This is a genomic window from Psychrobacter sp. 1Y6 (genome assembly GCF_052258385.2).
In the GTDB taxonomy this organism is placed as follows: Bacteria; Pseudomonadota; Gammaproteobacteria; order Pseudomonadales; family Moraxellaceae; genus Psychrobacter.
The window spans coordinates 2,479,873-2,941,245 of record NZ_JBQQEW020000001.1 but is presented as its reverse complement, the minus strand read 5'-3'; the positions used below and the strand labels follow the sequence as shown (position 1 = coordinate 2,941,245).

381 protein-coding genes, 14 tRNA genes, 3 rRNA genes and 1 other RNA gene (2 of these 399 cut by a window edge) are annotated in these 461,373 nt (G+C 43.0%); 255 read left to right on the top strand and 144 right to left on the bottom strand.

Annotation, left to right across the window (positions count from 1 at the left end):
• From rsfS to ACTXGF_RS25965, 4 genes are all read right to left on the bottom strand, one after another.
• Nucleotides 1-62, bottom strand: partial view of a ribosome silencing factor gene (rsfS, locus tag ACTXGF_RS25980; RefSeq protein ID WP_057758112.1) — the beginning only. Its footprint begins 352 nt before the window's first position; 62 of the gene's 414 nt are visible here — the first part of the coding sequence; its start codon is at nt 60-62; its stop codon lies beyond the left edge, outside the window.
• A gap of 131 nt (nt 63-193) precedes the next feature.
• Nucleotides 194-1,156 (bottom strand): nicotinate-nicotinamide nucleotide adenylyltransferase, encoded by a 963-nt coding sequence (locus tag ACTXGF_RS25975; RefSeq protein WP_443533336.1) that lies wholly within the window; start codon nt 1,154-1,156, stop codon nt 194-196.
• Nucleotides 1,157-1,376: 220 nt separating this feature from the next.
• Nucleotides 1,377-3,524, bottom strand: a complete 2,148-nt coding sequence (gene pta, locus ACTXGF_RS25970) for a phosphate acetyltransferase (protein ID WP_443533338.1) — start codon at nt 3,522-3,524, stop codon at nt 1,377-1,379.
• Between the two features lie 153 nt (nt 3,525-3,677).
• A complete protein-coding gene (locus ACTXGF_RS25965; protein WP_443533340.1) occupies nt 3,678-4,910 on the bottom strand; it encodes an acetate/propionate family kinase in 1,233 nt (410 codons plus the stop codon).
• A gap of 805 nt (nt 4,911-5,715) precedes the next feature.
• On the opposite strand from ACTXGF_RS25965, the gene lptM reads away from it, so the two are divergent.
• The 4 genes from lptM to ACTXGF_RS25945 all read left to right on the top strand — a co-directional run bounded on the left by lptM (nt 5,716) and on the right by ACTXGF_RS25945 (nt 9,830).
• Complete coding sequence (lptM, locus tag ACTXGF_RS25960) at nt 5,716-6,030, top strand: LPS translocon maturation chaperone LptM (protein WP_443533342.1); 315 nt, start codon at nt 5,716-5,718, stop codon at nt 6,028-6,030.
• Nucleotides 6,031-6,238: 208 nt separating this feature from the next.
• Nucleotides 6,239-7,615: a diaminopimelate decarboxylase gene (gene lysA, locus ACTXGF_RS25955; protein ID WP_443533344.1), complete on the top strand. Its 1,377-nt coding sequence runs from the start codon at nt 6,239-6,241 to the stop codon at nt 7,613-7,615.
• Between the two features lie 258 nt (nt 7,616-7,873).
• Nucleotides 7,874-8,761 carry a diaminopimelate epimerase gene (dapF, locus tag ACTXGF_RS25950; RefSeq protein ID WP_057758121.1) on the top strand — a complete coding sequence of 296 codons (888 nt, stop codon included), beginning with the start codon at nt 7,874-7,876 and terminating at the stop codon, nt 8,759-8,761.
• 46 nt (nt 8,762-8,807) lie between these two features.
• On the top strand, nt 8,808-9,830 hold the full coding sequence (locus ACTXGF_RS25945) for a tyrosine recombinase XerC (protein WP_443533346.1): 1,023 nt from the start codon (nt 8,808-8,810) through the stop codon (nt 9,828-9,830).
• A gap of 33 nt (nt 9,831-9,863) precedes the next feature.
• On the opposite strand, the gene ACTXGF_RS25940 is transcribed toward ACTXGF_RS25945, so the two are convergent.
• Nucleotides 9,864-10,733 (bottom strand): nitrilase-related carbon-nitrogen hydrolase, encoded by an 870-nt coding sequence (locus ACTXGF_RS25940; protein ID WP_443533348.1) that lies wholly within the window; start codon nt 10,731-10,733, stop codon nt 9,864-9,866.
• A gap of 287 nt (nt 10,734-11,020) precedes the next feature.
• Between ACTXGF_RS25940 and rpoN the strand changes: the two genes are divergently transcribed.
• Complete coding sequence (gene rpoN / locus ACTXGF_RS25935; RefSeq protein WP_443533350.1) at nt 11,021-12,679, top strand: RNA polymerase factor sigma-54; 1,659 nt, start codon at nt 11,021-11,023, stop codon at nt 12,677-12,679.
• A gap of 359 nt (nt 12,680-13,038) precedes the next feature.
• Nucleotides 13,039-13,419: a ribosome hibernation-promoting factor, HPF/YfiA family gene (gene hpf, locus ACTXGF_RS25930; protein ID WP_443533352.1), complete on the top strand. Its 381-nt coding sequence runs from the start codon at nt 13,039-13,041 to the stop codon at nt 13,417-13,419.
• 208 nt (nt 13,420-13,627) lie between these two features.
• Here the strand turns inward: hpf and thiS are convergent, their stop codons facing one another.
• The 4 genes from thiS to ACTXGF_RS25910 form a co-directional block, all read right to left on the bottom strand.
• Nucleotides 13,628-13,828 carry a sulfur carrier protein ThiS gene (thiS, locus tag ACTXGF_RS25925; RefSeq protein ID WP_057758131.1) on the bottom strand — a complete coding sequence of 67 codons (201 nt, stop codon included), beginning with the start codon at nt 13,826-13,828 and terminating at the stop codon, nt 13,628-13,630.
• Nucleotides 13,829-13,960: 132 nt separating this feature from the next.
• The gene (locus ACTXGF_RS25920; protein WP_443533354.1) at nt 13,961-14,335 is read right to left on the bottom strand and encodes a DUF423 domain-containing protein; all 375 of its coding nucleotides are present in this window, start codon (nt 14,333-14,335) and stop codon (nt 13,961-13,963) included.
• Nucleotides 14,336-14,359: 24 nt separating this feature from the next.
• Complete coding sequence (gene rpoH / locus ACTXGF_RS25915; RefSeq protein WP_197099889.1) at nt 14,360-15,223, bottom strand: RNA polymerase sigma factor RpoH; 864 nt, start codon at nt 15,221-15,223, stop codon at nt 14,360-14,362.
• A 240-nt stretch (nt 15,224-15,463) separates the two neighbouring features.
• Nucleotides 15,464-15,919 carry a sulfurtransferase TusA family protein gene (locus tag ACTXGF_RS25910; RefSeq protein WP_443533356.1) on the bottom strand — a complete coding sequence of 152 codons (456 nt, stop codon included), beginning with the start codon at nt 15,917-15,919 and terminating at the stop codon, nt 15,464-15,466.
• 547 nt (nt 15,920-16,466) lie between these two features.
• Here ACTXGF_RS25910 and ACTXGF_RS25905 point away from each other — a divergent pair.
• On the top strand, nt 16,467-18,038 hold the full coding sequence (locus ACTXGF_RS25905; RefSeq protein WP_443533358.1) for a M48 family metalloprotease: 1,572 nt from the start codon (nt 16,467-16,469) through the stop codon (nt 18,036-18,038).
• A 42-nt stretch (nt 18,039-18,080) separates the two neighbouring features.
• Here the strand turns inward: ACTXGF_RS25905 and ACTXGF_RS25900 are convergent, their stop codons facing one another.
• Nucleotides 18,081-18,530 carry a GatB/YqeY domain-containing protein gene (locus ACTXGF_RS25900; protein WP_102094673.1) on the bottom strand — a complete coding sequence of 150 codons (450 nt, stop codon included), beginning with the start codon at nt 18,528-18,530 and terminating at the stop codon, nt 18,081-18,083.
• 203 nt (nt 18,531-18,733) lie between these two features.
• Nucleotides 18,734-18,949, bottom strand: a complete 216-nt coding sequence (rpsU, locus tag ACTXGF_RS25895; protein ID WP_010195908.1) for a 30S ribosomal protein S21 — start codon at nt 18,947-18,949, stop codon at nt 18,734-18,736.
• 638 nt (nt 18,950-19,587) lie between these two features.
• Between rpsU and ACTXGF_RS25890 the strand changes: the two genes are divergently transcribed.
• The 5 genes from ACTXGF_RS25890 (at nt 19,588) to ACTXGF_RS25870 (ending at nt 23,357) form a co-directional block, all read left to right on the top strand.
• Nucleotides 19,588-19,959 carry a hypothetical protein gene (locus ACTXGF_RS25890; RefSeq protein ID WP_443533360.1) on the top strand — a complete coding sequence of 124 codons (372 nt, stop codon included), beginning with the start codon at nt 19,588-19,590 and terminating at the stop codon, nt 19,957-19,959.
• A gap of 125 nt (nt 19,960-20,084) precedes the next feature.
• Nucleotides 20,085-20,615 carry a c-type cytochrome gene (locus ACTXGF_RS25885; protein WP_443533362.1) on the top strand — a complete coding sequence of 177 codons (531 nt, stop codon included), beginning with the start codon at nt 20,085-20,087 and terminating at the stop codon, nt 20,613-20,615.
• Between the two features lie 237 nt (nt 20,616-20,852).
• Nucleotides 20,853-21,911, top strand: a complete 1,059-nt coding sequence (gene tsaD, locus ACTXGF_RS25880) for a tRNA (adenosine(37)-N6)-threonylcarbamoyltransferase complex transferase subunit TsaD (protein WP_443533364.1) — start codon at nt 20,853-20,855, stop codon at nt 21,909-21,911.
• A 44-nt stretch (nt 21,912-21,955) separates the two neighbouring features.
• A complete protein-coding gene (gene crcB / locus ACTXGF_RS25875) occupies nt 21,956-22,327 on the top strand; it encodes a fluoride efflux transporter CrcB (protein WP_102078044.1) in 372 nt (123 codons plus the stop codon).
• Nucleotides 22,328-23,018: 691 nt separating this feature from the next.
• A complete protein-coding gene (locus ACTXGF_RS25870; protein WP_443533366.1) occupies nt 23,019-23,357 on the top strand; it encodes a hypothetical protein in 339 nt (112 codons plus the stop codon).
• 288 nt (nt 23,358-23,645) lie between these two features.
• On the opposite strand, the gene ACTXGF_RS25865 is transcribed toward ACTXGF_RS25870, so the two are convergent.
• The 4 genes from ACTXGF_RS25865 to potA form a co-directional block, all read right to left on the bottom strand.
• On the bottom strand, nt 23,646-24,536 hold the full coding sequence (locus tag ACTXGF_RS25865) for a LysR family transcriptional regulator (RefSeq protein ID WP_443533368.1): 891 nt from the start codon (nt 24,534-24,536) through the stop codon (nt 23,646-23,648).
• Nucleotides 24,537-24,651: 115 nt separating this feature from the next.
• Nucleotides 24,652-25,458 carry a spermidine/putrescine ABC transporter permease PotC gene (gene potC, locus ACTXGF_RS25860; protein WP_404693102.1) on the bottom strand — a complete coding sequence of 269 codons (807 nt, stop codon included), beginning with the start codon at nt 25,456-25,458 and terminating at the stop codon, nt 24,652-24,654.
• Entirely contained in the window at nt 25,458-26,336 is an 879-nt protein-coding gene (gene potB, locus ACTXGF_RS25855; protein WP_443533371.1) for a spermidine/putrescine ABC transporter permease PotB, read from the bottom strand. Before potB ends, potC begins: the two co-directional genes overlap by 1 nt.
• Nucleotides 26,336-27,577 carry a spermidine/putrescine ABC transporter ATP-binding protein PotA gene (gene potA / locus ACTXGF_RS25850; protein WP_443533372.1) on the bottom strand — a complete coding sequence of 414 codons (1,242 nt, stop codon included), beginning with the start codon at nt 27,575-27,577 and terminating at the stop codon, nt 26,336-26,338. Before potA ends, potB begins: the two co-directional genes overlap by 1 nt.
• Before the next feature lie 390 nt (nt 27,578-27,967).
• On the opposite strand from potA, the gene ACTXGF_RS25845 reads away from it, so the two are divergent.
• From ACTXGF_RS25845 to ACTXGF_RS25835, 3 genes are all read left to right on the top strand, one after another.
• The gene (locus tag ACTXGF_RS25845; RefSeq protein WP_057758161.1) at nt 27,968-28,606 is read left to right on the top strand and encodes a carbonic anhydrase; all 639 of its coding nucleotides are present in this window, start codon (nt 27,968-27,970) and stop codon (nt 28,604-28,606) included.
• 186 nt (nt 28,607-28,792) lie between these two features.
• Nucleotides 28,793-29,356 (top strand): lactoylglutathione lyase, encoded by a 564-nt coding sequence (gloA, locus tag ACTXGF_RS25840; protein WP_443533374.1) that lies wholly within the window; start codon nt 28,793-28,795, stop codon nt 29,354-29,356.
• A gap of 72 nt (nt 29,357-29,428) precedes the next feature.
• A complete protein-coding gene (locus ACTXGF_RS25835; protein WP_443533376.1) occupies nt 29,429-30,406 on the top strand; it encodes a mechanosensitive ion channel family protein in 978 nt (325 codons plus the stop codon).
• 131 nt (nt 30,407-30,537) lie between these two features.
• Here the strand turns inward: ACTXGF_RS25835 and ACTXGF_RS25830 are convergent, their stop codons facing one another.
• The 3 genes from ACTXGF_RS25830 to ribA all read right to left on the bottom strand — a co-directional run bounded on the left by ACTXGF_RS25830 (nt 30,538) and on the right by ribA (nt 33,120).
• Nucleotides 30,538-31,014, bottom strand: a complete 477-nt coding sequence (locus tag ACTXGF_RS25830; RefSeq protein WP_134292367.1) for a c-type cytochrome — start codon at nt 31,012-31,014, stop codon at nt 30,538-30,540.
• A 359-nt stretch (nt 31,015-31,373) separates the two neighbouring features.
• Nucleotides 31,374-32,384: an oxygen-dependent coproporphyrinogen oxidase gene (gene hemF, locus ACTXGF_RS25825; protein ID WP_443533379.1), complete on the bottom strand. Its 1,011-nt coding sequence runs from the start codon at nt 32,382-32,384 to the stop codon at nt 31,374-31,376.
• 7 nt (nt 32,385-32,391) lie between these two features.
• Nucleotides 32,392-33,120, bottom strand: a complete 729-nt coding sequence (gene ribA, locus ACTXGF_RS25820) for a GTP cyclohydrolase II (protein ID WP_443533381.1) — start codon at nt 33,118-33,120, stop codon at nt 32,392-32,394.
• Nucleotides 33,121-33,753: 633 nt separating this feature from the next.
• On the opposite strand from ribA, the gene dxs reads away from it, so the two are divergent.
• Complete coding sequence (gene dxs, locus ACTXGF_RS25815; protein WP_443533383.1) at nt 33,754-35,826, top strand: 1-deoxy-D-xylulose-5-phosphate synthase; 2,073 nt, start codon at nt 33,754-33,756, stop codon at nt 35,824-35,826.
• Nucleotides 35,827-36,182: 356 nt separating this feature from the next.
• Nucleotides 36,183-37,010: an inositol monophosphatase family protein gene (locus ACTXGF_RS25810; protein WP_057758174.1), complete on the top strand. Its 828-nt coding sequence runs from the start codon at nt 36,183-36,185 to the stop codon at nt 37,008-37,010.
• 93 nt (nt 37,011-37,103) lie between these two features.
• Here ACTXGF_RS25810 and ACTXGF_RS25805 read toward each other — a convergent pair whose 3' ends face one another.
• Together ACTXGF_RS25805 and ACTXGF_RS25800 are read right to left on the bottom strand one after the other, a co-directional pair.
• Nucleotides 37,104-38,543 (bottom strand): WS/DGAT/MGAT family O-acyltransferase, encoded by a 1,440-nt coding sequence (locus ACTXGF_RS25805; RefSeq protein ID WP_443533385.1) that lies wholly within the window; start codon nt 38,541-38,543, stop codon nt 37,104-37,106.
• A 174-nt stretch (nt 38,544-38,717) separates the two neighbouring features.
• A complete protein-coding gene (locus ACTXGF_RS25800) occupies nt 38,718-39,539 on the bottom strand; it encodes a thiazole synthase (protein ID WP_443533386.1) in 822 nt (273 codons plus the stop codon).
• Nucleotides 39,540-39,865: 326 nt separating this feature from the next.
• On the opposite strand from ACTXGF_RS25800, the gene gspE reads away from it, so the two are divergent.
• Nucleotides 39,866-41,419 carry a type II secretion system ATPase GspE gene (gspE, locus tag ACTXGF_RS25795; RefSeq protein ID WP_443533388.1) on the top strand — a complete coding sequence of 518 codons (1,554 nt, stop codon included), beginning with the start codon at nt 39,866-39,868 and terminating at the stop codon, nt 41,417-41,419.
• A gap of 105 nt (nt 41,420-41,524) precedes the next feature.
• On the opposite strand, the gene ACTXGF_RS25790 is transcribed toward gspE, so the two are convergent.
• Together ACTXGF_RS25790 and ACTXGF_RS25785 are read right to left on the bottom strand one after the other, a co-directional pair.
• Nucleotides 41,525-42,004: a RidA family protein gene (locus tag ACTXGF_RS25790; protein WP_443533389.1), complete on the bottom strand. Its 480-nt coding sequence runs from the start codon at nt 42,002-42,004 to the stop codon at nt 41,525-41,527.
• 39 nt (nt 42,005-42,043) lie between these two features.
• Entirely contained in the window at nt 42,044-42,769 is a 726-nt protein-coding gene (locus tag ACTXGF_RS25785) for a DUF4442 domain-containing protein (RefSeq protein ID WP_443533390.1), read from the bottom strand.
• Nucleotides 42,770-43,195: 426 nt separating this feature from the next.
• Here ACTXGF_RS25785 and ACTXGF_RS25780 point away from each other — a divergent pair, with 426 nt between their 5' ends.
• The 24 genes from ACTXGF_RS25780 (at nt 43,196) to ACTXGF_RS25665 (ending at nt 70,512) form a co-directional block, all read left to right on the top strand.
• A complete protein-coding gene (locus ACTXGF_RS25780) occupies nt 43,196-44,707 on the top strand; it encodes an McrB family protein (RefSeq protein ID WP_443533391.1) in 1,512 nt (503 codons plus the stop codon).
• A gap of 15 nt (nt 44,708-44,722) precedes the next feature.
• Complete coding sequence (locus tag ACTXGF_RS25775; protein WP_443533393.1) at nt 44,723-46,246, top strand: McrC family protein; 1,524 nt, start codon at nt 44,723-44,725, stop codon at nt 46,244-46,246.
• 254 nt (nt 46,247-46,500) lie between these two features.
• Nucleotides 46,501-46,577 (top strand) — tRNA-Pro (locus tag ACTXGF_RS25770).
• A 105-nt stretch (nt 46,578-46,682) separates the two neighbouring features.
• Nucleotides 46,683-46,759: transfer RNA gene (locus ACTXGF_RS25765), tRNA-Arg, on the top strand.
• Between the two features lie 41 nt (nt 46,760-46,800).
• A tRNA-His gene (locus tag ACTXGF_RS25760) sits at nt 46,801-46,876 on the top strand.
• Nucleotides 46,877-47,321: 445 nt separating this feature from the next.
• The gene (locus ACTXGF_RS25755; protein ID WP_443533395.1) at nt 47,322-48,263 is read left to right on the top strand and encodes an AraC family transcriptional regulator; all 942 of its coding nucleotides are present in this window, start codon (nt 47,322-47,324) and stop codon (nt 48,261-48,263) included.
• A 320-nt stretch (nt 48,264-48,583) separates the two neighbouring features.
• A complete protein-coding gene (locus ACTXGF_RS25750) occupies nt 48,584-49,645 on the top strand; it encodes a hypothetical protein (protein WP_443533396.1) in 1,062 nt (353 codons plus the stop codon).
• An 83-nt stretch (nt 49,646-49,728) separates the two neighbouring features.
• On the top strand, nt 49,729-50,931 hold the full coding sequence (gspF, locus tag ACTXGF_RS25745) for a type II secretion system inner membrane protein GspF (RefSeq protein ID WP_057758190.1): 1,203 nt from the start codon (nt 49,729-49,731) through the stop codon (nt 50,929-50,931).
• A gap of 521 nt (nt 50,932-51,452) precedes the next feature.
• A complete protein-coding gene (gspG, locus tag ACTXGF_RS25740; protein ID WP_102094728.1) occupies nt 51,453-51,890 on the top strand; it encodes a type II secretion system major pseudopilin GspG in 438 nt (145 codons plus the stop codon).
• 245 nt (nt 51,891-52,135) lie between these two features.
• The gene (locus tag ACTXGF_RS25735) at nt 52,136-52,684 is read left to right on the top strand and encodes a protein-disulfide reductase DsbD domain-containing protein (RefSeq protein WP_443533398.1); all 549 of its coding nucleotides are present in this window, start codon (nt 52,136-52,138) and stop codon (nt 52,682-52,684) included.
• Nucleotides 52,685-52,731: 47 nt separating this feature from the next.
• Nucleotides 52,732-54,870 carry a protein-disulfide reductase DsbD gene (locus tag ACTXGF_RS25730; protein ID WP_443533399.1) on the top strand — a complete coding sequence of 713 codons (2,139 nt, stop codon included), beginning with the start codon at nt 52,732-52,734 and terminating at the stop codon, nt 54,868-54,870.
• A 384-nt stretch (nt 54,871-55,254) separates the two neighbouring features.
• Nucleotides 55,255-56,703: a phospholipase A gene (locus ACTXGF_RS25725; RefSeq protein ID WP_443533401.1), complete on the top strand. Its 1,449-nt coding sequence runs from the start codon at nt 55,255-55,257 to the stop codon at nt 56,701-56,703.
• Nucleotides 56,704-56,778: 75 nt separating this feature from the next.
• Complete coding sequence (locus ACTXGF_RS25720) at nt 56,779-57,615, top strand: ComF family protein (protein ID WP_443533402.1); 837 nt, start codon at nt 56,779-56,781, stop codon at nt 57,613-57,615.
• A 325-nt stretch (nt 57,616-57,940) separates the two neighbouring features.
• The gene (locus ACTXGF_RS25715; RefSeq protein ID WP_443533404.1) at nt 57,941-58,429 is read left to right on the top strand and encodes a pilus assembly FimT family protein; all 489 of its coding nucleotides are present in this window, start codon (nt 57,941-57,943) and stop codon (nt 58,427-58,429) included.
• Nucleotides 58,429-58,962 carry a type IV pilus modification protein PilV gene (gene pilV, locus ACTXGF_RS25710; RefSeq protein WP_443533405.1) on the top strand — a complete coding sequence of 178 codons (534 nt, stop codon included), beginning with the start codon at nt 58,429-58,431 and terminating at the stop codon, nt 58,960-58,962. The genes ACTXGF_RS25715 and pilV overlap by 1 nt, the downstream gene beginning before the upstream one ends.
• 2 nt (nt 58,963-58,964) lie before the next feature.
• Entirely contained in the window at nt 58,965-59,999 is a 1,035-nt protein-coding gene (locus tag ACTXGF_RS25705; RefSeq protein ID WP_443533407.1) for a PilW family protein, read from the top strand.
• A gap of 129 nt (nt 60,000-60,128) precedes the next feature.
• Nucleotides 60,129-60,944 carry a PilX N-terminal domain-containing pilus assembly protein gene (locus ACTXGF_RS25700; protein WP_443533409.1) on the top strand — a complete coding sequence of 272 codons (816 nt, stop codon included), beginning with the start codon at nt 60,129-60,131 and terminating at the stop codon, nt 60,942-60,944.
• A 171-nt stretch (nt 60,945-61,115) separates the two neighbouring features.
• The gene (locus tag ACTXGF_RS25695; RefSeq protein WP_443533410.1) at nt 61,116-65,675 is read left to right on the top strand and encodes a pilus assembly protein; all 4,560 of its coding nucleotides are present in this window, start codon (nt 61,116-61,118) and stop codon (nt 65,673-65,675) included.
• Nucleotides 65,675-66,238, top strand: coding sequence for a type IV pilin protein (locus ACTXGF_RS25690; RefSeq protein WP_443533412.1), 564 nt, complete (start codon nt 65,675-65,677; stop codon nt 66,236-66,238). Before ACTXGF_RS25695 ends, ACTXGF_RS25690 begins: the two co-directional genes overlap by 1 nt.
• Nucleotides 66,238-66,738 carry a type IV pilin protein gene (locus tag ACTXGF_RS25685; RefSeq protein WP_443533414.1) on the top strand — a complete coding sequence of 167 codons (501 nt, stop codon included), beginning with the start codon at nt 66,238-66,240 and terminating at the stop codon, nt 66,736-66,738. The genes ACTXGF_RS25690 and ACTXGF_RS25685 overlap by 1 nt, the downstream gene beginning before the upstream one ends.
• 320 nt (nt 66,739-67,058) lie before the next feature.
• Nucleotides 67,059-67,556, top strand: coding sequence for a pilin (locus ACTXGF_RS25680; protein WP_443533416.1), 498 nt, complete (start codon nt 67,059-67,061; stop codon nt 67,554-67,556).
• Between the two features lie 185 nt (nt 67,557-67,741).
• Entirely contained in the window at nt 67,742-68,485 is a 744-nt protein-coding gene (gene tfpZ / locus ACTXGF_RS25675) for a TfpX/TfpZ family type IV pilin accessory protein (RefSeq protein WP_443533418.1), read from the top strand.
• A 21-nt stretch (nt 68,486-68,506) separates the two neighbouring features.
• A complete protein-coding gene (locus ACTXGF_RS25670; protein ID WP_443533420.1) occupies nt 68,507-69,919 on the top strand; it encodes a sulfatase-like hydrolase/transferase in 1,413 nt (470 codons plus the stop codon).
• An 86-nt stretch (nt 69,920-70,005) separates the two neighbouring features.
• Nucleotides 70,006-70,512, top strand: a complete 507-nt coding sequence (locus ACTXGF_RS25665; protein WP_160021088.1) for a pilin — start codon at nt 70,006-70,008, stop codon at nt 70,510-70,512.
• Nucleotides 70,513-70,645: 133 nt separating this feature from the next.
• On the opposite strand, the gene fdxA is transcribed toward ACTXGF_RS25665, so the two are convergent.
• Both fdxA and mutS read right to left on the bottom strand, forming a co-directional pair.
• On the bottom strand, nt 70,646-70,969 hold the full coding sequence (gene fdxA, locus ACTXGF_RS25660) for a ferredoxin FdxA (protein WP_443533422.1): 324 nt from the start codon (nt 70,967-70,969) through the stop codon (nt 70,646-70,648).
• Between the two features lie 206 nt (nt 70,970-71,175).
• Complete coding sequence (mutS, locus tag ACTXGF_RS25655; protein WP_443533424.1) at nt 71,176-74,274, bottom strand: DNA mismatch repair protein MutS; 3,099 nt, start codon at nt 74,272-74,274, stop codon at nt 71,176-71,178.
• A 462-nt stretch (nt 74,275-74,736) separates the two neighbouring features.
• On the opposite strand from mutS, the gene secA reads away from it, so the two are divergent.
• Both secA and ACTXGF_RS25645 read left to right on the top strand, forming a co-directional pair.
• Nucleotides 74,737-77,538, top strand: a complete 2,802-nt coding sequence (gene secA, locus ACTXGF_RS25650) for a preprotein translocase subunit SecA (protein WP_102078073.1) — start codon at nt 74,737-74,739, stop codon at nt 77,536-77,538.
• 241 nt (nt 77,539-77,779) lie between these two features.
• On the top strand, nt 77,780-78,313 hold the full coding sequence (locus ACTXGF_RS25645; RefSeq protein WP_238069596.1) for a hypothetical protein: 534 nt from the start codon (nt 77,780-77,782) through the stop codon (nt 78,311-78,313).
• Between the two features lie 124 nt (nt 78,314-78,437).
• Here ACTXGF_RS25645 and ACTXGF_RS25640 read toward each other — a convergent pair whose 3' ends face one another.
• From ACTXGF_RS25640 to ACTXGF_RS25620, 5 genes are all read right to left on the bottom strand, one after another.
• Nucleotides 78,438-79,004 (bottom strand): YsnF/AvaK domain-containing protein, encoded by a 567-nt coding sequence (locus tag ACTXGF_RS25640; protein ID WP_443533427.1) that lies wholly within the window; start codon nt 79,002-79,004, stop codon nt 78,438-78,440.
• Nucleotides 79,005-79,251: 247 nt separating this feature from the next.
• Entirely contained in the window at nt 79,252-80,100 is an 849-nt protein-coding gene (locus tag ACTXGF_RS25635) for a DUF2382 domain-containing protein (RefSeq protein WP_443533429.1), read from the bottom strand.
• 398 nt (nt 80,101-80,498) lie between these two features.
• Nucleotides 80,499-81,680: a thiolase family protein gene (locus tag ACTXGF_RS25630; protein WP_443533431.1), complete on the bottom strand. Its 1,182-nt coding sequence runs from the start codon at nt 81,678-81,680 to the stop codon at nt 80,499-80,501.
• A 109-nt stretch (nt 81,681-81,789) separates the two neighbouring features.
• Nucleotides 81,790-83,130, bottom strand: coding sequence for a homoserine dehydrogenase (locus tag ACTXGF_RS25625; protein WP_101205523.1), 1,341 nt, complete (start codon nt 83,128-83,130; stop codon nt 81,790-81,792).
• A gap of 431 nt (nt 83,131-83,561) precedes the next feature.
• Nucleotides 83,562-84,413: a DsbC family protein gene (locus ACTXGF_RS25620; RefSeq protein ID WP_443533433.1), complete on the bottom strand. Its 852-nt coding sequence runs from the start codon at nt 84,411-84,413 to the stop codon at nt 83,562-83,564.
• Between the two features lie 405 nt (nt 84,414-84,818).
• Here ACTXGF_RS25620 and ACTXGF_RS25615 point away from each other — a divergent pair, with 405 nt between their 5' ends.
• On the top strand, nt 84,819-85,760 hold the full coding sequence (locus ACTXGF_RS25615; RefSeq protein ID WP_443533435.1) for a DUF808 domain-containing protein: 942 nt from the start codon (nt 84,819-84,821) through the stop codon (nt 85,758-85,760).
• A gap of 116 nt (nt 85,761-85,876) precedes the next feature.
• Here ACTXGF_RS25615 and ACTXGF_RS25610 read toward each other — a convergent pair whose 3' ends face one another.
• Nucleotides 85,877-90,043: an Rne/Rng family ribonuclease gene (locus tag ACTXGF_RS25610; protein WP_443533436.1), complete on the bottom strand. Its 4,167-nt coding sequence runs from the start codon at nt 90,041-90,043 to the stop codon at nt 85,877-85,879.
• Between the two features lie 1,189 nt (nt 90,044-91,232).
• Between ACTXGF_RS25610 and ACTXGF_RS25605 the strand changes: the two genes are divergently transcribed.
• Together ACTXGF_RS25605 and ACTXGF_RS25600 are read left to right on the top strand one after the other, a co-directional pair.
• Entirely contained in the window at nt 91,233-92,243 is a 1,011-nt protein-coding gene (locus ACTXGF_RS25605; RefSeq protein WP_165598358.1) for an RluA family pseudouridine synthase, read from the top strand.
• A gap of 133 nt (nt 92,244-92,376) precedes the next feature.
• Entirely contained in the window at nt 92,377-93,084 is a 708-nt protein-coding gene (locus ACTXGF_RS25600; RefSeq protein ID WP_397476539.1) for an HAD family hydrolase, read from the top strand.
• A gap of 123 nt (nt 93,085-93,207) precedes the next feature.
• On the opposite strand, the gene yihA is transcribed toward ACTXGF_RS25600, so the two are convergent.
• Nucleotides 93,208-93,978, bottom strand: a complete 771-nt coding sequence (yihA, locus tag ACTXGF_RS25595) for a ribosome biogenesis GTP-binding protein YihA/YsxC (protein ID WP_114701249.1) — start codon at nt 93,976-93,978, stop codon at nt 93,208-93,210.
• A gap of 414 nt (nt 93,979-94,392) precedes the next feature.
• On the opposite strand from yihA, the gene ACTXGF_RS25590 reads away from it, so the two are divergent.
• From ACTXGF_RS25590 to ACTXGF_RS25575, 4 genes are all read left to right on the top strand, one after another.
• Nucleotides 94,393-94,728, top strand: a complete 336-nt coding sequence (locus ACTXGF_RS25590; protein WP_443533438.1) for a c-type cytochrome — start codon at nt 94,393-94,395, stop codon at nt 94,726-94,728.
• A 318-nt stretch (nt 94,729-95,046) separates the two neighbouring features.
• Entirely contained in the window at nt 95,047-95,715 is a 669-nt protein-coding gene (locus ACTXGF_RS25585; protein WP_101205531.1) for a c-type cytochrome, read from the top strand.
• Nucleotides 95,716-96,069: 354 nt separating this feature from the next.
• The gene (locus ACTXGF_RS25580; protein ID WP_443533440.1) at nt 96,070-97,203 is read left to right on the top strand and encodes a hypothetical protein; all 1,134 of its coding nucleotides are present in this window, start codon (nt 96,070-96,072) and stop codon (nt 97,201-97,203) included.
• Nucleotides 97,191-97,562, top strand: a complete 372-nt coding sequence (locus tag ACTXGF_RS25575) for an RnfH family protein (RefSeq protein WP_443533442.1) — start codon at nt 97,191-97,193, stop codon at nt 97,560-97,562. The genes ACTXGF_RS25580 and ACTXGF_RS25575 overlap by 13 nt, the downstream gene beginning before the upstream one ends.
• A gap of 33 nt (nt 97,563-97,595) precedes the next feature.
• Here the strand turns inward: ACTXGF_RS25575 and ACTXGF_RS25570 are convergent, their stop codons facing one another.
• Complete coding sequence (locus ACTXGF_RS25570) at nt 97,596-98,015, bottom strand: outer membrane protein assembly factor BamE (protein ID WP_057758247.1); 420 nt, start codon at nt 98,013-98,015, stop codon at nt 97,596-97,598.
• 316 nt (nt 98,016-98,331) lie between these two features.
• Here ACTXGF_RS25570 and fur point away from each other — a divergent pair, with 316 nt between their 5' ends.
• Entirely contained in the window at nt 98,332-98,766 is a 435-nt protein-coding gene (gene fur, locus ACTXGF_RS25565) for a ferric iron uptake transcriptional regulator (RefSeq protein ID WP_057758249.1), read from the top strand.
• A gap of 131 nt (nt 98,767-98,897) precedes the next feature.
• Here the strand turns inward: fur and ACTXGF_RS25560 are convergent, their stop codons facing one another.
• Nucleotides 98,898-100,019, bottom strand: coding sequence for a PilT/PilU family type 4a pilus ATPase (locus ACTXGF_RS25560; RefSeq protein WP_238069259.1), 1,122 nt, complete (start codon nt 100,017-100,019; stop codon nt 98,898-98,900).
• Nucleotides 100,020-100,151: 132 nt separating this feature from the next.
• Complete coding sequence (locus ACTXGF_RS25555) at nt 100,152-101,207, bottom strand: type IV pilus twitching motility protein PilT (protein WP_057758253.1); 1,056 nt, start codon at nt 101,205-101,207, stop codon at nt 100,152-100,154.
• Nucleotides 101,208-101,552: 345 nt separating this feature from the next.
• On the opposite strand from ACTXGF_RS25555, the gene ACTXGF_RS25550 reads away from it, so the two are divergent.
• Entirely contained in the window at nt 101,553-102,269 is a 717-nt protein-coding gene (locus tag ACTXGF_RS25550) for a YggS family pyridoxal phosphate-dependent enzyme (protein ID WP_443533445.1), read from the top strand.
• Between the two features lie 46 nt (nt 102,270-102,315).
• Here the strand turns inward: ACTXGF_RS25550 and paeA are convergent, their stop codons facing one another.
• Nucleotides 102,316-103,590, bottom strand: a complete 1,275-nt coding sequence (paeA, locus tag ACTXGF_RS25545) for a polyamine export protein PaeA (RefSeq protein ID WP_443533446.1) — start codon at nt 103,588-103,590, stop codon at nt 102,316-102,318.
• A 214-nt stretch (nt 103,591-103,804) separates the two neighbouring features.
• Nucleotides 103,805-105,496, bottom strand: a complete 1,692-nt coding sequence (locus ACTXGF_RS25540; protein WP_443533448.1) for an NAD+ synthase — start codon at nt 105,494-105,496, stop codon at nt 103,805-103,807.
• 859 nt (nt 105,497-106,355) lie between these two features.
• On the opposite strand from ACTXGF_RS25540, the gene ACTXGF_RS25535 reads away from it, so the two are divergent.
• From ACTXGF_RS25535 to epmA, 3 genes are all read left to right on the top strand, one after another.
• Nucleotides 106,356-107,483 carry an AI-2E family transporter gene (locus tag ACTXGF_RS25535; protein WP_443533450.1) on the top strand — a complete coding sequence of 376 codons (1,128 nt, stop codon included), beginning with the start codon at nt 106,356-106,358 and terminating at the stop codon, nt 107,481-107,483.
• Nucleotides 107,484-107,763: 280 nt separating this feature from the next.
• Nucleotides 107,764-108,873 carry a 4-phosphoerythronate dehydrogenase gene (locus ACTXGF_RS25530; RefSeq protein ID WP_443533612.1) on the top strand — a complete coding sequence of 370 codons (1,110 nt, stop codon included), beginning with the start codon at nt 107,764-107,766 and terminating at the stop codon, nt 108,871-108,873.
• A 50-nt stretch (nt 108,874-108,923) separates the two neighbouring features.
• Nucleotides 108,924-109,952 (top strand): EF-P lysine aminoacylase EpmA, encoded by a 1,029-nt coding sequence (gene epmA, locus ACTXGF_RS25525; protein ID WP_443533452.1) that lies wholly within the window; start codon nt 108,924-108,926, stop codon nt 109,950-109,952.
• 158 nt (nt 109,953-110,110) lie between these two features.
• Here the strand turns inward: epmA and ACTXGF_RS25520 are convergent, their stop codons facing one another.
• The 6 genes from ACTXGF_RS25520 to ACTXGF_RS25495 all read right to left on the bottom strand — a co-directional run bounded on the left by ACTXGF_RS25520 (nt 110,111) and on the right by ACTXGF_RS25495 (nt 115,338).
• Complete coding sequence (locus ACTXGF_RS25520; protein ID WP_443533454.1) at nt 110,111-110,752, bottom strand: NAD(P)H-binding protein; 642 nt, start codon at nt 110,750-110,752, stop codon at nt 110,111-110,113.
• Between the two features lie 235 nt (nt 110,753-110,987).
• Entirely contained in the window at nt 110,988-111,437 is a 450-nt protein-coding gene (locus tag ACTXGF_RS25515; protein WP_443533456.1) for a YaiI/YqxD family protein, read from the bottom strand.
• Nucleotides 111,437-112,813 carry a 5-(carboxyamino)imidazole ribonucleotide synthase gene (locus tag ACTXGF_RS25510; protein ID WP_443533458.1) on the bottom strand — a complete coding sequence of 459 codons (1,377 nt, stop codon included), beginning with the start codon at nt 112,811-112,813 and terminating at the stop codon, nt 111,437-111,439. The genes ACTXGF_RS25515 and ACTXGF_RS25510 overlap by 1 nt, the downstream gene beginning before the upstream one ends.
• Before the next feature lie 197 nt (nt 112,814-113,010).
• Nucleotides 113,011-113,562 (bottom strand): 5-(carboxyamino)imidazole ribonucleotide mutase, encoded by a 552-nt coding sequence (gene purE / locus ACTXGF_RS25505; protein WP_443533459.1) that lies wholly within the window; start codon nt 113,560-113,562, stop codon nt 113,011-113,013.
• A 107-nt stretch (nt 113,563-113,669) separates the two neighbouring features.
• Nucleotides 113,670-114,626, bottom strand: coding sequence for a metallophosphoesterase (locus tag ACTXGF_RS25500; protein ID WP_443533461.1), 957 nt, complete (start codon nt 114,624-114,626; stop codon nt 113,670-113,672).
• A 103-nt stretch (nt 114,627-114,729) separates the two neighbouring features.
• On the bottom strand, nt 114,730-115,338 hold the full coding sequence (locus ACTXGF_RS25495) for a rhomboid family intramembrane serine protease (protein ID WP_443533463.1): 609 nt from the start codon (nt 115,336-115,338) through the stop codon (nt 114,730-114,732).
• 414 nt (nt 115,339-115,752) lie between these two features.
• Between ACTXGF_RS25495 and ACTXGF_RS25490 the strand changes: the two genes are divergently transcribed.
• Together ACTXGF_RS25490 and ACTXGF_RS25485 are read left to right on the top strand one after the other, a co-directional pair.
• Nucleotides 115,753-117,399 (top strand): hypothetical protein, encoded by a 1,647-nt coding sequence (locus ACTXGF_RS25490; protein WP_443533465.1) that lies wholly within the window; start codon nt 115,753-115,755, stop codon nt 117,397-117,399.
• A gap of 302 nt (nt 117,400-117,701) precedes the next feature.
• Complete coding sequence (locus tag ACTXGF_RS25485) at nt 117,702-119,300, top strand: OmpA family protein (RefSeq protein ID WP_443533466.1); 1,599 nt, start codon at nt 117,702-117,704, stop codon at nt 119,298-119,300.
• A gap of 112 nt (nt 119,301-119,412) precedes the next feature.
• On the opposite strand, the gene nagZ is transcribed toward ACTXGF_RS25485, so the two are convergent.
• Entirely contained in the window at nt 119,413-120,489 is a 1,077-nt protein-coding gene (gene nagZ / locus ACTXGF_RS25480; RefSeq protein ID WP_443533467.1) for a beta-N-acetylhexosaminidase, read from the bottom strand.
• A 428-nt stretch (nt 120,490-120,917) separates the two neighbouring features.
• Between nagZ and ACTXGF_RS25475 the strand changes: the two genes are divergently transcribed.
• A complete protein-coding gene (locus tag ACTXGF_RS25475; protein ID WP_102078101.1) occupies nt 120,918-123,128 on the top strand; it encodes a carboxy terminal-processing peptidase in 2,211 nt (736 codons plus the stop codon).
• 546 nt (nt 123,129-123,674) lie between these two features.
• Here ACTXGF_RS25475 and ACTXGF_RS25470 read toward each other — a convergent pair.
• Nucleotides 123,675-124,160, bottom strand: a complete 486-nt coding sequence (locus tag ACTXGF_RS25470) for an FKBP-type peptidyl-prolyl cis-trans isomerase (RefSeq protein WP_057758283.1) — start codon at nt 124,158-124,160, stop codon at nt 123,675-123,677.
• A 324-nt stretch (nt 124,161-124,484) separates the two neighbouring features.
• On the opposite strand from ACTXGF_RS25470, the gene ACTXGF_RS25465 reads away from it, so the two are divergent.
• Nucleotides 124,485-126,515: a M61 family metallopeptidase gene (locus ACTXGF_RS25465; protein WP_443533468.1), complete on the top strand. Its 2,031-nt coding sequence runs from the start codon at nt 124,485-124,487 to the stop codon at nt 126,513-126,515.
• 170 nt (nt 126,516-126,685) lie between these two features.
• Here ACTXGF_RS25465 and copM read toward each other — a convergent pair whose 3' ends face one another.
• Together copM and ACTXGF_RS25455 are read right to left on the bottom strand one after the other, a co-directional pair.
• Entirely contained in the window at nt 126,686-127,540 is an 855-nt protein-coding gene (gene copM / locus ACTXGF_RS25460; protein ID WP_443533470.1) for a CopM family metallochaperone, read from the bottom strand.
• A gap of 213 nt (nt 127,541-127,753) precedes the next feature.
• Complete coding sequence (locus ACTXGF_RS25455; RefSeq protein WP_443533472.1) at nt 127,754-128,368, bottom strand: pseudouridine synthase; 615 nt, start codon at nt 128,366-128,368, stop codon at nt 127,754-127,756.
• Nucleotides 128,369-128,806: 438 nt separating this feature from the next.
• On the opposite strand from ACTXGF_RS25455, the gene icd reads away from it, so the two are divergent.
• Nucleotides 128,807-130,066: an NADP-dependent isocitrate dehydrogenase gene (gene icd, locus ACTXGF_RS25450; RefSeq protein ID WP_443533474.1), complete on the top strand. Its 1,260-nt coding sequence runs from the start codon at nt 128,807-128,809 to the stop codon at nt 130,064-130,066.
• 234 nt (nt 130,067-130,300) lie between these two features.
• On the opposite strand, the gene ACTXGF_RS25445 is transcribed toward icd, so the two are convergent.
• Entirely contained in the window at nt 130,301-132,520 is a 2,220-nt protein-coding gene (locus tag ACTXGF_RS25445) for an NADP-dependent isocitrate dehydrogenase (protein WP_160021118.1), read from the bottom strand.
• Nucleotides 132,521-133,127: 607 nt separating this feature from the next.
• On the opposite strand from ACTXGF_RS25445, the gene ACTXGF_RS25440 reads away from it, so the two are divergent.
• The 4 genes from ACTXGF_RS25440 to ACTXGF_RS25425 all read left to right on the top strand — a co-directional run bounded on the left by ACTXGF_RS25440 (nt 133,128) and on the right by ACTXGF_RS25425 (nt 138,864).
• A complete protein-coding gene (locus ACTXGF_RS25440) occupies nt 133,128-134,510 on the top strand; it encodes a GNAT family N-acetyltransferase (protein ID WP_443533476.1) in 1,383 nt (460 codons plus the stop codon).
• Nucleotides 134,511-134,609: 99 nt separating this feature from the next.
• A complete protein-coding gene (locus ACTXGF_RS25435; RefSeq protein ID WP_160021120.1) occupies nt 134,610-135,110 on the top strand; it encodes a chorismate--pyruvate lyase family protein in 501 nt (166 codons plus the stop codon).
• 551 nt (nt 135,111-135,661) lie between these two features.
• Nucleotides 135,662-136,918 (top strand): serine hydroxymethyltransferase, encoded by a 1,257-nt coding sequence (gene glyA, locus ACTXGF_RS25430; protein WP_443533477.1) that lies wholly within the window; start codon nt 135,662-135,664, stop codon nt 136,916-136,918.
• A gap of 410 nt (nt 136,919-137,328) precedes the next feature.
• Nucleotides 137,329-138,864: an alanine/glycine:cation symporter family protein gene (locus tag ACTXGF_RS25425; protein ID WP_443533479.1), complete on the top strand. Its 1,536-nt coding sequence runs from the start codon at nt 137,329-137,331 to the stop codon at nt 138,862-138,864.
• A gap of 135 nt (nt 138,865-138,999) precedes the next feature.
• Here the strand turns inward: ACTXGF_RS25425 and gltS are convergent, their stop codons facing one another.
• From gltS to ACTXGF_RS25405, 4 genes are all read right to left on the bottom strand, one after another.
• Nucleotides 139,000-140,274, bottom strand: coding sequence for a sodium/glutamate symporter (gene gltS, locus ACTXGF_RS25420; RefSeq protein ID WP_057758303.1), 1,275 nt, complete (start codon nt 140,272-140,274; stop codon nt 139,000-139,002).
• Between the two features lie 136 nt (nt 140,275-140,410).
• Nucleotides 140,411-140,800, bottom strand: a complete 390-nt coding sequence (locus ACTXGF_RS25415) for a barstar family protein (protein ID WP_201568409.1) — start codon at nt 140,798-140,800, stop codon at nt 140,411-140,413.
• A 16-nt stretch (nt 140,801-140,816) separates the two neighbouring features.
• Nucleotides 140,817-141,569: a ribonuclease domain-containing protein gene (locus ACTXGF_RS25410; protein ID WP_443533482.1), complete on the bottom strand. Its 753-nt coding sequence runs from the start codon at nt 141,567-141,569 to the stop codon at nt 140,817-140,819.
• A 121-nt stretch (nt 141,570-141,690) separates the two neighbouring features.
• A complete protein-coding gene (locus tag ACTXGF_RS25405; protein ID WP_443533484.1) occupies nt 141,691-142,992 on the bottom strand; it encodes a glutamate-5-semialdehyde dehydrogenase in 1,302 nt (433 codons plus the stop codon).
• Between the two features lie 431 nt (nt 142,993-143,423).
• On the opposite strand from ACTXGF_RS25405, the gene ACTXGF_RS25400 reads away from it, so the two are divergent.
• From ACTXGF_RS25400 to ACTXGF_RS25355, 10 genes are all read left to right on the top strand, one after another.
• The gene (locus tag ACTXGF_RS25400; RefSeq protein ID WP_443533486.1) at nt 143,424-143,729 is read left to right on the top strand and encodes a hypothetical protein; all 306 of its coding nucleotides are present in this window, start codon (nt 143,424-143,426) and stop codon (nt 143,727-143,729) included.
• Nucleotides 143,730-144,077: 348 nt separating this feature from the next.
• Nucleotides 144,078-144,875 (top strand): ABC transporter ATP-binding protein, encoded by a 798-nt coding sequence (locus tag ACTXGF_RS25395; RefSeq protein ID WP_057758311.1) that lies wholly within the window; start codon nt 144,078-144,080, stop codon nt 144,873-144,875.
• A gap of 337 nt (nt 144,876-145,212) precedes the next feature.
• Nucleotides 145,213-146,013, top strand: coding sequence for a transporter substrate-binding domain-containing protein (locus tag ACTXGF_RS25390; protein ID WP_179799075.1), 801 nt, complete (start codon nt 145,213-145,215; stop codon nt 146,011-146,013).
• A gap of 152 nt (nt 146,014-146,165) precedes the next feature.
• Nucleotides 146,166-147,062, top strand: a complete 897-nt coding sequence (locus ACTXGF_RS25385) for a transporter substrate-binding domain-containing protein (RefSeq protein ID WP_101205565.1) — start codon at nt 146,166-146,168, stop codon at nt 147,060-147,062.
• 72 nt (nt 147,063-147,134) lie between these two features.
• The gene (locus ACTXGF_RS25380) at nt 147,135-148,088 is read left to right on the top strand and encodes an ABC transporter substrate-binding protein (protein ID WP_443533489.1); all 954 of its coding nucleotides are present in this window, start codon (nt 147,135-147,137) and stop codon (nt 148,086-148,088) included.
• 436 nt (nt 148,089-148,524) lie between these two features.
• Nucleotides 148,525-149,259 carry an ABC transporter permease gene (locus ACTXGF_RS25375; protein ID WP_057758316.1) on the top strand — a complete coding sequence of 245 codons (735 nt, stop codon included), beginning with the start codon at nt 148,525-148,527 and terminating at the stop codon, nt 149,257-149,259.
• 12 nt (nt 149,260-149,271) lie between these two features.
• Nucleotides 149,272-149,997 carry an ABC transporter permease gene (locus ACTXGF_RS25370; protein WP_443533491.1) on the top strand — a complete coding sequence of 242 codons (726 nt, stop codon included), beginning with the start codon at nt 149,272-149,274 and terminating at the stop codon, nt 149,995-149,997.
• A 150-nt stretch (nt 149,998-150,147) separates the two neighbouring features.
• On the top strand, nt 150,148-150,864 hold the full coding sequence (locus ACTXGF_RS25365; RefSeq protein ID WP_443533493.1) for a fumarylacetoacetate hydrolase family protein: 717 nt from the start codon (nt 150,148-150,150) through the stop codon (nt 150,862-150,864).
• A 293-nt stretch (nt 150,865-151,157) separates the two neighbouring features.
• On the top strand, nt 151,158-153,374 hold the full coding sequence (locus tag ACTXGF_RS25360; protein WP_443533495.1) for a PhoX family protein: 2,217 nt from the start codon (nt 151,158-151,160) through the stop codon (nt 153,372-153,374).
• Between the two features lie 236 nt (nt 153,375-153,610).
• Nucleotides 153,611-155,104 carry an alpha/beta fold hydrolase gene (locus ACTXGF_RS25355; RefSeq protein WP_443533497.1) on the top strand — a complete coding sequence of 498 codons (1,494 nt, stop codon included), beginning with the start codon at nt 153,611-153,613 and terminating at the stop codon, nt 155,102-155,104.
• Between the two features lie 86 nt (nt 155,105-155,190).
• Here ACTXGF_RS25355 and hslO read toward each other — a convergent pair whose 3' ends face one another.
• Entirely contained in the window at nt 155,191-156,171 is a 981-nt protein-coding gene (gene hslO / locus ACTXGF_RS25350; RefSeq protein WP_443533499.1) for an Hsp33 family molecular chaperone HslO, read from the bottom strand.
• 376 nt (nt 156,172-156,547) lie between these two features.
• On the opposite strand from hslO, the gene ACTXGF_RS25345 reads away from it, so the two are divergent.
• The 11 genes from ACTXGF_RS25345 (at nt 156,548) to ACTXGF_RS25295 (ending at nt 170,807) form a co-directional block, all read left to right on the top strand.
• Complete coding sequence (locus ACTXGF_RS25345) at nt 156,548-157,522, top strand: glutamate/aspartate ABC transporter substrate-binding protein (protein ID WP_180958124.1); 975 nt, start codon at nt 156,548-156,550, stop codon at nt 157,520-157,522.
• A 97-nt stretch (nt 157,523-157,619) separates the two neighbouring features.
• Entirely contained in the window at nt 157,620-158,366 is a 747-nt protein-coding gene (locus ACTXGF_RS25340) for an amino acid ABC transporter permease (protein WP_057758328.1), read from the top strand.
• The gene (locus ACTXGF_RS25335) at nt 158,363-159,031 is read left to right on the top strand and encodes an ABC transporter permease subunit (RefSeq protein WP_101205580.1); all 669 of its coding nucleotides are present in this window, start codon (nt 158,363-158,365) and stop codon (nt 159,029-159,031) included. The genes ACTXGF_RS25340 and ACTXGF_RS25335 overlap by 4 nt, the downstream gene beginning before the upstream one ends.
• Before the next feature lie 186 nt (nt 159,032-159,217).
• Entirely contained in the window at nt 159,218-159,949 is a 732-nt protein-coding gene (locus ACTXGF_RS25330; protein WP_057762314.1) for an amino acid ABC transporter ATP-binding protein, read from the top strand.
• Between the two features lie 242 nt (nt 159,950-160,191).
• Nucleotides 160,192-161,448, top strand: coding sequence for an FAD-dependent oxidoreductase (locus tag ACTXGF_RS25325; protein WP_443533500.1), 1,257 nt, complete (start codon nt 160,192-160,194; stop codon nt 161,446-161,448).
• A 370-nt stretch (nt 161,449-161,818) separates the two neighbouring features.
• On the top strand, nt 161,819-163,594 hold the full coding sequence (locus ACTXGF_RS25320) for an AMP-binding protein (protein ID WP_443533502.1): 1,776 nt from the start codon (nt 161,819-161,821) through the stop codon (nt 163,592-163,594).
• A 240-nt stretch (nt 163,595-163,834) separates the two neighbouring features.
• Nucleotides 163,835-165,445, top strand: coding sequence for a carboxyl transferase domain-containing protein (locus ACTXGF_RS25315; protein WP_443533503.1), 1,611 nt, complete (start codon nt 163,835-163,837; stop codon nt 165,443-165,445).
• Nucleotides 165,446-165,610: 165 nt separating this feature from the next.
• Nucleotides 165,611-166,420: an enoyl-CoA hydratase/isomerase family protein gene (locus tag ACTXGF_RS25310; protein ID WP_443533505.1), complete on the top strand. Its 810-nt coding sequence runs from the start codon at nt 165,611-165,613 to the stop codon at nt 166,418-166,420.
• Between the two features lie 77 nt (nt 166,421-166,497).
• Entirely contained in the window at nt 166,498-168,597 is a 2,100-nt protein-coding gene (locus tag ACTXGF_RS25305) for an acetyl/propionyl/methylcrotonyl-CoA carboxylase subunit alpha (RefSeq protein ID WP_443533507.1), read from the top strand.
• A 59-nt stretch (nt 168,598-168,656) separates the two neighbouring features.
• On the top strand, nt 168,657-169,577 hold the full coding sequence (locus ACTXGF_RS25300) for a hydroxymethylglutaryl-CoA lyase (protein WP_443533509.1): 921 nt from the start codon (nt 168,657-168,659) through the stop codon (nt 169,575-169,577).
• Between the two features lie 42 nt (nt 169,578-169,619).
• Nucleotides 169,620-170,807, top strand: a complete 1,188-nt coding sequence (locus ACTXGF_RS25295) for an isovaleryl-CoA dehydrogenase (protein WP_443533510.1) — start codon at nt 169,620-169,622, stop codon at nt 170,805-170,807.
• A gap of 122 nt (nt 170,808-170,929) precedes the next feature.
• Here the strand turns inward: ACTXGF_RS25295 and ACTXGF_RS25290 are convergent, their stop codons facing one another.
• Nucleotides 170,930-171,658 (bottom strand): pantothenate kinase, encoded by a 729-nt coding sequence (locus tag ACTXGF_RS25290; protein ID WP_443533512.1) that lies wholly within the window; start codon nt 171,656-171,658, stop codon nt 170,930-170,932.
• Between the two features lie 59 nt (nt 171,659-171,717).
• Complete coding sequence (locus ACTXGF_RS25285; protein ID WP_298808499.1) at nt 171,718-172,659, bottom strand: biotin--[acetyl-CoA-carboxylase] ligase; 942 nt, start codon at nt 172,657-172,659, stop codon at nt 171,718-171,720.
• A 175-nt stretch (nt 172,660-172,834) separates the two neighbouring features.
• On the opposite strand from ACTXGF_RS25285, the gene ACTXGF_RS25280 reads away from it, so the two are divergent.
• From ACTXGF_RS25280 to ACTXGF_RS25255, 6 genes are all read left to right on the top strand, one after another.
• Nucleotides 172,835-173,638 carry a sulfite exporter TauE/SafE family protein gene (locus ACTXGF_RS25280; RefSeq protein WP_443533614.1) on the top strand — a complete coding sequence of 268 codons (804 nt, stop codon included), beginning with the start codon at nt 172,835-172,837 and terminating at the stop codon, nt 173,636-173,638.
• A 51-nt stretch (nt 173,639-173,689) separates the two neighbouring features.
• Nucleotides 173,690-174,631 carry a hypothetical protein gene (locus ACTXGF_RS25275; protein WP_443533514.1) on the top strand — a complete coding sequence of 314 codons (942 nt, stop codon included), beginning with the start codon at nt 173,690-173,692 and terminating at the stop codon, nt 174,629-174,631.
• A gap of 66 nt (nt 174,632-174,697) precedes the next feature.
• Nucleotides 174,698-178,654 carry an AAA family ATPase gene (locus tag ACTXGF_RS25270; RefSeq protein WP_443533515.1) on the top strand — a complete coding sequence of 1,319 codons (3,957 nt, stop codon included), beginning with the start codon at nt 174,698-174,700 and terminating at the stop codon, nt 178,652-178,654.
• A 215-nt stretch (nt 178,655-178,869) separates the two neighbouring features.
• Entirely contained in the window at nt 178,870-179,886 is a 1,017-nt protein-coding gene (locus ACTXGF_RS25265) for a cell division protein ZipA (RefSeq protein WP_443533517.1), read from the top strand.
• A gap of 240 nt (nt 179,887-180,126) precedes the next feature.
• Nucleotides 180,127-182,250, top strand: a complete 2,124-nt coding sequence (gene ligA, locus ACTXGF_RS25260) for an NAD-dependent DNA ligase LigA (protein ID WP_522885869.1) — start codon at nt 180,127-180,129, stop codon at nt 182,248-182,250.
• A gap of 65 nt (nt 182,251-182,315) precedes the next feature.
• On the top strand, nt 182,316-183,158 hold the full coding sequence (locus ACTXGF_RS25255) for an intein-containing protein (RefSeq protein ID WP_522885868.1): 843 nt from the start codon (nt 182,316-182,318) through the stop codon (nt 183,156-183,158).
• A 130-nt stretch (nt 183,159-183,288) separates the two neighbouring features.
• Here ACTXGF_RS25255 and ACTXGF_RS25250 read toward each other — a convergent pair whose 3' ends face one another.
• From ACTXGF_RS25250 to ACTXGF_RS25235, 4 genes are all read right to left on the bottom strand, one after another.
• Nucleotides 183,289-183,978, bottom strand: coding sequence for a hypothetical protein (locus ACTXGF_RS25250; protein WP_443533520.1), 690 nt, complete (start codon nt 183,976-183,978; stop codon nt 183,289-183,291).
• Between the two features lie 95 nt (nt 183,979-184,073).
• Nucleotides 184,074-184,637, bottom strand: coding sequence for a hypothetical protein (locus ACTXGF_RS25245; RefSeq protein WP_394124449.1), 564 nt, complete (start codon nt 184,635-184,637; stop codon nt 184,074-184,076).
• 418 nt (nt 184,638-185,055) lie between these two features.
• The gene (locus ACTXGF_RS25240) at nt 185,056-185,466 is read right to left on the bottom strand and encodes a hypothetical protein (protein ID WP_101204281.1); all 411 of its coding nucleotides are present in this window, start codon (nt 185,464-185,466) and stop codon (nt 185,056-185,058) included.
• Nucleotides 185,467-185,795: 329 nt separating this feature from the next.
• Nucleotides 185,796-188,240, bottom strand: a complete 2,445-nt coding sequence (locus ACTXGF_RS25235) for a YgiQ family radical SAM protein (protein ID WP_443533521.1) — start codon at nt 188,238-188,240, stop codon at nt 185,796-185,798.
• Nucleotides 188,241-188,870: 630 nt separating this feature from the next.
• Between ACTXGF_RS25235 and ACTXGF_RS25230 the strand changes: the two genes are divergently transcribed.
• Nucleotides 188,871-190,154, top strand: coding sequence for an ammonium transporter (locus ACTXGF_RS25230; protein WP_160021158.1), 1,284 nt, complete (start codon nt 188,871-188,873; stop codon nt 190,152-190,154).
• Nucleotides 190,155-190,164: 10 nt separating this feature from the next.
• Entirely contained in the window at nt 190,165-190,797 is a 633-nt protein-coding gene (locus ACTXGF_RS25225) for a hypothetical protein (protein WP_443533523.1), read from the top strand.
• Nucleotides 190,798-191,000: 203 nt separating this feature from the next.
• On the opposite strand, the gene ACTXGF_RS25220 is transcribed toward ACTXGF_RS25225, so the two are convergent.
• Nucleotides 191,001-191,759, bottom strand: a complete 759-nt coding sequence (locus ACTXGF_RS25220) for a YidX family protein (RefSeq protein ID WP_397476500.1) — start codon at nt 191,757-191,759, stop codon at nt 191,001-191,003.
• Nucleotides 191,760-191,919: 160 nt separating this feature from the next.
• Nucleotides 191,920-192,387 (bottom strand): Lrp/AsnC family transcriptional regulator, encoded by a 468-nt coding sequence (locus ACTXGF_RS25215; RefSeq protein WP_443533525.1) that lies wholly within the window; start codon nt 192,385-192,387, stop codon nt 191,920-191,922.
• Nucleotides 192,388-192,629: 242 nt separating this feature from the next.
• On the opposite strand from ACTXGF_RS25215, the gene rarD reads away from it, so the two are divergent.
• Nucleotides 192,630-193,652: an EamA family transporter RarD gene (gene rarD / locus ACTXGF_RS25210; protein WP_443533527.1), complete on the top strand. Its 1,023-nt coding sequence runs from the start codon at nt 192,630-192,632 to the stop codon at nt 193,650-193,652.
• A gap of 172 nt (nt 193,653-193,824) precedes the next feature.
• Here rarD and smpB read toward each other — a convergent pair whose 3' ends face one another.
• The gene (gene smpB / locus ACTXGF_RS25205) at nt 193,825-194,301 is read right to left on the bottom strand and encodes an SsrA-binding protein SmpB (protein WP_057758370.1); all 477 of its coding nucleotides are present in this window, start codon (nt 194,299-194,301) and stop codon (nt 193,825-193,827) included.
• Between the two features lie 251 nt (nt 194,302-194,552).
• On the opposite strand from smpB, the gene coaD reads away from it, so the two are divergent.
• The 19 genes from coaD (at nt 194,553) to ACTXGF_RS25110 (ending at nt 214,375) form a co-directional block, all read left to right on the top strand.
• Nucleotides 194,553-195,071 carry a pantetheine-phosphate adenylyltransferase gene (gene coaD / locus ACTXGF_RS25200; RefSeq protein WP_102078894.1) on the top strand — a complete coding sequence of 173 codons (519 nt, stop codon included), beginning with the start codon at nt 194,553-194,555 and terminating at the stop codon, nt 195,069-195,071.
• 95 nt (nt 195,072-195,166) lie between these two features.
• The gene (locus tag ACTXGF_RS25195) at nt 195,167-195,415 is read left to right on the top strand and encodes a YfhL family 4Fe-4S dicluster ferredoxin (protein ID WP_021814308.1); all 249 of its coding nucleotides are present in this window, start codon (nt 195,167-195,169) and stop codon (nt 195,413-195,415) included.
• Nucleotides 195,416-195,476: 61 nt separating this feature from the next.
• A complete protein-coding gene (bioA, locus tag ACTXGF_RS25190) occupies nt 195,477-196,811 on the top strand; it encodes an adenosylmethionine--8-amino-7-oxononanoate transaminase (RefSeq protein ID WP_443533530.1) in 1,335 nt (444 codons plus the stop codon).
• Nucleotides 196,808-197,524 carry a dethiobiotin synthase gene (bioD, locus tag ACTXGF_RS25185; RefSeq protein ID WP_443533532.1) on the top strand — a complete coding sequence of 239 codons (717 nt, stop codon included), beginning with the start codon at nt 196,808-196,810 and terminating at the stop codon, nt 197,522-197,524. Before bioA ends, bioD begins: the two co-directional genes overlap by 4 nt.
• Nucleotides 197,525-197,598: 74 nt before the next feature.
• Nucleotides 197,599-197,965, top strand: an RNA gene (gene rnpB / locus ACTXGF_RS25180) — RNase P RNA component class A.
• 121 nt (nt 197,966-198,086) lie between these two features.
• Nucleotides 198,087-198,163 (top strand) — tRNA-Met (locus ACTXGF_RS25175).
• 225 nt (nt 198,164-198,388) lie between these two features.
• A complete protein-coding gene (locus tag ACTXGF_RS25170) occupies nt 198,389-199,201 on the top strand; it encodes an ABC transporter permease (protein WP_443533534.1) in 813 nt (270 codons plus the stop codon).
• A 46-nt stretch (nt 199,202-199,247) separates the two neighbouring features.
• The gene (locus ACTXGF_RS25165; protein ID WP_443533536.1) at nt 199,248-199,919 is read left to right on the top strand and encodes an ABC transporter ATP-binding protein; all 672 of its coding nucleotides are present in this window, start codon (nt 199,248-199,250) and stop codon (nt 199,917-199,919) included.
• Nucleotides 199,888-201,003: a KpsE/RkpR family capsule polysaccharide export protein gene (locus tag ACTXGF_RS25160; RefSeq protein ID WP_102094583.1), complete on the top strand. Its 1,116-nt coding sequence runs from the start codon at nt 199,888-199,890 to the stop codon at nt 201,001-201,003. The genes ACTXGF_RS25165 and ACTXGF_RS25160 overlap by 32 nt, the downstream gene beginning before the upstream one ends.
• A 55-nt stretch (nt 201,004-201,058) precedes the next feature.
• Entirely contained in the window at nt 201,059-202,831 is a 1,773-nt protein-coding gene (locus ACTXGF_RS25155) for a polysaccharide biosynthesis/export family protein (RefSeq protein ID WP_414559152.1), read from the top strand.
• Between the two features lie 75 nt (nt 202,832-202,906).
• Nucleotides 202,907-205,393, top strand: coding sequence for a capsule polysaccharide biogenesis protein (locus tag ACTXGF_RS25150; RefSeq protein WP_443533538.1), 2,487 nt, complete (start codon nt 202,907-202,909; stop codon nt 205,391-205,393).
• A gap of 145 nt (nt 205,394-205,538) precedes the next feature.
• Complete coding sequence (locus ACTXGF_RS25145) at nt 205,539-206,780, top strand: capsule polysaccharide biogenesis protein (RefSeq protein WP_443533540.1); 1,242 nt, start codon at nt 205,539-205,541, stop codon at nt 206,778-206,780.
• 363 nt (nt 206,781-207,143) lie between these two features.
• Nucleotides 207,144-208,943 carry a translation elongation factor 4 gene (lepA, locus tag ACTXGF_RS25140; protein ID WP_101204270.1) on the top strand — a complete coding sequence of 600 codons (1,800 nt, stop codon included), beginning with the start codon at nt 207,144-207,146 and terminating at the stop codon, nt 208,941-208,943.
• Between the two features lie 102 nt (nt 208,944-209,045).
• Nucleotides 209,046-209,948 carry a signal peptidase I gene (lepB, locus tag ACTXGF_RS25135; RefSeq protein ID WP_443533542.1) on the top strand — a complete coding sequence of 301 codons (903 nt, stop codon included), beginning with the start codon at nt 209,046-209,048 and terminating at the stop codon, nt 209,946-209,948.
• Nucleotides 209,949-210,079: 131 nt separating this feature from the next.
• Nucleotides 210,080-210,472 carry a DUF4845 domain-containing protein gene (locus tag ACTXGF_RS25130; protein ID WP_443533543.1) on the top strand — a complete coding sequence of 131 codons (393 nt, stop codon included), beginning with the start codon at nt 210,080-210,082 and terminating at the stop codon, nt 210,470-210,472.
• 102 nt (nt 210,473-210,574) lie between these two features.
• Nucleotides 210,575-211,372: a ribonuclease III gene (rnc, locus tag ACTXGF_RS25125; protein WP_057758394.1), complete on the top strand. Its 798-nt coding sequence runs from the start codon at nt 210,575-210,577 to the stop codon at nt 211,370-211,372.
• Between the two features lie 345 nt (nt 211,373-211,717).
• Nucleotides 211,718-212,683: a GTPase Era gene (era, locus tag ACTXGF_RS25120; RefSeq protein ID WP_057762330.1), complete on the top strand. Its 966-nt coding sequence runs from the start codon at nt 211,718-211,720 to the stop codon at nt 212,681-212,683.
• Between the two features lie 63 nt (nt 212,684-212,746).
• The gene (gene recO, locus ACTXGF_RS25115) at nt 212,747-213,538 is read left to right on the top strand and encodes a DNA repair protein RecO (RefSeq protein ID WP_443533545.1); all 792 of its coding nucleotides are present in this window, start codon (nt 212,747-212,749) and stop codon (nt 213,536-213,538) included.
• Nucleotides 213,539-213,601: 63 nt separating this feature from the next.
• A complete protein-coding gene (locus ACTXGF_RS25110) occupies nt 213,602-214,375 on the top strand; it encodes a pyridoxine 5'-phosphate synthase (protein ID WP_443533547.1) in 774 nt (257 codons plus the stop codon).
• A gap of 20 nt (nt 214,376-214,395) precedes the next feature.
• Here the strand turns inward: ACTXGF_RS25110 and ACTXGF_RS25105 are convergent, their stop codons facing one another.
• Entirely contained in the window at nt 214,396-215,124 is a 729-nt protein-coding gene (locus ACTXGF_RS25105) for a GspH/FimT family pseudopilin (protein WP_443533549.1), read from the bottom strand.
• A gap of 593 nt (nt 215,125-215,717) precedes the next feature.
• Between ACTXGF_RS25105 and ACTXGF_RS25100 the strand changes: the two genes are divergently transcribed.
• From ACTXGF_RS25100 to mscL, 3 genes are all read left to right on the top strand, one after another.
• The gene (locus ACTXGF_RS25100; RefSeq protein ID WP_296209691.1) at nt 215,718-217,013 is read left to right on the top strand and encodes an OmpA family protein; all 1,296 of its coding nucleotides are present in this window, start codon (nt 215,718-215,720) and stop codon (nt 217,011-217,013) included.
• A 349-nt stretch (nt 217,014-217,362) separates the two neighbouring features.
• Nucleotides 217,363-219,213 (top strand): translational GTPase TypA, encoded by a 1,851-nt coding sequence (gene typA / locus ACTXGF_RS25095; protein ID WP_057758402.1) that lies wholly within the window; start codon nt 217,363-217,365, stop codon nt 219,211-219,213.
• A 280-nt stretch (nt 219,214-219,493) separates the two neighbouring features.
• Nucleotides 219,494-219,949, top strand: a complete 456-nt coding sequence (gene mscL / locus ACTXGF_RS25090) for a large conductance mechanosensitive channel protein MscL (protein WP_296209695.1) — start codon at nt 219,494-219,496, stop codon at nt 219,947-219,949.
• 111 nt (nt 219,950-220,060) lie between these two features.
• On the opposite strand, the gene ACTXGF_RS25085 is transcribed toward mscL, so the two are convergent.
• The 6 genes from ACTXGF_RS25085 to cysM all read right to left on the bottom strand — a co-directional run bounded on the left by ACTXGF_RS25085 (nt 220,061) and on the right by cysM (nt 228,321).
• Nucleotides 220,061-220,501, bottom strand: a complete 441-nt coding sequence (locus ACTXGF_RS25085) for a hypothetical protein (RefSeq protein ID WP_443533552.1) — start codon at nt 220,499-220,501, stop codon at nt 220,061-220,063.
• A 290-nt stretch (nt 220,502-220,791) separates the two neighbouring features.
• Entirely contained in the window at nt 220,792-221,733 is a 942-nt protein-coding gene (gene mutM, locus ACTXGF_RS25080) for a bifunctional DNA-formamidopyrimidine glycosylase/DNA-(apurinic or apyrimidinic site) lyase (RefSeq protein WP_443533554.1), read from the bottom strand.
• A gap of 55 nt (nt 221,734-221,788) precedes the next feature.
• Entirely contained in the window at nt 221,789-224,326 is a 2,538-nt protein-coding gene (locus ACTXGF_RS25075) for a RelA/SpoT family protein (RefSeq protein WP_443533555.1), read from the bottom strand.
• Nucleotides 224,327-224,749: 423 nt separating this feature from the next.
• Nucleotides 224,750-226,321, bottom strand: coding sequence for a 23S rRNA (uracil(1939)-C(5))-methyltransferase RlmD (gene rlmD / locus ACTXGF_RS25070; RefSeq protein WP_443533557.1), 1,572 nt, complete (start codon nt 226,319-226,321; stop codon nt 224,750-224,752).
• 62 nt (nt 226,322-226,383) lie between these two features.
• Nucleotides 226,384-227,208, bottom strand: coding sequence for a 3'-5' exonuclease (locus tag ACTXGF_RS25065; protein ID WP_057758412.1), 825 nt, complete (start codon nt 227,206-227,208; stop codon nt 226,384-226,386).
• 141 nt (nt 227,209-227,349) lie between these two features.
• On the bottom strand, nt 227,350-228,321 hold the full coding sequence (gene cysM / locus ACTXGF_RS25060; RefSeq protein ID WP_414706926.1) for a cysteine synthase CysM: 972 nt from the start codon (nt 228,319-228,321) through the stop codon (nt 227,350-227,352).
• A gap of 591 nt (nt 228,322-228,912) precedes the next feature.
• Between cysM and ACTXGF_RS25055 the strand changes: the two genes are divergently transcribed.
• The 10 genes from ACTXGF_RS25055 (at nt 228,913) to tsf (ending at nt 242,488) form a co-directional block, all read left to right on the top strand.
• Nucleotides 228,913-232,515, top strand: coding sequence for a hybrid sensor histidine kinase/response regulator (locus ACTXGF_RS25055; protein ID WP_443533559.1), 3,603 nt, complete (start codon nt 228,913-228,915; stop codon nt 232,513-232,515).
• A 223-nt stretch (nt 232,516-232,738) separates the two neighbouring features.
• Entirely contained in the window at nt 232,739-233,551 is an 813-nt protein-coding gene (locus ACTXGF_RS25050; RefSeq protein WP_134292623.1) for a crotonase/enoyl-CoA hydratase family protein, read from the top strand.
• 354 nt (nt 233,552-233,905) lie between these two features.
• Nucleotides 233,906-235,165, top strand: coding sequence for a multidrug effflux MFS transporter (locus tag ACTXGF_RS25045; RefSeq protein ID WP_443533562.1), 1,260 nt, complete (start codon nt 233,906-233,908; stop codon nt 235,163-235,165).
• Between the two features lie 357 nt (nt 235,166-235,522).
• A complete protein-coding gene (locus ACTXGF_RS25040; protein ID WP_443533564.1) occupies nt 235,523-236,392 on the top strand; it encodes a transporter substrate-binding domain-containing protein in 870 nt (289 codons plus the stop codon).
• Between the two features lie 12 nt (nt 236,393-236,404).
• Nucleotides 236,405-238,585, top strand: a complete 2,181-nt coding sequence (locus ACTXGF_RS25035; RefSeq protein ID WP_443533566.1) for an ATP-binding protein — start codon at nt 236,405-236,407, stop codon at nt 238,583-238,585.
• A gap of 61 nt (nt 238,586-238,646) precedes the next feature.
• A complete protein-coding gene (locus ACTXGF_RS25030; protein WP_057758425.1) occupies nt 238,647-239,009 on the top strand; it encodes a response regulator in 363 nt (120 codons plus the stop codon).
• Nucleotides 239,010-239,039: 30 nt separating this feature from the next.
• The gene (locus ACTXGF_RS25025) at nt 239,040-239,489 is read left to right on the top strand and encodes a chemotaxis protein CheX (RefSeq protein WP_057758427.1); all 450 of its coding nucleotides are present in this window, start codon (nt 239,040-239,042) and stop codon (nt 239,487-239,489) included.
• A gap of 35 nt (nt 239,490-239,524) precedes the next feature.
• On the top strand, nt 239,525-239,974 hold the full coding sequence (locus ACTXGF_RS25020) for a chemotaxis protein CheX (protein WP_057758429.1): 450 nt from the start codon (nt 239,525-239,527) through the stop codon (nt 239,972-239,974).
• Between the two features lie 465 nt (nt 239,975-240,439).
• The gene (rpsB, locus tag ACTXGF_RS25015) at nt 240,440-241,231 is read left to right on the top strand and encodes a 30S ribosomal protein S2 (protein ID WP_443533569.1); all 792 of its coding nucleotides are present in this window, start codon (nt 240,440-240,442) and stop codon (nt 241,229-241,231) included.
• A 375-nt stretch (nt 241,232-241,606) separates the two neighbouring features.
• The gene (tsf, locus tag ACTXGF_RS25010; RefSeq protein WP_114701165.1) at nt 241,607-242,488 is read left to right on the top strand and encodes a translation elongation factor Ts; all 882 of its coding nucleotides are present in this window, start codon (nt 241,607-241,609) and stop codon (nt 242,486-242,488) included.
• Nucleotides 242,489-242,644: 156 nt separating this feature from the next.
• Here the strand turns inward: tsf and ACTXGF_RS25005 are convergent, their stop codons facing one another.
• The 4 genes from ACTXGF_RS25005 to hflX all read right to left on the bottom strand — a co-directional run bounded on the left by ACTXGF_RS25005 (nt 242,645) and on the right by hflX (nt 246,882).
• Nucleotides 242,645-243,451 (bottom strand): lytic transglycosylase domain-containing protein, encoded by an 807-nt coding sequence (locus ACTXGF_RS25005; RefSeq protein WP_443533571.1) that lies wholly within the window; start codon nt 243,449-243,451, stop codon nt 242,645-242,647.
• A 486-nt stretch (nt 243,452-243,937) separates the two neighbouring features.
• Nucleotides 243,938-244,627 carry an LrgB family protein gene (locus tag ACTXGF_RS25000; protein ID WP_443533573.1) on the bottom strand — a complete coding sequence of 230 codons (690 nt, stop codon included), beginning with the start codon at nt 244,625-244,627 and terminating at the stop codon, nt 243,938-243,940.
• Nucleotides 244,628-244,643: 16 nt separating this feature from the next.
• The gene (locus ACTXGF_RS24995) at nt 244,644-245,078 is read right to left on the bottom strand and encodes a CidA/LrgA family protein (RefSeq protein WP_443533575.1); all 435 of its coding nucleotides are present in this window, start codon (nt 245,076-245,078) and stop codon (nt 244,644-244,646) included.
• A gap of 376 nt (nt 245,079-245,454) precedes the next feature.
• On the bottom strand, nt 245,455-246,882 hold the full coding sequence (gene hflX / locus ACTXGF_RS24990) for a ribosome rescue GTPase HflX (RefSeq protein WP_057758442.1): 1,428 nt from the start codon (nt 246,880-246,882) through the stop codon (nt 245,455-245,457).
• Nucleotides 246,883-247,188: 306 nt separating this feature from the next.
• Between hflX and ACTXGF_RS24985 the strand changes: the two genes are divergently transcribed.
• On the top strand, nt 247,189-247,989 hold the full coding sequence (locus tag ACTXGF_RS24985) for a lysophospholipid acyltransferase family protein (protein WP_443533577.1): 801 nt from the start codon (nt 247,189-247,191) through the stop codon (nt 247,987-247,989).
• A gap of 173 nt (nt 247,990-248,162) precedes the next feature.
• Here the strand turns inward: ACTXGF_RS24985 and ACTXGF_RS24980 are convergent, their stop codons facing one another.
• On the bottom strand, nt 248,163-249,203 hold the full coding sequence (locus ACTXGF_RS24980) for an aldo/keto reductase (protein WP_443533579.1): 1,041 nt from the start codon (nt 249,201-249,203) through the stop codon (nt 248,163-248,165).
• 100 nt (nt 249,204-249,303) lie between these two features.
• Nucleotides 249,304-249,801 carry an FKBP-type peptidyl-prolyl cis-trans isomerase gene (locus tag ACTXGF_RS24975; protein WP_443533581.1) on the bottom strand — a complete coding sequence of 166 codons (498 nt, stop codon included), beginning with the start codon at nt 249,799-249,801 and terminating at the stop codon, nt 249,304-249,306.
• A 183-nt stretch (nt 249,802-249,984) separates the two neighbouring features.
• Between ACTXGF_RS24975 and ACTXGF_RS24970 the strand changes: the two genes are divergently transcribed.
• Nucleotides 249,985-250,653, top strand: coding sequence for a DUF1294 domain-containing protein (locus ACTXGF_RS24970; protein ID WP_443533583.1), 669 nt, complete (start codon nt 249,985-249,987; stop codon nt 250,651-250,653).
• Nucleotides 250,654-250,791: 138 nt separating this feature from the next.
• Here ACTXGF_RS24970 and lspA read toward each other — a convergent pair whose 3' ends face one another.
• The 4 genes from lspA to ACTXGF_RS24950 form a co-directional block, all read right to left on the bottom strand.
• Nucleotides 250,792-251,436, bottom strand: a complete 645-nt coding sequence (lspA, locus tag ACTXGF_RS24965; protein WP_443533585.1) for a signal peptidase II — start codon at nt 251,434-251,436, stop codon at nt 250,792-250,794.
• On the bottom strand, nt 251,429-254,290 hold the full coding sequence (gene ileS, locus ACTXGF_RS24960) for an isoleucine--tRNA ligase (protein WP_443533587.1): 2,862 nt from the start codon (nt 254,288-254,290) through the stop codon (nt 251,429-251,431). Before ileS ends, lspA begins: the two co-directional genes overlap by 8 nt.
• Nucleotides 254,291-254,740: 450 nt before the next feature.
• Nucleotides 254,741-255,289, bottom strand: coding sequence for a protein disulfide oxidoreductase (locus tag ACTXGF_RS24955; RefSeq protein WP_443533589.1), 549 nt, complete (start codon nt 255,287-255,289; stop codon nt 254,741-254,743).
• A 176-nt stretch (nt 255,290-255,465) separates the two neighbouring features.
• Nucleotides 255,466-257,103, bottom strand: a complete 1,638-nt coding sequence (locus ACTXGF_RS24950; RefSeq protein WP_102094613.1) for a carbon-nitrogen hydrolase family protein — start codon at nt 257,101-257,103, stop codon at nt 255,466-255,468.
• 537 nt (nt 257,104-257,640) lie between these two features.
• On the opposite strand from ACTXGF_RS24950, the gene ACTXGF_RS24945 reads away from it, so the two are divergent.
• Nucleotides 257,641-258,270, top strand: a complete 630-nt coding sequence (locus tag ACTXGF_RS24945; RefSeq protein WP_443533591.1) for a BLUF domain-containing protein — start codon at nt 257,641-257,643, stop codon at nt 258,268-258,270.
• Nucleotides 258,271-258,358: 88 nt separating this feature from the next.
• On the opposite strand, the gene ACTXGF_RS24940 is transcribed toward ACTXGF_RS24945, so the two are convergent.
• Nucleotides 258,359-259,798, bottom strand: coding sequence for a D-2-hydroxyglutarate dehydrogenase (locus ACTXGF_RS24940; RefSeq protein WP_522885867.1), 1,440 nt, complete (start codon nt 259,796-259,798; stop codon nt 258,359-258,361).
• A 336-nt stretch (nt 259,799-260,134) separates the two neighbouring features.
• Here ACTXGF_RS24940 and serA point away from each other — a divergent pair, with 336 nt between their 5' ends.
• Complete coding sequence (serA, locus tag ACTXGF_RS24935; RefSeq protein ID WP_057758460.1) at nt 260,135-261,361, top strand: phosphoglycerate dehydrogenase; 1,227 nt, start codon at nt 260,135-260,137, stop codon at nt 261,359-261,361.
• A gap of 149 nt (nt 261,362-261,510) precedes the next feature.
• Here the strand turns inward: serA and trhO are convergent, their stop codons facing one another.
• From trhO to metX, 4 genes are all read right to left on the bottom strand, one after another.
• Nucleotides 261,511-262,584, bottom strand: coding sequence for an oxygen-dependent tRNA uridine(34) hydroxylase TrhO (gene trhO / locus ACTXGF_RS24930; RefSeq protein WP_443535633.1), 1,074 nt, complete (start codon nt 262,582-262,584; stop codon nt 261,511-261,513).
• Between the two features lie 230 nt (nt 262,585-262,814).
• Nucleotides 262,815-263,396 (bottom strand): tetratricopeptide repeat protein, encoded by a 582-nt coding sequence (locus tag ACTXGF_RS24925; protein ID WP_057758462.1) that lies wholly within the window; start codon nt 263,394-263,396, stop codon nt 262,815-262,817.
• A 413-nt stretch (nt 263,397-263,809) separates the two neighbouring features.
• The gene (metW, locus tag ACTXGF_RS24920) at nt 263,810-264,418 is read right to left on the bottom strand and encodes a methionine biosynthesis protein MetW (RefSeq protein ID WP_057758464.1); all 609 of its coding nucleotides are present in this window, start codon (nt 264,416-264,418) and stop codon (nt 263,810-263,812) included.
• Nucleotides 264,415-265,764, bottom strand: coding sequence for a homoserine O-acetyltransferase MetX (metX, locus tag ACTXGF_RS24915; RefSeq protein WP_443535637.1), 1,350 nt, complete (start codon nt 265,762-265,764; stop codon nt 264,415-264,417). Before metX ends, metW begins: the two co-directional genes overlap by 4 nt.
• 489 nt (nt 265,765-266,253) lie before the next feature.
• Between metX and hemH the strand changes: the two genes are divergently transcribed.
• Nucleotides 266,254-267,273, top strand: coding sequence for a ferrochelatase (gene hemH, locus ACTXGF_RS24910; protein ID WP_443535631.1), 1,020 nt, complete (start codon nt 266,254-266,256; stop codon nt 267,271-267,273).
• Between the two features lie 115 nt (nt 267,274-267,388).
• Here the strand turns inward: hemH and ACTXGF_RS24905 are convergent, their stop codons facing one another.
• The 4 genes from ACTXGF_RS24905 to ACTXGF_RS24890 form a co-directional block, all read right to left on the bottom strand.
• Nucleotides 267,389-267,763 carry a hypothetical protein gene (locus ACTXGF_RS24905; protein WP_443535629.1) on the bottom strand — a complete coding sequence of 125 codons (375 nt, stop codon included), beginning with the start codon at nt 267,761-267,763 and terminating at the stop codon, nt 267,389-267,391.
• Between the two features lie 289 nt (nt 267,764-268,052).
• On the bottom strand, nt 268,053-268,511 hold the full coding sequence (locus ACTXGF_RS24900) for a hypothetical protein (RefSeq protein ID WP_443535628.1): 459 nt from the start codon (nt 268,509-268,511) through the stop codon (nt 268,053-268,055).
• Between the two features lie 364 nt (nt 268,512-268,875).
• Nucleotides 268,876-271,854: a DNA polymerase I gene (gene polA, locus ACTXGF_RS24895; protein ID WP_443535627.1), complete on the bottom strand. Its 2,979-nt coding sequence runs from the start codon at nt 271,852-271,854 to the stop codon at nt 268,876-268,878.
• Nucleotides 271,855-272,120: 266 nt separating this feature from the next.
• A complete protein-coding gene (locus ACTXGF_RS24890; protein WP_057758473.1) occupies nt 272,121-272,534 on the bottom strand; it encodes an Ohr family peroxiredoxin in 414 nt (137 codons plus the stop codon).
• Nucleotides 272,535-272,802: 268 nt separating this feature from the next.
• Between ACTXGF_RS24890 and ACTXGF_RS24885 the strand changes: the two genes are divergently transcribed.
• From ACTXGF_RS24885 to rimI, 12 genes are all read left to right on the top strand, one after another.
• On the top strand, nt 272,803-273,705 hold the full coding sequence (locus tag ACTXGF_RS24885) for a hypothetical protein (RefSeq protein ID WP_443535624.1): 903 nt from the start codon (nt 272,803-272,805) through the stop codon (nt 273,703-273,705).
• Between the two features lie 204 nt (nt 273,706-273,909).
• Nucleotides 273,910-275,505 carry a peptide chain release factor 3 gene (locus ACTXGF_RS24880; RefSeq protein WP_102094627.1) on the top strand — a complete coding sequence of 532 codons (1,596 nt, stop codon included), beginning with the start codon at nt 273,910-273,912 and terminating at the stop codon, nt 275,503-275,505.
• 202 nt (nt 275,506-275,707) lie between these two features.
• Nucleotides 275,708-276,559 (top strand): RsiV family protein, encoded by an 852-nt coding sequence (locus tag ACTXGF_RS24875; protein WP_443535622.1) that lies wholly within the window; start codon nt 275,708-275,710, stop codon nt 276,557-276,559.
• Nucleotides 276,560-276,716: 157 nt separating this feature from the next.
• Complete coding sequence (locus ACTXGF_RS24870; protein WP_443535620.1) at nt 276,717-278,000, top strand: FHA domain-containing protein; 1,284 nt, start codon at nt 276,717-276,719, stop codon at nt 277,998-278,000.
• A gap of 174 nt (nt 278,001-278,174) precedes the next feature.
• Nucleotides 278,175-279,671, top strand: coding sequence for an anthranilate synthase component I (gene trpE, locus ACTXGF_RS24865; RefSeq protein WP_443535618.1), 1,497 nt, complete (start codon nt 278,175-278,177; stop codon nt 279,669-279,671).
• 192 nt (nt 279,672-279,863) lie between these two features.
• Nucleotides 279,864-279,939: transfer RNA gene (locus tag ACTXGF_RS24860), tRNA-Thr, on the top strand.
• 67 nt (nt 279,940-280,006) lie between these two features.
• Nucleotides 280,007-280,090 (top strand) — tRNA-Tyr (locus ACTXGF_RS24855).
• An 84-nt stretch (nt 280,091-280,174) separates the two neighbouring features.
• Nucleotides 280,175-280,248: transfer RNA gene (locus ACTXGF_RS24850), tRNA-Gly, on the top strand.
• Nucleotides 280,249-280,351: 103 nt separating this feature from the next.
• Nucleotides 280,352-280,426 (top strand) — tRNA-Thr (locus tag ACTXGF_RS24845).
• Between the two features lie 209 nt (nt 280,427-280,635).
• The gene (locus tag ACTXGF_RS24840) at nt 280,636-280,953 is read left to right on the top strand and encodes a DUF6122 family protein (protein ID WP_443535616.1); all 318 of its coding nucleotides are present in this window, start codon (nt 280,636-280,638) and stop codon (nt 280,951-280,953) included.
• Between the two features lie 278 nt (nt 280,954-281,231).
• A complete protein-coding gene (tuf, locus tag ACTXGF_RS24835; protein WP_057758488.1) occupies nt 281,232-282,422 on the top strand; it encodes an elongation factor Tu in 1,191 nt (396 codons plus the stop codon).
• A gap of 154 nt (nt 282,423-282,576) precedes the next feature.
• Complete coding sequence (gene rimI / locus ACTXGF_RS24830; RefSeq protein ID WP_443535367.1) at nt 282,577-283,071, top strand: ribosomal protein S18-alanine N-acetyltransferase; 495 nt, start codon at nt 282,577-282,579, stop codon at nt 283,069-283,071.
• 266 nt (nt 283,072-283,337) lie between these two features.
• Here rimI and ACTXGF_RS24825 read toward each other — a convergent pair whose 3' ends face one another.
• The 3 genes from ACTXGF_RS24825 to trxB are packed head-to-tail and all read right to left on the bottom strand — an operon-like array spanning nt 283,338 to nt 285,633.
• Nucleotides 283,338-283,772, bottom strand: a complete 435-nt coding sequence (locus ACTXGF_RS24825; RefSeq protein WP_057758493.1) for a MerR family transcriptional regulator — start codon at nt 283,770-283,772, stop codon at nt 283,338-283,340.
• A 31-nt stretch (nt 283,773-283,803) separates the two neighbouring features.
• On the bottom strand, nt 283,804-284,610 hold the full coding sequence (gene aat / locus ACTXGF_RS24820) for a leucyl/phenylalanyl-tRNA--protein transferase (RefSeq protein WP_443535370.1): 807 nt from the start codon (nt 284,608-284,610) through the stop codon (nt 283,804-283,806).
• Nucleotides 284,611-285,633 (bottom strand): thioredoxin-disulfide reductase, encoded by a 1,023-nt coding sequence (trxB, locus tag ACTXGF_RS24815; RefSeq protein WP_057758497.1) that lies wholly within the window; start codon nt 285,631-285,633, stop codon nt 284,611-284,613.
• A 547-nt stretch (nt 285,634-286,180) separates the two neighbouring features.
• On the opposite strand from trxB, the gene ACTXGF_RS24810 reads away from it, so the two are divergent.
• Nucleotides 286,181-289,552 (top strand): DNA translocase FtsK 4TM domain-containing protein, encoded by a 3,372-nt coding sequence (locus ACTXGF_RS24810; protein WP_443535372.1) that lies wholly within the window; start codon nt 286,181-286,183, stop codon nt 289,550-289,552.
• 324 nt (nt 289,553-289,876) lie between these two features.
• Nucleotides 289,877-291,370, top strand: a complete 1,494-nt coding sequence (locus tag ACTXGF_RS24805; protein WP_443535373.1) for an amidase — start codon at nt 289,877-289,879, stop codon at nt 291,368-291,370.
• 31 nt (nt 291,371-291,401) lie between these two features.
• Here the strand turns inward: ACTXGF_RS24805 and ACTXGF_RS24800 are convergent, their stop codons facing one another.
• The 8 genes from ACTXGF_RS24800 to dapC form a co-directional block, all read right to left on the bottom strand.
• Entirely contained in the window at nt 291,402-292,292 is an 891-nt protein-coding gene (locus tag ACTXGF_RS24800) for a DODA-type extradiol aromatic ring-opening family dioxygenase (RefSeq protein ID WP_443535375.1), read from the bottom strand.
• A gap of 121 nt (nt 292,293-292,413) precedes the next feature.
• Nucleotides 292,414-292,902 carry a 23S rRNA (pseudouridine(1915)-N(3))-methyltransferase RlmH gene (rlmH, locus tag ACTXGF_RS24795; RefSeq protein ID WP_443535377.1) on the bottom strand — a complete coding sequence of 163 codons (489 nt, stop codon included), beginning with the start codon at nt 292,900-292,902 and terminating at the stop codon, nt 292,414-292,416.
• 85 nt (nt 292,903-292,987) lie between these two features.
• Complete coding sequence (locus tag ACTXGF_RS24790; RefSeq protein WP_201607407.1) at nt 292,988-293,524, bottom strand: DUF421 domain-containing protein; 537 nt, start codon at nt 293,522-293,524, stop codon at nt 292,988-292,990.
• 185 nt (nt 293,525-293,709) lie between these two features.
• On the bottom strand, nt 293,710-294,195 hold the full coding sequence (locus ACTXGF_RS24785; RefSeq protein ID WP_443535379.1) for an ABZJ_00895 family protein: 486 nt from the start codon (nt 294,193-294,195) through the stop codon (nt 293,710-293,712).
• Between the two features lie 69 nt (nt 294,196-294,264).
• Entirely contained in the window at nt 294,265-296,343 is a 2,079-nt protein-coding gene (locus tag ACTXGF_RS24780; protein WP_443535381.1) for a D-alanyl-D-alanine carboxypeptidase/D-alanyl-D-alanine-endopeptidase, read from the bottom strand.
• A 313-nt stretch (nt 296,344-296,656) separates the two neighbouring features.
• Complete coding sequence (locus ACTXGF_RS24775; RefSeq protein WP_443535383.1) at nt 296,657-297,262, bottom strand: 3'-5' exonuclease; 606 nt, start codon at nt 297,260-297,262, stop codon at nt 296,657-296,659.
• Between the two features lie 82 nt (nt 297,263-297,344).
• Nucleotides 297,345-299,330, bottom strand: a complete 1,986-nt coding sequence (locus ACTXGF_RS24770) for a DUF294 nucleotidyltransferase-like domain-containing protein (RefSeq protein WP_443535385.1) — start codon at nt 299,328-299,330, stop codon at nt 297,345-297,347.
• 153 nt (nt 299,331-299,483) lie between these two features.
• Nucleotides 299,484-300,713: a succinyldiaminopimelate transaminase gene (gene dapC / locus ACTXGF_RS24765; protein ID WP_443535387.1), complete on the bottom strand. Its 1,230-nt coding sequence runs from the start codon at nt 300,711-300,713 to the stop codon at nt 299,484-299,486.
• Between the two features lie 261 nt (nt 300,714-300,974).
• On the opposite strand from dapC, the gene ACTXGF_RS24760 reads away from it, so the two are divergent.
• A complete protein-coding gene (locus ACTXGF_RS24760; RefSeq protein ID WP_427612422.1) occupies nt 300,975-301,646 on the top strand; it encodes a hypothetical protein in 672 nt (223 codons plus the stop codon).
• Nucleotides 301,647-301,727: 81 nt separating this feature from the next.
• Here the strand turns inward: ACTXGF_RS24760 and glnD are convergent, their stop codons facing one another.
• Nucleotides 301,728-304,484 (bottom strand): [protein-PII] uridylyltransferase, encoded by a 2,757-nt coding sequence (glnD, locus tag ACTXGF_RS24755; protein WP_443535389.1) that lies wholly within the window; start codon nt 304,482-304,484, stop codon nt 301,728-301,730.
• Between the two features lie 519 nt (nt 304,485-305,003).
• Nucleotides 305,004-305,795 carry a type I methionyl aminopeptidase gene (gene map / locus ACTXGF_RS24750; protein WP_371548431.1) on the bottom strand — a complete coding sequence of 264 codons (792 nt, stop codon included), beginning with the start codon at nt 305,793-305,795 and terminating at the stop codon, nt 305,004-305,006.
• Between the two features lie 298 nt (nt 305,796-306,093).
• Between map and ACTXGF_RS24745 the strand changes: the two genes are divergently transcribed.
• The 6 genes from ACTXGF_RS24745 to ACTXGF_RS24720 all read left to right on the top strand — a co-directional run bounded on the left by ACTXGF_RS24745 (nt 306,094) and on the right by ACTXGF_RS24720 (nt 310,890).
• Entirely contained in the window at nt 306,094-307,170 is a 1,077-nt protein-coding gene (locus ACTXGF_RS24745; protein WP_443535390.1) for an esterase/lipase family protein, read from the top strand.
• Nucleotides 307,171-307,216: 46 nt separating this feature from the next.
• A complete protein-coding gene (locus tag ACTXGF_RS24740) occupies nt 307,217-308,326 on the top strand; it encodes a lipase secretion chaperone (RefSeq protein ID WP_443535392.1) in 1,110 nt (369 codons plus the stop codon).
• A 370-nt stretch (nt 308,327-308,696) separates the two neighbouring features.
• Nucleotides 308,697-309,182, top strand: a complete 486-nt coding sequence (locus ACTXGF_RS24735) for an META domain-containing protein (protein ID WP_443535394.1) — start codon at nt 308,697-308,699, stop codon at nt 309,180-309,182.
• 305 nt (nt 309,183-309,487) lie between these two features.
• Nucleotides 309,488-310,459 carry a beta-propeller domain-containing protein gene (locus ACTXGF_RS24730; protein WP_443535395.1) on the top strand — a complete coding sequence of 324 codons (972 nt, stop codon included), beginning with the start codon at nt 309,488-309,490 and terminating at the stop codon, nt 310,457-310,459.
• A gap of 68 nt (nt 310,460-310,527) precedes the next feature.
• Entirely contained in the window at nt 310,528-310,698 is a 171-nt protein-coding gene (locus ACTXGF_RS24725; RefSeq protein ID WP_010196547.1) for a DUF2256 domain-containing protein, read from the top strand.
• 45 nt (nt 310,699-310,743) lie between these two features.
• Nucleotides 310,744-310,890, top strand: a complete 147-nt coding sequence (locus ACTXGF_RS24720) for a DUF2256 domain-containing protein (protein WP_443535397.1) — start codon at nt 310,744-310,746, stop codon at nt 310,888-310,890.
• Between the two features lie 35 nt (nt 310,891-310,925).
• Here ACTXGF_RS24720 and ACTXGF_RS24715 read toward each other — a convergent pair whose 3' ends face one another.
• The 3 genes from ACTXGF_RS24715 to metH all read right to left on the bottom strand — a co-directional run bounded on the left by ACTXGF_RS24715 (nt 310,926) and on the right by metH (nt 318,134).
• Complete coding sequence (locus tag ACTXGF_RS24715) at nt 310,926-312,806, bottom strand: nuclease-related domain-containing DEAD/DEAH box helicase (RefSeq protein WP_443535399.1); 1,881 nt, start codon at nt 312,804-312,806, stop codon at nt 310,926-310,928.
• 395 nt (nt 312,807-313,201) lie between these two features.
• Nucleotides 313,202-314,101, bottom strand: a complete 900-nt coding sequence (locus tag ACTXGF_RS24710) for a bile acid:sodium symporter family protein (RefSeq protein WP_443535458.1) — start codon at nt 314,099-314,101, stop codon at nt 313,202-313,204.
• Between the two features lie 229 nt (nt 314,102-314,330).
• The gene (gene metH / locus ACTXGF_RS24705; protein ID WP_443535401.1) at nt 314,331-318,134 is read right to left on the bottom strand and encodes a methionine synthase; all 3,804 of its coding nucleotides are present in this window, start codon (nt 318,132-318,134) and stop codon (nt 314,331-314,333) included.
• Between the two features lie 570 nt (nt 318,135-318,704).
• Between metH and ACTXGF_RS24700 the strand changes: the two genes are divergently transcribed.
• On the top strand, nt 318,705-319,259 hold the full coding sequence (locus ACTXGF_RS24700; protein WP_057758533.1) for a fasciclin domain-containing protein: 555 nt from the start codon (nt 318,705-318,707) through the stop codon (nt 319,257-319,259).
• 422 nt (nt 319,260-319,681) lie between these two features.
• Nucleotides 319,682-320,287, top strand: coding sequence for a fasciclin domain-containing protein (locus tag ACTXGF_RS24695; protein WP_057758535.1), 606 nt, complete (start codon nt 319,682-319,684; stop codon nt 320,285-320,287).
• A gap of 410 nt (nt 320,288-320,697) precedes the next feature.
• Here the strand turns inward: ACTXGF_RS24695 and ACTXGF_RS24690 are convergent, their stop codons facing one another.
• Nucleotides 320,698-322,245, bottom strand: coding sequence for an alanine/glycine:cation symporter family protein (locus ACTXGF_RS24690; RefSeq protein WP_201569401.1), 1,548 nt, complete (start codon nt 322,243-322,245; stop codon nt 320,698-320,700).
• Nucleotides 322,246-323,201: 956 nt separating this feature from the next.
• Between ACTXGF_RS24690 and ACTXGF_RS24685 the strand changes: the two genes are divergently transcribed.
• The 4 genes from ACTXGF_RS24685 (at nt 323,202) to ACTXGF_RS24670 (ending at nt 326,940) form a co-directional block, all read left to right on the top strand.
• On the top strand, nt 323,202-323,834 hold the full coding sequence (locus tag ACTXGF_RS24685; RefSeq protein ID WP_101204949.1) for a LemA family protein: 633 nt from the start codon (nt 323,202-323,204) through the stop codon (nt 323,832-323,834).
• A 123-nt stretch (nt 323,835-323,957) separates the two neighbouring features.
• Nucleotides 323,958-325,142 carry a TPM domain-containing protein gene (locus ACTXGF_RS24680; RefSeq protein WP_443535404.1) on the top strand — a complete coding sequence of 395 codons (1,185 nt, stop codon included), beginning with the start codon at nt 323,958-323,960 and terminating at the stop codon, nt 325,140-325,142.
• A gap of 70 nt (nt 325,143-325,212) precedes the next feature.
• A complete protein-coding gene (locus ACTXGF_RS24675) occupies nt 325,213-325,737 on the top strand; it encodes a TPM domain-containing protein (protein WP_114701711.1) in 525 nt (174 codons plus the stop codon).
• A gap of 204 nt (nt 325,738-325,941) precedes the next feature.
• Nucleotides 325,942-326,940 (top strand): adenosine deaminase, encoded by a 999-nt coding sequence (locus tag ACTXGF_RS24670; protein ID WP_443535406.1) that lies wholly within the window; start codon nt 325,942-325,944, stop codon nt 326,938-326,940.
• 106 nt (nt 326,941-327,046) lie between these two features.
• On the opposite strand, the gene ACTXGF_RS24665 is transcribed toward ACTXGF_RS24670, so the two are convergent.
• Entirely contained in the window at nt 327,047-327,847 is an 801-nt protein-coding gene (locus tag ACTXGF_RS24665; RefSeq protein ID WP_443535407.1) for an SIR2 family NAD-dependent protein deacylase, read from the bottom strand.
• A 35-nt stretch (nt 327,848-327,882) separates the two neighbouring features.
• Between ACTXGF_RS24665 and ACTXGF_RS24660 the strand changes: the two genes are divergently transcribed.
• A complete protein-coding gene (locus ACTXGF_RS24660; RefSeq protein ID WP_443535408.1) occupies nt 327,883-328,245 on the top strand; it encodes a hypothetical protein in 363 nt (120 codons plus the stop codon).
• A 136-nt stretch (nt 328,246-328,381) separates the two neighbouring features.
• Here ACTXGF_RS24660 and ACTXGF_RS24655 read toward each other — a convergent pair.
• A tRNA-Arg gene (locus ACTXGF_RS24655) sits at nt 328,382-328,458 on the bottom strand.
• A 352-nt stretch (nt 328,459-328,810) separates the two neighbouring features.
• On the opposite strand from ACTXGF_RS24655, the gene ACTXGF_RS24650 reads away from it, so the two are divergent.
• The 4 genes from ACTXGF_RS24650 (at nt 328,811) to queF (ending at nt 332,503) form a co-directional block, all read left to right on the top strand.
• Nucleotides 328,811-329,467, top strand: a complete 657-nt coding sequence (locus tag ACTXGF_RS24650; protein ID WP_057758606.1) for a c-type cytochrome — start codon at nt 328,811-328,813, stop codon at nt 329,465-329,467.
• A gap of 317 nt (nt 329,468-329,784) precedes the next feature.
• Complete coding sequence (locus ACTXGF_RS24645; protein WP_057758608.1) at nt 329,785-330,747, top strand: ABC transporter ATP-binding protein; 963 nt, start codon at nt 329,785-329,787, stop codon at nt 330,745-330,747.
• Nucleotides 330,748-330,776: 29 nt separating this feature from the next.
• Nucleotides 330,777-331,550: an ABC transporter permease gene (locus ACTXGF_RS24640; RefSeq protein WP_319051792.1), complete on the top strand. Its 774-nt coding sequence runs from the start codon at nt 330,777-330,779 to the stop codon at nt 331,548-331,550.
• A gap of 68 nt (nt 331,551-331,618) precedes the next feature.
• Nucleotides 331,619-332,503 (top strand): NADPH-dependent 7-cyano-7-deazaguanine reductase QueF, encoded by an 885-nt coding sequence (gene queF, locus ACTXGF_RS24635; protein WP_443535410.1) that lies wholly within the window; start codon nt 331,619-331,621, stop codon nt 332,501-332,503.
• Between the two features lie 123 nt (nt 332,504-332,626).
• On the opposite strand, the gene ACTXGF_RS24630 is transcribed toward queF, so the two are convergent.
• A complete protein-coding gene (locus ACTXGF_RS24630) occupies nt 332,627-334,345 on the bottom strand; it encodes a proline--tRNA ligase (RefSeq protein WP_397476409.1) in 1,719 nt (572 codons plus the stop codon).
• Between the two features lie 593 nt (nt 334,346-334,938).
• Between ACTXGF_RS24630 and ACTXGF_RS24625 the strand changes: the two genes are divergently transcribed.
• Nucleotides 334,939-335,679 carry a DUF4230 domain-containing protein gene (locus ACTXGF_RS24625; protein WP_443535412.1) on the top strand — a complete coding sequence of 247 codons (741 nt, stop codon included), beginning with the start codon at nt 334,939-334,941 and terminating at the stop codon, nt 335,677-335,679.
• A gap of 21 nt (nt 335,680-335,700) precedes the next feature.
• Here ACTXGF_RS24625 and ACTXGF_RS24620 read toward each other — a convergent pair whose 3' ends face one another.
• Complete coding sequence (locus ACTXGF_RS24620; RefSeq protein WP_443535413.1) at nt 335,701-337,323, bottom strand: cryptochrome/photolyase family protein; 1,623 nt, start codon at nt 337,321-337,323, stop codon at nt 335,701-335,703.
• Nucleotides 337,324-337,494: 171 nt separating this feature from the next.
• Here ACTXGF_RS24620 and ACTXGF_RS24615 point away from each other — a divergent pair, with 171 nt between their 5' ends.
• From ACTXGF_RS24615 to ACTXGF_RS24580, 8 genes are all read left to right on the top strand, one after another.
• Nucleotides 337,495-338,196 (top strand): phosphoribosylanthranilate isomerase, encoded by a 702-nt coding sequence (locus ACTXGF_RS24615; RefSeq protein ID WP_443535460.1) that lies wholly within the window; start codon nt 337,495-337,497, stop codon nt 338,194-338,196.
• A gap of 160 nt (nt 338,197-338,356) precedes the next feature.
• Nucleotides 338,357-339,631 (top strand): tryptophan synthase subunit beta, encoded by a 1,275-nt coding sequence (gene trpB, locus ACTXGF_RS24610; protein ID WP_443535415.1) that lies wholly within the window; start codon nt 338,357-338,359, stop codon nt 339,629-339,631.
• 159 nt (nt 339,632-339,790) lie between these two features.
• Entirely contained in the window at nt 339,791-340,543 is a 753-nt protein-coding gene (locus tag ACTXGF_RS24605) for a hypothetical protein (protein WP_443535417.1), read from the top strand.
• A 53-nt stretch (nt 340,544-340,596) separates the two neighbouring features.
• On the top strand, nt 340,597-341,421 hold the full coding sequence (trpA, locus tag ACTXGF_RS24600; RefSeq protein ID WP_290178717.1) for a tryptophan synthase subunit alpha: 825 nt from the start codon (nt 340,597-340,599) through the stop codon (nt 341,419-341,421).
• Between the two features lie 398 nt (nt 341,422-341,819).
• Complete coding sequence (gene accD, locus ACTXGF_RS24595) at nt 341,820-342,767, top strand: acetyl-CoA carboxylase, carboxyltransferase subunit beta (protein WP_180952657.1); 948 nt, start codon at nt 341,820-341,822, stop codon at nt 342,765-342,767.
• 199 nt (nt 342,768-342,966) lie between these two features.
• Entirely contained in the window at nt 342,967-344,340 is a 1,374-nt protein-coding gene (gene folC, locus ACTXGF_RS24590; RefSeq protein ID WP_443535419.1) for a bifunctional tetrahydrofolate synthase/dihydrofolate synthase, read from the top strand.
• A gap of 258 nt (nt 344,341-344,598) precedes the next feature.
• Nucleotides 344,599-345,804 (top strand): SPOR and LysM peptidoglycan-binding domain-containing protein, encoded by a 1,206-nt coding sequence (locus tag ACTXGF_RS24585; RefSeq protein WP_443535421.1) that lies wholly within the window; start codon nt 344,599-344,601, stop codon nt 345,802-345,804.
• Nucleotides 345,805-346,055: 251 nt separating this feature from the next.
• Nucleotides 346,056-346,598 (top strand): DUF2726 domain-containing protein, encoded by a 543-nt coding sequence (locus ACTXGF_RS24580; protein WP_057758628.1) that lies wholly within the window; start codon nt 346,056-346,058, stop codon nt 346,596-346,598.
• Nucleotides 346,599-346,679: 81 nt separating this feature from the next.
• Here the strand turns inward: ACTXGF_RS24580 and ACTXGF_RS24575 are convergent, their stop codons facing one another.
• The 7 genes from ACTXGF_RS24575 to ACTXGF_RS24545 form a co-directional block, all read right to left on the bottom strand.
• Entirely contained in the window at nt 346,680-347,657 is a 978-nt protein-coding gene (locus tag ACTXGF_RS24575) for a DUF1853 family protein (protein ID WP_443535423.1), read from the bottom strand.
• Between the two features lie 392 nt (nt 347,658-348,049).
• Complete coding sequence (locus ACTXGF_RS24570; protein ID WP_443535425.1) at nt 348,050-348,970, bottom strand: hypothetical protein; 921 nt, start codon at nt 348,968-348,970, stop codon at nt 348,050-348,052.
• 213 nt (nt 348,971-349,183) lie between these two features.
• A tRNA-Pro gene (locus ACTXGF_RS24565) sits at nt 349,184-349,260 on the bottom strand.
• A gap of 114 nt (nt 349,261-349,374) precedes the next feature.
• On the bottom strand, nt 349,375-350,901 hold the full coding sequence (gene gatB, locus ACTXGF_RS24560) for an Asp-tRNA(Asn)/Glu-tRNA(Gln) amidotransferase subunit GatB (protein ID WP_102092404.1): 1,527 nt from the start codon (nt 350,899-350,901) through the stop codon (nt 349,375-349,377).
• Nucleotides 350,901-352,397, bottom strand: coding sequence for an Asp-tRNA(Asn)/Glu-tRNA(Gln) amidotransferase subunit GatA (gene gatA, locus ACTXGF_RS24555; RefSeq protein ID WP_443535426.1), 1,497 nt, complete (start codon nt 352,395-352,397; stop codon nt 350,901-350,903). The genes gatB and gatA overlap by 1 nt, the downstream gene beginning before the upstream one ends.
• Before the next feature lie 81 nt (nt 352,398-352,478).
• Nucleotides 352,479-352,793, bottom strand: a complete 315-nt coding sequence (gatC, locus tag ACTXGF_RS24550) for an Asp-tRNA(Asn)/Glu-tRNA(Gln) amidotransferase subunit GatC (protein WP_057758683.1) — start codon at nt 352,791-352,793, stop codon at nt 352,479-352,481.
• Nucleotides 352,794-353,321: 528 nt separating this feature from the next.
• Nucleotides 353,322-353,450, bottom strand: coding sequence for a hypothetical protein (locus tag ACTXGF_RS24545; protein ID WP_259358613.1), 129 nt, complete (start codon nt 353,448-353,450; stop codon nt 353,322-353,324).
• A gap of 25 nt (nt 353,451-353,475) precedes the next feature.
• On the opposite strand from ACTXGF_RS24545, the gene ACTXGF_RS24540 reads away from it, so the two are divergent.
• The 33 genes from ACTXGF_RS24540 (at nt 353,476) to rplQ (ending at nt 373,342) form a co-directional block, all read left to right on the top strand.
• A complete protein-coding gene (locus ACTXGF_RS24540; protein WP_057758685.1) occupies nt 353,476-354,513 on the top strand; it encodes a rod shape-determining protein in 1,038 nt (345 codons plus the stop codon).
• A 313-nt stretch (nt 354,514-354,826) separates the two neighbouring features.
• On the top strand, nt 354,827-355,687 hold the full coding sequence (gene mreC, locus ACTXGF_RS24535; RefSeq protein ID WP_201569443.1) for a rod shape-determining protein MreC: 861 nt from the start codon (nt 354,827-354,829) through the stop codon (nt 355,685-355,687).
• A 141-nt stretch (nt 355,688-355,828) separates the two neighbouring features.
• Nucleotides 355,829-356,314, top strand: coding sequence for a rod shape-determining protein MreD (gene mreD / locus ACTXGF_RS24530; protein WP_443535428.1), 486 nt, complete (start codon nt 355,829-355,831; stop codon nt 356,312-356,314).
• A 105-nt stretch (nt 356,315-356,419) separates the two neighbouring features.
• Nucleotides 356,420-357,103, top strand: a complete 684-nt coding sequence (locus ACTXGF_RS24525; protein WP_443535430.1) for a Maf family protein — start codon at nt 356,420-356,422, stop codon at nt 357,101-357,103.
• A 120-nt stretch (nt 357,104-357,223) separates the two neighbouring features.
• The gene (locus ACTXGF_RS24520; protein ID WP_443535431.1) at nt 357,224-358,825 is read left to right on the top strand and encodes an Rne/Rng family ribonuclease; all 1,602 of its coding nucleotides are present in this window, start codon (nt 357,224-357,226) and stop codon (nt 358,823-358,825) included.
• A gap of 410 nt (nt 358,826-359,235) precedes the next feature.
• A complete protein-coding gene (gene rpsJ / locus ACTXGF_RS24515; protein ID WP_010196670.1) occupies nt 359,236-359,547 on the top strand; it encodes a 30S ribosomal protein S10 in 312 nt (103 codons plus the stop codon).
• A gap of 49 nt (nt 359,548-359,596) precedes the next feature.
• A complete protein-coding gene (rplC, locus tag ACTXGF_RS24510) occupies nt 359,597-360,235 on the top strand; it encodes a 50S ribosomal protein L3 (protein ID WP_057758696.1) in 639 nt (212 codons plus the stop codon).
• 14 nt (nt 360,236-360,249) lie between these two features.
• Nucleotides 360,250-360,852 carry a 50S ribosomal protein L4 gene (gene rplD, locus ACTXGF_RS24505; protein WP_057758698.1) on the top strand — a complete coding sequence of 201 codons (603 nt, stop codon included), beginning with the start codon at nt 360,250-360,252 and terminating at the stop codon, nt 360,850-360,852.
• Nucleotides 360,849-361,199: a 50S ribosomal protein L23 gene (gene rplW, locus ACTXGF_RS24500; RefSeq protein WP_057758700.1), complete on the top strand. Its 351-nt coding sequence runs from the start codon at nt 360,849-360,851 to the stop codon at nt 361,197-361,199. The genes rplD and rplW overlap by 4 nt, the downstream gene beginning before the upstream one ends.
• A gap of 11 nt (nt 361,200-361,210) precedes the next feature.
• A complete protein-coding gene (rplB, locus tag ACTXGF_RS24495) occupies nt 361,211-362,038 on the top strand; it encodes a 50S ribosomal protein L2 (RefSeq protein WP_057758702.1) in 828 nt (275 codons plus the stop codon).
• A 12-nt stretch (nt 362,039-362,050) separates the two neighbouring features.
• The gene (rpsS, locus tag ACTXGF_RS24490; protein WP_010196682.1) at nt 362,051-362,326 is read left to right on the top strand and encodes a 30S ribosomal protein S19; all 276 of its coding nucleotides are present in this window, start codon (nt 362,051-362,053) and stop codon (nt 362,324-362,326) included.
• A 10-nt stretch (nt 362,327-362,336) separates the two neighbouring features.
• Complete coding sequence (rplV, locus tag ACTXGF_RS24485; RefSeq protein WP_021813373.1) at nt 362,337-362,666, top strand: 50S ribosomal protein L22; 330 nt, start codon at nt 362,337-362,339, stop codon at nt 362,664-362,666.
• A gap of 3 nt (nt 362,667-362,669) precedes the next feature.
• Nucleotides 362,670-363,392: a 30S ribosomal protein S3 gene (gene rpsC, locus ACTXGF_RS24480; protein ID WP_057758704.1), complete on the top strand. Its 723-nt coding sequence runs from the start codon at nt 362,670-362,672 to the stop codon at nt 363,390-363,392.
• Nucleotides 363,393-363,395: 3 nt separating this feature from the next.
• Nucleotides 363,396-363,809 (top strand): 50S ribosomal protein L16, encoded by a 414-nt coding sequence (gene rplP, locus ACTXGF_RS24475; RefSeq protein ID WP_025644399.1) that lies wholly within the window; start codon nt 363,396-363,398, stop codon nt 363,807-363,809.
• Nucleotides 363,809-364,006, top strand: a complete 198-nt coding sequence (gene rpmC, locus ACTXGF_RS24470) for a 50S ribosomal protein L29 (RefSeq protein ID WP_025644397.1) — start codon at nt 363,809-363,811, stop codon at nt 364,004-364,006. The genes rplP and rpmC overlap by 1 nt, the downstream gene beginning before the upstream one ends.
• Nucleotides 364,003-364,278: a 30S ribosomal protein S17 gene (rpsQ, locus tag ACTXGF_RS24465; RefSeq protein WP_021813375.1), complete on the top strand. Its 276-nt coding sequence runs from the start codon at nt 364,003-364,005 to the stop codon at nt 364,276-364,278. The genes rpmC and rpsQ overlap by 4 nt, the downstream gene beginning before the upstream one ends.
• Nucleotides 364,279-364,461: 183 nt before the next feature.
• Nucleotides 364,462-364,830 (top strand): 50S ribosomal protein L14, encoded by a 369-nt coding sequence (gene rplN / locus ACTXGF_RS24460; protein WP_010196702.1) that lies wholly within the window; start codon nt 364,462-364,464, stop codon nt 364,828-364,830.
• Between the two features lie 8 nt (nt 364,831-364,838).
• Nucleotides 364,839-365,156, top strand: coding sequence for a 50S ribosomal protein L24 (rplX, locus tag ACTXGF_RS24455; RefSeq protein ID WP_101204866.1), 318 nt, complete (start codon nt 364,839-364,841; stop codon nt 365,154-365,156).
• Between the two features lie 21 nt (nt 365,157-365,177).
• Complete coding sequence (gene rplE / locus ACTXGF_RS24450) at nt 365,178-365,714, top strand: 50S ribosomal protein L5 (protein ID WP_101204865.1); 537 nt, start codon at nt 365,178-365,180, stop codon at nt 365,712-365,714.
• A gap of 12 nt (nt 365,715-365,726) precedes the next feature.
• Complete coding sequence (gene rpsN / locus ACTXGF_RS24445) at nt 365,727-366,032, top strand: 30S ribosomal protein S14 (protein ID WP_010196705.1); 306 nt, start codon at nt 365,727-365,729, stop codon at nt 366,030-366,032.
• Nucleotides 366,033-366,043: 11 nt separating this feature from the next.
• Nucleotides 366,044-366,442, top strand: coding sequence for a 30S ribosomal protein S8 (rpsH, locus tag ACTXGF_RS24440; RefSeq protein WP_057758708.1), 399 nt, complete (start codon nt 366,044-366,046; stop codon nt 366,440-366,442).
• 176 nt (nt 366,443-366,618) lie between these two features.
• Complete coding sequence (rplF, locus tag ACTXGF_RS24435; protein WP_057758710.1) at nt 366,619-367,152, top strand: 50S ribosomal protein L6; 534 nt, start codon at nt 366,619-366,621, stop codon at nt 367,150-367,152.
• An 11-nt stretch (nt 367,153-367,163) separates the two neighbouring features.
• Nucleotides 367,164-367,514 (top strand): 50S ribosomal protein L18, encoded by a 351-nt coding sequence (gene rplR / locus ACTXGF_RS24430; protein ID WP_057758713.1) that lies wholly within the window; start codon nt 367,164-367,166, stop codon nt 367,512-367,514.
• Between the two features lie 2 nt (nt 367,515-367,516).
• Nucleotides 367,517-368,032 (top strand): 30S ribosomal protein S5, encoded by a 516-nt coding sequence (rpsE, locus tag ACTXGF_RS24425; protein ID WP_057758716.1) that lies wholly within the window; start codon nt 367,517-367,519, stop codon nt 368,030-368,032.
• 20 nt (nt 368,033-368,052) lie between these two features.
• Entirely contained in the window at nt 368,053-368,232 is a 180-nt protein-coding gene (gene rpmD / locus ACTXGF_RS24420; RefSeq protein WP_057758718.1) for a 50S ribosomal protein L30, read from the top strand.
• The gene (gene rplO / locus ACTXGF_RS24415) at nt 368,232-368,672 is read left to right on the top strand and encodes a 50S ribosomal protein L15 (RefSeq protein WP_057758719.1); all 441 of its coding nucleotides are present in this window, start codon (nt 368,232-368,234) and stop codon (nt 368,670-368,672) included. The genes rpmD and rplO overlap by 1 nt, the downstream gene beginning before the upstream one ends.
• Nucleotides 368,673-368,691: 19 nt before the next feature.
• The gene (gene secY, locus ACTXGF_RS24410) at nt 368,692-370,023 is read left to right on the top strand and encodes a preprotein translocase subunit SecY (protein WP_166739245.1); all 1,332 of its coding nucleotides are present in this window, start codon (nt 368,692-368,694) and stop codon (nt 370,021-370,023) included.
• A 31-nt stretch (nt 370,024-370,054) separates the two neighbouring features.
• Nucleotides 370,055-370,171: a 50S ribosomal protein L36 gene (gene rpmJ, locus ACTXGF_RS24405; RefSeq protein ID WP_010196721.1), complete on the top strand. Its 117-nt coding sequence runs from the start codon at nt 370,055-370,057 to the stop codon at nt 370,169-370,171.
• Between the two features lie 247 nt (nt 370,172-370,418).
• Nucleotides 370,419-370,775 (top strand): 30S ribosomal protein S13, encoded by a 357-nt coding sequence (gene rpsM, locus ACTXGF_RS24400; protein ID WP_021813384.1) that lies wholly within the window; start codon nt 370,419-370,421, stop codon nt 370,773-370,775.
• A 20-nt stretch (nt 370,776-370,795) separates the two neighbouring features.
• Complete coding sequence (rpsK, locus tag ACTXGF_RS24395) at nt 370,796-371,185, top strand: 30S ribosomal protein S11 (RefSeq protein WP_010196728.1); 390 nt, start codon at nt 370,796-370,798, stop codon at nt 371,183-371,185.
• A 48-nt stretch (nt 371,186-371,233) separates the two neighbouring features.
• Complete coding sequence (gene rpsD, locus ACTXGF_RS24390) at nt 371,234-371,875, top strand: 30S ribosomal protein S4 (protein ID WP_057758723.1); 642 nt, start codon at nt 371,234-371,236, stop codon at nt 371,873-371,875.
• Nucleotides 371,876-371,955: 80 nt separating this feature from the next.
• Entirely contained in the window at nt 371,956-372,963 is a 1,008-nt protein-coding gene (locus tag ACTXGF_RS24385; RefSeq protein ID WP_021813386.1) for a DNA-directed RNA polymerase subunit alpha, read from the top strand.
• 19 nt (nt 372,964-372,982) lie between these two features.
• The gene (rplQ, locus tag ACTXGF_RS24380; protein WP_021813387.1) at nt 372,983-373,342 is read left to right on the top strand and encodes a 50S ribosomal protein L17; all 360 of its coding nucleotides are present in this window, start codon (nt 372,983-372,985) and stop codon (nt 373,340-373,342) included.
• A 109-nt stretch (nt 373,343-373,451) separates the two neighbouring features.
• On the opposite strand, the gene ACTXGF_RS24375 is transcribed toward rplQ, so the two are convergent.
• On the bottom strand, nt 373,452-374,072 hold the full coding sequence (locus ACTXGF_RS24375; protein ID WP_102077934.1) for an L-threonylcarbamoyladenylate synthase: 621 nt from the start codon (nt 374,070-374,072) through the stop codon (nt 373,452-373,454).
• Nucleotides 374,073-374,304: 232 nt separating this feature from the next.
• Entirely contained in the window at nt 374,305-375,048 is a 744-nt protein-coding gene (locus ACTXGF_RS24370; protein ID WP_443535435.1) for an elongation factor P hydroxylase, read from the bottom strand.
• A gap of 182 nt (nt 375,049-375,230) precedes the next feature.
• Here ACTXGF_RS24370 and ACTXGF_RS24365 point away from each other — a divergent pair, with 182 nt between their 5' ends.
• The 6 genes from ACTXGF_RS24365 to lysM all read left to right on the top strand — a co-directional run bounded on the left by ACTXGF_RS24365 (nt 375,231) and on the right by lysM (nt 379,743).
• Complete coding sequence (locus ACTXGF_RS24365) at nt 375,231-375,824, top strand: YceD family protein (protein ID WP_443535437.1); 594 nt, start codon at nt 375,231-375,233, stop codon at nt 375,822-375,824.
• Between the two features lie 318 nt (nt 375,825-376,142).
• Nucleotides 376,143-376,325, top strand: coding sequence for a 50S ribosomal protein L32 (gene rpmF / locus ACTXGF_RS24360; RefSeq protein WP_057758809.1), 183 nt, complete (start codon nt 376,143-376,145; stop codon nt 376,323-376,325).
• A gap of 425 nt (nt 376,326-376,750) precedes the next feature.
• Complete coding sequence (gene fabD, locus ACTXGF_RS24355; RefSeq protein ID WP_191114795.1) at nt 376,751-377,719, top strand: ACP S-malonyltransferase; 969 nt, start codon at nt 376,751-376,753, stop codon at nt 377,717-377,719.
• A complete protein-coding gene (gene fabG, locus ACTXGF_RS24350) occupies nt 377,716-378,444 on the top strand; it encodes a 3-oxoacyl-ACP reductase FabG (protein WP_057758813.1) in 729 nt (242 codons plus the stop codon). The genes fabD and fabG overlap by 4 nt, the downstream gene beginning before the upstream one ends.
• A gap of 270 nt (nt 378,445-378,714) precedes the next feature.
• Nucleotides 378,715-378,951, top strand: coding sequence for an acyl carrier protein (acpP, locus tag ACTXGF_RS24345; RefSeq protein WP_057758815.1), 237 nt, complete (start codon nt 378,715-378,717; stop codon nt 378,949-378,951).
• Between the two features lie 282 nt (nt 378,952-379,233).
• Nucleotides 379,234-379,743, top strand: coding sequence for a peptidoglycan-binding protein LysM (lysM, locus tag ACTXGF_RS24340; RefSeq protein ID WP_443535438.1), 510 nt, complete (start codon nt 379,234-379,236; stop codon nt 379,741-379,743).
• A gap of 145 nt (nt 379,744-379,888) precedes the next feature.
• Here the strand turns inward: lysM and queG are convergent, their stop codons facing one another.
• Nucleotides 379,889-381,046, bottom strand: a complete 1,158-nt coding sequence (gene queG, locus ACTXGF_RS24335; protein WP_443535439.1) for a tRNA epoxyqueuosine(34) reductase QueG — start codon at nt 381,044-381,046, stop codon at nt 379,889-379,891.
• A gap of 245 nt (nt 381,047-381,291) precedes the next feature.
• Here queG and ACTXGF_RS24330 point away from each other — a divergent pair, with 245 nt between their 5' ends.
• A complete protein-coding gene (locus ACTXGF_RS24330; protein ID WP_443535441.1) occupies nt 381,292-383,115 on the top strand; it encodes an NAD(P)H-hydrate dehydratase in 1,824 nt (607 codons plus the stop codon).
• Between the two features lie 22 nt (nt 383,116-383,137).
• Here ACTXGF_RS24330 and ACTXGF_RS24325 read toward each other — a convergent pair whose 3' ends face one another.
• Complete coding sequence (locus ACTXGF_RS24325; protein ID WP_443535443.1) at nt 383,138-383,635, bottom strand: DUF4124 domain-containing protein; 498 nt, start codon at nt 383,633-383,635, stop codon at nt 383,138-383,140.
• A gap of 990 nt (nt 383,636-384,625) precedes the next feature.
• Between ACTXGF_RS24325 and ACTXGF_RS24320 the strand changes: the two genes are divergently transcribed.
• The 8 genes from ACTXGF_RS24320 (at nt 384,626) to ACTXGF_RS24285 (ending at nt 392,396) form a co-directional block, all read left to right on the top strand.
• On the top strand, nt 384,626-386,338 hold the full coding sequence (locus ACTXGF_RS24320) for an acetolactate synthase 3 large subunit (RefSeq protein ID WP_197411831.1): 1,713 nt from the start codon (nt 384,626-384,628) through the stop codon (nt 386,336-386,338).
• Complete coding sequence (ilvN, locus tag ACTXGF_RS24315; RefSeq protein WP_057758828.1) at nt 386,338-386,835, top strand: acetolactate synthase small subunit; 498 nt, start codon at nt 386,338-386,340, stop codon at nt 386,833-386,835. Before ACTXGF_RS24320 ends, ilvN begins: the two co-directional genes overlap by 1 nt.
• A gap of 134 nt (nt 386,836-386,969) precedes the next feature.
• Complete coding sequence (gene ilvC, locus ACTXGF_RS24310; RefSeq protein WP_101204856.1) at nt 386,970-387,986, top strand: ketol-acid reductoisomerase; 1,017 nt, start codon at nt 386,970-386,972, stop codon at nt 387,984-387,986.
• A gap of 280 nt (nt 387,987-388,266) precedes the next feature.
• Nucleotides 388,267-388,698, top strand: a complete 432-nt coding sequence (locus tag ACTXGF_RS24305; RefSeq protein WP_443535445.1) for a hypothetical protein — start codon at nt 388,267-388,269, stop codon at nt 388,696-388,698.
• Nucleotides 388,699-389,061: 363 nt separating this feature from the next.
• The gene (locus ACTXGF_RS24300; RefSeq protein ID WP_057758834.1) at nt 389,062-389,274 is read left to right on the top strand and encodes a cold-shock protein; all 213 of its coding nucleotides are present in this window, start codon (nt 389,062-389,064) and stop codon (nt 389,272-389,274) included.
• A 267-nt stretch (nt 389,275-389,541) separates the two neighbouring features.
• The gene (locus ACTXGF_RS24295; RefSeq protein WP_443535447.1) at nt 389,542-390,111 is read left to right on the top strand and encodes a DUF421 domain-containing protein; all 570 of its coding nucleotides are present in this window, start codon (nt 389,542-389,544) and stop codon (nt 390,109-390,111) included.
• A gap of 450 nt (nt 390,112-390,561) precedes the next feature.
• Nucleotides 390,562-391,311 (top strand): electron transfer flavoprotein subunit beta/FixA family protein, encoded by a 750-nt coding sequence (locus ACTXGF_RS24290; protein WP_057758837.1) that lies wholly within the window; start codon nt 390,562-390,564, stop codon nt 391,309-391,311.
• A gap of 152 nt (nt 391,312-391,463) precedes the next feature.
• Nucleotides 391,464-392,396, top strand: a complete 933-nt coding sequence (locus ACTXGF_RS24285; RefSeq protein WP_114701677.1) for an electron transfer flavoprotein subunit alpha/FixB family protein — start codon at nt 391,464-391,466, stop codon at nt 392,394-392,396.
• Nucleotides 392,397-392,606: 210 nt separating this feature from the next.
• Here ACTXGF_RS24285 and ACTXGF_RS24280 read toward each other — a convergent pair whose 3' ends face one another.
• A complete protein-coding gene (locus ACTXGF_RS24280; protein WP_443535449.1) occupies nt 392,607-393,401 on the bottom strand; it encodes a TrmH family RNA methyltransferase in 795 nt (264 codons plus the stop codon).
• A 109-nt stretch (nt 393,402-393,510) separates the two neighbouring features.
• A complete protein-coding gene (locus tag ACTXGF_RS24275; RefSeq protein ID WP_443535450.1) occupies nt 393,511-394,491 on the bottom strand; it encodes a class 1 fructose-bisphosphatase in 981 nt (326 codons plus the stop codon).
• A 389-nt stretch (nt 394,492-394,880) separates the two neighbouring features.
• On the opposite strand from ACTXGF_RS24275, the gene ACTXGF_RS24270 reads away from it, so the two are divergent.
• From ACTXGF_RS24270 to ACTXGF_RS24260, 3 genes are read left to right on the top strand one after another with little or no spacing between them, the layout of a single operon-like run.
• A complete protein-coding gene (locus tag ACTXGF_RS24270) occupies nt 394,881-395,954 on the top strand; it encodes an aspartate carbamoyltransferase catalytic subunit (protein WP_397476390.1) in 1,074 nt (357 codons plus the stop codon).
• Between the two features lie 59 nt (nt 395,955-396,013).
• Nucleotides 396,014-397,225, top strand: a complete 1,212-nt coding sequence (locus ACTXGF_RS24265; protein ID WP_443535452.1) for a dihydroorotase — start codon at nt 396,014-396,016, stop codon at nt 397,223-397,225.
• A 55-nt stretch (nt 397,226-397,280) separates the two neighbouring features.
• Nucleotides 397,281-397,766: a DUF2127 domain-containing protein gene (locus ACTXGF_RS24260; protein ID WP_379544943.1), complete on the top strand. Its 486-nt coding sequence runs from the start codon at nt 397,281-397,283 to the stop codon at nt 397,764-397,766.
• Between the two features lie 78 nt (nt 397,767-397,844).
• Here the strand turns inward: ACTXGF_RS24260 and ACTXGF_RS24255 are convergent, their stop codons facing one another.
• The 3 genes from ACTXGF_RS24255 to ACTXGF_RS24245 form a co-directional block, all read right to left on the bottom strand.
• The gene (locus ACTXGF_RS24255) at nt 397,845-399,119 is read right to left on the bottom strand and encodes a cation:proton antiporter (RefSeq protein WP_443535454.1); all 1,275 of its coding nucleotides are present in this window, start codon (nt 399,117-399,119) and stop codon (nt 397,845-397,847) included.
• Between the two features lie 154 nt (nt 399,120-399,273).
• Nucleotides 399,274-400,890 carry a DUF2254 domain-containing protein gene (locus ACTXGF_RS24250; RefSeq protein WP_443535456.1) on the bottom strand — a complete coding sequence of 539 codons (1,617 nt, stop codon included), beginning with the start codon at nt 400,888-400,890 and terminating at the stop codon, nt 399,274-399,276.
• The gene (locus ACTXGF_RS24245) at nt 400,883-402,466 is read right to left on the bottom strand and encodes a YihY/virulence factor BrkB family protein (protein ID WP_443569811.1); all 1,584 of its coding nucleotides are present in this window, start codon (nt 402,464-402,466) and stop codon (nt 400,883-400,885) included. The genes ACTXGF_RS24250 and ACTXGF_RS24245 overlap by 8 nt, the downstream gene beginning before the upstream one ends.
• A gap of 256 nt (nt 402,467-402,722) precedes the next feature.
• Here ACTXGF_RS24245 and wrbA point away from each other — a divergent pair, with 256 nt between their 5' ends.
• A complete protein-coding gene (gene wrbA, locus ACTXGF_RS24240; RefSeq protein WP_394125165.1) occupies nt 402,723-403,340 on the top strand; it encodes an NAD(P)H:quinone oxidoreductase in 618 nt (205 codons plus the stop codon).
• A 140-nt stretch (nt 403,341-403,480) separates the two neighbouring features.
• Nucleotides 403,481-403,930, top strand: coding sequence for a hypothetical protein (locus tag ACTXGF_RS24235; RefSeq protein WP_443535593.1), 450 nt, complete (start codon nt 403,481-403,483; stop codon nt 403,928-403,930).
• 110 nt (nt 403,931-404,040) lie between these two features.
• Here the strand turns inward: ACTXGF_RS24235 and ACTXGF_RS24230 are convergent, their stop codons facing one another.
• The gene (locus tag ACTXGF_RS24230; RefSeq protein ID WP_443535595.1) at nt 404,041-404,820 is read right to left on the bottom strand and encodes a DUF3108 domain-containing protein; all 780 of its coding nucleotides are present in this window, start codon (nt 404,818-404,820) and stop codon (nt 404,041-404,043) included.
• A 478-nt stretch (nt 404,821-405,298) separates the two neighbouring features.
• Here ACTXGF_RS24230 and groES point away from each other — a divergent pair, with 478 nt between their 5' ends.
• The 3 genes from groES to ACTXGF_RS24215 all read left to right on the top strand — a co-directional run bounded on the left by groES (nt 405,299) and on the right by ACTXGF_RS24215 (nt 408,295).
• Nucleotides 405,299-405,589, top strand: coding sequence for a co-chaperone GroES (gene groES, locus ACTXGF_RS24225; RefSeq protein ID WP_057758860.1), 291 nt, complete (start codon nt 405,299-405,301; stop codon nt 405,587-405,589).
• A 123-nt stretch (nt 405,590-405,712) separates the two neighbouring features.
• Nucleotides 405,713-407,362, top strand: coding sequence for a chaperonin GroEL (groL, locus tag ACTXGF_RS24220; protein ID WP_101204842.1), 1,650 nt, complete (start codon nt 405,713-405,715; stop codon nt 407,360-407,362).
• 246 nt (nt 407,363-407,608) lie between these two features.
• Entirely contained in the window at nt 407,609-408,295 is a 687-nt protein-coding gene (locus tag ACTXGF_RS24215; protein WP_414559117.1) for an SLATT domain-containing protein, read from the top strand.
• A 262-nt stretch (nt 408,296-408,557) separates the two neighbouring features.
• On the opposite strand, the gene ACTXGF_RS24210 is transcribed toward ACTXGF_RS24215, so the two are convergent.
• Nucleotides 408,558-409,013: an Lrp/AsnC family transcriptional regulator gene (locus ACTXGF_RS24210; RefSeq protein ID WP_057758867.1), complete on the bottom strand. Its 456-nt coding sequence runs from the start codon at nt 409,011-409,013 to the stop codon at nt 408,558-408,560.
• A gap of 147 nt (nt 409,014-409,160) precedes the next feature.
• Between ACTXGF_RS24210 and ACTXGF_RS24205 the strand changes: the two genes are divergently transcribed.
• From ACTXGF_RS24205 to ACTXGF_RS24190, 4 genes are all read left to right on the top strand, one after another.
• On the top strand, nt 409,161-410,078 hold the full coding sequence (locus tag ACTXGF_RS24205) for a DMT family transporter (protein ID WP_443535597.1): 918 nt from the start codon (nt 409,161-409,163) through the stop codon (nt 410,076-410,078).
• Nucleotides 410,079-410,096: 18 nt separating this feature from the next.
• A complete protein-coding gene (locus tag ACTXGF_RS24200; protein ID WP_443535599.1) occupies nt 410,097-411,275 on the top strand; it encodes an aromatic amino acid transaminase in 1,179 nt (392 codons plus the stop codon).
• Between the two features lie 25 nt (nt 411,276-411,300).
• A complete protein-coding gene (locus tag ACTXGF_RS24195) occupies nt 411,301-411,969 on the top strand; it encodes a glutathione S-transferase family protein (RefSeq protein ID WP_443535601.1) in 669 nt (222 codons plus the stop codon).
• 492 nt (nt 411,970-412,461) lie between these two features.
• Nucleotides 412,462-414,075, top strand: coding sequence for a glucosamine inositolphosphorylceramide transferase family protein (locus ACTXGF_RS24190; RefSeq protein ID WP_443535602.1), 1,614 nt, complete (start codon nt 412,462-412,464; stop codon nt 414,073-414,075).
• Nucleotides 414,076-414,168: 93 nt separating this feature from the next.
• On the opposite strand, the gene yaaA is transcribed toward ACTXGF_RS24190, so the two are convergent.
• A complete protein-coding gene (yaaA, locus tag ACTXGF_RS24185; protein ID WP_443535604.1) occupies nt 414,169-414,981 on the bottom strand; it encodes a peroxide stress protein YaaA in 813 nt (270 codons plus the stop codon).
• Between the two features lie 497 nt (nt 414,982-415,478).
• On the opposite strand from yaaA, the gene ACTXGF_RS24180 reads away from it, so the two are divergent.
• The 6 genes from ACTXGF_RS24180 to ACTXGF_RS24155 all read left to right on the top strand — a co-directional run bounded on the left by ACTXGF_RS24180 (nt 415,479) and on the right by ACTXGF_RS24155 (nt 420,251).
• Nucleotides 415,479-416,630 carry a Re/Si-specific NAD(P)(+) transhydrogenase subunit alpha gene (locus ACTXGF_RS24180; protein WP_165596760.1) on the top strand — a complete coding sequence of 384 codons (1,152 nt, stop codon included), beginning with the start codon at nt 415,479-415,481 and terminating at the stop codon, nt 416,628-416,630.
• Nucleotides 416,631-416,745: 115 nt separating this feature from the next.
• A complete protein-coding gene (locus ACTXGF_RS24175) occupies nt 416,746-417,084 on the top strand; it encodes a proton-translocating transhydrogenase family protein (RefSeq protein WP_197707696.1) in 339 nt (112 codons plus the stop codon).
• Nucleotides 417,081-418,481 (top strand): NAD(P)(+) transhydrogenase (Re/Si-specific) subunit beta, encoded by a 1,401-nt coding sequence (locus ACTXGF_RS24170; protein WP_443535606.1) that lies wholly within the window; start codon nt 417,081-417,083, stop codon nt 418,479-418,481. The genes ACTXGF_RS24175 and ACTXGF_RS24170 overlap by 4 nt, the downstream gene beginning before the upstream one ends.
• Nucleotides 418,482-418,759: 278 nt before the next feature.
• Entirely contained in the window at nt 418,760-419,296 is a 537-nt protein-coding gene (locus tag ACTXGF_RS24165) for an acyl-CoA thioesterase (RefSeq protein WP_443535607.1), read from the top strand.
• 176 nt (nt 419,297-419,472) lie between these two features.
• Complete coding sequence (gene iscX / locus ACTXGF_RS24160; protein WP_443535609.1) at nt 419,473-419,682, top strand: Fe-S cluster assembly protein IscX; 210 nt, start codon at nt 419,473-419,475, stop codon at nt 419,680-419,682.
• A gap of 65 nt (nt 419,683-419,747) precedes the next feature.
• Complete coding sequence (locus ACTXGF_RS24155) at nt 419,748-420,251, top strand: GyrI-like domain-containing protein (protein ID WP_443535611.1); 504 nt, start codon at nt 419,748-419,750, stop codon at nt 420,249-420,251.
• Between the two features lie 141 nt (nt 420,252-420,392).
• Here the strand turns inward: ACTXGF_RS24155 and dapE are convergent, their stop codons facing one another.
• Both dapE and ACTXGF_RS24145 read right to left on the bottom strand, forming a co-directional pair.
• A complete protein-coding gene (dapE, locus tag ACTXGF_RS24150) occupies nt 420,393-421,610 on the bottom strand; it encodes a succinyl-diaminopimelate desuccinylase (RefSeq protein ID WP_443535612.1) in 1,218 nt (405 codons plus the stop codon).
• Between the two features lie 62 nt (nt 421,611-421,672).
• Nucleotides 421,673-422,428, bottom strand: coding sequence for a 2OG-Fe(II) oxygenase (locus ACTXGF_RS24145; RefSeq protein ID WP_443535613.1), 756 nt, complete (start codon nt 422,426-422,428; stop codon nt 421,673-421,675).
• 141 nt (nt 422,429-422,569) lie between these two features.
• On the opposite strand from ACTXGF_RS24145, the gene ACTXGF_RS24140 reads away from it, so the two are divergent.
• The 7 genes from ACTXGF_RS24140 to rrf all read left to right on the top strand — a co-directional run bounded on the left by ACTXGF_RS24140 (nt 422,570) and on the right by rrf (nt 430,451).
• Nucleotides 422,570-423,457, top strand: a complete 888-nt coding sequence (locus ACTXGF_RS24140) for a 23S rRNA (adenine(2030)-N(6))-methyltransferase RlmJ (protein ID WP_057758888.1) — start codon at nt 422,570-422,572, stop codon at nt 423,455-423,457.
• 26 nt (nt 423,458-423,483) lie between these two features.
• Entirely contained in the window at nt 423,484-424,398 is a 915-nt protein-coding gene (gene pssA, locus ACTXGF_RS24135; RefSeq protein ID WP_290177082.1) for a CDP-diacylglycerol--serine O-phosphatidyltransferase, read from the top strand.
• 775 nt (nt 424,399-425,173) lie between these two features.
• A 16S ribosomal RNA gene (locus tag ACTXGF_RS24130) occupies nt 425,174-426,712 on the top strand.
• 75 nt (nt 426,713-426,787) lie between these two features.
• Nucleotides 426,788-426,864, top strand: a tRNA-Ile gene (locus ACTXGF_RS24125).
• Nucleotides 426,865-426,873: 9 nt separating this feature from the next.
• Nucleotides 426,874-426,949: transfer RNA gene (locus ACTXGF_RS24120), tRNA-Ala, on the top strand.
• Between the two features lie 347 nt (nt 426,950-427,296).
• Nucleotides 427,297-430,152: ribosomal RNA gene (locus ACTXGF_RS24115) — 23S ribosomal RNA — on the top strand.
• A gap of 185 nt (nt 430,153-430,337) precedes the next feature.
• A 5S ribosomal RNA gene (gene rrf, locus ACTXGF_RS24110) occupies nt 430,338-430,451 on the top strand.
• Together the 16S, 23S and 5S rRNA genes with 2 tRNA genes alongside form the textbook arrangement of a ribosomal RNA operon.
• Nucleotides 430,452-431,141: 690 nt before the next feature.
• Here the strand turns inward: rrf and ACTXGF_RS24105 are convergent.
• Both ACTXGF_RS24105 and ACTXGF_RS24100 read right to left on the bottom strand, forming a co-directional pair.
• Nucleotides 431,142-432,116: a purine-nucleoside phosphorylase gene (locus ACTXGF_RS24105; RefSeq protein WP_443532303.1), complete on the bottom strand. Its 975-nt coding sequence runs from the start codon at nt 432,114-432,116 to the stop codon at nt 431,142-431,144.
• A gap of 704 nt (nt 432,117-432,820) precedes the next feature.
• Complete coding sequence (locus ACTXGF_RS24100; protein ID WP_443532304.1) at nt 432,821-434,539, bottom strand: hypothetical protein; 1,719 nt, start codon at nt 434,537-434,539, stop codon at nt 432,821-432,823.
• A gap of 121 nt (nt 434,540-434,660) precedes the next feature.
• On the opposite strand from ACTXGF_RS24100, the gene ACTXGF_RS24095 reads away from it, so the two are divergent.
• The 3 genes from ACTXGF_RS24095 to ACTXGF_RS24085 all read left to right on the top strand — a co-directional run bounded on the left by ACTXGF_RS24095 (nt 434,661) and on the right by ACTXGF_RS24085 (nt 436,330).
• The gene (locus ACTXGF_RS24095) at nt 434,661-435,074 is read left to right on the top strand and encodes an OsmC family protein (RefSeq protein WP_057758892.1); all 414 of its coding nucleotides are present in this window, start codon (nt 434,661-434,663) and stop codon (nt 435,072-435,074) included.
• Between the two features lies 1 nt (nt 435,075).
• A complete protein-coding gene (locus tag ACTXGF_RS24090; RefSeq protein WP_443532931.1) occupies nt 435,076-435,540 on the top strand; it encodes a flavodoxin family protein in 465 nt (154 codons plus the stop codon).
• Between the two features lie 100 nt (nt 435,541-435,640).
• Entirely contained in the window at nt 435,641-436,330 is a 690-nt protein-coding gene (locus ACTXGF_RS24085; RefSeq protein WP_443532307.1) for a DUF938 domain-containing protein, read from the top strand.
• A gap of 130 nt (nt 436,331-436,460) precedes the next feature.
• Here ACTXGF_RS24085 and ACTXGF_RS24080 read toward each other — a convergent pair whose 3' ends face one another.
• Nucleotides 436,461-437,252 carry a dienelactone hydrolase family protein gene (locus ACTXGF_RS24080; protein ID WP_443532308.1) on the bottom strand — a complete coding sequence of 264 codons (792 nt, stop codon included), beginning with the start codon at nt 437,250-437,252 and terminating at the stop codon, nt 436,461-436,463.
• 560 nt (nt 437,253-437,812) lie between these two features.
• Here ACTXGF_RS24080 and ACTXGF_RS24075 point away from each other — a divergent pair.
• A complete protein-coding gene (locus ACTXGF_RS24075) occupies nt 437,813-439,900 on the top strand; it encodes a catalase (protein ID WP_443532310.1) in 2,088 nt (695 codons plus the stop codon).
• 324 nt (nt 439,901-440,224) lie between these two features.
• On the top strand, nt 440,225-441,013 hold the full coding sequence (locus tag ACTXGF_RS24070) for an MBL fold metallo-hydrolase (protein ID WP_443532312.1): 789 nt from the start codon (nt 440,225-440,227) through the stop codon (nt 441,011-441,013).
• A gap of 87 nt (nt 441,014-441,100) precedes the next feature.
• On the opposite strand, the gene ACTXGF_RS24065 is transcribed toward ACTXGF_RS24070, so the two are convergent.
• The 7 genes from ACTXGF_RS24065 to leuS form a co-directional block, all read right to left on the bottom strand.
• Nucleotides 441,101-441,176, bottom strand: a tRNA-Lys gene (locus ACTXGF_RS24065).
• A gap of 182 nt (nt 441,177-441,358) precedes the next feature.
• Nucleotides 441,359-441,434 (bottom strand) — tRNA-Lys (locus ACTXGF_RS24060).
• 193 nt (nt 441,435-441,627) lie between these two features.
• A complete protein-coding gene (locus ACTXGF_RS24055; RefSeq protein WP_198327634.1) occupies nt 441,628-443,577 on the bottom strand; it encodes a MacB family efflux pump subunit in 1,950 nt (649 codons plus the stop codon).
• A 299-nt stretch (nt 443,578-443,876) separates the two neighbouring features.
• Nucleotides 443,877-445,202 carry an efflux RND transporter periplasmic adaptor subunit gene (locus ACTXGF_RS24050; protein WP_443532314.1) on the bottom strand — a complete coding sequence of 442 codons (1,326 nt, stop codon included), beginning with the start codon at nt 445,200-445,202 and terminating at the stop codon, nt 443,877-443,879.
• Nucleotides 445,203-445,483: 281 nt separating this feature from the next.
• On the bottom strand, nt 445,484-446,584 hold the full coding sequence (gene holA / locus ACTXGF_RS24045; protein ID WP_443532316.1) for a DNA polymerase III subunit delta: 1,101 nt from the start codon (nt 446,582-446,584) through the stop codon (nt 445,484-445,486).
• A 162-nt stretch (nt 446,585-446,746) separates the two neighbouring features.
• Nucleotides 446,747-447,460 carry an LPS-assembly lipoprotein LptE gene (locus ACTXGF_RS24040; protein WP_443532318.1) on the bottom strand — a complete coding sequence of 238 codons (714 nt, stop codon included), beginning with the start codon at nt 447,458-447,460 and terminating at the stop codon, nt 446,747-446,749.
• Nucleotides 447,461-447,526: 66 nt separating this feature from the next.
• Nucleotides 447,527-450,214, bottom strand: a complete 2,688-nt coding sequence (gene leuS, locus ACTXGF_RS24035) for a leucine--tRNA ligase (RefSeq protein ID WP_443532320.1) — start codon at nt 450,212-450,214, stop codon at nt 447,527-447,529.
• 226 nt (nt 450,215-450,440) lie between these two features.
• Between leuS and ACTXGF_RS24030 the strand changes: the two genes are divergently transcribed.
• Nucleotides 450,441-450,812: a Spx/MgsR family RNA polymerase-binding regulatory protein gene (locus tag ACTXGF_RS24030; protein ID WP_443532322.1), complete on the top strand. Its 372-nt coding sequence runs from the start codon at nt 450,441-450,443 to the stop codon at nt 450,810-450,812.
• A gap of 114 nt (nt 450,813-450,926) precedes the next feature.
• Here the strand turns inward: ACTXGF_RS24030 and argB are convergent, their stop codons facing one another.
• The 5 genes from argB to ACTXGF_RS24005 all read right to left on the bottom strand — a co-directional run bounded on the left by argB (nt 450,927) and on the right by ACTXGF_RS24005 (nt 458,116).
• The gene (gene argB / locus ACTXGF_RS24025; protein WP_057758912.1) at nt 450,927-451,838 is read right to left on the bottom strand and encodes an acetylglutamate kinase; all 912 of its coding nucleotides are present in this window, start codon (nt 451,836-451,838) and stop codon (nt 450,927-450,929) included.
• A gap of 77 nt (nt 451,839-451,915) precedes the next feature.
• The gene (locus tag ACTXGF_RS24020; RefSeq protein WP_443532324.1) at nt 451,916-453,718 is read right to left on the bottom strand and encodes a phosphohexomutase domain-containing protein; all 1,803 of its coding nucleotides are present in this window, start codon (nt 453,716-453,718) and stop codon (nt 451,916-451,918) included.
• A gap of 138 nt (nt 453,719-453,856) precedes the next feature.
• On the bottom strand, nt 453,857-454,321 hold the full coding sequence (gene dut / locus ACTXGF_RS24015; protein WP_443532326.1) for a dUTP diphosphatase: 465 nt from the start codon (nt 454,319-454,321) through the stop codon (nt 453,857-453,859).
• Nucleotides 454,322-454,528: 207 nt separating this feature from the next.
• Nucleotides 454,529-455,932, bottom strand: a complete 1,404-nt coding sequence (mgtE, locus tag ACTXGF_RS24010) for a magnesium transporter (protein ID WP_101206268.1) — start codon at nt 455,930-455,932, stop codon at nt 454,529-454,531.
• A gap of 150 nt (nt 455,933-456,082) precedes the next feature.
• A complete protein-coding gene (locus ACTXGF_RS24005; protein ID WP_114700718.1) occupies nt 456,083-458,116 on the bottom strand; it encodes a UvrD-helicase domain-containing protein in 2,034 nt (677 codons plus the stop codon).
• A gap of 827 nt (nt 458,117-458,943) precedes the next feature.
• Here ACTXGF_RS24005 and ACTXGF_RS24000 point away from each other — a divergent pair.
• The 3 genes from ACTXGF_RS24000 to nuoC all read left to right on the top strand — a co-directional run.
• Complete coding sequence (locus ACTXGF_RS24000; RefSeq protein ID WP_102091044.1) at nt 458,944-459,567, top strand: NADH-quinone oxidoreductase subunit A; 624 nt, start codon at nt 458,944-458,946, stop codon at nt 459,565-459,567.
• A 175-nt stretch (nt 459,568-459,742) separates the two neighbouring features.
• Nucleotides 459,743-460,411, top strand: a complete 669-nt coding sequence (locus ACTXGF_RS23995; protein ID WP_101206265.1) for a NuoB/complex I 20 kDa subunit family protein — start codon at nt 459,743-459,745, stop codon at nt 460,409-460,411.
• A 152-nt stretch (nt 460,412-460,563) separates the two neighbouring features.
• Nucleotides 460,564-461,373, top strand: the 5' end (the start) of a protein-coding gene (nuoC, locus tag ACTXGF_RS23990; RefSeq protein WP_057758925.1) for an NADH-quinone oxidoreductase subunit C/D. 966 nt of this gene lie beyond the right edge of the window; only the first 810 of its 1,776 coding nucleotides appear in the window; it begins with the start codon at nt 460,564-460,566; its stop codon lies off the right edge, out of view.

Below are 461,373 nucleotides of genomic sequence, written 5' to 3'. Positions count from 1 at the left end.
AGAGCGCTTTGTACTAGGGTCAAGCATTCTGTTAGGCGTTCTGCAGTCATGGTGTTGGTCATAAATTTTAATCTCTTGAATCGTAAATATGTAAAATAAAGGGGTAAAACGTCAATTTGTCTTATCCGACTGATCATATGTTGTCAGTCACGCATAAAGACAGGATAGGCAAAATGACATAGATAAGGCGATTTTAACGGAATTGAGCAGCAGAATATAGCTGATGGGCGATAATATATTGATAAACAGCAGGATTTAGCCATTTAGCTAATGGATTAGATTCAGTATTGCTAATGATATCATTTATTGATGCTATAGATGCGATTTGCCTCTCAGCGACTGGCATTTTATTTGTTTGATCGTCTAGTTTCTGTAGTTGTTCGCGTATTTGCGTACTCGATACAGCAGTAATAGGTCGCGAATCTATATAAATGCGTCCTTGAATGGCGTTTTTCAAGTCAGTGCTAGTCGGATCAGTGCTATTTGGATTAGTACTATTTGAGTTTGAGCTATCTGACGAGCGCTGAATGGTTTGAGTTAACAGCTCGATAGGTGAGTCCGTTATATGGGGCTGCAATGACAACGGTAATTGCGATTTTAAGAAATTAACATCTTCCGTAGTCGCTGTATTATTTTCAGAAAATATGTTGCTGTCAGAAAGTTTATTGCTAATGCCATCGCTAACATCGTTACTGCTCTGACGATTAAACACCCATAGATTGACATGGTCAGTGAGATGCAATCCATCTTTCCATTTGTCCAAACTATGTGCGCTGTCCATACCCATGATAAATATTAAATTATCATTAGGATATTGCTGTTTTAATGTGCGTACGCTGTCGATCGTATAGACAGGCGGCGCTTGCCATAGCTCCAGCTCATTGATCTGTATCGGCGTATTCTCCGTCGCTAGCTTTAGCATCGCTAAACGATGGTTAGGGTCTGTACTTTGGGTCTTAAATGGCGAGCGCGCATTGGGTAATAAGGACACGTGCAATGTGAGCTGTAGCTGCTTGGAAATTGGTAGTAGGTGCTGATAGACAGACATCGCGACTTCTAAATGACCATTATGTACGGGATCGAACGAGCCGCCAAGATAGGCACGAATGGCAGGTGCAGGTGTTTTTTCTTGAGGGCTGTTGCTCGTATTTGGCATAAATAAATGTGTAAAAGTAGATAGGGCGCATGTGGTCGTTGATGCACATTGCTCTTTTACTGGCTGGCCTCTTTAGATTAAATAACTTGATGATAGCGCTATTGTAGAGGGCAGGCGAGCATCTGTCACCACTGTCTGACCCCACAGTACCAATAAAAAACCGACCATCATAATGATAGTCGGCGTTGTATAGAACTTTAATTAGCGAGCCTTACAGCGACTAAATCAAATCGCTATACGCTTGGATAGCGGTTAACGCGATAGTATAGACGATATCGTCGACCAAGGCACCGCGTGATAAATCATTAACGGGTTTATTCAAGCCCTGCAGCATAGGGCCGACACTGACGACATTGGCACTACGTTGTACCGCTTTATATGTGGTGTTACCAGTATTGAGGTCAGGGAAGATAAAGACATTGGCTTGTCCAGCGACAGGTGAGTCTGGCGCTTTTTGCTTACCGACGCTCATGACCGATGCCGCATCATACTGTAGTGGGCCGTCGACTTTGAGGTCTGGTGCGCGCTCGCGAACGATTTGGGTTGCACGGGCGACTTTTTCGACATCTGCGCCTGCGCCTGATGAGCCAGTAGAATAGCTGATCATCGCCACTTTTGGGTCGATACCAAAGGCAGCAGCAGACTGTGCTGATTGAATAGCAATCTCTGCCAGCTCTTCAGCGTTAGGATCTGGGTTGATCGCACAGTCACCATAGACGACCACTTGCTCAGGTAGCAGCATAAAGAATACTGACGACACGAGTGAGTACTGCGGCGCGGTCTTGATCAGCTGAAATGCTGGGCGTACCGTATTGGCAGTGGTATGAATCGCACCTGAGACCAGACCATCGACTTCGTCTAGTTGGAGCATGATAGTACCTAGATAGACTGTGTCTTTTAGGTATTCAGCAGCGACTTCTGCAGTGGTTTTTCCTTTACGACGCTCGACGACAGCGGCGATATATTTGCTCATATCGAGGTTGTCAGGATCGATGATTTCTAACCCTTCAGGCAACGTCAAATCACGGTTTTTGGCCACTTGCTCAACGTCACTACGTTTAGCAAGTAATACGCAGTTGGCGATACCACGACTCTGACAGATACAGGCCGCTTCGACGGTACGTGGTTCCGCGCCTTCTGGTAGTACAATACGTTTTTTCGCGTGTTGTGACTTTTTGACCAATTGATGGCGAAACGCTGATGGTGACAGACGCGGTTCATGATTGCGGCTGAAGTATTCTTTAATCCAGCTTAGATCCAAATGCGCCGCCACATAACGAGCGACTTCATCAGCACGTTCTGTATCATCACTTGGAATCTCAGAACTCATATGCATCAGGCTCTGTACCGTCTCGTAGCTGTCGCTTTCGACACTCATGACGGGTATGCCAGTTTTGAGCGCTGATTGCCAAAGCTCAGCAACTGTCTCACTTGGGGTGATACCACCTGTCAACACCAGACCTGCCAATGGAACTCCATTGATACAGGCCAATCCAGCAGCCAATAGCAAGTCATCACGATCGCCGGGCACCACCATTAACGTACCACGCTTAAAGACTTCATTGACGCGCGCCACTGAACGAGCGGTTAGGCTGATTCGATTGATACGACGTGTCTTTGCTTCACCAACATTTAGCCAAGTCGCATCAAGCTCCGTTGCGATATCCCACGTGCGGGGCACAGATAGGGAGTCACTAAAAGGCACCACCCCAATAAGGCGGAATACTTCGGTATTGAACGAAGGTGATAGACGCTGAACCTCTTGTAGGAAGTTCGGATCTAAGCTGACAACGGCCTCACCCGGCGCGACAGGTTGATTGTCAAACGTGTTCGGCACGTCTTGTACCCGCATCAATATCACGCCTAGTGTCCGTGAATCGATGACACCGCCAAACTCACGGGCATGGACATCCAGTTTATCCGCTAAATAAGCAGGTTTACTGATATCAGCGGTACTGACAAATATAATTTTGGCGTCTAGCGCGTGAGCAAGTGCACGGTTGATTTGTGAAGCATAAGAGGTCTCAGTGGTTGGTACCAGACCTTCACAGATAATCACGTCATGACCATCATCGATCGTATGAAAATTGGCAATCACTTCTTCCATCAAGTCATCAAGATTGTCATCGCCTAGCATACGCTCGACGTGTTGACGGCTGATAGAATCAGGCGGATTTAGGCCAAATGCGTGCATGGTCAATGCGCTTGAGCTGTCTAAGCTGTGCTGTTTGTCTAGCGTATCATCTTGCAAAAACGGCTTCATAAAGCCCGCTTTGATACCGTTATAATCAAAGGCACGGATTAGCCCTAGTGCGGCTGATGTCACACCGATACCGCGACTAATGGGAACAAGTAAAATGGTTTGCATAATGTGTCCTACAATTTATTTTATTTTAGACGTCGAGTCATTTTGAGCAGCATAAGAAATGCAGTATAAAAACACCAAGCGCTTTATCTTACTTGTTCTCAGCTTTTTATAAGCGTCCAAAACGATAAGCGCTAGGCATTATAGTCAATCGTCTTATACTAATTTCAATGCTTGACGAGTCTCTTGAGCGATACGGTATTCTTCATCTGTTGGTATAACCCACAGCTCGACACTGCTACCTTCTGCTTGGAAGCTGCCTTCTTGACCACCGTACAATCCAGCGTTCTTTTCAGCGTCCATTTTGATACCGAAATGACGCATGACGGCTAAAATACTTGCGCGCGTCGTGACAGAGTTTTCGCCGATACCACCTGTGAACACAATACCAGTGAATTCAGGCAGTGCACAGCTTAAGCTGGCGAGGTATTTACCGGCGCGGTAGCAGAACATCTCGATGGCGAGCTGCGCATCTTTATGGCCTTCGCTCGCAGCTTGTTCAATAGTACGCAAATCATTTGATAGGCCAGAAATACCAAGCAGACCGCTCTCACTATTCAGCATCTTATCCGTTTCTTCTAGACTAATACCGAGCTGACGCTTTAGATGCATATGTAAGCTTGGGTCGACATCGCCGCTACGTGTGCCCATCATCAGTCCCTCAAGTGGGGTCAGACCCATGCTAGTATCGAGACTTTTGCCATCATATACGGCAGTTGCTGAGCAACCATTGCCTAGATGCGCGGTTATCCAGCCATGAGGACCTTTTGCTTCAGTGATTTGGCTAGCACGTTCTGAGACATAAGCATGAGACGTACCATGGAAGCCGTAACGACGGATTTTGTGCTCTTCGTATAAATATTTTGGCAACGCATAGCGGAAGGCAACAGGTGGCATGGTCTGGTGAAAGGCGGTGTCAAATACTACAACTTGTGGAATGTCAGGATAAATAGCTTGAACCGCTTCAATACCCAAAGCATTTGCAGGGTTATGTAGTGGAGCCAAGATTTTTAGGCGTTTTACTTCCTCTAACGCATGCTGATCAACACGAACGGCTTGAGAGTACTCACGGCCGCCATGTACCACACGGTGCCCGACTGCGATGAAGTGATATTGCTCTAGTAGCTCTAGAATTTTTTGCAGTGCCAGTTTGTGACTACCACCAGGGATAGAAATTTCTAACTTATCGCCATTTAGCGTGGTATGTTTGATACGGGCTGTATCGAGACCTAAGTTTTCGGCAAGACCGGTGATACGAGTAGAGTTGTCATCGCTGATCAACGCGTATTTGATAGAAGACGAACCGCAGTTGAGGACTAAAGTGGGGCTAGTTAGGGTTGATGTTTCGCTATTCTTATCATCAAAAGTGGTACTTAGGTTGGCGCTCATACTCTATCCTTAGATTGGTTTTTATAAAGGGCAAATCAATTATATCGTTCGTTCGATACAAAAAAGACGTCTATTGCCACGTCCTGTTTTATTATCATCAAATGCTACATCGCTGATATCTCAAGTGCTGTAGTAAGGGTCACTGAGACATGATGTCATTATTATATGGAGTTGATGAAGTTGATAACCGTCGAGTAAATAAAAATCAGCCATATCTATGCTGATCATACCAAGCAAGCATATTGGCGATTTTGTTTATACTTGGGCTACTATTTCTGACAGTGCTATGCATCCATGCTTATGAGGTAATGCGTATGCATCTCAGGCTAGCATCCTATTGCCGCCGCAAACTGGGAATATAATGTAACACATTTTTGTTTCTACACCACGACAGGGGCAAGGTTTAAAATGTGTGATTGATAAATTGCTAAATATGAAATAAATCGATTATATTCAGTGAGTTATAGAACTATAAATGGATAACTTGTATAGGCGGCATAACAGCGCTATTGCTCACGAAATTGTAAGAAATATTGTCGAGATACCCATATGTCATACATTCATATCTAAGCTCGCAGACGATATTACTATAAAAATTCGACTAATGTTTTAGAAAATATCCAACATCACGCAAATTTATTCACCAATCATATTCAGTATCCGTACAGCTTTATGTAATAATGCTATGATTAAAATAGTCATAATGGCAGTGCTTTAACTGCTGGTTTGGCTGTCCATTTGTTTTTTATTTATCACGATTTACTATTGCCATTATGCCGTCGTAAGCTCACAGGTTATCTATTATATGTCTACTATACACAGCCCCTCAGCAGCCAAGCATGCTAGCTCGTTCGCTCGTACCAGTCGTCAGGCTGTCGCCACTTTATTTATTGGCAGTGCGGTTATGCTAGGATTGTCAGGCTGCGGACAAAAAGGCGATCTATATTTGGCACACTCTAGTAGTCAAACGATAGAGGGCAGTGCGTCTGTACTGGATAGTACTAGCCATCCACAAGATGCAGCCTTTGCGGGTATCGACGATGATAACTATCAAAAAAACCGCTACCTAGAAGAGCAAATGGTGCTACCTGAGCCTAGTACTGACCCCAACGACTATTAATTGCTAAGCTATTAATTACTAGGCTAATAATTGCTAGGCTAATAATCGCTAAGCTGAGCCCGTAGATAGCGGTTAGGTGCTTTTTAATTAAAAGTTTAATTGACTTTTTAATTAACTGTCGATTCTTTACTGCCTGATTGACTAAATAGCTTTACTACCTAAATTTAATTTTCACCCTTGATAATCTGATTATATTAGAGATGTTTATATGAGTCATTCTGAACTACCTGCTGACTTAATCGATTCTGCTACTGGCGAATCCGTTACTATCCAAACTGAGCAAGGGTTGTATGTTGACCCGAAAGCGTTGAGTGCTCACTTGCCAGCGTTAAGCTATCGCGACGATGCATTGTATATGGAGCAGGTCAGTATCGATGAGTTGGCAAAACAATATGGTACACCTTGCTACGTGTATTCAAAGCAAGCAATATTGGACGTTTATCAAGCTTATACTGATAGCTTTGCCAGTCTGAATCATCAAGTATGCTATGCCGTAAAAGCAAACTCTAACCTTGCCGTGCTTGGTGTCTTGGCACAGGCGGGCGCTGGGTTTGATATTGTTTCCCGCGGTGAGCTTATGCGTGTGTTAGCCGCAGGTGGCGCAGCATCACGTGTGGTATTCTCAGGTGTAGGCAAAACGTATAGTGATATCGAATATGCGCTGACTCAAGGTATTGGCTGCTTCAATGTTGAGTCTATCAGCGAGCTGACTTTAATCAATGACGTGGCAAAGTCACTTGATAAGCCTGCGCCAATCTCGTTACGCGTCAACCCTAACGTCGATGCCAAAACCCATCCATATATCTCAACAGGTCTTAAAGACAACAAGTTCGGTATCACTCACGAAAACGCACTAGCGGTCTATCAGCAAGCGGCGGATTTATCACATATCGACATCGTTGGTATTGATTGTCATATCGGCTCGCAGTTGACTGAAGTAGAGCCGTTTGTTGCAGCATTAGATAAAGTTATTGAGCTGATACATAGCCTGCGTGACACAGGTATTGAGTTACATCATATCGATTTGGGCGGTGGTTTAGGTGTGCGCTATATTGATGAGACGCCTGTATCTATCGATGAGTTTGCCCAAGCATTATTACCAAAACTTAGCGAGCTTGGTTTGACTGTGTTCTTTGAGCCAGGTCGTAGTATCGTTGCCAATGCTGGCGTGCTATTGACTCAAGTTGACGTACTCAAGCCGACTGAGCATAAAAACTTTGCTATCGTTGATGCCGCGATGAATGACTTGATTCGTCCTGCTTTATATCAAGCTGAGATGGCGGTGATTCCGAGTGTGTTACCTAGTGCTGGTATCGATACGGATGGTACGCAGCCGTGGGATATCGTTGGCGCGATTTGTGAGACGGGTGATTTCTTGGCAAAAGACCGCCTACTGTCATTGGCCACAGGTGATGTACTGGCCATTACGGGCGCAGGTGCGTATGGTTTTACCATGAGCAGTAACTATAACTCACGCCCGCGTGCTAGCGAAGTGATGGTGTCTGGTGATAGTCATCAGCTTATTCGCAAGCGCGAAACGATTGAAGCGTTATATGCAGATGAATCGTTGTGGCAGGGTAAGTAGCACTATAAGAAGCGTTGATTGACATTGATATGGTCATCGATGGCTGTATTGATTAGATAGCTTTGTAATTATACTTTGTTGATTAAAGAGAACCCACTGTGGCGATAACAGTGGGTTTTTTTGTGCCCAATGCTAAGTAAGTAGGTCAGTTGTGAGATATACATATAACTTAGTATTTGATAGTGGTGATAATTATGATTGTATCTGACAGCGTGCTAATATAAGGCATACATAAAAATAGGATAGGACATCAAAGATATGCTAATAGAGTTTACTAAAATGCATGGGTTGGGTAATGATTTCATGGTCATTGATTTAGTGACCCAGCGCTTAGATTTGACCAAGGATTTGGTGCAGTTATTGGGCGATCGTCACCTAGGTATTGGTTTTGATCAGCTGCTCGTGGTTGAGCCACCTATGCGCCCTGATGTCGATTTCAGTTATCGTATCTTTAATACTGATGGCACCGAAGTCGAACAGTGCGGCAATGGCGCGCGTTGTTTTGCACGTTTTGTGCAGGCACGTAAACTGTCATTTAAGCAGCGTCTACGCGTTGAGACGGCCAGCGGCATTATTTCCCTGACTACTGATCGTTACGGTTGGGTAGATGTCGATATGGGCAAGCCTAAATTTGAGCCAGATGAGATTCCGTTTAGCCCAAGAGCGACGACTAAAATTCAAAACACCTATCACCTTGATGTAAATGGTACGCCTGTACAGCTGTACGTTGCCAATATGGGTAACCCGCACGCTGTGATAAAAGTCGATGACGTACTTGATGCTGAGGTTGAGACTTTAGGCAAGGCAATCGAGTCGCATCCTGCCTTTCCAGACCGCGTCAATGTGGGCTTTATGCAAGTGATGAATCAGCGCCACATTCGTCTACGTGTGTACGAGCGCGGCGTGGGTGAGACCCAAGCTTGTGGTACGGGCGCGTGTGCAGCAGTAGCCGTTGGTATACGTGAGGGTTGGCTCGATGAGGGTGAGGAAGTCCGCGCGCAGCTATATGGTGGCAGCATGATTATCAAATGGCAGCCAGGCTATTCAGTTACGATGACGGGCCCGACCGCTTTCGTCTATGAAGGCGTATTTAGTCCAGATGGCCTGATGGCACAAGCGGGTCTTAAACCCAATGCTGAAGGCTGATAACTGTTGTTAGGCCAATCGTATAAATGCCAAGGATGGTTCTAATATGGTTATGTCTACAAAAAAAGACACTCAGGCAGCGAGCTCAGTACCTTGGCTATCTACTGAGCTGGCCGCCAATATAGAGTCAGACGCTGCCTTACGAGAGCTACTCGCACCTGTACATCGTTGGCTCAATACATTGTCTGTGCGCAACCATTCGCCGCATACTCTGACCGCCTATTTCGCTGGTTTAAATCAACTGGCGTTATTTTTGCGTGGTAAGCGTCTAACGTGGACGCGCTGTGATAAACGGCAACTTGCCCAGCATATCAGTCAACGTCTTGATGAAGATAAGTTGGCACTTGCCAGTGTCCAGCAAGAGCTGTCTGCGATTCGACATTTTTATGGTTGGATGATTGAAGAAGAGCTAGCACGTATCAACCCAACCACTGGCTATCAGCTGAAGCGTAGTCCTAGACCGCTGCCTTCTATCGCTGATGTCGATTTACTGACTCAGCTACTCGATCAAGAGATTCCTGATACACCAGAGCAAGCGCGCTTATGGTTGCGTGACAAGGCTATGTTCGAATTGCTCTATAGTAGTGGCTTGCGTGTTGGCGAGTTGGTTGCACTCGATATGGCAGATGTAGACTTGTCTGACTTACGGGTACGAGTCACAGGTAAAGGAAATAAAACACGGCTAGTACCATTAGGGATAAAGGCCGCAGAAGCGATTAGTCGCTACCTACCACATCGTAACCTGTGGGTAGAGCAGATGGATAACGCACTATTCATCAGTGAAAAGCTTGGGACCAGATTATCAACACGGGCAGTGCAGCAGCGCTTAAAAGTTGCTGCTACTCGCGCAGGTATTGCCCAAAACATGTATCCCCATCTATTGCGTCATTGTTTTGCATCACATATGCTGTCAGGCAGTGGCGACTTGCGCGCCGTACAAGAGATGCTCGGGCATAGTGATATTAGCACCACGCAAATTTATACCCACGTTGATTTTGCAAAATTAACGCAAGTTTATGATCGCGCCCATCCACGAGCAACTCATGCTCAAAATGAAGAATTGCCTTAGCAATTAGGCATGAAACCCACTGAATTTCACAATTTACGCCAAACGATGGCAATCAAAGATAGGCAGCTTCTGACGGCCTTGCTCTTGTGCTTGCTTGTCTAATGACGCCATGACGATGGCATATTGTTTATCCAGTTCGCTATCGTCATAGCTTGCGATAACACTACTATCAAACGCTGTAATGGCTGCATGTCCCCATGTCTGGCGCGTACTACCATCTTTGTAAAGATGATCGCCACCTTGCGCTGCGCCGATGACCATACATTGACTGTCTAGAGCACGCGCTCGTAACAGCAGCGACCAGTGCGCTTGCCCAGTCAAGTACGTAAAGGCAGAAGGTGCACTCAACAGTTCAGCACCTGCTTGTCGCAGACGCTGCGCCAATGCTGGGAAGCGCAAATCAAAACATACCATCATGCCGAGTTGATAGACTGTATTGCCTACTGCTAGTGGCGCAATTACGGTCTGCGTACCCGGCTCAAAGGTCGCCGCTTCGTTATAGCTGCCATGCTTATCGGCCACAGTTGCGGTAAACAGATGAATCTTGTCGTAGCGTGCGACGCGGGTGCCATCTGGTGCAAACAGCTGGCTCACTTGGCGCAATCTACCATCAGGAACGACAGTACCATCAGGGCGATAATGGCAGGGTAACGAGCCTGCTAATACATGGATACCAGCGGTGCGGGCGTAGTCTGCTATCGTCGCTGATAAGTCGTCAAAACGCTCAGCAGTAGCAGATTGCTGTCCCATACTACAGCAGTTCTCAGGCAATACAACAAGCTCAGCACCTTGAGCTTGTGCGTCTGTGATAGCGGCTTTGATATCTGCTAGATTATCCTCAACATTCTGCTGACTGTTCATTTGAATAGCAGCGACGTTAAGTTGATGGTTACTTGAATTCATGACAATATTCCTATTGGGTGTGAGCTGTATTGGTCATTTACCGTAATTTATTTATTATAATATTTTCGCGGTAATGAGCAGACTGCTCGTATTTATGGATTGCTCATCCTTGCCAAGATGGTAGTCTGCTATCGATAGCAAACCAAACGTATCCGGACAAAACATAAATTATCATAGCAAAATTGTGGCAAAAAATGCTATCGTCATGTCCTGATAAGATTTATGTCGTTACCTTTACTGACAGAATAAACACAATATCACTAAGATCGGAGTGCAATAAGCCGCCCATGAGTATGTCGTTCGGATTGGCGACCACGCTGAGCAACTCACAAAAGCTAACCCCGCAAATGCAGCAAGCCATAAAATTGCTGCAGCTCTCTAGTCTTGAGCTCGCACAAGAGGTTCAGGCAAAACTAGATAGTAATCCATTACTTGAACGTATCGAAAACGATGACGAATACGACAGTGGTGACGATGAAATAGAGGAGTGGAGCGAGCCGTTGACGCTTGATAGCTGGAATCAAAGTAGCAGTGACTCATTCGACTCAGTACCTACTAGCGGTACAGAGTACAGTGGCGATAGTAGTGATAGCTTCAGTGATAGTTTGGATAAATTACAACAGCCTAATATCGATGATAGTGCAATAGATGTAGATAGCTATAGCAGTTCTGATGCCGATAGCTTTGATATAGGTAGCTTTGACACGGGTAACTATGCCTCTACCGCAACAGGCTCTGGCAATAGTAGGGGTGATGAAGATTTTGATAGTTACCAAGGCGGTACATCGTCCACCATTCAAGATCATGTGCGCTGGCAGCTGAACTTTAAGCGTTTATCAGAGGCCGATACGCTGATTGCAGAATATTTAATAGACTCCATGGACGATATGGGCTTTATTCGAATTGATATAGATGAGCTGCTGCAGAGCTTTGATACGATGGCAAGTTTCTATCAATGGGATGAGCGCGTTGAAAAAGAAGAGGTCTTAACTGTATTACGTATCATCCAGTCCTGTGATCCAGTTGGCGTGGGGGCGCGTCATTTAAGCGAGTGCTTATCGATTCAGCTATCTAAACTAGATGCCCGCACCGAATACCTACAAGAAGCCCAAGCGCTATTATCAGCGAGCGAGCATTTAGTCAGTAATAATATTAAAGCACTGACAGAACGCACAGGGCTTGCACCAGAATACATCACACCTGCGCTTACGCTACTACGTACCTTAAACGCTTCGCCAGGGCTGCTGTTCCAGTCTAGCCAGCCTGACTATGCCCAGTCGCCTGAGAGCTACGATATTCCAGATGTGCTGGTCACACCTGTTAGGAATAATAAGGCGACAAGTAACTCTGAAGCAGAAGAAGATGGCTGGTATGTACGCCTCAATCCAGACACCTTACCAAAACTACGCGTAAACCAAGAATATGCCAACTTGGTCAAGCGTGGCGATGACAGTCCTGACAATCAATATCTGCGCGAAAACCTTACCGATGCTCGATTGTTTATTCGTAGTATCGAAGAGCGCAATCAAAACCTACTCAAAGTAGCAACCAGCATTGTACGCTATCAACAAGAGTTCCTGCAGCGTGGTGCAACCGCCATGCAACCTCTGATATTAAAGGCAATTGCTGAAGAAGTTGACTTGCATGAGTCGACAGTCTCACGCCTTACCACCAGTAAAACTATCTTGACGCCGCAAGGGTTGTTTTCTTTGAAACACTTCTTCTCCTCTCACGTAAGTAGTGCTGATGGAGATATCTCATCGACCGCTATCAGTGCCATGATTAAAAAGCTCATCGCTGACGAAGATCCCAAAAAACCCTTATCAGACAGTCGTATCAAAGATGAGCTGTTAGCAGATGGTATCGATATAGCCAGAAGAACCGTCGCCAAATATCGTGAAGCAATGAATATTGGCTCGTCTACTCAGCGCAAACAGAAATACTAATTATCTAAGCTCATCTTTCTATAAGCTTAATGGCTACCTGTCTGTATAGTGCAATACAGATATAAAAAATAAAATTTTTTGATTATATAGAAACCAAGTAGAAATAATAGGTATTGTTACACTTAATTACAATTTAACGGCTTGCTACTGGGCGATTTTCATGACAAATTAGAGTCATACCAACAACGAAACCCAAGTGCCGATTTATAGTATTTATTTACAACTAATAAAGGAGACGATAAAAGGATACGTCGACACATTACTAGAGGCTTTGGTGTAGTTAGTGGTAAGGCAGGATGATAAGAGCAAGAATGCTACCTCATCTGTTGATTGGAAGTTACAAATAAAAGGACAACAATATGAATGTTTCTATCAGTGGTCATCATATCAGCGTTACCGAAGCTATGGACACAGCAGTACGCGAGAAGCTTGAAAAAGTAGAGCGTCACTTTGATCAGATACAAAGTATTCAAGTGATTTTATCGTTAGACAATAGCGGTGCTAGCGATGGCGGTAAAAAGAGCCATAAAGCTGAAGCAATTATGCGTGTCTCGGGTCAAGAAATGTTTGTCCAAGCGTATGAAGATGATATGTATAAAGCCATTAACGAGATGGCAGACAAGCTAGATAGACAAGTACGTAAGTACAAAACCCGTCAAGAGCGCAAAAAGACTCAGGGTGCAGGACGCGATAGTCGCTATCAGGATATAACCCCTGCAGAAGCAGTACCAGCAGCATAGTTCGAGTTTAAAAATTTGAACACTATCGTTACAAGTTAGTGAAAGTAGACTAAGAGAATAAAAAATTTATAAGTAGCTACTGCACTAGTTTGTAATTGACGTAAAAAAAGACCTCTAACGTGTAATACGTTGAGGTCTTTTTTATCATTAGTAAACTTAGAACGAAAATGAACTAGCTGTCAGCTCAAGCTTATCTGTCTAAACATTATCAACCACCGCCGACGGCTTGTACTACTTCGATATTCATTCCTTCTACGATACGTAGTTGAGCAAGCTCGCTCTTTGGCATCAGCTCGCCGTCTACTTCTACAGCATAACGACCTTGGCTAAGACCAAGCTCATTGATAACCAGTTGTACAGTCTGATGAGTGGTTTGCAAGCTTTTACCATTGACACTAATGGTGCTCATATTAAATACTCCCTACTAAATTAAAATTCCTGTTTATCTGCTATTCACTGCGTGTCTTTTGCTTTATTACTGATAGTTCGTTGCAGCTGATGCAAAGAGCTGAAAATAACAATAACTATTCTATTAAAAAGCTCAGTTAACTGAATCTTTTAATCGAAAGGCGGAAACGGCCAACCATAGCCAACCTGCAATCATAAGAACGCCGCCAATAGGCGTAATCGCACCAAACCAGCGCGGCGCACCAAGCGTCATGGCATACAGACTACCAGCAAAAATGATAATGCCAATTTGTAGTAACCAAGCGGTCGTCTGAGTAATATATTTCAAACGAATTAGCATACCGACAAGCAATAATCCCAGCGCATGTACAAATAAATATAGCGTTGCCGTATGCCACCATTCAAGCTGTTGGATGCTGACACGACCTTCTAGACCATGCGCACCAAATGCGCCCAAAGCAACAGCAATAGCCATATTAATTGCTGCAATACCAATCCAATTTAACATTGAACAATTCATATCATCTTAGGGCTATTGGATATCATCTGGCAGAATCACACTATCAATGGTCATCGCATCACGGATTTTGTCCATAGCATTTTTCTCAATCTGACGGACGCGTTCGGCTGAGATAGAGTAAACGGCTGCTAACTCATGCAAGGTGGATTTTTGCTCAGATAACCAACGCTGCTCGACGATATCACGCGAACGATCATCTAAGGTACCCATCGCAGCGATGAGTGCTGATGAGTTGTTTTCTTCCCAATCCGCTTCTTCTAACTGTTCAGCTGGATCGATACCATCTTCCAAAAATAGCTGAGGGGCATAGCGACCATCATCATCGTCGCTTGACTGCGCTTCAAACGAAGCATCATAAGAGGTTAGACGTGATTCCATCTCTAACACTTGCTTGCGTGTGACATTCAAGTCATTAGCAATAGCATCCGCTTCTTCTAGTGTCAGCTGATTGTTAGTCTTCTTAAGGCTACGCAAGTTAAAGAACAGCTTACGATGAGCTTTGGTGGTCGCAACTTTCACAATACGCCAGTTGCGAATCACAAACTCATGAATTTCAGCTTTGATCCAATGCACAGCAAAGGATACCAAACGTACGCCTTTATTCGGGTCAAAACGTTTGACCGCTTTCATCAATCCTAAGTTACCTTCTTGGATTAAATCTGCTTGCGGCAATCCGTAACCCGAGTAGCTACGTGCGATATGAATTACAAAACGTAGATGCGACATCACCAGTAGTCGAGCGGCTTCAACATCACCTTCATCATAATAGCGATGCGCCAACTCTTGCTCTTGTACCGGCGTTAGGATTGGGATTTGATGGACAGTATTGATATACGCACCCAAGTTGACCCCTGGCGCTGACAGGTGAGTTGGCATAGCTGGTACTAAGTCGCGCGTACTGGTATTGCCCAATGCACTCGCGTCATAGGGTGGTCGCTGAGCAGCGGCCTTTAATGCAGCATCGCGTGCATCATTTTTTATAGGAGCTGAGCCATCTTTTTTATTTGTATTTACAGCATCAGTAGAAGTATTAGCCATATTCTTGACCTTGGTTAAATAGTTAAGCAAATAGTCAGATAAAAATCTTTATGATTTAATTGTAAAGGATAGCAGCGCTTAGTTGCTATCAGTTTTGGTAATGATGAAGTGATATATTGTAGCGAAACGCTGTAATGATGTGCCATCAACTGACGAATGGTCAGTAACTTCATTGACCACTAACTTCAAATAATCTGCCGATTGTGATTGCTTACTTTGTCGACAAAACGCTGTGATATCAGCTTGCGAGTTAGGGTCGGTTGCAACCACATACAGTGATTCGCCAACTGTTACGTCACGTAATGCGACCTTAGTTTTTAATAATGGCATCGGACATGCAAGACCGCGTCCATCAACGAAGCTTTTTATATTTAGTTCAGATTGCTCTATAGCTACATTATCTGAGCTATGACTTTCAGTCGGTAGCAGCTCTAGTAAACTCGCAATGTCGTTCTGCTGTGCATCAGTCAAATTCGCTGATAACTGCATAAAGTGCGACACACGTTTGATGACTAATTCACTAGCAGCGGGCATAACTTAAACCTTGTAGATATCTATATTTTAATTTGTTTTATTAGCAATAGGCTTTGATGTTGAGTACGAACATAATCTATCAATCATAAATTACGAGGTCTTTATAACAGCCATCACAGTCATCTAAACCTACTATCATTGTTGCTCATTATACCAAATAGACAATGTATAGTTGCAGTTGAATATAATCAACGCTGTATTCGGTTCACTAGAATCATATAACCAAGAGTTGCACGATTAGCAGTTGCTCGATTAATAGTTATACGATTGAGACTTACTGCATAAATAATATCCCAATGAATAATTACACAGCCATGTTGCGCAATCGTGACGGGTGGCTAAGTTATTGGTAGTTAAGTTCATTGTAGAATTGACCTTGGATAAACAAGCTCGTATAGTCGAAAAGACGTCGTTAATTATCTTATAGGATATGCACTTGTACCAGGCTGATAGAACGAAGCGACCTGACAGCAACAGCTCTTTAGTAGCCAAAAGCTCCGTAGGTTTGCCACTTATGTTATTTAGGCGAAAAGGTAAAGGTCATTTTATGAGTGTAGCTGTGTTAAATAGTATCAAGGTAGGACTGTCAATAATGCTACTAGCCACGGCTAATGGTGCACATAGTCAAGAGAGTCAAACGCTGCCATTTTCTCATAACTCATGGCAAGTCACAGATCCGCAAACGCTAGAGCTACCAAATCTGCGCGGGCAAGGCTTGAGCTTTTCTGAGCAATATCAGAATAAAATGCTTGGCGAGTGGTCATTACAGAATATCAATGGCCGCGTCAGAATGGAACATGACCCTTGGGTACAAGAAACGATAAAAGACATGACGTGGCGTCTCAATGCCCAAGCCCGTCAGCAAGCACCACTTGGCGTCGTTATTATTGATAACCCCAGTATCAATGCTTTTGCAGCACCTGGCGGCATAATAGGTATCAATACTGGGACGATACTGTCAGCTAGTAGCATGGATGAGCTGGCGAGCGTCGTCGCGCATGAAGTCGCACATATCAGTCAACGACACTACGAAAGCGGCGCTGACGAACGTAAAAAAGCCTTGCTGATGCAGCTAGGCGGTATGCTAGCTGCGATTGCTGCCTCAGCTGTCGATGGTGATGCCGCTGCGGCTGTGATGATGGGCAGTCAGACAGCCTCTATGAATAGCAGCATGGCCTTTAGCCGTAGTAACGAACGTGAGGCTGACCGAGTAGGAATGCAGATTATGACCCAAGCGGGTTATGATCCTCGGGCGATGCCACGGTTCTTTGCTACGATGAATCAACAGAGTCAGTTGAACCAAGTTGAGAATCAATTCTTACCAAGCTTTGTACGCTCACACCCTCTGAGTAACGAGAGGTTGAGCGAGTCACAGAGTCGCGCCCAGAAGTATCCAGCGCTCTCATTGAGCCAGCAGCAGCGCCATCAAGCACTGTTTGATTTACTGTATTGGCGTGTGCAAGTGACTGGTAAACATGCCTCTGAAGTCACGCTGACAACGGCCGCCAAAAACAGTCTCGGAGCCAAACTTGCGCTAATGCATTGGTATGGAGAGCAGCAACGCTTTACAGATGCTAATAAGGTATTAGCTGAGATAAATGCGTTATCAAGCACGCAGCGTCAAAATTTAGAGCCTCTATTGTCGATTACCCACAGTCAGTTATTGAGTGAACAAGGCAAATGGCAACAAACCGTAGATGTCTTAGAAAGCCAGCAGCGCCTATATCCTGAGCGCCGTGACTTACGCCTTTATCTAGCCGAAGCGCTGACTAACAGTAATCAACCGATAAAAGCTCAAGCGCTGTTGAAGCCACTAACAGAACAGCAGCCAAGCGATCGTTATGCATGGCAAAGCTTGCAACTTGCCAATGAAAAACTTGCTAAGACCACCACCTCACCACAGTTAGCCAATATCGCGACGATTAATGCATTGCGCTATCGTAGTTATGATCAGCTATGGAATGGACGCTATGAGAGTGCGCTGACCTCTTTGACACAAGCCAAACAGTTGACGGAAAACCTGCAAACCACGGATCAAGCCAATAGTGCGCGTCCGTTATTGGCCAATATTAATGCAGAACTCAAAGCAATAAAAACCGCCCAAGACTTTAAGCCTTAGACGGTTATTTGTACAGATTAGCCTGCCAATCAATAGCAAGTGCTAGCCTTGTAGCGCTTCTTTGACCATTTTAGAAATCAAAGCAGGATCAGCACGGCCAGCTGTTTTATTCTTTAAAACACCCATGACGCTGCCCATATCGCGCATAGACGTAGCACCTTGCTCAGCGATTTCAGCATTTACCAATGCCATGATCTCGTCTTGATTCATTTGCTGCGGCATAAACTCGTTGATGATGTCAATCTCAAACTGCTCTTTGGTGGCCAAGTCATCACGGCCATTTTCTGTAAAGATAGTTAATGATTCTTGACGCTGCTTTAGCTGCTTTTGCAAAACTTCTAATACTTGCGCATCATCAAGTTCTGTTTGACGATCAATCTCAATTTGTTTCACTACTGACTGTACATTGCGCAGTACTTTGACGCGCTCAAGCTCACGAGCTTTCATTGAAACTTTGATATTGTCTGATAACGTCTGTTTAAGTTGGCTCACTGCTATTATCCTTATCGATCTGTTAAATGCTATTCGTTAGAGGTTGTTTGTTAAATTTTTAGAACCAAACCTGCTGATAGTGGTTTTAATAAAAAATTATGTCAGCAGTAATAACAAAAATTGTAGCATAAAAAACGCCACTGATATCGATTGATAACAGTGGCGTTAGTGTAGCGCTTGTACTTAACTAATCAGATTACTGATTAGTACATACGAGTGGTACGAATAGTTTCGCGTTGTAACTTCTTCTTATAACGCTTTACGGCAGCAGCTTTTTTACGCTTACGTACTTGCGTTGGTTTTTCATAAAACTCACGCTTACGTACGTCTGATAATACACCAGCTTTTTCACAAGCACGTTTGAAACGACGGATAGCGATATCAACTGGTTCGTTTTCTTTAACCTTAACTGCAGGCATGAAGACTCCTCGATTAGGATGAGATATAAGGGCATTAGTTTGGCTGTGTATTAGTATTTAGCCGTAATATCTCAAGATTACAGGCATCAGCTCAAACTAGGACAATTCTCACGCATTAGCGTAAGGGCAGGTATTTTAATAAAAAATACCAACAAAGTCAATGATTTTAAGCATTTATTGCTGATAAGGCATTCAATTAGATAGCTATTTGAATTTGGCTCTCAAACTATGAGTTCGACATATATACAACGCTTTATCAATAAAAAATCCCTACCGTCTATAACGGTTTGATTGGAGTTTATGCTATGATAATTCCCATATTATAGGGTCTATTGAACATTCAAATATTAGGGCTGCTGATGGCTAAAGTTACACCAAACTAGGCGAAAACCGACGATAATGTCGAGACCTTAGCTAGGTTTTCAACAACGGTTGGGGTAATTTTAGCATCAGCCTTTCAGGGCAGTACTCTTTTTTGCCAATATATGGCGAAATAATTTAACCTAGAATGTCTAGGCTTCAACAATTTCACTGCATATTGTCTAAAAAATAGTGACTGCCAGCACCACATTTGAAAGTTCAATAGACCCTAGTAAGCCTATGAACCGTTTTGTGTGTATTTTATTGAGGATGTTGGAATGAAAAAGACAGTATTTAACACGGCATTAAGCACCGCACTTATCGTAACTTTAGGTGTGAGCGTGAGCGCTTGTAGTGGCGGCGAAGAGCATGAAGAAGTAATGGCAATCGATCGCGTTGACGAAGCTGCTGAACTTGCCATCAAAAATGCGCCACCAGCTGAAGAAATGGAATTCCCAGAGACAGCACCGATGCCAGCGGCTGATGCTGCGGGTACAGAAGCTGACGGTACAGCTACTGCCGAAGCAGGAACGGCTGACGCTGATACTGCAGAAGCAGCCGCTACCGATAGTACGGATACAGCCGCTGCTTCTACTGACAGCGCCGATATGGCGGCTACTGACGATACAGCTGCAGCCACTGCCGAGTAACTTCGTGCTGACTTGACTATTAGCTCAATGGACTATTAAACAGTCATTAGTCGTAGATGTAAGTACTTTAAGCTTATATAACGCATCACTAATTGATTGCAGACTGACTAAGTAAGGGTAAAACCATGATTGATATACAACCGTATATGAACAAGCTGAAATTGTCTGTGATCAGCATGAGTGTGGTATTTGCTGTGAGTGCTTGTAGCGGTGATAACACAGCTACGGAAGAGTCTGCAATAGCCGATGAACCAGCTACCGCTATAGAAGAGAAAGCTGTATCAGAAACCGAAGGCACGACGCTTGTGTCTGTGGCTGAGCCAGATACAGAACCAAAAGCAGCAACAGAGTCTGCTGACATAGTAGATGACGCAGTGGCAACACCTGAAACTGATTCTGAGCCTGAAGTGTTGGCCGCAGATGCAGGGGCTAAACTGTATGAATCAAACTGTCAGGTGTGTCATGCTGCAGGTTTGCTCGATGCGCCAAAGTATGGTGATACAGCGGCTTGGACAGCTCGTCTGACCAAAGATAAAGAGACGCTATATATGCACTCGGCTAAAGGCTTTAATAAAATGCCAGCGCAAGCGGTAAATGGTGTGACCGAAGCACAAGTTAAAGCAGCGGTTGATTATATGCTAGCGTCGGTAAGCTGATACGGTATATATAGAGTATGTCAGCTATTGAAATTTGCTAAACTGGCCGTCATTGTGACTGACAATGACGGTTTTTTTATGCACGTTTTTTGTCATGCCAGTCTGAGAATATACAGCTGTATCAAGCGAATTTGAGATAGTGTGTGACTGGCTGTATTCGTTATCCAATTTCCCAGAATGATGTAAGATAAAAGTGCGACAAAAATAGCACGAAAACGAAAGTATAAAGGCAAAAGTATGAAAGTATTGGGCTTAGAAACCTCTTGTGATGAGACGGGGCTAGCGATTTTTGATAGTGAGCAAATAAATAGCGACAACCAAGGTTTGGTCGGGCAAGTACTGTATTCTCAGATTGAGCTGCACGCCCTGTATGGCGGCGTTGTACCTGAGCTTGCCAGTCGCGATCATATTCGTAAGCTCGTGCCGTTATTGAATGAGCTGCTAGAACAGTGCGATATGAAAAAAAGCGACATTGATGCGATTGCTTATACCAAAGGGCCTGGTCTTATTGGTGCATTGATGACAGGCGCACTATTTGGTCGTAGCTTGGCATATGGTTTGGATATTCCAGCGATTGGTATTCATCATATGGAAGGGCATCTTTTGGCACCGCTTATGGGTGCAAACCCTCCGGCGTTTCCTTTTGTCTCGCTACTAGTATCTGGTGGGCACACGCTACTGATTGCTGCTCATGGCGTAGGGCAGTATGAGATATTGGGTGAGTCGATAGACGATGCGGCGGGTGAGTGCTTTGATAAAGCGGCTAAGATGCTAGGCCTGCCTTATCCTGGCGGCCCTAATATTGCCAAACTGGCAGAAACTGGTAATCCTGACGCTTACGCACTACCAAGACCAATGCTACATCGGGGTCTAGACTTTTCGTTTAGTGGCATGAAAACGGCCGTACATAATCTGATTAAAGATACACCATGTTCGGGAGGGTCGGGTAATGGCGCTGACAGCGATCCGCAGGTTCGTGCTGATATTGCCGCCAGTTTTCAGCATGCAGTGGTCGACACGCTAGTGAAAAAATGTGTCAAAGCACTTAAGCAAGCAGATATGAGCCGCTTAGTAATTGCAGGTGGCGTCAGTGCCAATACGCATCTGCGCGAGATGCTAGAGGCAGAGCTGGCCAAGATAGATGCGACGGTTCATTATGCACCGCCTGCGCTATGTACGGACAATGGCGCGATGATTGCCTATGCAGGTTTTGAGCGCTTGCAAGCAGGACAGTTTGATGATTTGGCCGTTAGCTGTATTCCGCGCTGGCCAATGACAGAATTGCCAGCCGTATAAATGAGCATTTGGTCCAACACGTTTATATGAATTAAGGACAGTCTATGCAGTGGCTTGCTATTGGTTTGGGCGCAGCATTCGGTGCTTGTCTGCGAGCTTGGTTATCGCGTTTCAATGCTTTGCACGGTTGGGTGCCACTCGGTACCCTGAGCGCCAATATCTTAGGCGGACTGCTGATAGGGTTGGCGCTAGTGTGGTTTGAGCGTATGGGTAGCAACTTGTCCGATCACGTGCGCGTGTTTGTGATTACCGGATTTTTGGGTGGGTTAACTACCTTTAGTACGTTTAGTGCAGAGGTATTTGGCTTTATCCATGACGGGCGGCTGCTGGCAGGCTTAGCGCTCATCGGTTTGCATGTTGGGCTAACGTTACTGGCAACCGCGCTTGGCTTTTATTTCTTTAAGCTAGTTTTGTAGGCGTTGATAGATATTAATTGTTTAAGAGTCTGTTTTAAGTAGTCTATTAATACGTTTGGAGAGTGAATTAGCTGGTTCCGTTGGGGTATACCTTAACTGAAACAGTTAAACACCTTCAAATACGTATATAAATTTTAAAATTGAGTACATTGATGAGGAATTTCAGAAAAAATGATAGGTATGTTTTAGTTAATATGACAGGGAATAAAAATAATTATCTATCAATAAAGCTTAGCGATAGAAAAAGTAAAACTATATTTAGAGACTTAGAAAGTAAGATTATTAATTGCAATGTCAATTCAGACATGATCCTCAGTCAAGTAGAAAGGGCGTTGATTAGAATCAAACATAAGTATAAATTAGAGTTTTACATAACAGAAATTGAGTTCATATCTTCTGATAGCTTTTCAGAGGATATCTATGAACAAATGACGTTTAGACTTTTAAGTAATATTACCTCCAAAGAGCATCCAAACTCTGCATAAATGTTATTTAAATTAGATGCCAAGTGACCTACTACAGTAATGAGAAAGCAGCTTAGAGTTCGATGCCTGTATAGCGCACCGAACATGCTTCCATAATGACGTTAAATCACTACCTTTTTACCGTCTAAAATGGAGAATACAAAACTCCTCGACTGTTCCGATAACAGATGTCGCGGTAAAACGTTAGCAAATAGAGAGTGAATGCTATGAAGGGCAGATTAATAGTCGTACCAACCTCAAAAGAGGCGGAGCAAAGACTAGATTATGATAAATGTACAGATAGTGATTTAATTGAATATAATTTGAATGAGAAGGAATTTGATGAATTATATGATATAGGATTTTTCATTGAACTAAATGATAAATTAGGATTGATGATCGATGACTACGAATCCGAAGAAATATTAGAGGATAAGCTAAAAAACTTAGAAGATTTTATGGAGTATTATCTTGGTAAAAATCCAAGAAATATACTACTTAGAAATCTCAATGATTTGTTCCAAGTTGCTTATGAAAAAAGAACGGGAGTATTCTTCTTCTTTTAATTAATCAGACTATTTTAAGATGGTAATTCTCCAAGTTTGTTTCTACGAATTTGATAGCAAAGGGCACTAAGCAGTTAGCGGTGAATCTTAGTAATCATCAAGCTAAGCTCATCAAGTACACTCAGATGTATACTGATTCAATATATAAACCTATACCTATTGAAATCACTTGGGCTACAGCCCAAGTTTCAAGTCCTCACTAGGGAACCATTATTTACCATAACATTCATTACGATATGAAAAGGTGAATAATATTTCATCACTATAAAAAAGTGATTAGTAATGAAACTATAACGGCTTCACTATCCCTTCCAATAAGCTCGCAAATCCCTGCATATACGCCGTATCTTTACTTGAGATACGCGTTGCGGCGTACAGCTGACAATGCACACCCTTTCCTAGTGGCCGCGAGACGACCCAGCCTTTTCTCTCGTATTCAGCAACCACCCAATCAGGCAATGCTGCCACGCCGCGCTCACTAGCAACCAACTGAATCAGCATCGCGGTCAGCTCTGTCGTACGAACACTCTTAAAGCTTACTTGTGCTGGCGTCATAAAATTAGCAATGATATCGAGGCGTTTGGCTTCTACGGGATAGGCAATCAATGTCTCATTAACCAAATCATCAGGGTCAATAAATTTCTGAGCAGCTAAATCATGCGTTGGTGAAAGTACCAAACGGCTTTCATACTCAAACAATGGCTGATAGCTGATACCGTCGAGCGGTAAATCACTGGTAGTGATAAGCAGATCAATATCACCTTCCATAAGTAGATGATGCGGCTCAGGCTCAAACCCTGTGGCAAAGTCTAGCTCAACATCTGACCACTCACGGCGATAGTGGTTAAGTATCGGCATCAGCCAATCAAAGCAGCTGTGGCACTCTGATGCTAGGCGTAATCTACCTGCTTGACCATGTGCTAAGCGTTTAAGGTTGGATTTGGTACGGGTAACTTGCGGCAAGATACTGTCTGCCAATGCCAATACTGCTTTGCCTGCTGGCGTAAAACTAAGCGGGCGCGTCCGACGATTGACCAAGCTAATGTCGTAATAGTTCTCAAGCTCTTTCAGTTGATGTGAAACGGCAGAGGCGGTAACGTGTAGTTCATCGGCCGCTGCTGCAAGTGAACCATACGCTCGTAGCGCGGTTAATGTATTAAGATGACGTAGCTCAAGCATAATATAACCTAACCGCTAAGGTGAGAAAAATTCATTATAGTCAATATAGCGCTGACTTTCACTCATAGTCCGTTATTAATAAGTAGCTAATAAGCAATTAGTTAGCAATCAACATCTAGCGCTTGCGTAATAATAACTGTGAGATAACCACCAATACTAGTGAAGCAACTAGCAATAACGTACCAATGGCGTTGACTTCTGGCTTGAGTCCTACACGCACCATAGAATAAATGCGCAGCGGTAAAATCTCATAGCTAGGTCCCGTGACAAAGGTCGACACCACCACATCATCTAGCGATAAAGTGAAAGCTAGCAACCAACCTGCCATAACCGCTGGCAAGATAACTGGGATCAATACGGTGCGCACCATGGTTGATTCGTTAGCCCCCAAGTCGCGTGCCGCTTCCATCAAGCGCTCATCTAAACTACTCAAACGTGCAAAGACAGTAATCACAACAAAAGGTAGGCAAAAAGTAATGTGTGCCAATAGCAATGAGACAAAACCCAATTGCAAACCAATTAATAAAAACAGTGCTAGCAATGAAATAGCGAGTACAATCTCAGGCGACATCATTAGGACAAACAGCAGACCGTTTAGCAAGCCTTTACCGCGAAAATTATAACGGTGTAACGCCAGCGCTGTAAGCGTGCCTATCAAAGTCGAGACAGTGGCTGCCACCAATCCTAATACAATAGAGTGCCAAAATGCATCTAGCATCGCTTGGTTGTTAAATAGCGATTCGTACCACTTTAAGCTAAAGCCGCCCCAGTTGTAGCCAATTTTTGATTTGTTAAAGGACATCACCACCAAGACAATGATGGGCAGGTACAACAAGGCATAAATCAGTCCGAGATAGCCTTTAGCAGCGATACTACCAATCTTGAGCGGACGAGTTTTTTTGTTCGGTGAGCTATAAGACATTAGGCCACCTCGTTAAAGTCAGTCTTGCCAATGCGGCGGCTACTGGCACGGTAGGCAAGTAATAATACCGCCATCGCTAGTGTCAATAAAACGCTAGCTGCTGCGCCAAAGGGCCAGTCACGCGCATCCAAAAATTGGTTTTTGATGATATTACCGACCAATAAATTACGAGAACCACCTAATATATCTGCCACATAAAACATACCCATCGCAGGCAATAGCACGAGCAGTACACCAGAGATAATACCAGGTGTCGTTAATGGCAGTACCACATGCCAAAAGGTCTGTGTTTTATTTGCGCCCAAATCTTGCGAGGCCAGTAGCATATCATTGCGTAAGTCAGTAAATACGGCATATAGCGGCAGTACCATAAATGGAAATAACAAGTAGGTTAAACCTGCAATCACCGCACCTTGGGTATATAAAATATCGATAGGGGTGTCGATTACGCCAATTACCAATAGCAATTTGTTAATCAAACCATTGTTAGCAAACAGTAGTTTTAACGCATACGTCCGTACCAAAGAGTTGGTCCAAAATGGCAGTATCAGTAACATCATTAGCAGCGGTTGCCAACGCACTTTCGCCTTAGAAACTAACCATGCAAAAGGGTAGCCAAGCAATAGGCAGATAACCGTTGTGATACCTGCCATCCATAATGAGTGGACAAACACCTCAAAATATAACGGATCAATCATACGTACATAGCTGTCGATGCTAACAGGTAAGCTAATAAAGGCGCTACTATCACGGGTTAAAAAACTGACAGCGATGACTAGGATATTTGGTAATAGTGCAAATATCAGTAGCCAACCCCAGATTAGCCAAAGCGTGGCAGTACGAAATGGACTTTTACTGCCTAAGTGGTTGCGAGCCATCAGCTACCATCCTTTTGTACAGTCGTGTCTGGCATAGCTTCAGAGTCTTCTGGCAATACCCATTCCCAGCCATCTACCCATGAGACTTTAACGCCCTCGTTTAGTTTGTAATCAAAGCTTGGATCATCCTCATCAAAAAACTCAGAGGCCTTAATGATATGACCATTTGCCAGTTCGATAATCGAATCTAAGGTGCTACCTTTATAGTTACTCTCGATGACACGGCCTAACAGTCCGCTATGCTCGTTGTCTTTTGGATCATATATTCGTAGGTCTTCAGGACGAAGTAGTAAATTAACGATATCGCCCACTTGCACGTCATTGGCAAAATTGGGACGACGTAAATTGCGTAAGGTGGTTGGTCCTTCTTGCACCTGCGCTTCACAGACTTCGACCTCGATGCGTCCGTTGTTCACTTTGCCATCGCGATCTGGCTGGTCTGGATGGACACCTTTGACTTCAGCTCTAAACAAATTCGTCTCACCGATGAATTTTGCAGTAAACAGATTGGCAGGGGTTTCATAAATTTCGATAGGCGTACCGATTTGTTGGAACGTGCCGTCTTTCATCACGGCAATACGGTCTGACATCGACAGCGCTTCTTCTTGGTCATGAGTCACGAAGACAAAGGTAATGCCCAGCTCACGTTGTAGACGCTTCAACTCAGACTGCATTTGCAGGCGCAGTTTATGATCGAGCGCGGATAATGGCTCATCGAGCAATAGCAGTTTAGGGCGGTTAATCACCGCGCGTGCAATCGCAACTCGCTGCTGCTGACCACCAGACAAATCTTGTGGCTTGCGGTTGGCTAAATGCTCTAGCTGTACCATCGCTAGCATCTCGCTAACACGTCTTTGGATTTCATCTTTTGAGACTTTTTTTAGCTTTAGGCCATATGCTACGTTTTGGGCCACGCTCATATGAGGAAACAATGCATACTGCTGAAATACGGTATTGACCGGACGTTTATCAGCGGACAAGCCTGCCATCTGTACGCCATCCAAATATATCGCCCCAGCGTTTGGCTGTTCAAAGCCTGCAATCAAGCGTAGTAATGTCGTCTTACCACAGCCTGATGGGCCAAGTAATGTCAAAAACTCACCGTGTTTGATATCAAGGTTGATGTCTTTTAGAACTTCGGTTTGATCATAGGTTTTTTTTAGACCAGTCAGTTGCAGCAGTACCTGACCATCATGAGGTAACGCAGAGGTGTTATGCGTGTTTGGAGATAAATCGGTCATAATATCTGTTCCTAAGCGTCCAATAGCTATATGCAGCTGGCTGTCATTATAAGGATTGGCATGAGCGTAAGCATGTTCGGATTGCTGCCTGAATGCTGCGTATTATAACAAACCCTTGATATAAGTCAGTGCAAGTTCGTTATAAGTTACGCGAGTCATACTGTCGTAGCAGCGATATGTACAGCTGTATTTTTAGATATGACTACATTTACCTAGCGATATTTAGACAAATTTTTTTACCGTTTTTTGGTTTTTATTGCTATACAATCACGTTATGGCTGACAAACATGATTAGCCTGATAGTTTGGTGATAATTAGCCAATCTGTGCTTGAATACATGTATGCAAAACAGCTTATAACTCTAATATTATTGATGATAAAGGATCTCTCATGCCTACCGATATACGTCCAACCACAGGTCAAGAAGCGCTTGAGCTTTTAAAAGCAGGTAATGCACGCTACGTTGATAGCCTCACCAGTACCGATGAGTATATGCAGCGCCGTCCAGAGTTGGTCAAGGATCAAAATCCATTGGCCATTATTTTGGGTTGCTCCGATGCACGAGTACCAGTTGAGATTGTTTTTGATCAAGGTTTGGGAGATTTGTTTGTTATACGAGTCGCGGGTAACGTGGTTGCACCATCACAGATTGGTTCAATCGAGTTTGCAGCTGAAGCCTTTGGCACGCAATTGGTCGTGGTACTTGGACATTCAAAATGTGGCGCTGTCACGGCTTGCGTTGAGACATTAATTAACCCTGAGCAGAACTATTCACCTAACTTGCAATCTATCGTTGATCGTATTCGCCCAAGCGTTTATAACTTGCACGAACTAGCAACTGCCAATGGTCAAGACGTCGATGCAGACGAGCTGGTCGATCGCTCTATCCGCGCGAATGTACGTATGTCAGTCAGTCAGCTTAAGCATGGCTCACGTGCATTAGAGGACTTAACCAATAGTGGTCAGCTATTGGTAGTCGGCGCTGAGTATGACTTAGAGACAGGAAAAGTGCGTTTTTTAGATAGCTAGTTAGTCTTGGATAAATTCAGATAACTAGCGAGTTAGGGGATAAAGACGAACATACCTTGTTCATATTCTTACAAAACCCTATCAGTTATTTCGCCGTTTTTTATTATGATAAGAGAACGACACAAATCATGACAATCGTGATTTGCGTGTTTATGCATTTATTTTTTGAATTATATTAGGATAATTATGTCTACTTCATCTAACAACAATAACGACGCAATAGACCAGCCTGCTAGCAGCGTTAGCACGGATGGTGTTCAGCCAATTTCATCAAAGACGACCGGTTTTACTTTTAACCACACCATGCTGCGTGTCAAAGACCCAGTGAAATCGCTTGAGTTTTATACTGGCGTTTTGGGTATGACCTTGCTTGCCGTTAAGAAGTTTCCTGACATGGGATTCGATTTATATTTCTTGGCTAAGTTGACCGAGAGCGAGCGCGAAAACCTGCCAACTGGCGATGATCTAGAAATCTTTGCTTTCCGTCAGCGTGGTATTTTGGAGTTGACGCATAACTACGGCACCGAAACCAAGGCTGATTTTAGCTATCATGACGGCAATCAAGATCCGCAAGGTTTTGGTCATATTTGTTTTAGCGTTCCAAGCTTGGATGAAGCGGTTGCTTGGTTTGATAAAAACAATGTCGAATTCAAAAAGCGTCCAGAAGACGGCAGCATGAAAAACATTGCCTTTATCAAAGATTTAGATGGCTACTGGATCGAAATCGTTCAGGCCGATTTGATGAGCTAAGTATCAGAACGACAGCACCTATTAAGATAAGTGCGTTAATAGAAATAAATAGAATAAAGGAGTATCACCCAGATGCCTACCTCTGAGGCAGAAACGACACTGAGTGCTGAGACAGCCGCGCAGGCTACGACGACGGATGGATTGACTTATCAAAGCATCCTTGGTTCGGCAAATGAGATATGGGTTGGCTTTGTTGAACGCATCCCATATTTTGTCGCATCAATTATCGTTATCCTAATTTTTTGGTTTTTATCGATTGTCTTCAAAAAAATCGTTCACAAATTATTAGGCAGTCGTAGTCGGCATCAGAACTTGGTCAAGGTGTTTCAGCGGGTAGGTGGGGCGCTTATTTTCTTTATTGGTTTTATGATAGCGATGGTTATTGCAGTGCCAGGGTTCACCCCTGCTAAGCTAATTGGCGCGCTCGGTATTGGTTCCGTTGCTATCGGTTTTGCTTTCAAAGATATTTTCCAAAACTTGCTTTCTGGTATCTTGCTGCTAATTTCAGAGCCGTTTCGTATCGGTGATCAGATTGTCTCAGGCGACTATGAAGGAACGGTCGAAGATATCAAAATCCGTGCAACCACCATCAGAACTTATGATGGCAGGCAAGTGGTGATTCCAAACTCAGATCTTTATACTTCGGCGTTAACCGTCAATACCGCTTATAAGCAACGCCGTCTGCAAGTCGCAGTTGGTATCGGTTATGAAGATGACATCGAAGCGGCCAAAACTGAGATTATAAAAGCATTAGATAAGATAGAAAGCGTCTCGAAGAAAGCAACACCAAGTGTTATTGCTACTGGCTTCGGCGGTTCGTCCATTGATCTAATGGTACGTTGGTTTATCGAAGATGGTACGCAAGCTAATAAGGTTGCCTCGATTCATCAAGTAATTGTAGGTATCAAAAACTCATTGGATGCAGCGGGCGTAAATATTCCCTTCCCAATACGTACGATTGATTTGAGTGATCCTTCAGTAAGTGCAATCGTTAATAAAATGAACGAGCAGCAAGACATTGTGGATGTGAATAAAACAGTGGCCGAGTAGCGCGCTCGGTGAAATATTTAATTAGTGTCAAAAATGTGATATCTAATAATACTTAGAAAACTAAAAAAACCGCCACATCAACTGATATGGCGGTTTTTTTATACGTATCTACTTGCTATAAATACGAAGATTTATTCGTCTTTTGCTCTAAAGTCGGTATGGCATGATTTACAGCTTGCACCAACTTGTCCAAAGGCAGGTTTAACATCGTCCATGCTAGTAGCGTTTTGAGCGGCGGCGTTTAGCTCAGCAGTGACTTTTTGAAAGTTTTCCGCTTCAGCACTGAAGCCATCAGCATTAGACCAAACCGCTTCGGTAGCATTACCTACCGCTTCTGGATCTTCAAAATGACTCCAAGGCTTGGCGGCATCTTCTGCCAAGAACGCCGCTTGCTCTTTAAATACATCGGCATCAAATGTGTCAGGTGCTTTTGCCATATCACCCATGACGCCCATTGCATCGCCCCAGTTTTTCATGGTGTCTTGACGCGCTTGCACGTCAGGGTTAGATCCTGTTGAAGTGCTACAGGCTGTTAGACCCAGTGCAGCCGCCATCAAGGTAATGCTAAACAGAGACTTGAAAGATTTGTTGGTATGAACCTGTGCCATATGACTTACTCCTTTAAACTTGGCTAATAGTAAGCGCGATTACAAACGCTCGCTTCGTCGTAAAATATAGTTATACAAAATACTGCCTAAAATTCTTCTGAGCACAGTTGCTAATAAAGAACGTCTTCTATTGTAACGGTTATCTGTGCATTGGGAATTATATAGTTGTTATATCCTCGTAATATTTTAAATAAGCATAACTTAACTTGGTTGTTACTGTTTATAGTTGGTTACGATGATTGTATTGGTAAATACACGACATATTTTTTACAATAACAACGTGAGAATGGCTCGTTTGGATAGTACTGACAATAAAAAAGGCCAGCGATAGCAGCTGACCTTTTTAATATTTACGAAAACTACAGTGCTAACCAATCACGCGGTTTTAGATAATAATCGGTCAACTCAAATTCAGGCGTTCCTTCAGCAGGCTCAAAACGATAATGCCAGCTGGCAAGTGGCGGCATACTGACTAGAATTGACTCGATACGTCCGTTGCTCTGTAGCCCAAATAGCGTTCCGCGATCGTAGACCAGATTGTATTCAACATAGCGACCACGGCGATAGAGCTGAAACTCGCGCTGCGCTTCAGTATAAGGCGTATTTTTACGTTGTTCAAAAATCGGCATGATACCGTCAAGATAACCGTTGCCCACGGCTTTCATAAAGTTAAAGCAAGTCTCGAAGTCCCAGCCACGACTTTCAGTACTGACGTCATCATAAAACAAGCCGCCAATGCCGCGCTGCTCATCACGATGGCGTAGATGGAAATACTCATCACACCACTGTTTGAAATCAGCGTAGATATTGTCTCCAAAAGGCGCACACAAGTCATGACAAACTTGATGCCAGTGTACACAATCAGCGAGTACTGGATAGAATGGCGTTAAGTCAAAACCACCACCAAACCACCAAATAGGAGCTTCACCTTCCGCTTCCGCTACGAATAAACGCACATTAGCATGGCTCGTAGGCACGTTTGGATTTTTGGGATGGACAACCAGTGACACGCCCATTGCTTGAGCTTTACGTCCAGCGATATTGGGGTGACGCGCGGTCGCCGAGGCGGGTAGGTTATGTACATGAATATGGCTAAACATGACGCCTGCTTTTTCGATGACCTCGCCATCTGCCAATACGCACGACCGTCCGCCACCGCCTTCAGGACGTTCCCAGTCATCAGGTACAAAGGTCGCATGCTCATTGTCATTAGTGCTGCCGTCACGCTCTTGTGCTTCTAGCGATTCACAGATACGTGCCTGTAAATCAACCAAAAATTCGCGCACTCGCATGATGTCGTTATTGGTTGGCGTCGTCACAGACGCCACCGTTGATAAGTCTGTTTCGTTATTTGTATTTGTAATACTCATAAGATATCTATTTATTCAGGTGTATGGCGGTATTAAGGTCTGTATCGAGAGAAGCATCTATATCAAGATTGATATTTTTATCAAACAAGTGGCCCATGCGATCACGTTTGGTTGCTAGATATTCAGCATTCATATCATTGACACCGACCAACAATGGAACCCGTTCGACAACATCAATACCATGCTCAGTCAGATAAGCGACTTTGTTTGGATTGTTGGTGATGAGCCTGACAGCGTCAACACCGACATGGGCAAGCATCGGACCACACATATCATAGATACGCGCATCGGCAGGCAATCCTAACATTAGATTGGCGTCCAGCGTATCATGCCCTTGATCTTGGAGGGCATACGCACGAATCTTATTGGTCAAACCAATACCGCGGCCTTCTTGACGCAAATACAAAATCGCACCGCAACCTGACTCTTGGATGGCTTGCATGGCAGTATTGAGCTGCGGACCACAGTCGCATTTCAATGAGCTAAACGCGTCGCCTGTCAGACATTCAGAATGAATGCGAATGAGCGGTACTTGCTTCGATACTGATTCATCTTTTTGGCTCAATATCTTGTCGTTTGAGGGTTGACTAGCCACATCATCTGTCTGTTGATCGACCACAGCTAGACCAACGGTCAGCATGACATGCTCTTGACCTTCGCTATTTTCAAAGATGTGAATATCAAACTCGCCGTGACGAGTGGGTAATTTGGCACTAGTGATAAATTGATATGACATTGCTGTCCTACATAAGCCTAAAGTCGTGGCGGTGAAAAGTATGTTATTGCTGTTTGAAACGAGCGCTGTTTGAGACGGTTACTGTTCGAGATAACTACTGTTTTCGAAATAACTATTAGTTGAGATGAGCATGTCACCTAAACTTTACTGCTAAGATTAAGATGATACCAGTATAACCTGTTCATAAAGACAGCGTGCTCATTGTATTTTTTATAAAAACACACAAAGTTCACAGACGACGCACGATGATTAAAGCGACAATTAAAAAAAAATGCTATTATGCCATACTATTTTGACGGATACAGTGACAAGTCTTTACCCTTACATTACTATGTCGTCACTAACATCCGCTATTGATGCAAAATAATAGGGCATAATGTCACCCCTCAGTAGTCAATAGTGTAAAAGCATCAATATTTTGATATCAAAACGTTGGTATTGGCGCGCAGTCTATTGTGCTAGCGTGTGTACTGTCGTAAGTAGCGCAGCTATACAAATACGAAAGTTGCATGAATAATTATATGGTCGATTACATCAATAATGATGTAGGTATTATTGACGTCTTTTGATTATAGTCACCGCTATATTTTAAAGACACGTCTTGTCAGCAGATTGGTAGGTATCGTACGGTTTATGCAGCAGTCACCTCATTCTCCAAAGTCTCAGTCCCTATCTACATCAGTGCTGGATTCTGCTGCTCAGCTATCGAGCTTACAGCAGACCTATACTGTGATTCCACGTGTGCGTCCTCATACGCCATTGCTTGATGCAATTGATACACCCACTGACCTCAGTACGCTTTCAACGGCTAAGCTTATTACGCTGGCCGATGAATTGCGCCTTTTTCTATTGTATTCAGCTGGTCAGAGCGGTGGGCATTTTGGTGCCAATTTGGGCGTGGTCGAGCTGACCATCGTACTACATTATTTGTTAGAGACGCCGCAAGACCAAATCGTCTGGGACGTGGGTCATCAAGCCTATGCTCATAAAGTACTGACAGGTCGCCGTGAGCAGCTAGGTACTATCAGGTCTAAAGATGGTCTGACAGCATTTCCTGAGCGCGCAGAATCTGTCTACGATACATTTGGCGTTGGGCATTCATCGACCTCTATTTCAGCTGGTCTGGGTATGAGTCTCGCACTGCGTTATCAAGGCCGCGAGCAAACGGTTGCTTGCATCATCGGCGATGGTGCAATGACAGGCGGCATGGCATTTGAAGCCATGAATGACGCAGTACAGCAAGATGCTGATTTGCTGGTCATCCTAAATGATAATGATATGTCGATATCATGCTCTATTGGCGGGTTTTCACGACATTTAGCCATGCTTTGGGAGTCAGGTTATCAAGTTGATATCTCTGAGTCAGGTGAGCCAGTACTCTGCCACCGCCCTGATATGCAGGCGTTCGATCGCCGCAAGCGTCATAAAGAGATGCGCGATGTTCCACAGTTAGAAGACAACTTATTCAAAGCGATTGGTTTTACCTATTTTGGTCCATTTGATGGGCATAATATCCCTGAGCTACTGCGCGTATTGTCACTGGCGAAGCAAGTAAAAGGCCCAGTATTGGTACATATTTATACCACTAAGGGTAAAGGCTTTGCGCCAGCAGAATTAGATCCTGTGGGCTATCATGCAATCAGTAAATTGCCAGTCGAAAATCATAAAGCGCATGAAGCGTCTAAAGCTGACTCTGTAGAGCAGCTAAAAAAGCAACCAAGTACAAAGCCAGCGTTAAAATATTCGCAAGTGTTTGGCCAGTTCTTATGTGATAAAGCGGCCGAAGACGATAAGCTGTTAGCTGTTACCCCTGCCATGGAAGAAGGATCAGGGATGACGGACTTTGCTCGTCATTTTCCAGAGCGCTTCTTTGATGTGGCCATCGCTGAGCAACATGCTGTCACACTAGCGGCTGGGATGGCAACTCAAGGCGTCAAACCTATTGTCGCGATTTATTCAACGTTCTTACAGCGTGGATATGATCAGCTGATTCATGACGTGGCTCTACAGAATCTCGATGTAATGTTTGCCATTGATCGAGCGGGCCTAGTCGGTGAAGACGGTGCCACGCATGCTGGCGTGTTTGATTTCGGATTCTTGCGTTGTGTGCCTAATATGGTGATTGCAGCGCCAAAAGATGAGAACGAATGCTACCATTTGCTCAATACTTGCTATGAGTACCCAGGCTGCACGGCGGTACGTTATCCGCGTGGTACAGGCACAGGTGCTGATATTAAGCAGCCAGCCCAAACTTATAAAGTTGGTGAAGCGGTTGTCGAGTCAGTATTAGGTAAAGCTGATGCACCTTACAAATTGGCATTATTGGCCTTTGGCACGATGGTAGCAACTGCTCAGCAAGCAGCAGAAAGCTTAATAAATAACGATGCAGCGTTAGATTGCCAGATACAGGTGGTCAATATGCGCTGGGTAAAACCGCTCGATACGGTAATGCTTGAGACGTTACTGGCGCAAGGAGTTACTCATATAGCAACCCTAGAAGAGCACATGATTATGGGCGGCGCAGGTAGTGCAGTGAATGAGTATTTACTCAACGAGTCGGCTGCCTTTAAGCAAAGTCGTCCAGCTATTGCTAATATCGGTATTCCTGATCGTTTTATCGCTCATGGCTCTCAAGCAGAGCAATTAGCTGATTGTGGTCTAGATGTCGAGGGCGTAATCAAACAGCTTAAAACGCTCTTATCGTAAGCAATGTTCCTAGCGTTACAATATTATTTTAAAAAATTAATGCGCTAAAAAGGCATGAATTAAAACCGATATAAGCTCCTTAAACAGAGCAAACGCCTGCTAGCCGCAGGTGCTAACTTTTTTACAACTTGCGCAGTTTAGATGATCGCCAAAGTACTGGCTTGGTCAGCGTAACGGTTTTTTCGTTTTTATCGAACAATTTTAGTATAATGCGAGTGTCTTTTATAAGTTTTCGTTTATAAGAGACACGTTTTTAATCGCATAGATGTGGTGTGATGCGGCGGCTGTTTGGCATGTTGTGGGCACAGAGTTAGTCTTATTTTTTTATATTCATTCATCAAGCAAATAGGTTATTTATGGAACCCATGGTCGTCATCGCAGCGCGTACTGCTGAAAAAGTTGGTAAAGAGATTTTATATGCGCATCAAAACCGCCACAAAATCGAGTTAGATATTGAGTCTAAAGGACTTGATGGTCTGGTTACCCGCATTGATCGCTTTAGCGAAGAGCTCACGATTGAGACGCTAAAAGCCAGCTATCCTAATCATTCATTTTTGGGTGAAGAGTTTGGTATGCAAGAAGGCCGCGGCGAAGATGCTGACTGGTGCTGGATTATCGATCCACTAGATGGCACTAAGAACTTCGTTCATGGTGTGCCGCAGTTCTGCGTATCTATCGCTGTACAGCATAAAGGTGTTACCCAACATGGTGTGGTCTATGATCCAGTACGTGATGAGATGTTCTCAGCGAGCCGTGGTAAAGGCGCGCGCTTGAACAATCGCCGTATGCAAGTGAGCGAGCGTAAAACCATTGATGGCGGTTTCTTTACGACAGGACATCCGCTTGAGCGTAAGCGCAATGGCGAAGTTATCTCTTATGCTAAACAGCACTTTGAGAGCTTACAGAAGATATCTGAGGCAGGTGGTCAGGTACGTCGTATGGGTTCAGCTGCGCTTGATTTGTGCTATGTTGCCGCTGGTCGTTTTGACGGTTATTTTGAGATGTCTATCAAGCCTTGGGACATCGCAGCGGGCGAGCTTATCGTAACTGAAGCACGCGGTGTGGTGGTTGATCATACTGGCGCGCACAATTCTATGACATCAGGCTCTATCTTTGCTTGTAATGTGAAATTGCTCAAGCCATTGATGCAGACAGTTGTTCCAATCTGGGGTGATGCAATCTAAACGTTAACCTTAATGGTATTAACGTTTAGCGCTTGCAAGATTTAAATTCAAGTAATATCTAGATTGAGTATGAATGAAAAAAAGCTGGTTCCGTTATGGAGCCAGCTTTTTTGTTTTATCATTACCCTTATTGTCATTTTTATCTTCAACAGTGATGCCTTTGAATGCTAGCTCTTTACTGGTAGTTTCTAGCAGCTGTAACTCTTCTTCTATCAGCATCAGCATATCTTGTACGCGAGGTAACGCCTTGCTACAAGCGGTAATACCAAACTCAATCTTATCCAGATAACTGGCTAAGGTGATATTCATCGCTTGACCATTAAAGACAATAGAAGCGGGGTACAATGATTGCAAACGAGCACCATTCCAGTACAGCGGTTTTTCAGAACCAGGTACGTTAGAGATAATCAGGTTAAATGCCTGCTTTCTAGGAAACAGTCCTGTCGCCAAATTAATGCCTTGCCACGCGTATGAGACGATACTGTAGTTAATGACCTGCGCTTGGTTCATGCGGCGAAAGCGACGTTTGCCATGATTCATACTACGATGGATAAGCTCTATCCTGCGCAGTGGATTGTCCAAATGCGTACCCAAGTTCGCCAATACAAATGACAGCTGGTTGCCCGAGATACTATTATCCGTACGAAGTGACATCGGTACAAAGGCAATTAATGGTTTGCTTGGTAGCGCATCCATTAATATTAGATAACGGCGAATAGCGCCTGCACAGACCGCCAGTACCACATCGTTTCTGCTAATTTTGAGCCTTTCGGCGATATCGTTAAACCGCTTTATGTCATAAGACTGTGCGGCTATACGCCGTGAGGCTGATATACGTTTGTTCAAGATACTCATCGGCGCGTCAAAAGTACCGACGTACCCTTCATCACCGTAGTTTTTTACATTATCTAGCAGTTCTGTAAATACAGGTTTGATGGTAGATATCTGCTCTTTTATGATACCCCTGATAGATCGTTCGGCAGGTAAGATAGCGTTTACTTGGTTACGATGGCGCGCCATCAACGACCAGACAGGGAGAGTAACTGGCTCGGTTGGCGATTGTGATAAGGATTTTTGAACCAAACGCATCGCTGCAATGCCATCAACCAAAGAGTGATGAATCTTAAAATACCATGCAAAACGTTCAGGTCCACCTTCGATTTCTGGCTGTATACCTTCGATAACATGACATTCCCACAAAGGCATAGCGCGATCTAATAAACGTCCATGTTCTCTTGAGACGTACATCAATAATTCACGTACGCGTCCAGGACTTGGTAGCGCGACATGATGCAAATGATGCTCGACATCAAAGTCTTTGTCTTTTTTCCAAAAGGCTAAATGCTCAAGTACTTGATTAAAAGGAAAGCTGGGCGGCACATCAGACTCTTGCATTTGTTTTACCAATTGATAGACAAAGTCGCTATCCGCATTGTCTGGTAATTCAAATACAAACAGTCCACCAACGTGCATGGGCTGTTTACGCGACTCAAGAAGTAGAAACAACTGGTCGACTGCTGTGAGAAGTCGCATAATAAATCCTTTTATGACGATAAGTGTTATGTGAAAATTATAATGAGTAGATATTCAATCAAATAACATTTTTTATTATTTTATAGAGCGTGTTAAGCAATCAACCATAGCACTGACAGCACTATACGTAAATACTCAACACGCTCTATTATACTATGTCATTTATACTTCAATTTATTGAAAGAAGTACCCAGTCTGTGGTGAGCTGGCAGTAGCCATCTTACGCATAGGCATACGACCTGCCAAAAACGCAGCGCGACCTGCCCACATAGCATGTTTCATTGCGTGTGCCATCATTACCGGGTTTTGTGCATTGGCAATGGCTGAGTTCATTAGTACGCCATCACAGCCAAGCTCCATCGCAAGTGCAGCATCAGACGCAGTACCGACACCAGCGTCAACCAATACGGGTACTTTAGCGTTTTCGATTATTAAGCTAAGCGTATGACGATTGAGTAGACCAAGTCCTGAGCCAATCAAGCTGCCAAGCGGCATAATGGCGACACAGCCCATGCTTTCTAATTCTTGTGCGACGATAGGGTCATCTGACGTATAAACCATCACTTCAAAACCATCATCGATCAATACTTTGGCGGCTTTTAAAGTTTCCATAACGTTTGGATATAAGGTTTTCTCATCCCCCAATACCTCAAGCTTAACCAAATTATGCCCACCCAATAATTCGCGAGCAAGCTTACAAGTGCGAATGGCTGTTTCGGCGTCAAAGCAGCCAGCAGTATTCGGTAATATCGTATATTTATCAGGTGAAATCACATCTAATAAGTTAGGCTCATCACTATTTTGTCCAATATTGACACGGCGAATGGCGACGGTCACGATTTCGGCTGCTGAAGCGACAATGGCTTCTCCAGTCTCCGTCATGTCTTTATATTTACCGGTACCGACTAACAGACGCGAAGAAAAGGTACGGCTACCGACAGTAAAGGTATCTTGTAAAAGTGGTGTTGGATGAGTAGTGCTAACGTTCTCTGACATAACGGAAAATCCTAATATCGAGCGGGAGAAGGGACAGACAAAATATGATGGGCAATTTAAGTAATCTAAAAGTTGTAATAGACAATGGTAAGCTGTTAGAAAAAAATCGCATGATATGCTAACTCTGATAGTAATAATATGTGCTGGGCGATAGGTATAAAGCGCCAGTCACATAAAATAATACCCGTCTAAAACAAAATGCTATTATAACAAACTCATGCAACCTTACTGGCAGTCTTTTTTGATTCGAACTGTTAAGGACAAGGCATCAACCCTGTCTTGGCGTGCGTACTTCTTATCTTCTCCTCACTTATTGGGCCGTCTTTATGATGCAGTTGCCATACAGCTTTGCGAAACGCCATCAGATTTTGGCCATACTTGCGATAGATCCGGAATTGCCACCAACATTGGTACTTACCAAAGCGACTCCGTTATCAGCGATTAATGAAGCGGTACGGTTTTTACAGCAGCAAGGCAGTCGCGGTGTACCCACTTACGAAAGTGTCAGCGCGGATGATTTTGAAAAACGTATGAACGCGGCTTATGCTGGCAATACAGGAGAGTCGCAGCACATTGCTGCTGGACTTGAGGACCATCCTGATCTCGATAGCTTGGCAGATAGCGTCCCTGAAACTGAAGACTTGATGGATCAACAAGACGATGCACCTATCATTCGTTTGATCAACGCTTTATTGTCCGAAGCCATTCGTTTAAGTGCCTCAGACATCCATATTGAGACCTTTGAAAAGCGTTTGGTCGTTCGTTTCCGAGTTGATGGTGAGCTAAAAGAAATCATCACACCAAAACGCCAATTGGCTCCATTGTTAGTTTCGCGTATTAAGGTAATGGCTAAGTTAGATATCGCCGAAAAGCGAGTGCCGCAAGATGGTCGTATCAGTTTAAGACTGGCAGGGCGAGAGGTCGATGTGCGTGTATCGACTTTGCCATCAAGCTTTGGTGAGCGTGTGGTGATGCGTCTATTAGACAAGCAAGCAGGTCGTTTGAATATGACGTATTTGGGGTTGTCTGATAATGACTATACTGAGCTAAAACGCTTAATCCATCGTCCGCACGGCATTATTTTGGTGACAGGGCCGACTGGCTCGGGTAAAACCACGACGCTATATTCTGCATTGACCGATCTCAATGATCAAACTCGCAATATTTTGACCGCTGAAGACCCTATTGAGTTTCAGCTTGATGGTATCGGGCAGACGCAGGTCAATAATAAAGTAGACATGACATTTGCTAAAAGTTTGCGCGCGATGTTGCGACAAGATCCCGATGTGGTGATGGTTGGTGAAATTCGTGATTTAGAGACAGCAGAGATTGCCGTACAGGCCTCTTTGACAGGGCATTTGGTATTATCGACGCTACATACCAACACTGCTATTGGCGCGGTCACTCGCTTACAGGACATGGGTGTTGAGCCGTTTCTGTTGTCGTCGTCGCTTATTGGCGTAGTAGCACAACGTTTGGTACGCACTTTATGTTCACATTGTCAAAGCTGGCAGGCTGCTGATACCGAGCAAGCCAAGCTGTTTACCGAAATTGGCATTGGCTCAACGCTGAAAAGTGATGCCAAAGATATAGCAAGTGAGTCGATTCGTTTGCCCAAGCCAGTGGGCTGCGATAAATGTAATCAGTCAGGGTTTAAGGGGCGTACTGCTATATATGAAGTCGTGCCAATCGACGATACATTGCGCCGTATGATTCATAGCAATACGGCTGAGTATGCGCTGGAAGAGTATGCGCGCCAGCAAACACCGTCGATACGTGCAGATGGCTTACGTAAAGTCATAGAAGGTCGCACGACATTGGAGGAAGTGCTGCGAGTGACAAAGGAGAGTGCGTTAACGGACGAGACAATACTAGTATAAATCTGCAAACTAGATATCGGTATAACAGACAAAAAACAACTGGCGTAAATAGCCAGTTGTTTTAATATTTTTCTAATTTTGGAGCTTTAGAGTTTTTAGTCGCTATTATTTTGCAGCCATACACTCAACCTCAACGCTTGCTCCAGCAGCCAGTTCTGATACGCCAAAGGCTGAGCGTACAGGATAAGGCTTTATCATCTCAGCCTTGTAGACCTCATTAAAATCATCAAAGTCATCCATATCAGTCAGCATGACCATACATTTAACAATATCAGACTTTCGGTAGCCATATTTTAATAGCGTGCTATGGATATTATCTAGCACTTGCTTAGTTTCAGCTTTGATACCGCCTTTGACCAGTTTGCCATCTTTAAAGCCAATTTGTCCCGACATATACAATGTATTACCCACGCGTACAGCTTCTGAAAAAGGATAAGTACCTCCATCGCCCAAGAAAGTAGGGCTAGATTTAGCAATGCTGACAGCTGTCGTCGTATTGGCATTAGCGCTATGAACAAAACCCAATGAGCACATAGTGGCTAGCGCTAGCGCTAGCGTAGATAGGCAAGTACTAAGTTTGAACATACTGTTTCCTCATTGGGTTTGTTATCAATTTTTTATTAACTACTTGTCATTACTATTATTTTGAGTAGATGAGGCATCGTTTTCTTCGATTGGTGCCTCGGTCTCAGTGTCATCTTCTGCAACTTTTTCAGACGCTTTACCTTGGCGGCGTGCCTCTAGCTCCGCTTTTGGTATCCATGCCCACGTCATCTCAACCACAATTGGATCGCGGTCACTATCAGATTCACGATCTTTGATGACACAAGGAATAATCATCTCACCTTTAGGCGTGTTTAGGATATCCAAACGCTGTTCATCAGACAAGCTTGCAATAGCAGCAATTTGACCTTTTTTGATTGGACGATGGAAGTTTACCGAGTAAGATTTAATCAGCAGAATGCGATCAGAGGGCAAGTTTAAACCCAAAATAAACCCCGTAGCCGTCTCAGCCAGTAATGTGATGGCGACTGCATGGATAGAGCCGATATGGTTTTGGACGGCTTTATTGTTGTTTAAACTAACGACGACTTGGTTTGGTTCTACCGTCTCATAATAAATGCCAGTCGTGCCGACATAGGGGACGACCTTGCCAAACGCTTTAGATAAAATACTTGAGCGTGCTCCAGCAGGCAGATATTTGGTGACGGATAACAGTTTAGTAAATTGATTGCTAATTGGTTTTAGCGTGCTACTGGGTTTTTCAACTGAAGATTTTGTGCTGTCAGATACTTTGGCTGGCAGTTTATTGGTCAACTTGGCGGGTAGTTTTTTTAATAATCCTGACATACAAAATTCCTTAACGTAAATGAGTTGAATGACATTCTTAGCATGGCTTTTTATGATAGCGACACAAATATAGATAATGAAAGTCTCTATAAATACTATGGTACATCAACCATTGCCTTCCTACTATTATTAGCATGAACTGCTGCGCTTACAAAACTATAGTAGCGTGGCTATGTTGCTAGGTTATGTCATCAATTTAGATCGCCACTTAAAGCAGCCTAGTCATCTTATCTATCAGCATCATTTGGACATTGGTATTATTAAGTGATTGGTATAGTCAGTTTAATATGACTGATATACAAGGAAGCTGAGGGACAGTACTACAAATAGTAGTCTAAGCGAGACTGGCACCGTATCTAATTTATAGAGGGTTGACTATAGTTACCATGCCAATAGACAGCCACGTTATAATGACAAAATGTTAGCATGTCTGTTTTAAACCTGTTTTCAATGCCGCTGGATAACGTTATGCCTGATATGTCTGCTCATGAACCGACCAATATTATTTATACGGGCGTTGCTGGTACAGGTAAAACCTATAGATTACTGCAACTCGCGAAGCAATATACCGACTATCTACCCAAGACTGAAAATGAAGATTTATTAGCACAGCTGCTGCAAGGTTTAAGCTGGCGCGAAGTATTGTGTCTGGTATTTTTAGATTTACGTGCTGAACAACAGGATTTGTTAAAGGTACGAGAAATTATTGATCATCCTTTTTTCATGACCAAAGCTGCTCAAAACTCACGTGATAAAAATCTAGATAGTACAGCTTGGCTAGAGTTACGCAGACATAGTCCTACGAACTCTCAAACAGTCAGTTTTGATAACCGCGCTAGCCAAGCTTATTTTGATAAAGACAATAGTGGAGCATGGTATTTATTGCCAGAGAGTATGGTGCTACTAGAAGATTTATCGCAGCAATTAGCAGAGTTTCAGCAAGCACAGCGTGACAACCAACCCCATCAAAATATCGGTCAGCAGCGTTTTAGTATGGTGAGCTTCCATCAAGCCTACGGTTATGAAGAGTTTGTAGAAGGTATACGGCCTGTCATGAGTGGCACCGCTCAAGCAAATAGTAGCCCTTCTAATCAAAATCAAATGAGTTACGCGGTGCAAGATGGAGCATTCCTGAAGCTATGTCAACGCGCAGCTCGTGACCCTCAGCAGCGTTACGCAATGCTGATTGATGAGATTAACCGTGCTAACGTGTCACGGGTGTTTGGCGAGCTTCTCAGTTTGATAGAGCCTGATAAACGAGCGGGCAAGCCAAATGCGATGACAGTGAGTTTGGCATATTCTGGACGTGCCTTTAGTGTGCCTGCCAATGTCGATATTTATGCCACTATGAATACCCAAGACCATTCTTTAGCACCACTTGATATGGCATTACGCCGACGTTTTCGCTTTGTAGATTGTCCACCGCAGCCTAATTTACTATCGATAATTTATGACAGCAATGACATTGATGCTGGCCTATCTGACGGTTCAGAAGCAGCTATGATAGATTTGAGTAAGTTACTAATAGGCTTAAATAGACGTATTGTGCAGACACTGGGAGCAGAAGCACAGTTGGGGCATGCGTTTTTATTCGCAGTCACTCAGTTAGAGCAATTACAAACGGCTCTCGTTGAACAAATTATCCCTCAATTGGCTCAAGCAGCTGGTGGTCAAATTACGGTGCTGCAGTATATCTTTAGAGATGAGCAGCAACCGACAAGTAAGCAGTTTGTACAGGACAGTCAAGCATTGATGAATGACGACTTGTATAATCCGATGGGCAACCAAAACAATGCTTCCGCTGAACACCAAATGTTTGCAGGGCAGGGATCTTTTCTTGGTCAGTCTATGAGTATGAATAGCTATACTATCAATGCCGATTTGATTGCTAGGGATGGTGAGTTTAATCATGCTGCTATCTATCAGCGTTTGTACTAGCAGGGTGACTGTTCAATGATAATGAATAATCCATATCACGCCAAGGAACACTCTATTAGGGTAAGCAGTCGCCAGACTCGTATCCCTAACAGTAGTGTCGCTACTATGAATGTTATCACCGTGTTTGAGCATCAACGTTTGTCCATGCATGATTTTTTGCACGCGTCTGACTTCGACTGGCTAATGGCACAAGAGTTTGCAGTATTTACTATCAAGCGTAAGCAAGGACAGTGGCAGCTTAAGGTTGGACACTATATTGGAATTATTCTGCTACCCAGTAGCATGACGCTTGAGATATTGCCAAAGCTCAATCAGTCCACTCAGCCTAGCGATATCGTCCAGACTCGTCATTGGATACAGGGTATGCTATCGGATTTGATTCATCTTGATGCGCATAACAATCGTAAGCTACCCGATATGAAAAACTTCGGTCAGTTTAGTTCCCAGTCCAATTCTTTACCGTTAAAAGTATTGCCTATATCAGACTGGTTGATTGAGCAATTTTTGCAGCGTTTAATGGATTATCAACCAACCAAGCATTATCAGGCTCAGATTGAAAATCAGGCATCCCTGCAAGGTCGACTGCTCATCAAAGAGCAACTGCGTCACAATAGTATGCAACCGCATAAGTTCATCTGTGAAAGTAGCGTATTCAGTCACAACATGTTGGCCAATCGGCTGATTAAAAGAGCATTGGTTTACTTGATGCCTTTATTGCCCCAGTTTATTTCTTCAAAACTGTTGCAGCCATGGCAGAAAGTGCCTACGCTAAACAACCGCGAAATGCAGCAGATAGCGTTAATATATGCTCAAGCAAAGCGTCAGCTAAACGTTCAGCCACTCCAAAAGCAAAAATTGCATGCCGCGCAGCAGTTAGTAGACTTGGCATACTGGTTATTGAAACAGACGACAGCTGCGACAGGTAACGGTATTGATCCAAATAGACAAAATTGTTCTCAGCTAAGATTGTGTTTGTTGATTGATATGAATCAAGCTTTTGAACAATGGGCAAGTCAGCGTATCGCATCGATGTTTCAACAGATTAGTAGCAATTATCGTCCTTTTTACCAAACCCAAAGTGTATGGCTAAACGATGCTGAAGGACTAGCGTGCTTATCTATACGGCCTGATTTGCTGATATTTAAAACCGTCTATGATGATTGTCAAAATCAGAACGGTACAGCAGCTAGTCAAACTAAAGCCAAAAACAAAACCAAAGGTCGCTACAGCCATGTCATCGATATTAAGTGGAAATACTTACCGCATGCCGCTGCAATTAGTGCAAGCGACGCCTATCAATTGACCAGCTATGAACAAGCTTACTTGGCCGGGCAGGTCTGGTTAGTTTATCCGGTGCTAGGTAGTGATAGGCAGCCAGTAGCGCTCAAGCAGCAAACTCATTATGGCAGTAATGATAGCGTTAGTAGCGATAATATTAAAAACAATGAATCAATTGATACCCATTTATGGTTAATGCCGTTTGATGTTTTGACAGGCACACTCAACGGTGAAGTACTGCCACATTTGGACGAAGACTAATATCGTTATCAATGACAGCGCGAATGACTGACTAATTGATAGGTAAATAAGAAAAGGGTCTTGCTACCGTTATTTTGGTGAAATTGACGTAATTTTAAAAAAATTAGCGATTATTTGAAATTAATCGAAAATAGGTGTTGACACAATCGCCTTTACCCCTTAATATGTGCACCTCGATAGCGAGGAACATTAACAAGTTAGCGGCATTGCCAACAACGAGTTAATTAACAAACTATCGTGATAATAGAGAATTTCGGAGTGTGGCGCAGTTTGGTAGCGCATCTGGTTTGGGACCAGAGGGTCGTAGGTTCGAATCCTATCACTCCGACCATCTATTTTAAGAGCCTTACAGGCTTTTTTTTATGTATAACGGTTTAGTTTCTGATATAGTAAAATATATCGTAAAGTAAACTTAGTATATAAAAGTCCTCTAAGAGCGCCTGTAGCTCAGCTGGATAGAGCATCTCCCTTCTAAGGAGGTGGCCGCAGGTTCGAATCCTGCCAGGCGCACCATTTAGCCTGCAAATCTTGCCTATTCTTTGGCAATAGTTATGGCGGTTGTAGCTCAGTTGGTAGAGCCCCGGGTTGTGATCTCGGTTGTCGTGGGTTCGAGTCCCATCAGTCGCCCCATATTTTATTCTGTATGTATCTACATACAAATCATATCTTAATCTAAAAATATATCAGTAATAGCACTCGCCCTTGATGGCGATTTTTTTATGCCTATTCGATTTTATCTCTGCAATTGTCTTTCAAAGATTAAACAGATAGAGTTTGATAGCACCTTCAATACTAGATAACCCCCCAAATTCTTATCAACATTGCCTATAGGTTTTCCTTAAGGCCTAGCGTGACTGTGTCTACTCTATTATTGTTTAGTAATTCTAATAAGTAAATAGACATGACGTTTTAAATGATGCATTATGCTTAAATGTTATCACAGACATAATACTTAATAAAAATTATTTATTGGAGCAAGTATTGGCATAGAGGAAACTGACAGAAATTGTTATTAAGGATACTATTATTTTTTAAGATGAATCGTTATTAATCTGCATTATTGAGGAATTGATTGATGGACGCACTAAGTGTATTGCTGCAAAACGTGCATTTATTTGAGACTAAGTATTATCGTCTAAATGGCACTGGCAATTGGTCTTATTCTATTACTAGAAAAGACACCATTTTATTTTACTTAGTAATGTCTGGCGGTTTTTGCATCGATGTTGGTAATGGTCTAAGAGAAGCTCGCGCTGGCGACATGATCATGATTCCGAATGCGCACAAGCATGTGAGTTACGCACTTAATCACCATGGCGATGTTGCTGAGTCGCTTGATGAACTATTGAGTAATTGCACCGAGCGTACACTTGATATCGATGGCGATGGCGATGGCGACCCCAATTCTTCTTTGATACTGATCGAATGTAAGTACGACAAAGAGATGATTAATCCTCTGTTGTCAGTACTGCCACCGATATTGCCAGAGCTCAATGATGCTGCTGACGGACGGTTTGAAGTGATTGATGTAGAGATAAAGCTGCTAACACTAGAAGCTGAGCGTGAGCGTATGGGCAAAACGGCTGTAATCAATCATTGGGCAAGCATCATGATGATTGAGTGTTTGCGCGTCTATATTGAAAGCTTGCCTGAAGCCACAGAAAACTGGCTCAAAGCCATGAAGGATCCATTTTTGACTAAGGCGCTAGCCGCAATGCATGGGGCACCGGGTGAGAGCTGGACCATTCATCAGCTTGCCGAAGTGGCAGGGATGTCGCGTTCCAGCTTTGCACAGCGTTTCAAAGACACCGTTGGTATGCCACCACTGACTTATCTGATCGATTACCGCTTACGATTGGCGGCTCGCTATTTACGCTTACAGCAAAATAGTATTAGCCGTATCAGCGAAATGGTGGGCTACGCCTCAGATTCGACTTTTAGTCAGGCATTTAAACGTGTGTATGGTGTCTCGCCAAAAGCATACCGTCAGCAGTATCGACAGAACAATCTTGCATAGTTCTAGTTGATGTTTATTTAAGTTATTTAAGTAGAATCTCGATTAGAAGCGCTAAGGTCATTTATATGTCCTTGGCGCTTTTTTCAATTTGTGAATACATATTGTTTATAAACATTGAGTCACTCATATCTATAAGGCCTTTGGTAACTTGCTATGGCTATTTTAGTTAAGGGCAGCTGACATTGAGTCTGTGTTCAGGTACTATGGGTTGATGAGTCGTCAAGACAAAAGCGTTGGCGCTATAACGCGCTATATGTCCTTATATGATAGGTGTATAAAAGGATCGAGACGATGTTTATTTTCGCTGCTGATGGTATGTTATGACTGAACCGACCGCAAAGCTAAATGCAGGAAGCAATGGCCAACAAGAGGCTGCTGCAACTACTAAAATAGAAAGTAATGTTGATAAAAACACTACTGTAGAGAACTCGCATGTCGGCAAAGATGCGCCGAAAAATGAGCAAGTAGAGACACCTGATAAGGCGGCATTATTGACGATGTTTACTTTGTCAGATATCGATGCGGTAGCAACTAAAGCAGTAATATCTGAGTCATCCGATAGTCTTACAGTAGCTGTAAAACCTGCTGCTCAAGAAACCAATGTCGCTACGCGGCGTATTGCGCTTTATCGTGCTCAGCATGAGCGTACTCGACTGTTATATATGGCATCTGCCAATACGCGTCCTACTTACTTAGTACAAACCCTGAAGCCGCAATTCGCAGAATATCAGCAATATTTACTTGCGCAGCAGCTTGATAAACGTGGGTTGATGGATACGGATACGCTCGAAAGACTCTGGCAGCAGCTGCATGTAGTTGATGACATTATTGCAGATATCGTGCGTCATATGCCTGCACAGCAGCCCGCCGGTTGGCAGCTGACGACTCAAGATGGTGGCAATCCATTGTGCTTTGCTACAGTCGGTAAGTTAAAGCACGGCAAGCCAGTTCGCGACCAAGGTAGCCTCAACAGTTATGTACTTGGTCACTTTGGCGTGAGTAGTTTTACCTACGATCGAGGCTATTATATCGGTCATGTGGTTGGTTATTTATTCAGCTGTTATTACTGTGCTCACTTGTCGATTGCTTATGGTGTCACAGCCCTTGGACAGCAAGTCGTGGCTGACTATGATTACGCCAGTCTTGAGACACCACATATGGTTAGGCTATTACAAGGTCTTGACGGTTATTGCAAAAAACGCATTTATCAGTTGGCTGTCATCTGTGCGCGCTTGAGCGTTTTTTCGAGTGATAAACGTATTGAAAGAATGCTAATCGCTGAGGTCAATGACTTTGATAAAAAGCTACAGCAGCAGCATTTGGATGTCTTGTTATTACAAGGTTTAATGCCTGATAGTAATGACTCAACGCCACTTTTTTAAGCGTCGAGTATCAAATTAATAAATTTCTATTAAGTCATTAATTATAACTGCCTACCTGTAAGCCTCTTAGGATATCCGCTGCTATGCCTGCCTATCATTTCAAAGCGCTTGACGACCATGGCGTTGTCCAAAAAGGCTTGCTAGAGGGGGATTCTGCGCGGCAAATTCGCCAGCAGTTGCGTGATAAGCAATGGACACCGGTCGAAGTCAACCCGGTCAATGACAGACAAAGTCAGAGCAAAAACCGCTACAAAAAACCGTCTGCATACGAGTTGGCATTGCTGACACGTCAGTTGTCTGTGTTATTGGCCGCGGGTATCCCACTTGAGGAAACCTTGGCAGCAGTTGCTAAACAATCTCCAAAGACGCATATCAAATCCCTGATGCTTGCAGTGCGCTCACATGTCTTGGAAGGGCTCAGCTTAGCACGTGCCCTACAACAAGCTGCTAGCTTTCCGCCGTTATACATCGCTACGATTGCCGCAGGCGAAAAATCTGGTCATCTTGATCTTATCCTCAATCAGCTAGCAGACTATACCGAAAACCGTTTTGCCCTCCAAAAGAAAATCCAAGGGGCCATGGTCTATCCAATTGTCCTAATGGTAATGGCAATTGCGGTAATTATGGGGCTGATGAGCTTCGTTGTGCCCAAAATTGTTAAAGTCTTTGAACAGTCTGAGCAAGCGCTGCCTTTAATTACTCAAATCGTGCTCACGCTATCGAATATCATTACTCAGTGGTGGTGGCTAATACTATTGGTATTGGCTAGTACCGCATTTTTATTCTACCGTTTCGCCCAAACGCAAGCAGGTAAATTAACAATTGATAGCGTGGTGCTTAGATTGCCGATACTAGCAAGATTGTCCAAAGGTCTGAATGCCGCGCGGTTTGCCAGTACCCTTGCGATACTAGTACGATCAGGGGTGCCACTGATTGAGGCATTACATATTGGGGCTGCGGTCACGACCAATTTACATATCCAAAAAACCATTATCACCGCAGCTGATAGGGTCACAGAAGGCTCTAGCTTGTCTAGTCAACTAGAGAAATCTACTTACTTTCCACCGATGATGGTACAGATGATAAAAAGTGGAGAAAACTCAGGCGAGCTTGAAAATATGCTCAGCCGTGCCGCCAATATGCAGGAGGCAGAAGCAACCAATTTTATTAGCACCTTATTATCATTACTCGAACCTCTAATGTTGGTGCTGATGGGCGTAGTAGTCATGATTATTGTAATGGCGGTTATGCTACCTATCGTTAATATGAACGATTTGGCAGGCTAAGTTAACGCGCTAGTTAATTATTAATTATATTCCTTACATGCAGCCAGTTTGCCTTTTCCAAAATATCTATTTAGTTCTTTTTTACTCTATTCATATAACCTCACTTGCTTGCTAAACCTTGGACTAGCTTTCTTAAGGTTTGCTTACTGTTGTATATTGTTAAACGAACGCTATTTTTGCTATGGCAAACACAAGCGCCGCGCTATAGTAAGCACGAATCAATAGTCATACAGTTGGTGTCATTCAATATTTAGCTTCGGCTGAAATAGCAAACTCAAACTAGGCGCAGCGCTGGATAAAAGTAAAACCATGGTTTATAGTGACAATAGTTTCAGAACTCATTGATATATCATTGATGAAAGCCATAATAGAACGCCACTTTTACTATTTACATAACTGTGATGACCAAAGCGATGACTATGACTGACAAATTCCAAGTAAATATGACGCCAAAAAGTGCTATTCAGAATACGCAATCCCATTCAAATATTGTAACTGACCATAAGACTGCTTCTTCAGCTATGCAGCGCAGTGCGACAAAAAAGTCTGGTCAAGCAGGATTCACTCTTATCGAAATTATGGTCGTCATTGTGATCCTAGCCATTCTTGCTGGATTAGTGGTACCAAAAGTAGTTGGTCAAAGTGATAAAGCCCGTGTGAAAACAACTGAAACGGCGCTTGCTACTGTCTCAAATGCGCTAGATATGTACAAGGTTGATAATTCGCGCTATCCGACGACTGCTCAAGGGTTAGAGGCGCTTACGACACCGCCAGCTGATGCAAAAAACTATCCTGAAGGTGGGTATATTAAAGGTGGCTATCCAACCGATGGCTGGGAAAATGAGATGCAATATGTTGCACCAGGTAGTGAAGGGCGGCCTTATGATTTGTTTTCGTTAGGCGCTGATGGTCAACAAGGTGGTGAAGGTCAAGATGCGGATCTTTATGCTCAGCTATAAAGCTTAATAACAGACGTATAGTGAACAAATTCTGATACTGATATAGCTTTGTAGAATGAAACATTCGGTCATCCATGCACTTTCAACAATTTATAAATATCAACCAATATTCCCTTATTGGTTGATATTTTTTATCAGTAGATAAACTGCCTACTGCTCAATACAAGTTTGATAGCCAGTGCTATAAATATATCTAAGCGCTCAGCAAAATAGTCATCGCAAACTGCAATTAAAGGTAATTATCTATGTCGATCCAACAGTCTAATAAATACTTTTCTAAAAACCTTTATGAATTGGTTCTAACCGTCGCAAGCACTTCATTAGTAACGGCCTTGTCAATGACATCAGTCAGTGCACAAGCAGCAGGGTTGAATGACTTATTTAACAATAGCTCCTCGGCAAAATCGAAGTTCTTACCAGTGGATGAAGCCTTTCAGGTGGTCAGTAATACCAAAGCGACTTCCAAAGGCACGCGGTTGTCGATCAGTTTTGAAATTACGCCAGGGCATTATGTCTACAAGGATAAGCTTACGTTGAGCTTCCCTAAAGGAATAAGCGCCACGCCGTTCACTTTTAATCAAGCACCAGTATCAATCAATGATCCGACCTTTGGTCAGGTTCCTGTATTTACGCAAAGAAGCGTCATTGCAACCACGACACTGACGACCAGTAATGGTAAGGGAGCCAAAAACGCGCCTATTATTATTGGTTGGCAAGGGTGTGCAACAGCAGGTCTATGCTATCCACCAGAAAAAATCAAAACCAAGATAGACATTGCTGCGACGCGCAAATAAATAGCGAGCAGATTGATTAAAATATCGGTAATAATAGGTAGCCATTCATGTCCATCAAGACATCATCAAAGTCCTCATCATCTAGCGTATCTACCCATTCGAAAAAATCCCATATCTTAGCGCTTGCTATCGCTAGTGGATCATTGCTGACAGGTTTATCAGCGACATCGACGGTACAAGCGGCAGGGTTAGGTGACCTTTTCGGTAGTAGTGAAAGCTCATCGAAGTCAAAGTTTTTGCCAGTAGATCAAGCGTTTCAGGTAAGTACAGATAGTACCCCTGTCAAAGCAGGTACGCGGTTATCTGTTAATTTTGATATCACTCCTGAACATTACGTCTATAAAAAGCAAATTAAGCTTACGCTACCCGCTGGCGTGACGGCTGCACCTTTTACCTTTAGCCAGACACCATATTCGATAGATGATCCAACATTTGGCAAAGTACAGGTATTTGACCAAGCGAATATGGTCGCTACCACCACACTGACGAACAATAGTGGCAAGAATATAGATAGTGCCGCTATCGTCGTCGGCTGGCAGGGCTGTGCAAAAGCAGGACTGTGCTATCCACCTGAAAAGATTAATACGACTGTCAATATTGTAGCCGCATCGACACAGGTATCAGCAGATAGTGAGAGTACTGCGAGTAGTGCGAGCTCGACCGATTCAGAGAATAGTGCTAAGGCGACACCAGAGGAAGTAAGCTCAACAGCTCTTGATAATACTTTGCCTGATGAGGCGCAAGCACTGACAGACGATGGTGCTATTGACTATGATCTCATTGATGACAGCGCTGTAGAGTATGATTCTTTAGATAGTAGTGCAGCGATGAATACGATTTCTGCAGCAAATAGCAGCGTAACAGGCGAGACGGCCAATAGCGAAAGTACCTTGAGCAACAGTTTCGTTGATAGCGATCCTTTTGGTTTGGCCTCTCACCCTTGGTTGGCATTAGTACTATTATTTTTAGCAGGCTTAGGCTTAGCTTTGACGCCATGTGTGTTACCGATGCTACCTATCGTGGCCAACATTGTAGCCCGCGAACAAAACCCAACGGTCAAACGCGGTGTCATCTTGACCACCAGTTACGCGATTGGGGTAGCGACTGCTTATGGTATTTTGGGCGCTGTCATTGCAGTATTCGGTGAGTCTTTAGGTATTATTGGTTGGCTGCAGAATCCGATCATTCTCATCAGCTTTGCTATCGTTTTTATATTGCTCGCGCTATATATGTTGGGGCTTTTTAGTATACGTTTGCCGCATACAATCAGTCGAAAGATGCAAGGCTTAAGCCAAGCAGGTGACAGTAAGCTTGGTAGTACAGGCGGCAGTTTGATCGCTGGGTTTTTATCAGCGCTAGTCGTGTCACCTTGTGTTTCTGCGCCATTATTTGGGGCATTATTAGCGGTCTCTACCATTGGTAGTCCGTTGCTCGGCTTTGCCGCTTTATTCATGCTGGGTTTTGGTTTATCAGCGCCGCTTATCCTAATCGGTGCTACTCAAGGCAAGATTATGCCAAAAGCAGGCGAGTGGATGAATTGGGTTAAGCAAGGCTTTGCTTTACTACTGTTTGCCGTAGCACTGCTATTGATTGAGCGCGTCTTTATATCGCCAGTCATGCTGATGGTATGGGCATTGTGGTTTATGGTTGTGGCAACATGGGCATGGAATTGGCTAGGTAAAGGTCGTATGCTGACCCAAGCACTAAGCCTTATCGCTGGTATTTGGGCGACTTGCCTAATAGTTGGCGCTGCGTTGGGTAATAATGATAGCTTACATCCATTAGCGTCATTGGGTGCACCATCGATGATGGTACAGTCAATGTCTGGTCAACCAGTGAATAGTGATAGCACCACTGATAAGACTATCACGACGCTTGCAGAGTTAGATGCCATTGTCGCAGCAAATCCGAATGTCATTGTCGATCTGACAGCAGAGTGGTGTATTGAGTGCCGCATTATGGACAAGAATCTGTTTCACAATCGTCCAGCACAGATGCAAGATTGGCAACTAGTAAAGCTCGATATCACTGAGACAACGGCAGACTCAAAAGCCGTGTTGTCTCGTTACCAACTCTTTGGTCCACCAGCGTTACTGTATTATATTGATGGTCAGCTAGTAAATCAGCAAGTGGGTGAGATCGGTCGCTCAGAATTTGAGCAAACATTATCGGCGTTGAACAACTAACATTTAATAATGAACACTTAAGAAACCAGTGTAATTTTTCGAAAACTCTTAAGAATGTTAAGAAGGCCAGTATACTAAAAAAGTATGCTGGCTTTTTTGATGCCATTAAATTCATACTATAGAATATTTATTAAGTATTTGTTATATAAGCAATTATATTGATAGGTGGTTATTTTAACTATCGATAAAGCTAGTATCGTGCTTATATTTTCATTACAATAAAGAAACAATGCAGCAGGGGCACTAATTGTCATTTTTTCCGCTCCTAATATCTGCGATTAGCTGATAGTATCAGTCAATTCTATTTTAGCGATAACGCTAATGGCTATATTAATTACCTCATATACTCTGCTAGCGCTAATGCTAGTTAGATAAAGGACACTTATGTTTGCCCATACCATTACTCAGCGTCACCAACAGCTGTCTTACCAGAATGCACCTATGCCTCTTCGTATTGCAGTTGCGCTTGCGTTGAGTTGTACCGCGATACAAGTACAAGCTGCTGATGATTCTCAGACTTATAACGAACTGCCAGCACCTGAAGCTGCGTTTGAATACGAGGATCTTGACCTATCACAGAGTCTTGATAACAGTGCGATATCTTCTGATATGAGTACACAAAATGGCAAAATAATCAGCAAAGAATTTATTGCTCAGCAAGCCAAGCTGTTTTCTGAATGTACTCAAGTCCAGTCTAGTGCTGCTCGCCTAGCTTGTTTTGATAAGGTAGCTGAACAAGGTAAGACACCAAGCTATACCTCAACCAAACAACCAATCGATTTGGCAAAAACCTTTCAAAGTACGGTCTCAGGTAATCCAAAAGTGATATTGGCTGAGTCTCAAACGGCGATGAGTGGTACGACAGTTGAAGATGCAGATACCATTTTAATGACTAATCAGCAAACAGCTGCCAGCAAATTGAAGGCAAATGGCAACGTAGAAGTAGATGCTGAAACGAATAGCGAGGCACAGATTTTAGAAAGTGTCGGTGTCACTCAAACAGACATCGAAAAATTCTCGCCACTCAGTCTATCTTATGACCTAGATAAAAACAGTGAGCGTGGTACTTGGACGGTCAGACCATATCGACCGACATATCTGTTGCCATTATTCTATACTTTCGATCCTAATTTGAATCCAAGTACACCATCGCAAGAAACAGATCCTTTTGATTCTAATGATATACGCGAAACTGAGCTAAAATTCCAATTATCCCTAAAAACAAAAGTCGCAGAAGACTTGTTTGATACCAGTGCTGATCTATGGTTTGGCTATACCCAAGAATCACATTGGCAAGTTTATAACGAAGACAACTCGCGTCCATTTCGTGCTACCGATTATCAACCTGAAATATTCTTAACCCAACCTGTGACAGCAGATCTGCCTTTTGGTGGACGTCTGCGTATGTTGGGCGCAGGTGCTGTGCATCACTCGAATGGACAAGATGATCCATTATCACGTTCATGGAATCGTGCCTATCTCATGGCAGGTGCAGAGTGGGGCAGACTCTCAGTCATACCGCGCCTATGGGCTCGAGTAAATAGTGAAAATAGTAGCGATGATGATAATCCAGATATCGAAGACTACATGGGCTACGGTGATATCAAATTCTTGTATGACTTGCCGGCTGATCAGAGCATTAGCGGTACCTTGCGCTACAATCCAGGTACCAATAAAGGTGCTGCGCAAATCGACTATATCTATCCTATCTCAGAAAACGTTAATGGTATGGTTCAGCTATTCCAGGGATATGGTGAGTCGATCATTGATTACAATCATGAAAATACCTCTATCGGCTTTGGTATTGTACTGAACGATTGGAAAGGGCTTTAATTTAGAAAGAGCATCAATTTGAGAAAGGCTCTAACATAGGTGGAATTTATTATAAGTTATGAAAAATAATAGTTTATGCGCTGTTTAGCGCCTTATCAAACTGGACTGTGGTTGGCAGAGTATATGGATATGCGCTGCCAACTATGCCGTATTTATCGTAGTACACCGCAATCGCAACTATTGCAGCATCAAGCGCCATCTAGCCTACACAATATAGCGGATACGCCGCCTACACGGACAGCCTTAAAGCAACACTCTTTTCTTACTGATATCATTCATCAAGCAAACAGCTATTTGAGCAGTGGTTTACTTTGTGATCACTGTCACAACGATATCACTTGGTTACCAAGACCTTTTGAAGTGGATATCGCTCCTAGTATATCTCTATCTATCCAAGCCTCTACTTACTACGAGTATCCAATACGTCAAGCTATCCGAGCATTTAAGCATCAAGAGGATATGACGAAATTGCCGTTACTATTACATGCCATACGTCAATTACCGCGTCCACACGGTTGTTATCGCAATAACAGCGTGATTGTTGCTATGCCAACGACAAGTCAACGATTGGTCAAACGTGGGTTCGATCCTGTCAGTATTCTATCTGCCCAATTGTCTAAACATTGGCAAATTCCTTTATGGCAAGGCATCAAGCGTATTGACGATACAGTTAGTCAGCAAGGACTGACTCGTGCCGAACGTCTTAGTAACTTAGATAATGCCTTTGCTCTAATCGAAAAGCCCCCTACAAAACGCTTACTACTATTCGATGACGTATCTACCACAGGTGCAAGCTTACAAGCATTAGCGCAAGCGTTCATTCCACCTGCAGCAGTAAAATCAGCAACGGCTAGCAGCCATAGTAGCTATCAAATTTCTGCTTACGTATTAGCACATGGCAGCAAATCCTAAACCCAATATATCTTTATCAGTAATATCTAATTATTGCTAATATATTTCCTTAAAGCTATATTGTTATATTTATGTATACTAATTTGTTGTTCTGAGTTAGATGTCTAAGTTATCTTTTGGCGGGCTAACATATGAGTGAAGGAGGCCAGAAAGCGCCTATAGTCATTTCTAGATGGTATTTATTAGATATCGTGGAATGAAAATTGCATGTTATTAAATAAATATATGTAGAAAATCATGGTAGTAAGGCAACAATATAAGATACTAATAATCAATATGCCATAAGTAAAAGACAGATAATCGCAGTTTTAAATAGGAACACGATGTGAATGCATCTTTGAACACTCCACTACCTAAGCTAAAGAACGTAAGCTCAGGTTTTACCTTGATTGAGCTGATGGTAACGATTGCTGTTCTTGCCATTATTGCAGGTATTGCGGCGCCTAATATCAGTACCCAACTAGCCAATCAGCGCGTAAAGTCGACTACGGCTACTCTTGCTAATGCATTAAAAGAAGCAAGAGTGGAGAGTGTCATTCGCCGTCAAAATATTACTTTGAGCTACAACAATACTAGTACACCCAAAGTAATCACCATCACTGCTCCTAGCTCTACTGCTATCTCAAGTTATAGCTATAACAGCAGCAGCACTATCAAACCAGATACAGCGGTGACAACTGTTTTTGAGCCCAGTAAGCGTGTCACCACAGCACGTACTTATACCATTTGTGATAGCAATGACGCTGCTAGCCCTCAACAGATTGAAGTAAATGCACTGGCTAATATCTCAATAAGATCTGGGGGGAGTTGCTAATGAATATCAAAAGTTCCCAGCGAGGCGTTGGACTGGTAGAGGTATTGGTTGCTGTCCTTCTGTTGTCTGTTGCCGTTTTGGGATTTAGTGCTTTGCAACTACGGGCAATCAGCGCAACAGATGAAAGTCTTGTACGCACACAGGCGATGAGTGTCATACGAGGGTTATCAGAAAACATGCGATCTAACTCTTTGCAGTTAGATACTTATGAAGACGCGGTCAATGATCCTGTAACGACCGAGCCCACCATTGGTGTCGGTAGCTGCTTATCTTTGGCAGACAGCTGTACCGATGTGCAAATCGCAGCCAAAGAAGCCAAGATAGCAGTGAACAAGCTAAAGGGTTATGGGATAGAAGCCAAAATGGTTACCTGTCCAGGCACAGCAACGGTTAGTTTTTCTGAAGTTAAATGTATTATTGCTGCATGGGGAGATACCAAGCCTCTACTGAGTAACGGTGATGACAAGGCATGCGCTACAGAGAGTGGTATATATAAAAGTGGTAGCACCTGTAGCATAATTGAGGCTTATTGATTATGAGTAATAACTCACCAGCTAACCAAAGCAGTAGTATCGCTCAGCAAGGGTTTACGCTCATTGAGCTTATGATATCGCTGGTATTAGGCTTGCTAATATCTGCAGCTGTCATACAGGTGTTTATCACCAGTCAGCGTGTCGATCGTATTCAAACGGCAGGCTCAGACATACAAGACAAAGCGGTATTTGGCTTACAAGCGATTGAGCCTCAAATTAGGCTTGCCAATTTGGGTAATGCTGGCATCGCGATCAATGATACCACGGCATTAGGCGGTGCAGTGCTCACAAGCAGTAAAGATGCCAATGCTACTGTTAATCTAATCACCAAAGATGACTTGGGGGTAGGATATTTAACCCGTAGTGAAGACATGGATGCAAGTGGTAGCGGTGATGATAAATGGAACGGCACTTTATCCAATACGGATGTGAAAAGTGATCAGTTAACGATTCAATATATCAATAGAACTGGACGCCCATTATTTGACTGTGAGGGTGCAGAAATTCCAGTAGATGCACGAGTCATCAGCCGTTATTTTGTGACAGAGGGCAGTGCGGTACCGACAGGCAGTGCCAGAAAAAACCTAAATCTCAATTGTGATGCTGGACGTATAGCAAGTGATGGCACTGTCTCTAGCTTCACTGATGCAGGGCAGACCATCATCGAAAACATAGACCAGTTCAATATTCGCTTAGGCATACAGCGCTCATTAGTAGTAGGTGGTGTAACGACAGCGCAGTATGCAGATATGACGGTTAAAGACTATATGGCTTTAGGTGCTGGCAAGCCACCTATTACCAATATAAAGCTGGCCATTCTCGCTCGTAGTACTGCCAATAGTCCTGAAACTAGTGCTGAAACCTTTGGTATATTAGGCACTACACAAACACTAAAAGCACAAACTAACGCACCAAAATATCTACGCCGTGTCTATGAGTCTAATATTTTATTACGTAATGCTCGCGTTATGCGTGTGATTGACAATGCTACAGGCACAGGCACAGGCACAGGCACAGGCACAGGCACAGGCGGATAACAGTAACGATGAATACCAAGCGTTCAGTTTCATCAAGTGGCTAAGGCGCATCAGTTAATGTTTGATTTATCGATATCATTAAATACCATATACTCGTTATAGCTACCTAAATAAAGGCAGTAATCAATTATGAAAACGAATCGCTCATACCCTATAGGGTTATCTCATCAGCATGGCGCTGTCTTGATTGTAGTGCTACTGTTTTTGGTATTGATTATGCTTGTGGGTGTCATTGCAGTACGCAACAGTAGCACTGACTTAAAGCTTGCGACCAGCGATCAGATAAACACCATCTTGCTGCAATCTTCTGACAGTGTAAATAACAAGATTGAAGTCACGGTAAATGGACCTCCTAGCGGTGATGAGCACATAAAAATCATGGGTTTTACGGGCATTTTTGGGCATTATATTCTTAATGATGGTGCCAATAATGATGTTATTGATTTCTGCTACCGTCCGCGCTCAGCATTTTTTAATGTCGATAATTCTGTGATACGCCGTGGTTCGGGTAAGTTGTTATCGAATAATGAGGGCTACTGTAATCCAGAGAACGCAGGTGACTATACCAGCGCGCGTAATACCACGATGACGCAAGTCATGATAAAAGACGTCAGCAGTACAGCAAACTCTGAAGCATTTGAACATATGGATTTAGGCTCAGATTCAGATGCCAAAACATCAAAAATGCATACCTTTGAGATGTTCTCGACGTCAGTTCTTCCTGCTTATGGTAATGCAGATACTACCAAGATTTATGATTGTTTTGCCAAAGATGCTTCGATAGATAGTGGTGGTGTGACAGAGTGTATGATTAACAACAACATACCCAATAAGATGGTGGTAGAGCAAGTCGACGTAGTTAATACAAAGAGCAGTGAGTACTGCACCTATTTTGGCAAGAGTAATGGCACAGGCAGTGCTAGCTCATTATGTAATGATATCTAATAGCAAAGACTCACAAATACTGCGATGAGTCAGAAGATGTTTATTTAAAGGCAACAATATAACTTCGTTTTATTATTGCTTTATACCAAATATACAATTAATTTTTATATTATATTTGCATTACCCTATATATCATCGCGTCTATCTTAGCCGTGCTCAGGAGATAACCTTATGAAACTCAAACGCCTCAATCGTTATCATGCATCAGCAGTGACGGCTGCCCCATCTAATGCTCAGCAGGTGCGTAACTCATGGTGGCGCATCTCTAGCTTAAGTGCTGCGGTACTAGGTATGATGTGCATGACGATGTCTCAAGCAGCGGTCAATCAAGATGGGTCTACTAGCCGTATTGGTGATTTGAGTATTTATCAACCTGCAAAGACTGCTCGAACCAATCTCATGATGATGATTGATACCTCAGGGTCGATGGGTATCAGCTCATTGGTTGTTCCTAAGAATAATAAATATGGTAGCCCTGGTGATGTTGATGCACCATTATGTTCACGTGTTAAGGTAGCAGAATACAATAACACTAGAAGTGCTACGCACAATATTTTTGAATGGGCCTACAATCTGATAGATCCATCAACTGGTAGTACCTCTAAAATGAAAACAGTCACTATCGGAGGTGAGTCTGTTACCTATTATATGCGTGGTTGTGAAAAGAATGGCATTAAAGAGTTTGACCGTCTGTCGCGTCTAAAAGATGCACTAATACCACTATTAGCAAGTGATGAAATTAGCAATAGTGTCCATATGGGACTTGGACATTTTTCTTCAAAGGCAGAGCCTAATGTTGGATTACCAATCACAATTGGTACAGCGACTAACGTGCTGGTTGATGGTCACTCTGGTCGAATACTGGTACCCTCAGCGCCTCTGACCACAGAGCAACGTAAGAGAATCATAAAAGCCTTGGCAGGCTTTAAGTCGCTTGATACCACCACCAATGAGGATGGCTCTGCAAACTCTAACCTCAAGCTTTCTAGTAACAGCTATCCGAACGTTACCAAATCTTCGAGTGGTACACCTACTGCTCATGCTTATGCAGAAGCGGGCGCTTATATGATGGGCACTGGTACTGGTGTGGACAATAGTATCACTTCTGTCAAAAATGTTGGCATCATCTATGATGGTTATATGGTCAAGCAGAAATCTGTTACTGATGACAAGCAAGTATACTTTGTTTGTATTGAGTTAGGGCCTAATAAAACTTCAGCAATTGGAGCTGTGGTTGAACAGTGCGTGAATAACTGGCCAGGACGTGATGGTGGTAATATCGCTCAGGGTACTGTCAATAATGGTATTTATTATCCTAATGGATCAGGCGGATGGAATAGTATTACGAGCCAGTCTGATTTTAAAACAAAGATAAAAAGTTTAACTGGTAAAGATGTTTCAATAGGTAGCATATGGGATACCTATGAAGCGCTACCCGTTGGCTGGCGTTATGGTGGTTGGTTAAAGGTTGAGGAAGAGCCACTAGATATTGAACCTATCGTTGGTACTGTATGGAACTATGGTGATGGTATAAGAGGCCTAGTATCTTATCGAACCAGTCCATTTTCGTTAAGCCCTGGCACAGAAAACATGGTAGGTGGTCTAAGGTATTCGGCAGCAGATACCAAAAACTCTAGTGGTAATGCCTATATCAAAGGTAGTAGTACAGAGATGTGCGATAGTAATGGTATTTACTTCTTAACAGATGGCGCGCCAAACTCGACCAAGCCTGCAATGGCACGCGCTATTATGAACCAATCATTAACCACTGCCCATGCGATCAGTGGGACACCGACGGGGTTGGTATCGCCAAAACTTCAGTCTAACCTTTTCGTTGGTGAGACAGGTGGATGGGAGTATATTGGTGAATATGCTAAAAAGCTGTATAACAAGTCATCAAACCCATCTGGTGCCAGCATTAGAACAGCAGTGGCAGGCTTTGGCTCATCATTCTCTGTATTTGATGAAGAAGCTGGCGTAGTTCCTAAAAAAGAAGACGGAACCTATGATTGCGATGCTGCAACCAATTTAGATGCGAAAAATGCTTGTAAGTGGGGCGGGCCCGATTATGGTAATGGTGGCTTTTTCTATGCCAAAAAATCCACAGATATTTCTGACAGTGTAAAGACATTTATTGCCGATTTAAATACAACCATTACAACAACACCTGCCGGTACCATTAGCGTACCAGAAGACCCTTATCAAACGGGCACTACTTTGCCTTATGCTTATCTGCCCATGCTTGAGCCAAAAGTTGGCGATGCTTTTATGGTATGGCCAGGTAACCTCAAAAAATACGAAACCAAAAACGGTACCTTGTATGGCAAAAATGGCCGCTTGTATGCTGACAATAGCGGTGCATTAAGAGATGCGACAGCTGATATATGGCAACAGACCTCAGTGCCTGGACTAGCCAACTCAGCCATCAACAGTGGTGGGTTCTATGCCAAGTTGATAGCCCCAGATCTTAGCTCGCCTGCTAGTACACGTAATGTGTTTGTTGAAAACTACATCGGTTCTGCGGGAGCAGCTATTGCAGAGGGTGTTGTCAAAATTGGTGTCGGCGATAGTGGTGAGCCTTTCGGCTTTCCTATAGTCAATGATCCTGTATATAGCACTGGTGGGCGCACACTTTTACAAAACAAGCGTTTACTGTTAAATTTCCTAGGTTATAACATTCCTTTTAATGATCCGTTAGATACTACCTTTATTTTTCAGTTTAGAATGCAAAACCACTTACCGACTGAAGCTATTCGTCAAGTAGGCGGTATTATTCATTCAAAGCCTACCTTGGTTTCTTATGGTGCCGAAGTCGATGAGATGGGTAAAGTAACGGCTGATAACCGTGATGATTACCTGTTGTTTGGCTCTATGGATGGCGCGCTGCACATGGTAGATGCAGATACTGGTGAAGAGAAGTGGGCACTTGTACTGCAGGAGATGTTCCGCAAGCAGCCAAAAGCGTTAATCAAAGGGGCTGAAGGCACTTTAAGCTTTGGCGTTGATGCCCCTTGGCTTGTGAGTGCAAAGTATCGCTATCAAGCGACTGGGACAGGCGATAGCAAGAGTCGCAAAGTCGAGCTGTATAAGCCAACAGGTGCTGACTTGGATAGTGCAACCAATACCAGTAACTTTTTGCCGATGGCTGCTTATGGTGGCTTTCGCATGGGTGGTGACGGTCTATACGCTCTAGATTTGGCTGATAAAGATAAACCAAAAGTATTGTTCAGTATTACCCCAGACGTCGATAGCCCTGATACTGCGCGATTGCATCAAAACAAATCTGGCGTACAAACCAATGTGGCCAATACAGCCAGTAAGAGTTATGCCAATGTCGGACAAATATGGAATCAGGTAACCACCGCTCGTCTAAATGAAGGGGCAAGTGACACCAAATTTAAAGATGTCATCATATTTGGTGGTGGTTATGACATGAAATATGAAGACCCAGAGTATGTGCCAACTAAAGCCGCTAAAGCCAAAGGCAGCTCTATCTATATCACAGATGCCAAGACTGGCGAACAGTTATGGGCATGGGAGAGCGATCAATACCATAGTATCGTTGCTGGTGTCACACCGCTCGATCGTAACAATGATGGTTTGTTCGATCACCTATATTTCGCTGATTTAGGTGGCAACGTCTTCCGCGCTGACTTTATCAACGAAAAAGACAAGGCGTTTAAAGAAGTACGCGTGGTAAGAGTCTTAGATGCATCAAGTAAGGTACGTGGCAATACCACAAAAGGTCTGTCTTATCGCTTCTATAACCGTCCAGTAGTCAGCTTCTACAAAGACAATCAAAACAAAATATTTGCTCTAGTCAATGTCGCATCAGGCGATCGTAGTTCGCCACTATCTGAGCGCCGCGATACTCAAGCAATTGCCAATCGCTTGTATGGCATTATGGATACAGATGTCACTCATGCAGACATACTGAACCTCGGTGATGACGGCAAAGCGAATGCAACACTCACGTTAAACGATTTGAATGAAGACCATCTAGAACAGCTCGGTGGTGCCAAGCTTACCACTGCTAGCACCGATGCAAATATGATTGGCAAATACTGCAGACCAGAAAAAGACACAGCAGGTAACGACAAGACTGACGCAAGCGGCGCCTTTATTTACTCTACTCTTTGTAAGCAAAAACTGGGTCTAGCGAGCAATATGATGCTCGGTACAGGCAGTAACAAAAAGCACGGTTGGTACTACCCACTCACACGTTTCGCAGGTTTTGAGAATGTATCAGATGTTAAAGCGATGGGCGATTATCGTGTCATCAACAACTATCTGTACATGTCTGCCTATGACCCTAATATGTCCTACGGCGAAGACAACACCTGTAATGCACAGACACTAGGTGGCTCAGAGTATCAGCTGTATTGCCTACCATATGGCATTTGTATGAACGACATGTCTACAACGGGTACTGGTGGCTTTACCCCAGCAGGTAAAGGTATCCAAGAGCTTAGTCTTGGAGCGGTTAATAAAGACAATCTAAATGCGACTGTGTTGCTCGGTAACCGAACGCTTGATGAGCGCGCACTAGATGACGCGCGAGTAGGGTATGGCACAGATACCAATAAAGGTACGAGCCCTAGTGGTAGTGGAGATGGCGACAACAACCCAGCAAACGATCCAAAGCAAGCGTATGGTGATGGCTCTATGCCTGATCTGGTCAATACAGAACGCTTCGTCCTAAAACCAACACAATGGTATGAGGGTAAATAATGCAAATTAAGGGTCGCAATATAGTCCGTCGCGGTAGTCAAGGCTTTACTCTCATAGAGCTGATGGTGGTCGTGGTGATTATCGCTGTACTGGCGGCTATTGCCATTCCTAGCTATCGGCAATATGTGATAAAAAATGCTGAGCGTGATGTCCAAGCCAAAATGCTACAGCTAGAGTTACAGCTAGAGCGGTGGCGCTCCTCGGCATTGACTTATAAAGGCTTTAGACCACAGGTGATTAATAGCGCCAATAACGAAGCAAGCTATGGTTATGATGCGAACAACACGACCATCTATGTGCCACAAGGTAGTAATGCCACTACTCATCGCTATCAAATAACCCTCGTCGATGGTGTTGACCCTACTCAATCACTGGTGACCACTGGCACAGGTATCGATAACGCGACGGGTAGAACGTGGAAAATGCTGGCCATTCCGAATAGTACAGGAACTTTTCAGAAAGCGAATAAAATGCTGATGACCAGTACAGGGGTACGCTGTCAAAACACAGCTAGTATCGCCATTACAGCGAATACCTGCGGCAATAATCAGGAGGAGTGGTAATGGTAAGACATCATCATAAGCAGGAAAAAACCCTAGAATATCAGCGCGGTTTTACATTAATAGAGCTCATGATAGTCGTTGCTGTCATCGGTGTGCTCGCTGCCATTGCTTATCCGAGCTATCAAAGCTATGTCATCAAGACCAAACGTGCCGATATGATGACTGAAATGCAAAATATTGCTTCAATGATAGAAAGCCGTAAACTCGCTCAAGGCAGTTATAGCAACGCGCTAAGAACAGGACTTACTGGTAATTATCCTCAGCAGGGCACTGCGCTTTATAACGTTACTGTCGAAACAATAGTTGTACCAGTTTCGCCGCCACCAAATCCACTGCCTCCGCTAGGTCCTTTGACGTCCGAATGGATCATTACCGCGACGCCAATAGCAGGCAGTCAAATGGCTAATGACGGTAGAATGACGCTCAATTATGTAGGCGTAAAGTGTAGAGTGATTAAAACAGTTAATACTTGCGGTACCAATGATGAGTGGAATAAATAGCAAGTCTTACGCGTTTTTATGGAGGACTGACAAATTTTGTCATCTATACTTACTGATTGCTACTAATATTTAATTAAACTGACAATTTTCAGTAGGTTAATAGCAACATTAATAACACAGTTTAGGATGATTTAGACAATAATTGTCTTATTAATGCCGATTTTAAGAGTGACAGCCCTGCTTTAGTTATAAAAATAATAATATCTTAGTTTTGGCATGTTACCTGCAACAGTTATAGTAAGAAAGAAATTTATTATATCCCTAAAGATAAAAAATGCGCTACTAGCCAATTATCTTTATATACCCCAAAAGGAGTTCTTATGAACACACAAAAAGGTTTTACCTTAATCGAACTAATGATCGTTATTGCCATTATCGGTATCTTGGCAGCGATCGCTCTACCTGCTTATCAGGATTACACAGCTCGTGCAAAAGTGAGTGAAGTGGTATTAGCTGCCTCTACCTGTCGTACTGCAATTACAGAAGCTTCGCAGACTGGTCTGAAAGCTGATGCTACAGCTAACGGTTTCGGTTGTGGAGAGACTGTTAGCTCTTCAGCAGCAGCTGTTTCAAGATATGTAAAAAGTATTAAAACTAGTGAAGCTGGTGTTATCACCGTAGCAGCACAAAATATTAGCCAATTAGGCACTACTAACGTAAATCTTGACTTAGTACCTTATGTTGATGCGGCTGCTACAGATGCAGCTGATAAAGCAAGCTTTAATCGTGCAACTCTAGAGCCAGTTGTAGCTTGGGAATGTAAGTCTGGTGCTACCAATGGTATTGCAGCTAAATACTTACCAACATCTTGCCGCTAATTAGTATTATTTGAGCTTTAATCAAAGTCATAAAAAAGCCAAACGTCATGTTTGGCTTTTTTATGTATAAAAGGCTTAATAAGGCATACTGTGGTTTTAGGCAAGTATTAATTATGTTGTAGCACTTGCACTTGTTTTCCTTACTATTCTAATTTTATGGATGTTTAAATTGTAATGAGTTTATTATGCGTTATGATTCAAAAATGTTTAAAGATAAGTTAAAAGCATTTGCTATTCACCTCATAATCAGCTTAGTAATGGTATTAGTAGCTTATATCATGATACACCTCTTATGGTATCCTGCGCCCCTATTTAAGGCGACTGATACTGGTAAGATTTTCACTATGATACTGATAGTGGATTTAATATTAGGTCCATTATTAACTTTCGTCGTGTATAAAAAGCATAAAAAAACGCTAAAAATGGATTTGACGATAATAATAATAATTCAGTTGAGTGCCTTAGCTTATGGTTTATATTCCATTTATCAGTCGCGTCCCGTCTTGATTGCCTATGTGGTTGATAGATTTGAGCTAGTTCGAGCCAATGACATTCTCGAAGCAAATGAACAAACCTACCATCTATCAAAATTTGGTCTAGAATATATTTATGTTGATTTAGCTAGGCTTAATGCTAGTGAAAAGTTGGATTCGACACTTGATGAGCTGACATATAATATTAGTCCCGCCCAAAGACCCAAGTTTTATAATGACTTTAAGTTGGCTAAATCTTTAATAATAAAAAATAGCAAAGATATAAAACTTTTAAATCAATATAACAATTCTGTAGAAGTTAACAAGTTTCTGGAAGAATATCCAACGGCAGATAGCTTTTTACCGCTCAAAGCGAATGCTGTTGATATGACAGTACTTATCGATAAAGAAGGCGGCGGAACAGTAATCAAAACTATAGACTTACGTCCTTGGTAATAAAATAAGAGTTTATCCTTAATGTCTGAATCTATATGGTCTAAAGAATATAAGTTACCGTTACCTCCCATAAAATCTAGTAAAATCATTCGTGCAATATTACTTATTTTACTTCCTAATCTTATTTTTCTAGTAATAAGTGCTATTACTGGAACCTCTAGACCGTTATTAAATATAGATTATGTCTTACCAGTTGTATTAATTCTATTAAACCATAGGTTTTTTCAATGGCTTGGATTCATTAGCTTAGCTATTATGACTATTCCTGATATAGCTATGTTTGTTATACAGTTATTTCCATTTATGGACTTAGAAGGAGTTATATATCTTTCACCGTTTATACTAGAAGGTCCTATACGCTATATAATATTTATATTAGCTGCTTTTATTTATACTCTCTCATTTCCGTTTTTAATCAAATTTTTTGTGAAACCGATAGACAATCTACATGCTTTAATAGCTGGTGGTGGTGTACTGCTTTTAACTTACTTAATATCTATGAGTGATATCGAATATAGTACAGGATCAAAGTTAACGTTTGGCTCTGAAAACAATTATATTGCTGCAAGTCAGATTGAGCTTTATCTCGAACTTCAAGATTCAGTATTTTTCAAAGAGGCTGGAGTCATGACTTCTTTTTCTCCTAGCAAATTCGAACGCGTTGTGTCCAAGCTTGATGTACCATTGAATGACAAAATCCTACTTATTATTGTTGAGTCACTAGGCGCAGCTTCTAATCCTGACCTTCAGAAAGAAATTCTAAAGCCTTTATATCAGCAACAACATTTATTCGACTATTATAATAGCGGTTTTTTTGAAGCACCTTCTTTCACTGTAGGAGCTGAAATCAAAGAACTTTGTGCTAAAGATATGAAGGGTTTTGGGTTACGGTTAGTCCCTGATTCAAGATTTCCTCTTTGCTTACCTAAGATTTTGGCGGAACAAGGTTATCAAACGACGGCTTTACATGGTGCAAGTGGTAAGTTATATGATCGATTCAGCTGGTACAAAAAAGCAGGGTTCGAAAATGTTATTCTTTCTGAAAATATTATCGAAGCAGAGCGATGTAGCGCTTTCAACGGAGTCTGTGATGATGAAGTTTTTCCAATAATCAAACATTACTTTGAAGCTGATAGGTCAGCATTCTTTTATTGGATGACGCTTACTTCACATGCACCATATGCAAAAAAAGACATTTATAGTAAACGTCTCGACTGTAAATACTATTATATTGAAGACAACGAGGTTTGTAGAAACATGACTCTACAAGCACAGTTCTTTGAAGGTTTGGCGAAGCTCAATACTCTTCCTGAAATGAAAGGTGTCGAGGTTATATTAGTAGGTGATCATGTGCCGCCTTTAATTGATGGAGCAATAAAAATTAAAGAGTATGAGCATTTGTCAGTCACATGGCTGCATTATAAAATAAAATAATAATTGGAGTGGTTTTTACTTTAGAAAGAATGGCACATAGTATGCAGTGAAATATAGTATCAGTAATAATGCGGTCTAATATTATCATGTCTTTTAGTTCAAATAATTTTTCAAAGGCTCAAATTGGTTTCACATTACTAGAGTTAATGGTAGTTATCGCTATTATAAGTATTTTGGCCGCAATAGCCTTACCTATCTATCAAAATTACTCTGTTAGAGCACAAGTTACCGAACTAGTATTGGCTGCTTATTCGTGTCGAACTTCAGTAACCGAAAGTATACAGCAAGCCTCAAACACCGATGTATCAGCTGAGCTGATTAATACATGTACTTTTATCACTACTAAATATGTGAAAAGCGCTACAGTGGATGCCAACGGTGTAATCACAGTTTCAGCTGATGAAGCTAATCTGCCAATTTTAAGTGTGGCAACTAATACATTGACGCTTGTCCCTATACAAGCAGGTACTACCGAATTGGTCGGTACGTCTGATGGTGGGAAAACCATTGCTGGCTGGCGTTGTGGTTCAGCAACAGATGGTACCACTATTCCTACTCAGTATTTACCTAGCTCATGTACGGGAGCTTATTAGTTGTTTGGATTTTATATCTTATAGAAAGTTAGACTAACCAATTCTCGTTAATTATAAAAAAACCACCTAACAGCATATCGCTATTAGGTGGCCTTTTATTGTCTAAATATATTGAGTAGAACTGAAGATACAATTACTTCTCTAAATACTGAATTTTACCTTCCACACCATCCCACTTTTCCGCTTCTGGCATTGGTGGTTTCATCTCTGTGATGTTTGGCCATTTTTGTGCCAGATCAGCGTTAAGCTCAATGAATATCTCTTGTCCTTTGGGCACCTCATCTTCTGAGAAAATCGCATTGGCAGGACATTCAGGCTCGCAAAGCGCACAATCGATGCACTCATCAGGGTCGATAACGAGGAAGTTCGGCCCTTCATAAAAGCAGTCCACAGGACAGACTTCTACACAGTCGGTGTATTTGCAAAGAATGCAGTTATCTGTAACGACAAAGGTCATAGTGAGGTCTACCTGTTATTGGATTGGCTGATATAGTCAATCGCTTTCAAAATAATTATCGTGTCAGCCTTGCCTGAAGTATTATTTATACCTCTGCGCATAGCTGCATTGTAATTCTTTTAAATTAAATCAACTATAAGGGCTACAAAGAATAGTTGGAAAATAAAGCGTATTTTAGCGCCTTTACTACATTTTGACAATTCCCTTTAATGACTAATGATTTTCTTCAAATGATAAAGTAAATCATGCGCTTGCTTGGGCGTTAGACTATCAGGATCAATCATGCTCAGCTCATCTTGTAAGCTAAATAGCTGATTTTGTTTTGGATTGTTCAATGTGTCTGCCGCTTGAATAGTATGACTTGCTTCTTGATTGAGAGTAGCATCATTATAACTCTCTTGCCGTTTATCCTTTACTGACTTAGCTAATTCATTTTTATCATCAATAGTTTGTGCTTTATCTACGGTTAAATCGTCTAACTGTAAGTTGTCTACTAAATAGCGCTTAGCATCATTTAGCACTTGAGTAGGGATGCCCGCCATTTTTGCGACATGCAGCCCAAAGCTAGAACTTGCTGCACCATCTTTTATCTGATGCAATAGCAATAGTTGACCGTCGACTTCACTGGCGGCGACGTGGACGTTACGAATCTCGTCACTTGTCTGTCCCAATTGCGTCAGTTCAAAATAATGAGTGGCAAATAATGTCAGGCAGCCAATCTCGACTAGGCGATTGACACAGGCATGAGCAATGGCAAGACCATCAGTAGTGGCAGTACCACGTCCGACTTCGTCCATTAATACCAGTGATTTATTGGTAGCTTGATTTAAGATATTGGCTGTCTCAATCATCTCTACCATAAAGGTCGATTTGCCACCTGCCAAATCATCGGCTGAGCCAATACGCGTAAAGATACGATCAATATCACCGATATGTGCATATTCGGCAGGTACAAAGCTGCCGCAATGAGCAAGTAGTACTATCAGAGCCGTTTGGCGCATATAGGTAGATTTTCCACCCATATTAGGGCCGGTAATCAGAAGTAATCTTTCTGGGCTTTCGAGACTGCCTAGCGCACAATCATTGGCAACGAAGTGGTTTGTACTTAATAAATTACTATTCCTATTGTTCGCGTTGGTTTGATTTAATGCCGCTTCAACCACAACGTGACGACCTTGACGAATATCAATGTTGGTTTGATTTTTGGCCACCGATTCGCTTTGGTCTTTTGTATGTAGCCCCATGATTGGGCGCTGCCAGTTATACGTCATGGCAAGCTGGGCCCAATTGCTTAGCACATCTAATTGGGCGATAGCCGCGCTAAGCTGTTGTAGGTCAGCCAAGTGTTGGTTTAATTGATTTAAGAGCTCTTGATACAGCTGCTTTTCACGAGCTAACGCTAAGGACTGTGCACTTAGATATTCTGTCTCAACTTCCTTTAGCTCATCAGTGATAAAGCGCTCGCTGCTTTTGAGCGTTTGCCGACGGATAAAGTGGGCAGGGGCATTCTTTGCCTGCATCTTGGGCAATTCAAAATAGAAGCCGCTAACTTTATTAAAGCCGACTTTTAGACTAGGTAGTTGGTTGTCTTGACGTGCGCGCTCTACCATCTCGTCTAGCGTCGATTGGATATTGTCATGCAAATGGGTAAGGCGATCAAATTCTTCATCGTAGCCCGCCGCTAGCATTCCGCCATCACGGATATGAGCAGGCGGTTCAATGACAATAGCGCGCTCGATTAATTCGGCAACGGATTGAACAGCTGGCAGCCTGGCGGGCAATTGCTGCATCAACATCGGCAATAGACCAGCGTCTTCAGGACTGATTCCCGATGCTGTCAATAGAGTAGTAAGCTGAGCACCACTAGCGATACCATCGGCGAGCTTGCGTAAGTCACGAGGTTTGGCACTCATTAGCCCGATTCGACTGCTGATTCGTTCAATATCGCCAATGGTATTCAGTGTTTCTCGTAAACGTGTAACCAGTAAGCTATCTTTTGAGCTTTGAGCAGATTGGGTTGAATGACCCTCTGTATTCAATAGAGATGCTATCGCGTCCAAACGCATATTGATACGTGAATGCTGACGCAGTGGACGTTTCATTTGCTGCACGAGCAGTCGCTTGCCCATCGGAGTTTGACAGTGATTTAGCACGGATATTAATGACGTTCCGTTGCTACTCACAGGGGTAAATAGCTCAAGGTTTTGCTGGCTATTGGCATCGATAATTAGGTAGTCATCGCTGTACTCGACAATGAGTTGGTTGACTTGTGGCACGTGGCGTTGCTGAGTCTGACGCGCATAGTGGATAAGCGCAGCACAGCTGGTTTGCGCAAGTGGAGCCTCGTGAATACCTAATCCATCAAGACGCTGCACTTCGAACTGTTGACAAAGCGTGTCACTGGCATGCTCACGATGAAAGTCATTGGCAGCGACTTCTATAATAGGGCAGTCCAGATTTTGTCGTAACCACAGTAGCCACTCTGAATCAGTGACACCAATGCTGCCGCCAACGCCACCAATACTATCGCTGAGTGCTTCACTAATGATACATTCACTGGGTGCAAACCGTGCCAACACCGTCAGCATCTGAGTTTGCAACTCATCTATATCGTTTTTATCTGCTATTAGCGTCTGGGTAGTCAATGTACCTGCAGCTAGATCCATTTGGCTAACAGCTGCTTGTAACGTCTGGCTATTATCTTGCGTTTTTAAATGAGCAATATCAATGGCAACGACAGTCGGTGTATGGTTTGGTGCAATGAGTGCATCATCAGTAATAGTACCTGCTGTCAGCGTTTTGACGACTTCACGGCGCATGATGCTACCAGCCGCCGATTTGCTTTTGTCTTTCTTTTGCTTGTCGCCCATCGCAGGGACATTAGACTTATTATCAGCGTTGCCAGTTGTCGACTCGTCAATTTGTTCGCATACAACCACTGTCTGACCAGCAGCGATCAAGCGTGCCATATAGCTATCGGCTGCATGAAACGGCACACCTGCCATGGCTATCGTGTTGCCTGCCTTATCCGTACCACGGCGCGTTAATGTGATATCCAGTATCTGCGCCGCACGCTTAGCATCGTCAAAGAACAGCTCATAGAAGTCACCCATCCGGTACAAGAGCAATGCTTGTGGATAGTTGGCTTTCATGGTTAGATATTGCACCATCATCGGCGTATGGTCTGCTAGGTTATAGACGGCATCGCCTATACTTAAGCAGTCAGAGCTCTCTTGTTTTGATAAGGGTTTTTCTGATGGATTAGGATTTGACGACTGATTTTGTCCAGATGGCTTTACGGTCATGCAGAGTCTCTTATAGTGCTTTAATGAGTGGTAATGAGTATTTTGTGATAGGGGTACTAAAGGGTTATTTTTCTTATATATGAGTTTGATGTATAGCTTTGAGCTTTGGCTTTATCAATAAGCCAATCACTTGTAGATAAATGGCTTAACGACAAATTCTGAGCCAAGATGCAGTGGTAGCAAGCTTATAAAAATCAAAATGTAAAAAATAAATAAAGTCGCTAAAAAAGCTAAGAAATTTAAGAAGGTATTCGCTATTTTAACACGTCCTACTAGGTTTTTACTGTGGCAAATATCTACTCGTTGCCCTTGTATCCATCAGCGTCATAACCATATATAATGACGGCACACTTAATTGGGCGATACTAAATTAGGTAGTACTTAGTCGGGTGATGACAAGGCAGAGAGCTAAGCTTTGGCTAATGCGCACTAATTATCGAATATTCCATAGGTCAAAAAATTATGTTATCAAAGATTATAGGCAGTGTGGTTGGCACCAAAAATGACCGCGAATTAAAACGCATGCGTAAAGTGGTCAGCAAGATCAACGCACGAGAGGCTGAAATACAAGCCCTGTCTGATGAGCAACTACAACAAAAAACTGAAGAATTTAAAGCCAGACATCAAAAAGGCGAAAGCTTAGATGCATTATTGCCAGAGGCGTTTGCTGTCTGCCGCGAAGCATCGTTACGTGTTAATGGCATGCGTCACTATGACGTGCAGCTGATCGGTGGTATCACCTTGCACGAAGGTAAAATCGCTGAGATGAAAACTGGTGAAGGTAAGACCCTAATGGGAACCTTGGCCATGTACCTAAATGCGATCAGCGGCAAAGGGGTTCATCTGGTCACGGTTAACGATTATTTGGCTGCACGTGATGCTGAGCTGAACCGTCCGTTGTTCGGATTTTTGGGTATGACTGTTGGTGTGATTTACTCACAGCAGCCGCCACAAGAAAAAATCGAAGCTTATCAAGCCGACATTACCTATGGTACCAATAACGAGTACGGCTTCGATTATCTGCGCGATAACATGGTGTTTAGTCTTGCTGAGAAAAAACAGCGCCCGCTAAACTTTTGTATTATCGATGAAATTGACTCAATCTTGATTGATGAAGCTCGTACGCCGCTTATTATTTCGGGTCAAGCTGAAGATTCATCACGCATGTACGCGCTGATTAATACGATTATTCCTGTGCTGATTCGTTCAAAAGATGAAGAAGCAAACAAGAACAACGAAGAAGAAGACTTCTGGATTGATGAAAAAAATCGCCAGATTGAGATCAGTGAAAAAGGCTACGAAAAAATCGAGCGCTTCTTAATCGAAGTGGGCGAGCTGGGTGAAAATGAAAGCTTATATAGCCCAAGTCGTCTGCCACTTCTGGCTCACGTTCAAGCTGCCATCCGTGCGCATCACGTATTTGTCAAAAACGTTCACTATATTGTCGATGAAGGCGAAGTGGTCATCGTTGATGAAAATACAGGCCGTACTATGCCTGGTCGTCGTTGGTCAGAAGGCTTGCATCAAGCAGTAGAAGCGAAAGAAAACGTTGAGATCCAAGCAGAGAACCAAACGCTTGCCACCACGACATTCCAGAACTATTTCCGTCTATATGACAAATTGTCCGGTATGACGGGTACCGCTGATACTGAAGCTGCCGAATTCAAATCTACTTACGATCTAGATGTTATTGTCATTCCAACGCATGAGCCGATTGCTCGTATCGATATGGATGACCAGATTTTCTTAACCAAGTTAGGCAAATACAAAGGCATCATTCGCGAAATTAAAGAAATTCAAGCCAAGGGCGCGCCAGTACTGGTTGGTACAGCGACGATTGAGGCCAGTGAAGAATTATCTTACTTGCTCGACCAAGAGGGCGTCAAACATAACGTCCTAAACGCCAAGCAGCATGAGCGTGAAGCAGAAATTATCGCACAGGCAGGTAGCCCAAAATCAGTCACGATCGCCACCAACATGGCGGGCCGTGGTACGGATATTATCCTTGGTGGTAACTGGCAGTCGTTTATCGAAGATATCGATGCGGTGAGTCCAGAAGAGATGCAGCGTCTAAAATCTCAATGGCAAGTCAAACATGACCAAGTCGTAGCAGCTGGTGGTTTACATATTATCGGCTCTGAGCGCCATGAGTCACGCCGTATCGATAACCAGCTACGTGGTCGTGCTGGTCGTCAGGGTGACCCTGGTATGTCACGCTTCTTCCTATCGCTTGAAGATGATCTGATGCGTATCTTCGCAGGCGATCGCGTGGTCAATATGATGCGTGCGATGGGCCTCAAAGAAGATGAAGCCATCGAACATAAAATGGTCTCTAAATCGATCGAAAATGCGCAAGGCAAAGTTGAGAGTCGCGATTTTGATGCTCGTAAAAACCTACTGAAATATGATGATGTTGCCAATGAGCAGCGTAAAGTTATCTATGGTCAGCGTGATGATTTATTAGCAGAAATGGACTTATTAGAAGCCATCGAAGTGATGCATCATGAAGTATATAACGCGATGATCAATCAGTTTATTCCACCTGGCTCTATTGACGACCAGTGGAATATTGACGGCTTAGAAGACGAGTTAGAAGACGAATTCAAAATCTCGATGCCGATTAATGATTGGTTAGATGAAGATCGCCGTCTGGATGAAGAAGGGCTGCGTGAGAAAATCGTTCAAACGGCGATAGATCGTTATCACAGTCGCCGTGAGCAGATGGGTGAAAAAGACGCCGCTCAGCTTGAGCGTCATTTCATGCTACAGAGTCTAGATAAGCATTGGAAAGAGCACTTAACGCAGATGGATCAGCTACGTAAAGGGATTCATCTGCGGGGTTATGCACAGAAAAACCCTGAGCAAGAATACAAGCGTGAGTCGTTTGAATTGTTCCAAATGATGCTTGGTGCGATTAAGTCTGAGACTGTACAAGACTTGTCACGTGTACATATCCCAACCAAGGAAGAACTGGAAGCATTAGAAATTCAGCAACGTGAGAACGCTGCCCATATGCAAATGCAGTTCGAGCATGACGATGTAGATAACTTGGATAGCAATGCGAGTGGTTCAGCTGCTCAGCCGCAACCACAAAACCGTAGTCTAAACAGCGGTGCTGCGGCAGCTGGCGTTGGTGCTGCTATAGCAGGTAACGGTAGTAATGCTAATGAACCAAACCCATATGCAGGTATGAACATCAGTCGTAATGCAGCGTGTCCTTGTGGATCAGGTCTTAAGTACAAGCAGTGCCATGGTAAAATCTAGTCTTTAATCATAGCAAGTTATTAGCTATGTATTGAACTGCTATTAAAGACAGCCTTTATCTGAAAAAGCCCTTATCTTAAGTAGATAGGGGCTTTTTCATATCTGTTAGATAACTTATGCAAACTTAAAACTTGCTAGACTAAGTCCAACAAACACTTTGTATTGATTACTTACAAATTCAGCATAGGCGTGAATTTATGGACACGCTATAGTGTTTAACATATTTATTTGGGAGAGTGTCATGAGTGTAGAATTCTTAAAAAAAGTACGCAGCTCAGTAGTTTTAACAAGCTTGTTGGCTGGCGCCTTGACGGTCAGTGCTTGTCAGCAACAGGCAGAGCCAGAGTCGGGAATGGAAGACGGTGCTAATACAGAAGAGTCCGTTCCAATGTCAGCGGAGCCTGCTGAACCTAGCGATGTCGTTGTCGATACTGAAGATGCTTCACTTAACGAAGTAGAAGGTGATACCACCGCTTCAGTAAACAGCGGCGTGATGCAGATGTCGTATCTATGTACACCTGAACTAAAAGTTGAGGCGACTTATAAAGAAGATGCCAATCAAGTTGTTGTCGCAACTGACATGGGTACAGTAACGTTGAACCAAACCAATGAAGGTAGTAATCCTGAAGTGTTTGAAGTGGCGACCGCAATTGATGGTGGTCAAGGCTTTACACAATGGCGCGTAGGGCACGAAGCTCGTAAAACTGGCGTCATGCGTACTGCTGGTGCAGATGAGTCAAATGTTAATACATTTGAGTGTAATGAAGCCTCATAGTTGGTCTTCAATACTTAGCAGGTAATAATCATTAAAAAAGCAGCGCTAAGATAGCGTTGCTTTTTCATGCTGCATAACAATCTTTATCAATCATACAATTTCGTAGTGGCTAAACTATCAGCGCTTATTTTAACGAAGCTGTATCAGAATCATGAGCCAACAGACCTTCTTCAGTCACATCTAACTCTTCATGCTTGAGCTCTACTTGAATGCTGTCAGTATGTACATGGGTGCTCTTATTGATTTCGATGTCTTGAATAGCGTAGGTGTCTTTGGTAATAGTAGCCACTTGGCGAGATAACACAATATCAATCGGTTCATCGCCAATCTCTATTTGTTTACCATTAATAGTTACTACGGCTTTGCTATCTAAAGAAGGCTCGACGTGGCGCAATATGTCTTTGTCATCGTAATTACCAGAGAGTAAGTCTTGGCTCTCTGCGTCATGGTACTCAGTACGAATGGTGATATATTCTTCTACTAACTCAATTGGCACTTCAACAGTCTTAGTACGTGAATGCTTAGTGACGGTTACTTTACCCACATCCAAGCGTTCTTTGTTAATTACAGGACGCTCTTCTAATAGCTCTAAGTGTCCAACATTGACGGTATTATTCGTCTGCTTCGTTGAGATATTTTGTTCTTTATCCAAGTTATCTTGGTAAAGACTGTTTCCATTTTCAGTAGTCATTCTTATTCCTTTATAATTATAAAATGATGAATTTCTAATAATTTCAAACGTTATATGTTAATTAACCACATATATTAACTAGCTACATTGAATACTATAAACCATTCGCTCATGTTATGAATACAAAAAAGACCAGAGACATGCTCTGATCTTAATGGCTAAACATATGAGCTTAGCTACTTATTACTATCATGTTTAACTAACGATATAGGAAACTTACGTCATTAAACTATGACGTATTAGCATATTACATGCCACGAGCACGGCGTACATCTTCTGCTGTGATACCATCACGGTCTACTAAGTTACCTTCACGGTCTACCACATTGCCGTCGCCATCAACATCTAGCTCTTCACGTTGAATGGTCTCAATTAACGTCTCAGTATGGTGATCGGTCGTCTTACCGACATTTACTTCTTCAGAAACATATGTTTCTTTGCTGACGCGAGCACGTTCAGCTTTTAGTTCGACTTCAACTGTTTCAGTAGCATCGAGATCACCAATACGACGATCTGTTGGACGATCTACGCTAGTACGCTGAATATTGGCATGTTCTTCTTCTAAGTCTACATCGACATTACGTTCTTCAGTGACGACATGCTTACCTACTTTTACTAGACCAGCAACGATACGGTCTTTATTTACCGTTAGACGCTCTTCTAATAGCTCTAGCGTATTTGGCGCGTCATAAGAATGATCTGCAATATCAACGCGATCTTCTACAGGGAGTGTATCAGCAGTAAATGCTTGACGATCTCTTTCGTACTGCTCTTTATAGCTGTACTGGTAATCGTGATCGTATACTTCCATGGCTTCTACTTGCGTTTTGGTTAAGCTATCAAAGAAGACATCATCACCAACAATACGTGCTAAACCTGCTGGTACCAGTACTTCTTTTGAGCTAAACCAGCCGCCTGCATCTACAATTAAGTAACGAATACGACCAGTCGTGTCTTCGACTAGGGCACCTTCGATCTTACCGATTTTCTCTTCATTGATACCGTAAGCAGTTTTGTGCGTTGGATCATAATAGTCATCACCAATCAAATCTTGATGAGTAGCTTGGATATCTTTTAAACGGATTAGTTGACTCATTGTTATATTCCTTTTTTGCGAGTTTATTTTTTATAATGTAATGGTTGATGTTGTTATTAATTTTTAGTAAAACCATATCTATTACAGTTAATGGTAAGCCAAATGAATAGCTTCCCTATCAACTTGTAGCTATCCTAACACCGCGATTTTTGATGAGATATATGAGCAAGGTAGCAAAGTGTGCGCTTGCAGTAATTGCGTGTAATAGGCTGTAAGTGGCATAACATAGGAAGGGGTAGAAGTTAACGAGTCTTTACACAGAGTAATATTCAACATTCATCGAAAGAAAGCAGACACAAAAAAACCGCATTACCATTAGCAATGCGGTTTCTCAATAAACAATAATTATCTAAGCATTACTTAGCTAACTTACTTTAAGTCAGCTAAACCTACTTTATTTAAGCAAGTTCAATAGCTACGGCTACCGCTTCACCACCACCGATACATAGCGTTGCGACGCCTTTTTTGCCGCCAGTGCGCTTTAGAGAGTTGATAAGCGTAATCAGAATACGAGCACCTGAACAGCCTACTGGATGACCAAGGGCACATGCACCGCCTTCGATATTTACTTTGGCATGGTCAAGTTTCAGCTCGTCCATTGCAGCCATAGTAACCATTGCAAAGGCTTCATTAATTTCCCACAGATCTACATCATCTACTGACCAGCCAGCACTTGATAGTGCTTTTTCAATGGCACCGATTGGCGCGATGGTGAATTCGCTTGGGTGACGTGAGTTTGAGGCAGTAGCAACGATACGAGCTTGATAATCAAGGCCTTCAGCTTTCGCTTGAGACTCTTTCATCACGACGACTGCTGCAGCACCGTCTGAGATTGAACTAGCGTTTGCGGCAGTAATCGTACCATCTTTAGCAAATGCTGGACGCAAAGTAGGGATACGATCAGCATTAGCAAGGGCTGGTTGCTCATCGGTATCGACAGTTTGCTCGCCTTTGCGCGTGGCAAACGTAACAGGCTCGATTTCATCTTTAAAGTGGTTATCTTTGATAGCAGTCAGCGCACGGTTCAATGACTCAATAGCAAACTCATCCATTTGCTCGCGTGTATAGCCTTTTTCATCAGCCATTTCTTGAGCAAACATACCCATTAGCTTACCAGTATCAGCATCTTCTAGGCCATCTAAGAACATATGATCTTTGACTTCTTTATGACCCATACGATAGCCGCCACGTGAACCTGGCATGATATACGGTGCATTGGTCATTGATTCCATGCCACCTGCAACAGCGACGTTGAAGCTGCCCGCTTTGATACCATCATGCGCTTGCATGACGGCTTTTAGGCCTGAACCACAAAGCTTATTGATCGTGACAGCACCAGTCGCATCCGGTAGACCTGCTTTACGCATGGCTTGACGAGCAGGGCCTTGACCTAGACCTGCCGTCAAGATACAACCCATAATGACTTCATCAACACTGTCAGCGCTAACACCTGAGCGTTCGACGGCAGCTTTGATAGCGGCGGCGCCCAGCTCGGTAGCACTCATGTCTTTTAGTGCGCCTTGAAAGCCACCCATTGGTGTACGTGCGCCGTTTAGGATTACAATTGCATCATTTGACATCGTTATTATTCCTTGTTGTGCGTTTTGATTAAGTATCTACCAAGAAATCAGATGCCGATTGGCTAGCTTTTGCTTATATTATAAGCATCTGTCTTCTTCAGTATGTGGTTTATGCTAGCTCATCTAATCGTATGCGTACTACTTTATCAGTAATGGTCTCTAACTTTTCAATTTTTTCGATAGCAAGATTCATCTGACTCTCGACCACAGGGAGCGTCAGAATAATCACCGGCACTTGACCTACTTTATGCGCAGGCTTTTGCAAGATGGCATCGATATTGATACCAGCATCACTTAGGATGCGCGTGATATCTGCTAATACACCTGGGCTATCATAAGCATGCACACGCAAATAATATCCAGTTACCATCTGATCGGCACGCAATATAGGTGTGTCCGATAGCTGGTCAGGGATAAATGCTAAATGCGGGACATGATGTCCAGTGTTGCTCTGATCGTCGCGGTCTTTGCTACCCAGTACACGAACCAAATCCATGACGTCAGCCATCACTGCAGAAGCAGTTGCACCAGCACCAGCACCATCGCCGCAATAGAGCGTCTGGCCAAGTGGATGTGAGTTGACCAGTACTGCGTTTTTCACACCATTGACGTTAGCCAATAGCGCATCTTGTGGAATAAGTGTCGGGTGTACGCGTAATTCAACCCCTGCGTCACCATCGTTTTCGCTATCGCGGCGTACGGCAAACCCTAAATGCTTGATACGGTAGCCAAGCTCTTCGGCATAGTTCACGTCTTGCAGGGTAATACCAGTGATACCTTCACAGTAAACTTTATCAAACTGTAGTGGGATACCAAATGCGATTGAAGCAAGTAGCGCCAATTTGTGAGCGGCATCAATACCTTCAACATCAAAAGTAGGATCTGCTTCTGCATAACCCAACTCTTGCGCTTCGCTTAATACGTCGGCAAAAGGACGGCCCTTATCACGCATTTCGGTCATGATAAAGTTACCAGTACCGTTAATGATACCCGCGAGCCAGTCGATTTTGTTGGCGGCAAGTGCTTCACGCATTACCTTGATAATCGGAATACCGCCTGCAACCGCTGCTTCATAAGCAACATGCACATTGTTTTCTTCAGCGAAAGCAAAAATTTCATTACCGTGTTCAGCGAGTAGAGCCTTGTTTGCCGTAACCACATGCTTGCCGTTTTTAATGGCCTGCATAATGACGTCTTTGGCTAAGGTGGTACCACCAATCACTTCGATAACAATATCGACGTTGTCGCTTGCGGCAATTGCCATCAGATCGCTGTTTTGCATGATATTGGTATCAATATCATCACGCTGACGACGCGTACCAACTTCGGTAATAATAATGTCGCGTCCGCTACGGCGTTTTAGCTCATTTAAATTGTCATTGATCAGATTGATCACGCCCGTTCCGACGGTGCCCAGACCAAGTATCGCTAGTTTGATGGAATTACTCACAGTATCCTCAAGAGGTTAAATACAATGAAGTCAGTATAAGCGATGACAGTGTCAAATGAGTCTGCAATATCAAACGTAATGTCTGTGCGCATTGTCTAGTGCTGCCTGCTTATCTACTTCATCGTAGTTGAATAAAAAAAGCTCAAATAAAAAGGGTGTTGCTCATTTTGCATCGCGCTTTATCGTATCATACCGACAAGGCATTGTGACGTCTATACAATCTCATAAAGAGCAATCTCATAAAAGCCAATGTTCCGAAGGCTAATACTATAAAGGCCAATGTTATAAGAACAACACCATCAAGGTTATATCAGCTGACGATTATAAAAAAGCAGTAGCTTCAATCTTGTTTGGCATATGTATATGTCATTTATGCTTGGTTGCCAATATTAGTTACTAATATGAGTCACTAATACTGGTAATTTATACGATTAGTTAGCACCTACTGCTTGTGCCAATTCTGCTGCAGGTAAATAACCACCTACTTGTTGTCCTGTTTCGGTAAACACCGCAGGCGTACCGCGCACACCAAGTCTCGACCCTAGAGCCATATGTTCTTGTACAGGGTTGGCACAGCTAGGGGCTTGTACATTGGCACCGATTTTTGCTTGATCCATCGCAGCTTTACGATCCTGACTACACCAGATAGCTTCCATCTTTGGTACAGACTCTTGACTACGTGGCCATGCCAGATAACGAACCTCGATACCGCGCGCATTGATATCATCCATTTCTGAATGTAGTTTGCGACAGTAGCCACAGTCTGCGTCGGTAAAGGCATAGATGACAGCCTTGGTTTCACCTTTTGCTGGATAAATCACCATGTCTTTTTTATCAACGGCTTTTAGCGCTTCTTGTGCTGTCGTAGCAACCAATGCAGCACTGATATCAACCGGAGCGGCATCACCCACAGCAATGATCTGACCTTGAATAATATGCTTGCCAGCTTTATCAGTAAAGAAAGAAGGTAAACCTTCAGCGGTCACCCAATAAATACCATCCATATCTGTCGGTACGGCTGAGACAATAGTTTCCTCGATACCAGAGCTTTTCAGGTTCGCCTGTAACGCCTTCACCACGGTTGTATCATTACCAGCTGAAGGCTTAGTAGTAGCTTTGGTCTGTGCAGCGTTTACAACACTGGTATTGCTGGTTGCATCAGCGGCATTGTTTGAGCAGCCAGCAGCGATACCAACTAACAGCGCACTCATCATAAAACGAGATAGAACGGTACGAGAAAGAGGGTTACGCAAGGTAGTGTTTTTGATAGTGGGGAACGGCATACGGGTTTCCTATAGGCGTCGCGCCTAATCATGAGTTCGTTATAAAAAGCGCTATAAGCTTTTCTATATAGTAATGTGTCTTGGCAGTGTTTTAAAGGTCTAACATTGAAGAAGTTTTTATAACTTATTGATAATAAAAGATAGGTAATAACAGCCTTCATATTACCATATTTACGCTAAATAATAGCAAAGGGAAGGCAGCCAAGAAGTATCAATAAAGCCAACTTTAAAGAATAGCTATCAACATAAATTCAAAAAACAAGATACATTTGTGCTATTTAACATAGTTGCTTGAACTTGTAGTCTAAGGCTAATCGCATTGTTTTTATAAAAATCTATATAAAATGCGTTGTATAAACTATTTGAGAACGACTTACTTTAACAAATTTGCTTTAAGGAGCACACATGGCAGGTGCCAGTTTATTAACCTTACTCGATGACATCAGCGTCTTAATGGATGATGTGAGCGTCATGACCAAAGTTGCCGCCAAAAAAACCGCGGGCTTAGTTGGTGATGATTTAGCACTCAATGCCGAGCAGGTCACAGGGGTTAAGCCAAATCGTGAGCTCCCCGTCATTTGGGCAGTTGCCAAAGGCTCTGCCGTAAACAAAGTGATTTTAGTACCAGCGGCACTATTGATCAGTTATTTTATACCGTGGTTGATTACTCCGCTATTGATGATCGGAGGGTTATACCTGAGTTATGAAGGGGCTGAGAAGGTCATTCACAAGTTTTGGCCGAAGTTGTTGCCTCATGATGAAGAGCAAAATGCCCGTTTAAAAGCCAATGCAGATGAGTCGGTAGATTTGGTCGCGTTTGAAAAGGACAAAATCAAAGGTGCCATACGTACCGATTTTATCTTATCAGCTGAGATTATTGTTATCTCTTTAGGCGCAATTACAGCAGCTGGTGGCGATATTGTCCAAAAAGGCATCGTACTTTCGATAGTTGCTGCTGTCGTGACCGTCGGTATTTACGGCTTAGTTGCAGGCATCGTAAAGATTGATGATGCGGGTCTGCATTTGATTGAAAACTCACAAGCAGGTGATAGTAAGCGCAAGTTTGGCGAGTTTATGCTTGCGGCTGCGCCAAAGCTTATGAAGTTTTTATCCATAGCGGGCACGATTGCGATGTTCTTGGTGGGCGGCGGTATTATCGTTCACGGTATCGGCTTTTTGCATCACAGTGTAGAAGATATTGCTCATCTTACTGGGGTATTTGAAGGGTTAACCGCGTCATTGTTAAATGGATTGGTCGGACTGATTGTTGGCGCTATTGTAGTAGCTATTGTTACTACTATTGGTAAAATCCGTGGTAAAGATGACACAGCGTCTTCTACACACTAAGCTTATCTGCTTTTTATTGTCTCTCGTTTGAATTAGCAAGTAAGTTTAACTGTATTAAAATAAAAAGCCCCAAAGCTACGAATAGCTTTGGGGCTTTTACGTTTGAGCTTATGTAACTAGCTATCGCTATCTGTATCATCAGATGCGAGCTTTTCAGCCTGCGTCGGCTTCTTATGCTCCGTCTTAGGCTTACGACTGCGCGCCTTTGGTACTTTTGGCGTAGTCAGATTGAACATACCGGTCTGTGGTAGCAACTGCTCAGCCACATTTTCGATCATGTTTTTATAGCTGGCTATGGTCGTCTTAGACTTAGCTGCCTGACTGTCTTCTTTGCTAGCTTCTTTAATAGTTTCTTCTACTGCCGATTCAGTCGTCTGCTCAGTCTCTGCAGCTATGTTTTCTGAAGCATCTTCTACCTCATTGACAGTTTGTTCTACAGGAGTTTCGACTTCTGCGTCCTTAGCTTCTGACTGAGCACGCTCGACTTCTAGCAAGTGCTCACTATCAAAACTGACGTTTTCTGTCTGTGTCTGATTGGCTAGGGCAGTTGCTTCAACGTGATGCGCATCGACTTCACTATTAGTTTGCTCGACGATAGCTTGTTCAGCAGGTACGCTCAATACAGCTGGTTCCTGATAATCAGGGTGCTGTCCGCGCGGATCGTTGCTAGCACGCTTAGTGATAGCACGTGGCTCAACGTCTGTCTTACCTTGCGCGGCTGCGAATTGACTGACCGCTCGGGTCATCGCTTCAAAGCGTGCAAGGTAGTCGGCAGCCAATGGTTGATAGCCATAATTGCTAAAGTCAAAGCTCTGGCTAGCAGCATTAGAACTGTTATCAGTACTCTGAGATTGCTCATTATGCAACGCAATAGTCGCGATAAAGCAGTTGATAATGCCTTCTTCTACTAAGCGCGTTTGCGCCTCTGGTAGCGTGGCACGAATAAACTCACCAACCGTACCACGTATTGCTGGCACATTAGTAGCAGCTGGCTTGTCCGCTTGAGCGGCTTGCTGAGCGAGTACTACACGTGGATCGTTACTCGCTTGCCCAAATTTCTCAGCAGTCACGTAACGTGCGCCAAATAGTGCTTCATGAGTTAGCTCAAGTGCTGAGTTACTTACATTACTTGTGCTTGCACTATTACTGTCAGCCTGAGTATTCTGAGCTTCATAGCCCTTACTCACATTTTCAGCAGTCTTGGTTTCCTGCTGTTTTGGAGTCTGAGTTTCTTTAGCTTCTTCTACGTCAGCAGTTACCGATGTTGGAGCTTCCGCTTTACTTTCGGTGTTACTCGTAGAGGTCGATTGAGCTTCTACAACTACAGGTGCTTTTTTCTCTTCAGCAGCCTGTTCATGCTTAGGAGCATCGTTTTGCACCTTAGCTTGTTCAGTATTTGCACGCTTATCGTCATTTACCTGATTAGTATGGGTTTCTACCGTATTTTTTTCATTATCACTTTTCTTCTCAGCGTTTGGAGCATTGGTGTTTTGCTTACCAGTGTTCTGCTCATTGCTACTATGCTTATCGGTAGGTTTTTGAGCAGCTGTTTCGTTTGAACGCTCATCTTTTGCTACGTTATTTGTTGCGCTTCGCTGCTCGCTAGGCTGATTTTTAGCCTGTGTGGCTTTGCTATCATCTAAAGATAGATGAACCACTTCAGGCGCTTTTAGCTCAGTTGGCGCTTCATTGACCTGTAGCACGACCTCGTTAGGGTCCTGATTACGGCGCGTGTTAGATTGATTTTTGCTATTGGCAGCATCGTTATTTCTAGCGTTCTGCTGTTTGCTATGCTTAACGCTGTCAGCTGTTAATGTTTCACCGCGCTCTAGCTTACCGCGTGAGCCGCGTTGACTATGCGATTTGCGCTTAGTACGGGTTTGCTCATCTGCTTTAGAGCTGTTCTCGTTATCAGCATCACTGCGCTCACTTGCGTTACGATTGCTGCTCTGTTGATTACTATCTTGGCGGTTATTACGATTGCGATCGTTCGTGCGTCTGTTATCGTTCTGACGCTTGTCTTGCTGTCTTTGGTCTTGAGTATCAGACGATTTGTCATCAGCATTGTTTGAGCCAGAACTTTCTGAACTACTGTTTACGTTGCCAGTATTCTCGTCAGTTGTCTCTTTTCTTTGACGCGGTTTAGAAGATCTAGACTTACGCGGCTTACGTCTTCTTCTGTCTTCATTGCTGCTGTCGTCAGCATCGCTGTCATTACGACGCGCCTGTTGACGGTTAGTGTTATTATCTGACTGTTGGCTGTCATTTTTCTGACTGTTGCTTTGTTGAGTTGGCTGCTCACTAGTTGCAGCTGCACTATTCAATGCATTGCTATCAACTTGACCAAAAGAGCCTAAGCTTTGCGCGCCAGTGTTTACTAGCGCTTCGATTGCTTCAGCGGCATCTCGGCTACTGACACTAGGTGTCGTAGTGGCTTGTGGTGCTTGAGCAAATAGGTTTGATAACCACGCAACGGCTTTTGGTTGAGCAGTAGCTTCGACACTCTGTGTCTGCGGCGCTATTAGAGCGGCAACACTAGCGGTTTTATTGGCTTGCGGTGCATGTGCAGGCGACACGTCGTTGGTATTTTTATGATTACGACGATCATTGCTATGATTTACCGTATCGTTCTGCGCTTGCGTGGCTGCATTCGGCTGCGTGTTTGAGCGGTTCTGCTTATCATCTGCAGTTTTACGAGGCTGGCGAGTAGGTTGCTGTTCAGGACGCTCTTTTTCAGCAGTCTGCCAGTCAACGTTGTAGCCAAGGTCACTGTGCTCTTGTTGCTGAGTATCAGTGATACGCTCATAGCTCGATGGTGCAAAGCCATCACGGTTGAAATGAAGCTTGAAGTTTGGTGATTCCAAATGCGCGTGTGGCAAAATAGTGATACGAGTGCCACTGTCTTGCTCAAGATAAACCAAGCTGTCGCGCTTTTCATTTAATAAGAATGCAGCGATGTCAGTCGGGACTTCTGCCTGTACTTCACCTTGACGTTCTTTTAGAGCGATCTGCTCAATTTGACGCATGATAGATAGCGACAATGAACGCAAGTCACGAATCATACCGTTGCCATGACAACGTGGGCAGATATAGCCAGTTGATTCTTCTAACGAAGGACGTAGACGCTGACGGCTCATTTCCATTAGACCAAATTTAGAGATATCGCCGAACTGAACGCGCGCACGATCGTATTTGGTCGCGTCAATCAGACGTTTTTCTACTTCTTTTTGGTGCTTATTGTCATTCATGTCAATGAAATCAATAACGATCAAACCACCCATATCACGCAAACGAAGCTGACGAGCAATCTCATCAGCTGCTTCTAAGTTGGTATGGTAAGCGGTCTCAGCAACGTCTGAACCTTTGGTCGACTTAGCTGAGTTAATGTCGATAGAGACTAGTGCTTCTGTTTGGTCAATAACGATTGAGCCACCTGATGGCAGACGAACTTCACGCTGATAAGCAGTTTCGATTTGTTTTTCGATATTAAAGCGTGAAAACATCGGCTCATAATCGGTATATTTGCGTAGCTTTTCAGCTTGTTTTGGCATTACCGCATCAATAAACCCAGCCGCTTCAATGTAAGCGTTTTCGTTATCAATCCAAATCTCAGCGATATCATCACGCAGATAATCACGAACAGCACGTGTGACAACGCCCGCTTCTTGGTGAACCAAGCGCGGTGATGGGTATTTTTGGTTTTGTTCTTGAATGGCTTGCCAAATGTTGAGCAAGTGGTTTAGATCGTGCTGCAAGTCTTCTTGAGTTTTACCAATACCAGCAGTACGAATAATGACACTCATGCCTTTTGGTAAATCAAGGTTGCTCAGCATACGCTTCATATCTTCGCGCAGTTTGCCCGAGATTTGACGTGAGATACCTCCGCCACGAGGGTTGTTTGGCATCAATACCAGATAGCGACCGGCTAATGACACATACGTCGATAGGGCAGCGCCTTTATTGCCGCGCTCTTCTTTTTCGACTTGGACAATTAGCTCGTCGCCTTCTTTGATCAGCTTTTTGATGTTTTCATCACGTGGATTGCCGCTTAGATATTCAGCAGAGATTTCACGAATTGGCAAAAATCCTTGGCGCTGAGAACCATATTCGACGAATACTGCTTCAAGCGATGGCTCGACACGGGTCACATGACCTTTATAGATGTTAGATTTTTTTTGCTCGCGAGTACGGTTTTCTAGGTCGAAATCGTACAGATGATTGCCTTTACATAAGGCGACACGAATCTCTTCGTTTTGAGTGGCGTTGATCAAAATGCGTTTCATATTTGTATCCTATGAGTACGCATGACAACGATAAGACAGTCTTTAGGACATAGTGGCAAGTGTGGCTAATATTGTGATTAGCGTGTGTAGATGTTCATTAACGGTAGAACGTAAATCGTGGGTTTCATAAAGCACATGGGCTTTTTCAATGGCTTCTTTTTTTACCTGAAGTAATGAGCGGTGCTCACGTTAATATCAGTAATATAGGGTGTAAGGCTATGGTACTTATATTTTATCATTAGTAAACTTGGTACATATATGATTGGGTCAGCGAGTCAAAGCGCTCTTATTCTCAGTACGTTCTATTGGTAGTGATTTCAGCGCACGTTGTAAGCGTGGGCGAGGGTCAGTTACAGTTCTAAAAAATACTGATATTAAAAAGGCGTGGTGCTGTTGCCATTCATCCATCAAAGTCTAACAATAATATCGCGGTCATGATGCTACTATATAGTGGCGTCATTCAGCGGTTGTTTATTCAGGTGAAGCAATTGGTTACTCTTTGTTTATCGTTCTCTGTCTAACGTCAATAATATCTTGGGTGTTTCAAGGTTAGGTGTCGCAGCTTTTGTTATCAGCGGGGCGTACTTGGCAAACAGAGTAATGGACCAGCTTGTCAGCGTGGTATCGTATTTACATTGTTATCGTCATCTGTTTGACCACCAATACTTAGGCAGCTATCGATATACTTTTCGATCCTAACGCTAAATTACCCATACTTGCTCAACTATGCTGGCATAAAGAACCATCAGATAAATAGTCATTAAATAATGATTGGTTATCGAGTACAGTCGTTGTCATGCAATTAGTGAGTCAGTGTTGTGTTGTAATCGGTTAATAAGCTAATTTATTATCAGAGTTATTAACGCGATGGTATTTAGTGTCACTATTTATTTTATGGTACCGAATAACATTCAGTACAGTATTTTTAATTTGTAGGGCTATATTTGGTAAGTAGTACCTCTAAATAAATAACGCGCCCTAAAATCAGATGAAACGTGTCATGTCAGCAGCATAAATAGTGTCAACCTCTTTACTGGCGAGTAGTAGAAAACTGACAAGCAATAAAATGGTGGTCAACTATTTGTAACAACAATGATTATTGCTGTCGCCTCTGCTTAATTGTCGCTCAACATGCTAAACTATAGCAAATCTTTGTGTAAATGCCTAACTAAAAATGACAAACTCAAAAATGACTGACGACGCTACTACCCATGAAGCCCCTGCTATTTTTAATAGCAAAACACGCCCACAAAGCGCTGACGATGAGATTAGCAACTTCGGTAAGGTGAACTACCTCGAAGTAACGCGCCATCAACACGACCAGCGTTTGGATAACTTTTTGTTAAACCGTTTAAAAGGTTTGCCAAAATCACATATCTACAAAATGATTCGCTCAGATGAGATACGCGTCAACAATAAACGCTGCAAAGCACACGATAGAGTGCAGCGTGAAGATGTGGTACGTATTGCTCCTGTAGAGCTAGCAACGCGCGAGAAACCAATTATTAGTACCGAGTTCGCCAAAAGCTTGCTGGCTCGCGTGGTCTATGAAGATGACGGTTTGCTAGTGCTGAATAAGCCTTCTGGTATCGCTGTGCATGGCGGTAGCGGTTTGGACTTTGGGGTTATCGAAGCCATGCGTGAAGTGACAGGTAAAAAATACTTAGAGCTGATCCATCGCATCGACAAAGACACATCAGGGCTACTGATGATTTCCAAAAAACGCTCAACGCTCAAAGTATTGCAGCAGCATTTGGTAGATAAGACCATTCAAAAGCACTATCTATGTCTTGCCAAAGGTCAACCTGCGCTTAATGAGCAGCGTATCAATGCGCCATTGCTACGTTACACGCTTGCCAGTGGTGAGCGCCGAGTGAAAGTAGATAGCCAAGACCCACAAGCGAAAGAAAGCCAGACTGATATTATTATTCATGATCGCTTTATGATTAATAGTCAGCCAGTCAGCTTAATTGAAGCCAAGCCATTGACGGGTCGCACTCATCAAATCCGTGTGCATTTGGCGCATATCGGTCATGCTATCTTGGGTGATGACAAATACAACGTTCATGACAAATCAGGCGTCCATCGTCTGTGTCTACATGCATGGCGCTTAGACATCCCAGGCTACAAGACTATTACTGCGCCATTGCCAGACGATATGGCAGATTGGTTACCAGAAACAACGAAATTGCCTGAATAGTTTTTCAAAATCAATTCTTAAGCCAAACTATTTTTGTATTTTTCTAAACGTCACGATATCTTATTTTTACGAATAAGCCACCGTGACGTTTTAGTATCTGCTATTTATTATTGTTATTCATCAAGGTGACTCCATGACCAAACCAGCTATAACTTCAGAACGCATCATAAATGCTCAACCATCAGCAGAAGATAATCTGTCTGACAAGACATTGATTATATTTGATTGGGACGGCACGCTAATGGATTCAATCGGTCTAATCGTTGAGTCTATGCATGTGGCTGGGGAAGCACACGGGTTTGAGACGACTGATAAAGCCGTAAAAGATATCATTGGTCTGAGCTTAATGAATGGCATCAAGCTTTTATATCCGCAGGCAAACGATACGCAGTTGCTTGAGATTCAGCGAACCTATGCAGAGTACTATATTGCTAATAGTCACAGTACGCCGCTCTTTGAACCAATAGAGGGTATGTTGCAAGTTTTGCAACAGCAAAGCAAAACGCTCGCCGTAGCAACTGGTAAAAAAAGAAAAGGGCTAGATCGTGTACTAGATGCCTCAGATAGCCATGATTATTTTGCGATTACGCGTTGTGCTGATGAGTCAGGCTCAAAACCTGATCCGCAGATGTTGACCGATATTTTGGATTATACGCAGCAGCAGGTTTCTGATGCTGTGTTTATCGGTGACAGTATCTATGACATTCAAATGGCAACAGCATTAGGCATGACCAGTATAGCGGTGAACTATGGTACGGCAACGAGTGCAGAGCTTGCGGAGCAAAATCCAACCTATCAAGTTGATACTCCACAAGCGCTAGTAGACTTGCTATGCGGGTAGAGCTACTTTTATAATCCTCGTTATTTTTATAGCATACCGATGATAATAATGAGTGAATAAACAGGCAATAAAAAAGAATTTATCGTAATAGCGATAAACTCTTTTTGTTAAAGACAAGGATATTTATTTGTTTTCTTTATCAACGCTCTCTTTTTCAACGCTTTCCTTTTCAATAGCGTCTTCTAACTCAGCGCCTTCTAGCAATGCAAAAGAAGACTCAATGATTTTGTCTGCATCAAGCTGATACTCATACCAGTTGCCCATTATCCCAGCCAACTCATCGAGACCTTCTTTTCTGAGAGCCGAAAACAACTGAATGGTACAGTTTAAGCCCAGTTTTTTCAGGCGTTTGCGAGTCTCAAGGAGGGCGTTTTTAGAAGCACCGTACTTCAATTTATCTGCTTTGGTCAGCAGAATATGTACTGGTAGTTCACCATCGTTTGCCCAGTGCAGCATTTGCTCATCAAAAAACTTAAGCGGATGGCGAATATCTGTCATCAGTACCAGACCTGCAAGGCTTGAGCGTGATACCAAGTATTCTTCTAGCTCAACCTGCCATTCTTTTTTCATCTCTAGCGGAACAGCGGCATAGCCGTAACCAGGCAAATCAACCAAACGTCTGTCAGTATCACCGATACTAAAAAAGTTAATCATCTGCGTGCGTCCAGGCGTTTTAGACGAGCGAGCCAATTGACGCTGATTGGTTAAGGCGTTGATGGCTGATGATTTGCCAGCGTTTGAGCGCCCTGCAAAAGCGACTTCCAATCCCATATCAGGAGGACAGAGACGAAAGGTAGGTGCTGACATCATAAACTCAGTTTGCTGAATTTTCTGACGAGATTTGGTATTGAACAAAGCATGTTCAGCGGCGACATCGTTAAACGGGGTACTCATAAATGGCTCATTAATCTTAAAAAATTGGATGCGATTATAAAATTTTAGTCAGCTGATGATTCAAGTCATCGGTGCGGTCAAGTAATTGGTCAAGTAATAGGTAAATCAAGGTAAATCAAGGTAAAAGGCTGTTCTTTATCAATACAGTTATGTGCAAATCATAAAAGTAGCTATTTAATATTACTGGCTATTCTATACTATTCCGTGTCTTACTTATTGAAATAACTGCGATTAGCATCATATAAATAGTAGGATAACATTAAAGTTGGCCAGTCATTAAGACAAGTTCTCAGCTTTAACAAAGCCATATCCAAATTCTCTATGTTTATATGACATATATTGTTACAATGTTTAACGAGAGATGTTTAATAGAACGATTGATGAGACACGTGAAATATCACGAGGAGGTGCTCTATGTTTTCAATCAGTAAACTTCTTAGCACGAGTTATCGCGCTATAATTGCTAGCAGTGCTGCACTATTATTAAGTGGCATTATGATTAGCAGCGCAGGTGCGGCAGATATCGCCACTACCTATAATAACTCATGTGCAGCCTGTCACGATAGTGGCGCGTTAAATGCCATTAAAAAAGGTGATAGTGCCAAGTGGCAACAGCTGATTAAACAAAAAAGTATGCCGACGCTTATCAAGTCTGTCAAAGGTGGTATGCCGCAGATGCCAGCAGGTGGTCTTTGCGACAAATGTAGTGATGACGACTATCGTAAACTTATCGAGTATATGAGCAAATAATCGACTTATAAATATAAGTTAAACATATAAAATAAAGCGCTAGGCTAACAACCTATCTGCGCTTTTTGTTTTTGCGTCATATTGTATATTGTGTTGCCAGAAAACTGATGGATACTATGATTAAGTAGGCAAATGATACAAAGTCTTGCTATAATAATCGAAAATAAACCCTGATGTTAGTAAGTACTTTCAGACTGCTTGTGTCCAAGACCTTAAAATATACGCCATTCTCATGATTAAAGAGACGGCTATATCAGGTATCTTACCAGTGCAATCACTCTAAATAATGCTTACGCCGAGCTAGTAGGATTTGTATCAATGAAAAAGTTAATCGCTGCTGCCAGCTTATGCGTTGCAAGTTTCAGCGTACAAGCTGCTATTATTGTTCCTGAATATGACGTCAATGCAGGTCAAAAAGTTGCAGAAACCGTTTGTGCCGCTTGTCATGGTCTTAATGGCGTCAGCATTGTTCCTGCACAGCCAAACCTTGGCGGCCAAAACGTAAAGTACCTATATAAACAGCTAGTCAACTTTAAAGCAGGTTATCGCAAAAACGGTATCATGCAGTCACAAGTTGCTAATCTGTCTCAGCAAGACCTAGCAAACGTAGCAGGTTATTACGCCAGTCAAGCGCCTTGGGGCGTTGGCTACGGCAATCCTGCAACCAACCAAGAAGCGACTAAGCTATTCTTGGGCGGCGACAAGTCGCGCGGTGTTATTGGCTGTGCCGGCTGTCATGGTCCAGATGCTGCAGGTAATACTTGGGCTGCATTTCCAAAACTAGGTGGACAGCATGCTCAGTATATTGCTACTCAGCTAAAACTATTCCGTGCCGCTGGACGTGTTGATGATATCGATAGCGATGACCAAAAACGAGTCAATGATGCAGCCAAAGAAGGCGAGATGGGTATGATGCAAACGGTTGCATCGAAACTATCAGATCGTGACATTCGTATCTTGTCAGATTATGTAAGTGCTATTCACTAATTGAGTCGCACTGATGCGATATCTGATACATACTTGGCTTTGCATAGAAGGCCATTGAATAAAGCCACTGAGTATTGAATCGCATATCGATTATATCTGAATGACTAAACCCCGATTTCGGGGTTTTTTTATAACTGTTTGTCCCTTATATTAAGACAGTATTTAGTTGAATTCATTTACAGAAGCCAGTCGTTGCTCTGTATAATTATAAATTATCGTTATTCACTTTATACCAATTTTCAAAATACGATTAGTCTTGTCAAACATGTTCGGTCTGCTATGCGTAGTACGTGCACTTGTCTTGTTTGCTACTCCAGTTTTTGTGAATGGTATTAGATCGTTTGGATTGAAATTATGATGATCCGTTATGCTTCTTATTTTATCGCGGCGCTACTACCGTTATTGCTATTTCGTTGGTTTGCACCTGCGTCAATTGGTGAGATTGACTTTTGGTTACTATGGCTATTAGCCATGGTATTGGTTGCGCTGCCAGTTGTTTACGCTGAGATAGCATTGGCCTATCGTAGCGTTGAAGGCCCTCTAGCGGGTATGCAAAAGCTCACTCGTGAAGCAGATGTCAGTCCGATCTGGCGCAGCTTTGGTTGGTTAGCGGCGCTGGTTTCTATTGTGATTGCAGCGTTGGTTATATCTGGCGCAAGTACGGGTATATTGTCTGCATTAACTGAGCTAAATAGCGTACCTGATGTACCTAGCTTCGCAGTTGCTGCAGGCCTGATGGTCATTGCATTACTCTTAAGCTTGCTGGGTATTACGCCTTTACCTATTGGTTTGGGATTGATGGTAATAGGGTTGCTACTAGGATTCGCAAACGGTGTGCCAAGTGCTGGTTTTGCTATGACTGATGTCAGTTTGACGGAATGGGCTCGCGCAGTCGCGTTAGCATTAGTCAGTGTCGGTGCGGGTACAGGACTATACTGGTTCGGTCAGAACTTGGTGAGCAAACAAACCGTCACAGCGGTAGAAGCAAACAGTCAGCAAGTAAAGAACAGAGCAGCTACTCGTGAGTACCGTGCAACCAAGTTAGTGTTACCGATTTGGGTGTTGCAACTGCTGATAGGAGTAGTGGCTTTATTTACTAGTGGTATGTCGCTACCACCAATTGGACAGCTGCTATATTGGGGTGGGGTGTTATTTGTAGCCAGTTACTTGCTACATTACAGCACGCAACAGTTAACGCATAAATTTGGATTGTTAGTTAGTTTGATAATCACTTTTGCTGTAGCGTTATTATTAGTGGTTGCGATTCCGACAGCATGGTTAGTTGGCATCTTGGTCATTATTAGTAGCATTGCTGTACTACTATTATCAGTATTTGCGGGTTGGCAGATGAAGATTAGCCATCTACGCAAGTCGTTAAATTTTAGTAATGAAGCAGTTTATAACTTGTGGCGAGTGGCGATACGTTTAGTCGTACCATTAGCATTGCTGCTAGCATTGATAGGTTGGGTGATGCAGTGGTTGAGCTAACAGTCGAAGGTCGTGACAGCAGTGTGCTACAGTCTACGCAAGCCAATCTAATGACCGTATATCTGGCGTATGCTGAAGATGAGCAGCGCCAGCATTATCTAGCTTTGCAGGTTAGACAAGGTACTAGTTTGCGTGAAGCATTGGCGCAAGCAGGATGGCTTGAGAAATTTGTAGAACTGGCAAAGTGGTGTGAGCAAGTAATAGATATCACCACGCCAACTGCGAAACGTTGGCATGTAGGGATTTATGCACAGAAACAGCCATTAAGCTATTTGCTACAGCCTTTTGACCGTATCGAGGTATATCGCAGTTTAAGCGCTGATCCTATGTCTCAGCGCAAAAATAAATCTCGTAGCTAATCGTCAATTATCTAAGCTAATAGGTTTCGCTAACTATGATGCTGGCAGACTCTCAATACCTTCGATGCGCGTGACCAAACCATTATCATCAAAGTAAACAACTAAGTGCTGGCTAGCGTTTTTGACATCGGCGATGCCTTTACGACTACCTTCAGTGCCTGCTTTGTAGTCATAGATATAATCCCAGCGTTTAGGCTCAAGCGTATCTCGAATCGCAGGGCTACCAAGAGTATAAAGAACTTGGTTTTGATTCATACCCACTTTTAGCTTTTGAGCTTGGGTTTGAGTAATCGCTGTGCCTTGTGGCAAATCAATCTTATAAACACTCAATAATGAGCAGCCAGACATAGCAACAGTAGCGCTAAGCATACTGGTGATAACGATCTTACGTAATGCGCTGGTGTGGCTTAACGGACGGAAATTTAATGTCTTTATCATGGTAAGATGACTCATAAGAAATGAATTAGGTGTGGCCAGCGTTAGGTCGTACCAGTCTGACCGACAATCTTGGACAAATGATACGTCATTTACTTGCAATTGCCTACCACTTACGACATTATTTACCAAACACAATCTGAATAGTTAGATTAATTATATTTTAAATTCATAGGCTTGCATCTCGATATTTAGAAAATAATAAGAGAGATGTCTGTGTAAGTTTCATCAGTTTATTATTAACCATTTACTTTATATTAAATAAAAATAATCTTTGTTGATTATTATCTCATATTTTCTATTTGTTAAGACTGTCACAGTCAAAAGGGATATTATGGCTTCTTTTACCAATCAAGATTTACGTAGAGCAGGACTCAAGGTCACGTTACCTCGTATCAAAATTTTAGAGCTATTAGAAAGCGCAGAGCTGCATCACATGAGTGCAGAAGAAGTGTACAAGGCGCTTATCGAGCAAGGTGAAGACGTAGGTCTTGCCACTGTCTATCGTGTCCTAACACAGTTTGAGCAAGCAGGTATTGTTGAGCGTCATAACTTTGAAAACAATCTATCTGTATTCGAGATTACCCAAGAAGAGCATCACGATCACCTAGTTTGTGATGTGTGTGGCAAGATTATAGAGTTTCATAATGAAGTCATCGAAGAAGAGCAGCTGAAAGTGGCAGAAAAACATGGCTTTAAATTGTCTGGGCACTCTCTCGTGCTATATGGCATTTGTGCGGATCAAGCCTGTAGAGATAGCGCGAAATAATTATCTGTTGTATCACTAGAAACGCTTATTTCTGCTAGTACTTACTACGATATTAAACAGTAAAGAAACCCTCGTTATTTATAACGAGGGTTTCTTTTTATATGTCTATTATGCGTAGAAAGCACAATAATTTAGCTTACATCTAATGATAAACTATCAGCACCTTCATCTAAATTAGCCTTACCGTTTTTGCTGCTGAGCTTAATTTTGAGGCGTAGATCGTTAGGGGAGTCGGCATGTAGAATCGCTTCTTTATACGTTATCTCTCCCTGCTCATACAAATCAAAAAGTGCTTGATCAAAGGTTTGCATGCCACTGTCTCGTGAGCGTGTCATCACATCTTTGATTTCATGAACTTCCCCTTTACGGATATAGTCACTGATCAGCTGCGAATTTAGCAAAATTTCAATAGCAGCACGTCGACCTTTACCATCGGGTGTGGGGATAAGTTGCTGCGCGATAATAGCTTGGAGGTTCAACGACAAATCCATAAACAACTGGTTATGGCGACTGGTTTCAAAGAAGTGAATGATACGATCGATTGCTTGGTTAGCGTTGTTTGCGTGCAACGTTGCAAACACTAGATGGCCAGTTTCTGCGTACTGAATAGCATAGCTCATGACTTCACGGTTACGAATCTCACCGATTAAGATGACATCGGGTGCTTGGCGTAGCGTGTTTTTTAGGCCCGCTTCAAATGAATGGGTATCGATACCAACCTCACGTTGGGTGATAATACAGCCGCGATGTTTATGGACAAATTCAATAGGGTCTTCTATCGTAATAATATGACCATGAGAGTTTTGATTGCGATGTCCTATCATTGCAGCAAGGGTAGTAGATTTACCTGTACCCGTTGCGCCAACTAATAGAACAATACCGCGTTTTTTCATGGCCAATTCTTTTAGCGCTGGCGGTAAACGTAATTCTTCGACAGTTGGAATGTTATTTTCAATTTTTCTTAAAATCATTCCTGCCATGTCGCGTTGTACAAATGCACTGACTCGAAAGCGTGCTTGCTGCGCTTCATCAGAGATGGCAAATTGACACTCGTTGGTTTCTTCAAACTCTTTTTGCTGGCTTGGCGTCATTACACCTTTGACCAATCTCATGGTTTGCTCAGCACTTAAAGGTGTTCTACCGACAGGCAGTATCTTTCCATTCACTTTCATGGAAGGTGCTACGTCAGCAGTAATAAAAAGGTCAGAGCCATTTTTGCTGATCATTAATTGTAATAGTTTATCAATATCCATATCGCACCTGCACCGGATGTAAGTCGATTAAAATCATATTTTAAAAGCATCAGTAAAAAGTAATAAAGTAAAAACAGAGACCATAAGTTGTTTGTTATTTTTAGTGGTATTTGTCAATACTATCTATCAGTACTACAAAAATGCCTCAGGCTGCTTGGCATAAGGACGTGCAACATCCTTACTAATGGTTCCCTTACTTACCAAGTTCTTTAACGTTTGATCGAGGGTAATCATGCCATCGCCTGCACCTGTTTGGATAGCAGAGTACATTTGGGCAATTTTGTTCTCACGTATCAAGTTACGGATAGCAGGGGTGCCTATCATGATTTCATGGGCGGCTATACGTCCACCCGCTTGTCGACGTAACAGGGTCTGTGAAATAACAGCTTGCAATGATTCTGACAGCATCGCGCGGATCATATCTTTTTCAGCAGCTGGGAATACGTCAATGACACGGTCAATCGTTTTAGCCGCTGAGCTGGTATGCAAGGTACCGAATACTAAGTGACCAGTTTCTGCTGCGGTCAATGCTAAACGAATGGTCTCAAGGTCACGTAGCTCACCAACCAAAATAACATCGGGATCTTCACGTAGGGCAGAGCGCAATGCTGGCTCAAAACCCAAAGTATCACGGTGTACTTCACGTTGATTGATTAAGCTTTTTTTAGATTGATGCACAAATTCAATCGGGTCTTCGATAGTTAGAATATGCTCTTTACGGCTTTCGTTAATATAATCAATCATCGCTGCAAGTGTTGTCGACTTACCTGAACCTGTTGGGCCTGTGACCAATACCACACCACGCTTAAAGTCTGAAACGCGTCTAAAGACATCGCCCATACCTAAGTCTTCCATCGTTAATACTTTGGAAGGAATGGTACGAAATACAGCACCTGCACCGCGGTTTTGATTAAAAGCGTTGACACGAAAACGTGCTAGATTAGGAATTTCAAAAGAAAAATCCGTTTCAAAAAACTCCTCAAAGTCAGCACGTTGCTTATCATTCATGATGTCATAAATAAGCTGATGCACGACCTGATGGGTCATCTCTGGCATATTGATACGTGTCATTTCACCATCGACACGTATCATTGCTGGCATACCCGCTGAAATATGTAAATCTGACGCCTTATGCTTAACCGTAAAGCGCAGCAAGTCTTCGATATTAAGATTATTTTTTTCAGCCATAATTTGATATTCCTATTACTTAGTCTAGGTAAGACAAAACACTATAAAAGTACGTGGTAAACTATTTATCGATAGCCTTAGTATAATAAGAGACTCACTAGTACAGGTCTTTACCATCACTAGCATATTCAGTAGCATATGTTAAAGCATGTAACAATATCATAACAAGACTGTGAGTATTTAACCATCTACTAAATTAAGAAAAAATAGAACTGGAACGTTTTAAAATAATTCTTATAGGAGTTATTTCTAATTTACTTTGAAGAATCGGATAGTTATGTTTTTTTTATAATAAAAATTGCAGAAAAAAATCTCAAAAAATTAATCAAGCAGTAAGGGCAAAATATGAAGGAAATGAATGGCAATATTGCTGAAGTGACACTTATCGATAACTGGCAGCAAGTTCATAAGCAGATGAAGCAAGCGTGTGATCATGCTGACAGAAAGGCTAATAATGTTATGTTGTTGGCTGTTTCGAAAACGAAACCTGCCAATATGATTGCAACTTTAGCAGAGCAAGGACAGCGTAATTTTGGTGAAAACTATTTACAAGAGGCCATCGAAAAAATTACTGCTCTTAAAACGCAGCCTGTAGGCGAGAGTATCGTTTGGCATTATATTGGTAGTATTCAGCGTAATAAGACACGTGACATTGCAGAGCACTTTGATTGGGTGCAAACGGTTGAGCGCGATATCATTGCCAAACGATTGAATGAGCAACGACCAGCTGACCTGCCACCGTTGAATGTGTTGATCCAATTAAACATCGATAATGAAGATAGCAAGTCAGGATGCCTGCCAGCCCAATTGCCAGAGCTGATAACAGCGATAAAAGGCTACGAGCGCTTAAAACTGCGAGGTTTGATGATTATTCCTGCTAAAGCAAATACGGATGCCTTTGCTCGAACTAAGCAGTTGTTTGAAAAGGTTGAAGCCGACTATCCAGAGTTAAGTAGCTGGGATACGCTTAGTATGGGTATGAGTGGTGATATGGCAGAAGCGATAGAAAACGGCACAACGATGGTACGTGTCGGTACTGCTATCTTTGGTCAGCGTGCTTAAAACCATATGAGTAGGCTAGTTAGGCATCCTTTAACTAGCCAGTAAATTAAATGACATCTTCTAATTTGGTGACTAGCATCTGCGTAATTTTAAGATTATCAGTCGCGATAATCTCAAATCGATAATTGGCATACTCAATCGTATCGGTCTTCTTAGGGATTTTTCGGAGCATATACATCATAAATCCACTGATAGTCTCGTAATTTTGACTGCGTGGTAGGTCGACGATATCTAATGCACGAATCACATCTTCAATAGGGGTCATGCCATCGATTAACCACGAGTTGTCAGTGCGCTGGACGATAGGTTGTTCCTCTAACGTTACCAACTCACCCATCACAATGCTCATCACGTCCTTTAAGGTGATAACACCAACGACTAGGGCATATTCATTCACGATGACTGCAAAATCAGCGCCAGTAGATTTAAACATCTCTAATACTTCAAACAAAGACAACGTATCAGGCACGAAAAGTGCTGGTTTTAATAGAGTTTTGTTTGTCAGGCCAACTTCTTGTTGGTTCAAAACCAAAGCTAAAAAGCTACGAGATTCCACATAACCAATGATATGCTCTAAATCATCATCATGGCAGACCAAAAACTTATTGTGTGGCTGCTCAATCATGATATTCACAACTTCTTCGGTATTTGTCTTGGTATCAAAATAAACGATATTTTCTCGAGGGTTCATTACTGAGGTGACGGTACGCTCCTGCATATCAAAGATGTTTTCGATCAAGTGATGCTCTTGCTTTTTCAGTACACCCGCTTCGGCACCCGCATCCATCACTGCATAAATATCTTCTGGTGTCATATCATCTTGACGTATGGTTGAGATGCCAAAAAGCTTAAATAGGATATTCGCGGCCCCATCGAACACCCATATAATGGGCTTTAGTATAAATATCAACAACATCATCGGGCGTACGAGCCGTACCGCTATCGTCTCAGCATTTGACATGGCCAAACGCCTAGGCATTAGATCGGCAAGTAGCGAAAACAAACTCGTGATAAGTACAAACGATATAACTGATGCTATCGTTTCACTATTTAATAACTGCTCGAGATAAGGGCTGATGGCTGATTCACCGACGGTACCAGCTGAAATAGCGACCGCGTTTAGCACTATTTGTACGACGGTGATAAAACTACCAGGGTGCTCTTGCATATTGAGCACATCAAGTGCGCGAACATCGCCTTCTTTTGCCATAATTTGCAGCTTGATTTTGCGGCCTGCGGCGATGGCAATCTCAGCAGCAGAGACAAAAGTGCTTAAGGCAAGCAGTAAAAGAAGAAAGACACTAGCGGTTAGCAAACTCATGACGTACTCGAAAAAGAAATAAAGATAATTAAGGCAAAATAGTTGGTGAAACTGTGTGGAAAAGAATATGGCTAGGTGTAAAAATTTTTGGTGGATAAAAACCAAAAAAGCTGGGCAAGCACCCAGCTAATAGTAAAAAATTCGATATCTTTTAAAACTGGCTAACTAGTACCTCTCAACTTATAGATAGTAAGAGTTGAGAGGTATGTAGTAATTAACCTTTGATTGACCACTTATTAACCAATGGATAACGGCGCTCACGTCCAAAGGCTTTGTGGCTAATCTTGGTACCGATAGGAGATTGCAAGCGTTTGTATTCGCTGTTGTCTACCATTTTGATAACTTTGGCGACCATCTCAGCATCGAAGCCTTTATCAATAATTTCTTGATAGCCCATATCTTCATCGATATATGACGTCAAGATACCATCTAATATATCGTAGTCAGGCAAACTGTCTTGATCTTTTTGATCTGGACGTAATTCAGCCGATGGTGGACGAGTAATAACGCGCTCAGGAATCACAGGCGTGTCTTCTAAACGGTTACGATAGCTAGCCAATTTATAAACTTGAGACTTGTATACGTCTTTTAATACGTCAAAGCCGCCAGCCATGTCGCCATATAGTGTTGAATAACCAACAGCCAATTCTGACTTGTTACCAGTCGTGATAACCAGATGACCAAATTTATTAGACAAGGCCATCAAAATAACACCGCGAGCGCGCGCTTGGATGTTTTCTTCGGTCGTATCTGCTGGTGACTTATTGAATAACGGTGCTAGCGTATGACGGATGCCTTCGACAGCGTCAAAAATAGGGCAGACGGTGTAAGAAACATTTAAGCGACGTGCTTGGGCTTGAGCATCTTCTAGACTGATTTGAGAGGTATACTCGTATGGCATCATGACTGCATATACCTTGTCAGCGCCTAACGCATCAACAGCGATACAAAGTGTCAATGCTGAGTCAATACCACCTGACAACCCGACAATAATGCCAGAGAACCCTGAGTGGTTGACATAGTCGCGTAGACCGACGACTAACGCCTGATACATTTCAGATTCGCGGCTCAAGGTTAGAGGCGCTTTGGTCTGTTCGTTAAACTTAGCAGTTTTTACATCTAACGTGGCCAGTAGCAACTGGTTCATAAAGCGTGGTGCTTCATGAGCAATGCTACCGTCAGCTTGTACAGCCATAGAGCCACCATCAAACACTAGATCGTCTTGCCCGCCGACAGCATTGACATAGACGATAGGTAGCTTGTTTTCACGGCTACGCTTGGCTAGCATAGTCTTGCGATTGTCCTGCTTTTCAATCTCAAAAGGTGAGGCGTTTAAGCTTACGATTAAATCAGCACCTTGCTTTTTAAGCTCAGAGATAGGACCTTTTTCCCATAAATCTTCACAGATAAGCAGGCCAATAGTAATGCCTTTATAGTCAAACAAAACTTGATTACGACCTTTATCGAAGTAGCGACGCTCATCAAATACGCCATAATTTGGCAAAATTTGCTTATGGTAAAAGCCTTTTTGATGACCATTATGTAGGATGGCAGCAGAGTTAAAAGTACCGTGATGATCGACATGCGGATAGCCGACGATCATGACGATATCATCGATATCACTCAAAGTAGACAAAGCGCTTTTAACGCGACCTGACAAGCTTGGACGTAGCAATAAATCTTGTGGAGGGTAGCCTAGTAGCGCTAACTCTGGGAATACGATTACGTCAGCACCCTGTTCGCGTGCTTGTAATGCTAGGGTACGCATTTTTTCGACATTGGTTGCGATATCACCGACCAAAAAATGTGATTGAGCTAAAGCAAAAGTGACAGTATCTTGTGGTTTATTGGTCTTACTGGCTTCGTTTGAGATGTTAGAGTTGGGGTTATCAGTGTCTTTTGACATTGTTATTGTTCCTATCGATATATTATTAAAATTTGGTGTGTCTGTATTGATTTCAAATAAAATCAAAGTAAATCCGAAATTAACTCAAAACTGCGCTCTTGCATATCAAGCTCAAATATTGAGCTGATATGCTGAGTCTAAATCTCGTATAAGCCTTTATAAAAGACTTATGATTTTGCTCAAGTAACTCACTCTAAGTGATAGCGACACCCTAAAATTAGAACTTATGATAGTCTAAAAGAAGACGACATAAGCGGGTGTTGAAATCTGGCTCAGAGGATTCGCTGTCTGTACGACGATGTAAATAAATATGTGCAAATAAACTTAACTACACTGAAAAGCTTAAAATAATTGCTTTAGTATAACATCAATTGTCGCGACAAATAGAACGCACCAGTGGATTCCCTTATAAGATAACAGTTTAAAAGCTGAACATAAAAGTAGTTTTCAATACATCATTTTTACACACTAAATTCATGCATTATGCGCTAGTCATTATCGTCGCCATCTAGTAAGCTTGCATAGACAAAGTTGTAAGTAAAGATTACTACAACGCGTTATATAATTCACACGCTTTATTGCATAATAAAGTGTGCTAGCTGCATTTTTATTATTTTATCTACAATAATAAATGGCTATAAATTTGTAGTATAGAACTGGACATAGTCATACTATTTAATCGTCATATTACTTAATCGTCATATGACTTCATAAGTCCGACCCAATGCTTTTTTGTATGATTCGCAACTCTCGCTAATGGATATGGCTTACAGACAGTGTCTAAGAGCTAATATTCATCACACATTTATAAACTCGCCAGCAAAACTATCGTTTGCTGTCCGCTTTTGGTTTATACGCTATGATTGAAAACTGGACAAAAGAATTTATTATTCAGCGCTTATTAGCAATTACGTTGCTAGTAGTGTTGTTCGTATTGTGTTTTCAAGTGGTGCAGTTTTTTATTGTGCCAGCGCTGTGGGCAGCGATTTTGGCCTATGTGACTTTTCCTATTTATAATTTCTTCCATGAAAAGGTAAAGCTAAGCCCAGACTTTAGCGCTGCTATTATGACGGTGAGCATCTCACTGATAATAGGCGTGCCACTGGTCATCGGTGTGTTTATCTTGCAGCAAGAAGCTTTGAGTCTAATTAGTAACCTGATTTATCGTATCAAGGTAGGTTACTTAGATGTGCCCGACTCTCTTAAAGATTTGCCTATCATCGGCCAGCAAGTCAAAGATGTACTGTGGCGTATCAATAAAAACCCAGAAGGGACGCTAGAAGCTTTTCGCATTTGGGTTCAGTCGCATTTATATTATGGCAAAATAGCCTTGGATGTGGTGTTCAGTAGTTTGGCCAAACTCGGTATGGCATTAATGACGCTCTTCTTCTTTTACCGAGATGGCACCAGTCTGGTTCGGCAGATTCGTCAAGCACTGCGCAATATCATCGGCAATCGCATCGACGGTTACATCGATTCTGTGGGTACAACTACGCGTGCGGTGGTATACGGTATCGGGCTGACGGCATTGGCTCAGGCGTTGTTGGCTGGTATCGGCTATTACTTCGCTGGTGCGCCAAGTCCTATTTTATTGACCATTATCACGTTTATTATTGCCTTGATTCCGTTTGGTACGCCGTTCGTTTGGGGCGGTGTATCGATTTGGCTATTGAGTCAAGGACATACCGCAGAAGGTATTGGCTTGGCGCTATGGGGTGTATTAGTAATTAGCTGGGTGGATAACTTGATTCGTCCTATCGTTATTAGCGGCGCGACCAAAATTCCTTTTATCATTATTTTTATTGGTGTATTAGGTGGTCTAACAGCGTTCGGCTTTGTTGGTTTGTTTATCGGGCCTGTCGTATTGGCTATCGGGCTTGCAGTATGGCGCGAGTGGATATCGCAGCATAAGAATGAGATATTTGCTCAGCAGGAGGTGATGCTTTCTGACTCTCGTACGATAGATCCTGTGCACGAACCAGAATAACGAGTCATTAGGGCGTGTCTTCAATTCACCCGATGGCCATCTAAATGGGCTAAAAATGGCTAAATTTTGCCAAACATCGTCAAATAGCTATTTAATATCCTGATATTATCTACGCTATTTTTCTTGTTTGACGGCAATTTATCTCATTTTTATCTCCATTTTTGAAATGAAGACACGCCCTAGAAAATACGATGTAAAAAATTATCGATAGAGACGATGAATAATGACAAATGAGAATATGGCAGAATCGACGAATAATAAGACCGATAAATTAAGTACAATTAAAAATATCACTATTTTAGCGGACAGCAACATCGCCAGTCTGAATGATTTTTTTAATGATTCTATGCTAGGTCAGCTGACTGAGCATAAGGTTGAGATTATTACTGTCGCTGGTCGAGATATCGATGCAGCGCTACTTGCCGAAGTGCAGCCAGATGTGCTGCTGATACGCTCGGTGACAAAAGTAGGTAATACTTTACTGGTTGATAATAACAGTGTGCAGTTTGTTGGGTCTGCGACTATTGGGACCGACCATGTAGATCAAGATTATCTAGCGTCTCGCAATATCACTTTCGCCAATGCGGCTGGTTGTAGCAAGCATTCTGTGGCTCAATATGTATTGACGGCTGTTTTCACTTTGCGTCCGCAGTATTGGCAGCAATCGGCGTCATTAACATTAGGTATCATTGGTCTTGGTAATATCGGTAGTACGCTTGCTCAATACGCCTATGATTTGGGTTGGCAGGTGCTAGGTTATGATCCCTTGTTGCCAGCCTCTAAAACTAATAATGCTAGCCTTGAGCAGGTATTTAGCCAAAGTGACGTGGTTAGTCTGCATGTGCCTTTGACCAATGAAAAGAATGCGACGAATCCTAAAGGTAGTGATTATCCAACACATCATCTTATCAACGTAGCTGCATTAGCAATAATGCCTGCCGATACGATGTTAATTAATAGTGCGCGAGGACCTGTAATTGAGGAAAGTGCGCTTGAAACAGACATTGAGCGTACTGGACGTCAAGTGGTGCTAGATGTGTTTGAGCATGAGCCAGAGATAGCAGTAAGCTTACTATCCAAACTTGCTATTTCCACACCACACATCGCTGGCTATACACTAGAAGGTAAGCTACGTGGCACACAAATCATTTATGATGCCTTGTGTGAAAAATTAGCGATACCTCCAGCTCAATCTATGTCTAATCTGCTACCGCTCAATATGTTCTTATGGTCTGAACTAAAATTATATCCAGACAGACTGCCAAAGTTTTATGACATCATGCAAGATGATGCCTCGTTGCGAAATAAAGCAGTTGATGGACAAGTAAATGGTGCTGACTTTGATGGTCTGAGACGTGATTACCACTTGCGCCGTGAGTGGCAGTTTTAATTAAACAAGATACTGAGCAACCAATTATTCATCAGTCGCAGTAGAGCCCAATGACTCAAGCAAATAACATTTCTCCGCAGCTTATTACTCCTAAGCCTAGCTACGCCCCAACCATGACACTTGCGATGGCACAACAGCGCGCGCAATTTATCAGCAATATTCGGCAGTTTTTTACCAGTCGACAAGTGCTAGAGGTGCAGACACCGTTATTATCCCAAGCAGGCAATACAGACACTTTTTTACAGTCTGTAGCAGCTCATGTGACCTATCAAGACCGTCCACGCACTTATTATTTGCATACCTCGCCTGAGTTTGCGATGAAGCGTTTATTAGCCAGCTGGCAAGTACCTATTTATCAGATTTGTCCTGTCTTTCGTGATAATGAAATAGGCACGCGTCATAATATTGAATTTACGATGCTTGAATGGTATCAACCTAATTATAGTCTGGACGAGATGGCCACTGAACTTAATGAGTTGTTAGAATCGCTTTATGGTCATTCTGTTGTGATGAGTCATTATCGCTATGTCGATGCCTTTATGGACTTTGTTGGCATCCATCCGTTGACAGCGAGTTTAACTGCATTGCAAGCCGTGGCAGAAGATATGGGTTTGACAGGATTTGATTTTAATAATGCTGATGATAGCGAAGAAAACCGTCGTCAAAGCTGGTTGGATTTGTTATTCAGTCATGCCGTGGAGCCAAACCTAGGTCATGATTTGCCGACATTAATTATAGAGTATCCACCTGCGACCGCTGCACTCGCCAAGACAGCTATGGACAAAGACGGTAATAAAATTGCGAAACGTTTCGAGCTATACATTAATGGTATTGAGATTGCCAATGCTTATGATGAATTAGCAGATGGTCAAGCATTGCGTGACCGTTTTGAACAAGACAATCAATTACGTGCGCGTCATAATCTACCTCAAATGCCAGTTGATGAACATCTATTAGCCGCATCCAATGATTTGATGCCATGTAGCGGTATCGCAGTCGGTATGGATAGATTGCTAATGGTGTTGACAGGTGCAAGCAGCTTGGAAGAAGTTATTTCTTTCCCCAGTGGGCAAGCATAATTGAATGTGAATCTTTTCCATTATCAGTGATTTAAATACGTAATAAAAAGGTCGTTGCCGATTTACCAATTAGATATTGGCGAATCGACAACGACCTTTTGTATTGGCTGCTTTTAAAATCTAGCGTCCACAACCAATTTTGGTAATGCTAAATTTATTTATACCGTAGCAACCGCTTCATTAATATCAATATCACCATTGTGTAGATTGAAAACTTTGCCTATGGTGTTATCTGCGATGAGTACTGCTGCTAGCGTTGTCGCTACATCTTCGATTGCATTCTCACCAGAGCTGATATCATTGATAGTGATTTTACCGGTACCAGCGCGTTCTTTTAGTGCGCCCGGCTGTACGATAGTGTAATCCAGCGAGCTGTTATTCACTAACCAGTGATCAGCGTAGTGCTTAGAGATATAGTATTCTTTTAGATCTGCAATACCTGGGTTTTCATCCCATTTGTCAGTTTCTAATGAAAAGACTGAGCTCAGCATAATATAACGTTTAATGCCTTTATCTTGTGCAGCTTGCATCGTTTTCACGGCACCATGCAAGTCAACTTCTAAGACGTTTTTACCACCAGATCCTGCTACAAAGTAGACAGTTTCAATATCCTGATCCAGTTGTTTTTCAATAGACTCTTTACTGGCTGTAATGTCTAAATCTAGCTGGGTATAGTTGTCATTATCAAATAGTTTTTCTTTCTGACGAGTCGTGCCAATAACTTGATGGTCATCAGCTAATAATTGCTTAACCAAATCACCGCCCACTCGACCACTTGCACCAACGACTAAAATCTTCATAATCATTCCTATTTTTATTTAAATGCTATTGTTTGAATTGTTCAGTAAATTTATTTATCTTAAAAAACGAATATAGAGTAACAAAGATAGGTAGCACGCTTCGTTATAAAGCGTGCTGATTAAATAGTGTTTGGTTATAGAGTGTATACAGTTTGCAAGGAAGCAAACGTTGATTAGATGACATCGTGTCACAGATGACAGAATGAGTAAGCGTCAGATGGAACGATAAAAAGTGCTAACGAACCAAGCGATTAAGACCATCAGCAAAGGCTTTTTTATCTCGATCACCGTAGGGTTTTTGCCCGCTCATTTCCTGCAACTCTAGGACACCAGTACCGCGCATGGTGTCCATAAAGTCGCGCATATTAAGCTTTTGCTTGATGTTGTTTTTGTCGTAGACCACACCGCGCGTCGTCAATACCATACCGCCTTTATCCAAAATATCATTGGCCAAAGGGATATCGCTAGTAATAGCCAAGTCACCAGCCTGTATCTGCTCGACAATATAATCATCAGCTTTGTCGAAACCTGACGGTACGACAGTCATGACAAGTAGAGGCGACTTGCGTAGCTTAATCGGCTGATTAGCCACAAATATGGCCATGATCTTGGTACGTTCAGCCGTTTTAATAATCAGGTCTTTGGCAATCAATGGTACCGAGTCTGCGTCCACCCAAATCTGCATTATTTTTTGGCCTTCTCAGATTTTGATGAAGGAGCAGTCAGGCTGTCTGCTTGGCTGTCTTTAGTGTCTAGGTCATCAGCTGTAGCATCGTTTTGAACACTGTTCTGAGTACTGTTTTTAGCATTACTTTTAGTATCGACGTCTGCTTTATTAGGCTGAGTATCTACACTTGCATACTCTTTATCCAGACCGACCTTGTTTGGCAAGATAGCAACCAGTTTTGCCATAGCAGGCTCTAAATCAGTCACGTCGTTAGGCATCAAGGTAATATGAGCAATCTTACGATCGTCACGCTCAGCCTTATGATAGCTATGATAATGAGCGCCATCGATATTTAACACTGCACTGATATCAGGATATTGACCCAGTACATTTACCATAATCGCAGGATGCACGTTATCTGTATCGCCTAATGGCAAGTTAACCACAGCACGGATATGATTCTCAAACTGACTGGTAATAGCGCCTTCGATACTCCAGTGCCCAGAGTTGTGTACCCGTGGCGCAATCTCATTCGCCAGTATCGCGTTGTGACCGCGAGCATCTTTGGTGACGAATAACTCAAGCGCCATAACGCCGACATAGTCCAAATGGTTCATGACTTTGGTAATGGCGTCTGTTGCTTGTTGAAATAGATGACTCGTGCCAACAGCAGGTGCTTGAGTTTTGGCCAATATACCGTTGTGATGATGGTTTTCGACCAAATCGTAACAGCGTACCTGACCATTTTGCGCTCTTGCTGCAATGATAGAGACTTCACGGCTAAAGTTAATAAAACCTTCAGCAATTAACGGCGCAGGCGTTGGCGTGAGTGACCCTTTACCGCTGACGGCGTCCTTTAAATCTAGCCAAGCAGCTTTAATATCACTGTCTTGCTTGATAACGAACTGTCCTTTGCCATCGTAACCACCTCGGCTAGTTTTTAGAACGATAGGCAGTCCTAACTCTTTACAAGCGTGCTTGAGCTCAGCTTCAGAATTTACTTCCATAAATGGCACGGTTGCGATATCAAGTGTGTTGAACATCTGCTTTTCTTTTAGACGATCTTGGGCAATATCAAGCGCAATCAGTGGTGGGAACATGCCTTGCTTGCTGTCAGATTTTGACAAGCTAACCAGTTGCTCAACAGTAGACGTTGGCGTGTTTTCAAACTCTAAGGTAAAGACGTCCGCTGCTGCGATAAAGTCTTCTAGTTGGTCGCTATGAAAGACACGACCGTATAAGCTGGCAGGGCATTCTGGATTGTCTTCTAGGAATACACATTGGTAACCCAATGGCATAGCGGCTTCGGCAAGCATCATACCAAGCTGACCACCGCCTAAAATACCGATGGTACGAATGGTTTGGGTAACAGGATAAGCGTTTGCTGTAGTCATGGCAGGCTCTTTGAATAAAAGTGAATAAGGTGTTTGGGCTATTAAAATCTAAAACTCAATGGGTGAAAATAGGAAAAGGTGCATTGTATGCACCTTATCTCTACTCGGAATTGCTTAAAAATATACAGTGATAGCTTCAATCGTTAAGCTATAAATATAAAAGACGCTGCTATAAAAGCCGATCGACTTATATCTACCTAAGGATTGATAATACCTGGTGTTGGGCTAGCAAGAATAGTCTCAGTCTGAGACTGGCGCATCTGATCGAGCTTAGTAGCAATCGTATCATCATGCAATGCCAGTACTTGAATTGCAAGTAGGGCAGCGTTATAAGCACCAGCAGCACCAATCGCCAAAGTACCAACAGCGACGCCTTTTGGCATTTGTACGATAGACAGTAGACTATCCCAACCGCTCAGCATAGATGACTTTACGGGGACACCAAAGACAGGTAGCGGCGTTTGACTGGCACACATGCCTGGCAGATGAGCGGCACCACCTGCACCAGCGATGATCACTTGTAGACCATTATCTTTTGCGCTTTTGGCATAATCAAATAATCTATCAGGCGTACGGTGTGCAGAGACAACTTCACAATCAAAAGCAATGTCAAAGTCTGCAAGCAATTGCGCAGCAGCACTCATAGTTGCCCAGTCAGACTGCGAACCCATGATAATGCCGACTTGTGGCTGACCAGCAGGGGAGGTGATTGGACCGTTCTGGTTAGCAGCAGTATTCGTGGTGCTCATGATTGGATATCCTCAAAAAGACCATCATACAAAAATTTTGCTACACTCGTAAAGTCAAGTTTGACTTTTAATACTGGTATGGCGCTAATTGCAGTGATATCACGATTTTATATATGTTTTTCATCATGACAATGCTGAACAAAGTGATTGACCGTCAATGGTAATGGTTGTTCGGTATCTAACTGGTAGCAGGTCAAATAACCGCTATCCACTGCTGCAGAGTAGTCGGTACAGGCAACTTGTGGACTGAGTGGCTCAGGTGTACCAGTGAGCCAATAATGCCCGACGAACACAGGTTTATGAGTTTTTAGCGCAAATTCAATATTTTCAGCCAACGCATCAGGCGGTATCTGTGCCAATGCGGACGATGAAGCACGAGACACTTCACGAAGTGTGCGTGTATTTAGCTCATCTAGCCACCAACGTACTCGCACTCGTGTACGCTCGGTACCTTCTTTATCTACCATCACAATACCTTCAGGTAAACCTGTTTCAACCCCTTTTAACACTCGCTCCAAAGCGTCAAAGGCGATAGTATCTTCCTTAGCCGTTGCGATTAAACCTGCTGGAGTCAGACAGTTATCGTCAGTCAGAAGGGGTTTTAGTATTGCCATGCTATCTGTATCCCAGCAAGCATGTACAAAACAGGCGTAGTCGGTCTCGATCCATAATGGAATTTCGTATAAACGCTGCAACCAGTACTCATGTTGCTCTGAGCCAAATGGTATCTCTGCTAAAAACGCCTCATGTTGGCGTCTATGGATATCATTGTGCGAGCGTAAATACTGGCTAGTATTATCAGGATCGCGCGTGGCATATGCCAGTGCATTATATTCATGGTTGCCCATCACTGCATCGGCTACATCGGCATCTAGCATTGCAAAGACAATCTCTAGTGTGGCTAGTTGCTGCGAACCACGATCGATCAAATCGCCGATGAACAAGGCCCTGTGACCTTTTGGTGGCACGAAATGCTGACCGTTATGCTTATAGCCCAACTGATGCAGCAGACCAACCAGTTTGTCTGCATAACCATGTATATCACCGATAATATCTATAATCATAATGTATTACTAAATCTCAAATGTAGAAGTGTACCCTGCGCAAAATAGAGTTTATAAAGTATAACTGTGTTTAAAATGATAGCTTCATGGTACGTAGAAATGTCTAAAATCCTGGTGATATCAACGCATTGATAAAGTGCGGTAGTACTTTTGGTTCCAAAACAATCGTGGCGATAACGCCAAACGCACCGCCCCACATATGAGCCATATGGTTGATATTTGAGCCACCGCGTCGATCAGCATAGATACTATAAAATATATAAGCCACGGCAAATAGTATCGCAGGAATAGGAATTACGGCAAAGAGGTAAATTCTCTCCCATGGTGCTAGCAGAATAAAAGCAAATAACACAGCCGATACACCGCCTGATGCGCCTAAACTCAAATAACTGGCGTTGTTCTTATTTTTCACGTAACTTGGAATCATGGCAACGATAATTGCCAAAACATAAAAAACCACAAACCCGTAACCGAATAAAAACGGCTGATATAGTCCTTCGATAGCACGCCCAAAGAAATACAAAGTAAACATGTTGAAGAGCAAATGCATACTATCAGCGTGAATAAAGCCGTGGGTCACAAAGCGATCCCATTGCCCATTGTTGACTGCTGGCGGATAAAAAATCAATCGATTAAATAGCGTCTTGTTTTGCCAAGCCAATAAGCTGACAATAACTGTAATAATGATAATAAGCGTCGTATGGTTTAACAAAGGAAAATCCTTAGGCCGTGCCTGATATGTGACAATGTTACAAATGACAAGCTACAAATGACAATATTCAAAGCCTAAGCGTTACGGCTGAGTAAAAAATAAGTTTGACGTCTGATCCGTATTAAGTACTAACCATTAGCAATAGACTAATACTAACAGCAGTTGCGATAACGCGAATACCTATTGTGTGACAAAACGATGCTTTTTTATGCGGTTATAGTGAATAATGTAGCAGTGTACCATGCAACATAAGTGAAACTTTTAAAGCAAGGTTAAAGACGAAAGTAGTGTTCATTCATCCGCGCTGCAATGAGTCTTTTAGACAAAGAAGCAAAATACACAAGTGACATGGACAAAAATAAAATAGGTGCTTAATTTTGCACATTCAAATAAGGCTGATAGAGGCAGTGGATTATGAACATTATTGACCAGCTAGAACAAACGGTAACCCCAGCTGTAATGGGTAATGATGACAGCAATAATGTCGCCTATGTCAGTTTACTTGAGCAGTTTTATGCTGTTTTGGCTGCGCGCCTAGCTGTGCCACAGGTTTACTCACAGCTGCTGCGTACTGACCAAGTAATTACTAGCACTAATAATGAAAGCCCTCTATTTGAACAAATATGGCAAGATAAAAGCATGCAAGAGACTATTGTCCAAGAATTGTCAGCCACCCATCACATTGATGAACAGACAACTGAGCAATTACTGATTAGTGCTACCCCATTGGCATATCGTGAGCTAAAAGTATTGGCCAATGGGCAATTTTTGCTAGCATTTTTACAAGAGAAACAGGCTGCTTTACGCCCATATTTACCTATCTGGGCTGCAGTTGTGATTACGGCTCCTCAAGGCGTTAGTCAGCAAATACAAACAGGCTTTGGTTCAGATGATGACCATGTGCCAGTACACGTGCCAGTAAGTGACGACATATCAAATAGACTTGACGACGCTACTTTAGATACTGGCATAGCTGGCATAGTCACACCAATAACGAACACTGATGCAGAAAGTATAGAGCAAATATCAACTGCTGAGCGCGTAAACACTGAAGCGTTAGATAACGATACGATTGCCAATAGTGATGCTATTCATGCCAATCCAGCAGCCTATCATCTGGCAGAAAACAGTAACTTGAAGCATGCACAAGTACGCACTCGCAATCAACGAAACGATCTACTAATACGTGTGTTTTTATTAATAGTAGCCCTTACCGCGCTTGCACTAGCGGCATGGGCATTGTTAGTGAAACCCAATAATGAAATACCAGTAGAGCCTGTGGCCACGTCACCTGTTGAACCACCGCCAGCACCCGTGCCTCCTGTACCAATAACGACTCCTGTTGAGATTATTGTCGGTGTAGATAACGGCGGCAACTTGTACACTTGTAGCGCGACCGTTGGCGATGCTGCACTGCAAAGTACGTTGCAACAGGCACTCAACACAAGCTTTGGCGAACAGGCAAGTATTTGTGCATTGAACATACAGGATGGGGTAGCAACCTCAATCGCTAATATGCCTGCGGAGACACTGCCCAATGTATTGACGATGCTTAGATCAACACCATTTGCACGTTTACATGTGCAAAATGACCGTCTCACACTGGAGGCGCCAGACAATATGCTACTGCAAAAACTGGTCACAGAAATACGAAGCTTAGTACCAGCGATAATGGTCGAAAGTACAGCGCCACTGCCATTGCCTGATAATAGTAATATTGGTGATGCTACGAACAACATGGCAAACGCAAATAACCAGTTTGTAGATGATGGGGTGGGGATTAATAATCAATTCAACAATAATGGGGTAAATAGTAACTCTGGCGAGTACCAAGCATCAGATGATGATACTGGAGATCGTGTGATACCAACTCCTTTGCCTAACAATAATAATAGTTTTAATAATGCGCCCAACAATCTGCCTACCAATGGCGCGAGTAATATTCCCAACAACTTTCCTTCGAATAATCAAACGACCAGACCGCCAGGCCCTTTTTCACCTTCAGAAGTAGATGAGATGGCAAACACGGTTATCGTTGCTGAACCAGCTCAAGTTAGGTAGTTTTTTATAAGGCACGCTTTTTTATATGGTGTGTCTTTTTATATTGCCTATGTTTTCATGTAGCTTGACTACAGTTACGTGTGCCAACCGAAACATTACTTACTGTATCATTTGCACAACAACGTACAGACTGTGAATAGCAGCTTAAGAATTTTATAATAATCAAAACCAAACAAAGTAGTTTGATGAATTTATCGCCACTATGATTATCTAATACTATAACGATTGAATACAAAAGAATGATATAGCTGCTTTTTGAGCGAACGAATGATATAAATAAAAATTGAGGGGAGAGCCATATTATGGATATTATTAGCCATTTGACACGCACCGTCAGCCCAGCCGTATTAGAAGATGACCGTAGCCCAGCTAAGAAAAATCTATTAGAACAGTTTTATGCCATTTTTGCTGCTCGTCTTGCAGACAACGATACTTTTAGCCGCTTCGCTAATGAAAATATTGCCCGTGATGATAATGCTTTTTATGACCGTGTATGGACAGAAGGAGCACACCGCGACCAAATCTCTCGCGAATTGGCAGGCAAGCATAATGTCGATGCAACCGCTTCACGCGGTCTGATTGCGATGGCAGCGCCATTGGCTTTTCATGAGATCAAAAGCTTGGCTGGTACTACACCCGTTCCGCAATTTTTGAATGACAACCTGAACAGTTATCAGCATCATATCCCTGCGTGGGCGGGTACTGTTTTGCCTGCTAGTGCAGTCGCTGCCACTTCTACTACGGCTAGCACACCGATTTCTGATACTACCAGTACAGCGCCACTACAAAAAGAAGAAGAGCCAAAAGAGAGCTTTATGAAAGCGCTGCTACCTATTATTGGTTTGATTATCTTGGGTGCATTGGCTTGGGCTCTACTCAGAGGCTGTCAAGAAAACCCTGAACCTGTAGCAACGCCAGCGGCTACAGTGCAGCAAGGGGCGCAAGGTAATGAGGCACTAGCGGTTGCAGGCGCAATTGAGCCTGCATCACTAAGTATCGCAACTGGTGAAAATAGCGAGCTGTATGCTTGTCGTATGAGCGTGGGTGATGAGACACTACAAACTAATGTTATGAATGCCTTGACTGGTGCATTTGGTGATGAAGCCAATAAATGTCGTGCTGACGTTGATGATAACTTTGCAGTAGATATGCCAGCATCCGCTCAATTGGCAACGATATTACCAATTATCAAGAATGTACCGAATGCGAGCATGATTATCAAAGGCGATAACATTACTGTGAATGCTCCTGATAAAGCTGCGTTGGACAAGTTGGTTGCTGATTTGCAAGCAGCTGCTCCTGCTATGACGGTTCAAGCTGAAGGTCCATTAGACTTGCAAGGCGAGATTGATGATAGTCTAGCTGCTGCAGATGTGGCGATGACCAATCTAGGTGAAAACCCAGATCCACGTGATGTTGCTCGCGCTTTGAGTATTCAGGTGATTAACTTCCAAGTAGATGAAGCGGTTATACCTGAAGTCAATAAGGCGCTGCTAGACCGTGCTGCAGAAATCATCAATAATGTACCTGATATGAAGCTGATGATTGTCGGTCATACAGACAGTCAAGCCTCTGATACCTATAATATGGAGCTGTCTCAGGAGCGTGCTGAGTCAGTGAAAGCGTATCTAGTGTCTAAAGGGGTTGATGCCAGTAAACTAACGACCAAAGGCATGGGCGAATCAGAACCAATCGCAGATAATTCAACCGAACAAGGTCGCTTCCGCAATCGCCGTATTGAATTTATGGTCAATGACGAGGTTGTTAGTGCAAACGATGGCATGATGATAAACGGTGATTCGCTAGATCCAGATATGAACCCATTAGATAGTAACAATGATGATTTGTTACCAGATGGCGATGATGCTACCCAAGGTACTGCGGTAGACCCAACTAATTAATCTATTTGTTCTTATTTTGATTATAGCTACGCAGTAGTAGTTAAATGACAAAAACCGCATCTTATAAAGGTGCGGTTTTTTGCATGCTACTCAATGACAATTGAACAAGCTATTATTTATACAGAGTAGGATCTGTTGATTCTTTAGCAGTCTGACCATCAGCTTGCGCATCAAAAAAAGTTTGAGTAACATTTTGCTTGGCTTGCTGCCAGTATTCAAATTGCTGGCAGGTAGATTCAAGATCGCCTTGCCATGTTGGGATGTTACCGCGCATGGTTTTGATACGTTGCTGGTTAGGGTAAGGCAGATCTTGCGCAGCTTTAGCAGCTTCATGAGCAGCCACACGGTCGTTGCATACGAGGGCAATATCACAACCAGCACCAATGGCCGCTTTTACGCGAGCACTGACATCACCAGCCGCCTTCGCACCTGCCATCGATAAATCATCAGAGAATAATACCCCATCAAATTTAAGCTCATCTCGAATGATATCTTGTAGCCAAATTTTAGAGAATCCTGCTGGCTTGTCGTCTACTTGCGAAAATATCACATGTGCTGGCATAAGAGCGTCCAGACTATGTAGTGTTTGAGCAAAAGGTTGCATGTCGCTATTGATAATCTCATCTAAGCTACGCGTATCGATGGCTTCTGATACGTGCGAGTCAGGAGCGATGGCACCATGACCGGGAAAGTGTTTACCAGTGGTTGCCATACCAGCGGCTTTCATACCGCGCATAAACTGTGTTGCAAGCGCAGTGATGGCTTGCGTCTCGTGATGAAAGCTACGATCACCGATGACTTGGCTAATACCGTCTCTATCCAGTACGGGTGCAAAGCTAAGATCGATTCCTACAGCCAGCACTTCAGCTGCCATTAGATAACCGCAATCGTAGGCGCAGCTAAGTGCCTGACTTGGATCTTGATTGAATAGCTCACCCAGTCGACCCATAGCAGGCAAGGGCGTGAATCCTTCACGTAGCCTCGCGACTCGTCCACCTTCTTGGTCCACACCGATAAGTATGTCTTGATTGTGATAACGTATATCGTCGCACAGTGCTCTGACTTGGGCCGCATCTGTGACGTTACGACCAAACAATATTACTCCGCCGACCTGTGCTTGTTTAATCAAGCTAACATCTTCAGCGGTCAAAGCAGTACTATCAATGTCTATCATTAAAACGCCGTACATCGCGTATTCCTTATTATTTTATATATGGTTATATTATGAGGGTGACTGATTATCTATGGCTATCTTATTATGACAGTTATTATTAATTGAGCATAATGTGGTCGATTATTGGGGTCAAATCAATTTTCTAATAGCCAGTAGATTCAGTCATCAAATCGATGTTGATAGCCCTCAATTACTATGTATGATAAAAATGCTAGAAAGTTTGGTATGTACAGGTGTAGCGTGTAAGATTGCTTATACAGTTTGAGACAGTTCAGTATTTATGCGCATGATAATATTGATTGATTTTTGACTATATATCAGTATTTAATGATGCATAAAGTATAAGAATAAAACACAGCATTTATAGGTCATAACAGATTCGAGCATTTCTAATTCTGATGAATTACCCAATACTATTAACTTCAAATAACTAGGTACATATGATGAAAAAACAACCAGCACAGTGGTTACTCAGTGCAGCGTCAGTGGGCATCGCCGGTATTATCTTAACCCAAAGCTACGGTACCGCAGTCGCCGAGACCAATACGGGAAGTTTCGTTCAGACCCCTGAGCAAAAGGTCACCACCCGTCAAGTAGCCGCTTTGCTGGATCGCAGTCATTATCTCAATCAGCCTTTAGATAGCAAGACTGGTAGCGAAATCCTATCAATGTATATCGATAGCCTTGACCCAAACCATACGTTATTTTTGCAATCCGATGTCGATGAGCTGAAGAAAAAACACGCTGAAGACTTTGGTGCTCGTCTAAAACAAGGTGATCTATCTGCAGGGGTAGAGGTGTTTGATCGTTACCGCAAACGCTCAAACGAGTACTTTGCGATGGCCACCAAGATGCTCAAAACAGATATTGATTTGACAGGTAATGACACAATCATTCTTGATCGCGAAAAACTCGGCCATTTTAAAACCAAAAAAGAGCAGCGTGATTACTGGGAACGTCAGCTAAAGTTTCAGTTGATGAGTATTACGCTCGGTCAAGAAGACGAAAAAGCCAAAGAGAAAGTATTTTTAAGCAACCCAGATATCACTCGTGGGCAAGACTTGGTACGTAACGATGAGCGTACGCCGAATGAGATTTTACAAAATCGTTTGTCTCGTCAACAAGAACAGTTTAAGCGTCTTAAAGATGATGAAATCATGGAAACCATCTTAAATACGGCGATGCTCACTTATGATCCGCATAGTAATTACTATGCACCGATTCAAGCGACCGAACTGCAAATCCAGTCTAGTCTTCAGTTAGAAGGCATAGGTGTCTCTATTCGTCCAGATCGCAAAAATCCAGACTATACTCGTATTGTGACCTTAGTCGATGGTGGTCCAGCCGCCAAGTCGGGTCAGATTAAGCCCAATGACTTGATCGTTGGTATCGCAAAAGATGGCGAAACCATGACGGACGTGGTTGGCTGGTCAACGCGTGAAATTGTCAGCTTGATTCGCGGGAAACGCGGTACATCGGTCACACTGAAACTACGTCAACCTAACACCCCAGATGCTAGCGCCCGTACGGTCACGGTAGTACGAGACATCATTCAGCAAGAAGAGTCAGGCGTTACTCAGCGAGTGGTAGAAGTACAGCGCCCTAATATTGATAAGACGCCAAAGCGTATTGGCGTACTTGAGATACCGAGCTTTTATCTAAACTATCGTGCACGTCGCAATGGTGAAGACTATCGTAGCGTCAGTATCGATACTGAAAAAGCACTAAAAGAGTTGAATAAACAAAATATCGATGGCCTAGTGGTTGATTTGAGAAACAACCCTGGCGGCTCATTGGATGAAGTTGCCAAGATGCTAGGTTTCTTTATCAAGAGTGGACCACTGGTACAGATTCGTGATAATCGCGGCAATATTCAAGTATACCGCGACAACGATGGCGGCGAGCAGCTGTATGATGGCAAAATGTCGGTCATTACCAATTTAGCATCGGCATCAGCCAGTGAAATCTTTGCCGCTGCTATTCAAGACTATGGTCGCGGATTAGTGGTTGGTAGTACGACAACTGGTAAAGGCTCGGCGCAGATTCAGCTCGATAGCTTAGCCTTGGGATCTGCTACCTTAACTCAGCGTAAGTTTTATCGTGTTACTGGCGGTAGTACGCAAAATAAAGGGGTCGTACCAGACGTTGAACTAGTCAATATCTATGACGATGCGACCTTTGGCGAGCGCGCTCAGAAAAAAGCATTGCCTTGGGACACTATCAGAACAGCACCGTATAAGCCGGAAGGGAAGTTTACCAGTGATACGTTGGCGACGCTCAATCAGCAGTCTAAGATTCGCCAACAAAAAGACCCGCAATTTACTTATCTGTCGACACTAAATGATATTCGTAACATGGATGACGAAAAGAAACCTGTTCGTTTAGATATCAATAGCCGCCGAGCCAAAATGCAACTAATTGAGAAACGCTCATTAGAAGCAGAAAACAAACGCCTTATCGCAACTGGTGAGCGTCCATACTCTAACTGGAATACTTATCAAGCAGCGATGGACGCAAAATTTGAAGAACGTAGCCGTATGAAAGCCGCTGAACGTCCAGAATTACCAGAGGATGAAGCGTTCATCAATGAGGCAGCTTACCTTATGCTCAGCGCTGAACCTAAGACAATGCTTAGCCCTGAAGAGAAGCTATAATGTGAAGTTATTATAGCGTTACGTAATCTATGTAAGCATATGCTTACATAGATTGACGTTTATACCTCTTACCAACGAAGGGTCAATCTGCGACTATAACTGTACGGCACGATTGAACGAAACGGTTCATTGATACTAGGGATTGGTATCTTAAAGGTCGTACTAGGGATAAGTAGTTTGCTGATTAAGGATGATAAGGCTGGATGCCTGTCAGTTATGAGATACCCCGGGATTAGGTATCACGTAACGCTAACATGGATGGTTGGTAATAAAAGCCGCATGACGCTTGTCGTTATGCGGCTTTGTTACGTCTGGAGACTAGTAATTTTTGTGGCGGATTCTCTAAGTAGATAGTATTTAAATTGAGCAGCACTGTATACTGAATTAGCATTCAGTTTATAGATGAGCACATCTACATTAATTCAAAACTTACCATGAGATAAGCATAAAAAAAGGCCAGTAACCTGATCGGCTACTGGCCTTTTAGATTAGATGATAAATCTAATAACTTATCATCTAACCATTGTCACTACACTCTAGAAGAGATTAGTGCTCAACGCCACCTGCACCATGTACATGGCCATGGTTTAGTTCGTCTTCAGTTGCTGCACGTACTTCTTGGATTTCAACATCAAATGTCAAACGCTTGCCAGCCAATGGATGGTTTGCATCAACAGTAACTTCTTGATCGTTTACAGCAGTTACGGTAACCAACATTACTTGGCCGCCAGCTTCTGACTGGAACTGCATACCAGGCTGAATGTCATCAACGCCTTGGAAGTTGTCACGTGGTACATGCTGTACTGCTTGCTCTTGGTATTCGCCGTAGCCATCAGCAGGTTCAACGACGGCATTAACTTTTTCGCCAGCAGACTTACCTTCTAATTGTGCTTCTAGGCCTGGGATAATGTTGCTGTGACCATGTAGATAAGCAAGTGGCTGACCTTCTGGTGACTGGTCAAGGATATTGCCTTCGTCGTCTTTTAGTGTGTAATTGAATTTGACGGCAGTGTCTTTTGCGATAGTAGTCATAAAATATCCTAAATATATCTATGTAAAAAATTAAATACGGTTGCAATAAACCTAAAAAAGCCAATCTGCAAGCCAAAAGGCCACGTCATTAGTCAATTATCATCAGTTTATTAAAGTAACTTTAGCAGTTAGCATCTTTAATTGAGATGGCCCACATAACTTTCAAGGCAAAAAACATAAAAAATGCCAATTAATGCCACAATTTACAATAATAACTGCTATTTTCTATAGTTAATGCATAGCTATTGGCTATTCATGGTTTAGGAGTTGCTTTTTTAGAGCAGGACTTCTAGCATAATTATAAAAATAAGGATGAGAGACACGATGACTGCATTTACCAATACCACTACTAAACAACCAGCGAGCAATGTTTCAACCAATCACGATGCTACTAAGGCTAAAACGATCGTTGATATAAGCTATCAATTTGATTTTGCCCGTTTCTTTGAACATTTGGTCGATGTATCACTGAGCTTTACAGCAGTATCCGATGCGCCGCAGCTTTGGTTGCCAGCGTGGATACCAGGCAGTTATCTAATGCGTGAGTTTGCACGAAACATCACGGCGGTCCATTATCAAGTACTAGAGGCTCAAACAGCGGATAGTGACGAGCAGTCAGCGACTTATCGCGCGCAAAAAATTGACAAAAATACATGGCAGCTGCCAACTGTGCAAGCTGGGCAGACGGTCATCATCGAGTACGAAGTCTATTGCTATGACCTGTCCGTGCGTACGGCCTACGTCGATCAGCAACGACTTTATGGCAATTTTACCTCACTTGCGCTCGCCGTCGAAGGGCAAGAGCAAGCGCCTGTCCAAGTTAGCTTGATTGTGCCTGAGACATTTTTTACAGACAAAGAAAGTAGCAAAGTACTGTTAGCCTGTGGTTTGGACGCTACGCACCTGCAGATTGATCAACAGCAAAAAGGCAGTCAGCAAGCTAACCGTCAGTACCTTTACAAGTTACAGGCAGCCAATTATCACGAGCTGATTGATTATCCATTCGAAATCGCGGAACAAGAAAAGTTTGATTTTATTATTCATGATAATGAGCATCAGACGCTACATCATAGCTTTTACCTGTCAGGCAAGCAGAATGCCAATCTAGGTCGATTGCAGCAGGATATTACTCAGATTTGTCAGACCTACGTAGATTGGTTAGGCGATGCACCATTTGATGATTATACCTTTATGACCTTTGCTAGCGGTCAAGATTATGGTGGGCTTGAACATATCAACTCTACTAGTCTTATTACCCCGCGCAATGATTTGCCAAGTGCCAATGAGCCAAAACTACCGAGTACAGATTATCAGCGGTTTTTAGGCTTGTGTAGTCACGAGTATTTTCATTCATGGTGGGTTAAGACGGTACGTCCTAATGTTATGATTGATGTCGATTTGCGCCGTGAGGCATTTACGCCATTACTTTGGGTGTTCGAAGGGTTTACGTCTTATATCGATGACTTTATGTTGCAAGCGTCAGGCGTGATTGATAAAGCCAATTATCTGCGACTGCTAGCCGAGCAAATCAATCGCTATTATCAGACCCCAGGGCGCGGTAATCAAAGCGTGGCAGAATCAAGTTTTGATGCTTGGATTAAGCTGTATCGTACTGATGAAAATACAGGCAATGCGGGTATCAGTTACTATAATAAAGGCGCGTTGGTCGCTCTATGTCTGGATCTAATCTTACTCAAAAATAGTGATGGTCGTTATCGTCTGTTTGATGTGGTCAAAGCTTTTTATACTCAAGCCAAGCAGAACGACAGTAAGCGGATTGGTATCAGTAGTGCTGACATGGGCTCAGTCATTGAGCAGTTTATGCCGCTAGCAGAATGGGAAGATTTTGAACGCCGTTACGTCAATGGGGTAGAAGAGCTGCCAATTGAAGCGTTGCTAGTGGCAAATGGTGTCAAAATACAGGCGAATACTAAAGAAACGGCTGACAAGCATGTGCCTTGGGGTATGCGATGTAACGAAACGCCAGCTGGGCTCAAAGTCAATCGTGTGATGCGAGGTAGTATTGCCGCTAGAGCTGGTATTTCAGCACATGACGTTATTATCGCGATTGACGGCATCAAAGCAGATACGAAACAACTTACCGCCTTGGTTAATACAGCGCACCCTGTTGAATGCTATTTATTCCGCCGTGATGAGCTAATGTGTGTTCAAGTTCGACCCGAAACGACAACTAAAGTTAAGCCGCGAGATGAGACAACTGGCATGACTGGAGCAGTACCTCCTCATAAAGTAAGCCTACGCTTAGCAAAAGGAGATAAGACTCTAGAGAATGATAATGAGCAATTAAAAGGTGAGGCAGGTTGGGAGACATGGCTTAATGTTATGAAGCGCTAGCCTCAATGCTACATCAAATATCTTTCCATATGAAAAATCCCTCCATATAAAACACCCTCTTCCGAGCAATCATGCTTAGAAGAGGGTTTTCTAAATCACTTTTAATATTGTAGATGTGTCCAAGCAACTTAAATGCTCGATAGGTCAGAGGTTAACGAGAAGATATACGTTTACTGCTCTTTAGCTCTGTTATCTGGGTTATCTGAGTTCTTATTATCGGTAGTTTCAGGCTCAATATTTTCATCTACAGAGCTATCGTCTTCGTTGCTACTTGCAGCCTCAAGCGCAGCAATCCAGTTTTTCATCACATCAATTTCAGTTTGCTGGTTATCAATGACGTCTTGCGCCAACTGACGCATCTCTTCATCTGTCCCATATTCGAGCTGAACTTTTGCCATATCAACAGCGGCAATATGATGCGGTAGCATGCCGCGTGCAAATGCCATATCAGGCGCGGGGTCAGCCACACCCAAAGTCATTTCGCCATGCATATTTTGCATGCTCTTAGCATATGCTTGCTGCATCGCCACAGTATTTGGCTTAGGTTTGGCAGCATCAGGATGGCTAGCTAGCCACTTGTTTAAGACGTCTATTTCAGCTTGCTGTGCTGTGATGACATCTTGAGCAAGTTGGCGCATCGCTTCGTCAGTACCATACTTGAGCTCTATTTTTGCCATCTCTACCGCGCCGCGATGATGTCCCAGCATGCCTTTAGCAAAAGCGGTATCAGGATCGTTATAACCCATCCCAATCATCATCTCGTCATGCATTCTAGTCATCGATCTCGTATAGTCTCTGAGCATATCGCTCATTTGAGACTCATCAATGACATTATTATCGCTGTCATTTGTTAGAGTGTCGTCTGCCATACCGTCATGCTCAGCATGTGGCATATCAGTCACTGGCGGTGAGGTTTCTTCTACAGGATTTGATTGGTTGTCCTCAGTCGTTGGCTGACAGGCGCTCAATAAAAGCGCCGCAGAAATGCTAGTGACCAACGAAAGAAAACGACGAGAAGCAATCATGACATATCCCTATTGTGAAAAAACCAAACGATAAATGGATAATACCTATTATACATAATCAATTACGTGCTGAATGTTAGCAGATAAACCTTACCCATTCGAGACACTATGTTCAAGAAGTCGTAATATATTAGTGTCAGAGCTTTATATTAGGGGCTAAACAGCCAAACAGTGTGAATTAATCAACAGTATTTAAACTTAAAACCATCTAAACTAGTTAGAAATACCTAGCTGACGACAGTGTTCGCTAGTTAGATGAACACGTACAAACTCTCCAACAGCTAACTCACCCAGCTCAAACCCTGCCACCGACCAACGTATCAAACGCAGACAAGGCAGACCGACGTGCGCTGTCATACGTCTGACTTGGCGATTTTTACCTTCGTATATTGTTAGCATTAGCCATGAGTCCGGTACGCTTTTACGCTCACGTATTGGCGGATTGCGCTGCCAGAGTACCATCGGTAGTTCTTCTTCACTGACGTGCTTGACCTCAGCAGGTAGCGTTTTACCATCTTTTAAAACCACGCCACGTTTAAGCTTATTAAGCTGCTCAGCAGTAGGGATTCCTTCTACTTGCACTAAGTAAGTTTTACCTTGTTTGCGCCCTGCATTGGCTTTTGGCGGATGCGTAATTGCTTTATTAACGAGACCATCATCGGTCAAAATCAGCAAGCCCTCTGAAGTAGCATCTAACCGACCAGCAACTCGCAAAGCCTTGTCAGTAAAGTATTGCGATAGAGTGGTGTGATCGTTATTACTGTCATCTCTAAACTGACTTTGCACGCCGTAAGGCTTGTTGAATAAGATGAGACTAGAAGTAGACATAAAACGGTGTTTCCTAGTTTTTGATGAACAATGAATCATTGTAGCGTATGTTTTGTGATGCATAGCTAGTATTAAGCGGCAAGACTACGGGCGATATATTTAATGTGCTGCATGCTACGTGACCTGCTACAAAAGTAGGACAGCGCTTGTATAGATTTGCTGTTATCCTAAATCCGCATTCTGATAGTGGTATTTATATTTTTAATATAGAAATATCTACTATCTGCAAGCGACAATCATTGTTTGGGTCTCTATTTTAATTTTTTTAGCTTCGAGCTATTTTTAACATTGTTCAAATCAATGCCGCAAGTGTTGTACTCATCAAAGCTTTGCTTAACCGATAAGCGCTCAGAGCGTTACAACTATAATAAAACGGTTAGCATAACAAAGTGTCTAGTTCGCTTGCGACGTGCAACATACAACCAAGGAGTATCATCGATGTCATATGATAAGGTTATCGTGCCAAGAGACGGCGAAAAAGTGACCGTAAACGCAGATCTAACATTAAATGTTCCCAACCATCCGATTATTCCGTTTGTGGAAGGTGATGGAATCGGTGTAGATATCACGCCTGTCATGATAAAAGTAGTCAATGCTGCAGTTGATAAAGCGTATCACGGCAAGAAGTCTATCATTTGGATGGAGACGTATCTTGGTGAAAAAGCAGCGAAAGTATATGACGGCGATTATTTGCCAAGCGAGACGCTAGAGATTCTAAAAGACTACGTCATTAGTATCAAGGGTCCATTGACCACGCCAGTGGGTGGTGGCTTTAGTTCGTTAAACGTCGCAGTGCGCCAAAACCTCGATCTGTATGTCTGTCAACGCCCCGTACGCTGGTTTGAGGGCGTACCAAGCCCAGTACAGCATCCAGAGCTGACCAATATGGTTATCTTCCGTGAAAACACAGAAGATATCTACACGGGTATCGAGTGGAAAGCGGGCAGTGATGATGCCAAAAAAGTTATCAATTTCTTAAGAGATGAGATGGGTGTGACCAGTATTCGCTTCCCTGAAGACTGCGGCATCGGTATCAAGCCTGTTTCAAAAGAAGGCTCACAGCGTCTGGTACGTAAAGCGATTCAGCATGCTATCGATAATGATTTGCCAAATGTGACCCTAGTGCATAAAGGCAATATCATGAAGTTCACTGAAGGCGCATTTAAGGATTGGGGCTATGAGCTGGCGGCAGAGCGTTTTGGTGCAGAGTTATTAGATGGCGGTCCATGGATGACTATGAAAAATCCAAAAACAGGTAATGATATTATTATTAAAGACGTCATCGCTGATGCGTTTTTGCAGCAGATTTTGATGCGTCCTGCAGATTACTCTGTAGTAGCAACGCTTAACTTAAACGGTGACTATATCTCTGATGCATTGGCCGCTGAAGTAGGCGGTATTGGTATCGCGCCTGGTGCAAATAAAGGCGGCGCGATCGCTGTTTATGAAGCGACGCACGGTACTGCACCCAAGTACGCTGGTCAAAATAAAGTAAATCCAGGCTCATTGATATTGTCTGCTGAGATGATGCTTCGTGATATGGGCTGGACGGAAGCAGCTGATTTTGTTATCAGTGGTATCCAAGGGGCGATTGCCAATAAAACAGTCACGTATGATTTTGAGCGTCTGATGCCAGATGCTACCTTACTAAGTACTTCGGAGTTTGGTAAGGCGATTATTAAGCATATGGAAGCCTAAGACTACTTAAGCTCTCAGCATTCTATTTTATTACTATGTATTAAAAGCCGCCTGATTATATAGGTGGCTTTTTTTATTTCACTCTTTATAAAGCTTGTAGACAGCATAAAAAAACACCTCAACGTTCGAAAACGGTTGAGGTGTTTTGTACTAAGACTTAAACCTGCTTAATCACTTCTGGGTATAAAAACCAAAAGCGATTAGGCTTAATGGTTTAAGAGCAGTCGCTTAAAATTATAGCGATGCCAATGTCTCGTTAAATAAAGCGCTTGGACGCATTGCTTTCTTAGCCAATTCTTCATCAGCATAGTAGTAGCCTTTGATATCTACTGGCTTGCCTTGAGCTTGGTTAAGTTCTTTAACGATGGCTTCTTCGTTCTCTTTTAGCTTTTGCGCGAATGGTGTAAATTGCGCTTTTAGCTCGCTATCTTGATCTTGCGCTGCAAGCTCTTCTGCCCAGTACATTGCTAGATAGAAATGGCTACCACGGTTGTCCAACTCGCCAGTCTTGCGTGATGGTGACTTATCGTTTAGTAGCAGTTTTTCTGTTGCTGTATCTAGCGTGTCTGCCAAGATTTGAGCTTTAGCATTGTTGTCGTTGTTTGCTAGATGCTCCAACGATACCGTCAATGCCAAGAACTCACCAAGTGAATCCCAACGTAGATGGTTTTCTTCTGTCAGCTGCTCAACGTGCTTCGGTGCAGAACCACCAGCGCCAGTTTCAAACAAACCGCCGCCCTTCATTAGTGGTACAACTGATAGCATCTTGGCACTGGTTCCTAGCTCTAGAATAGGGAACAAGTCAGTTAGGTAATCGCGTAGGATGTTACCGGTCGCAGAGATAGTATCTAGACCACGAGCAACGCGCTCTAGGGTATAACGCATCGCACGAACCTGAGACATAATCTCGATATGTAAGCCAGTAGTATCATGATCTTTTAGATATGTTCTAACTTTTTTGATTAGCTCGTTCTCATGTGGGCGGTATGGGTCTAACCAGAAGATTACAGGCGTATCTGATTCACGAGCACGGCGTACGGCAAGTTTTACCCAATCTTGGATAGGCTCGTCTTTAACCTGACACATGCGCCAGATATCACCTTTCTCAACACGTTTTTCGAGTAGCACTTCATCAGTATCAATATCGACGATACGTGCAATACCAGCATCGCTAGACTCAAAAGTCTTGTCGTGCGAGCCATATTCTTCAGCTTTTTGAGCCATTAGGCCAACGTTAGGAACGGTGCCCATTGTTTTTGGATCAAAGTTACCATGCCATTTGCAGAAGTTGATCATTTCTTGGTAAATACGCGCAAAGGTAGACTCTGGCATCACTGCTTTACAGTCATACATTTTGCCATCAGCGCCCCACATTTTACCGCCTGAACGAATCATCGCTGGCATAGAAGCATCAACGATTACATCACTTGGAGAATGGAAGTTGGTGATACCTTTTGAAGAGTCAACCATGGCCAGACGTGGGCGATGCTCTTGACACGCATGTAAATCACGCTCAATCTCTTCACGCTTTGAAGCTGGTAGCGTTGAGATCTTGTCGTATAGATCTGCCATGCCGTTGTTGACGTTGATACCTAGCTCATCAAAGAAAGCACCATGTTTTTCAAAGGCTTCTTTGTAGTAGATTCTAACTGCATGACCAAAGACGATAGGATGTGAGACTTTCATCATGGTTGCTTTTACGTGCAATGAGAACAAGATACCAGCTTCGCGGCAATCTTCCATTTCACGCTCATAAAACTCTAACAATGCTTTTTTGCTCATGACCATCAGATCGATGACTTCTTTATCAAGCAAAGCAATTTTAGGCTTTAATACTTTCTGAGTACCGTCATCAAGTAACAACTCCATACGTACTGTACGAGCTTTATCTAATGTCATAGATTGCTCGCCATCGTAGAAGTCGCCGCCATGCATGTGTGATACATGCGTGCTTGACCATTGCTTCCATTCACCCATAGAGTGTGGATGCTTGCGTGCATAGTTTTTAACTGCTTTAGGAGCGCGGCGATCTGAGTTACCTTCACGCAGTACTGGGTTCACTGAACTGCCTAAGCTTTTGCCATAGCGCTTGCGTAGCTCTTTTTCTTCGTCAGTTTGTGGATCTTCTGGGAAGTTAGGGATAGCATAGCCTTTGCTCTGTAGCTCTTTAATAGCAGCTTTTAACTGCTGTACAGAAGCACTGATGTTTGGCAGTTTGATGATGTTGGTATTTGGATCTTGAGTCAGACGACCTAGCTCAGCTAAGTTGTCAGGAACACGTTGCTCTTCGGTCAAGTATTCAGGGAATTCTGCCAATATACGCGCTGCAACAGAGATGTCGCTGGTTTCAACTTCAACGCCTGCCGTTTTGGTGAATGCTTCGACAATAGGTAAGAACGACAGAGTCGCCAGCGCTGGGGCTTCGTCAGTTTTTGTATAAATAATTTTTGACATTTTAGTTAGATCTTCCTTTAGGCTGTAGTTAATAATAAAGCTCAAATATAGTGTTGAATATGCGTCAATGATACTATGCAATAATCCATGATATGGTTAGAACAAGTACTTCATATGTAGCTTCTTAGAAATTTTTAAGATAGGTCAGACATTTTCTTTTAATAATATTCATGAAAAAAGCATTTAAAGGCAACACGTTAACGGTCGGTGTAAAATCGCCTAAAAGTGAATCACTGACGCTACATTATAATCAATCCACTATAAATCCGATAGGATGTCAATCGTATACCATGAACTAAGTATACTGTTTTAGCTCGTATCCTATGGTTTCGAATTATACTAAGCTAATAACAACCTTATTCTACCAGTCATCGGCTTCGATATCATCTTTTCCATACAACTACTGTTTTTTCATGACGTTTTATATTGATCTCACTGTCCATGAGCGCAGTCGTACAAACCACCCGCGTTATCGTTGGTGGTTTTTTATTGGATGCAGATAAGTTTTTGCAAATTGTGACAGCAATGGCGTAAAAATTTGCTAGTCTAGGTCATCAATAGATTGGTTATCGATAAATATATCGCGATTATAATAGTGACGGTGAATATGAGTTTAGAGTATGCGCTGATTAATGATACCAGTTGGCAGAGCCAAACAGAGTGGCAGACGCCAGATACCCCTTTTATGTCATTTGCTTTTTGGCAAGCGCTGACTGACACTGGAGCAATTGGTGAGCAGGCAGGGTGGCTACCGATATTTATTTTGGTACATCGTGTCGCTGATGCTACTAACAGTGCCGATAGTGAAGATAACACCGATACCTTAGTAGATAGCGCGGCAGAAAATACATTGCAGCCTGTGGCTGTCATGCCAGTATTTATAAAAGGTCATCATCGCGGTGAGTTTGTATTTGATCATGCATGGGCTGAAGCTTATGCACGCTATGGTGTTGATTATTATCCGCGATTGGTCACTAGCGCACCATATACACCGATTACTGGTCAGAGAGTTTGGTTGGCAAAAGGTGAAATATTAAATGAAGATATCCTCAAAACAGCCATCGCAGGTATCGATGATATCGCTCAACAAGTGGGCGCTTCAAGCTGGCATGGACTGTTTGTGACACCAAAGCTGACCTCTATTGCTACTACATCTATGCCAACTGAAATTGATGTAGAGCTTGCGATAGCGGCTCAAGAAAGCGGCGTAGAGTCAGCTGCTATTGAGCTACCGATATTTGAGCGTCAAGGCTGCCAGTTCTTATGGCAAAACAAAGACTTACTGAATGACAGTAAGCCATTTGCAGATTTTGATGCTTTTTTGATGACCTTAAAAGCCAAAAAGCGCAAAACCATTCGGGCTGAGCGCCGTAAAGTTTCTGAGCAAGGCATTATTTGCCAGCGAAAATGCGGCGATGCTATTAGCGACGCAGACTGGAAGGCCTTTTATCATTGTTATGTGATGACCTATGCAGTACGCGGACAGCAACCTTATTTGACGATAGACTTTTTTATGGCTTTGGCAGCGAGCATGCCTGAGCATATAATGCTTGCGCAAGCACTTGATGCCAGTGGTGAGATTATAGCGAGTAGTTTGTTCTTATATGACAGACCTGATAGCGACAATGTTGATGGTGATAAGGCTGATGACGATAATAATGCTACCTTATATGGTCGTTACTGGGGCGCGCTAGGTGAATATGACAGCTTACATTTTGAGCTGTGCTATTACCAAGGTATTGAGTTTGCTATCGAGCAAGGGCTGATGTCTTTTGATCCTGGTACGCAAGGCGAACATAAGCTGGTACGTGGTTTTATCCCAACGACGACACATTCTATCCACCGTATCTATGATTCGCGTTTTGTACCAGCGATTGGCGACTTTTGTGCTAGAGATCGGCTGCATATGGCGCAGTATCGTCAGCATGCCTTTGAAGCTTTGCCTTTTAACGCAGATAATATGCCTGTATTTGATGGTAGTGACTCATAACAGTAATTCATAATGGCAATCAGCTGTGACTAACTTTGCTTCTATTTGCAAGCACCTTTTAACTATCAAACATCCTATAGAAAATACTAGCCATAAACTATGACCAGCAATTCCTTCAGTTCTACCAGTGGCCTACCTCCTACTGAACTCATACCTTGGCTAAATGCTGAAGGCTCTCTCACTGCGATATTAGAAGAGAAGGCAGGGCAGCCGCTGCGCGTAAAACGCAGCTTTGAAGGCTATCGTTCGCTAACTTTAGGTCAAAAAAAGCAGCTGGGTGTACGAGGTATGATGCTAAATCGTCCAATGCTGGCATGGGTACGGGAAGTGCAGCTGTATGGTAATGATGAAATACCATGGGTCCAAGCACAGAGCATCTTTCCTTTAAACAGTTTAAAAGGTCAGTCTCGTCGTCTTCAGCATCTGAAAAACACACCTATCGGCTACGTGTTATTTAAGCGTCGCCGTACCTTGCCAAATGAGCGTTTTATCAGTCATACGAGTGACGGTTGGCAACGACAAACGCGTTATGATTGGTATGGTCGCACGCTTATGATTAGTGAAACCTTCTTACCTGCGTTTTTAACTAGCGACCTATAAAAATATTACTAGGTTAACCTTGCTTGAGTTATTTAATATACATCTACACTCGGCTGCCTTGTACTACTTTTAAAGTGAATCGACTATATCTAGCCACGTTTGAAAATATTTTATGCCTAAAACAGCATAAAAGTGCAGGCAAGAGAAAAAATTCAGCGGGTAAATCCTTTATTTTATTGGCTATTTATCTGTGTTATATAGTCATTTAATTCGCTCATCTTAAGGTGAGGTTTTTTTGCGCTCACAGCACAAATTTTCATGTTACACTTAATCTTTCGCGATGATATCGATGCAAATGTACATCGATTTTATTGACGAATCAGTCAGGTTAATAACAGGTCAGTCGCCTGTCTTTATTCTTATTTCAATCTTTGCTAATAGACTCCATTCACAATAAGGGTCAGACCATAAAACAGACTGCAGAAAAACAGCGTGCAGAGGTATCAAGCGTACTTCAGCGACGTTGACGCAGTAGTTGTTTTATTGTGGGCAGGCTATAAGCTTCTTTTCAATGACGTTTTTTAATGACAGTCACTACTTAGGACATCACTATGTTTAAAGATATTTCTATCAAAGATTTTGATCCAGTACTTGCTGAAGCGATGGCCGCAGAAAGCGTTCGTCAAGAAAACCATATCGAGCTTATCGCCTCTGAAAATTACTGCTCACAAGCAGTGATGGAAGCACAAGGTACTGACCTTACCAATAAATACGCAGAAGGCTATCCTGGCAAGCGTTATTATGGTGGTTGTGAGCATGTAGATGTGGTTGAGCAATTGGCTATTGATCGTGCAAAAGAATTGTTCGGTGCTGAATATGTCAACGTCCAACCACATTCAGGTAGCCAAGCAAACTCTGCTGTATTCTTAGCGTTGCTAAAAGCAAACGACACGGTACTAGGCATGAGTCTAGATGCTGGTGGTCACTTGACCCATGGTGCACACATCAACTTCTCAGGTTTGAACTACAATGCCGTACAGTACGGATTGGTAGATGGCACTGGCCTTATTGATTATGATCAAGTAGAGAGCTTGGCGCGTGAGCATAAGCCAAAAATGATCATCGCTGGTTTCTCAGCATACTCACAAGTAGTTGATTGGCAGCGTTTCCGTGACATCGCGGACGAAGTAGGCGCGTATCTATTGGTCGATATGGCTCACGTTGCTGGTCTAGTTGCTGGCGGTGTTTATCCAAACCCAGTACCTTTCGCTGATGTGGTTACAACGACGACGCACAAAACTCTACGTGGCCCACGCTCAGGTATGATTTTGGCACGTGATGAAGTACTGGCTAAAAAGCTAAACTCAGCTGTATTCCCAGGCAACCAAGGTGGCCCGTTGATGCATGTCATCGCAGCAAAAGCGGTTTGCTTTAAAGAAGCGTTAGAAGATAACTTCAAAACGTATCAGCAGCAAGTAGTGAAAAACGCACAAGCAATGGCAAAAGTGGTTCAAGAGCGCGGCTATGAAGTCATCTCTGGCGGTACTGAAAACCATCTAATGCTGATCAGCCTCGTTAAGCAAGAAATGACGGGTAAAGAAGCGGACAAATGGCTTGGTGAAGCACACATCACTGTCAACAAAAACGCTGTACCAAACGATCCAAAATCACCATTCGTGACTTCTGGTATCCGTATCGGTACACCAGCTATTACTACTCGCGGTTTCAACGAAGCACAAGCGGGCGAGTTGGCAGGTTGGATCTGTGACGTACTAGACAGCCGCGGTGATGAAGCGGTTGCTACTGAAGTACGCGCTAAAGTAGAAGCTATTTGTGCAGAATTACCAGTCTATGCTAAAAATCAGTAAACTTTAGAATGGTAATAAAAAGAACCGCTAAGCTTTTGCTTAGCGGTTTTTTTGTTATTGCTCTCTATAAATATTAGAGCATTCAACGCAAACCTATATTGGTATTGCTATTTAGCTCTTTTTAATTATATTTCAGTCTGTTATTTAACCTGAAGATTACTACCGACATTTTTCGATAAATGTAGTGAGCTTGATTGAGTTTCGCTATTAGTTTTAAGGAGCTAAGTTGATGTTTAATTAAGAAAAATGTGTAAATCTCTTTGTTTATACAAAAATATTAGTATATAGTCAGTATTGAACTTCTAGTAATAATACTAATACAAATTATAATAAATAGTTACACTTTGTATTAGTATCGCTGTAATTGATTGAATAATTATATAAATATTATTTTCACTAAAGGGATTTACATGAAAAAACAATCTTTAGTCGCAACGATGCTATTACTCAGCACCACTCTTGCGCAAGCAGCAGAACAATCAGGTTTAGCAGCATTTGGAGCAGGTCTCGATGGCTTCATGGCCAATATATTTGGCTGGTTCGTCGACCTTATTTTCTTTTCAGTACCTCTTGGAGACGTAAGCTTCCCGCTTATTGTGGGTTGGTTGTTAGTTGCCGCACTCATATTCACTTTTTACTTTGGATTTATTCAGTTTCGCCAAATAGGCTTGTCTCTAGATATTGTCAGAGGCAAATATACCGATCCCAATCCCGCCAACAAGGAAGAAGGCGAGGTCAGCCATTTTCAAGCCTTAGCTACTGCGTTATCAGGTACTGTTGGTCTTGGTAATATTGCAGGCGTTGGTGCAGCACTTGCTATTGGTGGACCTGGCGCTACCTTTTGGATGATTATGGTCGGCCTATTCGGTATGGCGACTAAGTTTGTAGAATGTACGTTAGGTGTCAAATACCGTACGGTACTACCATCTGGCGTCGTATCAGGTGGCCCTATGTACTATCTAAGCCGCGGTATGGCTGAACGTGGTATGGGCGGATTAGGTAAGTTTCTGGCTGTTGGTTTTGCACTCATGTGTATATTGGCGACCTTTGGTGCCGGTAACATGTTCCAAGGTAACCAAGCCTTTGCAGTCATGAGCTCTACTTTTAGCATTCCAACGGACTACAGTGTATTCTTTGGTATTGGCTTAGCGTTTTTAGTCGGTATGGTTATCATTGGTGGTATGCCGCGCATTGCAACCGTTACCGAAAAAGTCGTACCTTTTATGGCCTTGTTATACATTACTATGGCGGTAATCGTACTGATTGCTAACTTTAATTATATCGGTACTGCATTTGGCGAGATTTTCTCGGGTGCCTTCACTGGTGCTGGTGTGGCTGGTGGCTTTATTGGCGCATTGATTCAAGGTTTAAAACGTGCAACTTTCTCTAACGAAGCAGGTGTTGGTTCAGCCGCTATTGCTCACTCAGCAGTAAAAACCAAAGAGCCTGCTACTGAAGGTCTAGTAGCGCTATTAGAGCCTTTCATTGATACGGTTGTTATCTGTACGATGACGGCGCTTGTTATTACTATCTCTGGGGTCAACACTGCCGCAAACTTACAAACCCAAGCGCTTACTGGTGTGGATCTAACCCGTGCAGCCTTCATGGAGACGGCGCCTATCTTCCAGTATTTCCTAGCTGTCGCGGTATTATTATTTGCTTTCTCAACGATGATTTCATGGTCATACTATGGTCTAAAAGCTTGGACTTACCTCTTCGGTGAAGGTAAAGGCGGCGAGATGATATACAAACTTATCTTCTTAATCTTCGTTGTTATCGGTACCATCGTACAGTTCAGCTTTGTTATCGACTTCTCAGATGCGGCTCTGTTCGCTATGGCTATCTTTAACATCATCGGTCTGTACTTCTTGATGCCAATTGTGAAAAGAGAGGTTAACTCTTTCATAGCGCGTGTGAAAAGTGGTGAAATTAAAAAGTATAAATAATGGGTTCGATTGAACACTCTGTTATAACTTGATAATTAAAAAAGCCCGCCAAGATAAGTCTTGGCGGGCTTTTAGATGGCTAATATTTGTTATTTGTTAGATATCTATTAAGTTTTGATCTGTAACAGCATCGGCCTACATAAACGGCAACTTCGTAAATATCTGTAGTATCGTGGCATTGACGATATCAACAAAAAAGGCACCTACCATTGGCACAATCAAGAATGCTTTGGGTGAAGGCAGATAGCGATCAGTAACTGCTTGCATGTTCGCAATCGCTGTCGGTGTTGCACCCATACCAAAACCACAATGACCCGCTGATAATACAGCTGCGTCGTAGTCTTTACCCATAATTTTAAAGGTAATGAGGTAAACGTAGATAATCATAATGATGGTCTGTACGACCAATATGACGAGTACAGGACCCGCCAAATCGGTCAATTGCCATAGTTTTAAAGACAACAATGCCATCGCCAAAAATAGACTTAAAGACGCATTACCAAGTACATCAATTGAGCGGTCAAACATATCAAAATTGAAGACCATCGTCAGCACATTGCGAATGATAACACCACCTGCCAATGCCCATACGAAAGTAGGCAGCTCAAACCATGTACCTTCAGCAACGATGGCCATCACATCGGCAAAAGCCAAAGCACCTGCGAATAGTGCCAAGGTTTCGATAGTAGAAGAAGCGGTGATAAAGCGCATGCTATCAGGCCTTTCAAAAATATCTTTATTACTGCCTGCAGACTCTTCATCGTGTTTGGTGCTATATAACGACTGTGCACCAGCAACTTTTTCGATATCGCTAGGATCAGGGTTAGCTGGCGTTGGTTTTAGGCCAAGTCGATTAATCAAGCGACGGGCAACAGGACCGCCAACAATACCACCCGCGACCAAACCATAAGTAGCAACCGCGATACCCAATGTAGTCGCACCGACCACACCGTAGTCTTGTTCTAACGTAATACCCCAAGCGCCTGCTGTACCGTGACCACCAGTTAGAGCGATAGACCCTGTCACCAGACCGAGCAGAGGATCAAGTCCTAACGCACTTGCCATGGCCACACCAACGACATCCTGCAATACAATGAATACTGAAACAACGATAGTAAAAATCAATAATGGTGTGCCGCCTGCTTTTAATCGACTGAAATCAGCACTCAGACCGATGGACGCAAAGAACATCAACATGGTGGCGGTCTGTAATCCTTGATGAAAGTTAAAACTATATCCCCAAACCATATTGAGAGCATAGACAACAATCGCCGCGACCAGACCACCAGCAACAGGTTCTGGAATATTAAAGTCTTCTAAAAACTTGACTCTCCGCACCAAAAACCGCCCAAGCAGCAGCACTAAGGTGGCCAATATCAGGGTGTAATAACCGTTTAAGGTAATCTCCATAGGTTAATCCTTTCTATAAAATAAATTAACCTGAATTCGGGATAAATATGGCTTTATCTCGAATTCAGGTTTCTATGATGACGAATAATTATCGGTGACTATCGGCGGTCGGGCCTGCAATATAGGCTTTCAACGACTAACTTTCTAACTTATAAGCTTCATCCTCAGATGGCACGATGATCCACAATTGTGGTTTGCCAAATTCTCTAAAGGCATCCTCAATGATGCTTTTAAAGACATTGAAGTCCTCAGTATTTATCCTTTTGACGTCTGTTAAATCCAGCCTCAAATAAATTGCCTCACTGTCTGTTAGACAATCCCATGCACTGTCCCAGTTGTGTGAAAAATAACTAGGAAAGTCACAGGCCTTGGCCAAACTCGTCAATAACTCAGTTTTCTCGAGCGTGTCACCTACGGCTATAGTAACAGCCTGCGCAGGAATGCTAGTACCCAGTGCTGTACCGTTTTGGTTAATGTGGTCTTGATTAACATGGCTTTGATTAACGTAGTGGATGGCTTGTTTCATATCAGCTCGTTTCATATTAAGGCACCTGTAGTCTTTGAAAGCTATCATAGTGGTCGATAGTCAAGTAATAGACGGTAGGTGGGTTACCACCTGTGACGATACGCCGTGCGCCGCGATGAGAGACACTAGGGGTGGGTACGGTATATTCGCGGTAGTAGCCTTGTGACTGGGCGGGTAGTCTGCCTTCACGGTTATAAAACGTTGTGCCATCTTTATTTGGATAAGGAAACGGGCCGCCTTGCTGAATAAGCGCAATCGTATTATCGACCTGTGCATCACCTGTTATACCAGCACGGGCGACTTGGCTCGTATTATTATTTACGTCCTGCGATACCGTTGTCGACTCGATGCTATCAGCAAACAATGTCGAATTTAAATCGCCAAAGAAATAGAAAGCGACAGCGATTATAGCGATAAGGCTAAATAGCGTAGAGCCTAAGCTTCTTTTATTGGGTCTGCTGTTTTGACTGCTACGATTTGAGTTACGAGTGCTATGATGGCTATTTCTATTGGCATTAGTAGGTGTATAGCTTGGAACATCTGATGCAGTATCTTGGTCAAGGCTCAACGAAGATGAGGTCACTTCAGTAGCTCTCAATTGATTTTTGTCGTTACGGGCACTGTTAAAATAGACACTTTGACCAACCGTTATAGGCTTTGCCAATCGTGCTTTGCTAATATGAAAGAACACATCTTCACTTTGATTATCTACATCGATAAAGCCATAGCCTTTATCTTCGTTCCAGTGCTTAATCTTGCCACTTTGCATGGTCGTACCGCTCCCTATAATTTAAATGCCTTAACTAAAATACTTGTGATTTAAACGAAGAAACGCCAGCATAATTGCTGACGTTTCTGATTACTCGTTTTGATAGTCGATGCTATTATGATTAAGCACGGGTTTCGCCATGACCATACACGATCCATTTTTGTGAAGTCAGACCTTCAAGACCGACAGGACCACGCGCATGGATTTTGTCCGTTGAAATACCAATTTCAGCACCGAGACCGTATTCAAAACCATCAGCAAAACGGCTAGAGGCGTTAATCATCACGCTGGCCGAGTCCACTTCACGGATGAAGCGTTGCGACTTAGTATAGTTATCAGTGATGATGACATCGGTATGATGGCTGCCGTGCGTATTGATATGTTCAATCGCTTCATCAATACCTGAGACCACTTTTACCGCTAGGATAGGAGCTAAATATTCAGTATCCCAATCTTCAGAAGTGGCAGCTGATAGATGACCTTCAAGCTTAGTACTCTCATTTAGAATAGCTTGTGATTTGTCATCAAGGCGTAGTTGCATTGCGTCATCAGCCGCGACGATGGCCTCTGCTATTTTAGGCAATAGCTCATCTGCGACTGTTTCATCGACCAGGAGCGTTTCCATCGTATTACAAGTGCCGTAGCGATGTGTTTTGGCATTGACACTGACTTTGATCGCAATCTCAGGATCCGCATCGCTATCGATAAAGGTATGGCAGTTGCCGTCTAAATGCTTAATTACAGGTACTTTTGCATCGTTGCTGATACGCGCAATCAGACCTTTACCACCACGTGGGACGATGACATCGACATATTCAGTCATGGTGATCAGCTCACCAACGGCTGCACGATCGGTCGTCTGTAGCACTTGTACGCTATGTTCCGATAGATCAGTATGGCTAAGACCTTTAATGATACATTTGGCAATGGCTTGGTTAGATTCAAAGGCTTCAGAACCACCGCGTAAGATAATTGCGTTGCCTGATTTAAGTGCCAGTGAGGCAGCTTCTAACGTTACATTAGGGCGCGACTCATAAATCATACCGACCACACCAAGTGGTACTCGCATTTTGCCCAAATGAATACCCGATGGCTGATAGGTCATGTCAGTGACTTCACCGATTGGGTCAGGAAGGCCAGCGACGTCTTTAAGACCTTGTAGCATACCGTTAAATCGTGCTTCGTTTAGCTCCAAGCGGTCGAGGAGTGCGCTATCAAGATTGTTTTTTTGACCATTGTCCATATCGATTTTATTGGCTGCCAAGATGTCTTGTTTGGCATTGACCAGCTCATCATGAATGGCCAAGAGTGCTGAATTTTTATCGCCAGTGTTGGCAGCAGCCAGCGCGCGAGAAGCGGCTCGTGCTTGCTTGCCGACAGACTGCATATAGGTCGTAATATCCGTAGTATTCGATTGACTCATAAATTATTTTCCTTATGTGATACAGGTTTTTTATAACTAAAAGCGCCCAATTTTACATAGGTAAAAGTACCTAAAAAGGCGAAAAATGTCGCAAAAAAAGAAGTTTTGAATGCCTACTGAAATAGCGATAGGTCATTATGCTATTTAACATAGAGCAGATTGAGACGATAGTAAAGATGATTTTGTGAACAGAATCCGCTTTACATCGCTCTTGTAGGGGCTTATTCAAAGTTATATTGCTCGTGCTAAGCGGTATTTATTTAAGATAATCGCGTTATCAGTACTACACTATATCTTTACGTGTTTTTAACAGAATTGCGATGTAAATACTAAGGTAGCTGCGAGATATCCTCAGTATAGTAAGCATTAAAACAGTAAGGCTATCAGTAGATAGTACTTAATCTTATTATGATGAGTGATGGAGAACGAACATGGCTACAAAAAATACGACTTATAAAAATTGGTTAACGGTTGGCTTGGTAGCAGGTGCTTTGGCATTAGGCGCTTGTAGCAAAAAAGACGAGACACTGATGGAGACTGAAGCTGATACTACTGTAGACGCTCAAACCTCTGTAGAAGAAAGTGCAACAGCGAGCGACAATGACGATGTGGCCGTTGCTAGTGCCGATGATGAGGGTATGGACGTTACCAATAACGATGATGTGGCAGTGGCGACAGCAGAAGATGCAGATATGATGGATGGTACTGAAGACTCAGAGCATGTATCGACGTACTAATCGCATATTATAGAATGCACTAGCTACATATTAGATGTACTAAGCACATACTATAAATAAGCAGTTATCAGATAACACAACGTCTCGTATTCTAAAGTGATAAAATAAAGCCCAGAGCGATAAATGCAGTCTGGGCTTTTTTGTATTCGCGGTTTGTTAGAAGCTGATTAACCCGTTGGTTAAATACAATATTTGCCTTTTTACTGCGTAATAAGAGACAATATGGCATTTTTCTCTTTGCCACATCAGGCATATTACGATAATGCATCTAGATGCTTGTACTATATATAGATATAGCTCTTATTTTATTCGTGTTTTCACTCATATTTATTGGAAGTCTGCTGAACCATGCTTGATACTGCAAAAAACCCGACTCGGCCTATCGCCCTAGACTTACAAGACATCCATAAAAGCTACGGCTCATTAGAGGTATTGAAAGGGGTATCCCTGACTGCCTATGATGGCGATGTTATCTCTATTTTGGGCTCATCTGGCTCAGGTAAGTCGACGTTGCTGCGTTGTATTAATCTTCTAGAAAACCCCAATCATGGCCGTATCTTGATTGGTAATGAAGAGCTGATGCTAAAACCTGCCAAATCAGGTGAGTTACAAGCGGCAGACGTGAAACAGCTAGAAAGCTTGCGTGCTCGCGTCGGGTTTGTCTTTCAGAACTTCAACCTATGGCCGCACAAGACAATTCTACAAAATATTATCGAAGGGCCAACGCAGGTCTTAAAGATTAAGAAAGACCAAGCAATTAGCGATGCAGAAAAACTGCTTGATAAAGTCGGCCTGCTCGACAAAAAAGATGCTTATCCTGCTAACTTATCTGGCGGTCAGCGTCAGCGTGTCGCAATCGCTCGTGCACTTGCTATGCAACCACAAGTCCTATTGTTTGATGAACCAACCTCTGCGCTAGATCCTGAACTGGTCAACGAAGTGCTTGCAGTAATGCGCGAACTAGCAGAAGAGGGGCGTACGATGCTTATCGTTACTCACGAAATGCGCTTTGCCCGTGAAGTATCAAGCAAAGTCGTTTTTTTACATCAAGGTGTGGTTGAAGAAATTGGCACACCTGAGCAAGTCTTTGATAACCCTACCTCTGAGCGTGTTAAAGACTTTATGGCATCACACCGTCCTACTTAGTTATTAATTATTAGTTTTTTGCTTAATATCATGTCCAATATAAATGGTGGCAACACTTTTGTCACCATTTGCCCTGCCAAACGTAAAATCACTGTAACGTAACCATTGTTGACTGTTTATTGCTTAATGATAACTCTGAGTATGCAAAACGTTTGTTTTTGATATTTTACTCAGGTATTATCAAAAGGTTTATAGGCCATCACGTCTCGTGGCTGTCTGTTATTCTGCTATCTATATTGCTTGTCTGGCAGGGACGTCAGAGAACAAAATATCAGAACCCTAAGTCAGAAAATCCTGTCAAAAACTTATGTAAAACCCATCAGAATTTAAGGAACGTATGATGTCGAATTCTCGCCTATTGTGGTCATCAATGACCGTTACTGCTGCATTGATGTTGAGCGCTTGTAGCCAACCTGCCGATGAAACTACCGATACTAACGCTGACGCCCCTGCAGCAGAAACCACTGGTAAAACCATTCGTATCGCCACCGAAGGCGCTTACCCTCCATTCAACTACACCAATGCTGACGGCAGCTTGGCAGGTTTTGATATCGATGTTGCCAATGCCTTGTGTGATCAAATGCAAGCTAAGTGTGAAATCGTTGCACAGGACTGGGACGGTATTATCCCAGGTCTATTGGCACAGAAATATGATGCGGTGATTGCAGGTATGTCTATCACTGCTGAGCGTCAAGAAAAAGTTGATTTCAGCGAGCCGTACTTTGCCAATACGATGGTATGGTTGACCAATACGGATGGTGGTTTTGATCCTATGGCGATTAAAGATGCAACGCTTGGTGGTCAACGTTCTACTACGCCAGGTGCTTATCTACAGGATAATTACGAAGGCAAAGAAGGCAACACAGTTCAGTTGTATGACAACTATGACAATGCCTATCTAGATCTAAAATCTGGTCGTAGCGATGCGGTATTGGCTGAGAAAGTTTCTGCCAAATCATGGTTAGCAGAAAACGCAGCGGGCTTCGGTATCGTTGGTGATGAAATTGATAACGATGACAATATTGCCATTGCTGTACGTAAAGGTGACTCACTCAAAGCTGACTTTGACAAAGCATTGAGCGAAATCCGTAGTAACGGTGAGCTTGCACGTCTTGAGCAGATGAACTTTGGTCAATAATGACTCACTGAAGATTTATGCTTATAACAAGTAACGTTTGATACAAGTAATGCTTAAAACTGGGCATGTTTCAAATAAACGGTGTTTATAAGCATAAATCAGCAAGCAGTGATTGACGATACAGCTGGTAAATATATTAAGGGATAAAACTTATGACAATTTCAATGACATCATCAATGAGCAAAAAAGCATTGTGGCTAGCACCGCTTAGCGCAGCAATGCTAATGCTGGCAGGTTGTAACAATAGCTCAGCACCAGCAGAAAATGCTGAAGCTGATACCGCTACTGAAGCGCCTTTAAATATCAAAATCGCGACAGAATCAAGCTACAAGCCTTTTAGTTATACCGATGCAGATGGCAAACTGATTGGTTACGAGATTGAGCTGGTTGACGCACTATGTGCGCAAATGAAGGCTGAGTGTGAAGTCATCTCTCAAGATTGGGATGGTTTGATTCCAGGGCTTAACGCACAGAAATTTGACGCAGCTATCGCAGGTATGTCTATCACGCCTGAGCGTAAAGAAGTGGTTGATTTCAGTGACCCTTACTTCCATAGCGGTATCATCTTGATCGGCAAAAAAGGTGATGACTTAAGCGTTGAGTCACTAACAGGTCTACCAATTGCCTCACAGCGCTCAACTGTTGCCTCGCAATACCTACAAGACGAGCATGCAGATGCTGATATCAAGTTATATGATACGCAAGACAATGCTTATCTAGATCTAACCTCAGGCCGTGTGCGCGGTATGATGTCTGACAAAGTAACGGGTATCGACTGGTTAAAAACAGACGCAGGCAAAGGTTACGAAGTCAAAGGTGAAGAAATCAGCACCAATGACGACGCAATGGGTATTGCTTTCCGTAAAGGCGATCCGTTAGTTGCTAAGTTCAATGCAGCATTGGCTGAGTTAAAAGACAACGGCACCTATGATCAAATCACAGGTAGCTACTTTGGTACTAGCTCAACGGCTGCAGCACAAAAAGCGGTCGCAACAACTGATAGTGTCGAAGAAGTAATGGTCGCTGAAGAAGAAGCGCCAGCTAACTAATACGATATCTAGCAGTTTGACTGCTGTTGTTTGAAGACGTGTTGTTTACTCAACAAAAAACCAAGGATGATCATGAGCAACCATTGTGCCCCAATCTGTACCACGACTGGCAAATCTAACATTAATGTAGCCAGTCGCCTGTCTATGTCATTGCTTGCACTAGCGACGGCCTTTACCGTTGCTGGCTGTAGCAATAGCCAGGAGAGTACAGCTGATACTAATCCAGAGGCTACCGAAGCAACGGCAGCGTCTACAGGTGATGTATTGCGCATCGGTACAGAAGGGGCCTATGCACCTTTTAACTATACCAATGCCGATGGGACACTGGGTGGTTTTGATGTTGAGATAGCAAATGCACTCTGTGTGGATATGCAGGTTACCTGTGAGATTGTGGCGCAGGACTGGGACGGTATTATCCCTGGTCTAAAAGCGGGTAAGTACGATGCAATCGTGGCCGCGATGTCTGTTACTCCAGAGCGTTCGCAGCAGGTGAGCTTTACCGATCCGTACTTTAGCAATGCCTTGGTTTTTTTGGCCAAAAAAGACAGCAGCTTTGATCCTAGCAACAACAGCGATATCGACTCGCATTCTATTGCTGCACAGCGTTCAACTATCTCATCGCAGTGGCTAGAAGACACGTATCCAAAAGCCGATATGAAGCTTTATGATACGTTGAGCAATGCGTTTTTGGATCTCGGTTCAAACCGTGTCGATGCGATGATTTCTGATAAGCTGCCTGCGATAGAATGGCTGAGCTCAAATGCTGGTAGCAAATATGCGCTAAAAGGTGATGAGATCGATATTAATGATAACTTTGCGATAGCAGTACGCCCAGGCGATCCGCTACAAGCAAAGATCAATCAGTCTCTTGCCAATATAAAAGCTAATGGTACTTACGATAAAATCAATCAAAAGTACTTTGCGGTGCCAGCATCTGCAACGAGCACAGTTGATGAAGACGCAGATGCAAATATAGATGCAGATACAGATATTAGCGAGCAACCAGCGACAGAAAATGCTAGTTAATAGCTAACAGTAGTTAGATATAGCAGTCAAAAAATAGTGTTTTGATTAATAAAAGGATATCGCCATCATGGTGATGTCCTTTTTTATTTGTCGTTATAGCAACGAATATAGATAATAGCCGCCTATCAATTTTGCTCAAATTTAGTCGGCTTATTGTATGTCTCTAGAGGCAAGTGTCTGTTTAAGTACGGTTTAGGCGCAGCTTTTACGCGTCAGTATTAACATCACGGCGAGTGAATATGATAAAATCAGCGCTCATTTCTACTGTGTCAATTATCGCAGCGTTAATCGTATTCTTCTGACGTCATTTTTTGACGCCGACCATCCCTATTGATTTGGTATAAAATACGGTGTTTCGCCGCGTTCAGCTATTGATGCTGATTCTTTTAACTCATATTTTGCAAATTGCTAATATAAAGAGACTGAGTGGATAATCGTGTTTGACTTACAAGGATTTGGCGCGCTTTTATTGAGCGGCGCTACCGTCACCATACAGCTAGCTGTGACCAGTTTAATTATTGGTTTGGCTTTAGGCTTGCTCGGCGCAACCGCAAAGATGTCCAATATCTGGTTGCTGCGTAAACTTGCGACTGTCTATACTGCGACGATGCGCGGTATTCCTGAGCTGCTATTGGTGCTCTTTATTTACTATGGCGGCTCTATTTTATTGATGAGCATCCTCAAAAAGTTCGGCTATAACGACTATGTCGAAATTAGCGCTTTTTGGGGTGGTGTCATGGCACTGTCTATTGCTTTTGGTGCGTATGCGACTGAGATTTTTCGCATGTCCATTCAAGAGATTCCAGTAGGGCAGCGAGAGGCTGCGCAAGCGATTGGTATGCGTCCTTTTCAGACTTTTTATCGCATCACTTTGCCGCAAGTGTGGCAGATTGCTTTACCAGGTTTGGGTAATTTATTTCTGGTACTGCTCAAAGATACCGCATTGGTATCGGTCGTGGGTCTCAAAGACATCATGTATCAGTCATCGCGTGCGGCACAGTCTACACAGCAGCCATTTACCTTTTATATGGCAGCAGCGATTATTTATTTGGGTCTGACCATGTTGATTACGGGCTTTATGATGTGGCTTGAGTGGCGCGCCAATCCTGCGGCACGCTATGCCAAAAAGATAAGCCGTCAATCCACTCACAGTCAATCGACCATAGGGTAGAGGAGAGATACTATGGATTGGAATTGGCAGGTCATTTTTGACCATATCCCTGATTTACTAGGCGGCGCGGTATTGACCGTACAGCTGGTTTTGTTTTCAGGTGTGATTGGATTGCTGTTTGGTTTGGTTTTGGCGTTATTACGACTGTCTAAGAATTGGGTGGTACAGATACTACCATTCCTGTATATCTTCTTTTTCCGTGGTACGCCGCTGCTGGTACAGATATTCCTGATTTATTATGGTTTAGGTCAATTTGAGGCCGTACGCGAGTCGTTCTTGTGGGAGCCGGTACTTAGCCAAGCATATTGGTGTGCCATCATCGCCTTTACCCTCAATACCAGTGCTTATCTGGCAGAGATTATACGCGGTGCGATTCAGACGATTCCGATTGGAGAGCTTGAAGCGGCTGATGCGCTTGGCATGTCAAAATGGCAAAAGCTAACACGGGTTACGCTACCGCGCGCATTTGGTATTGTGATTCCAGCATACAGTAACGAAGTTATCTTTATGCTAAAGGGTAGTGCGCTCGCTTCGACTATTGCATTGATGGATATCACAGGTGTTGCTCGTACGATTAGTGCGCGTACCTATACCTTGATGGAGCTATTCTTTGCCGCTGGTATCATCTATCTATTGCTGTCGTGGGTCATTTTGTTTAGCTTTAGAATGTTTGAAAAACGTATGAACCGTCATGCCAGTTATGTACCGCCAGATGTCGTGACCAATACGATTCCATAGTTAGCAGTTAGCAGTTAGCAGTTAGCAGTTAGCAGTTAGCAGTTAGCAGTTAGCAGTTAGCAGTTAGCAACTAAAAGTCGTCAAAGTCACTGTAGACAATATAGTATGGACTGCTGATAAAATAGCCATCATTTACAGGGAGAGTTTAGTATGAGCCAATCGCCACACGAGTCATTAGCGAACGCCATTGCAGCCGGTGTCAGTGCCGAGCAGGGCGCTATCAATCATAATGAAAGATTACGTACTTCTATTGGTAAAGTCGTCTGTGTTGGTCGCAACTATGCGGCACATGCAGCGGAGTTGGGCAATGAAGTACCAACCACGCCGATACTGTTTATGAAACCTGCGTCTTCAGTGGTTTCTATCCGTGGTGATGTGGTTCGCCCAAGTCCAGAGTTATTTGGCGAGACTCACTACGAGGCCGAGCTATGTATTCAGCTATCAGCTGATTTATCTATGGCGACGATTGAGCAAGCTCAGCAAGCGATTGGTGGCGTGACACTAGGACTAGATTTGACCTTGCGTGATTTGCAAAGCAAGCTAAAGGAAAAAGGTCATCCATGGGAGCGTGCTAAGTGTTTTGATGGAGCTTGCGTCCTTGCTGATTGGCTCGACCCACAAGCGTTTGGCAATCTGCAGAGTGTACAGTATCAGCTGTTTATCAATGACAAGTTAACGCAAGATGGCGATAGTGCCTTAATGCTATTTCCTGTCTACGAATTGCTGGTCAATATCAGTCATGCCTTTAGCTTGCAAGCGGGTGATGTGATTATGACTGGTACGCCAAGTGGCGTTGGTGTGTTGCAAGCAGGCGATCAGCTTAAACTAAAACTGGGTGCTCATGAGTGGGTATCACAAGTACAGTAAGCTTTTCTGCCATAACAGACGCATATTAAAAGCCCCGAGCAATTGCTTGGGGTTTTTGCTTTTAAGCCTTTATATTTATTTTTTTGATTTGCTAACTGCAAAACAATTCTATCTTCAGATTATTCTATTTCTAAATCATTAGCATGGTCGATTGTCATCAGTTTGTCACCTATTGTTCAGCGTGCTGTCATAAAGGTTGAGTAGACTTAAGCGGAATTCGTATTTTTGTGGTCGTAATTATAAAGCCGCGATCAACTCTCTGCCAATCTAGCCTAATAGCAAGGTGACTGATAATGACATTATTGAACAATGAGCGAACGCTTGCCCACGAAGTGGTTGAAGACTCAAATCCTACTAATAATACTGACTTTCAGACGATTATCAATCGTCGATTGAACCGCCGTAGTATCCTAAAAGGTGGCACAGGGTTGACGGCTGCTGCGTTTTTTGGCGCATTACCTTTGGTCGGTTGTAGTGAAGACGACGATAGCAGTATTGTTGGTAATGACGATAATGCCGCTATCCCTGCACAAGGTGATTTGAAGCGTCCTGATACCCTAAAGTTTGAAGCAGTCGCGCATTCAACAGCTGATACGATGACCGTAGCAGCAGGCTACAAGGCAGAGATGATATTACCACTTGGTACGCCGCTAAACTCTGGTATCGAAGACTGGAAAGACAATCGTGAGCAATCAGCAGAGTCATTTGAATGGCGTATGGGTGACAACCATGATGGGATGTGGTTCTTTGGCAAAAGCGGTAACGCTTACGATGCCAAAGCGTCAGAAAACAGCTTGCTAGTCATGAATCATGAATACGTCAATAGCAGTGAGCTTAGCCCATTTGGCTATTACGTTACTCAAGACAATGATGCTGCGCCTATCTTTCAAAACCGCCGTCTCGCAAGCGACGTCCGCCGTGAAGTCAACTGTCATGGTGTCTCGGTGGTTGAGTTAACTCGCCGCGCAGATGGTATGGGTTATGAGATGGTACCTGATTCTAAATACAATCGCCGTATCACTAGTAGTACAACAGCGCAATTGGCTGGCCCTGTGGCAGGCTCTGCTCTGGTCAAGACCAAGTTTGATCCGACAGGCTATCAGACTCGCGGTATCAACAACAACTGCGGCGCAGGTCTGTCACCTTGGGGTACTTATCTGACTACCGAAGAGAACTTCTTAGGTGTGTTTGCCCGTGGACAAGATGCCAGCCAATTGAGCGCTGGTGATAACTATGCGCGCGAGCGCTACGGTGCGGTGGAGGACTTCCCAGGTTGGGAGTATTTATGGCATACCCCAGAGGCAAAGGATGCCAAGATAGCAGACGAGTTCTCACGTTGGGATATGACCGCAGTCGGTGCCAGTGCTGCGGAAGATTATCGCTATGGCTTCAACACTTTTGGTTATATTACTGAGATTGACCCATTTGACCAAAACTCTATACCGCAAAAACGTACCGCACTGGGCCGGTTCGCTCATGAAAACTGCGCGTATGCTCCTGTTGAGCAAGGTAAGCCAGTGGTGTTCTATATGGGTGATGATGCCCGAGGTGAGTACATTTATAAGTTTGTCTCCAAAGCGATGTGGTCAAACTCGGACATCGGCGGCGGACTACAAGCAGGTGACAAATATCTGAATGACGGCACGCTATACGTGGCGGTATTTAACGAAGACGGTAGCGGCGAGTGGAAAGCACTCGTCCATGGTCAAAATGGACTGGATGCTTTTAATAGTGTACTGCCATTCAATGGACAAGATGAAGTATTGGTCTTTGCCCGTGCAGCTGCCGATGCCGCTGGTGCTACTAAGATGGATCGACCTGAATGGGTATCGGTCAGCCCTATGACGGGTGATGTCTATGTGACGTTGACCAATAATAAATATCGTGGCGTACGTGACGACCAGCCTGTCTCAGCTTCCAATCCGCGTAGCTATCAATCAAGCGGAAAAGCGCTTGGTAATGACAATGGTCACATTATTCGCTGGGCAGAAGCGGGCGGCGACCATGCCGCAACGAGCTTCGAATGGGATATCTATCTGTTTGGTGCACCAAGTGATTTATCAGCAGAAAACTTATCTCAGCTAAATGACAATAATGACTTCTCTTCACCTGATGGGCTATATTTCGACCCACGCGGTGTCTTGTGGATTCAGACAGACGACGGCGCTTACACCGATACCAGTAGCTGTATGTTGCTTGCGGCTCTACCGGGTAAGGTCAGTGATGGGTCGATGACGACCACATCGGCAGGGCAGTCAACCCGAGTCGGCACATCAGCTAGCAATGACAATATCAAACGATTCTTTGTCGGTCCTGAAGGATGCGAAGTAACAGGTATCACCATGGCACCAGATTTTAAGACGCTGTTTATCAACATCCAGCATCCTGGTAACACATGGGGCGCTGTCGCTGGCGGTAGTATTCCTCGCTCAGCGACTGTGATGATTACTCGCGAAGATGGTGATGTCATACTGGCAGAATCATTTGATACGGCTGATAGCACGACATAGATAGATAAGCTATAGGCGGATAATAGAAACAACCAAAATGCTCACGACCATAAAAATCCCAAGTTAAGGCTTGGGATTTTTTATTGTCATATTGATTTGATGGTTAAATAGACCGTCTATCAGTAATCTGGCTCTGCTAATCGTCATCCCGCCCTAAAGTCAAACCATTCACTTCTATTTGCTGCCGTTACAGGATAATATAGACCATTACTTTTTTCGCTGAATGTGCAAATATTATGAGCAGTCCAAAGGTGTTTTATAACGACGGTGTTAGTGACAGCGACGCTCAAAATGATAGCAGCTATACTCGTACTCATCATGAGCTCGATGCGCATTTTGTCCCCGATGCGAGTGTACCGCTACACAGTCATCTATACGAGCAAATCGACCAACTCGAAGCCATCGATATGGATGAACTGGTCAAGCTACTAGCAGATTCGGATGACAGTGATGAAATCAACAAAACACCTGTGTCTTTGGCTGATTTTTTTGAAGGATTGGCCCAGCTTGCCACTATGGGTGTGGTTGAGGTTACAGAAATCGTAGAAGCCATTCACCGTGAAGTTATCTTGCGTCCGCTAGGCCGCTTCAATGACAAACATTTAAATAAATGGTCGCGCGGATTTACTGGACGTATCTATGGCACGATACGTCATGTGATGCAAATGGTCGGTAATAATCTAGCGTCTGTACTACGCATATACAAAAACCTGATTCTCCAAAAGTCAGTGCAGCCACTACCGGATTCACTAAAAAAACTGGTCAATGTGCTCAATGGTGTCATGGGTGATCATCTGGTCAACAACCAAAATGCGCTCGCCATTCCGATGATGCTATACACTCAAGACGGCAAACCACAGAATGAAGTGCTATCAGGCCGTATCGTTATTTTGTGCCATGGTCTATGTATGAGTCATTTAAGCTGGCAAGCCCAAGTGGATAATGATTTAGGTGAGGCCATTCATATCAGCCAGCCTGATACCACGGTGCTGTATTTGGATTACAATACAGGTCGCCGTATCTCACGTAGCGGCCGTAAGTTCTCTCAGTTGCTACAAGCGCTGGTCGATGACAACCCAGATATCAGTCAGATAGATCTGGTTGGACATAGTATGGGCGGTTTGGTCTCTCGCAGTGCACTGTTCTATGGTGAGCAAGATCGCCTAGACTGGATCAAGCGCGTGGGAAACCTTATCACGCTAGGTTCGCCGCATCATGGGGCAGTGCTTGAGCGTATCGGTAACTATGTGCAAGACATCATTGCCAAGCTGCCGTTTGCAGGCTCACTGGCCAAGCTCGGTGATATGCGCAGTGCCGGTATTATCGATCTACGTCATGGCAGTATTCGTGATGCAGATTGGAAAGCATTAGAAGGACGTAGCGTCCTACCACAAGACTTTCGCCATCCTGCACGCTTGCCAAGTGGTATAAAAACTTACTTTGTCGCTAGTGCCTTGCTTGAGACGCATTATGATTCTAAAGTGACGGATCTGCTAGGAGACAGTTTGGTATCGGTAGCTTCAGCCTTAGGTGAAGATGACGCTGAGCATGCTTTGTTTGTGCCAGATGGTCATAAAGCAGTGTTTTATGGTGTCAATCATATGAACTTAATCCATAGTAGACGAGTGCGCGAGCAGGTGGTTGAATGGCTGCTAGATAATGGTCGCAGTGACTATGCTGGACGTCCGCGCATACATTCTTATCCTAGAAGTTTGGATGTGGCGGTGTAGTGATTTAATGTGAAAAACAAAAACCCTCAAGCATGACGCTTGAGGGTTTTTTTATAAAAACTGATTTATAGCAAGTAAGAAAAAACTTACTCAGCAAATATTGCTGCTACATCATTTTTGTTGAACTTATAGACTTCACCGCAGAATCCGCAATCCATCTCAAATGTACCGCCTTGCTCTTCGACGATATCTAACGCTTCCGCTTCGCCGATTTGTTCGATTGCCATCTCGCACTTCTCGCGTGAGCAAGTGCAGCCAAATGATAGAGGGGCAGGCTCAGGGGCAACAATGTTTTCTTCGTGATACAAGCGATAGAGTATTTCGTTAGCATCCAGTGTCGTTAGTTCTTCTGGTTTGACCGTACGCGTCAATACAGACAAACGCGTCCATAAATCATCGTCGATACCCGCATCTTGATTTTGCTCGACTTCAGACGTTTCTTCAGCAGTACGCGGTAGCATTTGTACCAAGATACCACCAGCTTGCAGGCCATCAGATGCTAAGTTAATCAACGTTGGAATCTGGGCTGATTGCTTTTGATAATGCGCTAAGCAGTCTGCTAGATTGTCATGGCTACGCTCAACGATACCTTGGTATGGCTCACCGCCATCAGGCTGAATATTGATAAACAATACGCCTTGTCCCATCGCACCAAGCTCAGCAAAGGCTTCTTTGGCATGGGTCATATTGTCCCACGCTTGTACTTGCTCGTCTGTTTCGCCTTTCCAGCTAGCAAGTGCACGAATGATACCGTCTTGATCGCATTCTGCCATTGCCCAGTTTAGTAAGCTGTCACTGTCTGATGATTGCAACTGAATAGATAGGCGACCATTGATTTTGACCGTACTGATTAGCAAACTCGCTGCGGTCAGCATCTCACCCAATAAGCGTTTGATGGCTTCAGGGTAGGGCTTTTGCGCAATCGTACTCGCGTAGCTGCGTGATAGGCGTACCACATCACCGCGCACGGGAGAGTCTTCAACAAAGAAACGTTGGCGAATGTCGTTGCTGCCATGGTTGCCAGTAGTTTGGCTGTCCGTATTTGGGACTTGGATATCTTGAGTCATAAGTCATTTGTAGTATAGAGAAGTTGTTTGCTTTATGGGGATTACTGCCGATTTATCAATCTCACTTAGTAGACTGTTTTGACGATTATGAGCAGTAAAGGTTAATAACGAGCTTAAAAAACAGAGCAGCTATTTTTACAAAGCTCTGAGTAGATAGCCGCTATAAGCCAACATTTTATAGCCAGAATATAAATATATTCATAAATATGACCTCTCTCAAAAAAAATTCACCCTCTACTGCAAATTTGTTGTACAGTAACATTAAGTTGCATTGTGATAAACAACAGCAACAACCGTACGGATGCGGGGCAGTCGGGTCAATCAGACCTATGTCGTCCAAGCACTCACTCAATCTTGCGATAAAAGGATGTATTTCATGACATACTCATTTTCCAAACCGTTGACTTTAGCTGCTGTTATGGCATTAGGCTTAGCGGGATGTAATAACAGCAGCCAGACCAGCACTGATGCGCCAGCAGATGATGCAGCGACGACAGAAACCACGACCAATGGTACGCTACAGAAAATCAAAGATTCTGGCACCATCGTCGTCGGTCACCGTGATTCCTCTATTCCTTTTTCTTATATCGCTGATGATCCTAATCAGCCGATTGGCTATGCACACGACTTGGAAATGAAAGTGGTTGAAGCAGTTAAGCAAAAGCTAAATATGCCAGATCTTAACGTTCGCTATAACCTAATCACTTCGCAAACTCGTATCCCATTGGTACAAAACGGCACGGTAGATTTTGAGTGTGGCTCAACCACCAATAACGAAGAACGTCAAAAGCAAGTCGCATTCTCAAACGGTTTCTTTGAAATTGGTACGCGTCTGTTGACCAAAAAAGATTCCGGTATTCAAGATTTTGAAGACCTAAAAGGTAAAACTCTGGTAACGACAGCAGGCACGACTTCAGAGCGTTATATCCGTCAGTATAATGATGATAATAAAATGGATACCAATATCATCTCAGCAAAAGATCATGGCGAAGGCTTCCTAATGCTAGAAAATGGCCGCGCTGATGCCTTTATGATGGATGATGTATTGCTCGCGGGCGAAAAAGCCAAAGCAAAAAATCCTGATGAGTGGGTAATCGTCGGTACGCCGCAATCGTTTGAAATCTATGGTTGTATGATGCGTAAGGATGATCCTGAATTCAAAGCTGTGGTCGATGAAGCACTTGCTAATGTCTTTAGCTCAGGCGAAATCAATAGCATTTATGACAAGTGGTTCTTGAACCCAATCCCACCAAAGAACGTCAATCTAAACTTTGAGATGTCTGACAACTTAAAGGCCTTGATTGCCAATCCGCATGACAGCGCTCAGCCTAAAGAAGCAGCAGCGCAGTAACGCTCATTGTCCCTCAACATAGCTTGCCTATACGTTCAGATAACCAGTAATTTTATTTGACGTATAGGCTTATCAATCGTTGCTCGGAGAGACAACCATGAATTATAGCTGGAACTGGGGTGTGCTCTTTGAGCAGACTGGTATTGGCAACGAGCTCTATATCCATTGGATGATCACTGGTCTTGGCTGGCTGCTATTGATTGGCAGTATTGCATGGGCTATCGCGATGGTCGTCGGTACCATCTTCGGTATCATGCGTACCTTGCCCAACAAAACCGCTCGTGCAATCGGTACGGCTTATGTGACATTTTTTCGTAATATTCCACTGCTTGTTCAACTGTTCTTTTGGTTTTATATCGCCCCTGGCTGGCTCACGCCGACGATACAAGAATGGTGGTATAAGGACTTGTCTCCGAATACCTCAGCCATGTTATCAGCCAGTATTGGTCTTGGCTTATTTACCGCTGCTCGTATCGTTGAGCAGGTACGGACAGGTATTGAGTCATTACCAGATGGACAAATCAATGCGGCCTACGCATTAGGGTTTAGCATTCCACAAGTCTATAAAGAAGTTCTGCTACCGCAAGCATTTCGTATTATCTTGCCACCGCTCAGCTCTGAACTGACTAACTGCTTCAAAAACGCCTCTGTGGCCTCGCTTGTGGGGGTAATGGAGCTGATTAGCCAAACCAAAACCATCAGCGAATACACTCAAAATAGTATCGAGATATATACTTACGCGACGATTATTTATTTGGTTTTCAATTTATCCTTAATCGCTATTATGGGATTGATTGAACGTAAATTGCGTGTGCCTGGGCTTATTGCGGGAGGTCAGAAATGAATATGACCGAATTGGCAACAGCCTATCCTGGTTTGATGGGTGGCATGCTTACCACTTTAAAAGTACTGTTTTTGGCTATTTTGGGCGGTATCAGTTTAGGAACTGTACTGGCATTGATGCGCTTGTCAGGTATCAAAGCGCTTGAAATCCCAGCTAAACTATACGTCAATTACTTTCGCTCCGTGCCGCTGCTATTGGTACTGCTATGGTTTTATTTTGCCGTACCGATGATTTATCTTTGGGTAGCGGGTAAGTACCTGCAACTCGATGCTGCATTTGCCTCTTGTGTGGTCGCATTTATGATGTTTGAGGCGGCTTACTTCTCAGAAGTAGTGCGTGCTGGTATTCAGTCGATTGGTAGCGGGCAGGTCAATGCAGCCAAAGCGCTCGGTATGACTTATGGGCAGACCATGCGTCTGGTCATCTTGCCACAAGCCTTTCGTAAGATGCTGCCACTGATTTTGCAGCAATGTATTATTTTATTCCAAGATACGACACTGGTATTTGCCATTGGCTTGACCGACTTTTTCCGCGCAGCCTATGTACGCGGTGAGCTAATGGGATTACTCACGCCTTATATCCTAGGTGCTGGTGCTGTCTATTTTGTGATTAGCTTAAGTGCTTCTATTGGCGTGCAACAATTACAGAAGCGTTTGCGGTTTTAATTGAGCGTATTTTAATAGAGCTATCGCTTGCGCTTTTGAGTGTTGAGAGCTTGGATGTTTGATTTACCTTTTTTAAATAATGTTTATCGAAAATAATGTGGTTAGGAGCCAGTGATGAGCAATGCTGATACGTACTTAAATGCCTTTGGCGGGCTGGTTACCAATAGTGGTCATGCTAGTGATGAGATGGTCATTGAGATATCTAATGTCAGTAAATGGTATGGAGACTTTCAAGTACTGACTGACTGTACGGCGCATGTACATAAAGGTGATGTCGTTGTTGTTTGTGGTCCATCGGGCAGTGGTAAATCAACTTTGATTAAGACAGTGAATGGACTTGAGCCTTTTCAAAAAGGTGACATCATGGTTAATGGTATTTCTGTCGGTGACCCAAAGACTAATCTACCTAAGTTACGCAGCCGTGTCGGCATGGTGTTTCAGCATTTTGAGTTGTTTCCACATTTGACTATTATTGATAATTTGACTGTGGCACAAATCAAAGTGTTGGGCCGTAAAGAGTCTGAGGCCAAACAAAAAGCAATGGCCTATCTCGACCGTGTTGGCCTAACGGTACAAGCGGCAAAATATCCAGCGGAGCTCTCTGGTGGTCAGCAGCAGCGTGTTGCGATTGCACGAGCGTTGGCCATGGATCCAGTCGCAATGCTGTTTGATGAACCAACCTCTGCGCTTGATCCTGAGATGATTCAAGAGGTGCTAGACGTAATGGTCGAGCTGACTCGTGATGGTATGACTATGATGTGCGTGACGCATGAGATGGGCTTTGCCAGTCAGGTGGCCAATCGTATTATCTTTATGGATGAAGGGCATATCGTAGAAAACTGTAGTAAGGATGAGTTTTTTGAAGGGGCAAAAAGTGACCGTGCGCAGATGTTCTTATCGAAGATTTTAAATCATTAAAACTATCGACCTTACTTATATTAATCTTTGAAATCATAATCAATTCTGATAAAAAGCGTCTCATTAGCAGGCGCTTTTTTGTGGGAGTTGATTTATACCTTTAGTGTAGGTGCTTACGTACAATTAAATACTGATATGCATGAGTACATTGCTAGATAGGTGAGTGAATGGCTGTTTACTGATACAATAGCGGTCAATATTTTTGATAATTAAAATAATTCATAAACCATATTGGAGTTTATATGAGCGTAGAAAATCCATCTGTAGCAACGAGCACAGTAGCAAAAAAAGGTGTCGTTATTATTGGTGCAGGACTGGCAGGCTGGCATGTCATTGATGCCATTCGTGCCAAAGATACAGAGATTCCAATTACCCTAATCACGGCTGATAGTGGCGACCGTTATCATAAGCCGATGTTGACGATGGCAATCAGCCAAAACAAAAGAGCGTCAGACTTAGTACGGGCATCTGGTAGCGAAGCGGCGAACACAGCAGAAGTAACGTTGCTAGCCAATACGCAAGTGACAGATATCGATCCAGTGAGCCAAACTGTACAGGTGCGCTCTACTGCACAGTCAGATGACACACTGACGACTATCGGCTATGAGAAAATGGTACTAGCGATGGGCGCGCATCCTATCTTCCCTAAAAGTCTGCCACAAGATTTGGTCTGGCATGTCAATCATATTGAGCGTTTTAGTCAGCTACAAGAAAAGCTAGCAACAGGTAGCCAGCACGTTGCGATCGTCGGTGCTGGTATGGTAGGTACAGAAATCGCAGAAGACCTGCTTAAAGCTGGTCATAAAGTAACGCTTATTGATCTAAACGATGCACCGCTTTCACAGATGCTACCAGCCAAAGCGACCGCACGTATAGCCAAAGCGATCGAGTCGCAGGGTATTCAATTCTTAGGTGGTTATCAAGTATCAGCTGTCACTCGTGTTAATGACGATGACAATAATAATGACAGCGAAGATGGCGAGAAGCTACAAGTAGATTATGCACCGTTATCATCAGATGCAGACAATACTGATACTCAGCCACTCGAACCACTGATTGTAGATCATGTGATTGCCAGTACAGGTCTGACAGTCGATGAGCAATTACCTGCGGCGGCTGGTGTAGAGTTCGATCGCCGTACGGGTATAGTGGTAGATGCAGCGACATTGCGTACCAATGCAGCGAATATCTATGCCATCGGCGACTGTATGTCTATCAACGGGGTGGCTTGTCGGTATGTTGCGCCATTACGCGCGCAGGCTGCGACTATCGCTGATGATATCTTAGGTCATGAGCATAGTGGCTATGATCATAAGCCACCAATGATTCGCCTCAAGAACAAAGCCATCTCTGTGATGGTGACGGGTGTACCGCAAGCAGCAGGCAATTGGCAAGTAAAGACTGAAAGCGATGATGAGCTAATCATGGATTTGCTCGATGATAATGAAGCCGTTAGCGCAACAGTAACGATTAAAGCGCCTGCAGTTCCTAAAGCATAACGATTGCAATACCGTTTTTTGAAAAACTAATAAAAGCACATCATTTATAAGTGATGTCCTTTATTAGATGCTTTCCAGAGGACTTAGTTAAACGACAGTATTGATGATTGAGCCAGCCCATTTCTTATGATGTGGCTGGCTTTTTTGTGTCAAATATTTGCCATGATTCTATGCTACCTTTTACTAAGTAGAAAGGCAGACTGTCTAATTAAATGATACATACTGTATTGATATTGTTGACAGGCTTTCATTGATGGCGTTATAGTAGCTGAATGCTATGTAAGACCTGCCCAAGGAAGAAGGTTTGCACGCAGGCTATTAATAAGTGCTATTTATAAATAATATAAAAAGTAAAACGAAAGGACTCGTTATGACTCAAACTCCTGATTTCGATTCGACTCGCGTTGACTTCGATACTATTTTAAACAACATTCCTAGTATCAATATGGGCGCACGCTCAGCCAATGCACCACTTACTCAAAGCTATGATAAAGGTCCTGATGTACCGCTGATTGAAGCGACAATTGGTGACTTTTTTGATGCTATCGTCTCCAAATATCCTGAGCGCGAAGCACTGGTCGTCCGTCATCAAAATATCCGCTGGACATATCGTGAGCTACAGCAGCAAGTAAATCAGCTAGCCAGTAGTATGATTGAGATGGGACTAGAGATTGGTGATCGTATCGGCATTTGGTCACACAACAATGCTGAGTGGTTGCTCATGCAGTTGGCCACGGCAAAAGTCGGCGTTATCCTCGTTAATATCAATCCTGCCTACCGCACCTTTGAGTTGCAATATGCCTTAAATAAACTGGGCTGCTCAGCGCTCGTACTGATGCGTCATTTCAAAACCAGTGACTATGCCAGTTTAATCCGTGAGCTGTGTCCTGAGATTTACCACAAAGACTACACTCAGCTTGATTTGGTCGAGATTCCGACGATTGAACGCATTATCTGGATTGATGAGCCAGAGTCAGACGAGACTTTTGGTTTTATGCAAAAATTCTCTGCGTGGATGAACGAGGGCGATGCCAACGATCCCCGTGTTGCCGAGCGCCAAGCCCAGCTTAAAAACACCGATGCTATCAATGTACAGTTCACCAGTGGCACGACAGGTACACCAAAAGGTGCCACCTTAAGCCATCGCAATATCTTAAATAATGGCTACTTTATCGGTGAGGCCATGAACCTTACTGAAGAGGATAGGCTGTGTATTCCAGTACCTTTGTATCATTGCTTTGGTATGGTGCTTGGTAATCTAGCGATTCTCACGCATGGCGGTTGTATCGTATATCCAAACGATGGCTTTGAGCCGTTGACGGTATTGCAAGCAGTAGAAGAAGAGAAATGTACAGGTCTACATGGTGTGCCAACGATGTTTATCGCCGAGCTTGACCATCCTGAATTTGAAAACTTTGATCTGTCTACCTTGCGTACGGGTATCATGGCTGGGTCTAGCTGTCCGATTGAGGTCATGCGCCGCGTCATTGATAAGATGCATATGAGCGAAGTCACTATTGCCTATGGCATGACAGAGACCAGTCCAGTATCTTGTCAGACCAATGAGCACACGCCACTTGATAAACAAGTATCAACGGTAGGACTGGTACAGCCTGCGCTTGAGGTCAAGGTCGTCGATACAGAAACAGGTGAAATTGTCCCGCTGGGTGAGACAGGTGAGTTGCTTACGCGTGGCTATTCAGTGATGAAAGGCTACTGGGGCAGCCGCTTTAAAACGCGTGAGGCGATCCAAGATGGGTGGATGCATACGGGTGACTTGGCCACAATGGATGAAGACGGCTATGTCAAAATCGTCGGCCGTAGTAAAGACATGGTGATTCGCGGCGGCGAAAATATCTATCCGGTAGAAATTGAAAATTATCTCTATCGTCATCCAAAGATTCGTGATGTACAAATCGTGGGTATACCAGATGAACGTTATGGTGAAGTGCTGGCAGCGTGGATTATTCCGAAAGAGCCTGGCTGCTTGACTGAACAGGAAGTACGCGAGTTCTGTAGCGAGCATATCGCTCATTATAAAGTGCCGACTTACTATCGATTTGTGACTGAATATCCAATGACCATCACTGGAAAAATTCAAAAATATAAAATCATTGAGCAAATGAAAGAAGAGTTGGGTTTGTAGTAAGCTTACTTATCTGCTCTAAAAAACAAAAGACTAACCATATTCATTTCACTATAAAAGTATTACAGCGTTAACCTCGCTTGAAGTATCACACATACATCTGCACTCGGTTGCCTTGTACTACTTTTAAATTGAATCGACTATATGTGAGCAAGGCTTAAAAATAGCAGTTAGTATCATTTATATAAAAAGCTACTCACATCTACGTATCTATCTATGTATAAGAAAAAAAGGGATATCATGAGCGCTATCATAACCAGTAAACTGAGTCCAAACTCAAGCGATTTTCAGCAAAACAGTGCCGCGATGCAAGAGATAGTCGATGACCTGTATGTACACTTGCGTAAAGTTGCCCAAGGTGGCTCAGAGCGCGCACGAGCCAAGCATCTAGCGCGTGGTAAGCTGTTACCACGTGAGCGCGTCGAGCGTTTGCTTGATGTAGGCACGCCGTTTCTAGAAGTGGCGCCGATGGCTGCACATGATATGTATGGCGAAGAGATTCCGGCAGCTGGCGTGATTGCAGGTATTGGCCGTATCAATGGCATCGAATGTATGATTATCTGTAATGATGCCACGGTAAAAGGCGGTACGTACTACCCAATGACGGTCAAAAAGCATCTACGTGCGCAAGAGATTGCACAAGAAAATCATCTGCCGTGCGTTTATCTGGTTGATTCAGGTGGTGCTAATTTACCGAACCAAGATGATGTGTTCCCTGATAAAGAGCATTTCGGCCGTATCTTCTTTAATCAAGCAAATCTGAGTGCGGCAGGCATTCCACAGATTGCTGTGGTCATGGGTAGCTGTACGGCTGGCGGTGCCTATGTGCCTGCCATGAGCGATGAGTCTATTATCGTCAAAGAGCAAGGTACTATCTTTTTGGGTGGTCCGCCACTGGTAAAAGCAGCGACGGGCGAAGAGGTCACCGCAGAAGACTTGGGCGGTGGTGATGTACATACTAGACTGTCGGGCGTGGTTGATCATCTAGCGCAGAATGATACGCACGCGTTATCGATTGCGCGTAATATCATCAGTCACCTAAATCGCCCTGCAAAAAATATTCCTAACCAAGTCACACCGCGTCCGCCGCGTTATGATGCCAAAGAGCTATACGGTGTGATTCCAACAGACAAGCGCAAGCCATTTGATATCAGAGAAATCATCGCCCGTATCGTTGATGACAGTGCCTTTGATGAGTTTAAATCGCGCTTTGGTACGACGTTGGTCTGTGGATTTGCTCATATCGAAGGGATGCCTGTTGGTATTATTGCCAATAACGGTATCTTATTCAGTGAATCAGCGCAAAAAGGCACGCATTTCATTGAATTGTGCTGTAAACGCAAAATCCCATTAGTGTTCCTGCAGAACATTACTGGCTTTATGGTTGGCCGTAAATACGAGAACGAAGGTATCGCTCGTCATGGTGCCAAGATGGTAATGGCAGTGGCCAATGCAAAAGTGCCAAAGTTCACCGTTATCGTCGGTGGCTCGTTCGGCGCTGGTAATTACGGTATGTGTGGCCGCGCTTATAGCCCGCGTTTCTTATGGATGTGGCCAAATGCCCGTATCTCTGTCATGGGCGGCGAGCAAGCTGCATCAGTACTGGCAACGGTCAAACGTGATAACTTTGATCGCAAAGGCGAAGCGTGGAGTGATGAGGACGAAGCCGCATTTAAAGCGCCGATTCGCGAAATGTACGAAGAGCAAGGTCATCCTTACTATGCTACCGCACGTATGTGGGATGACGGCGTAATTGATCCTGCTGACACCCGTAATGTATTGGCTTTAGGTCTAAGCGCTGCATATAACGCGCCGATTGAAGAGACGACATTTGGGGTCTTTAGAATGTAAGCGTTCTAAGGTCTTCTCATAATAAGCGACTACTGCGTTAACCTTATTTGAAGTACGATTGGTACATCTACGCTTAGTCTTTGTACTTGGTTTTCTTGTATTAACATTATTATGGATTGACCAAGAGTTTGTTTAAGTATTTACATAAAAAATATAGAGAAAGTTATGCAAAAAGACAGTGATAAAAATTATAAAAGCCTACTGGTTAAAGTGGAGCAACACGTTGCTACAGTGACCTTAAATCGTCCTGAGATACGTAATGCCTTTAACGATGAAATGATTGCTGAGCTAACCGATGCTTTTAGTACGCTTGGTGCTGATGATGAGGTACGTGTTATTGTGCTAGCAGCAGCTGGCAAGGCATTTTGCGCAGGTGCTGACCTCAATTGGATGCGTGCCATGGCGGATTATAGCTATGAAGAGAATCTAGCGGATGCTGATAAATTGGCGCAAATGCTTAAGACTATTTATGAATGTCCTAAGCCAACAGTTGCGGCTATTCAAGGTGATGTATACGCAGGTGGCATGGGTTTAGTTGCTGCTTGCGACGTAGCCATTGCGGTCAAAATTGCTAATTTCTGCCTCAGCGAAGTCCGTTTAGGGTTGGCACCTGCCACTATCAGTCCTTATGTTATCCGAGCGTTAGGCGCTAGAGCATCGCAGCGTTATTTCTTAAGTGCTGAAGTATTTGATGCCAAAAAGGCGCGTCAGCTTGGCTTTATCCATGAGCGTGTTAGCGAAGAGTGGCTAAGCGATGAAGTGGCTGCGTTCTGTAACAAGGTCGTCAAAAATAGCCCTGACGCAGTCAAAACCTGCAAACAGCTACTACATGATGTCGCTGGTGCGCCTATTACAGATGAGCTGATTGCCGACACGATCAAAGGTATCGCTGATATCCGCTCATCAAAGCAAGGCCGCGAGGGGGTGCAAGCGTTTTTGCAAAAGCGTAAACCTGATTGGCTAATGGCAGACTAACTAGTAGTAGAAAAATGATAGGCAAATGGGCAAATAGACAAGACGTCAAATAATAACGACAAGACACAGGGATAGTTATGTTTTCTAAAATTCTAATCGCCAACCGTGGTGAAATTGCTTGCCGAGTGGCCGCGACTGCTAAGCGTCTTGGCGTCAGTACCGTTGCTGTTTATTCCGATGCGGATCGTGAGGCCAAACATGTAGCTGTCTGTGATGAAGCTATCTATTTAGGCGGTTCGGCACCGAAAGACAGTTATCTAAAAGGCGATGCTATTATTGCGATAGCGCTTGAGACTGGCGCCCAAGCAATCCATCCAGGATATGGGTTTTTGAGTGAAAATGCTGATTTTGCACAGGCTTGCCAAGATGCTGGCTTGGTGTTTATTGGCCCATCGGCGGATGCTATCCGTGCTATGGGCGGCAAGTCTGAGTCTAAGCGCTTGATGGAATCGGCTGGCGTGCCGCTGATACCGGGCTATCATGGTGATAACCAAGACGCACAGTTTTTGCAACAGCAGGCAGATGACATTGGCTATCCTGTCTTGATTAAAGCCAGTGCAGGTGGCGGCGGTAAAGGCATGCGTATCGTTGAAAAAAGCAGCGATTTTATTGACCTGCTAGATTCATGTCGCCGAGAAGCGATTACCAGTTTTGGCAATGATCAAGTATTGGTCGAAAAATATGCGCTAAAACCACGTCATATCGAAATTCAAGTATTCGGTGATACGCATGGTAATTATGTGCACCTGTTTGAGCGTGATTGCTCAGTACAGCGTCGCCATCAAAAAGTACTAGAAGAAGCGCCCGCACCAGGTGTCGATACTGCCATGCGTGAAGCGATGGGCACAGCGGCAATCGAAGCAGCACGTGCGGTCGATTACGTGGGTGCAGGTACGGTTGAATTCATCGTTGAGCAGCGCGAAGACTCTATGAATTTTTATTTCATGGAAATGAATACGCGCTTGCAGGTTGAGCATCCCGTTAGTGAAGCGATTACTGGTGTCGATTTGGTCGAGTGGCAGCTGTTGGTTGCAGCGGGTCAGCCATTACCAAAAACACAAGATGATTTGGCTATCAACGGTCATGCAATTGAAGCGCGTATCTGTGCTGAAAACCCTGACAACAATTTCTTGCCAGCGACTGGGACTTTATTCACTTATCAAAAGCCTGAGCATAGTACCTTCAATATTACCGATGTGCGTATCGATGATGGCGTACGTGAGGGTGATGTGATCAGTCCTTTTTACGATTCTATGATTGCCAAGCTTATCGTCCATGCTCCTACGCGCGAGCAAGCGTTGGCGAGACTAGATCGTGCATTGGCACAGACGCGTATCGTTGGTCTACCAAACAACGTGGCATTTTTGCGTTATATTTTAAATACCGATTCATTTAGCAAAGCCAATCTTGATACGGCCTTGATAGAGCGTGAGCAGGATAAGCTTTTTGACCAGCATCCTCTCGGATTATCGACGCTTGTGGTGACCGCTATTGCGCAGCAGCTTGCGAGTGAAGCGACCACGCAGGGCTCAGATCCATTCAACAAGCCGACGGGTTTCCGTGCTTATAGTGATTATACTCGTTCATTTAGCTTGGTTTATGATGAGCAAGCCTACAGCGCTCGCATCAGTAATTGGCATAATGCGAGTGGTGCTGATAGCAAAAAAGGCGGTGATAGTCTCAGTAGTTTTACGCTTGTCATTGGTCAAGAAATTGCGAATACGCAGGATGATAGCAATATCAATGTGGCTGCTCAGACCGAAACGGTTTATGAAGGTCAGATCAGCTATGATAGCAGTGATGCGCACAATCATACCTTATGGTTAGAGGGTGCACGTATCAGTGCCCAAAGCTGGGTGAATAATGAGACAGTCTATGTATTCACGGATAGTGGACGCGATGAAATTACGCTTATTGATATCATGGCACATGTGGGTGAAGACACAGCAGCGGTTGGCAGTTTAAAGTCACCAATGCCAGGACAAGTAGTTGCATTCAAAGTAGCTGTTGGCGATACTGTAAAAAAAGGCGAGCCACTTGCCGTCATCGAAGCCATGAAAATTGAACACACGATTACCGCACCAACAGATGGTGTGGTAGCAGAGCTATTATTTGCAGCAGGTGATTTGGTCGCTGATGGTGATGAGCTACTGCGCATCGATAGTGAAAGCGCATAGCTAACGAAGCCTAATAAGAAAGCCTCATCAAAGCGCAAATAACAAAAAGGACGACAAGTATGAGCCATTCGTATCCAAGCCATGTCACCATCGTTGATGTCAGTCCACGTGATGGACTACAAAACGAATCAGTGACAGTGCCGACTGAGGTTAAGCAAACGCTCATTAATGATTTAATCGCGGCGGGTGTCAAAAAACTAGAAGCGACAAGTTTTGTTTCACCAAAGTGGGTGCCACAAATGGGCGATAACAGCGCGTTACTGGATGCGCTTGCGCCAACGCGGCAGACGGACGTTTGCTACTCAGTACTGGTACCCAATATGCGCGGCTTTGACAATGCGATTGCCTACCGCCCTGATGAAATCGTCATCTTTGGCTCAGCCAGCGAAACCTTTAGCCAAAAAAATATCAACTGTAGTATCGATGAAAGTATTGAACGTTTTGCACCAGTGGCTGCGGCAGCAAAAGCACAAGGCATAAAGGTACGTGGCGTGATTTCTTGTACGGTTGGCTGTCCTTATGAAGGTGAGATTGACCCCAGTCAAGTAGCGTATGTCACCAAGCGATTGATTGAGATCGGTTCAGAGCAGATTGGCATTGCCGATACGATCGGTGTAGGTACGCCGCTCAAAGTACAACGAGCGTTGCAAGCTGCACTTGAGTATGCTGATATCTCTATGCTATCGGGTCATTTTCATGATACTTATGGTCAAGCATTGAGCAATACTTTGGCTGCATTACAAATGGGTGTGAGTGAGTTTGATACCTCTGTCGCGGGCCTCGGTGGTTGTCCCTATGCCAAAGGTGCAACGGGCAATGTCGCCACCGAAGATGTGGTGTATATGCTGCATGGCATGGGTATCAGCACGGGTATCAATCTGGATAAATTGGTTGTGGCAGGTGAACGTATCAGCGAGTTCTTAAAGCGTCCGAATGGCTCAAATGTGGCGCGTGCCATCATTAATAAACGTCAATCTTAAAAAATTATCGTAAAAATTAAATACTAAAAACAAGGAATGGTTATGAGTTTACCTGGATTGAATTTTCAACTTGGCGAAGATATTGACGCCCTACGTGATGTCGTACAGCAATTTGCAGCAAACGAGATCGCTCCACGTGCTGCTGAGATTGATAGCAGTGATGAATTCCCAATGGATCTATGGCAAAAAATGGGTGACCTCGGTCTACATGGCATTACCGTTCCTGAAGAGTACGGCGGCTCTAACATGGGCTACGTCGCACATATGGTTGCGATGGAAGAGATTAGCCGTGCTTCGGCATCGGTAGCACTGAGCTATGGCGCACATTCTAATCTATGTATTAACCAAATCAAACGTAATGGCTCTGAAGAACAAAAGCAGAAATATCTGCCAAAACTAATCAACGGTGAATTCATCGGTGCATTGGCAATGAGTGAGACAGGCGCTGGCTCAGATGTGGTAAGTATGAAGCTAAAAGCAGAAGAAAAAGACGGTAGCTATATTTTGAACGGTAGCAAGATGTGGATCACCAATGGCCCTGATGCGGACGTGATGGTGGTCTATGCCAAGACCAATCCTGAAATGGGTGCAAAAGGCATGACGGCCTTTATCGTTGAAAAAGGCATGGAAGGCTTTGGTACCGCACAAAAGCTAGATAAGCTCGGCATGCGCGGTAGCCATACTGGTGAGATGACTTTTAATAATGTAAAAGTACCAAGCGAAAATATCTTGGGTGGTCTCAGTGAAGGCGTCAAGGTGCTGATGAGCGGTCTAGATTACGAGCGCGCTGTATTGGCCGCAGGCCCTATCGGTATTATGCAAGCAGTGATGGACAATGTCGTGCCTTATATACACGACCGTAAACAGTTTGGTCAAGCGATTGGTGAGTTCCAGCTTATTCAAGGTAAAGTTGCGGACATGTATACGATACTACAAGCCGGTCGTAGTTTCTTATACACCGTTGGTAAAAACCTCGATATGTTGGACGCGCGCGGTGCCGGTCATAGTCGAGAAGTACGTAAAGATTGCGCCAGTGTGATTCTATGGTGTGCCGAAAAAGCTACGTGGATGGCAGGCGAAGGTATTCAAATATTTGGTGGCAACGGCTATACCAACGAGTATCCACTCGGTCGCTACTGGCGTGATGCCAAGCTGTATGAAATTGGCGCAGGTACCAGTGAAATCCGCCGTATGCTAGTCGGTCGTGAGCTGTTTAACGAGACCAAATAGGAAAGTATTGGGGAAATAGCTAGCATACGTTAGCTATTTTTTGATAATAAAATAAAAAAGCAGCACGTTCAAAACGTGCTGCTTTTTTCATGTCAACGTCAAACCGAATTATCTATAAGCGGTTAAGACTTATTGCGATAATCAAAGTATCTTGCCAAACCATTTAGTAATAAATCATCACGTAAGCGCACTGGGCGATTAACATGCTGGGAGATAATGGGTGCATCACCACCTGTCATAATCAATTCAAAATTAGGGTGACGATGGCTAATCTCATTAATCGCGCCGACGATAGAGAGCAAAATACCGCGATGTACCGCGTCTTGAGTGGTCAAGCCTTGGTTGACGCTATCAAAAGTACCGTTCGAGATAGTGATTTGCTTAGTACCAGAGAACAGTGATTCACGTTGCAGGTAGATGCTGGGAAAGATATAACCACCCAAATGCTCAGCATGATCAATCAAATCAATGGTCACTGCTGTACCGCAACCAATCACACATTGACGTTTTTTCTTATCGACCGCACCGAGCATCTGTAGCCAACGATCACAGCCGAGCTGCTGATCATTGTAAGCACTTTTCATCAGCGCATGTGCTGCATCGACATGGACAAACTCAAACGGAATATTCAAACGACTGAGTGTCTCTGATACTTTGGCATTGAGATTGTCACCCAATACTGATGAGATACCAATAAAGTCAGGCGCATAACGCTCAAAACGATCTGTCAGACCCATAAGTAGTTCGGCAGGCGCTTGCAAATGCTGCTTAGCATCATGCGCGACTATTTGTCCGATATCATCGGTTAGCCAGTATTTTAGGCGGGTATTTCCAAGATCAAGCCAGAGCATAAAAGTCCCTTTATATAGTGCTCGTTAATGATGGTGTTCATCAATATAGTTGTCTAAGCCTAATAAATAACGTCGATGCGTCCAGTAAAAAGCGTAGAAATCTTACCGCTATCTTGGCGCAATTGCAAACAGCCATGTGTGTCGACACCGCAAGCGATTCCCGTTATGACTTTTTCTTCGTTATTATAGTCTTGCGTGACGCGTAAGCGAAGACCTGATAGCGCATCCATCATCGCAAACTGCTCCAAAAAACTATCCAAATAATAAGTATGACCCGTTGGCTGTTCTATGCCCAAGTGCTCAAAGCGTGTCATCGCCGCCATCAATGCTTTGCTCATCTGCTGATAGAGCATTGGTAGATCTGGTAGGCTCGCAGACCGTGACTCTAAAGGCAGCCTCTCATTAATGTCTTGTAAGCTAATCGCTTGGTAGCTCATACCTTCAGACGTTTGTGTGGTGAGCTTTGGTGCTGCTTGTACGTTTAAGCCAATGCCTAGCACCACACCGACCAGCCTGCCAGCTTTCGTCACTGGCTCTATCAAAATCCCAGCCAGTTTATTAAAGGGTAGTGTACGCTGATTCGCGGCGGCGTTATCCGATGGTACAAGATGAGCCTCTTGAGTGGGATAAAACCCCAAGTCATTTGCCCACTTCACCCCAATTGGCGTCAGTCCTTGTGCTTGTAGTTGCTCGTTCAGCGTTTGAATGACGGGCATTTTTGCCAGCTCAAGACCAATGATTAGCGATAGCAAGCCACTGATTGGCATATGCACAGGATGATATAGCGACAGATAGACATTACCACGCGGTGATTGCCACGAGCGCCCGTGCTGTCCACGACCTGCGCTTTGGGTTTCCGCGGTCAAAACATGTACGGTGGCGACATCTAACGACCCGTTTTGCAAGGCTTCTATCAGCTCGCTATTGGTCGAGGCGCTACTAGCCACATGACGGTGATTGAGCTCGGATAAATAGGGAGAAAAACTAGTGAGTGGCGGCATAAGTTTAGTCGATGTGGTTAAAGGAAACTTTGATATACTGAGCGATTGTTGCGGTCAGACAGTATCGAGTAAACAGCATAAAGGTCACGCTGAGATTTGGCAAATACAATTAAGCACGCCTAAGCGCTAGTGAGTACTATAGCGCCAGTCAGTATTATAAAAGGTTCGTTCTATGATGTTATATGTGTGGTTTGTGATTGCAGGCGCGTTTGCGGGTGTCAGCGCGGGCTTGTTTGGCGTCGGCGGTGGCATGATTATCGTGCCCGCATTGGTTTGGATTTTTACCGCATATGATTTTTCGCCAGAAGTAATCACCCATCTGGCCATTGGTACGTCATTGGCGACCATCGTTGTAACTTCAATCAGCTCATTGACTGCCCATAACAAGCGCGGCGGGGTGCGCTGGGAAGTATGGCGCAAGATGGCGCTTGGATTGGTTGTCGGTAGTTTGGTCGGCGCTGGTATCGCGGATATGATTGATGGGCAAGCTCTACAGGCTATCATTGGTTTCGGTGCGCTATTAGTCGCTCTAAAAATGCTGTTCTTTTCGAATAAAGAACAGGTGGGGAAACCGTTACCATCGGCTGGTATCCAGTTTGGTGCTGGTACTGGTATAGGTATGGCGTCCTCTATCTTTGGCATTGGCGGCGGCAGCTTGACCGTACCGTTCTTGAACTGGGCAGGGCTTCCGATGAAGCAATCGGTCGGCACATCAGCAGCATGCGGTCTACCAATTGCCTTGGCTGGGGCGGCAGGGTTTGCTTGGTTCGGTCAAGACGTGGTCAATCTACCTGAGGGCACGATAGGATTTGTCCATGTCACAGGATTCTTGTTTATTTCAGTCGCCAGTTTTGCAATGGCAAAAGTGGGCGCCAAGCTCGCTCATATCTTACCTGCGCTGATGCTTAAGCGTGCATTTGGCATATTATTGATATTTGCTGGAGGGCAGTTGTTATTGAGTGGATTGGGTGTTTTATAGCAATAATGAGTTTTTATAAAATTAGTAAGCAAATCGTGAGACATTATTAGTATGAAAGCTGCAGAAAAATACCGCCGTGTTTTCGGCTCAATGAATCATCTAAAAGACCAGTTATCATGGACGACGGGTCTCTCTAATATGGTAGAGTTTTTGGCATGGGAGCCGCAGCGTATTTTAGGCATCACTAAAAAGCAATATATACGCCAAATCATTGAGTGGACGACTCACCCAGAGTTAAAGAACAAAAATATAGAAGAGATTGAGCAATCAGTCATCAAAAAGCTCAATACAAAAATGAATGAAACTGAGCAGCTAGAGACGTATTCAACGCAGACGATGGGTATCTGTAATGCGAGAGAAGCCGTGCGCCGCGTAACGTTTTTTTCTGAAGACTATCTCAATAAAGAGTTCGATATCTTTTTGAGTTTGTGCAGTGATGTTTATCTGAACTTATTTTATCAGCAATTTATCAGCTTTGAGCCGAGTGGATCATGGTCGACACATGGTAATAGCGGTATGTTTGAAAACAGTACAGAGCTAAAAGCAATGTATATGGACAACCTAGCCTATAACCATCAGGCGAATGTGCTGATAGCCAATGAGTTAAAACTCGCTGGTCGGAAAAACCCAGACCCAATCCTAAAGTACTGCTTGATGTATGAGCAATTATTAGAAAAAGGCTTTATCGATAAAGGGGCAAAGTTTTTGCTGTTATTTATCGGTGGTGACGCGCTAAAGCAAAACAAGCAAACGCTCGTAGATCGGGAGCTGGCTCTGTGTCATAAACGGCCAAGGAAGTATCAGCATTTGCTAAGACCAGAGCTGTTAGAGATAGTCGATCATTTAGAAGTGGCAAGTATCTCTTGGTCAGCCTTTATCGAGTTTAATAATCGCTACTTAGCAGAAAATAACGTCTGCCAAGTGGAGCAAAAACTGTTACGAGGGTTCCATCAAAGCCTTGAATCAAAATCGTTTATGCACTTAGCAGTTTAACCCTAAAAACCCAGCACAATTTCAGGTAGAATAGCCGCCTGTTTTTGCTAAGTTTATTGACTCTTCATGCGTTTAAAATCTCTAAAGCTGGCAGGCTTCAAATCCTTTGCCAATCCAACCACTTTTACTTTTCGTCATGGTATCACCGCTATCGTCGGGCCAAACGGCTGTGGCAAATCCAATGTGATTGATGCCATCCGCTGGGTGCTAGGCGAGACCTCGGCCAAGCAGTTACGCGGCGGGGCGATGAGTGATGTTATCTTTGCTGGTACGCAGGATAAGACAGCCAAAAGTGTCGCCAGTGTCGAGCTAACCTTTGAGCATACCCAAGATGAGCAGACTGGTATTCGCCACGAGTTTAACTTGTACCAAGAGTTATCGGTTCGCCGTCAGGTAAATAAAGATGGCCGCTCAGATTATTTTATCAATGGTACGCGTTGTCGTCGCCGCGATGTAGTCGATGTGTTTTTAGGTACAGGGCTTGGCGCACGTAGCTATGCGGTGATTGAGCAAGGTATGATTGGGCGCATTGTTGAGTCTAGTCCTGTGCAGCTGCGTGAGTTTATCGAAGAGGCGGCAGGTGTCTCACGCTATCAGGCTCGCCGTGAAGAAACACAAAAGAAGTTAGAAAAAACAAAAGACAATCTAGCGCGCTTGCACGATATGCAAAGCGAATTACTGCGTCAACAAAAGACACTGTCTAAGCAGGCAGCTAGTGCGCAGCGTTACGAAGAGCTCGCCTTAACACTGGCTGATATCGAGCAGCAGCTCACCATTCAGCAGCTTTATCAAGCCAAGCAAACGCATCAACAGCAGAAAGTAGCGCATGAGCGTAGTGCTGCTGAAGTATCGACGCTACAGGCCGATTATGACACGCTCAAAGCTCAGCAAGATAAGCTCATTGCTCGCATCAATCAAGAGCAATGGCTCAAAGACGATGCCCAAAGCGCTCACTATCAGCAGCAGCTCGGCTATCAACAAGCGGAACATCAATTGAGCGATGCTAAGTCACAGCTGACTACTATCGAGCAGCAACTGTCTGGCTTGGCTCAGCAGCGTGTGCAATCACTCGCTGATATCGAACGGCTCAACGCTGAACAAGCTGAGCAGAATCAAGCGCTAGAAACGTTACGTCCGCAGCTGACTGAGCTAACAGATAAACGCGACAACTATAAGCGCAATGAGCAGCCACTACAGCGCGCGTGGCACGACGCGCAAAACAATCTGTCACGCCTACATGATGAAGCCCGTTCGCTTGAACAGCAGCAAGCTATTAACGCTCAAGCAAAAAAGCGTCATCAGCAAAATCATGATAAATGGCAACGCCGCGAGCAAAACTGGCAAAACCTGTGGCAGCAATTACAGCAGTCTATAGCGCCATCTGCATCTGACAGTGCTGATGTGAGTAAGACGAATAATGCGCAAGATCTCAATCAAGTGCTAGAACAGCAAGTCACTGAGTTAAATACGCAGTTGCAGCAGGTTGAGCGTCAATGCGAAGCCGTCGATGAACGATTATCCGAGATACAACCGCAAGCGCATAGCTTGCAGCAGAGACTAAACGCACAACAGAGCGAGCTGAGCGATAATGAAAAGCGTCATGCGCTGCTGGCAGGCGAATACGATACTCTGCATCAAATACTGCGTCCGAAACCTACACAACAGCAATCAGCAAAGACCCAAACTACTGCGACAGATAATGCAGATAGCAATGGCATATATCATCAGCCGTTAGCCATCGCGACGTTACGTGAGCAGATTGAGCTGAGTGCCAAAGGGCAGGAGCATGCGCCGCTACTCGATAGTATCTTGGCATTATGGCTAGACAGCCATGTGCTGACATCTAATCCACAAGCTAACCAACAAGCTAATCAAATCAAGCAATCAGACGTTAACAACGCTAATAGCATTTCTCAGAAAACTGATAGCCTCTGGCAAGTGCTTGAGCATGACGTTGCAGACTTACTGACTTATCAGACGGCACAAAATACGCCTGCCAGTGCAAAAGATAAAACTCTAATAGAGACAGGTCATAGCTTATGGTTGCCAACTGCGAAAAGTGATATTAGTGACCAAGAATTTGTCAGCGAATTGTCAGAAAATTTGATTAATAAAGTGTTGCCATTATCGCAGTTGATTAGACAGCCTACATTAGCGCTTTGGCAGCAATGTTATATATATAAAGCGCAGCTTGAGACCAATGAGCAGCATGAGGTTGATACACTTACTGATGTACTAAAGTCATTACCGCCGTCTGCTATTTTGCTTACCACAGATGGTTGGCTAATCAGTCGTCATGGGACGATTAACTTAAGCAAATTCGCTGGTGCACAGGATGAGCAAAACGATAGCAATAGTCAATTCCTCACGCAGCGTCTGCAACAGCGTACGCGTCTACAAGCATTAGAAGACTTGCTTGATGAGTTTGAAACCAAAATACAAGATCAGCAAAAGTCTATCGCCAAAGACCAGCGCGATTATGATGCGTTGTTAGTTAGCTTGGAAGAAACGCGCGCGCAAGCTGAGCAGTTAACCCGTGATAAGCATCAATACCAGCAGCAACTGACGACCGAGCGAGCCAACGCTGAGCGCTTGCAAGCGGATAGCCAACGCTTGAACGCTGATAAAGTAGCACTTGAGCAAGAAAAGCAAGAACTGGCACAAGAGCAACAAACCCTTGAACAAGAACAACAGCACATTGAAAGCGAGATCGCTACGCTTACCCCGCAAATAGCAGAGGCACGAGCGACAACTCAGCAACTACAAGCTGAGCGCAGCGAGCTAAACCGCGCGCGTCAAGCTGATGATGACGCGTGGCAAGCATTGCAGCTGCGTATCCAGCAGTACGAGATGCGCTTGGAGCATAGTGTTAGTAGTCTGGCTCGTGCGACTGAGCAACACGACAACTCGTTAGAGAATGAGCAAAGTCTACAGACGCGTCACGATCAGCAGCAGGCCAAATTGCCGGAGCTACAAGCAGCTTTGCAGTCTGCACAGGTAACGCGCGATGAGCAGCAAGTGCTATTGAACGAGCATGATACTGCGCTAACAGCACTAAAACAAACGTACGCTGAGCAGCAGACAGCATTTGATACATTGCAAAATACATTGCAAATGCAGCAAAACGAGCTTGGCCATCATGCTACTGAGCTGGCACTGAGTGCGGCGCGCTTGGAAGATGCTAGCGCACACACGCAGAGCGCTTTAGATGCTTATTATCGTGTAAGTCATAAATATAAAGCGCAAGTAGAGCAACCGCAACAAAGCATGAGCGTCTCAAACTTGCTAGCAGATTTCATCGCTCATGATCGCCGCGTCCGTCCAGACAAAATCGCTGAGCTAGAGTCCGAGCGCGCCAAGTTGACCCAGCAGTTGAGTAAGATTGGGCCAGTGAATCTAGCAGCGGTCGCAGAGTTGGCCGAGGTAAACGAACGCCTAGAGCCACTCGCACAGCAGACGGCAGATATCGCGGCCAGTATGCAGACATTGACTGAAGCGATTGCCTCTATTGATGAGACGACCAAGACACTGTTTATGCAGACACTTGATGCGGTCAATAATGAGCTGGCCAATTTATTTGCCAAAGTCTTTGGCGGTGGACAAGCTAGCCTGACGTTGAACACTGACGAGATGCCAGCCAATACGCCAAAGTCCGAACAGTGGCGGGCAGGGCTGACGTTAATGGCGCAGCCCAAGGGCAAACGCAACAGTCGCTTAGCGGTATTATCGGGCGGTGAAAAAACCCTTACTGCATTGAGTTTGATTTTTGCGATATTTAAGCAGCATCCCGCACCGTTCTGTGTCCTTGATGAAGTCGATGCACCGCTCGATGATGCCAACGTTGCGCGTTTTACCAGTCTCATTCATGAGCTAGCAGATGATTTACAGTTTATCTTTATCAGCCATAATAAATTAACAATGCAAATTGCTGATGAACTAAAGGGTATCACCATGCCAAGTGCGGGCATTTCTACACTCGTCAGTGTGTCGCTCGATGAAGCTGCGCGTTACGTAGAGAGCTAAGCGTGAAATAGCTGACATTAAAAGTGCTATGAGAATCAGTGCGATGCAAATATAATCAATCAATTGGCATAAATGCAAATAAGCTTGACCTCAGTCCAGCATACTGGTTATAAAGTACACAATGTGGTGACGATATAGGTCAGCCATGCTAGAATATTGCCATTTATGCTCGTTTGTGTATTCCCTTTTGTTATATATACTAGGATGTATTTATCATGACCGTTATTCAGTTTATATTGATTGCCATTGCCGCGTTTATCGTGCTCGCAGGGCTGTTTATGGTCATTCGTAGCTTTAAGCGCCGCGGTGCTACCGAAGCTGCTGCGGTCAATTATGATAAAAATGGTATTCCGATCATACCGCGTCACGAGCGCAACATCGTCGATCAGCCAGATCTCGATGACACAGTCGCAGGCGAGACGAGCATCGGTCCAGATCGTAGCTACTTGGATGCCGTCGTTGAAGAAGAGCCATTGACGCAAGCGCATACCAACGTTGACGCTCAACTAACGGCTGATCGTGACCATGTAGCAGCTGACGATCATGACGTTATCGATGAAGCAGACTATGCGCGCTGGCAAGAAGAGCAACGCCGTGCCGATAGTGCTGAGTTTGTAGAAGTCGCCGATCAGATGCATATCGAGCAAGAGCCTGATGCGTTCTCTAGCCTAATGTCAGCGACCGATAGCCTGATGCCAACTATCGATACGGCAGAAGAGCCAAGCTTCGATGACAATAGCCCGATACTGGATCAGCATCTATCAGAGTCAGGTGATGATGCGCAAAACGGCCCGTTGATCAATGCTAAAGACAATATTAATATCACCATCTTGCCGCACCAATATCGCGATCGTCCAGCGGCGATTATCCGTGGTCGTGACCTGCTAGCGTTGATTGATAAATACGGCTTACGCTATGGCGCGATGAATATGTTCCATCGCTATGAGCAAAAAGACGGTACGGGTATGTTGTGGTTTAGCATGATGGGCATTACCGATAGTGGTATTGCGCCATTTGATCCGCATAGTGTGGCGACCAACACTTATAACGGTGTCGTCGTATTCTTGTCGTTGCCACATCCACAGGCCGTGCGTAGCTTCGATAGCATGATGAGCATTGCTTATATGATGGCAAGCGACCTTGACGCGATTATGCTTGATGAAGAGAACGAACCAATCACGCCTGAATACAAGCAGCAGCTACGTAACCAAGTTCGTGATTATGAGGGTTAGCAGTTTAAAGGCTAAAAGCTACAAAAGTTAAAAGCTGATTAATATCAGAAATTATAAAAAGGGCAAATAGCGATTAACGTTATTTGCCTTTTTTAATGAGCTATAGTTTCTGCAAAATTCTAACCATAGTAGACTGAGCAAGCTTGATATAGTATTTGATTTATATAGGATTGACTATACCGAGCTTCCTACAAACTTGTTATCATATCGACATCTTGAATTGCGAAAAAGACGCCGACTATGACTGACTCTACCTCATCAAATAATTCTAAAAACCTATCTGCTCAAGTAGAAAACCAAACACCTGCGACCTCTAATATACCCAGTCCTACCGATAGTAGTACGGATAATAATACAGAGATTGTCTCAAAAATGCGTGCGCTTATTGAAGCGATTAAGACGCATAACTATGCCTATTACGTGCTCGATAATCCGATATTAGAAGACAGCGAGTACGATCAATTACGCCGCTCGTTGCTTGAGATCGAAGAAGAGTATCCAGATTTAGTGCAGCCAGACAGTCCGATCAATCAAGTCGGTGATATGCCGTTATCTGCCTTTACCCAAGTCACTCATGACATTCCGATGCTATCACTGGGCAATGTCTTTGAATATGATGATTTGCGCGATTTTATGCGCCGCGTCAATGACCGTCTCAGCGACTCGCAGCAAAACCCTGAATACGAGATGGAGCTAAAGCTTGATGGGCTGGCGGTTTCACTGAAATATGAGCACGGAAAATTTGTCCAAGCAGTCACGCGCGGTGATGGGCAGACAGGTGAAGATATTACTCAAAATGCCAAAACCATTCGTAACTTACCACTATGGATAGCCGATGCAGCTGATATTGAATTGTTAGAAGTGCGCGGTGAAGTATTAATGCCAAAGGCAGGATTTGAGCGTCTCAATCGCTTAGCAGAAGAGAATGAAGGCAAAACCTTTGCCAATCCGCGCAATGCCGCCGCTGGTAGCTTACGTCAGCTAGATCCAGCGATAGCAGCCAGTCGTCCATTGGCTTTCTATGGCTATTCGGTCAATCAAGGTTTGCCAGATACTATCGACACTCAGTCAGGGGCGTTGGCATGGCTTACCGAGCTTGGATTTACGGTCAGCGCCGTAGAAGTGGTAGCAAATCCACGCGCCGCGCAGACATATTATGAGTCAGTAATAGAAGGGCGTAGCGATCTGCCATTTGAGATTGATGGCATGGTCATCAAGGTAAACAGCCTTGCGTTACAGCAGCAGTTAGGCTACCTATCACGCGAGCCACGCTGGGCGACTGCCTATAAATTCCCTGCCGAAACGGTGATGACACGTCTAAACGATATCGAGTGGCAAGTAGGCCGTACGGGTCAAATCACACCAGTCGGTAAGCTTGAACCTGTAAAAGTTGGCGGCGTCACTGTCAGCAATGTCACTTTGCATAACTTTGGCGAGATTCAGCGTTTAGATGTGCGCGCAGGCGACACGGTCAGCGTCCATCGGGCAGGCGATGTTATCCCAAAAGTCACTCGTGTCTGGCACGATCAGCGCCCAGCCGATAGTACGCCTGTCACGCTACCTTCGACTTGCCCTGTCTGCGACTCTCCTGTCGTCTTGCCAGAAGATGAAGCATTGGCACGCTGTACGGGTGGATTGTTTTGCCCAGCTCAGCAGCAAGAAGCACTTATTCATTTTGTCTCACGTCGTGCGATGGATATCGATGGGCTTGGTGCCAGTTGGCTGATTAGTTTCTTTGAGCATGGTCTGGTCAAAACCGTCGCTGATATCTATCAGTTGCACAATCATGCAAATGAGATGGTCACCTTTGAAAAACTGGGTGAAAAATCGGTACAAAATATCATCAACGCTATCGAAGCCAGCAAGCATACGACATTGGCTCGTTTTATTTATGCACTTGGCATACGCGGTGTGGGCGAGGGCACGGCACAGAACTTTGCCCAGCAGTTTGGTGATTTAGATAGCCTGATGGCGGCCAGTATTGAGACTTTGATAAAAACCCCAGATGTCGGAGAAATCACTGCCGAGCTGACCTATAAATTCTTCCGTGCGCCGCACAATATCGAAGTGATTAATTCATTGCTTGAAGCTGGCGTCCATTGGGATAAGGTCGAGCAGGTCGCATCAGAAGGGCTACCACTCGATGGGCAAACATGGGTCATTACAGGTGCGCTCGATAGCATGGCGCGTGATGAAGCCAAAGCCAAACTACAAGCGCTGGGTGCAAAAGTCTCAGGTAGCATCTCTGCAAAAACGACTGCGCTACTAGCAGGGGATAAGGCTGGCTCTAAACTGACCAAAGCGGAAAAACTCGGCGTTAAAGTGGTGGGTGAGGACGAGTTTTTGATTATGGTTAGAGAGTAGATTTAGCTTCAACTGAGATTTATAGATGCGCTGGTAGCTACCACTTGCAAACATTGGATGATGCTATGAAAACAATAATACAAGAGGCCAGCCAGCGCGAAATTGGTTATTTTGTTAAAGGAACATCAGTCAGAGTAGAGGGTCCAAATAGGTTTAGCTATAAACAGATACAAGATATCGAGGTAGGTGATAAGGTGCTATCTGCACCTGAAAATGGCATCGGGGAGCCTGTTTTCAAACGAGTGACCAGGACCTTTAAGTTTGAAAATAAAGAGATATGGTACGTTGGATATATCGATATCACTAGACCCGCTCTAACAGATATAGAGGATGTTCATTATGCAATGTTACCAAACCATGTTGGTGTTACGCCTAACCACCCCTTTATTGTCGTGGGTAAAGGATATCATACTGACCGAGATCGTTCGCTCGTTGGCCCGCCAGAGGATTTAGTGTTGTTTGATATACCTGAATGGAGACGTGCAGATCAGCTAACGTTTGGGGATATACTAGTGAATCCAGAAAATGGCAATCATTATGCAGTGATAGCTGCTAAACCATTATACCAGTACGGGAGTGATCAGGTCGGTAATATGGCATGGATGCATGCCACACCTTATTATACTCATGCTGTGGAAGATATTGAAGGTATGGAGGAAAGCCTAAGTAAAGGCACGCTATTTGATATGGACAATATTCGTAAAAATTTTGGTCAGTTTCAAAAAACGGATATTTCTTGCGATAACTACAATATCACCACTCATGATGATGGTACAGAGTCTTATATTCCTTATACCACGACGGTATATAATCTCGAAGTTGAGGACTATCACACCTACTGTGTCGGTGGTTTTAATCAAATTATGGTTCATAATACCAACTATGGCGGTGAACAACCAAGTGGCTAGATTGCGTTTGTACACCCTTATAACGACATTTTTAAAGATTTTTGATTATTGCTGAGATTTCAAATAATCCTTTCCGTTTACCCAACAGTCATTAAAATAAAAAGCGTGCGTTACCCCAGTGTACATTTTGTCAGTTTATTTTAGTACCAAATAAATACTCATAGGCTTCATCTATAACTGAAAGCATCTCTGCTGTCTTCATCTTGATCACTTTTACTGACCAATAATGTTCATCGAAATATTTTGGTTGTTTAGGCGACTTATCAGCATTAAAAAATCTTTCATATTCTTTTAAATCATCAGGATAATCGTCTAAATTTTTAGGATTACGATGTATATGAATGATGACGAGTTTGGTTTCATCTTTATGGTTGATAATAAACGGGTACCACCCTTTGTCTCCATATTCATGTGGCTCTATATCCCAAAGATGGTCTACAAAATTTTCAAAATCAAAGTAGCTATCATCGTACAAGCTCTCTTCGTATTCTTCGATTTTATTTAGCGTGTACAGTGTCGGTTGAAGACCTAACCTTATACGCTCTTCTACTTTCCACTCAGAGAAATATTGTTTTGCTAAGGCAATCATTAATTCTTTATCGCTTAGATGAAATAATGCAGGTGACTGGCTCTCGAAAATATCTCTATCAGTAAGAGGAGTTACAAACATGCTTTTCATATTGTAAGCCAGATGTGGTGGAATCATCTGTATATCGATACATAGATTAAGACTATAAAAGTCTGCTGTTAGATGCTCAATGACAATAGCAAAATTGCTATATGTACCATCACATGTAATTCCTGGATTTCCAAATATCATTTTTCACCTTATTTTAGCAAAGGAACACAAGCATTTTGAAAGATAACTCCTTCTAACTTATGGAAAATCTGAGATCGTCATTGCTCTCTTAACTTCTACTCCGCCATCTCACCATGTGCTTTCACATCACCTTTCTTACCATCTGGCTGAATCACGATAGGTAGTACCAGCCCTTTGGCAAAGTCATCAGACAGCACATAATCATAGCGACTGGCAGCGACATCAGGCGTGGTATGAATGATAAGCGTCATCTCATTGCCATCGGTTAGCTCGTGTGAGACATAGGTTTCGCTCAGCTGATCTAATGCTTTCGATAGTGCCTCGTTACTTGCCATGCTCACCGTCAGGTTATGCTGAGCGGTCGCAGCGTCCACTTTGAAGTAATCTGCATAGTCTCGGACGTTTTGACTATCGATCGCAAACGGATATTTATAATTGGTAGGGTCAGCAGGCTTTGCACCGCTATCTACCAGTGACCAGTCGATGGTGTCGGCTGCTGGTGCAGATGGATCTGCTGCTGTCTCCGCAGTTTGCTCAGTGGCATCGACAGAATCGGTAGCGTTATCGCAGCCTGTCAGCGCCCACATGCTTGCCGTTGCAATTACCATCATACTTATCAGACGCTTTGCCATCGAGTTACCCTTTTGATTATTGGTCATGATTGATTTGCTCTATCTGCTATTTTGACAGCTTTCTTTATGCTTCTCTAGCGAAATACATCAGATGGCAAGTTTTGATATAGTCGATCCTCTATAAAAGAATGATAACGTTAACCTCGCTTGCAGTATCACAGTTATATCTGCACTTGGCTGCCTTGTACCACTTTTAAATTGAATCAACTATATAGTCAAGTCTATATAAATCCGCTACATCGTCATCCTCGCTAAGCATACTAATGTATAACTTGCACTCGGTTTCCTTGTATCGAAATTATATTGAACTGACTATACAACTATCTATCTGATACTGATTTTTATAGCCATTTTTATACGCGTATCAAACGAATACGCATAAAAAAGCAGCCACTATTTAATGACTGCTATTGACTGATTTTTAACTATTACAACTTTTGACTGGTTAGATTTGGCAGTTTACTTGGTATTCTTTACCATCAGCCCACTTCATCGCAAAGATACCTTTGTCACCTTTCATATGCCATGCATAGACGACTTCTGGGTTTGAGTCATTTACATAGCTTGCGACTTCGCCTTTCACTTTACCGTTTAGGATGATTGGCTGCTCGGCCCATTTTACTTTTGGCAAGGTAACGTTGAGCATCACTTGTTCTTTATTAATAGATTGCTTTGCCATGATTTTGCTGTCATCGGTACAGGTGTATGGTGCTGGCGCCATACGATCATAGGCGGCGGTTACTTTTTCTGGAACTGGCGTATCAGTTGCATCTGGGGTAGTTGGTGCGGTAGTCGCACAAGCGCTCAATAGGGCAAGGACTGGTAAGGTAGTCGCAATTTTAGTTATCATTTTCATAGTGCTCTCCAAAGCTTTTTACTAATGTCATTTACTTGTTCTTAATGATGCGTTTAGCATATGAGGGTTATAGTAGCGAAAACGAACCATTTCAGTGTTAGAAATTGTTCGTTACCTGTTAGCTTCGTTACCCAACCGCTGTCTAATGTAACTTGTAATCTGAGACATGGTGAAAAGTAAACAGTGTTAATTATGAAATGCACGTCTATAAAATTAGCGCATAAAAAAGCGCCTATCACCGAGTGGCTGATAGACGCTTTTTTATTTTACTTAACACGCGCTAGATTGAGCATGCGTTTTTATACTATGAATACTACTTGCTATGAACACTACTTGGTTTTACGTGGTGGCAGACCAGTATGCTGAGTCTGGAAATTGCCTTTGCTAACTTTCTTCTTACTGTTTTTACCCGCTGCACCTTTAGCTGACGCACTGTTGTTTGACGAGCCATTACTGCGCTTCACTGAATCATTGCCAACACGGCTATTCTTTTTGCGCGCTGACTGATAAGTATCTTGCGCGGCATCACGCCCTTCTAAACTGGCGTTAAATGGTGGAATCAAACAACCACGGTTTTTACCAATCAAGTCACTACGACCCATGTCTTGTAAGGCTTTACGTAGTAGTACCCAGTTTTTTGGATCATGATAGCGTAAGAACGCTTTATGCAATTTGCGCTGTTTGCCAGACTTGACGATATCCATGTCACCTTCATCACGGCTGACCTTATGTAGCGGATCTTTGTGCGTATGGTACATGGTGGTCGCGGTCGCCATTGGACTTGGATAAAACGCCTGTACTTGGTCAGCACGGTAGCCATTACTTTTGAGCCAAAGCGCAAGGTTCATCATATCTTCATCTTTGGTACCCGGATGGGCGGCGATGAAGTAAGGAATCAGATATTGCTCTTTGCCAGCTTCTTGGCTGAACTGTTCAAACATGGCTTTAAACTGATCATAGCTGCCCATGCCAGGTTTCATCATCTTCGATAGCACGCCTTCTTCAGAGTGCTCAGGCGCAATCTTGAGGTAACCACCGACGTGATGACTGACCAATTCTTTCACATATTCAGGATCTTTCACTGCCAAGTCATAACGTAAGCCTGAAGCAATCAGGATCTTTTTCACGCCTTTGATATCACGTGCTTTGCGATATAGCTTGGTCAAATTACTATGATCGGTAATCAGGTTTTCGCAGACGTCAGGATAGACACAAGACGGCTTACGGCAGTTCTTTTCAATCGTTTCGTCTTTGCAGCTGAGGCGATACATATTGGCTGTTGGGCCGCCAAGGTCAGATATCACACCAGTAAAGTTCGGTGCAGTATCTCGAATCGCTTCTACTTCGCGCAAGATTGAATCTTCTGAACGGCTCTGGATAATGCGGCCTTCATGCTCAGTGATCGAGCAGAAAGTACAACCACCAAAACAGCCGCGCATGATATTGACCGAAAACTTAATCATGTCATAAGCAGGGATACGCGCATCGCCATAGCTTGGATGCGGCAGGCGTGCATACGGCAAATCAAACACATAATCCATCTCTTCAGTTGAGAGTGGCACTGGTGGTGGATTGAGCCAAACGTCGATAGAGGTATGCGAGTTACCAGCACCGCTACTATGACGCTGCACAAGCGCACGGGCGTTACCTGGATTGGTTTCTAGATGCAGGATACGACTTGCATGAGCATAAAGCACAGGGTCAGATTTGACATGCTCGTAGTCAGGCAGACGAATCACTGTCTTTTCACGTGGTGGCATTTTTAGCTTATGCTTACGTGCGGTCATTGGCTTATCAAAGCCGCGCATTTGTACCACTTGCGTCTCTTCATCGACTTGTTCAGCGTTGATAACTTTATTGGCAACTGGTTCTGCGACAAAGCCTCTATACTGCGACGACATTGATGACATGGCTTGGCCAACAGGCGAGTCCGATGGTTTGCTCTGCTCAATTGAACAGCTATCAACGTCTTCGGTCATCACATAAGGGTTGATGATTGGATCGACACGGCCGACGGTATCGACATCATTACTCGCAACCTCAGTCATATCTTCTTGCCAGTGGCGACGAGTCGGGGTCAATAAGTAAGCAGTACCGCGCAATTTGCTCATTTGCTCAAAGCTATAGCCTTTAGACAGACCATGTACCACATCGACGATCGCACGCTCAGCATTACCATACAGTAAGACATCAGCACGCGCATCCAGCAAGATACTACGGCGCACTTTGTCTGACCAATAATCATAATGAGCAATACGGCGTAAGCTACCTTCGATACCGCCTAAAATAATAGGCACATCAGGATAGGCTTCACGGCAGCGCTGGCTATAGACGATAGCTGCGCGGTCAGGGCGTTTGTTTGCCACGTTGCCTGGAGAGTAAGCATCATCGCTACGGATTTTGCGATCGGCGGTATAGCGGTTGATCATGCTGTCCATGTTGCCCGCGGTCACACCGTACGCATAGACAGGTTTGCCCAGTTCCATAAAGGCGTCTTTGCTCTTCCAATCTGGCTGAGCGATGATGCCAACACGGAAACCTTGCGACTCTAATAGACGACCGATGATGGCCATACCAAAGCTTGGATGATCGACATAAGCATCACCTGAGATGATGATGACGTCACAAGCATCCCAGCCCAGATCGTCCATCTCTTTGCGGCTCATCGGCAGATAAGGCGCCGGCTCGTAGCAGCTCGCCCAGTGTTTGTCATAATCATAAAGTGGCTTGGTGCCTTGTTTAAAGGCAGTGCGGGCGATGGTATCGGCAGACATGGGCGGACCTGTTAATTAGAAAAATGGCACTAAAAATACAGCCCTTATTACCCAATGATAATAAAGGCGAATTTAAAAGCGCTCATTTTAACATGAATCGCCTTCACTATGCGACCTATTCTATGAGGGGCGATTGCCGATAAGTTATTGATAGCGTGAGATAAACTGCTCATGCAAAGTAAGCTGCTAGCGCAACAAGATAATAGTAAAAATAGCTTAGCTATCACTGTCACGTTGTTAGTTTCATCACCAATTTTATAAAGGCCATTATCAGCTCTATAAAACTTCCTTCTAAGAATTAATCTCTATCCTATTTCAATTTATAGCTACGTCCTCGCAAGCATCATTATCGTAATACTGATTCGGCTGATACTGGTCATTTGTTTTCTTATATTTATAAGTTTCTTTAACTTCTAATAATAGGTTTTGGCACAGGTTTTGCTCCACCCTTATTAGGGCTTATTTGTGTGCATTAATGAGTAAAAATAGTGCACCGATAAAATTTGAACGGATAGATAAGTGTTTGGAGATAAAATGAGAACATCATCTGTTGGACTGGACACGATAAAGACATTATTAAAACTGTTGCTAAGTAATAGGCTAGTGCTAAGTACAGTATTGTTTACAGCAATGGGTAGCGCGCAAGCTGCTGAGACTGACACATTGACTGTGGCGCAGCTGCTCGAATATCAAAATATCGCTTGGATTATCTGGGGCGGGGTATTGGTGTTCTTTATGCAGGCAGGTTTTGCTCTACTTGAGAGCGGATCAGTACGCGCAAAGAATGCGGTAAACGTGATGATGAAAAATTACACTGACATGTGTATTGGCGGTCTGGCGTTCTACTTGGTTGGTTTTGGGCTGATGATGGGTACCAATCACTCCGGATTTGTCGGCACGGACCACTTTATGCCAGTCGCGTTATCCAATATGGACTGGGCACTGATGTTCTTTCAGATGATGTTTGCAGCGACAGCAGTGACGATTGCTAGTGGTGCAATGGCAGAGCGCGTTTCGTTTATTGGTTATGCAGTAGCGGCATGTTTGATTTGCTTGTTCATTTATCCTGTGTTTGCCAGCTGGGTGTGGGGTGGTTACTTTGGCGGTACAGGCTGGCTAGCTGAGCTTGGTTTTATTGATTTTGCTGGTTCTACTGTCGTGCATTCTATCGGTGGCTGGTTGGCATTGGCAGGCATCTTGGTTATTGGCCCAAGGCTAGGCCGCTTCGCACCTGATGGCACGCCAAGACTCATCGCAGGACATAACATGACGTTACTGGCGCTTGGCGGATTTATCTTATGGTTTGGCTGGTTCGGGTTCAATGCTGGATCGACCTTATCTATCACGGGCAATATTGGTTTAATCGCAGTCAATACTTTTGTCGCAGCAGTCAGTGCGGTGGTGAGTTATATGTTGATCTCCCGATCGCTCAACAAAGCCATTTTACTGAGCGATAGTGTTAATGCCAGTTTGATTGGTCTCGTATCGATTACCGCAGGTTGTGCGACTACGACTCCTGTCTTTGCCATTATTATCGGTGCGGTTGCTTCCGTGGTTTATATCTTATCGTCGCAAGCATTATTAAAATTCAAAGTAGACGATGTGGTCTCGGCAGTGGCAGTACATGGCTTTGGCGGTGCATGGGGTACGCTCGCAGCAGGATTATTCTATACAGGAGATTTGTTTAACTTATCGCGTCTTGGTGTACAAGCGCTGGGTGTCGGCGTGGCATTAGGCTGGGGGCTGGGATTGGGTCTGGTGATGTATAAGCTTATCGATTTAAGCTTTGGGTTAAAAGCCAGCCGCTTACATGAGCAGCGCGGTCTTGATTATACTGAGCATGCAGAGCTTGGTTACCCTGAGTTTCAAAAGCAAATGTTTGATTCCAAGAGTTTAACTGAGCGACATTTATAGGAGCGAGCTGATGAATATTGATACTCAATCCGTAGACCAAGCTGTGACTGCGATGGCAGAAGTGCTTGCCGATTATCTACATCCTGAAGAGGTGCGATTGCTCAAATCACAGTGGCAGCGATACTCGACGGTCTCTGTGAAAATGATGCAACAGTGCGTCTTGGATGCGACAAGGCGCTATCCTGAGCTGCAAGCTTATAAGTCCGATATTAGGAAAGGCTTTTGGGCTACGTTGCAAGCGGACAGTCAGCAGACAATTGAGTCTGACAGTCACAATAGCCATAATGAAGCAATAAAAGCGCCAGTCCCTGTCTCTGAGTTGGTTCTGGCATTTTATACCGTCATAGAAGCACTGCGCAGTCAGCTATCAGAAACAGAAAGTCGTAACCTGTTTCTGACCATGCACCAAACTGTTTCGCAAGAACGCACCTTCAAAGGGCATAGTCTTAACATCAGTCAATTTTTGGAAGGCAATCGCCCGTCCGTACCTGACAACGAGCACCTATTAAATAATTTGATGCAGCTGGCTTATGTATGCTTATGTGATGTTGCAGGCCCTGTCGAAGCAGATGAGATGATGTTTCGAGCGGCAGAGAAGGCAAAACAGAACTACCCGAAAATATTGGTAGAAAAGTTATTCTAAGATATTAAGCAGGCACGTTACAGGTGGGTACGGAAAACCTTTCGATAACCTGCCTTTTATAAAGGGATTTTTATAACGTATATTTTATAATGTAGCCTTCATGACATAGCCTTCATGACATAGCTTTCATAACATAGCTTTCATGACATAGCTTTCATAACGTATCTTGATACTAGACAATGAGCGGTCTAATAGTTAACTATCTAATCTAATAACTGAAGCGGGAAAGTAACCACGTCAAAGGCGAGGGCAAAGGGTAGCAGTACTAGCTTCTGTGCGCCATTTGGACCGCTACGAGTGACGACATCTTGCTGAGTTTGTGTATAAAAACTCACTGTATATGGCTTGGTCAATGCACGATAGTTTGACTGAATTAACCCTAAGTTACTAACTTGCGGATAGATAGCGCCTTTGACAGGAACACTAAAACAAAAACGCTGAGCATTGATACGTTGATCGCTCGCTGAGGTGCACTCTTTACCGTTATTTTGCAAAAAGAACTGATAGTCTGAGCGCCCAAACTCATCTTTTAATTTAGCATAAGACAATTTCATCTCACCTTGGAAGTACCCATCATTATTGGGCACATGAAAGCTCATGTCGTTATCCACTTGAATATTTTTTTGCGTGAGGTTACTCAGTAAGTTCACCATTTCTATCCCACCTTGGGTGAGAACGTAGCTGTTCTTCTCTCCTACGATAACCATTGACGCATTTGGCATTTTTGGTAACGCCTGCGCAGGACGACCAAAGGCAACAATTTGATCTTCAGACAGTATATGCTTCGTTGTGTTTGTGGTGACATGTCCGCTATTGTCTAACAATGAGCTAGTCGCACAGCCTGAGCTGGCTAGTACCGTAGCAAACAGAGCGCCTGCTATTATCTTTTTTAAATTTAATGGGTTTAACGGTTTTATTGACGCTTGCATATTCTTATTAGCAGCATTTGTGTGATCAGTCATGATTAGGCTTCCTTGTCTAAAAAATAGGCTCATGAATCAGCTATTAGAGTTTGATTTTCATCAGATATTTGGTGATATCATACAGGGTTTATATGTAATTTAGCTACTTATCATCATTGTCATATGATAAGTAACTTCAGCTGTGACTAACTAATTGTAATTAATCTAGCGTGATTTTTGTCCCACTCTTAGTAAAGTTCATCACAAACTGGCTTTTGAAGTTGCGCACATTATTTTCGTAAGTCAGTAAGTTGCGGGTGAACTGATGATAGTCGCTCATATTCTTTGCATTGACCATGAGCATAAAATCAAAATCACCTGATACTTCATAACAGCTCATGATTCGCGATTGCGCATCCATCAAGCGCTCAAACCGATGTTGCATTGAGGTATTAGAGCGCTCCATTTCTATCATCACTACGGCTGTCAGGCCATAGCCCACTTTGTCAGGATTGACGATGGCTACTTGTTTGGTAATCACGTCACTATCTATCAGCGCTTGTATACGCCGCTGCGCCGTCGCAATGGATACATGCACTCGCTCTGCGACAGTTTTAAGCGGTAGGGTCGCATCATCTTGCAGCAAATTTAAAATAGCTTTATCAATATTATCTAAAGTATGGCTCATATCAGGATATCCTTAATAGCAAAGTTTTCTATCGGTTTTTATAAATATTATCACTAAAAATACTAATATAAGAAAATAATTATTTATATGGTATTTATTTGATATTTTTATTCATTAAAACATCTATATAGAGATAATATATCAAAGCACCTTAGTAAAATAGACCGTACCAATCAGAGCTGCTTTAAACAAAGAACTACCTATTGGTTTTTTATCATCTATTAATAGCTACGGTGCTTATCATGTCTATCTCAATGCTCTCCAATGTATTCGCTAATACGCTAGCAACGACTGCTGCACGTTTGCCACTACCTGCGATTTGGACAACAGGTAGCGCACAACAACGCACTCTGATATTAGGGGTGTCTTTTGCCATATTGTCCAATGTGCTATTTGGCGTACTCTATGCCTATAGCAGTTTTTTAGCGCCATTATCAGGGACGCAAGTTTTTATCTGGCGCATGCTCGCGATGTGGGCAGCGTTGGTCGGATACCTAATGGTAAGTGGACGTCTGGGATTGCACATCGATAAATTGAAAGTGTTAAAAAGCGCTAAGCAGTGGGCTTGGTTGCTATTACCTACGCCGATATTTCTCAGCCAGTTTTGGTTATTTATGTGGGCGCCAGTGAATGGCCAAGGTGTGCAAACCGCGATGGGATACTTCTTATTCCCATTAATGATGGTGGTGTTTGGTTGTGTCCTCTTTGGCGAAAAACTAAGCCGTTTGCAATGGTTGGCAGTGGCCTTTGCTGCACTGGGCGTAGGTAGCGAAGTTATTCGTACCCAAAGTGTCTCTTGGGCGACGCTATGGGTATGCGGTACGTATCCTGTTTACTACATTTTACGCCGACTGCAGGGAATTGGCGCAGTGACTGGATTATTGATTGATTTAACGATATTTGCGCCCTTTGCGCTGGCTTACTTGTTCTTCTTTGCCCCAAGCAGTTTGGCATTGGTTAGCGGCTCGGGTTTCTTTATCATGATGCTAGTAGGTTTAGGTGTGCTCAGTGTCTTGGCGATGAAGACCAATATTGATGCCAGTCAAATGCTACCAGTCAATGTCTATGGCATGATGAGCTATTTGGAGCCAGCGTTACTATTTATCTTGGCAGTGACCGTACTAGGCAATCCGTTCGAGTCAGCGATGATTTATAGCTATGGTCTGATTTGGCTAGGTATTGCGTGTTTGATTGCTCATGGTGTTAGGCAATTGCGTCAGGCTAGTAGAAAGAAAGCAGCGTCTTTAGAAGAGCAAGTGGCATAAAAAGTTTCTGGCTCAATGTTATAAAGGTGACTATTTTATAAAACTACTATTTTACAAGGCCTACTTTTACCAACTAGCGTTTAAAATGGTTATTTATAAAATGTGATAGACAACAAAAAAGGACGGCTCAGTAAATATTGAGCCGTCCTTTTTGACATAGATTAAATAACGCTTAATCTAAATGCTGTTTGAAACCGCGCTGCTTATCACGTTCCCAGTCACGATCTTTTAGCGTTTTACGTTTGTCATGCTGCTTTTTACCCAAGGCTAGGCCAATTTGGCATTTCACCAGTGAGTTTTTCCAGTAACAAGACAGCGGTACGCAAGCATAACCTTTCTGGTTGATTGCCCCAGATAGTTTTTCGATTTCACGACGGTTTAGCAGCAGTTTACGGGTACGAATACTGTCTGGACTAACGTGCGTTGAGCTCGATAGTAATGGCTGAATGTGCGCCCCAAACAAGAAGGCTTCGTTATTGCGGAATATGACATAAGCTTCGGTAATCGTCATTTTTCCTGCGCGAATGGCTTTGACTTCCCAACCTTGTAATGCCAGTCCTGCCTCAAAGGTTTCTTCGATAAAGTACTCATGACGTGCCTTTTTATTGGCGCAAATCTGATTATCTGGCTTTTTTGATTTTTTTGACATAATTTCTCCGTAAGGATGACCTAAAACGCAGGCTCCTTATTTAATCAGTCCCACTAATTCCTCATCCTAATCCAATAACTGGTCTTGTTTTTTATTTCGATTATGAGATGGATGAGTCGAACTGCCTATTGTATCAAAGCCTCTGGTGAAAAGGTAAATCAGCTGTTAGGACAAATGTAGCAGATAAGTATTAAGTTTGAGCAAAATTTGCTAGCATATGGCCTAATATCACCGATTATATCAGTCATGCTATGAGCCACTCTATTTCTCCCAATTCCTCAAAGCTACATACCAAAATCCTATACCCTGGTACCTTTGATCCTATTACCAATGGTCATGTAGATTTGGTCACACGCGCCGTCAAGCTATTTGATGAGGTCGTTATCGCGGTTGCCTCAGGCCATCATAAAAAACCCTTGTTTAATTTTGAAGAGCGCGTTGCTTTGGTCGAAACCGTATTTGCTGATTTACCGCAAGTATCTGTCATTGGTTTTGAAGGGCTGCTTGTTGATTTTATGCGTGAGAAAAACGCCACGGCAGTTTTGCGTGGCTTGCGTGCAATGTCAGATTTTGAGTACGAGTTTCAGCTAGCCAATATGAATCGTGAGCTTGATGAGAACTTTGAGGCAGTGTTTTTGACCCCATCTCAAAACTACTCATTTATCTCATCTACCATGATTCGCGAAATTGCTAAGCTTGGTGGTGACGTCAATAAATTCGTTCCACCTTGTGTTTTGCAAGCATTCGACAAAAAGCTAAATATTAAATAAAAAATGCTGCATCAAAGATATGCTGCTAGCACTTGCTAAAATAGCAAGAAGCAGCCATATATGACTGATATAAGCAAAAATATAAGGAACAGTTCATGGCACTATTAATCACTGATGAGTGCATCAACTGTGATGTGTGCGAGCCTGCTTGCCCCAATGAAGCCATCTCAGAAGGGGATGATATTTATGTCATCGACCCTGATCTATGTACAGAATGTGTCGGACATTTTGACGAGCCACAATGCGTTGTGATTTGCCCAGTTGACTGTATTCCTCACGATCCTAATCATGTCGAGACTGAAAGCGACCTGCTATCTAAATACAAACGTATTACGGGTCAATAGAGTACTTATAAGCGATTGATGACGTTTGGATTTACAACGTTTTAGGGACAACATGATGACCATGGAAACAATAACCACGCAAACAAGAACCACGCAATCCATCCAAGTCACAAACGACTTTGATCAGCAACACCTTTGGCACCCATATGCCAGCCTGCCACCCACTTATTCTAATATCGTAATCGATCGAGCTGAAGGTATTTATATCATCACCGAAGATAGCACGCGCCTGATCGATGGTATGTCATCCTGGTGGGCGAGCGTTCATGGTTATAACCATCCAAAACTGAATGAAGCACTGACTAAGCAGTTGGGTAAAATGGCGCATGTCATGTTTGGTGGATTGACTCATCAGCCAGCGATAGATTTGGGCAAAAAACTGCTCGACATTGTACCTGCTGGACTTGATGCGATTTTTTATGCTGACAGTGGCAGTATTGCGGTAGAAGTAGCACTGAAAATGGCGTTGCAATATCAAGTAGCTGCCAATCGTCCGAACAAGCAGCAGTTTGCATCAACTCATTCAGGGTATTACGGAGACACGTGGCATGCCATGAGTGTCTGTGATCCTGTTAATGGAATGCATAGCCTATATGGCAAGCAGTTACCGATGCAGCATTTTGTTCCTGCACCGCCCATTGGCTTTAATCGCGCATTGACAGTAGATGAGCGTGAATCATTAACTCAGTTTTTTGTAGAGTATGGTGAGCAGCTGGCAGGTTTTATCATTGAGCCAATTATTCAGGGCGCAGGCGGAATGCGTTTTTATAGTCCTGAATATCTGCAATTGCTGCGTCAACTGTGCGATGAGCATGATGTACTATTGATTGCAGATGAAATCGCTACTGGGTTTGGGCGTAGTGGTAAATTATTTGCGTGTGAACATGCAGCTATTAGCCCTGATATCATGACTATTGGCAAGGCGCTAACGGGTGGCTATATGACTTTTGCCGCAACGTTATGTACCCGCAAAATTGCCGATACCATTCATAATAGTGACTATCCAGCCCTTATGCATGGCCCAACCTTCATGGGCAATCCACTGGCTTGTGCAGTTGCGTGTGCATCGATTGATTTGATTATGTCTTATGATATCGAAGCGCGTACCGCAAATATGCAACGCATTATGGAGCAGCAGCTAGCACCAGCCGCGTTATTAGAAGGTGTTGTTGAAGTGCGCTGCTTGGGCGCGGTCGCCGTCATTGAGTTGCATGAAGCGGTCGATATGCCCATTTTTCAGTCTTTATTGATTGATAACGGTATCTGGGTCAGACCATTTGGTAAGCTGGTGTATATTATGCCACCTTACGTGATTACTGATGATGAGCTGGCCACCTTATGCCAAGCGTTGCTAAAAGTAGTGCGTACGTATTTAGAAGACCGAGGTCAACCATGAGTGTTCTATTTGTTTCTGGTATCGATACCGATATTGGTAAAACTTATGCTACTGGGCTGCTTGCTAAAGCCCTTATGCAGCAAGGCTTAAATGTCATCACTCAAAAGCTAGTACAGACAGGTGTATCGATCAATCCAGACGATGGTGAGATGAATATCGCTGATGACATTATTACGCATCGTCAATTAATGGACATACCTCTGCAGCCATGTGATCTCGATTTTACGACTTGTACTCATCGTTATAAAAAGCCTGCGTCTCCTCATTTGGCTACTAAATTATCAGGGGAAACACTTGATCCTGATATGATTACCAATGCTACTAAGCGCCTGCAATCTGAGTATGAGCTGGTACTACTAGAAGGTGCAGGTGGTTTGCTTGTGCCCATTACAGAGAATCTACTCACGTTAGACTATATTGCCGAGCAAGGCTATCCTATTGTCTTGGTCACCTCTGGTCGATTGGGTAGCATCAATCACACTTTGCTGAGTTTAGAAGCTATAAAATCGCGAGGATTAATAGTACATAGCGTAATTTATAATCATATTCATGATGATGCTGAGCAAACGGATACTGAAATCGCAAATAGTACTATTGAGTTTCTACGAAAATATTTGGACAATCATTATCCCGAAGCGCATTGGCTACAAATACCGTATCTAAAAGATAATCTAGTCGGTAATATTGACACACTACCAGCAAATTTTGTTTAGCCTATTTATGTTGTCCACGAAAATAAATCCAAAAGACATTCGCAGGCAGTCATAAGTTTGCTATACTAGCGCGCTTGGTAGACTAGGCGATCGCCGCTGCACACTGGCAACAGATGAGCAGGGGAGGAAAGTCCGGGCTACATAGGGCAGCGTGCCAGCTAACGGCTGGGCAGGGTAACTTGACGACCAGTGCAGCAGAGAGTAGACCGCCTTTAGTATCTTAGGGTATTATCGGTAAGGGTGAAAGGGTGCGGTAAGAGCGCACCGCGTGGCTGGCAACAGTTCACGGCATGGTAAACTCCACGCGTAGCAAGACCAAATAGGCATCGGCATGGCGCGGCCCGCGTTCGATGCGGGTAGGTTGCTTGAGCGTATTAGCGATGATACGCCTAGAGGAATGATCGTCCACGACAGAACCCGGCTTATCGGTTTACCAAACCTTTTTTATTGTTTGATGTAGTAATAGTTGCAATTAATCTGAATTAAATTCGTTTTTTTGCAAAAAATGCTTATTAGGGGTTGACGGCAGTCAACAGCTTGGGCATAATGTGCAGCCTAAAACGGCGATGTAGCTCAGCTGGTTAGAGCGCATGACTCATAATCGTGAGGTCAAGAGTTCAAGTCTCTTCATCGCCACCATATATAGCAGTACTAAAAAAACCAATCTATCGAGATTGGTTTTTTTTTGCCCAGAATAAATGGTTTTATAAACTAGAAGCGATTGATAGATAGTATTTTAGGTGTGATTTACTTACAGATTTCTTACTAAATCATAGGTTTATCTGTATGTATACAGATTAATTCTTGTAACTTATGTCGCGCTTACTTATCATAGGGGCTGTTTTCGGTAAAGTCCTGTACGCCATGTCTGTCCAACTACCTCCTTATCGTCCTATCAAGCATCGCAGTGGCCTTAAAGTCATGGGTGCAGCCTTTCATGCATTACTCATGCGTGAGTTACAGACTCGCTTTGGCGGATATCGTTTGGGTTACCTTTGGGCGCCACTTGAAGTCCTCTTTCAGGTTCTGATTTTCTTAGTTATATTCGGGGCTATTAGAGAGCGTCTAGTTCCAGGTATGGATTTTTCCTTATTCCTAGTTGCTGGAATGGTGCCTTTTCGGATGTTTCAGAAGATAGCAACGAGAGCTCTAGGAGCCGTCGACGCTAACAAAGGCTTATTGATGTACCGGTCGATTAAGCACATTGATGTGATTATCGCACGCTCATTTCTAGAACTGGTGATTTATTTCTTTACATCGATACTACTACTTCTAGGATTGGCTTTTTTTGATATCTATGCCAACTTGGAAAACCTGCACATTGTATTATTTTGCTGGATAACGCTATTTATATTTAGCTTTGGCGTTGCTCTGATTATGATGGTTGTTGGCTATTATGGTGGCGAAATCAGTAAAGTAATTACTATATTATTTACCATACTGTATTTTACATCCGGTATCATTTACCCGATTCATATTATTCCTGAACCATATTTTAGTTATTTACTTTATAACCCTTTTATTCATAACATCGAGTTAATTAGACACGCCTTCGCACCTAATTACCCAGCATATCATATTGATATTTGGTACTTTTTAGAATGGATGTTCGTTGTAAACTTTTTGGGACTTTTACTCTATAAGTATGCTGAACGTGACATGATTCGTTCTCGTTAAGGTAATATTAATAATTATGAGCACTAATATTAAGAAAGGTGAGTAAATGATTGAGATAAAGAATATTTCTAAGTCATTTATGACAAAGAAAGGCCGTCATTACTTGTTCAAAGATCTAAACCTGACTATTGGTGATAAACAGAGTATAGGCCTGCTAGGACGTAATGGTGCGGGGAAATCAACATTACTACGTATTATCTGTGGTCTTGATGAGCCGGATAGCGGGGAAATTATCACCGACTCGACTATTTCTTGGCCAGTTGGGGTGGCAGGTGGTTTCCAAGGTAGCCTAACAGGTCGTCAGAATGTCCGGTTTGTGTGCCGATTATACTCCAGTGGTCCTTACATTGATGAAAAAATTCGTTTTGTCGAAGAATTTGCTGATATTGGCAGTTATTTTGATATGCCAGTAAAAAGCTACTCATCAGGAATGAAAGCTCGCTTAACATTTGGACTTAGCTTGGCCTTTGATTTTGATTACTATATGCTCGATGAAGCAGGTGCCGTTGGTGATGCAGCATTCCGTAAGCGTAGTGAAGAGATTTTAGCGGCCCGCCGCGCACAAGCAGGATTTTTAATAGTGTCGCACAATATTGGTGACATCAAACGAAACTGCGATATTGGTATTGTACTAATGGATCAAACAGCACACGTGTTTGACGATACAACAGAAGCGATTGAGGTTTATGAAAAGCATATCCACAAAGCAAAAAAGTAAGATAATTAACTTCTCGCTGTTTATTGGCTTGGTCATCCTTCCTTGGTTGCTCGTTATATACTATGTAATGACATTGGCGCATCCGCGTTTCGTTTCGACTGCTGACGTGGTAGTCAAACAAGTCAGTGATTCGAGCGTACCATCTGGTGGCGGACTATCAGCTCTATTGGGCGTTAATAGTACTAGTAAAGAAGACGCGACTTATTTGACAGAGTATATTTTGTCGAATGATATGGTGAAGCGACTCGATAGTAAGTTTAAGTTCCGAGACGCTTACTATGTTGATGGCTCTGATCCTATTTATGAAATCGATCCTGATGCGACTCAAGAAGATTTGCTTGAATACTTCAAAAAACGGGTTCACATTGATCTCGATGAGCAAAGCTATGTGCTTTCGGTATCAACAGAAGGCTTTGACTCAAAGTATGCTTTTGAGCTGAACAAAGCTATCTTAGGAGAATCTGAGCGTTTTGTGAACCGCATTTCACAGGAAGTGGCTCGTGATCAATTGGCGTTTGCAGAAACTCAGTTAGACGAATCAGAAGAGCGTTTAAACGATGCCAAAGAGCAGCTATTAAACTATCAGAATGAAAACGAAATCTATGACCCACAAGCCAATGCGCAAATCGTCAATCAGTTAATTGGCAGCTTGCAAGCGCAATTAAGCTCGTTGCGTACCGAAGAGCGCCAGTTACTCAGTTATCTAAATCCAGATGCGCCGCAAGTGGTTTCACTAAGAAGCCAGATAAAGGCTGTTGAAGAGCAAATCACTCAAGAACAAACCAAGTTGACATCACCAAATACAACCAAGTTGAACCGTCAAGCGGTACAGTTTGAGACCATCAAGGCAGATGTGGATTTTGCTACCGAGTTGTATAAATTGTCGTTGTCATCGCTTGAGAAATCAAGACTAGAAGCGTTCAAGAAAATGAAAAACTTGATTGTGATCTCGACGCCCTATGAAGCTGAAGATGCAACATATCCGCGTCAAGCGTATCTTATTTGGACATCGCTTGCATTGCTCTTAATGCTGTACGGATTTGTACGTTTGGTAATGGCAGTTGTCCGTGATCACCGCAGCTAATCTTGAAAAACCAGATATCAGTAATGATCGATAGATCAGGAAAGGAATATAACTCATGAATATGAAACCACGTTCTATCGTGATAGCGACAAGCTTGGCAATGGCGGCGACTAGTATGTCTGCAACAGCTGCAAGCAGTTATGCAGATCAAATATCAGGTTCAGGCTTTGGCACAAGCAACAATAACATGAGCCAATCTCAGAACCAGAGCAATATTAACGTGTCTACCCAAGCATTTGCTGGGGCAGTACCAGGGCAAGCAACGACCCAAGAAGCGGTCAATGCAGCGAGCTTACCAAGCCAATCAGTTATTAATACCACGCGTCCTTATCAAGATATTAAAACTCAAGATATGATGTTCGGTGAGCAATTGTTCCGTGGAGCATTTTCGACGACTTCAGGCTCTACCTTCAATGACAGCTATGTGATTAACCCTGGTGATAACGTCCAAGTAAGAATGTGGGGCGCTTACCAATATGCGGCTACCATGACCGTCGATCCACAAGGTAATATTTTCTTACCGAACGTTGGACCAGTCCGTGTTTCTGGTGTGCAAAATGGTAGCTTACAGAATGTGGTCAAAAATGCTGTCAGTCGTATTTACCGCTCGAATGTAGGGGTCTATGCTTCATTAGAGCAGGCACAGCCTGTTAAAGTGTTCGTCACAGGTTTTGTTAAACAGCCAGGTTATTACGGTGGTCTAGCAGCAGACTCGGTATTGTCTTATTTAGATAGAGCAGGCGGCGTTGACCCAACACGTGGTAGTTATATCGACATTCAAATCAAACGTAACGGTCAAATGCTACAACAAGTCAATTTATATGACTTTTTGCTAGCAGGTAAATTACAAGCATTTTCATTCCGTGATGGTGATGTCATCACCGTGGCACCGCAGAAAAAGACATTTGTGGTAAGCGGTCAAGTACAAAACGAATATACCTTTGAATTTGATGTGAATGATCTGACTATTGGTGATGTGTTGCAAGTGTCTAATCCGGCAGCCAATGCTACTAATGTCAGCATTACTCGTAGTGCAGGACGTGCACAGACGGCAGAGTACTACTCATTAAGTGAAGCCCAAAATGTCCCTGTCTATAATGGCGATCAAATGGTAGTAACGTCAGATCGTTACGCAGGTACCATCGCGGTGCAGGTAAAAGGTGCACATACTGGTAATGGCGCAATGGTTGTGCCATATGGCGCGCGTCTAAAAGATATCGTGCCACAATTACAGCCAAGCCCACTGGCCAAATTGACACATCTAACCATCTATCGTGAATCTGTTGCTGAGCAACAAAAACGCATGATTAACGAGTCGCTCGATCGTCTAGAAGAGCTAACGCTTGCTACTCAATCAACGACTCGTGAAGAAGCCGCATTGCGTCAAGATGATGCAGCATTGGTTAAGCAGTTCGTTGCCAAAGCTCGTAATGTTCAGACAGATGGTCAAATCGTTGTTGTGCCAAATTCATGGCAAGATATTATTCTGCAACAAGGCGATATCATTGAGATACCAGCACAAACATCAGTCATTACAGTCAATGGTCAAGTACGAGCACAAGGGGCACTTACCTTTAATCCTGACTATACCGTTGGGGATTATGTGGCTAATTCTGGTGGTTTCTCTGATAACGCTGATACAAAGGATATCTTAATTATTCATCAAAATGGAGCGAGCCAAGTGGTCAATACTGCGTATCGTATCCAGCAGGGTGACGAGATTATGGTATTACCGAAAGTCAAAACTAAGCGTGTGGAGATTGCGCGCGGTCTATCACAGATTGTTTATCAGTTAGCAATTGCTGCCAAGGTAGTTTTAGATCTATAACGGTTAGCCAGTCATGACTTAACGATGACTGTTGAACGAATTTAACCAAAACCAATGAGTAAAGGTATCAAAGATATGGCAAAAGAAGCAGCGAATGAAATCAAGGTATCTACTATGTCCACCTCTGATCATGCGCTACTTTCGCCATCGTCACAGTACCAATCACCGACAAAACAACTGGCAGTAGTTGGTAAAGGTATGTGCCGCAATAACTTGCTACTCTCGCAAGTATTGCAAGCTGATATCCAACGCTGGTATCCATGGTCAGGCTTGCAACAAAGCTTGGTAAATCGCAAGAAAAAACCACAACCTGAGGCATTTATTGGATGGGGGCACAAGAAAAGCTTTCAACGAGCTGATAAAGCTGCCACTCGTCAGGACCTGAATACATTAAGTATTGAAGATGGATTTTTGCGTTCATTGGTTTCAGGTATTAGTAGTCGCCATGGCTTAAGCGTGGTTGTCGATGACATTGGCATCTACTTTGATATGATGCACCACTCACGCCTTGAGCAGTTGATTGTTGAGCGTACCAAGAGTACTAGCAATGATCGCGCAGTAGGCGAGGCACGTGCTCGTCATCTGATGGCACGCATATGTGAAGAAAAACTGAGTAAATATAATTCTATAATCGATTGTCCGTCATTGGATAAATTGATTAATAAAGAAAGTATTAACGAAAAAGAAAGCGCTTCACAATTCCATGTCCTATTGATTGACCAAGTAGCAGGTGATGCCTCTGTCAAAGGTGCTGGTGCGAATAAACGTCAATTTAAGAAGATGCTAAAATCTGCATGTCGCAACCATCCTAACGCCCATATTTGGATAAAGGCTCATCCTGCGTCAAAATCAGGCTATTTATCCAACTTAAAACTGCCTAAAAACGTTAGGTTATTGACAGAGTCTCTCAATCCTATTGAACTGCTTAAACAAGTAAGTGAGGTCTATACCGTCAGCTCACATATGGGCTTTGAAGCATTAATGCTAGGTAAAAAAGTACATTGCTTCGGGGTCAGCTGGTACAGTGGGTGGGGGCTGACCGATGATGCTAACGCACCTAAAAACTTACTTAAATCAGTTCAAAAACGTCGTTTAGCATCAGCTGAGATACTCCTTAACAATAAAAGTTTTTCGAACTTAGCAATGTTTCCTGCGACGTCACATAAAACGCTTAAAACGACGTTAGAAACATTATTTTATAGTGCTTATATTGATTACAGTCGTTATGTAGATCCAGCAACGAAACAAGCTTGTGATATCGATACAGCCATTGAGTGGTTGGTGACCAATCGGCGGTGGCAAGCACGTCTTGAAGGCGATTTGACAATATATGAATTTAGTCGTTGGAAGCTGCCATTTGTCAAAGCCTTTACAGACCTACCGCGTACGACATTATTCGTTAAACCAAAACCGCGTCTAAAAAATCTTCTACATCCAGACCATTTCCGTGTCAATTTCAGCCAGCCTTTATTGGTATGGGGTTTGGCCAAACGTCAGCAAGTACAGAAGAAGCTACAGAGTAAACTTGCTGAACAAAGCTCGGATATGCCAGCTATTTATTGTATGGAAGATGGTTTTATCCGATCAAATGGTTTAGGTGCTACTTTAATGGCACCACTGTCTGTTGTCATAGATAAACAAGGTATCTATTACGATGCGACCCAGCCTTCAGACTTAGAAACATTGCTGCAAAATTGTCAGCCATTAAGTTCTGAACAGCGTCTTCGCGTAAAAAAACTGCAAGATAAACTGCTGAATCAGCGGGTAAGTAAATACAATGTTGGGGCTGGTATAGATGTTTCTAGCATCCAAAATAATTCGTGGATGCAGGATGCTAAAATATCTGGGCGACGACGCGTTCTGATTATCGGTCAGGTAGAGGACGATTTGTCAGTACAGTATTGTGGCTCCACAATAAAGACAAACAGTGGTTTGATCGAATGTGTACGACAAGATAACCCAGACGCTTATTTGATCTATAAGCCGCATCCTGATGTAGAAGCAGGACTGCGAGCGGGTAAAGTATCAGAAGCCCATCTACGACAAGTTCAAGCGGTTGCCTACGATACTGCAATGCCTGATTGTTTAGAATGGGTGGATGAGGTTCATACGATCAGCTCATTGACTGGTTTTGAAGCGTTGCTGCGTGGATTGGACGTCACCTGCTATGGATTACCGTTTTATGCAGGTTGGGGGTTAACCACAGATATTGACGAGCAGTCATTACCGAAAGCTACCTACCTAAAAAGACGTCAACGAGATATACCTTTGACTCTTGAGCAGCTAATATATGGCGCGCTTATATGTTACCCGTTGTATCGTCTACCTGATGGCTATGGGCTGGCACAAGTCGAGCAGGTGATTGATTATTTGTATCCTCCTAAAGATTTACATCTGCTTGAGAGCAGTGAAGAATCGCAATCTGAAATGGCTAGTACTTTAAATAGTTCATCTAAGACTGTGGCCTCGTCTTTATCTACAAAATTGAAACGTCACGCGACTATGCGTTTTATGCAACAGCGTCACCAGTGGCAACAGAAATTGCGTAAAATGTCTCGTTGATTTATTAGAGTAGCACCATATAATTGCATTGCGACAAATAGGTGCTTTTTCGGTATAATCACTTTTACGCTATATGTTTTCACATGGTTGCACGACCTTTCTCATTTTTATCTCTTATTTTCTCATTTAATGGTAGCCCTGTATTATGGCAGCTTCGATGTCTCACTTGCTCACTCATCGACACGTCTTGCTACTACAAGGGAAAATGGGTGGGTTTTTTAATCGATTTTCGTCATTCTTGCAAACTCAAGATATTAAAGTAAGCAAAATCAATTTCAATGCAGGCGATGCCTTTTTTTATCATCATGACAATACCTACGAATATACCAATACATTAGCGCAATTTTCTTCTTGGTTGCAGGTGTTTATTCAAGAGCACAATATTGATGCAATTGTATGTTTTGGCGATTGTCGACCGCATCATACTCAAGCGGCGTGTATCAGTGAGAAGCTGGGCATTTCATTTTTTGTCTTTGAAGAAGGGTACTTGCGTCCTGATTACATTACCTTGCAAGAGCATGGGATTAATGGCTATTCACGTCTAAACACTGCTGAGATTAAAGCACTTAAGAAAGCCAATGATCAGCCTTTATATACACATAATCGATTTTATCGGCTCAGTATCGCAGCCATCGTCTATTACATCATTGCTTGGCTTTATAAAAGCCGTTACCCACATTATTCGCATTATCGTGGTATGACCGCCTGGCAAGAAGCCATCGCTTGGTTAAAGGCACCGTGGCGGAAGCTTCGAGGGTATTTACCAGACAAGCACTTGCAAAATAGACTGACCAAGCAAGAAAGTAATAATTATTTTTTGATCAGCTTGCAAGTCCATAATGACTCACAGATTACCCATCATAGTGATTATCGTGATGTGGTACAGTTTATTGACGAGTCTATCGCAAGCTTTGCAAATTTTGCTAAGCAAGAACAGTTACTCGTGTTTAAGCATCATCCATTAGATCGTGGTCATAGAGACTATCGGGAGCTGGTAGCTAGCCTAGCTGAGCGCTATCAAGTGTCTCATCGTGTTTTCTATGGTTGTGATATGCACCTGCCAACTTTGATGAAATATAGTATTGGTATGGTGACTATTAACAGTACGACAGGCTTGCAGTCGGTTTATCATAAGAAACCCACTAAGGTTATGGGTCGTGCAATTTATGATATTCCTAAGCTAACAGATCAAAAGCCGCTTGATGATTTTTGGCAGCAGCCTAAGGGCCCAGATAATGAATTTTATTTGAGATTTCGTGAGTACCTGATAGAGCAAACTCAAATAAATGGTGCTTTTTATGGCAGATCGCCATGGATGTATAAGTATTTGTGCCAAACTAGCAGCGAAACGACAGACGTAGATATGTCTAAAACCAATTTACCCTAGTAATTTATTTGCTTTTGTTTCTAAGAAGTCATAGCAACTATAATGGTATCTATATAAAGAAACGAAGTTCAACAAGTGTAACGATTGTTGCGTTATCCTTTTTTAGCTGGTCATTTCATCTGTAAGTCACATCTCTTCTAACAAAATCGCCTTACTTTGCAGTGGAAAACTGCTAGAATACTCTTTTATGTCTGCGCATAAGAGTTAATGTGCTTGGCTATAGGTTTTAGACGGTGGTATGAGCCCAATCGGCTTGTTATAACGGTTAACCTTCAAAGAAGTACAAGCATCTTATCAATTGCATCTGACAGTATCTATTTTTTAGTTTTATTATTCTATCACCCTTAATTTAGTAGGCGCTTTGTGACTGCATTAGCCAATATTCGTAACTTTTCAATCATTGCCCACATTGATCACGGTAAGTCGACCCTTGCCGATCGTTTTATTCAAATGTGCGGTGCCTTGCAAGATCGCGAGATGCAGGCGCAGGTACTCGACTCAATGGATATCGAACGTGAGCGCGGTATCACTATCAAAGCGCAATCGGTAACGCTGTTTTATGATCATCCAAATGGAGAGCGCTATCAGCTTAACTTTATTGATACCCCGGGTCACGTCGACTTTTCATATGAAGTGTCGCGCTCATTAGCAGCTTGTGAAGGCGCGCTGTTGGTTGTTGATGCTGCTCAAGGCGTAGAAGCGCAGTCAGTGGCCAATTGCTATACAGCCGTTGATCAAGGCTTAGAGGTCATGGCGGTGTTAAATAAGATTGATTTACCGCAAGTTGAGCCTGAGCGCGTCATTCAAGAAATTGAAGATATTATCGGTATCGATGCGGTTGATGCACCGCGTGTATCAGCCAAATCTGGTCTTGGTGTTGATAAGCTGCTAGAAGCATTGGTGGAGTTTATTCCAGCACCAACTGGTGACCGTGAAGCACCACTCCAAGCACTAATTATTGACTCTTGGTTCGATAATTATTTGGGCGTGGTTTCATTGGTACGGGTGCGTGAAGGTACTATACGCAAAGGTGACAAGTTATACATCAAATCGACTCAAGAAGCACATCTGGTTGGCTCGATTGGTGTCTTTACCCCTAAACCTGTAGATACGGGTGTTTTAGAAGCAGGGGAAGTCGGCTTTGTTATTGCGGGTATTAAGGATATTGCCGGAGCACCAGTAGGCGATACTATCACTCATGCTAAGACCCCTGATGTGGATCGTATCCCAGGCTTTAAACAAGTCACGCCACAAGTCTATTCTGGTATGTTCCCAGTAGATTCAAGTGATTTTGAAAAATTCCGTGAAGCTTTGCAAAAATTGCAAATCAACGATGCTTCGCTGTTTTTTGAGCCAGATACGTCGGATGCGCTTGGCTTTGGTTTCCGCTGTGGCTTCTTGGGTATGCTGCATATGGAGATTATCCAAGAGCGTCTAGAGCGTGAATACGATCTGGACTTGATTACTACGGCGCCTTCAGTTATTTACGAAATTGAGAAAAAGAATGGTGATGTAATCTATGTAGATAATCCATCACATCTACCTGAGCCAAACAACATTGAAGAGTTCCGTGAGCCAATTGCCCGCTGTCAGATTTTAGTACCGCAAGAATTCTTAGGCAATGTAATGACGCTATGTATTGAGCGTCGTGGCGTTCAGGTTGATATGCGTTTTATGGGTCGACAAGTACAGCTTATATTTGATATCCCAATGGGCGAAGTGGTCATGGATTTCTTTGATCGCCTAAAGTCAGTCTCACGTGGTTTTGCATCGCTAGACTATAACTTTGAACGTTATCAAGCCGATAAGCTGGTGAGAGTTGATGTACTAATCAATGGCGATAAAGTCGATGCCTTAGCGATGATCGTGCACGAAACCCAATCACGTTATCGTGGTAATGCACTGGTTACGAAGATGAAAGAGTTGATTCCACGTCAAATGTTTGATGTCGCCATTCAAGCGGCTATCGGTAGCCAAATCATTGGTCGTAGTACGGTAAAAGCCATGCGTAAAGACGTATTAGCAAAATGCTACGGTGGCGATGTGTCACGTAAGAAAAAGCTACTGTCTAAGCAAAAAGCTGGTAAAAAACGTATGAAGCAAGTAGGTAACGTGGAAATTCCACAAGAAGCCTTCTTAGCTGTGTTGCAAGTTGATAGCTAATCGCTAAACGTAACCTAAGATAGTCATTGTAGATAACAGTCAAATGTAGTGAGTCTTATCGTAAAGGTATTAGATAAGCCGCTCGTTAATAGGCAATTTGGTATGGATTTTGATTTTAATTTAATTTTAGTGCCGTTAACTATAGTCCTAGGAATTGTTTGGCTGTTAGATAAGCTAGCGCTCAAACAGCGCAAAACTCGTGGTCGAGGTCAAGAAGGCTTACTAGTGCGCTGGGCTTATGACTTTTTCCCTGTGTTAGCAGTGGTGTTAATAGTACGTTCATTTTTAATTGAGCCATTTAATATCCCATCATCATCTATGGTGCCGACGCTATATACGGGTGACTTTATTGCCGTCAATAAGTATGCATATGGCGTGCGTCTGCCGTTAACCTATAATAAGGTGCTAGATACTGGTGAACCTGAGCATGGTGATGTGGCAGTGTTTCGCTATCCTGAGAACCCGAGCATTTATTACATTAAACGCGTTATCGGTTTGCCTGGTGATACCGTAAGTTATAGCCAAGGCACGCTGTCTATCAATGATGTAACTATTGAGACTAAGTCTGTAGATTTCGCGGCAAATGCTGAATTGACTTCACAGCTATATCTACCAGGGCAAATTGGTCCAGGTCAAGTGCTTACCGAAGAGAGTGCTTCTGCAATGGGTCAACAAGAAGAAGATGCAGCACAATATTTTGAAGAAATGCAAGGTGACAACAAACATCTCGTGCGCTATTTAGACGGCATGAACAGTTCACAATACGCGCCATTTTTACAACAACAATCACCAGAGGTGGTTGAGTCAGAGGGTACCGAGTGGCGCATTGACGTGCCAGAGGGTCAGTATTTTGTGATGGGTGATAACCGAGATCGCAGTGCAGATGGTAGATTTTGGGGATTCGTTCCTGATGAAAACCTAGCAGGTAAGGCTGTTTATATTTGGATGCATAAACCACCTGGTCTTAACCTACCGACCTTTGAGCGTAATGGTACTATCAATTAAGATTATGAGATTGTCTAGAGATTGATTGGTTGATAATGGTTTTATGCTAATATCGTTGCTAAATAATCAATAGCTATTTATTATTTATACACTTGTTCAAAATAGTCGTTTATCTTTAGAAGGATATCATAATGCAGCAATTATCTGGTTTGGCTATGCAGCGCGGCGCCAGTGTGACAAACATTGTTCTCATTATTATGCTTTTGGGTATTGCGACTAAATTGACAGTAGCTATCGTACCAGCTCAAATTGGTGACTACCAATTGACCAAGGTATTAAGTGCACAGTTAAAAGAAGCCAATAACAATAAAGAGACAGCTAAACAATTTGTTGAACGTGTCAACAAACAGTTATCTATCAATGCTGACTATGATACCAAGGCAGAAGAGGTATTTACCTTTACGGATAAAAAAACAGGTCAATTGGCTATCTATAAAGAATACGCAGTAACTAATAACTTTTTTAGCAATGTCGACATCGTGAACCGTTTCGAGGGTAATATTGAGATGGCAACAGCAGAGTAAGCCATCATAGTACGACATAGCACTTTCATTATTTCATAAAATATATCAAATAATATTATTAAACTAAATCTGTCAAGCAGAAGGGATAACCACAAACCACGCATGAAACCAACTTCGCACCATTCCCAAGCGGTTCCTACTTCCCAAAAAAATAGTACGTCTGTTGACACGCTTGTTGTTAGCTCAGAATTTATTCAGCGGTTAGCAGTATTAACGCGTAAGTTAGGCTATGAGTTCAATGACTTGAGCCTTCCTAAACTTGCGCTAACGCATCGCTCATTTGATAGCAAAAAGAACTATGAGCGCCTAGAGTTTTTAGGTGATGCACTGTTAGGGATGATTGTGGGTGAAGCTTTATATCATCGTTATCCTAGTCAAAATGAAGGGCGCTTAACGCGTATGCGTGCAACACTGGTGCGCCAAGAGTCGTTGGTAATTATCGCTCAAAACTTAGAGCTGTCTAACCATCTTATATTAGGAGTAGGTGAGCGCAAAGGTGGAGGTCGCAATCGTGCGTCTATACTGGCCGATGCCGTAGAGTCTCTGATTGGTGCTATCTATTTAGACAGTCAAGATATGGATATTACTCGTAAGTGTGTTCTCTCTTGGTATGGTGATTTGATTGATAATGTCAATGACCAAAAAGCGCTAAAGGACGCCAAGAGTCGGTTACAAGAGTGGCTACAATCTAAACAGTTTGACTTGCCTAATTACGAGCTCATGGAAACGCGTGGTAATGCACCGCATCAAATTTTCGTTGTACGTTGCCATGTCAATATCAATAATTGCCCTGACATTACTGAATCTGGTGAAAGCCGACGTATTGCTGAACAAAAAGCAGCAGAGCTTATGATTAACCAATTACATAAATTGCCAGGATCTGCCAAAAAACGTGTATAGCCGATGTCTATTAATGCATTTTTAGATGCAGAATATTAGCTTAGATTGGTTTATAGCTTGCAAAACATACATTAAAACTACCTCACATATTATTTATTTCAAAACTTTAAATGTTTCTAGCCTTTTTCAATGGTGACTTAATAAATTTGGCATCAACGACTGTTCGGCTAGACACAAACCCTATAGGATTAACTTATGAGCAATCATACTGATTTGCCATCAAACAATGAAGACGGCACCCAAAATTTGGGTGAAAATACAGATATTGAATCAAGCCAAAACAATATCGAAGTTACTGAAGAGACTCATGGTATTGATGCAGAAGATATTGCATTAGACAATGATATGGCTATTGAAGAATTTTTTGCACCGAGTGGCAATGCCCGTATGGCTGATGATTTTAGAGCAGGTTATGTGGCCATTGTTGGACGTCCAAATGTGGGCAAGTCAACTTTGATGAATCACTTATTAGGTCAAAAGCTGTCTATCACTTCACGCAAACCGCAAACTACCCGTCATCGTATCCATGGCATTTTGTCAAACCATGAAATGCAAGCGGTGTTTGTTGATACACCAGGTATTCACCGTAACGAAGTACGTGCTATTAACGAACGTATGAATAAAGCGGCGGTATCAGCGTTAGTAGATGTAGATTTAGTACTGTTTGTTGTTGATTCAGATCAATGGCGTGACGATGATTTACTGACCTTGCAAAAGCTCGGTGAGACCAATCTAACAGTCGTATTGGTTATTAATAAGTCAGATACTCTAAAAGATAAAGGCAGCGTGCTACCGCTTATCGAAACTTTCAACGATAGTTTCGATTTTGCTGATATCGTTCCTGTATCTGCACTAAAAAATCAAAACTTAGATCGTTTGCAAGAAGTGATTGCCTCACATTTACCAGTCGCTGCGCCTATTTATGATACAGAGCAAATCACTGATCGCTCTGAGCGATTTTTAGCCAGTGAAATCATTCGCGAAAAAATCATGCGTAGTGCGGGTGATGAAGTGCCATATGATTTAACCGTACAGATTGATGAGTTTAAAGACGAACCTGCACATACTGATCCAAAAACAGGGCGTCCACGCAAAGCTTGTACTTTCATTGATGCGACTATCTATGTTGAACGTGGTGGCCAAAAAGCCATTGTTATCGGTGACAAAGGTCAGCGTATCAAACAAGTTGGTATGGATGCTCGTAAAGATATGGAGCAGTTGTTCGGTAAAAAAATCATGTTAACTTTGTGGGTCAAAGTGAAACGTGGTTGGTCTGATGACGAGCGTGCGTTGACCAGTTTGGGCTATTGATAGCGGTTAAAAACGAACGCTTCAAAAGCACTGTCTGCCTTTTAGCTATTTAGGTAATAAAAAATGCGTAATGAAGCGCTCGTCGGGTATTTATTGCATCAGCGTCCTTATCAGGAAAAGCGCGCTTTGTATTATCTTTTTTCTCAACAACATGGTGTAATACATGGCGTTGGGAAAAAAGGCGCGCCACTATTTATGCCGTTACAGCTTTTTGCTACTGGTAAACGCGACCTAAAAACCTTTAGTCAAATTAATATTACTTCGCAAGATACAACTCAAGCTGACAGTGTTCAAAAAGACAGTGTTCAAAAAGATAGTACATCTGCTGTCTTAGAAGCCGTACCTTACGCTAATATCAGCGGTCAACATCAGTATGCCGCACTATATATAAACGAGATTCTGTGGCGGTTGTTACCTACTGAAGACCCAATGCCAGTATTGTGGCAGCATTATCAAATCAGTCTACAACAACTCAAGCAGCCCTTAAGTAATAGCGAGCTTCGTCTCTGTCTACGTCAGTTTGAGCAGTATCTATTTACCGAGTTAGGATTCACTTTAACGTTAACGCATGACAACGTTGAAGACCCCATCGAGTCTGATTGTACTTACCGCTTTTTACCAGATGTAGGTTTGCTCCCTGTATTAGTACATAATGAAGAGTCTGAGCATTTAGCTAGTGAGTCTGGACAGACTGTTTTTAAGGGTGCGGATATTATAGAAATGGCACGTTTAGGTATTACTGAACAGACGCTGAGCCATTGGTCAAAGCTAAATCGACATCTTATTGATCATTTACTTGATTATCAGCCGCTACAAAGCCGTCTGTTATGGCAGCAACAGCAGCGTTATCAATAAAGTCTTAAATATTCTCGTAGTATCAACTATATAGGTTAGGCTTAATTGCCCAAAGGATTTTTTATGAGTATCTCTGTATCTACCTCATCTGAAAACAATTCAAAAAAACCTTTGTTAGGCGTGAATATTGATCACGTGGCAACATTGCGTCAAGCGCGCGGTGTGAATTATCCGAGTCCTTTGGCTGCTGCATTACTGTGCGAAAAGGCAGGAGCAGATGGTATCACTATACATTTACGTGAAGATCGCCGTCATATACAAGATGCTGATGTTTATGAAATGGCAGGGCAGTTGTCGACAAGAATGAACTTAGAGATGGCCGCAACGGATGAAATGCTTGCAATTGCCTGCGAAGTTAAACCTTTTTGGGTATGTCTAGTACCTGAAAAGCGGGCAGAGTTAACGACAGAAGGTGGTCTTGATGTTGCAGGTCAAGTCACGTCTTTAAAAGAGTATGTTCATAAGCTACAAGATTCTAATATTAAGGTTTCCTTGTTTATTGATCCTGATGACAAGCAGATTGCTGCTGCAATAGAATGTAGTGCAGACGCAATAGAGTTGCATACTGGTGCTTATGCGGAAGCAGGCTTAGCAAATGATACTGCCGCACAGTTGGCTGAACTTCAAAGAATTGAACATGCAGTAGCTATAGCACAGAGCCTAGACGATAAATTGCTTATTAACGCAGGTCATGGTTTAACGCGTGACAATGTGAATGCCATTGCAAAGATTGATAATATATATGAGTTAAATATCGGTCATGCACTTATTGCAGATGCGGTGTTTGTAGGACTAGAAAGCGCTGTGACAATGATGAAAGAGGCTATGTATAAATAGGTTTACATATACAGCATCTATTACCCATTACATTTCGTAGGATGGTCTGCATTAAGTTTATGTTTGACGATACCGGATTGGTTAAAAGAGATTTGGTACATTGACTTGTTATAAGAAGAGGTAGGGCAGTATTTTATATGGCCGAAGTGTCCTCGCGGTCTGCCGCTATCACCCCAAAATTTAGTATAGTGACGCCTACCGCCAACTCTTAATTTCACTGTACTATATCTCAGGTTTAAGGATTGCTGAGTTAATAAGGTATCTACTTGAGAATCAAAATGCTTATTGTTATTTTTATCTACGAATAGCAGAAGCGTTTTATCACTGTTCCTATGACATTGCTGTGCATCATTCGATAAACAAACTAAGACATCCTGTCGACTTATATAACTTTCGGCCTTTGCTAAGGATAAGGTGCTCTCTAGTTGATGCTTGACCCGTTGGGCTTCCATTCGTGCTAAGTGCGTTAAGATGCTTGGCGCTGCAATAGCTGCGATAATCCCCAATACCATTGTCGTCACAGTTAGCTCAACGAGAGTAAAGCCGTTTGATTGCTTAGCACTGAGAATATTATTGTTCTGAAGGGATGGTTTCCTATAATAGGCTAACTTCAATAGTTTATTGAATAACCTAGATGCAATAGCTAAGAAATTATCAATTCCATACCCGCCTTTTCTGCAAATAGGTAAACAAAAGGTAAAAATGACTATTCTCTTATAATGGGCCAGTACCTTATTAAGTAAGTTCATAATGCGCTACATCCTATAGCTATTTGTCATTCAAGTAGAAAACAACGTCTCATACATCCTTGTGTTGACTATCTTTTAAGCAAACCAATTGTCCAAATTCTTTAAACTTTCTCTTATTCCACTGTATATAAAACACATAAAACACATACAACACCTAATTACTTGGTTTTCAGAAGAATATTGGTTTTTTACAATATATATGTAATATATAGCGACTGTCAAAAAATGTTTCAATTAGTGAAAGAACGATATTAGCAATAGAGAAAAAATTCTAATTGTAATAAAATGCTTCAAGAAAATAGCTATCAATGGACTACTCATCTATCGCAAACTGATGTGTAAAAGATAAGAAGCGTAAGGTGTGTTAGTTCTGGGTAACTTAGACTGTTTATTGTGTTTTAGTTACAACATTATCGTGTAATAATGTGTAGCTCGTTAACGAAAAAAGTTGTAAACTGAATTAATAATCGCTAAGCTACTCCTTAATTGGTTTTGCTTTGTAACTTAAAATGCGTAAGAGATGTCTATCTTAGTACGTCTTGAGAATCGGTTTTGCTTAATGCATCACTAAAATTATCCTTTGGAGGAAGTCCATGAAATTGAACAAAATAGCTCTAGCCCTTGTTGCTGTAGCGGCTGCACCGATGGCAGCTAATGCTGGTGTTACTATTAGCCCATTGTTACTTGGTTATCACATGACTGAAGAATTCAGTGATACCTCTGACAAACAGCGTGAAGTTCTTACTACTGGTAAAAACTTGTATGAAAACGCTAATGGCGACGTTATCGGTGATGGTAGCCGTGGTAACAGCAATGGTGGCGTAGCCAAAGAAAGCAGCCTATATACTGGTGCAGCTTTAGGTATCGAACTTACTCCTTCTACTCAGTTCCAAGTAGAATATGGTGTATCTGACGCAAACGGCGAAGCTTCTGAAGATTCAGCTGATGCAGGCGTTAACCGCTTTGATATCGAACAAGAAATGATTTCTGGTAACTTCTTGATCGGTACTGAAGAATTCACTGGTTACACTGATAGCGCACTTAAGCCATATGTACTAGTAGGTGCTGGTCAGTCTAAAATCAAAGTAGAGAACCAAGAACAGTATACTAACTCTAACGGTGAAGTAGTTGCTGCTGGTACTGAAGTATCAAACTCTAAAGACACTATCGGTAATCTAGGTCTAGGTGCTATGTATCGCATCAATGACGCGCTAAGCCTACGTGGTGAAGCTCGTGCGATTCATAACTTTGACAACAACTGGTGGGAAGGCATGGCTTTGGCCGGTCTAGAAGTAGTACTAGGTGGCCATCTAGCACCTACAGTAGCAGTACCACCTATGCAAGAGCCAGTAGTTGACAACACTCCAGTAGTTGTTGTTGAAGCTGATCTTGATTCTGACGGTGATGGCGTACCTGATAGCATCGATGCATGCCCAGGCACTCCAATGAACGTTGTAGTTGATGAGCGCGGTTGCCCAGTACCAGTAGACATTACTGACGAACTGAAAATGGAACTACGTGTATTCTTTGATAACGACAAGTCAGCTATCAAAAACCAGTACAAGCCAGAAATCGCTAAAGTCGCAGAGAAGATGCGTGAGTATCCTAACTCTACAGCTCGTGTAGAAGGTCATGCTTCTAAGACTGGTCCTTCAGCACGTTATAACCAACGTCTATCTGAAGCTCGTGCCGTTGCTGTTAAATCTATGCTAACTAACGAATTCGGTATCGCTCCAAACCGTCTATCAACTGTAGGCTATGGTTACAACAACCCAATCGCTTCAAACGACACTGAAGAAGGTCGTGCTATGAACCGTCGTGTTTATGCCATCATCACTGGTGACAAAACAATGACTGTTGAACAAACTAAAGATATGGTTGTTCAGTAAGTATTAGCAAAATAACCGTATAGTTAAATATACAGTTACAAAAAAAGCCACCCAATGGGTGGCTTTTTTTTATTTATGTATTGAGAAAAGTGAGTTATTACATAAATTTATGAATCAATAATGTTATACTAGCCACCCAAACATTCTGTAAATTAACAGTATGTACATTAGCATAGCAATCTGTATGATGAATTCGTCAGTATAGATATTTGATTGTATTGAACTTTTTTATTTGATAGCATTCTTTTTTGCATCATCTTAGATTCAATATCTATCTGATTGATGATGAAAGTTTATTCAGCAGCGCTTACTGCTACTGCATTTTTTTAAGACGAAACGAGCATTTTATATGGCGAACGATATCAAACACCTGCGTAACATTGCAATTATTGCCCACGTTGACCACGGTAAGACAACTTTGGTTGATAAGTTATTACATCAGTCTGGTACTTTTGGCGACCGTGCAAACATTGCTGAGCGTGCAATGGACTCAGGTGATATTGAGCAAGAACGTGGTATTACCATTTTGGCTAAAAACACAGCTATCCGCTGGACAGATAAAACTTCAGAAACTGAATACCGTATCAACATTGTTGACACCCCAGGTCACGCCGATTTCGGTGGTGAAGTTGAGCGTGTAATGTCTATGGTTGACTGCGTACTTTTGGTCGTTGACGCTGTTGATGGCCCAATGCCTCAGACTCGTTTTGTGACGCAAAAAGCATTCGAACAAGGTCTAAAGCCAATCGTTGTTATTAACAAAATCGATCGTCCTGGCTCACGTCCTGACTGGGTAATGGATCAAATCTTTGATTTGTTTGACAACCTAGGTGCAAACGATGAGCAGCTTGATTTCCCAGTTGTTTATGCATCAGCATTGAACGGTATCGCAGGTCTAGAAGCAGATGATCTAGCTGACGACATGACCCCATTGTTCAAAACTATCGTTGATGTTGTTCAGCCTCCACAGGTTGATGCTGACGCTCCGTTCCGTATGCAAATCTCAAGCCTTGACTACAATAGCTTCGTTGGTGTAATTGGTATTGGCCGTATTCAGCGTGGTAAAGTTAAACTTAACACGCCAGTGACTGTCATTGATAAGCATGGCAAAACGCGTAACGGCCGTATCCTAAAAATCATGGGTTACCATGGTCTTGATCGTATCGACGTTGAAGATGCACAAGCAGGTGATATCGTTTGTATCACAGGTATCGATGCACTAAACATCTCTGATACTATTTGTGATCCTAACAACGTTGAAGCACTACCAGCACTAACGGTAGATCAACCTACAGTATCTATGAACTTTCAAGTAAATAATTCACCATTTGCTGGTCGTGAAGGTAAGTTTGTGACTTCACGTAACATTCGTGAGCGTCTTGAGCGTGAATTGATTCATAACGTAGCATTGCGTGTAGAAGATACTGAGTCTCCTGATAAATTCAAAGTATCAGGCCGTGGTGAGCTTCATTTATCAGTACTTATCGAAAACATGCGCCGTGAAGGTTTTGAGCTAGGTGTTTCTGGTCCAGAAGTTATCGTTAAAGAAGTTGATGGTAAGCTACAAGAGCCGTATGAAAACGTTGTCTTCGATATCGAAGAAGAGCATCAAGGTTCTATCATGGAGCAAGTTGGTCTACGCAAAGGCGAGATGACTAACATGGAGCTGGACGGTAAAGGCCGTATGCGTATTGAGGCAACCATACCAGCGCGTGGCTTAATCGGTTTCCGTTCTGAGTTCCTAACCCTGACTTCAGGTAGTGGTATCATGACCTCGAGCTTCTCACATTACGGTCCACAGAAGATCGGTGATGTTGGTGGTCGTTCTAACGGCGTATTAGTTTCTATGGCAAATGGTACTTGCCTAGGTTTTGCTCTGTTTAACCTACAGAAACGTGGTAAGTTGTTTGCTGAACCACAGCTTGAAGTTTATGAAGGTATGATTGTTGGTCTTAACTCTCGTAACGATGATATGACTGTTAACCCAACGACTGCTAAACAGTTAACTAACGTACGTGCTAGTGGTACTGACGAAGCATTGACGTTGACGCCAGCAGTGAAATTCACTCTTGAGCAAGCGCTTGAATTTATTCAAGACGATGAGCTAGTCGAAGTAACGCCAAAAGCGGTACGTATTCGTAAACGCTACTTAACCGAAAGTGAGCGTAAACGTCACGGCCGTGGTAAAAAAGGTGCTTAATATCAATAATTGAATTACTTAGTGATTCATAGTATTGATGTTTGACGCAAACACTTAGTGTCAGTAGTTTTACTGGCACTAAGTGATTCAAAAAATGAGCAGTATAAGGTGAGCTATTAGTGGTTCACTTTATACTGCTTTTTTTTGTGTTGTAATCTGGGAAAAATACAGACAGAATGAATAGTGGCATTAATGTATTCAATTATTAACATGAAAGCTAGATGTGACACTAATTATATAAATATCTATTGGTTTGTAGATAAATTTTGAGGAAAAAACAATGAGTATGGTTTCAGAGTTTAAAGAGTTCGCTGTCAAGGGCAATGTGATGGATTTGGCAGTCGGTGTCATCATCGGCGGGGCTTTTGCTACCATCACAAAATCTTTAGTAGATGATATTATTATGCCGATTGTCGCTTTTATTTTTGGCGGCGAGATTAATTTTGAGAACATGTTCTTAGTTTTAGGCGATGCACCTGATGGTATTGTTATGACTTATGATGCGCTCAAAGAAGCAGGTGTACCTGTATTGGCTTACGGTAGTTTTATTACCGTACTGATTAACTTTCTAATCTTAGCTTTCATCATCTTTATGATGGTGAGAGGTGTCAATAAAATGCGCCGTGCTGAAGAGGTAGAGGAAGTTATAGAAGAAGCAGTAGAAGAGCCATCAGAGGAAGTGAAGTTGCTGCGCGAAATCAGTGCAAAATTAAGTAATACTAGTATTACGAAATAAATTATCAACTCGTTGACAATAAAAAAGGCTAACTTCTTGTTAGCCTTTTTGCTATGAAATAGTCACAGTCATTCTTGTGAACTATTTGATGTGCCTACTAAAAGCAAATTGTTACGGAGTGACCACTACATAGTCATTGGTATTAATTAGAATTTCTGACGGTTGATCGACAACGATACGTACCACGTTATTATCAACGACTTGAGATTTGTAATAATTGTCTTCTGCAACTGTGCAGCCTAAACAACGTCCCATCGCATCCCATGGCTCAACAAATAGCTTCTGCTGTGCTTGATCTGCATTACCACCAATAAGTGAGAAAGGTAGGCTTACGATATAAGCTGCCGTACCAGCTACAGCATTCACAAGTTGCAATGGTTTACCAACAATCGTATCAACTACCATCGTTTCGTATGAAGGCCCGAAATCAGTTTCATCAATTTCTATAGCTGCAAAAGTAGGATGAATAGTCGCAGCTACCAATCCTAAAGTTGCCAATACAGTAAAAAATCTCTGCTTAACTGTGCGTTGAGTTTTTGCTTTAACAGTCATAACGATATCCTGAAACTCATAGTAGTATGATTAATGGCTGCTGCTATCTTCACACAGGAATCTTGCGGCAACAGTAGTTAGGCTAAATATTACAGAAAAATAAATGATACGCACTATTTATGTAAGCGCTAGCACTATTAAAGCAAGATGTGCACTAATAAGCAACAAAAATGAGAATAATCTAGCTATAGCTTTGGCAATATTTGATACTTTCAAAAATAAATACTCTGTCTAGATATTAGCCTCATTTAATCTAAATATACCTCAAGCAAACAGATATCAGTTATTAGCTATTTCAACAGCTGGCAATTTGGACAATAAACACTGGCTCTACCAGTAAGCTTAATGTTTTCTAGTGCCGTGCTGCAATGCAGACAGCTTTCTCCTTGTCTACCATACACATTTAAGGTTTGCTGAAAGTAACCAGTTTGACCACTTGCTACTGTGAAATCTCGTAGTGTCGAACCGCCCAGTTTTATCGCTTTCTTTAAAATTTCTTTAATATGATTAACTAAAATGACAATTTGTTCGTGCGAAATTTGATTGGCTGGTGTAGCAGGGTGGATGCCGGACAAGTACAAACTTTCAGTCGCATAGATATTGCCAACACCGACCACGACTTCTTGTTCCATGATGACAGATTTAATCGCTCGGGAGATGGGTTTTAATCGCTTATTCGTTTTAGTATCATCTGACGATGACTCATTGCTATCTTGACTAGATAAATCTATACGCTGGATTAAACTGTACAAATAGTCTGCGGTAAAATCTTTTGAAAGCGGCTCAGGACCCAGATGATCTAGTAGTTTATTGCCGTAATCTTCATGCCATAGTACTGAACCAAAACGTCTTGGATCATAGTAGTGTAGCTGAGATTTTTTATTAGCAGTATCATTAAAAACGACGACCAGATGATCATGTTTACGCTTATCAGTACCGTAGCTGTGCTGCTGTAAGCTACCTGACATTCCTAAGTGAATGAGAAGCTGACGCGGTTCAACTTTGCTGGCTGACATGGGAGCGTTATTCTGTGCAGCTACTGGCAGAAAATTAAGAATCAAATACTTTGCTCGGCGCTCGACACTCTCCAATGTGTAATTAACCAGCTCGTCTAAGTTATCTGGCATCATCCATCGCAGCTTTGGTTGAAATACTTTAACATCAACGACCTGTTGCCCCAACAATGGAGCAAGACTGGCTTTAGTGGTTTCTACTTCAGGTAATTCAGGCATAGTATTTTTTGACAACTCTATTGTGGAATAAACAACGACTGGCTTAAGGTTTCATTTAAACGACTGCACGGCGTGCATGCAAAATACCATGTTGCTGTTCTAATTTTGCGAGCAACTTAGACAAATGCGCTAAGCCTGAGACTTCAATATGGAACTTTAAAAAAGCAATATTGTCGTCATTGCTTAACGTTTGCACTTGGCGAATATTGACGTTTTCTTTATCAATTATCTGTGTCAAATCACGTAGCAAACCGCGTCGGTCATATGCTTCGACATGAATATCAACGGGTTGATAACGCCCCGTCTGCACTTGCCAAGCGGCTTCTATCTTACGCTCAGGGTCACGCTCGACCAGACGTAAGTACTCTGGGCAACCTCGATTATGCACGCTGACGCCACGCGATAGAGTGATGTAACCAGCAATCGGTTCGCCATGCACAGGGTGGCAACAACCTGCCAAATTGATTTCGATATTATCCAAACCATCGATATGGATTTTATACGCATCGAGCTTACCTGTATCTCGGTTATCTACATGCGGTACAAAGCTCTCTGGTGGGATCTCAGGCTCTAGATGCAGCTGACGAGAGATATGACTAGTCAATTGATTCAGGCCAATATCACCTGTCACCAGCCCTACAATAATATCGTCGGTCGTATTGACATGAAAATGCTGAATGTAGTCGTTTAGATCAATACTGTTAGGATGAACAGATAGGCGCTCAAGCTCTTTACTGAGCATTTGGCGACCTATTTCAATATTCTTATCACGGTCTTGCTTATTAAACCATTGGCGCAGTTTTGAACGGGCCCGATTGGTATGGATATAACCTAGCGATGCTACCAACCAATCACGATTGGGCTCACGCGACGCCTTAGTGATAATCTCAACTTGCTCACCTGTTTTTAACTGATACGTCAGTGGCACATAGCGTTGATTGACGCGGGCCGCCTGCGCGCGGTTGCCAACTTGAGTATGCACATAGTAGGCAAAATCGAGAACGGTCGCGCCTTTTGGTAGTTCGGTAATATCACCATCGCGACTAAAGATATAAATACGTTCTAGCTCATCAAAATCAACGAGTTGCTCTTCTTCGTCAAACTCGATATCGTCTATCTCTTCGCCCGCTACCACAGCTGAGCGTGGTTGATTGCGTGTCTCATTATTAATAGATAATAATTGGCGCAATGAGCTGATTCTTTGGTTCAGATAGTTGTCTTTCTTATTCTTTAGCCCTTCTTTGTAATTAACGTGCGCACACATGCCAAGTTCGGCCTCAAAGTGCATCTCATGAGTACGAATTTGAACTTCAAGTGACTTGTTTTCCGCGATTACAGCAGTATGTAGCGAGCGATAACCATTAGACTTAGGGTTGGTAATATAGTCATCAAACTGCTCAGGAATATAACGCCATAAGCCATGTACTAGGCCTAAAACGTGATAACAGTCAGAAGGGCTATTAACCAAGACACGTAAAGCGCGAATGTCATAAAGCTGATCGAACGATAAACCTTTAAGCTTCATTTTTCGATAGATAGAGTAGATATGTTTGACGCGTCCAGATACTTCGCCTTCAATACTGGCATCTGCTAATGATTCATTTAATTTATCTTGTACGCGCTGAATATAGGACTCACGTTCGCTACGTTTTTCTGACAGCAGCTTAGCAATTTCTTTGTAGCGGTCAGGCGCAAGATAACGGAAAGCTAAATCTTCGAGCTCCCATTTTAGCTGTGCAATACCTAAACGATGGGCTAATGGTGCATAAATAGTCATGACCTCACGCGCGACACGAGTTTGACGCTCTGGCCTAGAAAACGTCAACTCACGCATGGCGAAAGTACGTTCAGCCAGTTTTATAAGGACTACGCGCACATCGTTAGTAACAGAGATGAGCATGCTATAAATATTTGATAGCTGATCACGTTGATTATTGACGAAATGGTCTTCTAAGCGCTTGTTACTCTCAATAATCTCCGACAGCTTACCCATTGCAAGGGTGTCTTTCACAAGCGTCAAAATATCTGGACCAAAGTTTTTTTCAACTTCAGCGAGACTGATGATTGATTTGCGGGCACTGCGATACAGCATGGCCGCGACCAATGCATCTTCATCTTGATAAAGATAGGTCAGAATATCGGTCATACCAATACCGGTCACATAAGCACCTGAACGCTCAGATTCACTGGTATTCATATGACTGCGAATAAATTCGCAAGCTGCACTTAGGTTGGGTACTGACTCTTGTCCAATACGTTTAGCCACATTATCTAGCCAAGTCGGTACGTCGATATTGGCTTGGTCTAAGTCGACCGCCTCCAGCTCTTCGTTTGATAGCGGATTGGTATCATCCAAATACTCGTCTTCAGTGTGAGGGTCATGTAAATGATAAGTGTGCGCAGCGGAGCGATCAAAAGTAGTATGTAACTTGTGAGTTGCCAACTGGTATTTGATGTCGAGGGGAATTTGGGCATAGCTATTGGCTGACTGGTGAGAGCGTTGGCTCGCCACCAGTTGCGCCGCAAGTGTTGCACTATCGGCCTGCGTGGTCTGTCCATCCACCAGCGGTAATCCTTCACGAATTTTTACCATAGCCGACTCCTCTTAGCTATTTTGAATTGATTATAACCTCATCTACTATGCACACACTCTGAATTAACGATCCATAAAGTGTCAGCTATAAACCAATACAACTGCTAAAAATGTGATTTTTAGCAGCTATAAAATGCGCGTAAAATATATAAAGCTATGAGTGCAAATGCTTGCTATGTAGCGATTGGAAACATCATCAAAAACATAGGAAGATTGTTTACTATTATCTCATTTTAAAGTGACAAATCAAGCGAGCCTCTGTACGGCTGTGGTCAATTACGCTAAATAATGGCTATTTATTAGCACAAACTTATCAAAGCTTTTAATTATCTTAGGTAATTGTAATAACACTTAATTGTCTCTTTAATTAGGTTCAACTATTAGTTGTTACTAACTATTAATCATTCTTGAAGATTAATAATGTTAAACCGCTACTTTTTCAAAGCGAGCGATAGATTCAACATGACCTGTATGGCAGAACATATCCATCACGCCAGCATGAGTCAGACGATAGCCTTGTTCTAACAATGCTTTTGTATCACGAGCAAGGGTCGCTGGATTACAAGAGACATAAACAATGCGCTCAGCATTAAATTTTGGCAAATATTGCATAATCTCCCAAGCACCAGAGCGCGGTGGATCAATCAACAGTGCATCAAAGCCTTGGTTGGCCCATGGCTTATCAGTACAGTCTTGAGTCAAATCTTGACTATAAAACTCAGTATTGTTGATACCATTGCGACGAGCGTTGTCAGCAGCACGTTTGGTCATGGCTTCACTGCCTTCGACACCGACTACTGAGCCTGTCTCGCCAACGAGGCGCGCTAGCGGTAAGCTAAAGTTACCCAAACCACTGAATAAATCTAGTACGCGTTCGCCTGCTTTTAAGTCCAATAAGTCACAGGCAAGCTTGGTCATCTGACGGTTGACCGATAAGTTTACTTGAGTAAAGTCAGTAGGGATAAATTCAAAAGTCAGATCATACTCTGGCAATTGATAATATAAACGACCAAATTGCTCGCTCAAATCATCAGCGTCTGTCAACGCAATACGTTGGATGCTATCAACGCCTTTCGACTGCAAATATAGCTGCCAATTACGCGCTGCGAAAAACACTTTTAGTTTGTCTATATCAGTATCTGATAACGGTTCTAAATTACGTACGATGAGCGCAACTGGCTGATTGCCATCAGGTAGTTCTGGCAGTTGCTCACCCATTGCAAGCTCAAGCTGAGCAATCTTGTCACGACTCTCTAAAGTGCTAATAAGCGTTTTTAGGTTTTCAATCTCAAATCCAATACGTGGATCCAAGATATGACATTCATTTAGCTCTGCCAAGAAGTTACTTGAACGCTCGCGGAAGCCGACAAGCGCGGTTTCTTTTTTGACAACATAGCGCACGCCCAAACGTGCTTTGGTACGATAACCAAGACGATCACCGACCACAGGGGCGAGCCAATTGTCAGGTTCCGCGTTGGCTTGATGCATCAGCATTTCAGCCAGTACTGATTGTTTAAAGTTTATTTGACCATCTGGCTGCCAGTGCTGCAAGTTGCAACCGCCGCAGGTACCGAAATGCGGGCAGGATGGGACAGCACGTTCAGGGTTTGGATTGGCGGTAATACTAATGGCATCGCCTTCTTCAAAGCTAGCACGGCTGTTGGTTATTTTTACTAAGGCGCTTTCACCTGGTAGAGCAAAGCTAACAAAGATTTTTTTGCCGTGTTTGTCTTCAGCATGGCCTTCCGCAACGTCAAAACCATTACCATAGACAGCAACGCCGCGACCATCATGTGACAAGCCATCAATATTAAATGGAATTGGCTCTGCATCTTTTAGGCGACGACGTGTCTTTGATGATGGCTTCGATTTTTTCTTACTAGGCGGAATGACAATCGTTTGGGTGTCGTTTGTTTGAGCTTCATTCGTTTGAGCGTTACTGTTTTGCGCTGCCATATCAGATGCTGTAGATGTTTTTGAATCGGTGGGTTGCATAAACCTGCCTTAATAATAAATAACTAGAAGAGGGGAATAAAAAACTACTAATAATGCGATTTCTATAATTCGGGTGCCGATGACCAGTCAGCGATAAACTCTTGATGTCGCGGACTACCGTCAGCTTGGGTATACTTTGCCAGATAGTCATAGCTCTGCTGCTGCCAAGCATCAAAATCTTGTGAAGACAACTGTCCTGTTAGACGTAACCAGCGTAAATAAATAAGCCAAGTGTTCATAACATCAGACTCACAGTATATAGATAGGGTCTGCCAGTCACCGCTACTAACAAGCGCGCCGACCATGCTGCCATCTACATCAGTTTTACCAGGTAATCCATACAAACTTGCGACAATATCCATGGCTTCACGGCGACTAGCACCGTACTGGCTAAACCGATCCATCAAGTCTAGATGACGCGTATGAAAACGGTTAACATAGTTATCAAAGCGCATGTTTTTAATACGCTCGCCTTCTTCGAACAGCCATGGTGCTGACAAATCATATTGCATGGCACGATATATCAGTACAGGTATGTCAAAGCCTGAGCCATTCCAGCTAATAAGTTGCGGCAGTGTTTCAATGTCGTTAAACGCTCTAAAGAATTTGGCTAGGATTTCTTTTTCACTAAATTTATCGGCAGTCAAAGAAAATAGCGATAACTTACCATCCTTGATATACAGAGCTGAGATACAGACGATGCGTTGTAGTGGCAAGCGCATAAAGTCGTGCCCTGCCTCTTGCGTACGTATGGCTGTCAGCGCGCTTAACGCATCTGCATCATTAAGATCGGCCAATTGCGGATAGATACGGCGTGCTGCATCGACATCAGCGACAGTCTCGATATCAAAAACCAATATAGGGTCGGATGGTAGCGCTTGTGACATAGATAATCCTGACTATTTATGAGCTTATAGTTAATTCATTATAAAAAAATGACAGCGCTAACCTTGCTTGAAGTATTGCATCTGCACTTGGCTGCTCTGCACTTTTTTAAATTAACGTTACTAAATGGTATTTCTTATGCATTAATTAACTTCTGCGCTGCTGTTATCCGTATTACTATCGTCAACGTTATATAAACCCGTTGATAAATAACGATCGCCACGATCGCAGACAATAAAAGCAATAACAGCATTAGGATTTGCTTTTGCCACTTGGGTCGCTGCCCATGCAGCTGCGCCCGAAGATACTCCAGCAAAGATACCTTCAGTCTTCGCCAATTTACGCATATAGACTTCGGCAATACGCTGATCGATATCCATCACTTCATCAATCAAATCTGCATCAAAAATACCTGGCATATAAGCCGCTGGCCAACGGCGAATACCAGCAATCGAAGCTTCTTCGTCAGGCTGTAGGCCGATGATTTTGACGTCTGGGTTTTGCTCTTTTAGGTAGCGTGATACACCAGTAATCGTACCTGTCGTGCCCATCGAGCTAATAAAATGCGTAATTTTACCTTCTGTCTGTGCCCATAGCTCAGGGCCTGTAGTCAGGTAATGTGCTTGACTATTATCAGGATTATTAAACTGATCTAATACAACCCCTTTGCCATCTGCTTGCATCTGTAATGCCAAATCACGTGCAGCTTCCATACCTTCGTCTACTTCAATCAGCGTTGCGCCATAAGCAATCATGGCATCTTTACGCTCTTGGGTAGAGTTGGTTGGCATCAGCAATGTTATTGGGTAGCCACGCATTGCAGCGACCATGGCCAATGCAATACCAGTATTGCCACTAGTGGCTTCAATCAACATATCACCAGGCTTGATATCACCGCGCTGTTCTGCTTGATAAATCATATTAAAAGCAGGACGATCCTTTACTGAGCCCGCTGGATTATTACCTTCAAGCTTAGCTAATACTGTGGCGCCATTGGCAATGTGCTCTTGCTCAGGTAGGCGTTGAAGTTGTACAAGCGGCGTTTGACCAACGCAATCAGCGAGGGTAGTGATTTGAGTAATAAAGTTAGCATTTGACATGGCCGTAGTGGACATAAAGTATCCTTTTCTATTTTTTAGATATGTTTTTAATGGCTTGTTTTTGATGGAAGCGCTGTTTTTATTGTTTGATCATAATTTTAGACAGTCGCTTGGGTTATAGGTTTACGGTCATAAGCGAGCTAAAAACGAAAGGCATTAGAGTGCGCTCTCATATGTTATGACTATGAGCGATATATTGTGGTAAATAAAAAGTGGCTTTATTATATCATTTTGTTTTCAGCTGCGCTTATCGCATCAAGGATTAATAGTCACTGTATCAAGTCAATGTCAATGTTACGTTGAAGGCTGCAAAAGTAGGACCATTGCTTACAGCCATATTCTCTTTAACACAGAGTGGTTGGTACTCTAATTATAACGTTGTTCATCATATAGAATGCTTAACCAGAACTTATAGAATCCTGTTAAGATAATCTTGAGTTATATATCAATTGTCTTATCAAAACCAGTGACCTTATTAACGATTAGTGGCTTCATTAAAAGTAGCGCCTTACCCAAATGCTTTGACACGACATGCTATAAGTATCACGAATACTGACATTATTACAAAAATTCACGGCAAGAACCTTAGTAGAGAGTAGACCTAGCATGGCATATAAAAAACGTTTCGATACCAGTAGTGCTTATGGTCAGCTGATCATACTGGTGTTTTTGCCTATCTGTGTGTTGGCAGCAGTAGGCGGCATCTTGGTATTTCACGAAACCATGCGTGCGAGCGACTCGGAGCAAGAAGTATTGGCCGAAGCGGTACTTATTCGTTATACGCCAGTCATAGCTGAACTGATTCCTGAGCTGCTAGAACAAGAGCGCCAGCAAGTAGGGAGTAGTGCTGAGAGGACCCAACAAGCGGCGATGACGACGCTAGAGGGTATCCAAGATAAGCTTGGACGTATGCAGTCTGAGCAGCATGTACAGCGCATTGCTATTATTAATGAAGGCAATCAAATACTAGCAACCGTCGGTTATGGTCTCAATGAAGAGTGGCCGCTAATCAGTGATTCCGCAAGCTTTTTGTCACAACGACCAACGCCTGTAGGCACAGCGTATGGCAGTGTATTGGGAGAGTTTGAAGGGCAAACGTTGTGGCTGCTCGTCGATATGGATAATGAGCCGCTCTATATTGCACGCTACCGTATTGCGATGGCGTTAGTGATTACCGGCCTGTTTACTATTTTGATTCTACTACTGAGTCTAAATATCTATTCAAAACGTTGGATTGCCCCCATTTATGAGCTGCGTTTGCAGTTGCAACGTACCCATGTCGATAATTTATACCAACCTGTACCAGTAGAGTCAGATGGTGAACTGAATCTATTACAGCAAGATTTAGTCAGAACGTTACGCCGCTTACATAGAAGCTTTCAAGAGCTCAAAGACCATGCCGAACAAACTGAGGATGATTTACGGTTGGCATTTGATGAAATGGAGATGCAAAACATCTCTATTCGAAATGCACGTGATGCAGCGATTTCAACCAGCCAAGCAAAGTCTGCGTTTTTAGCCAATATCAGTCATGAACTGCGTACACCATTGAACAGTATCGATGGCTTTATTAACTTGCTGGCACGTCATGGCGAGCTTAATCCTGAACAGGACTTGTATGTACAGACTATACGTAAGTCCTCAGCACATTTGCTCGCTTTGGTAAATGATGTCTTAGACTTTTCTAAAATCGAGGCAGGCAAGCTAGTACTGGATCGTCATGAATTTGATCTTTATGACACTATTTATGATGTGGTTGATATGCTATCTCCTGTCTCTGCGGAGAAGGGTTTACGTATGGCAGTACTGTTTTACAATGATGTGCCGATGCGCATCAACGGCGATGCGTTACGTCTTAAGCAAGTATTGACCAATATCGTTGGTAATGCCATTAAATTTACGGATAGTGGTGATGTGGTGGTGCGTGTGAGCTTAGATGACCACCGTGATAATTATCTGATGATTAGTGTGCAAGATAGCGGCAAAGGTATTTCCCTTGCAGATCAAAAAATGCTGTTCCAAAGCTTTAGCCAAGGCGACCCATCAATCACGCGTCAGTATGGTGGTACAGGGTTAGGTCTGGTCATCTCTAAACAGTTGACGCGCTTGATGGGCGGTGATATTGGATTTCATGATAATGCCCAAGAAAATATTGCCAACCAAGGTGCGACGTTTTGGTTTCGCATGCCGGCTCATGTCGATGTGCTAGAGGCAGCCACTGGTCAAACGATTGAATTACCAGTATTAGCGCCACTGGCAAGCGAGACCGATGAGTTTAATGTACTGGTTTGGATCAATCATACTGCTTCGATACAAGTACTAAAGGCCAGCTTACAGTATTTACCAATTAAGTTGACTCAAGCCAATTCATTACCAGGTGTGCTTGAGTCATTGAAAGAGCACGGTAATTATTGGGATTGGGTCATCGTTGATGATGACACGCAAGACGATATGATGGCGCTCCTTAAGCAAATACGTTTGCATTATCAAGGCAAGCTTGCTGTATTTGGCTATCAAGTGGCAGCCGATCAAGCGCTACTCAATCGCTATCATGCCAACATACTGTATGAGCCATTAGACAAAAGACAGCTGTACGCGATGCTTGATACGCAAAGCCGTAGTACGCCGCAAAGCCTGCAGGAACCACGCTGGAAAGGGGTCACGGTACTGGCAGTTGATGACCATTTGCCCAATTTACTAGTGCTTGATGCTCTATTGAGCGAGCTAGGGATTCAGGTAGTTACTGCGAGCAGTGGGTTTGATGCTATCGAAATTATCAGTAAACAACAAACCAAAAATATTAAAACTGCCAAGAGTGATAAGCAAAGCCTATCGAATAAAACGCAACTTTCTAAAGCAGAAACACGTGATGAGATAAGTAAGAAAACAAACAGCGCGTTCTATCATGAGGACACGAGCGCTGACGACAAAGCAGCCACTCAAGACAAAGATAATATTGATCTGATATTTATGGATATTCAAATGCCGCGTATGTCAGGACATGAGGCAGCTAAGCAAATCCGAAATATCGAAAATGCAGATAGTCGTATCCCTATTATCGCTCTGACCGCGCATGGGTTGGCAGATGAACGTGACAAACTTATAGCCAGCGGTATCAATGACTATGTCGGCAAACCGATTAGCCAACCTCAGTTATTGCAAGTGCTACAGAAATGGCTTGGTCGTAAGAGTACGACACCACAATTGACCGCGTTGCCCGATACAGATTTGCAGAGTTTTGGGTTACAGCATCCTGACTTACAGGGTGATAACTTACAAGGTGCTAATGTACAAAATGCTAACGTAAAGGGCACCGACTCATCAGAGGCTGAGCTAATTGCTATTGACTCGCTGCGCGGTTACTCAATCAATGATAATGATTTATCAAATGACTTGCGCTCTAACAATGTAAATGGTCAAGAGACTCAAGATAGTTCAGATACATTAACCGCTACTTATCCAATGATAAGAGGAAACGGGGTAGATCGTGATAGTACCTCTGTCAGTAGCGAGCCGAAAATTACCCGTCCACTATCCCTGAAAAAAATCCGTGATGATTATTTGCGCGATAGCCAGCCTCGTGAAGGCTATAGACGAGATACTGCGCGTGATATTCAGCCGCGCTATGAAAGCTTACGTTTACAAAAACAAGGTCAATCGCCACTACTACAATCACCAACAAAGTCTATCGACAGCTTTCAAGACCAAAGCCCCCAAGATAGAACAGCTCACGATAATACGACTTTACATGAGCAAATCAATAATGACCTTAGTAACAAAAATATAAGCAAAAGTGATACCTCAAACATTTTAGATTGGCAAGATGCGCTCACTCGTTCAGCGAATAAACCTGAATTGGCAGCCAAGCTTATTATCATGATGATCGATACTATCAATGATGAAAAGCAAGCGCTTATTCAGGCATGGGAAGCTCATGACCGCAATATGCTGGCACAAATTGCCCATCGTATACTGGGCGGTAGTCGATATACAGGTGTACCGCAACTGCGTCAGGCTAGCCAAGATTTGGAAGATAAGTGCCTGCTGAATGTACAGCATACGACACCTGTGCAGTTTACAATGATTGAGCCTTATTATGAGGCATTGTTAACGGCGCTAGACAACTTGCAAAAAGTAGATTTATCTTCTTATCCGCAGCTTAATTATCATCGCTTGAGCGAAAATGATATGACGTGGAAAATGATATAAGTTGAGGATGAAGTAAAATAGATAAAATCATTCAGGTTTAGAGAGCTATAAGTAACCTCGTTAAATTTGCTAGTCGCTATCAACTAGACAATCTATATCTGTTGTATATGAAACTGAGGATAGTATCGTGGCAGTCAGTTATTACTACGGTACAACAAAGACAAGCCTGCTAATATTGTGAATATCAGTACCAGATTTATTTTATTCATTAATAAGGATTGTTATGAACGCGATTGCAAGTTACCAGTATGAGACCTTACAAGTTAGTATTACAGACAACATACTGACGGTTACCTTAAATCGTCCACATAAAAAAAATGCCATGAGCTTTCAAGTAATCAATGAGTTGATTAAGCTGGCAGGTCGTATCAGCAAGGACAGAACCATACGAGCAGTCATTCTAAATGGGGCAGAGGGGACGTTTTGTGCAGGTATTGATTTAGGAGACTTAAATCATCCAAAAAACACAGCATTTGCGCTTTGGGAATTGATTAAGCCATGGCAAAGTGCGTTCCAACGAGTATGCTTGGTATGGCGTGATCTACCAGTACCTGTCATAGCAGTATTGGAAGGGTATTGTATCGGCGCTGGGTTGCAGTTGGCGTTGGCTTGTGACATACGTGTCAGTCACCCTGACTGTCAATTATCTATTATGGAAGCTAAATGGGGGTTAGTGCCAGATATGGGACTGACTCAATCGGCATTTGGAGTTCTAAGAGAAGACACTCTAAAAGAGCTCGCCATGAGCGCTCGTATCATCGATGCTAATGAAGGCAAAGAGTTAGGCTTGATTAGCCACTGTAGTGAGGCGCCTCTTGAACAGGCACAAAAACTTGCTGCCGAATTCGCAGAGCGCTCTCCTGATGCAGTGCTAGCAAGCAAACGCGTGATAAATGCGATGTATGATCAACCTGCTAAGACTTTATATAAAGAAAAAGCATGGCAGCTTAAAATGATGCTTGGTCGTAATCGTAAGCTTGCTCTTAGAAAAGCAAAGCAGGCCAGCACCTTATTTGGCAAACGCCAATTCCGCTAAATTTTTGCTATCAGTAAATTTGCTAGCGTTATTTTCGTTTAATTCACTTTAATAGAAGAGGTTGCTACTTAAGAATACCAGACATATTTTGGTAAATTATTTTAACAGGTTTAATTGTTAGCGGTTATTTCGCCAATATCTTATGGCCATTGAAATGCAAGCAGATAGCACGATATAGCATTGTCTGCTTGCACCGATGTGGGTAAAGATGCACTATTGTCGTTAAAGGTATCTATTTCGATTACTAGATAAGCCAGTAAAATGACGAAAGCCTACCTAACAACACGTGCAAGCAATTAAACGTCGAAAAATAAAATATTAAAAATAATAGCCACTATATAAAACGGTCTAAATATGTCTGCTTCAAAACCCTCCCTCCCAAACAAACCTATCGCTTCTGAGCGAGTGCGCTCTGCCGATTTGCCTGTCGCATGGATTATGATGCTTGGGCTGATGGTGGCGGTAGGACCATTATCGATTGATATGTATCTACCAGCATTGCCATCGATGGCAGATGATTTTGGTGTTTCAACGGCATTTATGGCCAACTCTGTTCCTGCATACTTTTTGGGCTTGGTATTTGGGCAGCTATTTTACGGACCCTTCAGTGACCGTGTTGGCCGTGTCAAACCTTTATATATAGGTATGACGCTATATGTTGTCGCTTCTATTCTTTGTGCGACCACTGATAATGAGTACGTACTTTTTGCAGGCCGTACTTTACAAGCATTAGGCGCCTGTGTCGGTGCAGTAGTTACTCGTGCCGCAATTCGCGATCGCCTTACGGCCAAGCAAACGGCAAAAGCTTTTTCCATCATGATTTTAGTGATGGGCTTAGCACCCATATTAGCACCATCGCTTGGCGCGCTATTCTTACAGTTTTTTGATTGGCATTCTATCTTTTGGTTTTTAGCTGCATTTGGCGCTCTAAACTTGCTACTTACTAAGTTTTTCTTTTTTGAAACTTTGACCGAAGAAAATCGTAACGTACGCCCTGCAAGAGAAGTGCTCAGTCAATATTGGGATTTATTAAAAGACCCGACTTTTAACTATCCAGCAATTGGTGGTGGATTGTTAATGGGAGCAATGTTTGTCTATATCAGCTCGGCTTCAGAGCTAATTATGGATACTTATGGCGTCTCAGCGACACATTTCGCTTGGTTGTTCGGAATGAATGCGGCAGGTTTTGTAGGTTTGACTCAGTTGAACCAATGGCTTACCAACCGCTTTCGAATACTAAGTATTTTGCGATTTGGGGCAATGATGCAGGTTATCTCCGCGGGCGTGCTATTTGTGACTGGCTTACTTTTAGGGACGGATGCTTGGTTGCCACTGGTGCTGGCTTGTATTTTCTTTTGTATCGCAGGACTGGGTCTGACTCAGCCTAATGCTTCTGCAATTGCGCTCGCTTTTCAGAAACGCCGTGCTGGTATGGCAAGTGCACTACAAGGTTCGCTAATGTTTTCAGTCGGTATCTTTGGTGGCTTGCTATTGAACCTGTTTCCAGTCAACCCAGTTCTCAAAGTTGGTATTGCCCTGTTCTCACTAATGAGTTTCGGTTCTTTCCTGATTTGGAAAATTGATCGTAATCTAAATTTGGACGATGCAGAGTAACAGCGTTTCTATTTTAAGTTAACTGTATTTTAAAAAGCACTCATACGGTCACAGCGTATGAGTGCTTTTTTGTGCGCTCTATTTATTTTTATTCAAAGCCAAATTAAATTTTATAGGCATTCTATATGATGGAATTTATTGATTATAAACGAGTATATATTATTTACGATTATATGCAGCCTTTGCTATATATGGCTTACCTTAAATAATAACCAAACATAATTATTGCAATCGTGAAATTAGGCAAGTACTATCTAGCGTAACTTTCTGTAAGTGAATATGTATAGACATTGCTTAACCTTGCTAGATTGTCAATTAATTAAAACGTAAAACAACGTTAGGTCTCAAGGATAGATTATGAAGCAGTTATATCGAGCGTTACCGATTTTGTTGAGTGTGGGCCTATTTGGCTGTGGTAATTCTGCTACTCAAGAAAATGCAAGCGCCCCAGTAAAGGAAAATATAGATAGCTTTGTGAGTAAGCTACCTGATACAGCGCCAACATTGAAAGTTGCCATGACTGGTGATTTGCCGCCTTTTTCATTCCAAGATGACTATGGCAATATGCAAGGCACTGATGTTGATTCAATTCGTGCTATTGGTGAAGAGCAGGGATTCAAAGTCGAGTTTTATAAGGAAACTTGGCAAGATATGTTCGATAGCGTCGAAACAGGAAAGCGTGATCTAGCGATTTCTGGTATTTCTTACAAAGACGATCGGGCAGTGAGATATGGTCTATCAACACCATACTTTTTCAACCCAGCTACTATCATGTATTTGGAAGGTAAGTTCGATATAAAAGGCTTAAACGATATAAAAGGTCTAAAAGCAGGTACGTTAGAAGGCTCTAAAGAAGAAGACACGCTAAAAGAAATGGGCAGTTCAGTTGAGCTAATTTCGAGACCTACAGCATTTTTGGCGTATCAGGATTTGGTTCAAGGTAATACGGATGTCTTCTTGTACGATATGCCAGTCTTACAATATATCGTCAAAGGCTATCCTGAGCATAAAGTGAAAATTGTACCCTATGAAGCTGCAGATGCACCTTCAGCCCAGCAAGTGGTGCTCATGGCAAAAGAAAATACTCAGCTTATCAAAACGGTTAATGAAGGTATTGCCAAACTAAAAGAAAAAGGGACATTTAAAGAAATTGAGGCGCGCTGGTTGGGTGAAGCTGACCCTGCTGAAAAGAGCGACTCTGACACCAACACCAAGCAATTGAACTAAGGAATTCTGAAGATGGCAACCGTACCTAATGTTGACAATAAGCGCTATCAAGGTCTGATTATTTCAATTGCACTATTTTTATCTCTAATCGGTGCTTTGCTGGCGTTTACGTTTTATACCTCAAATTTATTAGAAAGAAACACCGCTTTAATTGACCAAACTAACCAAGTTGCAAACAGTGCACAGGCAGTAATTAAAGATCTTTTCGATTTAGACAGTAGTTATGGTGAGGATACTAACTCTCCCCATATACAACGAGTGCTAAGCCGTTTAGAACAAAATACTGCGCTAATCACCAGCTCGATTGCTGCTATTGAGCAAGGCAGTACAATTACAGATGCAGAAGGTAATAGCTATGACTTGCCAAAAATTGATAGTCAAGCACAAACCAATATTGCTGCGGCCAATGAGCAATGGAAAGCGCTAGAGCCTAAGATTCAAACATATCTAAAAGATGCTGACAATATCATGATTTCCTCTGAGGATAATCTGACACAGGCTGTTGAGCAGGCTAAGACATCAAGTTTGTTTATTAACGACTCTTTAGATAGTCTGACAAAAGATGTATTTAATAGTGCAGAGCGTCAAGCAACTACCATTCGTCTTATCCAGGTGCTTGGTGTTGCCGCTATCTTTACCTACTTCCTAATCTTCGTATTCTTCTTTGTACGTCGTCTACGTGAGACGGATGCTGAAGCACTTGCCGCTCGCCAAGAAACGCAAGAAATTATGGAAACAGTGAATACGGGTCTTTTCCTACTGGATAAAGACTTGAATATTGGTCAACAGCATTCTCGAGCGCTGAACAATATCATCGGCTCTGATAGCTTGGCAGGGGAAAACTTTACCAATGTCTTGCGTGGCCGTATCTCTGATAAAGACCTTAAGACCACACAGCAATTCATTGAACAGCTCTATAACCCTCGCGTTAAAGAAAAGCTAGTAGATTCACTTAACCCGTTGAATAAGGTCATGCTGCATAACTTATCTGACGACAAGAGTCTTGATAATCGCTTCTTGGATTTTAAATTCTCACGTGTTTATGACAATAAAGACATTGCCCGTATTTTGGTCAACGTGAATGATGTATCAGATGCAGTCTACTTAGAACAGCGCCTAGAAAAAGAGCGTTCGCAAAACGATATGCAGATTGAGATGTTGACGACTATCTTGAATGTAAATCCGAAGATTATTAATGAGTTTATTGGTAATACCCAAGCGCATATCGAGAAGATGAATAATATCTTGAAAAATCCTGGTAGCTCACAATACGAGCTTGAAGGCAAATTGAAAGCTATTTATCGTGAAATGCATAGCTTAAAAGGTGAAGCATCAGCACTAAAACTACATAGCTTTACGAAGATTGCTTCTGATGCTGAAGATAAGTTACATGCATTACAAAACCAAGGTCAGTTGTCTGGTAATGACTTCCTACCATTGGCAGTACATTTGGATGACTTGCTTAGCTTATCGAACACGATTGCGACATTGGGTGAGCGTATCAACCGCTCAGCACCGACAGCAGCTAAGTCGTCAACCGTACAAGCACCAATTGCTACTCAAAATTCAGTAGCAGACCATGCAGCTAGCAATGCTGACTTTGATGGTGGGCTAGATATCGACTTAGACAATGAAGCAGATGACGATTTATTGTCTTTTTACAATGAGTTTACAAAAGAGATTGCTGCCAGACAAGGCAAGCGAGTACAACTAAAAAGTACGACGCTGACCCAAACAAGTATTCCAGCGCATCTGGCAAAGCCAATCAAAGAAATCAGTATTCAGTTGCTGCGTAATGCGGTAGTCCATGGTATCGAGTCACCAAGTGTGCGTCATACTACTGGCAAACCTGACGTTGGGACCATTGATTTGGAAGTGCAAGACAACGGTTCAAACTTTATGTTGGTTGTTCAAGACGATGGACAAGGTATCAACTATGACAACATCCGTAATAAACTGATTGAAGAAGGTCGTTTCGGTACAGAAGACGCAAATCAGCTTAGCAAAGGTGACTTGCTCAAACAGCTGTTCTCTTCTGGATTCTCTACCAAAGAGCACGCAGATGAAGACGGTGGCCGCGGTGTTGGACTTGATATCATCAAAGCAAAAGTAAAAGAGTATGATGGCAAGCTTAACGTAAATAGCGAGCTGGGTCAGATGACACGGTTTGTCATTACTTTACCTAAAGCTTAATCAAAATAGTAATTATATTGTCAGGGACGACAAGCACTTCATTAAAGGTAGTAGATAAGTTATGCATAAGTTAATGATTGTTGATGATTCAAATATTATTAGAAACCGTATTCAGCGCGCATACGATTCAGGAAAGTTCATGCTGGTTGCAACAGCGACCAGCGGTGTTCAAGCCATCGAAAAGTTCAATGTCCACCGTCCTGATGTGATCACCATGGATCTAACCATGCCACAAATGGATGGGCTAGAATGTATTGAAAAAATCATCGCGATTGATCCTGAAGTACGCATTTTAGTGGTATCAGCGTTATCGGACAAAGCCACCGGCATTGAAGCACTGTCACTAGGTGCTAGCGGATTTTTGTGCAAGCCTTTTTCGGAAGAGGAGCTTGTAGAGTCTTTGTATGAGCTGATGCAAGACTAATACCATTCATCGACCAAAGCAGATGTCATTATGAAAGAGCAAAAGCTACAGATTTTTTTAAGTATTATTAGTAATTATTTTGACCAGTTTGGTGGAGAAGAGCTTATTGCTGATACTCCTTACTTACTAGAAAACAAACAGCCAAAAGTCCACGATTATACGGGCGTGATTGGTATATCTGGTGGCCAAAAAGGCGTGGTATATTTTTCGGCGACGCGTGACTTGCTGTCTTCAATATTAGACAGCATGGGCGAAACCGATAAAAGTGAAGAGAACTATGTAGATCTGGCTGGGGAAGTGGCCAACACCATCGCAGGCAATGCACGTAAAGAGTTTGGCTCAGAGTTTCATATCTCTGTACCATTTGTGTTCAAAGGTGCGCCGCAAAGTATTGTATTGCCGAACGATGAGCGTTCTTTTATCATTCCCATCACTTGGCATTCTCAAGTAGGCGAGATTGTGGTTTGTTTGCAAGACTAATGCTGCCACGTAATACAGATGGATATTAATATATTATGGTTAAAGTAGAAAAATTGGGTGTGTTTCTAAGCTCGATCAATGCATTTTTTGCGCAAATCGATGGCTCGGAAGTGTCAATTGATACCCCTTACTTGAACAACAACAAAAGCGCGATTGGCTTTGATTATAGCGGTGTCATTAAGATATCAGGGCCTTTAGAAGGCTGCGTCTATGTCAGTGCACCAAGCGTGATGTTGCGAGAAGTCATCAAAGTGATGGGTGAGCCTGACTCTTCAATCACCATGATGAAAGATTTGTTGGGTGAAATGGCCAATACAATCTCAGGTAACGCTCGGACAGAGTTTGGTTCAGAGTTTATTATCTCTCCGCCGCACATTGTTGAGAGTGCGCCAAGCGTGTCTTATTTACCTAAAGACCGTCAAAGTTATATCACACCATTTACGTGGCGTGGTTACAAGGCGGTTATTGGTATTTGCATTGCATAAATTATAGTCAATCCTCTATAAACGAGTGATAACTATAAAAGAGCGACAGCATTAACCTCACTTAAAAAATAGCTATTAGAAAAATAATCATGAAAAAATCGATGCAAATGTGTCGCTTTTTTTTGTTTTATTATCGCCATAGTTTGTTTTTATCTTATTGATACACTACAAACAAACTGCTGGAGATTCCAAGACGTTATGTGATAAAATACAGCGCAGCTATTTTTTATAATTCACTTTATAGTTTAGATTTGGGCATTTGCTTCAATCTAGCGATAGCTTCTTTTTTTAAACCAACCAATGACACACACATCATGGCAAAAAATTGCTGGGTGTTTGGCGACTTGATTAATTTGTGATCTGTTAGTGCTTTACTAATGAAAACTAACCGGTAGCAGATGCGTGTCGCTAAATAGGCTGTTTTTGTGATGTGGAGGCATAACCCAACCAATAGGATATATTCTCATGGCTACAAAGAATCCAACCAAAATCGAAATGCGCGACTTACTACAAGCAGGCGCTCACTTTGGTCACCAAACACGTTTTTGGAACCCAAAAATGGGTCCATACATCTTTGGCGCACGTAACAAAATCCATATCATCAACTTAGAGCACACCGTAAAAGCGTTCAACGAAGCGTTGACTTACGTAAACGGCCTAGCTGCTAAGAAAAACAAAGTATTATTTGTTGGTACTAAACGCGCTGCAAGCGGTATCGTACGTGAGCAAGCAGCTCGCGCTGGTATGCCATACGTTGACCATCGCTGGTTAGGTGGTATGTTGACTAACTGGAAAACTCTACGTCAGTCAATCAACCGTCTAAAAGAGCTAGAAAAGCAAGCAGAAGACGGTACTTTCGCTAAGCTAACTAAGCGTGAAGCGCTAGAGCGTACTCGCGATATGGAAAAACTTGAGCGTTCACTAGGTGGTATCAAAGATATGGGCGGTCTACCTGACGCTATCTTTGTAGTAGACGTAGATCACGAAGCTATCGCTATTAAAGAAGCCAAGAACTTGGGTATCCCAGTTATCGGTATCGTTGATACTAACTCTAGCCCAGACAACGTTGATTACATTATCCCAGCTAACGATGATGCTATCCGTGCTGTGACTTTGTACGTAACTTCTATGGCTGATGCTATCATCGCTGGTAAAGAATACGCACAAACTCAAGCTGGTGGTAAAGCTGAGCAAGCACCTGCTGTAACTGAAGAAGCGCCAGCTGCAGAAGAAGCTGCTGCAACTCCAGCAGAATAAGTAGCTGACTTAAAAAGTTTAACTTTGTAAGGATGTCTTGATAGTGTATCTATCAGCATCCATATAATGTTTTGAACAGCGTATAAGTTCATAATAGGCATGATGTAGTTTTACTCGTCATGCCTTGTTATTGAATAAAGCCTTATTAATAACGTCATGCGTATAAGCGAGTAGCTATTGAGCGAGTATTATCGCTCCTACTGGTCATATCGCTATATTGTACAGATGTTATTTGTTTGACATTATCTATGGCTATATTAGTAATCGTTCAAAACGAGCTGTCTGCTAGATTTTAAGTAATACTAAGATATCGAATAGAAATACAGCATTTAGAAATCCAGCACTCCTATACATAACTATACTAAGGTGACTCTTATGACAGAAGTAAAAGTATCTGCCAAAATGGTAAAAGAATTGCGTGACCGTACTGGTCTTGGCATGATGGAATGTAAAAAAGCGTTAGAAGAATCAAACGGTGATGTTGAAGTTGCCATTGATAACCTACGTAAATCTGGTCAAGCTAAAGCAGCTAAAAAAGCGGGTAACATCGCAGCTGACGGCGCTATCATCATCGCTCAAGGCGAAAACAAAGCATTCTTGTTAGAAGTTAACTGCCAGACTGATTTCGTTGCAAAAGATGACAGCTTCACTGCATTTGCAGAAAAAGTTGCTAACCTTGCACTAGAAAACAACGTAACTGACGTTGCTGCTATCTCTGAATTGTCTTATGGTGAAGGTCAGACTGTTGAAGAAGCACGTGTATCACTAGTACAGAAAATCGGTGAAAACATCCAGATTCGCCGTGTTGAAACCCTTGAAGGTGCTAACATCGCTGCATACCGCCATGGTCTACGTATCGGTGTAGTTGTATCTTATGAAGGTGGCGACGCTGACACTGGTAAGAACCTTGCTATGCATATCGCTGCATTCAACCCTGTTGCTGTAGATGATGAAGATGTTGCTGCTGACGTATTGGCACGCGAAAAAGACATCATTGAAGCAAAAGCTCGTGAGTCTGGCAAGCCTGATAACATCGTTGAAAAAATGATCGAAGGTGGCCTACGTAAGTACCTAGACGAAGTAACTTTACTACGTCAGCCATACGTTATGGACAACGACAAGAAAGTTGGCGAAGTCCTAAAAGCTGAAGGCGTAAAAGTACTTGGCTTCAAACGTCTAGAAGTTGGTGAAGGCATCGAGAAGAAGCAAGAAGACTTCGCTGCTGAAGTTGCTGCAACTCAGGCTGCTAACAAGTAAGTATCAAATAGTGTTAGATAAGGCTGTGAGTCTTTAATTGTGGCTCACAGTTTGGCTTTATTACTCTTAATGCATCAAGATATAAAGCATCCAAACACAAAAAAGCCCATTAATTCGTTAATGGGCTTTTTTGTGTTTGGATTTTAGGTAATTGGCTTAGCGTAAAGCAGCATAGGCTGAGTTGGCATAGCTGGCACTATTAACATTGCTGCTAGTGCCATAACTGACATTTTGTAAGCCACTACTTGTACTGGTGCTACTGGTTTGATTGTTAGCACTGATACTTGCACCAAACAGTCCTGCATCGTTCTTATACAAGCTATGATAACGGCTCATCACTCTTTGAACATAGTTACGTGTTTCTTTGAACGGAGGAATGCCACCGTATTTATCGACATTGCCTTCGCCTGCATTGTAGCCTGCGACAGCATGTTCGACATTGTTATTGAAGCGGCGCATGAGCCAAGCGATATACTTAGCTGATCCTTCGATATTATCTGCAGGGTTCCAAGGATTGCTGACATTGAAGCGGCGCGCAGTCGCTGGCATCAACTGCATAAGCCCTTGCGCCCCCACTGGTGAGCGTGCGTTTGGATTGAAAGCTGATTCAGTGTGCATCATTGCTTTCATTAGGGCAGGGTCCACACCGTTGCGCTCAGCGGACGCACGAATGTAGCTGTCGTAAGAGTTGCGACTTCCGCTGTTGCTAGCGGCACTGCTACCATAGCTATCGCTGCTTCCGTCATACATCTTAGAGTCTTTATAATAAGTTACTTTTACTTTTTTCGTAAACTTATCAAAATTTCCACTAGGATTGACGTTGGTCAACAGTACTTGTCCACCTTTGTCTTTGTAGATATACATATTGCCTGCATTGGCAGCGATAGAAAAGGTCGAAAGAGCCATTGCACTTAGTAAAAGGGGAGATAAGCAGCGAGTCATCAAAGTAGCCGTATTTATCATAGTAAAATCACTTTTTATCGAATAACAGCAAATTGTTTTGCCTATATATGCGTTGATTTAGGCGCTTAAGCGGTTACTGATTTTGCAAAATTATTTAGCCCACTGTGAGGACAGCAGCTTAGCAATTATCACTTTCAATAAGGAACCACTTGCCATAGATACAAAAAATAATAGTTGCTTACTATAACATATAATAACTTTTTGGCGCATCAGATTGACAAACTAAGTTGTAAAATCAGATTTTTATTATTAAATAATCTTAGATAAATCAATATACTAACTTTTCTAAGTTACTTAACGAACCATTTGTAGTGGGCTTTTTGCGCTTATGAATTCATATAAATAAAGTGTCTCAATTTTTTTAAAAATAATAATGACATTTGAATAGTCGAGGTAATCTTTAATCTGAAATCAACAGTAAATAAGCCTATTAATGGTTAGGTTTTTAAAAATATAAGAATAGTTTAGGTAGGGTTCTAGTTACGACTAGATACCGATAGCACTGATAAAGATAGGCACCCAAACTGCGGTAACTAACCCGTTCACTGCCAAACCAAATGCAGCATAACGTCCGGCTGTGTGACTGATTTGCCATGCCTCTACTGTACCAAACGCGTGAGCTGCTAACCCCAGTGCCAATCCTTTAGCGCGGTCATCATTGATACCACGGAACAAAAAGCGAGCAACAGTACCACCTATCAGACCTGAGACGATGATAATTAGGTTAGCCATGGCCAATGGTGCTTTGATTAAATCTGCCACGCTCAAGCCAATCGGCGTCGTCACAGAACGGGTAGCAAAAGCTAATAGGGTCTCATGGCTGAGTGAAAATAAGTAAGCCAACGACATAGGTAGTAATGCGCCAACGACACTAGCAATAGCGACAATTAGAGTGAGCTTTTTGACTGGTAAGCCTTTGAAATTCATCGCCGCCAATGGCACAGCCAGAAGTACCGTGACATATCCCAACAGATGGTCAAATACAGGTTTTGCCGCGCTGTAATAGTTGTTGTAATCCCACTGCAGTACAAATAGGAAAACAAGCACTAGGACAAGTGCGGTAATGACCATCGGTAGCCAGGACAACTTACGTGCCAATATACGTGCAATTACGTGTGCTGCTAATGTCAATAATATTGCGGCTAGGGTTGCTATAAATACGCTGTCAAAAGTCATAATATTTCTCCGCAGCTCAGGGCTGTCCCTTTTGCTCAGTGGTAGGCGAACTATCAGTGTTTGCAGCGTGATTGAGCCAACGATTGGCCAGTAATGCCAGTCCCCACAATGGGATGAGCGTACTAACGATCATCGTTATCATCACACCCCATAGCTCATCTCCTAGAGCAAATAGCAACAAGCCTGCACCAGCAGAAACTGGTAAGAAGGCAAAACCACTATCGACTAGCAATGTATTACTGGCCTGTGTGAGCCAGCTCGGTAACCCCTTGAGCAGTCGCCACGCCATCAAAATGACAAACATCGCAACTAAACCGACAATATTGGCCGCTTTTTCGATGCCTGCCATTTGACAGAGAACAACCGCCGTTTCTCGAACAACGATGACCATGGTCAACGTTAGAATTAACGCAAGCCATATTGGGAGATGGGGAGAGTGAGCAGGCTTCATAAGCAATTCTGGCCAAGTCAGATATAAATGGATGGTGTACCAAACAAAGTATGTGATCACACCAAGAACACAACGTAGAAAATGATGCTATGCATACTGATGGTAGCAATGATTCACTTTCGAGAGATTAGCGCTATCTATCAATATTTGTTGAATGTATAACAGGCGATTATATAGAGAGTGGGGCAACTAATAAAGCCTATGCACCGTGACTGGTCATATCCAAAAAAAATAGACGATATCAATGGATATCGTCTATTCTATTTTAACGTACTATATAAGGGTTTGTGATCTAACAGTATGAATCAAACGTTCATTCAACTACTGTCGCAAATGACTCACTTTAACAATAGTTCTTATTTTGCAGAAATGATCATTATTTTTCTGAATCAGCTGTTTCTGAGTGTAATGCATCAAACTCATCAAATGCTTTTTCCTCAGCCTCTGTCATAGTCGGCTCTTCAACGTCGTCAACCTTCTCAAACTCTTCGAGTACTGGCATCAGTAGTGTTGCTTGTGCCAGCGGCAACACATCGATAGGTTTTAAGTTAGCTTGACCAAGTAGCTGTCTTAAGCGGTCACTTGGCAATCGAATCGTCAGACATTCACGACCCGTATCGTCGTAGCTTTCTTCTTCAATAACACCCAGTTCATATAGAGTGTTTTTGAACTGTCCAGCATCATACGGCAAAGTCAAATCAAACGTTGTCAATTTACCTGTCAGCAGTTGCTGTACGGCAAGCGTTAGCTCTTCCATGCCGAGGTTCTGTCTAGAAGAGACATAGACGCGGTTTGGCTGACCTTCGCTAGCATAGCCGATATGTGCAGGCTCGTCAGTCAAATCAATCTTGTTATAGACATTGAGCACAGGTACATCGTTATCGATTTCTGCCAATACTTCTTTGACCGCCTGAATCTGCTCGTGCATATCTTCGCTAGAAGAATCAATGACGTGCAATAACAAGTCTGCTTCTAGTGTTTCCTCTAGAGTTGCATGAAAAGACTCAACCAGCTCATGCGGCAGATGACGAACGAAACCAACCGTATCGACCAAGACGACACGACCAACTCCCTGCCAGTCTAAACGGCGTAGAGTAGGGTCTAGCGTCGCAAATAGTTTGTCAGCAGCGTAGATGTTTTCATCGACCAAACGGTTGAACAAAGTAGATTTGCCCGCATTGGTATAGCCGACCAGTGAGATGGTCGGTACATCAGATTTCTGTCTACGGGCACGACCCTGCGCACGGGTCTGACGGACTTTTTCTAATTTGCTCTTTAACTGATTGACGCGAGTCTGTAGTAGACGACGATCAGTCTCAAGCTGAGTCTCACCCGGTCCACGCAGACCAATACCACCTTTTTGACGTTCCAAATGCGTCCAACCACGTACCAGACGTGTTGATAGATGGTTAAGCTGAGCCAGCTCTACTTGCAGCTTACCTTCGTAGGTACGGGCGCGCTGCGCAAAAATATCTAAAATCAACCCAGTACGGTCTAACACGCGGCACTTCACTAGCGCTTCGATATTACGCTCTTGTGATGGCGACAAGCTATGGTTGAACAATACGATATCTGCTTCGTGTTCGCGCACTAGTTCTGCGATTTCTTCTGCTTTTCCGCTACCAACGAAGTATTTGGCATCAGGGCGCGAGCGTGATCCAGTGACCAGTGCCAAACGATCGGCACCTGCTGAATCAGCCAATAGCTCAAATTCACTAAGATCGTCAGGATCTTGAATTTGGCGGATGTCTAAATGTACTAAAATGGCGCGTTCGCCACCTTCATGTCTTTCAAAATAATCCAAAGAGTATCACCTATTTAATAAAGTAAATGTCTCGCTATAATCAGCTCAAGAAGCTTTGACGTAGCGTTTATATGATTATCTATATATGGTCTTATCACTTGATATTAAAGCGTATTAGCATAATTAGCGATGGTTTTATGTTACAGCGTTTGCTGCGGATAATTTTTTATAAATCTGCTTTATTACCCGTTTGTATAAAAGTCGGCACTCACTGAGTGAACAAGCTATCACTGAGTGTGAGAACTTTGTTATACTGGGCTCGTTTTTTGACTATTAAACACCCGTTATTTAATCATGAGGGCGAAGATGAGCCAAGCTAAATCAAGCTTTTCACTCAGACGACAGTTGAGCCGAGGCAGGCAGGTTGCTGGTATGACCACGACTATGGTCGGCGGCATACGCGCGGCGAAGCGTATCGGTGCATTTAAGCAGCCACCACGCGAGACCCTACCACGCTATATCCAGACATTCTGCCGCAAGATGGCAGGCTCTTTTGGGGTAAAAGTAGTAGAAGTGGAACCTGTAGAGCAGTTCCATGGCTTATGGGTATCGAATCACGTGTCATGGATGGATATCCCTGTCGTTGGTACTGTGAGCCCAGCGTTCTTTTTATCCAAGGCTGAGATCGGTGAATGGCCTGTGTTTGGCAAACTTGCTCATGCCGCAGGGACGCTTTTCATCGAGCGTGGATCCGGTGATGCAAGCTCAGTATCGGCGCAGATTGCTGACTTTTTAGCCAAAGGTTTTTCGATTATTTTCTTCCCTGAGGCGACCACTACCAGTGGTAAAAAAGTAAAGCGCATTCATGGAACATTGCTGCAAGCAGCCATAGATGCTGATGTGCCTATCAGACCGATCATCATCGCTTATGTCAATAAAGACGGCACATTAAGCGACGCATTGCCATACTATGGTAAGCTGACGATGAAAGAAAGCATGAAGAAAGTGCTCGATAGCAAAAACGTGACCGCTTATGTATTGCCACTCGCGCCTATAGATCCAGAAGGTCGTAACAAAAGCGAGCTGACCAATTTATTACAAGCACGCATGAATGAAGGATTGGCTGAGCTGCACTCAAGAGTCCTTAGCATACCAGCTGAAGACTGATTATTTACAGTTGAACTAGTTAGAGTCGAGCTAGTGTAGCTAATCTCAGCCAGTCAATAAAAGGGCGCAAATCGAAACGATTTACGCCCTTTTTTATAGGAGAATTAATAGAGCAAACTTAATATTATTTATTCATCAGGCTCTATTAACATCGAGTCTCCATAAAAGGCTAACTATGGCGATGGATTAGGTTGCTGTGTATGCACCGCTTCAATCGCTTCTAAGACATCTGTCGTTAGCTCCACATTGACACTATCAATGTTTGATTTGAGTTGCTCGGTCGTGGTCGCCCCAATGATGTTACTGGTGACAAAGTGACGAGAGTTTACAAAAGCCAATGACATCTGCGCCATGTCCAAACCTGCATCAGTAGCTATCTTTGCATATTGTTCAGTCGCTGATTTGGCTTGCTCGTTCACATAACGACCGAAACGATCATACATAGTCAGACGTGCGCCAGTTGGACGTTTACCATCAAGGTATTTGCCAGACAACACACCAAACCCAAGCGGCGAATACGCAAGTAGACCAACGTTTTCACGATGGGCAATCTCAGCCATACCGACTTCGTATAAACGGTTCAATAGGCTATATGGGTTTTGCACGGTAAGTGGTGGAATTAGGCCGTTTTTATCTGCTTCCCATAGATAGCGCATGAGTCCCCACGCGGTATCATTCGATAAACCATAAGCACGAATACGACCTTTTTTGATCTCATCATTTAAGGCCTGAATGGTCTCTAAAAACGGGGTTAAATCGTCTAATGACTGTGCTGCCATCTCTTCATCATAGCCGCGCTGACCAAAGAAATTCGCTTGACGCTCAGGCCAATGCAGCTGATAGATATCGATATAGTCTGTTTGTAGACGTTCCAAATTCCCGTCAATAGCACTGCTGATGTGCTCGGCGTTAAAGCGCGTTTGACCATCACGCAAAAAGTTCATTGGCGATATTTTGCTTGCGAGAATGACTTTGTCACGCTGTTTGGTCTTGTTAAACCAAGTGCCCATAAAGCGCTCAGTATCACCTTGTTTGTCTTTATCTGGTGGTGACGGGTACATCTCGGCGGTATCCCAAAAGTTCACACCTTCACTGAGTGCCATGTCCATTTGTTCATGTGCTTCGGACTCAGTATTTTGCTGTCCCCATGTCATCGTGCCTAGACAGATTTTAGATATTTTTTCATCGAGTTGCGGTAACGTTTGATACTGCATATAAGTCTCCCTTTTGGCTTTTTTTATCGATATTAATTTTTATCGTCGCGAGCTTTTATTTTAGTTAACGTCTAACGAGTTTTCGATAGTCTTTAAGTGACTACATTAATTTGATACCTGTGACACCAGGCGGTGTGACTTTAAAGATTTTCACTTTGAATAATACGTCTTGTCCTGCCAATGGGTGGTTAAAGTCTACTTCGACTTGGTCTTCATCGATCGCACTAATCGTACCGGGCAGTGTGTTTTTACCTTTGTCTTCGAACTCAACCATCATGCCAATTTCTGGATTATCAGCGACTAGCGCAAATTGAGTACGGCTAAAATGTTGGATGTTTTCAGGATTCCACTCACCAAATGCTTGCTCTGGCTCAAGGTGTGCACTGCGAGTGTCACCGGCGCGGAGGTTCATCAGTACTTGCTCAAAACCAGGTAACAAGCTCTCATCACCAATCGTCAAAGACACAGGTGCATCACGATTAAAGGTTGAGTCGATGATGGTGCCGTTCTCTAGTGAAACTTCAAAGTGCAGCTTAACAAGGCTGCCGTGAGCGATACGAGTGTCTTCGTTTGGGTTAATAAATTGAGATTGAGTCATAATAAAAAGCCATCGGTTGCTAGAAGAAAAGAATAGAAAATAATGCGTTGGATTACAGTCTCTTTAATTGCCGTATTATAGTGTAAGAAATAATAAGCCATCTAAGCCCAGATGTAAGCGTCAATAATGTAACGCAGATGGTGTACTATAATTGGCAATTCTAAAAGATATGAGGTGTCGGTAGTGAATAAACAACAAGGCACTGTCAAAAAATGGCAGGACGATAAAGGGTTTGGCTTTATTGAAACTGAAGCAGGCGAGTCTGTCTTCTTTCATGTGAGTGAGTTTAAGGCTCAGCGCCGTCCTAATATCGGTGAGGCAGTGGTCTTTAGCATTGGACAAGATGCGGAGGGACGCAAGCGAGCCAAGCAAGTACAAGAGCTTGGGTTTGTACAGCAAAAAATGGCACAAAAAAATCAGCAAATCCGTCAGCGCAAACAGAAAAGTAGCCATCAGGCAGAGTTTGAAGCGGGTCAAAAGAAACGCTCATTCCTTGGACTGGCTTTTTATGGCGTTTTAGTTTTATTAGCAGCGACAGATAAATTGAGCTGGCTAGTAGTCGGCTGGTACGTTGTGCTAGGGATTATTACTTATGGCATGTATGCCAAAGACAAAGCTGCTGCGCAAAGTGGCGATTGGCGTACGCCTGAGTCTACACTGCATATACTAAGCGCGATAGGCGGTTGGGTAGGAGCGCTATTGGCTCAGACGTATCTGCGTCACAAATCACAAAAGCCTGAGTTTCGAGTGACTTATTATTTGACCGTCGTTGTGAACATGGCAGGCTTGCTATTTTTATTAGCAGGTGGTGGCTTAGAGACGTTGACCGATTTACTATCAGAGTTACTATAAATAATAGCATTCACGATTAGCAGATTGCTACGTGTATGACGAAAGCACTAAAACGATCGACAAAAAAGAGGTGGGTTACGACTGCGTAACCCACCTTCTTTATTTATAAATTGACTTAATGTCTCTAGCTATAGACGGTTATGACCGTGGCATCTCACGCTTTTTTTCCAAAAACAGCATATCAATGACAATCAATAATACACCGATAGAAATACCAATATCCGCGATATTAAAAATCGGATAATGCCAAACATCAGCATAATGCATATGGATAAAATCAATCACATGACCATGCAGTAAGCGGTCGATTAAATTACCAACTGCACCGCCCAATACTAAGGCTAGACCGAAAGATAACAGCGTGGCTTTGCGAGGTGCTTTAATCAGATAGATGATTAGAAACAACGACATGAGTAAAGCCAGTCCTGAAAAAAACCACTTCTGCCAACCGCCAGCATCTGCTAAAAAGCTAAATGCCGCGCCATAGTTATAAGCCAATGTCCAATTAAGGAATGGATCAATCACCGGCACTGGATCATGAAAGGTCAGTTTGGTTTCTGCCAACCACTTGGTCCACTGATCGATAATGACAATAACCAATGCCAATATATACCATACAAAAGCACGACTGCCATTTGCCACCATTTTCGGGGTCTTGGTCAGTCGACTTCTAGGCGTAGTCGAGCTGCCTGTGGTTGCATGAGCAGGCTTAGGCGAATGATCAACCTTAACCTGCGGCTGCTGGTCATTCTGGCTTTCAGGCGAATCAGTTGGGTTAGGCATAGTGACGCACCTCGCCATCGCCACTGACATTGGTCACGCAGCGCGCGCATAGCTCAGGGTGTGCGCTATCTGTACCGATGTCATCACGGATGTGCCAGCAGCGTACACACTTAGTACCAGTAGCGGCACTTACTTGGACCACTAAATCGACAGCCTCTTCGGTATTGGTGTCGGTCGCTTCTTCTGTCTGTGTGATGCTATCAGCAGGCGCTTCGCTCATTGGCTTCAATGCAGCGTTACTAGTAATTAGTACAAAACGAAGCTCTTCACCTAGTTTAGCTAAGCTCTCATGCATAGCACCGTCAGCATATAGACTCACGTCGGCAGACAAGTTGGCATTGATGATTTTTTCGCCACGTGCAGTTTCGATATGTTTGTTCACCATGTCTTTTGCGAACATAATACGCTGCCAGTCATCGTTGCTGATAGCACTTAGCTCAAACGCTGGGAACTCATACCACTCTTGAGTGAATACATAGCCGCCTTTATCCGCATCACGTTGGTTCAGCACTTCCCAAGCCTCTTGCGCCGTGAATGACAGGATTGGTGTAATCCAGCGAATCAGCGCATGAGTGATATGGTAGATAGCCGTCTGCGCAGAACGACGAGGCTGACCATCCGCCTGAGTAGTGTACTGGCGATCCTTGATGATATCTAGATAGAAGCTACCCAAATCTTGCGAGCAAAACGCTGTCACGTGCTGAGTGACTTGGTGAAAGTCCATTGCATCGTAAGCGCTAATGATTTGCGCTTGTACGGTTTGCGCACGTTCAATAATGAATTTATCAAGGCTAACCAATTCGTTGATATCAATGCTGTCGGTCGCTGGATTGAAGTCATCGGTATTGGCAAGCAAGAAACGTAAGGTATTACGGATACGGCGATACATATCGATCGCACCTTTAAAGACCGTCTTACCTGCGCTCATCTCATAACGATAGTCACTCGATGCAATCCATAGACGCAGCATATCCGCGCCTGTTTTATTGATTTCTTCTTGCGGGGTGATGATATTGCCAAGTGACTTACTCATCTTGCGACCGTTTTCATCGACCACAAAACCATGCGTCAATACTTGCTTAAACGGTGGACGCTCATACATCGCTTCCGACGTCAGCAGTGAAGTCTGGAACCAACCGCGATGCTGATCAGAACCTTCTAGATACATATCAGCTGGATTGGTCAATTCATCACGTTGATCCAGTACCGCAAAATGCGTCGTGCCTGAGTCAAACCAAACGTCTAACGTATCAGTTGCTTTGTCATAGTCAGCGGCTTCACTACCTAAGAAGTCTTCACAGCTAGCATCAAACCAAGCTTCTACGCCGCCTTCATTGATTTTTTGCGCTGCAGTTTCCATTAACTCAAGTGTGTTTGGATGCAGCTCACCTGTTTCTTTGTGCGTAAAGAAAGTAATCGGCACGCCCCACGTACGCTGACGCGAGATACACCAATCAGGACGACCTGTCATCATTGATTCGATACGGTTTTGTCCCCACGCTGGCGTCCAACTTACCGATGGAATATCAGCAAGCGCGCGAGCACGTAAGCCTTTGGTTTCCATATTGATAAACCACTGAGGCGTAGCACGGAAAATGATTGGCGACTTATGACGCCAGCAATGCGGATAGCTGTGCTCAATTTTGGTATGGCTGATTAGATGGCCATTTTCATGTAGTGCAGCGATGATTTTTGGATTGGCTTTATAGATGTGCTCGCCGGCAAATACTGCAGCGCTATCTAAATAAACGCCTGTACCGCTTACTGGGTTTTCTACTGGTAAGTTGTATTTTAGACCAACGATATAATCGTCTAAACCGTGACCAGGTGCAGTATGTACCAGACCCGTACCACTATCAGTAGTCACATGGTCGCCCAAGATGATCGGCACTTGACGGTCTTCAATCAGTGGATGCTGGGCATGTAGGCCTTCAAGCTCACTGCCTGATACAGTTGCTAGGATGCCGTTATTTTCTAGTTTTAGCTCACTTAACGCAGTTTCTACAAGATCCGCTGCGAGTAGTAGGTTGCCTTTTTCAGTAGCGACCACGCTATAGTTGTGCTCAGGATGTACTGAGATAGCTTGGTTGGCAGGTAGTGTCCATGGCGTGGTGGTCCAAATAACAGCAGCGATGTTATCTGCGATATCTGCCAATGCGGCTACTTTGTCCGTACCGAGCACATCAAAGCTGACATAGATCGCGTCAGAGACTTTGTCTTGATACTCTACTTCTGCTTCTGCTAGGGCAGAGCTACAGTCCAAGCACCAGTTGACCGGCTTCATACCGCGAGTCACATGACCATTGTCATAGATTTTGGCAAGCGCACGCACGATGTTGGCTTCTTGATGAAAGTTCATCGTCAGATAAGGATTGTCCCAATCACCAAACACACCTAGACGCTTGAAGTCTGCTTTTTGCAATTCAATCTGAGTGCTCGCATATTCGCGGCATAGGCCACGGAATTCGGTCGCAGAAACTTTTTGACCCACTTTACCGACCTTGGCTTCGACTTTTTGTTCGATTGGCAGACCATGACAATCCCAACCAGGGACATAAGGCGCATCAAATCCTGATAAGGTTTTTGATTTTACAATAATGTCTTTTAGTACTTTATTGACCGCATGACCCAAGTGAATCTGACCGTTGGCGTATGGAGGGCCATCGTGCAAAATATATTTGGTTGCACCAGCACGCGCCTGACGAATTTTGCCGTACACGTCATCCGCTTCCCAAGCAGCTAACCAATCTGGCTCGCGCTTGGCAAGGTTTGCGCGCATCGCAAATGGCGTATCCGCAAGGTTCAGCGTGTCTTTGTAATCTTGGCTTGGTGTGTCAGTGCTTTTATCAGTCATAGAAGGTATCTTTTTAAAAGGTAGGTTTGTGTGTCGGTTCAAAACCGGATACAAGGCTCGATGTTCAATGTAGTTCAATATAGTACTGAGTGTCACGCGGTATTGATAATGCTTAATTACTAATAGTAGGTATATTGCTCATCATAGTCGGTTTATCAACCGTCATGTCAATAAATACCCATTGTTGCTCATTAGTCCGCAAATAGTTACGTCAATAATAAATGGTAACGAGACGATTGCAACATAAAATATGCTAGTAAAAATAATTCAAAAAAATATTTAGATCGGCAGCTATTATATGACAAAAAGGGTAGGGTAAAAAGAGCTGAGCAATTTCATCCTCATTTTGACCAATATCAACTGTTTATCTACGTTGCATGTCGTTGATGAGAGTATAACGATGACCTCTTCGCAAGATAATTTATTAAAAAATAAAGTCAGGTTCAGCCGCTAAAAAACCGATGCTAACCATAAGCGCAGTTTTAACGACCATAATGGCTGAATACCTGTTAGCCCTTGTGTCATCTTGCCATTCTCTAATACCACATAGGATGGTGTGACTTGTCCTTGCCAATCCGCAAAGATATTGCCTTGTTGATCATTTATGGTGGTGAAATCAAACTGATGTTGATCGAGGTAGCCGCGTAACTCTGGATTTGAGCCTGACTGTACGGCAACAGTGACAACAGGATAGTTATCTGCTGCTAGTTTACTGATGGTGGGTGAGGTAAAGCTGCAGACTGAACACCACGTACCCCAAAAGTATACCAGTGTAGGCCGCTCATGACTCATCGCTGCTAGGTCGATAGTTTGTCCTTGGTAATCGGTCAGTTGCAACTGAGGGTTGGCAGGCATGACAGGCTGTCGCCACCAATTGACCACGCTATAGATCACGACAAACATGAGACCGTATAGCATTATCGTTTTAAGTATCGAAATTATCTTCGGCTTCAGCTGCTTCTTTGGCTTTACTTCTTTTTGCTCAATATCAGTCGTCATGACATCCGCTTTTTAGTTTGCATATTTTTGTTAAATGATGGCTTATCGTCACTGCCTATCTTATTGTGATTGTCTATATGGTCATTGCACAAAGAGTCGACAGTAGATAAAAATAAACGGCTGAAAATCAGCCGTATTATTTATAAAGTCTACTATAAGTGTGCGATGTCAACCTATTATGGCTTTTGTGCTCGGTTTTGTAATGGATCACCAATCAGTACGCTACCTGAATTTTCACGGCGCTGCTCATCACTCAACTTGCTCGCTGGAACTTTGGCCTTGCGCTTCCACTTTAAGCTGAACAAATCATCACGGCGGTCGATTAAGTTATGTACTGAGCCTTCATGACGAACGTGAGTAAGCTTGTCTAAGTTTACATCAGAGAAGAATACCATCTCCGTGTTGGCAGTGGTCTCTGCCATAATCGCATCATGCGGGAACGCAAAGTCTGATGGTGAAAAAATCGACGACTGAGCGTACTGAATATCCAAACTCTCAACTTGCGGTAAGTTACCGACTGAACCACAAATCATCACATAGCATTCGTTTTCTATAGCACGTGCTTGCGCGCAGTGGCGGACACGTAGATAGCCGTTTTTGGTGTCAGTCCAGAAGGGCACAAACAAGATATCCATGTCATCAAGTGCCATTAGACGTGCAAGCTCAGGGAACTCAACATCGTAGCAGACCAAGATACCGATACGACCCGCATCCGTGTCGAACACTTTGACTTCATCGCCACCTTCGATTACCCAAGCGCTGCGCTCATGCGGAGTAATATGAATTTTGCGTTGCTCTTCAACCGTACCATCACGGCGGCACAGATAGCTGACGTTGTATAAGGTATCGTCTTCATCTAGTAACGGCATCGAACCGGTAATGACGTTGACGTTATAACTGACGGCTAAATGCGAGATTTCGTTTTTGAACCACTCGGTATAACCGGCTAGAAATCGAATGGCAATATTTTGATCGGTTTCTTCGCATAGACCCATCAAAGGCGCATTGAAAAATTCTGGTAAGCAGGCAAAGTCTGAGTTGTAGTCAGCCATGATATCGACAAAGAACTCAACCTGTTGCAGTAATTCTTCAGGTGATTCGACTTCACGCATCTGCCACTGAATACCACCAATACGCACTTCAGACTTGCGAGTATTAGGCTTATAGTCTTTAGGCTCGTAGTAGATATTTGCCCACTCAAGCAAGGTAGCAAAGCCCTTTGATTGCTTATCATCTGGTAGGTAGGCAGTCAAAATACGTTTAACGATAAAGCCATTAGACAGCTGAAAAGACAAAGCTGAGTCGTGAATTTCACGGCTTTCAACGGCATCAATATATTCGCCTGGAGTCAGATCTTTATGGTTATGATAGTTAGGTATGCGTCCACCGGCTAAGATAGCGCGGAAGTTCAACTGTCGGCATAACTCCTTACGTGCATCATACAGACGACGACCGAGACGGTAGCCGCGATAATCAGGGTCAATGAGTGCATCTAAACCATAAATGGCATCGCCTTCTGGATTGTCTCTGATGATTTCTTTTTGCCCAATCAAATCGTCATAGGTATGCGGATTTGAAAACTTGGCATAGTCAACGCGCATGGAGAGCACGATACCAATCAGCTGATCATGATCAAACAAGGCAATCTGGCCTTCTGGAAAAGCGTCAATCAAAGTATGAATGGTTGTCTTTGACCATGCACCACCCAAGTTTACATAGACACGATCCATCAATGCCTTTAATTGTGGATAATCTTTTTTCTTAATCTCAGCAATCGTGAGGTGAAAATCATCTAGTTTTTCCATCTTACTCATAAGTTTCCTGTTTTAAATAGCTATTGAATGTAGTGGTATTAAATAATGGTGTTATAGCACGTTGATGTACCGATTTTTGTGCAAAAAAGTAATAAAAACATTCCAATAGGAAGATATTGTCGTTACAATAATTTATTGCCGTATTTACAATAGGTTATGTTGATATCTTAGGCTGTTTTACTCACTCTATTTAGTAATGATTTTGGCCAACATAGAGGGTTAAAGGATAGCGAACGCCGCATTCTATATCACTTTATACTTATTAGGTTTGTAAACACCCATAAGCGCATAACTCTGCATCATCATTGTATCTGCGACTGTCTTGTTATTTATTATCTCAATATGGAATCTAAATAATATCTATCAGCACCTTTTGTTTTGCTTGTTATCATAGCAAGCTGTAACGGTAATAACAGTCTCACGTAGTAAATATTTGCTACGTTTTTGTGAGTCAATTTTTTGGTTCAACTCAGGCATAGTATTGTGTTGCTTGTTTCGTTTAGCCGTATCTCATCGGCTTCTTAGGATTATTTTATTATGCCTTTAAATCATACCAATAGAATCATGAAGTGGGATGACATAGATGACTCCGCTTTGGTTCAGTTGGTTTATGTCAGTACGCTGACTCTTGGCTCGCGTTTGAGCACCTCTATTTTTGATGAAGTAGAAGGCCACGCACGTAACTACAATCAGCAGCATAACATCACGGGCACGCTATGCTACGGTAATGGTCATTTCCTACAATGTATTGAAGGTAAAAAATCAGATGTATTTAATCTGCAAGAGCGTATCTTTGTCGATAGTCGTCATAAGAATATAGAAGTGTTGCTATTACAAGTCATTAATCATCGCAGCTTTGCCGACTGGCGTATGCGTTTGCTGTTTTTAGAGCGTTGGTTGTGGTCGCCCGCGACCAAGAAACAGGCCGCACAATTATCTCCGTTTTTACCCTTTGCGCCGCACGGCTGGCCGTCTGATCGGACTGAACAGTTTTTGCAAATCATTAAAAATTTCGATAGTCCACCTCATATTAAGGCGGCAGGTATTACTTATAATGCTTTAGGTAATATGGTGCGCCATATTGCGGCACCGCATCAGGCGTTTCTGATTATTCAAGGGTTTTTGAGCATATTACTGGTCGTTGCGCTGATACTGTTGTATTTATAAATCGTAGTTTTTGCGAATTATAAAGCAATAAAAAAGACGCTAGCCTCTCGGGGTAGCGTCTTTTTTTGGGGTTAAGCGTTTAGCATGCTCATCGCATATCGAAAATCTTACCACGGTTCATAATGTTGTTTGGATCGAATACTTTTTTGACTTCTCGTAAATAATCAATCTCAGTCTCACTGCGGCTATAGTGCAAGTACGGTTTCTTTGTCATACCAACCCCATGCTCAGCAGACACCGAACCGCCATATTTCTGTACTGTCTCGAACACATATTTATTGACGACCTGACACTCAGCAAAGAAATCATCTTTATTCATATTCTCAGGTTTTAAGATATTGAGATGCAAATTACCATCGCCAATATGTCCAAACCAACAGACTTCAAAGTCTGGATAGTTACTGCTGACAATATGATCAATCTCTTCGATAAAGGTCGGTACGTGGCTTATCAGCACCGATACATCGTTTTTATAAGGGGTAAAGACTGAGATGGTCTCAGAAATGTATTCGCGAAGCTTCCACAGCTCTGCTGCTTGTGTGAGATTTTGGCTCATTACCCCATCAACGACCCAACCTTGCTCCATACAATGCTCAAATATGGCCATGGCTTTATCCATGATTGGCTCATAGGGTGCTTCAAATTCTAACAGCGTATAAAACTTAGTACGTGATTCAAAGGGCTCTTGTACTTGACCATGTGCCATCAGCTTATCAATGGCTACATCGTCAAAGAACTCAAATGCCGTCAAATCAATTTGTGCCTGAAAGGCAGAGAGTACGTTCATCACATCGTTAAAGCTGTCCATGCCAAGCACCATGACGTTTAAGTCTTGTGGCTGACGTTCAAGCTTAATTTGCGCATGAGTGACAAGGCCAAGCGTACCTTCACTACCGATGAACAATTGGCGCAAGTCATAACCCGTGGCATTCTTTACCATGCCGCGATTCAGCTGCAAGATATCACCTTTACCAGTGACAACAGTCAGACCCATGATCCATTGACGGGTCATGCCGTAGCGGATGACTTTGATACCGCCAGCATTGGTGCCAATGTTGCCGCCTATCTGACTAGAGCCTGCTGAAGCAAAGTCAACAGGGTAGTATAGGTCTTTTGATTCAGCGAATTCTTGCAACTGTTGGGTGACGACACCGGCTTCGACTTCAACTATTCGATCGGCAGGATAGAACTGTCCAATCTGGTTCATTTTATCCATACTAACGACTATCTCGCCATTAGCAGCCACGGCACCAGCAGACAGGCCTGTACGACCGCCACTTGGGGTTAGGACGACGTTGTGCTCATTAGCAAGCAGGACGATAGTCTGTACTTGCTCAGTGGTCTTTGGAAAGACGATGGCAGCCGCAGCAGGGGCGAAGTGTTTGGTCCAGTCTTTGCCCCAATGCTCTAAACTCTCAGCATCGGTTTTGATTTGGCTAGGGTCGAAATCATGGGTATCAGTGAGCGTGCTCAAGATGGTTTGCACGGCATTGGTTTCGGATGTGTTTTGAGCGGTAGTTGGCGTCATGGTCAAATCTCAATATTGGCGTAAGCACGATGCTGGGACTGTTTATTATATAGCGAAATAACTATAAATTCAGTGATGAGTCAGCTCGTAGAAGTAATAAATGGATGATAATTTTTACCTATAAGAAGAGGTAAGTAATAAATAATTGATTCGAGCGGTTTTAAACAGAATAATTCACTATAGCATAAAAATTTTTCAGGCTTGATAACCAATAATTCATCTAATCTGCTAACATCGACCTCAAATTTTGTGTAAGATATCGGGACTGTTTTCGTTTCATCCATCATAGATTATCCAACAGGTAATCTTATAAAACAATTATAGGACAGTTCTCATATGGCGTTATCACTACAAAAAGACAAAATCCGGTTTTTATTGCTTGAAGGTCTACATGACAATGCCCTAAAAGTATTGGAAGGAGCTGGTTACCACAACATCGAGAATATCAGTCACGCCTTAGATCAAGACGAGCTGATCGAAAAGATCAAAGATGCTCACTTTATCGGTATTCGTTCGCGCACTCAGTTGACGCGTGAAGTACTTGAGCACGCACACAAGCTTATCGGCATTGGTTGCTTTTGTATTGGTACCAACCAAGTAGATCTAGACGCCGCTCGTGATCTTGGTATCCCTGTCTTTAACGCGCCATTCTCGAACACTCGTTCGGTAGCTGAGCTAGTATTGGCAGAAGCCATTATGCTGTATCGCGGTATTCCCGAAAAGAATGCAACCGTACATCGCGGCGGCTGGGGTAAGTCTGCGACCAACTCACACGAAGTACGTGGCAAGACTATCGGTATCGTCGGTTATGGCTCTATTGGCTCGCAGCTGTCTGTGCTAGCAGAAAGCTTCGGTATGAAAGTCATTTATCATGATGCTGTGACCAAATTGCCACTAGGTAATGCGGTACAAGTTGGTAGCCTAGAAGAGCTACTATCAACGGCTGATATCGTGACATTGCATGTACCTGATGTACCAAGCACTCGCTATATGATGAAAGCTGAGCAGTTCGCTCAAATGAAAGAAGGCAGCTACTTTATCAATGCGGCTCGCGGTACGTGTGTTGAGATTGATGATCTGGCGGATGCGCTTGAGTCTGGTAAAATCTTGGGCGCAGCTATCGATGTGTTCCCGAAAGAGCCAAAGTCAGCTGACGAAGAGTTTGAGTCACCACTACGTAAGTTTGATAATGTGATTTTGACGCCGCATATCGGTGGTTCAACACAAGAAGCACAGGCCAATATCGGACTAGAAGTAGCAGATAAGTTTGTTAGATACTCTGACCAAGGTGATACGGCGACGGCTGTGAACTTCCCAGAAGTTTCTATTCCGTTTAAAGAAAACTCGCATCGTCTGCTACATATTCACAAAAACGTGCCAGGCGTACTGTCTCAGATTAACCGCTTATTTGCTGAAGCTGGCATTAACATCCTAGCGCAGAGCCTGATGACAGAAGGTGATGTTGGTTATCTAGTGATGGATGTCGATTACAATGATTCGACCGCTGCACTAGACCAGTTAAAAGATGTAGAAGAGACTATCCGCGTACGTATCTTATTCTAATATAGTCAATCCGCTTTCAAATTGGATTAACTATATCAGTGCTAATAGTTTTGGTAGGCACTGAAGATTTATCATAAAAAAAGAGAGGCTCTATTGATTAGAGCCTCTCTTTTTTATTTCACTTCTTTTTTATTGTACTAATGTTAAGTTTAGTTCGCTTTAGTGTTGTTTGCAGCTTCTGCCTGTAGACGCGCTTCCGTTTTGGCGGCTTTACGTTTTTCGATTACATCCATCACGTCGCTACCGATATGGGCTTCGCCACGCTTCTTGGCTAGCTGCATTTGGTGCTCGCGCTCACGGAAACGGGCTTTTTGCTCATCGGTTGCCTTGTCGATACAGTGTGGGCAAGATTCGCCTTTGATATAGGCAGGGCTTTGCATGTCATCGACAGTGATCGGCATACGGCAAGCAAAACACTGCTCGTAGCTGCCTTTTTCTAAGTTATGGTTTACTGACACACGGTTGTCAAAAACAAAGCAGTCACCTTGCCACATAGAATCACTAGCAGGGACTTCTTCAAGGTATTTTAGGATGCCGCCTTCTAAATGATAGACCTCTTCAAACCCTTGCTCGCGTAAATAGGCAGTAGATTTTTCGCAGCGGATACCACCTGTACAGAACATCGCCACTTTTTTATGCTTGGTTGGATCAAGCTCTTTTGTAACGTATTCTGGAAACTCGCGGAACGTTTCAGTATTTGGATTGACTGCGTTTTGGAAAGTACCAATTTGCACTTCATAGTCGTTACGCGTGTCGATCAAGGTGACTTCAGGATCTGAAATTAACGCATTCCACTCGCTTGGTTTTACATAGCGACCAACTGATTCCAATGGATCGATATTCTCTACACCCATAGTAACGATTTCTTTTTTCAGCTTCACCTTAGTGCGATAAAAAGGCTGTGCATCAGTATAGGACTCTTTAAAGGTAAACGTACCAATCGCCTCAATACTACGCAGGTAGTCAAGAACAGTATCGATACCTTGACGCGTACCAGAAATCGTACCGTTAATGCCTTCGCTGGCAAGTAACAACGTGCCTTTTACATCGTTATCGAGCATAGTGTTTAGTATAGGCTCACGATATTGCTCAAAATTAGCAAAGCGCGTGAACTTATATAGTGCGGCAACGACGATATTATTGGTCACACTATCGTATACAGGGGCTGAATTGTTGTCCGTTATCGCGGTTTCTTTGATATTACTATCTTGAGAGGTGCTCATGTCTTTCTCCTGCTGGCTAGGTCGCAAACCTAGTGCGTTGGGGTTAAAGTAACTTTTCAATTTAAAGCATTAACAAAATTGTGGAATTGGTTAATGCGCGCGTAGTGTAGCAAATTTTAGATGGGTTTTGAATAGTTTGTAATGCTTGGCTTGATGTTATAGAAAACAAAAAAGCCCAGTAAAATACTGAGCTTTTTTTTATATTCAATTCGTGATACGAAAACTAGATACTATTTACTCTGGAACCAAGTATCCGCTTTGCTACGAGCACTAGCGATATCATCACTTGATAAGTTCAATGCCAACTGACCAATTTTACCGCGCGCTTTGTTACGGACTTTTTCGTCTAACATGCCATCACGGGCAGCTAAGTCATACCATTTATAGGCATCGACCAGATTTTTTTGCTTTTCATCTAGCAGCGCAAGCGTGTAGCTAGCACGGTTATCGCCACGCATTGCAGCTTTTTCTAACCACAGGCGGGCTTGTTGTAAGTTAGGCTGTACACCTTCACCGCGCAAATACATGATGGCAAGATTCAACTGAGCAGGAGCAACGCCTTGCTGAGCGGCTTTGGTATACCACTGGATTGCTTGTTGGGTATTTTGCGCAATACCTTCACCTTTTTGCAAACGCTTGGCCAAATAGAATTGAGCGTGATCGTTACCTTGGGCGGCACGACTAGACAACTCGCTCACAGGCATGAGTTCAAAACGTGAGGTATCAAGCGGTACGTTTGATATTAACTCAGCATTGGCTAAACCAGCACAAGAAAATAATGCAGTAAACAACGCAGCTTTTAATAATTTCATAGCAGCTCCAAAATTAGGCAGTTAATAAGCAAAAAAAATTGTACCGCTAAACATTGTCTCGCTAAAGACAGTTAGACGGCGATAACAATTAGGTGGAATCTTGCGATATGAACTTACCTAATCATTAGCAAAAGGGGGTTGCCATCTCTAAATCAGAGATTTCACCCTAACTGATTAGACAAACGGTCGTAATAGTGGGATGGCTGACAATATTTTGCTAGCTTAACACCCAAACTTACGAAACTCAAATACTAATTACAAGGTCTCATAGACGTTTGTACCTGATTGTCCTTAACAAAATCAGACAGTTACTAAAAAATTATATTAGGTTAACAATCCATTAAGGTTAATATCAGTATGTACAGCACTGTTTAACAGTCTACAAAATATAAAGACAGCTGATAATTTAGCGGCTATTTTTTGGTCACTCGGTAGATAGCGACGTCTGCTAACAAGTTAGGCGCTTGCCTAATTAACGCCTTCATCAAAGGTGTATGACCTTTTTCAGAATCGCTAACCGCAAAACGATTAATAATATGAATATCATGCTGCGCACACAACAGCTCAAAATCTTTGAAGGTACATAGATGAATGTTTGGCGTGTTGTACCATTCGTAAGGCAGCGCTTCAGAAACAGGCATCATACCTTTAAGCCCTAAATGAATACGGTTTTGCCAATGCGCAAAGTTAGGGAAGGTGATGACTGCTTCACGGGCGACTCTCAGCATATCAAGCAACAACTCGTCAGGTGCTTTTACTGCTTGTAGGGCACGTGCCATGACGACCGTGTCAAAGCTGTTATCAGCAAAGCGCGCTAGACCATCGTTCAGGTCCTGCTCGACAATCGATAAGCCATTGCCAATCGCTTCATTGATTTTGTCTTCATCAATCTCTAGTCCATAACCTGTTACGCCTAGTTTTTGCTGTAAGTGGGCAAGCAGCTCGCCATTGCCACAACCTAAGTCCAGTACGTGTGCTTGTGGTGCAATCCAGCGCTCTGCCAGTTGGTGATCCATTCTCATGAGCGTTCTCCTGTGGCTGAGCGGCTAGGGGTAATAAATGGCGCAGTCAAAAATCCTTTAACTGCACCCATGTAGCGAGGAATATCGAACAAGAAGGAATCATGTCCGTGCGGCGCGTCAATATTGATATAGCTGACTGGTTTGCCAGTGGCCATCAGCGCATCGACAATCTCTTGCGAGCGCTCAGGTGCAAAGCGCCAGTCAGTAGTGAATGACACGACCAGATATTGGCATTGTGTATGAGCAAAGGCTGCTTTGAGCGCAGAAAGCTCTTGCTGACGATCAGACTCAATATCTTCAATCGTCGTTACTGTATCTTCTAACTCACTCTGTGCCTTCGCTTTGCTAGACTCGACTGAGGCCGCGATTGAGTCTTCTATTTGCACTGCCGACTCTGTAGTGTCTTTTACTACCGTTGATGGGTAGTCGCGCGTCGGATCAAAGTAATCTAAGGCTTTGGTCATGAGTAGATAAGTATTGGCATCGAAGTTTTCACTAAAGCGCTCGCCTTGATAGCGTAGGTAGCTTTCGACCTGAAACTCGACATCGTAGCCATACATGAATTTACCTGATTTTAAATCACGGCCAAATTTGGCTTTCATTGCGTCATCAGTTAAATAGGTAATATGGCCAACCATACGCGCCAATATCAGTCCGCGACGAGGATAAGTGCCTTCTTGTATATAGCGCCCGTCTTTAAAGTCAGGATCGGATAATATAGATTGGCGCGCCACTTCGTTAAAGGCGATATTTTGAGCAGATAGCTTTGGCGTACTGGCGATGACCACACAGCGCTTTAATCGCTCTGGATAATCAACAGACCATTGTAGCGCTTGCATACCGCCCATTGAGCCGCCGACAATGGCGTGCCAAACGTCGATGCCTAAACGATCTGAAAGCATTGCTTGGGTTTTTACCCAATCTTTGATGGTGATCAGCGGAAAATCAGGGCCATACACTTGCGGCTCATCGCTGCTATTTGCATCAAGGCTGTCCGAACTAACACTATCCGAACCAACGCTATCAGGGTTAATAGTGGTAGGCCCTGTTGAACCAAAACAGCTGCCGATATTATTGACACAGACCACATAAAACTGATTGGTATCAATCGCTTTATTAGGGCCAATCATATTGTCCCACCAGCCTGCTTTTTTGTCATCAGCGCTATGGAAGCCAGCTGCATGATGATTGCCCGATAACGCGTGACAAATCAGAATCGCATTTGATTTATTGCTATTGAGCGTACCGTAAGTCTCTACCATCAAGTCAAACGAGGGCAGGGTACGGTTGCATTCTAACGTTAAGGGCTCAGCGAAATGAAAATTCTGAGGCGTAACGACACCCACAGACCCTACAGCACTATCGGTATTGTCTGAGCCATTAGGGTGAGGTTGTGAATTAGGATGCTGGTCACTGGTATTATCAGAGCGTGCGTTCAAAGCTACCTCGCAAGACTACAATCATCAATAAAATAAAAGCAAAATGGCACGTTGCTAACAGGCTATTTTACCTACACGGTTTTTATAAACTGGGCCTGCCTATTGTATGGTGATGCGCGTTGGAGTACAACCATCGAGCGCGCCTTTCGAGCGCATCGATCATAGTTTTTATAGAAGGTGCGCTAGAAATGAATAACGAGTGAGCCGCCAGCATCAAGTAATCAAGAGTTAATAAATAGCAACTGCGTATCAAATTGTATGGGGGCGCTTTTAGCGCGCGTCATTAATGGATAAAATGCTACACTAATGAAGTGTCTATTCAACTGTGTCTTAACAGTATCGTCTCTTATTATTTTAACCTCACCCTTAATAACTTACTGCTAATAAAGTGCTGCTATGAAACCTAAATTGCCCCCACGTATTGCCGTTTTGTTAGTGAATCTTGGTACACCAGATGAGCCAACGGCCCCTGCCGTACGTCGCTACCTCAAACAGTTTTTGTCAGACCCACGAGTGATTGAGATTCCCAAATTCCTATGGGCTATTATTCTGAATCTATTTGTCTTACCAAGTCGTCCTAAGCGCGTAGCAAAGGCTTACGCCAGTATTTGGGAAGGTGATTCACCAATTCGTAAAATACTAAAAAGCCAAGTTGAGCTATTAGAACCACGTTTGGCTGATAGTGTGGCACCATTTCGAGTCTCCGTGCATCCTGCGATGAGCTATGGTAACCCTGGTTTGCCTGACGTTATGGATGCGCTACGTGGTGAAGGGGTTGATCATTTTGTTATTCTGCCGTTGTTTCCACAGTACTCTGCCTCTTCAGGTGGTGCTGTATATGATGCGCTGACGAAGTGGACGCTCAAGCAACGCAACTTGCCAAATTATACGATTGTCAAAGATTACTTTGCCCATCCACTATATATTCAAGCATTGGCCAACTCTATTCGCCGTTTTCAAGAGAAGCATGGCAAGCCTGAAAAATTGATGTTTAGTTTTCATGGTATCCCGCAGCCTTATGCTGATAAAGGCGATCCGTATCCTAAACGCTGTAAATGTACGGCTGCGCAAGTGGCACATGAACTTGGCCTGACAGAAGATGAATGGATTATCAGTTTCCAGTCTCGCTTTGGTAAGCAAGAGTGGGTTAAGCCATATACTGATGTGGTTTTGGAAGATTGGGGTCAGTCAGGTGTGCGCTCGGTACAGGTGATTAGTCCGGCGTTTTCAGCAGACTGTCTAGAAACATTAGAAGAGTTAGCCATTGAAAACCGTGATAATTTTCTTGAAGCAGGCGGGCAAGAGTATCATTATATTCCTGCGTTGAACCTTGATGAGACACATATTGAATTGCTTGAAGCATTGAGCTTGCCTCTAGTAAAAGGTTGGGCTGGCACGTTAGAGGGCTGGGTTTAGTCAATTAAGAGTCGCTGTTTTAGTAAATTGAATAGTAGAATAGAAAAAAGCACGCTTAATATAGTTAAGTGTGCTTTTTTGGTTTAGAGAGGTAGATCAACAATCGTACTAAGTTCTAAAAATCATCACCGTTGCTACGTTCGGCCGCTTCTCTATCAACAATATCCATGGCATCTGGATAATCGCTGTCATCAAGGTTGTCCTGAACCAAAATCTCATCGACACGTGACTCATCGATATTTTGACGATGCGCAGGTGTCAGCCCTTGGGTCGCATCACTACCGACTTCTGAGTTATTAAATCCCGCACTATTATCAATCACATCATCGTTATCAATAGTATGCAGCATAGGATTGTCCAAATCGACCAATTGGTTGTCTTGTTCATCCTGATTATTGTTATCTAAGTTATCGACGTTGTCATTATTGTCACGACGATTACCGTCAATATGATCCATCTCTTTTGGTAGTGGGTTTTTTGAATTTTCCATGAATAATTCCTTATTGTAGTTATTAGATGTCGCCATCATTAGAAATAAAAATATCGCGCTGACTTGTTAAAGTCATCGCTCATTGCAATGTAAATAATATGCTTCTCAGTTTGTACGCTTATTCAACTTTTCACTAGTAGTAAGGTGTGACAGGATGTTCAAAAAATGTAAGACGATGATTAGAACGCAAAACGGCTACTCAAGATGAGTAGCCGTAATTGTTTATAAAATTTTTGCTAAGTCTTTATACGATAGCAAGATTGCTACATAAGAAATCAAACTTATAGTGTTAATTATTGGCGTGGTCGAACTTATAATTTAACTTTTGTACTAGACATGACTGATAGTCAGCCAGTTTAAATCGCCATAAATAGGTCAAGGCGATACCATAAATGGCAGTCTCCGCCAGCTCTTCGACAATTTCACCAAATGTATGCGGGAACACAATAGCGTTCTCACCCATGTACTGAATGATAGCCAGTACAGTAACGCTAAGATAGAGCGTAACTGGCACGTTTTTTAGCACTGCCCATAGGTAATGCCTCGAGTAGACCAGCAAACCAAGCGCGACGAGATAGATAACGGTAAGGACGCTGTCCTCCCACCAGTCATAAGACTGACCAAGCATTGAAAAATCGCTTGGAACCAGTAAGTCTGGTAGATAGTTCAACTCTCGACGAATGACAGAGACGAATATAAGTACGGCTGCTAGCCAAAAAGCCTTAATTTGTTTGACATGACTTTTCATAACATATTGTGAACTGCGCAATAGGCATACTACCAAAAGGATAATGCCAGGGATTTCAATAATGCCATCTGAACTCAAGATAAATGACTCCTGCGTATCAAAAAGAATGTGTTAAAAACAAAAAAGTGAGCCCAAAGGCTCACTTTAAAGCAAAAATATCGAATAGTTAGGGTTTAACAGATGACCTATTATAAACTCCGTACCTAGATATTACTGTTATGAAATATAACTAACTGGTCATAAGTGATTGTTAATATAAACAATATATAATGACTCATTGTAGTATCAGTTATCAAAAACTGTCATATCTGCAAGGTATATAAATAATCGTGCCTTACATGCTTGATTAAATGGCAGTTAATGATTAATGCGCCTCATCCCAGTTTTGACCACTATCAGTCTCCACTAATAAAGGCACTGCAAAGTCGACATTCCAGCCTTTTTCTACTGCCGTAGTCGTCAATACATCTTGCATAGCATCGGTAATCAGCTGGCTAACTTCGTCTACTTTATCGGTATCTACTTCAAACACCAGTTCATCGTGAACCTGTAGCAGCATTTTAGCTTGCGCTTTTAGCAGCACTTTATCAACGGCAATCATAGCAAGTTTGATTAGATCAGCAGCAGAGCCTTGTAGTGGCGCATTAATCGCCGCGCGCTCAGCACCTTGCTTGACCATACGGTTACTATGATTGATATCAGGCGTATAGAGCTTGCGGCCCAATATTGTTTCGACATAACCTTGCTCATAGGCACTGGCACGAGTATTGATCATATAGTTTTTGACGCCTGGATAACGCTCAAAGTACATATCGATATAGTCTTGTGCTTCACCGCGACTCATTTGTAGCTGCTTGGCAAGTCCAAAGGCACTCATCCCGTATAGCAGACCAAAGTTAATGGCTTTAGCATTACGGCGCTCGGTCGAAGTGACGTCTGCGACATCCTTACCAAGTACTTCGGCAGCAGTAGCCGCGTGAATATCTAACCCTTCATTAAAGGCATGAGTTAGGTTTTTATCACCTGAAAAATGTGCCATTAAACGCAATTCAATTTGTGAATAATCCGCAGCCAAAATAACGCGACCTTCTGGGGCGATAAAGGCTTGACGAATTAAGCGACCAGTCGCAGTACGAATCGGAATATTTTGTAAGTTAGGATCTGTCGATGACAAACGCCCAGTGCTCGTTAATGCCTGATGGTAGCTAGTATGCACGCGATCGGTTTCGCTATCTGCGACATTATCAAGCGCATCAGTATAAGTACTTTTAAGCTTGGACAGTCCGCGATACTCTAGCGTAATATCGACCAATGGATGATCGATTTTTGATAGTACCGCCTCACCAGTCGAGTATTGACCAGACTTGGTTTTTTTACCACCAGCGACGCCTAGCTTTTCGAACAGCATTTCACCGAGCTGCTTAGGAGAGCCAAGATTGAACTCTTCACCTGCTACTTCATAAGCGCGCTTCTCTAGAGCGATAATTTCTTCATCAAAGCGTTTTGATAGCTCGTTTAAGAAGGAGCGTTTAATCAAAATACCATGCGCTTCCATTTGGCAAAGTATCTCTGCTGTTGGAATCTCTAGCTCGTGTAGTAATTTGGCATTATTGGCATCGTTAGCCAGCTCAACGCTGAACACGTCAAATAATTGATAGGTGATATCGGCATCTTCACAAGCATAATCGCTCGCGATATCGATAGCCACTTGGTCAAAGGTAACTTGCTTAGCGCCTTTACCTGCCACATCTTCAAAGCTGATGGTTTGCGTTTGTAGATAATGGCGTGCCAAATCATCCATACCGTGGCGAGTGGCTGCTGCATTGATGACATAGCTAGCAAGCATGGTATCCATTGCCCAGTTATTTGGCTGCTCATGTATGGCACCAACTAAGTCGATATCGTAGTGAGCGAGGATATGCGCATCGTACTTTAGATGCTGACCGATTTTACCGATATTTGGGTTCTCTAAGATAGGTTTTAAGCGAGCTAATACTGTATCACGATCAAGTTGCTTGGCAGTTAGCTCATCACCTTCTAGGCTATGCGTAAACGGAATGTAATAGGCTTCGTGTGCTTGCAACGCAAAGGATAAACCGACAATTTGTGCATCACGCCAATGAACGCTAGTGGTTTCGGTATCAATGACAAAGTGCGGAGCAGCTTCTAACAATTCGACCAAGCTATCAAACGCTTGCTCATCGAGTACAGTGTGCCACGCTTTATCATGGTTAGTGCTGTCTTTGATGTTGTCGCTCTTAGTTGATTGGAGCGATTTTGCCACCTGTGCCTGTGACTCCGTATCGGCTTGGCTATCAGCAACACTTTTAGAGCCATTGGCAGGATGATTTGGATGGTCAAGCGATGCCAGCTCATTTCTAAACTCAAGCTCATTATATAAGTCGCGCAATTCATCTATATGAGCACAAGGGTCAGTATTGATTTTTAGGTCATTCCAATCTTGACCGATTGCTAAGTTAGTGACGATGGTGGCTAGCTTCCTATTAAAAGGAATATCGTCAGCGTGTTCAATCAGACCTTTTGCCCCGCGACCTTTGATAAAGCCAATATGTTTGAGCATGTTTTCGATATCACCATACTCAACGAGTAGGTCTTTAGCGGTCTTTTTACCGATACCAGGTACGCCTTTGATACCATCAGAGGCATCACCCATTAGCGTTAAGAAATCGATCATTTGATTTGGATTGATACCAAACTTATCGATTACTGCTGGCGTATCCGTGACTTTACCTGTAAAGCTGTCTTCTAGTATCACGCAGTCATTGACCAGCTGCATCATGTCTTTATCACCCGTTGAGATGACCACATGATGGCCTTGCTCGACAGCACGATAGGCAAGTGTACCGATGATATCATCCGCTTCTGCACCCTCGATACGCAATAGAGGAATACCTAATGCGGTGACCAAACGATGAATATAAGGGATTTGCTCTACCAGCTCGACATCGATGGGCGGACGAGCGGCTTTGTAATCAGCAGACATATGATGGCGAAAAGTCGGTGATTTGGTGTCAAAGCAGACAGCCATGTGGGTAGGGTGATAGCGACGCATCAGCTTGAGTAGTGCGTTAAGTGTGCCACGTATCGCATTGGTGATTAGGCCCTGCGAGTTTTGCATAGTTTTTGGCAAGGCGTGATAAGTGCGGAACAGATAATAGGATCCATCAACCAAAATAAAAGGCGGCTGATCTTTGTCTACATGACTGATATCCATCAGCGCCACGTTAGGCATGCTATCGAAGTTTGGTAATGCTTTGGGGTCAAGCGCTTGGTGAGAGTTGTGGTCGTTATCGGTGGTATTGTCAGCTATGTCATCAGTCATAAAAGTCACTTATCAGCTATTAGATAAAAATATATACGCTTATTATAACGATAAAATCATCGTGTGCCGAACTGCTTAACCGTTACGAGATGTTCTATCGTGTTCTTTTTTATTGAAATCTATATTGAGTTTTCGATATTTCATGTCTAAGACAAATAAATTGCTAAAAACAAAAAAAGAACCCAGATAATCTGAGTTCTTTTGGTATTGGATGACTATCGACTACTTGTCATTCAATAGACGTTGATAACGAGTCTTTGAATGCGTTATTTTACTTCTGAAGAGACTTCTACATCGATGTTACCGCTGGTCGCTTTCGAATATGGGCATACTTCATGCGCTTTTTCGACCAATTTTTGGATCTCGTCAGCAGATAGGTCTGTATTATCAGCGATGACATGGATTTTTACGGCAAGCTTATATTCGTGATTGTCACCTTGTAATAAGTCTACAGAGGTCTCAACAGTTGAGCCAAATGTTGCGCTTTCCATTTTTTTGACCACGCCTAAAGCACCATCAAAACAAGCGCCATAACCCATAGCCAGTAATTGCTCAGGGTTATTACCTTTTTCATTACCGCCTGGTGGTACCATATTGATTTCAAGATCGCTATCGCTTAAGGTTGCTGTACCCATGCGGCCGCCAGTAACAGTAGATTTGGTAGAGTATAGAGATTTCATGACACATCCTTTGTTGTAAGTTTTTATGTTTATATTTGAGTGGTAAGTCTTAATATGAAACTTAGCATAACAAATCGCTCACGCAGCTCAGTGCATAGAGAGTAAATATATACTGCTAGTTTGTAAATGAGATTTCGAGCTCAGTTTTATTCGTTTTTATATTTACAAGCTTATCGTATAGGCGTCAAAGAGGTACAATAGCGGTAATGAGCCATATATACGTTATCAGTACGGATAATAGAAATCTGAATCATAAGGACATTGTTTGATGAATAGATGGATTGCGATACCTAGTGTTTGTTTTTTGACGACGCTTGCTTTGATAGGATGCGAAGAAGAAGACGGCGCTTATGGGACGGCTAGTAGCAAGATTACATTGACAAGCTTTGCTAATAGTTACGATAGCAAAGCCAATGCTACGGCAATTGCGCGTATTGATGAAACGTATCGTACTGGTGCGCGCGAGATCAAAACAACCAATCTCATCAACAGTTATAGTAATCAAAGCCTGAATGATTTAGACAGAACCGTGCTGGCAGATGATTTCGAGGGTCGACTTGAAAACAAAGACATCGAGGTTAATAATCGGACGGTCAAACGCCCCATCTATGAAAAAAACACCAATAACCAGCTAGACTACCAAACCACTTATAAGACACTTAACTTATCAGGGCTGCGTGCGAACAGCTATGTTGCTAGTACAAACGTGAACAATAGATACGGTATTATTACCGACTTAAATAACTATTCTGAAATTCCGACCAATGTTGCTTTTCCTGAAGGGTCAGTTTGTTACATCCCTGTAGTAACCAGTGAGCGCTCATTTTTGGCATTTAATGAGAAAAACAAGACTGGATACGCCTCAATAGAGAGATGGATTGAAGTGGCCAAAACCCGCTTTAGTGCGGATAGAGATCATAGAACTTCTCAGTTCGGAGTTGGCGTAGGCAATCAGCAACAAGCTGCGCAAGTCATGTTTTTCGAATACGATGATCAGCCTGCTTATGAGTATAGCGGTGTTGAATACGGAAAAGACGTCTATGAGGCAAACTATGTCGCCAAAGGTAGCACTGATCCGAACACAGACAGTCGTTTTGACGTAGTCGATTGTACAATCGTCAATGAAGTGGCTGGCGACTTCTTAGCTGAGCAAATAGAACGCTACTATTAAGATGAATTGATGGCTGTTAGTCGTGCTAATTAAGCATGATGATCGCAATTAAAAGCCCAAAAACACGCTTCGTTGAAATAACGGGGCGTGTTTTTTTATACGCTAATTCTGCACCCTGATGCTAAATCCGCTACAATATGCCCATTATTTATTTTATTTATTTAGAGTCACTTCTAAATCACATAACTGTTGAAGCTGAAAATTATGAGCGTAGATCCAAAGAAATTAAACAAAGAAGTTGCTAAGCGCCGCACCTTTGCCATTATCTCGCATCCCGATGCTGGTAAGACCACCATGACCGAAAAACTCCTGTTGTGGGGTCAAGCGATTCAGGTAGTGGGCGAAGTAAAAGGCCGTAAGACAGATCGTCATGCAACCTCAGATTGGATGAGCATGGAACAAGAGCGTGGTATCTCGATTACGACGTCTGTCATGCAGTTTCCGTATAAAGACCATATGGTCAACCTACTAGATACCCCAGGTCACGCCGACTTTAGTGAAGATACGTATCGTACTTTGACCGCAGTGGATAGTGCGCTGATGATGGTCGATGGTGCAAAAGGTGTCGAAGAACGAACCATCAAGCTGATGGAAGTATGTCGTATGCGCGATACGCCTATCATCTCATTCGTCAACAAGCTGGATCGTCAGATTCGTGAGCCGCTTGAATTGCTTAGCGAAATCGAAGCCGTTCTAAAAATCAAATGTATCCCAGTGACTTGGCCTATCGGTATGGGTCAAGACTTCATTGGCGTCTATCATTTGACTGAAAATAAAACTTACTTTTATGAAAAAGGTAATGGCGGCAAGATGACGGTCTCTGAGACTCGTGAAGGCTATGATTATCCAGATATCCGTGAGCGTCTAGGACAACTGATGTTTGACGCTTTTGAAGAGTCGCTTGAGCTGGTACAGATGGCGCTAGAAGAGTTCAGTGTTGAAGCATTTTTGGCTGGCGAGATGACGCCAGTATTGTTTGGCACGGCATTAGGTAACTTTGGGGTGAACATGGTACTTGATACCTTGGTCAAATATGCACCGCCGCCAAAAGCCCATCCAACGACTGAGCGTGAAGTATCAGCCACCGAGACAGATTTTACAGGTTTTGTCTTTAAGATTCAGGCCAATATGGATCCACGTCATCGTGACCGTATTGCGTTCTTGCGAGTGTGCTCTGGTAAGTACGAGAAGGGCATGAAAATGAAGCACGTGCGTCTGGGTAAAGACGTACGTATTGCCGATGCGCTGACCTTTTTAGCAGGTGACCGTGAGGCGCTAGAAGAAGCCTATCCAGGTGATATCATTGGCTTGCATAACCATGGCACCATCTCCATCGGTGACAGCTTCACTGAAGGCGAAGAGTTAAGCTTTACAGGTATTCCGCATTTTGCTCCTGAATTGTTCCGCCGTGTGGTACTAAAAGATCCGCTTAAATCAAAAGCCCTGCAAAAAGGTCTTCAACAATTAAGTGAAGAGGGCGCCACGCAGGTCTTTATGCCACAGATTAATAATGATTTGGTTTTGGGTGCGGTTGGTGTACTACAGTTTGAAGTAGTCGCGCATCGTCTAAAAGAAGAGTACAAAGTTCAATGTACCTTTGAGCCAGTATCGATAGCTACAGTACGCTGGATTCATTGCGATGATGAAGTAGCATTGGCGAAGTTCAAGAAAAAAGCCCATGACCAATTGTCGATAGATGGTGGTGGTTATTTGACTTACCTTGCACCATCACGCGTCAATCTACAGCTGATGCAAGACCGCTATCCAGAAGTGACTTTTAGTAGCACTCGCGAACATTAAATTTATTTATACGCTTATATCGTTTATTGATTAAGACACGCCAGCCGTGTCTTTTTTATTGCCTGTATTTACGTCTTAAGTAGTAAGAATCAGATATCCGTTTGCTTACATCACCTCAAAAACGTGAACAGTCTTCCTACAATACATTGCAATTGTTACGGTAGAATATTGAATGGCGTTTTATATTTATAAAAGAGGACATATGCATACTACGACTCAAACTAATGATAAATCTATATCGGCTGATCTATTTTCGATAAAGGTAAGCCAGAGACGTTCAATTGCTATGTTGACTGGCAGCCTATTGTTAAGTGCCGTTAGTATGTCGGTAAATGCAGGAAGCTTTATTAGCAGCACTGAATACCTACCGTATCAACTACCCAGTAATATACAAGAGACATGTGACAAGCGTGATAACTGTCCAGAGATTGAAGTTAAATATCTCAAAAGCAGTCAAAACTGGATAGATGAGATTGCCAATGCTCGTATCGATAACTTAGTCGTCAATAGTCAGATGACAGAATCAGCACCTATTAAGGGTAAAAGCAGCGAAAAAGAAGTTACGGATGCCCTTGATAGCTTTGTGAGCTCGCAATTTCAAGATATGCCTGATGATGTGTCGTGGGGTTATAACCTGATAATAACGCCTAATTACTTAGGTCATGTCGATGAGTTTGAACTGTTTGAGATTAGTTCCTATGTCTATACGGGCGGTGCACACGGCATGCCTTATAGCGAGTACCTAGTATTTGACCCAAGTACCAAAAAGCAAGTCACGCTTGACGATATGCTTATCTCAGGTAAAAAACCTCGTTTTGAGGCGCTTGCCTATGATGCTTATAAAACGTGGGTTAAAACGGTTGCTGAAGACGTGAGCAGTTATGAGGAAAACTGGCCATTTACGTTGAGTGATAATGTGACTTTGACAGATACAGGCGTTAGCATTCGTTATCAGCATTATTCTATCGGTCCATACGCTTACGGTATGCCTGTCCTTAATATCCCCTATAGCAAGCTTGATAAAGTCATAAAACCTCGCTTTATACCAAAGTAAATACTGTATGGTGTTTGAGGAAAGTACTTAATAAACCGTACTAGGCAACTATTATTAAAGAAATAGCGACAATACTTATCATAAATTGGCAGTAATATTTTAGAGTTATTATTTTTAGCATCATTGGATATTCAATAGAAAAATAAGGAGTTATAACATGACAAACGAGACAGATAGTATGAATATGGCAGCAAGCGCAACTTGGCAGCTGAATGCATTGACCGAAGCGCTAGGTGACCTGACACTGACAGTTAGTGATAGCTTATCTATAGGTCGTGGTAGTGATAACGACGTAGTGCTAGGTAGCAAGCAGGTTTCTCGCAACCATGCAGTGCTCAGTGTGCTAGATGGTCAGCTGTATGTGAAGGACTTAGATTCTTCTAATGGCACGTTTATCAATGAGCAACGTATCGAAGGTAATGAATCTAGTCATCTAAAAGCAGATGATACGCTTGGCTTTGCAAGTTTTAGCTTTCAAGTACAGGCATCTGCTGCACCTGCGACGACGGAAAGTGAGGCACTAGCACCAGTGACCACAGAAGAGCCAGTAGCAGATACACATGAGCATGCTGACACGGCTACTGTGCTAGAAACTCCTGCTAGTGAGCCTGTGACCGAAGAGCAAATAGTTGAGGAAAGCGTTCTTGAGGAAGAGCCGATCATAGAGCAAACAGGCAACGAGCCAGTGATCAAAGAAACTGGCATCGAAGAAATGTTACCTGCTACAGATGATACTGTACCTGTAGATGCCGGCTCAGATATGACCGAAGACTCAGTAACTCCTACGCACGAAACCGTTGAACCAGTTGTTGAAGAACCAGTTGTTGAAGAGCCGGCTTTTGAAGAACCAGCTGTTGAAGAGCTAGCTGTTGAAGAGCTAGCTACTGAAGAAGCCGTTGCTACAGAGTCAGTTGTCAAAGAAACAGGGATTGATGAAGTACTGTCTGACGCGGATGCGGCATCGCCTACGCCAGTAGAAGACACGCCAGTTGCCACAGAAGGGGTAGATGACACATCTGTACCAACAGCAACTGAAACAGAAGCTGTGACGTCTACAGAGTCATCACATGCAGCATCTACTGATAGCGCGCCAGTGGTAGAAGAGCAGCCAGTAATGCATGAAGAGCCAGTAATGCATGAAGAGCCAGCAGTCCAAGACGAACACGACAAAACGACAAAAACAGAGTTACAAGAAGAAGCTGACCCTGAAGTTTTAAAAGCCAAACAAGCAGCTAGCGCCCAGTTTTCAGGCACGGCTAATTTAGGGCAGCCGCGCGATCTTGGTACCGAAGGTAATAATGCGATGGATCAAGAAATCAGCAACCCTGCTCATGCAGGTCATGTAGAGAAAAAAGCGAGCGGCGGCTGGTTCATATGGGTATTTGTGACCATTCTAATTATCGGTTTGGCCTTATGGTTGTTTAATATGGGCGGTGCATAATTCAATTCTACACTAGGTCTTTGTCGTAATTCTTGATAAATAGCCTTGTGGCGCTTGCCGTTTTTTAAACAAATGACTCATTATAGCGTCGATATTTTAGCGAATATTGGCGCTATATTTTATAGAGTAGCTTATAGTTTATTACTGCCTATAAGGTGCTAAGAGAGCGCTATTATGATGACTTTTGAAGAATACCAAGCTTTTAGAGATAGAGGCTTTAGTCACGCACCGCTAGTAAAAAAGCGTCTGATGGATGCGCAGACTCCCGTATCTGTATTCTCCAAAGTACGTGATCTAAATGGCTCTGCCTATCTGTTTGAGTCTGTGGTAGGTGGAGAGCGCTGGGCACGATACTCCATGATTGGATTGGGTAGTGATCTGATTTTGCAGTACGCTGATGGCAATATGACGACCAAACGAAATGATCATATCGATACAGAGTCAGTAGAGAATCCCTTTGATTACCTGCGTGAGCTGATGGCGCAGTATCACATGCCAACCGCTGAAGATGTGCCAACGATGCCGAGCTTTAGTGGCGGTCTAGTCGGTTACTTTGGATACGATATGGTACGTGTTATTGAGCCAAGTGTCGGCTTATCTGATGCGCCCAATCCAATGTCGATGCCAGATATGTGGCTGATGCTTTCGATGAGCGTTATTGTATTTGATAATTTAGAGAATACGCTATCAATCATCGTCTATGCTAATTGCCAGTCTGAGGATGGCTACAGTTCAGCTATCCGTGAGCTAGAACAAATCGAGGAAAAGCTAGCAGAGCCATCAAACCTGCGCGCACCTGTAATGCCTACGCCTAAATTTATATCGCAAACAGGTGCCGAAAAATATTGTAGCGATGTCAATAAAATAAAGAATTACATTGCCGCAGGTGACGTCATGCAGGTAGTACCAGCGCAGCGTTTGACCGCGGACTATACAGGCGACTCTCTAGCCGTCTATCGTGCGCTCCGCTACCTAAACCCATCACCATATCTGTTTTTGGTGCATGGTTATACACTCGACGATCATAAACGCTTTGATATTATCGGTGCTTCTCCTGAAATCCTATCCCGTATCGAAAATGGAAAAGTGACGGTAAGGCCGCTAGCAGGGACACGGCAACGTGGCCGAGATGAAGCTGAAGATCTAGCGCTTGAGCAAGAGCTGCTAAATGATGAGAAGGAGACAGCCGAGCATTTGATGCTCATTGATTTGGGTCGCAATGATATTGGCCGCGTTTGCGAGTATGGCAGTGTCAAAGTCACAGAAAAGATGTTTATAGAGCGCTACTCACAAGTAATGCACATCGCATCTAACGTTGAGGGCACGATACGAGCTGACAAAGATGCATTAGATGTGTTTTGTGCCACTTTCCCAGCTGGGACGCTATCGGGTGCACCTAAAATCCGCGCTATGCAAATCATCGATGAGATAGAACCGGTGCGTCGAACGGTGTTTGGCGGTTCAGTAGGTTATTTAGGTTGGAATGGTAATATGGACACGGCCATTGCTATCCGTACTGCGGTGATGCGCCGTGGTGAGATACATATTCAAGCTGGAGCAGGAGTCGTAGCTGATTCTGTACCAGAAAAAGAATGGGATGAAACCAATAAAAAAGCATTAGCACTAATAAAAGCGGTAGAAATGGCCTGTAACGGCTTGCGCATTCGCTAATTAAATAGCCAGTGATATGGCAAAAATAAAGGCTGCAAGCAAAAAGCCAATTTATTACCATATTTTTATTTATAAAAAAACTAGCTTAATCAGTGACTTAAATATTTATATCAAATTAATTTAAAAAAAGATGAAAAAGTACTTGCGCATCTCAAAAAATTTGATAGAATAGCCACCACTTTAAGAGAACAAGCCGACTTAGCTCAGTTGGTAGAGCAACTGACTTGTAATCAGTAGGTCGCCAGTTCGATCCCGGCAGTCGGCACCATCTCTCTTAAAGTAGCTTTTTATGAATTTGTCTTAAATGTAAGTCATTTTTGTTCAAAGCAACCTAAGGTGGGGTTGGGGAGCGGTCAAACCCAACAGACTGTAAATCTGTCGCGAAAGCTTCGAAGGTTCGAATCCTTCCCCCACCACCATATTTTCTAAAGTTTGTCATAGCGCCAAGCATACTCTCTATATCTCATAACTCTCGATTAGAGTTATCCTGAATAAGAGTAAATGCGGGTGTGGTATAATGGTAACACCTTAGCCTTCCAAGCTAATGACGCGGGTTCGATTCCCGCCACCCGCTCCATATATACACCATCGCAAAGCATAACAACAAATCATCACGAGAGTCAGTAATTATTGCTGCATCGTGATATTTTTTTTAGTGCAGCTCAAAGGTTTCAACATACGCTCATATAGCTCAGCGGTAGAGCACTCCCTTGGTAAGGGAGAGGTCTCGAGTTCAATTCTCGATATGAGCTCCATTTATTGTTTATACCTTTTATGCTTGTTTTGCTATTTATATAACTTTGCGTCGATATCGAAATTATAGAATATTGAAATATATAACAGTAGTGCGGTAGACAATGATTCAAAGGTGACACTGAGGTGTTGCCTTTTAGTGCTGTCAGTATATTAATAAATATTGGTTTTGATGGTCCTATATAGAGAAGACTAAAGCTAATAGGCCAGTATGCAGACATTAATACATTACTTTTTGCATTTTGGTTTCCCTCTTTTTATCGCGATTGCGTTTTTTAGAAAAGAGTGGAAAAAAGCATATCTGATTTTGCTTGCAACCATGTTGGTTGATATAGATCATCTGGTAGCAAATCCAATATTTCAGGCAAATAGATGTAGCATTAATTTTCATCCGTTACATACTTATTATGCGATGCTAGTGTATTTTGTTTTACTCTTTCTTCGTAAGCCTTTTAATATCGTTGGAACTGGACTGTTGTTCCATATGTTAACGGATTTTACGGATTGTTTGATGATGTCGGTCAGCTAATATCGCGACCTTGCATATCAAGATAATTATACGGTTATAAGAAAGGTTATAATCAATCGAGCTTTATATCTACTAGTTAGAGAGAAGTTGATTTCGATTGAGAGATGTATGACTATTTAAGACAAGTCAGCGTATAATAACGGATACAAGAATTAGTTCGGAGCACTGTTTAAGCAGTGGTTCGTGCGGTTGATAGCTAGGTTTATGATGATTTAATTCTATTATGAGCCATTAAACAGCTTTTTATTGATCATTCACCAAAAAAAGAGGAAATACCCATGGCAAAGGCCAAGTTTGAACGTAACAAGCCACACGTCAACGTCGGTACAATCGGACACGTTGACCATGGTAAAACAACCCTTACCGCTGCAATCGCAACCGTAGCTGCAATCACCTCTGGTGGCGAAGCGAAAGACTATGCGTCTATTGACTCAGCACCAGAAGAAAAAGCACGTGGTATTACAATCAACACCTCACACGTAGAATATGACACAGACAGCCGTCACTATGCTCACGTAGATTGCCCAGGTCACGCCGATTATGTTAAAAACATGATCACTGGTGCTGCCCAGATGGACGGCGCAATCCTAGTAGTATCTGCAACTGACGGCCCAATGCCACAGACTCGTGAGCACATCTTGCTTTCACGTCAGGTTGGCGTACCGTACATCATCGTATTCATGAACAAATGTGACATGGTTGATGACGAAGAATTGTTAGAGCTAGTAGAAATGGAAGTTCGTGAACTATTGAACGACTATGACTTCCCAGGCGACGACACTCCTATCGTTAAAGGTTCTGCTACTGAAGCCCTAAAAGGCTCAGAAGAAAAATACGGCCAACCAGCTGTTGTAGAACTACTAAACGTACTAGACACCTACATCCCAGAGCCAGAGCGTGACATCGACAAAGCATTCCTAATGCCAATCGAAGACGTATTCTCAATCTCAGGTCGTGGTACTGTAGTAACAGGCCGTGTTGAATCTGGTATCGTTAAAGTTGGCGACGAGATCGAAATCGTTGGTATCCGTGACACTCAAAAAACCACCTGTACTGGTGTAGAGATGTTCCGTAAACTGCTTGACGAAGGTCGTGCAGGCGAAAACTGTGGCGTACTACTACGTGGTACTAAGCGTGAAGACGTACAACGTGGCCAAGTACTAGCTAAGCCAGGTTCAATCACTCCTCACACCAAGTTTGACGCTGAAGTATATGTATTGTCAAAAGAAGAGGGTGGTCGTCACACACCATTCCTAAACGGCTATCGTCCACAGTTCTACTTCCGTACTACTGACGTAACTGGCGCAATCCAATTACAAGACGGTACTGAAATGGTAATGCCTGGTGATAACGTTGAGATGGGCGTAGAGCTTATCCACCCAATCGCTATGGACAAAGGTCTTCGCTTCGCAATTCGTGAAGGCGGCCGTACTGTAGGCGCTGGTGTTGTTGCTAACGTATTGAACTAATATAAGTCTCAGTAATGAGCTTTTGAATTAGTCATAAAAAAGGCCATCCTATCTAGGGTGGCCTTTTTTTTGTTGAGAAATAAATAATGTAGTTACTTACTCATATAATTTAAGTACAACCAAATGATAAGACTAATGAAATGAAAGGAACGTCATGTTTGCGATAGAAGTATTACCAATAAATACAGCAGAACTCGAAAACGTTATTCAAACTGTTGCCAATATAGAAGCAATGGTGCAACCAGATGATGCTTGGAATCAGAAAACATTGACTGAGTTGCTTGAGCAGAACAGTATTCGTCTATTGACTGCTTACGATCAAATCGAAGAAGAGAGTACTTCTTACCGTGAGATAGTTGGCTATTGCTTATATCAAACAACTTTTGAGCAAGCAGAGGTGTTACGTATCGGAACTGATCCAAAGTACCAACGCCAAGGCATTGCTTCACAGGTATTGAACAAACTGCATGAGCTGTTACAGCTTAATCAGGTAGAGAGTCTTTTGTTAGAGGTACGTGCAGACAATACAGCGGCGATAGCGTTATACGAGCAACAGGCATTCAATATTATTCATAAGCGTAAAGGATATTATAAAATGCCACATAAACCAGCAGTCGATGCATTAATCATGCAGCATACTTATATTTAATGAAGTGAGTAAAGCTTAGGGCATGTCCTCAATTCAAACGAGTGTCCTCTAAATGGGCTAAAAACAGCTAAATTTTGCCAAACATCGTCAAATAGTTGGTCAATATCTCGATATTATCTGCACTATTTTCCTCGTTTGACGGCAATTTTTCTCATTTTTATCACTATTTTTAAAATGAGGACACGCCCTAATAAAAAATAAGAGGCGATGATAAAAGTAGCTATAGCGGCTACGATATAAAAACAGAATTAACTAAGATTTAAGCTTCATTGCAAAGGAATTTTCTTTTTACAGACTTCCACATCAAGCTGATAATCGCTATCTGCTTTCATTCGACCTAAAATATCCAAGCGTTCGCTGAGCAGCTCAACCATTATGCTGATATTGGCTTGTTGTTTTTTGACTTGTTCTAGCTTTTGCTGAGTGAGTAAAAGCTGTGAATCAATATCCAAATGACCATCATAATAATCATTTAGACTGTTTTTGATTTCGGTAAGCGTAAAGCCAATAGCTTGCGCGCTTTTGATCAGCTCTATGCGTTCGATACATTCTGGATGAAATTCGGTATATAAACGTGAGCCTGCCTGACGCTTGCGAGATTTTAGTAGGCCTAATTGCTCGTAATGGCGAACCGTATCTTTGGTCGTATTGGCCTTTGCTGCTAGCTCTCCAATCAATAGAAACGATGTATCAAGTGCCATAATAACCTCTTATTTTTTTTCGCTATGATAATCATAACTCTAGTTGCCACGGCGATTCGCTATCCAGTAACGATACGGCTAACGGTTTATGAGAGTGCTTTTGCCATGGCACAGACTGGCTGCCTATTAAGTTGTCTAACTGAGCTAGGAAATCAGCACGCGGTAAAGTAGTCGCACCTAAGCTCATCAAATGATCGTTCGGTAGCTGACAGTCGACGAGTGCGACATCACTTTGCTCACATAAGCGCATCAGACCCCAAAACGCTAGCTTTGACGCATTAGACGCTCGATGAAACATTGATTCACCAAAATAGATGCCGTTTATCTTTAACCCGTATAATCCGCCAATCAGTTGACCTGCTTCGTCCCAAACTTCAATGCTATGAGCAAAGCCTTGTGCATGCAGTTTGGTATAGGCTTCGATCATCTCATCGTGAATCCAAGTGTGCTCACCTTCGGGATGATTGTCATTAAGGCCATCGCTACGCGGTAAGCTACAGGCATGTATGACATCGTCAAAAGCTTGATTAAGCGTCACTTGCCAACGTTCGCGATTTGCTTGCTTACGTAGAGACTTGCTCGGTTGATAGGCAGAGGGGACAATCACGCAACGCGGCTCGGGACACCACCAAGCAATAGGCTCATCTTCGTTAAACCAAGGAAATAGCCCCTGAGCGTAGGCTGATATCAGCGTTTCAGGTGCTAGGTCACCGCCCATCGCAACGATACCAATACCATCAGGATCGATAGAAATGGGATCAGGAAAGTCATAACGCCCAAGACTTTTTAAAGTCTCAGGCGTAATGTGTTTATCGTGCTGTTGAGTAAAGTTGCCCATTTAGGCTTCTTTATCTGCAGTTAGGGTTGAATCGTAAGTGTGATCACGAGCGACCGTTTCGCCCAGTGCATCCAAGTACTTTTCAGCATCCAACGCAGCCATACAGCCAGTGCCAGCAGAAGTGATAGCTTGACGGTAAACGTGATCAGCTACGTCACCTGCGGCAAACACACCTTCGATACTGGTCTGAGTGGCATTACCATTCAAGCCACTATTAACGATTAGATAGCCATCTTTCATGTCCAACTGACCTTTGAACAAGTCAGTATTTGGCTTATGACCAATAGCGACAAACATACCCATTGTATCTAGTTGTTTGGTGCTACCATCAATCATTGATTCGATGACGACGCCATTGACGCCCATGTCATCACCGACCACTTCTTTTACTTGATGGTTCCATTCGATTTTGACATTACCATTCTTGGCTTTTTCAAATAGCTTGTCTTGCAAGATTTTTTCAGAGCGTAGGCTGTCACGGCGATGCACTAAGGTCACTTCAGACGCAATATTAGATAAGTACAAAGCTTCTTCAACCGCTGTATTACCACCACCAATTACCGCAACTTTTTGGTTTTTATAAAAGAAACCATCACAAGTGGCGCAGGCTGATACACCAAGCCCTCTAAATTTGGTCTCTGATTCTAGTCCCAAGTACTGTGCAGAGGCACCAGTTGAGATAATGAGCGCGTCACAAGTATAGCTACCGTTGTTACCTGTCAATTGAAAAGGACGCTCGTTTAGGTTTACTTCGTTGATGTGATCGTAGACCAATTCAGTACCGAAACGTTCTGCATGCGCTTTCATCCGTTCCATCAATGCAGGACCTGTCAAATCATGCGCATCGCCTGGCCAGTTGTCGACTTCGGTAGTGGTGGTTAATTGTCCACCGACTTCCATCCCAGTAACCATAACTGGCTTAAGGTTAGCGCGTGCTGCATAGACTGCGGCAGAGTAGCCAGCAGGACCTGAGCCTAAAATAATGAGCTTTTCGTGACGTGGAGCAGTAGTGTCAGTTGCCATGAGTTGTTCCTTGCTAAATATACGAATTAAAAATGTAAGTTATAAATATAATAAAAGATGAATATCAAAAATGACTACAAATATGCTTCTTCTAATTGCTGTGTGATAATAACATAAGGGCACAGCGCACAAAGTGCAAGTTTGCTAAAACAAACACAGGTATCATTAGAATCAAAGAATAAATAACTTTGGAACATAAGTGCGAAAACAGAGACTATTTTATAGAATTTAAGCAATACAGTTAGCTGTATTTTGCCACTCGTGTTTCGCTAACCAGCTGTTTTCTTACGCAAAGTGTCTACTGATTTACTTTCTTACACGCTTTCTTGAGAAGACTGTCGCCACTGCACCTATGTATTTGTTATTATAAGAAGTTATGCCAAGTGTAGTAGGAGCCAAGCGATAACGGTTGTTTCAAGGCTCTATGATCGGCACATGCCAAACAAACACTTCGCTCGGTACATTTATGTCAACACTTTATGTCAGCATGATTAGGCTTAGTCATGCATTGGCGACCATTTAGTATTAATAACAAGGCAGATCTTACGTGATATCAGCACCGCTTATTGAGTATTTAAAAAAGGGAATGTTTACCCTCCTTGGGTTAATACTGGCCGTTTATCTGTTTGTCATCTTGATGACTTACACAGGCAACGATCCTAGCTGGTCGCACATCAGTAGTGATATGACCACGATTAATAACATGGGCGGCGAGGCAGGCGCATGGTTATCCGATTTGCTTTACAGCTTTTTTGGGTTTGGGGCTTGGTGGTTTTTGGCATTTGTGGTTTACGAATCTATCCTAATTTGGTGGGAAAACAAGCCAACGTTTTGGCTCATGCGATTGGTCGCTTATGTGTTTTTGCTATTAAGTGCTAGCGCATTATTTGCACAATTGGTCTCTTTAGTTCAACAAGTCACGAACCCTGACGCAATCGGCCTCGAAGGTGTCGCTGGTGGTATCATCGGGCTAGAGTTACAGGCGCGTTTGGCACAGCTGCTATCGCAGTGGGGGAGTGTGGTTTTCTTAGCAGTATTCGTTGTGATTACCGCTACGTTTGCCTTTAATATCCATTGGATGACGATATATCAAAAGGTTCGTGCGCTGTCATGGCTTGGTTCAGGTGTAAAAAGTCAGGATGCTATCAACGCTACTGAAACGAGCATTGCATCACAAGATGATAGCCAAAACTTAGATGAGTCGGTAGATAAAAAAGTAGAGCATGAGCAGCTGCCACTTGAGTTGCAGTCTACGGAAAATACTAGCGGTACTCAAGACGTCAGTAGTAGTGGACGTTTCGGTAGTGTCTTGTCAGACTTTTTGGCCACATCAGGATTGGCAGATAGTGTCAAAGCCTCTGTCATCGCAGCGAAAGCAGCGGCAACACCTAGTAATGTCAAAAATGAGCAGGCAAGTACCGATATAGGCTCGATTAATAACTCTACTGACAATACGGTCAACAATACAGTACAGCCATTAGTTTCAAACTTGACTGCACCTGTTACTCGCAAAGTTGAGCCAAGCTTTGCATGGAATGACGCCAATACGGTCGACGACTTACTTGCAAGTGAGCAAATGGCTTACAGTGCTAGTGGCATGGACAGCTCGGCTATGCCTGTACCTAACTATTCCCAAACGTGTACTAGTACCACAGCATCGTTAGAGAAAGCAGTACCTGCTACTGTGACTACTACCATGACGGAAGCGGTTGCTCAATTAGATATACATGATAAAGAATCACTAGCTCAGCCATCAGTTGATGAGTCAGTGCACAGTGATTTGGCCAGTCAGCCAGTCATTGAACCTGCTGAACCTAAAATCTCTACGACACATGAGACTGCAGAAGTAAATAAATTAGCAGAAGCATGGTTGGCAGAGCATGCTGATATATCAGAACCTACAGAATCTATTGTAGAAACGTCTGAAGATTCTAAGCCTGTTCAGGAAACTGTAGCAGCTGAGCCAATCGTACAAGAGAAGACACCAGAACCCGTCGTAGAAGAGCCTATTATCTTTGCACAGGATTCAGCCAATCAGCCGTTTGATACGCCTGTAGATTTGCCCCATACTGAAAAGACAGCAGTAGTCTCTGAGCCTGAAGTTGCTCCGGTAACAGTAAAGACTGAGCCTGCATTGTCAGATGTGCCAGACGTTTCAGACATGACACCAACCAATACGCCTCCTGCCAATCCAAAAGCAGCGCCAACGGTGGAAGTAACTAGTCCAGTCTCCAATGTACAGCCTGAGCCGAAAGCGCCCGTGCAACCATCTGTTAGTTTTGCTGTCCCAGAGGGTGATAGCAGCAACCATATCACTGATATGATGCCAGAGGACGACAGTGATGACGACACCAATGTACTGGTCATGCCGCATATTAGTGATGACGCAGCCTTCAGTCAAAAGTCGCGCTCGATGCAAACGGCAGCTTATCGCAGCAGCCTGACGCCTATTCCAGAAGTGTCTATATTGGATAAGCCAGATCCTGACCGCAAGCCTAGCTATACTGTGGCTGAGCTTGAAAAACTGTCTGAGTTGTTAGAAATTAAACTACAAGAATTTAACGTAAAAGCCTCTGTGGTTAATGCTATTCCAGGGCCTGTCGTCACCCGTTTCGAAGTAGAGTTGGCTGCTGGTGTGAAGGCTAGTAAAGTCACAGGTATTTCGCGTGATTTAGCGCGTTCACTATCGATGGCTTCTTTGCGTGTGGTCGAAGTGATTCCGGGTAAACCGTACATCGGTATCGAAGTGCCGAACAAGAAACGTGAAATGGTACGTTTGATTGAACTGCTCAATACCGAAACGTTCAAAGACCCTAAAGCGCAGATTAGCATGGCGATGGGTAAAGACATCGGTGGTAACCCAATCATTACCGACCTTGCGCGTGCGCCGCATATGCTGGTCGCTGGTACTACAGGCTCTGGTAAATCAGTATTGGTTAACTCGATGCTACTATCGATGCTACTCAAATATACACCCAATGAGCTGCGCCTTATCTTGATTGATCCAAAGCAGTTAGAGCTTGCTAACTATAATGATATTCCACACTTGTTAACGCCAGTAGTCACCGATATGACGGAAGCGGCCAGTAGCTTGTCATGGTGTGTGGCCGAGATGGAACGTCGCTATCAGCTAATGAGCTTGCTAAAGGTTCGTAAGCTCAATGAGTTCAACAAGAAGGTCATTGCGGCGGAGAAATCAGGCAATCCTATGCTCGACCCTCTATGGCGTCCAAATGACAGCGTAAGTATTAGCCAAGCACCCAAGCTAAAAACACTACCCATGATTGTCATTGTTGCGGATGAGTTTGCCGATATGATTATGCAAGTTGGTAAACAAGCCGAAGAGCTCATCACACGTTTGGCACAAAAATCGCGTGCTGCCGGTATTCATTTAATGCTAGCGACTCAGCGTCCGTCAGTCGATGTCATTACAGGTCTGATTAAAGCCAATATTCCTGTACGTGCGGCACTAAGAGTCAACTCAAAAGTCGATTCACGTACGATTCTAGATAGTGGCGGTGCAGAGGATATGCTGGGTAACGGCGATATGTTGTTCTTAGGGCCAGGGCAGATTGAGCCAGATCGTGTACATGGTGCCTATGTCAGCGATGAAGAAGTTAACCGTGTCTGTGATGCGTGGCGTGAGCGCGGCGCCCCTGATTATATTGATAATATGGCAGGCAATTTTGAATTGTCTAGCCCAGGCGGTAGTAGTACAGCCAATGCCTCTGGTGAAGATGATGATTTATATAATGATGCCGTGGCTTTTATTATGGAAACACGTAAAGTTTCTGCCTCAAGCATTCAGCGTAAATTCAGCATCGGCTACAACCGTGCCGCGCGTATTGTCGATTCTATGGAGGAAGCTGGATTGGTCAGCTCGATGGGCAAAAGTGGCAAGCGTGAACTATTGATGTAGGATTAATTTTTAAGTTGATAACAGAAAAGCGAGTCATGAGAATGGCTCGTTTTTTTATGGAAGAAACTTAATAATGCTTTTATAAATTGCAGGTTTGGAAGTAAGCTCTTATTGTTCAATATGCTCTAGGGCGCGAAGAGTAGATTCGTATACTAGCTTATTAACTAGCGAAATCGACCAGATGACTAACGAGTCCGTTTATGAAATATTAGGCACGGTTTTTTATACTAAACTGACAGTAGTTTATGAAAAAATAGTCATCAGTTTTAGAAAATATGAGTGCGACATAGTCTTAATAAAATTACTCTCCAAGGAAGGTTGGTTATGTTTAAAGAATATACTCAGTATGATGGTCTCGCCTTAGCGGCATTGGTTAATTCAGGTGAGGTCAGCGCAAAGGAATTGCTAGATGCTGCTGTCCATCAAGCCAATCAAATCAACCCTAAGCTAAACGCTATTGTGCATCGTTTTGATGAGCGTGCATACAATGCTGCGCAGACGGGTTTGCCTTCAGGTGTATTTACTGGCGTGCCGTATTTACTAAAAGATTTGTCATTTAGCTTCGCTGACGAGCCGATTACAATGGGTAGCCGCAGTGTCAATATCATTTCAGAAAAAGACAGCGAAATCGTCAAACGGATGAAAGCGACAGGGGTCAACACCTTTGGCAAGACTAACACGCCTGAGTTTGGTTTGATTATCACTACTGAGCCAAAAGCGCATGGTGCTACTCACAATCCTTTTAAAAAAGGCTACAGTTCTGGCGGCTCGTCAGGGGGCAGTGCAGCAGCAGTTGCGAGCGGTATTGTACCAATGGCAGGCGGCGGTGATGGTGGCGGCTCGATACGTTTTCCATCTGCTTGGTGCGGTACGTTTGGGTTAAAGCCAAGCCGTGGACGTAATCCAATGGGCCCTAATCTTGGTGAAGGCTGGGAGGGGGCAGTAGCTGACCATGTGATTACGCGTTCAGTGCGCGATAGTGCGGCGATGCTAGATGCCACTAGTGGAGCAGAGATTGGCGCCCCTTACGTTATTGCTCCGCCAGATGGTACTTTTTTGCAAGCGGCAATGCGTGCACCGCGAAAGCTAAAAATCGCTTTGCATCAGCAGCCTTTGATAGCCAATACGACAGTGGACAAAGAGGTGCTGGCGGTACTTGAGCAAACGGCTAAGCAATTAGAGTCTATGGGTCATGAAGTAGTGCCAGCCGAGCCAAACATCAATATCGAGCAGTTCTGGCATGACTTTATCGTTGTGGTCTGCGCGCATACGGCTTTTACGATTGATAATATCGAGCGTGAGTTTGGGGCTAACCACATCAAAAACCTAGAGCCACAAACCTACAATATGGCACTGCTCGGGCGCTCATTGTCAGCGGTTGATTTAGCACACGCCAAACATGGCTGGCATCATAGCCAGTATCAGACAGGTCTATTACTAGAAGACTACGATATGATTTTGTGCCCGACTGTGCCCACGCCTGCGGTAAAGCATGGTGTGCTACCGCCAAGTCGTATGGATGAGATGATGATGCGTAGCGCCGAGGTGCTTAACAAAGGCTTTAATATGGGTAAATATGCCTTTAGCTCAGGCATGATAGAAAAGCTCAGTGCCCCTGTATTAGGTAAAATGGGCTTTACACTATTGGGTAATGTTACAGGGTCACCCGCGATGTCAGTACCCGTTGGCATGAGCAAAAAAGGCCTACCGATTGGTATGCAATTCATCGGGCGTATGAATGATGAAGCAACATTATTCAGTGTGGCGGGCGAGATGGAGCGCGCAGGTTTATTTACCAAACACGCTTTTGAGAAGTAGGATTGAATTCTATGGTCTGGATTGTTAGCACTCAATCAAAGCGATAAATGTCCATACCTAAACTATGATGAGCCATACTTTGATGAACGACAGAGACGCGCGGACCAGTACCTAATGCAAAAAACAGCGGTAGCAAGTGCTCATCACTTGGATGAATGTCCTTGTAGTCTGGATATTGCTGCCAATCGAGCGCTGTGGGAATGTCTATTTTGAGCTGCTGCAACAACCACTGTTTAAACGCTTTGGCTGCTTGATCGATGCTGTCAGCTTCCCAGCGCAATGCTTGCAAATTATGCGTAATGTTACCTGAGCCAATGACGAGGATTTGCTCATCACGCAGATGTGCCAACTGTGCACCTAACTGATAGCAGGCGATACTGTCATAATGCTGCGGCAGTGATATCTGTACGATAGGCACATCGGCTTCTGGGTACAGATGTCTGAGCGGCGCCCACACGCCATGATCACAGGCACGTACTGGATTGACACTACAAGTAATGCCACGTGCGGTCAGCTGCTGTGCAAGTGTCTCAGCCAGTGCTGGCTGACCTATAGCAGGATACTGAATGTCGTAAAGTTCAGGCGAAAACCCTGAAAAGTCATGCCATGTCTTTGGCTGTGGATTACTGCTAATCTCTAGCTTTGCTGACTGCCAATGCGCTGACATGATGACGATAGCACGTGGCTTAGGTAAGTTTTGACCGATACGAGCCAGTGCACTGGTCGTCGCAGACTGCTCAATTGCGAGCGTAGGCGCGCCATGCGATATAAAGAGCGCTGGTAGCTTAGATATGTTTGTCGCTACATCAGACGTATTTGCCCATGCGGCAGCCGCTGTAATAGGCGTCTGCACACTATGATAGTCATCACGTTGATGAGAGGGCTTGGAGGCGTTGGGTGTCGCACGTTTTGGATATTTCATGTTGCATTTATTAGGGCGTGCGCCAGTTTTTCAATCTATTTTAGGGTTGATGTTTTAAATCAAACAAATAGCTTAAGGCGTGTTCCCATTTTTAAAATGAGGACATACCCTAGTATTTTATTTAATTACCACGGTGATAAGGGTGGTTATTATTGATACTCATCGCGCGATACAATTGCTCCATAAGTACGACGCGTACTAGCGGATGCGGCAATGTCAGTGCTGATAGTGATAATTTTGCATCGGCCTTTGCCAATACTTCTGGCGAGACGCCGTCTGCACCGCCGATGACCAAGACAATATCATCGCCTTGCTGCATGCCATCTGCGAGCTTATCAGCCAGTCCTTCGGTCGAAATCATCTTGCCTTTGACATCTAGCACCCATAATTGCTCGCGGCTTGATGCATTATGAGCGGCTAATATGGCCTGACCTTCTTGCTCACGGTACTGTGCCAAATTAGCATCTGAAGGATTTTTTGCCCGCTTGGCTGCCGCAATCTCGACAATTTCTGTGCTGAGCATCGGTTGAATGCGTTTGTAATATTCGTCAAAACCTGTCTGTACCCAGCTAGGCATTTTATTGCCAACGGTCAAAATCCTTACTTTCATAATGCTTACCATCTCGATAATTAAATTCAAGCTTACTAGGCCGTGTTCTTAATAGTTGTATCGTTCGTTCTTCATTGTCTACAATTTACATCAGAGGGTTAATCGTCTCTGATACGTTGCTACTTGCGCTTTGATCGTCCGCTTGGCTTGGCTTTGGAATGACAGTCAATTTTGCATCAGACTCAAAAACAATAGCTTCGACATCATCAAAACTATTAATCCCTTCAGAACGCATGGCACATTCGATTTCTTGACGCGTCAAGCGCTCATCACGCATGGCATCTGGCAAAAACTGCCCTTGATAAAAAACGATACGCGGCTCTGATAAAATAAAGTTACTAAATTGCGGTGAAACAGACGCATATTTGGTCACCACAAATTGCAATAGGTACAATACTAAAATAGACGAAACCCCTTCAACAAAGGGAATGTCTTTGAGCAAAATCGTACTGGCACCCAACGAGCCGATCATGACCGTCACGATCCAATCGAAGTTGTTTAGCTGCGACGTTGAGCGTTTGCCAGAGATTTTGGTAACTGTCACGATCAACACGTAAACCATAACAGTCGTCAAAACAATACGACCAAGCTTGTCTATGTTGTCAAAAAAGATCATGTCCATAATGTTCGCTCCTATTATAAAAGTAAAACAAGTCATCGCTAAAATTTTACTTACTAGGGCGCGTCTTACTTTGTCTCATTTTTAGTACTATTGTTAAAATAATGACGCGCCCTAAACTCAGCCTAACGGATTTTACGCATTAGCAGGGGAAAACTTTGTAGCACCTTGTAGATGATGGTTTGTACTTACGTTGATTTGCGTATAGGGTCTAATAATCGATTGATAGACCATAGACTGATTCGCGCACTGACTAGAGTGAGGACCAGCATCAGTATTAGTGATGAAAGCAAGGGCAGTGGACGCTGCATCGCCATCTCAAACAGTACCTCACGGCTTATCGTATCAAACAGCCAAAACCAGATGGCTGAAAAATAAATAACAGTCAGCATCCAGACAATCACAACCCCACCTAACATCAACTTATTAATCTCATCTCGCGCTAATGCTCGCTTCTGATGTTTGATAAATTTACTGACAGCGATGTAAGCACCCACGATAATAGAAACAACCATAACCAATTGTGGATTGAGCGTAAGTTTGGTCTGTATCATCATAAATATGGTACTGGCGAGCGTGTATCCAATCGCAAAAAAACCGACATATCGTGCCAGTTTGGGCTGCACTTGTACAAGCGTCTGAGGTTTGTTGAGACTGGTTGTCTGGCGTGACATAAGCTAACCTTTATAAAGGTAAAAAATAGAGTATTGATAATAAGTTGACTTAAAGCGTTAATTAAAATATCAACGCTGTGCCGTCCAGTCGAGCATGGCATCTAATACAGGTCGCGCTGCATAAGGATTTAATGCTTGATCGGTATTGATTATGCCGACGACAACATAATCCTGTCCTGACAGTCCTTTGACATAACCTGCCATTGAAGTGACGTTATTTAACGTGCCAGTTTTTATCCATGCGCGGCCAGTGGCTAAAGATTCAGGCAAGCGATCGCTATGGGCGGCAATAGTGCCACTAACCCCAGCAACCCCTAACGAATCGACATAGGCATCAAAATTTGGTCGACTATAAGCATAAGTCAGTAGCTCGCTTAGGTTGGCGGCGGTGATTGTACACTCACGGCAAAGTCCTGAGCCATTGGTCAAATGAGGCGGTGGTGTACTGAGATTGGTTTGCCACCATTGATCGATGGTTTGTAAGGCTGCTGGATAGTCTGTCGTAGCAGGTTTACCAAACTGATATAAGCTATCAGCCTTTTTACCACTAGATTTATCGGTCGCTACTTTATTATCCATCTCATTACTAGCTTTGACTTCATTACTAGCTTTGACTTCATTACTAGCTTTGGCTTCATGACTACTTGGACTAGTCACAGTTGTACTAGAAGGTATTGAATGAGTCAGCCTTTCTTTATCGTAAGCGCCTATAGATAACGCCACTTGCTCAGCCATGACATTGTTTGAGAAGTGGTTAATGTCATGAATCTGCTCGGTTAAATTTAACGACGGATAGCTGACCATAGGTAGGGGAGACATCGCGATAGCCGTAAGTCCGTGCGCTCGTTTTCTCGTCTTGCTCATATCGTAAGGAGTTTCTTGCGAGACTACCTGACCATTCAACGTATTCCCTAACGCTTGCCATTTAGCAGCGATGACGTGTGTGGCAAACTCTTTGGCATTTGGATATGCCACGTAAAAAACATGCTCACCGCAGCTCTCTGGCAGACTGGCATTTAACACAAGCTGCGTGTTTTGCCACTGCGGCGCTAGACTATAGCTTGCCTGCCCACAACTGGCTGCACGGGTATTGATTGTAGCAGGCAGCTGATAATTGGCTAACCGCGGCTTATAGGTCACGCTTGCTTGGCCGTTATCTTGAGGGTAAGTTTTGATGCCAATGGTGCTAAAGTTAACCAAAAACCCATCAGGGCTGGCGTTATAGGGACGTAGAGGTGAGTTATCAAAGGCAGCAGGATCTTTACTAACATTATTAAAAACCGTGCTGTCGATGATGATGTCACCATCAATGTGACGAATACCGGATGCTTGCACTTTATACAGTAACTGCTTCAAGCGCTCGTGGGTCATTTTTGGGTCGCCACTACCTTGAATAATCAAGTCACCATGTAGACGGTTGCCGATGACAATACCTGTGTGATAAACCCGTGTATGCCATACAAAATCTGCCCCTAAAGTGTCTAATGCGATAAAGCTAGGCACGAGTTTCATGGTACTGGCAGGCGTACGAGGGATGTCAGACTGGTGATCTAGCAAAGGCGAAAATGAAATTTTTATAGAGTTTTTATTGTTGCTCGCGGTATCTTGGGCTTTGGCGTTCTGATCAAGCGTATGCTGAGGTTCGTCAGGGATAACTGTTGGAATGCTCTCTACGCTCTGATAAGTATAAGGGTCATCGGTATAAGCATGTATTTTTTGCTCGTGCTTCTCAATGGTGCGCTGCTCTATGGTAACTAAGGCGCTCTGGTGGTTCGGGTCGCTGCTAATTGTATCCGTAGAGGCGTTTGTAACTGGATGCTCAGACACTATAGTAGATGCAGATTGGCTGTCAGATTCATCACTATCGATGACTTGAATAGGAGTGGGCAGACGGCTAGCAGTCTTGTCACCCACAGGGGTAATCACGATGCTGATATCCGCTTCTGTCAAGTCGGCACGCGCCAAGGCTTTTTGAATGGCTGCTGGCAACACGGCTTGTGCATGTATTGGCGCTACTATAAATGCTGCCAATAACGCTAACCTAGATAGACGTTTATTAGGTTGGTTCAGCGGTCGCAAATGACGACAAAGCGTGGTGATTTTGGTTGCAGCAGTAGAGTAATGACGGCGTTTAGAAGGGTATCGCATGAGCATCTTTCATCAGGTGGCAAAAACAGCCTATGGTAACATGAGTTGCTGTTTTCGCACACGATGTCAGCAGTACAATTTTAGGGTGTGTCATCAATCTGGACAGTAAACTGTAAATGGGCTAAAAATGTCTAAATCTTTGCCAAACTGTGTCAAGTAGCTGGCTAATATCTCGATATTATCTGTACTACCTTCCTTATTGGGCTGCCATTTATCTCATTTTTATCACCATTTTCAAAATGAGGACACGGCCTTGCGATAACGACGCCCTTATTGAGATAACTATATATTGAATTGCGAGCATGCTTTACTGCTAACGCACATGTAAAAAAGCCATCGCGGTCATAACAGCATCATTATAAGCATCGTGCGCGCCCAGTTCAGGAATGTTGTAATGGGCTAGGATACGATTCAGATGTTGGGCTTGGTTAGAGAGCCCTTGTGTATGTCCGCTGATACGCCGACTGTACAGATGACGCAAATCTATGACTTCGTTTGGTAGCGAGGTTCCCATATAGCGTTTGACCAAAGGATTTAAAAAAGCCATGTCTAGCTGTGTGCAGAATCCAACAATTGGTCGATTACCTATGAATGTTAGTAGTAGGGCCAACATATCATCGTAACTCATGCCATGTTCAACATCGGCGGTACGCAAGCCATGAATAACAATAGTGTCGCGATCTGGCATCACAGGAGGTCTGCAAACCAAATGCATGCCATTACCCGTGTCGATAGTATTACCATTAATATGTATCGCTGCTACAGACAGCAGGTGATGCTTCTTGGGGTTCAGTCCTGTCATCTCGCAGTCAATCGCAACCCACTGCTCAGCCGAAGGTGTCGTAAACATTGAGACCAGCTCTGGACGCTGTAATTGCGTCTTTTGCCAAGCGCAAGATAACTGCTGTAACCAGCTCATATTGGTTGCTCATCCATCTATGTTATTTTTGTATTTATAAACTTTCTCTATTCATGAAGCTTCTGTATTAAGACGGCCACATTTATACGATTTCTAACTGATAGTGTTGACGCAATTGGTTCTTAAAACTTTTGACCACAGCCAGACACTCTTTTAGTAGGTCACGTTCAAGTGCGGTCAAAGTCGTAGGATCTACTTGCCGTGCATGCTTATCGTCAGTTGAGAGTGCCACAGATAAGCGCTGCGCCATAAAAAACTCTAAGGCTTCTAGTAAAGTATCGGCGCGCTCTTGGGTCAAAGCATTAATCTGTACCAGAGCCTTTAAACGCGCCTTGGTACTAGGCACATCGAGCACATTGTTTTCTAATGCTAAAGTGCGGATACCATGAACTAAGGGAAAGATACCAGCTTTTTTTAGGTCAATATCAGGTGATGCTGATTTACCACCCAGTAAAGGTACAAACTTTTGCCACCATTGATTAACATCGCCAAACTGTAGCGCTGCCCGTGCAAACTGCCTGACAAACATAGGATCTGCTTGTTGATGAGCAAGTTCTAAGTGCTGACGTACTTGTGTGAGCAGTGACTCATCGCCGCAGACATATTCACCATCTAGTATCGCAGACAAGTAAATACCATGCATCGGGTCGGAGTTCCTAAACCATAGGCCAATTTGCGCAGTGAATGGCTTGAGCGGTTGTCGCCACATAGGATTGGTCATCATGATATTGCCATCACACAGTGGGTAGCCAAGCGTTGCTAAATGGCTATTAAAAGTATCAGCAAACTGTGCTAAATCAGGGTGTGTATAGCCATCACGAATGATGAGCGCGTTGTCCTGATCGGTACGCATGATTTGCTCACCGCGCCCTTCTGAACCCATAACGATAAGGCAGGTATTGGCCATCACTTCATCAGGTACGATTAGCTGCCATAATTTGGTAAACACTTGCGCATTTAGCGTCTGTACCATACGACTGATATTGCCGATTTTGACACCATTGTGATGCTGTGCTCGAATATAGCGACCGATCAGCTCAACAGCGGTATCTAGGCTCGATAAGTCCTGTGCCTGTTCGATTTGAATACTAATCAGCTGCGAATGATGGCCAATATGAGCGAGCATATCGCTTTGACCAAGTACACCGACGACATCGCCACTCTTATCAATGACTGGCAGTCTATGAATACGATAGCGAGTCATGGTCAGCAGCGCATCGCCAATCTCATCAATGGCCTTGATCGTGCGCAGATTAAAATTAGCATAGCGCTGGCAAGGAGTAGTAGCTGGATCTTGTCTGTCACTTACAGCGCGACAAATATCAGTATCGGTCAAAATCCCTAAGAGTAATCTTGTCTCATGTTGCGCTGTTTGTGAGCTATCCAAACCATTTAAACTATTTACGTCATTCAAACCCTCTAAGCTATGTAGCGGTCGGACCAGCACATGTTTTAATCCAGCTTTGGTCATAATGCGGGCTGCTTCGTACAAGCTATCATCGGCATCGACGATATAGACTGGTAATAGATGAACATCTATCACTGGCTGCAACATGATTTGCTGTACTTCTTGTTGGTTGGTATAGCTGGCAGGATCTAGCGTTTTATTATGACGTCGTTGGCGCAATGCTTTTAATCGCTCAGGCAGCTTGTCTGATAGCATTTGGCGTACCAAATGATTTTGCGCACTGATTTTATCGATAGCGGTGCCAGCGACTTGGAGCAGTAACGTCTCTTCATTAGCTCGGAATTGATAGGGCTGTATAGGAGTGCTTTCAGGCTCTAGCTGATTATCCTTGGCAAGTGATTCAGGCAGGCGGCGACTATCAAACCAATCATTATTGTTCAGACCGTCAGCGTGATTGCTCCCTACATAGGACGCGACAAACTCACCATCTAATGATTGCTCGATTTGCCCTTTTATGACGACATACAGACATTGCAGTTCCTCTGCAGGCAAGCTTTCGTTTTTGGCAAGGTAGCGTATCTGGGTATTTTTTCTAATACTTTGACGCTCAGCTAAGCTCAGTACATCAAAGGGCGGTTGGCTAAAATCAAGATGGGGCATGGCATCATCCTTGATGGCATATTTTCGGTAGAGACTTTACTATAGCATTAATAAAACAAAAAGCCTTCAATAACCCTATTTATATTGTGGTTATTGAAGGCTTTTTGCTACTGCGTTATTTATCCCAGCTACATTAAACTTTTCTAATTAGCTCTAAGCGTTTAGTAGGCTGCGGATACGACTGATTGCTTCTCGGCTCTCATCGACACTTGCGACCAAAGCGATACGCACATAACCTTGTCCAGGATTATGACCATCAACTTCACGTGACAAATAACGTCCTGCCAATGCATGGATATTGGCTTGCTCATACAACGCTTTGACAAATATTTCATCATCACCATCGAACTGTTCAGGCACTTTGACCCAGAAGTAAAATCCAGCATCAGGCATGCGTAACTCTAGCAACTCCCCAAGCTCAGACATCCATAGGGCAAATTTCTCTTGGTATAGCGCTCGATTATGAGCGACGTGTTTTTCGTCTTGCCACGCAGCGATAGAGGCCAGCTGATGAGGTATCGGCATCGCACAACCTTGGTAAGTACGATATTGCAAATAAGCCTGCAAAATTTTGGCATCACCAGCCACAAACCCAGAGCGCAAACCCGGTAAGTTTGAACGTTTAGATAGAGAGTGGAACACGATACAGTTTTTGAAGTCACGGCGACCAAGGGCCGCACAAGCTTGGAGCAATCCAATCGGTGCTGTATCAAAATACAGCTCACTATAACACTCGTCACTGGCAATAATAAAACCGTACTGATCTGACAGACGAATAAGGTATTCCCAGTCATCCATTGTCATGACGGCGCCTGTTGGATTGTTTGGACTACAGACAAACAATAGCTGCGTACGCAGCCAGACGTCTTTTGGCACCGCGCGAAAGTCACCTTTGTAGTCATTATCTGCTGTACAAGGGACAAAGTAAGGCGTTGCCTGTGCCAGTATCGCTGCGCCTTCATATATCTGATAAAACGGGTTGGGCATGACAACCGTAGGCGATGTATTAGACGCTAGAGAATCGCTCTCTGTGTCAGCTACATCATGATCAACGACCGCTTGTACAAAGCTAAAAATCGCTTCACGCGTACCCATCACGGGTAATACTTGAGTATTAGCATCGACATGATTTAGAAAAAACCGCTTTTCTAACCAGTGGGCGATGGTTTGGCGCAGCTCAAACATACCGTTTGTTGTTGGATAACGACTTATTTTGTCCAAGTTTTCGCGTAGAACGTCCAGCACAAATGCAGGGGGCTCATGTTTTGGCTCACCAATACCGAGCTTTATTTCACTGTAACCGTTGGCAGGCTTGCTATCGGCAAGCAAGGTTGCCATCTTTGCGAATGGATAAGGATGTAGATGCTTTAAGTTGTGATTCATAAGTGTGATAACTATAATAGACAATTAATAATAAAGTTATAAAGAAAATTTACATTAGAGCAGTGTAGCACTTCTCTAATTTTTTGTCCTTTTCTTCTTATATCGTGGATAGGCATTTACCAAGCGTAAGCTATTCATCATATGACTACCAAATAAGTAGTCGCTCAAAAGTCTTTTGAACCTTTCATAATTTATAACCTATAACAATATAAAAAATGACTACATCACAAACGTGGTAGATCGTTTTAAGGATAGTTTGATATGTCTAGTGTGCTAAATAATGATGATCTCATCGCTAAAGATATCAATAATGAAAAACTTGATAACAGTTTGCAGCGTTCTAACCTGTATAAGCTACTCAAAGAACGTGAACAGAGTTGGTGGCAAGCGCGCCAGCAACTGATCGAGCGTCAAGAAAAGAAAATGTTTTGGTATGGTGAAAACAGCCTCATTATGTGGCTGTTGTGGCAATTGGTCGGCTACGTGGTAGTGGCAATGGCCTTGATGCTGCTCAATAATATATTTGGTATCTCATTACCGCTATGGCAATACGTCTCTTTGTTTGTAATACAGACCATATTTTTTGTCAGCGCCCTTGCTGCTAAAGGTCAATTGGCAAATAAACTACAGCGTAAGATAGACAACGACGAGCTGATGCGCGAAGAGGCGCTCAATGAAATGATTATTTTGGCAGAGGATAGCCTGTATCCTGATGTACATGCCAAGTCGCCTATTTCTTTAGAAGCATTAGACGATTATCTAGACGGACAGTTCCACCTAGCAAGCTTGCAATGTCTGCTACAAAAAGAAGTCGATGCTGGACGATTAATCATGGAGCAGCAGCCACATGAAGTAGGTGTTTTGCCGCCAGAGCTTGCTGATGATGAACTGAACGAACATGCTAGCGAGATAACCTATAGAAGTACACTATAAAACGTACTTCTATAATGACTATCAGACTACTTTTGCTAGTTAATATTCAAAATAATGGCTAACCAAAACTATCTAGCCGTATCAAAAATATATTACGCTATTATGCTCTTTCTGAACGGTAAGGCTGGCTAATAGCGCTGCCTTTAATGCTTCAAGTCTATCAGGTGAGAGTGGCTTATCGTTTTGATCACTGATATAAAACATATCCTCAGCACGCTCACCTAGAGTAGTAATACGCGCAGCATGTACTTCGATTTGCTCTTGCAGAAACACTTGCCCAACTCGCGCCAGTAGCCCTGGCTGATCAAGCGTTTCTAAGCTCATGATGTGCTGATCTGATGCTTCATTGAATTCAAAGTTAATCACCGTTTTTACTTCAAAGTGTCTCAATTGACGTGGCATACGCTTGTTCGTCAGTTTAAGCACGGTAGGATCTTTGAACGAGTCAATTAAGCGTTGTTTCAGCTCTTGTTGACTGTCTTCATCAACCAACAATGTGCCACTAGGATCTAGCAATACATAAGAATCCAAAGCAAAGTCACGGGTCGCTGTGATAATACGTGCATCTAAAACGTCGAGATTCATCTGATCAAATACTGCCATAGTAACGGCAAATAGGTTCATCTGATCTTGGGTGTAAACAAATACCTGTACCGCATCAAGCGCCAATTCGCGATGTTCACGCAAAACGACCAGTGGCGGACTGTCAGCATTAGAAGCCAATCCAATCGGTGGGTGATTCAAAATAGCTTCAGTATGCCATAAGATATCTTCTGCAATCTCTCGCAAGAAATACTCATCGCCCAAGTCATCCCATAGACGTAATACTTCATCGCGGTTCATATGCTGGTTATTGACATTATCTAGCATCGTCAACGCTTGCTTGCGTGTAGCACTAATCATATCTTGACGATTGGTAGGCGCATCGATGTCAGCGCGCAAGATGCGCCGAGTTTGTGAATACAGCTGTTTCATGAGGGTCGCCCGCCAGCTGTTCCATAGCTGTGGGTTGGTCGCATTCATATCAGCCACCGTCAGTACATACAGATGGTTTAGATGAGTTACATTACCAATGAGATCAGAGAAAATAGTCACCACTTCAGGGTCTGAGATATCTTTTTTCTGTGCAGTAATCGACATAAGAAGGTGGTAGCGCGTGAGCCAGCCTACTAAGTTCGCATCCGCCAAGCTCATACCATGCGATAAACAAAACTCAATCGATTCAGTTTGACCAAGTTCACTATGATCGCCGCCACGGCCTTTAGCAATATCATGGAACATCGCTGCCAATACTAAAATCTCTTTACGCTCGATACGCTGAAAGATAGAGCTAACCAGTGGAAACTCTTCATGGAAGGTCGGATCTGTAAATCGATGCAAGATTCTAATTAAAAATAAAGTATGCGCATCTACCGTATAACGATGGAACAAGTCATATTGCATGAGGCCAGTAACTTGCGCAAACGCAGGAATATAGTTACCCAATACCCCGTAGCGATTCATGGTACGTAGACGATGAAATAGGTAGTTTTGTTCTTTTAGATTCGATAAAAACAATGCTTTGTGCGTAGGATTGTCTCTATATATCTGATCGATACCTCGTGCGGCAATTTTGAGTGCGCGCAAAGTATGGGTGCGAACTTTATCGATGCCGTGCTGACCCATCAATAAAAACATCTCTAAAATAGACTCAGGGTGCTGTGCAAAAACTCGATGATGCGCAATGGCAATCTGGTTACCAATACGGTTGAACCGTGCATTTATAGGCTGTTTTTTTGGACGTTCATCGTCAGGCAGCTGTGGCTCTATTATCGTTTCATAATAGTGATTGGTCAGCATCTCAGACAGCGTTGATATCTGCATCGCACAGCGATAGTAGTCGCGCATAAACCGTTCGACCGCAGCATTAGGCTGGTCATCAGGCTGGGTCTCGTAGCCCATTAGCTGAGCAATCTCACGCTGATAATCAAACAACAGCTTGTTTTCATTACGGCCCGTCAGTACATGCAAGTAATGTCGAATCTGCCATAAATACCCTTCAGCAAAGCTCAACTCATCAAATTCTTTTTCAGTCAAAAAGTTCTGTTGTACTAAATCATATAGCTTGCTCACGCGAAAATAGCGCTTGGTGACCCAGCCGATGATATGGATATCACGTAGCCCGCCTGGTGCTGTTTTGATATTGGGTTCAAGGTTGTACTCGGTGGCATTGTGTTGCAAGTAACGCGCTTTGGATTCTTCCATTTTTACATCAAAAAATGCGCGTGGAGACCACTGTTTGTTGACGATTTGAGCGGGCATGTCTTGCAATGCTTCGTTACCAATTAGGAGTCGAGCCTCTAGCTGAGCACTGGCAATCGTATGATCAAGCGCGGCCTCTAGCGCGTCATTAACACTACGTACAGAGAGCGCGGGCTCTAGTCCTATATCCCATAGTAGAGCAACCAGTTTGTCGATTTTACTACTGGCATCAGCACCTATTTCACCAGGAGACAGGAGCAAAATATCGATGTCTGAGTAGAGCGATAGCTCACCGCGCCCGTAGCCACCAGTCGCAAAAAACGCCAAATCAGTCTTATCTAACTCAAACCATTTGAACAACGCAATCAATAGGCTATCGATAGCGCAAGCACGTGCTGCAACCAGTTGGCGAATGTTAGTACCACGTTCTAATGAGCGGCTGATATCGTCATTGATTTGGGCCAACCATTCAGGAATGCCAAGCAGATTCTTGTCTGTCACATTTTTGGCTGACAGTGGGGATGAGTCTGTCGCCACCTCACTTGGTAGTATCGGTAAAGGCGTCAAATCAACAGAGGCGATATCACAATTAAACATGAGTGTTATCCAGTTAAGAGTTTAGAAATAGAACGTTTGAGCTGAGCGCTATTGGGCATCTAATGTACTGATGGCTAATAAAAGTCACGAATAGCAATTATCAATAAAAGTGCTGATAAGTATATCAATAGAAGTTATCAGGTCATCTGAGTATAAAGACAAAGCGCCTATAAGCACAATACTCAATATGGACTAGGGCGTGTTTGATATTCACAAATAGGCACTGCTGATTGCTAAAACTGTTTTAGACAACGCGTAAAACGACGGTAATGCTTGTGCCTTAACTAGGTTTACAACGCAGTATGGGGCAGTTTTAGCATCAGCTCCAATATAAACAGAAGGAAACAGGACTATTTTTTGCCACTTCATTGTTAAAACATAGACGCTTAGAATGACTAAACTTACTATTTTTAACGTCGAACTGTCTAAAAAATAGTCTCTGTCAGTGCCATGGTTGAATATCAAACACGCCCTAATTAAAGACCAAAAAAAAGACCGCCTAAGCGATCTTTGATTGTACTACTGCGTCAAAAAACTTAAATCTTCTTCGGGGCGAGTGGTAAATACCTCACAACCATTATCTGTTACGACCATGGTGTGCTCCCATTGGGCAGACAATTTGCGGTCTTTAGTAATCGCCGTCCACTCATCAGGCAAAATCTTAGTTTGCCACGTGCCTTGGTTAATCATAGGCTCGATGGTAAACGTCATACCTGTTTTTAGCTCAAAGCCAGTGCCTTTTTTGCCATAGTGCATGACTTGTGGCTCGTGGTGAAATTCGTCACTGATACCATGGCCACAGAACTCACGAACGATACTAAAACGCTCAGGCTCGACAACGGCCTGAATAGCAGCGCCGACATCACCTAGGCGTGCACCGTTTTTGACCACGCTCATACCTGCGTAAAGGGCGTCTTGTGCCACTTTGCAAATACGCTGTGCCATGATAGAGCCGTTGCCAACGATCCACATTTTTGAGGTATCGCCATAGTAACCATCTTTGATAACAGTCACGTCGATGTTGATAATATCACCATCTTTTAGCAGCTTGCTTTCAGTTGGGATACCGTGACAAACAACATGGTTGACTGAGGTACAGATAGATTTTGGAAAACCATTATAATTAAGTGGGGCAGGGATAGCCTGCTGCACATTAACAATATAGTCATGGGCAATCTGATTGAGTGCTTCGGTACTGACGCCCACTTTGACATGCTCGTCGAGCATGACAAGCACATCACTAGCGAGTTTACCGGCCACACGCATTTTTTCTATGGCTTCTGGAGACTGGATAAGGGATTTTTTAGTCATCATCGTATATCTTATAATTATGGGTTCATTGTGGATAGATTATACCATAAACGTACTAGTGACACTTTTACGTTAAGTGATAGTGTACCTATCATTATCATTGATAATAATTGCTTTACAGCATTGTGAAGGCTCATATGACTCATTAGTCAGACTAATATATTCATATTTTGACAAATTAGTTGAATGTTGCAGGATATATAAGTAATGTAATTTTGCCTGCTAACGGAATCAGCAGCAATTTTTACTGTAGTTGTGCAGTAAAAATAACAAAATCAATGATAACAAGGATGTTGTTATGACGCTTTCTTTGTACATTCGTGCAGCTCTCACACCAAAGACATTGTTACCAATACTGGGTTCAATCAGTGCTGGTGTGCTTCTAATGACTATACAAACCACTTCTGCTCAAGCTGCAGGACAATACTATAATTGTGCCAATGCTAACGGTTGCAAGTTGGTGGACAGTAAATACTTCACTTCTAGTTACACTAAAACTCAATATCCAGTCGTCTTGGCACATGGGCTTGGCGGCTTCACAACGTTATTTGGAGTCATTGATTATTTTAACGGGATTCCTGAAGACTTGATGAAAGGTGGCTCAGAGGTATATACCACCAAAACGTCAGCGGTCAATAACAGCGAAGTTCGAGGTGAGCAACTGCTACAACAGGTCAAGACTATTGCTGCCATTTCAGGTGAGTCTAAAGTTAATTTGTTTGGACACAGTCAGGGCGGTATAGATATCCGTTATGTCGCTGGCGTCGCGCCAAAGTACGTGGCTTCAGTAACTGCGGTATCAAGCCCAGAGCAAGGATCAAAAACCGCTGATTTTGTGAAAAATGTCCTTGAGCCAAATAATACTTCTGGACAGCCATCTAATGTCACCACCCAGCTAGTATCAGGTGTATTTAATCTGATTGGTGGCTTCACAGATATTGGTTCGGGTATCAGCTTCAATCAAATTCAACAACAAGATGGCTGGCAAGCGCTCGTGGCTCTATCGACCGATGGTGCTGCTAAGTTCAATGCCAAATTTCCTGCAGCAATGCCAAAAAACTACTGTGGTCAGCCGACTAGTACGGCAGTCAATGGCATCAAGTATTATTCGTTTAGCGGCGTTGGGCAAATAACGAGCGCACTTGATCCTAGCGATTATCTATTGGCCGCAACGGGCGTACCGTTTGCAGGTGAGTCGAATGATGGATTGGTATCTGCTTGCTCAAGTCGTCTTGGCTATGTGGTTCGTGATAATTATAGAATGAACCATTTAGATTCCGCTGATCAAGTCTTGGGTCTGACGGCATGGGGAGAGTCTGAGCCAAAATCTATCTATCGTACTCAGGTAAACCGTCTGAAAAACGCCAACCTATAAGCTGAACTACAAAACAAGAATGCTCATTGATTGAGAAATATCGTTTATGTCAAATAACCGCCGTCCAGTCTATGCAACAATGGCTATCATCGCAGTGGTTATCATTGCCACAGCGGCGGTTATTTTATGGTTCAAGCCTGATAGCAACGATGTAAATTCAACTTCAATCAAATCGTCCGTCTCTGATAATGAGAATATCGAGTCAGTGACAACTGAGCTGGCTGCGGGACAAGTCGTGAAAGCGACAACGACACCCAGCCAGTCTCAATTTGTCACAGGATTAGAAAATTTACCACGCTCATTAAAGGGCACCCAAATTGATGGTGAAATCATCATCGATGAAAATAAACAGTTAGTCGTCACTGAAGGTCTGCGGCGTTTGTTTGATTATTTTTTATCCGCCCTAGGTGAGGAAGAAGAAGCGGTTATATTTGCCCGTGTGGAGAGTTATATTCGCCATCACACACCAGAGCCTGCCGCTAGCCAAGCGGTCACTATTTTTAATCAATATGTTGCTTATCTTAAAGCACTTCCTGAGATAGAAAAGCGCTACGGTAATCTGCAATTACAGGCGACCAAAAGTGGTGAGCTGGACTTGAACGCAGTTGCCCAGCAAAAACAAGATATCGCTAATCTACGTCAGCAGTACTTTGATAAGCAAACCATTACAGCATTTTTTGGCGCAGAGGATGACTACGATAACTATAGTATAGAGATGGTCAGAATTGACCAAAATAAGCAGATGTCTGACGTACAGAAACAAGCTGCCCGTCAGGACTATATCAGTCGATTGCCAGATAATGCTACTAAAACCAATATTATGCAACAAGCCAATATTAGCGAGTTAATGACTCGCACTGAACAGATGAAAGCTCGCGGTGCAACGGCCGAGGAGTTATATAATATGCGCCGAGAGCTAGTAGGCGCACCAGCAGCAGAAAGGCTGGCACAAGTAGATCAAGAAGACGCTAATTTTGACCAACGCTTCACCCAGTATGAAACTCAAAAAAATCGCTTATTAAGCCAAGGTGTCGATGCAGCCCAAGCGCAGATTCAGATAAATCAGCTTGAACAGCAACTATTTAATGACACTGAGCGTAAGCGTTTAGATGGTTATGCGGCATTGCAACGACAGCAAGCCGTGAATAATCCATAATTGCCGTCACTAGCTATCGTCACTAGCTATCATCAATAACCATCAATAGTCATCGTTGATAGGGATGGGCAAAGTGAGCAAGATTGTAGTTAGCAGCTCATTTAGGTATTGGCAAGAGCAAGTAGCTAGATATTTGCAAAGTAGTACAAAATGCATTCCGAATAGCTACCCAGTTTATGATGACACCTCCCTGTGAGTCATGCACAATATTGTTATTGTTTAGAGCATTAAATAAAACAATAAATGAATCATAATAAGTCCGAGCTTTTACTATGTCTATTAGCGCTTACCGCCTGTCTATTAGCGCTGATCACTCATACAGATAGGATGTTTAGTAAAAGTATCGGATGCAATAAAGCGAGGAGTTGATATGAATAACATGACTAAAGTAATGATGGCCGCGACGTTGGCAGTTGGTACACTTGCTGCGGGTTGCCAGACGACAAGTTTGCCTGCGCCAGTTAACCAACCAATCACTGTAGATGTCTTGCAAGCGCACAACTGGCAGCTCGTTGATGCCAAACGCAGCAATGGTGATAAAGTGACTCAGCTGTTTTTTGACCCAGCCAAGCCGTTAACATTGAATTTTATGAATGACAACGGTAGAGATTACGTAGCATTTATGAATACCTGTAATAACATGGGCGCTGGATATAGCGTTGCAAATGGTGAAGTCGAGATTAAAAACGGCATCAGTACTATGATGGCATGTCCTAAACCGCAAGCCAGCTTTGATACTGCTGCACTAGCCACTGTACAAGGTAAGTATAGCCTTAGTAAGAATGCCAACAATGTGCCTATTTTGACCATTAAAAACGATGATCAAGTCGCTTATTTTAAAGCCGTTGCGAAGTAGCTTAATGATTGAGTAAACAGTTTGACTGGTTCGTGAGCTTAAGCAATTAGAGTTACTTGTCAGAAGTTACTCATTTAAAGTTACTTATTTGAAGTTGTTTTTCGTGAAAAGCAAAATGCCTCGCTATCAAGTGGGGCGTTTTTTTTATCCAAAGTTTGACTCAGTTTAGGCTACACTAGAGCCATAACCCTATAATACCTTTGACATCTTAAGATACTAGCTATGGCTTTGAGTCTGCAACAGTGACGACAGTTTTTTAATTATTCACAATACTTTTATCATTAGGATCTATTGGATACCACGCTATGTTTGAAACCATAAAAGTCATTACTACGATAGCTATAGTTACCGTCCTCACTGGCTGTCAGACATTACCCAATACCTCAGTAAAAAAGCCAACCAGTACAGTCGAGACCAATCCGCTGACTGCACGTATGCCAGCGATTGATCGCCAAGGATATATTGCCTATGTAGAAGAGCAAGGCGCAGGTACGGCAAAAGTATCGTCACTCTATAGTATCCGTCCTGATGGTAGCGATCGTCAGCTAATTGATCAGCTTAATGGCTATATCTATGCGCCAGCATGGTCGACAGACGGACAGCTACTTGCCTATAGCAAACAAGCTCCGCGTGAGCATCCCAAAATTTATATTTATGATCGTAGTAGCAATACGCGCAATTTAGTAGTAAATGCTGAAGGCAGCAATATGTCAGCGTCATTTTCACCCGATGGTCAAGATTTGCTCTATAGCTCTACTGTCGGTGGTAATGCTGATATCTATAAGATGCGTCTGAGTGATGGCAGTACCCAGCAGTTAACGACTCTGCCGAGTACAGAGGTACAGCCAAGTTATGCTGCCGATGGCAAGAGCTTTGTCTATACCAGTGATAAAGTCCGTGCTGGACGACCGCGAATTTATCGTTATGACTTCGCTACGGGCAATGCGACAGCTATATCAACAAATGGGTATGTGGCCAGTCCTCAGCTTAGCTTAGATGGTCAACGTATGGCTTATCTAAATGGTCGCAAGGCAGCTGTCATGACCTTGACGAGTGGGCAAGTGGTCAACTTAGCAGACACAGGGCTTGATGAACCCGCACGTCTATCTCCCTCTGGCAATTATGCCGTCTATCCAACTCGCCGCTTGAGTGTGGGCGGGCAAGTAGCAGGACAATCTAGTGGTAGTCTAGTTATCCATTCGCTGTCAGGTAATACCAGCTATGCCATCAGCGGTCAAAATGGTGGGGTCGTGCGCTCACCGATATGGGGTCGTTAGTGTATTAAACGCATATCGAAATTCTAATATTTAATTCAAAAATAAGATAAATCTGAGGATAAAAATGTATGGCGCATAAAAAGAAGAACGTCCGCAAAAAACTCTGCCCTGTCTGCGAACGCGAGTTTAGTTGGACTAAGAAGCTCGATAAAAACTGGGAGAGCATGGTCTATTGCTCCGACCAATGCCGACGGGTGAAAAAATATGAGGGGCTGGATCATCAAAAAGAAGACAAGTAGTCGTTAGTAATGAAGTAGAGCTATATCGACATAAGGGAGCAGACGATGGCACATAAAAAAGTAAACCTACCGCAAAAAACCTGCCCCGTCTGCCAGCGCCCATTTACGTGGCGTAAAAAGTGGGAAAAGGACTGGGAGCAGGTGATTTATTGTTCGGAGCGGTGTCGGCGGGGGAAGGTAAAAAGCGAATAGCTAAACATATATTTTGTGTAATATAGATTTCTATTTTAGAAATCATTAGGCCATATTTTGCTGTAATTAGCCAAACTTGGAATTGAACATACAACTTTTATAAGACTGGATTCTGTAGATTTTAGTCTAGTAAGTCCAGTATAAATTAGAGAGTAGTCGTGAACTTCTTCTGCTTTGTTTAGGAAAAGCAATATAGCTTTAGACTCCCATCCTTTAAAGCTATGGATAGTACAGACTTTTATACGTGTATCGCCTTTATAAAACGCCATTTTTCTAGCTCTTTCTTCTTTAACAGAAGTTTCACTATCTTTATTAAAACTAAATATATTGATATGCCTTATACCTATCTTATCTAAGACACCACATACATCTTTCCCTAATGATTTATCTTGTACAAGAATAGATATATCATTCATGCTTAGTTCTTGTTTATCAATTAAGAAATTCCTAATACTTAAAATAATATTTTCTATAATATTTGAGCTTAATGAGTTGACCTGTTCCCAACCCAAATATGTCTTATTAAAACTTATTTCCATCTGTGTTTTAATGGGAGTGTTTACCATCTCCTTAGGTAAGAAGGTGTCTGAAAAATTGACTACTAATGGTATAAGTTCATTAGGTAATCGGTATGTGCCTTCTAGTTCCACCCATTCACCCCTAAACCCTGCTCCTTGCATCGATTCATCAGTCCACAAAGTCGCCTGCTCATATATATCTTGAGTACTGTCCGCTACTAATAACATCTCACCATTATCAGTCAGTAATCTTCTTAAAATATTCCACCATTCTAATGAGAAGTCTTGACCTTCATCTACCAAGATTGCATCATATTCATGATCTTTATAGTCATCACTGAATCGATTTATTGCTTCATTCACTAATAAACAATACTGGTCGTTATCGGGAAAACCTGTAGATTCCTCAAAAAGTTTTGCCATTTCTTGGTTTAAACCAGCATCGCCACATAAACGACCACCCAAGTTATGAAAATTTAGCCACGTAATTTTTCTTCTAGCTTGAGGGTTAATTCTGACAGCTAAATCTTGTAAGTAATTCAGCATAGTAATATTAAAGTTAACGACAAGAACTCTTTTTCCTTCTTCCATAAGCTTTACTGCTCGTCCAACTAATACAACAGACTTTCCTGAGCCTGCAGAACCTCGTATTCTTCTATAGCCTGACTTAGTTCTACTGTGAACATAATCTAGCTGTTTAGTATTATAGTTGATTGGAGTCCTTTGCTCTATATTCGACTCTGGTTCTATTAACCATATCCTAAGTTGATTAGCTATAATTTTATTCATGAACTGTGAGCTAAATCTCGTAATTCCTGATGGTAATACAAACTTTATATTTTCCGATAAGTCTTCTTTAGTAATGATACAGTTATTATAATTTTCAGCACCTTCATCGATCAAATTGAAAACTTTTTGGTTTCTACTTTTAAATATTGGTAAGAATAGTTTTTCAGCTTCTTCTTTAGTAGATGATGGAAGAACTAAACCAACATTGACAACCAACGAGCCATATTTTTGGAAATTTAAGCCAAATGAGTATAAATTTATGATCTCTTTTTTGTATTGGAGTAATTTGTCTACCGGATTTGGGCAATATTGAAATTTTATACCTGAAGTATTTATAGCTTGTAACTGTTTCATCCCATATTTATCTTCTTTAAGAAGATATTTCATAGATTTGAGATTCCAGTTTTTAACCTCAAAAACTCCAATGCCTACAGTTGGATTTAAAATAACGACATCGGGGCACAGTCCATTCAAGTGAGGCTGTATATAAATCTCCCAATCTTTATGAAGATTTGCGTCTAGATATTCAATGAATTGACGCTCACCTACTTCTAGAGGTTGACGTAATTTATCCCAATCTGACTTAGGTGGCGAAATAATTCTATTCATCAAAGATATCCGATAAGATTAAGCCTGATACGGCTGATTTATTTCAATTTTTACTCTTCATCAAACCCCAAGTATCCAGAGTTTTTTTTATAAAAAAGAAGACTAATTGGTAAGCTAATAGCCATTATAGTAAATAGAAAATATTGTATTTTGACGCCGACATAAGACAACTCATCAAAAACAAGGATAGTGACTATTAAAGTTAGTGCAAAAACACCAGCAAAGAATCTAAAAATTGATCTTCTCATTATTACTTCTTCCTACAAATCCGAATTTAGTTACTTCGCAGCAATTTTCATATTTCAGTCTTTACGCTCAGTATGACTCTTCAACCGATCACGGCTTACTTTACCGACATTAGAGCACTTATAACCAAGACACAAGCAATAAAATCCTTACCTAGCATCTCTCTTAGCAAAAATATTCGCAACCAGCGCTCCACTAAAGTTATGCCACACACTAAATATTGCACTAGGTAAGGCCGCGACAGGGTTGAAATAAGTCGCTGCAAGGGCAGCGCCTAGACCAGAGTTTTGCATACCCACTTCCACCATAATCGCGCGGCGTTGTTTCTCCGTAAATCCAGACAAGCGAGCGATTACATATCCCAAGGTATAACCCGTCATATTGTGCAAGGCAACGACGATAAAGACGATAGCACCACTATCTAAGATGGTTGCTTTAGACACGGCAACCACTGCCGCGATGATAATAGAAATACCCAATACCGACACCATCGGTAATACCTCAGTGACGAACTCGATTTTTTTACCTAAAAACCTATGGAAGATAACACCCAGTAATATGGGCAAGATTACGATTTTTGTAATGGTCATCATCATACTGGCTAGGTCGATGTCGATCAGCTGACCAGCAAACACATTTAATAGAATCGGGGTCAAAAAAGGTGCCAGTAGGGTAGAGATAGAGGTAATCGACACACTCAAAGCTACATCACCTTTGGCTAAGAACGTAATCACGTTACTAGAAGTACCACCAGGGCAACAACCAACCAAAATAACACCGACTGCTATTAAAGGATCAAGGTTAAAGATGACCGTTAATAGGTAAGCGATCAAAGGCATTAGCGTGAACTGCGCCAATAGGCCTACTAGTACAGGTTTTGGGCGTTTGACAATCTCTAGGAAATCTTCGGTTTTGAGCGTCATGCCCATCCCAAACATAATGATGCCAAGTATGGGAACGATTAAAAAAGCCAACGAGGCAAAAAATTCAGGAAAAATAAATCCCAAAACAGCACTGACCAATGCCCAAATTGCGAAAGTTTTGCCAATCTAACTAGAAAGTAGTGCAATTTGATTCATAGCCTGTCTCAAAATAATAAAGTAGACAATAATCTAGCATGGTTCTTGTCAGTAAATGATAAAAGTATTTTGCTATGAACGTAGCGATAAGTTTGCTGATGGTGGGCAAAATAGACTGCCATAAAAAATGGCTTACTTATATTAAATAAGTAAGCCAAAAAAGAACTGTTAGGTTTTTATAACTTGATTAGTCAATCCACTACAAATTCGGATTTAACCACTTCTCAGCCGTTTTCATATCCCAGCCTTTACGCTCCGCATAACTCTCTAACTGGTCACGGCTTATTTTGCCGACGTTAAAGTACTCACTATCAGGATGTGAGTAATAGAATCCGCTGACCGATGACGCAGGCCACATCGCATAGCTTTCAGTCAAGGTCGTCCCGATTGCCTCGACCGTACCGAGCCAGTCAAACAATTTGCCTTTTTCGGTATGCTCAGGACAAGCAGGGTAACCAGGTGCAGGGCGGATACCGACGTATTTCTCTTTAATCATCTCATCATTGGTGAGTGACTCGGTCGGCTGATAGCCCCAATATTCTTTACGAATTAGCTCATGTAGATGCTCGGCAAACGCTTCGGCTAAGCGGTCAGACAGTGCCTGTACCATGATGGCATTATAGTCATCGCCTGCTGCTTTATATTGCTCAGCAAGTGCTTCTGTGCCGACGATAGAGACAGTAAAACCGCCCAAGTGATCGGTATGCGTCTCTGATGGCGAGATAAAGTCTGCCAAGCTAAAGTTCGGCTTGCCACTAGCTTTGTCGCTTTGCTGACGTAAGTGTTCGAACTGATACGTTGGGCTGCCACCATTTTGTGGGTCATTATCATACACAGTCACGGTGTCGGCCCCAGTACGGCGCGCGGGCATCAGTTTAAACACCCCTTTAGCTACGATTGATTTCTCATCAATCATCTTTTGTAGTAGCTCTTCTGCATTTTCAAACAAATCGCGAGCCGCTTCACCAACCACATCATCTTGCAATATCTTTGGGTATTTACCAGTCAGACCCCAAGAGATAAAGAACGGTGTCCAGTCAATATAAGGCAGCAGATTGCTGATCGGATAGTCATCCAATATCACTTGTCCTAGCTTATTTGGCACTGGTGGTACATAAGTTTCCCAGTCGTACTGAAAGCCAATCTTGACCGATTCAGCATAGGTGACTTTGGCGGCTTTTGGTTGACGCTTGGCCAGACGCTCACGCACTTTGACATACTCTTCACGGGTCTCATCGATGAGCGCCTGACGGTGCTCTTTCGACAGCAGTTTTGTCACCACGCCGACTGAGCGCGAAGCATCCGATACATAGATGACGCCATCATTTTGATATTGCGGCTCGACCTTGACGGCAGTATGCGCTTTCGACGTCGTTGCACCGCCGATCATCAATGGTAGTGTCATGCCGCGCTCTTGCATTTGCTTGGCGACATAGACCATCTCATCGAGACTTGGAGTAATCAGACCAGACAGACCGATGATATCGACTTTTTCTGCGATGGCAGTATCGAGGATTTTTTCACATGGCACCATCACACCCAGATCGACAATGTCATAGCCGTTACAACCAAGCACCACGCCGACGATGTTTTTGCCGATATCATGCACATCGCCTTTGACGGTTGCCATTAGGATTTTACCTTTGACTTCGCCTTCGACTTTTTCCGCTTCGATATATGGGTTTAGCCATGCGACAGATTGCTTCATCACGCGTGCAGATTTTACGACTTGCGGGAGGAACATTTTACCTGCACCGAATAGGTCACCGACGATATTCATACCGTCCATCAATGGGCCTTCGATGACTTCTAGCGGTTTAGGATACTTCTCCCAAGCTTCTTTGGTATCCGCTTCGATAAAGGTGGTCACGCCTTTGACCAGTGCGTGGGCGATACGTTCTTCTACCGTACCTTCGCGCCAGCTCATATCGACGGTACTGTCTTTTTTCTTGCCGCCATCTTGGTAGTTTTCAGCAACCGTCATTAGGCGTTCAGTCGCATCTTGACCAGTCTCACCTTGATTGCGGTTGAGCATGACGTCTTCGATAGCATCACGGGCTTCCTTTGGAATATCATCGTACAGCTCAAGCATGGCTGGGTTGACGATACCCATGGTCAGGCCGTTTTTGATCGCGTGGTATAAGAATACGGAGTTGATCGCTTCACGGATTGGATTACCACGGAAACTAAACGAGACGTTGGATACGCCACCTGAGACCATGGCATTTGGTAGGTTTTCCGTAATCCAGCGTGTGGCATTGATAAAGTCAGCGCCATAGTTGTTGTGCTCGGTGATACCTGTGGCAACGGCAAAGATATTGGGGTCGAAGATAATGTCTTCTGATGGGAAACCCACTTCGTTGACCAATACATCATAGCTGCGCTTAGATATTTCAATCTTGCGCTCGTAAGTGTCAGCCTGTCCGTCTTCATCGAATGCCATAACGATAATCGCAGCACCATAACGCATGCATAATTTGGCACGTTCAACGAACTCAGCGTGACCTTCTTTTAATGAGATAGAGTTGACGACCGACTTGCCTTGCGTACGTTTAAGGCCTTCTTCGATAATGTCCCATTTAGACGAGTCAATCATCAGTGGGACACGGCTGATATCTGGTTCGCCTGAGACCAAGTTGACGAAATGAATCATCGCCTGCTTGGAGTCGAGCATGCCTTCGTCCATATTGATATCGACGATCTGCGCGCCGCCTTCGACCTGATCGCGAGCGACATCGAGTGCTTCGGTATAGGCTTCGGTTTTAATCAAACGTAGGAATTTTTTGGAACCTGTGACGTTGGTACGCTCACCGACATTGACAAACAAGCTATCAGAATTGATGGTAAATGGTTCTAGACCTGATAGTCGGCAGGCAGGTGCTATCTCAGGAATGACACGCGGCGGATAGTTTGCCACGACTTTAGCAATTTGACGGATATGCTCAGGCGTTGTACCACAGCAGCCGCCGACGATGTTTAAGATACCTGCTTTGGCAAAACCTTCAAGTAAGGCAGCCGTTTCTTCAGCAGTTTCGTCATACTCACCAAACTCATTGGGCAGACCAGCGTTTGGATGCGCAGAGACAAAGGTATCAGCGATGTTTGACAATGTCTGAATATGTGGACGCAGCGCATCAGCACCTAGCGCACAGTTAAAGCCAACAGATAATGGCTTGGCATGGCGGATCGAGTTATAAAACGCTTCAGCCGTTTGACCCGATAGCGTGCGACCTGACGCGTCGGTAATCGTACCTGAAATCATGATTGGCAATTCAAAGCCAATATCGTCAAACACACCAGTGATCGCAAATATAGCGGCTTTGGCATTTAGCGTATCAAAGATTGTCTCAATCAAGATGATATCGACGCCGCCTTCTATCAGGCATAAGGTCGCTTCACGGTAGTTGAGTACCAACTCATCAAAGGTAATATTACGAAATGCAGGATCATTGACATCAGGCGATAGCGAGCACGTACGTGAGGTCGGACCCACGACGCCCGCAACGAAGCGCGGTTTCTCAGGTGTTTTTGCGGTAAATTCATCCGCAGCTTCTCGAGCAATCTTGGCCGCTGTCCTATTTAGTTCTGGCACTAGATACTGCATGTCATAGTCAGCCATCGACAGACGCGTACCGTTAAAGGTATTGGTCTCGATGATATCAGCGCCAGCTAGCAGATGATCGTGATGAATGTCTTTAATCATGTGCGGCTGAGTCAGTACCAGTAGATCGTTGTTGCCGCGTACATCTTGGTCGATATCAGCAAAACGCTCACCACGATAATCCGCTTCTTCTAGTTTATAGGTCTGAATCTGCGTACCCATCGCACCGTCTAACATCAAAATGCGTGATGCCATCTGCTCAGTAATACGTGCACGTGCGGTTAGCTGCTGCTCTTTAAATGGAAACACAGCAGGCGGCGTTAATATAAAGTCATTAGCGGATGAGGAACTAGAAGCGGTATCGGTATGAGAATCAGTTGGTGAGGTCGTCGTTGGAATCATAGGTGTGCTGCTTATATCGTAATTATTAAAAAAAGAAGGAATAACAAACCAGTAGCGTGCAGAGTCTCACGAAGAGGACCGCAAATTTGCATTATTTTAGCATGAAAAGTTTGCTACATAGGGATACTGTATATTCCTCTTTGGCAATAGATAAATAAGAGGAGAGCTAAGTAACAAAGCAAGGTATTAGAGTCTATTTCATAAAGCAGATACGCACAAATGAATATCATTTCGCTAGGGGGTTACATAAAGCTTTTCTTTTGCAAATGAAAGCCAACGAGAACGCCCAGAAGTCAGACAGAATTTACATCCATACCACAAAAAATTGCGCAAAGGCAGGTTGATAAAGATTGCTTACATGTTAATTTAATTTCAGAAATACAAGGTCTTAGTAAGTCCTACTTATAAATACAGGCTCATTTATTAGCAGTAACTTGTATCAAAAGTATCGGTATTAGCAGTGCAATACGGTGAGCAAATGGCATTAGCAGGCAGGATGATCTGTAAGACAGTAATATCATAGTTGAAACAATACCAATCAAAGAAATTCAAATCATTAAGGAAAATGTTATGAAACTTACTAAAATTGCCACCATCGGTACATTGGCTATCTCAATTGCAGGTCTAAGTGCTTGTAATAATATGATGCCAGCAAAGACGGGTGATATGAAAGCACCAATGCACAGTCAGAGTATGGCTAAGATGAATGTTGTACAAATTGCGCAAAGCAATCCTGATTTCTCAGTATTGGTAGAAGCGGTACAAGCAGCAGGTCTAGTCGATATGTTGTCTGATCCTAACGCTCACTATACGGTATTTGCACCAACCAATGCTGCCTTTATGCAAGCATTGCAAGAAACTGGTATGACCAAAGCACAGTTATTTGCCAATAAGCCACTATTGACCAAAGTATTGGGTTATCACGTAGTCGCTGGTGATATGGCTATGTATGCCAAAGACGTGAAGCCTGGCAACGTAATGACCGCTAGCAAAGATACGTTGATGGTAACCAAAGAAGGCAAATTGATGGATGAGAATGGTCGCACAACGAATATCGTGAAGACTGATATCGCTGCCAACAATGGTGTCGTCCATGTAATTGATAGAGTATTGTTGCCTAAATAAGTATTAACTGAGGCATACCCACTGTATTTATTGTAAGACTAAGCAGCCATTGTTTGTGATGATTTCATTATCAGACAACGGCTGTTTTAGACTTTAGAGCTTTATCTATATAAGTTTCTGTTTAGGTTTAAATTTTAAAACAGACATCTAAAAGTAGTTAATCAACAGCATTTTGTCTCAAACATCGCAATAACTGATATACAAGCAAACAATGCTATATACGTGATTGATACAGTGTTGCTACTTAAGTAAATACCATTTAAAAATTAAACAGTTAGACTGAGAACTATCAATATAACGGCCTAAATAATATGACTAAGTAATTGATACATTTATCAATCATTGGTCGCCATTATATTTATCGAAAGTTATTAATTTAAATAAATCCCTTAATCAATTATTTATCCAAAAAGGAATTACCTATGTTAAAGAAGAACTTGTTATCTATCGCAGTTGTAACCGCAGCCATGTCACTAGCAGCGTGTAACGATACTGAAACTGTTGCAGAGCCAACTGAACCAGAAGCCACTGAAGAGATGGCAGTTGAGCCAGTTGCTGAGACAGAAGCTGTTGAAGCAGAGCCAATGGCCGAAATGGATATGGAAGCGACTCAAACTATTGCTGAAATCGCAGCAGAAAACGAAAACTTAACTATCTTAACCGCTGCGCTACAGGCTGCTGGTCTTGATACTATGCTAATGGAAGAAACCAAGCATACTGTATTTGCCCCAACTGATGATGCGTTTGCGCCAGTATTAGAAAAACTAGGCGTAACTAAAGAAGAGTTATTGGCCAATACAGACTTGTTAAAAACTGTCCTTCCTTATCATGTGTTAGCAATGGAAGTTAAAGCAGCTGATATCCCGTATGGTACTGAGATTGAAACAGCGAACGGTAAGACTATCACTATCAGTGAAGATAACGTAATTACTGATGCTACTGGTAATACAGCAAATATCACTGGTACAGATATCATGGCAACCAATGGTGTGGTCCACACTATCGATGCAGTATTAATGCCTGAATAAGCTATCTATTAACGCGTAGATTCATAATCTACAAGTTATTTAAAGAAAGCCTAGCCATCGTGCTAGGCTTTTTTACATCTATAGATTAAGAATAGGGGAACTATGGTTTACCTATACTGGTACGACCACCTAATAAAAATAAGGTTATAAAATATCAAAGTAAGCTCTATACAAAGGCAGGCAAAATGCAAAATGACAGTTATATGTTGTGTCAAATACAAGTTAATTTTAAAAGTTAGAAAGGTAATTTTAAGGTATTGAATCAGCTCGTATGAACGTGGATTTTAATATTTTTTTGGTAAGCTATTCTGTAGCAATGTAGAAAAACATCCAAACAAAAAAGCCCGAGAACATGGTCTCGGGCTTTTTATTTATTCAATAAGATTAAATAGCAATCTTATTAAATCAACTTACACTTTATCTTTACGTAATGGGTCAGCGTTCATGCTTTTTTGCTGCGCTAGATGACGCTCTTCCCAATACGGTGCGTTTTTGATACCGAATTTAGCAGGGTCAAAGCTATAGCGAGTTACGCCAGCTTTGCGCTGAGCTTCATAGTCTTTAAGCATAGTAAGAGTTGGACGAGCCACGATGAAGATGACAAGAATACCAACAATGTTAAGCCAAGCCATAAGACCAACACCGATATCACCGATTGCCCAGATATAACCAGCTGAGTTTAGACCACCATAAGCAACCATCGCCATGATAAGAACTTTCACTAGGAATAGACCAGTTCTGTTCGCACTACGACCGAGGAAGCGTGTTAAGTAAGCCACGTTGACTTCAGCAATGTAGTAGTAAGCCAGAATTGTGGTAAAGGCAAAGAAGAATACAGCGATTGCGATAAAGGCATTACCAAACGTACCGTATACAGATTCCATTGCCATTTGCGTGAACGCAGGAGCATTGATTTCAGTAGTAGCAGCAACGTTCTGTACGATGAACTGACCATCTGGTAGCGTACCTTGAATGTTGTACATACCAGTAGACAAGATCATGAAAGCAGTAGCAGAACATACTAGTAATGTATCAACATATACTGAGAATGCCTGAACTAGCCCCTGCTGTGATGGATGCTCAACTTCAGCAGCAGCAGCAGCGTGAGGACCTGTACCCTGACCAGCTTCGTTAGAGTAAATACCACGTTTCACACCCCAACCGATCGCAGCACCAAAACCTGCTTGTGCAGTGAATGCATCACCAACAATCATACCAAATACATCTGGAATCAAGCTGAAGTTGCTGAACATGATGATTAGCGCTAGGGCAATATATCCTAATGCCATGAAAGGTACTGCAAACTCAGTAAAGGTTGCAATACGCTTAATACCACCGAAGATGATGATACCTAGCACGACTAAGATGATAGCCAAGCCGACCAAACGCATAGAGCCAACTTCTAGGCCTGCAACGTTCATGATCGTACCTTCGCCCATTACCTGTGCAAATGCACTGATAACACCGTTCGCCTGTACACCAGGTAAGAACATACCACATGATAAAATAGAAGCGATTGCGAAGAGGATACCGTACCACTTTTGACCAAGGGCACGTTCAAAGTAATAAGCTGGGCCACCGCGATATTCGCCAGTTACCACATCTTTTTCTTTATAAATCTGAGCAAGAGTAGATTCGACATAGGCTGTAGATGCGCCTAGGAAGGCTACGATCCACATCCAGAATACGGCACCTGGGCCACCGAAGCCGATAGCAGCAGCTACCCCAGCGATGTTACCCATACCCACACGACCGGCGAGTGAGACGGCAAGTGCCTGAAATGATGAGATACCCTGTGCACTAGATTTACCAGTGAATAGGAGTTTGATCATCTCACCGAATAGACGTACTTGTACAAAGCGCGTCATAATGGAATAGAACAGACCGGCACCCAAGCAGAGATAAATCAGCGCTGGGCTCCAGATAATTCCATTTACTAAGTTAACTAAACCTTCCATATTTATGTTCCTAGTACTGTCTCAAGGTGGCACTGTTTGCTAGGAGTAAACTAACTGGTTAACTTACTTATTTAAGTTAAGCAGTTAAAGTCTCTGCATCGACTTATTTATTGTCTAAGTCTCATGTGCTTGGCCACCAAGAATGGACTGTAGTTGTCTGTATTTACCCGCGTATCTCATCAGTAATACGGACTATTTGCATAGCGCTTATCACTGATAATATTAATATCAGCTGCGTTTACTATTATTCTACAACCTCAACTACTGCGGTCTTCTATCATCATGTTAGATATCAGATGAGTCATAAGTTGACCGGCGGATAAAACAGGCGGTTATATAATTAAATATCCATCACCATGATGGTATTCAACTTACTATGAGCTGTCTTGAATGAACGCATGACTGGTATGGCGAATTGACAGTATTTAGCGATAATTTGACAGTTAATTGATGTTTTTATTAAGAAATTAACAAATCGCTAATACTAATCAAACTATAAGTCCACTACCAAATGTATTCAAACCGTACGGCTACGTAACTGCAATTTGCCATATTTTTGTACTAATTACTAGAAATTTCTTTATAGACGGTAGATATATTCGTATTTTATTTGGCTGATACATTAGCAAGATTTGGATTATATATAAATAATTGTTTGTATTTACATAACATTTATTCTGATAGCGCTAGACTGCTAGATTTTTGCTCTATATCTATCATGATAAAAACGCGTTATCGTTAACGCTATGCGGTTGTGTTTTGGTAACGACCAATTGTAAAAAGCCGTGTATAACGCCATCATTATGACAACTTCTTTTGATATCATGCTGATAGAGTGATGCGCAGATATACAATATATAGAGCGTATGACTGCCGTATGAATACCAAGAAAACTTAAAAATATTAAAAACGTGGTACTGGATATTTGTTATTTATCATTATTAGGAGAATCAACAATGACGCGTAAATCTATTATGAAGCCGATGTTGCTAGCCGCTTTATTGACAACTTCTACAGTTGGTCTAAGCGGCTGTGGCTATAATAACCTGCAAGCACAAGATGAGCAGGTCACTGCTTCATGGTCAGAAGTGGTTAACCAGTATCAGCGCCGTTCTGATTTGGTGCCAAACTTAGTCAAAGTCGTACAGCAATATGCCGAGCAAGAGCAAGAAGTCTTCACCCAAGTGGCAGAAGCTCGCTCACGTGCGGGCGGTATCACGGTAACGCCAGAAGTGCTTAATGATCCAGAAGCGATGGAGCGTTATGCAGCAGCGCAAGAGCAGATGACAGGTGCATTGTCACGTTTGATGGCAGTGTCTGAGCGTTATCCTGATTTAAAATCAGATGCACTGTTTCAGGATTTGCAGGCACAGTTAGAAGGCACTGAGAACCGTATTGCTGTGGCTCGTAACCGCTATATTCAAGAAGTGCAGGGATACAATACAACGGTACGTCAGTTCCCAACAAACATCACTGCAAAAGTATTTGGGATGGACACTAAGCCCAACTTTAGTGTGGCCAATGAAGAAGCGATTTCAACCGCACCAAGTGTTGATTTTGGCGACTCTGCAGAAAAGTCAGCTGAATAAAATCTAGAATGAACGTGACGACAGAGCGGCATAGGCAGCTCTGTTTATTTAGCTAATGGTTTGACAATGATTAGTTAGAGTCTATCAATTGGTAAAGATGTTATCTGAGGTGGTATAGATTAGATGAATAATTCAAAAGCAATCTTATCAGCATTACTGTTTACGTTAGGTGTCGTCAGCGTGCCTGCATTGCACGCTGAACCCAATGATACAGCGGTGGCGACAGATAGCACCTCGGATCTGCAAAACCGTAGTGTCGAAGAGTTGGTGGCCGTTGCTAAAGCAGGCGAGTCTAACGAAGCAATCAATGATGCTGTATTAAATAATGATGCCATCAATGAAGCTGTGCTAGGCAACGACGCTATCACTCAAAACGCAGATAACCAAAGCACAGCAAATGGTACTGTCAATACTCAAACAACCGCTCAGCCACCTGTACGCTCAAGTGCCGAGAGCGTTGACGCTGATAAGTTGATACTCAATGAACCAGTCGTTGATCAGGCCAATATTCTAAATCCTCAAGAAAAGCTACGTCTAGAGGCTCAGCTTCGAAGTATCTATCAGCAGGGATTAGCACAAGCAGCGGTGGTTATCGTACCAACTACCAATGGCGTACCAATATTTGATTATGCCTTGCAAGTTGCTGAGAAGTGGGAGTTGGGTGATGAAGCTATCGATGATGGTCTGCTGATTGTCGTCGCTGTCAATGACCGTGATATGTACATCCTAACGGGTTATGGACTAGAAGGCGTATTACCAGATGCAGCGGTTAACCGTGTCATTCGAGAAGATATCACGCCGTTATTTAAGCAAAATAACTATGGTGCAGGGATAATCGCTGGCGTTGAATCGCTCAAAGCACGCCTAACTGCTGATCCTGAAGTCTTAGCCCGTGCTGATGCACAAGCTGCAGAACGTACTGCCCAGCAAAGCTCAGACGAGCTGCCATCACCTATTTTCTTATTTATCATGGCGATGATTTTTGGTAGCTTTATTACTAATATATTGGGCCGAGTATTTGGTTCTATTATTACCGCTGGCGGGTTTTTTGCAGGTTCGATGGCCTTAGGCGGCGGCTTCTTCATGACACTGATTATGGCAATATTTATCTGGATGTTTTTGATTTCACGCGGTGGTGGCGGTGGAAAAGGCGGCGGCGGTAAAGGTGGGCGCAGAGGCGGCATAATTTTCTTACCCGGTATGGGCGGCGGCAGTGGAGGCGGCTTTGGCGGTGGTGGTTTCGGAGGCGGCGGCTTTGGCGGTGGCGGCGGTGGTTTCGGCGGCGGCGGCGCAGGTGGCTCGTGGTAAGTACTCCACATACGCAAACAAAATAAACTCTACATAACCATCGAAATGACGTACTTGAGGAAATAATATAATGGTAGAAGACAACGCTTCAAACCCCAGTTTTGCCCGCTGGTGGCGTCAAGTTTTGTTCGTCCCTTTATTACATAGTAAGTGGCTAACAACAGAATCCAAGGCGCGTTTAACAGATGCTGTGACACGAGCCGAGCGTGGGCATCGTGGTGAGGTGTTCTTAATTGTAGAAAACCATCTGCCTATCCAAGAAGCTTATCGCATGAACTGCCGTGAGCGTGCGATTGACTTGTTTAGCGAATATCGCGTCTGGGATACTGAAGAAAATACGGGCGTCTTAATCTACGTCAATGTATGCGAGCGCAAACTAGAGATTGTCGCAGACCGAGGTATCAGCGCTCACGTTAGTCCAACAGTATGGAATGCAATGTGCGACAAGGCGGTATCTGGTATTGCTACCCAAAAGACAGAAGAGAGCTTGGCTGAACTGCTGGATGAAGTGGGGCAGGTATTACGTCAGTATTATCATTTAGAGCACGATCCAGAAGGCAATGAGCTGTCTGATACAGTGGTATTTTTAAAGTAGTTTGCGCCTTATACGGTTGTATTAAGAAGGTTGCTTTTATAAGTAGCTTATCTATACGGTCAAAGGGTTTTGTTTTAGGCGATACGCTTTTAGTGTTAAAATGACTATTCTGGGACAGATACCGCCTCATATATGTATGGTTTGATTATCCTACTGTGCAACATTCACTAGGGTTCGTCTCGATAACACCATTATTGGAATACTATGATTGAATTAATAAAGAAACTACCAAAAGCCGAACTTCATCTACATATTGAAGGTTCGCTAGAGCCTGAGCTGATGTTTAGATTGGCCAAGAAGAACAATGTGGAGATACCTTATGACAGCGTAGAAGACGTGCGCGCCGCCTATAATTTTAACAATCTGCAAAGTTTTTTAGATATTTACTATGCGGGTGCCAACGTCCTGCTCACCAAAGATGATTTTTATGATTTGACATGGGAATATATTCTTAGATGTGTCGAAGACAATGTTATCCACACAGAGATATTCTTTGATCCGCAGACGCATACCGAACGCGGCGTACCTTTTGAAGCGGTCATCACAGGTATCAAAGAAGCGCTTGCAGATGCCAAAGCAAAATACGGTATCACGTCATGTATCATCATGTGTTTCTTGCGTCATTTATCGCAAGAAGAAGCGCTTGAGACGTTAGAGCAAGCGCTGAATTATAAAGATGACATTATCGGTGTTGGCCTTGATTCATCAGAATTGGGTAACCCGCCATCGAAATTCAAAGAAGTCTTCCAAAAAGCCAAAGAAGAAGGCTTTAAGTTGGTTGCTCATGCAGGCGAAGAAGCGGACTTTTCATATATCTACGAAGCGTTAGACTTATTGAATATTAATAGAATCGATCATGGTGTGCAGTCTATAAAAAGCCCAGAGTTGATGCAAAGACTCAAAGATGAGCAAATGCCACTGACGGTTTGCCCGAATTCAAATATCGAGCTAAAAGTCTTTGAGACTTATAAAGAGCACAATATCAAAGAGCTTTTAGACTATGGTCTGAATATTAGCGTTAACTCAGACGACCCTGCGTATTTCAAAGGGTATGTGAATCAAAACTTTATCAATCTATATGAGAATTTACCGATTACGGAAGACGATGTTATCACGTTGGTCAAAAACTCGTTTAAATCGGCATTTATCAGTGATGAGTTAAAAGAAGCTTACTTGGCGAGAGTTGATCTTGCATTGAAATAAGCTACAACGAGCTTGTTTTTAGTAGCAAAGGATTAACGGTTTATATAAATCGTTAAGCCTTTTTTATTGTCTATTATTCAGTAATATCTATAAGTAGTAGCAACGTTTATAAAGTAGTAATCTCTGCTATAAGCAGTGGCAAAACGATTCCAGCCTTTTTTGCTAATGTGATATCGACGATAGTATTTGGCGTTGGGTCAGGGTTTATCTCAATAACTTGCGCGCCATTTTGTTTGGCTAATTGTGCCAATCCAGCAGCAGGATAAACCAAGCTTGAGGTGCCGATACTGATAAATACTTCGCAATTAGCCGCAGCATCTTCGGCAGCCTGCCAGGCCTGTACAGGTAGAGCTTCGCCAAACCAAACAATATCCGGTCTGATGTAACCGTCGCAATGCGGGCAGATAAGCAGTGTTTTATCAAAGCTCATGGTGCTTTGATTATCGTATGACGCTCTCGATTGATCTTGATAAGGTATCTCACACTGACCACAGCGGTTACGCCACAGATGACCATGCAGGTGAGTCACCGCGCTACCAGCTTGCTCATGCAAATCATCGACATTTTGGGTGATGAGTGTCACCTGCTGATCGGAGGTTTGCGCATGATACTGCCACTGAGCCAACGCATGATGGGCTGGATTTGGCACTTTATCTACGACCATTTGCCGACGCCACTGATACCATGACCACACCAGCTTTGGATCACGAGTAAACGCCTCAGGGGTTGCCAAGTCTTCGACACCATAGTTCTCCCACAGTCCTGTTTGTTTATCTCGAAACGTTGGGATGCCGCTTTCTGCTGAAATACCAGCCCCAGTCAAAACGCAAATACGCTGTTTCGACGCCAGCAGTTGTGCTGCAAGTTTTACTTCTGCTATTAACGCTGGTGATAATTCTGCTAACATGAGCCAACCCTTGCTAATAATGGATATTTTTACTTATGATAGACGGAATTTGGTGGCTTGTCATATTGTTCGCTGTCATCGCAGTTTTATGGTTCGTAGCAAAATCGCGCGGTGCAAAAATAGGCGAAAAGCATAGCGGCATAAAATCAAAAAATGCAACACCGAATGATGCGCTGCAAAAAACATCAGCGATATTAAAGCAGCATTTTTCTGATTATCGAGTCACACGTAAGGTAAATCATTTGCTCATTAGCAAACAAGATAAAAAAATTGCAATGATTACGATTGATAAAAAAATTGCTGAGGGTCAGCGCCGTTTGGGTGATGTGCCAGTGATTAATTATCACCGTATACCTAGCCGTGCTCAGCTAACAGTTAATTTACAAGATGCAGAGTAAGTTCTATATAGATGAGAGCACTAGAAATATACAAGCACAGAAAAACCGTAAACATTTTGACATGTAGGTTTGATGAGTATAGGTAGTTTAAGATAGTACTAAGGGAAGGGTAGAGCGAGATTGTAAACATTATAGTTGGTGCGCTCGGCGGGAATCGAACCCACGACCCTCGGCTTCGGAGACCGATACTCTATCCAACTGAGCTACGAGCGCATATGATAACGATATGTCTGACTGTCACGCTTAGATGCGCATGATAATTAGCATAAGGTGTCTAGAAATAAAGACCGCTTAGTCTAACAAATAAAAAGCATAAAGCCAATAAATGACAGTCGCGATTGAGGTTTTTTAAGAAAAAACAGCCAAGTCATTAAACAAGCATGGCAATTTACCTGCCTTTTCCCTTATAATGTTGGGGAGAATTCATATTTATAATCACCGATTGCAAGTGCGCTGGCACGCGGGATGGCTGTCTGCTATTGAAGACTTAGAGGTCGTCAAAGGAGGACAGACAGAATGTCCGAGCCGTGCTAGTCCTTGTATACGTAATAAGAGAACGTGACGAATGAGAAAAGTAGTTATGTTATCGGCAGCTGCCATTCTAGGAATCGCTAGTATCGCGGTGAGCCAAGCTGAAGATGTTGTAGACACTCCTGTAACTGCGTCAGACGTAGCAGAAGGCCAAGAGGTCGTAGAAGCTGCTCCTGAAACGCTAGGTGACGATACCCAAGCTGCTGCAGATACGACAGATGGTGCTGCGTCCACTGACGAAGCCGCTCCAGCAGAAGGTGAAGAAACTGCCGCTGCAGCGCCTGCCGCTGATGAAGAGCCAATTCCACAAGATACGCCGCAAGTACAGAAGCTAATTGCTTTGTATCCTAATCTGATTGCGCGTATCCAGCCTGTTGCCAATATCTGTTTTGAAGATGGTGAAGCTTGTGATGTAACGGCACGCTCATCTGGCCCAGCTGCTGGCGACGGTCCTCGTGACGGTAAAGCGGTATATAATGCTGTATGTCATACTTGTCATACAGCAGGCTTGCTAGGCTCTCCTATCTTTGGTGATGCTGGCGCTTGGGGTCCACGTATTGCAAAAGGTAAAGATACGCTATATACCCATGCTATCAATGGTTTCAATGCGATGCCTGCAAAAGGTGGCGCGGATATTCCTGATGAAGAAGTTCAAAACGCCGTAGATTATATGGTTGCAGAAGCAAGCTAATCTTTGTTGATTACCTTCCAAGCTTTTACGATATATATCTATAAAGCGCCTATTTCAGTGATGAGATAGGCGCTTTTTCATGATGAGTATTATTAATATGGTACTTCGAATATAAGGCAGTTGAAATTCGCCATGAGTAGCCTCATTTTATGAGATTAGTTCGTTTATTACCGTACATTGTCACCTTTAGAGAGTAGAGTGTGTTGAACATTCTTATATGGCTTCTGCCTATATGCTAATGATAGTCGAATGTTCAACACGGCCTATTATTCTAAAATCGCATTTTATATAAATTGATAACAAATAAAGAGGTCTTCATGTCTGATGCACCAGCACTCTCCATAAAAAACCTATCCAAAACCTATGACAATGGGTTTTCGGCATTAAAAGGGGTTGATTTAACGGTACCACAAGGTGGTTTCTTTGCGTTACTGGGGCCAAACGGCGCAGGTAAATCTACTATGATTGGTATTATCAGCTCATTGTTTAAGCCAACCACCGGTAGCGTCCATATTTTCGGTACAGATCTATTAGAGAACCCTTCGATTGCCAAGCAATACCTTGGTGTTGTACCGCAAGAATTTAACTTTAATATGTTCGAAAAAGTCGAAGATATCCTGATTACGCAAGCGGGTTATTTTGGTATTCCGGCAAAAGAAGCCAAACCACGCGCCAAGAGACTATTAACAGCGCTAGGACTATGGGATAAACGCGACAGCAAATCACGTGAGCTATCTGGTGGTATGAAACGCCGTTTGATGATTGCCCGTGCCTTGATTCATAAACCAAAGCTATTGATTCTGGATGAGCCAACGGCGGGTGTTGATATCGAGCTTCGTCGCTCGATGTGGGAATTCATGCAGCAGATTAATATCGAAGAAAACACCACTATTATTCTGACGACTCATTATCTCGAAGAAGCTGAGCAATTGTGTAAACGCATTGCGATCTTGGATCACGGCGAGATTCGAATCAATACGGAAATGAAAGAGCTACTGGCGCAGTTATCCGTAGAGACGTTTGTATTTGATTTGGATACGCCGCTCACTGAGCAGTTGGCTCTGACAGGAGTTACAGGGGTCTCGCAACCAGATGAGCAAACGCTAGAAGTTACCTTGACAGAAGGTGAGTCACTAAACGGTGTCTTTGATCAGCTATCTGAGAAAGGTATCAGTGTGGCGAGTATGCGCAATAAAGCCAACCGACTAGAAGAGTTATTTATGCGCTTGGTAGACAAAAACATTCAGAGTGCAGATAGCATGAAGGAGGCGGGGTTATGAGTCAGGAACTAGTCGATCATAATAAAACAATGTCATTGAGTAAGAAGTGGATTGCGTTTCGTACTATTTGGTTCAAAGAAGTGCGCCGTATTTTACGTATCTGGCCGCAGACGTTGTTACCGCCAGTTATCACGATGAGTTTGTATTTTGTCATCTTTGGTAAGATGATTGGCTCGCGCGTGGGTGAGATGGGCGGCGTGCCATACATGCAGTTTATCGTGCCTGGTTTGATCATGATGTCGATCATTACCAACAGTTACTCTAACGTGGTCTCAAGCTTTTTTAGTGCCAAGTTCACGTCCAGTATCGAAGAGCTTTTGGTCTCGCCAGTATCCAAGCATGCTATTTTGATGGGTTATATCAGTGGTGGTATCTTCCGTGGACTGGCTATCGGCGTGATTGTCTCGATAGTGGCGCTGTTCTTTACTGATCTTGGTATCGAGCATTTATTTGTGACTGTATTTACGGTACTTGGCACGTCTATCTTATTTTCATTAGGCGGCTTTATCAATGCGGTATTTGCACGCTCGTTTGATGATATCTCTATTATCCCAAGCTTTGTACTGACGCCATTGACCTATCTTGGTGGTGTGTTTTATTCGATGGAGAATTTATCGCCATTTTGGCAAAATGTTTCGCTATTGAATCCTATCGTCTATATGGTCAACTCATTCCGTTACGGTATTCTTGGCTACTCTGATGTCAATGTTTGGTATTCGATGGCGGCTATTTTTGTGTTCTGTGCGATATTTTATACCATTGCTTATCGCTTGCTAAGTAACGGCTCGCGCGTACGTTTGTAGTGTATATTATTCGCTAAGCATATTATTATTTAGAGCAAATTTTAAACGGTTTAACATTAGGAAGACAGATGAGTATTCACGGTATCTTGGGTGAGCAAACCACAGACTATCCAACTGAGTATAGCCCAGAGACGCTATATCCGATTGCGCGTAGCATGGGACGTGATGCGATCGGTTGGCATGACGACAAGTTAGCCGTTGGTGTCGATTGGTGGCAGGCTTTTGAGATATCTTGGTTAAATCCGCAAGGTATCTCGCAAGTAGCGATTGCGCGCTTTAGCATTCCTGCCAGCTCACCGTTTATTGTAGAATCAAAATCGCTTAAATTGTATTTGAATAGTATTAACTTTACCGAGTTCGCCAGTTGGAATGACGTACAAGCGTTGATTGCGAAAGACTTGTCAGCTTGCTTGCAAGCAGATGTACAGGTAGCGTTATTTGGTTTAAACGATGATATAAATGGTCATGAAACAGCGTTATTGATTGCTCAGCCTGAGGGTGTTTGTATTGATGAAGCATTGGCAGGCAACACGGATAAAGTTGCGTTAACGGAACATCCTGATGCGTCACTGCTGAGTACTAACGAAGTAGAGACGAGCGACGAAAGCGTGGCAAGTGATGGTACGCAGCCGTATACTTTTTATTCCAATCTACTGCGTAGTAATTGTCCAGTGACCAATCAACCAGATTGGGGCACGTTGGCCGTTTCGATAACGACTGATAAGCCTTTTAATAATGCAAATATGCTGCGTTATATACTGAGCTTCCGTCAGCACAATGGTTTTCATGAGCAGTGTGTCGAGCAGATATTTGCTGATTTAAGCCAATACTATAAGCCAAGCGAGCTAATGGTACGGGCATGGTATACGCGCCGCGGTGGTATCGATATCAATCCATGCCGTGTCAGTGATATACGTTTATTGCCTAAGCCAAGCCGTTTGATCCGCCAGTAAGTTCTTGCTAAAAATACGATGTTCATAAAAATACAATGTTAAATAGTTTTTAAGCCAATAAAAAAGCGCCTATCTCACGTGATGAGATAGGCGCTTTTTGTTATATAGTCTTTACTCGTAAAGCTATTTACCGCTTACTTTTGCCATGACTTCTTCGCGGCTCAGCATTTGTTTTTCAGCTTCACGGCGATTGACGTATTCATACTTGTCTTCCGCCAAGTTGCGATCAGACACGACGATACGATGCGGTATACCAATCAACTCAAGATCAGCAAACTTAACGCCTGGGCGCTCGTTACGATCGTCCAGTAGTACGTTGATGCCTTTAGCTTTTAACTCTTCATACAGGGCGGTTGCCGTCTGCATGACCGTCTCTTCTTTAGACTTCATCGGGATGATAGCGACTTCAAAAGGAGCGATCGAATCATCAACCGTTGGTGTTTTTGGCCACATGATGCCGTTTTCATCATTGTTCTGCTCGATAGCAGCGGCAATGATACGGCTAACGCCAATACCATAACAGCCCATCATCAAGGTAACAGGTTTGCCATCTTCGCCAGAAACCGTACAGTTCATCGCTTGTGAGTATTTATCACCCAATTGGAAGATATGACCGACTTCGATACCACGTTTGATTTTTAGGCTGCCTTTACCATCAGGAGACGGGTCGCCTTCCTGTACATTGCGCACATCAACGATGCGAGTAATGCGAGTGTCACGTGCCCAGTTCATACCGATAGTATGTTTGTTCACTTCATTGGCACCGCAAACAAAATCTGACAACGCAGCTGCTGAACGATCAACGAATACAGGCATATCTAAATTAACGCCGATATAGCCTTTGTGCAGACCTGCCGCTTTTAGCTCTTCGTCAGACGCTAACGTCAATGGTACGTTAGCTTCTTCGATTTTCTCAGCCTTGATAGTATTGAGCTGATGATCGCCGCGCAACACGATAGCAATCAGTTGTGGTTCATCATTCTCAGTATGACCATGAACGATCAAGGTTTTAACCGTCGTTTCTAACGGGATGTCCAAGTGTTCAGCAACCATTTTGCAGCTGGTCATGCTTTCGGTTAGAACGTCTTCACGCTCCATTTTTGGTGGTTGACGCTCAGCGGTGCTGACAGATTCTGCTAGCTCTACGTTGGCTGCATAGTCAGATGAGTCCGAAAACGCAATATCGTCTTCGCCGCTATCTGCCAATACATGGAACTCATGTGAGGCAAAGCCACCGATAGAGCCTGTATCTGCTTGTACCGCACGGAAATCTAAGCCCAAGCGGGTAAAGATGCGTGTATAAGCGTCATACATGTCATGGTAAGTTTTGGCCAATGAGGCTTGATCCACATGGAAAGAGTAAGCATCTTTCATGGTGAATTCACGTGCGCGCATCACACCGAAGCGTGGACGAATCTCGTCACGGAATTTACCTTGAATCTGAAAGAAGGTAATCGGTAGTTGTTTATAACTACGTAGCTCACCTTGTGCTAGATTGGTGATGACTTCTTCGTGCGTTGGACCAAGTACAAAGTCGCGATCATGACGGTCTTTGAAGCGCAGTAGCTCAGGACCATAATCATCAAAACGTCCGGTCGTCTGCCAAAGCTCAGCAGGCTGAGTCATCGGCATAAGCACTTCTTGTGCACCGACGTTTTGCATCTCTTCACGAACAATGCGTTCGACCTTTTGCAAGACACGCAGACCCATAGGCAACCAAATATATAATCCAGAAGCAATCTTGCGGATAAGACCAGCACGCACCATCAATTGGCTTGAGGCGATGTCGGCGTCACTTGGGGTTTCTTTTAGTGTGGCAAATAAAAATTGACTGGCTTTCATAAATAAAGCGTAACCTTATCAACGATAAAAAAATAAGAAATAGTAGGATGTTGAGCGTATGGCTAATCGTTTCATTGCCGCCGCAAGCTTACCTTTATCACTTAGCAATAATCTAGGGTATTTCCTAGTTACTAATCTGCCTATATACAAAGCACATTAGTAAAAACCACTCTCATAAAAGAGAGGCAAATTTGATTTGATGTATCAATATGCCAAAAATGCAATATATTCAGGTCAAAACCCTGATAAATGCTTTAAGACTGACATTTTATTCATACAATCTGACTATGTTAGGTAAAGTTAGCCTAAGACGCAATGACTTTTTGTCTTTTCAGACCGAACGTGACGCAAAGGCCTTAATAAGGGGTAAATAATTGAGCTATTCATATGATTTTATAGCGAAAGCACTGCTTATTTGAGAGACAGTTTATTGAGGTGGTTGCGTAGAGGTTTGTGGATAAAGTTATGTAGAGGAATGGTAGCCAATACTTGAAGTTACTGCACAATAGTCGCATTTATAGGTCAGGTATCACAGAGTTTTGATAATACAGTTAGCCTTATAAAAATAATGCAATATTATAGAGGTAGCTTCTATGGATAATCCTGATATGAATAACGCTAATGCCACTCAAAAGCCTGCGAAACGTCCTATTGCGACAATGTCGTGGGTGATATTATTTATCGGTCTAGCAGCGATTGTTTTTGCTATTTATAGCGCGCAAAACAAACCAGAAGAAGCGCCAATAGAAACTATTACTCGCGAAGGCGTGATTACGCAAATTCAGCAGTTAAATCGCTTACATACCGTCGCATTCAGCGTTGATACAGTGATTACGAGCGAGCGACCTGGGAGCTGGATGAAGCTGTGGCAGGATGAGCAAAAGGCCTTGTTTATCGCTCATGGTCGCGTAGAGGCAGGCGTTGATCTGAGTGCGTTGACACCTGAGATGGTACAAGTAGTGCAACCTGCTCAAGCTAATGAGGATGAAGAGCAAGTAGCTGATGCCAACTCACCAGCTGCCACTATGCCGCAAATCAATATTACTTTGCCGCCTACAGAGATATTTTCAGTATATCTGGATGATATCGAGATTTATGACTGGCAGACAGGGGCTTTTGGTATGATGCAAGTTGACCCTAAGATATTGGCACAGGCACAGACTATGGCAAAGAAAGAAGTGCTTGAACGTGCTTGCCGAGGTGATGTCATGAATATGGCATTGCAAAATGCGCAAACCCAGTTGCAGCAGCTGTTTGCACTCACGGGAGCGGTAGTGACGGTTACCACTCAGGGTGCAGGTGCATGTCAATTGCCAGTCACTACCAATAGCTAGTCTGCTGGTTGTTTTCTAAAATTAAGCTTCTTTTTTAAATTCGGCGATAGCTAACTTGCGTACTGATTTATGCTCAACCATCGGCGCAGGGTAATCGATATCGGCAAACTTACCACCTTTTGCCAGTTCTTTACGCATCTTATCTTCGTTGTGCAATATGCTATTAGGAATGTCCTTTAACTCTGGTAGCCAAGTCTTAATAAACAGAGCTTTAGGATCATGCGTATTGGCTTGGCTAAAGGGGTTCATAATGCGGAAGTAGGGCGCTGAGTCAGTACCTGTCGATGCGCTCCATTGCCAGCCGCCGTTATTGGACGCAAAATCCCCATCTATCAGCTGCTGCATAAAGTAGCGCTCACCCAAGCGCCAATCAATCAACAAGTCTTTGGTCAAAAACATCGCGGTGACCATGCGCAGACGATTGTGCATAAACCCTGTCGCATTTAGGCAACGCATTGCTGCATCGACTAATGGCACGCCTGTTTTGCCAGTGCACCATGTCTCAAAATCATCATTGTCATATGACCAATTAACCTTAGTGTCAGTATCTTCTTTATAAGCCTTATGACGGATCAGGTTTGGTTTTTCTACTAGCACATGACGATAAAAGTCTCGCCACGCAAGCTCACTTATCCAGCGATTGATGTCTTCATTATCACCGTCATTGCCGTGTAGCTTTTCTTGTGCTTTGCTCGCCTGTAGATAGCAGAACCTAGGGCTGATAGAGCCTATAGTGAGATAAGCCGATAGCTGACTGGTTGCGTGCAGATGGGGGACATCACGGCTCACATCGTAATCATTGATATCATCATCGACGAATGCCTCTAGACGCTGGCAAGCGGCAGACTCACCTGCAGGATAAGCGTCTCTTGCTTGATCAAGCTGAGCTGTCATATCGATATGCTGCAACGAGTCGTTCTTTTCTAATGTCTGCTGATAGTCACTGAGTATTTTCTCACTTAGTGCTTTGATATCGTCGATTGTATTGGCAAACGTTTGCGATGATGGTAGTTTGATTTTATAATCGCTAACCACTGCGGGTGCTTCATGCATTTGGATGGTGCTGACGTCCAATGTATGTCGCCATTTTTTATAAAATGGGGTGAAGACCTTATACATGCTATCGCCATCATTGGTCGTGATGCTTTGCGGTGGCAAAATGCATTGGTCATGCCAGCGGACAAACTCGATATCGTCTTTTGCAAGTTGTTTACTTAATTGTTCATCACGATCAATCTCATTGCCTTCGTACTCGTGATTGGCCATGACGCAGCTTACTTCATTATCATTGCATAAAGTCGTGAGCGCCTCTATACAGTCAGCAAAGCTTGAGCAGAGCTGTACTGTTAAAGTGATGTTCAGTTGCGATTGCAAGTCCTTTGCTAGAATAGGTAGCGTGCGAGCAATATGATCAACTTGTACAAGAGACGTATCGTGCGCTTGCCACTGCTCAGACGTCAAAAAGAATACGGCAGACACTGAGGCGTTGTCTTCCTTTGCACGTTCACAAAGCGCTGCTAAAGCGGTATTGTCATGGATACGTAGGTCACGACGAAACCACATCAAGTAATGCGGTGGATTTTTGCTAGTAGCATTGTCGTCAGTATCAGTATTATTAGCAGCTATCTGTGCAGTCTTAGACATTAAAGTATCCCTATATTAATCAATCGCAATCATAAACAAAACTAAGGATAAAAGTATGCTAGGATAAGTTTTTGGATGCAATGGCTTTGCCGTTTGGTTAACAAAACCTCATCACATCTAACGATTTATCTTTAGCTTGAACCTATCTGATGCCGCTATAATCGGTGTCATATTCAGCACCATGAAACGCAAGGTCACAAAATGCACGTCAAGTTTTGCGGGTTTACTCAGCTTAGTGATATACAGACTGCGGCACAGCTAGGTGCAGATGCAGTGGGTTTGGTGTTTTATCCACCAAGTCCACGTGCGGTCACAATAGCGCAGGCGCAAACTCTGAGCGCTGCCGTACCTGCTTTTGTCAGCGTGGTGGCACTGGTAGTCAATATGCCCAAAGATGAGCTGATTAACTTAGCAAGCAACGTCTCTTTTGATATTATCCAGTTCCATGGTGATGAAACGCCTGAGCAATGCCAACAGCTGGCAGGTATGGTCAATAAACGTTGGATCAAAGCATTGCGTATCAATACAGAGCAAGACAGTCTCGATAGCGTTCGCGCCCAAATTAATCAATTTGCGACCGCAGGTGCCAGTAGTATTTTACTGGATGCTTATCATCAGCATAAGTATGGCGGTACAGGCGCACGTTTTGACTGGAGTCTCATTCCACGTGACAGCGCACTACCGATAGTTTTGGCTGGTGGACTTGATGCTGACAATGTTGCCGCGACATTAGATTTGCCTATTTATGGCGTCGATGTGAGCGGTGGCATTGAGATTGATAAAGGTAAAAAAGACGCTGCCAAGATGCGTGCCTTTATGAAAGCGGTCAAGCGCGATCGATGGCAAAACGCTACGGTCACTGGCGCCATCTAAGTAGGTGTGTATCAAGCTATTCGCTATACGTAATCTGCTTAGTTGATCGTTATTCCGATTTTTCTGCTTAAATCTTATTAGATTGTTATCCCTTTTATTATTTTCTCTCTATTTATCTAAAGTTATCTAAAAAATACCACTTATTACAGTAGGAATTATCATGAGTCATGTCGAGAACAAAGATTTATCTGCTACCGCACAGTCGGTTAATACTTTTACCAATCCTGAAAACGTACAGGACTTTAACCAGTATCCTGATGCGCGCGGTCATTTCGGTGTACATGGAGGGCGTTTTGTCTCTGAGACGCTAATGGCTGCTCTAGAAGAGCTAGAAACGCTTTATACCAAAGTAAAAGCAGATCCAGCATTCTGGGAAGAGTATCATAACGATTTGGTCAATTATGTCGGTCGTCCAACGCCGCTGTATCATGCTAAGCGTTTGAGCGATGAAATCGGCGGTGCGCAAATTTACTTCAAACGTGAAGATCTAAACCATACCGGCGCGCATAAAGTAAATAACACCATTGGTCAGGCATTGCTTGCCAAAATGTGTGGCAAAAAACGTATCATTGCTGAGACTGGTGCAGGACAGCATGGCGTAGCGACGGCAACGATTGCGGCACGCTTAGGACTAGAGTGTATCGTCTATATGGGTGCTGACGATGTCGAGCGTCAAAAGATGAACGTATATCGTATGCGCTTGCTTGGCGCGACAGTTGTGCCTGTTACTTCTGGTTCACGCACGCTCAAAGATGCAATGAACGAAGCCATGCGTGACTGGGTGACCAATGTCGATAGCACCTATTACATTATCGGTACTGTAGCAGGCCCGCATCCTTATCCGCTATTGGTTCGTGATTTCCAAGCGATTATTGGCAAAGAAGCGCGCATTCAGCATCTAGAAAAAACAGGTAAAATGCCTGATGCATTGGTTGCCTGTGTCGGCGGTGGCTCAAACGCGATTGGTTTGTTCTTTGATTTCCTAAACGATACTGACGTTAAGATGTATGGTGTTGAAGCAACAGGCGATGGTATCGAGTCAGGTCGTCATTCAGCACCATTGGCGGCTGGTCGTATCGGCGTGCTACATGGTAACCGTACTTACCTAATGGCAGATGATGATGGCCAGATTCAAGAGACGCATTCTATCTCAGCGGGTCTTGACTATCCTGGTGTCGGTCCAGAGCATAGCTTCCTAAAAGACATGAAGCGTGTTGAGTATGTCGGCTGTACGGACAAAGAAGCGTTAGAAGGCTTCCATGAAGCAACGCGCAAAGAAGGCATCATCCCTGCGCTTGAAACTGCCCATGCTGTCGCTTATGCATTGAAACTGGCTAAAACCATGACCCCTGATCAAACGATCGTCGTTAATATGTCAGGTCGCGGTGACAAAGATTTGCATTCAGTAATGAAGGCAGAAGGGATTGAGATGTAGTAAGAATAGAGTAGTTTAGGTGGTTGTATAAGAAAGTTTAGCAGCGTATTAACTCGATTAGGTATTATAAATCTCAATACGCTAATTGATAACTACTCTATAGAGTAGAGTAGTTATCAATATTGCTAGCTATTTTTTAATTATCGATAGTATGCCTTCATGAATTTGAACCGCTTAATACCGAGTAAGCCTAGCCAGTTGGGCAAGTATCCAGACCAAGCAGTGCTAACAGCGCCAGTCACAATAAGTGTAGGTGTGCCTACTGAAAGTGTCAGTTTTTGGCAGAGCTATATTCTCTACTTAATGATGTTTGTAATAATACAAGTTACTATTATTTTATTTTTTATGAGTTGGTGGGCTAGTTTTGAGACAATGAGTCTATATGAATCAATACAAGAGATTAAGGTCGTATGGGCAATGTGTTGTTTAGGTTTGTTTTTACTATCTTACTGGATATATAGGATCACTAAGAATTCTGCTGTGCCAAATCCATGGATTTCTAGAAAATGGACTTGGAAGCATATCCCCATACTTATAATCAATAAAGATAATATCCAATTGACGTCTCAGTTTTATATAGCTAATAAAAATTTTCAGCACGATAAAGTCATAAATTATGATGACGTTAAAGCATTTTATCTTAACCAAATTCGAGGAAGCACTGTTGGTTTTTGGATAGATTACACAGAAATATATAGTAGAAAGATGAAAAACCGAGGGAACAGGGTGCAAGGTCTGATATTTAATAAAAATATTCCACTGTGCGCGAGGTACAATGTTTTAAACGGTCTATACTACATAGAGCAGCGTGAAATTCTAAATATTATGAATACTTTTCATAAGCAAAGAACTGATGATATCAAATATTTGTCGCAAGACAACCACGATAATTTAATGGATATTGGCTGGTAAGAATACACTTATATAAGCTAAAAATTTATTTAACAAAATTATAAGAGATCACTATGACCCGAATTGAAAGCACTTTTGAAACCTTGAAATCACAAAATAAAAAAGCCCTGATTCCTTATGTAATGGCAGGCGATCCTAATCCGACCACTACTGTAGGTCTGTTGCACGACTTAGTGAAACACGGCGCCGATATGATCGAAGTTGGCTTGCCGTTCTCTGACCCAATGGCAGATGGTCCAACTGTAGCGTTGGCTGGCGAGCGTGCATTAGCAGCAGGTACGAGTACTCGTGATGCATTAAAGATGGTTGCAGAGTTTCGTCAAACAGATACGCAAACGCCAATCATCCTAATGGGCTATCTCAATCCTGTTGAAATCATCGGCTATGACAACTTTGTCGCGCTATGTGAGCAGTCAGGCGTTGATGGTTTGTTGATGGTAGATTTACCACCAGCAGAAGCGGGTAGCTTCACTCAGCATTTGACCGATCATTCGATGAATGAGATTTTCTTGCTATCGCCAACAACTTTGCCTGAGCGCCGTGAGCAAGTATTGACTCATTGTGGCGGCTATATTTATTATGTATCACTAAAAGGCGTGACTGGTTCAGCCACACTAGATACTGATGACGTTGCCACGCAAGTTAAAGCGATCAAAGCAGAAACAGACCTGCCAGTATGCGTCGGCTTCGGTATCCGTGATGGCGCTTCTGCAAAAGCGATCGGTACTCATGCGGATGGTGTTATCGTCGGTAGTGCATTGGTACAGAACTTTGCCGATATTGATGCTAACGATACCGCTGCGGTTGCAAATGCACAGCAGAACATCATGGCAAAAATGGATGAGCTACGTGAAGCGTTAGACAGCTTAAGCGCCTAATAGCTATTGCTTTCATATTGTTGTTACTTGAAGAGATAGTTACTTAAAGAAATAGTTATTTGAAATGGCAAAGTCAAATTGCAGCTATTGTTTACCTAAAGACTTTACTCAAATGCTTTACGTGAAGACAATACTAAATGACTTTGCTAAAATTAGTTTACGAGTGTAAACTAACATCACTATTATATGGTGTCTGATAGCAATAATTTATTCGTCATTTTGATTGGCAAATACATTATCTATCAACAAGCGCATAATCAAATGACCGACATGCGAGATTTATTTATCAGTATGTCGCATAACTGCTCATGTTATGACTGTGTTAGACGCTTTGTTTAGACAACCATTAAACTCTCAATGACAAGCGAATGAGCAAACTTGTCAATAAGCCTTTTATGATGGCAAATAATATGACTGATACAATAACAAAACCCGATAACAATACTGCTAAAGCCGCGCCAAACAGCAATACGGATAGGCAGTCATGGTTTAACCGTCCTATCCCAGGCATCAAGCAGCATTTGACTGCGCCACTGTCTGCGGTAGAGACTGAACCGTCAACTAAGTGTAGTAATTGTCATTCGATGATTACCAACACGGCGCTGATTTTTAACTGTTATGTGTGCCCACATTGTGATCATCATTTACCGATGAGTGCTCGTGAGCGCTTGAACTGGTTGCTTGATCAAGTAGACGGCGAGACAGGACAAGAGTTTACGGCAAAAGATCCATTAAGCTTTGTGGATAGTAAGCCATATCCTGCGCGTATGAGTGAAGCACAAGAAAAAACAGGTGAGAGTGAGGCGTTGGTTGCTATGTATGGCAAACTGCGTAACCTTGATATCGTCGCCTGTGCTTTTGACTTCCGCTTTATGGGCGGGTCAATGGGTTCAGTCGTTGGCGATCGTTTCGTCCAAGCAGCTGAAAAGGCGCTAGAGCAAAAAGTACCTTTGGTTTGCTTTGCTGCTTCTGGCGGTGCACGTATGCAAGAAGGTCTATTGTCATTGATGCAAATGGCACGCACGGCAGCAGCGATTGAGCGTCTAAGAATCGCTGGGATTCCTTACATTGTGGTATTGACCAATCCGGTATACGGCGGCGTAACTGCATCACTGGCGATGCTGGGTGATATACATCTAGCAGAACCAAAAGCGATGATTGGCTTTGCTGGTAAGCGCGTGATTGAACAGACTGTACGTGAGACGTTAGAAGAGCCATTCCAGCGCGCTGAGTTCTTATTAGAGCATGGTGTGGTGGATGAAGTGGTACATCGTCATCAGCTAATCGATACAATCTATCGCCTACTTGCAAAACTATGCCGCGTACCAAATGTAGATGCTCAGTAAAATGAGATGCTTGATAAGGTAAATGACTCAGTATAATGAATCATTTATTGAGTGCATAATGACTTAGCTGCGTGCTAACATCTACTGCATATGCAAGACCCCTAATAGCATTTATCGTCATTGCACGGTAAGTGCTATTTTTGGTTTTAGCTAGCACATATATTTTTATCTCTTATTAAATTTTATATAGGCTCTATTTATGTCTGACCTTTTAGCATCTGACCTTCGCAGCCCTAATGCCCATAGTCCTAATGAAAGTGCTAGCCTAACTGAATGGCTCGATTATATGCAGCAGATTCATGTATCTGCAATCGATATGGGATTGTCACGTGTGTTGCCTGTCGCAGAAGCGTTAGGCGTAGTGCAGTCAGCCAAAGATGACGCTTATGTATTTACTGTGGCAGGTACCAATGGCAAAGGTTCTACAACTGCTGTCATCGCCGAAATGTGTAAAGCCGCAGGTTATAAGACGGCACTATATCAGTCGCCACATCTTAGTGCTTTCAATGAGCGTGTACGTATCAATGGCGAGATGGTCAGCGACCAGACGCTGATTGAGGCTTTTAGCAAAGTAGAGGCGGCACGTTTACAGTGCGATTTGACGTTGTCGTTCTTTGAGATGACCACACTAGCAGCGTTATTGATATTCGCTGAAGCAGACTGTGACGTGTGGGTATTAGAAGTAGGGTTGGGTGGACGCCTAGATGTGGTCAATATTATTGATCCTGACATGGCAGTCATTACCAATATCGGCATCGATCACGTTGACTGGTTGGGTGACAATGTCGAGGATATTGGCCGTGAGAAAGCAGGTATCTTGCGCAACGGTATTCCTCTGATTTATGGTGCTACTGAGATGCCATCCAGCGTGCAACAATCCATCGATACCCAGCAGGCAACTTGTTATCAGATTGGACAAGATTTTAGCTACCGCGATATTGATGCAACGACTTGGCAATACAGTAATGCGGCGGTTACCTTACAACTACCACGTCCTGCGCTATCGTTAACTAACACTGCCAATGCACTATCAGCAGTATTAGCAAGTCCATTAGATGTGGATATCAATGCTATTGAGCAAGCACTACAAACTGTCAAGCTGGCAGGTCGTTTCGATTATCGTGAGAGCCATAGCCGCCATTGGTTGTTTGATGTGGCGCATAATGAGCAAGGCGTTGAGTTCTTATTAGCCCAGATATTACCGTTTTGGCAGCAGCACGTAGCCAAGCAAAGTAATCAAAATAGCTCAGCGGATATCCCTACACCAAAAATAAAAATGCTATTTTCTATGTTAGGTGATAAAGATATTGGTAAGGTTGTGCAGCGCCTAACCCAAGCAGGCTTACCGATTAGTGATTGGTTTATCGCTGAAATCGATTATCCTCGTGCCGCGACTACTGAACAGCTGCAAGATGTTTTGGTTAAATATGTTGATAGCACCAATATATATGAGTTTGACGGTCTGTATACAGCGACCCATGCAGTGATAGAGGCGAGCCAGCCGCAAGACCTTATCGTCGTATGTGGCTCGTTTCATACGATTGGGGAAGCATTAATTGCCCTTAGCGTATGATAATTTAAGTTAAAGTAGTGCCTGTTTAATGTTAATCTTAGTCGTAGCCTGATAGCAGACAGCATGAAAAATATGCTTTATAATCAAAATGATTTGCCAGACTGGTAGAAGATGGTCGGCACAAATTTTGAACTCTGATGGCATTAACTGACAGTAACTGGCGGTAAGAGATCATGATTAAAGCGATTTGATACACTGCTTTAAGATAGTCGCTGCGCCGCTCAATCAACCTTATTACCAACTAAGAGACGTAAACGGATGAACTTTTCGAGACAAGCCTTATTGGGCATTGGGATGATTATCGGCGGTAGTGTGATGCTATACGCCATGGTGCAACAGATTGGCGATAGTGACCAACCAGAGCCGATGTCAGCGATGGTTGACAAATCAAGCTCGGAGCAAGAGTCTCCGCAGCCGCTCACCACTGATATCGAGACAGAAAAACGTATCCTTGCGCAAAAGCAAAAAGAACGTGCAGCCCGTGTTGCAGAGCAAGAAAAACGTGCAAAAGAGTTTCTGACAGAGCAGGAAGTTGCAGAAGCAGAAGCATTGGCCAAGGCGCGTGCTGAGAGCCAGCAATATGTCGATAATAGTGCGCCAGCTACTGATGAAACCAGCAGTACCGAGTCTAAAAAAGACGTTACTACAGATCTAACGGTTCAGCCTCGTACTGAGAGTCAGTCTGCTACTGATACTACAAAGTCTAGCGAAGCCGAGAAGCAAAAGGCTAATCAAGAGCAACAAGAAGCTCAAAGGCAAGCGGCTATCAAAGAGCAAGCGGCTGCCAAAAAACTTGCCGAGAGCAAAAAACAAGCGGAGGCAGAGAAACTAGCCGAAGCAAAAAAGCAGGCTGAAGCCCAAGCAGCGGCTGAGAGAAAAAGAGAAGCAGCTGAAGCGGCTAAAAGTGAGCCACCAAAATCGCCTTCTGAATATCAGATTAAGAAAGGTGATGGACTCATAAAACTGGCAAGACAATATAATATGCCTGTAGAAGTATTGGCTCAAGCCAACGACCTATCTCCATCAGCAGCGCTACAACTGGGTCAGAGCATCACCATCCCATCGAGCAAACAGGTACAGCGTCTGGAGCGTGAAGCGGCTGCCGCTGAACAAGCGCGTGAGAAGAAGCGCCAACAAGAAGAAGCGCTGGCGAAGAAATCTGCCGATGCAAAACGTGAAGCGCAGCAAAAACTTAGTGAAGCGCGTAAAGAAGTCAAAGAAACAGACGCTAAAGGTAGCTTCGGGGTGCAAGTGGCTCTAGCAAATGACCAAGCCAAAGCGGATGAGTTAGCGAAAAAATTCCGAGCAGCAGGTTATCAAGTTAAGACCAGTGCGACCAGTCGTGGTGTCCGTGTCGTGGTTGGGCCTGAACGTGGTAAAGTCGCAGCATTGGCACTAAAAGATAAAATTAATAGTGACCCTAAAGTAAATACGACCAGCGCTTGGGTGCTTTACTGGCGTTAAGCTGGAGCGTTTCTAGCGGTCTCAATACGATTTGTATCTACTTTATATGAAAACACGACAAATACTGTCGTGTTTTTTGTTTTATAGATTGCCGATTAGCGCAGCCTTAGTTAAGATGAGCGCCATTTTTATAATCTGTTGTTGTATAACCTGTCAGCCTATATAGGTTGCCTTGTCGTGGTTGGCGCATGATTAATTGTTATTAATAATAACAATTAGCCCATCACTCTCATATTGTATAAGGTAGAACCATGTCGTTTGGTGTTATATTTCTAATATTGGCCGTTGGGTTTTTGGGGCTGATTACGTTACCGAAGCTGCTACCAACACTACTGACGAAGCGCCCCGTCGTTGAGCCTGATCCAAAACCTGTGCGCGGTGATGAGTTGGCTATTTGGCCATTTGCGCCGATGCCAATCATGACCGATACGGAAGTAATATTTTTTAATAAGTTAAAAAACGCGCTGCCGGAGTATCACATATTTGTCCAAGTACAGCTGTCACGGATCATTGAAGCCAATAGTAGCGAGACATCAGAGCGTAGCTTTTGGTTCAATCGTATTTGCCGTCAGAGCGTTGACTATGTGATTGTGGATGTCGATGCTCAGACTACCTTGGTCGCTATCGAGCTTGATGACTGGACGCATAGTAGTAAAGCCCGCCAAAAAGCGGATGACAAAAAAGATAAGGCGCTTGCCAGTGCAGGTATTGCGATGGTGCGCTTCCACGCTGAGCGTATGCCGAGTGCCGACATGCTTAGATATGAGCTAATGCAAGTGATTGAGAGCTATTAAGCATTCTGTGAAAGCTGTCCGATTGTTAAGACCAGAATATTATCTAAGCAGTTTTATTTTAAAAGTTTAGGTTAGTTAAATTTATTCATCGAGTTGGTCTGACTGCCTTGGATAAATAACGATTGGTCGTTTACCTTCGAAATATAAACCTGTTTTAGGTAGTTCGCTATCTGACCAAACTATCGGCTGCTGGCGACTATCATAAGCATTTCGCTCATCATAAAAGTCGCGCTTGGTGAACCATTCAATATAATGCGCGGCTCGCAAAGCGGTAGTGTCAATCTTCGCAAGCCCTGCCATGTCTCTCTTATCACACCACTCATGCATTGGAAAACTCGGCGTTAGCCAATATGGCCAGTCATAATCACCGCAATCAGCTGTGTTAATCGGTAAAAAGAATCGGCCCTTAATCACGCCATAACGCTTATCAATTTTTACCTGTCCATGGTTTTCTGTATCTACCCACACCGCTCGAAACTGCTTGGTTTGCATGTGTGTCATTTTGCGCTGTAGATTATCATTGGAGTTAATCCCAACCCAGTTCACAGGTTCAAAAGGTGCTGTCCCCATAAAAAACTTAATGGCTAGCTCCCAATGTTCAACCAGCTGTTCTGTATGGTTATACAAAATTAAATCAAGCTCACCTGTCGTCTGCTTGCCATTATAGAGCTGCACATTGCTAGCCAGTGTCTCATACGGATGCAGCTTGCGTGCGAACCCATCCTCTAACCAATATGACACTAAGCCTTCAAAATGAAAACCCAGTCGATTGGGACTTGGGCGTTTGAGTAAATAGCGAGTCAGCTCTTGATAGGCGGCAGTGGTGTCTAGCTCTACTAATCGTTGCTTATACGCCTCAAACTGCGTCTGCCAAAATTGTGCGCTATGCACGGCAACGGTATGTGTATTTTGATGCGGTGCAAAGTCTAGCCACTGCGTTAGAAGATTAGGGCATGCCAACACATAAGCCAAATCACACACATAGGGTCGGCGGTAACGTTCCCAAGGTGCGTTATCTATGAGGCAGTTAGGTGTGGGCTGATTGACAGGCTCGATCATAGGGTAAACCAGTGTAAAGGTGTAGCATTTACCCTAACGGCTCGCTCTATAAAAGTCTATAGATGACAGGTATCCACTAGGGTAGTGCTAAGCTTTTCGGCTTCAAAACATGATATTAATGTGATGGATATGAATACTGATATCAGGCGGTGATAGCAGGTAGGGTAATAGGATGCTGAATACTGTTTTGAATATTGGGAGTAGCCATTTAGGCCGATATTGAGATAGTTTTTGTTTTGAATTAGTTGGAATGTGAATTTTCTGTTTCATGTGTCTAGCTCCATATTTACCGTAACTTGATTGCTACGGCTTATGGTTGCTATTTTATGAAGTAAGGTCATTCGATAGTTCTAGTTAGAAAAACAAGCGTTCTAACTAGATAGTAATTAGAATTACATACTGTTTTCATGTGCAAGTTTTAGCCAGTTTGCGATAACGTCTTTACTAACTGTATTGCCTTGTTTTTCAATGGCTGCCATTATTTTACCATTACTATCATTAGCAAAAGGTTGTGTTAGATCCATATTTAAAAGCTCACTGGTAAGAGCTGCTATTATTTTACTTACAGTGTTAGCGGTTCTAGGATGCATAGCTTTATCATTGTTTGCTATAGCTGTTTGTTCTAAATGCTCAATTTTATTGAGTAAACCCTTTATTTCTTCCTCTTTTTTAGTTAATTGTTTAACAGTAATATCATATACATTAGGATCAATGTTTTGACTTCTAGAGCTTCTTACCTGTTCTGCTATCAATCTTTCCTTAAATTCTTTTCTTTCTCTAATATAGTTAAGGATTGTACGGGCATCGCTGCTCATGGCTTCTCTGTGTTCATTAAAAAGCGTTGTATCTAAACCTATATCAATAATACAGTTTAGTTTTAAAATATCTTCAACTTTCCAGTACATATCATCAAAGCTATCATTTACATTATTTTCTAAAACCAGTGATAAATAGTCTTCTGTTGGAAAACACTGCGGATCATCGTACTCATAAGCATCATAACTATATTTAATATATGTAAGAGTATGATCCAAAGATTTTATGGAATCTATACCAGTGTTTTCATCTATACTTTCTTCATCTATTTCAACTCCATTTTTATCAAGTGTTTTAAACCCTAATTGATAGAAATTAAGTTTAAGAAATTCATCGTCATTAATTAAGTAATCAATAATTAATTCTTTACGGTCGTCAGTATATAGTTCTAGTAGCTCTATAAATAAGTAAAAGCTCACAAAATAATTATCTTCTTCTGTGTCCCAAGAGTAAAAATCTTCTTCTGCCTTTTTTATTACTTCATAAATAATGCCCACAATTTACACCCCTACACCCTTTAATCAAAGTAGATATAAGACAAACTAGCCTAAAGCTATATGGATGACTGGCTTTAGATTGTTCATCATGCTTGGCAAGATTTTTATTATTATTTGCTCAATCAAAACATCATACAATTACCAGCCAAATTTAGCACAAAAAAAAGCCAACCATTGAAAACAATGATTGGCTTTTCTCTTTACTGCTATGTTTGGTCGGAACGGCAGGATTTGAACCTGCGACCACTACACCCCCAGTGTAGTGCGCTACCAGACTGCGCTACGCCCCGAGTGACTGACTATTTTACGCAAAATTATGTATATTGCAAGGGCTATTTATAGTAGCCAAAATCTACAATATTATTCTGCCTAGCATAGTCAGTATAATCGCTTAGCAGCCAATGTTAACCCAATAATTCTTTTAGAATTTGGTTCACTTGCTGTGGGTTAGCACTACCGCGACTGGCTTTCATGACCTGACCGACTAGACCGTTAAAGGCTTTTTCTTTACCGCCGCGATACTCTTCGACCATCGCTTCATTTTTTGCGATGACTTCTTCGACCATCGCTTTGATAGCGCCAGTATCGGTTTCTTGCTTGAGGCCTTTGTCTTTGATGATTTTATCTGCTGCATCATCGCCATCGCCGCCTTCACGCTCATATAGAGCACTAAAGACTTTCTTAGCCAGTTTGCCAGATAGTGTGTCATCTTTGATACGCTTGAGCATGCCAGCCAATTGTTTGGCACTGATAGGAGAGTCGATGATATCGGTGTCATCTTTGTTCAGCGCGCCGAGCAAGTCACCCATGACCCAGTTGCCAGCCATTTTGGCATCTTGCTGACCGATTTCAGCCACCACATCTTCGAAGTAATCGGCAATTTGACGACTACCAGTCAAGATACGAGCGTCGTATTCTGACAGACCAAGCGCTTCTTCAAAGCGTGCGCGACGAGCAACTGGTAGCTCTGGCATTGCTGCTTTGATTGCATCAACCGTATGCTGCTCGATACGGACAGGTAGTAGGTCAGGATCAGGGAAGTAGCGATAGTCGTTGGCGTCTTCTTTGGTACGCATGGTACGCGTTTCATCACGCTCTGGATCATATAGCATCGTCGCTTGAACGACTTTGCCGCCATCTTCTAAGATATCGATTTGACGTTCGATTTCACGATTGATAGCACGCTCGATAAAGCGGAACGAGTTTAGGTTTTTTAGCTCAGTACGCGTACCGAGATCAGCGCCTGGCTTGCGCACAGAGACGTTACAGTCACAGCGGAATGAGCCTTCAGCCATTACTGCGTCTGAGATACCTAGCCAAGTAACTAGCTGATGGATGGCTTTGATGTAGGCAAGTGCTTCGTGAGCTGAGCGCATGTCTGGCTCAGAGACGATTTCGATTAGTGGTGTACCTGCACGGTTCAAATCCACACCTGTCATACCATCGACTGCGTCATGGACAGATTTACCTGCATCTTCTTCTAGATGTGCGCGAGTGATACCCATACGTTTAGGGTATTCGTTCTTTTCGCCTTCGTTGACGACGACATCGATATAGCCTTCACCCACGATAGGATTAGCCATCTGGGTGATTTGATAGCCTTTAGGCAAGTCAGGGTAAAAGTAGTTTTTACGGTCAAACGTATTAAACAGACCCAGCTCAGCATTGACGCCAATACCGAATTTTAGCGCGCGATCGACCACACCAGCATTTAACACTGGTAATACGCCAGGCAGACCCAAGTCTACGATGCTGGCTTGACTGTTTGGCTCATGACCGAAGTCAGTCGGCGCACTTGAGAATATTTTACTTTCCGTATTTAGCTGGCAGTGAATCTCGATACCGATGACCACTTCATAGCCATCGACAAATAGCTCTTTACGCACGGCGTGTTCACGGACGGCATTGTTATCAGTAGTAGCTGTACTCATTATACCGTCTCCTTTGCGATGGTAGAGTGTTGTAGGTGATGATCAGTATGCTGCTGAAACAGGTGCGCAGTCGTGAGCAGTTGACTCTCTTGCCAGTGCTTACCGATCAATTGTAAGCCAATAGGTAGGCCTTCTGTCGTCAAACCAACTGGCTGACTAAGTGCAGGCAGACCCGCTAGGTTGACCGCGATAGTATAAACGTCACCTAAGTACATCGTTGCAGGATCTAGGTCTTCACTAAGCTTATAAGCAGCTGTCGGTGCAGTTGGGCTAGCAATTACATCACAGCTAGCAAATGCTTCGTCGAAATCTTTGACGATTAAGCGGCGAATCTTCTGTGCTTTGGTATAGTAAGCATCGAAATAGCCAGCTGACAGTGCATAAGTTCCTGTCAAGATACGGCGCTGTACTTCAGGGCCAAAGCCTTCGGAGCGTGAGCGTGTGTATAGATCAATCAGATCCGTTGGATTCTCACAGCGATAGCCAAAACGTACGCCATCGAAGCGTGATAGGTTCGATGATGCTTCAGCAGGTGCTAGCATGTAGTAAGTGGCAAGCGTGATTTCAGGATCAGTGATGTTCACTTCTACAATCGTTGCGCCCAGCTCTTCGTACTTCTTTAAAGCGGCGCGTGCTGCTTGCTCGACTTCGCTATCAAGCCCTGTACCAAAGTATTCTTTGGCCACACCAATACGAAGACCTTCAAATGGCTTATCACTAGCAGCAGCTTGGGCATCATTGATGTCTTGTACGTAGTCAGGCATCTCGTATTTGATAGAAGTGGCATCGCGCGGATCATGACCAATCATCGGTTGGAGCAGATAGGCGCAATCTTTCGCGCTGCGTCCCATGCTACCCGCTTGATCTAGACTTGAGGCGTAGGCAATCATACCAAAGCGTGACACACGGCCATAAGTAGGCTTGATACCCGTGAGACCACAGAATGAAGCAGGCTGACGAATAGAGCCACCCGTATCACTACCAGTAGCAACAGGAACAAAACCAGCGGCAACGGCGGCAGCACTACCACCTGACGAGCCACCAGGCACGCGCTCTAGATTCCAAGGATTCTGTACAGTGCCGTAGTAAGAGCTACTGTTATCTGAGCCCATCGCAAACTCATCCATATTGAGCTTACCTAAGCTAATCATGCCAGCTTTGTCGATGTTAGAAACGATAGTCGCGTCATATGGTGAGACAAAGTTATGTAGCATCTTTGAGCCACAAGTGGTCAGTACGCCTTGGGTACAAAAAATGTCTTTGTGCGCCATTGGTACGCCGAGTAGTGGACGCTGATCGCCCTGAGCACGCATTTCGTCTGCCGCTTTTGCTTGTGCGCGTGCTGTCTCAGAAGTATGAGTGATAAAGCTGTTAATTTTGCCGTCTAGCGCGTTTATACGCTTGATGTAATGTTCGGTTAATTCCGCGCTGCTAAATTGTTTGTTTTGCAAGCCAGTAATGAGTTGCTCGGTACTTAATAAATGAAGTTCAGACATAAGGTGTCGTCCGTCAAAATGTTAATAGCATAAAATAAAATAGGATAATGGCAAATGCGTGATTGTGTTATTCAGCCACTATTATTCAATCACCTGAGGCACTAGATATAAGCCTTCTTCTACGGCAGGCGCAACTGACTGATTACGCTCACGATTGATATCGTGTTTTGCCACATCAGCACGCAACTCTTGGCAAGCTTCATGGATATTGGCTAGTGGCTTGATGTCTGTGGTATCAACGTTAGATAGCGTATTCATCAGTTTTAATACTTTACTGATATCATCAGCATAGCTATCGGCTGTACTTTCATCGACACCTAGGCGGGCAAGGTTGGCAACTTCTAGGATTTCTTCACGGCTGACGTTGCTGTCAGACGTTGCTGGCTGCTGAGACATAGTTTCTCCAGTTAAGGACAGTTTTTGTTAGAGTAGTTGGTTACGAAAACGAAAATACGTAAGCGCTAAAATAGAAACAACTAAAATACAAACAAATAGTAAGTGGGCTTATTATAAAGCATCTGACTCAAGTTTACAGAGCATGACGCTTGATTGATGCACAATCTCAACCAACAGGCTGAGTTGATAAAGACGTAATATTAAATAAGATATGGTGCTAACCAAGCCATAATGCCAATTAAGACACAATGATTTACAGAGAATTGCAAAACTGACCCCCTAATTCATCATTGTTCCTCAATTGCTCTCCAATTAGCTTCTAAAATACGTTACAGTATGCATCTGCTATTAAGCAAAACATTCATCTGCCTGTAGAGCCTTGTTAGTTATCAGATTAAATGATGTTTCATTGAGTTGAATGATATTCGCTACTATTTCAAACTTTGTAACAACTTTTGGCGTCTAAGACAAAAATCCTTACTTACTGATGCAAATATCTATGTTTTTTTTGAGCTAAATCGGTATAATTTAGCTCAGTTTTTTCATTTCATCATTATTGTTTGGATTTTGACTTGTTGGGATGATTAACTGTTGCCACAAGTAATGTTTAACGACGACCTGCTCAACACTGACGAGTAACACCTCAGTCAATCTCATTCGCCTCATTCGTAAGACGCTGGATATATTAGTCATGAACCTGTTTGGATTTTTATCAAATAATATCGCTATCGACCTCGGTACTGCGAACACCCTAATTTTTATTCCTAATAAAGGCGTCGTGCTTGACGAGCCTACGGTGGTCGCGTTACGAAGCAATCGTACTCAAAACCCGACCGTCGCCGCTGTTGGTATCGATGCCAAGCAGATGCTAGGCCGTACGCCTGCGAACATCACTGCGATTCGCCCGTTAAAAGACGGTGTGATTGCTGATTTTGAAGTGACGCAAAAAATGCTTAAGCACTTTATCGCTAAAGTAAAAGCCAAGCGTTTTATGGCACAGCCTAACGTTGTGGTTTGTGTACCATGTAAGTCTACTCTAGTTGAGCGCAAGGCGATTCGTGAGGCAGTATCATCAGCAGGTGCCAGCAAAGTACTATTGCTAGAAGAGCCGATGGCTGCAGCTATCGGTGCTGGTATGCCAGTTCATGAAGCCAGTGGTTCTATGGTTGTGGATATCGGTGGTGGTACGACTGAGATTGCTGTTATCGCGCTATCTGGTTGCGTATATGCTGAGTCGATTCGTATCGGTGGCGATATGTTTGATGAAGCGATCATCACTCATGTACGCCGTACGCATGGTTGTGTCATCGGTGAGACGACTGCTGAGCGCATCAAAAAAGAAGTCGGTTCTGCATTGAATGAAGACAGCCAACTAGAAGTAGAAGTTCGTGGTCGTAGCATGGCAGAAGGTGTGCCAAAGACCTTTACTGTCAATTCAGAAGAAGTGCAAAAAGCATTGACTGATCCATTGAGCGGTATTGTTAGCGCTGTAAAAGTAGCACTTGAGCAGACTCCGCCAGAGTTGTCATCAGATATCGCTGAGCGTGGCATTGTATTGACAGGTGGCGGCGCACTATTACGTGACTTAGACAAACTTATCTCACAAGAGACCGGTTTGCCAGTGACGGTAGCAGAAGACCCATTAACCTGCGTTAGCCGTGGCGGTGGTATCGCGCTTGATTTCATCAATAACAAAAGTTTAAATATGATTTTTGTTTAATTCATCTTTATTCTTAATTGCCCTATAGTATTGGCAGTATATGATGATTTATGTGAATCATGGAACTATAAATATAGTCGGTTCAATATAATTTAGATATAAGGAAGCCGAGCGAAAGTACTACAAATAGTAGGCTGAGCGAGACTGACACCGTACCTAATTTATAGAGAATTGACTATATATAAAATTAAAGGTAGCCGATTGTGCTACCTTTAATTACATTCATTTGTGCTAGAACCCAATATCCTCGATAAACACTCATGCTGTAAATAAGTGCTATTGTTCATTTTAGAATCCTTAAATCAGACGACTTATGACTCCAAGTATTTTTGCTCGCCAGCCGTTATCACTTCGTAAGACTGTTATCGTATTGATAGCAGCCTTAATTTTGATGTGGTTTGATAGCAAAAACTCTGATTGGTTTAAGCCAGTACGTAGCACCAGTCATGCCGCCATGCAGCCAATCTATGAGCTGTCTCTATTACCAAGCTATGCCAAGCATTGGGCTGGTGGCAGCCTGCAATCAAAAGAAGCACTGCGTCGCGAAAACATGCAGCTAAAATCGCAATTGATACACGCGCATGCCAAGTTACAACAGCAAGATTATATCTTGGCACAGAATGCACGCCTGCAAGGTATCTTATCTACCACCAAGCCTGAGCAGTTCGATCTTAATTTGGCGCAAGTCATCGGCACAGATACCAACTTGCTCAGACAGATTGTCGTGCTTAATAAAGGTGAGCAAGATGGCGTACAAGTTGGGCAAACGGTCATCGATGAAGACGGCGTATTAGGACAGATTATCAATGTCTATCCGAATACTAGCCGTCTGTTGTTGATTACAGATGAGCAGCAGTCAGTTGCGGTTACTGTTAAGCGTACTGGTCAGCGCGCCATCGTTACAGGCCAAGGTATCCCATCTTCATTGAGTCTCAATTACGTCTTCAAAACATCGGATGTGCGGGTAGGTGATGAGCTAGTGTCGTCAGGATTGGGCGGACGTATTCCGGCAGGTTATCGAGTAGGGCGTATCGCGCATGTCAAAGACGAGCAAACCGACAACTTTAGAACGATCGAAGTTACTCCAGCAGCTAACTTTATCGATAATGCCTATGTACTAATACTTCAAGACAAGCTGTTAAATGAGAACAATGCTACTGCTAGTGCCCCGTAGATAATGACGTAAGCCACAGTATTTACGGCTAACTAGCTGGTTTATTAATGTTTTAAAGCTTTCCACTTATGGTATTCACCTTGCCAATACTCAATCAACAATATCACCGCAACCATCAAACACTCGCTAAGGTAAGTATCCATGTCGTATCCTGATTCTGAGAATGCCACGATACTATTGATAGTTGTGATTGTTCTAAGTTTCATCGCTGCATCATCACTCAATGTCTATCCATTAAGTCCAAGTATGGCCACACTGCGTCCCATGGTCATGATCATGGTGCTGATCTATTGGTTACTGTTTCAGCCGCGCTATGTCGGCATTTTTACCGCATTTACGGTTGGACTGATTGCTGATTTATTGATGGATACCCATTTAGGACAGCAAGCGTTCGCCGCTGTTGTGGTTGCACTGATTATCAAAATTACCAGTATCTATGTCAGACAGTTGAACACAATTAGCGCGTGGTTAATTGCTAGTCTAGGGCTAATTGTCTTTCAGTTAAATCTATGGATACTACAGATGTTTATTCAAAACGTCTTTGTCGCCCAGTCGGCTTTGTCATTATTTATGAGTATCATTAGCTGGCCACTCGTGCTGTTTGCTTTGCGCAAGTTTTCGCGTTAATGAGTCACTAGCTATAGCTGTTACTCTGATTAACAGCTTAGCTTGCTCGGCCCACAATACTGTATGACCACACACATCATAAATTTATAAATGAAGAGAATATCGATGGATATCGTTTTAGCGTCTGGCTCTCCGCGTCGTCGTGAGCTACTAGAAAGAGCGCAACTAGACTTTACTATCTTAAGTGTAGATATCGATGAGACGCCGTTAGATAATGAGTCGCCGACAGACTATATCGAACGCATGGTCGCAACCAAAGCCGATGCCGCGATACAAAAATTGTGCGACACATCTCAAGCAAATCACGGTAGCCTCACATCACCATTTATTATTTTGACTTCTGATACAATTGGCGTGCTGTCGGATGGTAAGACAGTCTTGGTCAAGCCCGTCGATCGCGAGCACGCATATAGTATGTGGCAGTGTATGTCTGATAGCGTCCACGAAGTATGGACTGCCGTTCAAGCGACTCAAGTACAGCTATTGCCTAAAGCAAAACCAAGCCCATCAGAACCTACACATTCATTGCAAATTATTAATCAGCAGCGAATCACTGAGCGTACGGAAGTGACTTTTATACCACTGACGACACAGATGATGAGCGACTACTGGGATAGTGGAGAGCCAGCTGATAAAGCAGGTGGGTATGGTATTCAAGGACTGGGTGCGGCATGGGTCAGTCGTATCAACGGCAGCTATACCAATGTCGTTGGTCTGCCACTGGCACAAACGTTGGCACTAATCAAAGAAATGACAGAAGGCAGTATGGACACAGTCAACCCGTTATAATGGGATATGCACATAATGACACGGTAGGGTAATGGGCAAGAGCAAGTCGCATTTGTTACACTGTCAATCTAATAGGCGATGACCGTCTAATAAGAAAGCTGAGAGATAAGAGAAAAAACTATGTCCGAAGAGCTGCTGATTAATATTAGTCCAATGGAATCCCGTGTTGCGGTTTTAGACAATGGTATTTTGGGCGAGATTTATATTGAACGACATCACAAACTGGGGTTGGTCGGCAATATCTATCTGGGAACGGTCGTACGTGTCCTTCCTGGTATGCAGGCAGCCTTCGTAGATATTGGTCAATCGCGGACCGCATTTCTACATGTCAACGATATGCAGCGTGAACCACGCCCCGTCGCAGAAAAAAACAAAGCGGCTAAGGCCACTAAGCACGAGATAAATGAGGACGATGCAACTACCAACGCTGCTGCTGATAGCTTGGCTGTGACACCACCTGTTGTCAGTGCGCAAAGCACAGAGATCGTACCAGCGTCTAAAACATTGATTCAGCATCGTCTGCATGAAAGTCAGCGTATTTTGGTACAGGTAACCAAAGACCAGTTAGGGAGCAAAGGTGCTCGTCTAACGACCAACATCTCACTGCCATCACGTTATCTAGTATATTTGCCATCGAGTGATCATATTGGTATATCGCAGCGTATCGATGGTGAAGAAGAGCGTAGCCGATTAAAGACTGAGCTTAGTAGCCTAATGCAGACGGTCAATCTAAAAGGTGGACTGATTGCCCGTACTGCAGCCGAGCGCGTTCCTGTCGATAAGCTAGAAGAGGACATCTATTATTTATTGCAGCTATGGCGTACCATCTGTGCTCGTCGCCAAGAGATTAATCATCATCAGAGCTCAGAGCTGATCTATCAAGAACTGTCATTACCATTACGTTCTATCCGTGATTTGGTTCACGCTGATACCGAAAAAGTCATTATTGATAATACGCAAATCTATGAGCAAGTCAGATACTTTGCCAAAGAGTTTGTTCCATTCGTTTATGATCGAATCGTGCACTACACCGCTGAGCAGTCGTTATTCGATGTACACCGTGTCGAGGATGACTTACGTGACGCACTAAAGCGCCGTGTGGATCTAAAGTCTGGTGGTTATCTGATTATCGATCAAACCGAAGCCATGACCACGATTGATGTCAATACAGGCTCTTTTGTGGGTGGTCGCTCATTAGAGGATACGGTTTATAAGACTAATCTAGAAGCCACACATGCTATCGCTCGTCAGCTACGACTACGTAATCTAGGCGGCATTATTATTCTAGATTTTATCGATATGCTTGAACAGCAGCATAAAGATGACGTGCTTGAGAGTTTACAGGCGCAGCTTACCCAAGATTATGCAAAAACTAAGATTACGCAGGTTAGTGAACTTGGCTTAGTGGAGATGACACGCAAGCGCACGCGTGAGTCGTTGGGCCAGCAGCTTTGTGAACCGTGTTCAACTTGTCAAGGTCGCGGGTTTGTCAAAACGGCAGAGACGGTTTGCTTTGAGATCTTCCGTGAGATTATGCGCTGCGCCCGTACTTATAATTCTCCCAAAAAGTTCACAGTGGTGGCTCATGCGGCAGTCATTGACTTACTACTTACGACAGAGTCAGACACAGTGGCTGATTTAGAGTATCTACTGGGTAGGGTCATTACTTTTGATGTAGAGAATCTATACACCCAAGAGCAGTATGATATTGTTTTAGATTAATATTATTCAAAACAAATGATAGTTCTAGATGAAAGTATTTATGTGACTGAATATTAGTCTAAGAATGAGCATCTCTAATCACAATAGAGATTGCTCTTGCAATACCTAAAATACTATGTATAATATACACCACTGAATTATATATGCGCAGCTGAATAAAAAAAGCTGGCGCTATGACAGCTAGAGCATCGTTTCTAGCACTATTTCATTATGCCTTTGCTACTTTCCATTTAATAGGAGGGTTGGCGGGGCTTTAAACTATTTTGCTTTTGGCACGCTATAAGTTCGGATAAAGAACTCATTCTGGTTAAGAACAGAAGGCCGCTTTAAGTGAATATTTAACCAAACTGCTTTTGATCATGGTCTTGCGACGCAAGAATGACAAAGGCACATATTAGGAGCTTGCTGGCATGGCTAACCAGAGAATCCGTATCCGTCTTAAGTCTTTTGATCATCGTCTGATTGATCAATCTGCACAAGAGATTGTTGATACTGCAAAGCGCACCGGTGCGCAAGTTTGTGGTCCTGTACCGTTGCCGACTCGCATTGAGCGCTTCAACGTTCTAACCTCACCACACGTTAACAAAGACGCTCGTGACCAGTACGAAATCCGTACTCATAAGCGTATGGTTGATATCGTTCAGCCAACTGACAAAACTGTGGATGCGCTAATGAAATTAGATTTAGCGGCGGGTGTTGACGTTCAAATTGCTTTGGGTTAATGCACATTAAACACCCAACCCATTAATATAAGATATAAAGAGGTCTAAAATGGCGATCGGTTTAGTCGGTAAAAAGTGCGGCATGACCCGTGTCTTCACTGAAACAGGCGCATCTATCCCTGTAACAGTTGTTGAGGTCGATGCAAACCGCATTACTCAAGTAAAAAATACTGATGTAGATGGTTATCAAGCCATCCAAATTACCACAGGTACTCGTCGTGACAGCCGCGTAACAGCTGCACAAAAGGGTCACTTCGCTAAAGCTGGCGTTAAAGCTGGCCGTGGTGTTTGGGAATTCCGTGCCAACGAAAGCGATCTTGAAGGTCGTGAGATTGGTGGCGAGATTCTAGCTGACTTGTTCGAACAAGGTCAGATGGTTGATGTGACAGGACAGAGCAAAGGTAAAGGTTTCCAAGGCCCTGTTAAGCGTCACAACTTTAGTATGCAAGATGCTACTCATGGTAACTCAGTGTCTCATCGTGCGCATGGTTCAACTGGTCAAAACCAGTCACCAGGTAAAGTATTCAAAGGCAAGAAGATGGCGGGCCAGATGGGTAACAAACGTGTTACCGTTCAGGGCCTAGAAGTGATTTCGGTTGATGCCGAAAAAGGGTTACTTGTCATCAAGGGTGCTATCCCAGGTGCCACCGGTGGCGATGTTATCGTACGTCCGTCAGTCAAAGCCTAAGCAAGGGGATTAACGTGGATTTAAAAACAGTTACAGGTGCGGCGGTTGAGCTTTCTGATACGGCATTTGGTCGTGAATTCAACGAAGCACTAGTGCATCAAGTCGTCACCGCTTATTTAGCTGGTGCTCGCCAAGGTACACGCGCACAAAAAACACGTGCCGAAGTTTCTGGCGGTGGTATTAAGCCATGGCGCCAAAAAGGTACTGGTCGCGCTCGTGCGGGTTCTATTCGTAGCCCAATCTGGCGTTCAGGTGGTCGTGCATTCGCTGCAAAACCACAAGATTGGTCACAGAAAGTAAACCGTAAAATGTATCGCGGTGCGATGCAGTGCATCCTAGCAGAATTGATTCGTCAAGAGCGTCTGATTTTGGTAGAAGAGTTGAGCGTTTCTGGGCCGAAAACCAAAGAACTGATTGCTAAGTTAAACGATTTGAATGCACCTCGTGCACTAATCGTTACTAAAGAAGTTGATGAAAACTTATACTTAGCTGCTCGCAACATTCCACATGTCAATGTACTTGGTACAAACGAAGTGGACCCAGTGAGCTTGATCGCATTTGATAAAGTGATCATGTCAGTTGAAGCTGCGAAACAATTTGAGGAAGCACTAGCATGAATAACGCAAGACTTTATCAGGTCTTAAGAGGGCCTGTATTCTCAGAAAAATCTCAAATGCTTGGCGACTCACTTGGTGTGCAGGTATTTAAAATTGATTCTAATGCTACTAAGCTTGAAGTCAAGAAAGCAGTTGAGTTGATGTTTGAAGGTGTTGAAGTTACTAAAGTAAACACTTTGAATGTTAAAGGTAAGACAAAGCGTTTTGGTAAAAGCATCGGCCGTCGTAACGACTACAAAAAAGCCTATGTTACCTTAAAAGCTGGTCAAGATGTACAAATGGCTGATGCTGGTGAAGAAGTAGCGAATACTACTGATTCTACTAGTGAAACAGCGAATAACGAATAAGGATTACACTCATGCCTATCGTAAGAGCAAAGCCAACATCACCAGGCCGTCGTTTTGTTGAAAAAGTAGTGCATCCACACCTGTACAAAGGTCGTCCGTTTGCAGCACTTCTAGAATCAAAAAGCAAGTCAGGTGGTCGTAACAATAATGGCCGCATTACTACTCGTCACATTGGCGGTGGTCATAAGCAACATTATCGCATTATCGATTTCAAACGTACTAAAGACAATATCCCAGCAACGGTAGAGCGTATCGAATACGATCCTAACCGTACTGCTCATATTGCTCTACTTAAGTATGCTGATGGCGAACGTCGTTACATTATCGCTGCTAAGAAACAAGTAGTTGGTGATACAGTAATGTCAGGCGAGACTTCTCCAATTCGTCCAGGTAACTGCTTACCGCTAAAAAACATCCCATTGGGTACTGTGATTCACAATATCGAGCTTAAAATCGGTAAAGGTGCACAGATGGCTCGTTCTGCGGGTGCTAGCGTTCAGTTATTAGGTCGTGACGGTGTTTATGCTATTCTACGTATGCGTTCTGGCGAAACTCGCCGTGTACACGTAAATTGCCGCGCTGTTATTGGTGAAGTTTCTAACACTGAAAACAACTTGAAATCACTTGGTAAAGCCGGTGCTTCACGTTGGCGTGGTGTTCGTCCTTCTGTTCGTGGTGTCGCTATGAACCCGGTTGATCACCCACACGGTGGTGGTGAAGGTCGTAACAAAGGTCGCCATCCAACCAGCCCTTGGGGTCAGAAGTCTAAAGGACTTAAAACGCGTCACAATAAGCGTACTGACAACATGATCATCCGCCGTCGCGCCAAGAAGAAATAAAGGAAGAATTTCATGCCTCGTTCATTGAAAAAAGGTCCATTCATAGACGCGCACTTGTTTGCTAAAGTTGAGAATGCATTAGACACCAACTCACGCAAGCCAATTAAGACTTGGTCGCGCCGCTCGATGATTCTGCCACAAATGGTTGGCCTAACTTTATCTGTTCACAACGGCCGTACTCATGTACCGGTTATCGTGAGCGAGCAGATGGTTGGTCATAAACTAGGTGAATTTGCCCCGACTCGTACGTATCGTGGTCACGGCATTGACAAAAAAGCTAAGAGATAAGGTGCTTACCATGGAAGTAACTGCAAAATTACGCGGTGCCGCCATATCGGCACAAAAAGTTAGACTCGTTGCTGATGAAGTTCGTGGCAAATCTATTGAGCGTGCTTTGGATATCCTAACGTATAGCAATAAAAAAGGCGCTGTGTTTGTTAAGAAATGCCTTAACTCAGCCATCGCCAATGCCGAACATAATCACGGCTTAGATATTGACGACCTAAAAGTCGCTACTATCTATGTTGATGAAGGCATTACGCTAAAACGTATCCTACCACGTGCCAAAGGCCGTGCTGATCGTATCAGCAAGCGTACTTGTCACATCACTATAAAGGTAGGAGAATAAGTTATGGGTCAAAAAGTACATCCAATCGGAATTCGTCTTGGTGTTGTAAAAAAGCATAACGCAAACTGGTATGCTAACCCTAAACAATACTCAGAATACCTAATCAACGACATTCAAGTTCGTGAATATCTACGCAAAAAGCTAGATAACGCTATGATCAGCAACATCATGATCGAGCGTCCTACTGGCGCTGCTAAGATTACCATCGCCACTGCGCGTCCTGGTATTGTTATCGGTAAGAAAGGCGAAGATATCGAAAGACTTCAAAAAGAATTGACCAAAATTATGGGCGTACCTGCTCAGGTCAACATTGAAGAAATCACGTCACCTGACCTTGATGCACGTTTGGTAGCAGACGGCATCGGTAGCCAGCTTGAGCGTCGTGTTATGTTCCGTCGTGCGATGAAACGCGCGGTACAGAACAGCATGCGTTCTGGTGCTAAAGGTATCAAGGTTGAGCTGTCTGGCCGTCTAGGCGGTGCTGAGATTGCTCGTAGTGAATGGTACCGTGAAGGTCGTGTGCCATTGCATACACTCCGTGCTGATATTGACTACTCGTCAATTCGTGCAGAGACAACTTACGGCACCATCGGTGTTAAAGTTTGGATTTTCCGTGGCGAAATCCTTGACGGTATGAACAGTGTATATAATCCCGTCAAAGAAGAGCAGACTCGTGCGCCAAAACGCCGTGGTCGTGGAAACCGTCGAAACTCAGACAGAGGTTAAACTATGTTACAGCCAAAACGTACCAAGTTTCGTAAAATGCACAAAGGTCGTAACACTGGGCTAGCTCATCGTGGAAGCACCGTTGCATTCGGACAAATTGGTCTAAAATCATTGACGCGTGGTCGTATGACAGCTCGTCAAATCGAAGCAGCACGTCGTACCATCACTCGTAAAATTAAGCGTGGCGGTAAGATTTGGATTCGTGTATTCCCTGACAAACCAATTACCAACAAACCATTAGAAGTACGTATGGGTAAAGGTAAAGGTCCAGTAGAATATTGGGTATGCGAAATCAAACCTGGTAAAGTGCTATATGAAATTGAAGGGGTATCTGAAGAGCTTGCTCGTGATGCATTAACGCTCGCTGCAGCAAAATTGCCCTTTAAAACTACCATTGTTAAGCGGACGATAATGTAATGAAGATCAGTGAATTACGTGATAAATCATTAGAAGAACTGACCCAGTTACTTGATGAAAAGCAACTTGATGCTTTCCGTATTCGTATGGCTAAAGCAACTGGTCAGTTGGGTAATACCCATGAAGTTAGAGCCAATCGTCGCACGATTGCCCAGCTTCAGACTTTGATTAACGAGAAACAACGAGGCGACTCATGAGCGATAACAATCAAACAGCTACCAATGCTAGCGTATTGACAGGACGAGTTGTCAGCGACAAGATGGATAAGTCCATCACAGTTTTGATTGAGCGTCTGGTTCGTCATCCTTTGTATGGCAAGCAGCTTCGTCGTTCTACGAAAATCAAAGCTCATGATGAGAATAACGTTTGCCAACAAGGCGACCTTGTCCGCATCAAAGAAACGCGTCCAATCTCAAAAACTAAGTCTTGGACTTTAGTTGATGTGGTTGAAAAAGTAGAAAAAATCTAAGTAAATTGCATTAAAAGCCAGAAGCTGTTAAAATAGCCGCCTTTTTAAGGATGCTGATTGCGCCGAGCGTATATCACTCACATTAAGAGTAAGTCGCGGTTATTTATATTAAAATGCCGTCCTACTCATTCTGTGCTAGCGGCAGCAACTGGTTTTTATTGCTCATACGTGTGGAGTAACGCTATGATTCAGGTTGAGTCAATGCTGGAAGTTGCAGACAATAGCGGTGCAAGGCGAGTTCAGTGCATTAAAGTACTGGGTGGTTCTCATCGTCGTTATGCATCAGTTGGCGACATTATTAAAGTAACGGTTAAAGAAGCCATTCCTCGTGGTCGTGTTAAAAAAGGCGACGTGATGAATGCAGTAGTTGTACGTACCAAAAAAGGCGTTCGTCGTCCAGATGGTTCTGTGTTACGTTTTGACGACAATGCTGCGGTATTGTTGAACCAAAACAAAGCGCCGATTGCAACTCGTATTTTTGGACCGGTAACTCGTGAACTACGTGGTGATCAGTTTATGAAAATTGTATCACTAGCACCAGAAGTATTGTGAGGTAATCCATGTCAAAATTACGTAAAGGCGATACAGTTATCGTGATTGCTGGGAAAGACAAAGGCAAGCAAGGTACTGTACAAGCTGTAAAAAACGATCGTATTAAAGTTGAAGGCATTAATATTGTTACTAAACATCAGAAGCCAAATCAGGCAACTGGCGTTGAAGGTGGCATTCTTAAGCAAGAAGCTTTTCTGCATATCTCAAATGTCGCAATCTTAAATGCGCAAACCCAAAAAGCAGACCGTATTACTTATCAGTTTGGCGAAGACGGCAAGAAACAACGCGTCTATCGTTCAAGCGGTGAAGTAGTGGCGACTGCGTAAGACACTAAGGGTGTAATGGTAATGGCAAGATTAAAATCTTTATATAACGATGAACTAAAGCAGCAAATCAAAGAAGAGCTTGGTTTGGCAAATGTGATGCAAGTGCCTAAAATCACTAAAATCACACTTAACATGGGTGTAGGCGGCGCGTCTCAAGACAAGAAATTGTTGGAAGGTGCTGTAGCTGATATGACCGCGATTGCTGGTCAAAAACCTGTTGTCACCAAAGCGCGTAAATCAGTTGCTGGCTTTAAGATTCGTGAAGAATGGCCAATTGGCTGTAAAGTAACGCTACGCGGTGAGCAAATGTACGAATTTTTAGATCGTCTCGTTGCCATTGCAATTCCTCGTATTCGTGATTTCCGCGGTTTTTCACCTAAAGCCTTTGACGGACGTGGTAACTACTCATTGGGTATCAAAGAGCAAATCGTATTCCCAGAAGTAGATTTTGACAAGATTGATCGTATCCGTGGTATGGATGTGACAATCACCACGTCAGCTCAATCTGATGAAGAAGGTCGTGCGTTGCTTAAAGCATTCGGCTTCCCATTTAAATAAGGTAAAGACGTTATGGCAAAGAAGAGCATGATTAACCGCGAATTAAAGCGCGAAAAAATGGTTGCTAAATATGCTGAAAAGCGTATCAAGCTAAAAGAAACTATCAGTGATATGACTGCAAGTGACGAAACTCGTATGGAAGCGATGTTAGAGCTACAAGCTCTTCCACGCAACTCATCACCAGTACGTCTGCGTAATCGTTGTGCTATCACCGGTCGTCCTCACGGTTACTTCCGCAAGTTTGGCTTGTCACGCAATATGCTGCGTGAGCGTGTCATGCAAGGCGATGTGCCTGGTGTTCGTAAAGCAAGCTGGTAAGGAGTAACTATATGAGTATGCAAGATACCGTTGGGGATATGCTAACCCGTATCCGTAACGCACAAATGGCTAACAAAGTATCGGTAGCAATGCCGAGCTCTAAATTACGTAAATCAATTGCTGATTTGCTAGTTAGCGAAGGTTATGTGGCGAGCGCTGTTGTTACTGAGCAAGAAAACAACAAAGCAACCCTTACTATTGAATTGAAATACTTCGAAGGCCGTGCGGTTATCGAAACTATTCAACGTTATAGCCGCCCTGGTCTTCGCCAATTCCGCGGTAAAGACGAAATCCCTACTGTTAAGCAAGGTATGGGTGTTGCTATCGTATCTACTAGCCAAGGTATCATGAGCGATCGTGCTGCACGCGCTGCTGGTATCGGTGGTGAAATCGTCGCATTTGTAGCATAAGCTATACGACGATGAAGTCTATTTGATGGTTGTTAGGCTTCTATTGATTGAATAATATTAAATTATTTTGAATTGATAGATGTCTAACACAGTCAACTATGCTAAACTAACACGCTTTTTAGCCTGTTAGTTTTTTCGCTAATATAAAGAAGTTAAATTTTTTAAGGAATATTCCTATGTCTCGTGTGGCTAAAGCCCCAGTGACGCTGCCAAACGGCGTAAGCGTTACTTTGAACGATCGGCAGGTCGAAGTTAAAGGCAAGAACGGTTCTATGTCTTTACGCCTGCATGAATTGGTCGAGCTGAAACAGGAAGATGATGCTATCATTTTCTCACCTACAGTCGATTCAAAAGAAGCTATGATGCACACTGGCACCATGCGCGCTCTTGTTAACAACTATGTTACTGGCGTGAACGAAGGCTTTGAAAGACGTCTTCAGTTAATTGGTGTTGGTTATCGCGCGCAAGTTACTGGTAACAAGGTAACCTTGAACGTTGGTTATTCTCATCCAGTAGAGTATACGTTACCTGAAGGTGTATCAGCTGAAACGCCAACTCAAACTGAAATTGTTTTGAAATCAAACAATAAACAGCAGCTTGGTCAAGCAGCCGCTAACATCCGTGGTTTCCGCCCACCTGAGCCTTACAAAGGTAAAGGTATTCGTTATAGTGACGAGCATGTGATTCGCAAAGAAGCTAAGAAAAAATAAGGTGAGTTGAAATGTTTGATAAAAAAGCAGCTCGTCTGCGTCGAGCTAAGAAAACACGCGCGCATATCCGTTTCTTAGGCGTTCATCGCTTAACGGTTAACCGCACGTCAAAACATATTTATGCCCAGATTATCTCTCCAAATGGTGGTGAAGTGATTGCTCAGGCATCTACCTTAGACAGCAGCTTGCGTTCAGGCGCGACTGGTAATGCTGATTCAGCAACGTCTGTAGGCCAAATGATCGCAGAACGCGCAAAAGCAGCTGGCATTACTAAAGTTGCCTTTGACCGTAGTGGTTTCAAATATCATGGTCGAGTTAAAGCTTTAGCAGAAGCTGCTCGCGAAAACGGATTGGAGTTTTAATCATGGCTAGAAATGATAAAAATGATAAAAATGAACAGACTGACGGTCTAGTAGAACGCTTAGTTACCGTTGATCGCGTAGCGAAAGTTGTTAAAGGTGGTCGTATTTTCTCTTTCACTGCATTGACTGTAGTGGGTGATGGAAATGGTCGTGTAGGTTTTGGTCGTGGTAAAGCACGTGAAGTGCCAGCTGCTATCCAAAAAGCACTAGAAGCTGCCAAACGTAATATGATTACTGTTGAGCTAAATGATGCAACTTTGCATCATCCAATCAAAGCACGTCATGGTGCTAGTAAAGTCTATATGCAACCTGCATCTGAAGGTACTGGCGTAATCGCTGGTGGCGCAATGCGTGCTGTATTAGAAGTTGCTGGTGTCAAAGATGTTTTGACTAAATGTTATGGTTCTACCAATACTGCTAACGTTGTTCGCGCAACGTTTAACGGTTTACGTGATATGTCAACTCCAGAGAAGATGGCAGCTAAACGTGGTAAATCTGTAGACGAAATCTTGGGTTAACTTAGACTAGGTGAGTTACGATGAAAAAAATGAAAGTCACTCAATTTAAATCGGGTGCCCATCGCCTAAAGAGCCACAAAGCGAGCTTGAAAGGATTGGGTTTACGCCGTATTAATCATACTGTAGTAGTAGAAGATACTCCTTCGACTCGTGGTATGGTCAATCGCGTTAACTACATGGTAAAAGTGGAGGAAGCGTAATGGGTCTTAGATTAAATGAATTATCACCAGGTGTTGGCGCAAAGAAAACTGCCCAACGTCGTGGTCGTGGTATCGGTTCAGGTCTTGGTAAGACTGGTGGTCGTGGTGTAAAAGGTCAGAAATCTCGTTCAGGTTCTAGCATTCGCTCAGGATTTGAAGGTGGTCAGATGCCTCTATATCGCCGTCTACCAAAATTTGGTTTTACCAGTAAACTGGCTATGAAGACTGCTGAAGTACGTCTTTCTGAACTGAATAAAATTGAAGGCGATGTAGTTAGCCTTGAAACACTTAAAGCTGCTAATCTTATCCGTCACGATATGAAACGTGCTCGTGTAATGCTATCAGGCGAAGTCACTAAAGCTTATACTTTCAAAGGTATTAAAGTGACTAAAGGTGCTAAGCAAGCTATCGAAGCTGCTGGTGGTAGCATCGAGGAGTAGTAACGTGTCAAAACAATCAATGTCATCGGCTGGTATACCGCTTAATCCATTTGCATTTATACGTAAGTATGATGAGCTATGGACGCGTTTATTATTTTTAATCGGCGCATTGATTGTTTATCGTTTAGGGTCACATATTCCAGTTCCGGGTATTAACCCAGTTAACTTGGCTGATCTGTTTTCGCGCAACGAAAACACCATTCTGAGCATGTTTAATATGTTCTCAGGTGGTGCGCTAGAGCGTATGTCTATCATGGCACTTGGCATTATGCCATATATTTCAGCATCGATTATCGTACAGATGATGTCTGCAGTATTGCCATCGCTTGAAGCCCTCAAAAAAGAAGGTGAAGCGGGACGACGCAAGCTAAACAAGTATACCCGTCAGGGAACGCTTGCTTTAGCCCTAGTACAGTCACTAGGAATGTGTGCCGGCTTAATCAGCCAAAACCTTACTTTATCTACTGGTCTTACCTTTTATATTCCAGCTGTTACTTCTTTAGTAGCAGGCGCAATGTTCTTAATGTGGCTTGGTGAGCAGATTACAGAACGTGGCGTAGGTAATGGTATTTCAATGCTCATTTTTGCGAGTATTGTGGCTGGTACGCCAGGTATGATTTCGCAGTCTATTGAACAGGTCAATCAAGGTCAGATGAACTTGATTGTACTATTTATTTTTGTACTGCTAGGTATCGCGGTTACTGCGGGTATCGTTTATATTGAACGTGCTCAACGCCGTGTTCCTGTGAACTATGCTCAAAAGCAGCAACAAGGCCGCAAAATTTACGCTCAGCAGCAATCACATTTGCCGTTGAAGCTAAATATGGCAGGGGTTATCCCAGCTATTTTTGCCAGTTCTTTGTTATTGTTTCCTGCAAGTTTAGGGCAGTGGGTCGGTCAATCGACTGATCCTACCTTTGTACAGAAAATACTTCAAAATATGGCATTGGTGTTGTCTCCAGGACAGCCGCTATATTTAGTACTGTTTGGCGCAATGATTATTTTCTTCTGTTATTTTTATACGGCATTGGTATTTAGTCCGCGTGAAGTAGCAGAGAACCTTAAACGTAGTGGTGCGTATATCCCAGGTATTCGCCCAGGACAACAAACTCAGCGTTACCTCGATCATGTATTAAACCGACTGACCTTTATTGGCGCGATGTATATGACGGTTATTTGTTTAATGCCAATGGTCGTCCAGTCATCGTTTGGTGTGCCGTTTCAACTCGGTGGTACGTCTTTACTGATTATGGTGGTTGTGGTAATGGACTTCATCTCGCAGATTCAAGCGCATTTGATGACCCATCAATATCATGATCAGACGTTAATTCAATCGCCCACTCAACCTTAAATGAGCGGTACGATATTTCAAGGAGCATGCTATGAAAGTTCAAGCATCAGTTAAAAAGATTTGTGGTAGCTGTAAAGTTGTGCGCCGTAAAGGCCGTGTACATATTATTTGTACAGCAGAACCTCGCCACAAGCAACGTCAAGGTTAATCTTTAGTATTAGAAAACATCTAGTTTTCGCTGCTAATTAAATTAATACTTGAAAAATAACGGCGGATGCGATATCATCCGCCACTTGCCGTGTTTATACAAAATCTTTTATAATAGAATCGATGAGCAGACTTATAGTCAAAACATCGATAATAATTATAAAAGCTCTAGTATTAACAGCAACAAATCTGAAGAGTAAAGCCTTATCGCTAGATAACGCTTATTTTTCTTTAATGGAGAGAAATCAATGGCTCGTATTGCCGGCGTAAACATTCCGGATAATAAGCATGCTGTTATTTCACTAACTTACATCTTTGGTGTAGGTCGTACCACTGCTCAGAAAATCTTAGAAGCAGTTGGCATCGCCCCTACTACTAAAGTCAGTCAGTTAGATGATACACAGTTAGATGCTATCCGTGCACAAGTTGCAAACTACATGACTGAAGGTGACCTTCGTCGTGAAGTTTCAATGAACATCAAGCGTTTAGTTGATCTTGGTTGTTACCGTGGCATCCGTCATCGTCGTAACCTACCAGTTAGAGGTCAGAACACCAAGAACAACGCTCGTACTCGTAAGGGTCCGACACGCCCTCTCAAAAGATAATTAACTTAGGAAGCTAAAAGATGGCAAAAGACACTCGCAGTCGCAAAAAGGTGGCTCGTCGTTCAGTATCGGAGGGCATTGCCCATATCCATGCGTCTTTTAATAACACCATTGTTACGATTACCGATCGTCAAGGTAATGCATTGGCTTGGGCCACTTCAGGTGGACAAGGCTTCCGTGGTTCACGTAAATCTACACCATTTGCAGCTCAGGTTGCAGCTGAAGTCGCTGGTAAAGCGGCCCAAGAATATGGTGTTAAGAATATCGATGTTTTGGTCAAAGGACCAGGACCGGGTCGTGAGTCTGCGGTAAGAGCACTAGGTGCATTGGGTTATAAAGTTAACAGCATCTCTGATGTAACCCCAATCCCACACAATGGTTGCCGTGCGCCGAAAAAGCGCCGCGTCTAATATTAAAGACGAAGCTTTTTATACTAAAAGCTTATAGGAGACATAACAATGGCCCGCTATATTGGACCAAAACTGAAATTATCACGTCGTGAAGGTACGGATTTAGGCCTTAAGTCTGGCGTTAAACCGTATGACGTAAAAACGAAGAAAGCTGGTCGTCCACCAGGTCAGCATGGCGTAAGCCGTAACAAGACCTCAGAATATGCTCTACAGTTGCGTGAAAAGCAAAAAGTTAAGCGTATTTATGGTGTACTAGAGCGTCAATTCGCGAACTACTATAAAGAAGCTGCTCGTAAGCGTGGCGCTACTGGTGAAAACTTGCTAGCAATGCTTGAGAGCCGTCTAGATAACGTTGTATATCGCATGGGCTTTGGCTCAACTCGCGCAGAAGCACGTCAGCTAGTCAGTCATCGTACTGTTATGGTAAAAAAAGCTGGCCGTGATGAGTTTGTTCGTGTGAACATTCCTTCAATTCAGCTTCAAGATGGTGATGTCATCGCTATCCAAGAGAAATCTCGCGAACAACTACGTATTAAAAACGCTATCGAATTAGCGACACAACGTGGTATTCCAGAATGGCTTGATGTTGACCACAGCAAACTACAAGGCACGTTTAAACATGCGCCTGATCGTATTGATCTACCTGCTGAAATCAACGAAAGCTTGATCGTTGAGCTATACTCTAAGTAATGACGTAATGCTCAATGTTATGAAAATGGCATTGAGCAATTAACGTTAATTAAACCAGTTTAATAAATCGAGGTGACATCATGATGCTAAATGCAACTGAGTTTCTAACGCCGAATGCCATTAATGTGGATACGGTTAACGAAACGATTGCGAAAGTCACGCTCGAACCGTTAGAACGCGGCTTTGGGCATACCCTAGGTAATGCTCTGCGTCGCATCTTGTTATCTTCATTACCTGGTGCTGCAGTCATTGAAGCTGAGATTGATGGTGTTGACCATGAATACTCAACGCTTGAAGGCCTGCAAGAAGACGTACTTGATTTGCTTTTGAACCTAAAAGGCTTAGCAATTACTCTTCATGACCAAAATGAAGTATTTTTGACCTTGGATAAACAAGGTCCAGGCACTATTACTGCTGCAGACATCGCGTTGCCGCACAATGTTGACATCATCAATCCAGAATTGGTCTTGGGTACATTGAGCGACCGTGGTCATCTTAAGATGCGTTTGCGTGTAGTGATGGGTCGTGGATATGAGCCAGCAAACCAGCGCCGTGAAGATGGTGATACTAAAGCAATTGGACGCTTAAAGCTTGATGCAAGTTTTAGTCCTGTGCTTCGTGTTGCTTATCAGGTTGAGAACGCTCGTGTAGAGCAGCGTACTGATCTTGATCGTCTTATCATTGAGCTTGAAACTAATGGCACTATAGATCCAGAAGAAGCAATTCGTAAAGCAGCCACTATTTTACAACAACAGATTTCTATCTTTGTTGACCTAGAAGCTGAAGAAGCGCCTGAGCCTGTGAAAGAGAAAGAAGAGGTTGATCCGGTGCTATTACGCCCTGTGGACGATCTTGAACTAACGGTTCGCTCAGCCAACTGCTTGAAAGCTGAAAACATTTACTATATCGGTGATTTGGTACAGCGTTCAGAGACTGAACTTCTAAAAACCCCAAATCTTGGTAAGAAATCATTGACAGAAATCAAGGACGTATTAGCGTCTAAAGATTTAGAGCTCGGTATGCGCCTAGATAACTGGCCACCAGCTGATTTACGTGTTGATGATCGCTTTTCTTATCGTAGCCGTTAAACTTTAAGGATTTTTGACTATGCGCCATCGTAAGAGTGGAGTCAAGCTGGGTCGTACCGGCAGTCATCGTAAGGCAATGTTTCAGAACATGACTAACTCATTATTTGAGCATGAACTGATCAAAACAACTTTACCAAAAGCTAAAGAACTACGTCGCGTTGCCGAGCCATTGATCACTATGGCTAAAGAAGACAGCGTTGCTAACCGTCGTTTAGCATTCAGCCGTATGCGTAGCAAAGCTATGGTAGGCAAGTTATTTGGCACGTTAGGTCCTCGTTACCAGACGCGTCCAGGTGGTTATTTGCGTATCGTAAAATGCGGTTACCGTGATGGTGACAATGCGCCAATGGCTTATGTAGAATTGGTTGATCGCGACTAGTTTTGCACCAAGACATATTTCATAAAAAAGCTCCAATGCAATTGGAGCTTTTTTTTGTCTTAAATTTGACCAAATATACTAGTAGCTGTTTAAAGCAATAATTAGCTGCTTAGAGTAATAACGAATCGACATTGGCCGCACCTTGTCTGATAACTTCAGGAACGCTGCTAGTCATATCCACGATAGTAGTAAGCTTGGTCGTCTTTATACCTGCATTGATGAGACCATCGATTTGATTGCCTAGCAAATCTTCAATCTCAAATGGGTCATCCAAAATATCGTCTCGATTAGGCAAAATCAGTGAGCTGGTTAAGATAGGTTCATCCATTGCTTCTAATAATGCTTGAGCAATAGGGTTACTAGGTACACGAATACCAATGGTCTTTTTCTTTGCATGCGCCAGTTTTTTCGGTACGTCTTTGGTGGCAGTAAGAATAAAAGTAATTGGAGCAGGGGTATGGGCTTTCAGCTGTTTAAATTGCACATTATCAACTGTTGCATAATTGGCAATTTCGCTCAAGTCGCGGCACAGCAAGGTAAATTGATGCTTATCATCGAGTTCACGGATTTGCTTAAGCTTAGCTAGGGCATCCTTTGCACCCAAACGGCAACCAAAAGCATAACTGGTATCCGTTGGATAAATAATTAACTGATCTCTGCGCAATAGGTCAGCGGCTTGCTCAATGAGACGTGGCTGCGGATTATCGGGGTGAATATAGAAGACTTCCATAATGGTTCCTTATTTTATAATTATTGGTTTTTAATTGAGACAAATTTTTCATTAATTAGATGTGGTTCAATCACTGGATATATTAGAAAAACTATTCTAGAACTAAAGCAGATCGATATCTTCAAAATACCACTTCAGTTATCAGTATAGCTCAAAGTAGATATAAGTTTAGTGGCAAGGCGTTACCAACCGTAGAAAATCGTTAATAAGTAGGAACGCTTAGTAATTTAAACTAAGCGCTGATCTCAGATGAAGAAGTGCAAGCTCTAAGTAACGCAATCAGTAAAGTTTTAGCGTCACGCGGCAGAGTATGAGGTTTGGCTATATAGCTTTTTACTTGCTGATAGACATCACTAGCAAATGTGCTACTACTGGTGTCGAAGTCGGCAAACAAATTATCTTGTGAGACTTGGAAATTTCGTCCACACGCCAAAGTGAATAAACACTCTAATGCTTGAGGTTTGATTTCTACACGCTCAAATGCCTGCTGCTGCGCCGCTGATCGTCCATCTGGGGCATACCAGTAGCCAAAGTCAGATAGTTGTCTACGAGCGTCGCCAGCTACGCACCAATGACTGATTTCATGTAAAGCACTGGCAAAAAATCCGTGAGCGAATTCAATTCGAGCGGGTTCATTATTTTTAGCTGGAAAATACTCGGGTTCGCCATCACTACGAACCAATATAATTTGCTGATTAGCAAATAAAGTATTAAATAGCTGTATGAGCCAGTCGGTAGCTAATCGTTCGCTATCAACTACCAATTTTGCTAGGTAAATATTGTCAGATTGAGTACTAGACAATTCTTGCCACTGACTTCTGCATTCGTTTAAATACTCATCTTTATCATCAGAGAGTATATTGCTAGATGACCTTTCAGTATGACTCTTTAATTGAGTAAGCTGTTGTAGCAACGAACTTGCTTCAGTAGAAGAAAGTAAATCAGAAAAATTCATTTTATTATCGGATAGATTCATAGAGAAGACATTGATTTAATAAATACTAAAGACAAAAAACTTTAGGTAAAAAGGTAAGTAGTAAAAGAGCTTAAATAAATTTACTATCAAAAAATCTTAACATACTAGCGCTAGCAGAATATGGCACTTTCCGTTAGTATGGCAGGCAATATTATACACCGTTTTTATGAATGAGGCCGCGCATGTCAAGCACTCCAGAAACTAAACCGTCAGCACCTCACGCTGACAATAAAAAAGCGCCTGTATCTACTGGCATGCCTGAGCATATTTCTTTAGATAAGTGGGCAGACACTGGTTATGAATGGTCAGGAGAGGTAAAACCAAACTCGTTTGATCGTCTTGCTACTACTCTGAGCATTGAGCATGAGCAGTCAGATATACAGCTCAACGCTAACTTATATCGTCGCAACAACGTCTTGCATTTAGCATTTACTTTGACAGGTGATGTTTGGCTAACTTGTCAGCGCTGCTTACAACCAATCGCGATAGACTTGTCTGATGATTATGACATCGCGCTACTAGAAAACGATAGTCAGGTTCGTTTAGTTAAAGATGAACAAGATTATTTATTACTGGATGAAATTGTCACAGAGCAATCTCCAGAGCGTCTGTTGCCATTTAAAAAGTTGGTAGAAGACGAGATCTTGCTCAAGACGCCAATGGCGCCAAAGCATGACGATTGTGAGATGTCTGTTGAGCAGTTTGGCGAGATACCAGAAGAAGAGGAAGGTGAAAATCCTTTCGCTGCTTTAGCCTCGTTAAAAGGCAAACTATAAGCGTCAAAATTATCTACTCAATGCATTTAAAAAGCCTTTTATCAGCTTTGTACAGAAGAGTGCAAGGCAGGGCTTTATTAATTTAATAAACATGCGTATAATGTCCGGTTTATTGCATTCGAGCAACCTGTTGCTTGCTGATAGAAACTGACTGGGTAAATTTTTTATAGAATTCAGCCTTGGTCAGTGCTTTATGTGAGTGGCAATCTATTTAACTAATGATGCTTAAGACTTAGGTTGTTATGATTATATAGCCTCTGTCAGTATCGACTTAAGCTGAATTTCAAGCTTATCCCTTTTAAGTATAGGAGCTATATCATGGCTGTTCAAAAAAGTCGTAAAAGCCGTTCTCGTCGTGACATGCGCCGTTCACATCATCGTATGGAAATTGCTGAACTAAGCGTAGATGCTACTACTGGTGAAAAACATCGTCGTCATCACATGACTAAAGATGGTTTCTACCGTGGTCGTCAACTGTTCAAAGTCAGCCAAGACGCCTAAGACATTGGCTCTATGATAGCTTAGGCGAAGATGATAATAGTACTGGTGACTATTATTGTTTTTGCCTAGTTATTATTAGTCAATAAGCTTTGAGCTAAAAAAAGCCAAGTTATTTCGCTATCATATATTATGTGGCTGGATAACTTGGCTTTTTGTTATTTATAACCAGACTTATTGCTTAATTCGCTTGTTATTTTTAGTAGATTTAAAAATGTGCTGATATAATCTGCTCCTTTAATTTGAGCAGCGTTACTATTGCTGTTTGGTTTGCATCCGCTATGATAATCGTGTCTGTCAGTGTATAGTTTACTGACAATCCGTTTTCTTACATAAATACTTGAAGTAGCGGCTTTGTATAATATCTAATAATATAATACACCCCATTGTTTTTAGGGATATTTCTAATCAGATAAGGAATATTGGTTATGGCTTCTGTACCCGATATGGTAAAAAAGCAACCCGCTCGTATCGCGGTCATTTTTCCTGGACAAGGATCTCAAGCAGTCGCAATGACGAGTGAGCTTGCCGAAATCTATCCAGAGATACGCGATACATTTACCGAAGCGAGTGATGCGCTTGGTGAGGATTTGTGGGCAATCTGTCAGGACGAAGAAAAACTCAATCAAACCCAATATACTCAGCCTGCGCTTTTGACAGCTAGTATTGCTATTTGGCGTGTCCTACAACAAAAAATAGAAGAGACGCCTTGTTATTTAGCTGGTCACTCTCTGGGCGAGTACAGTGCCCTGTGTGCTGCCAATGTGATATCGCTTGGTGATGCAGTCACTTTAGTACATAAGCGCGGTCAGTTGATGCAAGAGGCCGTTGTAGGTGTTGATACTGCTATGGCTGCAGTATTAGGACTAGAAGACAACCGAGTTGAAAACTTGTGTGAGCAAGCAACCGAACACGTCGAAGATGCGGTAGTCGGTGCAGCCAACTTTAATAGTCCAGGACAAGTGGTTATCTCGGGTAACGCTGCTGGTGTTAATGCTGTTATTGATAAAGTCAAAAACACGGGCAAAAAATCTGTTCCTCTAAAAGTGAGTGTGCCATCTCATTGCGCACTTATGGAACCTGCCAGCAATGCATTGGCTGAGATACTAGCGGGTATCAAGTTTGATCAGGCAACCATTCCTGTTATACAAAATCGCTATGCGCGTGTTGAAACTAGTGCGGTCGGTATCAAGCAAGCATTGACCGAACAGCTCAGTGAGCCAGTATTGTGGTCAAAAACTATGCAAGAGCTAGCTGATAAGCAAATTAATATCTTAATTGAATGCGGCAGTGGTAATGTACTGAGCAATTTGGCGAAGCGTCAGGCGCAGCCAATCGCCAGCTATCCTACTGACAAGCCTGCCCGTCTAGAAAAATTATTGGAGGTGTTATCATGAGCCGTACGATTACATTAGTAACTGGCGCTAGCCGAGGTATCGGCAAAGCAGTGGCCAAGCGTTTTGCTAAAGAAGGACATTTTGTCATTGGAACTGCGACCACCGAGAAGGGCGCTGAGCTTATCGATGACTACCTTCATGACACTGGCGGTATTGGTCGTGTTTTAGACGTACGTGATACTGCTCAAATCGACAAACTGTTTGAAGAGATTGAAAGCGTTTATGGCGCGGTACAAGTATTGGTTAACAATGCTGGTATCACTCAAGATGGCCTACTGATGCGCATGAAAGATGAAGATTGGGAAAATGTTATCGATACCAATTTGACATCGGTATATCGCATGAGCAAACGTGCCGTACGCGGTATGATGAAAGCACGCCGTGGCCGTATTATTAACATTACCTCTGTCGTCGCTCAAATGGGCAATGCAGGTCAATCTAACTATGCGGCGACCAAAGCTGGCGTAGAAGGGTTTAGCCGTACGCTTGCACGTGAGATTGGTTCACGCCAAGTGACCATCAACTGCGTGGCACCAGGCTTGATCGAAACGGATATGACAGATGAGCTTGATGAGCGCCTATTGAACTCTATGTTAGATGCTGTACCTATCAGCCGTCTTGGTCAGCCAGAAGACATCGCTGCAGCGGTACATTTCTTGGCTAGCGACGAGGCCAGCTATATCACAGGCGCCGTTATTCCTGTCAATGGCGGCATGTATATGTAGTCAATATACGAGCGTTACATAGTTATAATAAAAAACTGTGTGAACGAGTGTAAACTATAATAAAGGGTGCTATAATGACGGATACTTTTGAGTCAAAGCCCTGTATGATAGCAGGGCTTTATTAGACATCAGACAGACTGTATAACATGTCATAGAGTACTCAGACAGCATTGCTAGTCTGGCAAACGCATTTTATATACCATGCTATGGCGTTAAATAAGGCGCTATAGCAGTTTATTAAAAATAATAGATGATAACGGAGTGATCTACATGAGTAATGATATCGAGCTAAGAGTAAAAGCAGCAGTAGCTGAGCAACTAGGTATGAATGTTGAAGACATTAACAACGATGCTTCATTCATGGAAGACCTAGGTGCAGATTCTTTAGACCTAGTTGAATTGGTTATGTCATTTGAAAGTGATTTTGGTATCACTATTCCTGATGAAGATTCTGCAGAATTGACTACTGTTCAAAAAGCAATTGATTACGTACAAGCCCAACTATAATCTGCTACTTATTTAGCAGGTTTATAATGCCGCTTATCTGATTAGATAGGCGGTTTTTTTATGGGCGCATGATTACTATCTTTGAACGCAGCAATCGAATTTAACATTGACTACGTCAATTCAACATTATTCAACATACTATTACTATCTACATCGACTCACTTTATCTATACTTATAATAGTAGGTCGTAGAAAAAGACGTCAGTTAGACATTTAAAATATTGTTTGATTGCGTGTTTTATTAAAAGAATGATAAATAATAATATTTCAAGGAGTAGATATATGGGTATGTTTAGCTTTGCAAAAGATATCGGTGATAAGATTTTTAACCGTGATGACGAAAAGCATGATGCTAAGACAGAAACGAAAGCAGATGCTAATACACCAGTACAAAGCAGTGAACCGAGTGCACAATCAGTTGCCAATATTTTATTGCGCCGTATTCAGCAGCAGAACCTCAATATCAGTAACCTGAAAATTAAATATAATGGTTCTACAGATACTGCAGAAATCAGTGGTAATGCTAAAACCCAAGCTGATCGTGAAAAAGCAATTATCGCTATCGGTAACGTGCAAAACGTTGCAAAAGTTATTGATAACATCGATATCGAAGAAGATGCACCTGAATCTACAATGTATACGGTAAAGTCTGGTGACAGTTTATCTAAGATTGCTAAAGAAGTTTATGGTTCATCTGGCGATTACATAAAGATATTTGAAGCAAACAAGCCAATGTTATCTGATCCAGATAAAATCTATCCAGGTCAAGTGTTACGCATTCCTAAGCCATAATTCTAGAAGAAGCGTATAGAAAGATAGTATTTTGAATATGATATTCTAATAAAAAAGTCTCTTATTATTAAGAGGCTTTTTTTATGTTGTACACTTCAAATAACCAATTTATCTCAGGGAGATTTGATAGTTATAAAGTGATTGGTTAATTAGTCGAGTCTAGCTTGTTGTGCTGCTCAGCTAGAGCCCATTCGATATGCTCATCTAGCATGTCATTATGTAAGGTCAATTTAGATTTTAACTGTTCGACTACTTCTAAGCTAGCATTAGCATTGCCAAGTCCGATAGCGATATTACGTAAAAAATTTACATAGCCGGTGCGTCTAAGCGGACTACCTTGAGTGTTCTTCATAAAGTCGGCTTCTTGCCACTGCCATAATTCAAGTAAGCTACTATTATCCAGTCCATGCCTTGGTGCAAAATCATCAACGGTAGTTAGATTGGCATAGCGATTCCATGGACAGATTAACTGACAATCATCACAGCCAAAGACCCGATTACCAATAGCTCGTCGATATTTGGTATCGATGACACCATCATGTTCGATAGTCAAATAGGAGATACAAGCAGAGGCGTTGAGCTCATGGGGCGCTACAATTGCTTGAGTAGGACATATATCAATACAAGCGCTACAACTACCGCAATGCTCCTTGACTGGTTTATCGTCGGGTAGCTCAAGGCTCAAAAATAGCTCACCAAGCACAAAAAATGAGCCAGCTTGCTTATTTATAAGTAGTGTATGTTTACCTGTCCAACCGAGACCTGCTGCATCTGCAATAGGCCGCTCAAAGATAGGCGCCGAATCGCTAAAAGGTCTAAACACAAATTCTTTCTCTGAACCGATATCTAAATGTTGCCATTCAGGGAGCATTGTTTCTATCTTTAAAGCCAATTGCTTTAAACGACTACGCATCGTTTTATGGTAGTCGCGCCCTCTTGCATAACGCGCGATGATGCCTTTATTGGGATGATCATTATCAGTGACAGCACGCGGTGTGGGTGCTTGAGTTAGATAGTCCATACGTACGCTGATGATGGTTTTTGCGCCCTCAACTAACTGATCAGGATGAGCGCGCAGGTCATGATTATTGTGCATAAACTGCAGCTGGCCCTCATAGCCTTTATCTAGCCACTTCTGTAGTTGTTCAATCTGCTGAGTAAACAAAGGATGATGCACAGACAAAAAACCACAATCAGCAAATCCTAGTGCCTGTGCTTGTGCTGTAATCCACTGCTTAACATCAGCTGTGGTTGCAAATACAGTTGGGTTCGTAATGGCGATTTTGTTTTTATCAGTAGGCATAGATAGTAGGTGCTTATTAGATGGTTTTCTCGTTTGTTTTAATCAGATTATTCATATCTGACAATCAGAGATAATGTAAATACCGCTATGATAAGCCAGTGAGCAATGAGTGCAAGTATAAAAGAAAATAAACTCATATTCATATTGATACATAAGTCGAGATAAGCTTTTGCTAAGCTGATATGAGAAATGAGCAACCAAATTTAGATAAAATAAAAAATGAGTAGAAACACCAAGGATAAGTTATGAGAAATAATACCAATTTGTCACCTATAAAAAATACAAAACCTATTGCGCTATATAGTAGTAAGCAGATTTATGCGATGGAACAGGCTTGGTTTGCAGAGGGGTACAATAGTTTTGGTTTGATGAAACAAGCCGCTTGGCAAATGACACAGCAAATAGAGCAGATTTATGAGCGAAAAACCGTCAGTGCCAGCCATTCTACCAATACCAACGTTTATCACCGTAGTGCTTATCCACATCGGGCAAGTATCTGGGTAGGGAAAGGTAACAATGGCGGTGATGGTTGGCTTATCGCTCATTATTTACAGCAAGCTGGCTGGCAAGTAGAAGTAATAACAGTTGGCTTTAGTAAAGATGATTTTATTATCGATGACCAATCAGTAACTTCTAAAAACTCTAACAATGGATACAGAGATAGTAGCAATATTACTGACGCGACAAAGGCATTACAGATAGCTTTAGCGAGCAACTGTCACTATCAACGTTTTGAGGACGTTATTGGTCACGATGATGCGGATAAAATAAACTTGCCAGCTGATATCTATATCGATGCATTATTTGGTATTGGCTTAGATCGTGCACCAGAGGGAGCCTATAAAGCAGCTATTAAAGTTTTTAATAACTTTACTCAACAAAATAACGCCTTAGCAATAGCAGTCGATATTCCAAGTGGGTTAGTGGCTTCTACTGGTGAGGTGTTTGAGCGCATAGCAATACAAGCTGACGTGACTCTATGTTTGATTACGCGCAAGTTTGGTCTACACACTAAAGACGGTACAGACTATAGCGGAGACGTAGTCGATATACCGTTAATACCTTATCAAAAGGCATGTCAGCAAACAGTTAGTCATCATATGATAGCTGAGAAAAATGCCATTCAAGCATTTGAGCCAGTTGCTACGCTGCTGACGGCTGCGCATAGTATGAATCTGCGTCGCCAAAACAGCTATAAAGGCAGCTATGGTCATGTATTAGTTATTGGCGGAAATCGCGTTGATGGCTCTCAGGGTATGGGCGGTGCTGCCATACTATCTGCGGCCAGTACGATGGCGACAGGTGCTGGTAAAATAACAGTTGCCTGTCATGAGGCTTTTCACGGGTCACTATTGACCTCATTACCAGATGCGATGACTATTAATTTACATGACATAAGCGGCGTGGAAGGTCTGATTAAGCAGGCTAGTATCGTTGCCATTGGGATGGGGCTTGGCCGTGACGAAAAAGCTAAAGCATTATTTATTAATTATGTACAGGCTGCTATAGAGAATGAAAAATCAATCGTGATCGATGCTGATGGACTTTATCACTTAGCATCACTGCACATTGATAATCACAAGCTAATAACAGAGTTAAGAGAATACAGTACTGATCATCGGGTTTGCTTGACGCCGCATAGTGGGGAAGCAGCTAGATTACTTGATCAAAAGATAAGTGAGATTGAGTCCAATAGACTGCAAGCTATAAAACAGTGCGCTGCAACATATGGTTGTGACTGGGTATTAAAAGGGGCAGGATCGTTAGTGTTAGAACAAGAAGAGGGAAAAGAAAGAGTATATGTCTGTAATGTGGGTAATGCTGGCATGGCAACCGCTGGCATGGGTGATGTGTTATCTGGGGTGACCGCTGGACTATTAGCACAGCAAGACTTATCAGCAGAGGCACGGAGCTTACATCAAGCGGTTCTTATACATGGGTTTGCAGGAGATGTATTAGTCAATCAAGCGAATAGCGACACCAATACATTGCTAGTGGGGCAACGAGGGCTACAAGCTCAGGATATGCCAGCAGCCATTCGTCACGTCATGCAGCTTATGATAGTTTGATATTTGCTTTCAAGAGGTCTAGCTAGGTAGAAGGGTTAGAGCAATACTGAGTAATTGCTTGCTGTACGCGCTCGCGCTTAAGCTCAATCTCACGACCATCTAAATATTGACGTTTACCGTTGGCATCCATCTCATAGATACGGCCGCCTACATTTAGGTTGGTCAAGTTATTACGCAGTGATTGGCAGCGTTGAGCATTAGCTTGAGCTTCTTGTTCTTTAATACGTGCTTCAAGTGCTGCTACTCGTTGTTCTTCTGCCGTTTGAGCATTGCTGCTTTGGCTAGGATCTGTTTTCCCTGCCATTTGTCCTGCATTATTCTGTCTACCATCACTACGAAACTCAATCAGTTCGATATTTTTACCGACTTGCGGCGCATGTTGGCTATATTTTACTTCACCGTGTGCCCCAATGGATTTATAAACTTGAATAGCCTGACTGGCATTCATGGACAGCATTAGCATACACGCAGTACTCATCAACAGTTTGGCAGCGGTATATATCTTAGACGCATATGCCATAGTAGCAATCCTCTTATTTAATAAAAATCAAATGTATATGGGTGTAAATATAACACTTGAACGTTTTATTGGTAGTAATAATGTATCGACTATCGATTCTAGCAAATAATACTTATCAATGTACATTATTTAATAACTAATAGTTTGGGATAGGCTTTAGAAGTTTTTCTTGACAATAACTCGTAAACCATCGAATATAATAGCAGTTGATTGGTCAGTGAGCGGCTTTTACGATGTTGCCGTGGCACTTGAGAATGAGAACTACGAGTTACTTATCGGTAGCTTACGCAGTTTTATTTCCTTTGTGATAATGATATAGCAAGCGTAGTGGCAAAACGACCACTATTGATAGCGATACATTGTCTCCGGACTTATCTGTCTACAATGACTAAGATAAACTTATTATTTGAAATGTGCTAAATGTGTTTTTAGCAGTTGTATCAAAAGCGATATAGTACGCCGTTGAGAGATTTCCCCAAAGCCTATTGTAAGTTCTAAAGATCTTATAATTTAGCATTGGTTATGAAGTTTTTTTGCTTGTGTATATCGATGCATCTGTACAAATAAAGTCACACGAATAAAGTCACAATAGGTACTTGCTAGTATCGAATCTCAATAATAAGCGCCTTCTTTTATAGATGCACTCGCATCTTGTCACTGTATATCGATAAACATCCATCACAAAGCTGACCTAAAATACACTGCTATGTTTGATTAGTATTGTCCTATCAGACAGTGTTAATTAAACCTATTAGGCAGATATTCTTGATATGGACAAGAATTAGCGATCATTCAGTAAGTAGAAATAATGACGGTAAGTAATTATTTCTACTCATAGAATCCCGCAAATTCTCGCCGCAAAAAAAGGTGATGACAGTGACGCAAACCACGCAAAGTCCGAACATGACGGGACATACCCAGACGGGTAATGCCGCCAAAAATTTTGAACAAAAGCAACAACGTCTTGCAGAAGGTAGTGCACAGCCTGTGATGCTATCGGGCGCTGAAATGCTGGTGCAAGCACTGACTGACGAAGGTGTCGAATACATCTTTGGCTATCCAGGTGGCGCGGTCTTACACATTTATGATGCGCTGTTTCAGCAAGAAAATATTGAGCACATCTTAGTACGTCACGAGCAAGCAGCGGGCCACATGGCCGATGCTTATTCGCGAGTGACTGGTAATACTGGCGTCGTGTTGGCCACATCAGGCCCTGGTGCGACCAATACTGTGACAGCTATTGCTACTGCCTTTATGGACTCTGTACCAATGGTGGTAATCGCAGGTCAGGTGCCAAGCAGCCTAATCGGTGAAGATGCTTTCCAAGAAACAGATATGGTTGGTGTATCTCGTCCTATCGTTAAGCATAGCTTCCAAGTACGTCATGCTAGCGAAATTCCAATGATTGTAAAAAAGGCATTTTATATTGCCCAGACTGGTCGCCCAGGCCCTGTCGTCATTGATGTGCCAAAAGACATGACTGCGCCTAGCGAAAAATTTGCTTACGAATATCCAGAAGAAGTGTTTATACGCTCTTATCAGCCTTCACTCAAAGGCCATAGCGGTCAAATCAAAAAAGCCATTGAAACGCTATTAGCAGCGCAGCGTCCTGTTGTATATGCAGGCGGCGGTGTGATTTGGAGCAATGCACACGAAGAATTAACAGATCTTGCACATCGTCTGAATTTACCAGTGACCAACACCTTGATGGGTCTTGGTACGTTCCCTGGCTCTGATCGTCAGTTCTTAGGTATGCTTGGCATGCACGGTACTTACGAAGCCAATATGAGTATGCATCATGCTGATGTGATTTTGGCTGTCGGCGCGCGTTTCGATGATCGTGTGACCAATAACGTTAAAAAATTCTGCCCTAACGCAACCATCATTCATATCGACATCGATCCTGCGTCAATTTCAAAAACGATTCTTGCGCACATTCCTATCGTAGGTGATGTGAAGTCGGTCTTAACGGACATGCTAGAGATTGTTGGTCAAGACAAGCAGTTAGAGCAGCACGCATTGCTCGATTGGTGGTCACAAATTAATGAGTGGCGTAAGCGTCATGGCTTACGTTATGACACCAGCACAGATAATGGTATTAAGCCACAAAGTGTCGTACAAGCTCTAGATAAAGTGACTAATAGTAACGCTATTATCACAAGTGACGTCGGTCAGCATCAGATGTTTGCGGCACTTTACTATACTTACAATGAGCCACGTCAATGGCTGAATTCAGGTGGTCTTGGTACCATGGGTGTTGGTCTGCCGTATGCAATGGCTGCCAAACTTGCCAATCCTGAGCGTGATGTGGTTTGTATTACTGGTGAAGGCTCTATTCAGATGAATATCCAAGAGCTATCGACCTGCTTGCAATATAACTTACCAGTTAAAATTCTGAACATTAATAATGCGCAGCTTGGTATGGTGAAGCAGTGGCAAGATATGCTGTATGAAGGTCGTCATGCCCAGTCTTATATGAACTCCTTACCAGATTTTGTCAAACTGGCTGAAAGCTATGGTCATGTCGGTATCAAAATTACTGACCCTGCGACCATGGAAGCACAATTGGCTGAAGCAATGGCTATGAAAGACAAACTGGTATTTATCGATGTTTACGTCGATCGTAATGAGCATGTATATCCAATGCAAATCGCTGGACAGGCCATGCGTGATATGTGGTTAACAAAAGGGGAGCGTACCTAATGCAACAACAACATCTGATTTCGGTATTGATGGAAAACGAAGCGGGTTCGTTGTCGCGGTTAGTCGGCTTGTTCTCGCAACGTGGCTACAATATCGAAACTTTGAACGTCGCGCCTACTGATGACCCAAGTATTTCACGTCTAACGGTTACGACCATTACGTCACCTGAAAGAATTGAGCAAATCACCAAACAATTGCATAAATTGATTGAAGTGGTTAAAGTGCTTAATTTGACGGAGAACGTACACGTTGAGCGTGAATTGATGCTTATTAAAGTCCGTGCAACAGGCGGTGTTCGTGAAGAGATTAAACGTAGCGCAGACATTTTCCGCGCACAAATCGTCGATGTAAATTCGAATTTATATACGATTCAAATCGTGGGCGACAAAGCCAAACTTGATGGTTTTATCGATGTGATTGGCCGTGAGCGTATTATGGAAGTGGTTCGCTCAGGTGTGATCGGTATTGCCCGCGGTGAAAAAACCCTAAGCATTTAATTGTTTATCAAAACCAGTTTAAACCAATATTTATTTATCTAATCAACAAAGCGCTTATCTTAGTTATTATATTGACTACAGCATAAGCGCTTACTATCCATGGCAAGCCATGATTGAGAACAAGGACTCTATTTATGAACGTTTATTATGACAAAGATTGTGACCTATCTATTATCCAAGGTAAAAAAGTTGCCATTATCGGTTATGGTTCACAAGGCCATGCACACGCGCTTAACCTACAAGATTCAGACGTCGATGTAACTGTTGGTTTACGTGCAAACTCAAGCTCATGGAAAAAAGCTGAAAATGCTGGCCTAAAAGTTGCTGAAGTAGAAGAAGCGGTAAAAGCTGCTGACGTTATCATGATTTTGACGCCTGATGAGTTCCAAAAAGAGCTTTATAATGATGTGATCGAGCCAAACATCAAAGAAGGCGCTACACTAGCTTTCGCTCATGGTTTCGCGATTCATTACAACCAAGTTGTACCACGTGGCGATCTTGATGTCATCATGGTTGCACCAAAAGCACCAGGTCATACTGTACGTTCAGAGTTCGCTAAAGGCGGCGGTATCCCTGATCTTATCGCTATCTATCAAGACGCTTCTGGTCAAGCCAAACAGTTAGCATTATCGTATGCTGCTGGTGTTGGTGGTGGTCGTTCAGGCATCATCGAAACAACGTTCAAAGATGAGACTGAGACAGATCTATTCGGTGAGCAAGCCGTACTTTGTGGTGGCGCAGTAGAGCTGGTTAAAATGGGCTTTGAGACACTAACAGAAGCGGGCTATGCCCCAGAAATGGCTTATTTCGAATGTCTACATGAGCTAAAGCTTATCGTTGACTTGATGTATGAAGGCGGCATCGCTGACATGAACTACTCAATCAGTAACAACGCTGAATATGGCGAATATGTTACTGGCCCTGAAGTTATTAACGAGCAGTCACGTGAAGCCATGCGTAATGCACTAAAACGCATCCAGTCTGGTGAATACGCGAAGATGTTCATCTCTGAAGGCGCAACCAACTATCCATCAATGACTGCGCGTCGTCGTAACAACGCTGATCATCAAATCGAAATCACTGGTGCTAAGCTACGTGGCATGATGCCATGGATCGGTGGTAACAAAATCATTGATAAAGACAAAAACTAAGTTTTATACAGATAAAAGTCTGATTTAGATGCAGTAGCCCGTGTTATCACTTGATAGCACGGGTTTTTTTATGCAAAGTATTTGATAGATGTTTTCCGCTTTGATTTGAATCAGGGTTATCGGTTGAAAATCATTAATTGCTGCCCAATATAAGCAGGCACCTTAACATTGGCTAAAGCGCCTTTGCGATTAACATTCATCATTGTTCTTACCCGTTTCTAAGTATTCGAAGCGGGCGGATGCTTCATTCTCACTTTCTATAGATAATAGGTTGTATGCTGTGCAAATATCTTATTCAGACTGGCTAACGCCGCAATTCGTATATATTACTCTTAGCGCTGTGGTAGCAGTTTTAATTTGGATAGAAGGGGAGATGCTCAAACAGACCGATGGTAAACTGCCTCAATCTAAGTTCTTCAAAGTTAGTTCATTGTTAGATACTCTATGGTTCTTCATATCAGTGGTGATTTTATACGTTGTTGATTTGACCCCGTTAGCTATCGCAGTGCCTGCAGCATATGGCATATACACGACCTTCGGTTGGATATATGGTACCAAGCTGCTGAAGCGCAAAGGCATCCCTGACTCTCCTAAAGACTTAGTCATTCCAGCCAAGTATATTGCCTATAGTCAGTCATTTTCATTGGTGTTTTTTGCGTTATGTTTGCTCGTATTGAGTTCAGCATGGCTACCGACATCACCATTGCAGTAACTGACATTCCAACCTACTATCATCTATTTCTACTTATTTAATTAGTGGTTTACTGATGAAATTGTAGTACATCTATAAATAAAAACTATTTTATATCAATAAGATATGGATCTGATTACTATCGATGTTAGCTTGCAACAATGGTTAGTATTTATTTACAAAAATCAGCAATTTAGACTGTTCCTACCATGGAAAACTGTTATAATCAGACTGTACTCAAAATATTTGAGGCAAAAAATCCAAATTTTCTTTAAGAACATTTAGCATTTTTGGCCGCCGCATTTAGCAAAAAATATTAGGGTATATATCAATTAATCGGTGATGACACAAGTCTCGCCAACAGTTAAAGAGTCAGGAAAATTTATGTCAGATAAAGTTGAAGGCACTGTAAAGTGGTTTAATGAAGCTAAAGGTTTTGGTTTTATCGCTCAAGACAACGGCGGACAAGACGTATTCGCTCACTACAGCGCTATCCAAGGTAACGGTTTCAAAACTCTAGCCGAAGGCCAAAAAGTGTCTTTCATCTTAGGTGATGGCAAAAAAGGCCCACAAGCTGAGCAAATCGAAGCTATCTAATCTCATTTATTATTAGGCTAACTGCTTGCCAGAAAGCTTAATGACAATAAGATTATCAATACGCATTGATTACTTTGTTTGTTAAAACAATAAAAATACTGTATCGATTTTAAAAAAAAGCAACCTCTTATCAGGTTGCTTTTTTTATGGGGCTTTTTTGGCATGACAAAGTGTTGCTAATGTAAAGTTCTATTGATTTTGACAGTCAACATCATCAGGTAATAACGAACAATGATTTAATAAAGATGTAATAGATAAGGTTATGTTATGAAGTGGGAAAATTGGCTTTCAATTGACTGGCAACAAGTGCTCGGAATTTCTTTATCTGCTGTAGGCTTTTATGTAGGGCTGATGTTGTTTACTCGATTGATGGGTTTACGCAGTTTTTCCAAGTTATCAAGCCATGATTTTGCGATGACGGTTGGTATTGGTAGTATATTGGCGTCGACTGTGTTGTCAGATAAGCCATCTCTATTTCAAGGGTTATTCGCTGTTGCGGTGCTATTCTTGATTCAGGGCGTTATCTCAGTTATCAGACGCAAAATAAAACCGCTCAAAGCTTTGATAGACAATCAAGCTATTATCCTAATGGCTCATGGTGAATATTTAGAAGATAACTTAAAAGAAGCAAATCTTAGTACTAGCGATGTGCAGGAAGTGCTACGTAAAAATGGTATCAAAGCGAAAACAGAAGTGTTTGCAGTGATTATGGAGACGACAGGTGATATGAGTGTCATCAAGAATAATGATGTTGAACCTGATTGGTCTTTATTTGACGATATACGTGATAGCGAATTATTGCTTGGTGCTAGTAAGAATAGTAATTCGCAGATCTGACTCGATTAACTATTCTTATCCGTTAACTTTGAAGAGATAAATAATAACAAAATATTAAGTAAAGCTAAGGCTTAGAATGCTATAAAGGGTATGAGCATTTTAAGCTGTTAAATAATGAAAATCGTGAAACAATGTGCTTATAGACTATTTATTATAGAGTGTTGACAAATTTATGACGCATTATTCACGGCGTTGTCTTGACCTTATCTGCCTGCTGACGCAAGATACATAGGTCTGATAATAACGGTTGGCTTAGCTTTAGCAGATTTCATTAGTAAGAGATACAATGCTAATATGCTCTTAGATATTGGCTCATCTTTCTTAGTTAACTATATTCTGTTGATGTAGTAATAACCTTGAGCAGTATTTTGAACGACAATTTGAACCACAACGAACCTTTGGTTCTTAACTGACAATTTTTAACTCATAACATTAATAAACGAGGAACGTATGAAAGCATTAGTAGCGGTCAAGCGTGTCATTGATTATAACGTAAAAGTTCGTGTAAAAGCCGACAACTCTGGCGTTGACTTATCAAACACTAAAATGTCAATCAACCCTTTTGATGAAATCGCGGTAGAAGAAGCGGTTCGTCTAAAAGAAGCTGGCGTCATTGATGAGATCATTGTTGCTTCAATCGGTCCAAAAGAGTCACAAGAGCAGATTCGTGCAGCCCTAGCGCTAGGTGCTGACCGTGGTGTATTAGTTGTAAGTGACGAAAAACCATATCCACTACAAGTTGCTAAGATTCTAAAAAGCATCGCCGAAGCTGAAAGCACTGATATTATCTTATTAGGTAAGCAAGCGATTGATGATGACAACAACCAAACTGGTCAGATGCTAGCGGCATTGATGGGTATCGGTCAGGGTACGTTTGCATCAGAAGTGAAAGTTGAAGGCGACAAAGTAAACGTAACGCGTGAAATCGATGGCGGCCTACAAACTGTTGCTCTTGATTTGCCAGCAGTTATCACGACTGATCTACGTTTGAATGAGCCACGTTATGCTAAATTGCCTAACATCATGAAAGCGAAGAAAAAGCCACTTGATGAGAAAACGCCAGCAGATTTCGGTGTTGATATGACATCTAAGCAAGAGATTATTAAAGTCGTGCCACCTGCTGACCGTAAAGCTGGTATTACAGTAGGGTCAGTTGATGAGTTGGTCGATAAGCTAAGAAACGAAGCAAAAGTCATTTAATGTTTTAATGATTGGATACTTCGCTACGGCATATCCTGTACAAGGCTTTAAATTTGACTGCTTTATTTCATACTAAATGATAGTTGCTCAAATAGCTTTGTACACAAACAACCGCATGAATAGATAATACGAATATATAAAGGACTAAAACCATGGCAATTTTGGTATATGCAGAACATGACAATGCCAGTCTAAAAAAGGCAACTTTAAACACCATCGCTGCTGCTAAACAAATGGGTGATGATATCCATGTATTGGTTGCTGGTAGTGGTAGCCAAGCTGTTGCTGATGAAGCGGCAAAAGCAGAAGGCGTGACTAAAGTACTATTGGCTGACAACGCTGCTTATGAGCATCAATTGGCAGGTAACGTGGCGCTATTGGTTGCTGATATCGCTGGTGATTACAGCCATATCCTAGCGGCTGCGACCACGACTGGTAAAAACTTTATGCCACGCGTTGCTGCGTTACTTGACGTCAGCATGCTGTCTGAAATCTCAGGTGTGATAGATGCGCAAACGTTTGAGCGTCCTATCTATGCAGGTAATGCGACGGCGACAGTGAAAACGACAGAAGACAAAGTGGTACTAACAGTACGTACTACTGCGTTTGACCCAGTGGCAAGCGAAGGCGGTTCAGCTACTGTTGAAACTATCGACAACGTACAAGAAACTGGTAAAGCTAGCTTCGTTAACGAAGAAATGGCTAAGTCTGATCGTCCAGAATTGACCTCAGCTGGTATCGTTGTTTCTGGTGGTCGTGCATTGGCAAACGGTGAAAACTTCACCAAGTACATTGAGCCATTGGCTGATAAGCTAGGCGCTGCTGTTGGTGCATCACGTGCTGCTGTTGACGCAGGATATGTACCAAACGATATGCAGGTCGGTCAAACGGGTAAGATCGTTGCACCGCAGCTATATATCGCAGCTGGCATCTCAGGCGCGATTCAGCATTTGGCTGGTATGAAAGATTCTAAAGTCATCGTTGCTATCAACAATGACCCAGAAGCACCTATCGCTAGCGTTGCTGATTACTTCTTAGAAGCTGATCTATTTGAAGCATTGCCTGAGCTAACTAGCAAGGTTTAATATATAGTCACAGAACTACTAAACGGCTACGGCGTTACCCTCCTTAGATGTACTACTTGTACAATCTGCAGTTGGCTGCCTTATATCCGTTTTAGACTTCTTTTACTATATCAGTAATAGACAGATAATAAAAAACCCACTATCAATTGGTAGTGGGTTTTTTTATGCTTGATAGATTAGGTAGGTTCTAATAGCAGTTATAAATGGACGTTAAGAGTATTGTCTTTGACGTAAGGTCTCATACAGACATAAAGACCCTGCAATCGCTACATTTAAGCTCTCTTGCCCGTTTGGCTGCGGTAATGCTATCGGCGTGGCACATTGCATTAAATCGTCGCTAACGCCTTGGCCTTCATGACCCATAATCCAAGCCACAGGCGCAGATAAATCGTGATCGTAAATGATAGTATCTGTGTGTGAGCTAGTCGCTAAAAGTGGCACTTGTACGTGATCTAAAATAGCCTGCGTACTCAAGCCTTCATAAATAGTCAGTGCAAACTGTGCCCCCATACCTGCTCGTAGCGTCTTGGGAGACCAAGCTTGAGCGGTCGCACTGGTACATAGGATATTTTGGATACCGACGGCTGCTGCTGTACGTAGCAGCGTACCAACATTCCCGCTATCCTGCACGTCGTTCAAGATTAAGCAGTCTTCATCGATCATCGATAGACTAGGCGTTGGTACTTTGATTATCGCCATGATATCGATGCCAGTACCTAAGCTACGAATACTCTCATAAAGTGAGTCTGACAAAGTGAGGATAGGCGTATAAGTGGGCAGGCGAGTCAATATCTGCTGAACTTCAGGGTGGCTACGCGCTGACTCAGACAGTAGTATCTGAGCAAAAGGGTAGTCACTACGCAGCGCAGCATCTATCAAATGGACGCCTTCTATGACTGTCTGACCGTTCTTTTTACGCTGGCGTGCTTGGGACAACAGTGCTTTTACAAGCTTCACTGTTGTGTTCTTATCTGAGGTAATCAGCTCGGTGGGATTTAATACCATAGTGGATCGCTTAGAGAAGAGTAAAGGAGTTGTTTAGATAACCAACACAATGCCTATTATTGATTTAGCATTATGTTGGCTACTCTTAACAGGTGCGTCAATCAATTATTTATTCAGAATAATTTACGTGTAAGTCTTTCACGTAATTGACTTCGTTTTTGCTACCGAGTACTACAGGAACACGCTGATGAATATCAGTCGGTTCGATATCTAGGATACGATTGACGGCGTCTGTCGCACCGCCACCTGCGCGCTCAATCAATAAGCTCATTGGGTTGGCTTCATACATCAAGCGTAGTTTACCCGCTTTATGAGCGTATTTGGTATCAAACGGATAAGTGAACAGACCACCGCGACATAAAATACGATGGACGTCACCAACCATGGCGGCTACCCAGCGCGTATTGAAATCACGTCCACGTACACCTGTTTCACCAGCGATAAGTTCATCAATATATTGCTGCATCGGCGCGCGCCAGTAGCGATAATTTGAGCTATTGATAGCATATTCGCTTGTATCGGCATCGATTTGAACATTGTCTTCTATCAGCACATAGTCAGAAGTCTCTGGATCTAGGCTAAACATCACGACTTTATCAGCGATGGTTAGCGCTAGTACAGTAGAGGTACCATATAATAGATAACCAGCTGCTAGCTGTTTGTTACCCGCCTGTAGATAGTCGCTGTTTTTACTGGTTTGACCTTGACGCTCATACGGTAACACAGAAAAAATCGTACCTACTGCCATATTGATATCAATATTTGATGAGCCATCTAATGGGTCAAACAAAACTAATAGGCTACCATCGTCATTAGCAGGCGTGGCATCATCGAGCTCTTCTGACGCAACACCGGCACAATGTGCGTTTTTTGCCAATGCATCTAGCAGTAAGTCATTTGCTAGTACGTCTAGCTTTTTCTGATCTTCGCCTTGAACGTTTTGATTACCCGCTTCGCCCAAAATGTCTGCTAAAGCGCCTTTTCTGAGCAGTTGTGAAATCGTCTTACCGACATCAGTGACAGTGGTAATCACGTCGTTAAGTGCAGGGCTAGTAGCATGTTGGTTTAGATAGTCTGCTAAGGTCGTCATAAGGCTTCCTAATAAATAGTATGGAAAGTAAAAGAACGGATAGGTGTCAAAGTAAAGAAGTAGGTGGCATTTAGCACACCTGAAATAGGTAAATTCTTAAATAGCTAATACGGCATCTTTGTCCCGACCACAAAATCGGCTACACTATATCTATTGTTATTCATTTATAGTTTTGTCAGAATTATTCTCTATGAGAATACAGCATGTCTACTCACGCTTTCTGATTGTCTGCTGAGGCTATTTTTCGGTCGAATTTGATTACGGTAAATTGTAGCAAATAAGCGTCAAAATGTCCTTTGTATCTATGCCTATCAGTGATAAATGATCGAACAAAGATGAATAAGTGATTACTATAGACTCATATAAACCCACAATAAAGACTCGCCATTATGTCAAATTCTATCGATAGTAGCGCTACACAACCAGTCTCACCGACTGATTATGCAAAATTTGATCCCAATACGATTCATCAAAGGCTCAATACCTCATTGAGTCGTCCGCAGCTCAACACCGATGGCAGTATCAGACATTTCTTAGGTGTTGAAGGTCTTAATAAAGCACAGCTCAAAGCTATTATCGCAAAAGCAGAGACATTCTTTGATGATAATGGACAGCTAATCAATCGTCCTGAGTTAGACGGCTATACGGTCATGAATTTGTTCTTCGAACCATCGACTCGTACACGAACGACATTCGAGGTGGCAGAAAAACGCTTGGGTGCCAATGTACTCAATATCGATATCGAACGTTCTAGTACCAAAAAAGGCGAGAGTCTGCGCGATACGCTGTGGAATCTACAGGCAATGACTGCGGATATTTTTGTAGTTCGACATTCAGCATCAGGTGCCGCGCATTTTATGGCGACAGAAGTGACGCCTGATATCGCAATTATTAATGGCGGTGATGGCTGGCATGCGCATCCTACTCAGGGAATGCTCGACATGTTGACCATTCATCGTGAGGCACCGCGCCCATTCGAAGAGCTGTCTATCGCAATCGTTGGTGATATTAAGCATTCACGCGTGGCACGCTCTGATATCAGTGCATTGCAAACGCTAGGTGTGACAGACATCCGTGTGTGTGCGCCGCGTACTCTACTGCCTAAAGGTATCGAACGTTTTGGCGTGCAAGTATATGAAAACATGGATGAGTGTGTCACTGATTGTGATGTGATCATGGGATTAAGAATACAAAATGAGCGTATCGGTTCGCCGCTCTTAGCATCATCGAGTGAATACTATAAGCATTATGGGATCACGCCGGAGCGAGTAGCGCTTGCCAAACCTGATGCGCTAGTTATGCATCCAGGGCCGATGAACCGCGGTGTTGAGATTGCCTCTAGTGTGGCTGATGGCGCACAATCCGTTATCTTAAAGCAGGTAAATAACGGTATTGCCATTCGCATGGCGGTCTTGTCGCTTGCGATGGAAGGTCAACGTGCTCATCAAGCGGCTGGCAAGTAAACAGCCTGCCGCGCGACTTATTCTCATTTATTTCATTTTATTGATACGGTAATAACGTTATGTCTACCATGCTTAATACGGATGCACCCATTCTTGACCATTTACCAAAAGCATTTAAAGATGCATTGCCACAAACTGCAACAGAAAAACTGTCTACACTCGATTCTAACCGTGAGATGTGGTTATTGCCACCACTAGTAGATCTATGCGCGCGCTTGCGTGAGCCAGGCCAACAGCAACACGGTACGTTAAAATCAGAAGGAAGCGCTGCTCGTGGTAATGGATTTTTGCATGTGGTGACGCCACCTGATACCAATCCTATTTTAGAAAATGGCTCACTCTTAAAAGGTTTACGTGAGCGCGCCCTGAGTGATGGCGGAATTTACTTGCATATTTTGGGTGCATTGACCACAGGGTTAGAGGGCGAACGACCGTCCAATATCGCAGGGCTTAAAAAGGGCGGCTGTATCGCAGTATCTAATGCGCGTAGACCTTTTCGCAATGACTTAGTATTGCTGCGTACACTAGAATACGCAGCAACCTTTGGCATGAAAGTATTCTTTTATCCTGATGAGCCAAGTCTGTCTGGAGATGGCGTAGCACATGAGGGCTATATTGCTTCTTATCATGGTCTGCAAGGGATTCCTTGGATTGCGGAAACTGTTGCGTTATCTACGCAGCTATTGATGGTGGAAGAGACCGGAATCGCTGCTCATTTTAGCCAGTTATCCTGTAAGTCCTCTATCGAGCTAATGCGCTGGGCAAAAGACAAAGGTCTGCCAGTGACTTGTGATGTTGCGATGCATCAGCTTTATTTAACTGATGATAACCTTGAAGGCTTTAATGCTCAGGCGTATGTATTGCCACCGTTACGTAGTAATACGGATCAGCAGGCAATCCGCCGTGGGTTAAAGGATGGCACTATCGACGCTATCTGTAGTCATCACGAGCCACTGAATAGTACCGCCAAAAAAGCACCATTTGCCGAAAGTACACCAGGTATCTCAAACTTCGATACGTTTATGGCGTTGGCTTGTCAGCTGGTCAATGATGAGGTGTTAACACTCTCGCAACTGGTAGACAAAATCTGCCTAAATCCTGCAAAAATCGCAGGTATTAGCGAGCAGTATGAAGCTATCGGCGGTGCAGTATTAGTCGATCCTAACCTTGAGTGGCAAGTAACCGCGCAATCTATGCTATCGAGTGGTAAGAACACACCGTTTTTCAATCAGCAGTTGCAAGGACGTGTTGTGGAGACATTCTTTGGCTAATTTGCCCCAACAGGATGACCGTCTGCCGCCATCCTCGAAGGATAAAGGGGTTACCATGAATGGTCAGCAAGAAAAATCGCGCAGTACGGCGAGTGAGTCTATCAAAGCAGTGGCCATTTATGAGGTAGTGAAAGGTGTTGGTGCGTTACTAGGAGCAGGGGCATTATGGTGGTGGCATACCAATCTTGAGCATTGGCTGACGACGGCAACCGTTACTTGGCAGCGCAGCTTCGGCCATATGCTTGCCCCGCAAATCGATAGTGCCGTACGTATTGCTCAGCAGGCAAGTAAAAACTGGCCGATGTTTTTATTATTGATATTTGCTTACGCCAGTTTGCGCTTCCTAGAAGCCTATGGCTTATGGCATGACAAAACATGGGCGTATTGGTTCGGGGTACTAGGCTATGGGGTATTTATTCCTATAGAAATCTACTATCTGATCGTTAGCCCATTTGACTGGTTTAAGCTTGGAATATTGGTTTCTAATCTGCTCATTATTATTGTGGTTTATCGCAATATGAAACGAAAGGGCTTGATATAACGTTTAAATTTAAGTCAAAAAATCCAGCATAAGACAAGTATCTGATGCTGGATTTTTTGTGCCTGCTATATTTTTAGCTTATACGTCTACTGGTTTTTCATCCGTACGAATGCTTTTAGCGACTTTTCCAACGCTCAGACCTTGTACCAAGATGGAGAAAATCACCACCGCATAAGTGAGTGCCAATAGAATCTCTCGTTCAGCCCCGATCGGTAACTGTAATACTAGCGCGACTGAGATACCACCACGTAAACCGCCCCAAGTCAAAACTTTCCATGCGCCCGTAGGCAGATCAAGCTGACGATGAAAGGTTTTTGTCGTCATACCAACCACAATAAATCGAGCAACGAGCGCAATCAGAATCGTCAAACCGCTCGCGATAAATAAATTGCCTGAATAAGCAATCATCACCACTTCTAAACCGATGAGCACAAATAGAATTGCGTTTAAAATCTCATCAATTAACTCCCAAAACAAATCAATATAGTGACGTGTCTTGTCACTCATAGCTAGCTCGCGACCTCGATTACCGACCATCAGACCCATCATGACCATGGCGAGTGGCCCTGATAAGTGCCAATGACTGGCCAGCGCGTAGCCACCGATGACACCTGCTAATGTTAATAGCACCTCTTCTTGATAGCTATCAATGCTTTTGAGTAAGTAATACAAAATCGCACCAAGTACCAGTCCGAATACAACGCCGCCACCAGCTTCAACCGCTAATGTATGTGCGACATAGTTGGCAGTAGGAATATCACCGCTAGATAAAATCCCTAGTAATAAAACGAAGATGACCACGCCGATACCATCATTGAACAATGACTCGCCAGCGATGACGGTCTCGATACTTTTTGGAGCGCCTGCTGATGAGAGAATGCCCATGACGGCAATAGGATCGGTAGGGGAGATAAGCGCCCCAAATAACAGACACCAGAGAAACGGCAGGCCGAAACCGAATAGCGGCAGCATAAAGTAAATCGTGGTCGCAATGAGCATCGCCGATATGATCGTACCAAGTCCAGCAAGGATGCCGATAGGTAACTTGTAACGTCTTAAATCACCAATATTAACGTGTAATGCACCTGCGAATAGCAACATTGATAGCATACCGTCTAAGAGTACTTCGGTAAAATCAAGCTGCTCCAGTAAGCTGACCTCGTAATCAATCAGCTGATCAAACCCTAAGAAGCCTAAAAATATCGCACCGATTGACAGTAAGATAGAGATGACCATGACACCGATAGTGGTCGGCAAACCAATAAAACGGTGATTAATATAAGTTAATGAAGCGGTAATCGACAAAAATATGGCGCTGATTTCTAGAATGGTGAGGCTGGTTGCAGATGCCATAAAAAGTAGGTCTCATATGAATATAAAAAGTATCTAAAGCGCAGGGCTTATAGGGACGTTATAAGTGTTTTTAGCTATAGGTGTTGTGCTTATAAGTAATGTGTTTATAAAGGCTGATATTGCTATTTATTTAAACAGTTAACTGGTCATAACATTAACTAGACTGTGTCTGTAACGCTTGACGAATATCGGCTTCAAACTCACTAACATAAATAAAATGCTTGTGTTGTGCATCCTTATCAAGGATAAATTGCTTGGCTTGTTCGCACATAGCGACCAAATCATCGACCAGCTCCTGATAATTTAAATTTTCTTCTCCGGCGCGCTGAATCAGATGCAATTCATGTAATAGCGTTTGCTGCTGTGCGCTGTTTACTCGTGCATAGTTCAGATTGACCATCGCTTGACATAATGCCTTTAAGACCATTAGGTCAGCAGCTGCGTAACGACGTATCTCACCAAGTGATACATTGATAAAATCAGAGATTTTGGGGATATGAGTGACTAGTGCCAATATGGCCAGTCGCTTCTGTTTGATAGTATTTTCAGAGCTATCGTTAGTGTCCGACTGCGGTATGTGAAAATGATAAGGGCTCGGTGGCTGACGACGCATCATGATACTCAGGCAGCTGGTTAGAGACTGGACGCAATTGACCGCAGTCTTTGGGTCATTGATACCAGGGGATAACGCGCGTACGGCAATCTCCGTCATCTGACCTAAGCTATAGGCAATGTCGTTGGAGTGCGCCAATCGTTGCTCAAGTCGCAGGCAATTTGCAAGACGTTGCCAAAACAGTCCATCAGGCGCTCTCGGTATTACTGCCAGATGCGGGGTCGCTGTCTTCTGTTGGTTGTTTGGATGAGATGCAGGCCGCTGATAAAAGTAGCCAATGACGTTTTTGTCAGTGACGTAATTACCGAGGTTGACATGCATTTGTACCACGCCACCATAATCTTGTGACAGCGCAATCAATGACTCAAGATAAATCTGCTGTAGATAACCTGAATTTGGTGAATAAATCGGCATAGCAGGCCAGTTTTGGAACTGCTCGATATCATGGCGCTCAGCATCGCGTTGATGTTGAATGTCACATCGATCGTTATACCAATAGTAAATGTTTGCAATTGCATCGTTGCTAGCATTTTGAATGACGTGTGACGCTTGAATGGCATGCACCATATGCTGTACAAAATAAACTAAAAGTAGAGCACAGATAATTGCCATGATAATGGCAAAAGTCACTGCCAATTGCGGCACACCAAAAGCCACGTCAGACTTATGGATAGACTTCAATACCAGTAAGCTATAGCTAAATGTACCGATAAAAGCGCCAAGGACAAACTGATTTGGAGTGTCGGTCAAAAAGTTACGTAGCAGTCTTGGACCAAATTGTGAAGAAGCCATCGACAGGACGGCGATTGTAATCGAAAACGTCGTACCGGCTACGCCCAATACGGCACCAGCGATAGCAGTCATAATCGCACGCGCCGCCTCGTCATCACCAGTAAAGGCAAAGGAGATCTCTTTTACCGTTTCACGATCAAAATGCTGATCAATCGCGACTAGTAAAGGAGCAAGTAAAATACCCACGATGACACAAGCGGTTGGGATAAACCAATAAGAGCCAATCAGCCACTGCCACAAATTATTTAAGCGATCAGGCAAGTCGGTCAGTGTTTGTATTGACCACAACTTAGTGAACTGCTTAAGCCTGTTTTGACTTGCATTGATCGTACGTGTCCAGACACTGTCTCCATCATTTTTATTCACTGTGATAAGCCTTAGGGTTATCTGCTTCTGTAATAATAGCGTTTTTGTGCGCACGTCTGGTCATATCTGTCTCAGTATGATTCTCACTAGTTCCGAGAGGTATGATGGCTTCATTGTCGTGATCGTCATATTCAATAGCGCTGTCTTTGTCATAAGCCATAGGCTCTAAGTGCGGTGATGCTTCTAGATGTGGATCATTACCGTTGTAAGCACTCTCACCATGTCTATCTAGATTATCATGTCCTTGTACGTTTTCAGTGGCGGCAGAGGTTTTTCTAAATAGTTTACGTTCATCGCTATGCTTACTATTAGATTGTTTCCGCGGTTCGCTATTGGCAAAAATAGCATTTAGCGGCAGATGCAGTTGCTGTTTGGCATACGCCTCGGTGTTTTCAAAGCGTTTTACCAATAAACTCAGCCAAGGCTTTTGACCTTCCAATTTCATCTCATCCAACTCGTCCTTGATAGGAAGTGGGTAGGGCAAGGTACGATAAAAGTCCCATAACGTCATCCTACTCAGGTCTCTTTTGAGTACATAGTCGTCATCATCTGTCATAGTAATAAGATTGCTGTCTTGTAGGTAGTTAATATAGGTATACCATTTTGGCAGCTCTTTGCGACCTAAGACATTACGCAGTGCTTGCTCGCTAACAGCTTCACCTTTTAAATGGTGGGTATAGACCAAATTCAACATGTCTAACAAGCTGAGTAACGGGTGACGAGGGTAGACTTCTTCTGTCTCAAAAATCGTCAAGGTATAACTGATTTCAACGCCTAATAAAATCAAATTCCACGACAGATAAATCCATAGTAGAAAGATAGGCAATGCGGCAAAAGCGCCGTAAATCGCTTCGTAGCTGGTAAAGTTAGCCATCACTGTACCAAACAGATGTTTCATTAATTCAAAGACAATGGCCACGAACACGCCAGCGATGGCTGCATTTTTTGCTGGTACGCGCGCCTTTGGAATAAACCAGTACATACCGATAAAGCCCGCCATCGTAATACCAATCGATGCCATTTGTACCCAAAAACTCCAGTCGATACCGTAGCCTGCAATTTGACGATTGAGAAAGCTCAGACTCTGTACGGTACTTGAAGCGATAAAAGCGGTACCCAACACCAGCGGCCCTAGGGTAACGATAGTCCAATAACGCAGCATGCTTTTAATGCCACCAGAGCGATCTTCTACTCGCCAGATTTGGTTAAACGCGCGCTCGATAGTGGTCAAGGTCATGATAGTCGTAAAGAATAAAATCATGGCACCGATAATGGTTAGATTGGATGACTTTTCGGCAAAGCTATTAATGTACTCACTAACTTGCATGCTCGATTGCGGTAATAGATTGCTATAAATGACGTCATAAATCTGAGCTCTAACCGATGCGAGTGCTGGTACGGATGACAAAATCATCAGTAATACCGTTAATACCGGTACGATCGACAGCATAGTGGTGTACGTCAGTGAAGCCGCCTTTTGCTGGCAATTATCTTCAAAAAAATGCCGAGTCAAAAACCGTAAAAACTGAAACCAGCGCTGCTGTAAAAACGGGAGTTTTTGAGATAATTTTTCCATGTCGACCATTAAGCAAAAGTAAGAGTGACAATAGTGTAACAAAGATGAACGGTTATCATCTGCGGTTTAATTGTGTCAAAATGCACTGCGTAGCACATCAGATACAATATAAATCAGGTTATCAATCATGGTTATTTGCATGACAGTGAATGACTCGGGCATAATGTGCACATATTCTACAATGCCAGTTAGTCGTATATTTCGCCGCATTTTTAATGGCCAGTACGACTAACGATTTTATAAGGAAGCTTTGCTAATGAGTCAGACCGACCCTTATGTTTTGGTGCTTTATTATTCTAATTATGGTACGACTAAGACATTAGCATATGCTATCGCGCAAGGTATTGAAGATGCTGGCATGACTGCGCGTATCCGTACGGTACCGACAGTGGCACCTGAAACCACCTCGAGTAAGCCTGCGATACCTGATGAAGGTGATTTGTACTGTACGATGGACGATCTCAAGGACTGTAGCGGTCTTGCGCTTGGTAGCCCAACGCACTTTGGTAATATGGCCGCACCCATGAAGTATTTTTGGGATAATACTGTGACCTTATGGCTGGCAGGGAACCTACAGAACAAGCCTGCATCGGTGTTTACGGCGACAGGTTCCATGCATGGTGGCCAAGAAACGACATTATTGACGATGATGTTGCCGTTGATGCATCACGGTATGGTCATCGTAGGTGTGCCCTATGCAGAGCCAGCATTGAACCGTACTCATCGCGGCGGCACGCCTTATGGTGCTAGCCATGTCAGCGGTGCATCGCATGATCAGCCTATATCTACTGACGAACGAGATTTGGGTATTGCGCAGGGTCGCCGTTTAGCGATTACTGCGGCTGCATTAGCACAGGCTAATTGGAGCTTATAAGCAACTTTTATAAACCTGCTGTCTAGAATCGTCTAAGTCTCAAAATCTACGATTCAATGCTTATAACCACTCGGTTATAAGCAAGCACTAACTATTCATATTCAGCAGTATATTATTCATTTAGGAAATCAAAATATCTAATGGCCACAACCCGCTCTAATACAAAGCCTCTTAAAACGGTTAAGCCTATCGCACCTATTGCACAGCGCTTGAAGGTTACGTGGTTAATTTGGCTCGTTTATAGACTGCTCGGATTGCCTATCTTTATTAGTATCTTTAATCCTAGTAGCCCTGATATCGTTGGCGGTATTGCTTGGCAGGCGTTATGGTTATTGCCAGCGTTGATTCTGACGCCATGGATATTGCGTGGTCGTTCACCTTATGCATTGTTGATAAGCAGTATGTTCACTCTGGTATATTTGGGTGCGAGTGGCGTGGTGCTGTTTACTCGTATATATGGCAGTAGTTGGGCTGAAATCGCCGTGTACTTAGCGGATTTCTTACTATTGCTTGCTATCAATATTTGGCTATTTATTCTGCTTAAACGCCTGCCTTCGATGAACAACGTTGTGAAGAAACCTCGTCAATAATTTAATTTATCTAAAGCCTAATAAATTATACCTATCAATCTAAAACCATAAAAAAGCGGCGCCCCATCTGGAGCGCCGCTTTTTTGTTTATAACTCTAAAGACAAGTAGATTAGTTAATCTTAGTTAATTCTAAATCCATCTTCTTACCATCGTTAATTTGGCTAACTTTAACTGGCATATAGTCCAAGCTTGGGGCTAACCAAAAGCTGGTAGAGCGGCTATCGTCATCGTGGACGCGGTCAACACGTACTGTATCAAATGTACCCGCTGGTACGGTAATCTTAGTACTGCCTGATTTTTTAAATGGCGTCTTCTCGATTTTGTCTTTTTTCGCCATATAATAATTACCAGAGAATTTACCGTTTAATAAATCCTGACGAATCTGTACCTCAAGGCTCAAATCATCAAAGGCTTGTTGCGACATATTCATAGTCGTCGACTTGCCCTTATAGTTACTGGTGACTTTTTTGCTGCTTGGGTTAAAGTCTAGTTTATGTGTGCGACCCATGCCAAGTAGTTTGTACGTAGTGCTTGCCTGCGTGGGACTGACATTATTACCATTAAGCGTAAAAGTGCTGTTTTGCGAGGCGCTAGCCACACCAGCGACACGAGCCTTAACGTTATATTTCCACGTATTACCAGATTTGCTTAGCGTACGAGTTGCTGTGCCTTTGTACTTGTCCTCAACAGTAAAACTATAATTTGCCGTTGATGGTTGAACAGTTTTTGCGCTGGCAAGGGTAGGTGTGGTCATACTCAAAGCTCCAACGGTAGAGATACTGATGCCTGTCACTAAGGCAGATAAAAATTTAGATGGACTGCGTTTTGCGTCGTTAGCATTATTAACATTGTCGCTTGATGACTTTTTGTGCATTGATGAAAAACTCATAGATACCCCTTCATTAATTTATTGCCGATATAGCAATTTTTTTCGTTCGTTCTTATTATGTGTACCAGACCTATAATGGTCATACGCTGTTACATTTTCAAGCGTGATGTCATACCGCTTCGTGTAGTGCTTGTAGCAAATGTTTCTATAGCGAATTTAGCATTGGTTAAAACATAAATTCAGCTCGCTAATATTTTTAAATATTCCTATTTCTTGCCCTTTATTTGAATAGCATAACGGCTTTATTAAACGTAAAGCATCGGTATGAGATGTTGATTGATCAATTTTTGCAAAATAATCTTGTAAATTTTTGGGCTTTACACTTGAACCGAACTCACCTTGCCCCCACTTTTTGTTACAAGCTCAAGGCTTATCTATAAAGCGTTGTTTTTGGCAGTGTTCCCTATAGATACTGGTATTGAGACCATTAATTCAAATAAACCCTTAATTTTATTAACCAACTTTTGGAGTCATATCGATGAACATTCGTCCTTTACATGACCGTATTGTCGTCCGCCGCATAGAAGAAGAAACAAAGACTGCTGGTGGTATCTTGCTTCCTGGTTCAGCACAAGAGAAACCTTCACAAGGTGAAGTGCTTGCAGTTGGTAATGGCCAAGTTCGTGACAACGGTGAAACTCGTGCGTTAGATGTAAAAGCTGGCGACAAAGTTTTGTTCGGTCAATATGCTGGTCAAACCGTAAAGGTTGACGGTGAAGAACTATTGATTATGAAAGAGTCTGATGTATTGGGTGTGCTAGAAGGCTAGTCCTTTTGAGTATCATTTTATACTCAGCACATTTTGATAGCAGTTTCTAATAATCGCTTTTGATAAGCAACTATCAAATCAATCAATTGTATTCTCATACTTATAATAGTGGAGTAATTTAACATGGCAAAAGACGTAAAATTCGGCATTGATGCCCGTAAACAAATGATGGACGGCGTAAACGTTCTAGCAAACGCAGTACGTGTAACACTAGGCCCTAAAGGTCGTAACGTTGTTATCGACAAATCATTTGGCGCACCTACCATCACTAAAGATGGTGTTTCAGTTGCCAAAGAAATCGAGCTAGAAAACAAATTTGAAAACATGGGTGCACAGCTGGTACGTGAAGTGGCTAGTCGCACTAATGATGTCGCTGGTGATGGTACAACCACTGCAACTGTATTGGCTCAGTCAATCCTACAAGAAGGCATGAAGTCAGTTGCTGCTGGCATGAACCCAATGGATCTTAAGCGCGGTATCGACAAAGCGGTACGTGAAGCAGTTAAAGAAATTCATAAACTATCAACGCCAGCTGACGATCACAAAGCAATCGCTCAAGTTGGTTCTATCTCTGCAAACTCAGACACCAAAATCGGTGAGCTGATTTCACAAGCGATGGAAAAAGTTGGTAAGCAAGGCGTTATCACTGTTGAAGAAGGTTCAAGCTTCGAAGATACCCTAGAAGTTGTAGAAGGTATGCAGTTTGACCGTGGTTATATCAGCCCATACTTTGCTAACAAGCAAGATAGCCTAACTGCTGAATTTGAAAACCCATATATCTTGCTAGTTGACAAAAAAATCAGCAACATCCGTGAGATCGTGCCATTACTTGAGCAAGTAATGCAGCAGAGCAAGCCGTTGCTAATCATCGCTGAAGATGTAGAAAACGAAGCACTAGCAACACTAGTTGTAAACAACATGCGTGGCGGCTTGAAAACTTGTGCCGTTAAAGCACCAGGTTTCGGCGATCGTCGTAAAGCAATGCTAGAAGACATCGCAACGCTAACTGGCGGTACTGTAATTTCTGAAGAGATTGGTCTAAGCCTAGAGACTGCTACTCTAGAGCAACTTGGTACTGCTAAGAAAGTGACGGTCGGTAAAGAAAACACCGTTATCGTTGATGGCGCTGGCAACAAAGCTGACATCGAAAACCGTGTTGAGTCTATCAACCGTCAAATCGAAGAGTCTACTTCTGACTATGACAAAGAAAAGCTACAAGAGCGTGTTGCTAAATTAGCAGGTGGCGTAGCAGTGATCAAAGTCGGCGCAGCAACCGAAACAGAAATGAAAGAGAAGAAAGACCGTGTTGACGATGCGCTACATGCAACTCGTGCAGCGGTTGAAGAAGGCGTTGTACCTGGTGGTGGTGTTGCTTTAGTTCGTGCGATGAATGCATTGTCTGAACTACGCGGTGATAACGATGACCAAAACGCTGGTATGAACATCCTACGTCGTGCGATGGAAGCACCACTACGTCAAATCGTAACCAACGCTGGCGAAGAAGCGTCAGTTGTGGTCAACGAAGTGAAGAGTGGCAGTGGTAACTACGGTTATAATGCAGCGACTGGCGAATATGGCGATATGCTAGAGATGGGTATCCTTGATCCAGCTAAAGTTGCTCGTTCAGCGCTAGAAAACGCTGCATCTGTTGCAGGCTTAATGCTAACGACTGAAGTTATGATCACTGACTTACCGCAAGGTGATGACGGTATGGCTGCTATGGGCGGCGGTGCTGGAATGGGCGGTATGGGTGGAATGGGCGGCATGATGTAATTTATGCCTCGACTAAATTTGTACGACGTTGTTAACCTCGCTCGATGTACTATTAGTACAATCTTCACTTGGTCGCCTAGTCATACTGCTTTAGTCAATCCATAAAGCGCTTATTTAACCTAGTGCAAATAAAACCCCGATAGGAAATTGCCTATCGGGGTTTTTTTTAAATATTTATTTCTACAAACTAAAGTTGTTAATTAAGTTGTTTTGAGGTGTGTTACTATTTTAGATTTTGAGGTAGACATGCAGTATATACAAGATGAGGAGTTATCAAAATTTGAGGCTAAGCTATTAAGAACGATGCAACTTACTGTTGATTCAAGGTTTGAAGCTGGCAAGAGGTTAAAAAGACTGAGTAAGGTTGGTTTTATAACGACTACTATTATCTCTTTAGGACTGATATTAATTCCTCTATTAACTGTGGCTGGACATAATGCTGTTTTCTCACAATTTACACTAACAAGCTTTCAAATATTTCTAGCTATATGCGTACTGGTATATTCGGTTGCAACATCTACAGCCAAGTATGAACTAAGAAGTAAGGACTTTTATCAGTGTGCAGATGAAATAAAAGGAATCTGTCAGAAATATCAACATGAAAAAATTGTTTGTGGGCAAATGAAAAAGAATATTGATGTATTGTCATTTGAGAAATTGTATAGAGACGCATTAAGTGGTACTGAAAGTCACGAAGATATAGATTACATTAGAGCAAATAAGATTAGAAAAGAAAAAAAAGAAAAAAATACTGAAATTAAATTGATGGAAATCATATGCAATTTTTCAGACTCTAATATGAGACATTCAAAAGAAAGAATTATTTCATTTTTTATGAATTATAGTGCATCTTTCTTCTTGTGTATAATCGAACTCTTATTTGTTTCTGATATGCTAGGTTTGACAAGTGCATTGACTTTTCTACACGAATAAAAGCTTTTTAGATCTTCACGTGGTAAATAATAATTGGTAAAAGGTGCTAGGCTATAACGAAAGTATGCGTTCTAGCCCATGAGAACCTAAATAGAGTTAGTTGTAAATACTACTGATCCATCGTACTAAACGTCCACGTCTTATCATCAAACACTTCTTTATAATAGCAATACTCTATCAAATTCGAATGAGTTCATTATGGGTCTTGCTACTCACGAATTATCGAGCGAGACATTATTCTCTTAGTCGGTATAAAAGAATCTCACACAAAAATAGGTAGAGTTGTCTTATTGATTACCTTTCTCACCGATAAATGAGTGTGAATGTCTTTTACGCTAGCAAGCTTGTGTAGCTTACGGGTGAACCGCTCATAACCATCAAGATTGGGGCTTACTACTTCTAACAAATAATCGTAAGAACCCGATACCACATGTCCATTAATCACTTCGTCCATGTTGGACAGAGCGCGTTCGAAGGCTGCGATAGATTCTTCTTGGTGGCTGTTGAGACTGACCTCCACAAAGAAACTCATCGCAATACCCGCTTTGGCTTTATTTACGTTCGCTTGGTAGTTCTCTATATAACCTTCATCTTCCAAACGCTTTAGGCGTCGCGCGCAAGGAGAAGGCGACAGCCCTATACGTTCGGACAGTTCCGCCGTAGATAAGCGCGCTTCTTTTTGGAGCACTTCCAAGATATGGCGGTCGATTTTGTCCATAATTTACCTTTTGGCTTTTTAAGCCAATAATTTCGATTTAGTTAGCATTATCCACCAAATATTTGTAAAATTCCAATGAATAAATAGAGATAAAAGCGCGTATTTTAATCGATAATTGGTCTTTGTATAGCAGCATAAGACACGACTATGAATACGATATTCCACCCCTCATCGCGCAAAAATCCTTTATTTGTAATGTCGCCACTAACCAAAGGCTATGTGGCGATGAGCGTCGTCTTATTGATTTGGTCAGGCTTTGCGTTGACTGTACGAGCGGTTGGAGCATCGTCGCTAAGTATTGCGGATGTCATGCTCATTCGCTTTAGTGTACCGCTGGTCTTGTTGACTCCTTGGGTACTCTCTAGTTGGCATGAAATCAAAAATATAAGACTGCCAGATATCATGTTTGTTTTACTTGGCGGCGTGCCTTTTCTTTTATTGGCCGCTTTTGGTGCAAGTACGGTACCAGCAGCTTACGTTGGTACTATTTTGACAGGGACACCAGTCTTCTTTGCCGCAATATTGTCTTTTATTTTTTATCGTCAACGAATATCATTGAGGAAATTTGCCGCATTAATCCTTATTCTTTTTGGTATCGCTACTATGATTGGCGGGCGTGCACAGTCAGTGCCTAATAGTCTTCTGTACGGTGTGGCGTTACTGTTGATGGCAAGCCTGATTTGGGCGGGTTATACCTTAGGGTTAAAAAGCACCAAGTTGAGTCCAATCGCTATTGCTATCGTGCTCTCTTATACCTCGTTTTTTCTGACATTAGTGATGGTTCTGTCTGGTATTGTGGAGACCAATATAGGTTCTGTATCTTTTGATGACGCGCTTCCGTTTATCCTAGTACAAGGACTTGGTGTAGGGGTGGTATCAACCATTGCGTTTTCTTATGCAGTCAAACAGCTGGGCTCCATTCGTACCTTATTACTTGGCTCTTTATCCCCAGGATTAACCGCTATACTGGCTACGCTGATACTCAATGAGTCTCTATCAGTCATTATGATATGTGGCATCGTACTCAGTACCATTGGTGTCATCTTGTCCAATCGAGCGACATAAATTAATTAAGGAAGTATCATGATGTTAGATAATATGCCTGTTATCAATGGTGATCCACTGTGGGCATTGTTAGGTAGGTTTCGTGCTGACCAACGCAAACATAAAATAGATCTATTGGTTGGTGTCTATCGAGACAAGCATGGCAATACGCCTGTGATGAAAACCGTGCAAGACGCAGAGATACATCTTGCTCATGAAGCTCATTCAAAAGCTTATGGCATGTTATCGGGTAACGCTAATTTTAATCAGCAAATGGCAAAATTTGTACTGGGTGACAGTCCAAGTCTAAACAACCAATGCACGATTCAAACGATTGGGGCATCAGGGGCGCTACGACTCATTGCTGACTTTATCGCCATACTCTCTCCAGATTCAACCGTTTGGATCAGTGACCCTGGTTATATCAATCATCGTCCGCTGATGGAAGGTGCTGGGTTAACGGTTGATACGTATCCATGGCAAAATAAAAATGGTCGGTTAGATATTGATGCGTGTTTTGCCGCGCTAGAAAAAGCCAAAGAAGGAGACGTGCTGTTATTACATGCGTGCTGCCATAATCCTACCGGTATAGATCCTTCTTTAGAGCAGTGGCAACTTTTTTCTGATAAATGTAAACAGAAAAATATTGTCCCGTTTATTGACATGGCGTATCAAGGTTTTGGAGATGATCCTAATACCGATGCTGCAGGTCTTCGTTTAATGATCGAAGACTCTGACTTTGCATTTATTGCCGCCAGCTGTTCAAAGAACATGGGTCTATACAATGAGCGGACGGGTATTGCCTCGGTGATGACGACGAACCATGAGCGTCACGCGGATATACAGACACTCTTAGAAACCATCACACGTGCCAACTACTCTATGCCGCCCAATCACGGTGCCGCAGTGGCTTCTTATTTGCTAGACAAACCAGACGCTTGGCTAGACGAACTGGCCAGCTACCGTAGTAGGGTAGATACTATTCGCCAAGCATTAGGCGCAGCATTAAAAGATAGGAGTGCACCTGCAGAGTTTTTGGACATCTCGCACCAAAAAGGTATGTTTTCTCTATTACCGCTAACCAAAAATCAAATGCTCATATTGCAAGATGAGTTCGCGATTTACGGTATGCCAAATGGTAGAATCAATATTGCAGGTTTGAAAATGACGGAAATCCCTCAACTGGCTGACGCTATCATGTCGATTATTTCACGTTAAAGAATAATTTTTATCGCTCAAGGCAATGGTTTTATCCACCAATCGCCACAGCAAAAAGAACACGACTATTTATACTTTATATTGGGATAAGGGTGGTGCCAATATGGCTACCCATGCTGTCTTTGAGGAGCTAGGCGTTTCTTATGAAATGATAGAAATAGACCTGTCTAAGAACATGCAAAAATCAGCTGAGTATCTAGCCATTAATCCAAATGGCAAAGTACCTACGTTGGTGCATCAGGGGCAGGTCATTTATGAGTCTGCGGCAATTTTAATGTATGTGTTAGATCAACACCTAGAGTCTGAGCTAGCACCTGATATAGGATGCCCAAGGCGCGGTGTCTATTACCAGTATTTGTTTTGGATGTCTTCTACACTACAAGAAGCCGCTAATCGCTGGGCACATCCCGAGCAGTACATCAGCGGCGAGCACAATTTGCAGCAAGTGAAAGATAAAGCGAATGATGTGCTAACCCACTGCTGGGATATTGTTGAAAAGGGATTGGCGAGTCATGGTCCATGGTTGTTAGGCGATAAATTAAGTGGGGCTGATTTTCATTTATTTATGATTGCTCACTGGAGTCAGCGATATGCGAGTCGAGCACAGGATTGGACACACCTAAATGCACACTATCAAGCCATGCTAAACCGTGCCTCGGTACAAGAAATGATGGCACAAGAAGGGTTGTTGTAATCTGTTCATATGTTCAACTAAAGGATATTTAATAAGTGAGCTAGGAGCACTGAATGCAATGCTTCTAGTGACTTCTAGCGATTGTAGTAAATGTATCTTTATATAAAGCTACTAATCCGCCGCATCTCTTCTAAACGTCCATGTCTGTTCATTAGAGGCTGCTTTACAATAATAATATCTCGCTAAATTAAACTGCTTTAGCTGCTCAGCCTGTCACTTTATATTGACCATTTTCTTACCTTTATCGTTAAATCGCTTTTCGCTAAAAGTATGATTTTGTCATAAAACCTATTTGACTATTAGAAGTTCTGTTATCGAAAGATAGCAGGGCTTTTTTGTGTCTAATTTTAATGGTGAGTTTCTTTTAACATGTACTACTATATATGTTATTATTTGAATATATAATGGAATGACACTTTACTTAAAAGGAGTTTGGACACGTGTTGCGGGTCAGAAGGCGCAAAATATCGTGTGCCATTTAATGTGATAACTATGAAAAAAATTAGGCTTGGAATCTTTGTAGAAGATGAAACATTAGCATGGCACAAATTTATGCCATTAAAGTCTCTAGTAGATGAAGGTATAGTTGAGGTCTGTATTGCTATCCAACGAAGTGCAGAACACCAATCTAATCCCTCTCATATATCCAAGATCATACCGTCTATCAATCAAAAGTTATTTTCTATTCTTTCTCACGCTAAAAAGACTACCAAGCGTTATTCTATTCATGATTTAGTTCCCAATGGCAAAATGCCTGTCGTTACATCAATATCAAGACAGGGTGAATCTAATAATGAAATTGAAGACTCAGTGATTAAGAGACTGCAGGCAACAGATTTAGATTACCTACTGAGTATGGATTTTCGAAACTTAATAGGGAAGGCGCTAGGTGTTACGAAACATGGCATTCTCTTACTTCATTATGGTGATGAAAGAATACAGCGAGGCGGGCCTGCGTTGTATTGGCAATTTGCTGAGCAATGGGAAAATAGCGTCGTGACGCTGCAATTATTGAGTAATGACGATGATGTAGACAAAGTGGTAGGTAGAGGTTATGGCAGTTTGTTTTACTGGGACTATAATTTGACTGAGGATAAGTTAAAAGGAGTTGCAGCATCAATACTGTATTGGTACTTCCGTAAAAATAAAATTGGCGTCGAGAGTGGGGATTTTATTAATTTAATTAACGATCGCACACTTTATCAAACGCCTCCACAGTTAACGGCCATACGACATTTGCAGAATTTTCTAAAAAACTACATGATAAAAAGATTTTATAAGCGTCTGTATCTAAACAAATGGAGTATTTTTATTGGTTCTACTGATCAGCCGATACAAACATACACGGAGATACTACCTGAAAAAGGATGTTTTTGGGCCGATCCTTTTTATATTGAACACGACTCAAGACGTTACATATTTTTTGAAAGCTTGAACTACAAAGAGAATATTGGTCGAATAGAGTGGATAGAGCTGAATGAAAGCCATCAAGTTATTAGTTCAGGACAAGCTGATTTGGGTATTAGCACGCACTTAAGCTTTCCCAATGTATTCGAGTATGAAGATGCTGTCTATATGATTCCAGAGGCTGCAAAAACCAATTGTATTAGCTTATTAAAAGCGACAGATTTTCCGTGTAAGTGGGAAAAAGTTCATGAGTTAGTTTCAGGCGTTCAGGCAGTAGATAGCGCCGTGATTGAGCATAATGGATTATGGTATCTTTTTACAACGCATGGTTCAGTTTCAGCATTTACTATGGATTTAGAGTTGTATATTTATACGTCTAACAAGCTGCAAGAAGATAATTGGACCATTCATCCCTCGGCGCCTCTAAAAATTGATGTGCGTGGATCGCGATTAGCAGGCGCATTATTCCAAAAAAATGGTCAGCTCTTTCGTACTGCTCAGGATGGCACTCTTAGATATGGGCGTAGGGTGGCTTTATACCTAGTAGAGGAGTTGACACCGACCTCTTATAAAGAAACCTTTGTACGTTATATTGAACCGAATTGGGAGACTGATATTGATCGTCTCCATACCTATAATATTTATAATGAAACAGTAGTACTTGATGTTTCAAGGGATAAGTTGCGTTTTAGAGTATAGGACTTAAAGCGTTTAGTGGTTGGAGAATAAAAAACCCATCATAAGTTTCGGCTTATGATGGGTTTTTATAATTTTGACTCGTATTATCTCAATCTACTGATCCGCCGCATCTCGTCTAAACGTCCACGTCTTATTATCGGACGCTTCTTCACAGTAGTGATATCCTGCCAAATTAAACTGCTTTAGCTGTTCAGCATTGGTCAGCTTATTATCAGCAGCATATTTGACCATTAGTCCACGGGCTTTTTTAGCATAAAAGCTAATTACTTTGTATTGACCATTTTTCTCGTCTTCAAATCGTGGCGTGACAATGTCTGCCTTTAGTGCTTTTTTCTTTACCGCCTTAAAGTATTCATTGGAAGCTAAATTAACCAATGTTTTGTCATCGCTGTCAGCCATACGCGCATTGATAACGTTAGTGACTTCCTCGTCCCAAAATTCATAAAGATTGTCACCGCGCTCATTTTTTAGCTTGGTGCCCATCTCTAAACGATATGGCTGGATCAGATCTAGTGGCTTTAGTACTCCATACAATCCAGACAAAATGCCTAAATGCTCATTGACATAAGTAGCGGTATCTTTGTCCATATGATACATATCAAGACCAGTATAGACATCACCATCGAACAAATAACCTGCAGGTTTGGCGGTGTTATCAGAGGCATCGTTAGTAAATGGCTGCTCTTCGCTCCAATGCCATTGTTGATTGCGCGTGGCATTAAGCTGAGCCAAATCGTCAGATATACTCATCAATTCTTGGAGGTCAACAGGCTCTTTTGACTTCAGTACTTTCATCAGTTCTTGTGAGCGTTCGATTAGCTCGGGCTGACTATAATAGTTGCCTAAATTTAATGGTATAGCATCTGTTTCGTTCAGGGATTTTGCAGGGGAGAGCAAAAAATACATGGTTATTCCTTATTATAATGAATCGATGACAGGTTTTTTCGAGTGTCAAGTATTCTTATTATACGGTATGCATGGGTGGAACTTGACTTAACCTTGCTTATTTTATGTTTATTGACGTTATTTGTTTAATAAAAGAACGGATTTAACATTAGGAAATAAATGGAGGCAGGCCTGTATCTATAAGGGTTAGGCGTTTTTCGGAAAAATAAAAGGCTTTAATATACCAACAAAAAGTATGCCAATGGTGTAAATACCTAAATTTTTATTTTACTTGTGGGTCATCATTAGACAATGAAACTTGACGAACGATATCTCTATAATAAAAAGGCATGATGGTAAAGTAGCTATCATTTATTAAATTGATAACCTTTGGTCGCTGTAATGGATTAATCATGATCAATGGGTTTTGTCCCCTGTGCTTTTTAGATGTGCGTTGAGGGTATTAAAGGTAGTCGTGAGACGTAAATATAGTCATTGGACGTAAGTAAGGAGACGGTATGAAAATCGGTGTAATTAGTGCAGATATCACGAGCGAGAGCCGTGTAGCCATAACCCCAGACGCAGTCAAAAAATTGCGTAAACTTGGGTTTGAAGTCGTCATTCAGTCAGGTGCAGGCCAAGCAGCATACTATGCTGATGAGTTGTATCAGGCTGCGGGCGCCGACATTGCCAGTAGTCGTACCGAGGTGATTACCCAGTCTAAGATTATTACCACCGTCAATGACCTACCAGCTGAAGCCACTGAAAGCTTATCGTCTGGTCAGATCGTCATTGGCATGCTTGACCCGTATCGCAACACTCAGCTTGACACTTATGCAGCCAAAGGCGCGACAGTCTTTGCGATGGAGTTATTGCCTCGTACACTGTCACGCGCACAAAATATGGATGTATTGTCATCACAAGCCAACCTTGCTGGTTATAAGGCAGTATTGCTCGCGGCCAATGAGTATTCACGTCCTTTCCCGATGTTTATGACGTCGGCAGGTACCGTTAAGCCAGCTAAAGTGGTTATCTTAGGTGTTGGTGTTGCAGGGCTACAAGCGATTGCAACGGCAAAGCGTTTGGGTGCAGTGGTCGAAGCCAGTGATTTACGTCCAACCGCTCGCGAGCAAGTGGAATCACTCGGTGGTAAATGGCTTGATGTGCCGATGAGTGCAGAGGAGGCTGAAACAGCTAAGTCTACCGGTGGTTATGCGTGGACGCCATCAGAGCAATATGTCAAAGATCAAGCGGCTGTCGTGGACAAAGCATTGAGCAACGCTGACATCGTTATCACCACGGCGCAGATTCCTGGTCGTAACGCACCGCGCTTGGTACATGGCGCAACGCTTGCCAAAATGAAAGCAGGTTCCGTACTGATCGATATGGCGGCCGGTACTGGTGGTAACGTCGAAGGCAGCGTGCCTAACGAAACCATCACCACAGACAATGGTGTACGTATCGTTGGTGCCGCCAATATTCCATCTATGCTAGCCGCACAGTCTTCAGATTTGTATGCCAATAACCTTGTTAACTTTATTACGACATTGATTGCACCTGCTGGCGATGATGCATCAGCCAGCTTGGCACTTAACTTAGACATGGAAGACGAGATTCAGGGCGCACTGGCAGTGACACATGACAGTCAGGTACGACTAGCCAAACGCTAGTTTGAACAGTCTATTACCACATATTTTGTCACTACACATTTGCCAGTAATGAATAAATTTTTAGGAGGATTAGATGATTGCCACTATTTTAGCTGCAGCGCCAGCCGGTGCGGCCATGAGTAGCACACCATTTGTAGCGATTTTCACTGTATTTGTGCTCGCTATTTTTGTCGGATACTACGTGGTTTGGGGCGTTACGCCTGCATTGCATACGCCATTGATGGCGGTAACCAACGCTTTATCAAGTATCGTCATCGTGGGTGCGATGCTACAGACCGTCACGATTGATGGTTCAATGTTTACACCGACCAGTTTGCTTGGTGCCTTTGCGGTATTTTTAGCCAGTATCAATATTTTCGGTGGCTTTGCTGTGACTGAGCGTATGCTTGCGATGTTCAAACCGAAAGTGAAAAAAGCACCAGTAGCAACCACTGATGCCGGAGGTGATGCATGAATGATTTCTCAGCAATGATTGCAGCAAATGCAGATTGGTTCTATCTAGTCGGCGCTATCCTCTTTGTCTTAACGTTACGTGGTTTGTCTAGCCCAAAGACAGCGATTCGCGGTAACCGTTTTGGTATGGCAGCGATGGCGATTGCCGTTGTGACTACCTTCTTTTTAGCAGAAGGCCCTGTGCTTTGGTTAATTATCGGTGCGATGGTGTTGGGTTCCCTTGTTGGTATGTGGAAAGCGAAAACAGTCGCAATGACCCAGATGCCAGAAACGGTTGCTTTAATGCATTCATTCGTCGGTTTGGCAGCGGTTGCGATTGCACTTGCGACGGTATTGCACACTGAACAACAGCATGGTGCCGTTGCCCGCATCGAGCTATTTATCGGTTGCTTCATCGGTGCAATTACGTTCTCAGCCTCGGTCTTTGCCTTTGGTAAATTGGCCGCGAAAAGCTGGGCGAAAACATTGGTTGGCGGCTGGGTAAAACCGGTTCAAGCGCTACTGTTCATTGCGATGATTGGTTTCGGTGGGGTGTATTTCGTCACGGACTCACTACCAGCATTTTATGCGATGGCAGTGATTGCCGTTATCTTTGGTTGGATGTGGATTGCCCCAATCGGTGGCGGTGATATGCCAGTGGTTGTATCACTACTGAACTCATTTTCAGGTTGGGCAGCAGCAGGCATTGGTTTTACGCTTGGCAACTCGATGCTGATTATCGCAGGTTCTCTGGTCGGTTCATCAGGTGCGATCTTGTCTTACATCATGTGTAAAGCCATGAACCGCTCACTACTTAATGTCTTGTTCGGTGGTATGGGTACATCAGCCGTTGCCGCAGGCGGCAATGATGGGGCACCGAAGAACTACAAAGCAGGCTCAGCAGAAGACGCAGGGTTCCTGATGTCTAATGCTAGCAGCGTGGTCATCGTACCAGGTTATGGTATGGCACAAGGCCGCGCACAGAATGCAGTAAAAGAGCTATATGAGCTATTAAAAGAAGAGGGTGTTAACGTTCGTTTTGCTATTCACCCGGTTGCGGGTCGTATGCCAGGCCATATGAACGTACTATTGGCTGAAGCTGATGTACCTTATGATGATATTTTAGAAATGGACGAGATTAACTCAGACTTTGCGAGTACAGATGTGGTCTTGGTTATCGGTGCAAATGACGTTGTAAACCCATCTGCGAAAGATGATCCTACTTCTCCAATCTTCGGTATGCCGATTTTAGAAGTCAGCAAAGCTCAGACGGTCATGGTCATCAAGCGTTCAATGAGTACTGGTTATGCAGGTCTGGATAACAGCTTGTTCTACATGGACAAAACGATGATGATCTTTGGTGATGCCAAGAAAATGGTAGAAGAGATGGTACGTACTATCAATGGCGGCGGTCATTAATCTCTAAGCTATGTTTTTAACCATGATTATTTACAGATAAGTTTTTAGATAAAGAAAGTCACTGAGGTGGCTTTTTTTGCGTTAAAGTGGGCGGCATTTATGAGCCGAATATAGACTGAGGTTATTTCAATTACGGTCAGTTTTTAGTTATCACAATATTAAGTGGGATTCGTGTACTCAGTATACGGTTTGCGCTTAATTAACTTTTTAGCCAATTTGAACTACTTCAACGATAGACAATCACCAATTATAAATACGATGAAATAAGAGAAAGATTTATGAATATGCTACTGCGTTTTTTTATTATGGTCAGCTTACTTAAACAACAGCTCAAGCATCAATCGACGAGTGAGACTATCAGTCTAGAGACGTTGACTGCACCGACCGTTCGCCATTATCGAATTTTGCCCCACGATATGGGGTTTCGCGATCATTTGCCCAATTATCGTTATTTATCATTTATTGAGCTAAACGTGACACGCTGGGTAAAGGCGTGCTGTCATGAAAAAGGCATTAAGCCGCTCAATTGGGTGATTGCCATGCAAGAGATGATTTATCTTAAGCAAATTAAATTTTTGGATAAAATGACGCTTAGTAGTGCCGTCGCAGGATGGGATCATAAATATGTGTATTTTGAGCATCGGTTCTTTGTTAAAAATCAGCTGATGGGTGTTGGTATGACCAAGTTTGTTTTTACAGATAGTAAAGGTATGCGCACACCAGAAGTATTAGATATGATGGGCGAGCATTTGACAGATACGATTAACACATGGAATGAGCACCAAGTCGCGGTAAAATCGACTAAGTCAGCCTAAGCCACATCGCAAAAAAGTATTGAAACCCAGTATTGAAAAATAACATCGTAAAATAACTTGGCTATAATCATTTGCTGAATTTTGGTAGGATAGAGCCCATCAAGTCGTCAGTATTAGGACGATGGCATCACTTTTAAGACGATGATTCTCAAAACGACTAAAAATAAGGTACCGTTATGACCCCACAAAAATTAAAATGGACAGATAGTTTAGATATCGCGATTGAGCTTTATGAGAAATTTCCAGAAACAGATCCACAGTACATTCGCTTTACTGATTTGCATCGCTGGGTAATTGAGCTTGAAGGCTTTGATGATGATCCACAAAAGTCAAATGAAGGCATCTTAGAAGCCATTCAAATGAACTGGATTGATGAAGCAGATTAATCGATTCGCTCTGCCAGCATTGCCATAAACAGAAAACTAAATAAACAGATAGAGAAGGCCGCATCATGACATCACAAATTAAAGAGCTACCAGAAGCGATAGCTTGTAGCGGTATCAGCGTTCGTACCACTAACAATGCTGAGATAAGCCATGACACTGCCAAACTTGGTAGATTATGGCAGAAGTTTTATCAAAATCACGCAGGTGAACTCCCTGAGGGTGAAGACATTTATGGTGTCTATCTCAACTATGAAAGCGATGATCTGGCAGGAGCGTTTGACGTTGTGGCCAGTTGGAAAGTAGCCAGCGAGCAAAATGCTCAGTCAGAAAGCGACAATGTGGCCAATGCTAGTAACCTAGTGACGGTTGATATTCCTGCAGGAAAGTACTTGGTATTTTCTGAAGAAGGTTACATGCCTAACACTGTGATGAATGCATGGGAAAGTGCTTGGGAATATTTCAATGCGCCCGATTGTGAGCATACCCGCACTTTTAATGTAGACTTTGAGCATTATATCGGTGGCAATTTAGAGTACGGTCAAGTTGATGTTTATATTGGTATCGAGTAAAGTTAGCAATTGGCTTAAGTAACTTAAGCTGCTCGATCGATTATCGACAAAAATAATGACAAAAAAAGCGCTAACCTAAATCAGGTAGCGCTTTTTTTTGGGCATATGTCATCAATTAGGCAGGTGCAAATAACCTTGCAATCAGTCCAACAACAAATTTTCCAAAATGCCTTCGTAAATTTGGGCAAGCTTTCCTAGATCATCGACTTCTACTTTTTCATCAACTTGATGAATCGTTGCATTACGCACACCCAGTTCGACGACTTGGGCACCAGTTGGCGCGATGAAACGTCCATCGGACGTACCGCCAGATGTAGATAGGGTGGTGTCGACATCGGTCACTTTTTTGATGGCGTTCTGACATGCCGAAACCAGTTTTCCTTCAGGGGTCAAGAATGGTTGACCCGATAATTTCCAATGAATATCGTAGCTCGCTTTACTGTTGGCAAAGTGCTTATCAAAGATAGCATGCGTTTTTGCCTTTAGTTCATCCTCAGTCGTTTCAGTTGAGAAACGGAAGTTAAAGACCACGTTTAGCGTTTCAGGAATGACATTGGTTGCGCCAGTGCCGCCATTGATATTTGATATTTGCAATGAGGTGGCTGGGAAGTAGTCATTGCCGTTGTCCCATGCGGTAGAGGTCAGTTCAGCAAGAGCAGACATCGCCGCATGAATCGGATTAGATGCCAGATGTGGATAGGCGACATGGCCTTGTTTGCCTGTAACGGTAAGCTCAGCACCTAGCGAGCCACGACGACCGTTTTTGATGATATCGCCTAACGTATCAGTACTTGATGGCTCACCAACGAGACAATAAGTGATTTTTTCTTGACGAGCTTCTAAAGTCTCGATTACTTTAACCGTACCATTTATTGACGGACCCTCTTCATCTGAAGTAATTAAAAAAGCAATCGAGCCATTGTGCTCAGGATGATTGGCGACGAAGCGTTCGGCTGCAACAGTAAAAGCTGCAATACCCGTTTTCATATCGGCGGCACCGCGTGCCCATAGATAACCATCAGCGATGGTCGGGGTAAACGGAGGGTAGGTCCAGTTTTTCTCATCACCCGTTGGCACGACGTCAGTATGACCAGCAAAGCAAATCACTGGATTGGTAGTACCGCGACGTGCCCATAAGTTTTTGACTTCGGCATGTTCGCCGCTTTGTTTTCTATCACCGAAATACATAAACTCGCAATCAAAGCCTGCTTGTTCTAACCGTGCTGACAACATATCTTGGCAACCATCATCATCGGGCGTCACTGAAGGGCGCTCTAACAGTGCAATACTTAAATCTAAGGTTTCTTGCTGATGAGTCGTGTGTTGCGACGCGCTTGATTGGTTATGAGAGTCAGACATGGATAAGCCTTTTGTATAATAAATTGAAATGGTAAATATAAATGAATAATAGAGGATAAATGCTAAACGGCTACTTCGACAAAAGGTACAAGACCATCACGGCGCATCCAAGTGGCGATAGAGTAGCGTTGGCGATGTGCAGTTTGTACTTGATGACGTAAATCGCTATCGAAAATAATCAGTCTATTGGCAACTGGCATCACTTCATGGTGCGTGCCATGTTTATCAACGACTTCTAGCGCACCGCCGTCAGTTGTTTCCCAATCATCATTGAGATAAAACACTGCTGAGATAACCCGTTCATCACGTCCAGCGGGGTTGTCACTGTGCCACTGATAGCCAAAGCCAGTCGGATAGCACGCATAATGTGCTTCACTATGGCGAATACCAGCGAATAAACTACGATTGAATAGCGAGGCCAAAGCATTGATGCTTTGCAGATAATAGTAGCCTGCAAAAAAGTCTTCAGTAATCCAGCGTATTCTATCACCGCGAATATCACTGATGCGAACACCAGCGGTCAGCTCTGCATCACGATAGTCAATAAAACCGCTTTCTGCTTGTAATGCTAACAAGGCAGTACTATTGAATACATCATCAATAATGAGCCAGCCGTCAGTGACAAAGGTATCGAGCTGGTTATCCGTCAGCTTATCTTCCCAGTTAACCGCAAAGTCAGACATCTGCAATACGTGCTGAGTCGGAATTTCTTGGCTATCATTATGAGTATCTGGCAGCAGTAATGGTGGATTATCCTGACCTATCGGATGATCAACGACCAACGCTGTCTTGTTAAGGTTGCTAATAATCTGCGTCATTTCATCTCATTATTATTAATCAGCTGTCAATATACCGTCATTCAATGTGTTTTTATTGAAAGCACTTACTAAAACCACATTATCTTTTACTCTGCCTATGCTACCATAGATGCAATTTTTCTTATTTAAACTTTTGAGATTATGAACTATAAACACGCCTACCACGCTGGTAACTTTGCTGATGTGGTTAAACACATTTTATTGGTACAACTGCTTAATCAACTGGGGCAGAAAAACAAACCTTTTTATGTGCTTGACGCTTATGGCGGTCGTGGACTGTATTCACTAAGCAGTGAAGAAGCGCGCAAAACAGGTGAGGCCAAAGGCGGTATTCAAGCTTTTCTAAAAGCAGATACCGAAAAAGCCCCAGCTGCTGTCAAAGATTATATGGAAGGTATTAAGCAAGCCAAATTCACTTATGACAATAAAGTCTATCCTGGTTCGCCATGGTGGGTGGCCCATCACGTCGAAAAAACCGCCGCTAAAAAGCCTGATGCTGGCGTGCGTGCTGAGGCTTTTGAAGCCAAAGCGACTGAATACGATGCGTTGAACTATCAGCTACATAAGTTGCCAATTGGTATCCAGCATCGTGACGCTTTTGAAGGTATTACCGCTGTTATTCCGCCAAAAGAAAAGCGCGGTTTGATTTTCCTTGATCCTCCTTATGAGCAAGAGCACAAAGATTTTACGCGCCTGATCGATTTATTAGTCGCGGCTTATAACAAATGGCCACAGGGTACTTATGCGCTTTGGTTCCCAATCAAAAATATCGAAGCCGTAGAGCTCTTCTATAAAAAGCTCAAACGTACTGAAATGAGACGTCAGCTGGTTTGTGAGCTAAACATTTATCCTAATGATGTTGCAGTTGGTCTGAACGGTACAGGTCTACTGGTTATCAATCCGCCATGGCAGTTTGATAATCATGCACGTGAGATATTACGTTTCTTACAGCCAGTACTAAAAGTAGAAGACGCGCCAAACTTGACGCCTGATAGTGCGACCAATGTGCGCTGGCTCGTCGGCGAATAGCAATAACGGCCAATAAGGATATTAAGATGACGACTCAGCCACCTATCGGCCAGCCGAATAATGCACCTGTGAACAATGCGTCCTTAAATGACGGCTCGCTGCAAGATAATGCAGCGACACAGCCACCGTTTATTGATGAGCACGAGTTTAATATCCGCCTAGCGGATAACGACAGCTATGATGGTTTGACATTTGAGGTGATTGAAGCTGAAGTAGCCGAAGGTAAGCGAGTGGTTAGTCGCGGTGTCTATTTGGCACCCAATCTGATCACTACCTTATCGCTACTGTCAGGCTTTTACTCGATTTTGGCGAGTACCCAAGGCGAGTTCTATAAGGCAGCTTTGGCTATCTTTTTATCCGCTATTCTTGATGGTGCAGATGGACGTGTCGCACGTATGCTCAATGCGCAAAGTCCATTTGGTGAGCAATATGACTCTTTAGCAGATATGCTAGCATTTGGTGTTGCGCCTGCTATTCTGATTTATAGCTTTGCTTTAGAGCCTTTAGGTCGTATCGGCATTGGCTGTGCGTTTGTCTTTACTGCTTGTGCTGCTTTTCGCCTTGCACGCTTTAATGTTCAGGTTGGCATCGTCGATAAAAAGTACTTTGTTGGTTTGGCAAGTCCGCTTGCTGCTATATTGGTAACGTCTGCTGTGATGGTTGCAGTCGATCATAACGAGTGGATTGGTCAATACGATACAGCTGTCATGCTATTGTTTGCAGCTTGGGTCGTCACTTGTGGTCTACTGATGGTCAGTAATGTCAAATACTATAGCTTTAAAGAATTTGACAAAAAGAAAGTACCTTTTGTAGTGCTTATTATTGGAGTGCTAGTCATGAGCATCGTGCTCTATGATATCCCTGTTGGTATCTTAGCGATCGGTATTATCTATGCGTTATCAGGTATTGTGACTACGATTAAAACGAAAGTGAAAAGTTAAACGCTGTATTTAGACTTTATATAAGGGAACTTACCGTCAGGTAAGTTCCTTTTTTAATGCGCTCTATATACTGCTGAAATACGTTAACCACTATAAAAAAGCTAAATCTGTAGTTATAAAAGACAGTATTTAAAGTTTGATAGCGATAACAATAGGTTAGGTGAATAGAGTATCGCTAATAGAAAATAACCGAGATTATTTATAGAGTTTCCTTGTTTTCTATTTAAAACTCCGTATAATGCCACCCAGTCGAAAGGGAAGTGGATTACTGATTTGGATGATGTAAATTGTTTAAATTAAATATAAAATACTTCTTGACTAAATAAATATAGCGTCTATAATACGCACCTCATCAAGACGAGCTGGAAGTAGCTAGTGTGTAGATTACACATTAATAACCCAGTTAACTTGTTGAAACAAATTAAAAAAAGAAGTTGACAGACTATTAAAACATGATATGATGGTCAGCTCGCTAAATAGGATAAGCCACATTGGCTGACTTGTTTAGTTTGAAATACTAGCACTGGACGACAGTGTCAGACATTATTTAAAAGCATAACTAAAGAACAACTTGTGTGGATTTTTGCTGATTCAGAATGCTAAAAAATAAAGTTGACTATCTTTTCTTTTCGGGAAGATTATTAACTATAAAAATTATCATTTAAGACAGCAGAAAAACTCAAAGTTAATTCATTACGAACATAATTTTTAGCGATTTTGCCAGATTAGATGAGCCAAGTTTAGAAGCTTCTTTAAAGAGCTTCATAGCAAGATTAAACTGAAGAGTTTGATCATGGCTCAGATTGAACGCTGGCGGCAGGCTTAACACATGCAAGTCGAGCGGAAACGATGGTAGCTTGCTACCAGGCGTCGAGCGGCGGACGGGTGAGTAATACTTAGGAATCTACCTAGTAGTGGGGGATAGCACGGGGAAACTCGTATTAATACCGCATACGACCTACGGGAGAAAGGGGGCAGTTTACTGCTCTCGCTATTAGATGAGCCTAAGTCGGATTAGCTAGATGGTGGGGTAAAGGCCTACCATGGCGACGATCTGTAGCTGGTCTGAGAGGATGATCAGCCACACCGGGACTGAGACACGGCCCGGACTCCTACGGGAGGCAGCAGTGGGGAATATTGGACAATGGGGGAAACCCTGATCCAGCCATGCCGCGTGTGTGAAGAAGGCCTTTTGGTTGTAAAGCACTTTAAGCAGTGAAGAAGACTCTTCGGTTAATACCCGGAGACGATGACATTAGCTGCAGAATAAGCACCGGCTAACTCTGTGCCAGCAGCCGCGGTAATACAGAGGGTGCAAGCGTTAATCGGAATTACTGGGCGTAAAGCGAGCGTAGGTGGCTTGATAAGTCAGATGTGAAATCCCCGGGCTTAACCTGGGAACTGCATCTGAAACTGTTAGGCTAGAGTAGGTGAGAGGGAAGTAGAATTTCAGGTGTAGCGGTGAAATGCGTAGAGATCTGAAGGAATACCGATGGCGAAGGCAGCTTCCTGGCATCATACTGACACTGAGGCTCGAAAGCGTGGGTAGCAAACAGGATTAGATACCCTGGTAGTCCACGCCGTAAACGATGTCTACTAGTCGTTGGGTCCCTTGAGGACTTAGTGACGCAGCTAACGCAATAAGTAGACCGCCTGGGGAGTACGGCCGCAAGGTTAAAACTCAAATGAATTGACGGGGGCCCGCACAAGCGGTGGAGCATGTGGTTTAATTCGATGCAACGCGAAGAACCTTACCTGGTCTTGACATATCTAGAATCCTGCAGAGATGCGGGAGTGCCTTCGGGAATTAGAATACAGGTGCTGCATGGCTGTCGTCAGCTCGTGTCGTGAGATGTTGGGTTAAGTCCCGCAACGAGCGCAACCCTTGTCCTTAGTTACCAGCGGGTTAAGCCGGGAACTCTAAGGATACTGCCAGTGACAAACTGGAGGAAGGCGGGGACGACGTCAAGTCATCATGGCCCTTACGACCAGGGCTACACACGTGCTACAATGGTAGGTACAGAGGGCAGCTACACAGCGATGTGATGCGAATCTCAAAAAGCCTATCGTAGTCCAGATTGGAGTCTGCAACTCGACTCCATGAAGTAGGAATCGCTAGTAATCGCGGATCAGAATGCCGCGGTGAATACGTTCCCGGGCCTTGTACACACCGCCCGTCACACCATGGGAGTTGATTGCACCAGAAGTGGATAGCTTAACCTTCGGGGAGGCGTTCACCACGGTGTGGTTGATGACTGGGGTGAAGTCGTAACAAGGTAGCCGTAGGGGAACCTGCGGCTGGATCACCTCCTTATAGACGCATTCGGTCAGCAAGAATTCACAACAAGTTGTTCTTTAGTTTAAGCTTACGTTTTTAACAAACGTATTAGGGTCTGTAGCTCAGCTGGTTAGAGCACCGTGTTGATAACGCGGGGGTCGGTGGTTCAAGTCCACCTAGACCCACCATTTTACAATGGGGCCATAGCTCAGTTGGTAGAGCGCCTGCCTTGCACGCAGGAGGTCAACGGTTCGACTCCGTTTGGCTCCACCACTACTAAGACGGTTAAGTAAGCTTTAGATGCCAATAAATAAATAGGTATTAAATAGAAACAAGTGATTGTTAATGATTACTTCTTTCTGTTTTATACAGAATCTGTGACTCGACGAGAGCATAGAGACTATTTAAAAACATAGATATGAGTCTGGGTTAAGAAGAGCGTGTTCACGCGCACTTCTTAACCTTAATAACTCACCTCTTAACGACATCAGTTGTTATCCCAGGGGTGAGTTATTAAAAAAAGTAAAGAGAACTGAATCAAGCGTATAAACATAGGTGATATCGTTATCATAATTAGATTGTATGACACTTAGAAGTCGAAAGACTACTTGGGGTTGTATGGTCAAGTAATGAAGCGCACATGGTGGATGCCTTGGCAGTCAGAGGCGATGAAAGACGTGACAGCCTGCGATAAGCTTCGGGGAGGCGGCAATATCCTGTGATCCGGAGATTTCTGAATGGGGAAACCCACTTACCATAAGGTAGGTATCCTAATTTATTAGGAAGCGAACGAGGGGAAGTGAAACATCTCAGTACCCTTAGGAATAGACATCAATTGAGATTCCCCTAGTAGCGGCGAGCGAACGGGGAGAAGCCGATTAATTCTAATGTAGAAGAACAGCGTGGGAAAGCTGACCGTAGTAGGTGATAGTCCTGTATTCGAAACATTAGAGTTAACATATTAAGTAGAGCGGGGCACGAGAAATCCTGTTTGAAGATGGGGGGACCATCCTCCAAGGCTAAATACTCCTGACTGACCGATAGTGAACCAGTACCGTGAGGGAAAGGCGAAAAGAACCCCTGTGAGGGGAGTGAAATAGAACCTGAAACCGTGTGCGTACAAGCAGTGGGAGCCCACTTGTTGGGTGACCGCGTACCTTTTGTATAATGGGTCAGCGACTTATATTCTGTAGCAAGGTTAACCGTTTAGGGGAGCCGTAGGGAAACCGAGTCTTAATAGGGCGTTTAGTTGCAGGGTATAGACCCGAAACCGAGTGATCTATCCATGAGCAGGTTGAAAGTGCCGTAACAGGCACCGGAGGACCGAACCCACTGTCGTTGAAAAGCCAGGGGATGACTTGTGGATAGGGGTGAAAGGCTAATCAAACTCGGTGATAGCTGGTTCTCCCCGAAAGCTATTTAGGTAGCGCCTCGGACGAACACCATTGGGGGTAGAGCACTGTTTCGGCTAGGGGGTCATACCGACTTACCAAACCGATGCAAACTCCGAATACCGATGAGTGATATCCGGGAGACACACGGTGGGTGCTAACGTCCATCGTGGAGAGGGAAACAACCCAGACCGCCAGCTAAGGCCCCAAATTCCTAGTTAAGTGGGAAACGAGGTGGGAAGGCATAGACAGCTAGGAGGTTGGCTTAGAAGCAGCCATCCTTTAAAGAAAGCGTAATAGCTCACTAGTCGAGTCGGCCCGCGCGGAAGATGTAACGGGGCTCAAACTAGGAGCCGAAGCTGCGGATTTGAATTTGTTTTCAAGTGGTAGGGGAGCGTTGTGTAAGCCTGTGAAGGTGTGTTGTAAAGCATGCTGGAGGTATCACAAGAGCGAATGCTGACGTGAGTAACGATAATGCGAGTGAAAAGCTCGCACGCCGGAAGATCAAGGGTTCCAGTCCAACGTTAATCGGGGCTGGGTGAGTCGACCCCTAAGGCGAGGCCGAAAGGCGTAGTCGATGGGAAATCGGTTAATATTCCGATACTTGTTTATAATGCGATGGAGGGACGGAGAAGGTTATGTCAGCCTGGCGTTGGTTGTCCAGGTGAAAGGATGTAGGTTTATAGCTTAGGTAAATCCGGGCTATTCTATACCGAGATCTGATAGCAAGCTGTACTTGTACAGCGAAGTGGCAAATACCATGCTTCCAGGAAAAGCTTCTAAGCAATAGTTATAAACGAATCGTACCCTAAACCGACACAGGTGATCAGGTAGAGAATACCAAGGCGCTTGAGAGAACTCTGCTGAAGGAACTAGGCAAAATGGTACCGTAACTTCGGGAGAAGGTACGCTGTTGATGGTGATAGGACTTGCTCCTTGAGCTGTTGGCAGTCGCAGATACCAGGCTGCTGCAACTGTTTATTAAAAACACAGCACTCTGCAAACACGAAAGTGGACGTATAGGGTGTGATGTCTGCCCGGTGCTGGAAGGTTAATTGATGGGGTTAGCGTAAGCGAAGCTCTTGATCGAAGCCCCAGTAAACGGCGGCCGTAACTATAACGGTCCTAAGGTAGCGAAATTCCTTGTCGGGTAAGTTCCGACCTGCACGAATGACATAATGATGGCAGCGCTGTCTCCAGCAGAGACTCAGTGAAATCGAAATCGCAGTGAAGATGCTGTGTACCCGCGGCTAGACGGAAAGACCCCGTGAACCTTTACTACAGCTTTACATTGAACTTTGACCTGACTTGTGCAGGATAGGTGGGAGGCTTTGAAGCCGAGACGCTAGTCTCGGTGGAGCCAATCTTGAAATACCACCCTGGTCATGTTGGGGCTCTAACTCAGGTATAACAATACCGAGGACAATGTATGGTGGGTAGTTTGACTGGGGCGGTCTCCTCCTAAAGAGTAACGGAGGAGTACGAAGGTGCGCTCAGACCGGTCGGAAATCGGTCGTAGAGTATAAAGGCAAAAGCGCGCTTAACTGCGAGACCCACAAGTCGAGCAGGTACGAAAGTAGGTCTTAGTGATCCGGTGGTTCTGTATGGAAGGGCCATCGCTCAACGGATAAAAGGTACTCTGGGGATAACAGGCTGATACCGCCCAAGAGTTCATATCGACGGCGGTGTTTGGCACCTCGATGTCGGCTCATCTCATCCTAGGGCTGAAGCAGGTCCTAAGGGTATGGCTGTTCGCCATTTAAAGAGGTACGCGAGCTGGGTTTAGAACGTCGTGAGACAGTTCGGTCCCTATCTACCGTGGGCGTTGGAAATTTGAGAGGATCTGCTCCTAGTACGAGAGGACCAGAGTGGACGAACCTCTGGTGTTCGGGTTGTCACGCCAGTGGCATTGCCCGGTAGCTACGTTCGGATGGGATAACCGCTGAAAGCATCTAAGCGGGAAGCCCACCTCAAGATTAGATTTCCCTAAAGAGCCGTTCAAGACTAGGACGTTGATAGGCAGGGTGTGGAAGCGCAGCGATGCGTGTAGCTAACCTGTACTAATTGCTCGTTTGGCTTGACCATACAACACCCAAGTGGTTTGTATACAAGTCTAATTAATCTATCTTGTATAGCTCAGGCTATAGAATAAAGAAAGAACATTTCGATATCACCTTTAACCTTGATTCAGTTAGGTTACAAGTTGATCGACAACAAGCTCAAACTTGATGTCAATAAAAACAATAACAGACTCATATCTAACCCCCTTTGCTGACGACAATAGCGCGATGGCCCCACCTGATCCCTTCCCGAACTCAGAAGTGAAACATCGTAGCGCCAATGGTAGTGTGGTTCGCCCATGTGAGAGTAGGTCATCGTCAGCTCTCTATTCTAGATAAAGCCCCCTTTGCTAACGCAAAGGGGGCTTTTCTTCGTCTAATATTAGAAATTATTTTGTCAATCCTATAACGTATATGCGAACCTTACTACTTATAGAATCACATATGTTTTTATTGCGTATGTACTATTTTAAAGCTCAACACGTGCCCTAAGACGAAAGGAATATCTATCATTAGGCAAGACTATGCCGTTTAATCTAACCAAATGTATTAGATAATACCTAGCCAGTAGAGTTTATAAGCGGCGATAAACAACATCACAATATCCGCTTCTACCTTTTAGTATTATAAAGGAGAGAGTCGTGAGGTATTTGGCATTGATATTGGGACAAGTACCCTTTACTGCGAATAATGCGTTATCTTGATTGTTTAGCTGAGTGGCACTGACATCTTTTGAGTAACTCAAATGGAGTGAGAAAACTCGCTAAAGATTGAATGAAGGTCTATATCAATGAAGAATCTTATAGCTTACTTAATCATATACTATCTAACGAGTTTAAGTGGATCGAGCGCTTAATCATTTTTTGATGAAGCTGAAATGAAAGAGCTATATTTGTAGTAGAGCTTTCAGCCATAGCAGTTCCCAGAATGAGCGTAAACCCACTCTAGAAACTAATTACTGATTGTTATCTATTAACTGTTTGTTGTACTACTTAAAATTTACTTTGAAGTTTTTTATTCCTCTTTGAATTTTGGCACACCTTTTTCCCAGACATCCCAGTTATCAACGATGTGATCGACAGTTTTTGATCCTACTAGCACGATATTTTCTACTGTTTCTGCAAAGCCACCAGCTGTTTCCCCTGGAGCTGGATCTAGATGTCGAAGCGTAGTCTCATTTGGATTACCTTGGTCAAAATTCACTGCACCACGTAAGCTCATTATGCGTTCAATACCTACCGTTCTGTTTAGTACTTGTGCTATTGCAGTGGCTTCCATTTCAGTGATAATGTAATCATCTGCATTATATAGTTCAGCTATATATTGAGCTTGTTTTGACAATCCTGGACCATGAAAAAAGGTATCTCCTGTCATATGGGTGCCTACGGTTATAGCTGGGCTCCGTCGTGCTGCTGCATCAGGATATTTCATTCGATAGGCTCTGGCTTCTTTTGAATCTTTTAAAGCAACTGACTGGCTTAGATGTAGGTTCCATTTTAGCAGTTCAGAGTTAAGTTGATAGCGGCGAATATCTTCATAGCCTTTGCGGGGTGTAAACGTAGGTGCACCTTTTTCACCTTCTTCGGCTTTCCAGCGGTGACCTAAGTCGTAATCTACGAGCCAAGACGCCCAGCTGACATCACCTATCGTGCCTTTACTCGGTGGTGTTCCTGCGACACCGCTTAGAACGAAGTAGCTTTTGCTAAAGTCAAATTTAGGAGAAAGTGTGATTGCTTGCATGGATGCTGAAGACCCTACTTTACCCATCCCTAATACCGAACCACAGACACCTTCGGAGTTACAATAAACTGGGCTATGGGCACCTTCTACTTTTATAGGCTTACTATCTGTAAAATATTGATTATACCAATGCTGAAATTCGCCTGCTTTATCTCCGCTATTTTCACCAATTTCAAACATCGCTGCGATAAATACCTTTACTTGGATTTTATTTTGATGAGTTTCAGCTTGTGCATTACTGCAAAACATGAATATCATGGTAAAAATAGATAAATGAAAAAAATGTTTTTTTATAAACATATGGGACGCCTATTTAAAGTATTTGTGTCTGGATTTATAATTTAATTAGCAATAACTAAAAAATTTGCTGAAACTAAATAAATGCTTATATATATCCAATATAGAATAGCATAATCTGTAGATAGGCTGGAGCGTTCGAGCAGTGTAAAGGGTAGGTCAAAAGGTTTTGGTTGGAATAGATTTTCCTTTTTTACTGATTTTATTTAACTATTTACGCTGTGCAGTTATATTTTTCGATAAAAAATTTCTGCTAGTGACTATTGGACTGGACCTTCACTGTTATGTGGCACTTAATAGCGACTCATACTATTTATGCTTTTCGTTATTTTAGGGCTTACTCATTCTGCTGTTAGGTTATCGGATATATATTTCAGTGTGATTTAGATAAATAGACATTTTTTCTGCCACGAATTTGAACCCTCTATTTTGTTAAGGGTTTACTTACTACGGTATTTTCTAAAGAAATGAAAACAATATTGTTTGTCAAAAATTGAAATAATAGACTCATATCTAACCCCTTTGGCTAACGCAAAAGGGGCTTTTCTTCGTCTGTAGATTGGTGTGGGAAAGCTACTAGTAATTGAGTTCATGAACTTTCCCTATGATAGTCAAATAAAACTCTTATACGAAAAATTTGTCTAAAAAAGAACAGATCATGATACATATTTCTTGTCGAATATAAATACGTTGTGATGAATTGCTTCATTAGTCTTTTGAATATTAAATGTTTTCTTATCTTCAGGTAATCGTAGTACCTTTGGTAGTCGTGCTATTGCCATCTTTTCATTAGCAATGGCATAGTGACGATAGTATTCATTTAAGACTTCATTGCAGTCAAATTCTACGTAAACAATATTATCATTATGTTTTTTAGCTAAATTTATGATGGATAGAAAAAACTCATTTTTCGCTTCATTCTTTGAATGTTCCACATCTTCTAAAGTATAATTTGGTGGGAAACCGACCTTTATTTGTTGCCAAATACTACCATTTTCTTTAGTTTCAAGATAAAATTTCAATTTTTTTTCTAATTGATTCAACTGTATCAGGTTCCGTTCAGTACTATCGAAAGCTTCCTTGATAATTGCAATTATTTCTTTAGAAGCATTAGTGAAATTTTTAATCTCAAAGTTTTTATCCTCTAACGAATCATAAATCGTATCTAGAAAATATTTGAAGCTAATTAGCCTGGCAATCATAACTTCTACATTAGAAGAATATGTAGCGATAGGTCGTAATTGAAAGTTTTGGAGATTATCTATAAGTTTATTAAAAATTTTAGTCAAATAATAAAATAAATAGTATCGATCATCACTATCAGTGACTGCGTTATTAATTATATTAGGTAGTTTATTCAAAATCGAAATTGTGATTTGGTGCTCATAGTCATTCATACGCTTACTGATATGATATTCTGTCTCTTCGCCATCTTTTTTCAATTCTTTTTTGAGTAGAGGTATAATTTGTGTCTTACAAAGATGTTGTGCTTCTGCTATAAATTTGATAATTGTGTCCGATACACCAGCATCCAAAGTATATAGTCGACTTGTACAGTATTTAACGTGTCGTATATAACGTTCTTCATCTATAAGCTCTTTTCTAATGACAACGTGTGTCAGATATACAAATAGATCATTACTACCGCCATCTTCATGCAAAAAACGTTTAATAGAATAAGGATTTTGTCTTGATTTGTCGGCAATACCTATTAAAAACCAGTAACGCTCACTTTCAATGACAAAGAACTTTTTACGCTTTGCCTCTCTTTTTATAATATCGGGTAAGTTGTCTTGTTCCTGAAAGTCTATATCAGTAGAATCCCATGCGCGAAAGTCTCGCCCCTGAATCTTTTGCTTAATAAATACTTCTTTAAAGTATGTTTTTACGATATCAGTATTTAAGTGCCTTATACCAGGTTGTACTATAAGATTTACATTATCGATCCAAAATGCTAAATCGTACAAAAATGCTTTTTTTATACTTTCACGACTTTTTTGGTCTAAAATATGATCACCTATATCAATACGGTTAAGATAATCGATCATCGCCTCTACTTTATCAGCAAGTTCAATAGCATCATATGAATCCGGCTTAGACTCAATAAATTTCAACATCTGTATAGCAATTGCTTTTAGCTCTCGATGACGAATTGCTGTTTTAGATAACAAACTTCTCAAATCATCTGGAATGATATAAGTAAAATTTGGGCTAATGTTCCTTTTTGATAATATTTTTTCGTACACACTTTTACGACTGGGTATATCGAGCTGCGGCAAAATACTGATAAGAATGGTTTTCCAGTTACCACCTAATGCTGGGTCTATCGATTTTAATTGATAAACTTGGTATTCTGAGAGCTCATACACATACATATTACAATTTCCTTTACAGAACTAATGTTTGCACAAATGCTCGCTATCTTAGCATCTATCAAATAACTATCACAGCATCTTTATTGCTCAGGCAGCTAGTTTAATAAACTAAGGCAAGATTATGACCACCTCAAAAGTAACCTACCAAGGCAATTTACGCACCCAAGCTATCCATTTGCAGTCGAATAACCAAATCATTACCGACGCGCCGACGGACAATCATGGTAAGGGCGAAGCGTTTTCTCCGACTGATTTGCTAGCCACCAGCTTGGGCAGTTGTATCTTAACGATTATTGGTATCAAAGCCGAAGCGATGGATATCGATATCTCAGGTACAACCGCAGAGGTTACCAAAGTCATGGCCGCCAAACCAAGGCGGGTAAGTGAAATACATGTCGTAGTCAATTTTTCAAAAGCATTGGACGAGAGTACCTTAAAGCGATTTTATAAAACCGCATTAACCTGTCCAGTAGGCAATAGCTTGGATCCTGCTATTACTCAAAACCTAGTATTTAACAATGGCACAGAAGCCTAATATGGCTACTAAGACTTTACTCATTGTCGCTCATGCGCCATCGCCCAATACTCAGAAATTGGCGCAGGCAGCTTTCGACGGTGCCAATCATCCTGATATAGATATCAACGTCATTTTGAAATCACCGCAGGATACGCAGCCTGAGGATGTATTGGCTGCTGATGCGTTACTGCTAGGTACGACCGAAAATCTAGCGTATATGGCAGGGCTGACCAAGGACTTTTTTGATCGTTGCTACTATCCTGTATTAGAAGAGAAGCAAGGCATGCCATTTGCGGTATATATACGCGCGGGGCATGATGGCACAGGTACCAAGCTTGCGCTCAAAACGATTACAACGGGGCTACGTTGGTCATGGATTCAAGAGGCGCTGATATTACAAGGCGATTGGCAAGACAGCTTTGCTGAGCAAGTAGAAGAGCTTGCTATGACGTTGGCTGCTGGGGTAGAGGCAGGTATTTACTAGTAGTCAGTTGTTTGGCGGCGATTAGGTCAGTCTTAAACAGTGCTTGTTCATCTACTGCTATCAATGCTGAGAGCACAATGGACGGTCTGGGAGAATAGTGATGCATAACGATAATCTGGATAGTGATAATCCAAATAATAAAGTAGATATTTCTGCATTGCCGTTTTCTCAAGCGTGTGAAAATAATAAACAGCCTATTCTAGAAGTACTTCAAACGGAGCTACAAGGCTGTAATCATGTATTAGAGATTGGCTCTGGGACAGGTCAGCATAGTGTCTACTTTGCGCCTCATTTGTCACATTTAAAATGGCAAACTAGTGATGTCACTGGTAATCATCGCCATATCATTACTTGGCACAGTGCTTATCCTGCACCTAACCTATATTTGCCATTAGCGTTTGATTTGGCGCATGACTCAGTACCTGTTAGTAGTCATTTAGATAGTGGTTATTCAAATAGCAGTGATATAGACAAACCTTATGATGTGATATTTACCGCCAATACCTTGCATATTATTAGCTGGGCTTTGGTTGAGCGATTATTTACATTGGCTGGTGATGCGCTACCTGTGGATGGTAAGTTGATTGTCTATGGCCCATTTAACGAAAATGGTAAATATACCAGTGAGGGGAATCAGCGATTTGATGCGATGTTGAGAGCAGGTAATTCTGACAGCGGTATTCGCCATAAAGAAGACATCGTCAGTCTAGCAAACGCTCATTATCTACAACTTTCTAAAACGTATGCGATGCCTGCTAATAATCAACTATTGGTATTTTATAAGCGCTAAGTTTTAAAGCGTTAGCAAAAATTTTATAATAAAAAAGACACCTTAATGGATGGTTTTCAGATCTTAATTGAGGTGTCTCTTTATTTGGGCTTGTTTATATTGTTGCTGATATGATTTTGATACCGTTAGACTATTTATATTCTTCTGCTAAAAAGTCCAAGTAGCGTTTCCAAGAGCGCTGATCTGCACGTGCATCGTATCTATCACTACCGAACACGCTAAAGGCATGTGGCGCGCCGCTATAAGTGACCATCTCGTGAGGTACTTTGGCTGCTTCTAACGTCTTGCCTAAAGTGGCAAAGCTCTCTAGCGAGACAGATTGGTCAGCAGAGCCATGGAATACTAGGATTTCTCCCGTAGTTTTGTCATAGCTTTGACCGGTTGGAATATCAAAGGCACCGTGGAAGGGTACAAAGGCTTTTTGCTCAAAACCTGAACGGGCAAGCTCTAACGCGACCGTACCGCCAAAACAATAACCCATGGTCGTGCCTTCGCGCACATCATTGCCTTGTAGTTGTCCTGCTGTCAGTGCCCCTGCCAATATGCGACGCATTTTATTACGATCATCATATAGCTCCCCAGTTAGGCGTTTGTTTTCTTCGATAGAAGTAGGACGAATGCCTTGTCCAAACATATCGGCTGCCAATACGTTGTAGCCTTCAGCCGCTAACATATCAGCACGTTTGCGCTCATAGTCAGTTAGACCATCCCAATCATGAATCAATAAGATAAAAGGTGCGTTTGGCTTATCCGCCTTGGCGTAATAGCCTTCGTACGCTTTATCATCGACCGTATAGGTCACGTTTTTGGTCGTGATAGCAGCAGCTGTTTGACTGAACGTTAATGCCATTAGACCCATTGACGCGCCTACTAGCAATGAGTGATAAGGTTTTTTAATCGGGGAGCTTAGAGTTGGTAACATGGTAGGTAGCCTTATAGTTATATAAAAAATAGTCGCATTGTCAAATCCATATAAAACCGCTACAACGTCATTTTCACTAACCATACTAATGTATAACTTGCGCTCGGTTTTCTTGTATCGAAATTATCTGAATCCAACGATATAAAAAAGATAAATATAAGGCTAAAACCATGCCAATTTATTTATCAATAGTCTCTAGTACTGCGTAAAAAGCATACCTTAAAGAATAACTACATTACAAGATTCTATTGTTAACGTTTATGCGCCTTTAAGACCATCTAAAGCAGCTGGTTTATAGCGTCTATAGACCTTAACCAAACATCAACAAGGTTTACTATATACGCAACTATATTTGACTTATTTTTTGGGTAGTATAAGTCCTAAGCCTATTATTCCTTTACGAATTTTAGTGCGGTATTAATTTAACGCTCGACAATGCTGAAGACACAGATAAATAAATGACAGATGAAGTCACCACTATCTCAAAGGATATTAAACCTGTGTAGGCACTCTTTTAATGATTTAAAAGAGCACTCTCAATCTATTAGCTAGGATTTTTTATGAATAATAATATCGATCATACTGACCCCGCCAAAAATATGAATACTGAACGTGGCAATGGTGGTGAAACTCATCAGCGTGCAGGCGACGACACTAAAGTATTGACCACGCAGCAAGGTGTGGCTATCGCTGATAACCAAAACTCTTTAAAAGCAGGTTCACGTGGACCGACGCTGTTAGAGGATTTTGTATTACGTGAAAAAATCAATCATTTTGACCATGAGCGTATCCCTGAGCGTATCGTCCATGCTCGTGGTAGCGCAGCACACGGTTATTTTGAGCTAACAGAGTCACTAGAAGAGTATACGACTGCTAAAGTGTTGACCGAAACAGGTAAGCAAACGCCATTGTTTACGCGTTTCTCAACGGTAGCGGGTAATAAAGGCTCAAAAGACACGCCACGCGATGTGCGTGGTTTTGCTGTGAAAATTTATACGGAAGAAGGTAACTGGGACATTGTTGGTAACAACATGCCAATCTTCTTTATCCAAGATGCGATGAAGTTTCCAGATTTGATTCATGCGGTAAAACCAGAACCAGATCGTGGTTTCCCGCAAGCAGCTTCTGCTCATGATACGTTTTGGGATTTTGTCTCACTAAGTCCTGAAACCATGCACAATCTAATTTGGCTGATGAGTGATCGCGGTCTGCCACGTAGCCTACGCATGATGGAAGGCTTCGGTATTCATAGCTATCGCTTAATCAATAAAGACGGTAAGAGCACCTTTGTACGTTTCCATTGGAAGCCAGTATTGGGCGTACAGTCAACCACGTGGGATGAGGCAGTGAAAATCTCAGGTGCTGATCCTGACTATCATCGCCGTGATTTGTTTGAGTCAATCAATAATGGCGACTATCCTGAATGGGAATTTGGCGTGCAGTTATTTACTGAAGAAGAAGCCAACGAATTCCCATTTGATCATCTCGATGCGACAAAACTGATTCCAGAAGAATTGGTACCAGTAAAAGTCGTGGGTAAGATGGTATTGAACCGTTATCCAGATAATTTCTTTGCAGAGACTGAGCAGGTAGCATTCTGCCCATCGCATCTGCCACCGGGTGTTGATTTCAGTAATGACCCATTATTACAAGGTCGTTTGTTTAGTTATCTAGACACTCAGCTATCACGTCTAGGCTCGCCAAACTTTGCCCAGATTCCTATTAATGCGCCAAAATGTCCGTTTGCTAACAATCAGCAAGATGGTCATATGCAGATGCAAGTGCCAAAGACGCGTGTACTCTATGAGCCACAAAGCCTAGATCCAACTCGTCCTCGTGAAAGCACTAAACGTGGATTCAATTCATTCCATGAGCAACTAGATGATGGTGTAAAAGGCCGCGTACGTGACGAGAGCTTTGCCGATCACTATAGTCAGCCACGTATGTTCTACCGTAGTCAGACAGCAACTGAGCAAGCCCATATTGCAACCGCTTATGCGTTTGAGCTAGGTAAAGTAGATACAGCCCATGTGCGTACGCGTATGCTTAGCCATTTGATTCATATCGATGAAGACTTGGCCAATCGCGTAGCAACGGCCTTGGGTATGGAGCTACCAGAGCCAGCTGACGCGGCTGCACCTGTCCAAGACTTGGGAATCTCTAAAGCGGTACAAACTATTGGCCTAACGCCTGATAGCTTAAAAGGTCGCATGATTGGTATCTTAGTCGCAGAAGGTTCTAATAGTAGTGAAGTCAAAAAGTTCGAAGATGCTGCCAAAGCGCAGGGTGCTAGCGTCAAAATCGTAGCACCTAACAAAGAAGTCGTATTGGATGATGGTACACGCATACAAGCTGATGAGCGCCTCGCTGGTGGTCCGTCAGTGATGTTTGATGCCGTCGTTAGTATCATCATGCCTGACCAAGCTAAAAAGCTTGCAAAAGACAGCTCAGCATTAGATTGGTTCAATGATGCGTACAATCATTGCAAAGCCATCGCCTATTGCGGTGCGACTGATGAATTCATCCTAAGTAAACTGCCAGTTGAAAAAGATGAATTTGTGACGCCATTGGCTGAGTTAGATGCCTTTATTAGTAATGCTAAGTCTCGTCTATGGGAACGTGAGCCAAAGGTTCGTGATCTTGCATAGTTGATAAGTAGGTAATTTACGAATTATCTAAGATAACAAATAAGATATTAAGTGTTTCCTTAAACCTAGCCTAAGCGCTGGGTTTTTGCTTTTTATTAATAAGGTGAGAATTTTCACAGATAAAAGTCATGTTATAGGTGCTAATCATTCTTTATTAATCGTTATTAGTCGCATTGTCTCTGTATACCGCCTAGCCTTTGTATATAGTCACAAGCGTTCACTCAAAGTCGTTTTATTTATCGTGACGGGCGCTATACTAAAGGTTGGCTATAAAACTGAACAAAAGCCTCACAATAATAACGACGAATGAGGTAGGGAACACCAATGAGTCTATGTGAAATTGTAAGATTAGAAGGATATATCCAGAGTAGTTATCTGGCAGTATATCCAGATAAAATAATGCTGTTAGATGGTTGCTGCCGTGCTGATGTACCGATGGTGCTCGACTATATCAAGTCAACGTTAAAACGACCCGTCACCGACCTAAAAGTAGTGGTGGTCACGCATATGCATCCTGATCATGCAGGCGGTGCGCATAAGTTTCGAGAAAAGACAGGCTGTCTGATTGTCTCAGCAGATAAAAAAAAGCAGTGGTATAGCGGTATTGGCGGGCACACGATGCACTTCGTAGATATACATCTAGGATACTATGTGGCCAGACGTCAAGGACGCCCATTTAAAAACCTATATTACTCGGCAAGCCTAAAACCAGATATCACTGTCAAAGATGGCGAGCTTGTGCCACACTTTGATGAATGGCAAGTATTAGAGACGCCAGGTCATACGGATCGTGATTTGTCTTTGTTTCATCTGCCCAGTCGCGAAGTATACACCGCTGATTTAATCATTAAATTGCGACACAAGTTCGTAGCACCTTTTCCTGTCTATTACCCTAAAGACTATGTCCAGTCGCTAAAAAAAATTAGGGCATTACAACCGTCAATGGTGATGATGGCACATGGACGAGAGCTGGCGATGAGTGAGGCGGAGTTTGATGAGTTTATCGCTCATGCGCCTAAGCATCCACGTACCATCAAAGATACGATCAGACATAAACTACTATGGCGCAAGAGAGATAACTTTCGACTGTTTAAACGCAAGTATAATAAATAGAGGTAGATAAAAGCTAAAAAACAACATTTAAAAAGCCCAGACGAAAAAAAGCCCAGTTACTAAGATAGTAACTGGGCTTTCTAAATATGGTGGGCTGTCCGCGACTCGAACGCGGGACCAATTGATTAAAAGTCAACTGCTCTACCAACTGAGCTAACAGCCCTGAGCGAGGATTAAATAAAGAATTACTTCATCATATCCAAACTAGGTTTGCATTTTACTGCAAGAGAAAATTCTAACTAAAGAACTTTCTAAAACTAAACATCTTAACGATGTCTTTTAAACTTACTTTTATTAGTCCACTACCGGATAAGGCAGAATGATTAATAAAGATTAAACTAAATATGGTGGGCTGTCCGCGACTCGAACGCGGGACCAATTGATTAAAAGTCAACTGCTCTACCAACTGAGCTAACAGCCCTAACGTTTAAAGTGTTTGTATCCCTAAACGTGAGAGCACATTATATATATTATTATGACAATTACAACCCCACATGATAAAAAAAGTGTAATTCTCTTATAAAATTGCCAATTTATTCCAGTTTATTTAAATTTTCGTCATTATATCGATATTGACTGCTCTATTTTGGCTAAAGCGAGTCAATAATCGATTATTAGTCTCGAGAAAGTGCTTCAACAGGATCTAATTTGGCGGCATTACGTGCTGGCAAGAATCCAAATACTACGCCAATTAACGTCGAACAAACAAAAGCGGCAATAATAGAGGTTGATGAATAGATAACTTTGAAATTATCACCGCCCACGCTATTAATCAGCTCACCAATGGCAAAGGCCAGTCCAATACCAATCAGTCCTCCTAAGATACAGACCAGAACGGCCTCAATGAGGAACTGCTGCATAATATCGCTCTGACGCGCGCCCACTGCCATTCGTACACCAATCTCATTGGTGCGCTCAGTAACAGAGACAAGCATAATATTCATCACCCCAATACCGCCGACGATCAACGAAATAACCGCGACCGATGAGATAAGCAGGGTCATCGTGCCTGTCGTCGACTCGATCGTTTGACGGATAGAGTCTGAATTGCGCAGCTCAAAGTCATCTTTGCCATGGCGACTCTCTATTAAGTCAGAGATGGCAGTCTCTGCTGCACTGGAGGAGATACTGTCATCTAACAACGCTACAAAGCGGTCGATATTGGTACTACCCGTGACACGCGACATCACCGTCGTATAAGGCATATAGATGGTAGGCGTCGTCACACTGGGTCCAAAGCCACCATCGCTCTCTTCGAGGACGCCAATCACGCGTCCAGGCACACTACCAACCAATATTACCTCACCAACAGGATTATCAATATCTGAGAAAAAGGTCTGCTTAGCATTGTCATCGATGATGATATCTTGACTACGTAATGTAACGCTTTTCGCATCAAACCCTTGGCCCAATGCCAACGTCTCACCAGTGACGGTTAGATAGTCTTCGCCAACGCCGTTGACGGTAGCATCCTCTTGTATACTACGATAGCGCACGCTAGAGTTAGCATTTACTTGAGGGCTGACGCTGATAATATAGGGCTGATTGCCGACCGCCTCTGCGTCTTCTGGTGTCAAGTTGTCATCGTTATAGCGGCGTCTAGGGTCGCCTCTAGGGTAGCCATCATTGACGGTGATGGTATTAGTACCTAGCGAGCTAATATTGGCAAGGATTTGCTGCTGAGAGCCTTGTCCAAGACCTACGATAGATACAACCGCAGCGATACCGATGATAATGCCGAGCATAGTCAGTAGGGTACGCATTTTATGCGCGCGCATGGCAAGCAAAGACATTTTAAACGCTTCAAGCAGTCGATCTATAAAGCTACCAAAGGCGCTTTTTCGATGTTCACCAAGGATAGATTCTGGTTTTTTGTCGGTGTGCTTATAATGCTCAGTTTGATAATCAGCGATGACATAGCCGTCTTTTAGCTCAATCACACGCTCCGCTTGCGCTGCTAGCTTTGGGTCATGAGTGACCATGATAATGGTATGGCCTTGTGCGCTGAGGTCATGCAAAATCGCCATGACGTCTTCGCCAGATTTACTATCTAGGGCACCCGTTGGCTCATCTGCCAAGATCACGTCACCACCATTCATCAGTGCACGAGCAACAGAAACGCGCTGTTGCTGTCCACCTGAGAGCTGATTGGGACGGTTGTTGACCTTATTGCCAAGGCCGAGGTCAGTTAGTAGCTTTTCAGCACGATTGGTGCGTGCCTCGGTATCCATGCCTGCATACACGGCAGGGACGGCCACGTTATCTTTGGCACTAATATCACCAAGCAAATGATAGCGCTGAAAAATAAAACCAAAATGCTCACGGCGCAGCTCAGCCAATTGATCGGCATCAAGCTTACGGGCAGATTGACCATAAATCTTATAATCGCCAGCAGTGGCTTGATCTAGACAGCCTAAGATATTCATCAAGGTGGACTTACCAGAGCCTGATTGTCCAATGATAGCAACCATCTCACCTTGATTGATGGTTAGATTGATGTCATGCAAGACACGAATGGTTTGCTCACCAGCAGGGAACTCTCTGATAATGCCAGACAACTCCATAATAGGCTTGCCTGGTGCAGGGTGATTAACGGTATTGGTTTTTGCCGGATTATTTAAGTTATCGAAATTATCTGAGCTGTCTAAGTTATTTAAGTTATCTGAGCTGTTTGAAGGGTTAGCAGAAGTGTGTGACCCTAAGTTTTGAGCCGTGCTACTTTCAGAGCTATCTTCAGTCGACGGTTTAGGAGATATAGTCATAGCAGTGTCTTTAATAAAGGCTAATAAGCGTTATAGTGTTGTTATGAAAGGGCTGCTATGTTTAACAAGCCCTTTTTTATTCAACATAGTCAAAGAACAAGTTACATGCGAGGTCCACCAGGGATACGGCCGCTACCTGATTTCTTACCGCTTTCTTCACTGATGATTACTTCTTCACCTTCTTTCAGACCGCTTAAGATTTGCGCATTTACTCGGTTATCGATACCGACTTCTACAGTACGCTCTTCTACGGTTCCGTCCTCTTTTAGTACACGTACAAACTTGCCAGTGGCTGCTTTGCCTTTTTCTTTACCTTTAGCTCGCTTTTCTTGAATCACTGTTGACGGTACTAATAGCGCGTTTTTGGCTTCATTAACAATAATATAAATCTGCGCGGTCATATCAATGCGGAACAAGCGGTCAGGGTTCGGCACTTCTACGTAGCCGACGTAATAGATAGCAGCGTCCGTTGAGCTGGTGCTACTGATTTGCTCTGGGGCAGGCTCGATAGCAGTCAACGTCGCATCATACTGCTGATCTGGATTACCGATGATGTTGAAATAAGCAGGCATACCAGCATTGACGTTAATGACGTCCGCTTCCGAGATTTGCGCATTGATACGTACGGTCGATAAGTCTGCTAACGTCACTAGTGTTGGTGCCGTTTGATTAGCGTTAACCGTGGTGCCTTGCTCAGTCGTAATGGAAACGACGGTACCTGATATCGGGGCGCGAATCGTGGTATAGCTCAAATCTTCTTCAGCAGTACTGACGTTGGTTCGTGATTTGCGCAATGCTGCTTGCTGACTGTTGATATTGGCTTCGGTAGTCGCAATCGCGGCTTTTGCTGTATCGATAGCCGCACGTGCATTGGCAACGGCTGCTTTTGCGGTCTCGACACTGGTCGCCTGCGTATCATATTCTTGCTGCGAGATAGCGTCGATAGCGACTAAGTCTTGCAAACGCGCAAAATCAGACTGTGCTTGTTTGAGCTCAGACTGACGGCTGGCAAGATCGGCATAGGCACTTTTTAGACTGGCTTGTTTGCTTAACGATTCTGCTTGAGCACTTTGTAGCGCAGCTTCGCTTTGTTCAAGACTGGCTTGTTCATTGCTCAGGCTGTTCTTCTGAGTCACTTGATCAATCTGCGCAATCAAATCGCCTTGCTTGACTTCGTCACCGACTTCAACGTACAGGCGTTTTACTTCACCAGATACCTGTGCCCCTACATCGACGGTATTTAACGCTTTTACTTTACCAGACGCCATGACATTGTTTTCAATATCACCGACTTCAACGGTTGCGGTTAAATAGTTAGGTGTGGTTTCTTCTGGTTTTAAAAAAGTATAGGCCAAAGCCCCTAATGCTACGATAATCAAGGTGATGACACCCCATTTGATAGCAGACTTTTTGCTTATTTTGCGCATGACAACAATCCAATCACAATTAAATCAAGTGTAGATATAGTAGAGACTTCACCTACAAAAGGGAATGGAAATTAGTTTACGAAAGGTTAAGGTAGCCAGAAACAGAGACAGGTACAAAAAAGAAATACTTACTAAAAATCAATAAAACGGAGATTATAGGAGAACAAGATAGGGTAGTAGAATCTGGATTTATAGCGTTTAAATGTATAAATCAGTAAGAGAAGAGATGGATAACTTGTTAATAGTAGAAACAATATAAGGTGTTGAAAAGCGGATCAGTCTTAGCGCATAGCAAATAAACGCTTACCTGCAAGCTCTAATGCCGCTTGTAATAATAGCTCCCATGCTGGCTGGCGAACAAGTCCTTTAATAGCTTGATCACAGCGGTAAAGCATGGCAGGCCATTCGCTCGTTTGTTGTTTTGACTGACGGCGACAGGCTTGTTGGTATAACCCTTGCTTACTACGCCAAATGCCTAATGCTTGAGGGTCTTGACCGTCCATAAGTTGAATGATTTGACGCATGTCTTTGCTAATAGCCCAGAGTACTAAAGTAGTGGGCTCATCGGTCGACTTTAGCTGAAACATGATTTTGGCGACCTGCGTACTATTACCCGCGAGCATCGCATCAGACAAATCAAACACACTAAACTGCGCGTCGCTGACCAACGCTGCTTGTAGGTCTGCAATATCCAATGCCACATTATTCACAGGTTGTGAAAAGCTATTAGATTGTTCGGTGCTATTGTTATTAGCACTATTTTCACTAGTACTGTTATTAGCAACTAGCTGCGGTGCAAACAAATAGGACAGTCGCCATAGGGTTTGATAAGCACTTAGCAAATGATGCTCAGTGTGTGACATGAGTAGCTGCCACGCTTCTTGAGACAGTCGTAAGCCAAACTTCTGAGCTTGTATTTGTAGTAGCTGTTGGCGCTGCTGCTCATTGTATAAATTGCAATCAATGACATTGCCATATTGCGCAAAAGGAGCAAACCATTTGCTGCTCTGGCTGCGTTTGTCTTGCTTAGGTGTGAGCCACAACACACTATGGCCGTGTGTGCCAGCTTGTGCCTCGACCGCAAAACGTTCCAACTCAGCGATAACTGCTTTATCAGGTTTATGATTGCCTGTCACGATCAAGGCGCTGGCATCATCAAATAAAGACTGACTACCAAGCTCTGACAGTACTTCTTGCCAACTCTTGACAGAAATCAGCTCTATACGTTTGATTGCATAGTTCTGTGCGCGCCAGTGTGGACGCAGTGCATCTATCAACCATTGACTGAGTAATGGCTCGTCACCGTGCGCCAGCCACAAGCCCGCTACCGCAACGGAAGGCTGCAGTAGTTTTGGATAGGCTTTTATGAAAGTATCTTGCATAGCGTGGTGTTACACAGGTTGATGAGCAGGTAATACCAATTCCAAGAATATGCTTAACAATATTAAGCTAGCCCAGTCTACTCAAGGTAGTACTTACACTCGCTTAGTTTGCTACTCATACTTCTAGGGATGGTATCGTTTGATAATCAGAACGACTAACTATTACGGTTGTGGTACGACGACAACGGTTGGTGTCACACCTTTATTCATTTGCAGAGATTGTTTGGCAGCAGGTGCGACTTTAGGAAGCGAGATAGCAACATACTGGTCAGTGATACGGCGAGCTAAAGTATCATAGAGCCAATCGCGAGTCTGATCGCCTTGCTGATCGTCAGTACTAACAGAGGCTTCGTTGTACTGATAGCTTCGCTCGACCTGAATGGGGTTGCTTAGTGTTACAGGCTTACCATTTTCCATCGTTTGATAGCTGACATCTGCTGATAGTACCAAGCGAATCTCTGTTAATACGCCAACCAATTCGTAACGTTTAAAACGTACATTACGGATGTCGATAGCGGCAATAGACTCAGCCCCTGCTTGTTGGTTATTGCGGGCAACTTCTTCTGAGCTCATATTACTAATAACGTCGACACCTAACGTCTTTAGGCGACGCGTCAATGGTAGTTTCAGCGGGAAGGAGGTGCGATTGTCTTCGATGATGACCGCTGTTTTTTCGACGTCAAGCAGCATCGCTGAGTCGTAGCCACGCAGCTGGAAACCACAGCCGCTAAGAGCAGCGGCTGCACCTACCACTGCAAACATTGGCAGCGTGGCAAGTAAGACTGCTCCGAGCTTTTGGCCATGGGACTTTTTGTTAGCTAGGCTGTGTGCGCTTAACTCTGGTTGCGCCTGCTCAGCTCGATGCTTGTATGACATAAACGCTATCCTCATATGATAAGAAGGCTTAGAGCACTAAGCCTAAAATACTTAGCTCAAGATACCTCAGCCTACAACCACGATGTTAACCAATTTATTAGGAACGACGATTTCTTTTTTGATCTCGCCCGTGATGAATTTTGCCACGCTTTCCATAGTGCGAGCTTGCTCTTTTAGCTGCTCAGGATCGCTGTTTGGTGCGACATCCATCTTACCACGCATCTTACCATTGACCTGTACCACCATCGTGATCATGTCCTGTACCAGCGCACTTTCGTCCACGGTTGGGTAGTCTAAAGTTAAGGTATCAAGACCCAATTGCTCAAGCAAATGCTCACCGACGTGCGGCGCATAGACAGACAGCATAATCAGCAGATTGGTCAACGCTTCGTGTTTGACATGCAGCTCTTGCTCATTACTCGCGTTAAAGCCAGTCAGCTCATTAGCAAGCTCCATCAGGCTTGATACTGGCGTGTTCAATGCCAGACGATCACCCAAGTCACTGTCAATCTTAGCAATCGTTTCGTGCGTTTTACGGCGTAAGTTTTTGGCTTCTTTGCTCAACCCGTCTGTGTTCAAGGTAGCACTATTAAGCGTATCAATGCTGATATTGGCGGCCGTTAGCGCTTGCATATGATCGGTTGCAATGCGCCATACTTTTTTCACAAAGTTATAAGGGCCTTTTAGCGCGTCGTCTGACCATTCAAGTGTTTGATCCGCAGGCGCAGTAAATAGCGTATATAGACGAACCGTATCAGCACCATATTTATCAATAGTTAGCTGTGGATCTACGCCATTGTTCTTTGATTTAGACATTTTTTCGATTTTACCAATCGTGACTGGCTGGCCGTCAGATTTTAAGATAGCTTTGATTGGTTGACCGCGTTCGTTGAAGTCAATATCGATATCTTCTGCAAAGTAGTAGGTCGTACTACCATCCGCATTGACGCGGTAGAACGTGCCAGCAAGTACCATGCCTTGCGTCATTAGATTGGCAAATGGCTCGTCGCCTGTGACTAAGTTTTCGTCACGCATCAACTTGTGGAAGAAGCGTGCATACAATAGATGCATCACCGCATGCTCGACACCGCCAACGTATTGATCGACCGGCAACCATTTATTGGCAGCAGATTTATTGACCATGTTTTGTGCATCATTTGGGCTAGCAAAGCGTGCATAGTACCAGCTAGATTCTACGAATGTGTCAAAGGTATCCGTCTCACGCTCAGCAGGATTGCCGCATTTAGGACAAGTAGTGTTTACAAACTCTGGTAGGTTTTTGAGTGGATTACCGCGACCATCAGGTACGACGTCGGTTGGCAACACAACTGGTAAGTCTTGCTCTTCAACAGGCACAGTACCGCAATGCTCACAGTTGATCATTGGGATAGGGCAGCCCCAATAGCGCTGGCGAGATACACCCCAATCACGTAGACGATACTGGATCTTTTTCTTAGCCAGCTCTTTTGGCTCAAGCTTAGCCAGCATTGCTTCAAACGCTTGCTCAAAGTCTAGACCGTCAAACTCACCTGAATTAACCAAAGTGTTGCGTTCAGTATAAGCAAGATTCACTTCACTATCGTTCGCTTTGGCATCTGCTTTTAGCTCATCAAAATAGCCATTAGGGGTATTGATGACTTGTTTGATTGGTAGGTCGTACTTAACCGCAAACTCATAATCACGCTCATCATGAGCAGGTACCGCCATGACTGCGCCTGAGCCATAGCTCATCAGCACGTAGTTGGCAACCCATACTGGCACTTCTTCACCAGTCAAAGGATGCGTAACAGTTAGACCTGTATCCATACCGATTTTTTCAGCTTTGGCCAAATCAGCTTCAGCTACTGAGCCTTTTTTACATAATGCACAGAATTGAGCGATTGCGTCATCTTGCTCAGAGGCATACTGTGCAAGTGGATGCTCTGCTGCCACTGCAACATAAGTCACACCCATCAAGGTATCAGGACGAGTGGTGAACACATCTAAGGTGTTTTCTTCACCAGCAAGCTCATAAGGGAAGTGGACTTCCATACCAGCACTACGACCAATCCAGTTACGCTGCATGGTTAGTACTTCAGATGGCCAATGACCCTCTAGCTGGTCCAAATCATCCAATAGCTCATCAGCATAGTCAGTGATGTTGAAGTAGTACATTGGGATGTCGCGTTTTTCGACCGCAGCACCACTACGCCAGCCTTTGCCATCGATGACTTGCTCGTTTGCTAAGACGGTGTTGTCAACGGGATCCCAGTTGACCGTCGACAGCTTTTTGTAGACTAGGCCTTTTTTGTATAATTGCAAAAATAACCATTGCTCCCACTGATAATATTCAGGGCTGCAAGTGGCAAATTCACGTGACCAGTCAATAGACAGGCCTAGCAATTTAAGCTGCGCACGCATACTGTCAATATTGGCAAATGTCCATGCCGCAGGTGGCGTTTGGTTAGCAATCGCTGCGTTTTCAGCTGGCAAGCCAAAACCATCCCAGCCCATTGGCTGCATGACTTCATAGCCTTTGAGACGATAATAACGGCTTAATACGTCAGAAATCGTATAGTTACGGACATGGCCCATATGCAGCTTGCCACTTGGATAAGGGAACATTGATAGCATGTAACGACTTGGCTTGTCGCTTGGCTCATTGCTTACTTCAAAGCGCTTGTCAGTTGCCCATTTGGTCTGCTGCGCGGCTTCTATCGCTTGTGGGTTATAATAGTTGTTTTCTGTTTGGTCTGCTGTCACGGCGTTGCTCATAGTCGGCTCGAAATTGGTTGATACTGATTTATTTAATACGGATTTGTTTAATACTGATCAAAATAGGTGGAATTTGACAATGCCATAGCATAGCGTAATTTGGCGAAAATTGCGACGATATGATGCAGTTGCTTACTAGGTTTGACGATTAAAAGTAATGCATTCTCTATATCCAGTCAGCCTTAGGTATAATAGACAAATTAATGAATATTTATGAGGAATAATAATGACCATCACCATTTACGGTATCAAATCTTGTAGCACGATGAAAAAAGCGTTTACTAAGCTAAACGAATTAGATATCAGCTACGATTTTCACGATTATAAAAAACAAGGTATTGATAAAGAAACAGTACAGCGCTGGGTAAATGAGCTAGGTATCGAAAAAGTACTTAATAAGCGTGGTACGACGTGGCGCAAGCTAGACGACAGTCAAAAGCACGCAGCTGATGCTAGTGTAGACAACGCGATAGATTTACTCGTGGAAAATACCAGTATGATTAAACGTCCGATTGTAGAAGGTCAGTTGGCAGATGACGATCAAGCAGTATTACTATGCGGCTTCGATGAATCTGAGTTTGATAAAGTTTTTTCGTAAAATTGAGCTAGGCTGATATTTTAAATATAAAACTGCATAAAAAAGCCCGAGCATTTATATTAACTCGGGCCTTTCTACACTTAGCTTTTTTACATTTAGTATTGCTATATTTTTCTAGCTCAATGATGAATCTATTTCTCGACTGATGAGCGTACCAACCCCTTCGTTGGTAAAAATCTCAAGTAAGGTCGCATGAGGAACACGGCCATCAACGATTACCGCACTTTTGACGCCGCTACGTACCGCATCAAGCGCACATTGAATTTTGGGAATCATGCCGCCTGAGATAGTGCCATCTTCGATTAAGCTATCGACTTTCTTTGGCGTGAGTCCAGTCACTACTTCGCCATCACGGCCCAATACACCTTTGATATTGGTTAATAACATCAGTTTCTCTGCTTGTAAAAACTCCGCTACTTTACCCGCGACCAAATCCGCATTGATATTATAGGTATTGCCTTCAGCGTCAACGCCAAGTGGTGCGATTACCGGGATAAAATCAGAAGCAATTAGCATGTTAATCACGTCTTTATTGACGCTTACTACATCACCGACGAATCCTAAATCAACTGGTACAGCGATACCATCTGCGCCAATTTTTTCCATCATCAGTTTTTTTGCTTGAATCAAGTTGGCATCTTTACCTGTAAGACCAATCGCGCGACCGCCATGTTTATTAATCAGGCTAACAATCGATTTGTTGACGCTACCGCCCAAGACCATCTCTACGATATCCATGGTGCTTTTGTCAGTGACGCGCATGCCATCGATACGGTCTGATTGACGGCCAAGCTCTTTTAGGAGATTGTCAACTTGCGGGCCACCACCATGTACGACTACTGGATGCATACCGACGGTTTTTAACAACACAATATCGCGAGCAAACGAGCTCTCAAGCTCAGGGTCGGTCATGGCGTTGCCGCCGTATTTTACGACGATGAGTTTATCAACAAAACGCTGGATATAGGGCAGAGCAGTGGTCAATACTTCAGCGGTGTTTTTGGCATCATCTAAATTAAGCGTCATTACAAACTCCTAAGGGCCGGTTTTAAATTGGTTGTTTTTCTACTATGTCTAATGAGACAGTTATATGTTTTATGAGGCTACTCCGCGGGAATAGCAAGAATCTGTTCAGCTAGCGCTGCGTTAAATGGTCGACATAAAGCGGCAAATGTCGCCTGAATATCTTTTAGGTCATCTATACTGTCACCCGCAAAGCGCGCGGTCAGACTATTACTGGTATTTGATTGACGCAGTACGCCAAAACCATGCGCAAAATCCAAGCGCACACCATCGATACAGCTCAGCTTGGTTCCTACAGGTAATAATTCATGCGTCTGTTTTAATGCTATTTGCGCCTTCGCAGTAGCACAAGTACACGCTGACGACTTGCATGTTGTGGCGGGCAGGCAAGTACCTTTTAACTGCTGACTAGATGAAGAATCAGTATGGGTAGACATATCTACTAGATACTGCAAGTAATGGCAAAATCTCGTTAGTTGCTCTACGAGAGAGCAGTCGGTAGTAGCCGTCTGCGGCATTGGCAAGTAATGGTCAGCAGTACTGACTATAGTGGGCAAGCTATGGATGATATCTGCTAGCGGTTTTTTATCATTAGTATCATCATGAACTTGGTCAAGCCAATGCAGCAACCGTAATGCGGCATACATTGCATCATCATAAGGGATAAAGCGGCTGTCATTAAAGATGAAATGCCCTGATAATTCACCAGCAAAGACAATCTGATTGTCAGGATGCTGTACCTGCTGGCGCATAAAGCTGCTGCCAGTTTTGCTAATCACAGGTGTAGTACTAAGCTCAGATAACAGTCTTGGTAAATGATGAGCACATTTAATATCGAAAAGAACTTCAGATGTTAATAAAGAGTCGCTAAGAGAGTTAGGGTGCTCAGTAATAGCAATACGTGCCAATAGATAGAGCAAATGATCGGGCGTAACTATTTTGCCGTTGTTATCAACGATCATCAAACGATCGCCATCGCCATCAAACGCTAGGCCTATATCTGCTGCGTGCAAAACAACGGCTCGCTGCAATTCGTTTAGGCGGTTTGGTTCGGTGGGGTCTGGATTACCAAGGGGGAAATTACCATCAGGTGTGTCATTGAGAAAAATAACATGCTGGCAAAAACGTTCAAACAAGCGTTGAGCGATGCTCCCAGTTGCGCCATGCATACAGTCAATAACTATGACTAAATCAAGTTTATAAGCGTTTTTCTGATTGGCTGCAGTTGCCAAGTGATTATGCTGAAATAATTGTTCAAATACCTGCGCAATAGCATCGATATAGACGCTTGCTACTTGATGAGTAGGTAGTTGCTCAAGCAAATCAATTGGTAATTTTGAGTTGTGGTTATTCTCAATGCTTGCAGTGTTTTCTGAACACAAGACAGAATTTTTAGCTTGATTATCGAGATAGGCGTGATGACCATGATTAGCGGTTATTTGATGATAGAGCGTCTGTATCTCTGAGCTGCTAGGAGACTTGTTGTTCACCAACCATTTGATGCCTAGTATGTCTTTAGCAGAATGGCTCGCTGTTACGACTATGCCATGTCCTTGATATTGCATTGCCCAAAATGCCATCATTGGCGTGGTAATTAGGCCTAACTGGATTACGCGTAAACCCTGCTGAGCTAATACAGTAGAGAGCGTACGTGCAATGGCTTCACTACCAATGCGCATATCATAACCAATAACGACAACATTCTGCTTAGTCTCAACAGAAACACTAGTACTGATGTTTTTAGTCGGTTGGCTATCTTGGGCATTGTAGAGAGTGGCAAAAGCACGGCCTAATGCTTGTATAAAACGGCTAGTGAAATACTGGCTAGCACCACGGATATCATAAGCACGGAATAAGGATTGCTGCGCCGCAAAAGGTGGCATTGCTTACTCTCCTTATAACCGTGATAGATGTTCAATGATAAATAAAAAATGAATAGCGCAAGGTTTTAGATATAGCTTAAGCAAAACCTTAAAGGCTATCTAAAAAGTTGTCAGAAAAATTGACCAACAAAATAGCTACTATTGGCGACCTGAGTGTCCAAACCCGCCCGCACCGCGTACGCTTTCATCACTGAATTCTGCAACCACTTCAAACTCAGGACGAGCAACAGGTACCACGATGTACTGTGCCATACGCTCAGCTACATTAAGAACAAAGTCTTCGCTACTGCGGTTCCAAATACTAACCATCAGCTCGCCTTGATAGTCGGCATCGATTAACCCAACCAAGTTACCCAAGACGATACCGTGCTTATGGCCAAGACCTGAACGCGGTAAAATCATACCTGCATAATTAGGATCTTGAATATAAACCGCAAGACCTGTACCAATTAAATGGGTTTCACCTGCTTTAATCGTTAATGGCTCGTCAATACAAGCACGCAAATCAATACCTGCACTGCCATCGGTGGCACGAGTTGGTAAAGAAAACGCTTTATCTTCAGTAATTTTAGGGTTTACCACTTTAACTTGTACAGCTTGCATAACGCACTCACTTAACGATTTGATGGTTTTTAAATTATGATTTCAAACTAGGACTTTGAACTATGGTTTTAAATAAATCTTATTCGACATTTTTATATAAATAACAATTCTATATTTTAATTATTCAGCAATTCAGCAATTCAGCAATTCAGCAATTCAGCAATTCAGCAATTCAGCAATTCAGCAATTCAGCAATTCAGCAATCAACTAGAGTATCAACACGCTGGCCAATCCTAAAAAGGACATAAAGCCGACGATATCCGTGACAGTCGTTAAGATAACCGAAGCAGATAGAGCAGGGTCGATATTCATTCGTTTTAGCATCAGCGGTATGCTGATCCCCGAGACATTAGCCGCAGTCATGTTGATCGCAATGGCAAAACCGATGACGGCACTGATCTTAATATCATGAAACCATAACTGAGCAATAAACGCCATAATTATCGCCCAGATGATACCGTTTATCGCACCCACCCATAGCTCTTTATTCAACAGCCAGACACGGTTAGAACCACCGATTTGACCCATCGCCATACCTCGAATAACGACCGTCAGCGTTTGCGAACCAGCAATACCGCCCATACTGGCGACCACTGGCATCAATATCGCTAGCGCCACGACTTGTGCTAGTACTTCTTCAAACTGTCCAATCACTGCTGCGGCCAATAGTGCAGTACATAAATTGATACCTAGCCAAACGCTACGGCTTTTAGCACTGGTTAGGATGGGGGCAAACAACTCTTCATCTTGGCTAACACCAGCGAGGTTTTTCATGGTGCTGTCGACATCATCTTGGATGATTTCCATGATGTCTTCACCGTTTAGTTGACCAACCAGCTCGCCATGGCTATTGATTACGGGCGCAAAACGGATGTCTTCTGAACGAAAAATCGCGGCAGCATCTTGGATATCCAAGCGATCATTAATCGTAATGGCAGTATCAATCAGCTCCGAGACTAATGTATTCTGTTTATGCTTAATTAAATCTACTAGACTGAGTAGCCCTAGCAATTGCTGGCTTTGATCGACAACGAGTAGCTCTTGGCTCTCGTCATCGAGCAGGTCGTCATTTTCACGCAGCCATTCTTGCACATCCGCCAAATAGATATCATCCCTTATCTGAATAATATCAGGATCCATATAGCTACCCACTTCCCAGTCAGCATAGGTATCAAGTTTGTTGACTTGGACCCGAGTCTCTTCGTCTAGCGTTGCCATGACTGAGGTACGTACGCTCTCAGTGACAGTGTCCAAAATCTCAGAGATATCTTGCGCATCAAGGTCTTGGGTAAACAAGGATATTTCTTGAGAAGAAATATTCTCCATTAATGGCTGGCGCGTATCGACATCTAGCTCGGCAAGCACTTCACCTTTGATATGCTCTGGCACCTGCGCCCAAATCAACAGACGGTTTTGAGTTGGGAAGGACTCTAGTAGGTTGGCAATCTCATATTCGGACTGCTTTTCTAAGAACTCTGTAATGGCCTCGTATGCTTTATCAGCAACCAAACCCTGCAGATACAGCAGTTTATATTCGGCACTATATTCGGCTGAATTATAATCTCCTGACAGCATGGCGGTTCGTTCCTGATTTGGCGTCGGGGTAGGCATAAGTGTTCCAAGTTTTTACAGTCAATTTTTTACAGTATATAAAGAACAATAACAATTGTAACAATCGTTTTTTGCGCAGTCTAAAGCGTGTTCTCGCAAGCGTTTTACTTAGGTGTTTATTACTCAGATGCTTAAATGTTTTGAGTAAGATTAACGCTTACCCAGTAACGCTCGAATATTGGCCAGATATTCATCAGCGACGGCTTCTGGGTCTTTGGTCGCTTTTTTCTTTTTCGCTTTGGCAGGCCAGTCAATATGATCCTCAGGCAGCTCATCCAAAAATCTTGATTCTGAGGTAACGCGCATCTGACCACCGGCACGGCGCTGGGTCGCGAGCGTCAATGTCAGCTCACGGCGCGCACGGGTAATGCCTACGTACATCAGACGGCGCTCTTCTTCGACCGTCTCACTCATGATAGAGTTGCGATGCGGTAACATCTCTTCCTCAAGCCCCATAATATAAACAAAATCAAACTCCAAGCCCTTTGCCGCATGTAAGGTCATCAAGTTAACTTTGTTAGTGTTCTCTTCTTCTTGCTGTTGCTCAAGCATATCAAGCAGAACCAGCTTACGAATGATGGTATCAATCGTTCGGTCTTCATCTTCTTCAGCGCGATTAATCAAGGACTGAATACTGGTGTACAGCATATCGATATTATCAATACGGTTTTTTTCTTGTTGCGGCGTTTTGGCGTCGCTACGCACGAAATCAATATAACCTGTCTCATCAATCATCTGTCGTACGATCGGCACAGGGTCTGGGTGTTGATCCAGCTCACGCGTATAGTGCTCGATGAATTCACCAAACTCTTTTATCGTACCGTAAGCCTTTGACGGTAATACATGCGTCAGGCCAGCGTGGGTACAAGAGGCCAATAGCGATATGCTGTGCTCCTGCGCAAATAAACCAAGTTTTTCTAGCGTGGCTGGTCCCATACCGCGCTTGGGCGTATTGATAATACGTAAAAACGCACTGTCATCTTCGGGGTTCAAAATCAGGCGTAGATAGCCCATGATGTCTTTGATTTCACTACGCGCAAAGAACGACTGACCGCCTGACAATTTATAAGGCACTTGCAGCTGGCGCAATTGTGCCTCTAGCATACGTGCCTGAAAGTTACTACGGTACAGTACGGCATACTGCTCCCACTCGTTGCCAAAACGCAGCTTGTGCGTGACGATTTCTTTGGCGACGCGCTCTGATTCATCATCGTCATTACGACAATTGATGATGCGGATTTTTTCGCCTTGACCTTTATCTGACCACAGTTTTTTCTCGAATAAATGCTCGTTATTTAGAATAACGGCGTTGGCAGAAGTCAAAATGCGCGTGGTTGAGCGGTAATTTTGCTCAAGCATAACGATTTTTAGTTTTGGAAAATCTTCTTTTAGCAGTGCCATGTTTTCGGGCTTCGCACCACGCCACGCATAGATAGATTGGTCGTCATCGCCAACCACGGTAAAGCGACCTTGCGGGCCAACCAGATATTTAATCATCTCATACTGGGCAGTGTTGGTATCTTGATACTCATCGACCAATAGATAGCGAATACGGTTCTGCCATTTGTCACGCAGTTCTCTGTTTTCACGCAATATCTTGGTTGGCAATACAATCAAGTCATCAAAATCGACCGCATTATACGCACGCAAGTTACGCTCATAAAGCGCATATAACGTGGCAAAAATCATGTCTTCTGGATCGTCTAGCGTTTCCATCGCCTTATCAGGCTCGACCAAGTCATTTTTCCAATCCGAAATCATTTTGATGGCTTTACCGACCAACTCGCGACTTTCAGCGCCACTTAAGTTGTCGCGCATCATTAGCTCCATCAGTAGGCGCTTACTGTCATCGCTGTCCATAATGGAAAAGTTGCCTTTTAGCGGAGTATGAATCAGCTCATAGCGCAAAAACTGTAGACCAAATTGGTGAAACGTTGACACCGTTAGCCCGCGCATTTTTTCGCTTGGTAGCAATTTGCTTACCCGCGCTTTCATCTCACGTGCCGCTTTATTGGTAAAGGTCACGGCGGTGATACGCTCAGCTGGCATGTCGCACTCTTGGATTAGGTAAGCAATCTTACGCGTAATCACAGAGGTCTTGCCGGAGCCCGCACCTGCAAGTACAAGTAATGGACCAGATACGTAGAGCATGGCTTCTTGTTGTTTGGGATTGAGTTGACTCATAACGTGACCTGTAAGACAAAAGCAAAAAAGAGGGTAGCTCTGATATGATAAAGATAGATAAACGCAGCGCGCATCATCAAAACTCGTATCGTTGCGATATTTTAATAATCTTTATTATAAGAATAATAGGATTTAAGGTTTGATGATGGCATATCATAAAAATCTGGTGGGTCATTATAAAGCAAAAATGCTCACTTTGGGGGAGGACTTGGGTGATGAAAGTGGGGTATTCGGACACTTGATTTTTGACAAATAGCGTGGCAGTGTTTGCTCATAGCCGAAAGTACGGATTTGGGGTTAATAAAGGTAAGGTCTATATCATAATTCATAGTAAAAAAAACACATTTTTTTTACACAGAAAGTGACCGTTCAATACAGTTAAAAACTAGCTTTTAGGCACTGATATGCGTATAGTACGTAAATAATTTATGCCAGTTGTCACGTCATTGTTGACCACGTGTAATGAGCTATTAAATCAATTAAGTAAGCAGTCGAATATGATATTGATTTAATACGTTGATCTTACGTTGTTAGAAGATGCGTTGGGCGACCAGCCTTTATCCGCGCGCATACCGGAATCTCTACAGTTGGTCACGTCTGACATCGTCGTCAATAAGCTTGATAATTGGTTGTTACCAGTAAAATACCTAACATGTGACTCAATGACAGTTACTTAAACACAGTGACAGTTACTAAAGTGCAGTGACAATTACTCAAATAAAGTCACTTTGTGTTTTCGTCTGCGTTATACCTGTCGCAACATGGCCTGAGTGGGTCAGTGCTTGCGCTGTGTCTAACACTCGATTGGGTGAGGAGCACGTATTATCATGTCTGCTTTTAATTGGTCAGCCATTGCTTTTATCTTAGCCGCCATTGGGCTAGTTGTCTTTATGCTGGTCGTACCGCGCTTACTTGGCGGTCGCTCTCAAGGCTCACAAAAGGAAGAAGTATTTGAAGCGGGTGTTGTCGGATCTGGCAACGCCCGTATTCGTTTGTCTGCCAAATTTTATTTGGTCGCAATCTTCTTTGTGATTTTTGATTTAGAGGCGCTATATCTCTACGCTTATGCTGTGTCAGTACGCGAGGCAGGTTGGCTTGGCTTTGCCGCCGCTGGCACGTTTATCACTATTCTGATTATCGGTTTGATTTATGAGCTGAGCTTGGGTGCGATGAACTGGGCACCTGCTGACAAGTTACGCAAAAAAGCACGCTTATATGCGGCGCCTGCAGGCTTTAATTTGGCAGACATCACCAAGTTTGATGGTGCTCATGAGCTAATGGTCGATCCGACAGGTAAAGTACCCGCGCAGTCATCCGGTCAAATCAATGTCTCAAATAATATTGAGACCAATCGTCGTCATCTACAAAACATCGATCATATTAATACCACAGGTAACGTTACTTCTGTGGATTTTGCGACGTCTGCTCAGCAGGACAAAACTGAACGTTAATAGCAGTTGATGCTCAGCTTATAGCGTTTGCAAAAACGAGCAGCAAAGCATGAAAGCGTCAGTTCTGTTTGTATTAATGATCGCTGATGATTAGCCACTTATTTATCATAAAAGTTATGGTGACAGCGCGAGCAAGATGATTGCCACGCCAAGCCTAATATGAAGGTTGTATGTTATGAAATACACATTAACAAAAGCCAACCCCGATGCAGATACCTATCCTGCACAGACCAGTCAAACGGTCAATGATCCTATCGAAGATGAAGTGAATAAAAACGTCTTTATGGGTCGTCTTGAAGACCTCGTTCATTCAACAGCAAACTGGGGGCGTAAGAACTCACTTTGGCCATTTAACTTTGGTACCTCTTGCTGTTATGTTGAATACGCTACTACCTTAACCGCCGTTCATGATTTGTCACGTTTTGGGGCAGAGGTTATTCGTGCCTCGCCTCGTCAGGCGGACGTCATGATCGTCGCTGGTACTTGCTTCGTTAAGATGGCCCCTGTCATCCAGCGCCTATATGAGCAAATGCTTGAGCCAAAATGGGTTATCTCTATGGGTGCCTGTGCCAACTCGGGCGGCATGTACGATATTTATTCTGTCGTACAAGGTGTCGATAAGATTATCCCTGTTGATGTCTATGTGCCAGGTTGTCCGCCGCGTCCAGAAGCGCTTATTCAGGGTTTGATGTTGTTACAAGAATCTATTACTAAAGAGCGTCGTCCGCTGGGTATCCATGTCAATGAGCAGGGTATCTATCAGCCGCAAATGACGCCTGAGCGTGACCGCAAGCAGGCAGATCGTATCGCTGTCAAAAACTTGCGCAGCCCAGACAGTATTTAAGTTTCAAACAGCATTCAGACTTATAGCAACAGTTTCAATATTTTATGCGCTTATCATAGTTAGGTTATGATTAACATAGCTCAGTTATGGTTGACATAGTTCAGTTATGACTAACATAGTTCAGTTATGATTAATGAAGGAATACATCATTCATGGTCACGGTAGTCGAAAACATAGATCCTAAGATCAAGCCCGTCCCAGCAGTCATCACAGAGCTGGAGCAAAAGTATGCTGGTAAATTTGTCGTGCAGCAGACTGTGGATGAGATTCCAACGGTTTGGGTGGCGCGTGCTGATTTATTAGATATTCTCTTATTCTTGCGCAAACTGCCTAAACCTTATGTCATGCTATTTGACTTGTCAGCGATAGATGAGCGTTTACGCCAGCATCGCGCGGGTTTACCTGACAGTGACTTTACGGTGTTTTATCACCTAATGTCGCTTGAGCGCAACAGTGATGTACGTATCAAGGTCGCGCTGAGCGAAGACGATGTCAATGTACCGAGCGCCACCAATATTTGGCCAAACGCCAACTGGTATGAGCGTGAAGTGTGGGACATGTTTGGTATTGTCTTTACAGGTCATCCGCATTTGACCCGTATTTTATTACCAAAATACTGGGAAGGTCATCCACTACGTAAAGAGTATCATGCACGCGCGACGGAATTTACCCCGTACTTCTTGAATACGGCCAAGCAGCAATACGAGCAAGAGAACCTGCGTTTTGTTCCAGAAGAGTGGGGCATGAAGCGTTCAGGTCGTGATGAAGATTTTATGTTCTTGAACATCGGTCCTAACCATCCCTCTGCTCACGGTGCCTTCCGTTTGGTATTACAGCTAGATGGCGAAGAAGTCGTCGACTGTATCCCTGATATCGGCTATCACCATCGCGGCGCAGAAAAGATGGCTGAGCGCCAAACTTGGCATTCATTTATTCCTTATACCGACCGTATTGATTATCTC

Excerpts from the sequence above, each read along its gene's own strand:
- ACTXGF_RS25975 (WP_443533336.1), bottom strand. The coding sequence starts at position 1,156 with ATGCCAAATACGAGCAACAGCCCTCAAGAAAAAACACCTGCACCTGCC.
- pta (WP_443533338.1), bottom strand. The coding sequence starts at position 3,524 with ATGCAAACCATTTTACTTGTTCCCATTAGTCGCGGTATCGGTGTGACA.
- ACTXGF_RS25965 (WP_443533340.1), bottom strand. The coding sequence starts at position 4,910 with ATGAGCGCCAACCTAAGTACCACTTTTGATGATAAGAATAGCGAAACA.
- lptM (WP_443533342.1), top strand. The coding sequence starts at position 5,716 with ATGTCTACTATACACAGCCCCTCAGCAGCCAAGCATGCTAGCTCGTTC.
- lysA (WP_443533344.1), top strand. The coding sequence starts at position 6,239 with ATGAGTCATTCTGAACTACCTGCTGACTTAATCGATTCTGCTACTGGC.
- dapF (WP_057758121.1), top strand. The coding sequence starts at position 7,874 with ATGCTAATAGAGTTTACTAAAATGCATGGGTTGGGTAATGATTTCATG.
- ACTXGF_RS25945 (WP_443533346.1), top strand. The coding sequence starts at position 8,808 with ATGGTTATGTCTACAAAAAAAGACACTCAGGCAGCGAGCTCAGTACCT.
- ACTXGF_RS25940 (WP_443533348.1), bottom strand. The coding sequence starts at position 10,733 with ATGAATTCAAGTAACCATCAACTTAACGTCGCTGCTATTCAAATGAAC.
- rpoN (WP_443533350.1), top strand. The coding sequence starts at position 11,021 with ATGAGTATGTCGTTCGGATTGGCGACCACGCTGAGCAACTCACAAAAG.
- hpf (WP_443533352.1), top strand. The coding sequence starts at position 13,039 with ATGAATGTTTCTATCAGTGGTCATCATATCAGCGTTACCGAAGCTATG.
- thiS (WP_057758131.1), bottom strand. The coding sequence starts at position 13,828 with ATGAGCACCATTAGTGTCAATGGTAAAAGCTTGCAAACCACTCATCAG.
- ACTXGF_RS25920 (WP_443533354.1), bottom strand. The coding sequence starts at position 14,335 with ATGTTAAATTGGATTGGTATTGCAGCAATTAATATGGCTATTGCTGTT.
- rpoH (WP_197099889.1), bottom strand. The coding sequence starts at position 15,223 with ATGCCAACTCACCTGTCAGCGCCAGGGGTCAACTTGGGTGCGTATATC.
- ACTXGF_RS25910 (WP_443533356.1), bottom strand. The coding sequence starts at position 15,919 with ATGCCCGCTGCTAGTGAATTAGTCATCAAACGTGTGTCGCACTTTATG.
- ACTXGF_RS25905 (WP_443533358.1), top strand. The coding sequence starts at position 16,467 with ATGAGTGTAGCTGTGTTAAATAGTATCAAGGTAGGACTGTCAATAATG.
- rpsU (WP_010195908.1), bottom strand. The coding sequence starts at position 18,949 with ATGCCTGCAGTTAAGGTTAAAGAAAACGAACCAGTTGATATCGCTATC.
- ACTXGF_RS25890 (WP_443533360.1), top strand. The coding sequence starts at position 19,588 with ATGAAAAAGACAGTATTTAACACGGCATTAAGCACCGCACTTATCGTA.
- ACTXGF_RS25885 (WP_443533362.1), top strand. The coding sequence starts at position 20,085 with ATGATTGATATACAACCGTATATGAACAAGCTGAAATTGTCTGTGATC.
- tsaD (WP_443533364.1), top strand. The coding sequence starts at position 20,853 with ATGAAAGTATTGGGCTTAGAAACCTCTTGTGATGAGACGGGGCTAGCG.
- crcB (WP_102078044.1), top strand. The coding sequence starts at position 21,956 with ATGCAGTGGCTTGCTATTGGTTTGGGCGCAGCATTCGGTGCTTGTCTG.
- ACTXGF_RS25870 (WP_443533366.1), top strand. The coding sequence starts at position 23,019 with ATGAAGGGCAGATTAATAGTCGTACCAACCTCAAAAGAGGCGGAGCAA.
- ACTXGF_RS25865 (WP_443533368.1), bottom strand. The coding sequence starts at position 24,536 with ATGCTTGAGCTACGTCATCTTAATACATTAACCGCGCTACGAGCGTAT.
- potC (WP_404693102.1), bottom strand. The coding sequence starts at position 25,458 with ATGTCTTATAGCTCACCGAACAAAAAAACTCGTCCGCTCAAGATTGGT.
- potB (WP_443533371.1), bottom strand. The coding sequence starts at position 26,336 with ATGGCTCGCAACCACTTAGGCAGTAAAAGTCCATTTCGTACTGCCACG.
- potA (WP_443533372.1), bottom strand. The coding sequence starts at position 27,577 with ATGACCGATTTATCTCCAAACACGCATAACACCTCTGCGTTACCTCAT.
- ACTXGF_RS25845 (WP_057758161.1), top strand. The coding sequence starts at position 27,968 with ATGCCTACCGATATACGTCCAACCACAGGTCAAGAAGCGCTTGAGCTT.
- gloA (WP_443533374.1), top strand. The coding sequence starts at position 28,793 with ATGTCTACTTCATCTAACAACAATAACGACGCAATAGACCAGCCTGCT.
- ACTXGF_RS25835 (WP_443533376.1), top strand. The coding sequence starts at position 29,429 with ATGCCTACCTCTGAGGCAGAAACGACACTGAGTGCTGAGACAGCCGCG.
- ACTXGF_RS25830 (WP_134292367.1), bottom strand. The coding sequence starts at position 31,014 with ATGGCACAGGTTCATACCAACAAATCTTTCAAGTCTCTGTTTAGCATT.
- hemF (WP_443533379.1), bottom strand. The coding sequence starts at position 32,384 with ATGAGTATTACAAATACAAATAACGAAACAGACTTATCAACGGTGGCG.
- ribA (WP_443533381.1), bottom strand. The coding sequence starts at position 33,120 with ATGTCATATCAATTTATCACTAGTGCCAAATTACCCACTCGTCACGGC.
- dxs (WP_443533383.1), top strand. The coding sequence starts at position 33,754 with ATGCAGCAGTCACCTCATTCTCCAAAGTCTCAGTCCCTATCTACATCA.
- ACTXGF_RS25810 (WP_057758174.1), top strand. The coding sequence starts at position 36,183 with ATGGAACCCATGGTCGTCATCGCAGCGCGTACTGCTGAAAAAGTTGGT.
- ACTXGF_RS25805 (WP_443533385.1), bottom strand. The coding sequence starts at position 38,543 with ATGCGACTTCTCACAGCAGTCGACCAGTTGTTTCTACTTCTTGAGTCG.
- ACTXGF_RS25800 (WP_443533386.1), bottom strand. The coding sequence starts at position 39,539 with ATGTCAGAGAACGTTAGCACTACTCATCCAACACCACTTTTACAAGAT.
- gspE (WP_443533388.1), top strand. The coding sequence starts at position 39,866 with ATGATGCAGTTGCCATACAGCTTTGCGAAACGCCATCAGATTTTGGCC.
- ACTXGF_RS25790 (WP_443533389.1), bottom strand. The coding sequence starts at position 42,004 with ATGTTCAAACTTAGTACTTGCCTATCTACGCTAGCGCTAGCGCTAGCC.
- ACTXGF_RS25785 (WP_443533390.1), bottom strand. The coding sequence starts at position 42,769 with ATGTCAGGATTATTAAAAAAACTACCCGCCAAGTTGACCAATAAACTG.
- ACTXGF_RS25780 (WP_443533391.1), top strand. The coding sequence starts at position 43,196 with ATGTCTGTTTTAAACCTGTTTTCAATGCCGCTGGATAACGTTATGCCT.
- ACTXGF_RS25775 (WP_443533393.1), top strand. The coding sequence starts at position 44,723 with ATGATAATGAATAATCCATATCACGCCAAGGAACACTCTATTAGGGTA.
- ACTXGF_RS25755 (WP_443533395.1), top strand. The coding sequence starts at position 47,322 with ATGGACGCACTAAGTGTATTGCTGCAAAACGTGCATTTATTTGAGACT.
- ACTXGF_RS25750 (WP_443533396.1), top strand. The coding sequence starts at position 48,584 with ATGACTGAACCGACCGCAAAGCTAAATGCAGGAAGCAATGGCCAACAA.
- gspF (WP_057758190.1), top strand. The coding sequence starts at position 49,729 with ATGCCTGCCTATCATTTCAAAGCGCTTGACGACCATGGCGTTGTCCAA.
- gspG (WP_102094728.1), top strand. The coding sequence starts at position 51,453 with ATGCAGCGCAGTGCGACAAAAAAGTCTGGTCAAGCAGGATTCACTCTT.
- ACTXGF_RS25735 (WP_443533398.1), top strand. The coding sequence starts at position 52,136 with ATGTCGATCCAACAGTCTAATAAATACTTTTCTAAAAACCTTTATGAA.
- ACTXGF_RS25730 (WP_443533399.1), top strand. The coding sequence starts at position 52,732 with ATGTCCATCAAGACATCATCAAAGTCCTCATCATCTAGCGTATCTACC.
- ACTXGF_RS25725 (WP_443533401.1), top strand. The coding sequence starts at position 55,255 with ATGTTTGCCCATACCATTACTCAGCGTCACCAACAGCTGTCTTACCAG.
- ACTXGF_RS25720 (WP_443533402.1), top strand. The coding sequence starts at position 56,779 with ATGCGCTGTTTAGCGCCTTATCAAACTGGACTGTGGTTGGCAGAGTAT.
- pilV (WP_443533405.1), top strand. The coding sequence starts at position 58,429 with ATGAATATCAAAAGTTCCCAGCGAGGCGTTGGACTGGTAGAGGTATTG.
- ACTXGF_RS25705 (WP_443533407.1), top strand. The coding sequence starts at position 58,965 with ATGAGTAATAACTCACCAGCTAACCAAAGCAGTAGTATCGCTCAGCAA.
- ACTXGF_RS25700 (WP_443533409.1), top strand. The coding sequence starts at position 60,129 with ATGAAAACGAATCGCTCATACCCTATAGGGTTATCTCATCAGCATGGC.
- ACTXGF_RS25695 (WP_443533410.1), top strand. The coding sequence starts at position 61,116 with ATGAAACTCAAACGCCTCAATCGTTATCATGCATCAGCAGTGACGGCT.
- ACTXGF_RS25690 (WP_443533412.1), top strand. The coding sequence starts at position 65,675 with ATGCAAATTAAGGGTCGCAATATAGTCCGTCGCGGTAGTCAAGGCTTT.
- ACTXGF_RS25685 (WP_443533414.1), top strand. The coding sequence starts at position 66,238 with ATGGTAAGACATCATCATAAGCAGGAAAAAACCCTAGAATATCAGCGC.
- ACTXGF_RS25680 (WP_443533416.1), top strand. The coding sequence starts at position 67,059 with ATGAACACACAAAAAGGTTTTACCTTAATCGAACTAATGATCGTTATT.
- tfpZ (WP_443533418.1), top strand. The coding sequence starts at position 67,742 with ATGCGTTATGATTCAAAAATGTTTAAAGATAAGTTAAAAGCATTTGCT.
- ACTXGF_RS25670 (WP_443533420.1), top strand. The coding sequence starts at position 68,507 with ATGTCTGAATCTATATGGTCTAAAGAATATAAGTTACCGTTACCTCCC.
- ACTXGF_RS25665 (WP_160021088.1), top strand. The coding sequence starts at position 70,006 with ATGTCTTTTAGTTCAAATAATTTTTCAAAGGCTCAAATTGGTTTCACA.
- fdxA (WP_443533422.1), bottom strand. The coding sequence starts at position 70,969 with ATGACCTTTGTCGTTACAGATAACTGCATTCTTTGCAAATACACCGAC.
- mutS (WP_443533424.1), bottom strand. The coding sequence starts at position 74,274 with ATGACCGTAAAGCCATCTGGACAAAATCAGTCGTCAAATCCTAATCCA.
- secA (WP_102078073.1), top strand. The coding sequence starts at position 74,737 with ATGTTATCAAAGATTATAGGCAGTGTGGTTGGCACCAAAAATGACCGC.
- ACTXGF_RS25645 (WP_238069596.1), top strand. The coding sequence starts at position 77,780 with ATGAGTGTAGAATTCTTAAAAAAAGTACGCAGCTCAGTAGTTTTAACA.
- ACTXGF_RS25640 (WP_443533427.1), bottom strand. The coding sequence starts at position 79,004 with ATGACTACTGAAAATGGAAACAGTCTTTACCAAGATAACTTGGATAAA.
- ACTXGF_RS25635 (WP_443533429.1), bottom strand. The coding sequence starts at position 80,100 with ATGAGTCAACTAATCCGTTTAAAAGATATCCAAGCTACTCATCAAGAT.
- ACTXGF_RS25630 (WP_443533431.1), bottom strand. The coding sequence starts at position 81,680 with ATGTCAAATGATGCAATTGTAATCCTAAACGGCGCACGTACACCAATG.
- ACTXGF_RS25620 (WP_443533433.1), bottom strand. The coding sequence starts at position 84,413 with ATGCCGTTCCCCACTATCAAAAACACTACCTTGCGTAACCCTCTTTCT.
- ACTXGF_RS25615 (WP_443533435.1), top strand. The coding sequence starts at position 84,819 with ATGGCAGGTGCCAGTTTATTAACCTTACTCGATGACATCAGCGTCTTA.
- ACTXGF_RS25610 (WP_443533436.1), bottom strand. The coding sequence starts at position 90,043 with ATGAAACGCATTTTGATCAACGCCACTCAAAACGAAGAGATTCGTGTC.
- ACTXGF_RS25605 (WP_165598358.1), top strand. The coding sequence starts at position 91,233 with ATGACTGACGACGCTACTACCCATGAAGCCCCTGCTATTTTTAATAGC.
- ACTXGF_RS25600 (WP_397476539.1), top strand. The coding sequence starts at position 92,377 with ATGACCAAACCAGCTATAACTTCAGAACGCATCATAAATGCTCAACCA.
- yihA (WP_114701249.1), bottom strand. The coding sequence starts at position 93,978 with ATGAGTACCCCGTTTAACGATGTCGCCGCTGAACATGCTTTGTTCAAT.
- ACTXGF_RS25590 (WP_443533438.1), top strand. The coding sequence starts at position 94,393 with ATGTTTTCAATCAGTAAACTTCTTAGCACGAGTTATCGCGCTATAATT.
- ACTXGF_RS25585 (WP_101205531.1), top strand. The coding sequence starts at position 95,047 with ATGAAAAAGTTAATCGCTGCTGCCAGCTTATGCGTTGCAAGTTTCAGC.
- ACTXGF_RS25580 (WP_443533440.1), top strand. The coding sequence starts at position 96,070 with ATGATGATCCGTTATGCTTCTTATTTTATCGCGGCGCTACTACCGTTA.
- ACTXGF_RS25570 (WP_057758247.1), bottom strand. The coding sequence starts at position 98,015 with ATGAGTCATCTTACCATGATAAAGACATTAAATTTCCGTCCGTTAAGC.
- fur (WP_057758249.1), top strand. The coding sequence starts at position 98,332 with ATGGCTTCTTTTACCAATCAAGATTTACGTAGAGCAGGACTCAAGGTC.
- ACTXGF_RS25560 (WP_238069259.1), bottom strand. The coding sequence starts at position 100,019 with ATGGATATTGATAAACTATTACAATTAATGATCAGCAAAAATGGCTCT.
- ACTXGF_RS25555 (WP_057758253.1), bottom strand. The coding sequence starts at position 101,207 with ATGGCTGAAAAAAATAATCTTAATATCGAAGACTTGCTGCGCTTTACG.
- ACTXGF_RS25550 (WP_443533445.1), top strand. The coding sequence starts at position 101,553 with ATGAAGGAAATGAATGGCAATATTGCTGAAGTGACACTTATCGATAAC.
- paeA (WP_443533446.1), bottom strand. The coding sequence starts at position 103,590 with ATGAGTTTGCTAACCGCTAGTGTCTTTCTTCTTTTACTGCTTGCCTTA.
- ACTXGF_RS25540 (WP_443533448.1), bottom strand. The coding sequence starts at position 105,496 with ATGTCAAAAGACACTGATAACCCCAACTCTAACATCTCAAACGAAGCC.
- ACTXGF_RS25535 (WP_443533450.1), top strand. The coding sequence starts at position 106,356 with ATGATTGAAAACTGGACAAAAGAATTTATTATTCAGCGCTTATTAGCA.
- epmA (WP_443533452.1), top strand. The coding sequence starts at position 108,924 with ATGACTCAAGCAAATAACATTTCTCCGCAGCTTATTACTCCTAAGCCT.
- ACTXGF_RS25520 (WP_443533454.1), bottom strand. The coding sequence starts at position 110,752 with ATGAAGATTTTAGTCGTTGGTGCAAGTGGTCGAGTGGGCGGTGATTTG.
- ACTXGF_RS25515 (WP_443533456.1), bottom strand. The coding sequence starts at position 111,437 with ATGCAGATTTGGGTGGACGCAGACTCGGTACCATTGATTGCCAAAGAC.
- ACTXGF_RS25510 (WP_443533458.1), bottom strand. The coding sequence starts at position 112,813 with ATGACTACAGCAAACGCTTATCCTGTTACCCAAACCATTCGTACCATC.
- purE (WP_443533459.1), bottom strand. The coding sequence starts at position 113,562 with ATGAGCACCACGAATACTGCTGCTAACCAGAACGGTCCAATCACCTCC.
- ACTXGF_RS25500 (WP_443533461.1), bottom strand. The coding sequence starts at position 114,626 with ATGATTATAGATATTATCGGTGATATACATGGTTATGCAGACAAACTG.
- ACTXGF_RS25490 (WP_443533465.1), top strand. The coding sequence starts at position 115,753 with ATGAACATTATTGACCAGCTAGAACAAACGGTAACCCCAGCTGTAATG.
- ACTXGF_RS25485 (WP_443533466.1), top strand. The coding sequence starts at position 117,702 with ATGGATATTATTAGCCATTTGACACGCACCGTCAGCCCAGCCGTATTA.
- nagZ (WP_443533467.1), bottom strand. The coding sequence starts at position 120,489 with ATGTACGGCGTTTTAATGATAGACATTGATAGTACTGCTTTGACCGCT.
- ACTXGF_RS25475 (WP_102078101.1), top strand. The coding sequence starts at position 120,918 with ATGAAAAAACAACCAGCACAGTGGTTACTCAGTGCAGCGTCAGTGGGC.
- ACTXGF_RS25470 (WP_057758283.1), bottom strand. The coding sequence starts at position 124,160 with ATGACTACTATCGCAAAAGACACTGCCGTCAAATTCAATTACACACTA.
- ACTXGF_RS25465 (WP_443533468.1), top strand. The coding sequence starts at position 124,485 with ATGACTGCATTTACCAATACCACTACTAAACAACCAGCGAGCAATGTT.
- copM (WP_443533470.1), bottom strand. The coding sequence starts at position 127,540 with ATGATTGCTTCTCGTCGTTTTCTTTCGTTGGTCACTAGCATTTCTGCG.
- ACTXGF_RS25455 (WP_443533472.1), bottom strand. The coding sequence starts at position 128,368 with ATGTCTACTTCTAGTCTCATCTTATTCAACAAGCCTTACGGCGTGCAA.
- icd (WP_443533474.1), top strand. The coding sequence starts at position 128,807 with ATGTCATATGATAAGGTTATCGTGCCAAGAGACGGCGAAAAAGTGACC.
- ACTXGF_RS25445 (WP_160021118.1), bottom strand. The coding sequence starts at position 132,520 with ATGTCAAAAATTATTTATACAAAAACTGACGAAGCCCCAGCGCTGGCG.
- ACTXGF_RS25440 (WP_443533476.1), top strand. The coding sequence starts at position 133,128 with ATGAGTTTAGAGTATGCGCTGATTAATGATACCAGTTGGCAGAGCCAA.
- ACTXGF_RS25435 (WP_160021120.1), top strand. The coding sequence starts at position 134,610 with ATGACCAGCAATTCCTTCAGTTCTACCAGTGGCCTACCTCCTACTGAA.
- glyA (WP_443533477.1), top strand. The coding sequence starts at position 135,662 with ATGTTTAAAGATATTTCTATCAAAGATTTTGATCCAGTACTTGCTGAA.
- ACTXGF_RS25425 (WP_443533479.1), top strand. The coding sequence starts at position 137,329 with ATGAAAAAACAATCTTTAGTCGCAACGATGCTATTACTCAGCACCACT.
- gltS (WP_057758303.1), bottom strand. The coding sequence starts at position 140,274 with ATGGAGATTACCTTAAACGGTTATTACACCCTGATATTGGCCACCTTA.
- ACTXGF_RS25415 (WP_201568409.1), bottom strand. The coding sequence starts at position 140,800 with ATGAAACAAGCCATCCACTACGTTAATCAAAGCCATGTTAATCAAGAC.
- ACTXGF_RS25410 (WP_443533482.1), bottom strand. The coding sequence starts at position 141,569 with ATGCAAAGTGGCAAGATTAAGCACTGGAACGAAGATAAAGGCTATGGC.
- ACTXGF_RS25405 (WP_443533484.1), bottom strand. The coding sequence starts at position 142,992 with ATGAGTCAATCGAATACTACGGATATTACGACCTATATGCAGTCTGTC.
- ACTXGF_RS25400 (WP_443533486.1), top strand. The coding sequence starts at position 143,424 with ATGGCTACAAAAAATACGACTTATAAAAATTGGTTAACGGTTGGCTTG.
- ACTXGF_RS25395 (WP_057758311.1), top strand. The coding sequence starts at position 144,078 with ATGCTTGATACTGCAAAAAACCCGACTCGGCCTATCGCCCTAGACTTA.
- ACTXGF_RS25390 (WP_179799075.1), top strand. The coding sequence starts at position 145,213 with ATGATGTCGAATTCTCGCCTATTGTGGTCATCAATGACCGTTACTGCT.
- ACTXGF_RS25385 (WP_101205565.1), top strand. The coding sequence starts at position 146,166 with ATGACAATTTCAATGACATCATCAATGAGCAAAAAAGCATTGTGGCTA.
- ACTXGF_RS25380 (WP_443533489.1), top strand. The coding sequence starts at position 147,135 with ATGAGCAACCATTGTGCCCCAATCTGTACCACGACTGGCAAATCTAAC.
- ACTXGF_RS25370 (WP_443533491.1), top strand. The coding sequence starts at position 149,272 with ATGGATTGGAATTGGCAGGTCATTTTTGACCATATCCCTGATTTACTA.
- ACTXGF_RS25365 (WP_443533493.1), top strand. The coding sequence starts at position 150,148 with ATGAGCCAATCGCCACACGAGTCATTAGCGAACGCCATTGCAGCCGGT.
- ACTXGF_RS25360 (WP_443533495.1), top strand. The coding sequence starts at position 151,158 with ATGACATTATTGAACAATGAGCGAACGCTTGCCCACGAAGTGGTTGAA.
- ACTXGF_RS25355 (WP_443533497.1), top strand. The coding sequence starts at position 153,611 with ATGAGCAGTCCAAAGGTGTTTTATAACGACGGTGTTAGTGACAGCGAC.
- hslO (WP_443533499.1), bottom strand. The coding sequence starts at position 156,171 with ATGACTCAAGATATCCAAGTCCCAAATACGGACAGCCAAACTACTGGC.
- ACTXGF_RS25345 (WP_180958124.1), top strand. The coding sequence starts at position 156,548 with ATGACATACTCATTTTCCAAACCGTTGACTTTAGCTGCTGTTATGGCA.
- ACTXGF_RS25340 (WP_057758328.1), top strand. The coding sequence starts at position 157,620 with ATGAATTATAGCTGGAACTGGGGTGTGCTCTTTGAGCAGACTGGTATT.
- ACTXGF_RS25335 (WP_101205580.1), top strand. The coding sequence starts at position 158,363 with ATGAATATGACCGAATTGGCAACAGCCTATCCTGGTTTGATGGGTGGC.
- ACTXGF_RS25330 (WP_057762314.1), top strand. The coding sequence starts at position 159,218 with ATGGTCATTGAGATATCTAATGTCAGTAAATGGTATGGAGACTTTCAA.
- ACTXGF_RS25325 (WP_443533500.1), top strand. The coding sequence starts at position 160,192 with ATGAGCGTAGAAAATCCATCTGTAGCAACGAGCACAGTAGCAAAAAAA.
- ACTXGF_RS25320 (WP_443533502.1), top strand. The coding sequence starts at position 161,819 with ATGACTCAAACTCCTGATTTCGATTCGACTCGCGTTGACTTCGATACT.
- ACTXGF_RS25315 (WP_443533503.1), top strand. The coding sequence starts at position 163,835 with ATGAGCGCTATCATAACCAGTAAACTGAGTCCAAACTCAAGCGATTTT.
- ACTXGF_RS25310 (WP_443533505.1), top strand. The coding sequence starts at position 165,611 with ATGCAAAAAGACAGTGATAAAAATTATAAAAGCCTACTGGTTAAAGTG.
- ACTXGF_RS25305 (WP_443533507.1), top strand. The coding sequence starts at position 166,498 with ATGTTTTCTAAAATTCTAATCGCCAACCGTGGTGAAATTGCTTGCCGA.
- ACTXGF_RS25300 (WP_443533509.1), top strand. The coding sequence starts at position 168,657 with ATGAGCCATTCGTATCCAAGCCATGTCACCATCGTTGATGTCAGTCCA.
- ACTXGF_RS25295 (WP_443533510.1), top strand. The coding sequence starts at position 169,620 with ATGAGTTTACCTGGATTGAATTTTCAACTTGGCGAAGATATTGACGCC.
- ACTXGF_RS25290 (WP_443533512.1), bottom strand. The coding sequence starts at position 171,658 with ATGCTCTGGCTTGATCTTGGAAATACCCGCCTAAAATACTGGCTAACC.
- ACTXGF_RS25285 (WP_298808499.1), bottom strand. The coding sequence starts at position 172,659 with ATGCCGCCACTCACTAGTTTTTCTCCCTATTTATCCGAGCTCAATCAC.
- ACTXGF_RS25280 (WP_443533614.1), top strand. The coding sequence starts at position 172,835 with ATGTTATATGTGTGGTTTGTGATTGCAGGCGCGTTTGCGGGTGTCAGC.
- ACTXGF_RS25275 (WP_443533514.1), top strand. The coding sequence starts at position 173,690 with ATGAAAGCTGCAGAAAAATACCGCCGTGTTTTCGGCTCAATGAATCAT.
- ACTXGF_RS25270 (WP_443533515.1), top strand. The coding sequence starts at position 174,698 with ATGCGTTTAAAATCTCTAAAGCTGGCAGGCTTCAAATCCTTTGCCAAT.
- ACTXGF_RS25265 (WP_443533517.1), top strand. The coding sequence starts at position 178,870 with ATGACCGTTATTCAGTTTATATTGATTGCCATTGCCGCGTTTATCGTG.
- ligA (WP_522885869.1), top strand. The coding sequence starts at position 180,127 with ATGACTGACTCTACCTCATCAAATAATTCTAAAAACCTATCTGCTCAA.
- ACTXGF_RS25255 (WP_522885868.1), top strand. The coding sequence starts at position 182,316 with ATGAAAACAATAATACAAGAGGCCAGCCAGCGCGAAATTGGTTATTTT.
- ACTXGF_RS25250 (WP_443533520.1), bottom strand. The coding sequence starts at position 183,978 with ATGATATTTGGAAATCCAGGAATTACATGTGATGGTACATATAGCAAT.
- ACTXGF_RS25245 (WP_394124449.1), bottom strand. The coding sequence starts at position 184,637 with ATGACCAATAATCAAAAGGGTAACTCGATGGCAAAGCGTCTGATAAGT.
- ACTXGF_RS25240 (WP_101204281.1), bottom strand. The coding sequence starts at position 185,466 with ATGAAAATGATAACTAAAATTGCGACTACCTTACCAGTCCTTGCCCTA.
- ACTXGF_RS25235 (WP_443533521.1), bottom strand. The coding sequence starts at position 188,240 with ATGTCTGCCGATACCATCGCCCGCACTGCCTTTAAACAAGGCACCAAG.
- ACTXGF_RS25230 (WP_160021158.1), top strand. The coding sequence starts at position 188,871 with ATGGGTAGCGCGCAAGCTGCTGAGACTGACACATTGACTGTGGCGCAG.
- ACTXGF_RS25225 (WP_443533523.1), top strand. The coding sequence starts at position 190,165 with ATGAATATTGATACTCAATCCGTAGACCAAGCTGTGACTGCGATGGCA.
- ACTXGF_RS25220 (WP_397476500.1), bottom strand. The coding sequence starts at position 191,759 with ATGACTGATCACACAAATGCTGCTAATAAGAATATGCAAGCGTCAATA.
- ACTXGF_RS25215 (WP_443533525.1), bottom strand. The coding sequence starts at position 192,387 with ATGAGCCATACTTTAGATAATATTGATAAAGCTATTTTAAATTTGCTG.
- rarD (WP_443533527.1), top strand. The coding sequence starts at position 192,630 with ATGTCTATCTCAATGCTCTCCAATGTATTCGCTAATACGCTAGCAACG.
- smpB (WP_057758370.1), bottom strand. The coding sequence starts at position 194,301 with ATGTCAAAAAAATCAAAAAAGCCAGATAATCAGATTTGCGCCAATAAA.
- coaD (WP_102078894.1), top strand. The coding sequence starts at position 194,553 with ATGAGCCACTCTATTTCTCCCAATTCCTCAAAGCTACATACCAAAATC.
- ACTXGF_RS25195 (WP_021814308.1), top strand. The coding sequence starts at position 195,167 with ATGGCACTATTAATCACTGATGAGTGCATCAACTGTGATGTGTGCGAG.
- bioA (WP_443533530.1), top strand. The coding sequence starts at position 195,477 with ATGGAAACAATAACCACGCAAACAAGAACCACGCAATCCATCCAAGTC.
- bioD (WP_443533532.1), top strand. The coding sequence starts at position 196,808 with ATGAGTGTTCTATTTGTTTCTGGTATCGATACCGATATTGGTAAAACT.
- ACTXGF_RS25170 (WP_443533534.1), top strand. The coding sequence starts at position 198,389 with ATGTCTGTCCAACTACCTCCTTATCGTCCTATCAAGCATCGCAGTGGC.
- ACTXGF_RS25165 (WP_443533536.1), top strand. The coding sequence starts at position 199,248 with ATGATTGAGATAAAGAATATTTCTAAGTCATTTATGACAAAGAAAGGC.
- ACTXGF_RS25160 (WP_102094583.1), top strand. The coding sequence starts at position 199,888 with ATGAAAAGCATATCCACAAAGCAAAAAAGTAAGATAATTAACTTCTCG.
- ACTXGF_RS25155 (WP_414559152.1), top strand. The coding sequence starts at position 201,059 with ATGAATATGAAACCACGTTCTATCGTGATAGCGACAAGCTTGGCAATG.
- ACTXGF_RS25150 (WP_443533538.1), top strand. The coding sequence starts at position 202,907 with ATGGCAAAAGAAGCAGCGAATGAAATCAAGGTATCTACTATGTCCACC.
- ACTXGF_RS25145 (WP_443533540.1), top strand. The coding sequence starts at position 205,539 with ATGGCAGCTTCGATGTCTCACTTGCTCACTCATCGACACGTCTTGCTA.
- lepB (WP_443533542.1), top strand. The coding sequence starts at position 209,046 with ATGGATTTTGATTTTAATTTAATTTTAGTGCCGTTAACTATAGTCCTA.
- ACTXGF_RS25130 (WP_443533543.1), top strand. The coding sequence starts at position 210,080 with ATGCAGCAATTATCTGGTTTGGCTATGCAGCGCGGCGCCAGTGTGACA.
- rnc (WP_057758394.1), top strand. The coding sequence starts at position 210,575 with ATGAAACCAACTTCGCACCATTCCCAAGCGGTTCCTACTTCCCAAAAA.
- era (WP_057762330.1), top strand. The coding sequence starts at position 211,718 with ATGGCTATTGAAGAATTTTTTGCACCGAGTGGCAATGCCCGTATGGCT.
- recO (WP_443533545.1), top strand. The coding sequence starts at position 212,747 with ATGCGTAATGAAGCGCTCGTCGGGTATTTATTGCATCAGCGTCCTTAT.
- ACTXGF_RS25110 (WP_443533547.1), top strand. The coding sequence starts at position 213,602 with ATGAGTATCTCTGTATCTACCTCATCTGAAAACAATTCAAAAAAACCT.
- ACTXGF_RS25105 (WP_443533549.1), bottom strand. The coding sequence starts at position 215,124 with ATGAACTTACTTAATAAGGTACTGGCCCATTATAAGAGAATAGTCATT.
- ACTXGF_RS25100 (WP_296209691.1), top strand. The coding sequence starts at position 215,718 with ATGAAATTGAACAAAATAGCTCTAGCCCTTGTTGCTGTAGCGGCTGCA.
- typA (WP_057758402.1), top strand. The coding sequence starts at position 217,363 with ATGGCGAACGATATCAAACACCTGCGTAACATTGCAATTATTGCCCAC.
- mscL (WP_296209695.1), top strand. The coding sequence starts at position 219,494 with ATGAGTATGGTTTCAGAGTTTAAAGAGTTCGCTGTCAAGGGCAATGTG.
- ACTXGF_RS25085 (WP_443533552.1), bottom strand. The coding sequence starts at position 220,501 with ATGACTGTTAAAGCAAAAACTCAACGCACAGTTAAGCAGAGATTTTTT.
- mutM (WP_443533554.1), bottom strand. The coding sequence starts at position 221,733 with ATGCCTGAATTACCTGAAGTAGAAACCACTAAAGCCAGTCTTGCTCCA.
- ACTXGF_RS25075 (WP_443533555.1), bottom strand. The coding sequence starts at position 224,326 with ATGGTAAAAATTCGTGAAGGATTACCGCTGGTGGATGGACAGACCACG.
- rlmD (WP_443533557.1), bottom strand. The coding sequence starts at position 226,321 with ATGCAACCCACCGATTCAAAAACATCTACAGCATCTGATATGGCAGCG.
- ACTXGF_RS25065 (WP_057758412.1), bottom strand. The coding sequence starts at position 227,208 with ATGTCACAAGCGCTACCATCCGACCCTATATTGGTTTTTGATATCGAG.
- cysM (WP_414706926.1), bottom strand. The coding sequence starts at position 228,321 with ATGTCCACTACGGCCATGTCAAATGCTAACTTTATTACTCAAATCACT.
- ACTXGF_RS25055 (WP_443533559.1), top strand. The coding sequence starts at position 228,913 with ATGGCATATAAAAAACGTTTCGATACCAGTAGTGCTTATGGTCAGCTG.
- ACTXGF_RS25050 (WP_134292623.1), top strand. The coding sequence starts at position 232,739 with ATGAACGCGATTGCAAGTTACCAGTATGAGACCTTACAAGTTAGTATT.
- ACTXGF_RS25045 (WP_443533562.1), top strand. The coding sequence starts at position 233,906 with ATGTCTGCTTCAAAACCCTCCCTCCCAAACAAACCTATCGCTTCTGAG.
- ACTXGF_RS25040 (WP_443533564.1), top strand. The coding sequence starts at position 235,523 with ATGAAGCAGTTATATCGAGCGTTACCGATTTTGTTGAGTGTGGGCCTA.
- ACTXGF_RS25035 (WP_443533566.1), top strand. The coding sequence starts at position 236,405 with ATGGCAACCGTACCTAATGTTGACAATAAGCGCTATCAAGGTCTGATT.
- ACTXGF_RS25030 (WP_057758425.1), top strand. The coding sequence starts at position 238,647 with ATGCATAAGTTAATGATTGTTGATGATTCAAATATTATTAGAAACCGT.
- ACTXGF_RS25025 (WP_057758427.1), top strand. The coding sequence starts at position 239,040 with ATGAAAGAGCAAAAGCTACAGATTTTTTTAAGTATTATTAGTAATTAT.
- ACTXGF_RS25020 (WP_057758429.1), top strand. The coding sequence starts at position 239,525 with ATGGTTAAAGTAGAAAAATTGGGTGTGTTTCTAAGCTCGATCAATGCA.
- rpsB (WP_443533569.1), top strand. The coding sequence starts at position 240,440 with ATGGCTACAAAGAATCCAACCAAAATCGAAATGCGCGACTTACTACAA.
- tsf (WP_114701165.1), top strand. The coding sequence starts at position 241,607 with ATGACAGAAGTAAAAGTATCTGCCAAAATGGTAAAAGAATTGCGTGAC.
- ACTXGF_RS25005 (WP_443533571.1), bottom strand. The coding sequence starts at position 243,451 with ATGATAAATACGGCTACTTTGATGACTCGCTGCTTATCTCCCCTTTTA.
- ACTXGF_RS25000 (WP_443533573.1), bottom strand. The coding sequence starts at position 244,627 with ATGACTTTTGACAGCGTATTTATAGCAACCCTAGCCGCAATATTATTG.
- ACTXGF_RS24995 (WP_443533575.1), bottom strand. The coding sequence starts at position 245,078 with ATGAAGCCTGCTCACTCTCCCCATCTCCCAATATGGCTTGCGTTAATT.
- ACTXGF_RS24985 (WP_443533577.1), top strand. The coding sequence starts at position 247,189 with ATGAGCCAAGCTAAATCAAGCTTTTCACTCAGACGACAGTTGAGCCGA.
- ACTXGF_RS24980 (WP_443533579.1), bottom strand. The coding sequence starts at position 249,203 with ATGCAGTATCAAACGTTACCGCAACTCGATGAAAAAATATCTAAAATC.
- ACTXGF_RS24975 (WP_443533581.1), bottom strand. The coding sequence starts at position 249,801 with ATGACTCAATCTCAATTTATTAACCCAAACGAAGACACTCGTATCGCT.
- lspA (WP_443533585.1), bottom strand. The coding sequence starts at position 251,436 with ATGCCTAACCCAACTGATTCGCCTGAAAGCCAGAATGACCAGCAGCCG.
- ileS (WP_443533587.1), bottom strand. The coding sequence starts at position 254,290 with ATGACTGATAAAAGCACTGACACACCAAGCCAAGATTACAAAGACACG.
- ACTXGF_RS24955 (WP_443533589.1), bottom strand. The coding sequence starts at position 255,289 with ATGACGACTGATATTGAGCAAAAAGAAGTAAAGCCAAAGAAGCAGCTG.
- ACTXGF_RS24950 (WP_102094613.1), bottom strand. The coding sequence starts at position 257,103 with ATGAGTAAGATGGAAAAACTAGATGATTTTCACCTCACGATTGCTGAG.
- ACTXGF_RS24945 (WP_443533591.1), top strand. The coding sequence starts at position 257,641 with ATGCCTTTAAATCATACCAATAGAATCATGAAGTGGGATGACATAGAT.
- ACTXGF_RS24940 (WP_522885867.1), bottom strand. The coding sequence starts at position 259,798 with ATGACGCCAACTACCGCTCAAAACACATCCGAAACCAATGCCGTGCAA.
- serA (WP_057758460.1), top strand. The coding sequence starts at position 260,135 with ATGGCGTTATCACTACAAAAAGACAAAATCCGGTTTTTATTGCTTGAA.
- trhO (WP_443535633.1), bottom strand. The coding sequence starts at position 262,584 with ATGAGCACCTCTCAAGATAGTAATATCAAAGAAACCGCGATAACGGAC.
- ACTXGF_RS24925 (WP_057758462.1), bottom strand. The coding sequence starts at position 263,396 with ATGAAATTATTAAAAGCTGCGTTGTTTACTGCATTATTTTCTTGTGCT.
- metW (WP_057758464.1), bottom strand. The coding sequence starts at position 264,418 with ATGAGAATGGATCACCAACTGGCAGAGCGCTGGATTGCACCACAAGCA.
- hemH (WP_443535631.1), top strand. The coding sequence starts at position 266,254 with ATGAAACCTAAATTGCCCCCACGTATTGCCGTTTTGTTAGTGAATCTT.
- ACTXGF_RS24905 (WP_443535629.1), bottom strand. The coding sequence starts at position 267,763 with ATGGAAAATTCAAAAAACCCACTACCAAAAGAGATGGATCATATTGAC.
- ACTXGF_RS24900 (WP_443535628.1), bottom strand. The coding sequence starts at position 268,511 with ATGAAAAGTCATGTCAAACAAATTAAGGCTTTTTGGCTAGCAGCCGTA.
- polA (WP_443535627.1), bottom strand. The coding sequence starts at position 271,854 with ATGACTGATGACATAGCTGACAATACCACCGATAACGACCACAACTCT.
- ACTXGF_RS24890 (WP_057758473.1), bottom strand. The coding sequence starts at position 272,534 with ATGAAATCTCTATACTCTACCAAATCTACTGTTACTGGCGGCCGCATG.
- ACTXGF_RS24885 (WP_443535624.1), top strand. The coding sequence starts at position 272,803 with ATGAATAGATGGATTGCGATACCTAGTGTTTGTTTTTTGACGACGCTT.
- ACTXGF_RS24880 (WP_102094627.1), top strand. The coding sequence starts at position 273,910 with ATGAGCGTAGATCCAAAGAAATTAAACAAAGAAGTTGCTAAGCGCCGC.
- ACTXGF_RS24875 (WP_443535622.1), top strand. The coding sequence starts at position 275,708 with ATGCATACTACGACTCAAACTAATGATAAATCTATATCGGCTGATCTA.
- ACTXGF_RS24870 (WP_443535620.1), top strand. The coding sequence starts at position 276,717 with ATGACAAACGAGACAGATAGTATGAATATGGCAGCAAGCGCAACTTGG.
- trpE (WP_443535618.1), top strand. The coding sequence starts at position 278,175 with ATGATGACTTTTGAAGAATACCAAGCTTTTAGAGATAGAGGCTTTAGT.
- ACTXGF_RS24840 (WP_443535616.1), top strand. The coding sequence starts at position 280,636 with ATGCAGACATTAATACATTACTTTTTGCATTTTGGTTTCCCTCTTTTT.
- tuf (WP_057758488.1), top strand. The coding sequence starts at position 281,232 with ATGGCAAAGGCCAAGTTTGAACGTAACAAGCCACACGTCAACGTCGGT.
- rimI (WP_443535367.1), top strand. The coding sequence starts at position 282,577 with ATGTTTGCGATAGAAGTATTACCAATAAATACAGCAGAACTCGAAAAC.
- ACTXGF_RS24825 (WP_057758493.1), bottom strand. The coding sequence starts at position 283,772 with ATGGCACTTGATACATCGTTTCTATTGATTGGAGAGCTAGCAGCAAAG.
- aat (WP_443535370.1), bottom strand. The coding sequence starts at position 284,610 with ATGGGCAACTTTACTCAACAGCACGATAAACACATTACGCCTGAGACT.
- trxB (WP_057758497.1), bottom strand. The coding sequence starts at position 285,633 with ATGGCAACTGACACTACTGCTCCACGTCACGAAAAGCTCATTATTTTA.
- ACTXGF_RS24805 (WP_443535373.1), top strand. The coding sequence starts at position 289,877 with ATGTTTAAAGAATATACTCAGTATGATGGTCTCGCCTTAGCGGCATTG.
- ACTXGF_RS24800 (WP_443535375.1), bottom strand. The coding sequence starts at position 292,292 with ATGAAATATCCAAAACGTGCGACACCCAACGCCTCCAAGCCCTCTCAT.
- rlmH (WP_443535377.1), bottom strand. The coding sequence starts at position 292,902 with ATGAAAGTAAGGATTTTGACCGTTGGCAATAAAATGCCTAGCTGGGTA.
- ACTXGF_RS24790 (WP_201607407.1), bottom strand. The coding sequence starts at position 293,524 with ATGGACATGATCTTTTTTGACAACATAGACAAGCTTGGTCGTATTGTT.
- ACTXGF_RS24785 (WP_443535379.1), bottom strand. The coding sequence starts at position 294,195 with ATGTCACGCCAGACAACCAGTCTCAACAAACCTCAGACGCTTGTACAA.
- ACTXGF_RS24780 (WP_443535381.1), bottom strand. The coding sequence starts at position 296,343 with ATGCGATACCCTTCTAAACGCCGTCATTACTCTACTGCTGCAACCAAA.
- ACTXGF_RS24775 (WP_443535383.1), bottom strand. The coding sequence starts at position 297,262 with ATGAGCTGGTTACAGCAGTTATCTTGCGCTTGGCAAAAGACGCAATTA.
- ACTXGF_RS24770 (WP_443535385.1), bottom strand. The coding sequence starts at position 299,330 with ATGCCCCATCTTGATTTTAGCCAACCGCCCTTTGATGTACTGAGCTTA.
- dapC (WP_443535387.1), bottom strand. The coding sequence starts at position 300,713 with ATGAATCACAACTTAAAGCATCTACATCCTTATCCATTCGCAAAGATG.
- ACTXGF_RS24760 (WP_427612422.1), top strand. The coding sequence starts at position 300,975 with ATGTCTAGTGTGCTAAATAATGATGATCTCATCGCTAAAGATATCAAT.
- glnD (WP_443535389.1), bottom strand. The coding sequence starts at position 304,484 with ATGTTTAATTGTGATATCGCCTCTGTTGATTTGACGCCTTTACCGATA.
- map (WP_371548431.1), bottom strand. The coding sequence starts at position 305,795 with ATGACTAAAAAATCCCTTATCCAGTCTCCAGAAGCCATAGAAAAAATG.
- ACTXGF_RS24745 (WP_443535390.1), top strand. The coding sequence starts at position 306,094 with ATGACGCTTTCTTTGTACATTCGTGCAGCTCTCACACCAAAGACATTG.
- ACTXGF_RS24740 (WP_443535392.1), top strand. The coding sequence starts at position 307,217 with ATGTCAAATAACCGCCGTCCAGTCTATGCAACAATGGCTATCATCGCA.
- ACTXGF_RS24735 (WP_443535394.1), top strand. The coding sequence starts at position 308,697 with ATGAATAACATGACTAAAGTAATGATGGCCGCGACGTTGGCAGTTGGT.
- ACTXGF_RS24730 (WP_443535395.1), top strand. The coding sequence starts at position 309,488 with ATGTTTGAAACCATAAAAGTCATTACTACGATAGCTATAGTTACCGTC.
- ACTXGF_RS24725 (WP_010196547.1), top strand. The coding sequence starts at position 310,528 with ATGGCGCATAAAAAGAAGAACGTCCGCAAAAAACTCTGCCCTGTCTGC.
- ACTXGF_RS24720 (WP_443535397.1), top strand. The coding sequence starts at position 310,744 with ATGGCACATAAAAAAGTAAACCTACCGCAAAAAACCTGCCCCGTCTGC.
- ACTXGF_RS24715 (WP_443535399.1), bottom strand. The coding sequence starts at position 312,806 with ATGAATAGAATTATTTCGCCACCTAAGTCAGATTGGGATAAATTACGT.
- metH (WP_443535401.1), bottom strand. The coding sequence starts at position 318,134 with ATGATTCCAACGACGACCTCACCAACTGATTCTCATACCGATACCGCT.
- ACTXGF_RS24700 (WP_057758533.1), top strand. The coding sequence starts at position 318,705 with ATGAAACTTACTAAAATTGCCACCATCGGTACATTGGCTATCTCAATT.
- ACTXGF_RS24695 (WP_057758535.1), top strand. The coding sequence starts at position 319,682 with ATGTTAAAGAAGAACTTGTTATCTATCGCAGTTGTAACCGCAGCCATG.
- ACTXGF_RS24690 (WP_201569401.1), bottom strand. The coding sequence starts at position 322,245 with ATGGAAGGTTTAGTTAACTTAGTAAATGGAATTATCTGGAGCCCAGCG.
- ACTXGF_RS24685 (WP_101204949.1), top strand. The coding sequence starts at position 323,202 with ATGACGCGTAAATCTATTATGAAGCCGATGTTGCTAGCCGCTTTATTG.
- ACTXGF_RS24680 (WP_443535404.1), top strand. The coding sequence starts at position 323,958 with ATGAATAATTCAAAAGCAATCTTATCAGCATTACTGTTTACGTTAGGT.
- ACTXGF_RS24675 (WP_114701711.1), top strand. The coding sequence starts at position 325,213 with ATGGTAGAAGACAACGCTTCAAACCCCAGTTTTGCCCGCTGGTGGCGT.
- ACTXGF_RS24670 (WP_443535406.1), top strand. The coding sequence starts at position 325,942 with ATGATTGAATTAATAAAGAAACTACCAAAAGCCGAACTTCATCTACAT.
- ACTXGF_RS24665 (WP_443535407.1), bottom strand. The coding sequence starts at position 327,847 with ATGTTAGCAGAATTATCACCAGCGTTAATAGCAGAAGTAAAACTTGCA.
- ACTXGF_RS24660 (WP_443535408.1), top strand. The coding sequence starts at position 327,883 with ATGATAGACGGAATTTGGTGGCTTGTCATATTGTTCGCTGTCATCGCA.
- ACTXGF_RS24650 (WP_057758606.1), top strand. The coding sequence starts at position 328,811 with ATGAGAAAAGTAGTTATGTTATCGGCAGCTGCCATTCTAGGAATCGCT.
- ACTXGF_RS24645 (WP_057758608.1), top strand. The coding sequence starts at position 329,785 with ATGTCTGATGCACCAGCACTCTCCATAAAAAACCTATCCAAAACCTAT.
- ACTXGF_RS24640 (WP_319051792.1), top strand. The coding sequence starts at position 330,777 with ATGTCATTGAGTAAGAAGTGGATTGCGTTTCGTACTATTTGGTTCAAA.
- queF (WP_443535410.1), top strand. The coding sequence starts at position 331,619 with ATGAGTATTCACGGTATCTTGGGTGAGCAAACCACAGACTATCCAACT.
- ACTXGF_RS24630 (WP_397476409.1), bottom strand. The coding sequence starts at position 334,345 with ATGAAAGCCAGTCAATTTTTATTTGCCACACTAAAAGAAACCCCAAGT.
- ACTXGF_RS24625 (WP_443535412.1), top strand. The coding sequence starts at position 334,939 with ATGGATAATCCTGATATGAATAACGCTAATGCCACTCAAAAGCCTGCG.
- ACTXGF_RS24620 (WP_443535413.1), bottom strand. The coding sequence starts at position 337,323 with ATGTCTAAGACTGCACAGATAGCTGCTAATAATACTGATACTGACGAC.
- trpB (WP_443535415.1), top strand. The coding sequence starts at position 338,357 with ATGAGTCATGTCGAGAACAAAGATTTATCTGCTACCGCACAGTCGGTT.
- ACTXGF_RS24605 (WP_443535417.1), top strand. The coding sequence starts at position 339,791 with ATGAATTTGAACCGCTTAATACCGAGTAAGCCTAGCCAGTTGGGCAAG.
- trpA (WP_290178717.1), top strand. The coding sequence starts at position 340,597 with ATGACCCGAATTGAAAGCACTTTTGAAACCTTGAAATCACAAAATAAA.
- accD (WP_180952657.1), top strand. The coding sequence starts at position 341,820 with ATGGCAAATAATATGACTGATACAATAACAAAACCCGATAACAATACT.
- folC (WP_443535419.1), top strand. The coding sequence starts at position 342,967 with ATGTCTGACCTTTTAGCATCTGACCTTCGCAGCCCTAATGCCCATAGT.
- ACTXGF_RS24585 (WP_443535421.1), top strand. The coding sequence starts at position 344,599 with ATGAACTTTTCGAGACAAGCCTTATTGGGCATTGGGATGATTATCGGC.
- ACTXGF_RS24580 (WP_057758628.1), top strand. The coding sequence starts at position 346,056 with ATGTCGTTTGGTGTTATATTTCTAATATTGGCCGTTGGGTTTTTGGGG.
- ACTXGF_RS24575 (WP_443535423.1), bottom strand. The coding sequence starts at position 347,657 with ATGATCGAGCCTGTCAATCAGCCCACACCTAACTGCCTCATAGATAAC.
- gatB (WP_102092404.1), bottom strand. The coding sequence starts at position 350,901 with ATGAGTACAGCTACTACTGATAACAATGCCGTCCGTGAACACGCCGTG.
- gatA (WP_443535426.1), bottom strand. The coding sequence starts at position 352,397 with ATGTCTGAACTTCATTTATTAAGTACCGAGCAACTCATTACTGGCTTG.
- gatC (WP_057758683.1), bottom strand. The coding sequence starts at position 352,793 with ATGTCTCAGCAGCCAGCAACGTCTGACAGCAACGTCAGCCGTGAAGAA.
- ACTXGF_RS24545 (WP_259358613.1), bottom strand. The coding sequence starts at position 353,450 with ATGAGATTGACTGAGGTGTTACTCGTCAGTGTTGAGCAGGTCGTCGTT.
- mreC (WP_201569443.1), top strand. The coding sequence starts at position 354,827 with ATGACTCCAAGTATTTTTGCTCGCCAGCCGTTATCACTTCGTAAGACT.
- mreD (WP_443535428.1), top strand. The coding sequence starts at position 355,829 with ATGTCGTATCCTGATTCTGAGAATGCCACGATACTATTGATAGTTGTG.
- ACTXGF_RS24525 (WP_443535430.1), top strand. The coding sequence starts at position 356,420 with ATGGATATCGTTTTAGCGTCTGGCTCTCCGCGTCGTCGTGAGCTACTA.
- ACTXGF_RS24520 (WP_443535431.1), top strand. The coding sequence starts at position 357,224 with ATGTCCGAAGAGCTGCTGATTAATATTAGTCCAATGGAATCCCGTGTT.
- rpsJ (WP_010196670.1), top strand. The coding sequence starts at position 359,236 with ATGGCTAACCAGAGAATCCGTATCCGTCTTAAGTCTTTTGATCATCGT.
- rplC (WP_057758696.1), top strand. The coding sequence starts at position 359,597 with ATGGCGATCGGTTTAGTCGGTAAAAAGTGCGGCATGACCCGTGTCTTC.
- rplW (WP_057758700.1), top strand. The coding sequence starts at position 360,849 with ATGAATAACGCAAGACTTTATCAGGTCTTAAGAGGGCCTGTATTCTCA.
- rplB (WP_057758702.1), top strand. The coding sequence starts at position 361,211 with ATGCCTATCGTAAGAGCAAAGCCAACATCACCAGGCCGTCGTTTTGTT.
- rpsS (WP_010196682.1), top strand. The coding sequence starts at position 362,051 with ATGCCTCGTTCATTGAAAAAAGGTCCATTCATAGACGCGCACTTGTTT.
- rplV (WP_021813373.1), top strand. The coding sequence starts at position 362,337 with ATGGAAGTAACTGCAAAATTACGCGGTGCCGCCATATCGGCACAAAAA.
- rpsC (WP_057758704.1), top strand. The coding sequence starts at position 362,670 with ATGGGTCAAAAAGTACATCCAATCGGAATTCGTCTTGGTGTTGTAAAA.
- rplP (WP_025644399.1), top strand. The coding sequence starts at position 363,396 with ATGTTACAGCCAAAACGTACCAAGTTTCGTAAAATGCACAAAGGTCGT.
- rpmC (WP_025644397.1), top strand. The coding sequence starts at position 363,809 with ATGAAGATCAGTGAATTACGTGATAAATCATTAGAAGAACTGACCCAG.
- rpsQ (WP_021813375.1), top strand. The coding sequence starts at position 364,003 with ATGAGCGATAACAATCAAACAGCTACCAATGCTAGCGTATTGACAGGA.
- rplN (WP_010196702.1), top strand. The coding sequence starts at position 364,462 with ATGATTCAGGTTGAGTCAATGCTGGAAGTTGCAGACAATAGCGGTGCA.
- rplX (WP_101204866.1), top strand. The coding sequence starts at position 364,839 with ATGTCAAAATTACGTAAAGGCGATACAGTTATCGTGATTGCTGGGAAA.
- rplE (WP_101204865.1), top strand. The coding sequence starts at position 365,178 with ATGGCAAGATTAAAATCTTTATATAACGATGAACTAAAGCAGCAAATC.
- rpsN (WP_010196705.1), top strand. The coding sequence starts at position 365,727 with ATGGCAAAGAAGAGCATGATTAACCGCGAATTAAAGCGCGAAAAAATG.
- rpsH (WP_057758708.1), top strand. The coding sequence starts at position 366,044 with ATGAGTATGCAAGATACCGTTGGGGATATGCTAACCCGTATCCGTAAC.
- rplF (WP_057758710.1), top strand. The coding sequence starts at position 366,619 with ATGTCTCGTGTGGCTAAAGCCCCAGTGACGCTGCCAAACGGCGTAAGC.
- rplR (WP_057758713.1), top strand. The coding sequence starts at position 367,164 with ATGTTTGATAAAAAAGCAGCTCGTCTGCGTCGAGCTAAGAAAACACGC.
- rpsE (WP_057758716.1), top strand. The coding sequence starts at position 367,517 with ATGGCTAGAAATGATAAAAATGATAAAAATGAACAGACTGACGGTCTA.
- rpmD (WP_057758718.1), top strand. The coding sequence starts at position 368,053 with ATGAAAAAAATGAAAGTCACTCAATTTAAATCGGGTGCCCATCGCCTA.
- rplO (WP_057758719.1), top strand. The coding sequence starts at position 368,232 with ATGGGTCTTAGATTAAATGAATTATCACCAGGTGTTGGCGCAAAGAAA.
- secY (WP_166739245.1), top strand. The coding sequence starts at position 368,692 with ATGTCATCGGCTGGTATACCGCTTAATCCATTTGCATTTATACGTAAG.
- rpmJ (WP_010196721.1), top strand. The coding sequence starts at position 370,055 with ATGAAAGTTCAAGCATCAGTTAAAAAGATTTGTGGTAGCTGTAAAGTT.
- rpsM (WP_021813384.1), top strand. The coding sequence starts at position 370,419 with ATGGCTCGTATTGCCGGCGTAAACATTCCGGATAATAAGCATGCTGTT.
- rpsK (WP_010196728.1), top strand. The coding sequence starts at position 370,796 with ATGGCAAAAGACACTCGCAGTCGCAAAAAGGTGGCTCGTCGTTCAGTA.
- rpsD (WP_057758723.1), top strand. The coding sequence starts at position 371,234 with ATGGCCCGCTATATTGGACCAAAACTGAAATTATCACGTCGTGAAGGT.
- ACTXGF_RS24385 (WP_021813386.1), top strand. The coding sequence starts at position 371,956 with ATGATGCTAAATGCAACTGAGTTTCTAACGCCGAATGCCATTAATGTG.
- rplQ (WP_021813387.1), top strand. The coding sequence starts at position 372,983 with ATGCGCCATCGTAAGAGTGGAGTCAAGCTGGGTCGTACCGGCAGTCAT.
- ACTXGF_RS24375 (WP_102077934.1), bottom strand. The coding sequence starts at position 374,072 with ATGGAAGTCTTCTATATTCACCCCGATAATCCGCAGCCACGTCTCATT.
- ACTXGF_RS24370 (WP_443535435.1), bottom strand. The coding sequence starts at position 375,048 with ATGAATCTATCCGATAATAAAATGAATTTTTCTGATTTACTTTCTTCT.
- ACTXGF_RS24365 (WP_443535437.1), top strand. The coding sequence starts at position 375,231 with ATGTCAAGCACTCCAGAAACTAAACCGTCAGCACCTCACGCTGACAAT.
- rpmF (WP_057758809.1), top strand. The coding sequence starts at position 376,143 with ATGGCTGTTCAAAAAAGTCGTAAAAGCCGTTCTCGTCGTGACATGCGC.
- fabD (WP_191114795.1), top strand. The coding sequence starts at position 376,751 with ATGGCTTCTGTACCCGATATGGTAAAAAAGCAACCCGCTCGTATCGCG.
- fabG (WP_057758813.1), top strand. The coding sequence starts at position 377,716 with ATGAGCCGTACGATTACATTAGTAACTGGCGCTAGCCGAGGTATCGGC.
- acpP (WP_057758815.1), top strand. The coding sequence starts at position 378,715 with ATGAGTAATGATATCGAGCTAAGAGTAAAAGCAGCAGTAGCTGAGCAA.
- lysM (WP_443535438.1), top strand. The coding sequence starts at position 379,234 with ATGGGTATGTTTAGCTTTGCAAAAGATATCGGTGATAAGATTTTTAAC.
- queG (WP_443535439.1), bottom strand. The coding sequence starts at position 381,046 with ATGCCTACTGATAAAAACAAAATCGCCATTACGAACCCAACTGTATTT.
- ACTXGF_RS24330 (WP_443535441.1), top strand. The coding sequence starts at position 381,292 with ATGAGAAATAATACCAATTTGTCACCTATAAAAAATACAAAACCTATT.
- ACTXGF_RS24325 (WP_443535443.1), bottom strand. The coding sequence starts at position 383,635 with ATGGCATATGCGTCTAAGATATATACCGCTGCCAAACTGTTGATGAGT.
- ACTXGF_RS24320 (WP_197411831.1), top strand. The coding sequence starts at position 384,626 with ATGCTATCGGGCGCTGAAATGCTGGTGCAAGCACTGACTGACGAAGGT.
- ilvN (WP_057758828.1), top strand. The coding sequence starts at position 386,338 with ATGCAACAACAACATCTGATTTCGGTATTGATGGAAAACGAAGCGGGT.
- ilvC (WP_101204856.1), top strand. The coding sequence starts at position 386,970 with ATGAACGTTTATTATGACAAAGATTGTGACCTATCTATTATCCAAGGT.
- ACTXGF_RS24300 (WP_057758834.1), top strand. The coding sequence starts at position 389,062 with ATGTCAGATAAAGTTGAAGGCACTGTAAAGTGGTTTAATGAAGCTAAA.
- ACTXGF_RS24295 (WP_443535447.1), top strand. The coding sequence starts at position 389,542 with ATGAAGTGGGAAAATTGGCTTTCAATTGACTGGCAACAAGTGCTCGGA.
- ACTXGF_RS24290 (WP_057758837.1), top strand. The coding sequence starts at position 390,562 with ATGAAAGCATTAGTAGCGGTCAAGCGTGTCATTGATTATAACGTAAAA.
- ACTXGF_RS24285 (WP_114701677.1), top strand. The coding sequence starts at position 391,464 with ATGGCAATTTTGGTATATGCAGAACATGACAATGCCAGTCTAAAAAAG.
- ACTXGF_RS24280 (WP_443535449.1), bottom strand. The coding sequence starts at position 393,401 with ATGGTATTAAATCCCACCGAGCTGATTACCTCAGATAAGAACACAACA.
- ACTXGF_RS24275 (WP_443535450.1), bottom strand. The coding sequence starts at position 394,491 with ATGACGACCTTAGCAGACTATCTAAACCAACATGCTACTAGCCCTGCA.
- ACTXGF_RS24270 (WP_397476390.1), top strand. The coding sequence starts at position 394,881 with ATGTCAAATTCTATCGATAGTAGCGCTACACAACCAGTCTCACCGACT.
- ACTXGF_RS24265 (WP_443535452.1), top strand. The coding sequence starts at position 396,014 with ATGTCTACCATGCTTAATACGGATGCACCCATTCTTGACCATTTACCA.
- ACTXGF_RS24260 (WP_379544943.1), top strand. The coding sequence starts at position 397,281 with ATGAATGGTCAGCAAGAAAAATCGCGCAGTACGGCGAGTGAGTCTATC.
- ACTXGF_RS24255 (WP_443535454.1), bottom strand. The coding sequence starts at position 399,119 with ATGGCATCTGCAACCAGCCTCACCATTCTAGAAATCAGCGCCATATTT.
- ACTXGF_RS24245 (WP_443569811.1), bottom strand. The coding sequence starts at position 402,466 with ATGGAAAAATTATCTCAAAAACTCCCGTTTTTACAGCAGCGCTGGTTT.
- wrbA (WP_394125165.1), top strand. The coding sequence starts at position 402,723 with ATGAGTCAGACCGACCCTTATGTTTTGGTGCTTTATTATTCTAATTAT.
- ACTXGF_RS24235 (WP_443535593.1), top strand. The coding sequence starts at position 403,481 with ATGGCCACAACCCGCTCTAATACAAAGCCTCTTAAAACGGTTAAGCCT.
- ACTXGF_RS24230 (WP_443535595.1), bottom strand. The coding sequence starts at position 404,820 with ATGAGTTTTTCATCAATGCACAAAAAGTCATCAAGCGACAATGTTAAT.
- groES (WP_057758860.1), top strand. The coding sequence starts at position 405,299 with ATGAACATTCGTCCTTTACATGACCGTATTGTCGTCCGCCGCATAGAA.
- groL (WP_101204842.1), top strand. The coding sequence starts at position 405,713 with ATGGCAAAAGACGTAAAATTCGGCATTGATGCCCGTAAACAAATGATG.
- ACTXGF_RS24215 (WP_414559117.1), top strand. The coding sequence starts at position 407,609 with ATGCAGTATATACAAGATGAGGAGTTATCAAAATTTGAGGCTAAGCTA.
- ACTXGF_RS24210 (WP_057758867.1), bottom strand. The coding sequence starts at position 409,013 with ATGGACAAAATCGACCGCCATATCTTGGAAGTGCTCCAAAAAGAAGCG.
- ACTXGF_RS24205 (WP_443535597.1), top strand. The coding sequence starts at position 409,161 with ATGAATACGATATTCCACCCCTCATCGCGCAAAAATCCTTTATTTGTA.
- ACTXGF_RS24200 (WP_443535599.1), top strand. The coding sequence starts at position 410,097 with ATGATGTTAGATAATATGCCTGTTATCAATGGTGATCCACTGTGGGCA.
- ACTXGF_RS24195 (WP_443535601.1), top strand. The coding sequence starts at position 411,301 with ATGGTTTTATCCACCAATCGCCACAGCAAAAAGAACACGACTATTTAT.
- ACTXGF_RS24190 (WP_443535602.1), top strand. The coding sequence starts at position 412,462 with ATGAAAAAAATTAGGCTTGGAATCTTTGTAGAAGATGAAACATTAGCA.
- yaaA (WP_443535604.1), bottom strand. The coding sequence starts at position 414,981 with ATGTATTTTTTGCTCTCCCCTGCAAAATCCCTGAACGAAACAGATGCT.
- ACTXGF_RS24180 (WP_165596760.1), top strand. The coding sequence starts at position 415,479 with ATGAAAATCGGTGTAATTAGTGCAGATATCACGAGCGAGAGCCGTGTA.
- ACTXGF_RS24175 (WP_197707696.1), top strand. The coding sequence starts at position 416,746 with ATGAGTAGCACACCATTTGTAGCGATTTTCACTGTATTTGTGCTCGCT.
- ACTXGF_RS24170 (WP_443535606.1), top strand. The coding sequence starts at position 417,081 with ATGAATGATTTCTCAGCAATGATTGCAGCAAATGCAGATTGGTTCTAT.
- ACTXGF_RS24165 (WP_443535607.1), top strand. The coding sequence starts at position 418,760 with ATGAATATGCTACTGCGTTTTTTTATTATGGTCAGCTTACTTAAACAA.
- iscX (WP_443535609.1), top strand. The coding sequence starts at position 419,473 with ATGACCCCACAAAAATTAAAATGGACAGATAGTTTAGATATCGCGATT.
- ACTXGF_RS24155 (WP_443535611.1), top strand. The coding sequence starts at position 419,748 with ATGACATCACAAATTAAAGAGCTACCAGAAGCGATAGCTTGTAGCGGT.
- dapE (WP_443535612.1), bottom strand. The coding sequence starts at position 421,610 with ATGTCTGACTCTCATAACCAATCAAGCGCGTCGCAACACACGACTCAT.
- ACTXGF_RS24145 (WP_443535613.1), bottom strand. The coding sequence starts at position 422,428 with ATGACGCAGATTATTAGCAACCTTAACAAGACAGCGTTGGTCGTTGAT.
- ACTXGF_RS24140 (WP_057758888.1), top strand. The coding sequence starts at position 422,570 with ATGAACTATAAACACGCCTACCACGCTGGTAACTTTGCTGATGTGGTT.
- pssA (WP_290177082.1), top strand. The coding sequence starts at position 423,484 with ATGACGACTCAGCCACCTATCGGCCAGCCGAATAATGCACCTGTGAAC.
- ACTXGF_RS24105 (WP_443532303.1), bottom strand. The coding sequence starts at position 432,116 with ATGTTTTGCAGTAATGCACAAGCTGAAACTCATCAAAATAAAATCCAA.
- ACTXGF_RS24100 (WP_443532304.1), bottom strand. The coding sequence starts at position 434,539 with ATGTATGTGTATGAGCTCTCAGAATACCAAGTTTATCAATTAAAATCG.
- ACTXGF_RS24095 (WP_057758892.1), top strand. The coding sequence starts at position 434,661 with ATGACCACCTCAAAAGTAACCTACCAAGGCAATTTACGCACCCAAGCT.
- ACTXGF_RS24090 (WP_443532931.1), top strand. The coding sequence starts at position 435,076 with ATGGCTACTAAGACTTTACTCATTGTCGCTCATGCGCCATCGCCCAAT.
- ACTXGF_RS24085 (WP_443532307.1), top strand. The coding sequence starts at position 435,641 with ATGCATAACGATAATCTGGATAGTGATAATCCAAATAATAAAGTAGAT.
- ACTXGF_RS24080 (WP_443532308.1), bottom strand. The coding sequence starts at position 437,252 with ATGTTACCAACTCTAAGCTCCCCGATTAAAAAACCTTATCACTCATTG.
- ACTXGF_RS24075 (WP_443532310.1), top strand. The coding sequence starts at position 437,813 with ATGAATAATAATATCGATCATACTGACCCCGCCAAAAATATGAATACT.
- ACTXGF_RS24070 (WP_443532312.1), top strand. The coding sequence starts at position 440,225 with ATGAGTCTATGTGAAATTGTAAGATTAGAAGGATATATCCAGAGTAGT.
- ACTXGF_RS24055 (WP_198327634.1), bottom strand. The coding sequence starts at position 443,577 with ATGGAGTTGTCTGGCATTATCAGAGAGTTCCCTGCTGGTGAGCAAACC.
- ACTXGF_RS24050 (WP_443532314.1), bottom strand. The coding sequence starts at position 445,202 with ATGCGCAAAATAAGCAAAAAGTCTGCTATCAAATGGGGTGTCATCACC.
- holA (WP_443532316.1), bottom strand. The coding sequence starts at position 446,584 with ATGCAAGATACTTTCATAAAAGCCTATCCAAAACTACTGCAGCCTTCC.
- ACTXGF_RS24040 (WP_443532318.1), bottom strand. The coding sequence starts at position 447,460 with ATGTCATACAAGCATCGAGCTGAGCAGGCGCAACCAGAGTTAAGCGCA.
- leuS (WP_443532320.1), bottom strand. The coding sequence starts at position 450,214 with ATGAGCAACGCCGTGACAGCAGACCAAACAGAAAACAACTATTATAAC.
- ACTXGF_RS24030 (WP_443532322.1), top strand. The coding sequence starts at position 450,441 with ATGACCATCACCATTTACGGTATCAAATCTTGTAGCACGATGAAAAAA.
- argB (WP_057758912.1), bottom strand. The coding sequence starts at position 451,838 with ATGACGCTTAATTTAGATGATGCCAAAAACACCGCTGAAGTATTGACC.
- ACTXGF_RS24020 (WP_443532324.1), bottom strand. The coding sequence starts at position 453,718 with ATGCCACCTTTTGCGGCGCAGCAATCCTTATTCCGTGCTTATGATATC.
- dut (WP_443532326.1), bottom strand. The coding sequence starts at position 454,321 with ATGCAAGCTGTACAAGTTAAAGTGGTAAACCCTAAAATTACTGAAGAT.
- mgtE (WP_101206268.1), bottom strand. The coding sequence starts at position 455,932 with ATGCCTACCCCGACGCCAAATCAGGAACGAACCGCCATGCTGTCAGGA.
- ACTXGF_RS24005 (WP_114700718.1), bottom strand. The coding sequence starts at position 458,116 with ATGAGTCAACTCAATCCCAAACAACAAGAAGCCATGCTCTACGTATCT.
- ACTXGF_RS24000 (WP_102091044.1), top strand. The coding sequence starts at position 458,944 with ATGTCTGCTTTTAATTGGTCAGCCATTGCTTTTATCTTAGCCGCCATT.
- ACTXGF_RS23995 (WP_101206265.1), top strand. The coding sequence starts at position 459,743 with ATGAAATACACATTAACAAAAGCCAACCCCGATGCAGATACCTATCCT.